Source organism: Sphingobacteriaceae bacterium (assembly GCA_002319075.1).
GTDB lineage: Bacteria > Bacteroidota > Bacteroidia > B-17B0 > Aurantibacillaceae > Aurantibacillus.
On sequence record NVQB01000001.1, the window covers coordinates 572946 to 1034318 of the forward strand.

The following is a 461373-nucleotide window of genomic DNA, read 5'->3' on the forward strand; positions in this document are numbered from 1 at the left end:
CGGGGTTTTTTTATTTAGCTTTTTTTGAAATCTTTTCGTTATTGGAGGTAGAATGGTGCTACGGTACAGATGTATCCTGAAGTTTGAAAGCCAATAATTAAATCAAATTCAAAAGTTTTTCCATCTAGGATCCTGAATGGTGTTCTGCCAAACCATACTTCTTGCTACAGTATAAAATCTTAAGCGCTTCCTGTTTTTCTTAGTTTGATGCTCTTGCATTCTCTATCATTAAAGAGTTTGCTACAAACTTTTTTTTATTATAGGCTTGGATTATCAGGGCACCTGCGCCTGAGAAGCAATTTGAAAAAAACTATGATGTCTTTTTTACTACTTTCCGATACAGAATTTGGTAAAAATATTTTCTAATAAATCTTCGTTAGTGACCTGACCGGTAATATTTCCAAGTTCCTCAAGGGCATATCGAATGTCTAAAGCCAATAGATCACTCGCGATATTTGTATTTAATCCTTTTGTAACATTGTCTAAAGCTAAGCCTGCATTCTTAAGTGCATTTGCGTGGCGGGCGTTTGTTACGATTGTATCAGAGGTGTCAAGTGTTCGCATATCAAAAAGCGAAACGAGTTTTTGCTGGAGCACATTAATGTTCTTATGTTCTTTCGCAGAGATTAAGATCATATCCTCAAATTCAGAAAATTCTGCTTTAAGATCGTCATAATTCTCAGTGTCAATTTTATTTGCAACCACCAGTAATTGAGATGTGCCGATGTATTCTTTTAAAAGTTCAATTTCGTTTTTGAGATCGCCACTACTCAGGTCATGGGAGTCGAAAAGGTAGATAATGATGGCTGATTTTTTCATTACCTCAAGCGCTTTGTTCACGCCAATCTGCTCGATGATATCGGTTGTTGTGCGGAGACCGGCTGTATCAATAAAGCGAAACAAGACACCATCAATAGTTATTTCATCTTCTATGGTATCGCGCGTAGTTCCAGGAATTTCGCTAACTATGGCTCTGTCGTCATCCAACAGAACGTTCAGTAAAGTAGATTTTCCGGCATTTGGTTTTCCGACAATCGCCACCGGAACACCATTCTTTATAACATTTCCAAGTTCGAAGCTATTTATGAGTTTATGAATAACCGAATTAATAGTGGTGATAAGATTTTTAAGATCTTTACGGTCTGCAAACTCCACGTCTTCTTCACTAAAATCAAGTTCAAGTTCAATCAGGGAGGCAAAGTTTACAAGATTACTCCGAAGTACTTTTATTTTATCGCTAAAGCCTCCACGCATTTGTTGCATAGCTACCTGATGCGACACTGAAGAATTGCTGGCAATAAGATCTGCCACGGCTTCAGCCTGACTAAGATCTAATTTTTTATTCAGGAAAGCGCGCATTGTAAATTCCCCAGGTTGGGCCATGCGGGCTCCAGCGTCTAAAAAAATCTGGAGTAACTGTTGTTGTATAAAATAGGAGCCGTGGCACGAAATCTCTGCACTGTCCTGTCCTGTGTAAGAATTAGATCCTTTGAAAATAGTTACCAGAACCTCGTCGATAATCACTTCCTGATGAATAATTAATCCAAAGTTTGCAGAGTGTGAAGGTTTAGAAGCGAGTGATTTTTTCTTGAGTGACTTTGTAAAAAAAAATTGATCTACAATGTGGATGGCCTTTGGGCCGCTTAGCCTTAATACGGCAATAGCAGCACTACCGTGAGCAGTTGCCAGAGCCACTATAGTGTCGTCTGTTATAAATTTCATGAAGACACTAAAGTATCTAAAATTCTCTGGTTAAAAAATAATGACGGAATAGAAATATTTTGTTATTTATCTTGTGACTAGCTGCGGAAGTAGTAAACTCCGGGCTTATGCTGAGTCTTATTTTTTTTTGTCAATATCATTAATTTTTGTTTACTTGCAGTAAAATTTAATCTACCTTTAAACTTCAAATTTTGCCGATGAATCTTTTTAAATACATGTTTAATAAACATTTTTTGGTACTTGCCTTAACGGCAGTTTTTTTTGCTTCCTGCAATGAAACTAAAACAGAAGATGATAAGGATGATTTAATAGAAACTCCGGATACAGTAAAAGCTGCAGTATTAAATATTGGCGGAGAACTTTTCAGTGTACCTTCTCCTATTCAAACAGCACTTCTGGTTCAGAAGAGCGGTGTGACATATGATAAATCTATTCTGAGCGCACCTAACAAAGTTAATACTTACTCTACTGATTTTACACGCGCTTTGAACCTTGGCATATACGGTGCAGATCTTGGTTACGTTTCACTTTACAATCAAACACAGGACGCTTTGGGCTACCTGGCGTCTATAAAACAACTTACTGATAAATTAGGTATATCTGCGGCTTTTGATGGTCCGACCATGGAGCGAATTAAAAATAATATTACGAATAAAGACAGTATGATGGTGCTGGTGGGTATTGCTTATAGAGGGAGTGACGCTTATTTAAAAGAAAATCAAAGAACAGATATCAGCAGTTTGATTCTTACAGGAGGATGGATTGAAAGCATGCATTTTTCATTAAATGCTTATAAGAATAAATCGACCGATGTTATTCGTTTTCGAATAGCTGAGCAGAAACAAGCTCTCGGAAGTATTATAAAAATACTTGGCGGGTACCCTTCACCAGAAGTTGCAGAGTTAACAAAAATGCTGACTGATCTTTCAAAAGTATACGACGGCATACAATTCAAGTACAATTTTGTTGAACCTGTTACAGATACTTTAAAAAAAGTTACCTATATCAACAGTACAACAGAAGTAATTGTTACAGATGACCAATTGAAAAAGATTGGTGATAAGTTAGGTGAGATCAGGAATAAAATCGTTAATACAACAAAATCATAATAAATCAGATGAAGAAATTTATTTTAGTCCTGACATTTGTTGCAGCAGGCACTTGTATTAATTTGAAAGCACAGTGCGACACTATTGCAAGCATGTGTGCCAAACATATTATTTCGAGCTTTATTTCTGACGGGCAACAATACCGTTCACTTTTACTTAACTCTGAAGAATACGCCGAATTTCACACTACTTTTTTCGGAGAAACAACTTATCGCATTGCTGCGTGTAGTGGAAGATCGGATGGTAATCTGATCTTTAATATTTACGATCAGGACCGTCATCTATTATTCAGCAATCACGGTCAAAAAAATGCTCCGTATTGGGATTTTAAAGTGAAATCCACTGTAGAAACTATTATTGAGGCGCAACTGGATGTTAACAAAAATCCAGGTTCAGGATGTGCCGTTATTTTGATCGGCTTCAAGCAAAAATAATTCTGAAAAAATAATTTTCTTTTAAGGATAAAAACGCTGTTTTTATCCTTTTTTTGTATCTTGGAGCTCCTAAATCATTACACAGGATTACATTCTTAATGAAGCTTAAATTCATTTTATTTGCATTGATTTTTTTTAGCACTGTTTGTAAGAGTCAAACAGCGTGCGAATTTGAATTTTTAAATGACACACTGACACTTCCTGAAGAAGGAAAGGTGTTGCAGGGAACATCGCTCGAAACTACACTCAAAAATTTATCCGTTATAAAAATCTTTCAATCCAGTAATCCCAAAGATGATTATTTGTACCTGAGAATTCTTGTAACAAAAAATTTCTACTTCAATAAAGTAGATAAACTTGAATTACGATCAGGGAGTAAAAGCTATTGGGTAAAGCCTGATAGCAAGCAATACAAGATAAGCAAGACTATGGGATTATTTGTAGTTCGCGTTGCCAAAAATTACATTGTTACTTTAAAAGAGGAGGGAATAACATCCATTGTATTTGGTGGTGCTGAAACAGACTTCACTAAACAGGACGCCCTACAAATTAAAAAAATATCACGTTGTTTCTATGAAACTATTTATAGAAAATAATAAAAACAAACCATGAGTGAACGAATATTAAGAGCCCTGATGCAAATGTTCGCAATTATTGCGAAGGTGGACGGCATTAACAATACGGGAAGACAGATTGTGCAATCCTTCTTAAAGCAACAATTAAATCTCGAGCAGGTTGAAACTTATTTAAAGATTTTTGATGAGTACCTGGAGTCTCACCAAAACGCCAGTAAACGTAAAGAAGGCGCTGCAAAAAGAACCTCTCTGAATTCTGTAAAGGTTTTAAAAATATGTACCCAAATAAATCAGGAATTAGAACAACCTCAAAAAGTGATTGTGCTTATTCGTTTGCTGGAGTTTATTTATTCTAGTAACGAAATTTCTGAGCAGGAATATGAATTCGTTTTAACGGTAGCTGACACGTTTAATATTCCAATGAATGAGTTTCAAATGTTGAAAGCATTTATTGAAGATAGCGCCGAAAGTATTCCTGATAGCCCGAACATTCTGGTAATTAATGATAAGCCAAATGGTTATCAAAATCAAAGCAGACATGTTTATTGCGAGCCCATGCATGAAGACGTTCGTATTGTGCAGATAGAAAGCGTGTCGATGTATGCTTTGAGGATTTACGGGAAGATAGAATTACAATTAAACGGTCAAGGCATTTCGCGGGAACGCGTTCACATTTTCACACCTGGATCTTCGATTCGTTCAAGCAAAATAAAGCCCATTTATTATAGTGATGTTATCGGTCGTTTTTTAAGTGATGAATCACGTCCGAGAATCACCTTTGAAGTTACCAATCTTGAATACAAATTTAAAGGTGGTAAACTTGGCCTGAGAGACATTAATATCAGTGAAGAAAGCGGTAAGCTCATTGGCATAATGGGCGGCTCTGGTGCCGGAAAATCAACCTTACTCAATGTACTTAACAGTATGGAAACTCCCAGCGGGGGATCTGTAAAAATTAATGGGAAAAATATTCATACAGAACAAGATCAGATTAAAGGCGTTATTGGTCACGTTAGCCAGGATGACTTATTGATTGAAGAGTTAACCGTTTATGAAAATTTATTTTACAACGCGAAACTTTGTTTTGGAAATCTTCCGGATGAGGAAATTGCAAAAAACTGTAATGATCTTTTAGCCAGCTTAGGCTTAAGTGAAACCCGGCATTTAAAAGTAGGCTCACCATTAGAGAAAACTATTTCCGGTGGGCAACGTAAACGCTTAAATATTTCGTTAGAATTAATTCGTGAGCCAAGTGTTTTATTTGTAGATGAGCCAACATCCGGTTTATCATCGCGTGACTCTGAAAATATTATGGACCTTTTAAAGGAGCTTGCTTTGAAAGGAAAATTAATTTTTGTTGTTATCCATCAACCGTCATCAGACATTTATAAAATGTTTGATAAGTTAATGATTCTTGACGTGGGCGGTTACCCGATCTATTACGGAAATCCGGTAGATGCTGTGAGTTATTTCAAGCGCTTGGTGAATCATGTAAATGCTGAAGAGTCTGAATGTGGCTATTGCGGGAATGTTAACCCCGAACAGATTTTCAATATTATTGAAAGCAAGGTGTTGGATGAATATGGGAATTTAACTTATAATCGTAAAGTTAGTCCGGTGACGTGGAATACACATTACAAAGAACTTATTGAAACCGATATTCATACCGAACGGAAGCATACAGAGATACCGGAAAGTATTTTTAAAATTCCAAATATCTTAAAGCAATTTAAAGTGTTTTTAACGCGTGATGTAAAAAGTAAACTTACAAATACGCAGTACCTTTTGATTAACTTTATAGAGGCTCCCCTACTCGCCTTTATCCTCGCTTATCTTGTACGTTATTTTAATACAGACGAAGAAAACAGCAGGGGCTACATTTTTAAAAACAATGAGAATATTCCGGCCTACATGTTTATGTCGGTTGTAGTTGCTCTCTTTATAGGTTTAACGGTAAGCGCCGAGGAAATTATTCGTGACCGTAAAATACGTAAGCGTGAATCGTTCTTAAATTTAAGCAAAGGCAGTTATTTGTGGAGTAAAATCGTTATCATGATTGCGCTTTCGGCTATACAGACACTGACATTTGTTCTGGTTGGAAATTCCATTTTAGGCATTCAAGGGATGTATTTAGATTATTGGATCATCCTGTTTACATCTTCGTGCTTTGCAAATATCTTAGGGTTAAATATTTCGTCTGCCTTTAACAGCGCAGTGACCATTTACATTTTAATTCCTTTCCTTATTATTCCGCAATTATTACTGGCAGGTGTTGTAGTGAAGTTTGACAAATTAAATCCAACATTAGCTACGCAGGGAAGTGTTCCCATTGCAGGCGAAATAATGGCAAGCAGATGGGCTTTTGAGGCATTAGCTGTAAATCAGTTCAAAGAAAATAAATATGAAAAGACCTTCTACAAAGAAGATAAGCGTATTAGTATTGCCTCCTATAAGAAAGATTATTGGATGCAAAAGATCATTAACAAGGTTGGGAAAATTGACAATGAACTGAAAGCTGGTAAAAAAACTACAGATTTAAAAGAAGACATTGACTTATTGTATAATGAACTTAAAAAAGAAGAAAAATACAGTAAGAAAAAGTGCCCTGTATTGGCAGATATAAATCCGGAAAAGTATGCGGAGACTACTAGCAGAGGAATTAAAGACTATTTAGGAAATACTTTAAAGACACACTATATCAACGTAGACATAGCAGCCAGGAAGAAACATAATGATCTAACTCTGCAGCTGATAAAAGAAGTTGGTAACGATGGGCTGGTGGCTCTTAAAGACGCCTCAGAGAACGAGAGCTTAACCCAGCTTGTAAAAAACGCCAACGATATAAGTGGAGAACGTTGTCTTGAGAAAAACGGACGTCTCATTCAGCAAACTGATCCGGTATTTCAGGATCCGATAGATTCTAAATTTGGTCGCGCTCATTTCTTCGCCCCGCGTAAAAACTTTTTTGGCTCGTACTATTCTACTTTCTGGTTTAATATTTGTGTTATTTGGGGTATGAGCGTGAGCCTCATCATTACACTTTATTTTGATGTATTTAAAAAAGTGCTGGATGGTATTGAAAATTTATTTTCTATGTTTAAGAAAAAGAAAGTTTATTAATTGTCTTCTCTTCAAATTAAGCGCCGGTTTATCCGGCGTTTTTTTATTAAGAAAAGTAACTGCCCAGTCTAGAATTGAAAATAGATGAATGGTTGCATTTCACCACTCATAAGCTGGTACATTAAAAAGATAGCCATGATGGCCAGAATTCCCATTACTAGAAAAGAACGGGAAGCGAACCATGTTCTGTAGCTTTCTTTCATCCTTTCGGGAAGCCAATGTATAAGATACCCCAAAATAACCAAAGCAAAAACAAATTTGTAACCGCTTAGTATATTTATTATTAGATCGGAACCCATATGATTTTTTATGCGGTCGAAAATAGCTTCAACAGTAGTTAAACTTGAACTTCTAAAAAAAATACGTGTGAAGCTAATAAAAGTAAGGGTGAGGAGCATGAGGATTATTTTTACGCCAAGATTTTGTGTATCTCGAAAAGGCGATATTTTTTTCCAGAGCTTATGCGCTATCAAACCAAGCCCGTTGAGTCCTCCCCAAATGATAAACAACCAACTGCTACCGTGCCAGAGTCCACCAAGTAACATGGTTACCATGAGATTGATATTTGTATTGATGCTTTTTCTAACTGCAGAAGAAAAATAAGCTATTAATAATAAGAGGATAGCAATAAAAAGAAACACTAAAATGAGCCAGAGTTTACCGCTCAATAAAACGAGAAAAATAATTAGAATAGAAATAGCTAAATAAGAACCCAGTGTTCCCTTCCTGTTTCCACCCAGAGGAATGTAAAGGTATTCCTGCAACCAGGTGGACAAAGAAATGTGCCAACGCTTCCAGAATTCGCTAGTGCTTGTTGCTTTGTAAGGAGAATTAAAATTCATTTTTAAGCGAAAGCCCAGTATAAGGGCGATTCCGATTGCCATGTCGGTGTAACCGCTGAAATCCATATAGATTTGCAAGGAGTAGGCGAAAATTCCGATGATAGTTTCAATACCTGTATAAAAATTGGGATTGTCGAAAATCCTGTCTATGTAATTTACAGCGATGTAATCTGCGATAATTTTTTTGCAAAACCCGTTTATGATCCAGAAAAAAGCAAGTCCAAATTCTTTTCTCTCTAACTTATAAGGCTCGTAAATCTGGTAGATAAAATCGTGAGCTTTTACAATGGGACCCGCTACCAGATGTGGGAAAAAGCAAACAAAAAACCCATAGTCGAAAATACTTTTAACAGGCTCAACTTTGCCACGGTAGAGGTCTATGGTGTATGACAAAGATTGAAAGGTGAAAAAAGAAACGCCAACCGGCAAGAGTAATTTATCGACACTAAAATGCGTTGAGAAAAAAGTATTCGAGAACTGCGCGAAGTGATTGTGAAAAATTACATGATCGCCGGTTATTTGGTTAAAACTTTCTGTAAAAAAATAAGCGTATTTAAAATAACAAAGCAGGGCTAGGTTCAAGATAACACTAACTGTTAAGAAAAGTTTCCTGTGTAATGGTGAAGAAGACTTATGGATCTTTTTGCCCCAGAAATAATCACTACAAATAGTGAAGAGTAATAAGATTACAAAAACTCCGCTGGTTTTAAAATAAAAGAATAAACTAACAGCTAACAAATATATTGTACGAAGTTTGTTGACTTTATAGACGAAAGAATAAAAAACGAGAACGATAAAAAAGAATGCCCAAAACACCAATTGCGTAAAAAGCAAAGGTTTGTCCTGGGAATAAGTAATTATTTGATTTAAAATATCGATGTTATTTCTTTTTTTGATTAGTCATATAAGATTTTCTCACGGCTTCATACATGAGGTTTCCCAGGATAGTATAGCCTTTGTTAGTGAAATGCACTTTGTCTTTAGAGGCGAGTCCAACCTTTTGCCATTGCAATATCGATTTGTATCCTCCCATTACTGAAAACAAATCCCAAACTGCAACATTATGTTTAGTCATTAATTCAAACATAGCATCCTTTGCAGTGATTGTTCTTTTATTAGAAGTTTTTCTTTTTATATAATTATCTGTGGTTGTTGTAAGAATGATAGCTGCGTCGGGGTTTGCTTTTCGAATGCTTGCAATGAGTGTATCATAGTGCTCAATGTATTCTTCTTTTTCGAATGTTTTTGATTGCGTATCATTTACACCCAGTGAAATGATAAACAAATCGCCCTCAATTGCTTTCAGTTGTTTTACAAAATCGGCGCAGCGTAAAAAAGAACTGCTGGAGGCTCCGTTGGCCCCAAGTCCGGCAAGATAAAAGCCGGAGGTAAGATCGTTTTCCATGCTCATGCCGTAAAGAATAAAATCTTTGGTAAGCGTATCTACGCGTGTCATTTCAAAAAGAACTGAATCGATAGGTGTAGTGAACTTAAAAAGGGTATAGCCATCTTCCTTAAACTCGGCGCGTTCGTATGTGGCGCTATCTTTTGAAATTACTTTGAAACTAAAACTAGAATTAAAATTATGAAATACTTTAACCACGTTTACCAATTTGCAAACCGCTTTTTTAGTAAGCGCTACACCAAAAGTATTGGCACTGTCGTTTGAGGTAATACTCATAGCATTCATACCAAGTGGTAAACAAAATTCTTTCCCAACAGCCCTGCAGCGCTTCCATTTTCCATTTGAAAAAGAAGTTGCATACGGTTGACTATTTGTTTTAGCAATCTTATAAGGAAAAGTAAAATAACCGCCACCTGTAGTATTATTTTCGGCCTGGAAAGCTGAAAGGAAAACATTGCTCCATGTTCCACCCTGGATATGAGATCCACCTATGTGCACAATGTTTACGCGTACATTCTTTTCATCTTTCAACCGGTCTAATTTTTTATAGAACTTTAAAAAAGATGAACTATCGTTTGAAAAAGCCAAATGATTGTGCTGAAATTTGATAAAGGGATATTCTGAAACGGTATCCTGGGCAGATAATTCGAAAAGAAAACATAACGCAAGTGTCAGGAAGGACAAGCGTTTAAAAGATAATAATTTGGTTAAGAGCAGGTTCAATGGATTGTTTTTAGATAGAGGTTATATTCTTTAATTAGTTCAGAGTAAAAAACAGTTGCGATCTTGCGTGCACCCTGGGGGCTAAAATGCGTGTAATCCGTGGCCGCTAATTTCTGATCAACCCATGAAGGCATACTGTTTTTGCCTCCCATAGCATCGTACATATCAAAAAAAGCACAATCACTGTCGAGTACTACTTTTTTAAGAGCGTTACGCATAGTTTCTAACAGAGGGTAAGTCACATAATCTGTTCCTTCTTTAATGCTCATATCTGAGGGGCCAATAAACAAGATGCTTGCATCAGGAGCCATTTTTTTTATTAACGAAATTTGATACCTGATATAATTTGAAAAATTCACAGCCATTTCTTTATCTCTTATGGCAGGCAATGAATTGCCTCCAAACTGAAGTATGATGAGTTTCACGTTCAGGTAATCGTAAAACTGTTTTAACTGAGAATTATTTATCTGGTGAAAAAATGTGCCACTACTTCCCCGCAGAGCTATATTATCGACCATTACGCCAGTTTCAGTTTCCAAAGACATGGCGTAAAAATCGGGACTATCCTTTCCTTTAAATTTTAAAGTATGTGTATTGGACCCATTACCCACAGAATACTCCTTCATGCGGAGAATTCCCCCAGCTTCAAGACTATCGGCGGCAATTAACGCCGGACCGTCGTATACTTCGCACCAGGTTCTTTTTTTTGCGCCACCGTAAAATAATTTTACTTTTTTGTAACCCATCGCATTCGCACCACCAAATTTTGTAGTTGTAACCATAATACTTGAAGACACAACAGCATTAGTGTCTCCCACTTTTTTATAAGGACTAAATCTGCTGAATCCAGCTAAAACGCCATAATTACTGTGAGGTACGCGCTTATCTTTCATTGTAAATACATTGTATCTGTCCCACCCTTCGCCTGTAGTAATCCTGTTGATAGCACTTGAAGCGATTGGCATAAGCGAAATGAGCCCCGGACCCTGGCCACCAAATTGGCCTTGTAATTTTATCCGTAAATAATCTGTTATACGATCGCCTTCTATTTGACTGTCGCCATAGTGAAGAACCCTTATTGCCGTTGGATCTTCTTTGAGTTGATACAAGGCATCGAAAAACTTTCGCAGTGCATTCTTATTTCGCATTTGAATGGAGGTGATCAATTTTGCTGAAGAATCGGTATTGTAAAATTCTGAACTACTTGAAGCCGTATCCGGGCTTGAAGCTCCAGTTCTTTTTCTATTTTCAATTTCTGCTGTTATCGAACTGTCTACATCACTAAGCGGTCTTTTAGTATCTGCAGGATCAACAATAGTAAAAGAAGTATCAATCGCGTCAACGGCTGTTATAATCTTCGAAATATCTTTTTTACTGGAATGAATTCCCAGAAGAGTATTCAGATCCGGAAAATTTAGGGCCAGGGAACTATTTAACCTCACTCCTTGTTCAGGAAATGAAAAACTTAAGAGTCCGAGCACTGAAAAAATCAGAATCCCAAAAACCAGACTATGCCAAGGTTTGTGCATTTTATAAAAATAAGAAAGAAGCCTGTGTGCGGGAAAAAGAGACCTGAAGAGTTGTTCACAAACAGCCTTGGATAAGATGTAGGATTTTATGGTTAAAAGACAAGAATAAAAAGAAAAACAAGCGTTATTAGCCTTAGCCGGGAATTCCTATATTGCGGGCTCTTTAAAGGAATATCAACAGCTTGAATAAATATTTAGTCGTAATCGCGGGGCCAACAGCAGTTGGCAAGACGGCACTTGCTATAGAATTGGCAAAACATTATCAAAGTGTTATTTTATCGGCCGATTCGCGCCAATTTTATAAAGAGCTAACTATTGGTACTGCTAAGCCCACAGCTGAACAACTTTCAGAAGTTCCACACTTTTTTATAAATACAAAAAACATCGGCGAGCTTTATGGCGCAGGTCATTTTGAAAAAGATGTTTTAAGATTACTCAATGAACAATTCAAAGAGCATTCTGTGGTTTTTATAGTTGGAGGATCGGGACTCTACATCGACGCTGTTTTAAATGGTGTTGACGATTTTGCAGAAGTTCCCCCTGAAATCCGAAGCGCTTTAAACAAAAAATTTGAAGAAAACGGCTTAAATTGGTTACAACAAGAATTAGAAAAAAAAGACCCAGACTACTTTCAATCCGTAGATATAAATAATCCACAACGTTTGATCAGGGCTCTGGAAGTTATTGAACACACGGGTCTACCCTACTCTGGTTTTCTCAATAAAAAAGAAAACGACCGTCCATTTACAGCGATAAAAATCCTTGTCAATCTCGATCGTACTGAACTTTATCAGCGCATTAATGAGCGAGTTGATCAAATGATGAAAGAGGGTTTGCTAGAGGAAGCAAAACAATTTTCAGAGAAAAAACACCTTAATGCCCTAAAAACAGTAGGCTACAAAGAACTCTATGATTATCTTGACGGGACACTAAGCCTTGAGTCTGCCATAGACAAGATCAAACAACACACCCGAAATTATGCCAAAAGGCAAATCACCTGGTTTAAAAATAAGGATGACTTCGACGAATTTAATCCGAAAGATGTCGCAAAAATCTCTGCGTATATCGATATTATCATGAGTCATGGCTAAACCCTTTGCCTTCATAAAAGATTATCGGAAAATTGAATTGCCCATTAAAAATGCAATTGCTTCTGAATTTTTTATTCAGACCGTTAATGCAACGTTCATGAATATTTTGCCTTTGTATATGACCCGCAAAGGATTTTCTGATAAAGAAATTGCTCTCTTTATTACCTTCCGTTTTATTGGTGTTTTTGTTTTGGCTTTCCCTTTGGGTAAATTAATCAAAGGAAGAAAGGTTATGCCCTTGTTTTATCTTTCGTCAATTTGTGTTCCTTTTTTCGGCATTGCCATTGTGCTATCAATTGCGTTTCAACTAAAATTACTAACCTTGATTACACTTGTACTTTGGGGCGCTTCCTTCACCTTTATGCAGATCCCGATCTTTCCGTATATTCTTCGCAATTCTAAAAAGGAGCATCAAACAGCTGCCATATCCTTAAGCTACAGTACGTGGAGTTTTGGCGGGATCATAAGTGGTGTTGTAATTGCGTTATTAGATTTTTTAAGCCCTCAAATTTTTGACGAACAATTCATCTTACTTTTATTTTCGATGTTTGGATTTGGTGGATTATTTTTTTTGAAGCGAATTAAAAATTTCAATGAAAATTCTGTAGAAGAAATTCCTGAAAAACCAATACATAAAATCACTTCATCAAAAACTGACTGGCCACTGATTATGAGAGCGCTCTTGCCAACGCTTATCATTGCCACCGGCGCAGGATTGACCATTCCATTCATTAGTTTGTTTTTTGATAAAGTACACCATTTAGGAAAGGGTGGATTTTCTATTTTAAGCTTTGTCGCGTCACTTCTGGTAGCTTATTTTGCCATGTTAGTTCCTAAAATAAAACAAAAAATAGGGTATAAAATTGCTATTCCGACTACCCAATCACTTGCCGTTATTTCTTTAGTAGCATTAGCAACAACCCAATATTACAGTCAATATTCTATCGCCCTAATAATTGCTTCGGTTTGCTACCTACTGCGCCAGCCTTTGATGAACATGGCAGGACCCATGACTTCAGAACTCGTTTTAAATTATGTGGGGAGAAACAACAGGGAAATTACAAGTGCGCTTACATCTGCCATCTGGAGTGGAAGTTGGGTAATCAGTGGTTTTATGGTAACTATTTTATTCGCTTACAACTTTAGTTTTGGAAATATTTTCCTGATTACGTCCTTACTCTATGCTTTTGGAATTGTACTTTATTATTTGCTTATATTAGATTACTCTAAACGAGAAGAAAAAGGCCTCATTGAAGAATAAGATTTTTATACTTACAATTTTCTTTTTGTCGTTTCATATGCATGGACAAGTAAAAACATTTGGCCTAAGTAAAGCTAATAGCCAGCTTTTTGGAAGCAATCTCTATGTGTATGGCATCAAACAAAATGGTTCTTTCTGTATTTATAAACTCGATTTTAAGCCCGAAATTCTTGATAGTATAACTGTCGAAACAAGCAAAGGAGCGGCAGACAACTATCTTCAATGCTGGTCTGACACGTTGCATGGATTTTTGAATATCTATTTACAAAAAAAAGAAAAAAAAGATCTGAGCATTTATCGTCTCACAAAAAGATTCGAACTTATCGCCAAGATAGAAAATACGGAAATAGCAAGACTTAACAATACTTCTTTATTTAGCGCTGAAACTTTTTATTTTAATAACTCCGTTTATTCGATAAAGGCCGAAACAGATACCTCTGGGAAGCAATTTTACCTTAATAAATACAGTCTAAAGTCTACCACCGAAAATTTCGATTACACGTTTAAATGGCAATTCCCTTTTGAACGAAAAAACATCCATTCGGCACATATCTTTTACGCTACTAAAATGTATGTTTATCTTTATGTAAATGTTTTTGGTGGTTTAAAAACCGGTCAATGGCTTTTAAAGCTTGAAGCTGAAACTGCAAAACTTATAAAAGCCACAAAAATTAATGATAAAGGGGACTCTGGTAGTTACCTTTTTGGTGAATTCTTAGTCGATAAAACCTCTAATTCCATTCAATTTATCGGACAAAAACTAAAGGACGCAGAAATTAATTACAAGGAAAATAAATTTAATCCTGCTTCCAATTTCCTTATCCTCTATTCCTTTCAAATCGATTCCTTAGGTGACATTTCGGGCAGGCAAGAGTTTAAAGTGCCGGTATCAGACCTTAAATCATCCAAACCCGGTAGCAAAAAAGACCTTAGTTATTACATGCTTAAGATATTAAAACCTTTAAAAAATGAGGGTGGAGATATTCTATTTACAGGCGATTTGTATAAGACAAACAAAGGAAATCCATGCTATCTCTACTCGAATACACTTACTTTTTGCTTAAAACCAGCTGAAGAAAATTTATTTACCCTTGATAAAAACACCATTCAACCTAATATTCAGTTAGAAGACTATTATTTTACAAGCGATAAACTAGATATGAATGGCAGATTGTGTACAGACTCAACTGCAGCAATAGAAAAATTATTTTATGGTCGTCCAGGCTTTCCAATAAAACAGGATTTTAAACTGGATACAGAAAAAAATCCTATGTGGATCCTTTCTAAACACTTACTTAAAAATAATAACGTTAATTATTCTTTTTTAAGTCCGGTAAAGAAAATTTACCAGATCACTAAAATTGAGGACTTGAGTGAAGCAAACACACCTGTCTTGATCATTTTATCTCAAAATTCATTCCTTATTTCTTCGCAACCTGAAGAAGGAAAATATCAATTGAAACTTTACAATTGGTAAATTTGTATTCTTAAATTTGCACTATGATACAACGTAAACAAACTCTTTTTCTTTTAGCATTAGCACTCACAAGCATATCGTTATTATTCATTCCTGTTGGCACAGCCAGTATTAATGGCGTTCCAATGAACTTTTCCTTGCTTCTTAAAAATGCAGGTGAGTTTCATTCGACTATCTGGCATTTTCTTGCCGTGTCTTTGAACGCTCTTGCAATTGTTCTTAGTGTAGTTACCATTTTTATATACCGAAAAAGGATTTTACAAATAAAACTATGTTATGTGCTGATGCTTATTGAACTTGCTATCGCACTTATCATTTCTTTTTGCCCACAAAGTCAGCTTTTTCAAACCGAGAGCTCCGGATTTGGAATAATTATCTGTGTTATAGGGGTTATGTGCGCCTATCTTGCTGCAAGGTATATTAAAAAGGATATCGAACTTTTGAAAAGTGCGGATAGAATTCGCTAGCATTTTAATTCGAAATTTTCTAAAGTCTGCGAGATTATGGCAGGCGCCAGATCAAAAAAAAATTTAGAAGTTCAATTTTAAAAGAGAATTTATTTACCTGTTGGTTAGATGCCTGATTCAACAAAAATCAGCGAAAGGACCGAAAAATACAAGGCGAAAAAAATTGCAGCTCCACCGAGTGCCGTGCCTATTATTCCTAAAATAAGCGTTGATCTTTTTTTCTGCCCATTTCTTTTGTCTTCCTTGTATTGTTTAATGCCCATGATTCCCATAACTAAAGCAATAATTCCAAGCGCCAGACCTGCCGCTATAAGAGTCATGAAGAGATATTCTGCAGAGATTACCGTTAAAATAAATCCCACTACCTCCAGCGTTAAACCTCCGGCTCCAAGAAAAACCGAGAGTAATGATTTTGATGATTTTCCATCCGAAGATGCTACCATTTTTGAAGATACAGAGCTTTTCTCTTTATTTAGAGATAGTACTGTCTTACTTTTTCCAGGTAGAACTTTTGTTTTTCCTGGGACAGGGGACAAGCTTAAATCAGACCTTTTCGCTTGAGTAACCACTGAATGAGACAAAGCCTGTGGTTCGACAATCTGTGAGTTAGATGAAACCTGAGCAGTTGCAGTTTCAGAACGTTCAGCCGCCTTTGCAATCTTTTCGTTTTCACTAGCAGACCGCGAAACCCTCTCCTTATGCTTAGCATAAGTTACATAACGTCCACTCGTATATTTGCGTGAAGTGAATTTTTTGCCTGTTGAACAAGCGCTAATTAAACAACTGAATAAAATTAGAAAAGTGAATAATCTCATGAGTTTAGGGTTTTGGTAAAAATAAGAAAATATCACAAAAAATTAACCTGAAATCTAGCGGATGATTTTACCGGATGTTTCCTATAGGTTCTGTGAAATAACTATCTTTGCAGCGAAATTATTTTTCATGAGCAAGACCATACAACAACTTCATATAGGTATTCTGGGCGGGGGGCAACTTGGAAGAATGCTGATACAAAACGCGATCAATCTAAATTTAACTATTTCCGTTTTAGATCCTGATAAAAATGCACCCTGCAAGAACCTTGTGAAAAAATTCACACAAGGAAGTCTTACAGACTACGAAACAGTTTACGATTTTGGAAAAGACAAAGATCTTATTACGATTGAAATTGAGAATGTAAATATTGAAGCTTTAAAAGCTCTTGAAAAAGAAGGAAAAAAAGTATTTCCTCAGCCTCACATTATTGAACTTATCCAGGACAAAGGTTCGCAGAAGATGTTTTATCAGCGCAACAACATTCCGAGTCCTGATTTTTTTCTTGTAGAAAACAAAAAACAAATTGCGAAGTATGCCGACTATTTTCCATTTTTTCAAAAACTGAGAAAAGGCGGTTATGATGGAAAGGGTGTAACAAAACTTGTGAGTCCACATCATCTTGATAAAGCTTTTGAAGAGCCAAGTGTTTTAGAGCGTCTTGTAGATTTTGATAAAGAATTGGCAGTGGTAGTGGCCCGTAGTGAAAGTGGAGAGATAAAATGTTTCCCTGTAGTTGAATGTGAGTTTAACCCGGAAGCGAATCTTGTAGAGTTTTTGTTTAGTCCAGCCAATATAAAAAAAACAGTTGAAAAGGAAGCTATCAGACTTGCCACTACAGTAGCGGAGAAGTTAGGTGTAGTAGGACTACTTGCGGTTGAATTCTTTTTAACCAAAGATGGAAAACTTCTTGTAAATGAAGTGGCTCCTCGCCCGCATAACAGCGGTCACCACACGATTGAAGCCAATGTTACATCTCAATTCGAGCAGCATTTAAGAGCCATTTTAAACTTACCATTGGGCGACACTTCCATTGTAAGAGCAGGTGTAATGGTAAATCTTTTAGGAGATTTTGGTTACGAAGGAACAGCTATTTACCAGGGCATGGAAGACGTTTTAAAATTCAGCGGCGTCTATGTTCACCTTTACGGTAAAGCTACTACGAAGCCTTTCCGCAAAATGGGTCACGCAACAATTGTAGATGACGATATTTTGAAAGCAAAACAAAAAGCAAGAATGGTTAAGACTACACTTAAAATTATTGCTTAGTTCCTGTGTAAAGCCTTTTTGTTTAAGACATTTAACAAATAGGAAACCAAACCGGTAAAAAATTTAAGATTTAAAATAATTACTATTTTTAATCTATGGAAAAACGTACATGTCCTGAATGCGGTGAGCTAATTAAAGGCAGAATAGATAAAAAATTCTGCAGCGACATGTGCCGCAATTCTTTTAATAACAAGCAAAACAGCGATACCAACAATTACGTAAGGAATGTAAATAATTCATTACGTAAAAACAGGCGCATTCTAGAAGAAACTCTTGTTGGTGATAAAACTACCATTTCAAAACAAAAACTTGTAGACAAAGGATTTAATTTTGGTTTTAATACCCACCAGGTTAAAACCAATAATAATCACGTTTATACCTTCTGTTATGAATTTGGGTATCTACCCATTGAAGATAAAGACCTTATCTTAATTGTAAAAAGAAAAGCAGACTAATTGCTGCTTTCCTCGTTTATGTAGTATAATTTATAATATTTAAGTCCGCGTTCATCATCAAATCCGCGTTCTACGTAATCGTGTTTAGAATGAATGTAGATGTGGAAATTTTTATCCAGCTTTACAACACTTTTCATGTATTTGGCGTTCTTTTTAACGGCGGTTTGCGATACATCAAATTCGTCAATGGCAGTAAGGTCCATCTTCTTATTGTAATCGCCACGGTACTCGTTAAAAGCCTCTATAATTTCGGGTTGAACCAATACTTCCTTTTCGAAATCCTTTAAATTAAAAGTATCTTTCTCTTTAAAGTAAGACGCACTTTTATTGAGCATCATCATCTGATCTTTCTTCTCCACATTGTTTGCCTCTGTTAGAATCTCTTCACAAAATCCCCGGGACGCGTCCATAAAATTTTTCGTGTGATAGTATCCATTTGGTTTAATAACCGCATTTAAAAAATCTTCTTCCCAGTACAAAGCACATTCTGCAACTTTGTTGTTAGTATCTACAATACTCATTTTGTAGCCTTTATTTTTCTCAGTGTTAAAAACAATACAGCCTTTATCCAGTTTATTGATATTAATGCCGTTGTCGCAATCTACGTCGAACTCATCCACATGCTGGTAGACTTTCAGAAAAGTTTCTTTATTTTCTGTTTTGAAGTAACCTATCGCATCGGCTAATTCACCATCCACCATAGCATCTTTGAAATAGCAAACAAAAAATTCGCCGCCACTTATTTTTGGGTGCATGCTTTGATTGTAAAGATGAGAAGCTACTTGCTTTGAAAGATTAACAAAATCACTTTGTGAATTAAACAAATCTTCTGTAGCATTTGCCACGCTTGCCAGAGACACGTCAACCTTTCCTTTGAACTGATAGTAGATATCTGTTTTAAATGGCGTTAAGAAATATCTGAGTACTGTTTCTTTTACAAAATCATCTTTAAACTGTATTAATTTTTCGCTGTAGGTTAACTCTTCTCCCAAACCTTTATTCCCAACAAAATGTACTATAAAATGTGTTAGCTGCGCTCTTGAAAAATCTATCATAGTTGAATATCTAAAGCCTTAAATATACTGTTCTTCCGGCTGTTGCTTTTAACAATATTTAAACAAGTTTTAAGTCAAAGATTCTAAAATAAATGACCGGCGTACTGGCATATCTTAATTAAAAAATTAATTTTGTGTGTACCGATACAAATTATCACACTATGCAGAAATTCACTTCTAAAATCACTAAAAAGGTCGTTATCATTTTTAGTGTCGTTATATTATCTTCTTTTACTCTTATAAATTTTGTTTTTGACAAAAACGACGTTATTATGGGATTACTCTACGATAGTTTAAGAGAAGCCCATTACGCGCCTCCAAAACTGGATGATACGTTCAGTGAAAAAGTTTTCGATCTGTATATTAATACTCCCTTTAACAAACAATTTCTTTTGCAGGAAGACATTGACGCCTTAGGCAAATTCCGTCATGATATTGACGATCAAATTGCCGGCCAGAGACACGAGCTCTACACGGCTACTCAGGCCATTGTTAATAAGCGCGTCACAGAAAAAGAAGGATGGAGTACTGAAATTCTTTCTAAACCTTTTGATTACACGGTTGAAGAGGAATATGAAACAGATTATAAAAAAATGACTTATGCCAAATCTAACGAAGATTTAAAAAATGAGTGGCGTAAAATGTTGAAGTACCGTGTGCTTTACCGTTTGGATGATATGTTGATCAAAGCTGAGAAAAAAGATTCAGTGGGAAATGTAAAAAATACTGCAAAAACGAATCACGGAAGCAAACAAAGTACGACCACTGAACCCCTGATAAACTCTTTAGTGTTAGAGGGCATTACCAAAGGTGTGCTATTCGATTCTCTTGAGGCTGATGCACGTAAAAAAGTTCTAAAAGAACAGGATGACTGGTTTAAACGTTTGAATAAAATCACATCTCGTGACCGCTTTTCTGAATTTGCCAATGCGGTGACCGGTGTTTTTGATCCCCACACCCAGTATTTTGCTCCAAGAGAGAAGAAAAAATTCTATGAAAATATGAGTGGTCAGTTTGAAGGGATCGGCGCGAAGCTTCAACAAAAAGATGGTGTTTTAAAGGTGAGCGAGATAATTGTGGGTAGTCCAAGTTACAAGCAAGGAGAACTAAAAGAAGGAGACGACATCGTGAAAGTTGCTCAGGGAAACGGAGATCCGGTTGATATTACTAATATGGACATGGAAGATGCCATTGAACTTATAAAAGGAAGAAAAGGAACCGAAGTTCGTCTGACTATTAAGAGAAGCAGTGACAACACTACTAAAGTTATCCCTATTGTAAGAGATGTGATTGAGTTAGATGATACTTTTCCAAGAACTGCTATTATCGACAATAAAGAAAAACTTGGGTATATTTATTTACCTACCTTTTATACAGACTTTACACGTAACGGCGCTCGTCACTGTTCTCAAGACATGCGCAAAGAAATTGAAAAATTAAAAAAACAGAACATTAAGGGTTTGATCATTGATTTACGTAACAATGGTGGAGGTTCGTTGCAGGAAGCTGTTGATATGGCCGGATTATTTTTTCCTAAAGGCCCTGTTGTTCAGATTAAGGGCAAAGTAAATGTGCCTTTGAATGTTATGGAAGACAGAAATCCAGATGTTGCCTGGGATGGTCCATTAACGGTATTAATTAATCATAACAGCGCCAGTGCGAGTGAGATCGTTGCTGCGGCTATACAGGATTATAAACGTGGTGTGGTGATTGGCACTACGAGTTTTGGAAAAGGAACTGTACAATCGGTTTTAAGTTTGGACGATTATCTTTTAAAACAATTTGATAGCATTAAACCGATCGGTTCAGTGAAAATGACTCAACAAAAATTCTACCGCATAACCGGCGGCGCCACTCAGTTAAAAGGAGTAACTCCTGATATCATATTACCCGATCCGTATGCGTTTATTGAATTAGGTGAAAAGGAATACGAAAACCACATGCCTTGGGATGAGATTTCGAGGGCTAATTACACGGAGTTCAGTGCGATCAACTATCCAAAGGTTATTAAAAATAGTCACAAACGTGTAACGGCAAGTAGTCAGTTTAATCTCATAGAATTACAGGCTAAAGAAGTAAAACTTAAAAAAGACGATACAAAATATAATCTGAAATTAACGACATTCAGAGAAGAGCAAAAACAATTGCGTGAGCAAAATAAAAAATATGAAGACCTCAATAAAGAAATGAAAGGTTTCAACGCGAACATTCTTGATGAAGAGAAAACAAGATTGGCAAATGATACAGTGCGTTTGAACAGAGAGAAAAAATGGGCGCAAAGTGTTTCTAAAGATATTTATATCCGTGAGGCTGCTGATGTTTTAAATGATATGAGATAGAATTGTAAGTTCTTGCGATGTCTGTTGCGATAGTTTAAATAGAAAAACCAGGATAAACTCCTGGTTTTTTTTTGCGTCTCGACTACGCTCGACGTGACAATCTGGGCTAGGCTGTAACTGTTCTCGACTACGCTCGAACTGACATTTTCGGCTACGCTCTAAATGTTCTCGACTACGCTCGAACTGACAATCTCGACTACGCTCGAACTGACATTCACGGCTACGCTCGAACTGTTCTCGACTACGCTCGAACTGACAATCTGGGCAGGCTCGAACTGACAATCTCGGCCAGGCCTTATTTGATAATCCCAACAACTTTTACTTTGACCCTGACCTGAGACTGATTTCGATAATGGAAACAAAAAAACCGTAGTAGATATCTACCACGGTTTTTCTTAAATATACTTTACCAGGAAAGGTTTACTTTTTTCTTGGCCCAATAAGCATCAACATTTTTTTACCTTCTAAAGTTGGTAATTGTTCTGCTTTGCCCCACTCTTCTAATTCATTGGCGAAACGTAATAATAAGATTTCACCTTGTACTTTAAACACGATCTCTCTACCTCTGAAGAATACATATGCTTTCACTTTACAGCCATCCTGTAAAAATTTAATTGCATGGTTCTTTTTAAAGTTGAAATCATGATCATCGGTATGTGGTCCGAAACGAATATCTTTCACAACAACTTTAGCAGCTTTGGCTTTAATTTCCTTGGCTTTCTTTTTTTGTTCGTAGAGGAATTTTCCGTAATCCACAATTTTACAAACCGGTGGATCAACGTTTGGTGCAATTTCTACAAGATCTAATCCTTTTTCGCGGGCCATTTCAAGAGCCTTTGAAATAGGATAAACTCCTGCTTCTATATCGTCGCCAACAACACGAACTTGTGGTGAATTAATTCGTCCGTTGACTTTATGTAATTCTTCTTTTACTCCCGGACGTTTGAAGCCCGCTTTTAAACCTCTTGGTTGTTTGAAAACCGGTTTTTGTTCTCCTCCTGCAGTTGTTGTAGCAGGTGATGGGATGTTTGGTTTCTTTTGGTTGATAATTGCCTCCGCTTTTTAATTGTTCTTTTTTAGTCAATGGTCGCTAGTTTGAAGTTGTCAGTATTAAGCATTCCTACTATAGACTGCTGACTTTAAACTATTGACTTTTTATATTTCTGTTTTTTGTTTAAAATCGCTTTCAATAAGTTCTTTTACATAATTTGCAAAATCTCCTGCTGTAAACGATCCAATATCTCCTTTGCTTCTCGCTCTTACTGAAACAGTTTTTTCTGCTTCTTCTTTTTCTCCTACCACAAGCATGAAAGGAATTTTGTTCATCTCATTATCACGAATTTTCTTGCCTATCTTCTCGTTTCTATCATCAACAAATCCACGAATATCAAAATTACTCAATAAATTTAATACATTTTGGGCGTATTCGTTATATTTTTCTGAAATAGGAAGAATTGCGACCTGGTCGGGCGTTAACCATAAAGGGAAACTTCCGGCACAGTGTTCAATTAAAACAGCTATAAAACGTTCCAGACTTCCAAAAGGCGCCCTGTGGATCATTACCGGACGGTGTTTTAAATTATCGCTTCCGGTATATTCTAATTCAAAACGCTCTGGTAAGTTATAGTCTACCTGGATGGTTCCCAGCTGCCACTTTCTTCCCAAGGCATCTTTTACCATGAAATCCAGTTTTGGGCCATAAAAAGCAGCTTCTCCGAGTTCAGTAACAGTTTTCAGTCCTTTTTCTGCGGCAGACTCAATAATTGCATCTTCTGCAAGTTTCCAGTTTTCGTCAGAACCAATGTATTTCTCTTTATTTTCGGGATCACGTAGAGAGATTTGCGCGGTATATTCTTTAAAATCCAGAGCATTAAACACGTGCATCACCAGATCAATTACTTTGCAAAATTCTTCTTTTACCTGATCGGGACGCACAAATAAATGCGCATCATCCTGGGTAAAGCCCCGTACACGGGTTAAGCCATGCAACTCCCCTTTTTGCTCGTAACGGTAAACAGTTCCGAATTCGGCAAAACGCACAGGCAGGTCTTTGTAAGACTTTGGTGATGATTTATATATTTCGCAGTGATGCGGACAGTTCATCGGTTTTAAAAAGAATTCTTCGCCCTCATGCGGTGTTTTAATGGGTTGAAAAGAATCTTTACCGTATTTTTCGTAGTGACCTGACGTGATATATAGTTCTTTTTGCGCAATGTGCGGAGTTACAACCGGAAGATAACCGGCTTTTAACTGGGCTTTTTGCATAAACTGGATCAATCGCTCGCGCAGCATGGCACCTTTCGGCAACCATAATGGCAAACCAAGACCTACTTTTTCTGAGAATGTAAATAATTCCAGTTCTTTCCCTAATTTACGGTGATCACGTTTCTTTGCTTCCTCCAATAAAACAAGATATTCTTTCAAATCCTTGTCTTTAGGAAAAGTAATTCCATAAATACGCGTTAACATTTTATTTTTTTCATCGCCTTTCCAATATGCACCGGCAATGTTTAAAATTTTAGCAGCCTTAATAAAACCTGTTGATGGGATATGTGGTCCACGGCAAAGATCCGTAAAATTGCCTTGTGTGTACAAAGTAATATTACCATCGTCGAGACGCTCTAACAAATCTAATTTGTACTCATCACCTTTGTCTTTGAAGTAAGTAATGGCGTCATTTTTAGAAATTTCTTTCCGCACATATTCGTTATTCTGACGCGCAAGCTCTAACATTTTTTGCTCAATTTTTTCGAAATCGGCAGGAGTTAAAGATTGTCCGTCAAGATCCACGTCGTAATAAAAACCATTTTCAAGTGGCGGTCCTACCCAAAACTTTACACCGGGATACAGGGCTTCCAGTGCTTCGGCCATAATATGTGCAGATGAGTGCCACATGGTTTCTTTACCAAGCTCATCGTTCCACGTTAACAAGTTTACAGAAGCGTCAGAAATGATAGGGCGTGTTGCATCCCAAACTTCGTTATTTACTTTGGCGGCTAAAACGTTTCTTGCCAGGCCTTCGCTAATGCTTTTAGCGATTTGCAGTGATGAAGTTCCTTTTTCATATTCGCGAACAGAACCATCGGGGAGAGTTATTTTTATCATAAATGTTATTTACCTGCAAACAACGCAGGTTTATTTTTCAAGAGTAAAGATAGGAAATATTTCGCGTAAAAATTCTTTGATTTATTTTAACTCATTTATGAGAGCATTATTTTATTCTTAAACTCATTTTTGGCCGCTGCTTATGAAAATATTCCTTTGGTACGAAACGCAATGATCATACGAGTTTGATTTAGACTTTTACAGATTGAGGGGTTGAAATTTTGAGATTTGACTGAGAACAAGGGCTAACAAATATTAACAGCGAAGCACGCAATAGCCTGAAAAATCAGGCGTTTGCCATTTACAGAATTTATATATCTTCACACTTTACATTTTATGGGAAATTATATTTTTTTACTACTGGTTATAGCCTCCTTTTTTGGACTAAGTAAGTTATTTGCAAAAGCCAATGTGGAGAGCTGGAAAGCATGGATACCGATCTACAATTTTTATATGCTCGCCAAATTACTCGATAAGCCTTGGTGGTGGTGCCTTATCATGATCGTTCCGGGTGTAAATATTCTTATGTATGGTGTTTATGGTTTTAATGTTGCCCGCGCCTTTAATAAACCCAGTAACCAGGATCTTTTGTTTGCTTCTATTTTACCCTATCTCTTTTTTGTGAAAATTGGATTTGATGATACGGCGAAATTTGTAGGTCTGAGTAAATTTAAAATTGAACCCAGTTCACTGATAAAAAACTGGATTGATCCCATTGTTTTCGCTGTGATTGCGGCTTCCATTATACGTGGATATTTTATTGAAGCTTTTACTATTCCTACTTCTTCTCTTGAAAAATCTTTGATGGTAGGTGATTTTCTTTTTGTAAACAAATTCGCTTATGGTCCGAAAATACCACAAACTCCTTTGTCTTTTCCTTTTGCACACTCAACCCTTCCTTTAAGTGAGACTAAGAAATCTTATCTTGAGTGGATAAAGTTGCCTTATTTTCGTTTACCTGGATTTGGTTCGGTTAAAAATAATCAGATAGTTGTTTTTAATTATCCCGATGGTGACACCGTTGCGCTTATGCAGCAAAATGCCAGCTATTACCAATTAGTAAGAGACAGAGCGCACGATTTAAAAACTTACGATAACAATTCGCACCCTGATAATTTTTATATGGGACGGGCGTGGGAAGATATTAATGGCGCACAAAAACCTTATGGAGAAATTACATCGCGTCCGGTTGACAAAAGAGATCACTATGTAAAACGCTGCGTTGGTATTGCTGGTGATAATTTTGAGGTACGAGATGGTCAAGTTTACATTAATGGAAAAATGCAAGGCATGCCAGAACGTGCACAACATCGCTACATTGTAAAAACCAACGGGCCTGTTTTTGGTGAAAACAGTGTTACTCAAAAAAACACGCATGCATTAAGCAATTATACGCTACTCGATGAACTGGACATTTATGTGTCGGAAGCAGGTAAAATTGATGGGGCACCAAACGACACCAATTATTACGACCTCAATATGCCTTTGGATGTTGTTGAAAAGGTTAAAGCAATTCCCGGAGTATATTCTACGAAGCTGAAGATTGAACCGAAAAATTATTACGATTACCGTGTGTTCCCTCATCATCCTTCTTATGCCTGGAACAATGATAATTTTGGTCCTTTATTAATTCCGAAAGCCGGATTAACTGTTCAAATTGACACACACAATGTTTATTTGTATCAAAAAGCAATGAACACATACGATGATGGAATTCATACTGTAGAAATAAAAGGTGATAAAGTTTATTATGATGGAACTCCGATTACCAGCTATACCTTTAAACAAGACTATTATTTTATGATGGGAGATAACCGTCATAATAGCGCTGACAGCAGAAGCTGGGGTTTAGTACCGTATGATCACATTGTAGGATCACCTTTCTTCGTGTGGTTTAGTATGAAATATTCTGAGAACAATCCTATAAGTGGAAAGTCTGTTTTGGGATCTTTATTTAAAAACAGTAAAGAAGGTAAATTCAGGTGGGAGCGTTTCTTATGTTACGTTCAGGATGGTAAACTTCATTCGGTAAAAATTCCATTTATATTAATCATAGTAGCTATCTGGGGTTTTAGTAAATGGAATAACAGACGCAAACTGAAATTAAAAGAGCAATCGGTAAAATAAAACACATATTCGATTTTGTAATCCGGATCAGGTGGTTTATTAGCGCATTTATTGCCCTGGGATTATTTTTCGTTCTTAAGAAATTTGCATTTGATGTTGTAAGAATTAATAGTTACGACATGGCCTCTACCTATAAATTTGGCGATGCTGTACTAATAAAAAAAGCTATAAATACTTATACTGCAAATGAGGTCATCTATTTTGAATATCCTATAAAAGATAGCCTCATTACAAGAACTTTCGTATTTCAACGCATTGCAGCTTTACCGGGGGACACCCTTGAAGTGGCCGATAAACTGATTTACCGCAATGGTCGTGAATTAAAAGATACCACCACTGTAAAACACAATTACTTTATCACGACAAAAAGTAAACGACCACAAACTATTTTCAAAATGTATTATGGTTTAACGGAGGGCGGACAAGTTTCGGATGAATTTGATTACTGCTATTCCCTCACAAATATAGAATGTGAACGCCTCAGAGAAGATTCTGCGATTAAGAGTGTGGTAATGAAAACGGAGAAAAAGAATACTTTTGATGAAACCTGTTTTCCCGGAACGGTTCATTATAAATGGAATATGGATCACTATGGAAAAGTATATATTCCGAAAGTTAATGACACTTTGCAATTGGACAGCATCTCTTTAAATCTCTACTATGACCTTATTTCGCAACACGAAAAAAATAATTTAGAGATTCGTCACGATAGTATTTTTATAAATGGGGATCTAACTAAAACTTATGTCGTAAAGAAGAATTATTATTTTGTAATGGGTGACAACCGCGATAACTCAAATGATTCGAGGGTATGGGGATTTCTACCAGAAAATTGCATTCTTGGAAAAGTAATAGCTACGGTTAGAAGAAAATGAAAGTCCTTTTGAGTACTGCCTATTGGCCCAATCTCCATTATTTCTGTTATGTATTGAATTCAGATTCAATTTACATAGAGCAATTTGAAAATTACCAGAAACAAAGTTTTAGAAACAGAACGCAAATTCTCACCGCGAACGGAGCATTAGATCTTTCAATTCCGGTAAAAAAAAACGCTCCTAAGGAATTTACAAAAGACATCACTATCTCCTACCAGGAAAAGTGGCAGATCAAGCATTGGCGGGCTATTACAAGTGCGTATAAAAACTCTCCCTACTTCGAACACTTTGAGAGTGAAATAGAACCCTTTTATACGCAGGAATTTGAAAATCTTTCTGAATATAATTTTTTGCAACTGGAGACAGTTCTTAGAATTTTAAAATTAAAAAAGGATCTTCAGTATAGCAGTGCCTATATCAAAACGCCGGAGAACCTTTTAGATCTGAGAGGAGCTATCCATCCGAAAAAAGAGTTTAAGACGGATAGTTTAGTGATTGAAAGGCTAAATACCAGTTACTATCAGACCTTTGAAAATAAGTTCACCTTTGTTCCTAATTTGAGCATTCTTGATTTAATCTTTAACACGGGTTTAGAGACTATAGATTATTTACAATCTTGATCCTATTTTTTAAGTGTGTATTCAAAAAATGTTTTGTTTCCTACTTTATCCTGCACTTCCAGTTTAAACTGCAATAAGCCCATAGGCGTATCTTCATCAAAATAATAGGTAAGCAAGTCTGTTTTGGCGTCATACTCCGCTACTACCCAACTGTTGTTCAGCCAAAGATTATACTTTCCTATTCCACAGCCATTATCGGAAATCGCGAAAGAAAAGGAATCCATCATCCAGGCGTCCTTTAATTTTTTATCAGAATAGTTCATACGAACTTTGGGAGGAACCGTATCCAGACTTAAATAAAATTTCCCTAACTCTCTGACGCTATAAAAAACAGAATCGTTTCGATACAGTGGAATGGCCTGAGAACTAGAGCCTTTTAAAAGTACTTTTTCACGGTTATTCCAATAAACAGCGGGCAGTTTAAAACCAAGAGTAATATTTTGTTTTAAACTCACATTAGGTAACAGGCTTAGTTTTCCGTCGATCTCGAGCGTGTTGTTTATAAAAAAGGAAGAGGAATAAAAAAGCACTTTGGGAGGGATAGAAATGGTGAGGTTATTTTTATCACTATCAAATTTTTGTGCACAGTTTACAAAAATATCACCGGCCATCTCCTGGTTTTTGAAGCTATTAATTTGTCTGGCCTTTAAATAAAATTGTAAGGGACTAGCATTGCCGGATTCGTCCGTGAAAATAATTTTTATCTTTCTAAAAGCTGAGTCAGTAAGAAAAGTCCTGCCCTTGTTTACAGATGGACCAAAAAGACCTTCCGGATAAATGGTAGGTAAAAACAATTTTTGGAATTTATTCTTTCCAATGTTATCGCTAAAAACATTAATGAAGCGAGACTCATCGAAAGCAATATTATTTAATTGATGTGAGTATATTAACGTATCGTCCAGATAAATTCGAACCGAAAAAACATTGTTTGAATTTCCATTGGGATAACACCTGTCGATTCCTGAAAAAGCCAGGCCAACAATGGATTGATTAAGGATAAGATGATCCTCTTCCAAAATCAGAGTATCTTTTCTCACTGATTGAATTTTGCGAGTGTTCATTAAAACAGGCTGCGTTGTGTCTGAAAGATTGTAAAACGCAATAGCATGAATTTCAGGCGAAGTACGATCAGAGATTCGAAAAAAGCCGAGTGGGTTTAACGGGATCTCGGTTAGTTCATCACGAATTTCAAAATGAAGATGTGGTCCGGTAGAACCTCCGGTATTGCCGCTCAGGCCTATAATTTCATTTCTTCTTACATACACCGACCTTGGCTTTGGTGTAAAGTCGATTTCAAAATTCTGAACGGCATATTGATTTTCTTTTGCAAGATTCGCGATCTTCATACTAAAAGCATTCAGATGAGCATAAACACTTACCTTGCCATTTGGGTGCGTTATGTAAACACATTTACCATAACCGTAGGGACTCACACGAATTCTAGAGACATAGCCTTCCTCTATGCTATAAATTGGTAAGTTTATTTTTCCACTGGTAGTAAAATCAATACCTGCATGAAAATGGTTGGGACGTAACTCGCCGTAGTTAGCTGTAATTACCCCGGGAGAATCAATTGGCCAGACGTATCGGAAAGGACTTTGAGAAAAACAGAAAACGGAATTTAAAAATGCAACAACCGCACAGATAGATGATCTAATTATACTCTGCATCGTTTAAGACGGAATGGTTTTAGAAGGATCTGTATTCTCTTTAAGTTCTTGTTCGGAAACCTTTTCGAAAAAACATGAAAAGAAAACAAAAAACAACACTCCGGCAGAGGTTTGCAACATACTTTCTACAAGGAAATTTAAGATAATTAGGAAGGCAAAAATGCAGAGCAGAAAATTGCGATCACGAAATCCTTTAAATACAGCCCCGAAAGTCATTAACGCCAACACTGTAAATCCTACAAGTCCAAGTCCTATAAATGTTTGAAAAAACTGGTTATGGGCATTAAAATGGTGTTCATACGCACCCGTTAAGCCATTGTCTCCATAAGACTTAGTAAGTTTGTCGTTAGCATCACCAACTCCTGTACCGAAAATAAAATTGTCTTTAATCAGTTTTACAGACTCTTTCCAGATCAGAATTCTTACCGTTGTGCTTTCAGAAGAAGTTTTATCAATATTTTCGAGGGAAGCTGGATTTAAGGAGTTGAAGCGATTAAAGGGTGCAGGAAATATTTTTACTAAAAGAAAAAGTACAACCAAAAGCGTTGCGCCTACAGCAAAAATTCTTTTTAAAGTGAAATGTTCTTTGAATTTATAGATCATGAGCAATGGCATGGAAATAAAAAAGCTAATAAGGCCGAGTTTAGACGAGCATAAAAAAATGCTGGTAACAAAAATAGAAATGAAAAAATAAGAACTATAGATAACGCTCTTCTGTGTCTTAAACCATTCGTTATAAAACACAACCACAAAAATAATTGCCAAAAGCAAATACATTGCAAAATAAGACGCGTGTATAAAATCGGAAAAGAGTGAATAGAAAAAGTAGTCTGATTGTCCGTTAAAAGCGTAAAGAAAGGCTCTGGCTATAAGATAGAGACAGGCAAAAAAGCAGCCGGAAACAAAAGCAACTACACAGCGTTTCAGAATTTCTACCGGCCATTTAAAACAGAAGAATAAATAGGGGAAAATAAAAAAAGTCAGTTTTATTTCAATGCTAAATCCAGCTTCTACTTTATTTTCAGAAAGCAACGCGCTGGCAACTGTAAGGAAAAAAAAAGAAAAAAGCAGAATGAGTTTTCTGTTCATAAAACCTTTTTTCAGTGTTTGTTTATCGATGTTCAAAAACGAAGAAAGAAACCAAAGCGCAGCAAGGAGCGATAAAACAAGAGATCCAAAAGGAAGGCAGAAGCAGAAGAGAACCGGAAAAAAATAAAAAAGTTTCTGCTTAAATGTTACTTCCATTGTATATGATTAAAGTATAAAGATAGACTTTGCCGGACTATAATTCCAGTAATTGACGATAGAATTTCTCAGCAATAATTTCACGGTTAAAATTGGCATTCACGAACCGGCGACCATTTTCACCCAGTTGTTGTGCTAAGGTCTTGTCACTTTTAAGGTCTGAGACCGCTTTTACTAGTTCTTCCACATTCTCAGGTTCAAAATACATGCCGCACTTACCCTGAGTGATAAACAGTTGCCTCGCTTCTCCGTCCACTCCAAGCAGAACCGGAATTTCCATAGAGAGATTTTCAAATAATTTAGAAGGGATTGCTCCAAGGAAAAGATCTAATTTTCGAAGCGGCACAATAGCGGCGTCAATATCTTTAAGAACTGAAGGCATTTCTTTTTTAGTAACGGGATCCAGGAAAACCACGTTGGAAAGAGAAAGTTCTTCCTTAAGAGCCTGAAGCCGGGGTTTCTCAGGGCCACTTCCCATTAAAACAAATTTTATATCTGGCGTTGAACTAAAAGATTTCGCGGCATTCAGAATAACCTCTAATCCCTGCGCTATACCAATAATGCCTGCATATAAGAAGATAAAATCACTTTCAGGGAAACCATTTTTCGCTCTCCAATTGGCTTTAGAAATCGTTGCAGGATCATAATATTTAAGATCTACGCCGTTGGGTAACCAATAGGTTTTCACCGAAGGAAAACGCTTATTGATATTTGCGCAAATACCCTGTGTTTGTCCTGTAACAAGAACTGCCCTTTTGTACAGTCGTTCTTCGAGATTATACGCCAACTTTAAAAGGTATTTATTATTTACGACACCTAATTTTTCGGCGCTCTCTGGCCATAGATCACTCACGTTAAAAATCAGTTTTGCTTTTTTGCGTCGCGCCAGGTACAAAGCCGAGTATCCCAAGAACAAAGGTGGAGACTCGCAAAGCAGAAAATCGAAACTACCCAATTTTTTATTTCCAATTCTTGCACTTGACCAGACAAAAGAAAAATAGTTGCGTAAACGATTAACAATCGATTTACTTTTCGATGCGTAGATTGATGAACGATGAACCTTTAGCCCTTCCATTTCCTCATAGAAGTAATTTTTACCCTTGTATGTTTCGTAGATTTGCATCTGCGGGTAATTCGGCATTGCAGTTAAAACCGTAACATCCACTCCCGATTTAAACAAACGCACAGCCAATTCAAACAACCTGTTTTGAGGCGCGCCCACTTCCGGAGGAAAATATTGCGTAAGAATTAAAAGTTTCACGTTCAAATTTAACACAATCCCGCAAATTATCAAAACTTAAAATGACCGAAATCCATCAGTTTAATATTGGATTATCGGTAATATAAATATATATTTGAAGTAGTAATGATCAAGCGTAATAAAGAAAAAGAAATTATCAGCTACATGAAACAATTTCCTGTAGTTGCCATCATTGGCCCACGACAAAGCGGTAAAACAACTCTTGCGAAACAACTTTATTACACAAAAAAAAGCACTAATTTATATTTCGATCTTGAAAGTCCCGCTGACCGGAGCAAATTTAATAACCCGGAATATTTTTTAAGTTCTTTAAAAGCGCAAACCATTATCATTGATGAAGTTCAGCGCATGCCTGAACTATATGCTCTGTTACGTTCGCTGGTAGATAAAAAAAAGATAAAAGGCAAATATCTTTTATTAGGCTCGGCATCACCGCATCTAATACAGGGCGTTTCAGAAACTCTTGCCGGGAGAATAGCTTATACAGAAATTGACCCTTTTAATTTAACGGAGATTTACAACAAACCAGCTGATATAAATAAACATTGGTTCCGGGGAGGCTTCCCTGATGCCTGGATGGCAAAAAACGAGGAACAATGCTTTCAATGGTTAAATAATTTTTTCAGAACTTTTATCGAACGGGATCTGAACACTCTGTTTGGAGTTACTTTTTCTGGCGACCTCATGTTTAAGCTTTGGAGAATGTTGGGCCATTTTCATGGAAGTGTATGGAATGCTCAATCTTTTGCAAAGGGGTTGGATGTTAGTCCAACTACTATTAACCGGTACATCGAGTACCTGGAAGGCGCTTTTATGCTCAGAAAACTTCCAGCTTATGCTACAAATGCAAAAAAAAGATTGGTAAAAAGTCCAAAGGTTTATATAAGAGACAGCGGAGTACTTAATTACCTCACCAATATTCATTCTTCGAAGGAGATGTTTTTTAATCCTGCTATAGGCAATGCCTGGGAAGGATATGTATTGGAACAAATCATTCAGTTATTGCCTGCTACAATTGTTCCCTATTTTTACAGAACACATGATGGCAGCGAAATGGATCTTGTATTGGTTAAAGGGATAAAGCCAATTGTATGCATTGAGATAAAAACAAATAATGAACCCAATCTTACCCGAGGGTTTTATGAATGCCTGGAAGATTTAAAATGTAAAACAGCAATTGTAATTACACCCTATCAACAAACGCCGTATGCCATTGCTGAAAACATAATGGTATACGGTCTTCATGACTTTCTAACTACAAAACTCCCTCAAATACTAAAACTAAAATGACCGAAAATCATCAGTTCAACTGACGATTTTCGGTCATTTTGTAAGCGCATCGTAGAAAGCTTTATGTATTTTTCCACGTATTCCCATCTTTGCAAGCTTGTTTTCGTCAGCGTTAGGATACACACGGTTACTTAAAAAAACCACCACTAAATTATTTTTCGGATCTGCCCAGGCAAAGGTACCTGTAAAACCACTGTGGCCAAAACTTTCAAGACTGCAATTAGAAATTACAGGGCTGTCTTTTTTCAAATCACTTTCCGGTTTCTCAAAACATAAACCTCTTCTGTTACCAGGGCAAAATCTACAGCTTGTAAATTCTTTTACGACATTACTATCTAAAACACGCACGCCATTCAGCTGTCCCTTATTTAAATATAATTGCATAACCTTTGCAACATCCATCGCGCTTCCGAACAAACCCGCATGTCCCGCAACGCCCCCCATCATAGCCGCTCCGGGATCATGTACATAGCCCTGTAGAATTTGTTTTCTGAATTTTTCATCGTTTTCGGTTGGTGCAACCTGTGTTTTCGAGAAATAGTTCAGCGGCCTATACGTTAAGCTTACTCCGATCTTAAAATAGATATCCGCCACGTATTCATTTAATTTTTTCTGGCTTTGTTGCTCAATAATTTGCTGCATAAAATAATAACCTACGTCACTGTATAAATATTTTCCAGGACTTTCGAGTTTAGAATCTACGATGCGTTTATAGATAGAATCATTAAATCCTTTGAAAATAAAGAGATTTTTAGCAACCTGAGTTGGATATTCTTCTGATTTTGTCTTAGCATAGATCCCGGGTTTATAGTCTCCTCTGCGGTCGATAGTTCTGATGTAAAATGGAATAGTGGCCTGCAGGCCAGCCTGGTGAGATAATACATCCTCTATTAAGATATTTTCTTTGTCGGTACCCTTTAAATAAGGTAAATAAAATCCAAGTGTTTTTGAATAGTCAAAATTTCCTTCGCTGCGTAATTTCATAAGTGCGAGAGAACTAGACATAATTTTCGTGAGACTTGCCAAGTCGTAAATCGTTCCGTTATCTACTTTTTTAGAATCAGAATTGTAAGTGAATTTTCCGAATGATTTTTGATAGATTACCTGGCCATCTTTTAAAGCTACGATTTCACAACCTGGATAAGCTTTTTCCTGTATTCCCATAAGAGCAATACTGTCGATCATTCCAAATTTCTTTGCCATGAAAATTTCTTTCACATAATTTTTTGTTTGTGCATCAAGAGGTTCCAGCGTGAGTCCGGACTCGCTTTTAAATTGATTTGTACTCACAGGTAACTTCCCATTCACACGACTATTTCCCATAATAGCGTTTGCTGAAGCCCGTAAAAGAGAAGGGATGTATTCATAAGCCACAATAATGGCTTTAAAATTTGAAACAGGTGGCATTTTATTTAAAAGGTAGGGATTGGTCATCATTACTAAAACGGTGGGACGCATTTTAGAAATGGAATCGACTAATCTTAAAGTCTGCTTTCCTACGCCATAATTATTATCTGCTTTTAACGTAGCCTTGTTTATCTGCAGAATAACCAGATCTGTTTCTTTAATTTTTTCAAAAGCTTTTACAATCTCAGCAGGTTTGGCATCGTGTGTTAATCCAATATGCTCCACATAGGCGTAATTTTTTAAAGTACTTCCCAATGTATTTGTTTCTTCCACACCAAAAGAAACTTCCGCAATCCTTATACTATCTGTTCCTTTAAGCGGAAGAAAATTATTTTCATTTTTTAGGAGTGTGATAGAGGCCTCCGCTAATTTTTCATTCAGATCTTCGCTTTGTTTTGTGTTTAATTCTTTAGTAAGATTTCGCGTCACAATTTCCTGCTTACTATTTAAGCCGCACCAGTATTTTGCTTTGAGAATTTTTCTACAACGTTCGTCAATTTCTTCCTGCGTAATTTTACCTTCTTTTATTGCTTTCGTAATTTCATCCAAAGCTATTCCCACATTTCCACTAAACAATAAAACATCATTGCCTGCCAAAAGTGCCTTCACATCAACTATTCCCGGCGCATAAAATTTAGCTACTCCTTTCATGTTGAGGGCGTCGGTAAAAATCAAGCCCTTGTAGTTCATTTTTGTTTTAAGAAGATCGTTAACCACATTTGGTGACAAAGTAGAGGCCAGATTCTTAGTAGTATCGAGACTCGGAATATTTAAGTGAGCAACCATAACGCTTGATAGTCCGCGATCAAACAAGTAATGAAAAGGATATAACTCTAAAGAATCTAATCTCTCACGTGTATGTGTAATGGAAGGCAGTGTGTGATGCGAATCGCTATCCGTATCACCATGTCCCGGAAAATGTTTCCCGTTGGCCATCACCTGTTCATCCTGCAGGCCTTGCATATACATGAAAGCTTTTTGCGCGACTTTGTATTTGTTCTCCCCAAAGCTGCGCATACCTATTACAGGATTTAAAGGGTTGTTATTTACATCTGCTACTGGCGCAAAATTCACGTGAATTCCTAAACGTTTGCATTCCTTCGCGATTTGTTTTCCCATCTGGTAAATCAGTGAATCGTTCTGAATGGCACCAAGCGTCATTTGTTTAGGATACCGCGGTGTTGAATCCAGTCGCATAGCCAGGCCCCATTCTCCATCAATACCGTAGAGTAAAGGTGTTTTTGCGATGCTTTGAAAATAATTTGCTAATTGTCCCTGTCGCACCGGTCCACCCTGCATCCAAATCAATCCACCGATGTTGTAATTTATAATGAGTTCCTTTATTTCCTTTACATGTTTTAGATCTTTGTTACTGTATGCTGCAACCATGAATAACTGACCTAAACGTTCCTTAGGCGAAAGGGAGTTAAAAACGGAATCCACCCATCTGTTTTGAATGGAAATAAAATCAGGGTCTTTCTTTTTTTGAGAAGGAGGGATAAATGCTACCATGACAAAGGTCACCAGCACACAAAGCGTTCTAAAAATGCGATTCATTCCCCTAAAGTTAGGGCTTATAAAAGGTGCGCATTCAGCGCTCCTGTTAATGTTTTTAACAAAAGGGACTTGATTTGTTTTTTTTAACGAAAGCGCTTATCGCTCAAGAATAATTTTTTTTGTTACTTCTTTATTTCCCGATTTAATTTTCACGAAATAAAGTCCGGAAGAATAATCAGAAAGATCAAGCTTAGTAGTTGGTTCACTGTTATTTTCCGCATTAAAAATAAGCTGACCCATCGCATTATAAACACTTAAGTCAATTACCTTGTGATTGGGATTACTTAGATGAAATATTCCATTAGAAGGATTGGGACTTAGTATAAGATCGTCTGCCAGAAGCAAGCTTTCCATACCTGTAGACGTTGAAACTAATTTTCGTACGAGAATATCATCAAGATAGATGCCATCTTCCTCTGTATAAAAGTCTGAATTTAACGTAAACCGAATCTTAACATTTTGTCCCAGATATGCCGAAAGGTCTATCTCCTCTTTTACCCATTCGTCCTGGCGGCCGTCGTAGAGCGGATATGTTCCACCGAAAGATGCAGGAGAGGTTTCATATTTTCCGCAGAGAGGATTAAAACTTACTCCATTATTTGTACTTATCTGTATTTGCGCTTCATCAAAAGTTTTTTCGATTGCGAATTTTATGTAGAACTGAAGATGTGCATAGATGGCATTTTGAAGATTCAATTGATTTTTTGTTGTAATGCTTTTGTGGTCGTTTTCTGCGTAATCCATTCCCGGACTATCAGTTATACAGGATGGTGCAGAAACATAAGTAGATTGTTCTATGCCCCATGAACCAACAGTATCCATATTTGCAACAGCAGAATTTCCTATATCGTTTAATAGTGTTACGGGTGATCCAGCTATTTTTGTGATGGTATCGTTGCGAGTAATTGAACCATTGTTCACGGAGAGAGCATATTGTATTTTCTGACCTTGAGAAAGGCCACCAGCTAAGACAAACGAAATAGAATCTACCAGAGTTTGATTTTGCGCTGGTGAAGAATAAACCTTTGATGAACCAACAGCTGCAATTCCTGAAGTGAGAGGAATAACGCTAACCGTGTAGTTTCCGCCTGTTAATCCAAGACGCTGTACTTTATAGTTAATGTAACCACTTGAAGAAATAAACTGATCTTCTTCATCATAGATTTTCGCATAGTTTCCAGCTAATCTTGCCAGGTTATAATTTTGACTAAAGGTGGTTTTACATATATCTACAATCCTGTTGGAAGCCGGCCAGAATCCATCGTTGTAAGTTCCGGCTTCAGGCGTCATTGCCATTATTTTTGGTTTCGAAATTTGTTCGCCATACATCCAGTCATCACTTCCTCCATTGGTAAGATAATGAAGCGTTTGATAGCAAGTACCGTAAAGAAATCGTGTATCACGTGTAAGCAATGTCCCCCAGTGCACATAGGTAGCGCTATCGGGTGTGTAGATGCTGGGAAGGTGTCCAAATGGATAAATAAGAACATTACTAAAAGTATGGGCATTTAATGCATTTTTAAATTGACGTGAATTGCAAAAACTTTGCATTGCTTGTGTTTCAGGCTCACTGAAAGGACCTGTGCCGCGGTACACATCACTCGATGTATTTGGAGAGGACCCCAGATTGTCGTAGCCCCAGTTTAATCCGTAATTTCTATTTAAGTCAACACCGTATGTAAAATCTGCATTGAGCCGGCGGTTACGCCTCCACATACCACCACCATTTGGATTGGTAGTTTGATTGTAATAATAACCGTCAGGATTGACGCAAGGCACAAAAAACAATTCAGAGTTATTTAATGTTTCCTGGATATCCGGATCGGTTGCGTAGTTCTCCAGTAAGTACCACATGTAAAAAATTAACTGCGACAAACTCGCGCCTTCCCGGGCATGATGCAGCGCAGTGTACAACACTTCACTTTCATTTTCATCACTGTTCGGGTTATCGCTAAACTTCACATACCAAATATTTCTTCCTTCAAAACTTTGAGTGCTACTAATAGGCTGTTTTGCTTTTACTAGCGAAGGATACAATAAAGCCATACTATCCAGAATATTTTCCATTTCCAGTAATGTAAAATATCCCCCCATACTACCGAGGTGAAAATGAGCCGGCACTTTTACATCAGGAGCATTGCAAACCCCTGAAGGTCGTCGTGCCGATAGGACGGAAGCGTTACGGGCCTCATAAAATCTGGCCAAATCATAAATTACTATTTTGTACGGGATAGAATTATCTTTCAGGATTTTTATTTCAGTTTCACTAATTTCTGTTTCAATTCCCCCACCCTGGTTATGACTGTGATCGATAGTAATTCCGAGTTCCTGAATTTTTTCGCGCATTGCTTTGTCAGCGGGAATTAAGACGCGATGGTATTTTTCAGTTTGCGAAGAAGCAGCTAAAGCGTTTAGAAAAAAGAAAAGAATGAGAATTTTTTTCATGACATTTATTTTATTCCTAAGTTATGAAAAACAAAGCTCCACATATCAGAAAATTCATCTATTTGTTTGGAAGTGGGTTTACCCGCTCCGTGTCCAGCATTCACATCGATTCTAATGAGCATAGGCTGCGAGCTTTTATTTTTTTCCTGCAAAGTCGCTGCAAACTTAAAAGAGTGTGCGGGTACAACACGGTCGTCGTGATCGCCCGTTAAAACAAGTGTGGCCGGATAATTTGTTTCTTTAATATTATGAAGCGGTGAATATTTTATGAGACAATCAAACTCTTCTTTGGTTTCGCTGTTACCATAATCTACAGACCAGGCACGACCAATCGTAAAAAGATGAAAACGCAACATATCTAAAACCCCTACCGTTGGCAGAGCCACTTTACAAATATCCGGTCTTTGGGTCATAACGGCGCCAATAAGCAGGCCACCATTACTTCGACCGTGAATTGCTATTTTATTATAAGACGTGTATTTTTGAGCAACCAAATAATCACATGCAGAAATAAAATCATCGAAGACATTTTGTTTTTTGCACTTTGTACCTGCTTTATGCCAGTTCTCGCCATACTCGCCACCACCGCGTAAATTGGGAACACAGTAAATGCCTCCAGCTTCCAGGAAAATAGATCTATCGATCCTGAATTCAGGTGCTATTGAGATATTAAAACCTCCATATCCGTAAACGAAACAAGGCGTTTCAGGGTTCATCTTTACATCTTTTCGACGCGTAATAAACATGGGTACTTTTGTACCGTCTTTACTTGTAAAAAAGACCTGTTCAGTGATGTAGTTTTCAGAAGCGAATTTACAGTCGGGTTTAAAGATCAGTTTACTTATCCAAGTTTTTGCATCTAAAAAATAAGTTTGCTCTGGCGCTGTAAATTGGGAAACGCTATAAGTTGCAAAATCATCTTCCTTATCCGTATTAAAACTATTTAACCTGCAAAGGCCCGGAAGTTTTATTTCGCGTTCCAGTTTGCCATCCAAATCGTAACAATAAAGTTTTGAAATCACGTCTGAAAAGTAATTCACAAGAAGTTTGTTATTACAAATTCTTGCCCCTTCGAGAGGGTTTACCGACTCAGGAATCAGGGTTTTCCAGGCTGAAGGATTTGTATTTTCATAAGTGAAAGAAACCAATTTATATTTTGGAGCGTCTTTGTTCGTTGTCATGTAAAAGACATTTCCTATATTCTCTACAACCGAATATTCAGAATCGAAATTGCTGGAAATAATTTTAAACTCAGCTTTAGGGTCTTTCAAATCCTTCACCATCAGCTTCTCTCCGCTGGTACTTTGACTTGTGCTCACAAATAAATAATTCTCATCGTCCGTTGTAAAAGCACCGAAATTATAATCCGGATGATCTTTGTCCTCGAAAAATAAAATATCTTCTTCCTGGCTTGTACCAAGTTCGTGAAAGTAAACCTTGTGAAATTGGTTGCTCTGCGAAAGCTCGCTACCCGTAGGTTCAGCGTAACGGCTGTAGTAGATACCATTTCCCTTCCAGCTCATACCGCTAAATTTCACCCATTTTATTACGTCTGGCAGGTCTTTTTTAGAAACAATATCTTTGAAATGAATCTCCACCCAATCGCTTCCCGCTTTCGAAATTCCGTAGGCTAAAGTTTTTCCATCTTTAGAAATAGAGGTGCCGCTCAGGGAAATCGTTCCATCAGCGGAAAGTGTATTTGGATCTAATAGAATCTCTCCTTTATCCTCCAAATTCTTCATTATGAATAAAACACTTTGATTTTGAAGACCATTGTTACGGTAGCAAAAAAAGAAGTTTCCCTTTTTAAAAGGAGCTGATTGCTTATTGTAATTCCATAATTCTGTTAAACGCGTTTTAATTTTCTCCCGCGAGGGTATGGTTTTTAAATAAGTCTCAGTGATGACATTCTCCTGTTTTACCCAAGCTTCTGTTTTTGGACTTCTATCATCCTCAAGCCAGCGGTAGGGATCTTCCACCTTAGCTCCAAAATACATGTCGCTAACATTTTCTTTTTCAGTTTTAGGGTAATTAAAGCTGCTTTGCGCATTTAATAAAGGATTTATCAGTACAGACATACAAATAAGTGTGACTTGTTTTTTCATCTTGTGAAAAGTGAGTTGTTAATATGTAAATAAAGTAAGCGAAAGAGGCAAGCCTTGCAGGCATATTTTTGTAAATGTAGATGATTAAAGTTGGATTTTCAATATCGCGACAGGCAAAGCTTTTGGGCGTTAAGTTTGTTTTTGCACTTGTCTTCCTGTCAACTTTTATAAACGCCCAGCCTCCGCAATTTAAAGCTTACAACTATATTGAACAGTACTCGCAGACGGCCATTCGCCAGATGGTGTTGTATAAAATTCCGGCGAGTGTTATTTTAGCGCAAGCTATTTTTGAAAGTAGCAGCGGCACCAGTATGCTCGCTAAAAAATCGAATAACCATTTTGGAATTAAATGTCACGCTGGATGGAGCGGTGATACCATTGTAAAACATGATGACGAGCTGAATGAGTGTTTTAGAAGTTATGCAACTACTGAAGACTCGTATAAAGATCACAGCCTGTTTCTAATTTCCCGTCCCCGATATGCGGAGCTTTTTAAACTTTCTGTTTATGATTATAAAAGTTGGTGTATGGGTTTAAAAAATGCTGGTTACGCTACCTCTCCAACTTATGCTTATCAATTAATAAAACTTATTGAAGAGTTAAAACTCTATGAGTTGGATGGAGCAGAAATCTTATGTACCGAGATTCGCCGACTGGAAAAGGAACCTGAAATTAAATTTTCAAAATATACAGGAAAAGGATTTTCAGTTCGTGATCTTTCCCGCTCAGGTTGCTTGTGGCTTGATGCAGAAGATATTACCGCGCGGAGTCTTGACTTTATTGTAAACAAGGAAGTGCGTTCAGCCACCATTGCCGGCAATTAAAATTCCACCTATTATTTTTCAATTTACACTCTGCTAATTCCCTATAATTACTACTTTTATAGCTCAAAAAATCAGTATTTATGGAATTCAGAATAGAAACAGACACTATGGGCGAAGTGAAAGTACCTTCGCATGTTTATTGGGGTGCACAAACAGAAAGAAGCCGTAACAATTTTAAGATCGGACCTGAAGCAAGTATGCCAAAAGAAATTATTTATGCTTTTGGTTATTTGAAGAAGGCAGCTGCGATGGCTAATCAGGACTTAGGAGTTTTAGCAAAAGAAAAATGCGATTTAATAGCAAAGGCTTGCGATGAAATTATTGCTGGAAAATTAGATGACCAGTTTCCACTGGTTATCTGGCAAACAGGATCAGGCACGCAGAGTAACATGAACGCGAATGAGGTAATTGCTTATCGTGCTCACGTTATGAATGGGGGAAATTTAGCAGATGAGAAAAAAGTTTTACATCCGAATGATGACGTAAACAAATCTCAATCAAGTAACGATACTTACCCAACGGCTATGCACATTGCAGCTTACAAGCAAGTAGTAGAAATTACAATTCCAGGTTTGGAAAAAATGCGTAACTCCTTGCATAAAAAAGCAGAGTCGTGGAAAACTATTATTAAAACAGGACGTACCCATTTTATGGACGCTACACCTTTGTCGTTAGGACAAGAATTCAGCGGTTACGTTCAGCAAATAGATATGAGTATCCGTGCTTTGAAAAATGCGCTGGAGGCTGTGAAAGAACTTGCACTCGGTGGAACAGCTGTAGGAACAGGATTAAATACTCCAAAAGGATACGATGTACTTGTTGCTAAAAAAATTGCAGAGTTAACAAATCTTCCTTTTGTTACTGCTCCAAATAAATTTGAAGCTTTAGCTGCACATGATGCAATGGTAGAATTAAGTGGCGCTTTAAAACGCACTGCAGTTGCTTTGATGAAAATCGCGAATGATGTTCGTATGCTATCATCAGGACCACGTTGTGGAATCGGCGAAATTATTATTCCTGACAACGAACCAGGTTCTTCTATCATGCCTGGAAAAGTAAATCCAACGCAACCGGAAGCCATGACAATGGTTTGCGCTCAAGTTATTGGTAATGATGTTGCTGTTTCTATCGGTGGTTCTATGGGTCATTTCGAATTAAATGTTTTTAAACCAGTAATAGCGGCTAACGTACTGCAATCTGCGCGTTTGATAGGCGATGCTTGTGTAAGTTTTACTGAAAAATGTGCTGATGGCATTGAACCGAATTTACCAGAATTGAAAAAACACCTTGAGAATTCATTGATGCTAGTAACTGCATTGAACACTCACATCGGTTATGAAAAAGCAGCGAAAATAGCTAAGACAGCACACAAAGGAAATAAAACCTTGCGTGAAGCGGCAATAGAATTAGGCTATGTAACGAATGAGCAATTTGACCAATGGGTAAAACCAGAGGATATGATTGGAAGTTTGAAGTAGTCTTCGTAATCTATTCATGAAGCCCTTTCATAAAAATGAAAGGGCTTTTTTTCTGGCTGACTGAGAATGTCTCACTGTCAGGCATTCATAAATAAGAACTGGTATCCATCTATTTTGTAAGTATAATTTTTCTAGTTGCTATTACAGCTTCTTTTGAGATCACTTGCAAAATATAGATTCCCGGTGAAAAATTATTCAAATCTATTTTATGGATTTCAGATTGCATTAGGTCCAATTCTTCTCTCATTAAATATCCTGTAGGATTTAACACTCTGTATTTTAAAACGGCAGGCTTTTGTGAATCCCATTTTATTTCAAAAACTCCGTTTGAAGGATTAGGAAACAAAGAGAAAGAATCATTTAATTTATTTTCTTTAAGCCCCACATAAACTACGTCGATACAACCGTTCCGTTGAGTTATATTATTTCTTACAGCACTTTTTAAAATAATTGCATTGGAACTCCCTACGGTAACCTGTGTATAATTTTCAACCGCCGGATTAAATACAATCTGTGAATCATTAACACTCCAGGCTTCCGAGCAATAGCTATCTTGAAGTGAATCGATTCTTACAAGACCAATTTGGTCTGGAACAATTGATCTATAAGCAAGAAAAGGGCCATTACCAGAAACAAAATAGCCTCCGTTTGAACCATTTGCAACTGTTGTTAAATACGTTATACCTCGACTGCCCGAAACAAATTTACCAGAGGTATCAACACTTATTATTGCAGATTCGTCGAAGGTCAAAAAAAGTGATTTATCTTTCGCTGGCTTAATCTTGTTGCCTTGCGGATTAAATGGATCGAAATATGTGTGAATATCATATTCAGTGACACTTATAACCGATCCATTGATATTTGTAATCATTAGTATAGGTTTGTCTGAGATCAAATAAGAATAAATTTTAGAGCCAGCGATTAAGATATCTGCTATGCAAACGAGCGAAGCTCCCGGCTGATTATAACTTTTACACCACGATACATTTCCTGATTTATTCAACTTGACAAGGCATCCTTTTCCTCCTTGTATAGATCCGGATAAAATAAATCCGGAATCTGGCGTTTGTTTTACTGAACGAAAAACAGTGGATGTATCGCCAACTTTAATCGTTTTACTCCAGATCAAATTTCCATTCTTGTCAAGACGCGTTACAAAAGAATTTTCAGATTCAAGTGGCATATATCCGCAAGTAACAACTCCTGAATCGATTGTGGAGCTTATGGAAAAAGGAGAAAAATATTGATATGTGGAATAGGAGAGTTGACGCGACCAAATAATTCCACCATGTGAATTGATTTTGAGTATCACTGGATTACTTATTCCATAAGGTTGATTGGCCAAGGCATATAAAGTTGTATCAAGATTTACGATAAGATCTACTATAACGTAACCAGAATCAATGGATTTATTCCATTTTAAATTACCAAGAGAATCTGTTTTAAGAAGGATACTGGAAATGTAGTTTTTTCCGGCAATTAAACATCCTTTATCGGAAGTACCTACCAAAGGACCACTATAAATTCCGGATTGATCTGAATTTTGATAAACTTTCGCAATAAAATTTTGCGCCTTTATGTTTAAAAGAAATAATAATTGAAGGGATAAATATAAATATCTGAAGTAAAGCATAACTTGATTTCTGGGTTAAGTAAAGGTATTACAATTTCTGAATTTTTAAATTAAATCTCTCAAGTCTGATTTCCTTTCAACTTAATATTTGAACTAACGAAAACTGAAATCGATTCTAATAAAGCAAAAAGAAATTAGGTAATCATTTACAAAACATCGAATTCGTTTTAAACACCCGGATGAGTTGGTAGGTAAAACCAAAAAACCCAGAATAAAATTGGAATATTTAGAAAGAAATTAATAACAGTTTGAATGTAGACTTTTACATTTCTTTAATATTCCCTTAAGATTCGGGACTGATACTGTAACTAAATTTGCAGGTAAATTGTAAGTACCCTTAACATGAAAATCAAAGTCATTCCCGTTTCAACAGTCGAAGTAAAGCATGCACCCTTGTTGAGCGACATAGAACAAAAGTTAACTGAATTTTTCCAGTCTAAAAATTACGGAGAAGATCTTAAAGAAGTTTATATAGGCGTAATTGCAGTAAAACCAAACCTTCAGAGATTTTATAAAAATCAAAAGCCTGAATACATCTTTGATCGTAAAAACTACGTTCGCAATACCATTTCCAATTCTGTTAACAGAGCTTTGAAATATTATATCAATCTAAATTTTGAGCTTTTTAATAATGCAAATGAAGCGGAAGCAACTGAAATGCTTAAACAAGAACTTCTTAGCTCCATGAGTTTATTCGATCGTTTTAAAAATAAAATCAAGGATTTTAATGTGCTGCCTTTCAAACAAGACATGAAGCTCTTTTTTGAAGAGATGACTGGTCCTGCTATTTTAGCTTCCTAATTCTCATAAAACTTCAATTTTTAGTACTCTTGAAGCGATTTTCCATTCGTAAGCTAACTCTTTTCTATTTATCCTTAATCCCTTATTAAGTTCTATACCTCCTATCCGAAATCTTAAATCCTCCACGGTATCGGACTTTACAAGCGTATAAATTTTAATTGTGAAAATTCCGGTTTTACTCATAGGAATTAGCGTAGCATACATATCTTTAGAAAGACTATCTTTTTTTTTGAGAGCTTACAAAGTCATACTTTTTAATCATAGAATCATTTAGGCATTCATCAACATATATATTTATGTATTTAGATTCGGGCGAAGGAAGATCAAACATAAAATAATTAACACCTGCCATATTCATACTTTCACTTAGGACCTCTGAATCTTTAACCGTCGCGATCTTAATGGAGTAATTTTGTCCGTAACTTAACTTCATTAAAAAGAGAATTCCAATTAGGATCAGTTTATTTTTCATGATTTTGGGATATGTTTAACAAGGTATGAATATACTAGTCTTAAATAAAAAGCTTATTTCTGCAAAACATAGCAAGGTTATTTCTGAAATGCAGCTAGTTTTTATATACCCCATAAGTTAATCATGACAAAAAAGGACGGAGCCGTTTTGATTCCCGATGAAATTATTTCGAATCAGATATATTTAATCCGAGATCAGAAGGTGATGCTGGATAAAGATTTAGCTAAATTGTATGAAGTAGATACTAAAGTTTTAAAACAGGCCGTTAGACGAAATCCTGATCGCTTTCCTGAAGACTTCATGTTCGAGTTAACCAAACCAGAGAGCGAGTCTTTAAGGTCACAATTTGTGACCTTAAAGAGAGGTGAACATATTAAATATCTTCCTATGGCTTTCACTGAGCAAGGCGTGGCAATGCTTTCCAGCGTTCTTAATAGTAGAAGAGCTATTTTAATTAATATTCAAATTATAAGACTTTTCACAAAACTTAGAAGTATGCTAAGTGATAATACGGAAATTCGGCTTGAAATAGAGAAAATCAAAAAGAAAATAAACAACCATTCGAAGAACATTGAACTAGTGTTCAAATACCTTGACGAACTTATTGAAAAAAAAGAAAATCCTAAGCCAAGAAAAAAAATTGGTTACAGTATGAAAAATTAATTCGAAATTATTTTACCTTCTCTACCCAATCTCCATGTTCGCGGATGGGTTCAATGAGCTCGTCTACAGCAGTTTCGCTGATTACATTTTTTTAATCACTCTTGCCTTTGTACAAACTGACCCCTCCTTAACGAGCAATCTGAGTAGAGTGGTGAACGCTTCAGCATAAAGAAAATTCGAAACCGGGAAAGAAAACAGGATTCGTAATAAAAACAAACTAGTGTTATACTGTTCCGTTATGACGGTGCTGGTTAGTCAACCAAAATCCAGCCCATATGATAATTAAACATCAAACACTGTAAAACGGTTGAAAGGACAATGATACTAACAAAAACTATTTTCCATCTCCAATAATAATAAACTACGTATAAGAAATAAATAGCACACACTACTACTAAAGCTTTGTACCGATAAAGAAAAACATAAAATTGAGGATCTAATCCAAACCAAATAAGATGAACAATAATTACTACTGGCACAAATAACCAAAACGACTTAAGTTGCGTCTTAAAAAGAAATAAAATAAATAAAAGCATGAATGGATTGGGTTGTATATAACGATTTATACCATTCAGATAAGTGCCGTTGTAGTCACCATACCAGTACCACTCGGGATTAGTGAACACAATACTCATAAAACTCATCAGCAGAAAAAAGAGGGAAAATAGTTCAGCCGGTGAAATCGCTGCCACAAAGTTTTTACTACTAAATCTTTTTCTAATAAGATTTACAGACATTGCTAGAAAAAGAACACCAAGGAGGCAATTAAACCAACTTAACCAGACCACTAATTTTGGCGCTTCCCTGCTTAAAGGAAAACGCGGCAGGCCGAACTCTCGGCCCCAGGCGGTCGACTGGATGTCAAAGAATGCAAAAAAATGTCCGGTTTGAATGAACTGAATAGTGCAAACGAGCAATAAGCCCAAAACAGAAGGGAGCAAAAAAGAAAATACTAAAGAACGCCAGGCAGAAAATTCAAGAAGATGTTTGTTAGTGTTGATAATCACTACCACTGCAATTGCAGCCGGAATAAAAAAAGCAAAGCTAGGGCGCGTTAAAGTTGCTATCAGAACTCCAGTAAACAACCACCAGGTCTGTTTTTTTTCCAAACCATATAATAAGACGGAGCAGGCTAAAAAAAACAGGGCCTCCGACAAGGGCGTAAATAAAAAAAACATAAAAGGCAAAGCCATAAATATCACTAAAAGAGAGGGGTCTGGCTTAAAAGTGTTGCAAAGCAACAACAAAGCTACTCCATACAAAAACAGGTTTATTATGGATATAGTAAGAGGTCCGGAATTTGTAAGTGCCCAGAGATAAGAAAACAAAGGAAAAAAACCTGCATTACAGTTTTTATTTTCAAGATAAATGTACCCTTGATTTTTAAGAGATTCGTAAAAAACAGAGTCACCCCTTACAAGGGTATTTGAAGAAGGCAGGAACTGAACTACATGAAGACCATGTAAAACTGCATAAACGAAAGAAAAGAAAAACAGATAGGATAGAATTAAAAACAAATAAGAAGAGTTGGTTCCACTTTTTATAAAATCTCTAAACACTTCGTATTTCATCCAACCGCCCTCTCCACCCAATCTCCATGTTCACGGATGAGCCCTATGAGTTCATCCACAGCCGTTTCACTGGTGACGTTTTTCTTAACCACTTCTTTGCCCTTGTATAAACTGATCTTACCCGGGCCCGTACCAACATAACCGTAATCGGCATCTGCCATTTCACCAGGACCATTTACTATACAGCCCATGATACCGATTTTAATTCCTTTAAGATGATCGGTGCGCTCCCGGATTTTTTGAGTGGTTTCCTGGAGATCAAAAAGTGTACGTCCACAACTTGGACAAGAGATATATTCAGTTTTACTTATACGAGTGCGCGTTGCCTGTAAGATTCCAAACGCCGTTGAATTACAAATTTGTGTGCTCACACCCTTGCCCACTTGCCCGCTCGAACGCCCACCGGGCTTTGCGACGTGTTTAATCCAGACCCCATCTCCAAACCCGTCCAACAATAAGCCACCCATATCTGTGCTGCTGTACAATTGAAATTGTTCTTCACTTAATTCGTGATAATTACATTTAATAATAAAAGGCAATTTACACTCCTGAAGTTTCAAGTCAATAGCCATTCGACGTAGTTCTGGCATGGTGTGAGTATTGAAAGAATCTAACACCAAACAAACTTTTGCTTCGTTTTTAATACGACCAATAAAGTCTTCAGTTAACGTTTCAATGTCAACCGCTACAAAATTAAGGAAAGAAGATTTATCTTTTACTTTGAAATATTCTTCACCGCAAAATAAGGGATAAGCTCTATCCTGAGTTTTATTTTTTAACCAGGCCTCTGAGTTATATATTAATCCAAGAGTTCCAGGAATTTCAAAATTTATTTCGTTATCACCAAGGAATAAATAATCTACTGCAAGATCTGTAAGATTCCATTTATCCAAAGGGACCGAATAATTATATCCCACGCCGAATAAGCTCGCAGCAGTAACCTCAGACTTCATACTAAAGTCTGCAATAACCCTGGGCACGTTGTGATTACCTATATTGATAATCTCTTTTGTGACGTTACGTGTATAATCATAAGGACTATAAGGTAACTCTTCAACCAGAGGTTTAATGGCCTTGTGTTCTTTTCTAAGAGAATAGCGTTCGGCCAAAATTTTAGCGACAGGAATTTCGAATTCAGGTTCTTCTGTTAATGACACACGAATGGTGTCTCCCAGCCCATCTTCCAATAAAGTACCGATGCCCACAGCAGATTTAATTCTGCCATCTTCACCATCACCTGCTTCTGTAACACCTAAATGTAAAGGATAATTGCGATTGGTCTCCATCATCTTCGCAACCAGCAAACGGTAAGCTTGAACCATCACCTGAGTGTTACTTGCCTTCATGGAGATAACGATATTAAAATAATTGTTTTCTTCGCAAATTCTTAAAAACTCAAGCGCGCTTTCAACCATTCCCAATGGTGTGTCACCATAACGACTTAAGATACGATCGCTCAAAGACCCATGATTGGTACCGATACGCATAGCAGTTCCGTACTCCTTACAAATTTTTACAAGCGGTGTAAACCGCGTTCTTATTCTCTCCAGCTCTGATTCGTAAGCAGAATCGGTGTAATCAATTGTTTCAAATTTTTTCTTATCGGCGTAGTTTCCGGGATTTACACGTACTTTTTCAATAACACGTGCGGCAAACTCAGCAGCGTTAGGCGTAAAATGAATATCCGCGCATATTGGAGTGTTGTAACCCCGCGCAACTAATTCTTTTTTTATAAGTTCAAGGTTGCGTGCTTCATTCATACTAGGCGCTGTTATACGCACCAATTCGCAGCCTGCTTCAATCATGCGAATACTTTGTTCCACTGTTCCTTTAGTGTCCATTGTATCGGTCGTAGTCATACTTTGAACACGAATGGGATTATAAGCCCCCATTTTCAAATCACCAATGGTTACTTCGCGCGTTATAAAACGGGAATATTCTGTGAGGCTATTGCTGTATTTATTAGAAAAATGCATGATTAAAAAGAAGCTCAAAGATACTAAAGAAAGCGCTTGAAAAAGGGCTAAAATCGCGTTAATTTAGTGTAAAATAATTGCCGCCGAAGCAGTTTACAAAAGGACTATAAACTATCTGATCTCCAGTTCATCTACAAAAATAAAAGCGTCCCCGCCTTTGCCCACGTGCCATTCGGGGAGTTTACCGTAATTTTTTGCCACAATTTTCAGGTAGCGTGCTGAGACTTTCTGCGCAAGTTCTTTTTGAAAAGTGAATATCTTCACAGCTTGTTCTTCAGGCTTTATACCGCATGTTACCGAGTCAAGTAACTTAAAACTCATGTTGTCATCCGACACATAAAAATCTACGCTGGCAGGAAACAAAATCCATGAGCGACTATCCTGCAGACAATTTAAACTGAGATAAGAAATTTCTTTATCCTCCTTTAAATCCACCAGACACTCAAAATCCTGCGATTGATAACCGAGCCAGTTACCCTTGCGCCAGTCTTTGTCGGCAATAATGCCGTCAATTAATGTCTGAGAGCCTTCTGAAGCATATTGTGGATTTGCTTTCGACTTAATCGTAATATCATAGTTATATTTTATTTTGTAAAATGATGCTGTGATAATCGCACTGGTATCCTGCCCGGCAAAAGTTCTTGCTTTAACTGTTGTATTTTTATCCACTAAAAACGAACTTGTATAAGGCGTCGATTTTTTTGTAGGTTCCGAACCATCTTTTGTATAGTATGTTGTAGCGATGTTAATGTTTACGTTAGCTATACTAACGTCTAACTTATCTTTAAAAACCTGGCTGGTAGAAATAATGACCGGCGAAGGAATAATTTCTGCTCCGCCGATAGAAGAAGAGATTGGTTTACTGCCATAAACATCTTTGGAGTTAGCCGATGGTGTATATATAAAATTTAATGTTCCGCCGGCAATAAGTGCGGCATGATCTAAGGAGGCACTCATCTGCGTTTTACCGTTTAGCGCAAGTCCCTTCACAGGTTTATTTTGCAATGCATCCGAAGTGATTATAAATTTCTTACCATTATCGAGATTGATTTTTACACTTTTAAAAATTGGTTCAGCTACAGTATAGACAGGGTTTCCCGGACAAACAGGATAGAAGCCCATAGAACTGAATATATACCAGGCGCTCATTTGTCCGCAATCTTCATTTCCTATTAAACCATCTGGAGAATTCAAATAAAAATCATTACAAATCTGGTGTACACGTTCAATTGTTTTTTGCGGACTTCCTACATAATTATACAAATACGCCATGTGATGACTTGGCTCATTGCCATGAGCGTATTGACCAATTAACCCTGTGACATCTGCCTGATCTCTGCCTCTCGTTTTTTGCGATGTGGTAAATAACTCATCTAACTTTTTGCTGAAATTCTCTTTACTGCCATGTAATTTAATGAGCCCTTCAATATCCTGAGGAACTGCGAAAGAATAATGCCAACTGTTACCCTCAGTAAAATGATTATTAATTTCTGATGGATAAAATGGTGTTAACCAATTGCCGTTTTTTCGCGGTCGCATACAGCCCGATTGCGCATCGAATAAATTTTTATACGATTGAGCCCTTTTTAAATACTCACCCAAATCTTCTTTCTTTAAAAGGAGTTTCCCGACTTTTGCGATGCACCAATTGTCGTAAGCATACTCCAGACTTTTGCTAACACTTTCGCTTTCATCATCGATTTGTAAAAACTTATTATTGTTAAATATGGGAATGCCATAAGCGGAATAATTTGCGGCAGCTTTAATGGCCTGAAAGGCGAGCTCTTTATCAAAGCCACCAATACCTTTTGTCATGGCATCGGCAATAACAGAAACAGAATGAAATCCAATCATACAATCTGTTTCATTTGCTGAAAGTTCCCACATGGGTAAACGTCCCGACTGTTGGTATTGTACTAAAAAAGTATTTATAAAATCAGAAGCGCGTTTTGGTTCAATAATTGTCATTAAAGGATTCAGAGCCCGGTAGGTATCCCATAAAGAAAAAACAGTGTAATTTGTAAAGCCATTTGCAGTATGCAATTTATCATCTCTCCCTCTATAGCGATTGTCTACATCCATATTCAGAGAAGGATGGATGCATGTATGATACAGTGCTGAATAAAAAACAGTCATCTTCTCTTTGTCTGGTTCAGTAATCTCGATCTTGCTAAGTTGTTTACTCCACGTATCTTCTGCGGCCTTTTTATATTTTTCGAAATCCCAATGTGTACCTTCAGCCGCCATGTTTTTTATGGCTCCTTCTATTCCTGTTGAAGAAATTGCGACTTTGACTGTCAGCGGTTTTCCATCACTGTTGTCGAAACGAAAAAAAGCGCCTTCAGGTCTGCCGTCCTTTTTTCCAAGGAATTCTTTGAACACTCGGCCCGTTGCTATTTGTGCTTTTGTAAAAGGTTTCGAGAATTTCATTACAAAATAAACGTGTTGATTTTGAGCCCATGCTTTGCTCACGCGGTAACCAGTAACGGTAACGCTATCCATTATTCTGATTCCGCAATTTAAAGTTTGATCACGGTGCAAAAGATCTATGATAATATTAGCTTGTTCTGTTTTCGGAAAGGTGTAACGATGAATGCCTAAGCGGGGTGTTACCGTTAATTCGGCCTTTATTTTATCATCATCCAAGAGTACTTCGTAAAACCCCGGCCCCGCTTTCTCATTGGCATGCGAGAATTTTGAAGCGTAAACTCTATTATCCATAGAAGGCTCGCCAACCATTGGCATTAAAAGAATATCACCATAATCACTGCAACCAGTTCCGCTCAAATGGGTATGCGAAAACCCATAGATGGACTCATCGCTATAATGATAGCCGCTGCATCCGTCCCAGCTATCATCCACCCTGGTATCGGGACTAAGCTGAACCATACCAAACGGAAGCACCGCCCCTGGAAAAGTATGTCCGTGACCGCCTGTGCCAATAAACGGATTCACATACTGATTGTAATTTGTTTGCGAAATTACAATTCCGCAAGAGGTTATAAATACTAGAAGAAAAAGACGTTTTAGAATGAGTTTTTTAGTCATGGTAGTTTAATACTGAATTCTATAAATTATTAAGTACTGTTACTTTTAGTTTGAGTTCTTGTTTTTTATCTGTGCTTTTGAATGTTATCCTCTTCTTTTGTCCCGCCTCCAGGTCAAAGAAATTTTCGCTTAAAGTTACTTCAAAATTTTCATCAAATAAATAGACGTCTTTTGCAAAAAAACCGGAACTGACTTCAATCGTTTTTGAGTCTATTTTTTTAATATTAATGCTGGTCTGAGGAAGTTTCAGATTTTTTGGAGTGACAAAAAAATAATAATCAGAGGCCAGTATTTTTTTTGATCCCAGTTCTATTTTCAAATACGAGGTAGTAGAGTCAAAAAGAGGTAATTCTTTTTTACCAAGTACCAGGGATGTGACTTTTGTATGAGTCATCGTAACTTTGAATTCTCTCTCCCACAGAACTTCTGATTTGAAATTAAGAATCTTAAGTCTTAGTTGAGATTCAAAATCTTTTAGTGAGTCACTAACACATTTTATTTCAAAAGAATTTAAGTTTTCATTAACCGAAACCAATTGCGTCTTATAGAGATTAGAAAGAGAATAATACAGGGCTTTAGGCTGTTTAAAATAATCTATCGCGCTCCAGGTAACTCCCGGCCAGCAATCATTGAGCTGCCAGAAAAGTGTTCCCATGCAATAGGGTTTGTTTCTGCGATGCGCCTCAATAGCTATCTTCATGCCATCACGCTGGAGGAGTTGCGAAACATAAATATAGTCTTTGAAATCCTTAGGAATCTTGTAATCACGTGCCATATAAGCCTCAATGGTTTCAAAGCCTGTTTTATGTTTTTGATGGCCCCGAACAGGTATAGAAGTCAAATTCCAGTCTTGTGAAGGAGCGAAGGCTTTAAAAGTACTTAAAGCAGGTAAAGATTGAAATCCATATTCTGATACAAACCTGCCCACCTTAGTTTTATATACTGAAAATGGCTGCATTCCCCACCAAACGCCCCAATAGTGCAAATCACCCGAGCTCAAGCTCTCTTTTCTTCCCCATCCTATTGCCGGAGACGACTCCCAATAAGGTTTTTGATCGTATGTTTTTATTGTTGTGGGAATAAGTTCCTGAAACAACTTCTTGTAGTTATTCCAAATCTCCAATGAATCTTTTGAAGAATAGTTGAATTGTTTTTGCCAGCCCCAGTTAAACCAGCCCTCACTATTTTCGTTGTTGCCACACCAAAGCGCTAAGGAGGGATGATTCCTCAAACGCTTTGTTTGTTGTATAACTTCCTCTTTTACGTTATCCAGAAAATCTTTATCGCCCGGATACATAGCGCAGGCAAACATCAGATCCTGCCAGACTAAAATTCCATGCTCATCGCAGGCATTGTAAAACTCATCATCGCCATACACACCGCCACCCCATACCCTCAACATATTCATGTGAGCTTCTTTACAAACTGCTATTTCCGCAAAAAAATATTCTTTCGATTTTGGTCTTAGAAAAATATCGGAGGGGATGTAATTCGCGCCTTTCATAAATACAGGCTTACCGTTTAATTTAAAATAAAACGACTTTCCCACCGAATCTTCCTGATTTATCAATTCAATGGTGCGCAGACCAACACTTAAAGAACTATGATCTATTTCGGTTTGTTTTTTTAAAACGGTGGCAGAATAATAATACAAATATGGTTCACCCAAACCGTTACTCCACCAGCGTTTTGGATTTTTAATCTGAATAGACAAGGTATCTGAATTATACCCCGGATGTAAAGCAATTCGTTTTTTCTTTTTAGCAGCAGGAACTTTAATATCATTTCTTTTTTGCTGGCCGAGGCTAAATTGAAAACTATCAGTTACAGAGGAATTGGTCTCCAGTATAAAATCTAAATACGCAATGGAATCATTTATACTTTTAATTAGGTAACGTAAAGATTCAATTTTGACCTCATTCCAATAAACCAATCTTACTGGTTTCCAAATACCACAAGTGGCAAAGCGTGGGCCGAAATCCCAACCATACTGAAATTGAGCTTTCCGAGTAAAAATTCGTTCGCCTTCTGGTAAAGAATACGCAAGTTTTGCAGCCTTTTCCTTCCCTTTTTTTACAGCAGATTCAAAAACAACTTTGATGTTATTTCCACCAATTTTTAGTAGCTTTTTTACATCTACTTTCCAGGCACGAAACATATTGTCTGCGGAAAAAAGGAGCGAATCATTCAGATAAACCCTGGCGTAGGTATCTAAACCTTCGAAAATTAATTCAATATGTTTATTTGTTAAAAGAGTTTTATCACAAATTAAACCCGTTGTATATTCCCAGTTCTCATTTTCTATCCATTGTAATTTTTTTTCGTTATCAGAATAAAACGGATCATCAATGAGATTATTTTTAAAAAGATCAGCCACAACATTTCCTGGAACTGTTGCTTGATGCCATAACTTGTCGCCGCTTTTTTTAAATTTCCAGGAAGACAAAGTTTGGGTTTGAGCATAAGTGGCAGCAGCTGCAACCCAAAACAAAACAGCATATATAACTTTTTTCTTCAAATGGAATTGAAAGATTTTTTAAGATTTTTTATTTCGGTCGCGTCGCATACAGTTGAACTACCAACAAACGCCGCTGAATGATATTCAGAACAATTTGCTGCTCTTAAAATCTCAGAAATGTTAGTTGACCGGATCCCACCACCGGCGAGCAGAATTATTTTCCCCTCAAATTTTTCACTAAGTTTTCTTAAATTATCTTTTCCTTCTAATGCTGTTTTTTTTCCTCCGGACGTTAATACGCGATCAAAACCCATCTCTACAAGATGTTCAACTTCTTCCAAAATATTTTCGCAAATATCTATTGCCCGGTGGAACGTTACAGTCATTGGCCTGGAGAGATTCAGTAGCTCTTTGCATAGTTTTAGATCTACTTTTTTCTCAGAAGTCAGGCAACCCAAAACGACTCCGTTTATATGATGCGTCTTACAAAATGCAATATCTTTTTTCATTTGTTCTACCTCTTGAGCAGTGTAATAAAAATCTCCCGCTCTGGGACGGATAATTACATGTAAAGGAATTTGTACGGCTTTTTTTGCCTGAAGAATCATTTCTCTTGAAGGTGTAATACCTCCTGCTACATAATCTTCACAAAGCTCTATTCTATCTGCGCCAGCCTGCTGAGCTATAATTGCGGATTGCAAATTAAAACAAGCTATCTCAAGAATTTTTCCGCGCATCAAATAAGGCTCTTGGAATCAAATAATTCATTTTTTATTTCAGGAGAATACACTGCATAGTTAAATCCTTTTTGCAGGCAATAAGCTCCGTGCTCCCCGTTTTTATTAATAGCAATAAATCCAATCTGCAATTCACTTAACGGCTTTTTTCTTTTTTTAGCACTATTGATAATTCTTTCTACTACTTGTCTGCAAGCTTCTTCCGGCAAGAATCCCTGACGCATTAACTCCACCACGGCGTGGCTTCCTGCCATGCGAATCACTTCTTCTCCATGACCTGTAGCAGTTGCAGCTCCCACTTCATTGTCAACATAAAGTCCAGCTCCTATAATGGGTGAATCCCCCACTCGTCCGTGCATCTTAAAAGCCATGCCACTCGTTGTACAGGCTCCAGAAAAATTTCCGTTCATATCTAAAGCAATCATACCAATGGTATCGTGATTTTCAATATTTGCAACAGGTTTGTATTTTGATTCTTTAAGCCATTCTTTCCACTCTTTTTCTGATTCCGGTGTAAGAAGATTTTCTTTTTTGAATCCTTGCTTTAGCGCAAATTGCAAAGCACCTTCGCCTACAAGCATTACATGAGGAGTCTTTTCCATCACCGCACGCGCTACCGAAATGGGATGCACTATATGTTCTAAACACGCCACAGATCCAATATTCATATTGTCATCCATGATACACGCATCAAGCGTAACTCGTCCATCGCGGTCGGGGCGGCCACCTAAACCTACACTTCTTTCGTTTGGATCAGCTTCGGGAACTTTCACACCTGCTTCAACCGCATCGATCGCGCTTCCTTTTTTAGAAAGTATCTCCCAGGCAGCTGCATTTGCTTCTATTCCAAAACGCCAGGTTGATAACACAATTGGCTTAACAGGATCAGGTTTAGGCTGCAAAAGTTCGGTTGCTTTTGAGCGGTTAATAGTAAACAGTGATGCTGTAAGAGCAGATAATTTTAAAAATTTACGTCTTGTTGCCATTTTATTTTTGTGTTAGAAAATGTTTTGCATAGTTCACTTGCAGTTGATCAAACAGTTTAGTGTGTTGCTTCAACCGTTTTATAAAATCCGGATAATTCTTGTTTGATTTTTCCGTCCACAAAACTTCAGACAGTGCGCACATACGCGGAACCAACATGTATTCCAAATGCTTCTCATTTAAAATATATTCGGTCCATACATTTGCCTGTGCGCCCAAAATATAGTTTCGCTCTGCAGTGTCTAGAACTCCCGGCATTGGATTATATGCGTAAACAGAATCTATTGGATTGTAACCACCTATGGATAACGGTTCATAAAGAATTTCTCTGGATTGGTAGTGATCAAAATAGCAGGGTTTGCCTGGACTCATAACCGCATAATGTTTTTGTCTCGCGGCAGCTATTCCACCCTCTGTTCCACGCCAGCTCATTACCGAAGCATTTGGAGCCAGGCCCCCTTCAAGAATCTCATCCCACCCGATTATTTGCCTCCCTTTTGAATTCACAAATTTTTCAATGCGATTAATAAAATAACTTTGCAAACCATTCTCATCTTTCAAATGCTCTTTCTTGATAAGCATTTGGCAATGCTCACATTTTTTCCAGTTTTCTTTTGGACATTCATCTCCACCTATGTGAATATATTTACCAGGAAAAAGTTCCAGGACTTCTGATAATACATCTTCCAAAAATTTAAAGGTGGAATCTTTGGGACAAAATACATCTTCAAAAACACCCCAGCCTCTTTCAACGTCAATTTGTTTTCCCTTACACGAAAGGTAAGGGTAAGCCGAAATGGCAGCTACAGCGTGCCCCGGCATTTCAATTTCGGGAACTATTGTAATGTGTTTTTGTTGCGCGTAAGCTACAACCTCTTTTATTTCTGCCTGCGTGTAAAATCCTCCGTAGCGAATGGTATCATACATATGATCATCGTACTTCCCAACCATAGTGCCCTTGCGCCAGCCGCCTATCTCAGTTAGTTTAGGATATTTTTTAATTTGTATTCTCCAACCCTGATCATCCGTTAAATGCCAATGAAAAGTATTAAACTTATAAAGGGCTAAAATATCAATGTATTTCTTCACGAAGCTTACAGAAAAAAAATGCCTGCAAACATCCAGATGCATCCCACGCCATCTGTAAACCGGAGCATCATTTACAATTAAGCACGCCAAGTCTACTGCGTTGGAACGACGTGCATTTACAAGTTGAATTAACGTCTGACATGCATAAAACACACCATTAGAATCTCCTTTTATACTTATTTGATCTTGAAGAATGGTGAGACCATATGCTTCAGAATTTTCTTTTGACTTCCTTTTTAAAACTTTGATTATATTTTTCTGTTTCGGATTTTTCGTTTCTGAAATTGTAAATCCGTTATTTTTTTTTATGTATGCAATAAAAAAATCCAATTCTTTTAGAAGTGATTTATCCTCCAGATAATACTGAGTTGTTTCAGAAAGTTTAAAGCAACCTTTCTGAAGTGTGATCTCATTAGGACGAGGGATTAGTGGCAGGCTGCTATCTTGTTGCGCGAAACTAATCTGCGTTATTAAAACTAAAACTAATAGAAATGTATTTTTCATCTGAACTGATAATTTATACCGGCAACTTGTGTTAATAGAGTTGACGGAGCGTCTGTAGCTACCGCTCTACCCTCTATTTTTGGCGAAACGGGCGAATGTAGTTTCAAGTATTCCTCCATCACCTGGTGTAGGGTAAATCCAAATTTATGCATGGTTGTTACATCTTTAATACGGCACAAAACGCTGTCCGGATCGCCCTCTCGCTCACAGGCAACAATACTGTATATTTTTTTGAGATCTACTGCTTTTCCTTTAATCTTAATTTCCTGAAGGCGTTTTCCCATTTCATTATTCACTGTAAACTTAATTTTCATTCCCTGGAAACGCACCAGCCATCCGCCAAAGCGTTGTGTCGGATCTTTTGCAAAAACATTTTCCAATTCTCTTTCTAACCAATTCCAGAGTTGTTGACCAGTGATCTCTGCGCGCTTAACCTCCGAATCAACAGGCAACATGCTCCATAAATATTCTTTAGTAATCTCAGCCACTTTCGTTACGGGATCTGGAATGAGTGGTGGACAAAAACGAAATCCGTTAGAGACAGCTATATCCGGACTTGTTTTCCACATAATAGCATCGGTGATCAAATTATCTGTAGGGGTTTCCATTATGAAATACCTTACTAATGGTGTTGTGCTTTTTCCGATTACCCTTTTTATATCAGCTTTATAAGGCTCATGCGCTTTTTCGATCAGGCTCAGCATTTCGTCATCTGCCTTGTATTTTTCAGGATCTACTTCCAGTAATTCGTAAGATTCTTCTTTTATTTTTCCGTTCTCAATTATCAGATCCATTTTACCCAGGAAAGATGCGAAAGCGCCCGGTTCAGTTACCTTAGCGTATTTGCCTTTTAATGGCTCACGAATTCTTTCGTGGGTATCTGCGCCAAAAATATAATCCAACCCTTCGGCATAGGGTTTTCCTGCCAGATGCAATTGCTGCGCCATACCCATATGCGTTAGCGCAATCACCATATCGCAACGTTCCTGTTCTTTCAGAATCTTAATGTATTTGGCGATATTTTTTTCAGGATCTTTAAAATTAATTCCCGCGCTAAAGGCAGGCGACTGGCGCACCGGAGTTAAAGGATCGTTATATCCTACAATTCCGATCTTCAAACCGCCTATGTAAATAGTTTGATAAGGAGGAAACATGAGTTCACCCGTATCTTCATGAAACATGTTTGCGCAGACTTTAGGAGCATTATAAGCACCCATGTCTTTAATCATCATCCTTTTTCCGTAGGCTACCTCCCAGTTTCCAGGTAACATTAAATTATACTGCAGGTTATTCATTAAAGGAATTAAAGCCTGCCCTTCACTCAGGGCTGCTATGGCACTTCCCTGAAAACAATCTCCACCATCAAATAATAGCGTGTTCGGATTTTCCTGTCTGATTTTATTGATTAGTGTTTTTAAATGTGCAAAGCCACCCCGTTTTTTATAAACTGCCTGGTTGTTTTCCCAAAAGAATTCGTCATGTACATTTACCTGTCCATGAATATCGGTGGTATGGAGCAAGGTTATTCTTTGCGCTTTGCCATCCCGTAAAACTTTGCTTTTTAAAAATTCTTCCGCCTTGCCTTTATCTTCCGATAATGAGAAAGACGCTAAAGGAGCCAATCCAAGCCCTACAGTTGCAGCGCCTATCTTACGCAGAAAGTTTTTTCTCGACACGCCTTCCGGAATGATTGACTCTTGACAGCCACAGCTGCAATTTTTTAAATGTTCCATTAGTGAGGAAGTTTATTTTTTAGCAAGCCATAAACGTAAGTTCCCAAAACAGCACTTAATAACGTTACAATAACAATGGGAAGTCCACTTCCAATCAAGGCGTACAATGGCCCCGGACAAGCTCCTGTCATAGCCCAGCCCAGTCCGAATAATAATCCACCTATTATATTTCCTACTGTAAACTCTTTGGGAGCGATTTTTATTTCTTCCCCGGAGATAGTTTTGATTTTCAGCTTTTTGATGAGCAGTATGGAAATCATTCCAACAACTATTGCTGAACCTATAATGCCATACATGTGAAACGCTTGAAAACGAAACATCTCCTGTATCCTAAACCAGGAAATAACCTCTGCCTTGATTAAAATAAATCCAAAAATTGTTCCGGCTAATAAATATTTTAAGTTTTTCATTTTATAAAATTTTTATAAGTGCATTATATATGGAAGAATAAACCAGGTCATAATTACTCCACCCACAAAAAAACAACAAGTTGCAACAAGTGATGGCCACTGTAAATTTGAAAGTCCCATTATTGCATGTCCAGAGGTGCAGCCGTTGGCGTAGCGTGTACCGAAGCCAATCATAAAGCCGCCCGCCACCATTAAGATAAATCCACGTAAAGTAAGAAGGGATGAAAAATTAAAAACATCAAGGGGAATTAGTCCGGAATAATCTTTTACACCCAAATTATTTAAATCGCGCATTGTATCGTCTGAAAGATGCACTGGATTGGGATTTTTAAACACGTAACCGGCAAAAAAACCTCCAAGAATCATTCCGAGAGCAAATACAAGATTCCAACTTTCTTTTTTCCAATCGTATTTGAAAAAATCTACATTGCCCGGCAAACAGGCTGCACAAATATGGCGAAGTGTAGAAGATATCCCAAAGGCCTTGTTTCCGAGTAGTAGTAACAAGGGAATCATAAGTCCGATCAGCGGTCCGGCAATGTACCATGGCCAGGGTTGAGTGAGAAAATTCATTTTAAAGATATTTTTATTTTAATGTGTTTCAACACTTGCTGCATCGTAATCTATGCCTAGTGATTTTAATATTTTTTTTGCTCTGAAAGAATACCATGCTAAAAAAGCAAAACAGAAAACAGGAATAATGTAAGAAAAATGCAAATCTGTATTGTCTGCTAACAGGCCTTGCATAGGTGGGATAAAAGCCCCGCCAAGAATCATCATGATAAGAAAGCCGGATGCCTGACTTGTGTATTTTCCCAGACCGGCAGTAGCAAGCGAAAAAATACAAGGCCACATAATAGAACAAAAAAGTCCCCCGCTCAAAAATGCATAAATACTTACAGTTCCTGTTGTTATAAGGCCCAATGTCATGGCTAACGCTCCCATTATAGAAAAGATGCTGAGTGTTAATGCGGGTTTTTGCTGACCCATAAAAAAAGCCAGAATTAAAAGAACTACGCAAATAAAATATTTAAGAAAATCGGCAGGACTTGTGCCATTCAAATAATTCATAAAAAGAACCACTGCAAATGCTAGAAAAGGAATTATAATAGTAAGAATTAAACTGACATTCTTTTTCAGGTTAAAAGCGCCAATAGCACCGGTCCAGCGTCCTATCATCATACTTCCCCAGTACAAAGAAATATAGGGTCCAATTTGAGAATCACTTAATCCTCCATATTCAGGTAACTTTAAAAGCGAGCCAAAATTACTTTGAATTCCCACTTCTACTCCTACATAGATAAAAATAGCGAACATGCCTAAAACTACTTGTGGGTAAGATTTGGTTTCAAGACGATTGGTTTTTTTAATTTTTCTGTATTGCATTAAAAGAATAACCGCTAAAATGGCGAGAAAGAAAGCGCAAACGAATAGAAATAAAAACTGGCTCTGACTATCTGCCATAGCGCTAAAGGCAGAAAATACAAAAATGAAAACTAAAACGATAAGAGCTGTTAAAATAAAAAACAGCGGGCCTTTTAAAATCTTCATATCACTTTCTTTTTCCTCAATCTCCAATTTAGGCACTTTGGTGAAGTAGAGAATTATTCCTGCCAGAGCAAATGCTACCGCCAGGATGATGTAAAGAATATTGATGGATCCTATAGACGCAGTTTCTTTATCCAGTGTAGAGGCTATAACTTTTCCAAATAAAACAAAACTTACCAGCAAGGGCCCAATCGTTGTTCCGAATGAATTTACGCTACCGGCAAAATTAAGACGGTGCGAGCCCTTGGCAGGATCGCCAATATTTAAAACCAAAGGGTTTGCTGAAGTCTGTTGAAGTGAAAATCCAAGAGCAATAATAAAAAAGGCAACAAGTATAAAAACAAATGAACCAGAATTAATTGCCGGTATCATGGTAATAGCACCCGCAATAGAAAGAGCCAGTCCATATATGATCGTGCGTTTGTAGCCAATAGTATTTATTATATCTTTATTGAGTTTTAATGAAAACAGATATAAAAGTAATGAGCCAATAAAATAGGCTCCGTAAAAAGCGCTGTCAATTAATTGTGATTGAAACTGTGTTAGGTTGAAGTGCGTTTTACAAAAAGGAATAAATATCCCGTTAGATGCTGCTAAAAACCCCCAGAAAAAAAAGACTGTGATGATGGCTATAAAAGACGAATTACCCGTTTTACTCATAGATAAAATTTATCCGAATATATTTTAAATAACACGGTATTCCAATTTTTATAAGCCCTGAGTTGTTAACCTTCCTGTTTTAATTGTAACTTTGAAATCTAAATCTTTACTATGCAATTATTATCTCCAACTCATTTTTCAGACTACGAATTACTAGATTGTGGTGATTTTGAAAAATTGGAACGTTTTGGAAAATACATAACTATTCGTCCTGAACCACAAGCTGTGTGGCCCAAAGTATGGTCAGAAAGCGAGTGGGAGAAAACTGCACATGTAAAATTTGTTCCGCGCTCTTCAAGCAGTGGTGACTGGAAAAAAATGAAACAAATGCCCGACCAGTGGGAAATTCGGTATTCACTGGGCAATGGTCAGAAGACAGCTAAGGATGATCTTGTTTTTCGATTGGGATTAACTTCATTTAAACATGTTGGTGTTTTTCCCGAGCAGGCTGTAAACTGGGATAAAATTTATTCGTTCCTTCATACGAAACCGCAAGCGAAATTTTTAAATCTTTTTGCCTATACTGGCGGCGCTTCTATAGCGGCTAAAGCGGCAGGAGCCGATGTTACGCATGTTGACAGCATTAAACAAGTGGTAACCTGGGCAAATGAGAATATGCAAAAATCAAAACTTGATAATATTCGCTGGTTGGTGGACGATGCTTTGAAATTTGTAAAAAAAGAATTGCGTCGTGGAAATCTATACCAGGGAATCATCCTCGACCCACCCGCTTTTGGACATGGTCCGAACGGTGAAAAATGGAAGCTGGAAGACAATATCTCGGAAATGATGAGCAGCGTTTTGCAGATCCTCGACCCTAAAGAACATCTCCTAATTCTAAATGCCTACTCCCTGGGATTTTCAGCATTGGTTCCTGAAAACTTATTAAAACCTTTTGCATTAAAAAATAAATCTGAAATAAGCATCGGAGAACTTTATCTCAATGCAAAAAGCGGCATCAAACTTCCATTGGGTGTTTGGGGAAATCTAAAAAAAGAAAAATAATACAAGCATACCTTCCATGAAAAGTATCCTTTTTTTATCGGTATTTTTTATTTGTAGCTGTAACCCTCGCGTTTACAGGGTAAATTACACTACACAAAGTAAAGACTATTGGGACTGCGGAGTTCCTGTTAAAAAAAACATGGCTCTGGTCGATACACTTGTAAAGGTGGGTGATGTAAAATTAGGTGATTGCGGTTCCAAAAAGCAGAATGAAGAACAATCCATTGCGGTCTTGAAAAATGAAGGCTGCGCTTTAGATGCAGATGTTGTAAACATTACTAAAGAAAACAGCAAAGAAGAATGGGCTACTTGCTATCAATGCGAAGCCGAATTTTATGTGAAAAAAAAACCAGAAAGTCCCACTTATTTACCTCCAAAGAAAAAAATGACAGGTGCTCAAAAATGGGAATTAACTTCTTCAATATTAATTGGAACCAGCCTAATTGTCTTTTTAATGACGCACACGGCAATATTTGAATAACAACCCGGAATACAATCACTTGCACTCCTTCAAGTCAAAAATATATAAAACAGGAATTAATTGGGCCGTAGATGTTCCTTCTAAAATTTCGGATAAACTTGAAAAAGAAAAAGGCTATATCCGTATTAAAGGAACTATCAATGATTTTGAATTTAAACAAACTTTAGTACCTGTTAAAGATGCAGGATACCGTCTGTTTGTAAATGGTATCATGATGAAAGGCGGGAAAACAGCTTTGGGAAAACTTGCAAACTTTAGCATTCAACAAAATAAAACGAAGTTAGTGGAGGAATATCCCCTACCCTTACTTTTGAAAAAATTACTCAAGGAAGAACAACTCACTAAAGACTTTAATAATTTAACTCCAACAAGGATCAAAGATATTCTCAAGTATCTTTTTTACATTAAAACGGAAGAAACCATGCGTAAAAACATTAATAAAGTGATTCTTCAGTTACATAAAAAAGAAAAGAATGTTAGAATACCTTAATTGAACTCTGTTGCTTTTTAACGCCCAGCCATTCTAACATACAACTCAATTTCGCGTGTATCAAGATTAATTTTCTTCAAAGAATCACCTGCCAGCAAAGGAATTTCTTTAGAACGAATGGAATAAAACGTGCGCTCTTTACTCGCACTCAAACTCACTTGCCTGGCCATATATAAATACGCATGTAAACTAAAATCATTCCAGCGCTCAGCCTCAATTGAAACAGTTTCTCCTTTTTTAAGATAAGGCAAAATCAAGTCAATGTCCTTTAAAAGATCTTCGTTGCGTTTGTAAGTACTAGCAGCCATGCAAAAATAAACAATGCTGCCAAGTGCGAGAAGCCCAAACACCAGTCTGGTAATTTTCAATTTCGTTATCTCAGCAAGAAAAAGAAAAAAGAAAAGCCAGTATCTTTTAAATCCGTAAACTAAAGCCAATACAAAACACACAAAAGAGGGAATGAGGTAAAACCCGCGCTGCACCAAACTTATAGCGTATGGCAAACTTCCGGCAAAAGATGTTATTAACAACGCAACTGCTAATTTATTAGCAAGGAAATTTTTAAAAATAAATCTGAAAGCATAGTGCTTTTTAGCTGCCAGGTAGGAAAATAAAAGCGCGAGAATAATTAAACAACCTATCAATTCGGAAAAGAAACGCCCGATTATTTCAAAATGATTATCGGTTGTATTGCCCACATTATTTAAAGTAAGCACTAACCTGGCCTGGTAATAACATTCTAACCATGTTTTAGCCGGACTATAAAGCCAAACACATGAAAATAAAAGAGTAAGAAAAAGAATTCCTGAAAAGACAACGAAATAATAATACCTCTTTTCAAATTTACTTATCAGCGCATAAGTAATCGGTAATACAATTACAAAACAAGATTGAAATCCCTTTCCGAGAAACAATAAGAATAACACACACGCAAACGCCACCACAAACATCCGGTTTCGAGAATGGATGAAGCGTATAAAAAACCATAGTTCTAAAGCGACCAAAACACACTGCAAAGGTTCAATGATTTGATTAACATAGCTCCAGCAAAAAACGGGAATAGAAAGCAAAATAAAAATGCTCAAAACAAAATAAAGCTGCGGCTTTCTAAACAGACTTTTGACTATATGATTCAGAATAAAAACAAAAATCAGGAAAAGTAGTAATGTAAAAATTCTATCAACTAAATAATGATCTCCAAAGGCTTTATAGAAATTACCCAACAAATAAAAATAGAACGGAGGCTGCTCGCAAAACTGCACCATACTTGAATTTGTAAACTTCATAGTCCAGAATGAGCCTAAACCTTCTGCATAATTATAAGCTACCGTTTTATAAAGCATGCCATCTATAAAACATCCCTTTTGAAATAAAGGAGATAAGATCAATACGATAAAAGCAGCGCTAATAAAATAAACCCAGGCGAGGAAACCAGATCTCGCTGATAAAGGATTTAGAGCATGTGTATTTCCCGGTCGCTTCACAGAAGCAATAATACTCAAAATTTTAATTAGGGCCGGACTATTATTTTTTGAATAAACTGTTTGTTTTCAGCGGAAACCCTTAAGCAGTATATACCAGGAATAAGATGGGAAGTTTGAAGGGTTGATGTATTGCTTATCGCTACAATCTTTCCTGAAATGTCTAACAATTCAAGAGCAACTGAGTCATTGATTCCAATAGTCAATTCCTCGCCTGCCTGTACAGGATTTGGGTAAACTAAATACGAACCTGAACTGGATTGCTCTTTTAACGAAGTAACAGTACTTTGATGAATCACACCGATGGCATCCAGATCGAACCCACTTGAGGGAAATGGTGTGGGCCAGGGGTCATTTACTTTATTATGCTGAGCATCTCTGCTCGCATACGCAACGTTTATACTTCCTACAACATCAATCACTTTCACATGAGTAATTGCATTAATATTTAAACCCGCAATTCCTGAAAGCTCCTCAAGATCAAAAGGGCTGCCATAACCACCTCGGTATTTACCGGCTAGATTATTTATTTTTTTAGCATCTGTAGAACCAAAGCTCCCCGTTTGTAGGCTTGTATCTGTTAATGAGTGAGCTGGAAAGCGAAAAAAATTATTCCCGTCACTGCTTACTTCTACAAAAGCCAACTCCAGAAACACATCGTCAAATCCATTTTCAAAAATGGCAAAATCATAGCCTGGCCCATTAGTAATACGCTTATTAAAAGTGCAAATAGCAGTGCCTCCATCGCCCAGACTAACGACTCCGTTACTTTGCGCTTTTCCTGTAGCCATGGTATTATCACCAACATTAGCGTACCCTAAAGAAGTGTTCGAGATATCCTGGTAACCCCGTGTGACACTGCATGCCACGGCCCAATTTACAAACGCCGAACTATCCATATGAATAGCGCTTGTTCCTGCTTGCCCAACGGACGGCGCGTAAACTTGTCCATTCAAATGAAGCATGCAAAAAACACTCAGAAAACCAATAAGTAGTGTGATGATCGAAGACGTCGATTTCAGGCTCTCCTTATTATACTCCTCTTTAAGCTCTTTCAGACAAGAGTTGCATAGGCACATCGTAAAGTGACTACTGATGTAAGAATATTCCTCTTTGCTTAAGCTTATTTTCGCGCAATCGCAGGCAGCAATATCATCTGGCCTGCATTCAAATTTTTGCGTACAACGTTCGCACGCTTCCGAATCTTTATGTAATGTTTCTGCTTTCACGTTTATTCAATTAAAGGAAATAAACGTTTACACGAGTCGTGCATCTGTTCCTTTTCCCGGGAGCATTTTGATGTATGATGAATGGCAGATTTTCTGACTTACTTTAGTTGATTTTCCAGTCAACTAAAGATCACAGTTGCGGGTACAGTCAGGGTATTTCACCCTTATTCCCTTTTAATCTCTCTAATAAGAGAACCTTTCAACGCTGCAAATATAATCAAATTCGGAGAATCTAATTTTGATTTGGAAAATGAAAGGTCAGTAATAGGTAAGAAGTAATTCTCAGTTAATCTTTAATCCAACCGGCCAGAGTAAGCACTTCATCAGATTCTACACGCTCCCAGCCTTGTTTGGTAAAATTCCAAACCATAAGACCATCCTGGTAACTGTCCATACCAATGATGAGTTCTTTCACAAAGGCAGCTGTATTATCACCGGCAGAAAAATTTCGGGTTTCAAAATGGTGCTTGCCTAAATCTTTTCCATTTAATTTAACAACCCTTCCTTTTGGATCAGTTTTAAATTCATAAGTAAACCCGTAATCGGATCTCGAGCAATCCATAAGACTAACTGTGTTAACCGCCAGATCAATAAAAACCTGTTTATTTCCTAACCATAAAATCAGCTGATCTTTATTTAACTTCTTAAGCGTTGCAGGAAGCTTTTCTTTAGTGATGGCAATTTTTCCAATAAGTTTAACTTCTTTTGTATCGACATTCATTTTATGGATCATCAGTTCGGTATTGGCCTGATTGAAATACGCATAAATAAAATTATCGTTATCAATCCAATACAGCGGCGGATCAGGAACAAAATTATCTTTGGTTCCGGTTTGCCCGTAACCTGCGTCGGCAGTAAGAATTATTTTAGGCTTGCCAACAGGATAATAAATGATTTTAAAAGGAGCCGTAGTTTTATCAAACTCTATATCTCTTCCCGGACGAGGTTTAAAAAGGAGATCTTTCACCTCTTTGTATTGCTGATTCTTAAAATCATATACCGAATAAAATTTTCCTTTGAAAATATCATTGGTGTAAAAAATCGCGCTATCGTTGTTGCAGCGCACCAGGCTAGCTTTTCCGTCGAACAAAACTTTTTTTTCTTTCAGGTCAAGAATATTTCCCATGCCTGTAATAAGATAGCGGTTGTTATAAATCTGGTTCGCGCCTCTGTCCGTTCGAATGTAATCTTTGCCTTCTTTTTTTCCATCAAAGCTCATTACTTCATCCCTTCCGGTGAAACTTCCGTTTAAAAAATGATAAGCGAAAATCCTTTGTCTAAAAGCAGATTTTCCCGATGCATCAACATGCACTACATAAAGACTTTGTCTTACATTTCCCTGTGAAAATAAGGCAATGGGCGTAAACAACAAGAAAAATATCAGTGTGATTATATTTTTCATTTTATAGATTTTTAAATAAATCAAAAAACAATCTTACTCCAACTCCCGTGCCACCTTTTGTTCTGTAAGCATCTTTTGCTGGAATAAAGGCAGGACCCGCAATATCTAAATGGTAGTAAGGATAATCGGTAAACTTCTCAAGGAATTTCCCTGCGGTAATGGCACCACCCAAAGCGCCTCCCAGGTTTTTCTGATCCGCAATATCACTCTTCATAAGCTCTGCGTAATCATCCCAAAAAGGAAATTCCGCAATGCGTTCATGCACATTATAACTGCTTTCAGAAATTTTACTTTTTTTATCAGCGCTCACATTTCCCATACCAACAATTCCGAAAGTTCCTATTGCGGCCATAGCGGCGCCGGTTAACGTGGCCACGTCAATTGCCATTTCTGGTTTATACCGTTTTGCATAATGTAACGCATCAGCTAATATCATGCGTCCTTCAGCATCAGAGTTCAGCATTTCTACGGTGCTACCATCCATCATTGTAATAATATCTCCTGGTGCAAAAGCATTAAAACCCGGACGATTGTCTGTAGCGGGAACCAAAGCTATGACATGTACATTTAATTTTGCTTTTGCAATGGCGAACATAGCAGCGCCTACCGCAGCTCCACCCGCCATATCACATTTCATCATGTCCATACTGTTAGGCGTTGGTTTTAAGCTCAAACCTCCTGTATCATACACTACACCTTTTCCAACTAGTACATAGGGCTTTTTATTTTTTGCCTTCGCAGGCTTATACTCCATCACCGTAAACGTAGGTTCATCTACACTTCCGGCATTCACAGAAAGCAAGCCCCCCATTTTTAACTGTGTAATTTTTGATTTATTAAAAACATCAACCTTAAATCCAGCCTCCTTACCCATTTTTTTAAAGGCATTGGCAAGTCCGGTAGCATTCAAAATATTTACCGGCTCATTCACTAGATCGCGCGCCATTTTTGTGGCCTCGCAAACATAATTTAACTCGCTCACCAAAGAATCCTTAATAGCAGTATTCGCAATTATTATAGACTTAAGAGTATTGGGAGTTTTTACGCTTGGTTTATTTTTTATAAACTGATAATTCGAAAGCTCTGCGCCTTCAGCCGCTGCCAAAGATAAAAGTGGAAATGTTGTTTGATTGTAAATATAGAGTTCTGTTCCTTTATGTGCATTAACTCCATCCGCCACCGATGCCGCGTGTTTTCTTAATTGTTCATTCAGAGCATTTTTTTCTTTTTTTGGATCAATAATTAAAATTGAAACATACTTACCAATATAATTATAGGTCAGTGTTTTTTTCTCTTTGTCCTTAAATTCTGAAGTGAAATAATCGTTTACTTTGTCCGGAAGATTAAATTCGTTTTTAAATTTTTCCGTGATCACCAAAATGTGAGTAGGATTACTCACCTTGTTTCTTAAAATAATGTTAGCCATTGTCTACTACTGCTGTGGGACACGAATATACATAAATAGGACTGCAAATAAAATAATAGCTGGTTTTATTCAATTCTGTTAAATTTGATAAAAAAAATGAATTTTGCACTAGTCTTTTTCGGAGGGGGAATGGGTTGCGTTGTGCGCTACCTGATCGGACTTGGATTTCAAAAAACAACTGCTACTTTACCCTGGGCCACTTTTTTGTCCAACATTACAGCTTGCCTTGTTTTTGCTTTAGTAGTGTGGATTGCCAGCACAAAAGAAGTAATGACTCCAACGTTAAAATTAATGTTGTTAACCGGATTTTGTGGTGGTTTAAGTACATTTTCCAGCTTCGGTTACGAAACTTTTTTGTTATTAAAACAGAGTCTATACCTCTACGCATTTTTAAATATTTTAATAAGCTGTTCTTTGTGTATTTTTATTTTTTACATTTTTAATTAACTATGGATTTCACTAAACGTAAAGACGTTGTCTTCCTTGTGCTCGCCGGATTCTTTATTACCAACGCAATAGTAGCCGAGTGTATTGGAGGAAAAGTGGTGGAATTTTTCGGCCTTTTTAAACAGAGTGTCGGAATTATTCTTTGGCCTGTTGTTTTTCTGCTCACAGATCTTATTAATGAGCATTACGGCAAGCAGGGCGTAAAAAAGCTTACTTACATTACAGTTGGGCTTATTGCCTACATGTTTATCGTTATTACCATAAGTATTAATATAAAACCAGATGCAGTCAGTCCTGTAGATGAAGCCAGTTTTAGAGCGGTATTCGGACAAGGCCAATGGATCATCATTGGAAGTATTACAGCATTTTTGATTTCACAGCTGGTCGACGTTTCAATTTTTTGGACTTTTCGAAACCGCACCGGCAACAAACACATCTGGCTGCGTTCAACAGGCAGCACAGTAGTAAGTCAATTAATCGACACTTTTGTAGTGCAGTTTATTGCCTTTGTCGTTCCTGGAAAATGGACACTGGAAGAGTTTTCGCACAATGCAGCCTGGGGCTATGCTTTTAAATTGCTGGTTGCTGTTTGCCTTATCCCACTTATTTATGTGGGACATTTTGCTATCAACAAATTTTTAGGTATTCCAAAAGAAAAGCCTTAATCTTCTATCTTTAGAACATGATTACTTATACTTTCTTAGCCATTATCGTGGCGTTCTCGCTTTATTGCTTTAACGACAGGAACGCCATGTACAAATACATGTTTCACCCCTATTCCATTTATCATAATAAGGAACATTACCGGTTTCTGACACATGCGTTTATTCATGGTGACTACATGCACCTGATTTTTAATTGTTTTGCCCTATACAGTTTTGGACTCAGCCTTGAAGAAAATTATTTTGGCAATCCGAACGCCTTCGATCCTAAAATAGGGAAACTCTATTACATATTACTATTTACCGGCGGCATATACGCGGCCTCTATAACAGAATACCTGCGCAATAAAAATAACCCGTCCTACTCTTCACTTGGAGTTAGTGGGGCCGTTTCTTCCATCATATTTAGTTGTATAATAATAAGTCCTTCTAATCCCATCTCCATTTTTTTTGTCAGCGGAGGTATTCCAAGCTGGATTTTTGGTATTCTTCTGTTGGGAATAAGCTATTACCTCATTCGTCGCAAAAGAACTTCTGCCTACACAGATAATATCAGCCACGAATCACATTTTTGGGGAGCTTTGTTCGGTATAGCGTTCACTATTATTACCAAGCCGTCTTTGATGAGCGAGTTCTTTCATAAGATCATGGAATCTTAGATTTTCGCACAGTTAGAAATTAACTGATTTTTTTAAGTTGGGAGCTACTTGTAAGAAAATAACTATTTATCCAGAATCTTTTTAATGTCTGGTCTGAAATAAAGATTGGATTTTAGAATTTTTCCATCTTCTCTAAAAATAGGTAAACCTTGTTCATCCAGTTTACTCATATTACTTCGGTGAATTTCGTCGTACACTTCTTCAATTTTATGTTCGAGTCCATGCTTTAAAATAGTACCAAATAAAATATATAACTGATCCCCTAATGCGTCTGCTATTTCAACAATATCGCCATTCTTGCAGGCCTCCAGGTATTCTTCGTTTTCTTCTTTAATTAAATTATAACGTAGTGTATAATCTCTTTCTTCAATAAGTTTAACCTCATCTGCATTTCCGATCTTAAAAGTTTCGTGAAATTCTGCTACAGATTTTATTTTCTCGTGAAGCTTGCTCATCTTTATTTAGCTACTTTTTTTGGTTTATTTTTTGAAGCTTTGTAAGAGTCATTTAATTCTTTAATCACTTCATCCGTAATCTCAAGGGTTGTGTTTCCTAAAAGCATACTTGGTATGGATTCGCTGTAAGAAAGAATGTAATCATAACGACCAGCATTCCATTTAATAAGAAGTTCACGCACATTTTTTTGAAAGTTGGCGTTCTTTTCATTCATGTCCATCGACAAATTATCCATTTGCAACTGCTTATTCTGAGCTTCACTCTCAAGCTGCTGAATTTTCCTTGCCTTTGCCTCCATATCTGTTTGAGTAGCAATACCAGCTTTCTGTGACCTTTGATAATCTTCTACCTCTCTTGTATATTGATCATTTAATGTCTCCATGCTTGCTTCAATATTTGACTTTCTTCTTTTTGTTTCAGCAACAAGATCACTGATCTCTATACTTTCTTCGTTCAGCTTATCAATATTTACGTAGGCAATCTTTCCTGTTGGAGCGCTTCCAATTTGCTCAAGCTTCTTCACAGGAGGAGCCACTTCTTCTTTTCCTTCAACTTTTGTTGCTTCTGCAATTTCTTCTGCAGGAGTACTGCCTAAAGAATTTACTTTAAAAAATAAAAATACAACAGCCGCAACCAAAATAGCATTAACGCCAATTAAAACTCTATTCATTATTAAATTTAATTTGGAGACAAATATAGAATTACCTTATGGTTTAAGCAATAGTTTTTGTCGTGGCAACAATTGCAATTCTATTTCTTTAACAAGCTGTCTGTCTGACTGTTTCACGTAATTATAAATACTGTTAAATACCGTCTCATCCGGATAACATTCCACATTTAAATCATGCAAGCACCAGGCGCGGTAGTCAAAATTAAGGAAACTATAATCTGTTGCGCAAAAACGTGTTATACTGGTTGGCAGATTCTCCGCAGCCTTTTCTGAAAGTGATATTTTTGCACATCTATTATTTCCACTTTTAAAATTTGAAGATAGGTAGTCTGGCCATTTACCGCTGTTATTTAATAATGGCATCACCACAAATAAAATCATAGTAGGGTAAAAAATCGGAATCTGGAATAAAAATGTCGGACTAAAGTATTTTTGTTTTGTCTTGCCCGAAAACAGTAACATTAACATTATCAGAAAGGACAAATTGCCGAACCATAACGCATAATTCAAATTCTTAGAAGAAGGAAACAAAAAAATCAATAAGGCTACATGTACAAGAATAGCTAAGGTTATAGCGAGGTAGCGCACTGGCGAAATTATTAATCCCAAGCCAATAAACATAAGTATGTAAGGTACCATAACTCCCATTTTTTTGAAAAATAAAAATTGTCTTTCGCTAACAATACTTTTCAAGGGTGAAATAATGTCCGTGAAATCAGAATCAATAAATAAAGAATTCAACTGGTGGAGTCCGCAAAAAAAATAAACAGAAGCCAAAATAATTTGTAAAATAATAAAGTAAGATGTGAATTTATTGGAATCATCTACCCTTCCGTTATAAAAAACAAATACAAGCAGAAGCGCATTGTAAACATAGAACCAGGGCTGCAGACGATTGATATCAAACAAAACAAGCATCACACAAATTAAAAAAGAAAAAAAGATGATCAACCTTTGTCTATTAAGAAAAAGCGATGCCGTCCATAAAAAAATCACCAAAATAATTACACCGCAATCGTAAGGAGCCTTTAGCGGATTTTGTCCGATTAGAGATGTATATGGCACAGACCTGTAACCTCCCCACAAATTAAAACTTAACAACACAGAACAAATCAGGGAAATAATTAAGGTGATCCTCACCAGCATCATTCTTTGAGGAATTGATATTTGAAGTCCTTCCATCATACGCTTTTCATCTTCCCCGCGCAGAAAAAATATTTCTTGTAATATGCTTCATCCAGGCTATTGATAATAACCCCTTTGCTCGTACTGGAGTGTACAAACAATTTATTCTTCAAAAAAACACCAACGTGTGTAATGGTATTTCCGCCGATCTTAAAAAATAACAGATCACCACTTTTGGCCTGATCCAGAGTAATCTCATCACATTCTTTAAACATGTCGTTTGATGAGCGTCCTATTTTCTTACCATAAACTTTATCGTATAAAAGATTGGCAAAACAACTGCAGTCTACCCCGGTTTTTTGGCAACCGGCATATTTGTAAGGTGTCCCGTACCAATCATCGATAAACGTATACAATTTACTTTCCTTTATTTGTTTTTCGCTTACATCCAGCTTTTGTTGCAGATCGTTTGTAGCAGGCTGAGCAACAGGAGATTTCGAAGGCCCGGGCTTTCCGGCTACAGGCGGTTTTTTGCTCGTGGTACGTGCAACTGCCGCAACCTGCTTTTCCTGGTGCTTGCAGGTATAGAGACTGAAAATTAAGCTCAGTAGCAATAGCCGCGTATAAAAATGAGGTACTTTCATTGATTCGCATAAATATAAGCCCGGCAAAGACCAACTTTTAACGAATTCAGGATCAATTGTGTACAATCACTTGTTAATTTAATTTTCAGGCAAACCATTCTATAAACAGCATATTCCTTCATAAAATCTACTAAAAGCTCCCCCTTTTGATCCGTAATTGAAGCAAAAATCTTACTTTTAAAGATTATATATGACCGGAAGATGGAAGATATCTCTTTAAAAGCTACCAACGTGAAGACCAAGATACCACTGGAAATTTTGAAAAAAGCTTACGAACTAATGTGCACTGCTAAAAGCATGACAGAGTTATTCGAAGCTAATAAAGAAATTACAGCAAAATATGTGCATGCTACAAGCCGCGGACACGAAGCTGTTCAGCTAGCTCTTGGTTTACAGTTATTACCACAGGATTTTTTAAGTGCCTATTACAGGGACGATAGTATTTTATTAGCCATAGGCATGCAGCCTTTTGAATTAATGCTGCAACTATTGGCAAAACGCAACGATCCATTTTCAGGGGGACGAACTTATTACTCCCATCCAAGTTTAAAAAGGGATGATATGCCAAAAATCCCTCACCAGTCAAGCGCTACAGGCATGCAGGCCATTCCTACTACCGGAATTGCTATGGGCTTACAGTACCTCGAAAAAAACGGCATGGCAAAAGATTTTGACGGGCTAAACCCTATTGCCGTTTGTTCTTTGGGAGATGCAAGCTGCACAGAGGGTGAAGTTTCTGAAGCTTTGCAAATGGCAACTTTAAAACAGTTACCTATACTTTTTTTCGTGCAGGATAATGAATGGGACATCAGCGCCCATGCCCGGGAGATCCGTTCTCAGGATATGAGCGATTTTGCCAAAGGCTTTAAAGGTCTCGAAACAAAAACGATTGATGGAACGGATTTTATTTTAAGTTACAACACGGTTAAAGATTGTCTTGACATCATACGCAACGAACGTCGTCCGATGTTGATTCACGCTAAAGTTCCTTTGTTAAATCACCACACCAGTGGTGTACGCAAAGAATGGTACCGTGATGATCTTGCTGAAGCAGAAAAAAAAGATCCTCTGCCGCGCCTTCGTAACCAATTAATTATCGCCGGCACAGATGCACTCGAAATTAAAAAGATGGAGGAAGAAGCGAAACAGTTGGTAGAAAACGATTACCAAAAGGCTTTGTTAGAAGAAGATCCTCGTCCCGAAGATTTATTCGACCATGAATTTGCACCTACACCGGTTACTGAAGAAAAAGGTGAACGCGCTCCAAGCGGCAAGCAACCAACCGTTATGGTGGATTCTGCTTTGTTCGCCATACGTGAACTGATGACCAAACACCCGGAATGCTTGTTATATGGCCAGGACGTTGGCGCCCGCCTGGGTGGCGTGTTTAGGGAAGCTGCTACGCTTGCCCAACAGTTTGGCGATCACCGCGTATTTAATACGCCTATACAGGAGGCTTTTATTGTTGGTTCAACAGTAGGAATGAGCGCGGCAGGATTAAAACCTATCGTAGAGGTTCAATTCGCTGATTACATTTGGCCAGGTCTTAACCAATTGTTTACAGAGGTTAGCCGCTCATGCTATTTATCAAATGGTAAATGGCCGGTGAGCATGATTTTACGTGTTCCCATAGGCGCCTATGGCAGTGGTGGCCCGTATCACTCTAGCAGTGTAGAAAGTGTGCTTGCTAATATTAAAGGAATTAAAATCGCATATCCCAGCACAGGAGCAGATCTTAAAGGATTAATTAAATCCGCTTACTACGATCCAAATCCCGTTGTACTTCTTGAACATAAAGGACTTTACTGGAGCAAGATTAAAGGTACAGAAGATGCTAAAACTATTGAGCCGGACGAAGATTATATTATCCCATTCGGAAAAGCGCGCCTTGTAATCGAAGCTAAGGAAGACTTTGTTGCTACCGGCAAATCCATCACTATTATTACCTACGGTATGGGCGTTTATTGGGCTAAAGCTGCGGCTAAAAAGTTTGAAGGCCAGGTAGAAATTCTCGATCTAAGAACAATTGCACCTATAGATGAAAAAGCCATTTTTGAAAGCGCGCGCAAGCACGGAAAAATTATGGTACTTACAGAAGAGCCGGTATTTAACGGCTTTGCACAAAGCATAGCGGCCCGTATTAGCGAAAATTGTTTTGAATCCCTGGATGCACCGGTGAAGGTTATTGGGTCAGAAAATTTACCCGCTATTCCGTTAAATTCTACACTCGAAAAAACCATGTTGCCTAATGCCGATAAGGTTGAAGCAGCCATACAAGCTTTATTGAATTATTAATTTTTTTGTCCCTGTTCTCATGAAGTCTGTATGTATTGTCCTGTCTCTATCGCTTGCTTTTTGTTTTTTGTCTTTCAGAGAACCTTTGAATTCTTCAAAGTCTCTGATTCTAGAATGCGATCAGGTTCCTCAACTAAATCAGCAAATGCTCGCTTTTGTAAAGAGTCAGCTAAATAAAAAAGTAGGTCGCGGCGAATGTTGGGACCTTGCAGCCCAGGGACTCAATAAAATCGGTGCCAACTGGGATAAAAGTTATGTCTTCGGAAAAGAAGTGGATGTAAAAAATGAATGCGTTTATCCAGGCGATGTCTTCCAGTTTGATGGCGTAAAAATCCAATATAAAAAAGGAAATACTACTTACTGGGAAGAAATGGATCACCACACCGCCGTTGTTTTCAAGGTAAATGGCAAAGATAGCTTTGTAATGGCTGAGCAAAATACTTCTACCCTTGGAAGAAAAGTGGGACTTAGTACGCTTGAATTAAAAAATATTCTCAAGGGTTCGTATAAAGTTTTTCGCCCCGTAAAATAATTTGCAAAAGAAAATCCCGCTCTATAAAAAAGCAGGATTTTATATTAGTGTTTTTTAGAAAAATCAGATGTGTAAAGACGCCTTTTTTTCTAAAAGCTGCTCATTGGTTTCAACCACGTCGTCATCCTTTATACAGCAGTCTACAGGACAAACAGCTGCACATTGCGGTTCATCATGAAAACCTACGCACTCAGTACATTTATCGCTCACAATAAAATAAACGTCCATGCTCTTGGGAGTCTGCGCATCGTTTGCATCCACCTCAACATTACTATTGCGCCCCTTGTACATCCCTTTTACACCAGTTCCATCAGCGTAACGCCATTCAGCGCCACCTTCATATATAGCATTATTAGGGCACTCAGGTTCGCAGGCACCACAATTAATACATTCATCCGTTATCTTAATTGCCATTTTTTAAGTAGTTTTGCGCTCAAATAAGAAGGTATTTTTAAATGCCTAAGCTTACTTTTACAGTCGACAAATATACGACCAAATTTTATGACTTTAAAACAAAGAATTAAGGGATTTGTTGAGATGGGTTTGTTTATAAACCGTCATTTTTCAGGTACCCCGCTCGAAACCGAACTCCACCTGCATCAAGGGCTGGACAAGGTTATAGAAGTATCACATATTTATAACAATTGGTTCATTCCAAAATTTGTTAATGATGCCATTTTTAACATTGGTAGCTTTTTAAAGGAAGACGATCTCACAACATTTACAGCCAACGTTCCTGTTAAGGCACCTAAAACGGTTGCTTTAATCTGTGCAGGCAACATTCCCATGGTGTGTTTCCACGATGTTTTATGCATTCTCTTAAGTGGAAATACAGCTCTCATAAAGCTTTCGAGTGACGATAATGTATTATTACCCTTCTTTTTAAAATTACTAACGCACTACGAACCTGAATTCGAAAAACAGATTTTATTTGCAGAAGGCAAACTGAGTAACTTTGATGCTGTAATAGCTACAGGTAGCGACAACACAGCCAGTCATTTACATTATTACTTTGCTAAATACCCCAATATTATTCGTAAAAGCCGCACTTCTTTAGCAGTACTCACCGGAAAAGAAACCACTGACGATCTTAAAAACTTAGGTTCTGATGTTTTTGAATATTTTGGACTGGGCTGCCGCAATGTGAGCAAGCTCCTGGTTCCCAGAGGATATACTTTTGATACCTTTTTTGAATCCATCATAGATTTTGGGTTTGTAGTCAACAATAAAAAATACGGCAACAATTACGATTACCACCGGGCAATTTACCTGCTCGAATCTATGCCGTTTTTAGATAACAATTTCTTAATGATCAGGGAAACCCCTGATCTCCACTCACCCGTAGGAGTTTTGTATTACCAATATTATGATTCAAATTCAGAAATACAAGCGTATTTAACCACGCATGCTGATCAGGTCCAATGCGTAATTGGCAAGGATTACATTCCTTTTGGTTATTCACAGAGGCCTGTTATTACAGATTTTGCAGATAATGTGAACACTATGGAATTTTTAGTAAATTTATGAACGTTTTGTATATGCGAAAACTTTACGCACTGTTTGTCATAATTTTAGTTTCAATAGGCGCTTCTGCGCAGATTGCTCCCACTATTGTAACAAACTCCACTCTTTTTTGTACAGGCCGTACCATTACTTATTCAGCTTCTTCACAAGACGCCAATCTTACCTACACCTGGTCTGTTTTACCAAACAAAGGACTTGCTTCTCATACGGATCTGAATGCTCCCTCCGTTAACCTTGTTTTCTCAGGAATAGTAACCTACACGGTTTTTTTAAATTCGACGAATAAAGACGGTATTAAAAGTACAACACAAACAACATTAGCACCCGGACGTTCAGCCACAGCATCCTTTAATGCAAGCCTTAACGCTGTTGGGTTTCCTACCGAGCTCATTCTTACAAATTATTCTACCTATAGCTTAAAAAATGTATGGAGTTTCAGCGACAATTCAACTGACACCTCCTCTAACATTGTGCGACAATATCCTAGAAGTGGTACTTATTCTCTTTCTCTGTACGTTAAGGGTGCCAAAGGTTGCGACGATTATTCCACTTACGCTTTTGACATTGTGGATTTTTCAAGCCTGGAACTTCCAAATATTTTTACTCCCAATGATGATGGAGTTAACGATGTTTTCAAGCCAATAACGCGTGGCATTTCTTCTTTAAACGCCTGGGTTTACAACCGTTACGGCGTGCTGGTTTGCAGCTGGGATAAACCTAAAATCGGCTGGGATGGTCATTCCACTTCCGGCGAAATGTGTTCTGATGGTGTTTACTTTGTAGTTATCGAGGCTTTAGGTTTCGACGGTAAAGAGTATAAAATGAAAGGTACAGTTACTCTAATCCGCTAGTTATCTTACGGGTAAACAACATATCTTTTAATTATCCCAATCAACAGTATTTTAAAGGAATAACCAATATTTCCCTTCAATTAAAGGAGGGCGAAATTCTTGGCGTTGTTGGCAAAAGTGGTGGCGGTAAAACGACTCTACTCAAATGCATTTACGGACTCGAAGATCTTCAAAGCGGCGAAGTTTTCATCGGTGAAGAAAGAGTTCTTGGTCCTTCCTATAACCTGATTCCCGGGCATGAGGATATGAAACTTGTTAGCCAGGAGTTTTATGTGCTCGACAACCATACAGTAGAAGAAAATATCTTTGACAAACTTATTGGATACACCAACGAAACAAAACAGAAAAGAGCTACCAGCCTTTTAAAATTATTAGAGCTTACTTCACTTAAAAATACGCGTGCAAAACATTTATCGAGCGGACAAAAACAAAGAGTTGCTATTGCCCGTGCATTAGCCGTTATTCCAAAGGTTTTATTGCTGGATGAACCTTTCAGTAATCTTGATAAATTACTGACTGAAAAATTATTTTCATTCGTTGTTAAGGAAGTAAAGAAAAATAAAACGGCTGTTATTCTTATCACCCATTTGGCTGAGGAAGCTCTTAAATATGCCGATTCTCTTCTCGTTCTCGATAACGGACAAATGGTAGAACAGGATGAAAAATGGAAAGTTTACTATACTCCAAAGGTTGTAAGACTAGCGGGCCTGTTAGGGGATTACACCCTCATTAAAAAAGAAGATCTCGATAAATCTTCCCGCATAAAAATTACCTCCAAATTATTTTTACGTCCTGATAGGTTAAAATTGACCGCTTCCAAAACAAAATTTGACATTATTCTCAGAGTTTTAAATTGTACCTTCAACGGTAAGTGTTTCGAAGTATTGGCAGAAACAAAAAAAGGAAACTCTGTTATGGTTTACAGCTCCAGGAACCTGGAAATAAACAAACAATTTTTCTTTGCTATTGAAGTGTAATTTTTAGTATTCATGAAAAAGAAAGTCACTATAAAAAAAATTCTGATCGCCTTACTTCTACTTTTGGTGATCGCTCAATTTTTCAGAATTGATAAATCCAACAAACTGACTCCACCAGAAAAAGACGTACTGGTCATCACAAAACCTGGAGCTGAAATAAGCAGCATCCTTAAAGAATCCTGTTACGATTGTCATAGTAATGAAGTCACTTATCCCTGGTACACTAACATCGCTCCTGTTTCCTGGTGGATCAAACACCATGTAAATGAGGGAACGCATCACTTAAATTTTTCTGAATGGGGCAATTACTCTTCCCGTAAAGCAGATCACAAACTCGAAGAATGCGTTGAAATGGTTGAAGAAGACGAAATGCCGATGGGTTCTTACACACTTATGCACGGCAAAGCAACGCTTACAAAACAGCAGCGTGAGCTTCTTGTTAAATGGTTCACCTCTTTACGCACCTATGAGAGTGATCAGGAAGGCAAATAAGCCTATTTCATTCAATTCAAAATATTTATCTTACTTTACTAATTCGCAATAATGAGCAGATTTACAGTAATTATAATTTCAGCCTGCACGAGCAAATTGGCACCTGTAATGGCAATAGGTTGCTTAGTTTTGTTTATTAGCTGCAAAAAAAATGAAATCCCACCCCCGGCGGAAAACGAAATTTATTTAATGTATAAAATGTTTAGTCCGCAGCAACTTACTGTAAAAAAAGGCAAAGAAGTTATTTTCACTAACCGCGACAATGCCAATCATAGCGCTACTTCCAATGCAGGAGTCTTCAACAGCGGTAAATTAAAAACCGATAAATCTTATTCCTACACTTTTGATAAAGCTGGCACCTACTACTTTTACTGTAATTATCATTCCTCCAATGTTCAGGAAAACGGTGTTATAACGGTGGAATAGTTGAGCCTCGCAAAAACCCGTGTCTAAAGTTTTGCGCACCCCAATAAAAAAAAACTATAAATTCTAAGATTTTGGTCTGGGCTTAAAATCACGCTTCGGTCCCCTGTTTCCACCTTGTCCAAATTTCTTTTTAGCGGGGCCGTGTTTTTTAAATCCTTCTTTTTTGTTGGCTTCAGGATCATAAACGGGTCCGACACCTAATTCTGCAGGCAATGGCATTTTAGGAACTTCAATTCCCATGAGATCTTCAATTTTTGAAAACTTCACCTGGTCGCGTAAATTTATAAATGTTATGGCAACCCCAGCACGCGAAGCCCTGGCCGTGCGTCCTATACGGTGTATGTAATCTTCCGGATCCGGTGGCGCATCGTAGTTAATTACAAGATTAATTCCATCCACATCAATACCGCGTGATAAAATATCTGTTCCAATTAATATTCTTAATTTTTTTCCTTTAAAATCACGCATGATTTCTTCACGCTCTGCTTGCTCCAGGTCGGAGTGAAAAGCCTTGATAGATTTTTCTTCTTTACGTAGATTTTTCTCCAGTAATTTTACATTGTCTTTTGTAGAGCAGAAAATAATAACAGATTGGTAATCTTCATTCTTTAAAATGTCTCTTAAAATCCCTTCTTTCTGACTGTCGTGAACAACGTAAGCTTGTTGTACGATTCCAGCTGCCGGCTTGCTGATAGCGATATTTATCTGCTCTGGATTTTTTGTGATCTTGTTAGCCAGTAATCTTATTTTAGACGGCATAGTAGCCGAAAACATAATTGTTTGTCGTTCTTTTGGAAGATAATTAATGATGGTGCTTATATCATCAAAGAATCCCATATCAAGCATACGGTCAGCCTCATCTAAAACCAGATGTTGTAAATGCTCGAAATTAATATCCCCATTTTGAAGCAATGCAATTAGTCGACCAGGTGTAGCGCAAATAATATCTACTCCCTCTCTCAATGCATGTTTCTGTTTTTCCCAGGTCATCCCATCATTACCGCCATAAATGGCAATAGAGCCTACCGAACAAAAATAACCCATACCATCAATTTGCTGATCAATTTGCAAAACGAGTTCGCGCGTTGGCGCAATGATAAGCGTATTTAAGTGGCGTATAGGGGCTCGCACAATATGATCTATAATTGGCAGCAAATATGCAGCTGTCTTGCCTGTTCCTGTTTGCGCGCAGGCAATCAGATCTTTGTTATCCAGTAATACTGGTATGGCTTGTTCTTGTATGGGGGTGGGAGTTTTATATCCCATGCTGTAAAGTCCTTCTAAAAGTGAAGCGTCAAAATTAAAATCGTCGAATGTCAATGGAGTAATATTAGTTCATTAAAAATAAGTATCTAAGTTAAGCTTTTAAAGTGATTTTTTTTGAGTTATTACCCAAAAAAGCTAAACTTGATAAAGCCTTGCTCTGGCACAATTTTTTGAGCACTTAATGATCATCCTCCGTAAACATATTTTAGTAGCCATTTTCACAGTGTATCTCTATCCGGCATTTTCTCAGGTGGATAGTCTCGCTAAAGTTTTAATCGACACCATTAAGGGAAAAATAACTGACGATGAAATTCCTTCTAAAACGTTTAAAGATAAATTTATGTACCCACACCGCTTGTACGTAAAGTATTTACTGGCTCCTAAAAAGCCCTACCTGGATACATCTTATATCAAATCCAACAAAAGAAAATTAACGATTACTGTTCCTATTGCGAAAAAATACTACGGGTTTAATTTTATTGATCTTGAACAAAAAAAAGCTCTTAAATTTTCACCAAATAATTATTATCATCTTGGATTTAATTTCAGCAACATCATTGTAACGTTCGGTTTTTATCCGGGAATTAAATTTGGAGCAAAGGAAGGCAAAGGCAAAACAACCAGCAGAGATTACCAGGTTACGTTTATCGGACGAAAGGTTATTACAGACGTGAATTATCAGCGTTATAGAGGCTTTTATCTCTTTAATACAAAAGATTATGAAGTAAATGTTTTAGATGCTGATAATGTAGTGATAAGGCCAGATATCAATGTGTTTTCTTTTGGTGTAAACACCATGTTTATTTTTAACGATAAAAAGTATTCTCTTCGCGGTGCTTTTTCCTTCACAGATGTACAACGTAAAAGTGCAGGATCTTTTATGGCCGGCTTGTATCACTCTTACACTTTAATTACTTCAGGAAAATCTCCGCTGATTCCACAAGCGCTCGATTCGGTTTTTTCGCCTAAGCTCTATGCTATTAATAAGATTTCGCTGATTACCGTTGGTCTAAGCGCCGGCTACGGTTACACCTTTGTTTACAAAAAAATAATTTTAAGTTCTGCGGTGAATGTTGGATTTGGTGGCCAGAAAACCAATTACACTACAACCGACGATAAAGGACATACGCTTTCCATAAATCCCTCTGTTCACTTAAATGCAAAAGCAGCTATACGCTATGACAACCTGAGATTTTTCATCGGTTTGCTTTCCAGTTATGATAACAATTACACCTTAAACCCTGAGTTATTTAATACGGAAAGCTATATCGCACGACTGGTAGTGTTTTCGGGTTACCGGTTTAATATAAAACAAAACGGCTCAAAAGTGCTAAGAGCAATGGGGCTTATAGATTACAATTAAATTGATCGGTTTAGAAGGCAAATCCTAAACAGATACCCATAAATCGCAGATTAAACATCGGTAACATTGACGACATAAATGCAGAATTAGAAGTTGTCTGAACATTCGGTTCGATACCAAACATTGAAAAATTTTCAAAATTTTGGTTGGCCTGTTCTCTCACAAAGGCTTGCTGATCTTCCGTTAAATTAATACCATCAATTTTCCAGGTGTAAGTGTACTTGGCCTTTCCATAGCCACCACCTACTATCCACCAGTCTATACTGAAGTGTTTAGCAATGATCCATTGCTTTCCTATCATTAACCCTCCGGTGCCACCAGAATAGTCGTGCGTGGCGCGTGCAGTATAAACAGGTTGCCCTGGACTACTCACATCCTGATAAGAAACCGTTTGATGTGCGGTGTAATGTGCGTACCGATAATATGCTGCTATATAAAAACCATTTGGCGCAGAATGGCCCTCTCTTCCAAAAGGATAAAATCTGAATTCCGGCGTAATATTTTTTCCTTCGTAAACCGGTGTTGAAAAGTTAGAAGAATACGGATTGTCGTCGATGGCGTTATATAAGTCTTCCGAAAGCGTGCGCTTAGGTAAAATACTTGCTCCAAGCGCTATGCTCATCTTTCTGTGAAAAGCATATTCTGCCTGCAACGACAACGAACGAAAAACAAGGGGAGTCAAATTTAATTTAATTGCAAAATGAGGATCTCCCTCCCCTATTGCCTTGCCGGTTTCTAAATAGGATTGCCTTTTTGGTGGGAAAGGCTCCTGGTCCTTGCCTGAGACTATTATTTCTGCAAGAACAAAAAGGGATAGTAAAAGATAGCGCATTTTCATAAGTTAAACTTTTGCCGTTTATACCTAAATGATGCAAAACCCATTCCATCGCCATAAAGTGCTTATTACAGCAGTATACAAAATAAAAACGCCAGACAAAATGCCCGGCGTTCTATATGATATAACTCTAGTATTAGAATTTAAAACCTAAAGTTGCTCTGAAATTCCCTACAGAGTATTTTTCGTCTGTATCTTCATCAATATCTGTTCCGTCGTATATACGAGAAATATTGGTCAACCTTCCAAAACGGTAGCCTAAACCAACACTAAATACTTTGAAATGGTAGGCAGCCCCAACTTCATGAGAAACACCCGTGTAAATAGAATTAAATCCAATTTTTTCGGTAGTGGTAGGATCATTGCTTTCAAGAGCACCAAATTCATCCGTTAAATTAAAACCAATTTGATAGAACAAATCTACACCCATAGTTTCATTAATTGCAACACCTACTTGTGGTCCTACTCTTAATGGACTGATTTGTGCAGCTCTGAACCTGTCACCATCTATAGACATTGCGGTGTAACTTAATGATAACCATGTTGCGCGCAAACCGATACCAACTTTATCGTCGGCCAGTTTAGCAAATCTGAAATAGTTTCCAAATTCAAAATCAAATCCGATTTTGTAGGTAGCATCGCCTGATTCATAATAAGGATTTAAGAATTTTTTAGAAGGAAAGTGAAGTCCGAAATTCAAAAACAATCCACCACCTGTAACTTCAGCCTCTTCCCAGTCGCGCGCGCTTGAAGAGCTGAATGCACTTGTCTTCAGTTTTAAAATATTTCTTGGTTGGGTTCTGTTTTTAAAAATAAAACTAGAGTTCGAAGACTCAGTAGTAGCTCTAAATTGCAAAGTTTCTTTTGCATTCATCGCCAATCCACTGATTAGCAAAGCTGCGATCATCATTTTTGGAGAATTCATAAGGTTGTGATTAAGGGGTTATAATTTTATGCAATATCTTTCTTTTTTTTCACTTATGCTAACACATTTTAACCGTTCTACTCCAAATTTCTAAAGATCTATTTTTGACAATTTTGGTAGAAACAAAAAAATCCCGGAGATTTCTTCCCGGGATTTTTCTTTTTTTTAAAAAATTATTTCGCGTATCCTGTTGCTCTGACTTCTCTTATTACCGTTACTTTTACCTGACCGGGATAAGTCATTTCTGTCTGAATGCGCTGTGAAATTTCAAAAGCCAATTGTTCCGCTCTTCCGTCATTTACTTTATCGCTTGAAACGATTACACGTACTTCACGGCCTGCCTGGATGGCGTAAGTTTTTTCCACACCGTCGTAACTTAAAGCCAATGCTTCAAGATCTTTTAAACGCTTCATATACTGCTCGGCAATCTCGCGACGGGCACCAGGACGGGCACCGCTGATAGCGTCACACACCTGGATGATTGGAGAATACAAAGTAGTCATCTCAATTTCATCGTGGTGAGCTCCGATAGCATTTACAACTTCCGGTTTTTCTTTGTATTGTTCAGCCAGCTTCATTCCTAATAAAGCATGTGGTAATTCTGGTTCGTTATCTGGAACTTTTCCTATATCGTGTAAAAGTCCTGCACGTTTTGCAACTTTAGGATTTAAACCCATTTCACTGGCCATAATTCCGCAGAGGTTAGCAACCTCACGACTATGCTGTAATAAATTTTGACCATAAGAAGAACGGTATTTCATTCTTCCCACCATGCGAATTAATTCAGGATGAAGTCCGTGAATTCCTAAATCAATACAAGTTCTTTTTCCTGTTTCAATAATTTCTTCCTCCAGCATTTTTTTGGTTTTCTCAACCACCTCTTCAATACGTGCCGGGTGAATACGTCCATCAGTAACCAACTGATGCAAAGCCAAACGGCAAATTTCACGACGAATAGAATCAAAACAACTTAATGTAATAGCATCAGGAGTGTCGTCCACAATAATTTCAACGCCGGTGGCAGCTTCTAAAGCACGAATATTACGCCCTTCACGTCCAATAATACGGCCTTTTGTTTCATCGCCCTCAATATGGAAAACCGAAATAGAATTTTCGATAGCCGTTTCAGTAGCTACACGTTGTATGGTTTGGAGAACAATCTTTTTAGCCTCTTTATTTGCAGTCAATTTTGCCTCTTCCATGATGTCTTTTACATACACCATTGATTGTGTTTTTGCTTCTGCTTTAATAGATTCAACCAATTGTGCTTTGGCATCTTCTGCTTTTAAACCGCTTATTTTTTCAAGCATTTCTACTTGTTTGCGGTGACCTTTTTCCACCTCATCCAAACGGTGTTTGTAAAGTTCAATTTGTTGGTTTGCCTGATTTTTGGCAGATTCCAATTCTTTATCTTTACGGTTTTGCTCTTCTATTTTTTTGTTTAATTCGCTTTCTTTTTGTTTAGCTCTGTTCTCTGATTGGGCAATATGGGCATTTTTTTCCTGAACCGCTTTGTCGTGTTCCGATTTTAATTGCAGGAACTTTTCTTTAGCCTGCAATATTTTTTCTTGTTTGATAGCTTCAGATTTAACCTCTGCCTCTTTAATAAGGTTTTCTTTTTCTTTTGTACCGCTAGCATTTAGTTTGCTTCCAGCAATTAAAAATCCTGCTATAACACCAACAATTAGGGCTGCCGCAATAAAAACAATTGTCAAAATTTCCATCTTCTCTTTTCTTTTTATCCCGGCTGTGTGGCCGGAATGGGTTAATAAAAAACGCACAAACTTATTTCGCCTGGCGTAACAAATTTGTGCGTGGATAGAATGTAAAACTAAATTTACTCTTCTTTGATACTATTAATGTTGTTCTGATGCTCTTTTAACATCACTTCAACATCGGCAAAAAGCAGCTTTAAATGACTTAATTCCTTCTCCGCATTGGTGGCTTGCTTGTAGAGCTGAGATACCAGCTGCAACATTACCATACCCAACACATCCTTCTTATCTTTAATTGCGTAGTTTTTTTCAAACTCCACAATTTTGTTATTTATCAGATCAACAGCCTCTTTAATATTTTGCTCGTCGTCGGCATTAACCTTTAAAGGAAAAACGCTTCCGGCTATTTCAACTTTTATATTTACTTCGCTCATTTAAAGAGGGCGTTAATATTAAGCACTTAATAACGCTATGCACTTATCAATTTCACGCACCAAATCGTTTATTTGTTCTTTCATCTGGGATTTTTCACTGTTCCCTTCCGAATTATTCGCTAAAATAACATTCTTTCGGTGATTATTCAAGCTTGTAACATCAATTCTTTCACTTTCAACGTGTTGGGAAATAGATCCTATAACATCGTTCATTTTCAACAATTGGTTAGCCATTTGTTCTTTTTCATCTAATAAGGCTAATTTCTGATCATTTAGTCCATCTATTTGCTTAAACAACCTGTCAATAAATGCCTCCTGCTCTTCTACTTTACTTGAATTTCTTAAGGATTCAATCTCTGACTCGTACTCACTAAGTTTATTATTCATAGCAAGAACACTTTCATTCAAGCCACTGATTACCGTTTGTAATACATCGATTTCCGAACTTAAACTAAGTTTTTCAGCCAGCACCGAATCAAGGTTTAACTGTAAATTTGACACTTGAACTCCTGCTTCTGAAGAACTTTGAACTTGTTCACGTAAAGCATGTACCTCCTCTTTTAGTTGCGTTACTTCAATAGTAAGTGCAGCAGTGTTAGCTTCAAGATTGGTAATCTCAAAATTTTTGTTAGCCAAGGTTTCTTTGAAGTACTCGCTTTTACCAACACTCTGTATTCTTATCTCTTCAAGTTCGCCTTTTAGTAAAGTGATTTCTGATTCCTGAGCTTCTACCTTATCCTGTGCTAAATCTATTTCAACAATAAGGTTAGTATTTTCGGCCAATAATTTCTGATACTCTAGTTCCTGAACTTTTAATTCTTTAGATGCCGAAGCTTCAAGTTCCTTTTTATAAGTTTCTAATTCCTGTTCTTTATCAGAGAATGAATTTTCAAAACTCTCAAGTCGGGCATTTAAGGTTTCTATCTGCAAGCCTGCCTGAGCTAACTCCTGTAATTTTAATTCAAGCGAAAGTTCTGTTTCGCTCAATGAATTGGTAGAAGACTCTAAAAGAAGTCCCATGTTTTTCAATTCCAGGTTCAAATTATCTATTTGCGAATTGAGTTCTTCTACATAATCACTATGTGATAAATTTAAAGTAGCGATTTGAAGATTTAACTCATTTACTTGTTCGCTTACAGATAAAGAGGTGTTTTGTTTGTAAGTCTCAAATTCTGATGTCAGATTTACAAATTTCTCGGTCTCGGTTTGCAATTGCAAACCCAGTTCACTGATCTGAGAACCCAAAGCACTGATCTCCGAATCTTTTGATAAAAGTTCTGAATTTAAAGCCGCAAGTTTTTCTGAAGACCCATTAATTTCCTCCTGTACTTTGCCTAACTCATCATTTAATTTTGAGTTTTGAGTTGTAGAGTGGATTAAAGTGTTAGATAATTTTTCTTCATATTCATTTATTAGGGATGCAAGTTTCGACTCGTTGCTGAGAATTGTTTCGTTTAATAAAGATTCGTGTGAAGCTTCTAATGCAGATAATTGAAGTTCATGTTGCTCAGTTAATTTGGATTCATTTACCAAAGATTCAGAACGAAGACTTTCTATTTGTGAGTTAAAGTTAGCCGTCAGTGTAGCACGTTGCTCTTCGAGTGCTGACCTTAAGTTAGCTATTTCTGAAACATAAGAATTTTCAAGTTCACTTAACTTTTGACTAGATATTGATTCTAGTTGAGAAAGTGTAACCTGGTGAGAATGTTTCATAAAATCAATTTCCTCCTGCGAAGAAGAAGTAAGTGATGAAAGTTGTAAAAGGTGCTCTGCCCTCAATGAGGAAATTTCTGCCTCGTGAGCAGTTATAAGCCCTGCAACCGTTTCTTCATGGTTTAAAATAAGCGCTTGTTCGGTGTCGGCCCAGGTAATAGATAGTTCGGAAACACGGTTTTCAAATTCTTCTTTTATACCCGTTTCTTTGTAGTGAGTATTAGTTCTTAACTCGTTAATTTGTAAAGTAAGTTCTTCTTTAACCCTTTCTAATTCTGATCCAGATTCATTTTTAATCTCTTCAATCTGCGACTCATAACTGGCCGCCATTGTATTTAAATCATCTCTGAGGCTTTGAATCTCACTCAACCGCGCTTCAATCTCCTCTTGCTTAGCCTGCAATTGTTCCTTAATGCTGCCTCGCAATTCTTTAAATGAAGTTAATTCTGCTTTGTAATTGGTATTGTCTCTTTCCAGCACCAACAGTTTTGTGTTTAAAACATCAATCGTCACTTGCAGACGTTTGCAGTCCTCATCACGCATGATCAGTTGATTACGGTAATCACTTAACGAGCGTTTTAACCCGTTAAATTCCTTACGCAACACCACATCATTGTCTAGAACTTGCTGCAATTCAGATTTTAAGCTTTCTACATTCATTTGGAACAGTTTTGATTTTCATAAAAATAGCTAAGTATCACAAGCTGCATACGTTTGCGTGTGTTTATGATTAAACAGTTAAATGTTAATTAAGCTCAACGTTATTAAACGTCGCTTGTTAATTACTTAATAGGCCACGTTGCCCTTTAATAAAGGATTTTTGGGTGCAGAGGAGGCGAATAACATTTTTAAGGACTAAAACACTATCGTTTTTTCAGCGTTGATTTGCGCATCAAAGTCCTGATTTTTTAAAAAAACAGCATGCAACGCCGGTGTATAAAATGAAATTTCTTCTTCTAAATTTTACTTTCTTTTTACCTTGAAACGATTTATTTCTTTTTAACACCAAAATATTCTTAAAAAAAACGAACTTTTTGCCTAATTTCTCGTTTAAAAGATCGATGGGCGTCACGGATAACGCTTTTTTTTGTACTTTTATACTCTTAAACCATAACGTAGCATGAGGCAGCTTAAAATAACCAAGTCAATTACAAATCGCGAAAGCGCGTCCCTTGATAAATATCTTCAGGAAATCGGACGTGAGGAACTAATCACCGCAGAAGAAGAGGTTATTTTAGCAAAGAAAATTAAAGATGGTGATCAAAAAGCTCTTGAAAAGTTAACCAGGGCGAATCTTAGGTTCGTTGTTTCGGTTGCAAAACAATACCAGAATCAGGGTCTTAGTTTACCCGATCTGATCAATGAAGGAAATTTAGGTTTAATCAAAGCTGCGCGCAGATTTGATGAAACCCGTGGATTTAAATTTATTTCTTACGCCGTGTGGTGGATTCGTCAAAGTATTTTGCAAGCTTTGGCCGAGCAGAGCCGTATTGTGCGTTTACCTCTAAACCAGGTTGGATCTTTAAATAAGATCAATAAAGCTTACAGCAAATTAGAACAACAATTTGAACGCGAACCAAGCGCTGAAGAATTAGCTGAGATTTTGGATCTTCCAATCGATAAAGTTAGCGACACTATGAAAGTAAGTGGTCGTCATGTGAGTATGGATGCTCCTTTCGCTAATGGCGAAGAAAGTAGTTTGTTAGATGTTCTTGTGAATTTAGATTCTCCTAAAGCCGATACGGGTTTAATGAATGAATCTTTAAGCAAAGAGATAGATCGCGCATTAAGCACTCTTACAGAACGCGAACGCGATGTCGTAAAATTATTTTTTGGTATAGGATTAAATCACGGTTTAACGCTTGAAGAAATAGGCGACAAATTTGATCTCACTCGTGAACGTGTTCGCCAGATTAAAGAGAAAGCGATACGTCGTTTACGCCACAGTAGCCGTAGCAAATTACTGCAACAATATTTAGGATAATGTAAATTTTTATTTTATAAGCCTCAACTTTTGTTGAGGCTTTTTTGTTTAACCTAAAACATACCCAACTCTTGTGGCATAGGTTTTGCTAAATAAATATCAAATCTTTATTCGGCGAATATCTGCCTGTATTCGTCTAAAAAGCACCAGCACCTAAATCCAAATATCTATCATTAACGTTCTTTAGAGAAACGTATAACGAAATTTGCAACTTAAATACAGAACATACGTTTAAATTTACACCTAACCTACCAAAAATTATGGACCTTAACCTAAACAACATCATCTACTACATCTTAATTGTAGATGACGACTCTGATGATCATTATTTCTTAAGAACTGCTCTCAATAAAGTAATTCCGCAGGCGCTCATTGAGTCCGTTTATGACGGCGAAGAGGCTCTTGAATATTTAAATAATTGCACTTTTATGCCTAACGTTATTTTCCTTGATCTTAATATGGCCAAAATTTCAGGGCGTGACACAATAAAAATCATTAAACAAAACGAAGTGCTCAGCAAAGTACCGGTAGTTATTTTCACAACCAGTAAAGATGAAGACGAAAAAGCAGAAATGCTTAAACTTGGAGCTTCCGGATTTTATTCTAAACCAAGTCAGATTGAAGACCTTATTGCTGTGGTTGAAGATGTAAAAGAAAAATATCTCTCCTCTTAAACTCAGCGCATACTTTTAAAACCATTCAAATCTTTTTTTGATAAGATTTGAATGGTTTTTTAGCTTTGTACTTTATGAAAATTTTCAAGAGTGTTGTTGCTATCGTTTTGTCTGTTTGCCTTGGGCTCGTCTTTATCTATTCAGGATATTCAAAGCTTTTTCCGGCCATTGAACCTTTTGAATTCACTTTTGTAGATATTGGCATCGCTAATTGGTACATGGCTCCGGTATTCGCCCGATTGTTAATTGGACTCGAATTTTTTATCGGAGTTCTTCTCATAGCGAATTATAATCTTCGCAAATTTACTCTCCCCTTTACTATTTCTCTGCTGTTATTCTTTGTAATATATCTTAGCATCCAATTATTTAAAAACGGTAATGAGGGTAACTGCGGTTGTTTTGGAGAACATATTCAAATGTCACCTTTTGAAGGTATCTTAAAGAATATTGTCATGATCGTAGCGGGCGTTCTCATTTATGTTCTATGGGAAGGTTGGCGAGTAAGGTATAATGCTTTGCTCTTAAGTCTCTCAGCCATTTCGGTAGTAATAATTCCTTTTATTATTAACCCGGTGGATTACACTTATACTTCAAATAATCTTGAGGAAAAAGTAAATTATCCTTTAGAACTAAATTTACTTTACTCTCCAGAGGATAGTGTTAAAGTAGAAATTCCCAAAGTTGAATTGCGAAAGGGAAAACATGTTGTTGCCTTTTTAAGTCTTACCTGTGGCCATTGCCGGATTGCCGCTAAAAAATTCCGCTTAATAAAAAAGGACAATCCCGAACTTCCCATCTATTTTGTATTAAATGGCGAGCGTTCTAAATACAAGGAGTTTATTGAAGATACAAAGGCTGATAATATTCCTTCAAGTTTTTGCCTGGGCAAATCTTTTGTTCAGCTTTCTTCTGCTCATTTGCCACGCATTTATTATTTGGATGAAGGTATGGTCGTAAAAAAAGTGGATTACTTTGAGTTGAATCAGTATGCAATAGAAACCTGGATGGCAACGGGCAAACCTTAACCACTAAAGGCTGTTTAAAACCTTTTTACCTTAACCCTTCTTATCCCCGCTTTATTATTTATTTTGTGAGCTTAAACCTGCAAAATGAATCGTTATATAGTTTCACTAATGATAGTGTCCTTATCGTTGTGTTCTTTCTCCCAATCTTCAGGGGGTGGTAAGTTCAGAACTGAAAATCTGCCACGTATTATTTTAAAAGAGCTCAACCGGTTCAGAATCAGCAAGGGCTTAGACACACTTGAAATGAGCGAAATGCTGCAAAGTGCTGCCGAAATAAGCTCACAGGCGATGGCAGATAACGACTCTGAAAAAACAGACAGAGCAGCGGCTCTGAAATATCTTAAATATGTAGGGGCTACAAAAAAAGGCGAAGAGCTTACAATGAAAGGGGTTATCAGTAAAGGACGCGAAGATTTCTCAACAGAAGATGTAGCTAAAGTTATTTATACCCGCTGGGAAAATAACGCAAAAGATTTACCTATACTTACGAATCCAAAATACACTTTAGTTGGCATAGTGGGCACTATCGACGAAGATGGAGAGAAAGTATATGTAAGTGCATTTTTTGGTGGTTATGATATTACAAATGGTGGCGTTATCTACAAAGAACAACTTACTGTGCCCTTTAATACAAAATCAAAATCGTTAAAACCCGCAGATCCCAAGGTGTGTAAAACCTGCGAACGCTGGCGCAATTACGACCTCCTTCAAAAAGGTTTATATGTTGAAGGTGACAAGATTTATTTACGGTATCCCAATGCAAAAGACTTGCGACGCATTCTGAAAAAAGAAAAGGATGGACTTGCTGTGGATATTGTTCAGAGAAGCCAGTTTATCAGCGCGGATTACAACATTGTAGATAATAACTTATTGGCCAAAGGTGTTACAAGTAAAGTTATTTTCAAAGAAGCTATTTTTAAAAAAAACAGACTTATTACTAAAGATAAGAAAGCAAATAGAAAGGTAAAAGGTATTGATGTACTGATAGGAAAATTTGATCCTAAAATTACAGGCGCTTATGAATTAAACCTGCTGGTTGTTCAAAACGGATTGCTCTGCAAAACGGTCACCCGCGGTTATACAGAAACAAATAACACCGAGAGCAATACGCCTATAGGGCTTTTACCCATTCAAAACAGTCGCGGGTTAAAGCCGGCTTTTGAACCGCGTTCCGAGAGTTCCATTGTTAATTTCATTATTCCATTCGAGAAAAATAAGGCAGAATTTAAACAGGCAGATATAGAGCCATTTATTAAAGCCATGAATGAACCTGACTTTATTATTGATGGACTTTATATTTATGCTTATGCATCCATTGAGGGTGACTCTGTAGCTAATTCCAAACTGCAACGTAAGCGCGCTGAGAGCGTGGTAAGCGTTCTTCAGGGAATGCAAAACAATAAGATCAGTCCAACCATTCAAACCAAAGATAGCTGGGGATTATTTTTACTTGAAAATGAAGATGGAAAGTATGCTGACATTGTAAACCTGGGTAAAAAGAAAGCTATTGACAGAATTAACAGTGACAAAAAATTATTGACGGAACTTGAACCTATTTTGGCGAAGGAACGTTTTGCTCAAATCATCATGGATGTTACTTACGATGTAAGTGGAACGAAGGAGCAGAAATTTTCAGCAGTGACATTCAACAGAGCAGTAAAGGCTAATAATACCAAGCTTTCGTACAAAATAATGGAGTTCATTAATAAACGTGTACTCGAAGGAAAATATCCGGCAAGCATTTATGACAGTTTAAAAATTATAGAGGATCCGAAAAATGTAGGCTTGTTAAATAACCAGGTTTATTACACGTATCAGGCGAGTAATGCTATTGACGAAGAAGATGAAAAAGTATTTGATAAACTCCTCACTCTTGAACCAACAAATCCAGTTTTACAGTACAACAAAGTTTTCTGTCAGTTAAAATTAGATAGTGGTGCAGGAAATCCTGAACACCAGGCACAAGTGCAGCAAACCATTAATAATTTATACGGCAAACTGGACAGCAATTTTGTAAACGGATTAAACATTGAATGGCAATTCAAAATCATGGAAACGCTGGATACCATGGCAAACTCTGAAGTGCTTATCGAGGCCTGCATTACACGCATCAAACAATTTTATAATATTAAAGATGCTACCTGGCAAAACGCCCTAAAACTTGCCTCCGTTTTTAATCGCGCTAAAGATTATAACTACGCGGCTACCCTGCTCGAGCCCTACCTCTCTAATTCAAATGTTAGCGAAAATCTCGTCTTCACCTACATCAGCTCTGCAAGCCGTGTACAGGAAAAATATTATTCACGAACATTTGCAAAGGCTCTTGCAATAGCAAAAGAGAAAAACCAGGAACGTTACTGCAAATTATTCGGTGAACCTTTTATGACTTTCCAGGTACTGGAAAATCCGGAAGTAAAAAGAGTGTATCAAACAAATTGCGGTAAACAATAGACCGTCTCTAAATTTCAATTTGAGCATTAAAAAATACCGTATTCATTCGTAAAGGAAACTATATGGCAAACGATCGCCTTATAGTTATATCTCTTTCAGAAAAACGGATTACTTTCCTTTAGAAGGAATAAAACTAAAAACGAATTTAAAGACGTTAAAATAGGAAGATGGTTTGTTATCGTATTTTCCTAGGCTCTCCTCGGTTGAAGAATGCGATTTCACCTTAGTATCCGTATCAAGCGATGCGCCAGACTGCAGTGGATGTAAAAAAGTATTCACATACACTTTCGGAGTTGCCATCCATAGAGCAATAAGCAACAAAAAAGAAGCTGAAGCTATTTTTATGTACTTGGTCTTAAGCATTTAACGAGACAAATTAAAAGAATAAAAGTTATACCGCCAAAAAATTAACAGAAATCAAGAAATTCCTGTTAAAATTAACATTTACTTTTTCTTAGCAGGAAGTTGCTGTCTTTGTTTAGCCATGTCTTCTAATCTTTTTTGGAAATTAGAAACTTTAGCCGGCTTTTTCATATTAGCTTCCAGTTGTAATCTGATTTTTTGATCGCTTACAATCTTCTTAATGATCCAGTTTTGCAAAAAGGTAAACATATTCGCTAAGAAATAATACCAGCTTAAACCGGCAGCGTAATCGTTCATTACAGCCAGGAAAATAACAGGCATAAAATACATCATAAATTTCATACCCGGCATTTGATTGTTCTGCTGTGGCATCATACTGCTATTCATGTAAGTGTAAGCAAGCGTACTCACAAACATTAATAAAGCAAATAAACTTACGTGATCTCCATAAACAGAATTGATGAAAGGAACAAAACCAAAGGTCCAGATACTGTCATAAGTACTTAAATCTTCAGCCCAGAAAAAACCTTGCTGACGTAATTCTATCGCAGCCGGCATAAAGTTAAATAAGGCAATTAGAATAGGGAACTGCAATAATAGAGGTAGACAACCCGACAAAGGATTTACCCCAGCCTTTCGATACAATGCCATCTGTTCCTGTTGCTTCTTCATAGGATCAGCATTCTTCTCGTATTTGGCATTCAACGCGTCTGTTTCTGGTTTCAGTACACGCATTTTTGCTCCACTCATATATGTTTTATATGCAATTGGTAGTAATACTATTTTTACAACGATAGTAAGAATCAGAATTACCAGTCCAAGATTTAAAAAACCTAGCCAGTTAAAAAGTGGAATTACTAACCATTTATTGATGTAACTGAAAATACTCCAACCCATTGGAATAATTTTTTCAAGTTCCCAATCGTATTTTGAAATGGTATAGTAGTGATTTGGTCCGAAATAAAATTTATAAGAAAACTTTTCGTCCGGTGTATGTCCAAAAGGAATTCCCAATTCACTTTTTACCGACTTAACTATATTGGATGAATTTGGACGTGGAAAAGATTTGATTATGCTTCCACCCTTATTAAAAAAATTATCTGCAATAATAGTTGAATTAAAAAATTGTTGTTTGAAGCACACCCACTTGATATCAGCCTCATTTAATTCTTTCTCTTCATTGTCTTTAGAAGTTGGTTTAAGGTAATCTGGACTATTTTGATTTTGTTTGAAATAGATAGTAGCCGCTTCTTTTTCTTTCTTGATATATTTTTCCTGGCTTGGATACTGCATGCTCCAGTTTAACTGCAATTGATCTTCAGTTTGAGAAATGATATTCTGCATGCCAACAAAACGAATTTCCGAATCTACAATATAATCGTTAGGCTTAAGCGAATAAGAATACTCAATATAACTGCCAGGCTTAGAAGTCTCCAGTTTTAAAATAATACTTGACGCCGTTTGTTTAACCGATTTGAAATAAAAACTATCTGTAGAGAAAATACGCGTACGGTCGTAGGCACTTAACTTAAGAGAGAAGTTTGTAGAATCTTTATCAAATAAAATAAGACTCTCAGTTTGTTCTGAACGATGGTAATTTTTTAATTCAACCTTTTCAATTTGACCACCTCTATTAGAAATAGTTGCTTTTACGTTTTCATTTTCAATAACAAAAACCTCAGGTTTACCCTGAGTTGCAACGGCAAAATCTTTATAGTTATCGGTTAATGCAATATTTTTTACTGAATCTGAAACAGCAATTGCTTGTTGCAATGTATCTTGTTTTGATTGGGGAAGGGCAGCCATCTTAGCTGCTTCTTTTATTAAAAGATCTTTTTGTACTTGTTCTATAGAGTCTCTTACAACCTTATTTCTGGCGATCTGTTCTTTTGTTGGTCCGCTGAAATACAACCATACTCCTAAAATTGCCGCAATTAAACCTAGCCCTATTAACGATTTTTTGTCCACTTTTATTAATTTAAAGAGCGCAAATTTAGTATTTATTTAGCGGGTAGAAAAATGGAAATCAATAAGAATAACGAAAACGGTGAGATAGCAGGTAAGCCCGCAAATTCAGTAGGTAAAGCCAAATAATTAGCAGGCGAGGTGTATTTGTTCGGAACTAGTTAGAACTTCTCTCCCTCCAGCCTGGCAACTACCGCGCTTGCTACAGCATTTCCAACCACATTTGTAGCGCTTCGGCCCATATCCAGAAACTGATCTACTGCAAGTAAGAGAAGAAGGCCTTCCACAGGAATTTTAAACATTGTTAACATGCCCGCAATTACAACCAAAGAGGCACGCGGAACTCCTGCCATGCCCTTACTTGTTATCAATAAGATCAACATCATCTTTATCTGGTCACCTGTGCTGATATCAATGCCGTAGCTTTGAGCAATGAACACGGTGGCAAATGTCATGTACATGATACTACCATCCAGATTAAAAGAATACCCAAGCGGTAAAACAAAACTCACGATCCGGTTACTGATTCCATGTTTTTCAAGAGCTTCAATTGTTTTAGGCATTGCACTTTCACTACTAGCAGTGCTAAACGCCAGTAGTATCGGTTCTTTAATATCCTTCAGCAATCTGAAATAATTAATTCTGAATGCCAGACAAACAACAAAAAGAACGCCAAAAACAAAGAATATTAGTCCGCCAAAAAAACAAAGAATTAAATTGAGATAGCCACCCAACACATCAAAGCCCTGCTGAATAACAACGGCTGTAATAGCTCCAAACACGCCAATTGGCGCGAAGTTCATCACATAATTGGTAACTTTAAACATCACGTGACTCAAACTATCGAAAGCTTTAATTATCGGTTTTCCAGATTCCCCAACTGCGGCAGTTGCTATCCCGAAAAACAAAGCAAAAACCACTATTGGTAAAATATCGTTGCTTGCCATTGACCTGATAATGCTTTCAGGTATAACGTGATCGATGAAATTTTTAGAAGTCTGTGATGTTGATTTTATGCCTGAATCTACCAACGCATCAGGCATTTCGAGATGAAGGGCTTTTCCAGGCTCAAAAACGTTTACAATAACTAGTCCTAGTGCAAGAGCAATGAGCGTGGCGCTGGTAAAATAAACTAATGTCTTTAAGCCAATTCTTCCCACACTTTTAAAATCGCCCACTTTCGCAACGCCTGTTACAAGCACTGCAAGTACAAGAGGTGCAATAATCATTTTGATGAGATGCAGAAAAATATCACTTAAAATGGAAAAATTAGATGCTACCTCTTTTTTACGTTCGCTTAGTTTTTTATCCTCATATTTCTTTAAGGTCGTCTCTACCTGTTTTTTGGTTTCTGCATTAGAAATCTTCGATACCGAAACCTTGTTATACTCAAATTTGTTATTTGTAATAGAAACGTTAATTCCGTAGCCAAGAATTAATCCCGCCAGCATGGCAATTAATATAAATCCAATTAATTTGTTCTTTGAAAAATAACTCATTTTATAAAACCTCCTGTAAAATTTCCATTTTCATACCTCTTGAACCTTTAATCAGAATTGTATTCCCTTCAATTGACTTGTTCTGTAGATATACTCTGCACTCAGCAGTACTCTTAAACTTTTTAAACTGCGATTCCGGCAGCTTAAAAAATTCTTCGCCGACCAGTACTACGTTAACCATTTTTTTTTCTTTAAGCAGATCTACAAGCTTTTGATGCTCTTCCATACTGTAGTCGCCAAGTTCGAACATATCTCCCAGTAATACTAATTTATGATCAGATTTATAGCCTGCAAAATTTTCTATAGCAGCTTTCATGCTATTTGGATTCGCATTATAAGCATCCAGGATGAGTGTATTTTTTTGGGTTTTAACCAATTGCGACCGATTCATATTTGGAAGGTAGGTCTCAAGAGCTTCTTTGATTTTCTCATCTTCTACCTTGAAATAACTTCCCACGCAGGTTGCAGCAAGACAATTTATGAAATTGTAATTACCTATAATCTGGGTTTTAACGGCAGTAATCTGATTCCAATCTTTAGTACCGTAGCGTGTAGTATATTTAAAGCTCACCGTTTCATCTGTGGTCATATCTTTACCAATAACATCATAAAGCTTTTTACAGCCGTAAGTTATTTTATCATTTTCAAAAGCCAGTTCATACAAAACTTCATCATCTCCATTTATAAAGGCTTTTCCGCTTACGGTTTTTAAAAACCTATAGAGTTCGCTTTTTCCTTTTTTCACGCCCTCAATGCCCCCAAATCCCTCCAGGTGAGCTTTTCCAATGTTGGTTATTAGTCCAAAATCCGGTTCGGTTATTTTACATAATTCGTCAATCTCTCCCTGATGATTCGCACCCATTTCAATGATAGCAAATTCGTGTTCTCTACGAAGGCGCAGCAGCGTAAGAGGCACACCAATATGATTATTCAGATTTCCGATCGTTGCAAGAGTTGTATATTTCTTAGAAAGAACTGCATGGATTAATTCTTTGTTAGTGGTTTTACCATTACTACCGGTTATTGCCAAAAAAGGGATTTTAAACTGTTTGCGATGATAATTAGCGAGTTTTTGAAGGCTTTGCAACACATCTTCAACTACAATAATGTTATCGCTTGTGGCGTACTGTGCATCATCCACAATAGCCGCATGGCAGCCTGCTTCAATAGCCTTTTGCGCGAATTCATTTGCATTAAAATTAGCTCCTTTTAATGCAAAAAACATAGCGCCTTTCTCCAGTTTACGGGTATCGGTACAAATGTTCTGATCTGCTGCGAGATAAATCTCATAAAGCTTTTCAATTTTACTGGTGTTTAACATGGCGCCAAAATAAAAAAACCCTCAGGTTTCACCTAAGGGTTTTAGAATATTTATTAACAGTAACTATTTACCACCTAAACCTACAGGACTACCCACACGGGTCATCGAGCAGCGGAAACCTAACCATTCAGTAGACTGACGTTGATCTAAATACCTGCGAACACCCGGCACAAGGAAGTATGCACGGTCTTTCCAGCTACCACCTTTGTAAACACGTGATTTATCATTTATTAAAGATGACTTAGCATACTCATACATTAACTTAGCAGATTTATCCGTGTAAGCCTCTTCACCCTCACTAAAGTAGATACTTGAATTTACGTCACCGTCCATGTAATTAATGTAATCGGCTGTTTTATAATTTCTGCGCTCATCTAAATTATCAGTAGAAACAGCACTTGAAACTTCTCTCCATTTAACACGACCCGGAATATCTGATTTTCCTTCCGGAGCAGCATTGTTATTTCCCTGAGGATCATTAGTCATGATAGTTAAAACGCTATCTGTAACTTCAACAGCATCAACACTCGTACCATGTTGCGTAGGATTGTTTACTTTATGTTTGAACTTCTGGTAAACAGGGCCATCAACGTTAGTAATAATTTCCTGACCTAAACCTGCATAACCTGTAGAACTATCGCGTACCTGAGTGCTGAACACATTACCACGGAAAGGACGGAACTCGTCAGCATCTTGTAAAGTGTTAGGGCGATAAACGTCCATTACCCACTCACAAACGTTACCTGACATGTTGTACAAGCCGTAATCGTTAGGAAAATAACTGTACACCGGGGCTGTAACGTCAGCATTATCATTTAAGAATCCGGCTGTACCCATGTAATCCCCTGCTCCACGAACAAAGTTCGCCTGAATTTGTCCTAAATATTTATCCGTTGCATTACGCACACCGTGGCCATTCCAAGGATAAATACGACGATCAGTAATACGTTCTCCAATGGTGTTTCCAATTAAACCGTAGGCTGCGTATTCCCATTCAGCTTCTGTTGGAAGTCTGTATTTTGGTAAAAAGATACCGTCTTCCATTTTAACATCACGCTCTGGATTTTGTCCATCAAATGAAGGTAATTTTGTTTTTAATTGTCCTTGCCATTTTCCTGAAAGATAAGCTTCAGTGCTGAAATAATCTGCCTCTGAAGGAGATTGTGTATGCTCAAGAAGACCTTCACGAATCAGGATAAATTCATTTACCCTGTCGGTGCGCCATGCACAAAATTCATTTGCTTGTAACCAGTTAACACCTACAACCGGGTAATCACGGTAGGCAGGGTGACGCAAATAATATTCTACATAAGGCTCGTTATAAGCTAATTTAGAACGCCATACCAAAGTATCTGGCAGAGCTTTGTAATATACGTCTGGATAAGTTGGACCAAATACTTTAGCTGTCCAATATAAATATTCCAGGTAAGATAAATTACTTACTTCGGTTTCATCCATATAAAATGAAGAAATCGTTACCCTGCGTGGTACATTGTTCCACTCATAAGTAACATCGTTTTCGGTACGACCCATGGTAAAAGTACCACCTTCGATAAGCACGAGACCCGGACCAGTTTCCTGTTCCTCATACGGGGGCTTTTCAAAACCACCATTTTCGGGATCGTTATATGCCCATCCGGTAACAGGAGAACGTTCCTGGGAGCATGAAACCACGATTGCTGCCATAACAAAGGCTAGCGTTCTGCGGTTTTTTATCCATTTTATATTCATATTAACAAAGAATGATTAAACGCTATAACGTTATATTTACTAAAAGGTTACAAATATAGTTAAAAAGAAGGACAACTGATAGTCCTGTATTTTTTCCGTTTGGTTTTACATTCAAACTTGATTTGAACGGAAATTTCGTGAGCTCCTGCAGTATTACCTGCTAATTTTGAGACAGTTACATCGTAACTATATCCAGCTTGAAAATTATCATTTTTAATCCCTATAAGAGCGATTACCGCATCTGCATTTCTATACCATAAACCGGCAACAAACGGACCTTTCACGTAATAGAGACCCAAATTTAACTGGTTAAATTTTTGTTGAGATTGAAATAAGATATTTGGAGATAAATAACTTTCGCCACCTTTTTCGAGTTCAATGATAGCACCACCATGAACCGTGAATTTTGCCGGTAATTTGGAAGTCCCTAACAGCCCTTCATCTGGTTGATTAAGATGATGTGCAGCGAAACCGAAAAAATAATTTTTACTATACCCCAAAACACCAGCTGAAAAGTCAGCATTACTTTTGTTGTTAGCAGGAATAGCTTCGTTTGTATTCCAAACAAACCCTCTTCTAGCATCAATCATATCGCCAAAGTTTAGATTATCACGGTCTAAAGATTTTTGCATATAAGTAGCCTGTAAACCAAATTTTAAAGAAAACTCTCTATTGATAACCGCCTGATAAGAGTAAATAAGGCTGGCATTCGTTGTTTTTAATGTTCCGTGAGCCTGATCATCGGTTGTAACCAACACACCAAGGCCACCTGCAAGGGCGTCAACATGCAAATCTCCAGAAAAGGAGTATGTAACATAATTACCACTTAAATTCGGCCATTGATTTCGATAATTCATACAAATTCTCGGGCAACGGGCAGTTCCAGCGAAGGCCGGATTTAAATATAAGGGATTAGCGTAAAATTGTGTGAACTGAGGATCTTGAGCCTTCAGGTCAAATAAAAACACAGTAAACACTAATATCGGGAACAGAACGCGTGAATTCATATGAGCATATTAACCTAACCTATTTCACAAATATATAAATACATTTTGAAAAACAAAAAAAAATAAGAAACAATATTTTATATCACTCAAACGTTATTTTGCTGTACTTTGTAAGTAATATATTGTCTCTATGCGTTTAAATATAATAAGCACTTTCATCCTACTCTTTTCGCAGGTTAGTTTTTTTGCTCAGACATCAGCATCCGATTCATCGCGCATAACACACTCTAATGCCTCTGATACCGTGGCTTTTCAACTCGAGATGAAAGGTGCATCTTATGATGTAAATAAGAATAAACTGCCCTACTATGTAGTGTCTAAAACCACTCCTTATAATCAAAGAGCCATTGCAACGCTTGTCGTTAAAAAGACACGACTCGTCGAAGAATCACACGTTGCAGTAATAAAAAAATATTTTTCGCAGTTTATCACAAACCAGTTTACTTTAGAAAAAGCCTCTAGCCTGAGTAAAAACCAAAATTTTAATCATCATAAAATTTTTCCGTTTCGTTTAAATGCACTTAATCAACTTGAAGAGCTTATTGATTATGAAGTAAACTGGCAGACAGAAGCTACAAACAATTCCGCGTCAAGAAGCGCTTCTGCATTCGCTGCTACCTCTGTTTTATCGACAGGAAACTGGTACAAAATAGGAGTTACCCAAACAGGGGTTCATCGCATTACAAGAAGTTTTTTAAATACAATCGGAATTAACCTTGCATCCCTTAATCCATCTAACATCAAGGTTTACGGTAATGGAGGCAAGATGATTCCGGAATTAAATAAAGCTTTCAGATACGATGATCTTGTTGAAAATCCTATTAAGGTATTTCTAACACCGGATGGCACTTTTGATTATGCCCTATTTTATGCTACAGGAACAACAGAGTGGGTAAAATCGAAATCAAATGCGGGCTTAAAATTCAGCGCAAAAAAAAGCTATTACAGCGACACTAGTTTTTATTTCATTACCGTTGATCAGGGAGCGGGAAAACGCATAACCAGTAATAATTCTCTTTCCCAACCTGCTGATGTAAACAGTGCCTCTTACGACTTCTATAATTTTCACGAGAACAACATCATTAATTTTGGCAAAAGTGGCAGAGAATTTTATGGTGAGTATTTTGATTTGACAACCTCTTACAATTTCGCTCTTGCTGATGGTTTCGCTGATTTTTTATTAGATACAATTATCGCTGAAACTATTCTAGTGGCAATCAATACAGATTCTTCCGGATTCGATTTAGCTGGAAATGGTTTGAAATATCATCTTCAAACACCCGGTATACCAATCAGCACCTATGCCGATTTCGCTGCTCCGGCGCAAAGAACGGTGAAGGGAATTAACACCAATAGCTCTGATATTAATTTTACCGTAAGTAAAAAGACTCAAAAAAGCCTGGGTTGGTTCGACAAGCTCACCGTAAACGCACGTCGTTCACTTATCGTAAATTCGAGGCAATTTGGATTCAGAGATACAAGGGTTATAGGAGCGGGAAAGATTTGTAACTTTTTTATACAGAATAATACAGGTCTGAATTTGGCCATTTGGAACGTAACTGATCCTCTGAATCCGGTTGAGCAAAATTATAATACATCGGGTAACCAGATTGATTTCAAATGCCGTGTTGACTCAGTGATTGAATTTTGCGCAGTTCCCTCCAGTGATTTTTATGCTCCAAATTTTGTTGGTAAAGTGGTAAATCAAAATCTCCACGCTATTAGTAATGCCAACTACTTAATTATCACTCATCCGCTTTTTATTAAGGAGGCAGAACGTATGGGGGCTTTTCACCAACAAAAAGAGGGTTTGACTTACGCCATTGCCACAACCGATCAAATCTATAACGAATTTGGAAGTGGGAAACAGGATGTAGCTGCCATAAGAGATTTCATCCGAATGATTTACAATAGAACTATTACACTTCCAGAATCTCAACAATTGAAATATGTTTTATTGATGGGCGATGGCTCGTACGTTAACAAAAACAGAAACACCGTTAATAATAGTAATTTTATTCCTACCTATGAATCACAGGAATCTTTGGATCCTATCTATAGTATTGTTACAGATGATTTTTACGGTCTTATGGATCCCGATGAAGGTTTTAAGGCAGAGGACGATTCGTTTGCGGGCGTAGACATTGGGGTGGGTAGGTTTCCTTGCAGAACAGTTAACGAAGTGAAAGCTGTTATTGCAAAAATTGAAAACTATTATAAGAAAGATGCTAATTACACTGCTAATAATTCTGCTGCTGAAACCAGTATTGTTTTAAATGAAAGTCCGATGGGTGACTGGCGTACCTGGTTGCTTTTTCTGGGTGATGATGAAGACGCAGCTGCACACATGATTCAATCTGACGGCCTAACCCAAGTGGTTAGAAGCGTTGCGCCGAACTATAACACCGATGACATTCTTCTCGACGCTTACCAGCGTTTTAGCACCCCAGGAGGTTTTCGTTATCCGGATGCAGCAAGTGATTTTTTAAAGCGCATGAAAAAAGGTGCCTTTATTTTCAATTATACAGGCCATGGCGGTGAAGTTGGATTAACAGCTGAAAGATTAATTGACCTGGACATTATAAATAATCTTGATAATTTTAACAAGCTGCCCTTATTTATCACTGCAACCTGTGAGTTCAGTCGTTTTGATGATCCGGGAAGAACATCGGCCGGTGAACTTTGCCTGTTAAATCCAAAGGGAGGTGCTATTGCGCTTTACACTACCTGCCGAGTTGCTTTCTCCACTAAAAATGAACAAATCAATCAGGAAATTTTAAAGCGTTTATTTACGAGATTGCCAAATGGAAAATGGCCAACATTAGGCGATGCTATTGCTCTTACAAAAGCCACTGTGGGTCAGAATTTCTTTTTCGCCAATTTTCATTTGTTAGGAGATCCTGCACTGGTATTGGCCTACCCAGAGGATAAGGTGATAACTTCTGAAATTAATAACGTGCCGGTTAACTCGGGTTCGTCTGATACGCTAGGGTCGCTTTCGAAAATTACAATTAAGGGCTATGTAGCTGATAACGTGGGAAACAAACTTACGAACTTTAACGGTCTTGTTTATCCTACCGTATTTGATAAAGAACAAACTATTATATGTTTAATGAATACACCAACTTCGGGCGTTGTTTTAAATCCCGGTGCCACCAATAGCGTAATCGTTCCATTTGAATTTAAACTTCAGAAAAATATTCTATACCGTGGTAAATCTCAGGCGGTAAATGGAGAATTCTCTTTTACTTTTCTTGTACCAAAAGATATAAGTTTTTCTCCTGGTCCGGGTAAAATCAGTTATTACGCAACAAATGGTTTGGTTGACGCTCAGGGTTATTATGATCAATTAGTAGTGGGTGGTACCAGTTCCAAAAATGTAGTTATTGATAACGAAGGTCCGCAGGTAAATTTATTTTTGAATGACAAAAACTTTGTGAATGGAGGAATTACCAATGAAAAGCCTGTTCTTTTTGCAGATTTGGCCGATTCAAGCGGCATCAATACAGTAGGAACAGGAATTGGTCACGATATATCTGTTATTTTAGATGAGAACAGTGCAAAACCAATAGTGCTCAATGACTACTACGAAGCCAATCTGAATAGTTACCAGAGTGGCCGCGTAAGATATCCATACAGCGATCTGGCAGACGGAAACCATACACTTACATTTAAAGTCTGGGACATTCAAAATAATTCAAGTACTGTAACTTCTGATTTTATTGTGGCAAAAAGTGCTGAGTTAGCCCTTCAACATGTATTAAATTACCCGAATCCTTTTACAACCCGAACGAAGTTTATGTTTCAACATAACCAGGCCTGCAATCCCTTAAAAGTAACGGTTCAAATTTATACGGTGACCGGAAAAATAGTTAAAACAATACAAAAATCAACCAGCTGTGAAGGCTCAGCCCCCGAGGGTATTGACTGGGATGGCAGAGACGATTACGGCGATAAACTCGCGCGTGGTGTTTATATTTATAAATTAGCTATCTTAGACGTAGATAATAAAAAAGCAGAAAAAATAGAAAAATTGGTTATACTAAATTAGTATTTTAGTAGCCCGAAATTTGCGTACCATTTTAGAGTAAAATATATTAATGAAAAAACAGTTTTTAATTGCATTAAGTTTAATCGGATCAAAAACATTTATCGGACAAATTAGTTCCCAACAATTGGCAGGAACTACCATTAATCCAATAACTACTGCTGTTCCCTTCCTTTTAATCGGTCCAGATAGTAAACAAGGTGCAATGGGTGACGTTGGCGCAGCCACAGATCCTGATGTAAATTCAATTCATTGGAATGGAAGTAAATTAGCTTTTGCCGATAAAAAATTCGGCGTGGGATGCACTGTTACACCATGGCTGAGACAATTAGTTCCGGACATTAACATGTATTATTTATCGGGTTATGGTAAGATAAATGATAAGCAAACTGTTGGAGCTTCCTTACGTTATTTTAGTTTAGGAAACATAGAGCTTACAGATGCTACAGGCACAAATATTGGAAGCTTTAAACCTAACGAATTTGCAATAGATCTTGCTTTCTCTCAAAAACTTTCCAAAAATTTCGCTTTAGGAGTTGCCGCTCGTTTAATTAATTCGAGTATCAGCAGGGTGTATTTTAACGGAAGTTCTGGTAACGCTGCGAGCACCGGTGCTGTTGATTTGAGCATGTACTATAAAAGCAATAAATTTAAGTTGAGCGGTAAAAACTCTGTTGCAACAGCAGGATTAGCGTTTACAAATATTGGAGCGAAAATCAAGTACTCAAACGACCAAAACTTTATTCCAATGAATATGCGTTTGGGCGGAGGGTTAAAAGTTGATATTGACGATTACAATACTTTTGGTGTGTATGTGGATTTTAATAAACTTTTGGTTCCTACTCCACCCGTATACAGGTACGACAGCCTCAATAACGTTGTAATTGATCCAGCTACAGGTAAAAAAGACATTGTTAGCGGAAAGGATCCTAATGTGGACGTACCTACAGGTATTCTTCAATCCTTTGGTGATGCACCGGGCGGATTGAAGGAAGAACTGCAGGAAATTAACCAAAGCGTTGGTGTAGAATATTGCTACGACAAAATTTTCTCAGTAAGAGCAGGTTATTTTCACGAGGCTAAAAATAAAGGTGCCCGTCAGTTTTTCACTGTTGGTGCTGGTTTCAGATTTAATGTAATTGCGGTAGATATTTCTTATCTCATTCCAACAGCTTTGCAGAATCCTTTACAAAGAACATGGCGCGTAACGCTGAGTTTCAATTTTGACGGAGCCAGCAAAACCGACGCCCCTAAAGAAAATTAGAGACTCTTCACAAACGTTTGTGCATAATTGCATCCTTTACTATTTCCTTAAGCGGGATGTAAAAAGGATATTTGTGAATGTTCAAATCCCTTCTTCCACTTTGTTTTTTTATTTGCTTATTTACCAGTTGTAAAGAGTCTTCAAAAGAGGGAGATTCGCGCACTGTTTTTAATTACAACGAGATGAACGGGATAACGTCTCTTGATCCTGCTGCTGCAAGTAATTTTGAAAATATTGGAGCCGTAAATCAGATTTTTAATGGTTTAGTGCAGATGGACGACCGTTTGAATGTGCTTCCCTGCATTGCAAAAACTTATGATATAAGTGCAGATGGTTTATGCTATACCTTTCATCTGAGAACTGACGTTTATTTTCATGACAATGCCTGTTTTGAACATGGAAAAGGAAGGAAAGTAACTTCTGGCGACTTCGCTTACAGCTTTAATCGTTTGTTTGATAGTAAGGTGAGTAGCGCCATTACGCTACTTGATAAAATTGATCGTACTGAGAAAACAAATTTTAAAGGATTTATTGCCGTTAACGATTCACTATTTAAAATCTATCTCACACAACCTTTTAGTGCCTTTATAAATATTTTAACTATGAAATATTTTAGTGTTATACCTTATGAAGCCATTGAACATTACAAATTTGATTTTAGAAGAAACCCGGTTGGCACGGGTCCATTCGCTTTTAAAATATGGGAAGAAGGCACCAAACTCATTCTGGTTAAAAATCAAAATTACTTTGAAAAGGACAGCAATAACAAACCACTCCCCTATCTTGACGCTGTGACGTTTTCGTTTATTAAAGACCGGGAAACCGCCTTTATGGAACTTTTGAATGAAAAATTTGATATGCTTAGTGGTGCCGATGCTTTTAATACTAATGAAGTGCTTGACAAGGAAGCTAACTTGAGAGATCTTTACCGTAAAAAATTTTATTTGCAGAAAGAAACGTATTTAAAAACGGACTACATCGGAATTCTTGTAGATCCTGATCTGGCTCTGGTAAAAAACTCTCCTCTTAAAATGAAGGCTATACGACAAGCCATAAACTATTCATTCGATCGTGATAAACTCATTAAATATTTAAGGAACAATCTTGGTAAAGCTGCTCATTCAGGATTTATACCTCCGGGTATGAAGAGTTACGATCCTGAGAAGGTTAAAGGTTACTCTTATAGTCCCGAAAAAGCAAGTCAATTATTAAAGGAAGCGGGGTTTCCGGGTGGCAAAGGTCTGCCGGAGCTAACCCTGCATGTTACCAACGATTACAAGGAGCAGGTAGAGTTTATTCAATCTCAGTTAGCCGAAAACAATATTAAAATTAATATTAGTGTGGAAAAAGCATCGGTATTGCGGCAGGCTGTTAACAGTTGTGAATACACTTTATTTAAAAAATCGTGGCTTGCGGATTATGCAGACGAAGAGAATTTCATGAGTTTATTTTACAGCAAAAACTTCTCGCCCCAGGGTGTAAACTTTTTTCATTTTAAAAACACTGAATTCGACAAAGCTTATGAAGAGGTGCAGACGTTAAATGACCCTTTAAAAAAAACCAAGCTTTATCAAAAAATGGATAGTTTAGTATTAGATGAAGCTCCCGTGATTCCACTGTTTTACGACGAGGTTGTGCGTATTGTTAATCGTAAAATTGAGGGTTTGAACAGTAATCCTCTCAATCTTTTAAATTTAAAATACGTTACTAAAAAGGGAAAAGAAAAGAAATAAAAGATCAGATTCCGATCTTTTTTAATTTCTGTAAAAACGCATCCTTGTTTCTTCTTGCAATTTCAATGGTTGATCCGTTAGAAAGTTCTGCGAAGTATCCGTTATTATGTACGAATTTAATAACCGTTTTAAGATTAACGATGTGAGAATTATGACATCTGTAAAACACAGAAGGATCAAGTTGGGACTCATACTCTTTCATACTTTTGGAAACCATGTGCTTTACATTATTTTCAAGATAAAAGGTGGTATAACTCCCAGAAGCTTCGAGCCGGATAATCTGTTCCTGTTTTACAAAGATAATTCCATCCTTTACTGATAGCTCAATGATGTTTGGAGAAGAGGACTGCATTATTCCGCGCTCTTTTCTAATTTTTTCCTGAGCTCTCTCGATGCATGACTTTAATTCCTCGCTATCGATGGGTTTGAGCAAATAATCAAAAGCCCCTTTCCGTAATGCATTTATGGCGTAGTCTTTATGGGCCGTAGTAAAAATAACAGTAACAGGTGTGTTTTTAATTTGTTCTAAAACGTCAAAACCATTGTAACCCGGCATTTGAACGTCGAGAAAAACAAGATCTGGCTTTTCGTTCATTATTTCCTTTACCGCCTCAAGTGCATTAGACGCGGTACTAATAATTTTTATGTTCGGACAATGATCCGTTATCAGAATACTTAAATTTTTCAGAGATTTTTCTTCATCATCTACTAAGATCACGCTCATCATAATGCACTATAATTTTATATTAATAAAAACTGTTGTTCCAAGGGCTTGACCTGTATCGTCTTTCTTATCATAAACGTCGAACGAAATTGAGATTCCGAACACTTTTTCCAGAACACTTAAGCGATCCTGAGTAATGTCCATTCCAAACGATCTCCGTTTTAATTCTTTGTTGTTGAATTTTTGTGAAACCTCTCTGCCAATTCCATTGTCGTCAATTTCGATTATCAGATTATTTTCTCTTTTAAAAACTCTGATATCAAGCTTTTTATTGCCCTCCTTGAGTAATAATCCGTGCCAGATAGCATTTTCAACAAAAGGCTGGATGAGTAAAGGCGGCAGGCGAATTTCGCTTGTGGAGACATCATCGGAAATAGTTATGGCGAAGCTAAACGCATTATTGAACCGAAGCGATTCAATATCCAGATATAACTTCACTGTTTCGAGCTCGTCTTTAAGGCTTATTAATTCCTGTTTACTCAAATCAAGAATATTTCTCATAAGCTGAGAAAACTTTACAAGATATTTATTCGCAAGTTCTTTTTCGTTAGTGAGTACATAGTGTTGAATCGAATTAATAGCATTAAAAATAAAATGGGGATTCATCTGACTTCTTAAGGCTTTCATCTCCATTTGTGCGAATTTTTGTTGCAGGTCATTTCGTTCCTTTTCCTTTCTTCTGAAATAATTAATTCTCCAACGTATTACAACTATGACCAGTAGAATAATTACCACCATGACAACAGGTATGTACCAGAACCGTCTTATTAAAGGCACCACACTTTCTATGTTAGTTTCCTCAACTTCACCACTAATTTTGGGATCCGGTTCGTTATAAAGGTCTTTCACCTCTGCAGGACTTAAAATTTTGTTATAAATTTTAATGTCGTCGAGGCACCCGTTAAGCCACGAGAAATTTCTGTACTTAAATGTATCCGGCATATTATTGCCCGAGTGTCCAAGAAGAACAGAGTCTGTCACCAAATAATTTGTGAGAAAATGTTTCAGATTTTTTTGTTCAAGTTTACCGTTTACATATAAATAGGTAGTATCTGTATCAAAGCCATAAACCACGTGATACCATTTCTTCAGGTCTGCTCTAGTTTGCGAGATGTTTACAACCTGTTCCTGTATAGGAGAATTAGTGGCGCCATAAAATCTGTGATTTTTGTAATTTAAACAAACCAGATAAGCTTCATTATACTCGACATAAGGTCCGACCCTTGTGACTATAAAAGGAATTCCTGTTTGGTTGTAGCTATTTCTCTCATAGTCTGTAATTTTTACCCAAAGAGAAATACACATCGTTTCCTGTTTCAAATCGGAATTTGTTCCGAGTGTTATGTAGTCATTAACACCATCGAAAGAATAAGCAGCATCGGAATTTCCAAATCTGTCGGGTACCAAGGTTGCCCCTACAACTTTTCCGTCGTAATTATGTTCACGGTCTTTAGCGTCACCCGAAAAATAATAAGAGGCTACAAGATTTTTATCCAATTGAGCATGAGACAAAAAATTGCAAAGAAGTAAAAGCAGAAAAACCGAAAAATTCTTTACTTTCATGCTTTAGTAGGGCTTTTGATAACAGTCTGCTTATAGTTCATTCAGGCCTTAAATTAATAAAAAATCTCCGTCGAAAATTTAAGTTTGGTCTTAAAATATTTAATTTTTGACAAATAATTGACCCGTTGGCCGTACAACCGTTCTTATTACTTGCCATGAATAAGTACCTTTAAAAAAGTATAATCCTCTCTGACAGAAAAGAAACGTTTTAAAGTTAATTTATTGGTTTTCATAAAGACAAAGCATATACCACAGGTTACAAGGAAATACGAAAAAGTTGCGCCATATGCGGCACCCTTCGTGCCGCTAGTAGCTATTAAAAATGGAGTGAGCACTAATGCAGATAAAAATCCTGCCAAATAACAAAGCAGAAGAAGTTTTGGTTTACCAATAGCAGAAAAATAATAGCTTATTGCCCCAGACAAACTTAACATTAGAATACCCGGAGCATAAAGCAACATAAGCTCCTTTATGCCTTCAAAACCGGGGCCTAAAACGAAGACAAAAAAAGAACCGGGGAGAGAAAAAATCAGTGCCACACTAAGAGCGGAAAAGATAAAACTAGCTTTGCTGAGCATAAGCGTCATTTCAACGCTTTTAAAAGTATTATCCTGATTGGCGACGCGCGCCAGCAATACAGGCGACACCGCATTTACTATAATCAAAAGAGATTCCATAAAAGAGGATGCAGAAGAATAAAGTCCTACGTTTTGAAGTTGTGGAAGCAGATAATAGCTATAACGGTTAATAAAAATATGGAGAAGGCTTGTGAGTTGAAAAACGGAACCATTTACCAAAATAGATTTTAATCTAAATTCGTTAGAAGAAATCTTCTCTGACAAAATGCGGGTTACTGTAATAGTTGAGATGCTGAACGCTATGAGAAACGAAAATAACAAAGGATAAACGTAAGCCCGGAATGTGAATACCTTCAGAACAAATATATATACAACAATTCCAAGCAGAACCAGAATAGGCTGGGTAAAGCTTAGAAAATTATACATTTTCAATTTTTCTTTTCCCAGAATAATCACACAGTTAAAAGAATTAAGTATAACCAGTAAGGTTACCGGGTAGCCAAGGTAGTCGTATCCTGGCACCTGTTTTTTAAAAAAAACAACTATCAAACTACTTAAGGAACAAAATAGTAAAGAGTAAAATACTCCATGGACAATGATTTTTTTCAAATCGAATCTTGGAATAAAATGCACTAAACTGTATCCGGTATAAATTTCATTTATTAACTGGATGATGGTAATATTGAGAATAAAGATGGTGATCTCACCTCGCGACGCTACACCGAGATAACGGGAGGTGATAACGAGAATAAGTAAATTGATCAGAGCAACACTCCCCTTGGTAATCAGGCTATAAAAAAGATTTTTAAACATCTGCGTCTGATTTTTTACCCTGTAGCGAAAAGATAAACCGGCGCACCAATTACCAGATAAATTCGATCATTTGTTTGAGATCGGGATGAAGACTTTTTGCAACAGGGCATGTATGAGCAGCGTGCTCGTAAATCTTTTTTTCTTTGTCGGAATAATTATTTTCCGGAAAAGTAAGACGTATGTGGATCTCCCCAATTCTGCGGGGTTCCTGATACATCACTTTTGTAACCTCTGCCTTTGCGCCTATAATGGGTGTAATTCCTTCTTTCAAGGCAACAATTCCCATAATGGACAACATACAACTGGCAAGCGCAGTTGCTACAAGATCGGTTGGTGAAAAAGCCTCTCCTTTTCCATGATTATCCTTTGGCGCGTCGGTGTGTATAATATTTCGCGATTGAAGGTGAATGCCTTCTGTTCGCAGCTCTCCGAGATATTCTACCGTACTTGTCATAGGCGTTAATTTTTTACAAAAATAGGATAATACCCTGTAAATTCTTAATTTTGTTAGAATGTTTCGTAGATACGTTTTATCCATAATTTGTCTTTATTTACTAAGTACAAGCTTGATTGGACAAACTGATGGCTATGAAAACGGCACCACACTCAATGTACTATACAGAAGTGATATAAGTGGGAAAATTTACGCGAACACCCGTGGTTTTGGTGTTTTGTTTCGCCAGGGAAAACATATCACTGCAAAAACAAGAAGCTTTTACGAAATAGATCTCCAAACTTTAAAATACCCTAAGGAAGTTAAAAGTCAGGGAGAAGCTCCGGATAAAAGGCGTTATGTTTATGGCAAATTAAATTCCGTTTTTTTATTACGTGGCGGAATAGGCCTGCAAAATATTCTTTTTGAAAAAGCGGACAATAAAGCGGTTGAGGTTCGTTATTCTTACTCGCTGGGACCAATTTTTTCTTTTGCAAAGCCGTATTACTATCAAATTTACAAAGGCACCAGCGGTCAAAAGATAGATTATATTAAGTTTAATTCAAATGACGTGAGTGCTGATAGTAGCGGGCAGATCATTGGTCGCGGGGGTTACCTCAAGGGCATTAATGAAATGAAAATTTATCCTGGTATTAGCGGGAAGTTTAATTTAAGTTTTGAATATGCGCCTTATACAAATCTTATCCGCGCTATTGAAACCGGCGTGAGTGTGGATTATTTCCCTAAAGCATTGCCACTTATGGCACTTAATCCAGCTGAGAACATAATTATAACTTTACATGTAGGATTTGTGTTTGGCAGAAAATGGTATTGATATGGAGTTGACAGAAGAAGTTCAAAGAGTAAAAAAACCAGATTGGTTACGCGTTAAATTACCAACCGGCGACGAATACGTTAAGGTTAGAGGTATTGTTAGCCAGCATAAATTACACACCATTTGTGAGAGCGGAAATTGTCCGAATATGGGCGAATGCTGGGGAGCAGGAACGGCTACCTTTATGATTCTTGGCAATATTTGTACGCGTAGTTGCGGATTTTGTGCAGTTGCCACAGGTAAACCAAAACCTGCAGATTGGGATGAGCCCAAGCGTATTGCCAATTCAGTAAAATTAATGGGGGTTAAACATTGCGTAATTACCAGTGTTGATAGAGACGACTTAAAAGATGGAGGTTCTATTATCTGGGCCGCTACTATTAATGAGATCAGAGCCATTAGCCCTGAAACAAAATTTGAGTGCCTGATTCCTGACTTTGCAGGGAAATGGGAAAATCTTCAAAGAATTATTGACGTTAACCCTGATATCGTTTCGCACAATATTGAGACCGTTAGGAGATTAACTGCGGAAGTGCGCATACAAGCTAAATACGACAGAAGTCTTGAAGTTTTAAAACGCCTGGATGAAGCTGGTGTAAAAACTAAAAGTGGCATCATGCTTGGCCTTGGCGAAACAGACGAAGAAATTTATGCAGCTTTGGATGATCTTGCTTCAGTAAACTGTGATGTTGTAACTATGGGGCAATATCTGCAACCTACTCCTAAACATCTTCCTGTTGCTCGTTTTGTGCATCCTGATGACTTTAAAAAATACAAAGAGTATGCTTTAAATAAAGGTTTCAGATTTGTAGAAAGTGGTCCGCTCGTGCGTTCTTCGTACCATGCCGAAAAACATATTTTCTAAGCCTTAAGAATTTTTCGTAAAACTAAATTGAAGTTTGATCAGGTATCTTATATGATACCTACATCTTCTACTTTTACCCAACCTTCATTTCCATTGTCGAGTTTGATGAGTAGCCAGTTTCCGTTATTTTCTACTACCCTGATTTTTGTGCCCTCATGGAGATTAAACTTCACTTTCGCCATAGCTGTTGGCTCATTCATAATTCTAATCTCCCGGGTTAAAATAATGGCAAATTTATTTTCGTAACGGGCCTTCACGGCGGAGTATCCCAGAAAATAAGTTATCGCAAAGGTGATAAATAAAAGACAGCTTAGTAAAAAGCTAACCCGTTTTATAATAAGGGTATTAGCATTAATGAAGATAAAAAACAAAATGCATCCTAACACACAACTTGCAACCGTTATCCAAGCCCAGGTTGTGGTAGTGAAGGACGAAAGTAAATTTGTTTTAACAGCTGTAATAAAGAAATTTTCTTTAGAATCAATTTTATCAATCGTTTTTCCAGATGCAATTGCCAGGTTGATACGAACATCTTCATCGTTTGGCTCAATCTTCCGCGCCAGTTCATAATAATAAATTGCTTTCCCCAACTCATTGTTACGGTAGTAAGAGTTTCCAAGATTAAAGTACAATTGATAGGATTTATATCCTTCCTTAATGAGTTTTTCATAGCTCTCAATAGCTACTTTGTATTTTTTGTTATCGTAAGCCTTTTCAGCTTTTTCTAAAAAATGATTACTGTATGCTGGTGAAGCAAAGAAGAAAACACAAAGTATTACATAGAGAACATTTTTCATTATGCTTTTCGGGATAAGTGTTGTTCAATGTCAGTAACCAGATCAACGGTGTCTTTATAAACTGTTTGAAGATCGCCGCTTACCGCTCCTGGTGCGTATTTGGCATATTCGCTGGTATCTAAAGTGGTGAAAAGCTTAGCAAGCGTTGCTTCGTGAACATGTTTTGTTTTTAAAACTTCATCCATTTTTTGACGCGATAGATCCGCTACAGGGATATTTAATTTATGACTGAGATAATTATTTATTGCTGTAAGTATTTCTGTATAAAATTCATCCTTCTTATTTTCTTTCATCAATCTTTCTGCATTCATTAACTGTTTTTTAGCCAGTTTAGCGGCCTTGCGTTCTTTCACCAGAACCTGATTGCTGTTATTCTTAAGATGCGTTCTTCTGAAAAACAGAACACCTAGCAGGGCTACTACCGGACTCAACAGCAAAAAGAAGTGAGAAAAAGAATTAAAGAACTCTGTTTCTGTTTTTTGAAGCAGGAAGTCTCCCTTTTTAATATAACGAATATCATTCTCTACATCTTTTACCTGGCTCTGGGATGTATAAACCTGTGCTCCGGCGCTATTTGGATCGGGAGGAAGTACTTTAATCCTGATCTCTCCAGCGGGGATAGTTATGTATTTTTTCGATTCAAGACTGAAGTAACTAAAATCTAAGCCAGTTAATGAAAACTCTCCTTCATTCCTCGGAATAATCAGGTAATCAAAAGTTTTAGAATTTCCATTATCAGAAACTTTTGGCTCGTAGGTTTCAAATCCTTCCGGAAGCTCTAGTTTTGGAGCTGCCAGTAACTTTAAATTCCCTTTTCCACTTACCGTCATTTTCAAATTAAAAGCTTCATTCGCTTTTAATTCGTTACGTGTAGTTGAAATCTTATACTGAAAATTTCCTACAGCCCCGTTAAAATTTTCGGGCTTTCCCTGCTCAGGAAGTGGTAAAACGTCGAGAACTACAGGCTTGCTGTAGGCGTTTACATTTATATCTTCATAAGCATTCGCTCCAAAAAATTGTTCAAAGACATTTCTGGGCTTATTGTTGTTCTGCCTGCGAATTACAAGTCCTTGTTCAATTGGTGTTAAAGTTATCTTACCAGATTTATTTGCAATTGCTTCGGTTCGGTATAATTCGTAAGTATTATAATTAATACCATCAACGTTCTCTGTACTTACAATTCCTTTACTGGTTGATTCCTGCGCTTGCGAATAAAAGCCATCATAGGAAGGTTGCATAAACTTCTGAAGACCTACAATTTGAAGACGGCAATATACTTTTTGTGTGATGGTAATTTGTTCACCGATATAACATTTGCTTTTACTTACACCAGTGCGAATAAACAAATCGCCTCCACCTAATTTCGAACTGGCCGGTGGATCTTGTTGATTAGCTGCAGCAGCGCTTTTAACTGCCTCTATAGTTATGGGCGGTGATTCCAGTTTTTGTCCGTTAGATATAATACTTGCAGGACCAATTACTAATTTTCCTTCACGTTTAGCCTGGAGTCCGTAAGAAAGAAGAATTTGCTGACTCACAACACCATTAATATTTTGAGTGCTATTACTTTGGTATGGACCTGCTACAACGTCAAAATCTTTAAACGCCGGTGGAACGTAATTACTAGCGTTAACCATAATAACGATCTGAAAATCGAAGGGAACACCAACCTGAACTTTTTTAGAACTTACCTGCCCATAAAAACTCTGCGCTTTATTATTTAGAAATAATAAAAAAGAGAATGAGAACAGTATCCAAAATTTAATTCCTTTCATTTTTATGCAAGTTACTCCATTATTTAAGGAGCTGAATCTTATTAATTTATTTTAACTATACAGTGCGTACAGTGATTTACCAATCTTTGTCTGTTTTGCTATTAGCGGCGTCTTCTTGTTTTTGTTTTCGCTTGTCCTGCAATTTTTTTTCAGAATCCATTAACGCTTTAAGAAGTTGTTCGGCCTGATCTTTACTCATTTGGGGTTGTTCCTGCTGTGGTTGTTTTTTATCCCCTTCTTTTTTCTCTTGTTTTTGCTGCTGACTTTGACCTCCGCCGCCTCCCTTTTTCTCTTTAGGTAAATTTTTTAAAGCGTAGGCTAAGTTATAGCGGGTTTCTTCATCTTTGGGATCGTACTTGAGTGCTTTTTTATACGCGTCTACCGCCTGCTGATATCCTTTTTTCTGCAAATAACAATTCCCGATGTTGTGCCACGCCTGGTGCAGCGTATCTTTATCAGAAACGGAATTTGCTACAACAGCAAAATTTTCGGCGGCCTTGTCGAAGATAAGTCCCGCTAAAGAGTCGGGTTTCATCTTGGTGCTTTGTGGCATGGTAAGCGCTCCACTTTTTACCAGAAGTGCATTTTTATACAAAGAATTTCCCAGGTTAAAGTTTGCTTTCCTATTATTGGGATTTAACTCTAACGCTCTTGCGTATTTGGCGGACGACTCAGGAATTTTACCGGTACGGTACAAGTCATTGCCGTCATATAAATACTGAGCATCTTTTTGGGCAGTAGAAATTCCAGCTACAAGAAGTAGCGAAACAAAACAGCTTTTGTGTAATTTACTTAACTGCATTTCCAAATAAATTAATTTTTTTAAACCATTCGCTCACACGTTCTGTTAGCAGGAATTCTATAAAAAATAAAATGAGGGCTATTGCGATGAACCATTGAAACTGATCTTCGTAATCGGTGTACATTTTGCTTTCAAGTTTTGATTTATCTAATTCTCCTATTTTGTCGAGAACGGCATTAAGACCAATGTCGGCCTGACTTGCCTGAACGAAAACACCATTTGCTTTTCCCGCAATCGTTTTGAGTAACTCAGAATTTAGCTTTGTAACAACAGTCTGTCCATCTTTATCTTTTCGATAGCCTTTTACCACGCCGTTTTCAACCAAAGGAATAGGAACACCATTTTGAGAACCTATGCCAATAGTATTGATCATAATATCTTTTTTAGCAGCCTCCTCGGCAGCCTCAATCGCAGCAGATTCGTGATTTTCACCATCGGTAATCAAGATAATCGCTCTGTTTTTTCCTTCGTCGGTACTAAAAGATTCGGAGGCTTTTTTTATAGCATCGGCAATTTTTGTTCCCTGCACTGGAACCATACCCGGGCCAACGGATTCCAAAAACATTTTAGCTGCGTTATAATCTGTTGTAATAGGAAGTTGTACATATGCTTCGCCGGCAAAAATTACCAGGCCCAGACGGTCACCTTCTAAAAGATCGATCATTTTTTCGAGAGCATACTTAGCGCGGGTTAAACGATCAGGACTAAGATCCTGGGCGAGCATACTGTTACTAACGTCGAGACAAACGATAATATCCGCTCCCTCACGTTTTACTTCTGTTAACTTACTTCCTGTTTGAAGATTGCAAAGCGCTAAAATCACAGAGGCGAATCCCACGAGAAATAAAATTGCCTTAACAAGTCTTTTACGACGGCTTGAATACGGCACCAGTTGCGCGACTAATTCAGGATCGCCGATACGTTTTAGTTTTCTACGACGCGATGCAAAATACAAGACAAGTAATAATAGCATTACTGGTATGGCAGCAAACGCATAGAAATAAATTGTATGTTCAAATTTAAACATTAAGGTATGGCTCTAAACACAGTGTAACGCAGTATAAACTCCAGTAATAATAAAAAAGCTGCCAATAAAACAAATGGAAGAAAATGTTCCGCTTTATTGCTGAAGCTTTTTTCGCTGATGATTGTTTTTTCCATTTTATCAATTTCCTGATAAATGTTTTTTAAGCTTTCTTTATTTGTAGCTCTGAAATATTTACCGCCTGACATATCGGAAATATCCGTCATCACTTTTTCATCAATCTCTACATCCACGTAATCGTATTCATATTGACCTTGTGCATAAATTCCAACAGGTTGTAATGCCTTACCTTTAGAACCAACGCCGATGCAATATACACGGATGCCATAAGTTTTTGCAAGTTCGCCGGCAGTTAAGGGAGAAATTTCGCCAACGTTGTTTACACCATCGCTCACCATAATGATAACTTTGCTTTTTGCCTTACTGTCTTTAATTCGCGCTACTGCTCCGGCCAGGCCGAGGCCTATAGCGGTTCCCTGATCAAGCATACCTGCCTTAATTTGCGGGAACATATTTTTTAAAACTTTGTGATCATTTGTAAGAGGACATTGCGTAAACACCTCGCCACCAAAAATTACGAGGCCAATTCTGTCATTTGGTCTTGCATCAATAAAATCAGTAATAACCTCTTTGGCAACTTCAATACGATTTGGTTTAAAGTCTTTTGCCAACATAGAGAGCGAAACGTCGAGGCTGATTACTATATCGATCCCTTCTGTCTTGGTGTCCTTCCAGCTACTTCGCGATTGCGGTCTTGCCAGAGCTGTTATTAATAAAGCAAACGAGGCCAGTTTTAGTACCAACAAACTATGTCTGGTTTTTGACTTTATAGAAGGTTTGATTCCTTTTAAAAGTGTAAATGACGAATAATTGAATTCACCTTCTTGTTTTTTCAGGCGCCAGATGTACCAAATTACCATGAGTGGCAATACCAGCATTAACCAGAACCAATGCTTTTCAGCGAACTGTATATCGTTAAAATAATTTATCACGCTTTCGGTTCAGTATTAGTTGGTTCTTGTTCCGTTGATATCTTTACTTCTTCTTCACGTTTTGTGCCGTTTACAAAGTCAAAAGCATTTTGCAGCGTAAAATTATTTTCTTCTTCAATAGGCGCCATTTTTGCGAATTTAACAAGGTCACTCAGCGTTAGTAATTGTTGTAGTTTTTCCTTGCTCTCTTTATCTACAACCTGTGAACGGAAGGCTGTCATAATTTCGTCGGTAGTGCTCTCAAGAGCATGAACATTAAAGCGCTCTTCAATATAAGTACGAATGGTGTCAGAGATGGATGAGTAATATTCTTTTGCTTTTCCCTCGCGCCAAACTTGTTCGGTGCGAATGGTTTCTAGGGCAGCGAGTGCGGTTATATGTGCCGGAATTCTTGGTTTTTCAGGTTCTGCAGTTACCTGGTTATTTTTCCTGGTATAATAGCGGGTAATGAATATAACAGCTAAAAGAACTACCAATACTCCTACGCCCCAGTAAATATAATTAAGGTACCATTTCCAATTAAATTTCTCTTCAAAAGGAGGTTTAATATCTTTTAATTTTGTAGCACTACTGTCTGTTGGAACCGTATGTACTTCGAGGAAAAGCGGGTTTGTAAAAAGCGGATTTGCAGTATCGTTATTCAAGATGAATTTAAACCCAGGCATGGCATAATACCCACTATCGTAAACACTCACAATAATTTGTTGGTGCTGAAAAATCTTAGTTGAATTTGTCTTATCAGGAAAAGTAGTATCTATGGCACTTACCGACACCACTTCAATTTTACCGGTAATGGTATCTCCAATTTCAGGCCATTGAATTCTAATATCTTTTTGGCGCGAACTGTACGTTACGTAAATATCGATCTTAGCCTGTTCACCAATGCGCAGTTTAGAAGTATCGAGTACTGCGTCCAGTTGTATTTGTGGCTGTTGCGCATTTACCTGTATTACAGTAAAGAGCAAAATAACGAAGGCAAATATTTTTTTTAGTATCGTCAAAATTTGAAATTCTTCTACTATCGGTTTTTAAATAAGTTCATTAATGGCTTCACATAATTTTCGTGTGTGAAAATTTTTGTCGCGTCAATTCCACTTCTGTTGAAAGTATCTTTTATATCTTCTTCAAATCTTTTTTGATTCACTGAAAATTGCTTTCTGAAGATCTTATCGCTGGTATCTACCCAGGCGATCTTACCACTTTCGTTATCTTTTAATTTTATCAAACCCACATCCGGAAGCTCAACTTCAGCTTTATCAATGATGCGCAGCGCGACGATGTCATGTTTTTTATTCGCAATCTTTAAAGCATCCTTGTAATTATTTTCGGTCATAAAATCACTGATCACAAAAACAATACTTCTTTTTTTAATAATGCTTGAAAGATATTTTAATGCCAGTTCAATATTTGTTTGCTTATTCTCTGGTTTAAACTCCAGCAATTCACGAATAATACGGAGTACATGGGTTTTTCCTTTTTTAGGCGGGATAAACTTTTCGATCTTATCGCTAAAAAAGATCACCCCTATTTTATCATTGTTTTGAGAAGCTGAAAAAGCAACCACGGCGCAAAGTTCAGTTATCAATTCCTGCTTCAATTGTTTGTTAGTTCCGAAACTACCGCTCGCACTTACGTCCACAAGCAACACCACACTTAGCTCACGTTCTTCTTCAAAAACTTTTACAAAAGGTGTATTAAATCTTGCGGTAACATTCCAGTCTATAGAGCGGATATCATCTCCCGGGGTATATTCACGCACTTCTGAAAACGCCATACCGCGGCCTTTAAAGGCACTATGATATTCGCCTGAGAAGATGTGACTGCTCAAACCGCGGGTTTTGATCTCGATCTTGCGAACTTTTTTTAAAAGATCAGCTGTTTCCATTTGTAGTAGTTAATAGTTAAGAGTTGATAGTCAATAGCAGGGCAAAAAAACTTTACCACTATAAACTATAGACTATTGACTTATCTAAGGGACTTCAACTGCGTTAAGAATTTCAGTAATGATGTGCTCAGAAGTAATATTCTCTGCTTCCGCCTCGTAAGTAAGCCCTACACGGTGACGCATAACATCTGTGCATACAGCTCGTACATCTTCAGGTATTACATAGCCACGACGTTTTATAAACGCATAAGCTTTTGCAGCCAAAGCAAGATTAATACTTGCACGTGGAGAGCCGCCGTAAGAAATGAGACCTTCAAATTTACCAAGTTTGTACTCTTTAGGAAAACGTGAAGCAAACACGATATCTACAATGTATCTTTCAATTTTTTCATCCATGTAAACATCCTTCACCACTGTGCGCGCCTTGATGATAGCATCCGTTGACATAACGCTTGAAGCCTGGGGCATACCAGAAGGCTGAATGTTTGCTGCGATAATTTTTTTCTCCTCTTCTTTAGTTGGATAACCAATTACAATCTTCAACATAAAACGGTCCATCTGAGCCTCCGGTAAAGGATAAGTTCCCTCCTGCTCTATTGGATTTTGAGTTGCTAAAACCAGAAAAGGATTTGGTAATTTAAAAGTTTGATCACCAATAGTTACCTGTTTTTCCTGCATGGCCTCAAGTAACGCAGATTGTACTTTTGCCGGAGCACGGTTAATCTCATCCGCTAACACGAAGTTTGCAAAAATAGGTCCTTTACGAATTGAAAATGATTCTTGTTTCTGACTATAAATTTGAGTACCGATAACATCGGCAGGTAATAAATCGGGAGTAAACTGAATACGGCTGAATTGCCCGTCGACACATTTAGCCAGAGTGTTAATAGCCAAAGTTTTTGCGAGACCTGGAACCCCTTCCAATAAAATATGTCCGTTGCTAAGTAAGCCAATCAAGAGACGCTCTACCATTGACTTTTGTCCAATGATAACTTTATCCATCTCTACAGTAAGCATATCTACAAAAGCACTTTCGCGCTGGATACGTTCGTTAATTTCTTTAATGTCAACCATAGTTTTTAGGTGTTTGTGCGTGGTAATTTGAGTTCCAAAGATATCAATGGTGCGGGATTGAGACGATTTACCCCCCGTTAAAATTTGTTAAGTACATACTAACGTTTCTTAAAGCGAAAATTAGTTGAAGATGAAAAAAAGAGCCTAACGCTCTTTTTTAATGTGTGTGATACTTAGTGGATTTTCGCTGATTTCTGAATACAGACTTCTATTTTTATAAATGTCTATAGCCATATAAATTGCTTTTTTAAAAGATTGTTCGTTAGCACTATTTTTACCTGCGATGTCGTATGCAGTGCCATGATCAGGACTGGTGCGTACTGCATTGAGTCCAGCGGTAAAATTCACCCCATCGTTAAATGCAATGCTTTTAAAAGGGATCAACCCCTGATCGTGGTACATGGCTAAAACACCATCGAAATTTTTATAAGTTTCATTTCCAAAAAAACCATCTGCCGCGTATGGACCGTAAACGAGTCCTTTTAATTTCAAACTGTCGATGGCTGGCTTAATAATTTCTTTGTCTTCATTTCCAATTACGCCATTATCGCCCGCATGAGGATTTAAGCCAAGTACAGCGATCTTTGGTTTGCGAATTCCAAAATCTTTAATCAATGAATCGTGAAGTTGTTTTATTTTTTTGGAAACACTTTCTGTTGTAATTTTTGAGGCGATGTCTTTTATCGGTACATGTCCGGTAACCAGAGCAACACGCAAACCACTTTCAGAACAAAGAAGCATCATTGGTTCTCCGCCAAGTTTCTCACCCAGATATTCGGTATGTCCAACAAATTTAAATGTCTCGCTTTGAATATTATCTTTATTGATAGGTGCAGTTACGAGTGCCTGAATATTTCCATCCACAAGAGCCTGAGTGGCTTTTTCAAGTGAAATAAATGCGTATTTCCCTCCCGTTTCAGTTGACTTGCCAATATCAACCATTACTTCCTCTTCGTAACACATAAAAACATTTACTTTCTTATGATTGATCTGACTGAATTCGCGGATAGGATTAAAACTAAATTCGTCGAGTCCGAGCATTTTTCTATAATAAGTGATCGTTTTTTGCGAGCTGAATAGAACAGGCGTACATATTTCTGCAATACCAGGTTCCATAAGCGTTTTAAGCACCACTTCCAATCCAATTCCATTTATATCTCCTTGCGAGATTCCTACAGTTATTTTAGTTTCGCTCATAATTATTTAATGCCGTATTTGTTTTTATATTTTGAATAAAGTTCTGATTGCTGATTAGTGAGTTTCACCTTCTTACCTGCAATGTAGGCTAAGATGATGTTATTCGTGCGCATATCCAGAATATCTCCATCGCTTATAACCAGAGAAGCCAATTTACCTTCTTCGATAGTACCTACAGATCTTTCTATGCCCAAAATTTTAGCCACATTAAAAGTTACCGATGCAAGTGCCTCTTCTTTCGACAATCCGTATGCTACAGTTTCTCCTGCATTGAAAGGAAGATTGCGACTTTGCATAGCTTCCATATCGCCTTCCAGCTGAAGACAAAATAAAACGCTGTCTTTCTGAAGAAGGTAAGGAAGGCTGTAAATAATATCCACATTATCGTCGGTATTATCAGGAAGGTCATTCACGCGGTTAAGCATGACAGGAATTTTATTTTTTCTCAAATCGGCGGTTATCTTATAACTCTCTTTTCCTCCAACAATTACAGGCTTTCTAATTAAAAACTTTTGCGAAAAATTTATCGCGCTCAAAATATCTTTCGCTTTATCTGCATGCAAATAAAGGTTAGCAGTTCCATTGAGAACGGACCGCATGGCTTCAAAACGGAGATTTTTCTCAGTATTGTTTGGTGTAGCGCAATAAGCAATAGCATCTGCAAAAAATTTGGAAAGGAATGCAATTTCTTCGTTGTATTTTTTATTAGCCGATTTGGAAAGTCCTTCTTCTTCGCTCCATTTCATTGTTGTTAAGCGCGGAAAGTTTAAATGTATGCCATCATCGGCTTTTAAAACTGCATCTTCCCAGTTCCAACCTTCAAGCGCGAGGATGGACGAAGAACCACTGATAAGGCCACCGCGCGGAGTAGGCTGTGTGTATAAAATTCCGTTTGTCTTTACTGTGGGGATTATAATATTATCTGTGTTATAAGCAATTAATGAGCGCACGTGAGGATTAATATTCCCTACTTCCTGAAAATCAACCGTGGCGCGAACTGCTTCGGCATCATGCAATCCCAGTACGTTATTTGTATTTATTAAACCGGGATAAATGTGTTTTCCCGAAAGGTCTATCACTGTGTCAAATGATTTGTAATCTAAACGCAAACCCTTGGTTTCAGAAACCGTTTCTATTTTATCGTTATTTATTACAACGAGACTTCCCTCAATGACTTGTCCATTGCCAACATGAGCTGTTGCATTGAGCAGCGCTATGTGCGTGTAATTTTTTTGCGCTTTGAAAGATCCAGCTAACAAAAAGATAAAACTAATTATGGATATAAAATTTTTCATGTTATCTCTGTCCCGTTTCTTCTTCTGAAATTCCTTCTAAAGTATTGCAGTGGTAAAGACGTTGCTGCTTAGGCTGTGGCTTCACAACTTTTGTTCCCTTATTTTTTTCTACCAGTAGTTTTGCAACCAGTCTTGCTTTTTCTAGGCGAACATATTCCCTTAACTTTGCGTCTTCTTCCCGATCAAAATAAATTTGTCCGTCTACTAATGTTTTGTCAACCTTAGCGTAGATGCTTAAGGGGTTATCTGTCCATAAAACAAGATCAGCCACCTTACCTACTTTAATACTTCCTACCTTGTCATCAATGTGCAGCATCTTCGCTGGATTTAACGTCACTAGTTTTAAAGCCTCTGTTTCTGAGAGGCCGCCGTACTTTACACATTTACCCGCCTCCTGGTTTAAACGCCTGGCCATTTCGGCATCATCGCTATTTATAGCAACATTTACACCCATGCGCGTCATTAGAGCGGCATTGTAGGGAATAGCGTCTAACACTTCATTTTTATAAGCCCACCAATCTGAAAACGTAGAAGCATTCGCTCCATGCACTTTCATTTTATCTGCCACTTTATACCCTTCAAGAATGTGGGTGAAAGTATTCACTTTAAAGCCAAAGCTATCGGCCACGTGCATTAGCATGTTTACCTCGCTTTGTACATAACTGTGACAGGTAATGAATCTTTTTTTGTTTAGAATTTCTGCAAGCGCTTCCAGTTCCAGATCTCTTCTAAAAGGTATCAGTGTTCCATTTTTTACGGAAGTCTGCATTTGTTTATCATATTCTTTTGCTCTTGTAAAAAAATCGACGTAAACCTGTTCCACACCCATTCGTGTTTGTGGAAAACGTACACGCTGGAGATCGCCCCAATTACTTTGCTTTACGTTTTCGCCAAGCGCAAATTTTATGAACTGATCTGCTTTTTCATATTTCAGATCTTCTGCGCTATGTCCCCACCGTAATTTTATTAATACGCTCTGACCACCAATAGGATTTGCCGAGCCATGTAATAATTGAGCGCAGGTAACACCTCCTGAGAGTTGCCGGTAAATATTTATATCTTCCGGATTAATCACATCACCCATTCTTACCTCGGCGCTACTGGCTTGTGCTCCTTCGTTAACACCTGCGGTAAGTGCGATATGGCTATGCTCGTCAATGATTCCGGGCGTTAAATGTTTTCCTTTACCATCAATTACTTTTGCGTAAGCTAATTTGGGAACATCAATATTAGGCGCGATACGAACTACTTTCCCATCCACTACATATACGTCGTATTCCTTCAAAATAGTATCGCCACTATTGGTCCATACGGTTGCATCTTTTATCAACATTGCCGAATAACGACTCTTAAATTTATTCCAGGAATCTTTAAAAGTTCCGTTACTTTCCTGCATCTCCTCTCCATACGCACTAAAGGGATAAATGATCTTACCTAAATTTAATGAGGGCGTTGCAACGGGTGTTATGTTTTTTTTAACGGTATCAGCTGCTGAGAGATAAGTAATATCAAAAGCAAACCAATTGCCGTTTGCCAGTTGTCCGTTGCCATTAAAACTCTTTGAATCTTTGTTATAGTTAGCGGTTCCTCTAACGGCAGAAGTAGAATCAGTTGGAAAATTAAAGGTCAAAAAGTTATTAGTGAAACTATAATTAAAACTTTTCTTCGTTGTATCCATTTGGATCTGTGCCTTCGGTTTTGCAAGGTCACCGGTAAATTTCACACTGTAGGTTTTGCCAGGAACACTTAGTATATAATTACCGCGAATATCGGGCGCATTGAGATCTGCATAAAGATTAGGCTCGCCATTCACCCAATGTTGAACAATGGACGCATCCTCTTCAAAAATGGATTTTGTACTAATGAAAAAATTGGCATAAAACCCTTTCTTTAAACTTCCGAGTTTATCACCTGCATTTACAAAAGCTGCAGGATTAAATGTAAGAGCTTTTAAAGCTACTTTTTCTGAAAGTCCATACTGAACGGCCTTGCGAACATTTTTGAGAAAAAGATTTTTATCTTTCAAATCGGAGGCAGTAAAACAAAATTGAATATTGTTTTTTTCGAGAGTTGAAGGATTTGTCGGAGCAAGTTCCCAGTGTTTTAGCTCAGCAAGAGAAATTAATTCTGCATCATAAGGATCTTCCACATCGAATGCATCCGGAAAATTAACCGGGATAATAAATCTTGATGCAGTGGATTGAATTTCGCTAATCCGCTGATATTCATTTCCCCCTCCTTTGATAATATACTTTCCATTAAATTCCTTTGCCACTTTTGCTGCCCGCAGATCATTGTATTTATCGTTGGCTTCAAAGATGGATGGAAGTGTTTGTAGCTTATTAAAATCGTCGAGCGTGATATTAAATTCTGTTTTAGCTTTTGCCTGCGCGTACCAGGAAGCGTCGAGATAAGTTTGGCGCAACAATGCAATGCCTCCTGTTAACGAACTAGGGTAATCCTGAGGCGAAGAACCTTTGCTAAAAGAGTAAAACCCGGCTGCTTTATCTAGTACAATACTTTCATTTTCGCGACCCGTGTTCAGGTTTACAAGCACTCCGCTACCCCTAACAATTCCGTCCTTCGGACAAGAAAGAACGGTTCCGAATCCCATTTTTTTTAGTTCCTCGGCCTTATCTACTGCGTGAGTGAAAAGTTTATACGACTCAATATTTGGGCGTATTGCCTGGTTCCAACCGAAAGCACCTTTGTAGTTACTTTCCATTTGAGGGCCCGCTTCCTTTTTTTGAAATCTATTTGGAGGCACACCATAATCGCTATATAAATCAATAAAAGACGGGTAAATAAATTTTCCTTTGAGATCGTAAACGGTTGCATTTTTAGGAATTTCGAGCTTTTCGCCGCAATTCACCACTTTTCCATCCTGTATGAGCAAAACACTATTTTTTAAGACCGTTTCAAAATCGAGGTAAATAGTGGCATTGGTAAAGGCATAAAGCGTATGAGGATTGAAGGGGGCGCCATTACTGGGGAACGTGCTTTGGCCCGACAAGCCGAAAGAAATCGTTAACCATGCAAGAATTTGTAAATAAATTTTCCTCATAAACCACCAAATTTAATGAGATTTACTAAAATAACTAATGGTAAAGCGGTTTTTATTGTTTGTATATATTGCTAATTTTACCGTTAAAATTTAAATTATGTATAAAGGAATTTTACACACGCATTATTTAGTTGTTGTACTGTTTTTGTTGATCTACGTGATCAAAACTATTTTATTGTTAAGTAATAAAAATGATCTTCTGGCCACGTTCACAAAAAAAATAAAAGTGGTAGAAATGATCGTAAGTTTTCTATTTCTTATTACCGGAGTGTATTTAGCCACCCAGTTACCTTTTGGAGGGAAATACGACTATCTTTTCTATATTAAAATAATTCTGGTACTTGCCTCGATTCCTGTAGCGGTAATTGGCTTCAGAAAATCGAATAAAATTTTGGCTGCACTTAGTTTGTTGATGATTACTGGAAGTTTTGGCTTAGCAGAATCTTATCATAAAAAGAAGGGTATACCAAAGGATGGCGGAGAAGTGATTGCTTCTAACGATGGAGAAAAACTTTTTAAAGCAAATTGCGTTGTTTGTCATGGTAACGATGGAAAATTAGGAGCCAGTGGGGCAAAAGATTTAAGCGCAACCACAATGGAGGTTGCAGAAATGAAACAAATTATTCTTCATGGAAAAGGCCTGATGCCAGCCGCGTCACTTAACGAAAATCCTACCATAGCGGAGGAACAAGCTGCGGCCATTGCTGAGTATGTAAACAGCAATTTAAAAGGCCATTAATTTTTTAGATGAAACCAGAACCGATCTCCACTGCCATTCCTTCTCATTGCTGCATTTTAATAGGTGTTATTAATAAAATGCAGGATGACGGACTCTCAAAAGAATATCTTGACGAACTTGCTTTTTTAGCAGAGACTTACGGTCTCAGTACCATAAAAACTTTCACTCAAAAATTAGAAAAGCCCGATAAGGCCACTTTTATCGGGAAAGGGAAATTACAAGAAGTAAAAGACTTTGTGCTGGCGAACGCTATCGATGTTGTTATTTTTGATGATGAACTATCACCTTCTCAACAAAGAAATCTCGAAAAAGAATTAGGAAAAAAAATTCTCGACCGTACAACTTTAATTCTTGAAATATTCGAACAACGCGCTCAGACGGCACATGCTAAAACACAAGTGCAACTTGCGCAGTACCAATACATGCTTCCCCGCTTAACCGGGATGTGGACTCACTTAGAGCGTCAACGTGGCGGAACGGGAACCCGTGGTGGTGCCGGCGAAAAAGAAATTGAAACAGACAGACGGATTGTGCGCGATAAAATAGCTTTGATGAAGGAACGTCTTCGCGACATTGACAAACAAATGGCTACTCAGCGTAAAAATCGCGGCGAATTAATTCGTGTGGCTTTGGTTGGGTATACCAATGTTGGAAAAAGCACCATCATGAATCTTTTAAGTAAAAGCAATGTTTTCGCGGAAAATAAGTTATTTGCAACACTTGATACAACGGTGCGAAAAGTTACACTTGATAACGTATTTTTTCTTTTAAGTGATACTGTTGGATTTATACGGAAGCTTCCTACACAATTGGTAGAAAGTTTTAAATCTACGCTTGACGAAGTGCGGGAAGCAGATGTACTTATTCATGTAGTAGACATTTCGCATAAAAATTTTGAGGAGCACATTAATGTGGTAAAACAAACTTTGCAGGATATTGGTGCAGGTGACAAACCAACAATTCTTGTGTTTAATAAAATTGACGCTTTTACTTACACCCACAAAGAAGAAGATGACCTGACGCCGGCTACCAGAGAAAATCTGACCCTGGAAGAAATTAAAAACACCTGGATGAAGAGTCTCAATAATCCCGTATTATTTATCAGCGCCGAAAATAAAGACGGTCTTGATGAGTTTAAAAAGACAGTGTACGAAATGGTTAAGACCTTACATTTAAAACGTTATCCTTATAACAATTTGCTTTATTAGAACCGAGAAGATACAAGACACGTAGACATTGAACATAGAGTTTAAATACGCAGAGCAAAAAGATCTTGCAAAAATCGTAAAGACTTACAATTCGACAGTAGCTTCACGAATTGTTACAGCTGATCTTGAAGAAGTAAGTGTAGAAAGTAAACAGGCCTGGTTTGACTTGCATACTCCACAAAAAAGACCTTTATGGTTAGTTGTTTATAACGGCGATTATGCCGGCTGGATGAGCTTCAATTCCTTTTATGGCCGACCTGCTTACGATGGAACTGTTGAAGTAAGTATTTACCTGGAAGAAACACTCAGAGGAAAAGGTCTTGGAAAGGCTTGTCTGCAAAAGGCTATAGACACAGCTCCAAAATTAAATATTCATTCTCTTCTTGGATTTATCTTCGGCCATAACCAGGCCAGCCTTACTTTATTTTACGCTTTTGGTTTTGAAAAATGGGCACATTTTCCTGAAGTGGCAAACATGGATGGCACTATGCGCGACCTCCTGATTTTAGGAAAAAAAGTTTAATTTTTATTTAACTTCCGATCACCAAAATCTTTAAATTTTATATCCTTCACATTCAAGAATTGTTATTAGATTTGTTGATTACAAAATTTCTATGGGACAGCTATCAAATAGAGTAAATAAGATCTCCGAGTCACAAACCATTGCTATGGCGCGAAAAAGTCGTGAATTAAAAGCGAAGGGGATTGACATCATTAGTTTAAGTTTAGGCGAGCCGGATTTTGCAACACCTCAGATCATAAAAGACGCTGCAAAAAAAGCCATTGACGATAATTTCAGTTATTACACGCATGTTTCAGGTTACCTGGAATTACGTGAAGCCATTTGTGAAAAATTTAAACGCGATAACGGTTTACAGTATACCGCTGATGAAATTGTTGTTTCTACGGGTGCCAAACAAAGTATAGCAAACGCTGTTTTATGCTTGGTAAATCCTGGTGACGAAGTTATTATTCCAGGTCCTTTTTGGGTAAGCTATCTTGAAATTCTGAAACTCGCTGAAGGCACCCCAATTATTATCGACACTACTATTGAATCAGACTTTAAAATATCTGCCGAGCAATTAGAAAAAGCCATTACGCCAAAAACAAAAATGCTCATGCTAAGCACTCCTTGTAATCCAACAGGAAGTGTATACAGTAAAGCAGAATTAAAAGCACTGGCGGAAGTTGTTGCAAAACATCCTGAACTTTATATTTTGAGTGATGAAATTTATGAGCACATCAATTTTGTTGGTGGTCATGAAAGTTTTGCGCAGTTTGATTTTATTAAAGACCAGGTTATCACCATTAATGGTGTTTCTAAAGGCTTTGCGATGACAGGCTGGCGAGGTGGAATTATGGCTGCACCAAAATGGATTGCTCAAGCCTGCGATAAAATGCAAGGCCAGTTTACTTCAGCTACTTCAAGCATCACCCAAAAAGCAATGCATAAAGCCATGGAACTCGATTACAAAACATACATCGAACCTATGCGTGATGCATTTTTAAAACGCAGAGATCTTGTTCTGAAATTAATGAAAGATATTCCCGGGTTAAAAACCAATACACCGCAAGGCGCGTTTTATGTTTATCCTGAAATTTCATACTATTTTGGAAAGAAATATAAAGATCACGTTATCAAAAACGGCACCGACCTTACTCTATTTTTACTAGATGAGGGCTTTCTCGCTCTGGTGCCAGGTGCGGCTTTCGGTGAAGATAACTATATCCGTTTCTCCTATGCCACGAGTGAAGAAAAATTAATAGAAGCTTTAAAACGCATGAAGGAAGCGCTCGCCAAACTTCAGTAATTTCCGTATATAAAAAATGAAAAAATTTTCAATTAAAAAAGAACGCGTTCGCGAAATTTTTAAAGACTTTAACGACCTAAACGTTTTAATTATTGGAGACGTGATGATTGACAGTTATTTGTGGGGTAAGGTAAGCAGGATTTCTCCGGAAGCACCAGTTCCTATTGTAGCGGTTGGTAAAAAAGAAAGAAGGTTAGGAGGAGCGGCCAATGTAGCTTTAAATATTCAAGCGCTTGGTGCTAATCCGATTCTTTGTTCAGTAATTGGAGTAGACTATGAAGGACAAACTTTTATGGATCTTTTGAAAACTCAGAAATTGAGTCAGAAAGGAATTCTTAAAAGCCGCGACCGTGTTACCACGGTTAAAACGCGCGTAATGGGCAATAATTCTCAACTTTTACGTGTAGATGAGGAAGAAGAAGGAGATATCACTACTTCTGAAACGCAACAATTGCTTACTCTCATTTCTTACATTTTAACGCACGATAAAATTGATGTCGTGATTTTCGAAGACTACAATAAAGGATTAATTACTCCTAGATTAATTTCTAAAGTAGTTGAGCTCACGAAAAGTAAAGGCATTCCAACTTGTGTGGATCCTAAGAAAAGAAACTTCAATTCTTACAAAGGTGTGAGTTTATTCAAGCCCAATTTAAAAGAATTGCGTGAAGGCGTTAAGCTTGATATTAGCGGAGATAACGTTAACGAATTACAAAGAGCAGTAAGCAGTTTTCGCGTAAAACAAAAAGTGGAAACAGTTTTAGTTACTCTTGCTGAAAAAGGTGTAATTACAAATTCAAGAAAAGTAAAAGAACATATTCCTGCACACATTCGCAGCATTGCAGATGTGAGCGGCGCCGGCGATACTGTAATCAGCGTGGCTTCTTTATGCAGAGCTTTAGACTGTAATGATATTTTAACCGCGGCCATCTCTAATCTTTCCGGTGGGCTTGTTTGCGAGCAGATAGGAGTTGTTCCTATAGACAAGGAGCAATTACTGGAAGAATCGCTGAAACTCGAATTTGTCCGGTAACGGTCAACCCGGAGGCACTGAGAAAATGAGGACACAGAGATTTATAATCTAAATGAAGTACACCGAAATAGAATATAACACTCTGACCGAATTAGCTATCAGATCTGCTATTGAAGTTCATAAGGAACCAGGTGCCGGTTTATTGGAAACGGTAAACGAACATTGCTTAATTAAAGTACTAAGAGAAGAAGGTTTGAAGGTCGAAAGTCAGCTTAAAATTCCAGTTGTATTTAGAAACCACATTCTCGATAAGCATTTTATGCTCGCCATTTTAATGAGTGAAGTTTTAGTTCCGGAAATTAAATCCTTTGAAAAAATTCTTCCAATTCATGAAGCTCAACTTGTAACTTATTTAAAACTCCACGCAAAAAAACCCGGCCTTTTAATTAATTTTAATGAAGATCTATTGAAAAACGGTGGAAGCAGGCGGATAAATGGTGATCTAAATAACTAAATAAAGTAATAAATCTATAAAACTCAGTGAACTCTCTCACCCGGTGTCTCTGTGTTAAAAACATAACATATGCAACACGATAACGTTACCCCTTACAATACCCAGGAAGAAAAAAAAGAACAAGTTGCGCAAATGTTCGATAACATTGCAAAACGTTATGATCTTTTAAATAGTATTCTCTCTTTGGGAATTCACAAAGGCTGGAGAAAAAAATGCGTCAACCTCCTAAAAGCAAAACAACCGAAAAAAATACTGGATGTTGCTACCGGCACGGGAGACTTCGCAATTGAGTGCGCTAAATTAAAGCCTGAATCCATTATAGGCATTGACATCAGCGATGGCATGATGAAGTACGGCAGAGAAAAACTTAAACAACTAAAATTAGATTCTATTATCTCTTTAAAAAATGGCAATGCAGAAACAGTAGCTTTTCCTGATAATAGTTTCGACGCCATTGTAGTTGGTTTTGGCGTTCGTAATTTTCAAAATTTAAATACCGGGTTAAGCAATCTTTACCGCATGCTTAAACCAGGTGGACAGCTTATTGTACTTGAATTTTCTTATCCGAAAAACGTTTTGATTAAGAATTTTTATAATTTCTATTTTTCTAAAGTGACACCCTTTATTGGAAGAATTTTTTCTAAAGATACCCGTGCATACACATACCTTACCGAAAGCGTAAAAGCGTTTCCGCACAATGAAAAGTTTACAGACATTCTAAAAACAATAGGGTATAAAAACACCTCTTTTAAATCTCTGAGCTTTGGCATTGCCGCTATTTATGCCGGAGAAAAATAGCTATCTGTTTATAAGTAAAACCAGTTTTTTTAGATCCTTTTAACGCTTTTATTCGTAAGTTTAATTACAGCAATTTAAACTTAAAAGCTGGTACTTTGTTATACAGAGGATTTAACTTTTTTATATGAGTCAGTATTTATTTATTCCTTTAATTTCGTGGGCGGCAGTTGCCAGTATCATGCTTATTGTGTGGCTATGGGCGCTAAAAATTAAGAATAACGGGATAGTAGATATTTTCTGGGCGTTTAATTTTTTGGTGATTGCCATAATTACCTGGCTTCTTGCCGATGGATTTACAGGGCGTAAAACACTTGTTTGTGGCCTGGCTGCGTTATGGAGTTTACGGTTGGGCATTTATCTTTTGATTCGCGTTGGATCTCACCTCGATGTGGAAGAAGGGCGGTATAAAAAACTAAGGGAAGAGTGGAACTCGACAAAATTCTTTTTCTTTTTTCAAATGCAGGCTTTTTCAAACGTTATGCTGGCTATTCCCTTTTTTATTATCGCTCTAAATCCGAACACAGAAATTTCTGCAGTCGAATATTTTGGCGCTTCACTTTGGTTTTTATGTATCCTTGGTGAAGGTATTTCTGACTGGCAACTGCAGTACTTTAAAAAACAGCCGGAAAATAAAGGGAAGGTTTGTCAATATGGACTTTGGAATTACTCCAGACACCCCAACTACTTTTTCCAATTTTCGATTTGGGTTTCTGTACTGATTTTTGCTCTTCCGAGTCATTATGGATGGCTTGCTATTATCTGTCCGCTTTCCATCGGTTATCTTATTTTTAAAGTAACCGGAATTCCTATGACAGAAGAACAAGCTGTCAGGAGCAAAGGCGAAGCCTATAAGGAATATCAAAGAACAACGAGTGTGTTCGTTCCCTGGCTTAAGAAAAAATAATTCTATCAATAAAAATCATTCATTTTCTTTATGTGGTATAATTCACTGTTAGAACAAAATAAAATTCCAGATTCTCTTATTCGTATTGGCATTCGTAAACTTTTAAAACAGCGCTTAAAAGACGAAAATAAAGGGAGTACCGAAGCCAACCAGCTTCATCTGATGAACCTGATAGCCGAATTAAAAAGCTCTCCTATAGCCATCAACACCCAGGAAGCAAATGAACAGCATTATGAAGTTCCAACAGAATTTTACCGCTATTGTCTTGGCAAACATTTAAAGTACAGTAGTGGCTACTGGAAAGATGGTGTAAGCGACATTGACACGTCTGAAAAAGATATGTTAGAGCTAACCTGCGCACGCGCCGAATTATCCAATGGTCAAACTGTGCTGGAACTTGGCTGCGGATGGGGATCTTTATCTCTGTTTATGTCCGCCAAATTTCCACAAAGTAATTTTACGGTTGTGTCAAATTCGCGTACACAGAAAATATATATTGACGAGCAAGCCAAACAAAGAGGTATTAAAAATTTGTTGGTTATCACCAGTAATATTAATGACTTCAAACCTGAAGAAGGAAAATTTGATCGCGTGGTTTCTGTTGAAATGTTTGAACACATGAGGAACTATGAAAAACTTATGGCCCTTGTTGCCTCAGCGCTGAAACCAGAAGGGAAACTTTTTGTGCATATTTTCACTCACAAAGAGTATGCTTACAAGTTTGAAGTGATTGATGAGACTGACTGGATGAGTAAATATTTTTTCACTGGAGGAATTATGCCAAGCGATGATCTTCTTTTATACTTTAATGAAAAATTAAGTATTGAAAAACACTGGCACGTTAACGGAATGAACTATAGCAAGACTTCTGAAGCCTGGTTGCAAAATATGGACAAGCATCGTGAACAGATTATGCCTTTGTTTGAAACTACTTATGGCAAAGATCAGGCGGTTAAATGGTGGGTTTACTGGCGACTTTTTTATATGGCCTGCGCCGAACTTTGGGGTTTTAACAAAGGAGAAGAATGGATTGTAAGTCATTATTTATTTAATAAAAAATAATATGTGGCGACTCATTATTGCTGTTATTCTTTTGCTTCTTTCGCTGTTGGTACTTTTTAAGGCGCCAACAAATTTTTTCTGGCTGGTGCAAGTTGCCGTTACCGAATTTCCCTGGATCTCTACTTTAACTTCACTTGTATTTTTTGTTTCTTGCCTTTATGCAGATAAATTTAAAATCGCACTGTTAACGCTATCAGGACTTGCAACTTTTATTTATTTTTTACCAGTTATTGAAGTTTACTTCAGAGGAAAACATCTTGAACACGATCTTTCAAAGAACTTTCCTTTTAATCAAAACATTAAACATCTCGATTCTCCCTTTTCGTTTACAAAAATGTTCAGCGGTATTGGTATCAAAGAAGTTCAACCAGAAATTTTCACGTACAAAAAATTACCTGAACGCGAGTTGCATCTTGACTTTTATAAAGCTGCACTCAGCGGAAAACGTCCTTGTATCATAGTTATTCATGGCGGCTCGTGGGCCGGCGGTGACAGCAAACAGCTTCCGGCATTGAATAGTTACTTGTCGAATGTCGGATACCATGTTGCAGCCATCAACTATAGACTAGCGCCAACATATAAATCACCGGCGCCAGTAGAAGACACCAAAGAAGCTATGCAGTATCTCATTAGTCATGCTGAAAATTTAAATATCGATACAACAAATTTTGTTCTATTGGGAAGATCCGCGGGTGCGCAAATTGCCCTGGTGGCTGCTTACACGTTCCACGATCCAAATGTTAAAGGTGTTGTATCCTTATATGGTCCCGCCGACATGGTTTGGGGCGCTCGCATTAAATCAAATAAACTTGTTTTAAATACCGACAAAGTCTTTACCGATTATCTGGGAGCACTGATTGATGTGTTGCCGGAAAAATATCATGAAGCCAGCTCATTCGACTTTGCTGAACAGAATTCTCCCCCTACTCTTTTGATTCACGGCCCAAATGATGCGCTGGTTTCTTATTATCACAGTGTTCGTTTAAACGAAAAATTAGAAAGTAAGCATGTGCCTCATTATTTCTTAAATCTTCCCTGGGCAACGCATGGTTGCGATTACAACATTTGCGGACCAAGCGGACAAATAAGCACATATAGTATAGAACGTTTTATAAATTCAGTCACGAATCAGTAATGCAGAAATTAGCAATTATAGGTACCGGTATTGCCGGCATGGGATGTGGTCACTTTCTAAATAAGAAGTATGATTTGACCCTTTTTGAGCAGAACGATTATATAGGCGGTCATACGAATACGGTTAGTGTAGATGAAGGTGAAAAACCTGTTTTTATGGATACGGGCTTCATGGTTTTTAATTTCGAAACTTATCCAAACCTTGTAAAATTATTTAAAGAGATTGGTGCTCCAATAAAAAAAACGGATATGTCTTTTAGTGTGCAATATAGGCCAAGCGGTTTGGAATATTGTGGATCAGGCTTGAATGGTTTATTTGCGCAGCGAAAAAATATTTTTAATATTCCATATATTAAAATGTTGATGGAAATTTCGCGTTTCAATAAAATAAGCCAGGAAATTCTGGAGGATCAAAATTATACAAACCATTCGCTGCGGCACTTCATTAAAGAATTTAAATTCAGCGAAGACATGCTTTGGAAGTACCTCGTTCCAATGAGTTCAGCCGTGTGGAGCACGCCCATGGATAAGATGCTTGATTTTCCTGCATTAACTCTGATTCGTTTTTTTAAAAACCATGGATTTTTAGGGTTAAACACACAGCATCAATGGTATACCCTTGAAAATGGAAGTGAATCTTATAAAAAAATCCTTATTGCGCCGTTTAAAGACAAAATAAGAATAAATAACGCCGTTGTAAGAGTCATCAGAGAAAATGGAAAAGCAACCGTTCATTTAAAAGATGGTAGTTACCATGAATTTGATAAGGTTATTTTTGCTTCGCATGCCGATCAAACTTTAAAACTGCTTGACCATCCAACGCCCGACGAGAAAAGACTCTTAAGCGCTTTTAAATATCAAAAAAATATTGCAACCGTTCATACAGATGAATCAGTGATGCCAAAAACAAAAAAGACCTGGAGCAGCTGGAATTACAGGATAGAGAATATCAATGGAGAATTACTTCCTACAACCATTTATTGGATGAACAGTTTACAGGGTGTAAGTAAAAAGAAAAACTATTTTGTTTCTATAGGTGCATTTGCAAATAGCATCGCGAAAGAAAAGCTGGTGAAGGAAATAATATACGAGCACCCACTATTTGATGTTCCTGCTGTTAGTGCACAAAAAGAGCTTTCTTCTTTAAATGACACCGGTCCGTTGTATTTTTGTGGTAGCTATTTCAACTATGGCTTTCATGAAGACGCTTTTGCGAGCGCGGTTAAACTTTGCGAAAAATTATAATGAACAGCAGTTTATATAGAGCCACAGTAATGCATAACCGTATTAAACCGAAATCTCACCGGTTTCATTATAATGTGTTTATGTTTTACATCGACCTGGATGAATTAGATGTCATTACAAAAAAATTCTGGCTCCTTAGCCGCAATAAATTCAATTTCTTTTCCTTTCGCGACAAAGAACATTTGCAATTACCTCTCGAAAAACCTGATCCTTCTAAAAACACTAAAGAACACATTATTGATTATTTGAAACAAAACGGCTTCAATTATGTTGATCAAAAGATAATGTTACTGACGAATCTGAACATTCTTGGTTATAATTTTAACCCGGTGTCTTTTTACTTTATACTCGACAGAAATACTACCGCTGAATGCGCAATAGCTGAAGTGAGCAATACATTTCGTGAAATGAAACCTTATTATCTCGGTGAAGAAACAAAAACCGGAGACAGCTTTCATCTTCATACAACGAAGTACTTTTATGTTTCTCCGTTTATAGATCACGATACGAATTTTGATTTTACTATCAGCGCTCCAAAAGATAAACTCAATATCCGTATTGATGATTATAAAGACGGACACCGTTTTTTTATAAGTACGCTTACCGGAACTAAAAAACAATTAACCAATGCTAACCTTCTTTTGTACAGTTTGCGCTTTCCTTTTTTAACTCTCAGGATTATTGCACTGATTCATTGGCAGGCACTGCTGCTCTATCTTAAAAAATTACCTTATCATAAAAAATCCAAAAACGCAGATCTTCAAAGAGGTGTTTTTCGTAAATATGAGTAAAAAACACCCCAAATGAATTTTTTGTTTAACATGGGGAAATAGCTAAATTCGTAACAATAAGAATGTCAACAACTATAAGTATAAGTACTAAACAAGGGTTCTACGAAAGAATTCTTGTTAATTTATTTTCAAAAATGCAACTTGGAACTCTTACGATGAGGCTTCCAGGTGGGCAAGAATTAGCTTTCGGGAATGGAGATGGAAACATTCACGCTAACATAGATATTAAAGATCACAATTTTTTCAAGCGGTGTGTTCTTTATGGTGACATAGGCTTTGGAGAAGCATATGTAGAAGGTGAATGGGAAACCTCAAATATTCAAACAGTTATTAGATGGTTTCTTTTGAATATAGACAATGCGCCTAGTATTTCCGGAAGCAAGACCCAAAGCACTATTATTAATGCTCTGAAATTTTTTAATAAAATTTATCACTCCAAAAGAATAAATACGGTTGGTGGCTCCAAAAAAAATATAGCAGCGCATTACGATTTAAATAACGCATTTTTCTCGCTTTTTCTTGATCCTACAATGACCTATTCTTCTGCTTACTTTAAGGAAGAAGGTATGACGCTTGAAGAAGCCCAGTTAGCGAAGTACGATCGTTTATGCCAGGAGCTTCATCTAAAGCCCAGCGACCATGTTCTTGAAATAGGAAGTGGTTGGGGCGGTAATGCGATCTACATTGCTAAAACGTATGGGTGCAAAGTAACGAGTTTAACAATCTCAGAAGAACAATTTAAATTAGCCAACGAACGTATTCAAAAAGAAAATCTGGGTGACAGAGTTTCGGTAATTTTAAAAGATTACCGTTTGATGGAAGGGAAATTTGACAAGCTCGTTTCCATCGAAATGTTAGAAGCTGTTGGAGCTGAATTCTATAATCAGTATTTTAAAAAATGTAGCGATCTTTTGAAAAAAGACGGAATTTTTGCGATCCAGGTAATTACGTGTCCGGATACCCGTTTCGAGAATTTAAAAAACGGCGTGGACTGGATTCAGAAGCATATTTTTCCTGGTTCGCTCTTGCCTTCTGTGGCCGCGATCAACAAATCTATAAATGAAGTGTGCGACCTCACTTTGGTCGATCTAAAAGATATTGGTTTAGATTACGCTCACACTTTAAAGATCTGGCAGCAAGAATTTCAAAAAAATATTGAGGGCGTAAAAAAATTAGGCTTCGACGATTATTTTGTGCGCAAATGGAATTACTATTTTGCTTATTGCGAAGCCGCTTTTGCCATGCGTAACATTCATGTGATGCAACTGGTTTATACGCGTCCAAATAATACAGGACGCTAATAAAAAAGCTTTCTTGTATTGGTTCTTCTGGCTAACAGCTTTAAACATTGAGTGCCCCTACTAAATTCTCCCTGATAAATAGTCTCCAAAAGGATAGCCAGAATCTTATCTGACCTCGGAACTTATGAACTTCCCGGTTCAAAATGACCTATAAGTGTCCCATTAATAATTTGACAAGAATTAATAAAAGAGACAAGTAGTAAATTTGGTTTAGGTTATCAAATTCTTATAAAACATATTATTACTGTGCTATTTTTACTATCTGTGCAGTTTTTAATTATCTTTGGCCTCGAAAAATTTTAACCCCAAACAAATGAAAAAACTTTTACTATTTCTTGCATTTGGCACTTATTTAAAGTGCGAAAGCCAAATTACAGCGAGCTCCACTTTAGTATGTGATGGACAAAGTGTAACTCTTGTGGCACCGCCCACCCGCCTAAACACAACATTGGCTGGCGGCAATAACCACAGAGGTAACATGTTTAACCTCGTTGCAATTAATACCCTCACAATAACCAGTTTTGACGCGCATCCGCAAGGCAATACCACTATCGAAATATATTACAAAGCGGGAACTTACTCTGGTTTTGAAAATGCTTCAACGTCCTGGACATTAGTTGGAAGTGCGGCAGTTACAGCGCAACCTTTTGGGAATTTAACTCCCGTACCTGTTGCTATAAACGTAGTAATACCTGCAGGTCAAACCTATGCGTTTTACGTTACTTCTAATAACACAGCGGTTGCGCTCAACTATAGTAATGGCACCACGGCTGGTTCAGTTTATTCTTCAGATGCTAATCTTCAGTTCATAGAAGGTATAGGCCTTGAATATCCTTTCACCGGGTCACCATTTTCGCCGCGTGTGTGGAACGGCCGGATAAATTATAACGCTTCGTCTACCACTTATACATGGAGTAACGGTGCATCTACATATTCAACATCCGTGTCACCAAGTATTACTACAACTTACTCGGTTGCTGTGAATAGCGCTACTAATACAAGTTCAATTTCTATTTCCGTGAATCCGTCGCCAACAGTCTCAATAAATAATGGAACAATTTGCAGTGGCAATTCATTTTCAATAATTCCGTCGGGAGCTGATACATACACGATTCAGGGAGGAAACTCAAATGTTAGTCCTCTATCTAACTCCACTTATACCGTGAAAGGAACGGCTAGCAACGGTTGTTTGAGTATAAATACCGCCACTCTTAATTTAACTGTTAACACAACGCCAACGGTAAGCGTGAATGATGGAACAATTTGTTCGGGCAACTCATTTTCTATAATTCCATCAGGCGCCAGTACTTATACGATTGAGGGGGGAAATACGAACGTGAGTCCATTAGTTAACTCGACTTTTACTGTGAATGGCACAGCTTCTAACGGTTGTGTGAGTGCAAATACTGCTACTTTAAATTTAACTGTTAATACAACTCCAACAGTTAGCGTTAATAACGGAACAATTTGCTCAGGCAATTCTTTCTCTATAATTCCATCAGGTGCCAATACTTATACCATTGAAGGGGGAAATACAAACGTGAGCCCGTTAATTAGCTCAACTTATACCGTTAGTGGAACAGCTGCAAACGGGTGTGTGAGTGCAAATACAGCCACCGCTAATTTAACCGTAAACACAACACCAACCGTTAGTGTTAATAGCGGAACAATTTGCTCCGGCAACTCTTTCACTATACTTCCATCAGGTGCCAGTACGTATACTATAGATGGCGGAAGCACAACTGTAAGTCCGTTAATTAATTCAAGTTTCACTGTAAATGGTACCGCGTCTAACGGTTGTGTGAGTGCAAATACAGCTACTTCAAATGTAACTGTGAATACCACCCCTACTGTAAGTGTTACTGATGGAACAATATGCTCTGGTAATTCTTTCTCAATAGTTCCATCAGGAGCCGATACGTATACCATTGAGGGAGGAAGTTCAACTGTTAGCCCGGTTATAAATTCAACTTACACGGTGAATGGAACGGCTACTAATGGCTGCTTAAGTGCCAATGTAGCAACACTTTCATTAACTGTAAACACAACGCCAACCCTTACTGTAAATAGTGGTTTAATCTGTACCGGTCAATCCTTCACAATCATAGCAAGCGGAGCAGACACTTTTACATTTAGCAGCGGATCAAACATTGTTTCTCCAGCTGTTACAAGTGTATTTTCTGTTACCGGAACAAGTTCTTTAGGTTGCATTGCAGCTAATACTGCCATTAGCACCGTAACTGTTGTGACAAACCCAACCATCACCGTAAATAGCGGTGCTATATGTGCAGGTGGCGTATTTGTGCTGATACCGGGAGGTGCTTCAACTTACACATTCAGCAGTGGTTCTGCGTCGGTATCACCAACAAGTAATACAACTTACAGTGTTACCGGATCAGTAGGCCCGGGTTGTATTGGCACAAATACTGCCGTAGCTACAATTACAGTAAACCCGTTACCAACACTTTCCGCCAGTAGCACTTCATCTGTTATTTGCGCTACAGAATCTGTTATTGTAACTGCAAACGGAGCGTTAACTTACACCTGGAATGCTACTACTGCCTCGTCTGTAATAACCATCTCCCCGGCAGTTACCACCTCTTATACACTGGCTGCAACAGATGCTAATGGATGTCAAAACACTCTACTGTTTACACAAGATGTAAGCGAGTGTACAGGTGTTACACAACAAGCAAAAGCCCCTTTAACGATTAGTATTTTTCCTAATCCTGGTAACGGCATTTATTCTGTAAACTCAGAAACCACATTACTTGTTTCAGTTTATGACGCCCTGGGTAAAATGGTGTTGAGCGAAAAATTATCTGAAGGAAAACAACAAATAGATTTATCCGCCTTTAAGAATGGCTTTTACATTTTGAAAGCAGAAGCCGGCAATGGCTCGAAAACTTTTAAGTTAATTAAAGAATAAAAGGTTTTATAAGTAGTGCCCATTAAAAGTTTAGAATTTCAAAAAATTATTTCTGTCATCCATTAACTTAAAAAGAGTCTGTTTCAAAATTTTGAAACAGACTCTTTTTTTATCATAAATTTTAAGTAGGATTCGTGACAATCTTGCAGGTGGCCTATTTTTGCTGCTAAGTTAATTTTGTTTCTTTAAATCTGGTAAAGATAATTGCGGCCAGGCAACAAAGCACAAAGCCCATAATTCCGTTTAGGCGAATACCAAAATCATTTCCTACATCTTTTCCATAAATTAAAAACATAGCGAATAATGCAATTCCAAAAGTTTGTGCAATCTTCACAAAGAAATAGCGCACAGCAAAATAGATTGCTTCTTTATTCTCTTTAGTTTCGAGACTATCCTTTTCAATAATTTCAGCAAGAATAGCATTTGGCAATATGTTTAAAGAGGCAAGTGGGATAGCTGCAAACGTAATGAGGGAGTAAATTTGAAGTAATGGAGAAATCTGCATTTTACCCAGAAAAAAAATTCCTAAAAAAACGAAGGACAATAAAGCCAAAGAAACTACTACAATAACTTTCTTACCGGTTTTTTTTGCGAGGTAATTCACGATAGGATAAAAAATAAAAGACACCAAAACCATTGTTATCATTAATTTATTTCCAACGTTTTCTTTCAGAGGCAAAAGCACTGTAACAAAATACATAAGTCCGGAGGTGATAATAGTGACTGCAATAAAATAAGAGAAGTCTGCGACTATAAACAAAAGAAAATTTTTGTTTTTTAAGGTTTGAAAAAGCGCTTGTTTCAAAGGTACGGCGCTAGGAACACTTACCGAATACTTTTTTTCATCGATCGACAGCACCGTTACCAACATACAGATTGCGGCCAAAAGCACCATAAAAACAACGCTTAACTGCAAAGCAGAAATTCGTGAAGCAACTGCAAAAGAACTCTGTAAAAAATCAGTGAGGTTAAAAACATTGGAGGACACCCCTATTCCCATTACATAACCAATAGACTGAAAAGTAGACATCCGCACTTTACTTTCGGCAGTGGGCGCCAGTTCAGGAAGCAACGCGTTGTACGGAATAATATATGTTGTAGAAGAAACATAAAAACCGATAAGACATATCACTAACCAGAAAATATTCAGACCACTTTCTTCTTGCTTTAAGGGATAAAAAATAAGAAAACAAAAAACCATAGAAGGAAGAATTGCTAATTTCATCATTGGGATTCTTCTTCCCTTTGGATTCTTACTACTGTCGCTCACCTGAGCGATAAAAGGATCGACAATGGCATCTACCAACCTTCCACTGGCTGTAATTAAGGCAATCACATTAAAAAAGCCGAAAATTATTGCTTGCGTAATTAATTTTGGCAGTCCGCTTGTTTCGGGAGGAAGGTATAAATAAACAAGGATTACACTAATGAGATTGATCATAATGCTCCAGCCCATCATGCCGAAACCATAGGAAATTTGTTTTTTAAAAGGAAGTGCTGCCTGCATATTAAATCTCTATTCCTATTACTAAAACATCGTCTATCTGCGCAGAACTACCTTTCCAGTCCTCAAAGGTTTTTTCAAGTATCCTTCCTTGTTCTTCCATAGAAGTTGATTTCATTGACAATAAAATTTCTTTAAAATTTTTATACATAAACTTCTTTTGATGCTCGCCTCCAAACTGATCAGCAAAGCCATCTGTAAATAAATAAATCTTATCCCCTTTTTTTATTTCGATGCGCTGATTTGTAAAGGGTGCAAGTGCCGCTTCGGGAGAGGCTGTAATAGGTTGTTTATTGGCCTTCAGAATAATAATTTCTTCGCCCCTTATTATGTATACCGGATTGTTTGCACCTGCATATTCCATCAACATTCCTTTCCTATCGATGCAGCACAAAGCAATGTCCATTCCGTCTCTGATCGGCGTATCTCCTTCATTTTTATTAAACTTCTTTTTTAGTTCTGTATTTACATAATCTAATGCGTTTGCCGGAGTGGGAATTGAAACCTGTGTTAGCGTTTGATTTAATAAAGTATTTGCAATAATACTCATAAAGGCTCCAGGCACTCCATGCCCGGTGCAATCTACCGCTGCTACCACCAGAATTTCTGTTCCTGCAATGTAATTATCTCCCGCTTCATTCTGATAGTCGTACTTAATAGTATAATTACTAAACCAATAAAAATCGCCACTTACAACATCCCGCGGTTTGAATAAAATAAAAGATTCCGGAGCGAGTATTTTCAATTTTTCCTTATCCACAAAAACAGAACGTTGAATTCTTTTAGAATATTCAATACTATCGCTGATGTCTTTACTCTTTTCGTCGATTAATTTTCTTTGGTTTGTTATCTCCTGCTGGAGTTTTAACCGCTCGCGGATATCGCGCGCGTAAATAACAATGGCCGGTCGACCGGAGAAAGGAGCTACTTTGGCAGAACACTCTACCGGTATAATTTCCCTGGCTTTTGTAACAAAAGGAATATCGGTGTAAATTAAACCACCTTTTTCCCAAACGTCGGCTACTATTTGCGAACTCTTATTCAAAAATTCTTGAGGATGAAGATCAAACAAAGAAAGCTGCAACAGTTCCGATGTCTCATAGCCAAGTAATTTAGCAGCACTAGGATTGGTTTGATGAATTTTTCCGTCTACAATATCAATTACGATCATGGCGTCGTTTGCCTGGTCGATAATGCTCTGATAATTATTTAGTTCTTTTTGCAAAGCTGCTATTTTAATTTCCTGAGCATCTGACTTTTGTCCAGGTAAACTAGTTTTTAAAGCAGCGAAGCCCTCTTTTTCAAGTGGCATATTTTTTTTACTTTCTTCATATAAACTATCAAGTTGATCGACCATTGGAAATATCAAAGACGGATTTAAAAACTCACCTACTTTATCAGGCCTTGATACATACCGCACAACTCCGCTTTTATCAATGAGAAATGACGCCGGTAAAGGAATTCCCTCCTTGTAAGAATCTGCAAATTTATTATCGTATTCTTTTAATTGCACACCGTAAATCATAGCGGTGCGTTGACCTTCGTCGGAAAGAACTTTAAAATCGACCCCTAATTTTTCGACCATGGCCCGGTTCACTCCCACCGGATCAGGGCCAATGGCAATAACTAATACGTTTTTACTTTTAAATTTATCATTGTTTTTTTCGTAGGTTCTGAGCATCATGTGACAACCCGGACACCAATCGCCACGTACAAAAATAAGGAGCACATGCCTCTCGTTTTTATAGTCTGAAAGTTTTGTAATAGTTCCATTTTGATCGGGTAGTTCAAAATCGTTGGCCAGTTTTCCAATTTGAATACGATAACCGAGAAGCGAATTTTTAAGAAGCTGGTTTTTATCTTTTAGCGTTCCCAAGCAAAAAACTGCGCCGAACACGTAAAGGGGCAAAGGCAGAAGATACGCTTGCCAATCGTGATGATAAAGAAGATTGGAACTCAGGAAAAGTAAAAATGATGTCAGCAAAAAAACCGGCTCAAACCACGAATACAGGGTGTATGAAAAAACCGGGAAGAATGCAATACGCGCAACAGTTACCGCCGCGAGCAATGCCATAGAGATAACCGTAAGCGGAAAATTTTGATTCGGAAAATCAATCGCCAATCCCAACAAACAGCAAGCAATAAAAATTGTAATAAACTGAAATTTACTCGTGTGTGAGGATAACTCTTTAAGCGCCATAAAAAATGCACACACACAAAGAAGAGCGCTGATTAAAAAGAATTCCAAAATAAGACTGAGAACAGCAAACAGGCAAAACAGTGCTGCAAGGCTGGTAGACTTATGAACTTTACCGGTCATTAAACCCAAATATAAGAAAATCAAGTCAATTCGTATTTTCGAAAAACGTCATCCAATAAATAACCCCGCTTCTTAAAAAGAAGCGGGGTTACCATCTAATTTTGTATTGCCTAGTGTTTAATTATGCGAACTGTTTTGGTGGTGTTATTTTGTTTGAGTGTAACAAAATAAATTCCCTGAGGCTGATCATTTAAAGAAATAGTATTTTTTCCGGCGGTTAAATTTTGGTTATAAACAATTTGTCCGATGGTATTAACAATACTTAAAATCATATCCTTTTCTGCATCCACAATTAGATCGCCGTTGGTTGGATTCGGATATAGATTGAATTGTATGTCGGACGACGCTTTTTCAATGCTTGTGCAATCGCTAACATAAAGGAGAATACTTGCATAATCGGAACAGCCATTAAACGAATCTGTTCCGGTAACGCCATAGAGCGCTGTAACTGTTGGTGTAATGGCAGCGGTTGAGCTTGTTGCTCCGGTACTCCATGAATAAGTGCCCGCACCAATAGCGTTTAATACAATTGTTTGTCCCAAACAAACCAGATTACTTTGTAAGGGCGTGATAGATACTGTTGGCTTTACACCAGCAACAACAACAGTTGCTACCAGTGTGTTTTGCGCTTTACATCCTTCTGCGCTGGCTCCCGTAACGGTATAACTTGTAGTAACAAGCGGTGATACGGTGGGACTACCACTTGAGAAGGTATAAGAAAATGCACCTTGTGGTGAAAGAACATACGAATCTCCCCCACAAATACTGCCACTCGCAACAGATATTACAGGTAAAGAAACTACGTTGATTGTTACCGTAGCAAAGCCAGGACAGCCTGTTAAGGGATCGGTTCCCCCCACAACTACCGTGGTGTTTGTTGCAGGTGCAATAGTGCTCGATCCGCTGGAATACGTGTAACTGGCTGCACCGGCAGGTTGAATATTAAATACACTTCCAGCGCATAAACTGCCCGAATTAACCGTGATAGTTGGAGATTGTGTAATACTAACTGTAACAATAACAGTATCTGAACAACCATCATTAGCTGCAGCACCCGTAACCGTATAGTTTGTGGTTGTAGTTGGAGTTACCACGTTTGAGCCACTTGAATAGGTATAAGAAACAGCGCCGCTTGGCACTATCGTGAAACTTTGTCCAGAACAAACACTTCCACTTGAAGCAGTTAAGGAAAGTACATTTACCGACAGTTGAAGAGAAACTGAATCTGAACATCCTGTGTTTGTATCTGTTCCACTCACCATGTAGGTCGTATTGATGGTGGGAGACACAACGGTTTGCCCCCCTTGAATGGTATAAGTGGAAGCCCCTGATGGATTTATTGTAAACGATTGTCCCGCACAGATTGTGCCATTGCTCACGGTAATTGTTGGAAGCGGAAGTGTCGCAACAGCAACAAAACTTGTATCCGAACAACCCGTTAGAGTGCTGGATCCAACTAAGGTATAGGTGGAATTAAGAGCAGGTGTGATGGTAACAGTACTCACAAACTGACCAGAACTCCAGCTGTAAGTGTCCGCACCATTGGCACTGAGAGTGCTGGCGGCAGAAGTGCAAATCAAAGTATTTCCCGATACCGTTATTATAGGTAAAGCCTGCACTAAAAGTGTTTCAGTGTGAATAGCGCTTGTTCCGGAACCGTTAGTAGCTTCAAGATCGATAGAATAGGTACCTGCTGTCGGAAAAAACAATTCAGGTGCCTGAGAGTTTGATGCAAAAACTCCGTTAATGCTATATGACCAGGCCGTAGGCGCATTGGTTGAAATATCTGTTACCTGAACAGATTCCTTTGCGCAAATGGTATTCGAATTAATAGAAAAGCCAGCGACAGGCGCCTGCGCGTTTGCGCTCACACAGGTAAATAAACCTGCTAACGAAAGCAGTTTGGAAAGTAATTTCAATTTCATAAGGTAGTATTTAAGTTCGCATTGTAAGGACCAACACTATGCCAAATAATTGTTGCAGGTTTACCGTTTTAAAAAATCAAAAAACTGATTTAACTTTTAGCACTTCGCTTTGGGGGTAAAATTTTTTCCGCTCATTATTTGAAAAAAAATCAGGGCCCATTCCTGGTTTTTCGCGATCAGAATTCGCTTCAAAACCTTTGAGAGCCTCTAAAATAAAGGACTGCAGCCAACAGAAGGGAATGCTGGATTTAGATGTTAATGAAAGATACTCCTTTCAAAAAAAAGGTTAAAAAATTAATGAGACTTTTTTGTGTTTTGGGGTAAAATTCAACAGTTGGGATTTTTTTACTCGCACTGGGGCATAAAAAAATCCTCCAGGTAAACCGGGAGGATTTTTTATTTAGAGTTTCAAAAATTATTTCACCTCTTCAAAGTCAACATCTGTTACATTCTCAGCGTTACCGCCTTGTTTGCTTTGATCACCTGCATTTTGGTTTGGATTTGCTCCACCATCCTGACCAGGTTGTTGTTGCTGTGCTTTGTACATATCTTCACTTGCTGCGCCCCAAGCTGCATTTAAAGCTTCAAGAGAAGAAGTTATTTTTGCTAGATCTTTTGCAGCATGAGCTGTTTTTAATTCTGCTAAAGCATTTTCAATAGTTGTTTTTTTCTCAGCAGGAATTTTATCACCATATTCTTTCAATTGTTTTTCTGTTTGAAAGATATTGGTATCTGCTTCGTTCAACTTTTCAACTTCTTCTTTCGCTTTTTTATCAGCGTCTGCGTTAATTTCTGCTTCACGTTTCATGCGATCGATCTCTTCCTGGCTTAAACCACTCTTAGCCTCGATACGAATGTTATGTGATTTGCCTGTTGCTTTATCTTTTGCGCTAACGTTTAAAATACCATTTGCATCAATGTCTAAAGTCACTTCAATTTGAGGGATACCACGTTGTGCTGGAGGAATTCCGTCTAAGTTAAATTCACCTAACTTACGGTTATCTTTTGCCATTGGACGCTCACCTTGATAAACAACGATTTGTACAGATGGTTGATTGTCTGCTGCTGTACTGAAATCCTGTGATTTTTTTGTAGGGATTGTTGTATTCGACTCAATTAATTTAGTGAATACGCCGCCCATTGTTTCGATACCTAAAGATAAAGGAGTAACATCTAACAACAACACATCTTTTACTTCACCGGTTAATACACCACCTTGAATTGCTGCACCTAAAGCAACTACCTCATCAGGATTTACACTTTTGTTTGGCGCTTTTCCGAAGAATTTTTCAACCGCAGCTTGTATTGCAGGAATACGTGTTGATCCACCAACCAAAATAACTTCATTGATATCTTTTGTCTCTAAACCTGCATTTTTTAAAGCAGAACGACAAGGAGCAATAGTACGTTGAATTAAGCTATCCGCTAGCTGTTCAAATTTTGCACGGGTTAAAGTTTTAACCAAGTGTTTTGGCATACCGTTAACCGGCATAATATAGGGTAAGTTGATTTCAGTAGAAGTTGTATTTGACAACTCAACTTTTGCTTTTTCAGCTCCTTCTTTTAAACGTTGCAATGCCATAGCATCTTTACGTAAATCTAATCCTTCCTCTTTCTGAAATTCGTCAGCCAACCAATCTATGATTACCTGGTCAAAGTCATCCCCACCTAAGTGCGTATCACCATCCGTAGATTTTACTTCAAACACACCATCACCTAATTCTAAAACTGAAACGTCATGCGTACCACCACCACAATCAAACACAACAATTTTCATGTCCTGATTCTTTTTGTCCATGCCATAAGCAAGAGCAGCAGCAGTTGGTTCGTTAATGATACGTTTTACTTTTAAACCGGCAATTTCACCTGCTTCTTTAGTAGCCTGACGTTGTGCGTCATTAAAGTAAGCAGGAACCGTAATAACAGCCTCTGTAACTTCCTGACCCAAATAGTCTTCAGCCGTTTTTTTCATTTTTTGTAAAATGATTGCCGAAACTTCTTGTGGTGTGTATTTGCGGTCATCAATCTGAACACGCGGAGTATTGTTATCACCTTTTACAACTGCATAAGGCACACGTTTAACTTCTTCTGTTACTTCATCGTAAGTATGTCCCATAAAACGTTTAATTGAATAAACTGTTTTAGTAGGATTTGTGATCGCCTGACGTTTTGCAGGATCACCAACTTTACGTTCTCCACCTTCAACGAAAGCAACTACCGAAGGGGTAGTACGTTTTCCTTCATTGTTAGCTATAACCACAGGTTCGTTACCCTCCATAACTGAAACACAGCTATTTGTGGTTCCCAAATCTATTCCTATTATTTTTCCCATTTTATTTATCTATTATGATTACTATTAATTTCTGCCTAGGGCTTTCAATAAATATGCCAAATGGATCATTTAACAAAATTCTGCCAGACTGTCATTTAGGCCGGAAAAGAAGAGATAATTTGGCTTGAAAAGGGCGCCGGAACGCTAATTCTGGCAGTTATTTACAGCCTAAAACAACGTTTTTATCATTGTAAAATTTATACTGGCAAGTATTCACGTTCCCTGAGAAGGAACTTATAAATACAGGGTCAAGTTCCTTCAAAACAGTAAGCGTACTTCTAAAAGTGAAAAGACCTAAGGCTGAATTATCCTTGAAATTAGAGTACAAAGGTTTATTCTGATTTATTCCGAATGAAGGCTTTATATACTCCATGTAATCAACGTATTCCTGGCTCGAGGCCCATACAAAAACTTCGATTAAATACATTTTTCTGCCCTGCACCGCGGGTAAATTCTTCTTCGAGAGAGATTGAGCAATTTGCGTAAAATAATCTCCCGATTTAAAATTTGTAAACATGTAGCTTGTTCCACTCAGCGAACGTGTCGTTTTAATATCGTTAAAATCAAAATCTACATAATCGTAACTACGATCCACTCCATTCAGATCATTATAAAAATGGCTGCGAATTGTCATCTGATAAATTTTAGCGTTTTGAACGGGTAAAAAATAAGTACCTCCTACAGCAATTGTGGGATTTTGAGCGCTAAAATTTATACGCCCCGAGGTTACCGCAGGATCAAGAGGGTAATAAGGGGCGGCCAATATTCCAGAAGTTTCTCTGGCATTAATGCGAGGAATAACAGTGGCCGTTGCCGTAAAAACATTTCCGGTATGTGTATTTTTTATGGTTAGCGTATAAAAGCCGGTGGTATCAAGCCTCTCATTGCTTACGTAAACGCGTTGATTGGTATTAAAAGCCCCTTCAGAAGTGGTAACCATAGAATCTCTGAAAAGAATAACATGAGGATTGGAAGAATGCTTAATACTGACAGTAATCTCATCTTGTTTATAGTTTATAGAATCCGCCACTTTTGCCATTGTATTCGCATTCCCTTCGCCTAAAAACACCTTGTTTACACGGATCATCTGAATTTTTTCAAAGGGATTTAAAACTGCGTAAACACTTGGGTATTCTTTGTAAGGAGCATTTAGTTCAATGTCGTTTTTACAAGAAGATAGAAAAATCACTGCTAAGCAGATTAAACAGAGGCTATTTTTTAAGAAATTCATGTAGCCAAAGATACTGCAATTTTCGGACCCTTAAAGGCCTTTTAAAGTGGAATGCAGGTTTTTATATAAAATGCCAAATCCTTCATATAAGTGGTCGGAAAAACTGCGCTCATGAAACACGCTTATAAAAAATCCATTTACAGATTTAACTTCTTTTGCGAGCTGAAGCATTTGTTCATAAGCCACAAGCGGAGAAAGATCCTCGTAAACCGTATACACGCCATCCATAACGCAAAAAGGAACAAACAAAAGCTCCTCAGCTTTTTCAGAATTAAAATTGTAGTAATAAAAGGGATGTGAGGTACCGGCACGAAAGCCCGGTTCTGAAGCATAGCCCATGGTAAAATCTGCCTCTATGCCGTTTTCAAGTAATAATGCAGGCGTAGATTTTATGTCGAAACGCAAATAATGTTGCCGCGAAAGAGTAATCTCTTCTTTTGTCTTTAGCCTGAAATCTTTTATCTCCGCTTTCATTAGTCCTTCTTTTTCCGAAGATTCATAAGAAGGGTGGAGTCCGAATAGCGCATGATTTTCTTTTAAAATTTTAAAAACAGGTTGATAGGCACCATAGGCGGGATCTACCGTTCTATCGTGGGGAGTACCCGTTCTGAACAGGAAAAAATAAATGAGTGGAATTCTGGATTCGAAACAAAAGTCAGAAACTTCAGCATAGATATCAAAAGGATCGTTTTTCTTACCTGATAACACAAGCAAACGTTCCTTCAAATTTTTAAAGTCCAGTTTCAGAATATCTTTAGCCGTTGCACCGATCGTTCTTATAGCGCCTTTCGCTTTGTAAGCAAAAAGATTATCAACATCAATAGTACTTATTACCTTGAATTTTTTTTCCGGAAATTTTAATTCAGGATAAAATTTAGTTAAGCACTCTGCAAATTCTTTTATCCAAAGATCTACAACGGGTTTTAAATGGAATTTTCCGGAATATAAAATAGAAGCCTTTGCTTCAAATCTTTTGTGTTTATCTTTTTCGAAGGTCTGCCATTCTTCGTAACGTGAGATAAAATAAAAGACAGATGAAAAAATATCGTAATTAAGATCTTGATTTTCTTCAGATTCATAAAAATAAAGGAGTCCCTTTTTGATAAAAGGTAGTGGTCTTTTTTCTGAAACCATCTTTTGCTGAAGTAAACCGTTTGGCAGAACTTTAAATACTCCGGAAATCTCTGTAGAAGAATAGTTAATGCGTACAGCTTTCGAAGCTTTAAAAAAATCCGAATCTGAAGTGACCTTAAAGTTTACCCTGAGAGAATGTTTGAAAATGAAATCACAGGCATAAGTTAAACGTGTGGTGAGTTGTTCTGCATAAATCAGCACTTCCGAAAACCCATGAGGAAGATCGAGATCTAATAAAGTATGCAAGGCCTGTTTGTTAAGCATTGGATAAAGATAATTTTTTTATGTGGTATATAAAGTAAAAAAGGCTGCCCTAACGAGCAGCCTTTCATTTCCAATCACTAAAAATTTATTGAACAATAATTTTATAATTTGCTGAGGCAGATGAAGTTGTTACTTTAACAAAATAAACGCCTTTAGCCATTTCCGATAAATTAAAGCTTTCTGACCTGTTTTCGGTACTCATAACGGCAATCGTAGCACCTGTAGAATTTGTAATAATAATATTTTTAGTACCATCGAAATCAAATTCAGCATTTAAAACTCCTGTTGAAGGATTCGGATACATACGCACAGCATTGTTGAGGGAAGAATTTTTAGCAATACCTGTGCATTTATCCACTACTACAGTTATAGAAGCTGTGTTACTACAGCCATTAACATCTACGCCCACGATGTTGTACTGGAAAGTATTTGAAGCAGCGTTTGTTAATACAGATCCCGTAACATTAAATGGATACCAGGTATAAGTTGCAGCACCGGCAGCATTCAGCGTTACTGTTTCTTTAGCACAAAGTGTCATAGAACTAGCTGTTAAATTAATAACTGGTGGCTGCCATACATGTAAACCTACAGTGGCGGAAGCGGTGCAACCTATGGCATTTTTTCCCGACACCGTAAAAACTGTATTGGTAGTGGCCGTCAGAAAAATATCTGCAGCGTTACTTCCCGTATTCCAGGTGTAAGTGGCAGCACCGGCTGCGGTAAAAGAAGCCGGACTATTCAAACATACTGAAGCAGAGGCCGGGGTGATCGCGATTACAGGTACTGCTTTGGTTGTAATATTAACGGTTGCGGTTCCTGTGCACCCCCCGCCGTTTGCTCCAGTAACGGTGTAAATTCCGCTGGTAGACGGCGTAATGCTAGTGGTAGCTGTATTAGGACCATTGCTCCAGGTATAAGTAAGCGCTCCCTGAGCTGTAAAACTTTGCGCCGTATTCGGACAAACCGAAACCGAGGCCGGAGTTACATAAAGTGTTGGAGCAGGAGTAGTAAGTATAACTGCTGAACCCTGGCCTGTGCAACCGTTAGCGTCGGTACCCAGTACTGAGAAAGACGTTACGCCAGTTGGAGTAATTGCCACTGTGGTAGCAGTAGAATTATCCTGCCAAACGTAAGTTGAAGCACCCGAAACAGTATATATTCCTGTAGACAATTCACATACAGTTACAAACGATGGAGTTACTGCAATTACAGGCAGTGGTAGCGCGATAACAGCTACAGTTTGCGTAGCACCGCAGTTGCTAGCATTGTAACCTGTAACTGAGTAAACGGTACTGGCTGCTGAAATGGATGTAAAGGTTGACCCCAGAGTTGAACCGTTCCAAACATAAGAGTTAGCTCCAGATGCTGAGAAAGTAGCAGGGGAAAGAGAACATAGAGTTGCTGACGCCGGTGAGATACTGATAACAGGCAAAGTGTTTGTTGTTACAGATACTGTGCTGGTTCCAACACAACCTAAAGAATTAGTTCCTGATACAGAATACACGGTAGAAGATGCAGGTGTGTACGACGCAGCGGAGTTTGAGCCACCTGAAGCACTCCAGGTAAAGCTGTTAGCTCCGTTTGCGGTAAGGTTAACTGCTGTTAAGGCACACACTGTTGCCGAGGCGGGCGCAACACTTAATACAGGTAAAGAATTAGAAGTAATACTTATTGTTTTTGACGACGCGCAATTCGCGGCGTTAGTTCCATTTACGGTATAGATTGTAGTTGCAATTGGAGATACCGATAATGCTGTTGTAGTTGGACTGCCGCTCGTTATCCATGTATAGGTATTCGCTCCACTGGCAGTTAAAGTAGCCGAAGAATTTACACAAACAGCTGAAGCCGTTGAAGCTATCAAAATAACAGGAACGGAATTGGAAACGACCGCCACTGTTTGCACAACCGCACACCCTGCAGAACTATATCCTGTGGCAGTGTAAGTTGTATTTGCTGTTGGCGATACTGCTGCTGTAGCTGTTGGAGCTCCCGTATTCCATGAGTAAGTTGCTGCTGTACCACTTGCGGTTAATGTGGTTGTGTTACCAGAACATATAGTTGTATTTCCTGTAATGGAAAAAGCAGGATTTGCATTTACTGTAACAGTAAGCATGGCTGTATTAGAACAGGTACCTGACGAACCAATGACGCTGTACGTTGTATTTGTTGTAGGATTAATAGAGATACTAGCTGTTGTAGCGCCTCCATCCCATACATAGGTTACGCCACCGTTACCCTGCAATACCGCAGTTTGACCGAGACAAATAGTAGATGGCCCTACAATGGAAATAGATAATGAAGCAGCCACTGTAACTAATTGTGTAGTGGTGGTTGAGCAACCTAAAGCATCTGTTCCTGTTACTGTGTAAGTTGTGTTAGCCGCAGGTGTATCGGTAATGTTATCACTCGTAGATCCCGTGTTCCACAGATATGTTAAGGCACCGCTAGCAGCTAAGCTGGCTGTTTGGCCGGTGCAAATTCCGGATGAACCGGAGATGTTTACTATTGGATTATTTGTAGCAGTGATGCTAATATTAGCAGATCCTGTTATAGGACAAGGAGAGTTTGTTCCAACTATAGAATAAACACTATTAGTAGACGGGGCAATAACTATACTAGAACCGGTTGCTCCCGTGTTCCATAAATAAGAAGATGCACCACTAGCTGTTAGTGTTGCAGAAGCACCGCCACATAATACAGTATTTGTACTTGCGAGATTTACAGTGGGTGTATTCAGAACAGTTACTGATGCAACATTAGTTACGGAACAAGTCCCATAAGAAACCTCGACCGTGTAATTTGATGAAGCCGCTGGCGTTGACGTTACAGAAGCTCCTGTGGCAGCTGATAAACCCGCAGACCAATTGTAAGTACCTTGAACTAACCCATATAATTTAAAATCAGGTCTTGAGTTATATGAACTACTAACAGTAGAGGTCGTATAAAGTGTTGCCGCTGTAACATTATCAGCTCTGTAACTAATACTGCTCTGAAAAGAAGTTGCTGTTGTCGGAGTAAAAACTGCATCTGCAGTAGCACCTGAAATATTATTAGAAAAAGCGGTTTCGATAACAATATTATCGGATCCATTCCAAACAAAAGAGGATGAAAAATTATGCAGGTTAGTGTAGCCTATTGTTGGCGAGTAATTAATTGGTCCATACACAGTGGTTAAAGTAGTGATGAACGCGCTTAGTGAAGTTGCAGTAGTTGCTCCAATACTAACCTTAAAATTTTGAGCATCAAATCGCGTTGATCCCCAGTTCGATCCAAATGAAGTTATTGGTAAATTTATTCCTGTTATAGCAGAATTGGCGGAAAATCCCGCAGCGGTCAATTCGCTAGCCAGCACCATAAATTGAAAACGCTGTCCTCCGAAATAGATAGAGTAAGGAGAAGGATATGTTGTAGAACTATTAACATTTGTATTAGTGCTTACTCCGCTAGTTAAAAAAATTGGAATAAGACCACCTGTTACACCAATAGTCTGACTTGATCCTGAACAAATAGATGCACTCGCAGGTGTTACCGTTAAGATAGACGGTCCCGATAAGATGGTCACATTCTGAGAAAAAACGGTTACCGAACAATTGCCTGCAGAGACAACCAACGTATAAATTCCTCCGGAAAATAAATTTAATGAAGAAACTACAGCATTTTGAGAAGTTGAAATAAAGGCGTTTGGTCCGGTCCACTTAAAGTTTGTTCCGACATCTGTAAGACCATTCAAGTTTAAATTACTACCAGCACAAACTGTATTGCTGCCTGCTATAGACGCGTTTGCAGTTGGAGTTGGACTCGCAAGAACAGTTACTTCATTTGATATATTTGTTCCCGAAATTGCCGGACAAGTTGAAAGCAAAACAAAATAATGTGTTCCAGCTGTTAAACTGCCGGATGTTAATGCTGGTGAATTAAGCCCAGAACCGCTGGCTACGTTTACATAAGGGCCACCGGAAGTTGTAGACTCCTGCCATTGAAAAGTAGTACCTCCACCCAATACAGTGCCAGCTGAATTTATAGCTATGGTTTGTCCTGAACAACGAGTATAAGAGGTTACTCCAATAGTTCCTGCGTTTACAGAAGTACATGTAGGAAGATTTGGTTCATTTTCATCGGCACCAATATCCGGAGCACTTCCTGTGCCCGAGTAGCCTGAATTACCTGCTCTGATTTGGGCGTCAAAATCGTCTGTGATGCCCGCAATGTTTGACCCGCCACTTTCAGCCACTGTAGTGAAAGTATTATTTATATGCAGAAAGTTTGCATTGGGTCCTGTAGTAAAAAAGAAAGCTGTATTTTCTGTTACTGAATTGGCATCCGAAGAACCTACAGCGGTTTTAAAAGCAGCAAGCGTCTGATAACTATTTGTTCCGTCATACATAATGAGGTTACTTGTTCCTGTGGCGCCCGCATAAAGCAAATTATTATTAGATGCAGACTGGTAGGATGTCAAAGTGGTTGAACTTCGCCTGTATGCAACGCTCAAACCCGTTCCAACAGGAGTAGAGAGATTTATGAGAATATTATTTCTTAAAGTTTGATTTGGCGTCGTAGAAGAATAAAGCGCTGCGGAACCAAATAGCGTTCCAGTACTACTTGCATTTAAATGAACAGTGTTATAATAAATGTTTGACGTAGTACCACCGTTAACATAGATTCCTGCTACGGCTGTAGCAACATTACTAGCCGGAGCTCTCATATCTCCAACAAGATTATTATACACCGACACTAGAGCACCAGAACTCACATAGATACCATAAGTAACCCCCGCTGCTCCACCAGCACTGAAGTCATAAAATTTGTTCTTAAAAATATTTGTGGTGCCGGTGAGAGCGTGAAAAATTCCATAAATAGTTCCACCCGCTAATCCATTTGCGATTGAAAGTGAGCTTACTCTATTTGCACTGTATGTTTTTACAGAAGAACCCGAAGTATTTGAATATAAACCGTAAATCACATGACCCGTAGCCGTCGAACCTCCTGAAATAGTGAGATTATCAATTAAATTATCCGTGTAGACTTCATAAGTAGGACTGGAGATATCATAAAATCCGTACAGTGAACTGGAGCTGCTACCAGAGGTAGCATTGATCGCGTTATTGGTTACACTATTTCCACTCACCGTAACCGAGGCTGTGCCTGCTCTCATGCAATAAAACGTTGCGTTGCTTCCAGAATGAACATTTGCTGTAACCGTGTTTGTTAAAAGGTTCACCATAATTCCAGAAGCACCTCCGCCATCAATTCCTGTAAAAGTTCCTGTTCCGGTAAAAGTAGTATTAGTCAATATATTATTTGTGATATTGACCCTTGACGCCGTCCCTGAATTTATTATACCTCCTAGTGCACCACTGGTTGCGGTAGTATAAGAACAGTTAGTAACAAGGTTGCCGCTAATTGTTATGGTATTTGAAGCTGCGGTAGAACCCGACGCATTTTGTATTCCTGTAAGCAACGCGGTGGTTCCAATACTTTTTAGGGTAACGGTATTGCTTAAAATGGACGCATTTGCGCTAGTTGCCGTATTGATGTAAATTCCTCTCAGATCACCCGCATGAGATAAACCTGCACCGTTGTTATTATTCACCGTATTGTATGCAACGTTTAAATTGTATTGAGCCAATGTTCTAATACCCGCTGAAGCAGTTGTTCCGCCTCCACCATAATTGATAATTGTATTTCCTGTCGCAGCAGAGTTTCCTCCAATATCATTTCCTGTATCAGCAAGGGTGAACGGAGTCGAGGCTGCGAAACCTATCATGGCTATGCCAATATTGCAATTCTGAATGGTATTTCCATAAAACTTATTGTTGGAGTTAGATCCAGACGCGGATGTGATGGTTAAAACCGAAGTGTGAGCTGAGATAGTAGCGTTAACCACGTCAATTCCTCTTGATCCGTCTGTTGCGGGGGCTGTACCTGCAGCGTTGTTTACGCGGCTTAAAGAAATAACACAATTCCGTATCGTGTTATTCTGGCAACCATCTGTAACACTGGCCTTAAAAAAACCGTAACCAAATTCCATGGTTCCGGGATTTGTTGTATTCAAGTCCGTAATATCCAAGCCGTCAATGGTTACATAATCTGATCCAGCAAAACGCCACACACCATCCTGTGCTGCAGAAGATGGAGTGGCCGTGCCTGTGTAGGCATAAACTAGAGGATTTGCACCGGCACCACTTTTTTGAAAAGTAATAGTATTAGCGGATGATGCGCCAGTAATGGCGTTTAAGGTGAAACCTCCTGTAACGACCGTTTCAGTATACCCTGCAGATATATTCATAATTACAGGTCCGCTAACTCCTAAAGAATTAAGATCACTTATCGCTGCGGCGATACTGGTGTAAGTTCCAGGAATGGCGTAGGTTCCAGACAATTGAGAGTTCATTTTACGAGCAAAAAAAATAGCAAGTAAAACTACAAGAGTACGAGTAGTTTGTTTCATAGGGATTTATTTATTTTTGTTTTTGGGATATTAATTCGCTAACCTAATGTTACCGTTTTACTAAACTATGAAAATTTAACTATTAAAGTAATTATTTAACATTTAAAGAAGAGAATTTGCATGTCAGAATTTCCTGGCCGACTCGCAAAGCAAAGCAACTAATTGATTTTAAGGTAGATAGAATTTTCAGGATGAGTTGAGTTTCCCTGTTATAACAAGCGAGAAATTTGAAATTAATAGTTAAACATAACTAGCGCATTTTTTGATTAACTAATTTCTTTTTTTTAACTGACATCCAATAAAAAAGGCTGTCCCATTTGAACAGCCTTTTTTATCTAGAAGATTGGTTGATAATTATTGAATCACAATTTTGTAATTCGCAGCAGAGTTATTTGATTTTACACTAACAAAATAAACACCTTTTGCAAAACCTGAAAGATCGAAGTTTGTGCTTGTTTCGTTTGTAGAAGTTTCATAGATTTTTGCTCCAACAGAGTTAAGAACAAGAATTTCTTTTGTGCCTTCAAAACCAAAGTTAGCTGTAATCAATCCTGTGGAAGGATTTGGAAACAAGCTTACATTTGCCAATACCTGGTTTTGTTTATCAATACCTGTACAAGCATCTACAATTACACTTACCACTTTTTTAGTGGAACAATTATTAGCATCTACCCCGGTAACTGTGTAAGAAGTATTAGCCGTCGGGTTAACCGATAAGCTGGCGCCACCTGCACTTGCAGAAGTCCATGAGTAAGTTGCAGTTCCACCACTTGCAGTAAGTACTACTGAATTACCGGTACAAATAGTTGGAGAAGCGGGGCTTACATTTACTACTGGTAAAGCAAATGCAGTAACAGCTACTGTTTTACTGGTTGCACAGCCATTAGAGATACCTGTAACCGTATACACACCTGAAGCAGAAACCGTAACAGTTTCCATAGCGGTTGTAGCTCCTGTAGTCCACGAGTAAGTTGTGGCACCTGCAGCGGTAAAACTTGCTGTTGCATTCATACACACACTTACAGTAGCCGGAGAAACGGTTACCGGAGGTCCTGAATTTACAGTAAGTGCTAAAGCAGCTTGAGCAATACATCCATCAGCACTCGTTCCTGTTACAGAATAAGTAGTATTTGAAGTCGGACTTACCACGTATGAATTGGTAGATGGGCCAGATACCCATATATAGGTAGCAGCACCATTCGCTGTTAACGTGGCACTTTGCCCCGAGCAAATCACACTTGGAGTAGTAGCTGCTGTTACAACTGGCAGAGAGAAAGTTGAAATACTTATTGTTTCTGAAACAACAGCACAATTCTGATTTTGTCCCATTACAGTGTAAACCGTTGTAGAAGACGGGGTAACTGAAATGGTGTTGGTTGTAGTTGTTGGGTTCCAGGAGAATGAAGTAGCACCACTCACTGTTAAAGTAGAGGCGTCACCAGGACAAACCGCTGTAGAAGTAGCCGCTACTGTTAGAACAGGCACAGGTAACACGGTTACTTCGATACTTGCTGTGGAAGCACAACCCCCTAAAGATGCAGTTAAAGAATAAACGGTTGTAGCAGCTGGACTTGCCACAACACTATGATCAGTAATACCCGATAAACCTGTTAAAGGACTCCAAACCATAGATCCTACCGATGTTCCGTTTAATTTAAAATCAGGACGCGCATTAAAAGAACTATTTACATCGGTTGCTGAAGCCACTGCCAGGGCAGTCTCTCCATCTGCACGGTAAAGAATAGTACTTTGAAAACTTGTAGAAGTGTTATATTGAATAACTGCGTCAGAAGAAGTACCGGTCATAAAATTAGAGAATGTAGTTTCGATAACCACATTTTCTGAGCCATTCCATAAAAAAGCGCTTGAAAAATTATGTGTATTGCCATAACCCACAGCAGGAGTAAAATTTGAAGGTGCTACAACAGTTGTAAGACCTGTCTCAAAATTTGTGAGGCTGCTATTTGTAGTAGTTCCAATGCTTACCTGGAAGTTTTGATTTTCTGTTAAAGAACTTCCCCAGTTACTTTCGAGAGATACTACCGGAAATTGAATACTGGTTAGAGGGGACCCTGCTACAAAACCAGCGGCATAAAGCTCACTGGCAAGTACCAACATTTGCATTTTTTGTCCACCATAATAAACACTGTAGGGAGCCGGGTAATCTGTATTACTGTTTTGAAATTCCTCTGTTCCAACAATCAGCGTTGCAGATGCAGAAACCACGCCGCTGGCAACTAAAGTGGTAGAACCAGCAGGACAGATAGAAGCTGAACCAGCCGTGATAGTTGGAGTTGCGGGATAAGGATAAACCTTCACAAAAACTGAAGCTGGAGCTGAAGAACAGAAAGCATTCAAAACATTCAACATATAGGTTCCTGAAATAGTTGCGTCTGCTGCAGCAAAAGAAGGACTTTGCGTCGTGCTGGTATACCCGTTAGGGCCAGACCACATATATGTACTTGCACTTCCCGAACCCGTTAAAGAGAAATTTTGTCCGGCACAAAGCGAAGACGTATTTACTGACGCAGTAGCTGTCGGCAACGCGTTAACCGTTAGTGTGCCTTCATTTGAAAGAGCGGTTAAACTTAAAGCAGGACAAGCTGTTTCAAGAACTACGTAATAAACACCGGCTCCCAGAGGATCGCTGGTGTAATTAGGCGTGTTTGAGCCCGTGCCACCTGTAAGCGGAGCATAAGGTCCTCCTGCAGTTGCTCCTACCTTCCACTGATAGGTTGTACCGATGCCGAAACTCACATCGTTGGAAGTAGCAGTTATTGTTTGCCCGGCACAAATAGTAGCCGAAGAAGTAGCCAGAGTGCCACCAACAGCTGTTGTACAAACAAATGGTAGATAAGTTCCTTCCCATGCACCGATATCCGGTGTAGTGGCGTTTCTTGTAGTTCCGCCAAAATCTGTTGTTATACCAGCAACTGGTAAAGCTGCCGATTCAGCTTGCGTAATAATTGAAGTGCTAAGATCCAGGTAATTTGCGGTTGACCCTGTAATAGAGATAAATGGCGGATTCTCAGTAACAGATAAAGCTTCGCGCACACCCATTGCTATTTTGTAAGCATTTAAAGTTTGCACTGAACTCGTTCCATCGTAGTACATTAAATTTGCGGCAGAAGGCGTTCCTGCATAATATAAATTGTTGTTAGTAGTAAGAGCAAGGTTGGAAAGATCTGAAGATGGTCTTACATGTGCAAACACAGTTCCGGTACCCGTTGCTGTAGATGTGTTTACAACAATGTTGTTTCTCATGTCCAGTTTAGTATAGTCGGATGTATACAATGCGGTACTTCCAAAATCCAATCCTGAACTTGTTGCTGCGATGTTAATGGTATTGTAGTATAAGTTTGTATTATCAGCATCGCCTGCATAAATACCCCATAAATTGCCGAAGTCAGCCGTTGGCGCCTTTATATCGCCAACAAGATTATTAGCTACTGTTACAGTGCCGCCGTAAGAAATATACATACCCGCAATATAATTGTCATTACCATTACCAATAATGTCGTATATTTTATTTTTAGTCACTACTACTTCATCGCCTGAAAACACGAATAAACCTATAGCTTCTCCGGCTGGGTCTGTAGTAGTAACAGAATGAATAAGATTATCACCTGCTGTAACCGAGTATGACCCCGAGTCGTAACCAACAAAAAGGCCGTATGCATAATCAGCGCTGATCGCAGTCATCGTGTTTCCCGACACAGAACTTCCTGAATTACCATAAGAGTGTTGAATACCGACAGCCCTGCCGCTCGGAGCATTGATATTGGAGATTGTGTTACCCGAAACGTTAGCAATCTGATCTATGCTTGCTGAATGATAAATACCCCAGAAGCTTCCTTGTCCTGAGTATGTCACATTTGAGAAGGAGTTTCCGATGGCATTCGCTGAACCAGAAATAGGTGAATTGTCAAAGAGATAACCAAAAACCCATCCGTCTGTGCTTGCTGAAAACCCAGTAACGATTGCATTATTGTTAACATTCACATTCCTTGTTACACTGGCATTGTGAATAAGAGCAACATCACCCTCGCTGTTAACCGAAATGTTATTAAAGATATTTCCAGAAAAATTAAAGGCTCCTCTTCTTGAGGTGTTGGTTTTTATCAAATCTAGTTGTTGATCGGTACCAATAGCGCCTGTGAAGTTTACATTTTGAAGTGTGTTAGTTGTAATACTTATGGTAGATGTAGTACTTCCGCCGGCGTTATAAATACCAGAGGCAAAAATCGAGTTCCCTGATCCATTAAACGTTCCCACATCAACAAGGTTATTGGCTATATCGACTGAAGTTGTTACAGCTCCTGAGTTGTAAATATCAAAGAATGTACCGTAACCTGTATCATCCGTCGAATTATTGAGCAGCTGATTGTTCGAAATACTTAAATAAGCTGCTGAAGCCGAATTCTGTATCCCGTAAAAAACGCCATCTACAGCACCAGTGAAAGTACAGCTGGTGATTAGGTTATTGGTGATAATGATGGAATTACTCGCCGCTGTTGAACCAGATGCATTTTGTATACCGATAAGAAGTTCACCACCGCTTGTAGCACCGCTGGACAATGTAACGGTGTTGTTGGTGATGGAAGCATTAGCACTTTGTGCAGCAGCCACGTGAATTCCCCTTAGATCTATCTGATGATCTATTCCAGATCCATTATTATTATTGATAACGTTGTAACTTACATTTAAGTTATACTGTCTTTCGGTTCGCACTGCTGCGGCCACGGCGTTTGATCCACCACCAAAATTGATAATTGTGTTTCCTGTAGCTGAAGTAGAACCGCCAATGTCATTTCCGGTGTCAGCATAAGAAAATGGAGTTGAGTCTGCATAACCCGTGATGGTGATCCCGAAATTACAATTCTCAATAATATTAGAATAAAATTTATTGTTTGAATTGGCTCCTGCTGCAGAGCTTGGTGTTTCAGCGGTAGTGTGCGTCGTTACCTGTGCGTTAACCATGTCGATGCCTCTCGACCCGTCCATTGCCGGGCTTGAACCAAAGTCGTTGTTTACACGATTGAGAGTGATGTGACAGTTCTTGATAGTGTTATTCTGACACCCATTAGTAGCACTGGCTTTAAAGAAACCGAAACCAAACTCCATAGTTGCAGGGTTGCTTGTATTCGGATCGCTGATATCAATTCCATCAATAGTGATGTAATCTGATCCGACAAACTTCCAAACACCATCCTGGAGATCAGAAGAAGGAACTGCTGTTCCGCCTGTATAAGCAACCAACATTGGGTTTGCGCCTGAACCACTTTTCATAAAAGTGATAGTGTTTGCAGAAGACGCTCCTGTAATGGTGTTTAAAGTAAAGCCACCTGCAGTTACAGTCTCTGTATATCCAGCAGTAACTTCAATAGTTACAGCACCACTTACGCCTGCAACGTTTAAGCTGTTAATGGCAGCGGCTACGGAAGTGAAAGTGGAAGGCACATTGTAGGTGCCTGTTAACTGGGCCCTTGCGCCCGTAATTAAAAATAATGCCACAATCAGGCATAACGATTTAATGGTTTTTTTCATGTTGGGGGGGTTTTGTTGGGTTAGAAATTTTGAGTTAGGGTTATTTTTCTCATCTAAAATACCATATAAATCAATAGCTACCACGGACTTATGCAGCAAATCTTCTAACCTAAAGTTTACTTCTGGTAAACAAAAATTAAGTTGTTCTGTAAACGCTGGACTATTTACAATTAACTATTAATCAATTGTAAAAAACACTCTTAAATTATTTTTTCAGGAAGTTGACTTTTATCAATGAAATTAATTCGAGAAAAGTAGCAAAACAAAAAAGCTGCCGGTTTCGCCGGCAGCTTTTTACTCTTTAAAAAGAAAAGTGTTATTTAATTTTGAAAGCAGCTTTTACTTTAGCTACATAATCTAATTTTTCCCATGTAAACAATTCTACCTTCATAGTTTTTGTTTTTCCATCAGGTGATTTAAATGTTTTTGTAACAACTTCGTTTTTACGTCCCATGTGTCCATATGCAGCAGTTTCGCTGTACATTGGCGTACGCAGTTTAAAACGTTGTTCAATAAAGTAAGGACGCATGTCGAATACTTTTTCAACGATCTTAGCTATCTGTCCGTCTGTCATTTTTACTTTTGCAGTTCCATAAGTATCAATAAAGATACCCATTGGCTGAGCAACACCGATTGCATAAGAAACCTGAACAAGTACTTCAGAACAAACACCTGCAGCTACGAGATTTTTAGCGATGTGACGTGTAGCATAAGCTGCTGAACGGTCCACTTTACTCGGATCTTTTCCTGAGAATGCGCCACCGCCGTGAGCACCTTTTCCACCGTAAGTATCTACAATTATTTTACGACCTGTTAAACCTGTATCTCCGTGTGGACCACCGATTACAAATTTCCCGGTTGGATTAATATGGTAACTGATTTTGTTATTGAATAAATGCGCGTATTTAGGATATTTCTTTTTAACACGTGGAATTAAAATATCAACGATGTCTTTTTTAATTTTCGCTAACATTTTTGATTCTTCTGCAAAATCGTCGTGTTGTGTAGACACAACAATAGCATCGATACGAACGGGAACATTATCATCACTGTACTCTAATGTTACCTGTGATTTTGCATCAGGACGTAAATATTTAATTTCTTTGTTTTCTCTGCGAAGCGCAGCTAATTCTATTAAGATACCATGAGCTAAATCTAAAGCCAAAGGCATGTAGTTGGCAGTTTCATTAGTAGCATACCCAAACATCATCCCTTGATCACCAGCACCTTGTTCTTCTTTTTTCTTTTTGTCAACGCCCTGATTGATATCAGCAGATTGCTCGTGAATAGCAGATAGAATACCGCAAGAGTTTGCTTCAAACATGTACTCTGACTTTGTATACCCTATTTTACGAATGACTTCGCGGGCAATTTCCTGAACATCTAAATATGCTTTAGATTTAACTTCTCCGGCCAAAATAACCTGTCCTGTTGTAACAAGCGTTTCGCAAGCTACTTTACTGTTTGGATCAAAAGCTAAAAAGTTATCGATTAGAGCGTCTGAAATCTGATCTGCTACTTTGTCCGGATGTCCTTCTGACACGGATTCTGATGTGAATAAATATCCCATTTTTAGGAGTTGAAGTTTGTTGAATTATAGATTTATTGAATTGTGTGATTATTATTTAACGGCAGTCAATCTGAATTCGTAAGATTCCATGATTTGGTTACAAAGTAATTTTTTGCAGGCCTCGTCTACTTTCGCGCTTGCAGCAGCTTCACTGTCTGCACTCACTTCTAAAGTAATGTGTTTTCCAATACGCACATTTTCAATCTCTGAAAGATTTAAATTTTTCATTGAACCTGTAACCGCTTTTCCTTGTGGATCTAATAATGCTTTCATCGGCATTACATCAATATCTGCAATAAACTTTGCCATGTGTTTTTTAAATTTTGAGCAACAAAAATAGAATTAAACTTTATTCTTTAAAAATATGTTATTCACAATACTTACTAAAATATAAAGGACAATTACCAGGGGAATAGCGACAAATTTCAGCAGCGCTACAAGTACTGCTGTTACTGCAAGAAATGAATAAACTAATTTATTAGTAAGCCAGCTAAAGTTTTTGAATTTTAAAGCAAACAATGGAATCTCAGCAACAAGAAGAATACTAAAAACTACCGTAATGCCCACTAAAAACCAGGAAAGTACCGGAAGGAGGTCTTTATATTCCAGTAGATTTAATCCCTGGCTTTCGATCTGTGCCTGCGCAATTAATGGAAAAGAACAGATTACCATGGTATTAGCAGGAGTTGGCAAGCCTATAAAGGAATCTGACTGACGTGTATCGTTATTAAACTTTGCGAGGCGAATGCAGGAAAAAACAGTAATAATAAAACCCAGGTAGGGAATGAGAGAATCTGTTTTTGCCTCTGTACCCGTAAAAATATCCGTTAAATAAAGAGGCGCAAGAGTAAAACTTAACATCTTAAACATAACTACACCTGGCACCACACCAAAAGTAACCATATCGGCCAGGCTATCGAGATCTTTCCCTATGGGAGAACTTACTTTTAAAGCGCGCGCTGCAAATCCATCAAAGAAGTCAAGCACTAAAGATATCCCTACAAAATATGCGGCCCAAACCAGGTTACCATTAAAGGCCTGTACCAATGCCAGACAACCGCAGAAAAGGTTTCCTAAAGTGAGGGTATTGGGTATGTTTTTTTTTATCATTTAGGGTTACAACAATTTACCGCTTAACTCTTCCCACTTCTCCATTTCCGATTCCAGGTCTTTTTTTAGTTTTTCGTAGTTAGCGAAAAATGTTTTATCGTTCATCAGCTTCTCGTATTCTGCAGCATCTGATAACTTATCGTCGCAATCTTTAATTTTAATTTCCAGTGCGCTGATAGTTTCTTCTGCTTTTTTTATAGCGTTGCGAATTTGTTTTTGGTCTGCACTCTTCTCCACTGCGCCCGGAGTGACAGACTTTTCGCCGCTTGCAGGGACGGCTTTTTTAGGCTCTTCAACATCCTGCACTCTTCCTGTTTTATCGAGATCTAATTGATTTAAACGTTCTACTTTACGAATCTGCATAAACTCTTCAATATCGCATAAGTACTCTTTTACATGACCCTCGCGAAATTCAAACAGGCGGTTACAGATACCTTTCATAAAATCTCTATCGTGACTTACCATAATCACCGTTCCTTCGTAATCAATCAAAGCACGCTTTAAAATATCTTTCGAACGAATGTCCAGGTGATTCGTTGGCTCATCCATTAAGAGAAGATTATAAGGCTCCAATAATAACTTACACAGAGCTAAACGTCCGCGTTCTCCCCCACTTAATACCTGAACTTTTTTATCGATGTCATCACCGCGAAACAAAAAGGATCCTAATAATCCCCTTACCTGGCGACGCACATCACCCACCGCAGCTTCATCAATGGTTTCAAAAACAGTTTTCTTTGGATCTAATTTTTCTTCCTGATCTTGTTCAAAGTAACCCATCATTACACTGTGTCCTAATTGCACAATACCATCATGCTCTACTTTCTTCGCGATCATTTTCATCATCGTAGATTTTCCTTCACCATTACGTCCAACTAATCCTATCTTCTCTCCTTTTGTAATGATAAATTCAGCCCCACCAAAAATGTGTTTAGGTCCGTAACTTTTACCCGCGCCTTCCACCGTTAATACAATTTTACCGCTGTGGGCAGGTGCCGGGAAACGAAAATTCATACTTTGCGAATCGTCATCGTCCACCTCAACACGTTCCATTTTATCTAATTTTTTAATCAACGATTGCGCAAAGGCAGCTTTACTGGCTTTTGCACGGTTTCTGTCAATTAGAGTTTCATACTGATCAATTATTCTTTGTTGATTTTTCGCAGCATTCTCTTGTTGTTCTCTTCTCTCGGCACGAAGCACCAAATAATGAGAATAGTTTGTCTTGTAATCGTAAATTTTTTGATTGGAAATTTCAATGGTACGGTTAGTCACTGCATCCAAAAATGTTTTATCGTGACTGATCAGCATCACTGCACCCGCAAAAGTTTGCATGAATTCTTCCAGCCACATGATCGCTTCAATATCCAGGTGATTGGTAGGTTCATCTAATAAAAGAATATCCGGTTTTTGTAAAAGTAATTTCGCTAATTCTATACGCATTCTCCAACCTCCACTGAATTCAGCAGTTTGACGATTAAAGTCTTTACGGTCAAATCCAAGGCCTTTTAAAATCTTTTCAATCTCTTCGTGAACGTTGTTTACTCCCAACATATCAAGACGCGCATATACCTCGGTTTGCTCTTCAATCAGCAAAGTATACTCTTTGCTTTCGTAATCTGTGCGGGTTTCAAACTGATGGCCTATCTCAATAATTCTTAATTCCAGTTTTTGAATTTCCTCAAAAGCCGATTCTGTTTCTTCAAACACAGTGCGACCATGCTGATGGATCATATCCTGCGGCAAATATCCAATCTTGCAGGATTTTGGCATAGAGATTTCTCCCTTGGTTGGATTTTGATTTCCCGACAATACTTTTAATAATGTGGATTTACCTGCGCCGTTTTTTCCAGCTAAACCAATCCTGTCTTTAGGATTTATTAAAAAAGAAATATTATCGAATAAGTCGTAACCACCAAAACTCACCGTCACACCATTAACTGAGATCATCTTTACCTTAATTTTATTAAGCTGCAAAGATAATTAATTTTAGGGGATTCTTAAAACGCAATATCTTGGGGTATTCAGAAGGAAAAACACGTGGGATTTTCTTTAACTTATCACACCATGCCGATTATTTAACTTTATTTTAGTGAAGGTTAAACCAAAGCCATAAAAGGAAATCAGAAAACTATAGTCAATACATTAAATACACCTTTTTAACTTCGTAAATACCTTTTGAAGTTTAGGATTAACAGGGAAATTTAATTTCACCCCTGGATTTTTAGAACTATTTTCAATCCGGGAATCCGTGTCGGGATGGGTACTCAGGTACTTCATATACTGCGGCATTTCGGCATTTTCTTCTTTTAAAAGCTGAAGCAAATCCAACATGCCTTTCGGACTTACTTTGTTATTTACCATAATGTCCAAACCATTATCATCCGCTTCGGTTTCGAGCTCTCTTGAGTAATCAAGTTGTTTAAACTCACTGGCTTTTGAAAGCACTACAGAACTTACACCATTTGCATCGCCTACTATGCTTGAAATCGCAATGCCTGTAGCGGCACTTCTGCAAATGCTTTTTAAAGAATGGCGGTTTGTTACGTGCGTTACTTCATGTCCTAACAAGGCAACCAACTCTTCGTAAGAATTCATCTTGTCCAGAATACCTGAATACACGAAAATTTTTCCGCCTGGCAGGGCAAAGGCATTGATATCCCTTGATTCGATGACCCTGGCATCAATAGTGTAAGTTTCGTCAAGATCCAAGTGTTTTACAAATTCATTCAAATAGTAAGTGGCTGAATCGTTTAGTTCATTTTGCTGTTCGTAAACTTTTGCGATATTTTCTCCTATCTGAACTTCAGTTTCCACTGGAATAAGTGCAGTTGCTTTTTCGCCCACCCAGGGTAAAAAGTAAAATATAAAAAGTACCACCAGCAAAGACAAAATCAAAAAAGCGATGAGGCCAAACGTTACAATTCCTTTGTATTGAAAGGATTTAGGTTCTGCAACACTTTCCTGCCCTGAACAAATCCTATAAATTTTTTCCGCTAAAGGACCTTCACATTCAATAGTTTGATGTGGTTCGGGTCCAAATTTTAACACTGCCTGAGAGCCTTGCCATTGGGAGGACTTAAGCGACTTTAAATTCCAGATTAAGAGATCGTTTTTTGTATTTTGAAGAAAGATGTGGAGCATGGTGCCTTCCAAATGAAGGTTACACTCAATCTGTTGATCTGAAAAACCGTTGCGATAAATTCCTTTTCCTTCCAAAGTGTAATTAATTATAAATCTATTATTTGTACTTGCTTGCGTGAAAGCCATTTTGCAAATGTGCCTTTCTCGACTACGCTCGAATTGACACTGCAATATGAGGTACGGTTGTGCGTAGTCGATGTCACCTCGAACCGGATTAACATCCAGTGGATGTTAAGGCCAGCTTGTGCGTAGTCGAAATGCTAATTCAAATCATATTGTATTTCGGTCATCTTTTCCAGCTCCATTAAAAATTCGGTATCAATGGCGATCTTATTTTTCTTCGAGAAAAGGCGAATGTTTTGATGTTGCTCTTCATCTTCCACATAAAATTCAACACTGCTTTTACCTTCAAATCGGTTCATCAAAGCCTCTAATTTTAAAACCATTGGTTCATCCAGACTTGTTAATTTTATTTTGAGTTTAATTAAACTGAAAGCGTTCTTCTTTACTTCATCCAGTAATTCAATTTTACTTAGTTTAATTTCTAAACTACCAGGTTGGTTGTAGCGCTCTTGCACACGGGCTTTCACAAAAATGAAAAGTCCCTTTACCATGTATTTATTGTACTCCACAAAATCTTTCCCAAAAAGCATTAACTCAACGCTTCCATTGTAATCTTCAATAATTAATTTTCCAAAAGCGTTCCCTGTTTTGCTGGTGCGGTTTTCAAATCCAGTAACAATTCCACCAAAAATAACCTCACGGTTTTTAAAAGGTTCTAGTCCCGCTTTTAATTGGGCGCAGTTGGCATTACAGCGGTGTTCAATAATAGCTTTATAAGGATCGAGCGGGTGTCCGCTGATAAAAAACCCTACCACTTCTTTTTCACGGCTCAATTGTTCAAGCGCACTCCAGGGCTCTACTTTGGAGGGAAGTTGTGGTTCCGAAATTTCAACTTCGTCCTCTCCACCAAACAAGCTTGCTTGCGATGTATCGTTCCCTAAACTCATCTGGTTACTGTACTTGATCATCTTGTCCGTCAAGGTTAAACCATCAGCAATGTCAGGAACAAAAAACATAGCGCGGTGCAACCCTTCAAAGCTATCGAAGCCCCCGGCAAGCGCTAATCCTTCTAAAGATTTTTTATTGATGCTTTTACTATCTAAACGTTTTGCGAGATCAAATACAGAAACAAATTTCCCTTCCGCATTTCTCTGATCAATAATGTTTTTTACCGTGTTCTCCCCTACTCCTTTTATACTGGCCATTCCAAAACGAATGTCTCCATTAGCCGTTACCATGAATTTTGAAAACCCTTCGTTAATATCCGGACCCAAAACACGAATACCCATACGTTTACATTCTTCCATAAAGAAGGCTATGGCTTCAATACTTCCAGAGTGGTTCAAGGTAGAAGCCATGTACTCTGCAGGATAATGCGCTTTTAAATAAGCCGTCTGAAAAGCTACATAAGCGTAACAAGTTGAGTGAGATTTATTAAAGGCATAGGATGCAAAAGCTTCCCAATCTTTCCAAACTTTTTCTAAAACTTTTGCATCGTGCCCGTTCTTGGTTGCGTTCTCAATAAATAAAGGTTTGAGTTTATCCAAAGTCTTTTTGTCCTTCTTCCCCATGGCCTTACGCAAAACGTCGGCGTCGCCCTTGGTAAAGTTTGCCAACTTCTGGCTCAAACGCATTACCTGTTCCTGGTAAACGGTAATGCCATAGGTTTCCTGCAGGTATTCATCCATGCCTTCAAGGTCATAGGCAACAGGTTCGCGGCCATGTTTACGATTGATATAACTTGGGATGTAAGCAATAGGTCCCGGGCGGTATAAGGCATTCATCGCGATTAAATCCGTAAAACTATCCGGCTTTAAGTCTTTAAGGGATTTTTGCATTCCCGCACTTTCATACTGGAAAATACCATTTGTTTCACCCCGTTGAAAAAGCTCGTAAGTCTTTTCATCTTCAAGTGAAATCGCATCAATATCAATTTCGATGCCCTGTGTTTGTTTGATGAAGGAGATCGCGTCTTTAATAATAGTGAGCGTGCGAAGACCAAGGAAGTCCATTTTTAATAAACCCGCACTTTCAGCAACGGAGTTATCAAATTGCGTCACTAACATGTCACTGTCTTTACCTTTTGTAACAGGAACATATTTCATCATTTCGCCCGGAGTAATGATCACTCCGCAGGCGTGGATTCCAGTGTTACGCAGACAGCCTTCCAATTCGTAAGCTTGTTTTAAAACTTTCGCTTTATCACCCGGCTCATCCATTAATTTTCTAAAGGCATTAGACTGTTCGATAACCTCGCGCTTACCTTCAATCTTACCAAGGTACTTGGCATCAATGCCTCCCGGTTTTAGTAAAGCCCTGAGTTTGGCATCGAGACTATCGGGAAACATTTTTGTAAGACTGTTAGCATCATCCAAAGGAAGATTTAAAACACGCGCTGTATCTTTGATAGCAGACTTGCCCCCCATGGTACCGTAAGTGATAATTTGCGCTACCTGGCTCGAGCCATATTTATTAATTACATAATCAATTACCAAGCCACGACCTTCATCATCGAAGTCAATATCTATATCGGGCATGGAAATACGATCAGGATTTAAGAACCTTTCGAAGAGGAGATCAAACTTGATCGGATCCACATTGGTAATTCCTAAACAATAGGCAATTGCAGAACCCGCGGCAGATCCACGTCCCGGCCCCACCGACACACCAAGCCTTCTTGCCTCAGTGATAAAATCAGCCACAATTAAAAAGTAACCGGGATATCCCATTCTTTCAATCGTTGCTAATTCAAAATCGATACGTTCTTTAATTTTAGGCGTAAGATCAGGGTAACGTTTTGCGGCACCAATGTAGGTGAGTTCGGTCATGTAAACGAACTGTTCAGCAATCACGCGCATTTCCGCTTTTAATTCAGCAACAGCTTCTTCGTTTAAATTTTTTGCAGTCCAGTCTTTTTCTTTTAATGCCACAATGCGATGAAAAGAATCTGTGATTTCCTGCGCCTTGCTGTCAATAAAGTCTTGTGCAATTTCAAATTTTGGAAGGAGTACTTCGCGTCCTAATTTAAACTGTTCTATTTTATCAACGATCAGATTGGTGTTGTTCAAAGCCTCCGGAAGATCTCTGAAGAGAGCCGCCATCTCAGCTGTTGACTTAAAATAAAATTCGTCTGTCGGAAAAAACAAACGTCCTAATTTTGGATTATTTTTTAAATTTTTCAGGGCCGCATCATCTTCAAAATTTAAGCCTTCTTTTACACCAATTAAAATATCGCGTGAAAAGGCACCTTTTTTATCCAGGTAATAATTACTGTTAGCTGCAAAATAATTTACCTCGTGTTTTTTAGCGAATTTTAATAAAATTTCATTGGCATATTCTTCATCACGCGTTTGGTACTGACGATTGATCTCCACATAAAAATCTTCCCCAAACTGCTCCTTGTACCATAAAAACACTTCTTCCCCCTGCTGTTCCCCCTGATTGATAATGGTGGAAGGCACTTCCGAATTTAAAGATCCTGTCGTCGCGATCAATCCTTCCTTATATTTCACAAGAAGATTTTTGTCGATGCGAGGCACGTAATAAGCGCCATCAATTAATCCCATAGAACTGATACGGCATAAGTTTTCATAGCCCTTCCTATTCTTTGCTATTAAAACCTGGGTGCAACCGTTATCTTTTTTTGTTTTGTCTTTGTGATCAGCGCAAACATTTACTTCGCAACCAATAATACATTTTAATTCTGTTTTTTTCTCGCCAACTGCCTCTCCCTTTTCGATGGCAGCATTGTGCTCCTTTATTTTTTTATTTTGGGCATCGATTTCCTTCCAGAACAAAAACGCGCCATACATATTACCGTGATCGGTAAGGGCAACACCCGGACTGCCAAACTCAAGAGCTTTCGCCACAAGGCTTACCACATCGCTGGTAGATTGAAGCACAGAAAATTGCGTATGATTATGCAGGTGACTGAAACGTAGCTGTGAAACATCTACTTCCTTTATATTTGCGGCAGAAACAAGTTTTTCCGCCTCTTCTTTTTTCTTTGCTTCTTCCCTCTCCTTTTCTTCCTGAGCTTTGCGATCTCTCCAATAATTTTCGTGCTTAATGAGTTCGGTAAAATCAGGAGCAACGTAACTAATTGCTGGGAGCAGATCGGCAGTTATCTCCTTAACTTTAGTGATACCGCGTTTGATAATTTCAAAGAAAACCTTCGTAGTTGCTTCAACGTCAAAAGCCGCATTGTGAGCTTCATCGAAGCCTTTATTAAATAATTTCTGGTAGAGTTCGGTTAAAGTGGGCCATTTAAATTTCCCCCCTCTTCCACCCGGAATGGCGCAATAGTCTGTTGTTTGATCATTCTTGGTATCAATAAAAGGTTTGTTTTCAAGAACATTCGGAAAGCCTACTCTATATAGCTCTGCTCCAATTATATTAATATCAAATTCAATATTATGTCCACACAGGTAGCTGGTTTGACCTACCGCTTCTATAAACTTTTGAAGCGTCTGCTTTAATTCATGTCCCTCTTCGTTGGCGCGTTCGTTCGTAATGCCATGAATCTGGATAGTAGCAAAAGGGATGGTATAGCCTTCGGGCCTGACAATAATAGAATCGTGCTGTAACAAATTTCCCTGTGCATCGTGCAATTGCCAGGCAATTTGTACCATTCGCGGCCAGTTATCGGAATCAGATACCGGGGCATTATAATTTTTTGGTAAACCTGTTGTTTCGGTATCAAAAATTAAGAACATATCATTTTATAATTTGTGGATTACAATTTATAAGTAGCAAAACGCTGATAAAGGCGCTACCAGATCTTATAAACTGGAAACTTTAAAGTTAGTGAATATAATTTGCCTGCTTTTTAAGTGTTGAAAAATTTGAAAAGTTTAAGAGCGTTCTGAAATAAAAAAAACCGGAATTATCCACCGTAGTGCATTCTGTTAATTTTCAGCCAAATACATTTCAATAATAGGTTTTGTCATTTCCCGTAAACTATTATCTTTGCAAGTCTTAAAAAAATTGTAAAGTAAATAATGGATAAGCAAAACAATGTTCAACAACAAGTTGATGCAGAAAGAAAAAAAGAACACGTTAGTGTTTTAGAAAGAATCAGGAGAAGAACCGGATTATTAGTAGGTATAGTTGGACTCGCCCTCGTGATCTTTATCTTAGAAAGCCTTTTAGGTTCAGGTGCGTCCATCTTTGGTGGCAACGACCTGGCTTATGCAGGATCTATTAACGGAAAAAAAATTGATAGACAGGAGTTTGCAAGTCGCTACGAAATGCAAATGAATAACTACCGTCAAAGAAACCAGGGTAAAGAACCAGATGCAGGAACAAGAAATCAGGCTATCGAGGCTATCTGGCAAAATTACATCGGTGAGTTGGTTCTGAAGCCACAGTTCCGGAAAATGGGTCTTGACGTTGGCGAAGACGAACTTTATGAAAATGTAGTAGTAAATCCTGCTCAATCGATCATTCAAAACTTATCCGACCAAAATGGTCGCGTAAACGAACAATTCGCCCGTCCCGATGGAAGTCTTGATCTTGTTAAGTGGAGACAAGCCGTTCAAAGTGTTACTGGCGATAATGAGATGGCTGTTCGTAATATGGAATTACAGGTAAGAGATACCCGTTTTTTTGAAAAATTCAGAACCCTTGTTACTAAAGGCTTGTACGTAACCAAAGCTGAAGCGAAACAAAATTTTCACGATATGAGCGATAGATACTCAGTAAGTTACGTGGTGAAAAAATTTACTTCAGTAAGCGACAGTACAATCAAGGTTTCAGATTCAGACATTCAGAAATATTACAACGATCATTCATACCTTTATTCAAATTTAGAAACTACCCGCTCGGTTGAATACGTAACATTTAACGTTTTACCTAGTCCGGCAGATCTTGCAGCTGTTGAAGCAGACGCTAAGCGTGCCGCTTCTGCTTTTAAAGGAAAAACTATTGCAGAAGACAGCTTATTTCTTGCACAGGAAAGTGAAAACGGGTCTATCATTATTCAGGATTTTAACAAAAAGTCAATGATTATCCGTGATTCCAGTGTATTTACAGCTGCTCCCGGAACTGTGTTTGGTCCTTATAACGAAGGTGCTTATTTCAAAATTTATAAACTTGAAGCTATCAACCAGGTAGCCGATAGCGCCAGAATTCGCCATATCCTCGTAGGTCTTAACGATCCTCAAACTGGTCAACAAAAACGTTCTTTACAAATGGCTAAAAGAGAAGCTGATAGTGTATTGGTTCTTTTAAAAGAGAAAAAAGTTTCTTTCGACAGTCTTGTAATGAGTTATAGTGATGACGGAGGAAGTAAAACAAATGGTGGTGACTACGGCTGGTTTGACGAGAACGCAAGGTACGTTCAACCTTTTAAAGATGCCGGTTTAATGGGTACTAAAGGAAACATCTCGGTTGTTGCAACAGAGTTTGGCTACCACATTATAGAAGTTTTAGATGTAAGTAAAACACGTCACAACAGTTATAAAGTTGCTCAGATTTTTAAACTTATTGCTCCAAGCGACGAAACCAATCAGGCGATTTTTGCAACTGCCAGTCAGTTTGCTGGAGAAAATAGTACTGCTGAAGCTTTTGATAAAGCAGTAGTGGCACAAAAATTAGTACCACGCGTAGCTGACAATATTAAAGACGGTGAATATACCCTTTCTGGGTTAGATGGCGCTAAAGACATGGTAAAATGGGCTTATACTGCTAATAAAGGAGACGTAAGTCTTTTTTCCCTGGCTGATAAACACATTGTTGTGAAACTGAAAGGTATAAGAAACAAGGGTATTTTACCACTGGATGAAGTAAAACAAGACGTTACTAACAGAGCTATTCAAAAGAAAAAAGAAGAGCGTTTTACTGAAGAATTCAATACTAAAGCAGCAAATGAAAAGAGTATTGAAAGTATTGCAGCAAAAATGGGGCTTGAACTTCTGAAATCTGAGAACGTAACTTTTCACAGTAACAATGTTGATGGTTTAGGCGCTGATGCTGCAATAGTTGGAACAGCAGCCGGAACAAAAGTTAACACGATCAGCAAAGTTAATACAGGTTACAATGGCGTTTACATGTTATGTGTAACTGCTGTGAATACAAATCCTGAACCCGTTGATTACAGTATGGATAGAAGACAAATGGAACAAATGATGATGGGAAGATCAGATTTTGATTCTTTCAACGCATTAAAAGAATTGTCGGACATTCAGTTTCATAAATCAAGAATTGAATAAACAAATTTTAAAAGTCCCCTCCGCAAGAAGGGGATTTTTTTTTGACCCCTTATAAATCTCCTATGATCATCGAAGAATTATTAAATGTGCTTGAAGAGTTTGCTCCGCTTGCATTTCAGGAAGAATATGACAATTGCGGGCTCCTAACCGGCAATAAAAAAGATCTTGCAACAGGAGCCTTGTTAACGCTTGATTGCACAGAAGAAATCGTAGACGAGGCCATACAAAAAAAGTGCAACCTCATCATTGCTCATCATCCTATTATTTTTTCAGGATTAAAAAAGCTGACAGGTGCTACCTATATAGAACGCACTATCATTAAAGCCATTCGTAACAATATTGCTATTTACGCTTGTCATACCAACCTGGATAACGTTAAACAAGGGGTGAATAAAAAAATTGCCGATAAGTTAGGTCTTGAAAATATAAACATCCTCGCTCCAAAAAATGCGCTTTTAAAAAAGATCGTCACTTTTGTACCCGCTTCTCACCACGAGCCGGTAAGCCAGGCTTTGTTTAACAATGGTGCCGGAACTATTGGTAATTATGATAGTTGTAGTTTTATGCTCGAAGGCACTGGCACATTCAGAGGAAATGCGACAAGTAAGCCTTTTATTGGCAAAGCAAACGCGTTAAGTAAAGAAAAGGAAATTCGACTGGAAACCATTTTTGAGTTCCACAACCAAGCCCGGATCATCTCTGCTCTTAAGGCTGCACACCCTTACGAAGAAGTGGCTTATGATATTTATAATTTGAATAACGAACACCCAATTGTGGGCAGTGGAATGATTGGCGACTTAAAAGACGCGCTTGATGAAGAAGTTTTTTTAAATCATGTTAAAACCACTTTTAAAGTTCCAACGGTAAAACACACCAAAAAGTCAGGAAAAAAGATAAAAAAGGTAGCCATTTGTGGCGGAAGTGGCCGGTTTTTATTAAAAAACGCCATAAATGCCGGGGCTGAGGCCTACATTACTTCAGATTTTAAATACCATGAGTTTTTTGATGCCGATAATAAATTGCTTTTGGTTGATACCGGACACTACGAATCGGAGCAATTTACCCCTGAAATCTTTTATGAGATAATTCAGAAAAAATTTAGTACATTTGCAATCCATTTATCGAAAATCAATACCAATCCGATAAATTATTTTTAATACTATGAGCGCAAAAATTAAAGAAAAAATAGATGCTTCGATCGAAGGAAAATTAAAAAACCTTTATCAATTACAATTAATCGACAGCAAGATCGATAAATTACGCACTATTCGTGGAGAATTACCTTTAGAGGTGAGTGATCTGGAAGATACAGTAGCTGGTCTTGAAACAAGACTTACTAATGTAACGGAAGAAGTTGCAGAGTTAGAAAATCAATTGAACGAGAAAAAACAAAACATCAAGGATTTTCAGGCTAATATTAAAAAATACGAAGCGCAACAAAACAAAGTGCGTAATAACCGTGAATACGATGCTATTACTAAAGAAATTGAATTTCAAAATTTAGAAATTCAATTGGCTGAAAAACGTACTAAAGAAGCAAAAGCGAGCGTTATCATTAAAAGCGAATTACTTGAGAAAAGTAAAATCGAATTTGAAGAACGCAGCAAAGATTTGAAAGCTAAAAAAAGTGAGCTTGAAGAAATTATTGCTGAAACTGAAAAAGACGAAAAAGAATTAATTGTAGAAAGCGAAAAAGCGGCGTCAACCATTGAAGACCGTTTATTGAATGCTTACAAACGTATTCGTGCTAATTCTCGTAACGGCCTTGCGGTTGTTGCTGTAGAACGTGATGCTTGTGGCGGTTGTTACAATAAAATTCCACCACAACGTCAATTAGACATCCGTTTAAATAAAAAAATTATTGTTTGCGAACATTGCGGGCGTGTATTGGTTGATGGTATGTTGATACCGGATTCTGGTTTAGAAGACGTTCAAAAAGAAGCGCAAAAAGCTGCTGACAAAGCTGCTGCAGATAAAGCAGAAAAATAATTTAATTTTTTTTTGAATAATTAAAATTAATCTATTACATTTGCACACCAAAAAATACAAAGCAAAATGAAAAATTAGCTTTGTCTTTTTTAAGGAGTCCAATCTCTGAAAAATTGGGAGCTTAGCTCAGCTGGTTCAGAGCACCTGCCTTACAAGCAGGGGGTCACTGGTTCGAACCCAGTAGTTCCCACGAAAAAAGCCTTACAGAAATGTAAGGCTTTTTTTTTGTAAACTTTTTGCCTTCATCAGATCATTACTAAAATTAAATGGATCAGGCGCAAAAGTTGGGATCAGGCGCAAAAGTTGTGGGGAAGAAAAAATAATCTGAATTTTACGGGGACTAAAACTAACTATGGACCCATCCTACAATGACTTTTTAAAAATAGTATTACCTAAGGGGATTCGGAAAGCTTGGATCAGGCGCAAAAGTTGTGGGGTAGAAAAAATAATCTGAATTTTACGGGGACTAAAACTAACTATGGACCCATCCTACAATGACTTTTTAAAAATAGTATTACCTAAGGGGATTCGGAAAGCTTTGGAGAGGCTGTTTTATTTTACAAAGGTCTAACCTTTATTATATCAATCCGGAAAGCTGTGGAGAAACTCTTTACTAAAATTAAGTTCAGCTGCTTTAGAGCACCTGCCATAAACACAGGGGGCATTGGTTCGTCCCGATAGCTATCGGGACAGTAGTTCCCACGAAAAAAGCCTTACAGAAATGTAAGGCTTTTTTTTTGTAAACTTTTTGCCTTCATCAGATCACCAGATCAATCCGGAAAGCTGTGGAGAGACTCACTACTAAAATTAAATTTAGCTGCTTTAGAGCAGCTGCCATAAACACAGGGGGCATTGGTTCGTCCCGATAGCTATCGGGACAGTAGTTCCCACGAAAAAAGCCTTACAGAAATGTAAGGCTTTTTTATTTTGTTTAGTGCATGATGTTTTGTCTTATCGATGTATGCGTTCAAAATCTATTTCGCCAAGACTATTTTCTTTATTATTTTTTTGTCTGAATTTTCGAACGCCATAAAATAGATTCCATTTGCTAGCATAGAGAGATCTATTGTTTCTGAACCAATCCTTAATTTATTTTGAACGTAAACGGCTTTCCCTGCGACGTCTATCACCTTCAGAGTCATGTTTTCGTTCAACCCACTAATGGAGATAACTCCTGAAGTTGGGTTTGGAAAGATTTCAATACTTGATTGCACCAGGGCTTGGTCTGTAATATCCAACAAGAAATTTTTCTGGGTCGGAATAGCCGGAGAGTTAAAGTTCTTGCAGAGAGGTGGCGCCCCACCAGCAATATTAATCGCACCTGCAACACTGTATGGAGTTCCTCCGCCGGAGCCATTGCTGGTGGGATTAAAACCGGGGCCCGGTTGAACGAACAGAGGAGATGACAAGGCATTGCTCCCGCCCATCACATACGTTTCGTAAGAGGTTGGCACTGTCCAAATACCGTTCCATTGATTGTTGCTTGGTAAGTTTGAATTGCCCTGAGGACTTATAACAGCATTATTAAGTACCAGTCCTCTTGCATGATTTTGCATGCGGTTGCCTGACCAGGTTGTAAGAAGATTCTGGCCTTCAAATTCGAACGCATGGAAGCTATTACTTAGATCGTTGCATTGGATAAAGGAACGGTAATTATTTTTACTGTGAACGAGAGTAATGAACTGATTATTCACTCCTGTGGCTGCGAGTGTGTTACTGTAAACTCCAAGATTACCCAAACTCGAAACTGCCTGAATACCCCATTGGCGCGACGGAGCAAAAATATTGTCATTTTCAACTAGAATAAGATTTGAGATAATATTGACAGGATAGGCGTTTAATCCGTTTACCGAAATGCCGCGATAAATCCGGTTTAATTTATTACTCTGTATCATGGCAGAGCCCGTTACCTGCCAAGCTGTTGTATTGCTGTTATCGTTGATGTGAATGGCCTCATTCAAAAACTCATTCGCTATGGGAGTGAGGCTGTTGATCTCGGGTCCAAAATAATTCTGTAAGACACTGATATTGGAAGCATATACACCAGTTCCGGAAGATCCGTTTACGTTGTATGATCCGCTGAGTACATTTGTCCAAAGGGCGTATGTAACGTTATTGAATTCATTCAAATTCACGTTGAAATTGAAGCGATTGGATTGAAGGTAAATGCCCATACTTCCTGGTCCATAGGGTGGATTGAGAAGGGCCTGGTGGGAACTTCTGAATATCGCGTATTGAATAGTGATATCGAAAACATTCCTTGTGCTAATAGCATTCCAGCAATCCCAGAAACGATTACCAATGCTGGTATTCGGTAAAATCGCGGGCGGACTAAGATACAGACGAGCATTCATCAGCGACGTAATGTTGTGACGTATCCCTAGTCCGCCGAACATTCCGCTAGACGTGGAGAAGTATTTTGCATTTTGGAAAACATTGTTAATAGTAATTAAACTGGCATTTGTTACATCTATTCCTATTCCCAAACCATCAAATAAATTAAATGTATTCCAACTGGATATGTTGTTGGCTCCGAAATCTATCCCGTTGGACACAACTGGAGACGATATGTTCCCAATGTTGTTTATTTCCACACCAATATTTCCCGGCTGAGAATTGTATGGAGATTTAAGATTGCTGAAGGGATAATTTTGCATAGTGTAGGGTGCGGCAAGTCCTGTTGTCGAATTAATAGCAGCTCTCAGGCCCGGTGCTGTTGTTGAAGAACTCGGCCATGAAGAAGAAGTAAATGGAAGACTCCGGCTTGTGAAAATGCATGACCTTACCAATAGACTTAAATTCGTGAGACTTCCATTCCGAACTCTGATCCCTGTATAGTTTTTATTAAAGATGGTGCCATTGAGTTCAAGAACCGGATTTGCTATCTGCGCTGTGATGTTATCAATATCCACAGCAGCGATCGCATCTTCAATAAGTGTTGAGTTGCCTCCGCCCGATCCTGATTGCAGGAAAGCTCCGTTTTGAATAACGATACCTTGCCACATTGCAGTGCTGCAGCCATACAGGTGAGAACCGAAAATCTGAAATTGCGTTCCGGGAACGGCAGTTAAAATAACGCCCGGCGCTATTACAAATTCACCGTTTGTTAATGAGATAATTCCAGGGCCCAAGGTGGTATTTTGATTGATAACAATTTGTCCGCTCAGATTTGTTCCCCCGGGAATTGCATTGGAAGTTAAGGCAACATAAGGTGATACTGTTGTTTGGGTGCAGCAGTTGTTACTAACGTTAAGACTTAATGTTTGGGACACAATGCATCCAGTATTTGGATCAGGAGCGCTGACTGTATAAACTGTAGTAGCAATAGGATTGACAGAAATGTTTTGCCCGTTTAAGTTACCTGGTTGCCAGTTGTAAGTAACATTGTATCCCAAAGTATTGCTTGCAGATAATTGTACAGATGGGAAAATATTATTGCAGAAGATGGAAGGCCCAGTGGTTGTAATTCCAAAGCTGTTTAAGATCGTAATTTGTGATATCATCGACTTTACACAGCCGGCGGAGGTTGTATAGTTGAATGTTATGGGGTAGTTTCCCGGTGCCAGCGGAGGGGACAATGTGTTAAAGTTGTAAATACCACCACTGTTAACCACACCTGGGCCATTGAATACAACCCCTGGCGCATTTACATATTGCGCCAGGTTAGTGAGCGAACTTCCATAGCACAGTGTCGCCGGAATAGTTATCACAGGGACCTGGCCTGAAGGAACGAGAGAAATATCGTCCACGTAAAAGTAGAATGGATCATTCGACCCATTTGGATTGGCACTTATGGTTAACGGCACATCGTTACCAATAATCAGACAGTTATGATTGGATGATCCGGTAAAGGTTACGGTTGCTGTAAGATGTTTCCATACCGCGTTGTCCGCAGGTGTTAATGTAAAACTGACGAGCGTTGTCAAACCGGCCGGAAATCCGGCCGGGCCGCCGAATGCGGCAATGTTAGGCGCACTCGCTAAACTTATGACAAGGTTATCGGTAGAAGCGCTAGGTCCCAAAGTCCCGTTAAATAAGCCCTTATAAGCCCAGAGGCTTACAACATAAGAACTGTTAGGCATTAACGGTGCCCCCAGAGCAGTTTTCATGCACTCACCAGTAGTGTTATTTGGGTTAATAGCTGGCCCGCCAACACCAATCATGCCCATTGTTCTATTGTTAGGGATGCCGTTCCATGAATCAGGTAAAGGACTTATTCCGGAAGGCGGAAAATCATTAATACTCCCTGCGCCTAAGCCCTGGCAATTTCTACTTTGAAGATCCGGCGACGCAATATATATTTCCCAACAATTTATGGCATTGTTAAGGATTGGACCACACACATTTGTTGAACCGCTGAGATTTTCAAAACCTCCGTTCTGCACCATATCGCAGAGGTCGGGAGGATTGCAAAAACCTATACAAGGAAAAAATGCCCAGATGTAAGTGGGGTTGCCCGTTTGACCCGCGGCGTTAATCGGTAAGTACTGCAACAGCATTGGGCCACAAGTGGTCTGCGGTCCGGCAGGCAACTGCAGAATAACACTGCCGGAAGCTACTGTAAGCCCAATGTTACCTAGCGAATAAACAGAACTAACGCAAGTGATGCCAACAGTTCCGGGAGCGTCATTATTAATAATGGTGGAAATTGGAATCGCTATTCCTGTACCGTTACTAATGTTAGGAAGAAAAGAGTAATTGGCGCCATTCAGGCCGTCGTTCACTCCCCATATTCCCGGGCCATTACAGACGCCGCCGTAGCTGGCGTTGGCGCCAGCTACCGGGCTGCTGTAATTGGCTTGTACGGTATAACCCAGATCGCACAATACAGTTCTCTCTTGCGGTTTCGGAAAACGTTTCACAGACCCGTAAGCATTAGCCATAGCAAAATACTGATTGTTATTAGCAGGATTTACAGTTGGTGAACACATGTCTTCAAAATGGCTGAGACTGGAACCAGGTTCATAACAATTGGGATGATAAAGTTTTACGTCGACAGTTGAAAAGTATCGAGGTGCCGTGGCACAATTGTTTGTGAGGTCGGTAGGAGGACAAGTATTGCCATTAATAGAGGAAACTGAGGCGTTAAAGTTATAGCTTAAGTTAAAAGTTGGACAACTGCTGTTGCTTGAAGAAAGCAGGTCTGTACCCAAATAATCTTTGAGGTGTGTGTCAAATTTGGAATAATAATTATTAGCCTGTCCGATATTGGATGAGCCGTTCGGACCAATAAGGCTGACAAAACCAAGTCCATGCATGGATTCGTGCAGCATAACAGTATAAAAATCTCTTTGAGCGCTTGGAACGATTGAAGTGCTAGTATTAAAATTCCAATTCGCATTCGGATCAATTGCAATGATTCCATGGTAAAAATTGTTAGCGCCGGTATAATTTACGATTGGAGTCGCTACGTTCAAATAACCATCGACGCCGCTGATAATTGTTTTTTCCATGAAAGTCCACGCTATCCCGGGGTTTGGACTTAACGGATTGGTTGGAAAGCAATATAACGATCCGAACGAAGCAAGTGCTGGTGAAGCTGCGTTGTCCTCAATATATAGATTAACAAAAGTAGTATTGTTGGATGTTACGTTACAAGGTGACGAAAGCGGGGAACGGATAAAACAGGATAGATCCGTGTACAACTGGCAGAGGATATTGCGCATGCTGGTGGGAGCTGGATTTGTGGAAGTTAAACCTCCTCCGAAAAAGAGTCTGAAATAACCTGCCTGACAACTCGTGGTAGGTCCGGCATTGATAGTGTTGCCTTGGGAGACGGGTTTACCCGGTTGACTGGTAGACGAAGGATTCCCCGAGAAAGGGATTTGCAGATCTTTCAACAGATACTTTTTTCCATATTGGTCATAGATGGTGTCAAAATAGCCGTTAGGTGAGTAATGTGCTCCTGGTGTTTCTTTACTTTGAGAAAATAGTTTTGCCGATAAAGTGAGAAATAGGAAGAACATGACGTAGACTTTTTTTTGATTTGAATTTTTCATTGGCGAGGGATTAATGATCAAGTTTATATTTATGAAAAAGGATAGCAATTTTTTCAAAAGTACAAGATCAAATTCCTGGAATGGGCCGTTCAAACAGTTTTCAAACCAGTGTAAAAAAAACAAGACATCACAGAACAAGGCACCCAACAAAGTGATGGGATGCTTGATAACATTAACTTAAAGGTGTTTCAGGTTTTTCAGAATGTCGGTTTTCTTACGCCGTGAAACCTCGAAGCTTTGTCGACCTATCATATGCAGAATGCAAATAGCATCTTTCGTGTAGCTTTTGATGAAATGTGTGTTGACGATCACATTTTTATTGATGCGTACAAAATTAGGACTCGTCTCCAGCGCTTTTTCAAATTTAACCAGGTCTTTGCTTGAGAAATAGTGACTGTTGTCTTTTAGAAAAAGAGTTGTAATATCGTTTTTGGTTTCAATGATTGAAATATCAGCGATGGAGATAAAAATAACATGGCCGTTATGATGCACGGAAAATTTATTTACAAGATCCTCCTGGTCGGAAAGTGTTTTCACAAAATGAAGCACGACATCATTCTGCGTATTGAGCTTAATTTTTTCAGTTGCTTTCTTTACCGCCAGGATCAGCTTATCCGAGTCAACAGGTTTCAGCATATATCCCAAAGCGTTAAATTCGAAAGCCTGCACTGCATATCTATTATAGGCCGTTACAAAGATGACCTCAAAATTAATGACAGTAAACATTTTTAAAAGATCTAACCCACTCTTTTTTGGCATTTTAATATCCAAAAAAATAAGACGTGGTTTAAAATGTAATATTTTTTCGTACGCCTCCGCTGCGCTATTGGCTTCTGACACGATCTTTACTGTATCACAATGCTTTTCCAGCAGGGTTCTTAAACTTATTCTGTTATGTTCTTCGTCGTCGACCAGAAGCGCGGAAATCATATTAATAGGTATTATGGGTTAAACGAATGAGGACTTTTGTTCCGCAAGGAGTGTTGTCAGCATTAAACAAGTCAACAATTTCCAGTTTAAAATCACCACTATTTCTAAGCAGGTTAATACTCTCAATTTTGTCAAGCGCTAATTTAGAACCCATGGATTTCCTTAAGTTAGTTATACCAGAAAGGCTTCGGCCGATACCATTATCTTCTATTACCACATAACCGAACCCCCCTTCCAAATATATACTTACGGTAAGCCGTGCAGGTTTTCCTTCAAGAGGAAGCAGGCCATGCCAGATAGCATTTTCTATAAACGGATGGGTGATCAGGGAGGGAATTAGAAAATCTTCGGGATTTATATTCTCACCAATCGAAATAGTGAATGAAAAATCATTTTTAAAACGCAACTGTTCAAGTTCAACGTTCATTTTAATGATAGACAATTCTTCATCCAGTGTGACATAATTTTTTTCAGAATATTCGAGAATTTGTCTCAGGAAATGACTGAATTTTGCTAAATATTGACTTGCTTTATCCACTTCATTTTGTAACATTAAATTCTGGATGGCTGCCAAACTATTAGAAAGAAAATGTGGATTCATTTGAGTTTTGATCACTTTTATTTCCAGTTGAGAAATACGGTTACGTAATTCAAGTTGCTCTTTTTGCTTTCGAAGTGCGCGCTTATTGCGAAAAAGTAAAAGAAGAATGATACTGGCCAATCCGATAAGTATTGCACCTATCTTTAAAACTTTATAAAGTGTATTCTTAAATGCGTTAGGATTCGGAGCTTCGTATAATGCTTTGATCTCCTGATCCGAAAGACTTCGGTGAAAGATCTGGATGTCGTCAAATGTTCCAATGGACATGCGTTCATTTTTTTTGCTGGCGCTATGTCCTATAACCAATGAATCGCTTGCCAGGAATTTTGTTTCGAAATTTTTTTCCGTTTTTTGTCTTAGTGTACCATTGGTATACAAGGCCAGATAATCAGTGTTGCAAATGATCACATAATGATACCACTTATTAAATTGAAAAGGCTCTTCGTCTACAACAGCAACTTCATCTGTAGAATCCTTAGTTGATACAGCTCCTACATGATCCATATCGGGTATATAAAAAAACGTTATGGCATTTATGAAGTCCTCTCCGGGACCATTTTTTATGGTGATCATTGGATTGTGAGTATTTCCACGGCCCAAATAATTTCTGCGATATAAATTTACCCAGAATGAAATAGTGATATTAGGTGATTTAAGAAGTGAAGATGTGCCAAGACTTAAGTAACAAGCCGGGTCTCCACGGAGGAATACGGCAGATTTTTCATTGCCAAAACGGTCAGCAATTAAGGTGGCTCCCGAATAAGTTGGATGGACCTTATTATTTTTTTCTTTTATTTGATGCTCGTTAAAATCAAAAGTCAATGCGATACTGCTGTCATGTTGAGAAAAGGCCTGTAGGAAAAAAAAACTAAATAGAATTGAATAGAATAGTGTTTTCACAAAGAAATAAATTACTTTAGTTTATATTCATAAAATCGAAAATAGTAACTGAACGGTCAAAGATCATTCTTGGATCTTTACGTCAATTTTAAGGTAGAAGTGTGTAAGCCAGATAAGTTCTATTTTTGAACAATCCGTATTATTCCTGAATTTAAACACTCCTTACTTTATACCTACGGAAAAAGGCACTAAAAGTAGATGTTTTGCTTATAACGAAGCTAATATAATTAAAAACGATGAGTTCAATAACCGTTTAAACAGTTTTTTGCACAAGGCTTGTAAAGCAAAGGTTAAGTCTGTTATTTGGAAACACCTGGTAGAAATTAAAGCCTTATTTCAATTTAAAATAAAATAGCATGAAATGACTCTATCTTTGCTGCAGTAAAAAACACAAGAACTGCCATGGGGAAGGGATTGCTTAATTTGAATTTAGTTTCGTTTATGAAATAAAAAGGCCCGGAAAAAATTCCGGGCCTTTTTTTACAAAACTTTTTGCCTTCATCAGATCACCAGATCAATCCGGAAAGCTGTGGAGAGACTCACTACTAAAATTAAATTTAGCTGCTTTAAAGCACCCTGACCTTCATTTGAAGAGATAGCTTCCTGACCAGACACAAAGTGCCTACAATTAGAATAATTCATGCAACGCTGGCACATATTGAATAACACCCCACTTGCCCTAATGAACCAACTCCCACGATCTCTGGCATCCATATTGCAGCATTGAGTTAACTAATATACTCACTATGAACAGCAACGAACTAAAATTAAAAGGCAACTGGAACGAGCTTAAAGGCAAGATCAAACAAAAATATGCCAATCTGACCGAAGACGATCTAAAGTATGAAGAAGGAAAGGATGATGAACTACTCGGACGTCTCCAGCAGAAAATCGGGAAAACAAAAGAAGAAGTTATTAGCTGGATTCAAAGCTTATAAACTTCTTGCGAAGTTCTAATTAAAAGATCAGAGTGAAACTTTGATCTTTTTTTGTTTAAACAATCGGTAGATTTATAGCGGTAACACACAAACTCAATTCTTTATGATGGAAGAACAGCAAACAAACAAAGTACAAAACGCTTTCAGGATAGTTTTAGGGATATTTATGGTGCTGGCAGGTATAGGTCACCTCACTTTTCAAAGAGCAGAATTTCAGGCCCAGGTTCCCGATTGGGTTCCCCTGAGTAAAGATCTTGTTGTGATTTTATCGGGAGTTGTAGAAGTGCTTTTTGGTTTAAGTATGCTTTTCTGGAAAAAGCAAAGAGTAAAGGTGGGTCTTGCGCTTGCTATTTTTTACGTACTTGTATTTCCAGGAAATATAGCTCAGTATCTTAATGGAATAGATGCTTTCGGACTTGATACCGACAAAGCAAGATTGATACGTTTGTTTTTTCAACCTGTTTTAATTTTTTGGGCTTTATGGTCTACCGGCGCTTTGAGCGCGCTTTTCAAAAAGAAGAAGTAACCTGAAAATATAAATCCTGTTTTTTTAAATCAAATGGACGCGTTTAAAAACACTTTTCTTTTTTCCTGGAATCCAATAAAATTCAGCTGGCCCGACATTGGTGAGCAGAGTGAATTCTTGCGCAGCGGAGGAAAAGTGGAAGACAGCTGGACTTGCGCCAGTCATAAAAAGATTCAACCCGGAGATCGTGCTTTTGTTAGTGTTGTTGGTGTTGAACCGCGGGGAATTTTTGCATCAGGACATGTTTCATCTTTACCTTTTTTAGGGAAAAACAGGAAAGGAACTATGACACACCGGGTTTTAATTAATTTTGATGTATTACTCGATCCAGCAAAAGAATCAATTCTTACCCTGGACATTCTCGCCTTAGGAAGATTAGAAAAACAAGTATGGACACCACAAGCAAGCGGCATAAGCATTAAAAAAGAATTTGTAGAAGAGCTTGAATTACTTTGGCAGGACTTTCTTTTATCAAAAAAGAAAAAAGCCTAAGCGAATAAAAAATTATTTGCTCAGGCTTTCATAAGAGCTTACGGGCTCAAATATTTTGAATGCTTTATCTAAATTAGACGATTAAAAATACTCTTCCTAGAAAATTAACATTAGACAGACTGTTAAATTTATTTCAGCAGCTCTTTTAACTCTAGATCTTTCACATATTCAAAAAGAATCTGGTTATTTTCCTGTATCTCAACGCCAACAATTTCGTTACTCACGCGATTAAAAAAAACTTCTATGAGGTAGTCATCCATAGCAAACAAGCTGATATCATTATCATAATATACTTTTTGCGAAATAAAATCGCCTTCTACCCAGAGCTGTTCCATCTTATCAGGGATAGTTAATTTTACAAATTCTTCTCGGGTCATATTTGCTAAAATAAAGCTAAGATACTACACAAGATAGCTTTGCTTTGCTACAGAATGTAGTATAATTGAATTTGACAGCATTTAAAGGCGATTTGAATTTTTAATTCTTAGTGTATATTTACGAAACAAAGGTTAATTTTAAGAAAGAATGAAAAGCCTATTTTTTCGCGTTTGCTTTTTTGGTTTTATACTGTGCTGCTTACCAGGCCGCGCGCAGCTTAGCTATGACGCAAGTGCGGTGTATGGCTTGAGAAAAATGACTCCCACGTATTCCGGCAGTGCAATAAGAGTGCAACGTACCTGCGACAATGGCACCGGGGATATCGGCTTTAACTCTTGTGGTGATCTTGACACTGTTGCCTTAAAAACTTTTGTACTGGCTTCAAATCCATTAAGCGCAATAACTGTTACAAGTTCTACGGCTTTTAGTTTGCGCCGTCTCCGTTGTTCCTATCCCGGAAATGCTATCCGGGTAAGAAGCAGTGCTACTGGAAGTCCTACCCTTGATATAGCTTTTACACCTAATGGCGATCTGGATACAGCCGCATTAAAAACTTTTGCAGGAACTAATAGCGCTTTTGTAACTATCTGGTACGACCAAAGTGGAAATGCCAGAGATGCCAGCCAGGGCACAACTGCTAATCAACCCAGGATCGTAAATGCAGGTGTTGTTGAACGACAAGGAGGAAGGCCTGCGGTTTATTTTACCGGCATGGGTTGCACGTTAAGTACAGCTGCGTTTACAACCTTTTCTGCAGCCGCTTGCTTCAATGGTGTGGCGCGGGTTAACACAAATGTTACCTACAATACCATTCATAATAAAACCAATACAAATTATCCTTCACCTTTAGATTTGTACAATGCACAAGTGGTTATTGGCGACGGGTCGAACGCTGGTTATAGTTTTGCCGGCTACGGTCAGACTTTTAATGCCTCTCTTCCACTTTCTATCTGGACATACCAGGCAGCATCGGGAGGTTCTTACACATTTTATTATAACGGTTCGCAAACAGCAACAGGAAGTGTCGGGCAGTATGGTGATAACGGAAATCCTTTTGTATTGGGCGGTCGCGCAGATGGACTAACGGGCCTGAATGGCTGGATCTCAGAAAGTATAACGTTTAATTCTCTTCCAACTACAACTGATCGCCAGTTTTTAGAGTGGTCGCAAAGTCAATATTATTTAACGGGAGGGCCCGCCCTTTCGGCCCTACCCGCTTCTCCTGCCAGTGCATCCGTGGCTATCTGGTATGATCAATCAGGAACAGGTAAACATGCCGCGCAGGCAACAGCTACCAATCAGCCAAGAATTGTAAATGCGGGGAGCATCGTTAAAAACAACCTTAACCCTGCTATTAATTTTGCCGGATTTCCTCAGAATTTAGTGGCAGCACTTTCTACCAGTGCTTACCCAGTTTCCATCTCGTTGCTTGCAAGTACGTCCGGTTCGTCGTCTAATGGTGCGTTTGTAAAACTCGGAACCGATGTCAGCACCGGCGGACAGGCTGGTATAGGAATTGGTATCGGGAACTCCGGAGGAGACTATGATAATTCGGGAACATCTGTGATAGCTGTAAAAGAATGGGTATCGTGGTCACCTTCTAATCCGAATGTCAACTACCCGTCTACGCCATTCAGTTCCGTTCTTATTCAGCAAAGTGGCGGAGGAGGAACTACTACTTATTTAAATGGCACGAATATTCCTTTAAGTAATTCTTCTAATGCTGTAGGATCAGCCATCGCCGGTAGTTTATTAATTGGTGGATATGTAAACGGCGTTAATCGCTACGCCATTGTTAAAGAGTCGGAAGTTATTGTTTTTCCAACTGCACTTTCCTCTACTCGCAGACTTCTATTGGAAGCAAATCAATCTGCACAAAATGGAATTAGTATTGCTATCAATAAATATACGCCACCAAGTTCTACTTCCTATCAACGTTTTGTGAATGGTATTGGACGCGAAAGTTCTACCGATAGCGTAGCAGGAACAAGAAGTACCATGGGCATGGGAATTCGCACTGGCACTACCTCAACAGATTTTTTAAAAGATAATGGAGACTACATAACCTTTGGCATGAATTGCCCTGTAACAACAACCGTATCTACTTCCAATTTGCCTGCAGGTATAACCCAGCGTTGGTTTAACGACTGGTATGTAAACAAAACGGATGTTAGCAGTAATAATGGCACCTTAACTGTCTTTTTTGATTTTAGCGATTATAGGTTAAGTTTACTACCTGGGGTTGCGGCTAACTATGAATTATTATCGCGCAGCTCTCCCTCCGGAAATTTTTCTATCGTTTCAGGCACAACAAAATCAGTGCTTGGCGATCGTGTTGAATTTTCTTTAGACGCATCCAACATCACTACTAATTTTTATTATACCATAGGAACAAGAAGTATTAATGCGAGTCCCCTTCCAGTTGAATTACTTTCTTTTGAGCTGGGCTGTGAAAATTACAAAGTGAATTGCAAATGGTCTGTTGCTTCTGAAAAAAACAACGACTATTTTTTAGTAGAAAGAGCTGTTGACGGAATTAATTTTGAATCTGTGGGCTATGTAAAAGGAGCCGGCACAAGCAATCTTAGAAAGAATTATTTTTATGCCGATGAGCGTCCCTTAAACGGATTAGCCTATTACCGTTTGAAACAAAAAGACTTTAATGGCGCTGAATATATCTATCCCCTAAGGCAGGTTACGTGCGAAGGTTCGGGTCTTGGCATCCTTATCTATCCCAATCCCAATTCAGGTACTTTTATTGTAGAAGGCGCCAAACTTTTTTCAGATATTGAAGTCATTGATTTAACCGGGAGGGTTATTTATACACAAAAAAATCTTCTGACTAAACAGGAAATTAAAATTGCGAATTTAAAGCAGGGAGTTTATTATGTAAGAATTAGCAATTCATCACAAAGCAATGTTCTAAAAATGGTAGTGACCTATTGATAATTTTTTATCTTCGTAAAGAGCAAAAGAGAAATTATGATAGAAACTTTTGAACTTAAATTGCCTTCAGGCGAAACTGCAAAATTTTCGATCTGGAAATCGGCTTTCAAAAAAGAAACTGCTTATTTTGCCAAGATTATCGATGTCAAAAAAGTTTCTGCAAAAAATACTTACGGTGTTATTGTAAAAGCCGGACAAAAAACAGTTTATTACGCAGATCACATGAAACTTAAATCAGACCTCATAGCCTTTTATGGAGTGTAAATCAAGTAGGCATATTTCACCGGAATCTTTATTCAAAAAAAAAATCACTCTGCTTCTTTGTCTTTTGTTTTTAGGATCTAATGGATTTTCGCAAACCTCCTGCGTTACAAAAAATGTTGCTTTTTCTTCAGGCGAAGAACTCAATTATCAGATAGTTTATAACTGGGGAATGATCTGGGTAGAATCTGCCTATGCTTCTTTTAAAGTGAACAGTTCGAAATTAAACGGAAGAAATTGTTATCGCTTTACAGGAACAGGAAGTACCTATACTAAATACGATTGGTTTTATAAAGTACGTGACGTTTTTGAAACTTATGTAGACTCCGAATCTTTCCGTCCTTTAAAATTCAAAGCAGATATACTTGAGGGCTCTAAAAAAGACAAGCATACCTACATCTTTAATAATGCTCAAAAAAGAGCTTACACACTCATTAATCGTGGAGAAAAGCCGATCAAAATAGATACCTTAAAAATTAATAGCTGTACTATAGATGTACTTACTGCCATTTATTATGCCCGTAATATTGATTATTCTAATTGCAAGTATAACGACACTGTTAGTATTTCTTTGTTACTCGATGGAAAAGTGTATCCCATTTATGTACGCTATTTGGGAAAAGAAGTTTTTACCTCTAAGGAACTTGGGAAATATAATTGTATAAAGTTTAGTCCGCTTTTAGTAGAAGGCTCCATCTTTAAAAAAGGAGAAGGCATGACGGTTTGGGTAAGTAATGATAAAAATAAAATTCCTATTTATATCGAAACACCTATTGTTGTAGGCACAGTGAAAGTAAAACTCGTAAGTGTTAAAGGCTTAAGAAATGAGGAGGAAGGAAAGATCTCAGGACCTGAATTAACGAAGTCTAAAAAGTAACAGGCATTCTAAACCAAATCCGAAGTTTTTTTGTTTGTAGTAAAATCCTTCTTTAATCATTGATGCTGGCGAATAAAACATATTCGGACACACTTGAAACTGAATATTTTTAGTGACCTCTTCAATAAGTCCTGCTTTTAAATTTACATTAGCAATCCACTTTCTGGATTGCTCATACATGTATGAATTGCGGGCATCAAACTGCGCTGAATAGGCAAGGTCTGCAGAATAGAGTTTTGATTTCAGTCTTAATTTTTGAGCATGCAAGCCAATAGCAAATTTTACTTTCAAGAAACGATTAAACGTATAAAGTCGTGCAACTTCCGTTGAAAAGTCATAGTATTTATAAGTGCTTTTATAGATAGCGTTTGGATCGGGAGCATTATTTGTATTGAAATTCTGCGGAGTTAATGGAATTGACGTGCTTTGATTATAATTTGTGAAAGGCAATACCACCGCTTTGCTTTTTTGCGTGTATTTCTGAAAACCAAATCCAGCAAGCACTTCCCATTTGTTCTTAATTAAAAAGCCACCTTTAAGACCGAAACCATAATTAAACATAAGACTGTTTTCACTTTTTACAGCCTTATAATACGCATCGTAAACAGCCTGATCGTTGCCTTTTTCTTTTTTAAGAAAGTAGGCGCCCATTTGGGGATTGATAGCTGCGCCAACAAAAAAATTCACCTTTTTTTCTTTTTTTATAGAGTCATTTAAATTTTTTGTCAGCGGTAATTCTCTTGCGGAATCTGCACGGATGCTTTGCGAAGCTCTCTCATATTTTAGCGGCATAGTCAACAACTCGAGTTTATCAAAGTTATATTCCAGACTTTGCAGCGGTTCTTCCTGAACCATGTCGGGATTAATTTCTTTTGTAGCGGTACTATAAGATCTTGTTTCAGCTTCACTCTCTCTTACTACGTTTTTTGATCCTGACTGTTGCGCATCTGTATTTCTTTTTCTATGAACGCCTTGCATTTGACCGGCTAAAGACCTCTGCGATGAAATTTCCTGCGACGGTTTCCTCAGGATTGCTGAGCGCTTCACTGCTCTTGTTTCAGTTTTGGATTTTTCAGGTGAAAGCTTTTTGTCGGATCTTGATTTGCTTGCCAGAGGTCCGGGATGAGTATTATCAACCTTCCCCGGAAGTTCATTTGTTGTTTGAATTTCAGCTTTAGATCTTTCAGTTTTAGAAGAAGGAAGTGTACTTGAAATTTCCTCCCTCTGCGTGTGTTTTGTAACCGTGTTACTAAAAGGCATTTGTAGAGTCTTTTCATTTTTAAAAAACAAATAACCCGCAGTACCCAGCAAAAGAACAATTCCAGGGATAACGAAAACAAAAAATGCTCTTCTTTTTTTCTTCATCATTTTTTCCTGGATCACTTCAAAAGAAGTCATCCTTGGCTCAAGCCTGAAATCTTCAAGCCTGCTTTTTAAATGTTCGTTTATGTTGTCCTGATCTTCCATGAGTTCAGCTTAAGCGTTTTTTTTACTTACGGCCAGTGTTTTTTCTTTCAGCAGTTTCATTAATGCCTGTCGCGCCCTTGCCAATTGTGAGCGACTCGTACTTTCTGTTATATTTAATTTTTCTGCAATCTCGCGGTGTGAAAAATCTTCCACCAAAGCAAGATTGATAATTGTTCTGTAACCTTCAGAAAGAACACTCATACAGGAAAGAATCTCCTCCAGACTCATGTGTTCTTTTTCTTCACTTTCAAATTCTATAGTCTCTACTATTTCGAGGTTGCGCTCAAAATAAATACGGTTTTTTTTTCGTAATGCTGTAAGAGCAGTATTAACAGCAATGCGTTTGGCCCAGCCTTCAAAACTGCCCTCATTTTTAAGCGACTTCAGATTGGTAAAAATCTTTACAAAAGAATCCTGCATAACGTCCTCAGCCTCATCCCGATCCTGCAAATAACGCACGCAAATGCCAAGCAGAGTCGGCGCTAACCAACTATACATCTGAAACTGGGCTTGTTTATCGCCCTTTTTACAGTTTGCTATTATCTTATCTGAATCAATCAATTACCTATTACCGACTAAAATTCGTGATTCTAAATTAGTCTAAAATTAACCGGGATATTTTTCTTTCTCAATACACTTCTAAGACGCCGTTATCTTAAAAACGCTGCACGCAAATAAAAAAACCTCCAGGAGGAGGTTTTGTATTTAACATTCTTAAAATTTCATTTCATGATTATGATCTTCTGACTGATCATTTGGTTGTCTTTGTTGCCCATGATAAAATAGATACCATTGGCAATATCAGTAAGGTGGGTTTTATGTTCGTTGGAATCTGAAAGCTTAATAAAATTAACTACTTGCCCAAGTTCATTTACCAGCCTCAAATCCAGGTCTGCCTGCGATTGAACAGTAAACTCTCCATTGTTGGGGTTTGGATAAATGGTCAGTACTCCAGTATCTCTGTTCAGTTGCCCGATACCCGCACAAACCGAAATTTTTAAAAGAACTGTGCCTGTGTTAACACATCCGTTACTATCGGTTCCTGTAACAGTGTAAATTGTTTGTGCCATTGGCGATACCTGCAAGGTTGCTCCGGAAGCGGTGTTGCTCCATGTATAAGTTTGCGCGCCCGAACCTGTAAGAATGGCTTTTTCTCCCTTACAAAGTATGCTTTTATTGGAGTGAACTGTCACTGTAGGATTTGAATAAATTCCAACACTGGCGGTGGCAGTTGACGCACAATGTAATCCATTGCTATTGCTGGTTGCACTTAATGTATACACTAACGCCGTTACAGGACTAACAGTGGCAGAGTTTAAATTGCTTCCGTTGCTCCAGGTATAAGTTAAAGCTCCTGACGAAGTTAATAGTGCTGTGCCACCCGTGCAGATGGATGAAGTTGCCGAGATGCTTAAAACAGGCGTAAAAATAGTGACTACTACCGTGTTTGTTTTTTTACAGCCGGTTATAGTATTTTGCCCTGTTACGCTGTAAATAGAAGTTGCCAGAGGGTTGACGATGGTTGTTGCAGAAGTTTGCCCACCTGACCAGGTATAAGAATTGGCACTGCCGCTTGCGGTAAGTGTTGCCGAACCACCAACACAAACCAGTGTTTTATTTGTTATTGCTATAACAGTGGGCTGAGCATTTACAAGTATTACCTGACCCATGATACTCGTGCAACCAAGAGAATTAATTCCGGTAACCAGATAATTTGTTGCTGTTGTTGGCGAAACCACAGCTGTAGAATTGAGCGAAACAGCCGGATTCCAGCTGTAACTCAGAGCGCCACTAACCGTCAGAACAGACGTATCACCTGCACAAATAACCGAATTATTTGCTGCAATAGTAAGAACCGGGTTTGGATTAACGGCAATACCCACAGTGGTACTATTTATACAGGTTCCATCGGAAGCCGAAAGTGTATAGGTGGTACTAACCGAAGGCAAAATAACAGGTGATGCACCATAGGTGGTATATCCCGGAGCGGTCCATGTATAAGTCTGGGCACCCGCGGCAGCCAGTGTGGCAACGTTTTGTGCGCAAACTAAAGTTGGATTTACTAACGCTGCTATGGTTGGAAGCTGGTTGACGGCTACCGTTAGTGTGCGTGTTCTTGAGCAGTGGGCGTTAGATTGTACAACGCTATAAGTTGTTGTAGCAGTTGGAGAAACGATAGCAAGACTGCCGGAACTGTTTATGGGTAACCAAGTGTATGTCAAAGCTCCCGATGTAGTTAGACTCGAAGAACCACCTATGCAAATTAAAGCTGGTGAGCTTAGCGGTGCAACACTGGGTGTGGGATAAACCGTTATAGAGCTTGTTGCCATTGCGGTACAACCCATTGCACTTGTTCCAAAAACAGTGTAATTAGCAGAAACAGCAGGTGTAAAAGGTGCTGCATTTAATACCTGTGGAAACCAGGTATAGGTAGAGGCTCCTGCTCCGCTAAGAGACAGCGTATTGCCGGAGCAAACCGATGGCGAACTTGCCGCGGCCGAGACTACAGGAAGGGGATGGATAGAAACAGTAACCGCCGCTGTAGCGCTTCCACAGCCATTAGCGCCCGTAACAGTAAAAGTATCTGAAAGCGTAGGACTAAATGCCGTTGCATTAGCAACTCCGTTGCTCCAGGTATAACTTATTGCTCCCGAAGCATTTAAGGACAAGGTAGTACCTGGACAAATGCCATTGGCCGTATTGCTCGCAACTGCTGTAACCGTGGGTCCAACTGTATTTACAGTAACTGTTACCGCCGAATTGGCTACACAGCCGAAAACATTTGTACCCGAAACCGAATACGCCGCGGTTGTAGAAGGTGTAACGTTTATAGATGCAGAATTAGATCCTGTACTCCAGGTGTATGTTACATTACCACCACCAGTAAGTGCTGCGGAGCCACCTAAACAAACTGACATATTGCCACTTACCGGGATAGAAGAAGGACTTACATAAGTTGTTCGAGTAGACGCACAACCCGGAATTGGCGTGTACCTGTACATCTCTGCCACTGCGGTCCACGTACTGGTAGAATTCCTTCCTGAAACAGCCCCTCCATGCGTTCCTGTAACATCTTTAATACCCATGGTGTGATTGTAGTTATTGGGTACCATGCTTGCGGTGTGCACTTCAATAACGTTTGACGTTTCATACAGGTGAATCTGAGCTGTAAGATTCCCACCGCCTGAACCAAAGTGAGGAATATTAACGTAAGACACAATTAATTTTCTGTTTGGAGAAGTTCCTACCGTTGTGTAGCTTATCGTTCCACCTGCTCCTGGATTCCAGTCAGTCCATGTGGCGGTAATAATATTTAGAGGTGTTAAGGTGCTTGGCAATGTGCCTCCGGAACAACAACCGTTACTTTGAGAGGCAGAAAAACTTATAAAGCCATTTGAAGAAATATAAAAGCTCGTGTAGGTAGCGCAAAAAAACTTAAAGTTAAAACCAATCGCTGCTGCCGTAGAGGTCATTTGATCATCGCTTAAAGAAACTGTAGTGCCCTCTGCAGATAAAGAACCTGATGAACTTGCCGTTCCTGATGAAGCTGTATAGGGCGCATAAGTTCCTGAAGTAATAGTGTAAGAAGAAGGACATAAAACATACGAAATAGTATGTGTTCCCGCTCCGGCCACTGAAGGATTAAACACCGAGCCAGTTACGCCTGGCCCGGAATATACACCACCTGCCAGGGTGGAAGTTAATTGACTTGTAGGGGAGTAAACACAATAGTTTGAAGCTAGTCCGTTAAAACTACATTGTGCATATACAGATAGTGGTTGTATGAAGCCCAAAACCAGGAGTAAAAAGGAGAAGGCAATTCTAAACTCAGCGAAAACCATGATCAGAAATTTTAAGGTTAGTGTGCAGTTAAATCAAATGTAACATACAAATAGGGCGATTGAGATAAACCATCTGCCAAATGAGGTAGAATATAAAATTTTAGAGATGAAGTTCATAATTCTAAAATGCGTGCAATGCCAAAAAACAGGATTGAAATAAGTTATAATTAATTAAAAGGGAATATTTTGCTCTCAGGTCATACTAAATTCCCAAAAAGACAATCAAGCAAAAAGCAGATTTAATAAGAATTCTCTGCGCTTAAAACTTAGGATTTCTAAAAAAGTAAAAACCTATCTAATTGCCATTGACGTTCATAAGAAACTGACAACGATTGCGTGAATAATCAGCTTATTAGAAATGAGCATTTGTTAAACTCTATCTCCTAAAAAATTATTAATTTCATTGCCTAAATCAAAATCGTATGTCATTTATAAATAATATCACTGCCCGCCAGATATTGGATTCTCGCGGAAATCCGACAATTGAAGTAGATGTAGTAACAGATAGCGGGGTTTTAGGACGCGCAGCCGTTCCCTCGGGAGCTTCTACGGGAACCCATGAAGCAGTAGAATTACGTGACAACGATAAATCTCATTATATGGGCAAAAGTGTTTACACGGCAGTAAACAATGTAAACAGTGTTATTCGCGAGGCGTTAAAAGGCTCTTACATTTTTGACCAAGGGGATATTGACGCTAAAATGATTGAGCTGGATGGAAGTCCAAATAAAGCAAACTTAGGTGCTAATGCTATTTTAGGAGTTTCACTCGCTGTTGCAAGAGCAGCTGCCGAGCAATCAGGAATGCCTTTATACCGGTATGTGGGGGGTGTTAATTCCAATACACTTCCAATACCAATGATGAATATTTTGAATGGTGGCGCACATGCCGATAATGGCATAGACTTCCAGGAATTTATGGTAATGCCTGTAGGTGCAGAATCTTTCAGTGAAGCCTTACGTATGGGAACGGAGATTTTTCATAACCTGAAATCCGTTCTGAAATCACAAAAATTAAGTACTAATGTAGGTGACGAAGGAGGCTTTGCTCCTAACCTTAAAAACAACGAGGATGCTATTAAGTTAGTGATCCAGGCGATTGAAACGGCAGGTTACAAACCAGGACATGACGTTTATATTGCTATGGATGCTGCTGCTTCTGAATTTTATGATGCAAAAGAAAAAGTATATCACTTTAAAAAATCCACCGGCGATAAATTAACTTCCGACGAAATGGTGAGCTTCTGGGCCGACTGGTCTAAAAAATATCCTATCATTTCTATAGAAGATGGTTTTGGGGAAGATGATTGGGATGGCTGGAAAAAACTGACTACCAAAATTGGAAATAAAGTTCAGTTAGTGGGCGACGATTTATTCGTAACCAATGTAAGCCGTTTACAGGAAGGAATTACCAAAAGTATAGCTAATTCGATACTTGTAAAAGTAAACCAGATTGGCTCTTTGACAGAAACTATACAGGCTGTTCAATTAGCCCAAACAAACAGTTACACCTCTGTGATGAGCCACCGTAGTGGTGAAACTGAGGATACAACCATTGCAGATTTAGCAGTTGGCTTGCATTGCGGACAAATTAAAACAGGTGCTCCGTCACGCAGCGACAGGGTTGCAAAATACAACCAACTCCTGCGTATTGAAGAGCAATTAGGCAACTCAGCACGTTATTTGGGAAACAGTTTTAAGTTTGCGAAATAACAAAAAAATAATGCGAAATAACTTTGTTTATATACGCTGAGAGTGTAAATTAGTAACCATATAAAGACATTATTCCATGGATCCGTTGAAAGAAAAGTTTAAGACAAAAGCAGACGTTTTGTCTACAGAGATTAAAGACATTATTAAAAATCATGGTGACCTAAAGTTAGGCGAAATCACCGTTGCACAGGTTTACCAGGGTATGCGTGGTATGCCGGGTATGGTTACTGAAACTTCACGTTTAGATCCTGAGGAAGGAATTCGTTTCAGGGGCTATTCTATTCCTGAATTACGTAAACAATTACCAAAAGCTCCGGGTGGAACTGAACCCTTACCAGAAGGCATTTTCTATTTAATGTTAGTGGGAGAACTTCCAACGCAGGATGATGTTACTTTTATCACAAACGAATGGCAAAAACGCAGTAACGTTCCTAAACACGTGTTTGACGTTATCGAAGCCTTACCAGTAGATACGCATCCTATGACCCAGTTTGTTATTGGGATTATGGCCATGCAAAGAGAATCGGTTTTCGCAAAAGCTTATGCAAAAGGCATGAGTAAAAAAGATTACTGGGATTATGCCTACGAAGATAGCATGAACCTGATCGCACGTTTACCGCGTGTTGCAGCGTACATTTACCGTCGTAAGTACAAAAACAATGTACACATTGAACCAGATCATAAATTAGATTGGGCTGCAAATTTCGCCCACATGTTAGGCTACGAAGAATTTGATATGAAACGTTTAATGCGTTTGTATTTAACTATTCACGTAGATCATGAAGGTGGAAACGTTTCAGCGCACACAACTCACTTAGTGGGTTCTGCATTATCTGATCCGTATTTGGCTTTTGCAGCGGGTATGAACGGTTTAGCAGGTCCTTTACATGGATTAGCTAACCAGGAAGTATTAGGCTGGATCATGGAGTTAAAAGAAACTTTAGGTGGTGGTTTACCAACCAAAGATCAGATTGCCGAATACATCAAAAAAACATTAACTGAAGGAAAAGTTGTTCCGGGGTACGGTCATGCTGTGTTACGTAAAACAGATCCTCGTTTTACTGCTCAACAAGATTTCTACAAAACCTATATTAAACACGACGACATTTGTGAGATCGTTCAAATGGTGTACGAAGTAGCACCTCCGATCTTAGAAAGCACAGGGAAAATCAAAAATCCTTGGCCTAACGTGGATGCGCACTCGGGAGCTTTATTGGTTCACTACGGTATGCACGAATATGATTTCTACACAGTATTATTCGGTGTAAGTCGTGCCTTAGGTGTATTGGCAAGTTTAATCTGGGACAGAGCTACGAATTCTCCTATCGAGCGTCCGGGTTCTTTAACCACTGATAACATTAAAGCTAAAATTAAAGCGGCACAGGCTGCTGCAAAAGAATAAGTTTCTATAGAACTAAATCTAGAAACCGGGTTATGAAAATGGCCCGGTTTTTTTTTGCTCACAAGTTGCCGCAGACTATACTGATCGGGGTGCAGACTATTTTACGCTTCTCCTCATAGAGACATTGAGGGCTCTGAAGATTGGGCGCGGTATTAAAATCTGTGTAATTTGTGAAATCTGCTTCAAGATAAGTGTAGAGATGGTAAACCTTTTTCATCTACCTTTGTTTGTAATTAAACTCTAACATCAGTCATGAAAAACAAAGCAATTAAACTCTCAGGCCTACTTGGTTTAGCACTAACATGCATTTTTGCCATAGCTGCAACTACAAAAAAAATTGAAACAAAATCTAACGCAAAAATGAGCATCTACGATTTTAAAATGAAAACGCTCGATGGTCAGGACCTCAGCCTTTCTAAATTTAAAGGTAAAAAAATATTGATCGTAAATACAGCCAGCGAATGTGGTTACACTCCTCAATACAAAAACCTGCAAGCCCTTCACGAGAAGTATGGTAATAAAGTGGTTGTGATTGGTTTTCCAGCAAATAATTTTGGCGGACAGGAACCAGGAAGCAGCACTGAAATCAAAAGTTTCTGCACAAAAAATTATGGCGTTACTTTCCAGATGATGGAAAAAGTAAGCGTGAAGGGCAGCGATATTACTCCCCTGTACAAATGGTTAAGTACCAAAGAAGAAAACGGAACCTGCAGTGATGCTCCTGGTTGGAATTTTTGTAAATACCTGATCGATGAAAAAGGAAATGTTGTGAAATTCTTCAACAGCAAGGTAGATCCAATGAGTAGCGAGATCACTTCCTTATTATAGTTTGATCTCTTTTTAGCGGCGGTGTTTTTTGATATATGTCAAAATCCACCGCCGTTTTATTTTCAGTACTGTTTCTTTATACATTAGCGTATGAAGCAGTTTTTTACGCATTCTAAAAATTAAAGATCCTGATATGAAATTATTTATTTATCCTTCCAGTTTCGAAAATGGTCTTAACATTGCAAACAAAATGGATCTTTTCGGGATAACGATCAGCAATGCTGAAATTGCAAGCGAACAGGTTTATCTGGCGCACCATCACAGGCGTCGCATCACCGTATGGAATGTTCAATCAGAAAAAGAAAACCTTGAGGCGATCAGCAAAAATGCGGATTATATTCAAAGTGATAAACTTATTCCACTGCTGAAATCTTTGGGCAAATACAAAAAACAAGGCCTTAAGAATCTACGTTGGTAAGATTTTTAAACTAAAAGCGATGCAGCCTGGCAAACATAAAGCCCGGCTGTTTCGCTTCTTAGTCGGTTGGTGCCAAGACTGATGGCTTTATAATTATTTTGTTCCGAAAGTCCCACTTCTTCCATGGTAAAATCTCCCTCAGGACCGATCATAATTACTGTGGATTTATTTATGAAATCTACTTGTTTAATTTCATCTTTTGGCGATTCGTAACAATGAGCGATTAGTTTCTGATCGGCCTGTGCATTTTGAATAAACTCTTTAAAAGTGCGAAGTTCATTTACTTTAGGAAGATAGGCCTGCAGACTTTGCTTTATGGCACTTTCAACGATCTTAACAATACGTTCGGTTTTAATTACTGTTCTCTCCGAATTTTTGCAATTTATAAAACTGATTTCATCTACTCCAATCTCCACAGCTTTTTCAACCATCCACTCTATTCTATCCATTTGTTTTGTGGGCGCAATAGCAAGGTGTAAAGAATAATTTTTTTTAGGTTGTGGAATTGGGCCTTTCGTGATATGCACTTTACTTTGTTTTTCAGAAACAAGTTCAAGTGTGCCTTCATAAAAATTCCCATTCCCATCTATCAGGTGAATAGCCTCGCCTGCTTTTTTTCGAAGCACTTTTGCACAATGCCAGCTTTCTTCACTGGTTAAAATTCCTGTAGATCCTTCGATGTTTGCAATGAAAATATTCATGAGACAAAAATAAGAATTTACAGGGATTATTAATTTGCGGTTGGATCCATAACTCTGCCCATAAAAACGATGGCCTTTGTTTCGTCGTCTACGATATAAAATAAAAACGGGTGATTGGCAATAAATTCTTTCGCTTTCTGTTTCTCTACAATACTTGACGATTCGAGGCACATCACAACCGCCGTAGCCGCCGCTGCCTCAGTACCCTCTTCGTCTATCTCAATAAATGCTTTATGTACTACATCAGAAATATGCAATTTTGTAGTATCACACATTTTTGTAAAATCAGCCTGTTCAGAAAACGCAAGTTTCATTCCCATATTTTTTAAAGGCTGTACTAAATTTAAAGGCAAAGTCATCTTAAATTTCGGAATTGATAGCTTGATTTGCAAGTAACCTGCTTGTTGAAAAACTATATCAAGACTTGATGCATCAATCACTTTTTCAAGTGCTGCAAGATCCGTTATGTTCTGCGGCATAACCATAACCATGCTGTGTTTATTTCCTTTGTAGGGAAGGCGTACCATTTTAAAGGTCCTGTTTTCATAAAAACCCAGTACTGCTTGCTGCGTCATAAAAGGTGTTTCAATGTCTTTACCTTCTTGTCTGTAAAATTTTTCAGGTTTTGTATTGGCTTTATCAAACTTGTTCCACCAGGAGCCTTTAAAATAAATAGCGTTCGTTAAAATCAGGCGCGTATCTGAAGTCACCGTACCTACCGGTAATAAATTCTTTATTTTGCCTTCTGTTTTCTTTTCCACCCAATAATTGATAAGTGCCCGACTTCCTTCAGGATCCCTTACAAAGCTAACTTCCTCCAGCGACGCTTTATAGTTGCGACGATTCAAATCTAAAAAACCAGCTTTGAGATCCAATTTCTTTTCCATCCACAAGCGGTTTGCGACTTTGAGCTGAATTCCGCTTTTTGCGTTTTCCTCAAGGGTTTGAATGTATGAACCGTAATAGTAATGAAACACCTCATCATTGCCAGAAAAGTGCATTACCCTTGCAACTTCGCTCGCTGTGCTACCGTTAGCTCCGGCATTCGCCATAGCCAGCGCTGTGGAAATACTGAAAGGTGAAACAAAAATATTTTTAGTGTTATTTTGCGAGAGCTGATGATACAGATCAAAAGCAAATTTATTGTTATTGGAAGCAACAGTTTTGACTTCTGGTTTTTCGTTGCCGGTGAATAAAATACCGGTACTTAATCCAATCGCGAAATTAATGAGTTTTATACTTAGCATCGTCTTTTTTAATAGAGATGCGCAGCTTTTTAATTTTCCATAAAAAAATCCGCAAAAAATTACATTCCTGAAAAATTCATGTAATCCTGTAAAATAATAATGGCACTGATCATGTCCACTGTATCTTTTGCCTGGCGGTCTTTCTTTTTCAAACCGCCTGATAGCATCGTTTGATGAGCCATAGCACTGGTAAAACGTTCATCGTAACGTTCTATTTTCTTATCTGGAAATTTTCTCTGAAGATGAACAACAAAGGGATCGATAAAACGTGCACTGTCACTTTTATCATTCTGCAGTGTCTTGGGTTCTCCCACAACAATAATATCGACTGCTTCTCTTTTAAAATAGTTTTCGAGATACTCGATAAGATCTTTGCTGTGAACAGTTGTAAGTCCCGTAGCTATTATTCGAAGACTATCTGTCACTGCCAGTCCTACCCGCTTGCTTCCGTAATCAATTGCTAAGATTCTTCCCATTCTTTCAAAATTACGGAATAATTCACAGTCTTAAATGCTTCTGAATTTGTAAATTCGAATCTGAAGCTTATTAAGAAGCTCTGAATACTATGAAAAAAATTGGAATATTAACTTCAGGTGGCGACTCTCCGGGGATGAATGCCTGCATAAGAGCTGTAGTTCGTACGGCGCTTTATCATAATATAGAAGTTATAGGATTTATAAGAGGTTACGAAGGACTTATAGATAACACTTTTTTAAACCTAAACCGGGAAAGTGTTTCCGGGATTATTCAAAAAGGTGGCACTATTTTAAAAACCGCCAGAAGCGAACGTTTCAAAACAGAAGAAGGCCTTCAAAAAGCTGTGCGAACGGTGAAAGAAAATAAAATAGATGGCATGGTAATTATTGGAGGCGACGGGTCTTTCAGAGGTGCTATTGCACTAAGTAAAGTTGCGGGTATCCCCATTATAGCTTGTGCAGGCACCATTGACAATGATCTGGTGGGAACAGACTTTACAATTGGTTACGATACTGCCATTAATACCGTTATTGACGCCCTGGATAAAATAAGGGACACGGCCGAAAGTCACGACCGTGTTTTTGTTGTAGAAGTAATGGGCAGAGATGCCGGCCTCATTGCCTTGCGCAGTGCTATTGCCAGTGGTGCAGAAGCTGTATTGGTTCCTGAATTAAATCATGACCTCGACGATCTTGTGCAAAAAATGAAGAAATGGAGAAGTACAAAAAGTAGTAAAATTATTGTTGTGGCTGAAGGAGACCAGAGTGGTGGTGCATTTAAAGTAGCGGAAATAATAAAAAGGGAGTGTCCAGAATTTGATTTGCGAGTGAGCGTTTTAGGACATATACAGCGCGGAGGAAATCCCTCCTGCATGGAACGTGTAAATGCAAGTATGGTGGGATTTAATGCCGTAAAGGCCTTAATGAATGGCAAAAAGAATGTTATGGTTGGAATAGTAAACAATGAAATAACCTTCACAGCTTTAGAAAATGCTGTAAAACATCATGATACGCTTGACAAAGAACTGGCTGAGCTTATAGAAATTTTAAGTAGCTAAGAACAGTAGTTTTAATACCACAGTAATTATAAAAAAAATCCCGTTTCCTTTACGAAACGGGATTTTTATTTTGACTGTTAAACAACTTATTTAGAGATAATCACTTTTTGATTTACTTGTACATTATCTTTTTGGCCGCTTAAGAAATAGATTCCTTTAGCCAGATCATTTACATAAACCTTGTTATTATTTGCTCCCGATAATTCGATCACACGAATTAATTGTCCAAGGTCATTTACTAAAGTCAATTTTAAATTCACGCCTGATTCAATTACAAACTCACCGTTGTTTGGATTTGGATAGACATTCAGTCCTAAATTTGCACCATTTTGTTCTGCGATTCCTGAACAGCCAGATACTTTAACCTGAATGGTTCCCGTATTGGTACATCCATTCGAATCTGTACCAGTTACGGTATAGTTGGTGGTGCTATTCGGCGATACACTAATTGTTTGCGTATTAAAACCTGTACTCCACAAATAACTATCTCCACCATTAGCGGTAAGCACCATAGTTTCTTTCACACAAATTTGTGTTCTTGACGCCGTGGCTGTAATGGTTGGATTAAAAAACAGATTCACGTCTATCGTTTTTGTACCTGGACAAAGAGAGGCAGATCCCGAAGTGGTTAAACCCGTAAGTGTAAAAACTGTAGCACCTGCAATGGTTGAACTAAATGCCGACTGCGTACCCGACGGAGAACCGCCAGGAACTGTGTACCATTTATAGTTAAGAGCTCCTGTGCCACCGCCTGCCTGCAGGACAATTGTGCCACCCACGCAAGTACTTGTATTTCCTGTAACTGTTAAAGTTGGAATAAACACCCCAATAGCAACTGTTTTGTCAGCATGACACATGGTATTTGTAAAAGTACCGGTAACCGTAAAAATAACCGGACCCGTTACACTACTAATAGGATTTACAATAGTAGATTGCGTTGTTGCACCGTTGCTCCATGAGTAAGTGTTGGCACCGGTTGAATTAACCGACACACTACCACCGCTGCATACCAGTGTTTTATTGGGCACTGCTGTTAGCGTTGGATTACCAAATACCTGAACAAATTGCACAGTGGAAGTACTGCAACCAAAAGAATTATCTCCTGTGATATTAAAAGCGGTACTAGCTGTAAGCGTTTCTGTAATAGGAAATGCAGAGTAAGTATTAGAATTGGCAGAAGATGTAACTGTATAGCTTAACCCCCCTGTAGCATTGATAATTGCCGTGGAGCCAGCACAAAGTGTAGCAGGACTGGATGTTGTAATAATGGTTGGATTCGGATCAGCCTGAACAAATACAGTAGTTGTATTTACACAAGTACCATCATGAGCTGCTACAGTATAAATTGTAGATACTGGTGGGAATGCAAGTGGACTAGCACCTGTAAAAGTAAAGGAAGGAACTGTTGGAGGCACTCCGGGTGAAGTCCATGTGTAAGTCTGGCCACCCGCCACCGTTAGCGTTGTAGGCTTCCCCGCACACACCAGTGTAGGAGCTGCAATGGCGAATACTGTTGGTAAACCATTTGTAATAATAGTTGCAACCTGCGTTGTTGTACACACCGAATTTGCCCTAACAATGGTATAGGTTGAAATACCAGGAACAGCAGGTGTTACAACATAGGAGTTGGTAGTTGCTGTTTGCGCTCCACCCGACCAGTTGTAGCTTGCTGCGCCCGACGCTGTTAGTGTACTGGACTTTCCAAGACAAATAAGTGAGGGAGAGATAACTGAAGTTACGCTCGGAGTGGTAATAACCGTTACGGGAACTGTGGCCGAAGCAGTACAACTTAAAGCGCTGGCAGTAACCACCGTAAAGTTTGCAGAAGTGGATGGCGCATAAGCGGCACCATTCACTATTCCAGGCCCTCCAAACCATGTGTAAGAAGTGCCGGTGCCTATCCCTGTTAAAGAAACCGTACTGCCAGAACATAAAGAAGATGTGCTTGCCACTGCGGTAACGGTTGGAAGCGGGTGAAGCGAAATGGAAGTAATGGCGGATGTACTGCCACAAGCATTAATTCCTGAAACGGTATAAGTTGCACTGGTTGTAGGTACGAAGGCTACTCCGTTAATTAAATTTGCTCCACTACTGCTGGATAAACTATAAGTGGTCGCACCAGTTCCTGTAAGAGTTACTGAAGCATTCGGACAAACTCCGCCAGTTGCCGAAGAGGTGTTAGCCACAGACAAAGAGGGCACAGTGCCGTTTACCTGAACATTTATTGCTGAAGACGATACACAATTAGCAGAGCTTGTAGCGGTTACCGAATAACCGGTATTAGCAGTTGGAGCAACCACTATAGAAGAAGTTGTAGCACCAGTGCTCCATGAAAAATTGCTCACGGCATTCGTAGTAAGCGTTAAATTATTTCCCGCGCAGATAAAAGGAGATACGGTGCTATTATTTACACTGTTTGTTAAATTGATCGAGCAGTTGGAAGTGACAATAATGTCATCCACATAAACACCATCATACGCATTGTCAATACCATCGACAGAATTAAAATTAAACCTGAGCATTATGGTTTGGTTGCTATAGGTGTTTAATGCATAAGTAACGGGCGTCCACGTTGCATTATTTGCAATTAGCGTGTTGGTTGTTGCATTTGAAACCAGGGATGTAAAACTAGTACCTCCATTTGTAGAAATTTGAAGGGAAAGAATATCATAGCTACAATTGGTCGAGCTTCCTGTGCATTCATTTTGTAGATAATAATTGAAGGTCAAAACAGCTCCTGAAGGACCAATAGTCATTGTAGGAGTGTTTAAATTACCGCTAACGGTTCCACTGCTTCCAAACTGGCAGCCGCTACCAACAAAGATGGCATGCCCCGAAACACTGTGCCCAGTAACAGTACTTTGTGCGCAGGAACTGGACCATACCCAATTTGCATTCGAAGAATTTGTAGCGACGCATTGGTTGAGACTGGTAGAAAAAGTCTCTGAAAATAGTATCTGAGCCTTAAATGAGTAATTCATACAAAGCATCAAAGCGAATAGAAAAGTAATTTTTTTCATGTAAGTAGGTAATAGGTTTTAAATTAGTGATTTGTGTGCCTCACTAATATAGGAAAAATTTTAGTAATTATTAACTAAAACCTTCTTAAATATTAACTTTTAACAACCTTGAAAATTCTCAGAACTTGTTCTATTAATTAGTACTCTACCCTTTTACATTTATTCAGCAACGACTATTTTACCTGTGTAAAAGGTATTAGTGTTATTCAGCCCTCTTAAAACATAGAGACCTTTGTCGAGAACATCTAAAGAAACCCTGTAATTATTTTCTGCAGATAACTCTATAACTCTTATTACCTGTCCTAATTCATTCAATAAGTCCAATTTCAAGTCTGAGTCTGATTGAATGGTAAACTGCCCATTGTTTGGATTTGGATAAACCTTCAATCCCAAGTTAGAAGCAGTTAAGTCTGCCACTCCTGTGCAGGAAGATACTTTTATCTGAATTGTTGCTGTACCAATACACCCGTTAGTATCCGTTCCCGTAACAGTATAATTAGTGGTGCCAGATGGGGAGACGTTGATAGTGGGTGTGTTAAAGCCTGTATTCCAAACATAAGTATCGCCACCAACTCCATGAAGTATGACTGATTCTTTAGCACAGATTTGGGTTCTTTGCGCAGTGGCCGTAATAACTGGATTCAGGTACAGATTTACATTTATCGTTTTTGTCGCCGGACAAAGACTTGCTGTTGAAGATGTGGTTAGAATGCTGATGGTGTAAACCGCAGGGGCGGTAATAGGGATGATCAACTGTGAAACTGTGCTAGTTGGGGCGCCGCCGGGAACAGTATACCAGGTATATTTATTCTGACTTGCTCCACTTGCAATCAAATTAATATCTCCACCATTACAAGCACTTGTATTTCCACTAACAGTAATTGTTGGAATAAATACACTTACGGCAACCGTCTTTTCTGTATAACAAAGAGTATTTGTAAAAGTACCCGTCACCGTAAAAATAACAGGACCACTGATAGCATTAACAGGATTCACAACGGCGCTGGAAGTAGCAGCGCCACTGCTCCATAAATATGTATTTGCCCCTGAAGCATTTATTTGAACACTACCACCACTGCAAACAAGCGTTTTAAGCGGCACAGCCGTCAGAGTTGGATTACCATAAACCTGCACAATTTGACTGGTTGAAGTTATACATCCGAAAGAATTATTACCACTAATAAGATAAGCGGAAGTGGTTGTAAGTGTTTCTATAACCGGGAAGACAGCAAAGGTAGCTGAAGTGGCAGAGGAAGTAATTGTATAACTGATACCCCCATTTGCATTAATCGTAGTTGTGGAGCCACTGCAAAGTGTAGCTGGAGCTGCGCTGGTAATGATCGTTGGATTCGGATCTGCATGAACAAAAACCGTAGTTGCAGCCACACAGGTTCCGTCATTAGCCGCTACTGTGTAGGTAGTTGGTATAGGAGGAAAAGCAAGCGGACTGGCGCCCGAGAATGTAAATGACGCTACTGTTGGAGGAGCGCCCGGAGAAGTCCACACATAGGTTTGTCCACCAGCAACAGTTAAGGTTGCCGGCTTTCCTGCACAAACCTGTGTGGGATTTGCAATAGCGAATACTACAGGCAATGAGTTGGTTGTAATGCTTATTATTTTAGTGTCTAGGCAATTCGCATTTGACTTTGTCACGGTGTAGCTGGTAATGCCTGTGTTTGCGGGTGTTGAAAGCATGGTGGGTGTAAAAACGGTTTGCGTTGCACTTGTCCAAGTGTAGTTACTAGCCCCTGTTGCTGTTAATGTGAAAGAATTTCCAATGCAATTTATAAGTGAACTTGAGGTTGGCGCAAGTGTTGGCGTGGTTACCACCGATACAACCACTGCTGCTGAAGCCGTGCAATTTAAAGCGCTTGTGCCCCTTACAACATAGGTACTCGTTAGAGCCGGCGAAAAACTTGTGCCGCTGGTAAAACCACCTGTCCACGTGTACGTAGAGGCATTACTGCCTGTTGTAGTCAATGTGAGTGCTGCGCCGGAGCAAAGTGATGGGGTACTTGCAACGGCAATAACTATAGGTAAAGGAAAAACAGAAACTGAAGATACGGCAGTACTTGTTCCACAGGCATTCGCGCCAGTAACAGTGTAGTCTGTTGTAGTAGACGGTGCAAACGCTACACCGTTGGTAACGGTGCTCGCTCCCCCAGTCCAGCTATAGGTAGTGGCACCGCTTGCAGTAAGCATCACGGTTTTGGTAGGACAAATGCCTCCGGAAGGCGCAGTTGAAGTAACAGTAAGCGTGGGTACCGTACTAAATACATTTACAGTAACCATAGCATTGTAAGTGCAGCTTTGTGAGTTCACTGCCTGCACGGTAAATTCAGTTGTAACACCTGGTGTTACAGAAACTACTGTAGTTGTTGCACCTGCAAAATTTCCTGCAGGAAGCCAGGTGTAATTAGACACACCGCCAGCAGTAAGTGTGGCAGATCCACCCGAAGTGCAAAGATTGGCGGGACTCACACTGGCGGTTAAAGGAACCTGAACTCCTGAAACCGCAAGAATTCCTATTTTTTCGCTGCTGCCACCTGTATTTTTAAAAATAAGCCGTTTAATTTGTTTGCCCTGGTTGGCGCAAAGTATTGGAAAGTCCGTCGCAAAAAAACGGGGATTACCATTTCCACCTTCATTGGCAGGTGTATCATTCGATCTGTTTAACCTGTCAAATCCGTTTACAAAAGCTGTAGCACCAGTATATAACCAGTCGTACACTGTCACACTCGAAAAAGTCTGCGTGCTATTATCTGTAAACCTTACAGTAACACTCATAGTGGTGGGACTAAAAGCATCGGTAGCGAAATTCAGAATGCTTACGCTTTGACAGGCTACGGGACTTATAAAAGTAAGCGAATCCTGCGCGGCATGCGGAACAAAAAGTAAATTGGAACCAGTATAATTTTGTAATTGAAAAGTTTTAGTGGAGGACGATAAAGTGCCATTATTTGGTAAACCATAGGAAGAACTAACCAGGGCAGCATACGCGGCGCTATACATCACATTTACGCCATCAAGAGTGGCACCGGTGGTTAATACAGCGGTTGTATTCTCTGCAATCGCGTCAAGAGTGTAACCACTTGTAGCAATTGGTGAATAAGCTTGTGCCTGACTTTTAAGACAGATAAACACTACAAAAACGAGAAAAGTAATTTTTTGAATCATGGGTTAATTATATGACTTGAATTTACACAAACTATTGCTTCCTAAAATACAAGCTCTCTGATTTCTAAATTATTTAGCTAGAAAAGATTAGGCTACGATTAAGTACTTAAATAATGTTTGTCTGAAAATTTTCAAGTTTAAAAAATTTCTCTCCGAAACAAATTTTTGTAACATTGTGTTATGGAAAAAACCCAAAAACCTATCCTCTTTATCTTCCTCACTATTTTGATCGATTGTATTGGTATCGGCATCATCATCCCTACTCTACCCGCCTTAATACAAAGTTTGAGTGGGGCTGACATCAGCACTGCCGCGAGTTATGGGGGATGGTTAAATTTTTCTTACGCCATCATGTCTTTTATTTTTTCGCCGGTACTAGGTGGCCTTAGCGACCGATATGGCAGAAGACCCATTTTATTACTTTCGCTTCTGGGATTAGGACTCGACTATGTATTTCTTGCTTTTGCACCGACTATTTTTTGGTTGTTTATAGGAAGAATTATTGCAGGAGTTTGTGGGGCAAGTTTCACAACAGCGTCAGCTTATATTGCAGATGTAAGTACAAATGAAAATCGCGCTAAAAATTTTGGAATGATCGGCGCTGCTTTCGGATTGGGTTTTATCATTGGGCCGCTACTGGGTTCTTTATTTGGAAGCATCGATACCCGTGCTCCATTCATAGCCGCTGCAGGCTTCTCGCTGTTAAATTTTTTATTTGGCTATTTTATTTTACCTGAATCTCTCGACAAGGACCACCGCCGTGCCTTTAGCTGGAAACGCGCCAATCCATTCGAATCTTTGTACAGACTTACAAAACATAAAGTCATTTTTAACCTCATTATCATTTTGTTTCTGGTAAACATTGCAGGTCAAGCTATGCCGAGCATATGGACCTTCTTTTGCATTGAACGTTTTAACTGGAACGAAAAAATGATTGGTCTTTCCCTCGCATTTGTTGGCGTAACAGTATCCATCGTGCAAGGCGGACTTATTGGAGTGGCTACAAAAACCTTAGGTGTTAAGCGAAGTATTTTTGTCGGACTAGGATTTATTATGCTGGGCTTTTTTCTTTTTTCTATCGCAAATCAAAGCTGGATGATGTTTGCCTTTATGATCCCTTATGCGTTGGGCGGAATTGCCACGCCTAACATTCAAAGTATTTTAAGTGCCAGGGTGCCTGCTAATGAGCAGGGTGAGCTACAGGGAGGCATTACAAGTCTTATAAGCCTTACGTCCATTATTGGCCCCCTGGTTATGAGTATGTCTTTTACTTATTTCACCAGAAAAAATGGACCTGTATATTTTCCGGGAATTTCCTTCTTCATCGGGGGAGTACTTTCTTTAATTAGTCTCATTTTAAGTTATAACACATTAAAAAAAATGATCCTCCCAAATCATGAACAATCCAAACCCCACTAAGAAATACATTTACATTTGCCTCCTGTTATTTTCGCTGTTCTGGTTTGTTTTTCCCAGAACCGGACACCCTTATGATAACTGGTGCTGGAGCGAATGGGCCCGACATAGCTACACGATGGGTTTGGGTAATGTGTATAATTATTTTACGGATTATGTTCCCCTCTACCATTATATTTTAAAATTTTACCTGTTATTCCAGGGCAGTGAAGAAGAGATCGCTAAGAATATTTATTACCTGAAAATGATCACGCTTGTTTTTCATTTCATAACAGGGTATTTTGTTTTTAAATTAATACGTAATGAAAAAGAAAATGATGACACCACCCTTATTAATGTTTTATTTTACCTGCTGAACATAGGAGTGCTCTATAACGCGGTGGTATGGGGGCAGGTAGATATCATCCTGGGATGTTTGGTATTTATAAGTTGTTATTATGCTTTTAAACACAAAATTTTCCGTTCTCTTTTATTTCTTTTACTAGCACTCAATTTTAAATTGCACGCCATCATCTTTGTTCCTGTAATAGGATTATTTATACTTCCGGATCTTGTTGCCACTTTTTCCTTAAAAAAAACTATCGGATGGATTGCGTCACTCGCCATCGTTCAATACCTGATTGTTCTTCCCTTTATCAATGCAGGAACAATGGAAAATCTCATTAGAGTAGTAACAGGGTCCGTTGACAAGTTTCCGGTTTTGTCTGCTAATGCCTTTAACCTTTGGCATTTTTTCTTTAACGGTGATCTCACAAAAATGTATGATACTGCAACGGCGTTTGGCTTAAGTTACAAAAGCTGGGGGCTCATGTTTTTCTGCGCCACGTCTGCCCTGGCCCTCTTTCCGCAGTTTAAGGTTTTATATCTTTCATTTAAAACAAGAATGCCCGTGTATTTGAGTCTTGAAAAGATCCTCCTCATTTGTTCGCTTATTCCAATGCTCTTTTTCTATTTCAACACCCAAATGCACGAAAGGTATGCACATCCCGCTTTTGCATTTTTGTTAACCTACTGCATTCTGCAAAAAAAACCTGTACTCGCTTTCGTTGCGAGCTCTGCTTATTTATTAAACCTGGAAGCTGTCCTGAAATTTTTACAACTTCCAAAATACTCCACACTTATCTTTGACCCGGATTTTATTTCCTGTCTTTGGCTTATTACCATTATCGTATGCTATTTTCAACTGTACGATCTACGGTTTAGAAAAAAAGTTTTGGCGACCGGCTAATGTGTTTGCACGATCAATTTTTGATGAAAACTCTTATCTGCATTCACGATAAAATAAATACCAGTTGTTAAACCCGTTACCGAAATTTTAAAGCTGTTGCCCGAATTAAGTTCCAATTGACGCACCACTTGTCCTACACTATTCATAAGCTTCAGTGACATTCCCTTTTCTGCCCGCAAATAAAATTCGCCATTGTTTGGATTAGGATAAATTATCACTCCGTTGCTTTGCGTGAGATTCTCATCAGCCAATCCTATGCAACCGAAAACCGTTATAGTCTTAACTGCCAATCCCGAACACCCGTTGGCGCCTGTGCCTGCTACCGTATAGTTGGTGGTAATAGTGGGACTTACGCTGATGGAATTAGACATGATTGCGGTATTTGAATTTTGTAGTGTATATGTAGCTGCACCGGCCACGGTTATAAAAGTGCTTTCATTTCTGCAAATGTTTTGTTTTACACTACCAACCAAAACTGTGGGAGATGGAAGAGGCTGAAGTGTTACCGATGCCGAATCAGAGCAATTTCCATCCTCACCAATAACCGTGTAAACACTTGTTCCCGTTGGAAGAACTGAAACCGATGTACTTATAATATTCATGGGTAACCAGGTGAACGTTGTTGCTCCAACTCCAGTAAGTGTATTCGATTGGCCACTGCATACCAATGCAGGACTTGAGAGGATAGAGATCACCGGCACCGGATCAACATTTAGAATCAGTAGCGTTTTGCTAACGCAGCCATTCTGGTTCTGTACACTTACAGTATAGGCAGTGGTAGTTTGTGGCGACACTGTTACGTTTGCACCCGAAAGGTTTCCGGGTATCCATGTGTAAGAAACGCCCCCACTTGCCGTTAAGGTAGCGGTGCTGCCTAAACAAAGAGAATTTGGATGAGACGAAGAAACAACAGCAAAAGGCAGAGGATTTACAAGCAATGGTACGTTTACGGCAACACTACAGCCATTAGAAGGAAAACAAGTTACCGAAACAATTGTACTGATTGTTGGACTAAAAACCGCTACGGAGCTTGTGAATCCTCCCGGACTCCAGAAATAACTAGTGCCTCCGGTAGCGTTGAGTATGGTACTAGAACCAAAACACACTGCCGTATTACCGCTAATAGAAACCAAAGGCAATGGCAAAACATAAACTGTGATCACATCAGAATAACCGACATTGCTTGTAGAAGTGCTTGCGGCCCGTCGAAAATAAGTGGTTTGCGACAGAGCACCCGGAGCGTAAGTAAGTGAATTGGCTGACGCAATAGTTGTAAAACCGCTATTGACAGATGTTGTAGAAGATTGCCATTCGTAGGTAATCGTACCAGAAGTAACTGAAGCAGACGCTGATGAAGAAAATGAATTGGGTGTTTGTCCGGCACAAATAGTCTGGCTGGCCGTAATACTTCCTCCATACACAGGAGGCGGCGGACAACAATTCCCACCCACAGACAGGCTCTGTGTGCCTGTCCAGCAACCGTACTGCACTTTATGCGCGTATAAACTACTTCCTGAAAAATAATTTAAAAAATAAGCTTCTACCTGATCAACCGTATTACAACCACCCTGGCTTGTAGTATTATTGCACGAATAGCCGCATATAATAGAGCCGTACCCATTAGCGTTTGACAGCGTTGCTGCCGGCGCAAACGATACACTAACAGCAGCCGTTCCAGGAGCTCCTGTGATAGTTGTAGTGGCAATTGAAGCGCCACAGCTGGAATTGTTTGAATTATTAAAACCTGCGTAATGTACAGCTGTGACATTGGCTATAAAGGCTCCGCTAAGATTAACCTGGCAGGCTTCGTAACTGCAAATACCTATTTTTAAATTTGAAATATTCTGATCAACGTTAATCGTAATCGTTCCTCCATCGTAATTTGTAAAAAGCATCACGTTTCCTGACGAACTACAGATAGTTTGAGCGGTAGAAAAAAGCGCGGCGAAAGCTAATACAAGTGTGTAGATTTTTTTCATTGGGTGGTTTTTTGAAATAGTTAGACTAGTTGGGATTAGTTTAAACCTACTAGAATTCAGGCGCTTAGACAAGAAAAATCAAATTTTTATATCTTTTAAAAAGCCGTATCTTTGCGCCTATAAACAAAGACAGATTAATGAAAGATATTTTCGAAAAAATAAAAGCGAATTTAGGTCCGATTGGTGAACATGCAAAGGAATCTCATGGGTATTTTACCTTTCCGAAATTAACGGGAGATATTAATCCGCATATGGAATTTCGCGGTAAAAAATTACTTAACTGGAGCTTAAACAATTATCTTGGATTGGCAAACCATCCTGAAGTAAGACAAGCTGATATTGACGGAGCAACACAATTTGGTCTGGCTGCTCCCATGGGTGCGCGTATGATGAGCGGCAATTCCGATTATCACGAAGCCCTTGAAAAAGGATTATCTAAACTGGTTAATAAAGAAGACACTATACTTTGTAATTTCGGTTACCAGGCAATGGTTTCGGCAATTGATGCGATTGTTGACCGTCATGACGTAATTGTTTATGACGCTGAAAGTCACGCTTGTATCTTAGACGGCGTACGTTTACACATGGGAAAACGTTACGTATTCAAACACAACGATGTGGCTGATTGCGAAAAACAATTAGAGCGCGCTAAAAAATTAATTGAAGAAAACGGAAATAAAGGCGCTATTCTGGTGATTACAGAAGGAGTGTTTGGAATGCGTGGCGACCAGGGTAAATTAAAAGAGATTGTTGATTTAAAGAAAAAATACAATTTCCGTTTATTTGTTGACGATGCTCATGGCATTGGAACAATGGGCGCTAAGGGCGGCGGAACCGGTGAAGCACAAGGTTGCCAGGATGGAGTAGATATTTACTTTGGTACTTTCGCGAAGTCTTTTGCTTTAATTGGTGGATTTATTTCTTCTTCAAAAGAAATTATCACTTACCTGCGTTACAACATGCGTTCTCAGATTTTCGCAAAATCATTGCCAATGCCATTGGTAATTGGTTTACTAAAACGTCTTGACTTATTAAACGCACATCCCGAATACCGCACTAAATTGTGGGACATCGCTACGAATTTGCAAAAAGGATTAGTAGATGCAGGATTTAATATTGGTGATACTAATACCATGGTAACCCCGGTTTACATGAATGGGTCTATTCCCGAAGCAACCAACATGGTAATTGATTTACGTGAGAACTTCGGTATTTTCTGTTCTATGGTTGTGTATCCTGTAATTCCAAAAGGCATGATCATTTTACGTTTAATTCCCACAGCTATGCATACGATGGAAGATGTAAAATACACTATTGAATCTTTCAGTAAAATAAAAGATAAATTATACGGAGGTTTATACATGGCCGACAAGATCCGTGAAGGATTTTCGCAGGCACTTTAAACACTCATTTCACGAATTATACGAATCCCGTTTTCTCCCGATAGCTGTCGGGAGAGACCGGGATTTTTTTTGACGCTGATTTCGCAGATTACACAGGTTTTTTGCAAGAATCGATAAATTAAATTTCATAGATCATAAATCCTTCGAATTTATGGTTGTGATGAACGGCCAAACTTAAATTTGAAATTTGATTAGCGAAATTGTCCAGGTAAATTCCGAGTTTAACGCTGCGAAATCTGGGAAATCTGCGTCGAACTTGCATTAGAGTATCGAGAGAATTCGATACTCAAACTCATTCACCTTCACCTTTTCATCGAGTTTTAATCCTATTAAAGATTTTCCTAACGGAGAACCTGGTGAAATTACGTAGATAGTTTTTCCATCCAGTTCAACTTTACCCAGCGGAATGATGATGAAAAAAATACCTTTATCTGTGTACACTAAATTTTGACTGGAGACGCTTTGAATAGAGCGTTCTTTATCTATTTTAGTGAGCTGCTCATATTGATTTTTTAGTTCATCCAATTGCCAGCTTAATTTTTCGTGCTCGCTTTGCATTTTTGCACGGGCCGTTTCGTGCTTGTCGCCCGCAGAACTTTTTGTTTCGTTCTCCATAGATCCGCTGATCTCGTCCATAGAAAAAGCAATAAGCTCAATCTTACGACGAACAGTGTCTTTACAATGCTCCAGCACTTTTTCTTTAAAGAGATCCATAGTTTTTATAAAGGTAAACAATAAACCTGTTTGTTCTTACAATCAATTAGCGGCAAACTAAGTGTCTGCACCCGACTAACTTAAGATTCAACTATTAACAATTTGAAGGCCCGTGTTAAAAAGTCAGGTACTGAAACGCTTACGAATAGCTTAACTTAGTTACCCTATTTATGGCAAAGACGACGGAAGTAAAAGAAACCCCCTTAATGAAACAATACAATACCATCAAGGCGAAATATCCTGATGCAATTTTATTATTCAGGGTTGGAGATTTTTACGAAACATTTGGAGAAGATGCAATCAAAGCATCTAAAGTACTGGGTATTGTGCTTACAAAACGCGCTAACGGTTCAGCTTCACACATTGAGCTGGCAGGATTTCCGCATCACTCATTAGATTCATATTTACCAAAATTAGTGCGCGCCGGTTATCGTGTCGCAATTTGTGATCAGCTCGAAGATCCTAAAATGGTGAAAGGTATTGTAAAACGTGGTATTACTGAATTGGTAACCCCTGGCGTTAGTTACAACGATAAGATCTTAAACCACCAGCAAAATAATTTTCTTGCTTCTGTACATCTTGAAAAGGATTCTGCAGGACTTGCTCTTTGTGATGTTTCTACCGGTGAATTTCTTGTTGCGCAAGGCACTCACGACTATATTGAAAAACTCATTCAAAATTTTAAACCTAACGAATTACTTTTCGAAAAATCAAAAAAAACCGAGCTTACCGATTTAATCGGCGATCGTTTTTATTGTTTTGGTTTGGATGATTGGGCTTTTGCTTATGATTTTGGATATGAAAGTCTGACCAAGCAATTTGATACAGTTTCTCTTAAAGGCTTCGGAATTGAAGACCAGCACACCGCCATCAAGGCCTGTGGAGCCATTTTGCATTACCTTGGCGAAACAAAACATGATAAATTAAAACACATCAACCGTGTTAGCCGCATTGAAGAAGATAATTACGTTTGGCTGGATAAATTCACCATTCGTAATTTAGAACTTTATGGAAGCAATCATGAAAACGGAAAAAGCCTGATCGACGTCATAGACAAAACCGTTAGTCCGATGGGCTCGCGTTTATTGAAACGTTGGTTAGCACTTCCCTTAAAAAACATTGACGCTATTAACGAGCGTTTAAACGCCGTTGAATTTTTTGTAACTGAAAATGAGCAACGCGAAGAATTAATTTCTTCTTTAAAAGAAGTCGGTGATCTCGAACGTTTAATTTCTAAAGTTTCTGCCTTTAAAGTAACACCTAGGGAATTGGTGCATTTAAAAAGATCGCTCGGTATTATTTCAGAGATCAAGGACAAAATAAAATCTTCCGCCAACCCTACTCTTCAAAAAATTGCCGATCAGTTAAATCCTTGCCAGGTGATGTTTGAACGTCTCGACAACGAGCTGAATGAAGAAGCGCCCGTTAGCGTTATGAAAGGAAATGTGATAGCCAAAGGAATTAATGCTGAACTGGACGAGCTGCGCAACATTGCTTTTAACGGGAAAGATTATCTATTGCAGATTCAACAACGTGAAGTAGAAAAAACAGGGATCACTTCTTTGAAGGTGGCCTTTAATTCTGTGTTCGGTTATTATTTAGAAGTTACACATTTACATAAAGATAAAGTTCCACAAGAATGGATCCGCAAACAAACACTCACCACAGCTGAGCGTTATATTACCCCAGAATTAAAAGTATATGAAGAAAAAATACTAGGGGCGGAAGAAAAGATCATGTCTATTGAAGTGCAGTTGTTTGAAAACCTGGTGCGCGATCTGGCAGATTACATTGCTCCAATTCAACTCAACGCTAACTTACTCGCAAGACTGGATGTGTTTTGTGGTTTTGCTATTTTAGCAAACAGCAATAATTATAACCGTCCTTTTTTTGGTGAAGGATATGCTATAGACATTACCGATGGCAGACATCCGGTAATAGAAAAACAATTAGCTGTTGGTTTAGATTATGTGAGCAATTCTGTTTATCTCGACAACGATACACAACAGATTATGATGATTACCGGTCCCAATATGAGTGGTAAATCTGCTTTATTACGCCAAACGGCATTAATTGTTTTATTAGCCCAGATAGGATCTTACGTTCCTGCTAAAGAAGCGCGCTTAAGTATTATTGATAAAATCTTTACCCGTGTAGGCGCCACAGACAATATCAGTTCCGGCGAATCTACCTTTATGGTGGAAATGAATGAAACAGCGAGCATTTTAAATAATTTAAGCGACAGAAGTTTAGTGTTGTTAGATGAAATCGGTCGCGGTACTTCTACCTACGATGGTATTTCCATTGCCTGGAGTATTGCAGAATTTATGCATAACCAGCCTGTAAACCGCGCCAAAACACTGTTCGCAACGCACTATCACGAACTAAATGACATGAGTAACCTTTTTCCACGCATTAAAAACTTTAATGTTTCTGTTAAAGAAAGTGGAAATAAAATCATCTTCCTACGCAAGCTGGCAGAAGGTGGAAGCGAACACAGCTTCGGGATTCACGTAGCAAGAATGGCCGGTATGCCGAACTATGTGATTGACCGTGCAAACGCTATTCTGAAAAAATTAGAAAAAGAACACGAATTTGAATTGGAAGGAACGGCAGACCTTGTTATTAATGGCAGTGCAAAGATCCCATCCAAAGATAAAAGTGAAATGCAGTTGAGTTTCTTTCAATTGAATGATCCTTTATTACAGCAAATCAAAGAAGATATTCTAGCTACGGATATCAATACTTTAACTCCGGTGGAGGCGCTATTGAAGTTGAGTGAAATTAAAAAGTTGGTGGGTGGGTAGGGCAAACCTGCCTTCTGCCGCAGATAGTGCAGATAGTGCTGATAGTGCAGGTCTAAGATGGTATTTACTTTTTTAAATTCATCTTCGCTAAACCGAAGGTCATCAAGACCATTTATATCTTACAGTGTGACCAATTTCAATAAAATTATTTCCTATGCAACGCTCGTTATGTGTTTATGCATTAAAGCGTATTGGTTTGTGCTTTTTGCAAGGTATCCTGAGATCGAAGAAGCTTCCCGGATTTTCAGAGCTCAATTTTCTTCCACCTTTCTAATCCTTATAGACTTGTTCGCTTTTGTAGCTGCTTTTTACTTTATCACAAAACTAATTTCCGCAAAAACAGCCCGAATAAGAACCCTGTACATCACTTCCCTTACATTAATTGCGCTCTGTTTGTTTCTCGATTTTTGGAGTAGTTTATAAAAGAAGCATTCCTTAATTCTTTTGATTTTATTTTATGGAAAATTATTAGGTCTGCGTCTAATTGATGAATAGCTAAACGGAAGCATGAAACATTTTAAAATCGAAATTAAAACCCCCTGTGATCAGAATTGGAACGCCATGCCAAAAATCGGAAACGGCGGTTTCTGCAGTCAATGTTCTAAAGTAGTGACCGATTTTGCTGCCATGAGCGACGCAGAGATTCTGCGGATTTTAAGTAAAAAAAACGCGGGTGAGATTTGCGGAAGCTTTTTGCCAGATCAATTAAAAAAAATCTACCCCGCTAATAATTTTGATCACTCAAAAAAACATACAAGCTTAAATTTAGTTCTGGCAGGGCTATTGAGTTTGCCACTCCTTTCTAATGGTCAAAATGCGGTTCAAAAAACAGCTGTTGTAAGACCTGAAGTTCAAACAACAAACTTACAGAAACATGAACGTATTATTAGAGGAAAAATCTTTAACAGAGAAACTAAAGCGGGCATTAGCGCAACGATCAAAGTTTATACAAGCAGAAGAGACACTTTGCCAGTAAGCGCCTTCTACACTAACGGCACTGGAGAATACGAAATCTTACTACCTGATAGTGGCCTTTCAGGATTTTTTAAAATCACCTGTACGTCAGAAAATTTCGTGGAACGCACGGTAGTACTGGACCGAAATAGTCTCCCAAACCGTCTGCATATCAGCCTGCAGGCTTTGCTTATTGTTGAAGTAACGGTAAGTGTTCCTGCTACGGAAGAAGTTATAAGAGACGTAAATGTGATAAGGGATGAAAGAATAATGGGTGCGTCGTTTGCCAATAATCTCTACACAGAAAGACCATCCTTACCAAAACGTGTTTGGTACAAACTAAAACATACAGTCATTAACATGTTTAGAAATCCTAAACAACCTAATTTTTCTCTGCAATAGCCTTCAATAGATCAAGGGCTTTCGGCCAGGTCTCTTTAAAATAGTGTACCATTTTCTCACCAATATCTCCAAACTCGAGGTCCACAGTGAGCTCAGTTTTTCCGTGACTCTCCTTCAAAGTATAATTTTCGTGCCCACCTCTCCATTCGTCATCCTCAGGGCGATTAAGGTACTCCTCGCCTTTTAAAACAGTTCCCATGTGCCTGATAGACAAAAATTCACTGGGTATATTTTCCTCAATTACGGACGACATGCCGTCATTTTTTGAGTCGAGAAATAAAGCTTTGCTTCCTTTTTGCCAGGTAGTGTCAACCCATGAGCCCTCTGCAAAGACAGAAGTCCAGTAACGGTAATTTTGATCTGTGAATAAAGCATCCCACACTTTTTCGCGGGAAGCATTTAGGGTAATTTTAAATTGCTCTTTCATAGTTTCAGTTTTATACAAATATGCTACAATTCAAATGCCACTATGGAGGCTGATCACGAATTTTAAGGGGGTAATTGCGACAGGTTACTCGTACGTTAAAAAAAACCAAAATAAATTTGCGCAGTTAAATAACTGCACGTATATTCGCAGTCAAATAACTGCACAATGGAAATCCGTAGAGATGTTTTTCAGGCACTGGCCGACCCTACCCGCAGGGCCATAATAACTTTAGTAGCGCTTCAGGCAATGACTCCCAGTGCTATTGCAGAGAATTTTGACTCTTCGCGTCAAACCGTATCTAAACACATTCAGATACTTACCGAGTGCCAGTTACTTAGGCAGGAACAAAATGGGCGAGAAATTTATTACCATATTAATGCCAAAAAAATGAAGGAGGTCGCCGATTTTATAGAACCTTTCCGGAGCATGTGGGAGGACAGATTTAATAAATTAGAGGCCGTCATGAAAAAATATAAACGCAAATAAATGGAACGAAAAACAAAAATTACTGCCGAAGATGGTAAACAAGAGTTAACCATCACCAGGGAATTTGATTTGCCTTTGGATTTACTTTTTAGGGCTTATGCAGAACCTGATATTGTTGAGCAATGGATGAATACAAAAGTTTTGAAGCTTGAAAATAAAAAGCACGGCAGCTATCAGTTTGAAACCTCTGATCCCAAAGGAAACGTCGTCTTCCGGTCTAATGGTACAATTCATGACTTTCAAACCAATCTAAAAATCACAAGAACATTTGAAATGGAGAATACTGGTTTTCCCATTCAACTGGAATTTTTAGAATTCGAATCTTTAAGCGATGAAACAAGTAAACTCACCATGCATGTTATTTACAAGTCGGTAGAAGTAAGAGACCAACTACTTAAATTGCCTTTTGCACAGGGCATAAACATGGCACATAACCGCATACAAGAAATTTTAAATCCTCTAAAATAAAAACTCATGACAAAAAGAAACAAAATTATCTATTGGATCGCAACCGGTTGGTTGGCTTTAGGGATGACCGTTACGGGGATCGTTCAGATCCTGAGGATTCCGGACGAAAAAGTTGTCATGGAAAGGCTTGGCTACCTGCCCTATTTTATGGTGCTTCTCGGAATTTGGAAATTACTAGGAGTTATTGCCGTACTTGTTCCCAAATTCGCTCTTGTAAAAGAATGGGCTTATGCAGGATTTTTTTTCGCGATGTCAGGCGCTTTAGTTTCCCATCTTGCTATGGGCGACTCTGCCATTGAACTTTTTGGTCCTTCTCTGTTACTGGTATTGACTTCTGTTTCATGGTATTTCAGACCAGCTGAAAGAAGACTTATTGCAACTGTTAAATAAGATTTCTAATTTCATTCTAAGAAAAGAATTATGAGCGAGACCAACCCGAAAGTTGATTTTTATTTTACGAAAGCCAAAAAATGGCAGAAAGAAATAGACCTGTTAAGAACCATAGTATTAGACAGCGGCTTAACCGAAGAATTAAAATGGGGTGTGCCTTGTTATACTTTAGATGGAAATAACGTAGTTTTAATCCATACTTTTAAAGACTACTGTGCGCTCTTATTTCATAAAGGCGTGCTTATAAAAGATGTAAAAGCAGTACTTATTCAGCAAACCGAAAATGTTCAGGCTGCGCGCCAAATGCGGTTTACGGATCTTCGCGAAATTATTGATCTGAAGACCACGATAAAAACATACATTAAAGAAGCTATAAAAATTGAAAAATCGGGTGAAAAAGTTCCGATGAAAGAAACCAGGGAATTTAAAATGCCTGAAGAATTTAAAAGCAGGTTAGAGAAAAACGCAGGTCTTAAAAAAGCTTTTGAAACTTTAACTCCGGGAAGACAAAGAGGCTATTTACTTTATTTTTCATCTGCGAAACAATCGTCCACACGGGAATCAAGAATAGAAAAATATATCCCTCAAATCCTTAAAGGAAAAGGCGTGGATGACTAGAAATTCAAACCTATTTTAAAATACTAGTAAATCCTTCAGTACTCCAACCCATTTCACTATGAAAACGTCTAAAAAAGAATCAAACTATTCAGACCTATTGCAAGTTCTAAAAAACCGTTTTGAAAAAAACATGAACCGTCATAAAGGCCTTGATTGGGCCAAGGTACAAGCAAGACTGGAAGCTCATCCTGAAAAACTCTGGTCGATCGACCAAATGGAATTAACCGAAGGGGAACCGGATGTTGTGGGCTATGATAAAAAAACGGGTGAATTTATTTTTTATGATTGTTCAGAAGAAAGTCCGAAAGGACGAAGAAGTTTATGTTATGATCACGAGGCCCATTCATCGCGTAAAGAAAACAAACCAAAAAACAGCGTTATGGCCATGGCGGAAGAAATGGGCGTTGAACTTTTAACAGAAGAAGAATACAGAGAGTTACAGGAGCTTGGAAATTTCGACAGGAAAACATCGAGTTGGCTTGTTACCCCTGCTAACATTCGCAAGTTAGGCGGCGCGCTGTTTGGAGATCGTCGCTACGATACTATTTTTGTTTACCATAATGGGGCTGAATCCTATTATGCGGCACGCGGATTCCGCGGTTCTGTAAAAGTTTAAGGAGCGTTAAACAGACTACATTTTAGATCACGCCTACACAGGCCTTTTCTTTTACAATTTCCCGCAAATAGAATTCCGATGTAAGTTTTTCCATCATTTTGGGTAGAAAATGTGGTTATTTTTTTGTCTATTTGAAAAAACAGACAACAGAGTAATTCCGGATTAAACGAAGCTTACCCAAATTTTTGATAAAAAGGAAATACATATATTTTTATGTTTTTGCGTTTGCACTGCTAGTGTCAAGCATCCTGTTTTTTTTCAAAGCGTACCGCCAATTAGAAGAATACATCGACTTAAGTGCGAGGGCAAATAAGGTACATAATAGCTTTAACAACCTTTCCCGACATGTTAACAACGCCGCGGTAATTTTCCCTGAAGTGCTTGCGGTAGCTAACCAGTTTCAACCTCATTTTTTTTATACGGATAGTCAAACGGTGATAGTTGAGCTTGAGAAATTACAAGGCCTGGTGGCAGATTCGATGAATAGAAGAATAGCCAAATCAGTTGATGTTTTGATTCGTTCTGAACTAGCTTGGCTAACAAGAAGCAATGTGATTGATTCTATTGTAAATCGCCGGGCGCAGGCCCACCTTCATGCTCTGCGTTCTATAAACACGCTATTAGAACAAGGTGTTCAGCGAACAAATTTTTTAGTGGAGCATCGCAAAGAAAACTTAAATAAGGCCTTAAAAGAGGATGGTATTGCCCTACTCATCTTTATTTTGCTCTTCGGTGTTGTGCTTATTTCCACTACAACAGGTTTGTTTGATCAACGTTCAAAAAGAAAAAACAAAGAACAGGAACTTTCAGAGAAAGAAGATCGTTTCAGTAAAACACTTGACGGCCTTTTAGAAGGTGTACAGATACACGATTTTAACTGGAGATACATATACGCCAACGACACCCTTGAAAGGTATAGTATGGGTTCTAAGGAAGAACTTATAGGCCTGACATTGATGGAAAAATATCCAGGCATAGAACATCTGGAAGTTTTTAAAATCCTGGAGGAATGCATGGTAAAAAGAATAAGCCGCCAGTTTGAAACAACATTTATTTTTCCAGATGGCAGAAGGGCAGACTTTGAACTGAGTGCGCACCCCGTGCCAGAAGGTTTGTTTATTCTGTCGATGGACATTACGGCGCGTAAAAAAACAGAATTAAAACTAAAAGAGGTAAACCGTCTTTATGCCTTTATAAGTGCCATTAATCAAAATATAGTACATGTAAACACCAGAGAAAAACTTCTTTACAATGCCTGCAATATCGCTGTAACTATTGGCGAATTTAAAACCGCCTGGATAGGATGGTTAAACGCTGAAAATAAAATTGACATGATTGAAGTGTGCGGCGATCACCCTACTACCGACGGTGGCAAACATCTTAATCTCGATTATACAACAGATTTACTTAAAGATACTCCAACGGGCAGAGCTTTGAGAACAGGCGAACACGCTGTATGCAACGATGTAGAAAATGATCCTTGCATGCTACCCTGGAAAGATGAATTTGTGACAACAGGTTTAAGGTCAAATAGTACCTTCCCGATTAAAAAATTTGGAAAGGTGGTTGGCGTGTTTGCTTTTACATCCGGAACAAAAGATTTTTTTGACACACAAGAAGTGGCCTTGCTGCAAGAAGCTGTGGGGGATGTTTCTTTTGCTCTTGAAATTATGGACAAAACAAAAAAACATGAAGAAACTGAAAAATTAATTGTCCAGAATGAAAAACGTTTCCGCGCCCTCATCGAAAAAAGTACAGATGTAAAAGTACTTACAAGCCTGAATGCTACGATCATTTACTGCAGTCCTTCGATCACTAAAGTATTGGGATATAGCGAAGAGGAATTTGTACATAAATCTGCGGCTCTATTTTTTCACCCGGATGATCTTGCCGCTTTTGCTGACAAAAGAAGTCAACTATTAAATCAGCCCGGAGAATCACTTTCTTTTTTGCACCGGTTTTTACATAAGAATGGAACATGGCGCTGGTGCGAAGGCATGGTGACCAACATGTTTCACGAACCGGCCATTAATGCATTTGTCACTAATTTTAGCGATATAACCGAAAAAAAACTCATTGAGGAAGAACGTGAAAAAATGAGTCGCGATATTACCGACAGGAATAAACACCTTGAACAATTTGCTTACATCATTTCACATAATCTTCGCTCTCCGGTTGCGAACATCCTGGGCTTAAGCAATCTTATAAAAAACAGTACTTCTCCCGAAGAAAAAGAAGTGATGCAGAACTATTTATTTACCGCAGTGCAAAAGCTGGACACAGTCGTAATGGACTTAAATAAAATACTGGAGTTAAGGTCTGTTCTTGGTATGGAGAAAGAGCAGATCAGTTTAGAAAATCTTGTAAGTGATATAGAGGCCAGTATTCAAACTTATATAATGGATGAAAGCGTTACTATACTCACCGATTTCTCAGAAATAGAGCACATTACTTCTGTTAGAAGTTACATTCACAGTATCTTTTACAATTTAATTTCAAACAGTATCAAATATAAAAAAACCGGACTCAACGTTACAATTACTATAAAAAGTAGCCTGGAAAAAGAAAAAATAAAACTGTCTTTTAACGATAATGGGATAGGTATGGACCTGAATCGCTATGGAGACAAAGTGTTTAAGCTCTATCAAAGATTTGAACGCCACATAGAAGGCAAAGGAATGGGGTTGTTTATGGTTAAGTCGCAGGTAGAAACCCTGGGCGGAACAATAAGAGTAGCTAGTAAGCCAGGATATGGTACCGAATTTATTATTGAATTACCCCTGCAAGATGATTAGGCAACTTTTAAAATTTAACTACTACAAACTACTTCACAAATCGGATTTTTTCTGCCAGGACAGATAAGTCTTTTCCGTTCAGGAGCCCTATATTTGCTTTTCCGCAACTACTGCCGAACCATGAACCAGAAAGATACAAAGCGACTTCCCAGGTTAACTGCCATTTTAAACCAGCTGCAAACCAAGCGGCTTTTAACGGCAACGGAACTGGCTGAGAAATATTCTGTAAGTGTAAGAACTATTTACAGAGATATGCGGTCGCTAGAACAATCGGGAGTTCCCATTGTTACCGAAGAAGGAAAAGGTTATAGCTTAATGGAAGGTTATAGAATTCCGCCTGTAATGTTTACTGAAAGTCAGGCAAACGCACTGATCATTGCAGAACAATTAGTTTTAAAAAATAAAGATGCCTCTTTCGTAAAAGAGTATTCTGAAGCAATAGACAAAATTAAAGCCGTTCTGGGGCACGCTGTAAAAGACAAAGCCAATCTTTTAGCACAGAGAACACGCTTTAGTCAGAATACAAACAGCGAAAAAAACAGTAATAATTTATCTGACCTTCAGTATGCCCTTACAAATTTTTATGTAATAAAGGTTGACTACACCAACGAATCAAAAAAAAGCACAAGCCGTCTCATCGAACCCTTTGCTTTATTAAGTACCCAGGAAAACTGGCTGTTAGTGGCCTGGTGCAGGATGCGCAACGAGTTCAGATATTTCCGGCTCGACCGGATTAAAAAACTGGAAGTCCTTTCAGAAAAATTTAAGCCACAAAAAATGAGTCTTCAGGATTTTTTTGACAAAAATTATTAGGTCATTTTAACCCCTGACATACCTCTGTCGCCAACGGAATTTACTTTTGTTTAAACTTTAAAATTAAACATATGATAAATTCTTTTTCGGCCATCAAGTGGCTCGGTGTTCTTGCGGCCTTTGTTCCCTACTTTATGCTGGGGGCTTTGTGGTTTACGGTCTTCTTTAAAAAACAGTATTTAATTTCTTTAGGAAAAGAGAATGCACCTCAGCAAAAACCAGCGGCTATTTTTATTATTGGTCCTGCTATTTGTTGTTTAGTGATAACAGTTGCCACTGCTCTACTCCTTTATGCCCTTGAGGTTTCCTCTTATTCTTTATCCATTGAATTAGCACTAGTAGTAGGTATTGGATTTTTGGTTGCGAATACAGTGAACATTGCCATCAATCCAAATATTCCGAAACCTCTTTTGTACGGTTTTATAAGTGGAACTTACCATTTAGCTGGTATACTACTTGTGTGCGTTGTTTTGTTTGCGATGAAATAATTTAAGAAAACTCTATTGAAAGTAACTGAACACTAAAGCCTCACGAATGAGGCTTTAGTGTTTTTTCAATCTTTTCGACCTAAACTATTTTGCCGATAACGTTACAAGCACAGCATCCAGGTTTACTAATGACATCGTCATTCCAGCTTTAAAGCCTTCCATGATACCTTCCATGCGTTCAAGAGATTCGTTGTAGATGGTAATTTTCACTTTTGTGATGCCATTCTCTTCACTGAATGTATAATCCCAATCAGAACCGTTGGGATCGGGATTTTCATCTTTATCTGTAAAGACATTAAACATTTTAAAATTTGTTTTAGGACTTATGGACGTGTAAGTCTGCAAGGCCCAACGTTCCATGCCTTCAGGACTTACCATAGCGTAAAATCTTTTCCCGCCCACTTTAAAATCCATGTATTTTGTTTTGGCGGTAAATGGCTTGGGTGCCACCCATTGGTCGAGGATTTCTTTTTTTGTAAATGCATCCCATACCAGTGAAAGTTCAGCATCGAACTCTCTGGTTATATACACGGTTTTAGCTGCTTTGTCGACAGTGAAATCAAATAGCAAATTGTTGTTCATTTTTTCTGTTTTTTAAGAGTTAATAATACTTTATCGAGTTGATTAAATTGCGTTTCCCAAATACTTCTGTATTGCTCAAGCCATTTGTCTATCTCCTTAAGTTTTTTCACTTCCAGCTTGTAATAAATTTCACGGCCTTGTTGCTCTTGTTTAACAAGCTCACACTCGGTTAAAATCTTTATATGGTTTGACACACCCTGACGCGATATGTCAAAATACTCTGCAAGAGCATTTGGCGTCATTGCCTGTACCGCTATGAGGCCGATAATAGCGCGCCTCGTAGGGTCGGCTATAGCCTGAAATACATCTCTTCTCATTCTAAATCATTTTTATTATGCAAGCAATCGTTTGCAAATATAAACGCAAACAATCACTTGCGCAATTTTTTTTGTAGTTTTTTTCTGAGAACTAAAAATGGTAGGAATTGGGCTGCGATTCAATATAATCTTGAACTTAAATGCGCGCTGCTATTTTAGTAGTTGGTTACAGGAGTAAAGAGCCGCGATCGACGAATACTTTCTCGCTTAATTGCCAAATAAACGGGTGAAACTGTGGCGACCTAAGGGCCGAAAAAAAAATAAAATTCTTCAAAAAAAGTTTTGTCAACCAAAAACTTTAAGTACATTTGCATCCCGATCGAAAGAACGCCTTTTGGTTCAGAGATCAGGACACCAAGCGAAAGTAGCTCAGTTGGTAGAGCGTAACCTTGCCAAGGTTAAGGTCGCGGGTTCGAGACCCGTCTTTCGCTCAAAAAAAGAGCTGAAAAGCTCTTTTTTTAATCATTTTACAGGTTGTTCTCGACTACGCTCGAACTGACAATACGTAAAATGGTACGTTGCAGGATTTAAAAAAGCAACGAATATCACCTGCCTGGGTGGAGATCCCGATAGCTATCGGGAGGTAGACCGCAGGACTTAAAATCCTACGTTGCAGGATTTAAAAAAGCAACGAATATCACCTGCCTGGGTGGTGGAATTGGTAGACACGCAGGACTTAAAATCCTGTATCCTTACAGATGTACGGGTTCAAGTCCCGTCCCGGGTACTAGACCGGACTTCTCTTCAGAATTTAGAGAAGTCCGGTTTTTAATTTGTGCTAAATCCTTTGAAAGATCAGCGATGTGATTGAACACTGAATTTATTTCAGCGGTTCGATAATGGTCAATTTTTGCATCGTAACCCAAACCGGCAGGAAATATGGTATTCTGGAATATCTGTTTTTGATAGAAGTCTCCTGAATCCCACATTTTGCCTAAGTTGCAGGCCATTTTGCAAGTGTAATTTATCAGCTCTTTTGGGTTCGATAAGTTTTGCTCCAATTCTGCTAATTTTTCGGAAATGGCTTTGATCTTCTTTTCCATTTCTTCGGCAAATTCAGTGTAAACATCTAAACTTACCTGTCCTAAAGCATGTCTTTTACGTAAAACTTTGAACTCCTCTTCGGCAGAATTTAGTTGAAAGGATAATCCCTTCTTTTCCCCCACATTGGTTTCGGTCAGGTTTTCCCAGGTGTAGCCCAATTGAACTTTTAGAGGCTCCATAAAGACGCTGCTAATCTCGAAGCGGGATAATAGTTCCTGAAACTTAGAGTGCATAACCTTAACGCTTCGGTTTAATTTAACTCCCACCTTGTTTGCCTTGTAATAATACAGCCCTTTCTTTTTAGCAAGATAACCTGTAAATGGCACTCCGGTTTCAGCATCCTTTACAAAGATTTTGAGCGGCAGGTTATCATTTACCCTGTTACTTTTAAAGCCTTCTGTTTTCTTTAGCTCGTTCACCCTGAAAAACAACTCCTCACTGATCAGTTCAGGATGTTTCCCTTTTACTAGCTCGCCATTCAAGAAATTGTGCGAAAGATAGCCACAGTAAAATGGGTTCCTGAAAGTATCGGTAAGTCTTTGTTTTGGCAGTGTCATACCATAGTCTATCAGCTTCTCTACAATGTGATCGTAGGTCATGCCATTGGCACGCCATTCAAATGCTTGCCGGACTAACTCACCCTGCTCATTAATGATAATGGTTTGTTTTTCAGCTCCCTTCACATAGGAATAACCTTTGGGCGCAACGCCTATCCATTCGCCTCGGAGCAGCTTTTCGCGCATGCCATCAATGGTTTTCTGCCTGCGCAGGTCATTGTCGTACTTGCTAAAAATAAACTGTATGTTCTGCTGTAAAGCTCCTGCATGTGAATTGGTGTCAATGGGTTGTGTTACTGCTAAAATGTTAACGCCCACGTTCTTTAATTCACCGGCAATATAAATTGCGCTATCGCCCGTGCGGCTGAACCTATCAAGACTGTAAACAAGAATGTAAGAGATCTCTTCTTTACTCGCCTTTACAAATTTCAGCATTCGGTTAAATTCCTTGCGCTCGTCGCTTTTGGCGCTCTCATAAGTTCCGCCGAAGTGGCCTTTAATGTTGAATTTATTTTTAACTGCGTATTCCTCGCAATATTTTTTCTGCCATTCAAGGCTTTGGTTGGTTTCCATCTGCTCTTTCGAGCTTACACGGGTATAAATGACGCAATTTAATATTCCCGTGATAATTGTTTCTGGCTGCTTGCCTTTTGCAAATTGCTTAAGCAGCAGGTCGGTGTTTGGTTTCATGATTTTCTTCTTGGTTTAATTGTTTTACATTTTCATATTTCTCTTTCATGAACAGTTCGTAAAACAGAATAGAAAGTCCTTCTATTGTTTTGATGGCCTGCTCCGCTTCTTCTTCAGTAAAACTCTCAAAGCCAGGAAAATTCCTCAACTCATCTACGCCTAGTTTTTTGTGTTTTTTCATTTTCACCTCCCAGCATGTCAAAGAACTCATGTGCTAAACCCAATGAAATCGGGTTTCCAGTCTAAGATACTCAAATCTTTCCACACACAAAAGTTCTTTTATTCACAGCCATAAGGGCTGTGAGTACTGCTATTATTTTAAGTTATATTCATAAATATTTAATTCAAGATTGCACTGACTGAACTTTTCTTTTCTGAAGAGCTCGCCAATCCGTAAAGGGTTACTATCTGATTCATCTCTTGTTTTCATCTTGAGTTTGTTCGGCCTTTTTGGCTTAGGTTTTCATGTTAAGGCTAATTTGAGATTTTCCAGATATTTGGTTTTCCAGGCTTTGTGTCGACAAGTAGACGAACAGTAAAGTGAATCGTTCCTTTTTGCAGTATAAGATTTGTCACACAGAAAACAAGTTACCTGGTAAGAAACGTAGTGTCTTCTCCGCCAACCTTTGTTGCGGCAAGATGGTGAACAATACATGGCATCGTTACGGTTGGCTTTGAAAGTATCACCACATATGGTACAGTTTAATTCATGCATGTTGATTGTGTTTTAAATGTTATTGGCTTTTAGGGCTTACTTAGTGTTCAGGTTAAAATCCGTCGTCTCTGGTTTCTGTTTTTCTTTTTTCTACGATGATTTTTTCTTTTTATTTTATTACAGTTCAGGCATGGAGCTTCCTTTCCACCTTTCGGTAGTTTTTCGCTTTCCTTTTTGTTTCAGGTGAAAGTTTTGGAATCCTTCTTCAAAGGTGTTTTTAAACACGGGCTTCCCCATACCTTCACACTTGCAGTCGCTACACCCGCCTTTGGTGCAACTCTTGCATCATAAAACTCCAAACGCATACATTAGTTTGTCGACCAGAATATTTAACGGAAGAACTTTTTAAAGCCTATTTACCCATATAAAACTCCAGACACATTTTTAAATGTTACCGACTATTTCTCTTTTGTATAGTTTAGAACGTAATGACAGGACGAATTTAACTTGAAAGCTGAAAAAAACCTCGTCGGTACTTTGTAGGTTGCGACAATTTCTAAATTAACCTCGCGTAAAATGAAGGTTTCAGAGCTTTGTTTGCCTACAAAGATTTTTTTGAGTTACTTTTGTTATAGATATTTTCGCCTCTTTGGTTGGATTATTCCAGAAATATGGAAAAGAAAACAGACTAAATTCGTCAAATTAAAAGGATGAATTGTTGGGTATAAATGTATTTCTGAAAATACGTGAGCCAATTACTTTTAAGGACTGGATTAGAAAATGTTCTTAAACATAATTCTGACGTTACCCATTTTAGTTTATTTCATTAGCGATTACTTAATAAATGTTTAGTTCAAGATCTGTATTTTTAATTGTGAGTGTCAAACGTTTGTTTCCGGGGCACTATTTAATTAACGATAATGGAATAAATGTTTAGGTTAAGACTGGCGTTTTTTGTCATTAACAAAACGTTTGTTTCCAGAGCGCTATTTAATTAGTAATTACGCAATAAATGTTTAGATTAAGACTGATATTTTTACTCGTCGTTAGCAAACGTTTGTTTCCAGAACCTTATTTAATTAACGATCACGGAATAGATGTTTAGATTAAGACTAGTGTTTTTACCTGTCATCAACAAACGTTTGTTTTGACGAAGTAGAAAAAATAGTTACCCAAAAGAAAACGTTTAGTGCTGATCGAAAGGCATTGGATTATGATCTTTGATCGGGTAACCCTGCCTGTGAATTTTTCCAGGTGGCCGGCTTTCTCCTTATACTCAAGGTTTTTATGCAAAGCGGACATTTCCAATCCGGTACCTGTTTTCCTTACTTTATACTACTCGTTTGTTGGTTAGAATTACTCGGGTAAATTATTTTACCTGTGTAATTTTTACTTGAGTAATTCTGATTTTAGTGCGAAAGTAGATTCTTATAAAAGCATAAAAAAGATCTCAAATTACCCGGAGGAAAGCATTTAAATCCTATTCAATCATATTATGGTAGTGTTAAGCGCCTTATTTGGCGTTGGCATGATCCACTTTGCACCAGGGTAATAGCTATCTTTACCCTAAAAAAAGGCGATGATGCGATACCTTATACCGATTCTTTTATATTCCGGCTGCCTGATCAGCCAGACAGATACTTTACCGAAAATCCCTTTCGACGGTATGGACCTTACCTGGATCAACGGGCAAAGTCGTATCAGCAATCCCATCCTGGTTTTAAGGGACAAAAAAACGGGCGAAGCGATTATAACAGGAACGGGTTATTTGGATGCGGATTACAATTATAATTTTGCAAATCCTATTGATAACACGCACACGATCTCCTCTACAATTGGGCGTCATAACGAGGTGCATATTAACCTGGCCAGTGTTGGCGTCGATGTGGCCTATAAAAATATGATTGGCAGGATACTTCTGCAATATGGAGCTATGCAGCACATTGTACAAGAATTGGACGAAAGCGTAACCCGGGGAAGAAATACCGGCACCGGCAACCTGAAATTTATACGCGAGGGTGCTGCGGGTTATCATTTTAATAAATGGTACGGCATTAACCTGGAAGCTGGCATTTTTATGAGCTACATGGGCTTAGAGAGTTATATGGTGCAGGATAACTGGTGTTTTCAGCGCAGCCTTGTGTGTGAGTTTACACCGTTTTACTTTCAGGGTGCGCGTTTGCAAATATATCCTTCGAAAAAGGTAAAGCAGGAGATCTGGTTATTGAACGGCTGGCAATCCTATAACAGCTTTGGAAATTCCCCAGGTGTAGGGAGTTCTACCTATTGGAGGCCAAATGATAATTTACAGTTGGTTGCCAACTTTTATTATGGACACGATACTAAGAATCCCGACACTTTGGGGCATCAGTCAAAACGTGCCCGTTTTCACCATGACAACAGTATTGTGCTGAGATATTACAAAAGGCGTGATTCTAAAGGGATTTCTCAAATGGCCTTAAGTCTTAATTCACACTACGGCTTTCAAAATGGTGTTGATAAAGGCGACAGCATTACGCCAAAAGATCATTTCATGTATGGCACGTCGCTTTGTAACCGTATCTGGTTTTATAAAAACAAGTGGGCCGTTACGTTACGTGGCGATGTAGTGTCCAATGGAGGCGCCTACCTTGCCTTCTCCCCTTCGCCAGTTGCACCAAATGGCTATACAGATGAACTGGCTAAAAATCCTTCAAAGCCTTTAAATATCGCTCAGGGTACTGTCACATTTGATTACATGCCTACAGAGTATACTACTTTTCGTTTGGAATTTGGGTATCGCCAGGCCAATATGCCTTATTTTGCCGGACATGGTGGTACAACCTCGCCTTCAGGATGGACAAATGGCCCTACTACCACAATCCCCTGGAGACCTGACCTTCAAAAATCAGACAGCCGGATTACCGCGGTCATAAATTTCAGGTTCTGATATACTCTTTAAGCCTGGTGGTACACTTGTAAGTTATGCTATTGCTTTTGCATTGAACATTAACAAATCGGCGGTAATGTTGTTACTTGCTTTGAAAGCAAAATTACTTTGGTTGAATTATTTGTCAAATGACCGCAAGGCAGGGTTTTATAATATTTGGTCGGGTAAAGGAAGTGATAAATTCAGAAGAGAAATAAAAGAAGATTTTGCAGAGTTAATGAAGCTATTGGAAAACGGAATTATTAAGCAGCAAATAGCAGCAAAATTTCCTTTAGAAAAAATTACCGAAGCAGTGGAATTAGCCGATTCTAGAAACATTTATGGGAAGGCAATACTCATCACATAAGTACTTTTTAGTCAAAGTGAAATCTCTTAAAGAATCATACTGCCAAAAAAATTTAATATTGAGATTGTATTAAAATACGCTGAAAGGTAGTCATATGGCTTAAAATTTGCTACTTTGCGCCACTTTAGCGTTTATGGAAAATACAATTATCAACCGCAAGCAAATTAGCCTGGAAAAAAATAAAGAAGTAGCTTTTAAGATCCCCTATTTAATTAATCCGTCTGAATGTACTTTTCATGTTGAAACGGCCCCAAATTCACTGACTCGGGATTGTATTATTCAGTTTCTATTACGAAGTACAAAAATTGGCGCAGAACGTAAAAAAGTGGTAGTGTCGATACAGATTAACGAAATGGGAGAAGCAAAGTTATTTAAAGATACAAATATGCAAGGCGATCATATCCTTTTAGGCTGTATTTCAAATGAAAACATCAACTTTGCTCTGACCATCAGCAAAAAATCCTCAAGTTTGATCCGTTAAATGGAATTGAGGACAGCGTTGCAGTGAGTACTTCTCTAATTCTCACAGTTTTCGTATTTTTGCGGCCTTTAACGAGAAAAATGAACCCCTACTTAGAAAAGCTAAAATCCGAGATTGAGCCCGTAAGAAAACAACTGATTGATCACCCGGTCTATTCTGGTATAAGATCTATTGCACATCTAAACGTTTTTATGGAACATCACGTTTACGCGGTATGGGATTTTATGTCCTTATTAAAATCATTACAGAGAAATCTTACTTGCGTTGAGCTACCTTGGTTGCCCGTGGGAAGCCCCGAAACAAGATATCTGATAAATGAAATTGTATTAGGGGAAGAGTCCGATGTAGATGAGGCAGGAAATCGTGCAAATCACTTTGAATTATACTTAAGAGCAATGGAACAAAGCGGTTGTAATATGAGTACGATTCATGCGTTCATCAAAAGCATTAGCAAGAAAATCCCGCTCACAGAAAGTATTTCTATTGCAAATGTTCCGAGTGAAGCGGGAGAATTTATTCGTAACACCTTTTCGGTTGTAAATGCTAATATCCCACACATTCAAGCGGCTGTTTTTACGTTTGGAAGGGAGGATCTTATTCCCGGAATGTTTGTCAGTTTTGTCAACGAACTGAATAAACAAACAGATAATAAAATGAGTATTCTTAAATATTATCTTGAAAGACATATTGAAGTTGATGGAGAACACCATTCGCATTTGGCGTATCAAATGACAGAGGAACTTTGCGGTACTGATTTAAAAAAATGGGAAGAGGCAACAGCAGCGGCTAAAAATGCTTTGTACCAGCGTATTAAATTATGGGACTTTATTCTGCATAGAATTAAAGTTTCTGTAACAGTATAAAAATAGTGCGATGCGAGATAAGGTTACTTTCGTTAGCATGTGTTATTATTCTGTAATCTTGGCCGGTGTTTCACTAAAACACGCTACCTACATCCTAATTTAATACAAATTCATAAAAATTATTGTCAAAATCAGGAAATTTCGCAATAAGATCTATATCCTCAGCTAAGTCCTTTATTAGTGGCAGCCCTAGGCTATTCTTCTTAAGTTTTTCTTTAAAATCAAAACCCTTCCCATTGTCCCCTATTTTTATAACAACTCCCCCATTTTCTGATTTCTTAACATCGATTGTAAATAAATAGTTGCTATTGCCTGGATAAGCATATTTGTATGAGTTAATAAATACTTCTGTAATAATTAAGCCGAGGTGCAAAGCACTTTTTGTTGGCAGATACCAATCTAATTGAACAATCCGAGGAATAATATTGTCGGCAACTTCTGGATGAGACCTTTTAAATTCCATCACCAACTCTTGCGAATAATCACAAAGGTTGACTTCGGTATAGTTTTTGGTCTGATACAATAGTTCTTGAATTTTAAGCATTGAGAAAATACGCTGTTCATATTCCTCAAATATGAGTGCGGGATCAATAGATTTACCTTGATGCTTACCCAATCGCAGCAGACTTATCAGTATAGCAAAATTATTTTTCACCCGGTGGTTTATTTCCTGAATCAACAGATCTTTTTCCTTTAACGCGCCGTCAAGCTTAGCCTGGGCAGCTCTGCGATAACGAGCCTCCAGATTGGATGCCAGAACCATAGAAACACTAAGCGCAAAGGTTTGTTCTTCGGGGGTAAATTCACGCTCCTTTGATCCAGTCTTTTCAAAACAAATAACACCTACTAATTGCGCTTCAATCCTTAATGGAATATCCATTAGGGAAATGATATCGTTTGGTTTCGAGTAAATTTCATTAAACTGTTCTGTCAATTTATTATTGTAAACATTAGGAATCAAAAGGATCTTGTCAGTTTGTAAAGCCTCAAAATAATCAGGAAACCTTCTTTTTTTAAGGACGCTATCCTTTTTAAAAAATTTAGATCGGTGGTCGTATTCACCAATAGATATTAATGCATCTTTTTTGGGATTAAACAACCAAACATTTATTCGCTCAATTCTAAGACTATGAACCAGCTTACGACCAAATTCCAACATTAACAAATCAATATCATCCCTATCTAAGACATGAATTTTCGAAACATTATCTAGTTCTTCTAAAAGATTAATTGACTCGTTCAACTTACTAAACTTTTAATAAATATAGTACTTTAGGCGCCAAAATGAAATAGGTGATTAAAATAGCTTATCCTAGTTGTTTTCTTCGATAGCACACATCTAAGAAGTTGTGATATCGTAATTTCAAACTGAAGAGTTTTTCTCCTATATTCGCCTGGTTTTTTTTAAGTAACGTTTGTTACCTAAGCTTATGGTCTCAGTAAGAAATATAAGATGGCATAACACCAAAAAGAATAAGCTTCCAAAAGATGGACAAGAAGTGTCAATTATCGCTGATGGAATAAGTTATATCGCTGTTTACAATGAGGTAGAGCGATGTTTTGCGATAAAGGATTACATGAATGCAAAGCTCAGTGTTGAAGGCGTAGTGATTTTTTGGTCTGAGAATTAACAACTAAATTGAAATTTCCATCTGAAAGACACTTTTTAACTATGATATTACCAAGACCATTGTATGAATAATGACTGACTATAAACCAATCTTACCTTCCACCCAATAAGGCTGTGTTATTATATTTCTACTGCTTATTCCTTTCTCTTTTAAGGCTTTTCTAAAATTCTGAATAGATTTGGCATTCCCCATTAAGTAAAAAACTCCAGTCTTCCATAAAGCCCATACAGATTCATCCAGACTTTCTAAAGAATGAATCGCATTTTCTGCTTTGTTTGCTGAAATAGGAACGACATCCAACATACATTCTAAATTCATTTCTGAATGGAACGAATCATTATTCACCTCTAACACACCAATATAATTTTGTCCGTTTTCGTCTATTGCATTCTTTAAACTTTTAAAGAATCCTATCGTTGTTTCATCGCCAAAAAAGAAATGGTATTTGTAATCCTTTTTATAAAAATCAAAGCCTCTTGGTAAACCAATTCGAAGTGTATCGTTTAACTTCAAATTCGCAATATAATGACTGCCCGGGCCATTTCCATGTAAATGGAAGATTACTTCGCAAATTTCTTCAGAACTATTCCAATAGGATGGTGTATAATTTCTGAAGTTGGTATCATCTACACGTACGACTATGGCCTGACCAACTTTAAATTTCACATTTGTAAAATCACCTTTAAATGTAATTTTCTTTATGTACGGATTTATATAGGTAATATCAGAAACAACTACTTGTCGGGATTTGCCACTAAAAATGCTTTCCATTGCATCGGCTGCCCATTTAGGTACTTTTGGCATATATAATTTATTTTGCCTGCAAAATACCGCCAAAAAAATTAGTTGTTGATTTGAGAGGTAGAGGATATGATTGGACTATTCACGGAATTTGTTCCTGAATAACAAGGGTGTTTCTTTGGTCAACTTCTTGAATAACCTTGAAAAATAAGCATGGTCTTCGAAGCCAAGTGTGAAAGCAACGGTTTTTACATCATCGTTTGTGTAGTATAAATTTCTTTTTGCTTCTAGTAGCATCGCATTCTGTAAATAATTTGTTACTGACATACCAGTTGTAGCTTTGACGCTATCATTTAAATGGGAAGTTGTTATGCTTAATTTTTCAGAAAAAAAAGAAGGGAGATTCAGGAATGAAAATTCAGAAACAAGCTGCTTAAACTTTTGTGTTATTAAATAGGCTTGGTTCTTTGGGCTAACAGATTTCTTTTCGGCATCGACAAAAATTGCTGTTACTCGATTTATCAAAGCATTAAACAAGCTATGTATTATAAATGTTTTATGTGTATTATTCTCGGCAAATGCCTTATGTAATAATGAAACAGTAGCGAGTAAACTATTTTTTTCTTTGGCCGGAATTTTTAAATATTGCTGTGAGGTTGTTAAACTTTGAAATGTATTTGCACAATGATCAGGCATTAAAAAGGGTGCGATACTAATGAAATAAGCTTCTGCATCAGTACTGATTTTTCCCGCAGAATGAACCTGATAGGGCTTAATCAAAAAAACACCTTTTGATTCAACCGTCATCTTTTCCATGTCACATTGTATCGTTCCTTTTCCTTTTGTAAGAATTACTAGAACATAATAATCATCACGATGATCCTTTAAAGTATGCAAGTATTTTAAGCTTTCTTCATAAACTATATTGCTAATATCCAAACCACCAATGGCTCTGGCATTTTGTTTATTAAGCGGAATTTTATGTAAGACTTGCGACATTATTTATTATAATGTAAAAGTAGTGAAATAAGATCTGGCAAAGCGCTCTTTCATCCTTATAGTTTAGGACTTCATTTAACTAAGTTAGTTGTCATTTCTTGGTTAGAATAAGTAACTTTACTCAATATATTATCTACTCAAAAACAGGTGGCTGACTTTCTTCAATTCTGTAATCAATTCTCTCCGCTTACTGAAGAAGCGACAGATGAATTATTTAGAAATCTAAAAACGAAAACTTTTAAAAAAGGTGAATATTTATTGAAAACAGACGAAGTTTGTAAGCATCTAATTTTTATAAACGAAGGGCTTGCAAAATTATTTTTCATTAAAGATGGCAAAGAGTTCATAAATGTTTTTGCTGTAGAAAACAGGTTATTTAGCGCCTTTGAAAGCTATCTCACCCAAACGCCTTCTAATTTTATGCTACTTGCTTTGGAGGAAACAACGGTAACGCTTATCAGTTATGAAGAAATGGAGAGACTGTGCAAAAAACATCATTGTATGGAAACATTCTTCCGAAAATTAGTCTCTGTTGCTGCTACTAAAATGACCAGGAGAATAAGTGAGATGCTTGAAGAAAATGCTACTAACCGTTACAACCAGTTTATAAAAGAAAATAGTGGAATCGTTCAACGTATCAGTCTGGGTGATTTAGCCAGCTATCTTGGTATTACACAACAATCATTAAGTAGAATTAGAGCCAAGAAGTGATTTTTTACCATTTGGTAAAAGATAGTTCGTTTGCTGTGTGTAGGTTTGTAAAAAATATAATCATGGCAGAAAATACAAATTCAAAATGGGTAATTGATCTTAATCATTCCGAGGTTCAATTCAAAGTAAAGCATCTAATGATCTCAAATGTTTCAGGCACTTTTAAATTATTTAATGGCGAAGTTCAAAGTGAAATCGAAGATTTTAATAATGCGAAAGTTAGTTTTGAAATTGACACGAACAGCATTGATACGAATCAGACAGAGCGTGATACACACCTCAAATCAACGCTTTTTTTGGATACGGAAAAATTTCCAAAAATAATTTTTGATGGATCTCTGCAAAAGAAAGATGCCGATTATGAGCTTATTGGTGACTTAACAATATGCGCAGTAAAGAAGCGTATTAAAATGGAAGTTGAACACACTGGAATCGGAAAAGGTAGGTTTAATGATACAAGAGCTGGATTTGAGGTAAATGGAAAAATCAATCGCAAAGACTTTGGGCTTAATTTTGCATTGCTTACAGAAGCAGGAAGCATGGTTGTAGGTGAAGAAATAAAACTCCATTTTGATATACAACTTATAAAACAATCAACTTAATTTTTGACTAATTATATTAAAACACATACATTACACTAAGCGATGTTCAACAAAAAGTGCCGCCCTTGACAGGCAGCACTTTTTGAAAAAAATTCTAAAACTTTACAACCAAGGTAACCGCTAATTATACCGGCAATGTGATATCTTCTCTATCTGTAACACATGGTGATATAGCATTTGCAAGTGGTTTACTATTTGACTTCGTTTTTTTCTTGCCAATTGAAATTTCCTATTCGCTTTGCGATAAGCCACCGGTTCTCAATACGAACATAATCGTCCTTGTAAATTGCCCCGATAGTGGTCTTCATTTTTTTGCCTTCCTCCCTGCCGATTAAGGTTATCAGGCAATAACAAGTTCCAGTAGCGTTATTACCATCTATAGTAACCACTTGCTGACCGTTAAAATGGTAAACGGTTTCAAAGTCGTTAAGAAATTTGCCAAAGGCTTCTTCCATTTCTTTTCGGCCTTCCAGTTTTAAGATCGAAATCTCTCCAGCTAAAGTTTCTGCCACTGCATTTTCGGTAAATAGCTGCACTTGCTTGTTAAAATCTTTTTTATCTCCCAATATCGAAATGTTATCAATAAGTTCTTTGAGAGATATTTTATCCTCTATGTCTTTAAGATTCATAATATTTTTTTTAATTATTGAAGCACAATAGCGATTTAGGTCGCGATTGTCCTATGAAATTGATAAACAAAGGCTATCTCAAAACTGAGACAGCATTGTAATAAAATAAATAACTAGTCAACAACAGTAAGCACTATCTTGCCCTGAGTGTTGCCAAGGGCAGCTCTTTCGTGCGCTTTGCGAGCATCAGCCAGCTTAAACTCACTGTCAATGGCTACACGAATCGTTCCATCACTTAGCAAACGAGCGACCTCCGCAAGTTGAGCTCCGTTCGAACGCACCTGAGTTGCCGAGACTATTACACCTAGCTTCTTTGCCTCTTCGCTACCAGTGAAGCCTAATGGAAAAATGGGGAACAAAGCGCCTCCAGGCTTAAGTGTAAGTAAGAAACGACCCGTTGTAGGGCCACCAACTGCATCGATAACAAGATCAATATCATGCGTTACTTCATGGGCATTGGTTTTGGTATAATCGATAAATTGGTCTATACCGAGCTCACGCAAGAACGCCTCTTGCTCACCAGAAGCCACCGCTATTACCTTAGCACCCTTCCACTTGGCCAATTGTACTGCAAAATGCCCAACACCACCTGCTGCTCCGTTCACAAGTACTGTCTTGCCTTCTAGCGGCACAGGTTCATGTTTGTTTGGCTGTAGCGGATTCGGTTCATTGTGACCTAGCTCTATCATAAACTGCCAAGCGGTAAGAAGCGACATTGGAACTCCTGCTGCATGTCTATGGTCTATTCCGGTTGGTTTAAGAGCAAGTTGTGACGCTGGAACGCTCACGTACTCCGCATATGCCTGGCTCTCGCCATAACTGGGGAAACGCACCATCGAATACACTTCGTCTCCAACAGAAAAGTCTTTGATATCATCAGCAACCGCCTCTACTACTCCCGAAATATCTGTCCCCAAGATTATAGGGAACGGAACCACTGGTTGCCATTCAGGAGGTAGCATCTTATATCCGTCACGCAGATACCAATCGGGGGGATTGAGGCCAACAGCGTGAACGCGTACACGAACCTCACCTTGCTTCAACCCTGGAATCGGTGCATCTTCATAACGCAGCACCTCAGGGCCACCGAACTCGTGCTGCCGAATCGCCTTCATTACCATTGTATTTTTAGTCTTATCTGCTTTGTTTTCAAATTTTTCCATTTTATTTTATTTTTAATGAGGTGCAAAGTTAAATCATTAGTATCTTTGTGGCAAGTATGTACTTATTTGTACCCTATATACTAAAAGGTATGTAATGCTGATTACCAAGTAGATAAATTAGTATAAAAATGAAAAATAAATTAGAAATTTCAACAACGCCACAAATGTGTGGTGTTGATTATGCTTTTAAACGCATCGGTGGAAAATATAAAGGACGAATTCTGTGGCATTTGAAATCAAAAGCTGTACTTAGATATGGTGAGTTGAAGAGGACTATACCTGATATTACTACTAAAATGCTTACCCAAACTTTGCGAGAATTGGAAGACGATAAATTAATAATTCGAAAAGTATTTCACGAAGTCCCGCCCAAAGTAGAATATTCCTTGAGCGACACAGGGCGTGAATTAATTCCGTTTATAAAACATCTACATAATTGGGGCAATAAACAATTAGAAAAAGGATTGTAAAAAATAATAGTTTGCTTTATCCTGAAAGGTATTGTATAGACTTTATTTTTGAACACAACAAACGTGGATTTGGATACAACCCTATAATCCTACGACTATAAATTTGCATCATAAAATTTTAAATAAATTAAATGATGAAAAAAACAATTCTAGCAATCTTGATGCTATATGCATCAATACTTTCTGCACAACAATTCAAACTCGAAATCGTTGTAACTGGTTTCAAAAACGATAAAGGAAACGCATTTATTGGATTATACAATACAAAAGAAAGTTTCATGAAGGAAGGTTTTAAATCTGCTACAACTATTGTGAAAAACAAAATAACGTATGCAGTTTTTAACGATTTGCCAAAAGGAGTTTACGCAGTATCGTTGATTCATGACGAAAATTCAAACGGAAAACTAGAAACTAATTTCTTTGGAATACCCAAGGAGGGCTTCGGTATATCAAACGATGCAAAAGGTTTTATGGGACCTCCAAAATACGAAGATGCCAAATTTGAGCTTACATCTGATAAGCGAATATCAATAAAAATTCAATAGCATTATTGAATTTAAAAAAATGGTGTTTGCCTTTTATTCATTAAACACAATACTCCTAATATTAATAAACTTAAATAAAAAAAGATGAAAATAGTTGTAACAGGTTCAGTAGGTAATATAAGTAAGCCACTAATTATTCAATTAGTCAAACAAGGTCATACGGTAACTGTAATAAGCAGTTCTAATGATAGAAAAAATGAAATCGAAGCATTAGGCGCAAATGCTTCAATAGGTAAGATCGAAGATGTAAATTTTTTAATACAAACATTTTCAGGCCATGATGCTGTATATTGTATGCTTCCTCCATTCAACTTTTTTGGAAATAAAAATCTTGATTACAAAAAAGACGCTTTATTGATTGCGAATAACTATGCACAAGCTATTCAAAAAGCTGATATAAAAAAGGTAGTTCATCTTAGCAGTGTTGGTGCGGAAAAAGAAACAGGGACAGGTCTTTTGGTTTTTCATAATATTGTTGAGAATGTATTAAAAAAATTGCCTTCAGATATTTCTATTACACACATACGTCCAGTTTCTTTTGATTATAATGTGTATTCCTTTATGGATATGATAAAAGGAAGAGGTTTTTTAGCGGGTTTTGTGGGGAAAATAATTTACTTACAGCATTACGGAATTAAAGGATTATTAAAAGGCTATTCAGGAATTATTTTATCTAATTATGGAGCTAATGACATGATTCCTTGGGTTTCTCCTATTGATATTGCTTCTGCAATAGCAGAAGAATTTTCATTAACACAATCCGGACGTAAAATTAGATATGTAGTAAGTGAAGAGCTAACGTGTCAGCAAGTAGCAACTATTTTAGGTAATGCAGTTGGTAAGCCTTATTTAAAATGGGTTCTTATAAGCGATAAGCAAATGACAAGTGCAATAAAACAATTTGGCGCATCCGATGTTATAGCCAATGAACTTACTGAAATGAATATTACTATGCACAATGGCAATTTGTTTGAAGATTACTATAAAAATAAACCGAAAACGTTGGGGAAAGTAAAAATGAAAGACTTTGCTAAAGAGTTCGCAACAAAATATAAAAACTCATGAAGCATATTCTAATAGTAATATCAATTTTAAATATGACATATAGTTCACTTGCACAAGAAAATGCAGATAAAATCATTGGCACTTGGTTTAGCAAAGTAAAAGAAGGTAAAGTATTGATTTATAAAAACGGGGATGAGTATTTCGGAAAATTGATCTATTTGAAAAACTCAATGGATAGCAATGGAAACCCTGTTTTAGATAGTAATAATCCCGATAGTATAAAACGAAAACTACCGTTAGTCGGCGTTGTATTTTTGACTAATTTCATTTACGATGCCAAAACAAATAGATGGAAAGGTAAATTGTATGACTATGATGGTGCAAATGGTAACACCTACGATTCATTTATAACAATTGAAAAGGATGACACATTAAATATAAAAGGTTTTTGGGGATTGTCATTTTTCGGGTTGAATCGCGGCCTTACACTATCGAAAGTTAAAGAAGATTGATTTACCTTTACTTAAAATAGATTATTTAATATGGAAAACCTACCACCTTATCGCATTAAATCTATAAAAGACTATCATCAAATACTTGGGCTGTCAAAACCTGAACACCCTTTGGTAAGTGTTGTAAATCTTGAAGAAATAAAACCATATATAGGCGAAGAAAAAGTAAAAGTTGTTTTCGACTTTTATATGATTTCACTAAAAAAAATAGTGAATGGAAATGTGAAATACAGTTATGGTCAGCAACAGTATGATTTTGATGAAGGAATTTTATTTTATATAGCACCAGATCAAGTGTTTTCTTTCCAGGCAGATGATGATTTTAAAAGTAGCGGCTTTGTGTTACTTGTGCATCCTGATTTCTTATGGGGGACTTCACTAGCTAAGCTCATTAAAAATTATGAATTTTTTAATTATTCTGCAAATGAAGCTCTATTTGTATCAGAGAAAGAAGAAACTATTCTAAACAACATTATTAAAAATATTGAGCAGGAGTATCATTCTAATATTGACAAGTTTAGTGAAAGCATTATTATTTCGCAATTAGAATCCTTGTTCAATTATTCAGACCGATTTTACCAACGGCAATTTCTTACTCGTAAAATAAGTAATCATCAGATCCTTGACCGATTAGAAAAGTTGCTTGATGATTATTTCAAAAATGATGATTTACTTAAAAGTGGTTTACCTACCGTACAGTTTTTAGCTAATCAATTAAGCACTTCTCCAAACTACCTAAGTGGTGTTCTTAAAACACTCACCGGGCAAAATACACAACAACTCATTCATTCCAAATTAATAGAAAAAGCTAAGGAAAAATTGTCAACTACAAACTTAACTGTAAGTGAAATTGCTTATGAATTGGGATTTGAGTATTCGCAATCCTTTAGCAAATTATTTAAAACAAAAACTAAACTTTCTCCTTTGGAGTTTAGGGCGAAATTTAACTAATCATCAAACTACCCTGATACTTCTTGGGCTTCACACCTATATGTTTCTCAAATTCCCTACTAAAATGACTAAGATTGGTAAATCCTAAATCATAACCCACTTCTGATACATTTTTGCCCGCTTCTTTCAACAATCTTGCGGCTTCCTTCATACGTACAAGTTGGAAATAGTCGTAAATGCTCATGCCAAAAACTTGAGTAAATAGTTTCCTAAGTTTTATTTCATTCATGCAGGCAATGGCTTTTAACTCCGTAAGAGAAGGTGCTATATCAAGATGAGCTATCAATCTATCTCTTACTTTATATAGGTTCTCAATTTCAATGGGTTTCAGACTTTGAAATGAAACTTGTTCTCTTTTGTCAAGACTGCGAAAAAGTAAATACAGGAGTTCAATGGCTTTTAATTTAAAATGAAATTTTGATAGACTTTCATCTTTTTTAGAGTTTACCATTTCATTTATTATTCGTAACACATCATCAGACATAAACTCTTCCATAACAAAACTATCCTTACTTGACAACAGGTACGCGAATTTTTCCGCATCTTCTTTTAAAAAAGCCTTGAGATAATCAGTACAAATAAGTATCCCTACATGTTTCATGTGAGTATTTTTATGGAAAGTATGTTCTTGGGTACTATTCATTGGGATTACTTTCACATGTGGTAATTCTTCCTTAATTCTAATAGAAGAGTTTTGATCCAGTTCATCTTTAAAAAAATTATGAAAAGAAAAAAAAATTCCATTTTTAATTGTCTTAATATTTTCAAAACGATGTTTGAAATTTTTCTTTACAATATATGACCTTATGGTTAATAATAAATCCGGTACAAAATCATAGACTTCAAAAACTTTTATTTCAAATTTTTTAAATTCTGCGGTCAATTCTTGGGGAGTATCTTTGCCTAATGCATTGACAAATTTAATGATTGAATTATCTATATTTGACGGCTTCTTCATTTCGTTTTACGACTATTTTATTATTTTTTAAGGTTATTTTATACGCAAAAATACAAATAATTTTGTGTTATAATAAAAACAAACAAAAATGAAAAAAACAGTATTGATATCAGGAGCAAGCATTGCAGGGCTAACAATGGCGTATTGGATGAATAAATATGGTTACAAAGTAGCCGTAGTAGAAATTGGCTCAGCACCGCGTATGGGTGGAACACCCATAGATGTGAGAGGCGATTCATTGGATACCGCCATGCGCATGGGGATAATCGATGAGCTAAAAGCTGCAAAACTTCCTACAATGGGTATGGAATTCATGAACGCAGAGAGTTTAGTAGAGGGAAGGATGCTTGTCGATGAAATATCTATTAGACCGGGTGAAGATATTGAAATCAGACGAGATGATTTAGTGAATATCATATATGCAAATACACAAGAAGGTATTGAGTATAAGTTTAGTAATCAAATAAAAAAGATTGAACAAAGTAATGATGCAGTTATAGTTACGTTTAATGATGAAAAGTGTGAATCTTATGATCTTTTAATAGGTGCTGATGGGCTTCACTCAGGCGTAAGAAAATTAGTTTTTGGGCCTGAGGAGCAGTTTACCAATTTCTTAAATTTCTATTTTACAATTATGCAGGTGGACGAAAGTTTTGGTAAAATAAACACAGGGCAAGTGTTCAATACCCCAAATCACATGGCAACAATATACTTTTATAATAGAGGTTTTGCTGACGCTCTATTAGCTTTTAAATCACCTCATAAAATTGCTTATGATTTTAGAGATACCGAAGCACAAAAAAAAATAGTTATAGATGCTTTTAAAAACGTAGGGTGGAAAGTGCCACAACTTCTTGAGGTAATTAAAAACGCCAAAAACTTTTATTTCGACCAAGGTTGTCAAATAAAAATGCCAACCTGGACGAATGGAAGGGTCGCATTAATTGGTGACGCAGGTTATGCCCCCGCATTCCCCACTGGTATGGGAGTGACTTTAGCTATGCAAGGAGCAACGGCTCTGGCAGATGCAATTGCTAGTAGTGATGATTATAAAATTGCATTTCAGAAATACAACGAATCATTTAGGCCATTCGTTGATTCTTTGCAGGCAACAGTCTATAAAGGCATTGAATTTCTTTTGCCCGAAACACAAGAAGCAATAGACGCAAGGAATAAAGCAATGAATTAAAAGAGTGTATTCAGTTAAATCATAATTAAATTATTAAAAATAAATAGGATGAAATCATTATTAACAGGTATAGTTGGTGCAATAACAACAATTGCTACTATCATTTTAGTTACACTCATTACACAATACTTCTTCCCTCCGCCTGCAATCCCATCGTTAGTAGACAATGTAGATTCTGTAAAGTATATTTTTATACACTCATCAACAGGTCTGCTGGTTGGTAAATTGTTCGCGGGTATTCTAGGTGGATTGTTAAGTGGTTTCGTTATTTCACGAATGAAAGGGAGTAAGAAAACTGCTACAATTGTTGGGTTATTATTTTCTGTATTAGCGGGATGTTATCTGGTAATGGTAATAGAACCACTTTGGTTTTGGTTGTTACTTGTGTTCAGTTTCTTTCCGTGTTCCCGCATGGGATACTCATTTGGGTCTCGCAGAAATAGGATAAATGATTAATCAGGCTTAACCTTATAAAAGGCTTTCGATGACTTGTTCCTTTATTAATTTTAAACTAAAAATCATGAACAGAAAAAATGAGACAAATTTCCCTCTCGTTTCAGCAATAGGTTTGGGATCTATAGAAATGTCTGCCGCATACTACTTACATTTTAATCTTTCCTTTTCTATTTCAATTTGCTCCATGCGCCACTCAAAATGTTGAATTGAAGCTTTACAGGATTCCATTTCTCCATTTAACACCTTACATGGATTTGTATCATGCATTATGCTATGCAACCTAGTAATAAAAAGACTTCCCCCAACTTCAACTATTTCTTTTGCATGTTCATGAGCAGGGTCAGTATAAAGAGCAGGTAATAAAAGTCCCAAATGACTTTTAAATTTAACATGTTTGTCTTCGAGCCACTTTTTTGTTTCTTCTTGTGTCATAGTTAATTAATTTAAAATGTTTGTTAGTGTAATTGTTTTTAGTTGATTAGTGCTTTTTATCCACTTTACTTTTTGCATATTATATACCAAAAGTTTTGTTTGGGTTTATCACTCAAATCCTTTATTGGTTCATTAATTTCTTCAGCATCTATCAAACCATAGTTACCAAATTCTGTTTTAATTGAATCCGAATCATAAAAAAACAAAGTTACACCTGGCCAAGTTTCAAATGAGTCTTTGCTTGTTTCTTTTCCTTGTCCATATCTAAAATCCAATTTTGAAATTGAAACAAAAACCATGTATCCATTAGGTCTAAGTTGATTATAACAATTAGCAATCAGTTTTATTCGTTCATTCTCATTTAATAAATGGATTAAAGCATAACAAAAAATTCCATCGTAAACTTCCTGGTCATACGGCATTGAATTAACAGAACCATGATATACTTTTATACCATCTCCAAAATGTTTTTTTGCTAAATCAATTGCTGTTTCAGAAATCTCAATTCCGGTTACCTTGAAACCATTATCTGTAAAATTCTTGGCATTTCTACCGTAACCAAATCCGGGAATTAGGATCTTCTTTAATCCATATTTTTTAAATAATTGAGATGCTTCTATAGCGGAATCCGCGGGCTTCCATCCCCACATCTCTTGTTTATCTCTAAAACTTTCCTCCCAAAATTCTGGCATATTATTTTGCTTTAATAATATATTGATAAGGCAACAGGTTCACTTCAACTTCAAAGGAAGTAAAACCCGCTTTCTTTAGCTCAAACACAACTTGGTCAACAGATGCTCTTATTTCCATAGGAGGCGCTGTTATTTCCTTCGGTAATTCAGTATTAAAGTAATCAACAACTATTAATTCTCCAGTCGGTTTAAGTCCCTTTTTAACTTTACTAAAATAGTCTGTTCGGTTTTCAATATGATGATACGTATTTGCAATAAAAACAATATCCGCTTCGCCATCCTTTAATAAAGGGTTGTCATAAGGTGTTTTTCTTAGTTCAATGTTTTTAATGTTATTTTTTTCAATACGTTCCTTTAAATAATTCTGAAACTCTTCGCTTACATCCGCAGCAATAACATTTGCGCCTTTATCAGCAAATTTTACCGAAAAATAACCAGTTGCAGCCCCAATATCCATAAGGGTATTCCCTTTTATATCTCCAATATACTGCAATATCTTTTGAGGCTGCTGCATTGAATCTCTTTCAGGTGATTCAAATTTTTTTGCCATTTCTTCTACAGCTTTTTTATCTGTAAACCCATGCCCTGCATGAGAATGTTTTCCGTGGTTGTGTTCTTTATGTTCCATATTGTTTTCTTTAGAGTTTGATTGATCATTACTATTGCATGAAGTCATTAAAGTGGCTACAAATAATACCCTACAAATCTGAATTGATAAATTGCTTTCCTTCATGTTATAATTATTTACAAATTTTATCTTCTAAAATAGTGCATTTAAATCCAGCTTGATTTACCAGCGCTATTATTTTCTCTGAATTAATTGTCGCTCCCTCTACCCGAAGGATGTTATGACAAAAAGGAATTTGAGAATCTGAGTCATCTAAATCAAAATTGAATTCCAATTCAGAAAAATAATTTTCAAGTAATTTCAGAATGGGTTCTGCTTGAATTTTGGTTCGGACATTTGTTGTAAAAACTTCTACCATTATTTGTGGCTTTATATTAAAATTTCTCTTCTACTAATTTACCGTTCACCACAGCCCCGGTTAGGTTCCCGGTATAAACGGCATTAGCTACCGATCGCATCATACTACTATTATCACCACAGGCAAACACACCAGTGATATTGGTTTCTTGAAATGGACTCACTTTTAAATACCCAAGCTCTGTAAGTTCACAGCCAAGTGATGTGGGAATATCAGAATGTTGTGTAAATGGCAACGCAGCATAAAGTCCATCAAATGCTTTTTTACTGCCATCTGAGAAAATTACATTATTCATTATTCCATTTTTGTGTTCAATTTCTTTAATGGTAGTTTCAATAATGGCTATATCATGCTTATTTAACTTTACTCTTTGTTCTTCCGTGAAATCCGCCTTGCTATTTGTAAGGAGTGTAAGTTTATTCGTAAGATTATTAACCATAGACGCTAAATGAAAACCCTTAACACCATCGGCAATTATGCCGGTGTTTTTATTCCGTAATTCGTAACCATGACAATAAGGGCAATGCACTACCGAAATCCCCCAACACTCAGCAAGGCCTTTTATGTCAGGCATAGTGTCTTTTATACCCGTAGCAAAAACTAATTTCTTCGCCTCAATCTCTTCTCCTTTTTGTGTTGTGATCACAAAACCATTTTCAATTTTCTTTCCGCTTACAGCAACGTCATTCAAAAATTTTACCGTGCTATAATTTAAAACCTGGCTTTTAGCCTTTTCCGCTATTATACTCGGCTTTTCTCCATCATGAGTAATGAAGTTATGCGAATGTGGTGTTTGGCGGTTGCAGGGTAATCCACTATCTATAATTAGAACATTCCTTAACGAACGTCCCAATGCCATTGCCGCAGATAGCCCCGAATAGCTTCCGCCAATAATGATCACATCAAATTTTTTACTGTCTATCATAGGATTATACTTTATAAGCGCAGTTAATGAACGAGGTATAGCAAGTGCTAATGCAGCCAGCCCACCTTGCTTTATAACATCTCTTCTGTTCATTTCTGTTAAACTTTCGACAAATGTAGTTATAATTTCATTTAATGCAACAATGTTGCATTAATTTATTGCAATTTTGTTGCATTAACATTATTTGTTAAATTTGTAGCTAGATGAAAAGAAGAAATACTGAATCACAAGACGCTGTATTATCTATATTAACAGCTTCAAGAAAAGCAATGAGCCAGCATGCTATTGAAAACAAAATGGATGTAGAGGCAGACAGAGTTACGGTGTATAGAATCCTCAATCGCTTTGTTGAAGATGGAATAGTGCATAAAATAGTAGCAGATGATGGAAAGCAATATTTTGCCGTTTGTGTTAAATGTGATGACAAGAAGAAACTGCCTGATAATCATTTTCACTTCCGCTGTACAAAATGCGAAACAATACAATGTATGCCAACATTAGTAAACTTTTCAGTTCCTAGAGGCTATAAGGTAGAAAAATTAAATTGTGTGCTTGTTGGGGTTTGTAAGGATTGTGCTTAATAATATTGAAATTAGTAATTTTGAGAGTAACCTACTAATTATATTTATGTTTACAAACGAGAACAAATACTTAATAATCGGATAAGTAGCGCATATCCACAAGTTAGCTGTCAGGCTATGACGACACCCAACAGACAAAATGAGCAGTTCAAAAATATCAATTAGACCCGCCTTACTTAGTGACTTGGCAGAAATGCAAACCTTGTTCGTGGAAACCATAGAAACTGTTTGTAAAAAGGACTATTCGCCTGAACAAATTAAGGTTTGGACTTCATCAATTGAGCATACCAATCGTTGGACAGACAGATTACAAAAACAATATTTTTTAATAGCACACATGGAAAATAAAATAGTAGGATATTCTTCATTACAAGACAAAGACTATTTGGACTTTTTATATGTACACAAAGATTTTCAACGGCAAGGAATTGCAGACAGACTTTATAACGAAATTGAAATCGAAGCAATTAAAAGAGGCTCGACAATCCTTAACTCTGACGTAAGTATTACTGCCAAACCATTTTTTGAAAAAAAAGAATTTAAGATATTATTGGAACAAAAGAATACAATAAATGGAGTAGAAATTGTAAATTATAGAATGACAAAAGACTTACCAGCCACTGACATTAAAAAAAATGGATTAAAAATAACGCAGGAAAATAACTTAGACTATATAGAAATTTATGAAACAAATACACTTGCATTCGGAAAGGAGAACGAAGCAAAACTTGTTAATCTATTGCGTGAAAGTAAAGCATTTATTCCAGAACTTTCATTAGTGGCTACAATTGACAACAAAATTGTAGGACATATTTTATTTTCAAGGATTGTAATTATTGACAATAACCAAAACGAATTCGAAAGTTTAGCACTTGCACCAATTGCAGTTAGACCTGAATTTCAACAAAAAGGAATTGGCGGACAATTAATAAGAACAGGACTTGACAAAGCCAGAGAATTAAATTTTAAATCTGTTATTGTATTAGGACACGAACATTATTATCCAAAATTTGGATTTGTGCCTGCAAATAAGTGGAATATTAAATCATCATTTGACGTTCCAACAAATATATTTATGGGACTTGAACTTATGGAGGGCGGACTTAAAAATGTTAGTGGGACAGTTAAATACCCAAAAGAATTTGATACTGTATGACAAGCGAGAAAAGCAACGAACCGCTAACAGCAAACAAACTCCATTTTTTGTGGGTTCGCGCTCAAATGCGTAACTTGACACAGCAAAAAACTGCAAGTAGCTGCAAAACTTTACCTGCAAGGTTAGCAGACCGAACCTAACGACAATGACTGGCAAAAAATGCAACAACGAATAATAGGATTTGATTTAGGCGAGTTTCAATTGACAAATAAGTGTTCTATCTTTGACGTGGTTAACCCTCACTTAATTTAATCATGCAATTGGCGATCAAGTCATCTTTACCTGATAACTCCATTTCTCATTTCGTTCATAGTTTTTGGATGCTGGAAAACAATACTGGCAAGGAGATACCTTCAACTTTGCTCCCTAATGGAATGGTTGATTTAACTTTTATGAAAAGAGGCTCTGAGAATTGGGAAGCGGTTGTTAGAGGCATTGATACTGTACCAAGCCAGGTTGTTATTCCTGTAGGTACAAAAATGTTTTCTGTAGGGCTTAAATTATTAGCTGTGGAATATCTTTTAAGCGATTCTATTAAAGATGTATTAAACTATGGTAAACGCCTTGAAAAGGATTTTTGGGAATTTAAAGACAGCGATCTAAATAATTTGAAGAGTTTTTCTAAAAAAGTAACATCGAAAATAGAATTCATGTCAATTAAGGATCTTGACAGCCGGAAAAAAAAGTTATTTGAACTTATATATTCTTCACAAGGTTCAATAACAGTAAAAGAGCTTTCTGAAAAGGTTTACTGGAGTAGCCGTCAGATAAATCGCTACTTCAATCAACAGTTTGGTCTTTCACTCAAAGCATATTGTAATATTCTTCGGTTCAGCGCCTCGTTCAAACACATCAGCGAAGGCAACCTTTTCCCTGAACAAAATTTTACCGACCAAAATCATTTCATTAAAGAAACAAAGAAGTACTCAGGAGTAACACCAAAAGAATTGAGTAAAAACAAAAATGATCGTTTTATTGATATTACTGCTATCAAAAAACTCCTGGTAAAAAACGGCTGATTTATACTATTTCATTTCAGGCTACTTTAGCAATTTTGTATTGTAATTAAACAATATAAATTATGTTATTAGAAAATAGAAAAATAGCTATAGTAGGTGGTGGCCCGGGTGGCTTAACATTAGCAAGACTCCTGCAAATGAAAGGAGTTGATGTAAAAGTATATGAAAGAGATCTCAATAAAGATGCCCGTGTGCAAGGCACAACACTAGATTTGCACCACGAATCAGGATTGGCGGCTTTGTGGGAAGCAAACTTATTGAATGAGTTTAAAAAGAACTATCGTCCTGGGGCGGATAGAATGATCATTGCAAATGAAAATGCTAAGGTGTTTTTTTCTGACCATCAGGAAAAGCCGAAAGAAGATTTTGGTAATCCTCATTTTCGCCCTGAAATTGACAGAGGGCCGCTTAGAAAAATGTTGTTAGAGTCTTTGCAACCAAATACGGTGGTTTGGAATAGTCAGTTTAGTTCAATGGAGAAACAAAATGAAGGCTGGTTGCTCCATTTTAAAAATGGAGCAACTGCGTATGCGGATATTGTAATTGGTGCTGATGGAGCTAACTCTAAAATTCGCCCATACATTACTGATATAAAATCGTTTTACTCTGGAATATCAGGTATTTAGGAAGTGTACATGATCCTTCAACAATACCAAATATCAACGAAATTCTTAAAGGCGGAAAAATAATGGCGTTTGGAAGCAGTAAATGTTTTATTACCGCTTCAAAAGGTGATGGTAGTGTTTCTTTTTATCTCTCTTATAAAACAGGCGAGAATCAATTAAAGCAATTGGATTTAGCAGATAAAGCTAAAGTGCTTTCATGGTTTAAGAATGATTTTCCTGAATGGAGCAATGTGTGGCACGAGTTACTTGAAAATGCCGAAACACCTTTTCTGCCAATCCCTATTTATTGTATGCCTTTAGAGCAAACATGGAAAGCCCTACCAAATCTTACGATGATTGGCGATGCCGCACACGTAATGCCGCCATTTGCTGGGGAGGGTGTGAATATGGCCATGCTTGACGCCTTGGAATTGAGTGATTGTTTAACTTCTAATATACATAATACTTTAGAGGAAGCTATTTCGGTTTTTGAAATCAATATGCGAAAAAGAGCATCAGCTGCTGCGAAGGAATCGCTCGAAAATGGTGAAATAATGCATGGTCCCAAAGGATTGCAAAGTATGCTCGACTTTTTTGCAGGTTAGACTATGTATCTGGAATTAAGCAGGAAGAAACAGACATTGAGTTAGCCTAAATGAAAAAAAGTTCCAATTAAGTCCTTACTTCTTTTTCGCTTTCTTTCTATGTCTTAAGCCCCACTCAACAAACTGCTTAAATGTTGGTAGAAGCTCCCTGGCAGAATCTGTAAGTCCATATTGAATTAATACTGGTATTTCATCATAAACATGTCGTTTTACAATGCCACTCATTTCTAAATCCTTTAATTCCTTTGAGAGCATTCGAGGGGTTATATTTGGAATGTATTGTTGAAGTTCCTTAAATCTCATATCCTCCATATATAAAGTTGCAAAAATTATCATTCGCCATTTACCAGCAAATAAATTTACCACTTCCAATAAAGCCATACCAACATCCGGATCACAATTCTTAAAATCTATTTCAGTTTTTTTAAGATCCATAAGAGTTTTTATGTTTTTATACATGTTCTAAAATTAATTGATTTACCAAAAGGGTCACCTTTCCATTCAAAGTTAGCAATCATTTACCTCTAAATAAAACTATCTCACTATACTAAAGTATACAAGTGTATTTTATATAGTAAGCGTAGATAACTTTGCTCAATATTTTATTAAAACCTGATTTAGAAAATGAAAAGCATGGTAACACCCCACATGAGCAAAGCCATTCCAACCACATTGTCACTACTATTACTTACAGGGATGATTGTTTCTTTAACCAGTATGACATCAGTTCCTGATAGCATTGTTGGCAAATGGGAATCTGCAGACAAGGAATATACTTGGGAATTTTTTAAAGGCGGAGAGTCATATTTTGCTAAACTCATAACAAGTAATGATGCTCTTGAACCCGATGGAAAAACATTCAAAAAGGACGTGAAAAATTCCGACCAAAAACTAAAAAACCGAAGTTTGCAAGGTATCATTTTTGTATTCAGCTTAAAGTATAATGATGGCGCATATACAGATGGAAAAATATATGCATTTAGCGATGGTAATTTATACGATTGTAAGGCAACCGTAGAAGGGAACAAACTTTATTTTAGAGCTTATAAAGGCGTTTCCATCTTAGGAAAAACTATTGAGTTTAATCATGTGAAGTAAAACAATACAAACTAATTTAAAAAAAATGAAAATATTGATGTTTGGCAGAGGGGTTATTTCAACACAATACGCTTGGGCACTTGAAAAAGCAGGGCACACCGTTGAGTTTTATGTAAGACCTGGTAGAAAAGCTGAATTCGGTTCTACCGTAACATTAAACCTTTTAGATGCTCGAAAGAAAATAAGAGGTATACCTGTGAAAGAAAATTGGCCTGTTACCTTGATAGAAGATTTTAATGCAGATCATAGTTACGATTTGATATTTGTAAGCGTACAGCATTATCATTTTAAGAAAGTAGCAGAGCACTTGTCAGACAAAGTTGGTAAAGCAACTGTATTACTCTTTAATAATTTCTGGGAAGAACCTTTAGAACAAGTGGCAAGTTTGCCTGTTAAGCAATTAGTATGGGGCTTTCCGCAAGCCGGTGGAGGCTTTGATAGTAAAGGGGTCTTGAACGGCTCTATTTTAGGAGGTATTACAATTGGCACTTTTCATTCAGAATTAACCGATAGAGATTTAGCAGTAATAGAGTTGTTCAGATCAGCAGGTATCAAAAGCACAATAAGTAAAGATTTTCGGTCATGGCTTTTCGGTCATTTTGCGATGAATGCCGCAATGCTTATAGAAATTTTAAAAGCTAAGACCACCATGCTTGTGGCATTCCAAACAACCAAACACTGGAAGAATGCAATAGCAAACGGAAAGGGCTTATTGCCCTTGCTAAAAGCCCGAAATGTAGATATTACAAAAAGTCCGGTTCTTAAAATATTTGGCGTACCACCTTGGCTGATAAGTTTTGGAATGAAACTGGCAATTAGATTTTTACCCCCCTTAAAGCATAGTTTTTCCAATCATTCAAATCAGGAGGAAATTGATTCTTATGCTAAAGATGTGATGGCTATGGCAGAAAAATTAAAAATTAGTTTGCCAAGGTATGAATCACGCGTAAAATACTAATCAAATGAAACAAAGCGAAAAAATAGACAAACTCCCAATAATTTGGTTAATGCTGTCAAATATGTTTCCTCCAATAGGATTTGTCCTATACTTTAAACATAAAGATCAATCACCAAAAAAAGCCAAAAAATCCTTGATAGGCGCGTTAATTGGTATTCCAATGGGCATAATGATGAGCTACATATTTAATAATTACATATTTGTATAGGAAGATTCAGTTAATGAATAACGTAGAAGTATTTAAAACAAATGTTTTTGAAATATCAGATGCAAAAAATATTTTAAGGGCATTAACTCGCATGGATTCTAATCTTATTATAAATTTTGATCTCGAAGACTGTGATAAAATATTGAGAATAGAAGGTGTTGAAATAGATAAAGAACGAATAATAAGTATTTTAATTAATCAAGGATTTCAATGTGAGGCTTTAATTTGATAGTCTAAATAAAAACAGAATTGTTGAATTTAGTTATTAGAACTACGTTGATACTTCTTTGGTTTTATAACAATATGCTTTTCACTATAAATAAAATACGAAACAGCAAACCCTGAAAACGGAGGTGTTTGTCTTCCCTCTTTCGACTACAACATTCAGAGATTTGGCTACATTAACTAGTTCTATTATACTCACTTTTGCACCATAAATTATTTAACAAAAATAAAATAACAGCAAAAATGAAAATCGTATTAACAGGTTCACTTGGAAACATCGGAAAGCCACTCACGCAGGATTTGGTGCAAAAAGGACATTCAGTAACAGTTATCAGCAGTAATGCAGAAAGACAAAAAGATATAGAAGCATTGGGCGCAAAAGCCGCTATCGGCAATATATTTGACGTTGATTTTTTAATAACATCTTTCAAAGATGCTGACATCGTTTACTTAATGGAAACAATGGAAGCAGCAGGCGATATGTTTGATAAAGAAGTCGATTTTATAGAAACGATCAATAAAATTGGTAACAACTATAAAAAGGCAGTTGAACAATCAGGCGTAAAACAAGTGGTGCATTTGAGCAGCGTTGGCGCGCATACTGACAAAGGAACCGGTATTTTGATTTTTCATTACAATGTAGAAACCCTTTTAAGACAGTTGCCTGATAACATTTCTATTAAATTCGTTCGCCCAGTTGGTTTTTACATCAATATGTTTTCGTTCGTGCAAACAATAAAACATAAAGGTGCAATCATTTCCAATTATGGTGGCAACAGCAAAGAACCTTGGGTTTCTCCTTTGGATATTGCGACTGTGATTTCTGAGGAAATGGAAAAGCCATTTGCAGGCCGAACCGTTCGTTATGTGGCAAGCGATGAACTTTCTCCAAACGAAATTGCAAAAGCACTTGGAGAAGCAATCGGTAAGCCCGATTTACAGTGGCAGGTTATTTCTGACGAACAACTTTTGACAAATTGGTTAAACATAGGCTTCAACGAGCAAATAGCCAAAGGGTTTGTGGAAATGCAAGCAAGTCAAGGCACTGGTGCGATATATGAAGATTATTACCGGAACAAACCAACATTGGGCAAAGTGAAACTGGCTGATTTTGCGAAAGAATTTGCCATTGTTTACAATGCTTAATGTCAAAAAACAACATTCTAATAAATTAAAATAACAATTAAATAAAATATCTTTACAAATATGAAACCACCTAAAAAATGGAAAATGGCAATCGTTATTTGGCTTGCCATCTATCCTTTAATAACAGCAGTATTTATGATCTTTGGTAAATACTTAATGCAAATAGAATTTGTACCGCTTCGTACTTTAGTTATGACACTTATTTTAGTGCCAACAATGGTATTTATTTTAATGCCTTTTGTAATGAAGTTGTTAGGTGACTGGATAAAAAAATAATATATTTTTTAAATTTGCAGTATGGAACACAAACGAACAAAACGAATAAAAACCATTAGCGAATTTCATCGTTTAAGGGGCTTACCACAACCCGAACACCCACTGATTAGTGTGGTAGATTATAGTGCCGTTCAGCGACCTGCCGATATTGCCGAAACAAATTGGGTATTTGATTTTTATCAAATTTCCATAAAGCGAGGAATAAATGCCAAACTCAAATATGGACAACAAGAATACGATTTTGACGAGGGGATTATGTTTTTCATTTCGCCCAATCAGATTTTAAGGATTGAACCCGATAGTAAAACAAAAGAAAAAAAATCAGGCTTTATGTTGCTTATCCACCCCGATTTTTTTTGGAATACACCACTTGCCAAAATTATTAAGCAATATGACTTTTTTAATTATTCGGTAAATGAAGCCTTGTTTGTTTCTGGAAAAGAAGAAACAACTATTAACGGAATCATAGCAAACATTGAACAAGAGTACCATGCTAACATTGACAAGTTTAGCCAAAGCATTATCATTTCGCATATTGAGGCACTACTCAATTATTCAGAACGGTTTTATGAAAGACAATTTATCACCAGAAAAATTACCAATCACAAAATTCTTAATCGCTTAGAGGAACTATTGAATGACTATTTCAATAGCGATAATTTGATTTCAAAGGGGTTGCCAACCGTTCAATTCATTGCCGATAAACTTAATATATCGCCAAACTATTTAAGTGATCTGCTAAAAGTATTAACCGGGCAAAGTACACAGCAACATATTCACGACAAGCTAATTGAAAAAGCGAAGGAAAAATTATCTACAAGTAATTTATCAGTCAGCGAAATCGCTTATGAATTAGGCTTTGAACATTCTCAGTCTTTTAGTAAGTTGTTCAAAGTAAAAACTAATCAAAGCCCTTTGGAGTTTAGATCCTCATTTAACTGACACTCAGTATTTGAGAAGTAATATGGCGAAAATTAGCGCCATTACATTGCCTATAAAATTCACGATTTAGATACACTATTCATTGATTGGGCTAATTATACTATTTCGTTTCCAGCGATCTTTGTTCTATTATTTTAAAAATTTAGAAAAAAATGGAAACAAAAAAAGTATGGCTTGTTACAGGGGCTTCAAAAGGTTTAGGGCTTAGTTTGGTGAAAAAATTATTACAAAATGACTATTGCGTGGTGGCAACAACACGGAATTCAAAATCTTTGATTGAAGAAATCAGCAACACTTCAGGAGTTTTTTTACCGTTAGAGGTGAACTTAACCGATAACATTGATGTCAAAAAAGCTATTGAAAAAAGCATTGCACATTTCGGGAAAATTGATGTAGTGGTAAACAATGCAGGCTACGGACAAATAGGAACATTGGAGGAATTAAGCGATGAAGAAGCAAGGGAAAATTTTGATGTCAATGTTTTTGGTGCCCTGAATGTAATAAGAAATGCAATGCCTTATTTACGAAGGCAAAAGTCGGGCAATATCTTCAACGTTTCATCGGCAGGTGGATTTTTAGGAAGCTTTGCCGGTTGGGGCATTTATTGTTCTACAAAATTTGCAATGGCAGGGTTTACTGAAGCATTGGCAGAAGAGGTGAGAGAGTTTGGTATTAAAGTTTCTGTTGTTTATCCTGGGTATTTTCGCACCGATTTTCTTACCCAGGGTTCAGTAAGAACACCAAAGCAACCCATTCAGGACTATAAAGCTGCCCGACAATCCGAACAGGCACACCTTAAAAGCATTAGCGGTAATCAGCCAAACGATCCCGAAAAAGCGGCTGATGTTTTAATTGCCATTAGCAAAGAAGGAAATCCGCCTGTTCATTTGTTATTGGGCAATGATTCGTATGAAATTCTAAAAAATAAAATAGATATCATAACAGAGGATGCAGAAAAATGGAAAAGCTACACGTTATCCACCGCCTTTTGATGGTGATAACATTTTTAAGTATAGGTTGTGTAAACAATAAAAATACAACAATGGAAAAAAGTAAAACAATAGAAGAAACCAAAGATTATATTGGTATGTGGGTAACAAAGGATGGTTACATTCGCCACGAACTATTACCCAATAACCGGTACGATGAGGCTCGTGGCAATCAACAAAGTGCCTATCAGGGAGGTTTCAAGATCACCAAAAACCATATTGACTATAAAGACGACACAGGATTTACAGCAGACGGTGAATTTAAAGATGGTATCCTGTATCATGGAGGAATGATTTTGTACAAAGAAAAAAAGTAAATTAGCATCTATGGAAAAGACATATCGCTTTAATTCAATAGCTGAGTTTCATGCTTTTTGTAACCTCTCCAATCCAGAGCACCCACTAATCAGCTTGATTGATTACAGTAAGGTTTCTTACCCTATCAATGAAAGCAAGTTAAAATGGGTTCAGAATTTTTATTCTGTTGGATTAAAGCGGAATGTCAGCCATAAATTTAATTACGGACAACAAGAAATTGATTTTAATTCTGGAGTGCTGACCTTTGTTTCACCGCTCCAATTTCTAAAAGTGGAAATTAACCAGGATGTTGTAATTGAGCCAACAGGTTGTCTATTACTCATTCACCCCGATTTTTTATGGAATACCACATTAACAAAGAAGATAAAGTCTTATGACTTTTTTCAGTATGCTGTAAACGAAGCACTTTTCTTGTCTGACAAAGAAGAAAAGGTTATTGTGGATATTCTTCAAAATATTGAAAAGGAATATCAGTCCAATATTGACAAATTCAGTCAGGATCTTATTGTTGCACAAATAGAATTGTTGCTTATTTATTCAGAGCGATTTTATGAACGTCAGTTTCTCACCCGGAAAAAATCCAATCACGAAATATTAATTAGTTTTGAAGAAGTGCTCTCGAAGAGCTTTGAAAGCGGAAAACTATCGGAAAATGGTATTCCAACGGTAACATCTCTTGCTGCGCAGCTAAACATTTCACCTAACTACCTTGGGAGTTTATTGCGAATACATACTAGTCAAAACACACAACAACACATTCAAAGCAAACTTATTGAATATGCAAAAGAGCGATTAAGCACAACCAATTTATCAGTGAGTGAAATTGCTTATGAATTAGGTTTTGAGCATCCTCAATCGTTCAGCAAATTATTTAAAAGTAAAAGTGGTGTGAGCCCTTTGGAGTTTAGAGCGAGTTTTAATTAAGTAGCTTTTACACATAGTACAGGAAAGAACATAGAACAACAAAAGCCTAAGTCCACCCACCGTCCCAAACGATTTGACTTTTAACAAAGACACATCATTTTGACTACAACGACAGCCGTTTTGGCTACATCTGTTTTTTGATATCGTTGCACTTTTGCATCGCTTTGCAAAAAATTTGCAGTAGTATTAATCAACAAAAAAAACAATAAAAGATGAAAACAGTATTGGTTACAGGAGCTTCGGCTGGAATAGGAAAAGCAACCGCAATTTTATTGGCACAGAACGGCTATAATGTTTATGGTGCTGCACGCAGAACAGAGAAAATGAAAGAGCTGAAAAATTTCGGAATTAAGCCAATTTCATTGGACGTTACCAAAGAAGAAAGTCTTGTTGCGTGTGTTGAACAAATTTTGAAAGAAGCAGGAAGCATAGACATTTTAATTAATAATGCAGGATCGAGCAATTTCGGTGCATTGGAAGATGTGCCCATTTCCGATGCAAGATATCTATTGGATTTAAACTTGTTTGGTGTGGCTCGTTTAATACAATTAGTGTTGCCTAATATGCGTAAAAATAACTACGGAAAAATTGTAAATATTTCATCTGTCAACGGTAAATTTAGTTTCCCAATGGCAGGCTGGTATGTGGCGAGTAAATTTGCCATAGAGGGTTTAAGCGATGCCCTTCGCTATGAAGTGAAGCAATTTGGTATTGACGTAATTGTTGTTGAGCCGGGCGGCACTAAAACAGACATAGCAGCAATATCAAGTGAATATTTAATGCGTATATCTGGTAAAACAGTTTACAAGGGATTGGCCAAAAGTGTAAATAATGCAATTTATGACCCAAAAATTGTAGCAGGTTATCCCGAACCTATTTCAATTGCGAAACTCGTAAAACAAGGCATAGATGCAAGTAAACCCAAAACAAGATACGTAAACGGTGCTTTGATGAAATTTACCTTGTTTTTAAGAAGACTGCTGTCAGACAAAATGTTTGATAAAATGATAATTAGTCAACTTAAATAAATTTCATACAAAATTAGTATCATTGTTTATGGCAAATACAATACCCACTAGAATAAAATCAATCAGTGAGTTTCATCGGCTGAGAGGCTTGCCAAAGCCTGAACATCCTTTGATTAGTATAATAGTTATGGACGATACTCACCAGCCCAACTACAATCCTATGGATGCGGTGTTTGATTTTTATTTTATTGCATTGAAACGTATGAAAGGCGTAAAGTATAAATACGGGCAAAGCCACTACGATTTTGAAGAGGAGGGTGTACTGTTTTTTATGTCGCCTAATCAGGTTCTTAAATTTGAAATTACTGAAAAAGAATTTACCGAAAAACCGTCAGGTTGGATTTTGCTCATACACTCCGATTTTATTTGGAATACGTCACTTGCAAAAACAATTAAGCAATACGATTTTTTTGATTATTCAGTAAATGAAGCGTTGCAGTTATCAGAAAAAGAAGAAGTAACGCTAAACGGCACTATACAAAATATCAAACAAGAGTACCATTCAAACATTGACAAATTCAGCAAAAAAATTGTCATTTCGTATATAGAGACGTTACTCAACTATTCAGAGCGGTTTTACAATCGTCAGATCATCACAAGAGAAAAAGCCAATCATCAAATACTTGACCGTTTGGAAAAATTATTGACAGATTACTTTAATAGTGATGATTTGATTTCAAAAGGTTTGCCAACAGTTCAATATGTTGCAGACAACCTAAATGTTTCACCAAGTTATTTAGGCAGTTTACTTAGAGTACTGACAGGGCAAAACACACAGCAACACATTCATGACAAGTTAATAGAAAAAGCTAAAGAAAAATTATCTACAACAAGCCTTTCAATAAGCGAAATTGCTTATGAATTAGGCTTTGAACATTCGCAATCATTCAGTAAATTATTTAAAAGCAAAAGTGGTATAAGCCCTTTGGTTTTTAGAGCTAGTTTTAATTAAGAGTCACTTTTGACTAAACAAAAGTCATTTTTGGCTAAACTTTTCTCTCGCAATCGTTGCAATTTTGCATAAACAAATAAATGATTTATGAATAGGTGCAGTCGTTGCCAAAATAAATCTAAAATTTTATTGAAACAAAATCATTTGAACACAATATATTCCCATGATCATCGCATTAATCTTATCAACAATAGCCATGTCAAATAGCACTCCAACCATTTCAATTCAGTCCAAATTAGCAGTGGCGCAAGAATTTATCAGAGCTGTTGAGTCCAAGAATTTAGATTCTGTTGCCGCCACTCTTGCACCAGACGCGCAACAGTTTTTCATGCACACAAAAAGAACGAAAACAAATGAAAGCCGTAATGATGTGATCTCCGGACTAAATAGAAAGGCCTTTTGCGTAGCGCTTCTTAAAAACAGAGAAGAAATTCTTGCCTATACTAAAGGTCTGTTCGGCAAGTTTACTCCATTAGTCTGGCTTAACCATGAATGGTCTACTTCATCAGACTCCAACCAAGTTATCTTTTCTGGAAAAGGGGGAATGATTGTTGAAAAAAATGGAAGGCCTTATAATAACGATTATGTTACGGTATTTGAGTTTGAGGGTGATAAAATTATTCGAATGTATGAGTATGGAGATGCGTTTTTGTATTTTGGTCTCAGGATTTTACCAAACCGTATAGAACGTAAATCCTTTGTTCATGCATTTCAACATCTATTATCTTCAAAATAGTGTCGATAAGCTATAAGATATTCATTTTTTACTTTTTATCTTTACAATATGGCAACACCGAAACTCATAAAGATAAATACAATATCAGAAGCACATCAATTTTTAGGATTGCCTAAACCTGAAAATCCACTCATAAGTATTGTGAATTATGCTGAGTTTCAAATTCCAGAAGCTACCACAGAATTTAGAGCAACATTTGAGTTTTATTCCATTTCAATAAAAAAGAATGTGAGAAATAAATTATATTACGGGCAACAACGATGTGATTTTGATGGAGGAATTATGTTTTTTATGTCTCCAAATCAAGTTTTGAGGGCTGAAATAGAATCTACCACAACAGTTGAAGAACCGTCAGGTTGGGTATTGCTCATTCATATTGATTTTTTGTGGAATACAACACTTGCTCAAAAAATGAAGCAATACGACTTTTTTAACTATGCTGCAAATGAAGCATTGTTTCTATCAGAAAAAGAGGAAGTTATCATTAACGGAATTATTCAAAATATTCAAAATGAATATCAAAGAAACATTGATAAGTTCAGTAAACAGATCATCATTTCGCATATTGAAAATTTACTGAGTTATGCAGAACGATTTTACAATCGCCAGTTCATTACAAGAGAAATAAATAATCATCACATTTTAGAACATTTGGAAGTGTTGCTTAATGATTATTTTGCCGATAGTGATTTGATTTCAAAAGGACTGCCTACTGTTCAATTCATTGCTATAAAACTAAACATTTCATCCAATTATTTGAGGCGGCTTTTAAAAACGCTGACAGGACAAAGTACTCAACAATTTATCCACGCAAAACTGATAGAGAAAGCTAAGGAAAAACTATCTACAACAGACTTATCTGTGAGCGAAATTGCTTTTGAATTAGGCTTTGAGCATTTGCAATCGTTCAGCAAGTTGTTTAAAACGAAAAGTGGTATTTCTCCTTTAGAGTTTAGGCAGTCGTTTAATTAAAAGCACATAGATTCATAAAAACTGTAAATGTTTCGAAGTAAATCTCACTGTTGCTTCTAATGAATCCTTAGTGGCAAGTCCAAAATAATAAATGGTTTTTTATTACTTTTATCGTAAATCTATTTAAGTTCTTATGAGGGTAAAAATATTTAAAGCAATACTGTTTTGCTTGATTTCATTTATTCATTTCCGGTTAGTTTCGCAAACCGATACAGCTTATATTCAATCATATTACAATAAATTTGTTCCCCGATTACTATCTGCATTTAAGCTACATGAAATTATTTTAGATAATTATGCAGATGCTAATGTCAATTCGAGTGAAGAATTTAGCACCAATGATCAATATTTTATAGGGGGAGATCTGAGTTATAAATGGATTACCGTGGGTTATAGTTATGGAATTAATCTCGAAAATACCAGGAAAAACTTAGACTTAAGATTTGCCACCACTTATAAGGCGCTTAATTTTCAAGCTAATTATACGAGACTAAATAATCTAACATATTCATACTTTGATAATACATCATTTATCGAGAAGCAACAGTTCAAACCTTTAAATAGTGAATTTTATAATTATGGATTTAAGGTTGATTACATTTTTAATTATAAAAAATTTTGTTATTCGGCTGGTTATACCCAAGGAGGGAGACAGATAAAAACAAAGGGTTCATTTGTAGCTACCATTGCATTTTCTAAAAATAAATTTTCGACAGGGGATATTCCGAGTAGTTTAAATAGGGATAGTGTTTTGTTTAACGAATTAAAGCTAAATGCTATTGAAGACTGGTTAGGTGAAGTTGGTTTGGGTTATTCGTACAATTGGGTCATAAAGAAACATTTACTGATTGCAGTTACAGAACTGCCGTGTATGGGTTTTCAGCAATTAACATTAAGTCGATATAATGATAAGACTAAATCGTATTTTAGAGCGCCATTTGTTAATCATTTTAAACTAGGTGTCGTTTGGCATAATAGATGTTTTTTCACTGGCGTTTCATCCAATGTCATTTGGCGCGCTAGTGTCGTGGATAAGTTTGATTATAGTCAATTAAATGTTGCTGCAAATATTTACATGGGTTGGGTATTTTCAAATGTAAAACGGAAACGCTTAATGGGTGCGTGATGATGGTTATTTGAATTCCTACGCTATCAAAACGATCATAATGTAAATTACAATGCCTTAATATGTAGACACAGTTCAAAATAATATGATCTCTATTAAGGTTTTATATTATCATCGACTACCTCTAAATCAAAAAAGCACTTAGCAAACCAGCCAAGCTTAAATTTTCAGTAAAAAAATATTTTTTTAGCACTAGGGGTAAACTCTTTTTAGGTTGTCTCATAGTTATTAGAGGCGTATTGTTTTATCTAATATGGCTGTAAAGGAAATTCTGAAGACCAGGAACATATTTATAATACGAATGTCTCAAAATTTAATATTCAGCTTCTCCTTTATTCTTGCTTTGTAAACAAATATGTTTGGGAAGGACAATCCTTTAGCATTATTAAAAATTTAGGCAGATAAAGCACTTCTTGTTGCAGGTGCAAACATAAGCTGCTGCTGATCCCTACATACACAGGCAGCTAAAATTTAATCAGCATTTAGAAGCAAACAATATAAAACAAAACATAGTAAAGCAAATCCTTAATTGGGATATGAAATTCAAATTCCGTTTATCTCCGAACTTAATCAAAGTCTTTTGCTACAATTAATTTAGAAATGAATAGGGGTAAATTTAAAATGAATTGTCTCTACCATATAACAGTGAAAATAAATAAAATGAAGGTATTTAGAATTTTGATCCTAGCTGTAATTGCTCTTTTAAACGCAGAGGCTTTTAATAAAGTAAGGATCCGGGGTATTTTGGGAAAAAACAGTAATATTTTAGTGCTTGGCGTTTATTTTGAAGAATATGTACCGTTTCAATTAGTCGGCCAATGCAAAGCTTCTAAAACGATAGTACGACTGAGCTAAACACAGAATTCCTTTAGAACTCGGGAGCCATTCTCATTAACTTCAATTATTTTTAGAAGCGTACCCAACCTTTTTATCATTACACCTATCTATATTGTTAGAAGAAAGTAAAATACTATTGAAAAACGACGAAATTGAGCTCGTAAGGGGTTGTATCAATAATGATAGGCATTCTCAAAATCTATTGTTTCATAAATACTCAAAAAGAATGATGTCGGTTTGTTTTAGATATAGTAGAAATAGAGAAGATGCTGAAGATGTATTAAATGAAGGTTTTATGCGGGTATATGAAAAACTACATACTTTTAATGCTACTGGCTCTTTGGAAGGATGGATTAGAAAGGTTATAGTAAACGTAGCTATCGCAAAGTATAATGCTGGCAGTAAGTTGTATCATTTTGTTGATATAGATACCGTTGAGATTATGGACCATAGTAGTAATGATTTATACACAGATTTAAATGCAAAAGAATTAATCCTGCAAATTCAAAAACTACCACCAGTATATCAAATGATTTTTAATTTATATGTTTTTGAAGGATTAAAGCACAAAGAGATAGCGGAGCAACTTAATATAAGTGAAGGAACATCAAAATCAAATCTATCAGATGCCCGATCATGGCTTAAAAAACGAATAGAAGATTTATCAGTAGAAAAGAAAGCAATTTAAAATTTATTGGAAAATAATAATGACATAGACGATTTATTTAAAGACTTGATTGAGTCTTATGAAATGAACCATTCAGAAACAGTATGGGCTTCATTAGATAAGCAATTGGACAAAAAAGCAAACGATAGAAATAGAGTAATTATTTTCCGTTTAAAAATGACACTGAGCATTGTTGCATTTTTATTCAGTTCTTTTGGAATCTTCTATTACTTTAATGATTCAAAAGATAAAAACGCATTTCTAATATCAGAAAAACAAAGGGATAGTACCGAAAATATACAACAACAAAATACTGCCATAGCGAAAGTAAATGCAAAAATTGCATCGTCAGTACATGAAACACAAAAGTTTGAAAATAGATTAACTTTAAAAGAAAGTGCTGTAAATACTACTTCGTCAAATAGTACACCTAGTACATTACTAAATAAAGTATCAAAGATAAAATCAAAAACAGTTGTGAATTATGCTTCTAATGCTGACACAATTGTGCAAGACACCATTACAAAGGCTATCAGTTCAACAAACAGTAATCAAGCTTTGTTATTAGGTAGTCAGAAGATAGTAGCAGAAATGAGTATTGATACAATAAACCATATTGTTTTAAATGATATTAAGCCAGTGGAACCCTTAATTGACAGTTCTATTGTTTATGAAAACAATAAGGATACAACAACTTATAATAGAGATACAATAACGGATATTATAACTAACCCAAGACTGCCGATAATATTTACATCAAATAAAAAGTTAGATAGTATGCTAAAACAGCAATTCAAAAATCGGTTTTCAGTCATTACTTATTTCTCCCCCGACTTGAGAAAAAGTTACATAGAAGAAGATGATGATGAAAGTAAAAAAGATTACAAGCAAGAAGAAGCTCCCGACTTTTCGTTTAATACAGGACTTCTACTTGCTTATGATTTAACAAAAAGTTGGAGTGTTAAAGTTGGCGGAACTTATAATTTTTTAGCGCAAACCATCAATCCAAAAACAATTTATGCAAAAAATGGGACAGGAGGCTTGGCACACTATCAGTTTAATACGAGTTATGGAAGTGCAGAAATACCAAATGATTTAGGCGTAGCCCCTGTTGTAGGAGATAGTTTAATTATTAACTCTAAATCAACCCAAGTGCTTCATATTATTGGAATACCCATTATGGCAAAATATCAAATAACCCGAAATAAATTTAGTTACTACGCGCAGTTAGGCGGTAGTATTAATTTTATGATGGGGGGAAAATTAATTGTTGAAACACCAACTAAAACTGAAACAATTAGAAAAATAGAAGGGTTGAATGAATATTATTTCGGAGGTATGGTTGGCTTGGGTGTTTCATACAGTCCAGTTAAAAAACTATCTATCTTGTTTGAACCTACCGTAAATGGAGCAATTACACCTATAAACAAAAATACCTCAGTTGCAACTCGTCCTGTTTCATTAGGCTTGGCTTTAGGAATTAGTTGGCATTTTTAAGATCGGGTTATTGCACAAAAAAACAGGTAAGATATAAAATTTCAGAAGCAGCAAAAATACGGAAGGAATAGGGCTAAGCATAAAGTGAATTGCCTCTATTATATAACAGTAAAAACAAACAAAATGAAAATATTAAAACTTTTAATCCCGGCAATTTTAAAATTTAATTAAACCCATTTAAAATAGCAATATAAAAAAACAGATATGATAAAATCAAAAACAGTAACACAAATCAAATTATCATTTTTAAGTATATTAATGACTTTGGCTGTAAATGCTCAAACAAAGTATACAATAAGTGGTACAGTAAAAGATAAAAAAACTGGCGAACAAATGATAGGCACAGTTATTAAAGTTGAAGAATTAAAAGGAACCGGAGTAGCTTGTAACGAGTACGGTTTTTATTCGTTGACTCTGCCTGAGGGAAACTATACTCTAAAAGCATCAATGTTAGGTTACGCTGATTTTGTATTAAAAATAAATTTGAACAAAAATACAAAGCAAGAAATTTTATTAGAAGACGCTGCTAAAATAATGGATGAAGTTGTTGTTAGTGCAGAGAAAAAAGACCAAAATGTTACTCAGGCACAAATGGGCGTAGAAACTATTGATATAAAGGAAATAAATAAAATACCTGTTTTAATGGGAGAAAAAGATGTTTTAAAAACTATACAACTTATACCGGGCATTAAATCGGCTGGAGAAGGAAATACAGGTTTTTATGTACGAGGTGGAGGCGCCGACCAAAATTTGATTTTGTTGGATGAAGCACCCGTTTATAACGCTTCCCACTTATTAGGCTTCTTTTCTACTTTTAATTCAGATGCTATAAAAGATGTAGCAATTTATAAAGGTACTATGCCTGCTCAGTATGGTGGAAGACTATCATCTGCATTAGATGTTAAAATGAATAACGGAGATGATCAAAAATTTCATGTAAAAGGAGGGCTTGGTATTATTGCATCAAAATTGGCTATTGAAGGGCCAATAGTAAAAAATAAAGGCTCGTTTTTTATAGCCATATTTGGAACTTAACCAAAAAACTATATTTTATGAATTATGGGTATATCCGGGTAAGCACAGACAAACAAACAACAGAAAACCAACGTTTTGAAATTGAAAGGTATTGTCAGGGGCTAAACATAGTAATTGATGAGTGGATTGAAGAAACCATTAGCGCAACAAAAAAACTTGATGATCGAAAATTTGGCCAACTCTTAAAAAGAATGAAAAAAGAAGATCAGTTAATTGTGACAGAACTTTCCAGACTAGGGAGAAACCTTATGCAAATTATGAGCATTTTACACGGATGTATGGAGCGTGATATCAAAGTCTCAACAATAAAGGAACATTACGAATTGGGAAATAATATAAATTCCAAAGTGCTGGCTTTTGCCTTTGGCTTGTCAGCGGAAATCGAAAGAAACCTGATTTCTCAGCGTACAAAAGAAGCTTTGGCCAGACGGAGATCTGAAGGTGTTATTTTGGGCCGGCCTAAGGGTAGAAAATCCAATAACCTGAAATTAACCGGTAAAGAAGAGGAAATTAATACTTTACTCAAAAAGAAAGTGTCTTACAGCGCAATAGCCAGGATTATTGGGGTTCACAGGCTGACTGTATCTACCTTTGTGAAAAACAAACTGTAGAATAGTTAAATTAAAAATTCCAATATTTTTGGCTAAAATCCATAAAACCGTGTGTCGCTGCTGCGATGTCTTCACCTTCCATCTTTCCATTGCTGTGTACAAAGCAAAGTTACGCTGGGGTTAATCGGAGTGAAGGCGTAAGAATTTCTATTAAAACGGAGCTGGAGTTATAGACATGAGCCGTATTTTACGTCAATTGAGAAATGAAAGGAAGCACAAAACCGGCATAAATGGCTTGAGTTTAATCCTGGCAATGGTAATTTTACGTCTTAAAACTGTTTCAATTCCATGAAAGCTCTTAACTTTCTGATACGGTTAAAATCTTCGATAAAATTCGATAATTTCAACGTGCAGGGTACAATAAAAAACCCGCTGTTTTCAGCGGGTTTTTTAATTAAGCCCTATTTATTCTTTTGAATTCAGTGGTTTGAAGTTCGGGTTTCTTCTTCTTTTTTATGACGGTTTCTTCGAAGATTTAAGAAATAGCGGTAAGTAAAGATTGATTAATCCGATGGAGCTTTTCACTTTATAGTGGAAATACTTAAGTGAATTTTTTTTATTCAACACTGTCAATTATCCTCGTTCTCAAAAATATACAAATTATGTTTCAGGTCTTTTACTCCAAATTTTGTACGATCACCTTTAATTTCAAGTAACCCAGGTAACTTTCCAGATTGGCTTTTTTCTTCAAATGTATAGTGCCAATCCAGCTTTTGGGTTTCTCTATTAAAACATACCACTTTTGAACTTGTATCGCACACAAAAAAGATCAATTCTTTGTCCAGAATATAGAGCTCTCGATCGTTGCGAATATTATTGTCTTTGAAATATTCGGTATGATCCTCGAGATTTATCGATCCGGTTTTCGGGTCTATTTCCCAGTAAAATTCCCACATTAAACCAGCAAGTTTATTATCAGTCAGGGAAATCTTCGTAGCTTCCGGTAATGGAATTGCCGATGGCAGCCATGGACAATGAAATCCCGGTATTTCATTTATGAAATGTGCCAATGTACCATCCTTCATCGAAAGCGCTATGATTGTATGGTGATTCAAGGCGACCCAGAGTTTTTCCTCCAGCACACCAATACAGTTTTTTACTGTCCATGGAGCATCTTTCTGATAGTTATCAGTCTTTGGTACAGGAGTTAATGAGTCGAACGAAAAGGTCCATAGAATATGATTGGTGTCATTCGCTATTTTGTACATATCTCCAATCCCATATGCCAGATAAAAATCTTCAAAACAAATAGCTGGTGTAAATGTCTTATTGATATTCCAATATTCCTTTTCAGAGACCAAGTCTAGTTTTCGCAGTCTCAACTCAGTAAAACTATCATTCCAGTAGGATTGAAAGATAGTTGTTTCATCGAAAAACGAAGAAAGGCTGTTAACCGAATCGATGATCTTGTCTATGCCCAATTTACGATTGATCCACCGGCTTCTCTTGAACTCATCCATTATTACCAGGTAACTGTTCGCAAAGAAGTAAACTTCGTTCGCTTCATTTAACAGAATAGTTTCTGATTCTGTTTTAACAGCAGATTCATGCCAAATGATTATTTCGCCCTCATTGAAATAGAATTTACCGACTAGTTTTAGTTCTGATGTTTTAATGTAATTCATTGAGCGTTTTAAATTATGAATTGGAATGACTTTAAATGTAGGGATTGTTCTGTAAAAAGTTTAGATTTCTATATTATAAATCTGAGTCAATAGGAAAACTGCATCCATACAAGTCCGAAATCTGAGCAAGAACAAATGTGTCGTTTAGGTGTCGTGTATGGGTGGAAAAAAATGAAAAAGATCAAAGCTCTGCTTTGATCTTTTTTTCATTGATAGTAAAAAACTTCAACGCTATTACCATAAAAAAATTAAGCGACTATAACGATTGGAAATTTAAGAGTAGTGCTGATCAAAAAATCATCCTTCCTCAAAACCTTGGTTCTTACTTTGTGATTCAATTACACTGCAGATCTTCAATGAGTTTGAAGTTACAGAGCCTTGGAAGGCTTTTTGACCTCTACATACTCAATTTTATTATCCCAGTCACGTCCCCTCCCATGCATAACAAAATCCCATATCTAGCCTGGTTCTACTATCATCGTTTTAATAGTTAGAGAAAAACCATTCGGACCTCACCATTCTTTTATGTGATCAGGATTGGTCCATACTTAAATCTATGTTCCTACTTTTCTATTAGAAATCACCTCGCAAAGGTCACACCTTGCAGCAATATGGGGGCCTGCGGTGTCCTTTTGTTTTTCATAAAATGATTTTAATTTCTAACTACTTTTGTACATTAACTTTATTAAAAAAAAGGCCGTCTCACTTTTGAGACAGCCTTTTTATGTTCTTTATTAGTCCTTTATTTCCGCCTTAAACCCCGCCTTCTCCACTTCCTTCTGAATATCCTCAGCGGACAGGTTTTCGGTTTCCACTGTTAAAGTTTTTTCGGGTGTGTAAATATCCACTTCCCATTTATTGATTCCTTCTTTAGCGTCTAAAAAGGGAGTTACCTTTCCAACGCATCCCATGCATTTAATATTGGATTTAAATTTTAGTGTTTTCATATGTAGATTTTATTGTTTTTTAAGGTCTTATGGTATAGCCATGTTAACTTCATTCCTTTTGCCTTTCGGTAACATGGCTATTTCATTTTTATGTTCTTTTGTTACACAAAGTTACTGCCACAGTATTCGCGGATTCTTATAGAATTCCAGGCAATCTGTATATAATTTTCTAGCCCAGTTTTTTTACGCGAACTACTCCGATAATAACCGCCAGCGTACTAATAACGGCTGCCGCGATAAAAGCCACCTGGATGCCATGATTCATATTGGCGTTGCCCTTGATGGAAGCTGAGCTGATAGCTACAACGACAGCCAACCCTAAAGCCGAGCCGATTTGATAAGATGTATTCACTATTCCTGAAGCAAGGCCGGTTTCTTCTGGTTTGGCTCCCGACATGGAAGTTATAGTGCCGGGAATATAGGCCAGGGACATGCCAATGGCTCCTAAAATCGAAGCCGGAAGAACGTCTGTTGCAAAGCTTCCTGTCTCAGAAACATTGGCAAACAGCAGCAAGGATACGGTCAGGAACAAAAGTCCCAACACCAAAGTGCCTTTTACACCCATTTTTGCAATTACTTTGCCCGTTACGCTGGTCATCATGATCATAATGACAATGGTCATAGGCAAAAGGGCCAAACCGCTCTTAAAGGCAGATAAATGAAGCACCTGCTGCAAGTAAATATTCAGGTAAAACCACAGCGGAATCCAGGCTGCCGCCAGGAGCATCATAACCAGGTTGCCGGTAGACAAATTAGGGATTTTAAATACCGATAAAGGCAATAAAGGGCTTGCCGACTTCTTTTGCAGCATGAAAAAGACCAAGAAAAGAATTACGGACACCGCGATCAGCGAAATGATTTTCACGCTACCCCAGCCTTCCGACTCAGCAGAAACAATTGCGTAAACCAAAGAAACTAAAGCAATGGTTGCCATCAGGGCGCCTGAGAGATCGAGACGACCTCTGTGAGTGTATCCTTTCACCAAGTATGTTTTGCTCACCATCAACACAATTAATCCCAGGGGAATATTGATGAGGAATGTCCAGTGCCAGGAAAGCCATTCCGTTAATACACCGCCTAAAAAAACGCCTGCCGATCCTCCGGCAGCTGCCGAAGCGCCCCAAAAACCAAAAGCCTTTGCGAGCTCTTTGCCATCGGTAAAGATGGTCATGAGGAGTGTTAAAGCGGCTGGCGCAATTAAGGCCGATCCAACTCCTTGCAGTGCCCTGGCAACATTCATTGAAGTTTCAGACCAGGCCAGTCCTGCCAGCAGTGAAGCACCGGTCAAAACACCGAATCCCATCATAAAAATCTTCCGGGGACCGAACAGGTCGGACAGTTTTCCGCCAAGAAGTAAGAGACCGCCCAAAAAGATCACATAGGCGTTAAAGATCCATTGGAGGTTGCTTGCTGAATAACCCAGGTCTTTTTGAATTGCAGGTAAAGCTACCCCTATTATAGAGGTATCCATAATAACCATGAACTGCGCGGTGCATAAAACCGCTAATGCCGCCCAGCGCCTGGCGTTGGGAATGGCAATATGTGCTGTTGTTGTTTCCATTGTTTTTTTCCTGCAAAACTATTGTGAGGAAGGCCTGGGGGTGTTGCACAATAACCGGTAAGTTGTACAAGATTTTAGATTTTTACACTTTAGATGCTTATGCGTATCTTAGCGGCACGATGAAACTTGCTGTGAAAAATATGGTTTGTAACCGCTGCATCATGGTAGTGAAATCTATTTTTGAGAAGAATGGACATTCGCCCGCAACAATCACACTCGGCGAGGTGATCTTACAAGATGATTCTATAACTGACTCCACTCTAAAAATTATTGACCAGGAATTATCTGACATGGGTTTTGAAAGAATAGACGATAAAAAAGTCAGGATCATTGAAAAATTGAAGAATATTATTGTGAGTAAAATTCATCATACCGATTATGTGGATGTGAAATTTAATTGGTCGGCTGTTTTATCTGATGAACTTCGCATCGATTATAATTATCTCAGTACACTTTTTTCTTCCGTAGAAGGTATTACGCTGGAACACTATATTATTAAACAGAAAATTGAACGTGTAAAGGAACTATTATTCTACGACGAGTTAAACTTGAGTGAGATCGCCGACAAGCTGGGTTATAGCAGTGTGCAGCATTTATCAAGTCAGTTTAAGAAAATGACCGGTTTTACGCCGTCGCAGTTTAAAAAATCACATCCCTCTGAACATTCACGCAGAAGCCTGGATTCAATTTGACAAAAGAAATTATATAAACTTTTCCGGGAGTTATGTAATGAGATAAACTTGCACCCCTTTTATTTTTGCCCTGTAAATCATTCAAATGGAACAGGTAGAAACAATTTCAGTGAAAGGCATGGTGTGTAGTCGTTGCATCATTACGTTAAAACAAGCCATCACCGATAAAGGCATGCGTGTTGCATCCATTGAACTAGGAAAAATAAGCGTTTATAAAACCGCTGATTTCTCTTATTGCACCTTAACGACGCTAATTTCAATACTTGGATTTGAGATCCTATTAGATAAACAAGTAAAAATAATTGAACGCATTAAGGAGTCTGTTGTGCGTTATGTTTCATCGGCTGAAAATAAACAGAAGTTCTCTGAAGTGTTAAGTGATGAACTGAATATGAACTTCGATCAATTGAGTGGTATTTTTTCAAGCAGAGAGGGAATGACACTGGAGCATTATATAATCAAACAAAAAATTGAAAAGGTGAAGGGCCTGCTCACCAGCACTGAAGATTCAGTAACGGATATTTCATACCAGGTAAATTATAGCAGCGTTCAGCATCTTTCGCGCCAGTTTAAGGAAATAATAGGCGTAAATCCCTCACGATACAGGGAATTGGCCCAACAGAAAAGATATAAAGTAAAACAGTAATTCTATAAAATAGTCGCCTCTAAACAACCGTACCTTTGAATTGTTAAAACGAATTAAAATGAGCACCACACTAAACAAACAAACTTTTCCCGTTCTCGAAATGACTTGCGCCGCCTGTGCGGTAAGTGTTGAATCCATTCTAAAAAACACCAAGGGTGTAAAAAACGCAAGTGTCAACTATGCCAATCAACAGGCGCAGGTGGAATGGGATGAAAAACTGATCGACGTTAACGGAATTCAAAATGCTGTACGTTCTATCGGTTACGATTTATTGATTAACACCGAGAACGCCAGCGAAAAGCAGGAAGAAATACAACAGCAGAACTTCAAACAATTAAAATTAAGAACCATTTGGTCGGCGGTTTTGGCTGTACCGGTTGTTATCATCGGGATGTTCCTGATGGATCTTCGCGGCGCGAACTGGATCTCTCTCACATTAACCGCACCAATCATATTTTATTTTGGCAAAAACTATTTTATCAGCGCTTTTAAGAAGCTGAAACACCGCACGGCCAACATGGATACATTGGTTGCACTCAGCACCGGGATCGCTTTCCTATTCAGCACATTCAATACCATATATCCTGAATTCTGGCATTCCCGCGGATTACACGCCCATGTATATTTTGAGGCTGCTGCGGTAATTATCGTCTTTATATCCCTGGGGAAATTATTAGAAGAACGGGCTAAATCCAACACCTCGTCTGCGATTAAAAAGTTAATTGGCCTTCAACCAAAAACGGTAAAAGTTCTAAGGGAGAATAAAGAAATAGAAATACAGTTATCGGAAGTAACGGCAGGAGAAATTATTATTGTAAGGCCAGGAGAAAAAATTCCGGTAGACGGTCTTGTTCAAGAAGGAAAATCGTTCGTAGATGAAAGCATGATAAGTGGGGAACCTGTTGCGGTTGAAAAGACCCCAGGCAGTAAAGTTTTTGCAGGGACACTCAACCAAAAGGGTACTTTCAAATTCAAAGCAGAAAAGGTGGGAAGCGATACGTTACTCGCACAAATAATCAAAATGGTTCAGGAAGCCCAGGGAAGCAAGGCGCCGGTTCAGAACCTGGTAGATAAGATAGCGGGAATCTTTGTACCGGCGGTTATTGGCCTGGCAATTCTTACTTTCGTTGTTTGGATGGTTTTTGGTGGAGACAATGCTTTCACGCACGCACTCTTAAATTCTATTACCGTGTTGGTTATTGCATGTCCTTGTGCGCTTGGATTGGCTACTCCAACTGCTATTATGGTAGGTATTGGACGAGGCGCTGAAAATAATATCCTTGTAAAGGATGCCGAGAGTTTAGAAATTGGACATCAGGTGAATGCTTTAATCCTTGATAAAACCGGAACGATTACAGAAGGACACCCAGAAGTTACAAATCTTACCTGGCTCAAAGAAGAAAATAAAAAGGAAATGCAAAACGTTTTGTTCACCATGGAGTCCCGGTCTGAACACCCGCTTGCAGAAGCGGTTATTAAGCTTCTTAACAGCGATGAAGTTTCCCTCACCGGACTTCAGAATTTTGAAAGTCTAACGGGATTAGGAATTAAAGCGGAGTATAACGGATCTGTCTATTACGTAGGCAACAAAAAGCTGATGCAGCAGCAAGGAATCGCCAGCAGTAAAATTGATGATACTGTTTCAAAGTGGCAGGCAGAAGCGAAAACAGTTGTATTCTTCGCCAACAGTACCCAAGCGATCGCTTTGATAGCGATTGCCGACAAGGTGAAAGAAACGTCAAAGGCTGCCATCGCACAGTTACAAGAACGCGGCATTGAAGTATATATGTTAACCGGGGACAACCACCTGACTGCTCAGTCAGTTGCAAAACAAGTCGGCATTCGCAGCTTTCAGGCAGATGCCCTTCCTTCAGATAAAGCCGCATTTGTAAAGAAGCTCCAGGCAGAAGGAAAAGTGGTTGCCATGGTTGGAGATGGGATCAACGACAGTCATGCTTTAGCTCAGGCGGACCTGAGTATTGCCATGGGTAAAGGCTCTGACATAGCGATAGATGTTGCAAAAATGACCCTGATTACCTCCGACCTTCAATCGATTCCTAAAGCTCTGAGATTGTCAAAGCTTATTGTGAGAGGAATAAGACAAAACTTATTTTGGGCCTTCATCTACAACCTGGTAGGCATCCCGATTGCAGCTGGAATATTGTACCCGGTAAATGGCTTCTTACTGAATCCTATGATCGCCGGGGCGGCTATGGCACTTAGCTCTGTTTCAGTAGTTGCTAATAGCCTACGTTTAAAAATCGCAAAACTTTAAATATATTAAACCAAGAGAAAAATGAAAAACTGGAAAATAAAAATAACCACACTGCTTGCCGCAATTGGCTTAGTTTCAGTGTCAACACTACAAGCTCAAAATAAAAATGTAGTTAAAGAAACGTATAAGGTGTCGGGTAACTGCGGCATGTGTAAAAAAACGATTGAAACTGCGGCCACCAAAAAAGCAAGTGATGCAGAATGGAGCGAAGAGAAAAAAGAATTAAAAGTCAGTTACGATCCTGGAAAAACCAATGCTGATGAAATTCTCAAAGCCGTTGCATATTCTGGTTACGACAATGAAAAATACTTTGCTCCCCAAGCTGCATATTCCAAATTGCCCGATTGTTGCCAATATGAAAGATCTGCGAAAGCTTTAGCATCCAATAAGAACGCATACAATAAAACCGATAAAGAACAATCACCAGGAAGTCAACAGGAAAAAGTCGCTTTAGAATCTGTTTACGCTTTGTATTTTTCCGTAAAAGACGCTCTGGTAAAAACAGATGCCAATACCGCTTCCTCAAAGAGTAAAGAACTTATGAACGCACTGAGCATGGTAAAAATGGAATCGTTGAATGCCGATCAACATAAAGTTTTTATGAAATACGTTTCTAACCTTAAAACAGATGCTGTGAGTATTGGTGAAAGTAAAGATATTAGCAAACAAAGAGAGCATTTTACTACTCTATCACAAAACATGTACGAAGTCATGAAAGGAATTAAACCTTCATACACCGTTTATTTAGACCATTGTCCAATGTTTAATGATGGCAAAGGCGCGAACTGGGTGAGCAAGGAATCTGCAATTAAAAACCCTTATTACGGTTCGCAAATGATGACCTGCGGTAAAATTTCAGAAACGAGCAAATAAATTATTATGAAGTCTTTCAGGATATTAATTTTATTCATGCTGTGCACTTTGAACCAATTAGTGGCACAAAAAAAAGTGAGGTATGATTTGTACGTGCGCGATACATTGGTGAATTTTGCAGGCAAGGAAAAACACGCCTATGCGGTTAACGGCCAGATTCCAATGCCTGAACTGCATTTTACAGAAGGTGATACTGCTGAAATTTTTATTCATAACGAGCTAAGGACTGAAACATCCATCCACTGGCATGGACTAATTATACCCAACGAACAAGACGGTGTACCGTACCTCACAACCGCTCCAATAAAAGCAAAAACTACGCACCTCTATAAATTTCCCATTGTTCAGAGTGGCACTTATTGGTATCACTCACATACCAAATTACAGGAGCAAAGCGGAATGTATGGTGCTTTTATAATTCATAAGCGCAACGCTCCGCCAATGAAAGAGTATACGTTGATATTAAGCGATTGGACAAACATGAAGCCTTTTGAAGTTCACCGCAGGCTTCACATGGCAAACGATTGGTCTGCTATTAAAAAAGCGAAGATTCAAAAAGGGGCGGTACAAAGTTATGGCGATGCCATCGCAGCCGGAAGCCTGAAAACGAAATTTACCAACGAGTGGAAACGCATGTTAGCCATGGATGTGAGCGATGTGTATTACGATAAATTCCTGTCTAATGGAAAACCTGAAATCGAAGCGCCACAGTTTAAAGCAGGTGATAAAGTGAGGGTAAGGATTATCAACGGGAGTTCCTCTACTTATTTCTGGCTCAACTATGCCGGCGGACAAATGGAAGTCGCTGCGAGTGATGGCATGGACGTTGTTCCGGTGCCGGTTGACAGGATGATCATAGCTGTAGCAGAAACATACGACGTTCTGCTAACGATACCGGAAGACAGCGTTGCCTATGAGTTTTTAGCCACTTCAGAGGATCGCATCAGAAACACTTCTCTATGGCTGGGCAGGGGCACAAAACAGCTCGCATCACCGTTAAAGCCTTTAAAGTATTTTGATGGAATGAAGATGATGAACGACATGATGAAAATGAATGGTAACCTGGATGACATGGGCATGAACATGAGTCTTCAGCAAATGGATATGAATGTAGTGATGTATCCTGAGATCACCGGTGAAAAAGAAGAAAAAAAAGATCATGATCATGACTCCCGGCTGGATAACGACCGTTATAATAGCAACGCTCTGTCTGATATTGTTACTTTGAACTACGCGATGTTAAAGTCGCCGGTAAAAACGACATTGCCTGCCGGGCCAACCCGGGTTCTGAACTTTACGTTATCGGGAAATATGAACCGCTATGTTTGGAGCATTGATAACAAAACGGTTTCTGAAACGGATAAGATCTTAATCAAAAAGGGAGAAAACATACGCATTGTACTTTATAATAATTCTATGATGCGCCATCCCATGCATTTACACGGACATTTTTTTAGAATCGTAAATGGATATGGAGACTATTCGCCACTTAAAAATGTACTGGATATAATGCCCATGGAAACCGACACTATTGAATTTGCAGCTACGGAAAGTGGCGACTGGTTTTTCCACTGCCATATTTTATACCACATGATGAGTGGAATGGGAAGAATCTTCAGTTATGAAAATTCGCCGCCAAATCCGCAATTGCCAAACCCTGAGAAGGCCATTAAAAAACTTTATAAGGACGACCGGGAATTTCACTTCATGGTTCAGAATGATTTTGCCAGCAATGGAAACGATGGTGAAATGATGTACATGAACACTCGTTACAATCTTCAGGCTGAATGGCGATTGGGTTATAATGACATGCACGGTTATGAAGTTGAAACGCACTTTGGAAGGTACATTGGAAAAATGCAATGGCTGTTTCCATATGTCGGAATAGATTATCGTTACAGGAAAATGGGAATAGATGAAGTTGAAAAAAATATTTTCGGGCAGAAAAACACAAAAGACATTCGCCAGGCTCTGTGTTTTGGTGTGCAATACACTTTACCACTGCTGATTGTAGCGGATGCACGCTTCGATACAGATGGCAAGCTTAGGTTATCGCTGATGAGAGAAGACATTCCACTTACAAAGCGTTTACGCTTAAATTTTATGGGCAATAGCGATCTTGAATACATGGCCGGCTTCAAGTATGTCCTGGATAAAAACTTTTCACTCTCGGCCCATTATGACAGTGACATGGGGCTTGGTGGTGGCTTTACGTTTACCTACTAGCATTTTTTTGGTTGTAGTTCCCCCGAACCTCTTTTGCACAATTACTCTTGATACAGATCAAGTGAAATTCATATCATAACGCATTTCACTTCTCCTGGAGTAAGCAGAACTTTGTGAGCAAATACTAAAGCCCATTCTGATAAGAAGAACGGCTCCGAAAAAATTTAAACATGCTCACAAAGAGATTAATCGTATTCTGCCAGTTCATTTTAACTGGCTTCTATTTCCTAAACGCCCAGCCCATACCTATGGAGGTAGTACTCGGCAATAAATACACCTGGTACCAATACTCGGCCTCAAAAAAATTAAGCGAATCAAAATTCGGTGTTTTCGGAACCGGTTCGTTGATAGCCCCCTATAAAGAGAATAAAAAAGAAGAACTTATGAACCAGTTCTATCTTACCTATGAGCTTCTTAAAGGAATTAAAGCGTCGGTGGGCAGCTTTTATTCGACACAACCCGGTTTCCGGCCATCGGTTAACATTCAATTCTTTAAAGCTGTCAAAAATCTTACAGTACTCGCTGTGCCACGCATTGACATTTGCAAAAATCCTTCTTATGATCTGATGTTCCTCTTAGAATATAAACCGAAGATCGCCGGGCAACTACCATTGTATTCAAAATTTCAAAGTATGTTTAATTTTTCAGGAGACAAACACAATCGCAGCTACCAGTATCTGAGGCTTGGAATAAATCTCAAACACCTTCAAACAGGGATTGCCATCAACTTCGACGCTTATGGACCGGCAATCACATACCGGCGCAATTACGGCCTATTTATCAGGAAGGACTTTCGGTAAACACAAGGCCAATTGTGTAGATTGCTTTAAGCAAAAACACTTAACATATATCAAGACGATTTCTTATCCCAGGAGATTATTTCCCGCACACCAAACACCCAATTTTGCATAAAAAAAATATGAAAAAAATACCAATAACTATCGTCAATGCTTTTAGCATTGATAACCTTGGTGGTAACCCCGCCGCTATCGTATTTGATGCTGATCACTACACAATCGCTCAAAAACAGGAAATTGCCACAAAAATAAATGTATCAGAAACGGCGTTTGTATCTAGTTCTGCCATTGCAGACTACAAACTTGAATTTTTTACCCCTTCAAAACAAATCGCGCATTGTGGTCATGCGACCATTGCAACGTTCTCTTACATGAAACAAACCGGGGCTATCAAAAAGAAATTTGTGGTTAAAGAAACAATCGATGGTTTGCGCGAAATCCGGTTCGTCAGCAACAAGGCTTTCATGGAACAGAAGGCGCCGTTCTTTAGCCGACCCAATCGTAAGGATCTGGGTAAAATCCTTTTAAGCCTTAACCTCACTTCATCGGACATCCGACCTAACACGTTGCCTGTAATTGTAAACACGGGAACTTCATTTCTGCTAATCGAAACGGCTGATGAAATTGCGCTAAAAAACGCTGTTCCAGACCATAACTTAATTAGTGAACTTTCTACGCAATATGGGTTAATTGGATTTTATCTGTTTCATAGGAGAAGTGGTTTAACAGAACACGCTACTACGCGAATGTTTGCACCCTTATATGGCATAGCCGAGGAGGCTGCAACTGGCATGGCGGCAGGACCCCTGGCTTGCCTGCTAAACTTGAGTTCAAGTGAACAGCTTTCAACCTACCTTATAGAACAAGGCCGTTACATGACTCCACCTTCGCGAAGTTCCATTGAAGTAAATCTCGTTGTTGAAAATGGAGCCATTGAGCGTCTATTCGTTGGCGGAATTGCATATTTAGCTGAAACCACGACGATCGACATCCGTTAGTAATTATATAAATCAGACAGGATTCTACAAACCTAATCCTCAGGCGGTAAATAATTTTACCCCAGATTTTTAAAGGCTTCGGAATACAGGGGCACCAGAGAGTTAAACACTAAACCAAATAAATAACAACCAAGGAGTCGTTTACTCGCTCACCAAAAAAAAGAAAAAAAATTACAATTTTAGTTCTGCTGCTTTTGACAGGAATATCAAAATCCCGGTTCAAGCACACAGTTAGCGGCCATGTGAAAGACAAAATCACTGGTGAACAACTGAAGGGTACTATCGTAAGTAGTTCTGAATTAAAAGGTGTTGCTATGCCTGCAAATGACTACAGCTTCTTTTGGTTAACGGTGCCTGAAGGAAAATACATTTTGCAAGTCAAATAGGTCAGGAAATAAACCATATTCCAAAAAAAAAAGACCTTTCGTCGAACTTAACATTGAACATTTTTATAGAGGACAGTGCCGCCGAAATGAAAGAAGTAGTGATAACCGGCAACAAACAAGAAAACGTTGTTAAGCAAGCGCAGATGGCTCTACAGAAACTTGACGTTAAGGAAATAGTAGAATTCCGCTTCTTAACATGGATTGCGGAAATTATCCTAAGATAAGACAATTACTTAACTCGTGTCATTGGATTCAGTCTGCATCGTACGATAATTTTGCTCCATATTTTAAAATCAAATTAAAAAAAAACAAAAACAAAAATCACTATGAAAACGCTATTATTAAAAACAGAAAACAATTGGGGAGCAACGGTTAGCCGTCTCCTGTTAGGAATCGTATTATTTCCACATGGTGCGCAAAAACTACTCGGATGGTTTGGTGGCTATGGATTTACCGGCACAATGAATTTCTTTACCGAAACTATGTCCTTACCCTGGATCATTGCGTTTGCAGTGATCATTATCGAGTTCTTTGGCGCTCTTCTTTTGATAGTGGGTTATCACACACGGATAACCAGCTTTTCGATCTTCTCGCTTTTTATGGGGATCCTTCTCACCTCGCACATGGATTACGGTTTTTTTATGAACTGGTTCGGAAATCAAAAAGGAGAAGGAGCTGAATACTTCCTCCTGATCTTTGGACTTAGTTTGTCTCTAGTTCTTAGCGGCGGGGGTAAACTGTCAATTGATCATCATATAACCCAGCGTTCCTAAGCTTCTGAAAAGCGTTGTTTTTTCATTGTCCCTGATCTAACTGTAATTTCTCTAAGTCAAATGAATGCAAGTCCTGGCAGGCCATATAACCAGTCAGGACTTGTGCGTTAAAGAAGATGTTGTTTCTTGTCGGGTATTCGAACCACCGAAGCCCTTACGGCACTTCATTCGTTGTTTACTTTTTTATTAAATTTGTCTTTTAGCGTAAAAGAAATGCAGCATTCTCTTTTGAAAACTAGCCTGACAAAACACGTCGTAATCAGTGATGAACATTTTAGAGAATTTGTTTCACTTGCCACAGAACGCAGGTTTAAAAAAGGACAATTTTTAGTATCAGAGGGCAGTACACACCGGAAGACCTTTTTTATCAGGAAGGGAGCGATAATCGCGTTCTGGATTGATAATAGCGGAGTAGAACACACCGTTCAATTTGGAATAGAAGGTTGGTGGATCAGCGATGTTCATAGTTTCATTCATGGAGGCGAATCAAAATTGAACGTCCAGGCGATTGAAGATTGTGAAGTGTATGAGTTTACAAGAGAAAATATGGATAAGGCGTACGCTCTCAGTCCCGCTATCGTATTGTATTTTCTTAAAATTACACAAAATGCTTTTGCTACGTTTCAGGAGCGGGTACTTTCAGGTCTCAGCATGAGCGCTGAAGAACGCTATAAGATATTTTGTGCCAGGTATCCTAGCATCGAATTGCGGTTTCCACAAAAGCTTATAGCGTCTTATATAGGAGTAACGCCCGAGTCGCTGAGTCGTCTGAAGAAGTCGTTACTTGAAAAATAATCTTCTATCTCAGTTGTAACGATACAAAGTCTTCTGAGAAAAAGATATTATCCCATCTTATTGCCCTCTCATCAGTTCCACAAGTTTGGAAGCCGAATTTTTCATACAGATTTTTTGAGCGACGGTTGGCCGAATTCAACCAAAGATGGATTTGTTCAATGGTGTGAATACAGATGTTTCTTTTTATCACTTGCATCAACTTCGTTGCAATTCCTTTCCCATTTTGTTCATGTGATACATACATTCTCATGATCCTTTAAGGGGTATTAACGGGTGCAGAAAAAATTCGGAATCTCCGCTTAATTTGCATCCATCTTACGGATTAAGTGATTTAAAAATGGCTTGATAAAAATGTATCTCAGATCCCTTTCGGCTCTTTAATTTACCCGTGTCCATGTTTCCGTTCTACCGAATAATGAAATACCAACATAACCTCTTACTTCTAAAGTATTTTTTTCTTTTAAGGATAAATAAGCGCTATATGTCTTACCACTTTCAGGATCATAAATAAACCCATCTTTCCACTCATTCTCCCCATCAAACTTAAACCCAATTAACATCACCAAGCCAATGGTAGGATTGTTTCTCTTTGCTGAATCAGGGTTATTACCATCCACTCTTGGTTTGCCTTTATCAGTTGGATTTTTTAACCAAATTATTCTACCGTAATAGTTTTCGCCCTTTTTATAGATGTCAATTTTTGCAGGTTCTTTTCCGGCTGTTAGCCACCTTCCAACGATGTCATCTGTCTTATTTTGAGCAGCTGACATGTGGCTGAACAGGATCAGGCTCAAAAAAAGTAGTAAAATTTTACTTTGCATAAGTACTTAGTTTATTTTTTTTCTTTTTTTTAATTCATCAAATGCCAGATCATAATCAGGTCTCAATGTCCCCATTAATCTGTCCCATAGTGTAAAGTACAGGCCATAGTTGCCACTGAAATACTGATGGTGCTGATTGTGGCTTACGGAAGTGTTTATCATTTTACCCAGCCAATGTTTATTAAATCCTGTGGGATATAATTCAAAACCCAGATGCCCGTAAACATTATAGAAAAGACTAAAAACAAAGAAAATGGTTAAGTGCAATGGGTGAATTGGAATTGTAAAAAGGAAAATAACAAATATCAATGATTCTAAAATTGCTTCGAATGGATGAAACGCATAAGCAGCCCAGGGAGATGGATTGGTGGATTTATGATGAATTAAGTGAAACATTTTAAATAACATTGGCGAGTGCATCATCCTGTGTATCCAATAAAAATAGGTATCGTGAATCAGTATCATTAAAGGAACAGCAAGTACAAAATATACCTGGCCATATTTATCCGCGTCGTCATAAAATGTGGTGTGTTGGCGAATGCTATCCGTAAGTAAGAGAAATAGTGGTGGAAGAGAAAAAATAATTATAGAAATAGTTGAAAAAATAATTTCCCTTTTATAGTCTTTTAGCCCGGGGAATTTTAACTGTATTTTCAGATAAGAAATTTTTTTCTTCAGAAGGATATAAAAAATAAGAAATACAGGCGTTGCAATAAAATAGTATTTGTCGGCAATGTCTAGTAGTTGCCATAGAAATTTTTTCCAAGTCATTTGTTTACATTTTAAAAATGTAAACGTACAATTGATTTACCGGTGGTTACTTAACCCAGGTTAATTTCTTATTTTCCTGCCAGTCTTTTTCGAAGACGGCTAATGCTTGGGGCCTCAATACCAAGATAATCGGCAATATATTTTAAAGGGATTCTTTGAAAAGCATTTGGAAATTGTTTTTCGAGATTCAAATACCTTTCATCCAAACTACTAATTTTACTTTCTTGTTCGTTTATCATCAGTTTTCGTAATTCTTCTGCAAGCATTTGATTTAACAGGGCCTCAAATTTGGGGTTAGCTTTAAAAATAGCTGCCATATTTTCTTTACTTAGCTCTAAGACTTCAGATTTTTCCAATGCAATAATATTTTTATGAGAAGGAACATCTGAAGCCAGCCCTTCAACGTAAGTAAAAAAACAGCCTTCGTAAATAAAATCACTTGCTTTCTCATTTCCTGCGTTATCGAGTAGTGTAGTAATTAACAGTCCCTTATTTACAAAACCAACAAATCGACAATACTTACCAATGCGCAACAAATAGTCACCTTTGCCGAAAGTTTTTGGTTCAAAATAACTAAAACTACTTTCTAACTCTTTGTCACTAATTGTAATCCTGGTCCGAATATATTCTGTTATCTTACTATACATTAAATTTTTCAGCCGAAAATACGACAAATAATCCTAGTGCCTGAACTCTGACCGTACGATCGGCGAAGGCTGTAAAGTTGCCGACCCCTAAAGTCATAAATGACCACTCCACAATCAAAAAACATCCTGCCAAATCAGCAAAATATCAGTGAAAAAGTTGGGTGAGTTTGCTTTGGAATGCAGCTATCGTGTGCCCGGTAAGGTGGGATTTATTTGTAGCGGTTAAGTAAGTTGTTTTTGCGGAAGTTGCCCATTATTAAATCAAATAAAATTAAACCTAAAATCAATACCTTTGTTTAACACAAAACTTAGTTTCAGCATGCAATTCTTACAAGGTAGGTTTCAGGAAACTGATCTTGTAAGGTAATTGGTGGAAAGAGCAGAAGACAGCAATGACAAGAGAAAACAAGATGCAGGACAAACTATTTGATTTTATATCAAAATACATTTCTCTGAACGATGACGAGAAGAACGCTTTACTTTCGCTGGACATATTTCGCTCAGTAAAAAAAGGAACTCTTTTACTCCAGGAAGGACAAAATTCGAAAGAAAGTTATTTTGTAATAAATGGCTGTATTCGTACTTATTATGTTTTAGATGGTGAAGAAAAAACTACTGCTTTCTACACAGAAATGGAAGCTTTGACACCAAATTGTGTAATAAGTAAAACCCCTTCCCAATATTATATTAGTTGTATTGAAGACTCTCTACTTTTAATTTCAAATTCTGATATGGAAGAAGAAGTAAATAGTAAATTTCCTAAATTTGAAATAATGTGCAGACTGTTTTCAGCAGAACTTTTGGCTAAAAATAAAATCGACTTTGACGAGTTTAAAACTTCGTCGCCAGAACAACGGTACCTTAATTTATTAAAAAAAAGGCCTGATCTTATTCAGCGCGTTCCTCAACACCAATTAGCCAGCTATTTAGGCATCCAACCACAATCTTTGAGCAGATTAAGAGCTAGAATTATTGAAAAAAAATAGCTAAAAGTATTTCTTAACTTAAGTGAAGGTAGGGTAACATAACGCCCATCTATTTTTGCAGTATTATTAAACATAAATGAGTTTAGATATGCAAAAGAAAATTAGATGGATCGGACTTGCCCTTGCGTTGGCTAGCCAATTACAAATGAGTGCGCAATATGCCAAACAAGACAGCACTTACAAACGCTGGTTCGCAGGGACTTCTTTGTTTGTATTGTTGGGAAATTTTGACACAAAAAACCCTCCTAATTTCGTTCAACTGGATATAGGTTATAGGATTACAGGAAAAGACGTAATCCGGTTCTCTCCAAAAACCTGGAGATATGCGTGGCCAAATGGCATTCACCCCTTTTTAAACGATGCGTATTATAAGTCCGAAGAAAAGTTCCCGGGCTATATTCGTGAATATGGCGTAACAGTAGCTTACACACGATTTTTATGGAAAGGTTTGTATGCCCAACTTGATGTAATGCCTACCTGGCAGATTTTTGTAAATGACAAGGGTAAAAAAACCGGCGATGGTTTTCAAATTTTCAATTCCTACCGCGTTGGTTATCACATAAAACTATTTAAGGATAGATTTTTTTTTCAACCCTCAATATGTATGACACATCGTGCTTATCATACACCATTACCCGATGGATTTAAACAGTTGGATGACAAATGGCCGAAGTTCATCTTTCCAGAACCAGGACTTAATATCGGATTTAACTTTTAAGTGGAATTTTAAGGATAAAAAAATAATGAATAAACAAAAAGTACCAGAAGACATCAAAGTCAATGTAAAGCTTAAGCTTGCTGCACTGTGGGTGAGTTTTATGTTTCTCTATATCTATGTAGACTATTTGCATCTATATATGCCGCGCAAGATAGAAGACATTTCAAATGGCAGAGTGTTTGAATTTGATATTACACAAGGATTTATATTTACGGTACTCTCTTTGGCTACAATTCCGATCATGATGATTTTTCTTTCTGTTGTTCTAGCGGCCAGAGCGAATCGCTTAACGAACATGATTGTGGCCACAGGTCTTATTCCTTATATGCTATTTAATCTGGCCGGAGAGGCTTGGATACACATGATTTTTGCTGCTGTTGCAGAAGTGGCTCTTCTTTGTCTAATTATCCGTTATGCGTGGAAATGGACTCAAGCTCAAACATCCAACCGACAATTATAACTGATTTTCGCTTTTCAAAAAGTCCAATAGACGTATTTTACTAAAACACTGCAATACACTTTGGTATTTGCCAATTGGAATAGTTGGGTCAGTTACTGCTATTGCAATATTATTATTTGCATACAAAAAATGTAGTAAGAAACTATTTGCCAGTCATTGCACTTATTAATGTTTAGAGTGCTCTTATATACACCACTTAAAACCCTTTAACTTCGAGGATGCACAACTTTACCTGAAGAAGGACTCTTAACCTTCGAAAATTTCAGTGCCGGTGCGATAAAAGCCGTGGGACTTTAAGGCGAGATAGAGCGCCAGAAATACATACGTGCTGACAATTTACCAGCCTTTTTTCTTTTGGTTCGCACTAGCAAGACGCCGTCTCATACGTTGTGATGATTCTACAAAGGTTCTGAAAAAAAATTTGGTACAAACAATGGGATTATGTGGATAAACAACAGGTTTAGCAGTCGATTTGATCTTTTAAACCAGTGCTAAAAACGATACATTTGATTAAAGTTAAAAGTCGTGTCTTCCATTATAACAAATAGTACTCAGCAGCCGGGAGTGAAGGTCATTAGCAGCAATCCTTATAACCTGAGGGACTATTTTGACAAGCTGAAGCGTTACGGTTTTTTAATCTTCGTTTTGGCGCGTCGTGAGTTGAAGATAAAATACACGAAAACAGTGCTGGGTCTTGGCTGGCTTTTCCTGCAACCTCTGGCACTTGTTGTGATCTATAGCTTTTTTTTTAAAGGTGTGATCCATATCAGTACCGGCGCTATTCCTTATCCTTCCTTTGTGTTCAGTGGCCTGGTGCTGTGGTATATTTTTACAGGTATTGTCACCAAAAGTGCATACGCTCTTATTGAATCATCAGAGCTGATCAACAAAGTTTCGTTTCCACGGTTTATCATTCCAGTTTCCAAAGCAATTCCTATACTGCTTGAGAGCGCTGCCTTGGTAGTTCTATTGTTAGTAGTACTGCTGGTTACGCGCCAACCCTTAGGATTTAATGCCTTTACTGCATTTTTTTACATGCTGATGGCCATTATCATTTCCTTTGCTCTTGGTTTATTGTGCAGCGTTGTGGTATTGCGGTACCGCGACTTTGCACATCTTATTCCTTTTGCGTTAAACTTTGGCATCTGGCTGACACCCGTTTTTTACCCTACCGATATCTTACCCCAACCTTACCGGTCTTATTTGTTTTACCTTAATCCTATGTCGCAGGCCATTGAAGGATTGCGCGGCGCCTTATTTTTTAACGCAGCCATTCCAGGCGCAGCAGTGCTTGTCTTTTTTACTTCGGTAGTTTTTCTGTTATGTTCATTTTATTACTTTATAAAATCAGAAAAAACATTTGTAGAAAACCTTTAAATCATTGACCTAAATGCATACACCTGTTTTTAAAAACCCTTTACTGGAAGAAGAATTTAACCGTAAGGGATATGTGAAAGTTCCTTTTCTGAACAGTGAGGAAATTGACTACCTGAAAGCAAAGTTCTTTGAAACCATTGTTGAAAGCGGAGGTCCGAAAACGGCTAACGATGTGGATTTTGACAACACCGGGGATATCACTTACGACTTTACTTTTATTGACCGGAACGAAGCATACAAGAAAAAAGTATTTGACATTATTACGCAGACCTTTCAGAAAAAAGCAGATGAGTACCTGGCTAATTACAAGCCAATTATAGCCAACTACATTCGCAAAAAACAAGGCGGCGGCGAAGTACCCATGCACCAGAACTGGGCTTTTGTGGACGAAGAAAAATATACTTCTGTTTCTATTTGGGTACCGCTGGTAGATAGTAATGAAGCCAACGGAACATTACAAATGGTAGATGGAAGTCATAAGCGCTTCGGTAAATTACGCGGCCCTATGATCCCCTGGGAGCTGGAAGGCATTAAAGAAAAAATCATCAGCGACCATCTTACACCCATGAATGTAAAAGCAGGCGAAGGTGTGATTCTTGACGACAGCATTGTGCATTACAGTAATATCAATAAAACGCCGGGTCTGCGCCTCGCTATACAGCTTATTATGACGCCGGCAGCAAGCGGCTCTCTTCATTATCATTTAGATCGGGATGCCGATAAAGGTGCTGTGCAGGTATTGGAAACCGATGTTGATTTTTACATGGGTTTTCACCCGTGGTTAAAGCCCAAAGGCAAAACTATTCTTAAAACAACACCCTACAAAGAACGGAAATTAAACTACGGTGATTTTTTAAAAACGCTGAAAGGCAAACGCTTTGATGAAAAGAAAAATTTCATGGACACGCTATCAGGATTATTCAGATAACCATGACGCGTAGTATTTTTATAAGCCAGGAAGACAGCAACACCTTTAACCGAATTGGATTTGTGCGAAAACCCCTGCTGACAACTGAACAGGCAAAAGCTTTGGCAGCGCTTTACACAACCTACTTTCCAAAAGGCACAGACGCTTTCTTCTCCAGCACTTACCTGAATGACATCGCTCTTAAAGACACTATCAGCCGTGAACTTTGTGAGGTATTGCTACCTGCAATTTCGCCGCATATCAAAAACTATAAAGTGTTGGGCGCACAATTTCTGGTTAAAAATCCCGGCGATGGCGGGCGGATGCCTTACCACCAGGACTGGACCATTGTAGACGAAACTAGCGACCGCAGCATCACAGCGTGGATTAGCTTAGATGATATTACCGGCCACAATGGAGCTATTAAAGCCATTCCCGGCAGCCAGCAATTTTCACGGGCTCTGCGGGCACCAGGCAATTTTGATGCGTTGGCAGAGATACAGGAATTGCTTGATGATTACGCGCATACTTTAATCATGCGGGCCGGCGAAGCGTTTATCTTCGATCACTCGCTGATGCATGGTTCGGGCAAAAATACAAGCACTGCCCCGAGAATTGCTGTTGCATTAGGACTTACCCACAAAGACGCCCCGCTAATATTTCATCACCAGAAAGATGAAAATACATTTGACGCTTATGCAGTGCCTGATAATTTTTTTATCACTTTTCCCAATAAAGGAGGGCCCCCTGCGGACTTAACACCGGTTACAACCATACACCAGACTTTAAAAAAAATAGCGCCGACTGAGCTAATTACATTTATGAAAGAACTTACTGCCACACAACCTACAGCAGCGGTGCCACCGCTTTTTAAAGACGCATCGCTACAAGCTAGTTTCGACAAAGACGGCTATGTAAAAATAAATTTGCTTAACGAAGCAGAAACTGCCAACCTGAAAGACTATTATTTATCGCTACAGCACGATCATATTGGCGATTATGGCTTTCACATCAGCCTCGAAAACACTGACGCCCTCTACATTAACGGCGTATTTAAAAAACTGTTTGAAGTAGTGCTTCCAAAGCTGGATACGGTGCTTGAGAATTATAAAGCTTTTACCGCAAGCTACGTGATAAAAGAAGCCGGTCTGCAAAATATTGTGCCGCCACACCAGGACTGGACCTTCGTAGATGAAGAGCAATTCAGTTCTGCCACGGTATGGATTCCTTTAATGGATGTAACTAAAAACAATGGCGCATTGGGCCTGATAAAGGGCAGTCACCGCGTGTTTAATTACCCGCGCATCTCGCCATCGCCTGAATCCAGAGCTCTATTGTCTGATCATGCCTTTACGCTTTTTCCTTACGTGCAAGTGATAGAAATGAAGGCCGGCGAAGCCCTGATCTTTAATAACCGAACGGTACATGCTTCACCGCCGAATATTTCGGGTGTTACACGCATTGCTGCGGGCATTGGCATTACGCAAAAACAGGCGCAGTTGCAGCACTATTACCAGTTGCCCGGCAAAGAAGAACTGGTGCAGGTTTACAATGTAGAAGCCTCTTTTTTTACAAGTTATAATAATTCAAAGTTGTCGGCATATTTTAACAAAGGACTGGCGCCTGAAGGTCTCCATAAAATAAGCACCTTTCGCAAGTCTACCCCTGTTCTTTCGAAAGAAGACATGATCGGCTTAGTGTCAACATTAGACGGAGCAAGCATCAATACTGGTTTAATGAACGAGCTGGCGGATCTCTACAGCTACAATGCCGACGGAACGGCAAAACAAAAAAAATCTGTTCCTGAAGCTGAAACAAGCACTTTAACTGCAAAAGAAGCAGTACACGATACGCGTACATTTTTTCAGAAATACACTCTGCCAAATATTATTGCAGAAGTAAAACACCGCTTAAAAAAAGCATAATCATGTTGAATTTCGATCATAAAGCCCGTGTGTTTAAAGAAGAAGCTCTTCAAAGCCAACTTAATAATGAGGGTTTTGTAGTGCTTGACTTTCTAAATGAAGCCGAAGTACAGCGCCTCTATACCCTTTATATAGACCTTCACCCGCAAGGCGTAAACGGCTTTTACACCAGTACTTTTTCTAAAGACACAGCTTACCGCAAATCGGTTGATACGGAGATACGCAAAGAAATGCAGCGCGGTCTTGACATTGTATTTTGCGATTACAGGGTGCATTGCGGTAGTTTTATTGTAAAAGGTACCGATGAAAAAAGTAAGCTAAACCTGCACCAGGACATGACCCTGGTAAATGAATCTGTTTACACCGGTATCAATATCTGGATCCCGCTTGTTGACCTTAGCGAAACCAATGGTGCAATAGCGGTGCTGCCTCGTAGCCACCGTTTGTTTAAAACCTATCGCGGAGCCTCGATTCCGGACATATACGACGGTATTGAAAGCAGCGTGTACAAAATTATGCGGCCCTGTTATTTAAAAGCGGGCCAGGCCATTATTTTCGACCAAAGCATTATTCATTTTTCGCCGGCTAACCATTCGTTGGAACCGCGGCCGGTGATAAACACTTTTATTACTCACAAAGACGCAGGTATTGAAATATGTTATTGGGATAAAGCGTCCGGTAAAAATGAAATTGAACTGTTTGAGCAGGCCCCTGACTTCATGGTGAACTTTCAGAATTTCGGCCACGACATTTACAGCAGGCCTTCTATCGGGCAGTCGAAAGGTGTTGTGTCATATAACTTTCCAAAAATAACACCTGCCCTTTTAAAGCAGGAATACAATTTAACAGAGCCGGAACCTTTGCCTGAAAAGCCTTTAAGCAGTAGTGTTTTTTCTAAATTATTTAAAAAGATCTTTACCAGAACATGATGCCTGCAGTACCTGCCATATTTAAAGACACAGCACTTCAAAAACAATTTGAGGAAAATGGCTTTGTAAAGATAACGCTGTTGAGCCAGGAGAGCATACAGCAGCTGCTTACCTTATTTAAAAATTATTTTCCAGACCCTTCTGCAGATTTTTTTTCATCGAGCTACGAAAACGATTTCCGTCGCAAGAAAGTGATCAGCGAAGCAATTGGAAATATTATTGTTCCACAGCTGGATGCTGTGTTTACAGATCACACCTGGTTTGGTTCGGCCTTTCTTTCAAAGGGAAACGGACCGCGCAGCGAAATGCCAATGCACCAGGACTGGACCATTGTTGACGAAGAGAAATTTATTGCGCTTAACATCTGGACACCTTTGCAGCCAACCACAGAAGAAAATGGCACACTGGAGGTTATCAAAGGAAGTCACCTTTGGCACCAGGGCATACGCGCTCCTACCCTGCCATTTTATTTTGATGGCTTTCAGTATTTACTTAAGGACAAACTGACTGCAATTCCTGCACTGCCCGGGGAAGCGATTGTATTGAACCAGGCGATCATTCATTATTCGAAACCAAATAAGACAGATAGTCTGCGTGTGGCTATTACCAGCGGCATTAAAACAAAAGGGGCGCCTATGCTGTTCCATTACCTCAACAAAGAAAGTCCTGATAGAATAGAGCAATTTAAGCAAGAGGATGATTTCCTGATCAACTTTGAAAATTTTCATCACTCAATTTTCGAGCGCCCGGTTATTGGCGAATCGCTTGGCACAAAACCGTTCACACTTGAAAAAGCATCGGCTGCAACGGTAGAAAAATTAACAGGCATTAAAACATATAACGCTTCTTCACCTGAAAAAAAAGGGCTGATACAAACTGTAATGACATGGATGAAAAGGTAATCGCTACGGCAAAAAGCTTACTGCATGATCCTGTAATGGCTGAACAGCTGGCAGTATCAGGTTATACCACGTTTCCGTTTTTAGGGTCCGCTGATGTGCAAAAACTTACAGAGTATTATTACGGTTTTCAAAAAGAGGAGCCGGCGCATTTTTATTCGTCCACTCACGCAAAAGATCCTGCCTTCCGCAGGACTACCAGCGACCATATTAAAAGTATTATCAGTCCACTGATGTCTTCCATGCTTAAAAATTACCGCTTGCTCGGAGGGGCATTCGTGGTAAAACCCCCGCATGGAAAAGGTGTGCTTCAGCCGCACCAGGACTGGAACATTGTAGATGAGGAAAACACGCGCTCTTTTAATTTGTGGATCCCTCTTACTGATGTAAACGTTGAAAACGGTGCTGTATTTGTGTTGCCCGGTAGTCATGCCAAAATTAAGACCTACCGTGGGCCTGGTATACCTTCCATTTTTAAGAACATTGAACCTGCCGCCTGGCAAAGCCTTCAACCGTTGATTATGAAAGCGGGCGAAGCGTTGTTTTATGATCACGCTTTACTTCACGGCTCACCGGCAAACCAAACAAACGCAGCCCGCCTGGGAATTGTGTGCGGTGTAATTACAGCTACAGCCGAAATGCAATTGTGTTTCCAAAAAGACCAACACATCGATTTGTATAAAGCAGACGAACATTTTTTTATGGAGAAAGATCCGAATGGTGGTCCGGATGGATTACAGTTTATAAGAAGCGTAACACCTGCGCATACCAACCTGAGCGAAGAAGACTATAACACCATGTTCCTCGGAAAGCCAGAATTGTCAAGACATTGGCTAAAAAAGCTATTCGCGATCCGTCGCTCTTAATTAATTTATACAAAAGACGTATCTTTAAAAGCTCTCTACTGTTGCATGTTGCCAATCATCCTCATATCTGTTCTCATTAACCTTGCTTTGCTATTGGTCATCTTTAAAACACGCTCCCTAAAAAAGAACAGCATAACCGCACCTGTGCTTCGCAAACACAATGTAGGGGCGTTTTACAACGAGCAAACTGAAAATTTTTTAAAAGTATATGGCAAAGTCATCCAGGCTTTCCGTACCAAAAACATAAACACTTTACTCGATCATCAAATTGAGGCCATTGGTTTGAAGGACGGGATGACCGCACTTGACGCGGGCTGTGGCGTATGCGGCCCTGCTGTTTATTTTGCAGGAAAAACCGGCGCAAGAATCGAAGCTTTGACTATTTCCTCTAAGCAGGTAGAACTGGCAAAAGTAAACATTCAGGAAAATCATGCGCAGTCGCATGTATATGTGCGCGAAGGCGATTATCACCATCTGGAAAATTATTATACGGAAGAATATTTTGACGCCATTTATTTTTTAGAATCCTTTGGGCATGCACAGAACCATTTACAGGTGCTTGATTCTGCGTGGAAGGTGTTGAAACCCGGGGGAACAGTATACATAAAAGATCTGTTCATTAAAAAAGCGCTTTACAAAAGTATGGCTGCAGGCATTGAAAAAGAGATACAAAATATTGACACAGCGTACCATTATCATGTACCCGACCTGAACACGATCCTCGACCATGTGCGCAGCAAGGGATACATTCTTTCGTTCATAAAGACCATTGACATTCCTCTTGATGAATTCGAGAATTTGACTATCTCAAATGATTTCCAGGAGTTGACAGGCATCAATAAAATTGACAACTTGCGGGATTACGTTTTTCCTGTTGACTTTTTCGAGCTAAAGTTGATAAAGCCCAACATCCATATTTTAAGCGGTAACAGCCGTTATTTTTTACAGAACATGTATTTAACACAGGTTGAGGCCTGGAAGGAGCGCGACTTATGATGAGCTTAGATAAAGATGTGGTATTGGCAGCGCACAATATCTCAAAAAAATATACTGTAAAGCAAAGCGGCACTTCTGAAAAGAACGGTAAAGACGGGGATTTCTGGGCATTACAGGACGTAAGTTTTGAATTGAAGAGAGGAGAGATTCTTGGCATTATTGGAACCAATGGCGCCGGCAAAAGTACTATTCTTAAAATTCTGTCGGAGATCATTGCCCCCACCAGCGGCTACGTGCACTATAAAGGCTCTATTTTATCCATTCTTGATATTGGCACCGGTTTTCATCCCGATCTTTCGGGTTATGAAAATATTTTTTTAAACGCTTCTTTATTGGGTATGAAGAAAAAGCAAATCAATGAAAAAGTAAATGAGATCATTGATTTTAGCGGCATTAAAGCGCACATCCACGAGCCGGTAAAAAATTACTCCAACGGCATGTACCTGCGCCTGGCTTTGTCTATTGCCCTGTTTACCAACAATGAAATTATTTTGCTGGACGAAGTGGTTTCTGTGGGCGATGCGGAGTTCAGGATGAAAGCTATCCGAAGGATCAAAGAACAATCACATCAGGGCAAAGCCTGCATTATGATCTCGCATGACCTTGGCTCAGTGATGGAGTTGTGTGATACCTGCCTGCTGCTCGAGAAAGGGAAACTCATTTATTCCGGTACTTCCAAAGCCACGGTTGAACATTATTTCGAGGGAGTGTACGATACGATCTACAAAACGCCACAGCCCGCCGAACACAGTCTTTGCCGGGTTACCGCTGTTACAGTGGAAAACGAAACGCTTTGCATGGATGAACCCGTACGCATACAAATGCAGTATGAAATTATTGAGGCGGTAGACGTGCGTATCGTTTTAAAAATAAGAAGTTATCATGGCGCCGTTATGACTGACAGTATAACATTCAGGCCAGATTATGTGCCCCAGGTGCAGCAACCGGGAAGTTACCGTGTTACCTGCGTCATTCCCGCCAACCTTTTTAATGCAGGCAGTTATATGGTAGAAGTGCTTATAGCGAACGATGTGGAACTGTTAGCGCTCATTGAAATGGCCGCGAAGTTTAAGGTAACATTAAAAGAATGGGAGGCTGGAAAGAAATGGAACGAGAACAATGAAGTTATCCCGTTCAGGCCCCTATGTGCATGGAAAACCGAAATTATAAAATAACTTCTCTTGCTAAATTTCAACTTTCAGGATCTGAAAATATCGAACCAGCGTTTTTTTTCTTTTAAAAACGGCAACAGCTCTTTTAATTCTACCGCTTTGTTTTCGTAAGACCGCACCGTTTTTACAGGCTGTTCTGCAGGCGGCTGCGTTGTAGAGTCGCGGCGCAGGTTGGCATAGTTGTAAATGAAGTCATCGTCGGGCTCGTACTGCTTCAATGGCTCGCCGGCCGATGGCTGATAATAAATACAAAGAGGCGTTTCTTTTTGCAGCACCGTAAAACAAGCCGCCTTGCGATTGAAGCTAGCCATATTAGGGGGTGAACCGTGGATCACCGAATGATAAAAAACAATAGCTTCGCCTGCTTTTAATTTTACGGAGATAGCTTTGTCCTGCAGCGCCTGTAAATGCGGACCATACTCCGGAAACAAATATCCGGAACCCCGAATATGCCTGCCTATCTTATGACTTTTTTTAAGCACCCATAAAGCGCCCGATTGCTCGTTTACGTCGTGCAGCGGCACCCACACATTTACCGACTCATGTTTCGTTTCATCCACCACGTTCCAGTCCTGATGCACTTTAAAGGTTGTTTGTTTACCGCTTTTTTTTACGATAAAAACATTGTTTAGCCGCCTGTAATTCTGAAAAAAACGATCGCTGGCTCCTGTGAAAATATCACTTAAACCAGAGGAAACTTTCTTTTTATATTCACTGTCGCTGCACCAGGTAGTCATGTGAATATCTTCCGTAAAGTTGGGCGGATCGTCGCCGTTATGAAGCGTACTATAAAATTCGTTCAGCTTTAAAATATCGGCCGGATTTAAAAAAGGGATAACAACGTAGCCATTGTTTCTTAGTTCATCTGATAAAGACTGGTCTTTAAATAGCATGTTGAAAGATACAAAAACTTTCCGTCTTTGTTCTTTCAGGCAGCCCAGGCCTTTTACACAATCGTACCCGACTTAAAATACGTTGACCCCTGTTGTTAGTCGGATTGTCAACAGACTTAAAGATCATTTTACCCGGACTGCTAACAGGAATAATTCCCCTTTGATTGTTATTAAAATAGGCGGAAAAACGGATCAATATAAAACAATAAGACAATACAATTTAAATCCCGATTAAACGCCATGAATTTAACTAAATTTAAAACCTGAACGCATGGCTACATTTCTTGGCATATACAGTAGAACAAAACAACTAAATGATGCTGCAATACAGCCGATACTGGACGATTTTAAGCTAAACAACACGCGCGACATTGTTACGAGTAGATTTCCGGGCATGCTGCTATGCGTGGCGTCTAAATTCCAGAATGCTTTATATGCCAATGACACATCGTTAAGTTTTGTATCGGGACACATTTCTTTTGAAACTATTTCCTTTGCGACTGCCGGAACGACGGCTGAAAAATTCGGCCAGTGTATAGCGCATTCGGGTTGCGAGCTTTTGTCGGCTATGGAGGGTGCTTTTGCAGCACTACACTACACGGCTGCCACGCATACGCTCATTCTGGCTAACGATAAGTTTGGCATTTTCCCTCTTTTTATTTCAGAGAACGAGGAGTATGTTATTGTTTCAAACGAGTACCAGCCACTGGTGCAGCTCTTAACTGCGAAGGAAAGGAAACCTGATCCCGATGCCATTGCCGAATTTTTTACGCTGGGTACGACGCTGGGCGGAAAAACATTTTATAAAACCATAAAGAATATTGCTGCTGCTTCCTTCATTACGATAGGAGGTAAAACATGTACAGATAAGAACTACTGGCATCCCATGCCAAAGCCAGTAAATACTGCCGATGCAAGCCTGGTGGCTGAAGAACTCTTTGAGCTTTTTAAAAAAATAAACCGCGAATACATTGATGCAAATGTAACAGACCTCTGCCTGCTTTCAGCAGGAGCCGATTCGCGCCTTATTTTTGCGACTCTCACTAAAGAACAGCGGCAGGCGACTGAATTTTACACCAGTAATTTATCATTCCTCGATCCGCAGGAAGATCAGGATGTGGTGGGCGCTACGGCCCTTGTTAATACATTCGGACTTAAACACCGTATAGAAAAAATATCGTTTTACGAGAATCAGTTTAACCTTAGTTATTTTGACACCGAGCGCGCCCTTCGTGCCCGTCACGTATACGGCGGCTGGCACGGCGGTGAATTACTCGGAGGTTTTGCCTTTATCGCCGCCCCAATTAAAGCAGGGCTTGGATATAAAGATGTTAACCATATATTAATGTCTGTATTTTCCTGGCGTTTCCGGTTTAAGCTGAAGGCGCATCCTTATCATACCTATTTAAAAGAAAAAGAAAAATATCCATTAGCGGTTCGGGAGTTTCTTTTTATTACAGAACAATTTACGCGAAGCTTTTTCACTACTATTTATGGCGGCACCAAAGGCCATTGGCTGCAGCCCTACCAGCTCGCCAATCATGGCTTTTCGCCTTTCTGGGATAGTCGTTTACTGCAGAAGCTGATGCTGCTACCTATAGAACTGTTGGCCAATTACCAGCTCTACAACAGTTTATTTAAATTATGTGATAAAGCTTTTACAAGCATTCCCAGCAATTCTCCTTTAACTAACAGGGCTGATAGTGTGATCCCAAAACTCGAAATTGGTATTGAGCCAAAAGGACTCTTGCCCGACACGCATCACGCTGCTTACATGGAACGGCTGGAAGATAAAACAACCTGGAAGCGGCATGTATATACCAGTGAGTTCAAAAAAAAACTTAGCCAGGGATCGGGCGCGTTGGCAACACGATGGCTGGATTTTGAAACCTGGTATGCCAGGTATGTTAAAGATTGATCACAGGATTATCGCGACCTCAACCACTCCAGGCCTATTACTCCTTAAACATTTTGCGATGCACCTGCCTCTTAAATAAGAAAAGCGGTGGTAGTTTTACAAGGAGGCTCTGGCGAATGTATTTTTTATTCGCTACATCATAACCTATGGGCTTGGGAATACCGAACCACCACGGAAAAAAAGCATTGAAAAACGGAATGTCGTAGAAAAAAAATGGCGCTGTAACAAGACCTACCGGCTTCAAAAGCGTGTATGACAAGCGCTTTAAAAATGGCATAGCGCTTAGTTCGCGATCAATAGCCGTTTTACATTCGAGCAAATACTGCCCGCGAAATTCTACTGAGCGTTGTGCATCGGAGCGATGCCTGAAGCCTGCCAGCGTGGCTAGAGTAGTGTGCAGTTTCTGGTGTCTAAAAAAACGGGTCCACAATTCCATATCGCCGGCATACTTAAAATCGGTATCTATGCGGCTTCCGGCGGCTTCCCACAGGCTGCGTTTCCAAAAGGAAGATTCCTGCTGAATGAACTGGAAATCATACATGTAAAAACGGTGTTTCGACCATCGGCCCCAGGGCAGTGTAATGCGGCTGATCATCACGCCTTGCGGAGTGTATTCCCTCGGTATTCCCATCAACCAGCTAACGTCGGGAAATGTATGGAAAATTTCAGCCACAGCCGAAAATGCATTTGGCACGTACAAATCGTCAGAATTGATCCAGGCCATAATTTCGCCCGTGCTTTTATCAAACCCTTTTTGCACGGCATGGTATTGCCCTTCATCCTTTTCACTCACCCAGTAAGCTAGCCTGTGTTCATATTTTTTTATGATGTCAATACTGTTATCGGTGCTACCGCCATCAATCACAATGTATTCAAGGTTAGGATAGTTTTGATTTAGAACAGACAGCATGGCCTCTTCAAGGTATTTACCGTTGTTATAGTTGACCGTGACAATGGATATTTTAGGGACCTGTTCCAGTAGCGACAAAAGTAACAATAATCGCTCATGTGCGCTTGTGAAACGTCGTTGCATGGAAGAATATAATCTATGAACTGGACTCTGCAAAACCACGCGATGAGGGAATTCAGCCGTGCGTCTATTACGCAGATTTAAAAAGAATTATCCCGGTAGCCTTATCTCTCAACACCTTTAAGGCTTATTTTTTCAGGTCATAAAATGGTTCTGTAAAATACATTTGATATTATATAAAAAAAAGCAATCTTGCGGGCTGCTTGTACACTGTAGCACATATCATCAATCCGTTCAATGCCGATCCTTCATCTGATCTGTTTACCGCGCAGCCTATCACGTTTGAAAGTATGCGCCATTCAAAAGATCTGGCAAAAAAAAATTTACATGTAGAGCTGTATACCGCTCAATTTGCAGAAGATCGCAACATGGTGCCTGAAGGATTTATGGCAACAAAAGATCTTACCCGGTCGGTTACCGATCTTGCAGGCTTTGAAAAAAAGATCAGGCTTCCCTTACTTGAAGATATACTAGAGCGCTTATATACGGCCAGTAACGCAGATTATCTTATATACACGAATGTGGATATTGGCCTGTTCCCCAACTTTTACAAAGCAGTAAATGATTTTATTGAGCAGGGCCACGATGCCTTTATTATTAACCGAAGACGTCTTCCAGCCATTTATAAAAACAAAAGCGATCTGGAATTGATCTATAAAGAAAAAGGTAAAGCGCACCCCGGCTTTGATTGTTTTGTTTTCAGGCGAGCCATCTACCCAAAATTAAAACTGAACGGTATTTGCATTGGTGTACCCTTTGTTGAAATTTCCTTTTCCCAGAATCTGTTTGCACTGAGTACTCATTTTAAACTGTTTGACAACGAGCACCTCACTTTCCATATTGGTATGGAGATCTTTAAAAAAAGAGCGCCGCAGGAATATTTCCACTACAATCAAAAACGTTTCTGGCAACTCTCAAAGACCATTGATCCCCCGCCCAACCTTAAAAAATTTCCGTATTCAAGATTGCCCTGGCCTTTGCGCATCCTTCGCTGGGCAATACATCCCTGCATTCCTATAAAGCTTGTTATGCAATTGGAATATAAAAGAATCAGGAAATTTTTTTTCGGAACGTTTAATTAAGCTTCTGCAACATGCCGCGCCACTTTTCTGTTGCCTCTGAAAAATCAGCATGGGTAACAGTATAATAATGAAAAAGTTCATCCTCTTGTTGCTCCGCTTTTTTATAGCCAATGCTTTGATTGAAGTGAATCGCTTTGGTGTTAGTGATATTTATTTTTGCTTTGAGACTTTTTAATTTTAAAGTTTCAAACGCGTATTCCATCAGGCTGATGGTTGCAAGAAAGGGCATTATGGAATCCAGATAGGCTGTAATACCAATAAAAATACCTGCTTCAGCGGTTCTTAACTCATCATCAATATCCTTCAGATTCACAACGCCAAAAGCAATAGCGTCTTTTTTGATAACAAAATACTGGTGCTGAGAAACGTTGAGCGACTGAAACCATTCGAGCTGCATTTGCGGTGTGATCAGCTGCTGGAATTGCATGTTGCACCTCACATGGTCTGCATTGCGCCAGATACGCACTAGTTCAAGATATGAGACTTCGAGCCTTTGAAGTGTAAGGCCGTATTTAACGATCTGCATTAAAGTTTAAACTTAATGGCGTAATGCGGTTTTTTAACGCGGGAAGCGTAAATCCGGTTCAGGTAAATGCCCATAATACTTATGCTTGCCAGGATGAGTGATATAGCAACGACGATAAGTACCAGAAAGCCAAGCCCTGCGCCAAATACAAAATGTTTATAAATGTAATAGCTCGCCAACCATAGCGCTACGGCTGAGCTGGATATACACACCACGATCATAATTTTTAAAGGAAGCGCCGTATAAAGGAACACCAGTCGAAATGCCATAAGAAAAAGCTGTATCAGGCTGTAGCCTGATTTACCTTCAAAACGCGGGTTACGGGCTACCGTTACAAACTGCGTGTCGAAAGTATACCACGATACCACCTGGTTAATAAACAAATGGTCTTGTGAGTGGTTACGCAAATAGCCTGCAATGTTTGCGGTAATAAGACGAATGGAGGATCCTATGTTTGAACCCTGCTCGGTGCTCCTGAATATTTTTTTTATAAGCGCCGAACCCGTATTACGCAGCCAGGAGCTTGTTTTTTCGTTATAGATGCCGTAGATCACATCGGCCTGGGTTTCCAGTTGCCGGTTTATTAGTTTTTCTAATTCTGATGGATGCACCTGCAGGTCGTCGTCAAGCGTCAGGATCACCTTGCCTTTTGCTTCGTCAATTCCACAAAGCGTAGCACCATTTTGGCCGAAATTTTTTGTCAGCTTTATTAAAGTGATCTTATCGGGAAATCGTTTTTTTAAGGAGAGCAGTTGTTGCCAGCTTTCCTGCGATCCGTTATCTTCCACAAAGATCACTTCAAACGACTGGCCCAGTTTTGCCATTAAGTCCGCAACCCCTGTATAGAGCTGCTCCAGCGTTGCCACACTTTTATAAACCGGAACTATGATAGAATAAGCGATCATCATTTATAATTCAATAATGTCAGGACAAATTACATCTTTAAAGTCTACAATCACCGAACCAAGAGACAAACCTACGCCAAATCCGGAAAGTACTAATTTAGAGTTTGTTATTTTAGTGGCTTTTTTTAATTCGCTGACAATGGTCAGAGGAATACTCGCGCCGCTGGTGTTACCATAAGACTCCAGGCTGGATGGCACTTTGCCGGATGCTATGTTTAATTTTTTCGAGATCGAATCCAGGATCAGGCGGTTAGCCTGGTGAAATACAAATTGATCAATACTTGCTATATCCCGGCCAGATTGCCGCAGGAGTTCTTCCACATTGGGTGCTACTTTTTTAAGACTGAAATTAAATACATCCAGCCCCTTCATTGCCAGGTGAAATCCTTTGCGGGAGCTATTTTCACCAGTATACTCAAACGACGCGCCGTGCAGAGGTTTTCTTGCTCCGCCTTCCGGAACAATGATGGCGTCGTAATCGGCTCCTTCCGAACTGATATTAAATTCCATTGGCGTGGCCTGTTTATCAAACACTAACGCAGTTGCAGTGCCGCAGTCAGAAAACAACGGGATAAGACTTTTGTCACGCGGTGAGATGAGTTTGGTAATTGTATCGCCTACAATCAGCAGGCCTTTTTTTAAGCCGCTGGCCGACATAAAACCCGCAATAAGCGACAAGCCATATACATATCCAGCGCATCCCTGATTAATATCAAACGTCACACAAGATTTCGGAAGGCCAAGGCGTTCCTGGATATGCAGACTACTGCCCGGCAATGGATAATCGGGGGTTTGCGTAACGAAGAACAAGACTTGTATATCGTTTTTATCCCAGGCCATTTCTGAAATTAATTTTTCGGCGGCAGCAATACAAAGGTCTGATGCACACTGATCTTCCTGCGCTACACGCCGTGTTTTGATACCAAGCGTACTTACCAGTTTATGAAGTTCTTCTTCACTGTAACCTGTGAGCGTTAAATTAGAGGCGGTACTTTTTGGAACTGCGGCCGCAATGCCTTTTACAGCAATATGTGGGATAGAAAAAAAAGCCATTAGCTCAATTCGCGTTGAACGCTTGCAAATAGTTGCTCTACGTTGGCCGCATTCTTTATAGCGTCAAATCCTAAAATAACATTGTAGTGTTTATCGATTTCGTTTACAATGATCATAGTTTGTAAAGACGACCATTCTTTGAGTGTTTTAAGATCGGTCGTTGCATCTATAGCTTCGCGCTCTTCTTCCCTGAATTGATTTTTTATGAGGTCAATAAAGCTCTTTAAGGTGTTATCCGGCATGTGTATTCAAGTCTGTCTACACTCAAATATAACTACATTTTTTTTAATGGAAGTCATTGTTGGCATATATTCCAGCAAGTTTCTAAAAGATTATTTCTAGCACTGTTCTGTTTTAATTGGCGCTGTTTTTACTTAATTTAGGCGGGGTTATCTCATTAAACAGCCGCCCGGTTTTACATGCTAAAAAATACTGAAAACAGGTTAAAGCTCATTCTTTTTGTTTTTGCATTTTTACTTTATGCCAATACTATTGATCACGATTATGCCTGGGATGATAAAATTGTTATCACTGAGAACCCGCGCGTAAAAAAGGGCATATCGGGCATTCCGAACCTGTTTTTAAAATACAATTCCGATTACAAGGCCGATAAATACGGGTATCGCCCTATAACCCTGGCATCGTTCGCCATCGATTACACGCTTTTCAAATCCAATGCGCATGCGGGGCATTTTATGAATGTGTTGTATTTTGCTTTACTCTGCGTGGTTATGTTTAAAGTACTGAGGAAACTTTTTTACCAGTATTCAGATCTGGCTCCGTTTTTGATCACGCTTGTATTTGCAGCCCACCCTGTGCATGTGGAAGCAGTTGCCAATATAAAAAGCAGGGACGAAATTTTTGCTTTGCTGTTTGCCTTACTGGCTACCGGTCAGCTGATCAATTATCACCAGAAACGTGAGTTGAAGTTTTTGGGGTTTGCTCTTCTTTTATTTCTGATAGCATTCCTGTCAAAAGAAAGCGCTATTGTTTTTTTAGCTATTATGCCTTTAAGCCTGTTATACAGGGAAGGATGGCAACGCACAAAAAAAGTACTTAGCTCAACCCTTTTTGTACCAGTATTTATAGTGGCTTGTTTTGTTATCATCAAAGCTTCTATAGGCAGTAACCTGGGCGTTAGCATTACAAAAGGCATGGGCGCTTATACTGAGAGCGGTCTTTTGGGCAACAGTTTTTTTTACACAGACTGGTTTTATATGAAGCTGGCAAATGCCTTTACCCTGCTACTCCTTTATTTAAAGCATTTTTTCATTCCTCTAACGCAGCTCTATTATTACGGTTACAATCAGATTCCTGTGGCCAGCTGGCAGCAGCCCTCTGTTATAATTTCTTGCCTGCTCTGCCTGGCCGCCCTTGCATTTGCTTTTATAAAACTGAAAAAGCAGGCCGAAATAAGTTATGGTATTTTCTTTTTCTTTATTTCAATCGGCATGTATACCCATATTTTTATAACGCTGGCCGATACCATGGCTGATCGCTTTATGTTTACCCCATCGCTCGGTCTTGCGATAATAACTGTATTTGCGCTTGCCCGTTTTTTAAAGAGCGATCTCAAGATAGCGACTACAGAAACCGTATTAACCTGGAAGAGCCCTTCCCGCAACGCCACCATGCTTTACGTAGTTGTGGCTATCACTTTAGCATTAAGCCTTAAAACATTTATGCGTAATAAAGTCTGGAAGAATGATGAAACACTTGCTTCAGCCGATATGCCGTATCTTGAGAATAGTGCGCGCGCTAACCAATATTATGGTGATATTCTCCGGAGGAAGCTCACAGCGGGCTATGATCCCGCCGTGGAAGCAGACATGATAGCTCACTATAGAAAGAGCTACCAGATTGCAGGCAAGGAGTCGTATTATGCGCGGCTTTCGCTGGCAAGTTACCTGCTTGGCGTAAAGCGCCAGGAAGAAGGCATTGCGCTGCTGGACACGCTCACTGTTTTATTTCCTGCACAGGCTGATCCCGCTTTTTACCTGGGACAGGCGTATTTACAAAAAGGCGATCCCAGAAAAGCCATCGTTGAATTGGAGCGATCTATACAGTTGGCGCCGGAAGCACAGAGCTCTTATGCAGTGCTGGCATTGGCATACTCCAATAACCATGAGTACGAAAAAGCGCTTGCGATCGTTAACCGATCGCGGCAAAAATTTGGAGAATCTGCCGGAACATACGAAGCACTTGGTAATATTTATTTTGAACAGGGCAATATGGTGCAATCTACTCAAGCTATGCTCGAAATGTTACGGCATGGTGCTGACGCGCAAAAAGTATACGGCACCATTATAGGCCGCTACCAGTTAAAAAAACAAGATAGCCAGGCGAACTTCTATTACAGGCAAGCACTGGAAAAAGGAATATTTAAAGCCGGGGGATTATAAGAGCGCTGATATAATTTGTACATTCGCGAATACATATCATGATTTCATTTCTTAAAAAATTTTTTACAAAACCTGAGGCTGCCCCTGTAAAACCAGTGGTAGCAAATTCCAAAGCGCCTGGTGAAAAATACATCCAGCAGTATTCGAAAGAGCCATACAATTTTGAAACCCTAACGCTCGACGAACTACTGAAGCGCGGAGATACCATCCACGATCTTTACACCAACGCAGCAGATGGTTTCCTGATCAAAAATTTTTTAACGACACAGGAAGTGGACACTATTCTATCGCACATTGACATTGCAGAAAATGACAATCCCGCCCATACACCTGTAGGATATACTTATCCACCTGTGTTTGCGGAGTTCTCAAGTCGTGTTAGCCGTGAAGCTGAAAGCAACAGGGAAGCCGCCATTAACAGCTATTTTGAAAAGACCAGTGCTTTTAACCGTGATTTTGCAGCAACCTTTGGCGTTGACGTAAAAGAACGTATTGAAAAAACCTATTCACAGATCTCTGGAAACCGTGAAATACTTGTTGCAGAAGGCATGGAGGGTAAAGGGCATTATCCTTTTGCCACCTTTCGCTGTCTTGTACCGGATAAAGGCTTAATGAGCGTACATTGTGGAAATTATTTCGGCAAAACATTTGAGGCATTTTATAAAGACCTTACCAAAAAAGTAGCTGTTGAAAATCAAATGAGTTTCTTTATAATGCTGCAGGAACCAGAAGCAGGCGGTGAGCTAACGTTGTTCAACTTCCGGTGGAAAGCGGGACAAACGAAATCAAATCCTTCTGAAGACAACGAGATCATTCAGCCCGACGGCTCAAAAATGTATGTAGAAGATGATGCGAATATCATTAAAGATAAAATCGTTCCAAAAAAAGGCGATATGATTCTTTTCCAGGGAGGAAACATCTGGCACCGGGTTGAAACAATACGGGGAAGTACGCCACGGATCACCTTTGGTGGATTTATCGGCATTTCAGTCGATAAGCAGAAATTCTATTACTGGTCTTAGCCGATCTGCGGTCGGTAATAAACCAGCTTAACAAGGGTTGAGAGGCTCTGCACTTCAGCCCTTCATTTCCTTAAATCTTAAAAAATCATTCAGGTTGCGATAACCATTCTCTTCTATAAGATCGGCGTTATGCATTTTTATGCTTTGCATCAGCGACAGGCCTGTGGCGGCTTCAGCCGGCGTCATATACATATTCCATCCCAGGTCACTTATTTCATCCTGCCAGTAATTTTTCTCCTCCCGTCCTTCGTAACGTGCACGCTTCAGCCACTCCACTGCTTTAAGATCATCGGTAAGAATCATACCGCCCTTGCCAATGGGCACGTGTTTTTTATAATGAAAAGAAAGACACATGAATGAGCCCGGAAGATACATTCCTGAGTTGAACCGCGAGGCGGCATCGTAGATGGGATAAGGCTCAAGCTGGTAAATGCCCTGCCATGTTTTCTCTTCCAGCTTAACTTTTCCACCCGCATGAATAACCGATTGTGGAACAGAAAGGTAAGTGTTCTGCGGAATAGTAACCGATTGCACCTTGAGGTATTTGCAACACAAGAATAATGCATTGGTGCAGGAATCAACTGCCACAGCATAAGGCGCTCCTGTGTAATTTGCAACTTCCTCTTCAAACATTCTTACAATGCCAAAAGGATTGTGTTTCATCTGGTATGTTCCTGAACCGCTCATTTGTTCTTCAAAGTATATAATTTAAATAAGTTGTCTTTTAAACAAAACTCCCGCCTGTTTTAAAAAGCGGGAGTTTTATTTTATAAACTATAAAGCTCTTATTCTTTAATGATCCTTGCCACTTGCTGACTAGTGTTAGTCGTTACTTTCACAAAATAAATGCCGTTGGTTAAATGCTCCATAGAAACCACTATTTTGCCGTTGCTTGTGCCAGTATAAACAACCTGACCTACAGCATTCATAACTTCAATGGTTGAATTGCCTACTGTTTCTATTGTAAAACGTCCATTGTTTGGATTCGGATACACAGCAATATTCACCCCACCAGCGTTTCCTTTTTCAAGACCCGTGCAGTTGTCATACTTCTGTATTACCGTAGCGGTATTTACACAACCGTTAGCATCAGTTCCAGATACGGTGTAGGTCTCAGTGCCAGAGATAGCGGATGTAACAGTAATTACCGAATCAGTTTGCGAAGTAGACCAAGAATAACTTGTTGCTCCAACCGCAGTTAACGTTGCCGAATTATCAATACATACCACTGATTGAGATGTTGCTGCTGTTACAACCGGTAAAGCATTAACCGCTACATTACTCACCACTTCCGAAGATACGCAGCCATTACCATCAGTACCCGTTAGTGAGTAGCTGCTGTTAGCCGTTGGGTTTACAGTAAAGCTATTGCCACTGATAGAGTATGTACTGGCGCCTGCAGGCACGATCACAAATTCACTTCCCGAACAAATAGTACCGCTGTTAACAGTAACCACAGGCAGTTGATTGACAATAAGATTTACTACTGTGCTGTTGCTGCAGGTACCGCTTGAACCGATAACTGTATAGTCTGTAGTTGCAGTAGGGCTCAAGGTAATACTATCAGTTGTCACACCTGTATTCCAGCTATACGTTGCCGCGCCGCTTGCCGTTAAAGTTGCAGCGCTGCCGTTACAAATACTGGTATTACCTGCTACTACTATACTAAGTGTGTTAACTACACTTACTGTTGCAACTGCCGTATTAAATGACTGGCAACCCTCTGCGCTGGTACCCGTTAATGAATAGGAATCGGTTGCCGCAGGTGTAATGGTAAAGTTGTTACCCGAAATTGTGTAAGTGCTTGCGCCGCCTGGGGTAAACGTGAAAGAATTACCCTGGCAAATAACACCACCGTTAAGCACAACAGTTGGTGTGGTGTTAACAGATACTGTAGACACTGCGGTATTGGCAGCAATACAGCCATTGGTGGCGGTTCCGGTTACGGAATAAGAGGTTGTAGTGTTAGGACTAACTGTAAAGTTACCTCCTGTGATAGTATAAGTATCAGCCCCGGTTGGTAAAATACTTACTGAATTGCCGGAGCAGATGGTAGCACTGTTAACCCCTAAAGTTGGTGTAGTGTTCACTAATATAGTAGATACAACCGTGTTTGAAGCCGCACAACCGTTAAGCGCAGTTCCGGTAACTGTATAAGAAGTTGTAGTACCCGGACTTACTGTAAAAGTGTTACCAGTAATCGTGTAAGTACCGGCGCCGGATGGCACAATGGCTGTTGAATTACCAGAACAAATAGTGGCATTATTAACCGACAAGGTTGGCGTAGTATTCACCGATACACTTGATACCACAGCGTTTGCAGCAGCGCAACCGTTGCCTGCAGTTCCAGTTACAGTGTAAGAAGTTGTTGTATTCGGGCTTACTGTGAAGCTGCCACCGGTAATTGTATATGTATTTGCACCAGAAGGTAAAATAGCTACAGAATACCCTGAACAGATCGTAGCACTATTAACCGCTAAGGTTGGTGTTGTATTTACAGATACAGTTGACACAGCAGTGTTGGAAGCCACACAGCCATTAGCCGCCGTTCCCGTAATAGAATAAGAAGTAGTTGTGTTCGGACTCACCGTAAAGTTACTTCCCGTAATCGTATAGCTGTTAGCGCCTGTTGGAATAAGTGATACCGAAGTACCTGAACAGATCGTAGCGCTGTTTACACCCAGGGTTGGTGTAGTATTCACCGATACGGTAGAAGCAACTGTATTGGAAGCGGCACAACCGTTGGCCGCAGTTCCGGTAACCGTATAAGATGTTGTTGTGTTAGGGCTCACATTAAAGCTGCCACCTGTAATCGTGTAAGTATCAGCACCTGTTGGCGAAATAAGCACCGAATTTCCAGAGCAAATAGTGGCGCTGTTCACCGCCAGGGTTGGCGTGGTGTTTACAGAAATTGTTGATACTGCTGTATTAGAAGCTGCGCAACCATTGGCGGCCATACCTGTTACTGAATACGTTGTAGTGATATTAGGGCTCACGTTAAAACTACCACCAGTGATGGTGTAGGTATCAGCACCGCTTGGAGAAATAAGCACCGAATTGCCGGAGCAGATAGTTGCACTATTAACGGCTAAGGTAGGCGTGGTGTTTACCGATACGGTAGATACAACGGTATTGGCAGCTATACAACCGTTAGTCGCCATTCCGGTAACGGTATAAGATGTTGTTGTATTAGGACTCACATTAAAACTGCCTCCGCTGATAGTGTAAGTATCAGCACCACTTGGAGAAATAAGCGCTGAATTGCCGGAGCAAATAGTAGCGTTGTTCACTGCCAGAGTTGGCGTTGTGTTTACCGAAATTGTGGATACTGCTGTGTTAGAAGCTGCACAACCATTAGTGGCTGTTCCGCTAACACTGTAAGATGTTGTTGCATTGGGGTTCACATTAAAGCTGCCACCCGTAATGGTATAGGTATCAGCGCCGCCTGGAGAAATAAGCACCGAATTGCCGGAGCAGATAGTTGCACTATTTACCGTTATAGTTGGCGTTGTGTTTACAGAAATTGTTGATACCGCTGTATTGGAAGCAATACAACCATTGCTGGCCGTGCCTGTAACAGAATAAGAGGTTGTAGTGTTCGGGATTACATTGAAGCTGCCACCGGTGATCGAATAGGTATCAGCACCGCTTGGAGAAATAAGCACTGAATTACCAGAGCAGATCGTAGCACTATTAACGGCTAAGGTTGGCGTAGTGTTTACAGAAACCATAGCTACCGCTGCGCTTGCAGAGATACATCCCGCGGTGGAAGTGCCGGTGACTGAATAGTTTGTAGTGACATTTGGACTCACAACCGGGCTTCCACTACTATACGTGTAAGTGCTGGCACCCGAACCGTTTAGAGTGAAGGTATTGCCAGAGCAAATGGTTCCACCCGAAACACTAACTGTTGGGTTAGGGTATACCGTGATAGATTGTGTATGTGTTACCCAACCGTACTTATAGCTAACCGTGTAAACAGTCACCGCCGTTACTGTAGGCGCAGAAAACAATGTGGTGGTAACATTTGCACCAGCAAACGTACCGGCGTCTCCATAGTTAGCGTTTGGCACGCTGCCGAGAGGAGCTGGTGTTGCAGTTAATGTTATGGTTTTGCCTGAGCATACAGCTGAGGCAGACGTAATGGCGAGGTTATCGTTCTGGCGGACATTCACAACAGCAGATGCAAAGCCATTGTACCAGCCGCAATACTGGTACTGACTTACCTGCATCTTGGCCAGGCCTGTAAAATTAGGCGTGTAGGTAAAAGATCCCGTACCGGTGCAAAACGGACCGCTGTCGGCGGTATAAAGCCCTGTATAGTTATTTGATGAATTAAATAACGTAAACTCGGTCGCAATACTGCTACCACAGCTGCTTACCGCGTAATTAGCGCCTGTAAGAAAAGGGAGTTCATAATAAGTATATGGGGAAATTCCAGTGTAAGTAACAAAATTTGTACCTGAACTGGGTACCAGTAATCCGTAATTATAAGTCATCCCACACTGGCTGTAAGAATGTCCTGCATTTAAAAGTGTAAAAACGATGATCAGTTTAAAAATAAAATTTTTGTAAAGGTTTTTCATGGATCTGAATTGAAAGACAAAGCTAACAAAATAGCTGTATTTACAGGTTACTTAAATGTAAAATGTGACACACGACCTGAAAAAGCAGGCGAACGATAGCGTAAGTTGGGGAAAATTGCTAAGTTAGGCCGATACTCTAATCAATAGCGATCCGTGTAAAACGTGCCATGTAACGCATCGTACCGAAGCACGCCGGGAAATTTACGAATAACCGGGTAAAACCATTGGCTGATGCCTGAGTTTGGAAAACATAAGGTGAGGAAACGATCCGCAAAAAATACAAAAAAATTTTTCTTTTCTTTTAAGTGAATATATTTTTTTAAAAGCTGCCGTCTTTCACTGGAACTAAGTGCCTGCTCTTCCTGCACCTTTATCCCCAGCTTTGAAACAACAATATACAGCTGATAGGTTTGAATGCAGTGAAAAAATAACTCCGAAAAAGAAACCCCCGAGTCTGTATTCATACAATGCTTCCTGAAAAAATCCTGCTCCATAGAAACCTTCAGGGTTCCAGCCTCCAGACGCCTGTATGCTTCTCCAGGAGCAAGACGGTAATTTCTTACATTCAGAACTTTTATCCGGGCAGGATCTTCATTAATTCCCCGAACCCAGCTTATGCTTAAGTTTGAGCTTAATATAGATTGCACCTGGTGCAATGCAGACGGAGTAAATATATTTCCCGGAGCGATCCATACCAAAATGCCCTTGTTGGCATTTTTAAAACCATAAGCAACAAGCCGCTCCAGTGTTAACTGTTGTATAGGTCTCACCACTTTTACACGGAGGCCGAGAGCGTAGATTGTTTTTTTCAGTTCTTTGCTTAACGCGCTGTTACTTACCAATACACATTCTTTGTTTATGCAATTTTGATCTGCTAACGATTTCAGTGTAGCCATAACAGCTTCGGTGTTTTCTTCCTGAACCGGAATAATTACAGAAATGCCCAGCGCATCGTGTTTCTTTTGCTCTTCGAGAATATTGCGTGAAGCCAATTTTTTTTGTTCAAACACATTGCCTTTAATCTTGTAAAGTCCTATGCTATTACCTGCAAGAGCCATGGCTACATTCAATTCAAAAGGAATGAGTTCTGATCCAAAATAAAAAACTGCATTATTTGCTTTTTGCGAAGTGAGAACGTATTCAGAGTTCAACGTGCCTATTGCTTTTGTACCATGCAGATCTACGGCATAATCATAGGATTTTAAATTATCATTATAACGGTTAAGGCATTCCGGCAAAATTTCGAACCAGGCATCATAGCAGGCGCCCGAATTTTCAAGAGTACAAAAACTATAGTGTTTTTCCGAGAGCTGCAAGGGAGCATTAAATGGAGTTCCGTCGCTTGTATTAGTACCTTGCCCATTAAGAGGCGTGGTTAGTGAAACCCGCGGATATACCACATAGTTGTTAGTGTCCGCTAAATAATGAGTAAAATGTTTTTTCCAGGAATGCGGCCCCCATTGCTGCAGATAAGCAGGGATAGTGGCATCCTGAGGCAGCTCTGCATGCGTGCCGAACCAGGCTTTAAAGGCCTGCCACTGGTTATTTGTCCAAAGCTGTCCCAGCGATGAGGCCACCTGCATAAAATAAACATCCGTGCCATCGTCAACAGCCGCGAACTTGTAGAAGCTGCTTTCAGAAAACTGGTAATTGTATAAGGAAATGCCAGCAATGCCTGGTTTATTGTTGTATTCAGCATGTGCTTGCCGGGCATACTCGTAAAAATAAGGCGACACAAAAAGATCATCTTCTAAAATAATCAAAGAGCCATAGGTTTCAGTAAGATCACCGCAACTAAGCAAATGCGCTTTCAAGCCAAGGTGAGCGGGATGATGGATGACCTTTTTTGTACCCTGCTTCCAGTTGAATTGTTCGGCAATTTCATAGACGTCGTCCGAATCGCTTTTATCAATAGAAATGATCAGCGAAATAGTGTTAGTGTTGTAAACGGCATTAGAAAGCGAGGTCAACAGGCGCGCCAGCGCGTGGGGCCTATTGTAGGCGCAAACAAGTATGGCGGGATCATTAAGCTTTTGTAGCATGGTGCTTAAAAATAGTAAAATTCTGTTTAACGATCTTTGATGGCACTCTGCTGCATTATTTGCCAAAGCTTTTCGGTGTAACTGGTAATGGTATAGTGTGCGTGAACAAATGCCGAAGCGTTCGATCCCATGCGCTTTGCCAATTCCGGCTGTTCTGCAAGGAGGAGCATTTTTTCTGTCATGGCGCCGGTATCTTTCTCGTTCACCAAAAAACCCGTAATACCCTCTTTCACTACATCCACAATACCGCCATGCTGCGTTGATACAGCCGGAAGCCCGCAAGCGGCGCTTTCTAAAATGGCAAGCGGTGTACCCTCTGAATCGTTGTTACCAGAGGTAAGCGAATGTTGTACAAAAACCAGTGAGCGGCGGTAAATGTCCGCTATCTGTTCCTGGCATAAGGCACCGGTAAAATCAATAGAAGCTCCAATTTCAAGCTCTTCTGCCAGTTCCTTACATGCACCAAGCAGCTCGCCATCGCCAACCATAGCCATAGTGGCCTGTGGTAGTTTTTTTATGACCTCTGCAAATGCGCGAATGGTAAACTCAGGCCCTTTCTTCTCCACCAAACGTCCGCATGCAACAAATGTATAGCTGGCTGAGACATTCTCAGCACTATAAAAAATTGCAGTATCAATACCATAAGGCAGGTACTGTAATTTTGAAGTTGCGCAGCCTAGCTTTTCGAGCTGCGAATACATATGTCTTGAAACGGAGATTACGGCTTTAGCCTGTTTAAAAAGACCGGCATAACCCGTACGGTAAAAATCCAGCACATCGTTGCGGTAAGCATCGTAACCATGAAAATGTACCACCAGTGGAATGTTTGTTTGCCTGGCTATCCCGAGCATGGCCACGCCTGTAGGACCATACTCGCAAAGGATCAGGCCGATTTTATTTTCCTTTAAATACTCTGCGATCGCTGATTGCAAGGATGCCTCCTTATCCGGCTGTGGAATTCCATACCCTTTTTTTTCTCCGACAAAATCATGTGTCGTAAGTCCTTTATCCCTGCTGTATTTTTTTGGTAAATGACCGTTAAAAAAGAAGTGAATAGTAGCTGGCAATAGCTTCACATGGTTGTGAATGAACGTTTCAGAATAAGCATTTTTATTTGGTGAAACAATTACAAGGTTCATGCTGTTGTTTTATGAGCGTAAACGGATAATGCGTGAACTGATAAATGATTTTACATCCGTCCTGAAAATTAAAAAATGCAGGATGAATACAGGTAAAAAATTAACCGATCGCATCACAAGTCCTGCCAGCAGTATCAGCGGCAGCCAGTTGAGATACAACGCATCCAGGTAAAAATACGTATAGTTGCTATAGCTCAGAGTTGTTTTATTTTTGCGTAGACGAAATGTTGTTACTATCCAATATACACTACAAACGGGAAGGAAAAAAATTAAGCTGCGACTGATGAACACCGCAAAGCCAACAAACAAGATAGTTTCCACCGGCAGGAGTATGTTTTTTAATAGCGCTTCTGTGCGCTTCACACCGATGTTTGTTACGTAAGTTTCTGTACCCGATTGCAGATCCTTATCATGATCTTTTACCTGGTGAAATAAAATGTTACGTATCCCGGACACCAACTGCCAGCTGCCCACCAAGCCCATGAACAGATAAAAATCAGCTGCTGTTTTATTGGTATAGAGGTAAAACGTGTACGCCGCCAGCAGCGAAGGATTTACATGGGCATAGCCCGAATCGGCCAGTACACCCCAGATGCCGCGCTCCTTTAACCGCAGTGGCGGAAAGGCGTAGGCGTAGAATAATATAAATTGTAACAGAAGCAAAAAAACACTAGTGCTATTCATAGGTAAAAAGAACCAAGGTGAAATGGCCAGCAGTAAAAACAACAAGATCAAAAAAACAACAGACATCACACCCAGGTTTGCTGTGGCATTTTCTTTTCCGATAAGCTTGTCCTTTTGCCGGTCTCCCAGGTCATTCGTTAAATAGCCAATGCCTGCAACGCCAATAATAATAAAAACTGAAGCCGCCACCGGTACAAACACCTCCTGGGTACCAGTGCCTAATAAAAAAACAAAATACGGCATGCACATTAGCAGAGGCGCCTTGTAATTCCAGGGATTGCTGAGCCTGAGCTTTTTTGTGAAGAAAAGCAGGAAGAAGTTGATATTTGTGAACAAGCTGCGAATGCGCAAAGGTGCTAAAAATAGTGTGACAGCAGGAAAATTATTTTCTGGCTCTGCGGGTTGCATCTAAAATATGCTCTAAGAACAGGGCATATTTTTTGTGACCCTCTGTATTATAATGATTGGCCATAGCACTGCCTGTGTAGTCGGCTACTGAAAAACCTGCAGGAACACTCCACGGAATATCTTTGAACATGGGCTGGTATTTTTTGCGAACCATCGGCAGATCGGCCGCTTCGGTAGGCTCAGGAATACCGGTAAAAATACAGGGAATTTGCAGCGAGTCACATAGTTTATCTATCGTATGGAACTGTGCATAAGCCTGCTCATAGCCATCTACTGTTTTTGTGTACGGATAACGTTTCATCCAGTAGCGCTGACGTAGGCGACGCTCAACGGCCAGATAGAGTTTTGAAAAGATGACACTATAGCTGATACTTTTTTCAAACACATTACGGCTCTCTCCTCTTAAAGTGTAGTGATCCATATAAAACCGGAAAGCTTCACCGGCATCTTTAAATTTATAATTCATCTTTTCTGAAATATAATTTTCAGCTATCGGCGAGATCCATTTGTTGTTTTTAAAGGGGTAAGATTCAGGAATGCCTGGTGTGGGAACGCGCTCATAAATAAGTACATCGTTGCCAAAATAACTTACCACCACTACGCGGTCGGGCTTCAGCAGGGGAACGTATTTTTCGGCTACCAGCCTGTATTGCAGCGGGTCAGTGCCCGCAATACCAAAATTTAAAATAGTGTATTTGCCGGTTCTGTTTACAAGATCAGGAAAAGAGTGTGTAACACTATCGGGGCAGCAGCCTTCTACAAACGAATCGCCAATAACCATGATGATTTCTTTGCCATTACTTTTTCTGAGCGAATCGATGGCCTGCGGAGTATAAGCAACGTTTCCCCTGAACCCCTGCTGATTAATGGATGAGCCTGGCATTAACAATTCTTTCTCGCGGGTACTGATGTAATTCATGCCGCGCTCATCGCTTATAAAACGAGGCTGGTATACAGGGTGGTCTTGCGGTATGAAATCATCTATAGCGGTGCCCGCGCGAAATCCAAAGATGCGAAGGACTATCTCGGCAACAATAAACAGCGCTAAAAAAACGAGCAGCTGGCCTTTTATCCGTGAACCTGAAAATCGCTTTATTTTTTTTTCCATGTCTTAGTGTGCAGTTTTTACGGCGCCCGCATCCAGCGTTTTTTCTAAAAAATCCGCGTACTTTTTACTGCCTTCATTATTAAAATGATTAAACATTTCCATACCGTCATAATCTTTTAAGGTGAGGTTATAAGGCACAGACCATAAAAGATCTTTGAAATAAGGCTGGTAGCGCGCCCTCAGCTTTTCTGCATCTGCGGCTTCCCTTGGCTGCGGAATTCCAATAAACACAGCAGGCGTGAGCAAAGAGTCGCAAAAATACTTGATGGATCTCAGGTGTTCATAGGTTAACAGCGTATCGTTGCGATTGGGAAGCGTTGCTGCTATCTTTTGCCATTGGTTGTGCCGTATACCCTGCCGTATGCCAAGGTAAACCTTTGATAAAATAACACTGTAACCGATAGTTTTTTCAAAGAGGTTATTTTTATGCCCCCTGAGTGTGTAATTGTCAATATAGAATTGATATGCTTCGTCGGCGCTTTTAAAAGTATAACCTTCTTTGCCGGCAATCTCAGCAGGTGCTACGGAATAGATCCATTTATTATTCTTAAAAGGATACAAGATGGGAACTCCTGGTGTGGGCTTGCGCGCGCCGGTCAAAAGATCGTTGCCAAAGTACACGACCACTAAAACGCGGTCGGGCTTCAGCAAGGGAATGTATTTTTTTGCCACCAGCTCGTATTGCAGCGGATCTGTTCCGGCTACACCTAAATTTAAAATAGCATATTTATTTGTGCGGTTAACGATATCGGTAAATGTTTTAGACATATTGTCGGGACAACAGCCTTCTACATACGAATCGCCAATAACCATCACCACTTCTTTACCGGTATTTTTTCTGAGCGATTCAATTGCGGCAGGAGTATAATCCATAGTATCCCTGAATCCCTGGCGATTAATAACTGTACCTGGCATAAGAATATTACTTGTGCGCAGGATGTGATTAATGCCCTGATTATCGCTGGTAAAACGCGGCTCGTATTCCGGTTTTTCCTGCATCTTCAAATCGTTAAACCACGTGCCCGGCTGCCATCCGCAACAGCCACGAAAAAAAAGCTCTGCCAGAATAAAGAATATAATAAAAACAATGGCCTGTTTCTTAAGTCTCGAAGTTCTTTCTGCGGTCATATCACTCAATTATATTTTTTCTTACCAGGGTTTTTCAAAGCTTTGTGATGTAAACGTTTTGTTTACCGTGGTAAAAGTGCTTGGTAAAGTATTGGATAATAAAAGCGGATCTTTTTTCTTAACCAGTTTTGATAAAAGGGAAAGCGGAAAAAGGATGAAAAAAAAGATGAGCGACAATAGGAGTGTTGGCATAATAAAACCCATCACTTTTGCCAGCCCCATCCATACAAGATCAATATACTTTGCAAGTGTTGCCGATAGAAGGCCAGCACAAGCCACAATGAATGAAACATAAACCAACCACGATGCATGACTGATCAAAAACATAATTAAAAAGCCAGCGACAATGGTCAATACAGTTTTTAAAGGCTCGCTTTTTTTTAGTGTCATATGTTGATTTTATTGTTTTTTAGTTGTCATATGGTATAACCATGTTAACTCATTTGTGTTCGCTTTTTTGGAAACATGGTTATTTCATATTAAAACAGCGAATAGATGAAGGGAGCCGCCGCACTACTACCACCTAAAACGATTACCAAACCCAGCAACATCAAAATAATGATGAGCGGCGCCAGCCAGAATTTTTTACGCTCGCGCATAAACTGCCACATATCTTTTAAAAAATCCATTTGTTATCGGAGAGAATTATTCATGGTGCAAATTAATGAAATTAATCCTTTTTAAATTCTGTTTTCCATTTGGGGTCGTCTTTACCGGGCTGTTCTGTTTTTGCAAATACATAATTCCCCATCACCAGGTAATCCATTTCGGTACTCATAAAACATCTGTAAGCATCGTAGGGATTGCAAACTATGGGCTCGCCGCGCACATTAAAACTTGTGTTAACAATCAGGCCACTACCGGTAAGTTTTTTGTAAGCACTTATCAAAGCATGGTATTTTGGGTTTACAGCTTTGTTTACCGTTTGTACCCGTGCTGAAAAATCGAGGTGGGTAACAGCAGGAATAGTACTGCGCTGAAAATAAAGCTTGTCCCATAATGCCATCTGATCAAAATTTTCCGGCAGATGATTTCTTAGGGCTTCCCTAACAGGCGCTACCATTAGCATATAAGGAGAGGCAACGTCGAGGTCAAAGTAATCACCTGCAACTTCGCTTAAAACAGAAGGAGCAAAAGGGCGGAAACCTTCGCGGTTTTTGATCTTAATGTTGAGCTTTTTCTGCATGTCTGCATTGCGGGCATCTGCTAAAATACTGCGGTTGCCCAGCGCTCGGGGCCCAAATTCCATGCGTCCCTGAAACCAGCCGACTACTTTTCCGTTTGCTATTTGAAGGGCTGTTGCATGGCACAGATCGTTTAAATCATCATAGTGTGTGTAAACCGCCTTCGTGTTTTTACAAACCTGCTCAATCTCCTTATCCGAAAAATCAGGACCTAAATAAGTACCCTGCATTTGATCATTGCCTGCTTCCACCTGGCGTGTTTCATCAAAGTAAAGATGTGCAGCTGCCATTGCCGCACCGAGCGCTCCACCTGCATCACCCGCTGCGGGTTGTATAAAAATATTTTTGAAAATGCCCAAAGCCTGAAGCTTGCCATTGGCCACGCAATTTAAAGCAACACCCCCTGCCATGCACAAATTCTCAGCACCGGTAAGCCCTTTGAGTGTAATGGCCATTTTAATAATGATCTCTTCTGTTATCTTTTGTATGGCAAAAGCGAGATCGCAGTGGTGTTCAAGCAACTCGTCTTCGTCTTCCCTACGCGGAAAGCCAAAAAGGGCTTGCCATTTTTTTTCATTTACCATTTTTAAACCTGTGGCATATTTAAAATACGATTGATCAAGCCAGATAGAACCGTCTTCCTTAATATCCACCAAATGTTTTTTTATTTTTTCACTGTACTCCCTCACATTCTGCGAGGCAGCATTACCATAGGGTGCAAGGCCCATCATTTTATACTCTCCTGAATTTACAGTAAACCCAAGATAATAAGTAAAAGCAGAATACAAGAGTCCTACGGAATGGGGAAAATTCATTTCCTTCAACAGCGTAATTTTCTTACCCTCACCCATTCCCAGGGAGGCGGTACACCACTCCCCTACCCCGTCAACGGTAAGAATGGCCGCTTCCTCAAAAGGCGAGGCATAAAAAGTGCTGGCTGCATGCGATAAATGATGCTCTGTAAATAAAAGCTTTAATTTTTTTTGCGTGTAATCACCCGCCTCTTTTAAGCCATTAAAGATCTGCTTTTTTAAAAATAACTTCTCATTAAGCCAAACCGGCATGGCTTTTAAGAAAGAAACCAGTCCCCTGGGAGCAAAGCCGTAGTATGTTTCAAGCAAACGTTCGAACTTTAAGAATGGTTTATCATAAAATACCACTGCGTCTAACTCATCCATACTAAGCCCCGCATATTCAAGGCAATACTTTACAGCGTTTACGGGAAATTCAGCAGTATGCTTTTTCCGCGTAAAACGTTCTTCCTGAACCGCGGCAATTACCCTGCCATTTACAATTAAAGCAGCGGCAGAATCATGATAATAAGCAGAAATTCCTAGAATTTTAGTTGTGTTCACCTGGTCTTATGCTAGTATTGGCGCCAAGATACTAAATATCGGGCAGCCGGGTGTGTTATTACGAGTATGAATTACAATTGCCATTTAACGTTAATCTGAGTAAAACACTAAAACTATTTTTTGACTTCCTTGTTTATTTCAAACAATCAGAATTTATCATGAAGGAGTTGAACGTTAGTTACTACAAAGAGCAGTTAGATGCGAAAGAAGATATGCTGGCCAGAACAACTAATTTTCTTGCAGGAATTCAACAGGAGCTTGAATTAAAAAATGAAGCCCTGAGCGAGACCCAACGCGATATATTTGGCAGTGTAAGTTTTGCGAAAATCATTCAGACTTCGCTGCAACCTGATGCAAGCCTTTTGAAAGTATTTTTTAAAGATGCGTTGTACACTATCAAACAACAAATTGGTATAGGGGGTGACACTATCTTTATTAAAAGCACGAATGCAGGAGTATTTTTCGGATTGCTGGATGCTACCGGACATGGCATTCCCGCTGCGATGCTGAGTATTTCAGGTTCCCTCATATTAAACGAACTGTCATTTTCACTTGCGGTAGATAATCCAAAAACATTACTTGAGCTTCTGAATTACCGCCTGTTTAATACATTTAATAGTAACAGGCAATCTGTTGCTCATTTTGAAGGCACGCTATTTCACTATTCTTATCAGTCTAATAAAATAGCTTACTGTTCGGCCAATGGAAAAGCCCTCCAGATTTCTACTCTGGGGGAAGTAAAACCCCTGCTCATTTCAAAATCATCTATTGGTGAAAACCAAAAGGTTCAATTGGAAAATTTTGACTTGAAATTTGATGTGGGAGATAAGCTGCTTCTCTTCTCCGATGGCCTGGTTGATCAGTTTGGGGGACAATACGACAGAAAATATATGAGTAGCCGGCTTAAGAAGTTACTGGAATTAAATTATAAAAAATCAGCAAGTGAATTATCGGAAATCATTTGCCATGAGCACGATGCCTGGAAAGGCACAAACAAACAAACGGATGATCTTTCATTTAAAATAATTGAATTTTAGCATGGAAACAACTAACTACGACAACTTTTCTTTTGAAGAAATCTGTCTTTGTGATTATGCAACCGTTACTTATTGCGAAAACTTAAAGATGGCCATTTGTACTGCCACCAGTGATTACATACCAATTAGTGACTTTAAAACTATTTTTTTAAAAATCTCAGAATACATTGACAACTACCCCATAAACTATTTTCTCTTTGATAAACGGAGTTTGAGGACATTTCATCAGCCAAGCATGGAATGGTATTTTGCCGTTTGGAAACCCGAAATGAAAATGAAAGGTCTTTGCGATCACTTTAAAATACTTCCTAAGCTGGATTGGTTTGAAAAAGCTGTGGAAGCTGGAAAACATGAAATCTTTCAAAAATATGGCAAAGATATTCTGGCAGGGATAAGTGTTACTTACGTGCAATCGGTAGAAGGCGCAATTGATTCAATCGTTTCAGCAAAATAAAATTTTTTGTGCAATTGATTGCATCGTAAAAGTTAACCTAGATCCATAATTTTCTAAAAGCTGAATTTACAAACTCCTTCTTTGATACGGAGTTCATAATTCTTAAGTCTTGTTTAAATAGTGACTCTTCATTTAAAAAAGCCAGAAGATCGTTTATTTTATTTTTTTGAAATAAGTTTTTGAAAACAAGCCTTGTTTCTATTTGCTTTTCATTGATGACATCTAAAAAAATTTTATCGTAAAGAGCATATCTTTTTTTTCGTTTAGAGGGTTTTACATGCAATGGGTCTTTTTCCATTTGCGTAATCAACTCTTGAATATTTCGCTGAATAAAATGAAAGGTGTAGCCTGTACTGGATTTACTGGATCCGCCGGCGGTTCCAATAGATATTACTTTCTCGCCGTAAACATTTATAAATTCACTTTCATACATGGGAATTTTTCCCTTTTCAGTTTCGAGGATAGTGTAAGACGTTTGATTTAATTTGTTCTTAATGTAGTGTTTAAGTTCAAAATCGTATTCAGCATCGTGCAACTCGTCTTTTGAAAATCCTGTATATTCTATCAGAGCTTTTGTTTTCGAAAAAGGAAGAATGTACACGAAGCGACAATCCTGATTTTGTTCAATATCAAAATCCATAAATACAGGAACATCTGTATTAAAACACGCTTCTTCTGTTTCAATAAGCCAACCTTTAAAGTGCTGTAAATAATTGATGTGAGTGGGTTTGATATGCAAGTTTCTAAAGGAGCTATTAAAAACATAATTTGCCGAGAAACTTTTGGTTTTGGTTTCTAAGAATGCCTCGTTCTGCCCTGAAGCAATAGAATCTATTACGTCTATAACTATTTCAAATCGTGAATCCGCGCGCAATCTTGAAAGACAATACTCATAAAAATCAATTCCTTTTATCATCATGTAACTGTAATTACCTAAATCAAAAGTCTCATCAAAGTCCTTACTTTTAAAACTAAACTTCTTCCACTTCCTGAATATTATGTCATCAAACCAGTGTTTCTGCTGCGTGGTCCAGAAGCACCATGTTCTGTCGTTTTTGGTTTTAAGATCTTTATCTATCAAAAGTACCTTTTCGAATTTAACTTCAGACAAACTTAACTGCATAGCCAAAGAAAGTCCCGCGCAGCCCATTCCCGCAATAATATAATCGTATGTTCCCGAAACTTCTTTTTTCAATGGACTCACTTTTTTTGTCCTGCTTTTAATTTTTTTGCTTCTGCAATATATTTCGGATGAATCAGCAACATTCCAAAGCTCTCTCCATCGTATTTACCCGTGTGTTTGTGATGCATTTTATGTGCCCTTCGCAAAGCCAGGATATACACGTTATCAGACTTGGTAAAGAACTTAAACCGTTGGTGAATAATGATGTCATGTACAAAAAAATATGCCACGCCATAGAGCAGGATACCAAAACCAGCCCAGGTATACCAGGCATATCCATTCATCATGCCCAGCATAATGCAGAGCCAGCTTGGGATGGCGTACATCAAAAAGAAAATATCGTTACGCTCAAACTTACCGGCATGATCTTTTTTATGATGATCTGAATGAAAATGCCACATAAAACCATGCATTATAAATTTATGATTGGCCCATGCGGAAAGCTCGGTTAAAATAAACGTGCCGATGATAATGGCGGTGATAACTAAAAAGTGCATTTAATAAATATTTAATAGTTTATAAAGGTTTAATACACCAAAAAAAAGAACCTGCAAGCCGATTACCAGATAAGCTGCATTTTTGTTTCCGATGCTTAATTGTTTTTGTAACAGAACAGATCCTGAAAGTGTAATTAAAAACCATGCGATGTAGTTGTGACTTCCTGCAACACCTCTATCAAAATACCACCAGTCCATTGGCGCAGCAACCTGTTCTATAAGGTAATCAATAGCGGTAACAAAAAAAGCCGAAATTAAAGGTACCAGTTTTGTATTCGCCGTACAACTTCTTGCGAGTAACAGGCCACCACTTAACAATACCGCCCAGTTTAGCGAAATTACAAGAGGCACAGCAAGTACTTTGTATCCAAGGTTGCTGCCATAAAAATAATGGCCAAAAACAAGGCCGCTTTTTACGCCCACAACTTCCAGCAAAAATCCAACAACTGTAATTGCTATAAAACTAAACACATAAGATTTTTTACGAAGCGGTTGGAAAATTAAAAACACCAGTGTTGTTAAACAAAGTGTATAAGGGGTAAATGGTAAAAAGAAAGAAGGACGAAATAAAATGCCTATTGCTCCTGATACGTAAACCAGTATTAGAAAATAACAGAGATATTTTTTTAGTGCTTTAGGCATGGTGTTCTTTAAGTATCATACCTGAGGCAATTTTAGCACTTAATAAACACAGTGGTATGCCACCACCCGGGTGAACACTGCCTCCAACAAAATATAAACCCTTTATCTGACGACTGAAATTTGGATGTCTGAAAAACGCCGAATACTTGTTATTGCTTGCATTGCCGTACAGCGACCCTCCAAACGAAGACGTGTTGACTTCAATACTTTGCGGATCGAGGGTATCTTCCACCACAATGTATTTTTCAATATCCGTTTTTAAGATGCGATTAATTTTAGCGATGATATTTTTCCTGAGTTCTTCTTTGTACAAAATGGTTGATCCGGATTTGTTATGTGGCACATTCACCATCACAAACCAATTCTCAGATGCCCCGGGAGCATCGTTTTTATTAGCTTTAGAGGTTATGTTAATATAAATGGTGGGGTCTGAGAAAGGCCGATCCTCCTGAAAGAGACAACGGAATTCCTCTTCATAATTTTCAGAGAATAAAATATTATGGATATCGAGTTGCGAAAATTCTTTGTTAATTCCCCAGTAAAATACAAAGGCACTGCTCGACTTCTCCTGATTGAGTAGTTTTTTGGGACTATATTGAATGGGAAGTAATTTAGAATATACAACCTTTATGTCGACGTCGCTTATTACAATTTTACTACTGTAGGCTTTTCCATTAGCTATGATTCCTTCCACGTTTTTTCCGTTCAGTACAATCTCTTCCACACTTTCGTTAAATCTGAAGTTAACTCCGCTGTGCTCTGCCATTTTAAAAAGATACTCGGTGATCTTGTGCATTCCGCCCTCCGGCAGATAAGCCCCCATACCAAATTCCAGGTGTGGGATGATATTTAGCAGTGCAGGCGCTTTGTAAGGATCAGAACCGTTGTATGTAGCATAGCGGTTAAAAATCTGAACCGTTTTTTTATTCCTGAAAGTCTTTGAATTTTGTTGGTTCATAGTAAGACTCAGATTCAGTTTGGCAATGTTAGCAAGAGCCTTAACCGTTTTTATATTCAGGAAATTTTTTATGCGGCTTATAGATTGTTCTAAAAAAATTCCGGCAGTAAGCTTGTAATACAATTCACTTCGTTTAAGATGAGCCGTAACAGCCATCTCATCTTCCAGCAATTTGGTACTTATTTCTTTCGCAAAATCCCGGGCAGATTTTGAAGCTACCAGCGCAGTGCCATCCTCAAAGAAATAATGGGTCAGAATATCCAAACGTCTATAACTAAAGGGCTCGTCAAAGCCACTAAGCGTTTGTAACTCTTCAATCAGATGAGGCATTGTTAAAAGTGAGGGGCCTTTATCGAATCTGTAATCTCCCAGCTTTAGCTCACTTAACTTTCCTCCGGGGTAAGCATTCTTTTCAAATACAGTTACCTTATACCCAGCGCACGCTAACTGAATGGCTGAAGCCAACCCGGCAATTCCTGAACCAACTATAGATACTTTTTGTTTAATAATTACTAGATTTGTTTAGACAAAACAAAAGTACGCTCTTTTACGAGGATTTCATGATTATGCGGCAAGAATAATCCATTTTTAGAAAAATTAATATTTAACACCCTCTACTAAACTACTAAGATGCTAAAACTGTATTTATTATTAGTACTAACTTTTTCAGTAACGGTATCGCCTGACCTTAAAAAGATAAGAGCGCTCTATTCGAAGATGAGCCAAAACGAAGAATCAGCTAATGCCTTTAAAGATTTGGTGACAAACAGCCAGAATGTTAACCTAAATTTAAAGCAAGCCTATTCAGCCGCTGTTGAGATGGCCCTGGCTAAATATAAATACAATCCTATAGCCAAATTAAACGCTTTTAACTCAGGCAAAAACCGCCTTGAATCAATCATAAAGGCCGACTCCAGTATTTTTGAAATAAGATATATTCGTTTTACAATTCAGCAAAACATTCCCTCCTTTTTAGGGTATAACAACAATTTAGTGAAGGACAGGACCTTTCTGATAAACCACTTAAAACTTATAAAAGCTGAAGACCCCGATCTTTTTTCATCTGTTTACGCCTATCTCATTACCCGTGCAAATCTCAGTGAGAAGGAAAACAAGACCATTAGAGACTAAAATGTATAAGACTGAATTAACCCATAAACCCACTTTTGCTTACTTAGCTTAGCCACGAAAAAATGCTGGCCGGTGTTAAAAATTTATAAAGCTTGAAAAAGTTGATTTTTCGTAAAATTATAAATTTGGTAGCTATTGTTTTGTTTAATACTTTTGACAAAACTTTAAACAAAAAACTTGGCTAAGATCAGTATTATCGGAAGTGGATTTTCAGGATTATCAGCTGCCTGCTATGCTGCACAAGCTGGTCATGAGGTAGAAGTATTCGAGAAAAACGAAACACTTGGAGGACGCGCGAGAAGTTTTTCAGAGAATGGTTTCATGTTTGACATGGGGCCTAGCTGGTACTGGATGCCGGATATTTTTGAGAAGTTTTTTGCCGACTTTGGAAAAACACCCTCTGATTATTACGAGCTTGTAAAACTATCTCCTTCCTTTCAACTTTTTTATAAGGACCATGCTCCCATGGTTGTTCCTTCGGAGCTTAATGATCTTTATGCATTATTTGAAGGAATAGAACCAGGTAGTGCTGATAAGCTAAGGAAGTTTTTAAAAGAAGGAGAATTAAAGTATACTATAGCGATGGACAGGCTCATTTATAAACCTGCTTTGTCGTGGAAAGAATACGCCAGTTGGGATGTTTTGACGGGCGCACTGAGAACACGGATTTTCCAATCGATGAGTACTCATGTAAGATCTTATTTTAAAGACGAGAGGCTTATTTCGCTTATGGAATTTCCGGTTATTTTTTTAGGAGCTATGCCTGATAAAATACCAGCTCTTTACAGTTTAATGAATTATTCAGCTTTCTCAATGGGTACCTGGTATCCGATGGGCGGCATGTGCAAGATCATCGAAGGCATGCACAAGCTTGCTTTATCACTCGGTGTTAAATTCAAAACAAATGCAGCCGTAGACGAAATAGCTGTACTTTCTAATAAAGCTATTTCAGTATCCTCTAAATCTTACGCTTATAAAGCTGATGCAGTTGTTGCGTCTGCAGACTATCATCATGTTGAAAAAAAACTGCTGGGAGAATCTGATAGAAATTACACGGAAGACTACTGGAGCAAAAAAGTGATGGCGCCATCGTGCCTGATCTTTTATTTAGGAGTTAACAAGCGCATCAATAAACTAGAGCATCACAATCTTTTTTTCGACACCGACTTTAATAAACATGCTTCTCAAATATATGATAAACCGCAATGGCCCGAAGATCCTTTATTTTATGCCTGTTGCCCCACAAAAACAGATTCGAGTGTAGCTCCGGCGGGTATGGAAAATTTATTTATACTCATACCGCTAGCCTCAGGTCTTGAAGACAACAAAGAATTGCATGACGTTTATTTTAATAAAGTTGTGCAGCGCCTTGAAAAGCACTGCAACGAAAACATCAGTGAACATTTAGTTTATAAGCGAAGTTATTGTTCAAACGATTTTATAGCGGACTATAATGCGTTTAAAGGAAATGCCTACGGTTTGGCAAATACGCTAAATCAGACTGCGATTTTTAAACCCTCTATAAAAAACAAACACATTGAAAATTTATTTTACACAGGGCAGTTAACTGTTCCAGGGCCCGGAGTTCCACCAGCTATTATCTCCGGCAAAATAGTCGTAAACGAAGTGCTTAACTATTTAAAATCTAAAAAATAACCCGTGAAAGAACTGTTTGATAAAGTTTCCTGCAAGGTTAGTGTTATTACAACCAAAACTTACAGTACGAGTTTTTCGTTAGGAATTTATTGTCTCGACAAGAAGTTTCACGAGCCCATCTATAACATTTATGGATTCGTAAGATTTGCCGACGAAATTGTAGATTCCTTTCACGGCTACGACAAAGAACTTTTATTGCGGGAGTTTAAAGAAGAAACTTACAAAGCCATTGAGCGTAAAATAAGTTTGAATCCGATATTAAATAGTTTTCAAAGTGTTGTGCATGCCTATAATATTGAGCAGGACCTGGTTGATGGATTTCTTAAAAGCATGGAGATGGATCTTTCCACCAGCAGTCATAATAAAGCTTCTTACGAAAATTATATTTATGGCTCAGCGGAAGTTGTGGGCCTGATGTGCTTAAGGGTATTCACCGAAAACAGTGAGGAAAAATACCAGGCTCTAAAACCTTTTGCAATGAGACTTGGTTCGGCATTTCAAAAGGTAAATTTTTTAAGGGATATTCAAAGCGATTATAAAACTCTCGAAAGGGTCTATTTTCCCGGGGTTGATCTGGACAACTTCGCAATTTCAGAAAAAAGAAACATTGAAAAAGAAATTGAAGTGGATTTTGCCGAGGCCTTACAGGGAATTAAACGATTGCCATCCGGATCTCGTTTTGGTGTTTACGTAGCTTACATTTACTACAAAAGTTTGTTTGATAAAATTAAAGACACACCCGCCAGTTTAATACTGAACCAGCGCATACGCATTTCGAACAGTGAAAAAATCTACCTGCTCTGCAGCTCATACTTTAAAAATGCCTTGCGGCTATTATAAAATCTTTAAACTTCCCCCGAAATTGCGCGCGGCAAAAAAACTTCTGAACGCGCGATGAATGCGGCACTAAACATCATTAAGTAGACAAACCTTTACCATGAAACTTGATCCTGAAATTAATCATCCAATGACCGCTGAAGCTTTTGAACAGAGCGATGCAGAAAAAATTAAGAGTATTGAATACCATTTTGGAAAGATTATGGAGACTATGGGTCTTGATCTTTCGGATGACAGTCTTAAAGATACGCCGGGCCGTGTGGCTAAAATGTACGTGAAAGAACTCTTCAGTGGCCTGAATCCGATTAATAAACCCGAGGTAACTCTTTTTGACAACACGTACAACTATACTGAAATGCTCCTGGAAAAAAACATTACTTTTTTTAGTAACTGCGAACATCATTTCGTTCCTATTTTCGGAAGAGCTCATGTAGCCTATATTTCATCAGGTAAAATTATAGGTCTTTCAAAACTAAACCGAATTGTAAATTACTTTTCAAGAAGGCCACAAGTTCAGGAAAGGTTAACGATGCAGATCGCGAAAGACCTTCAAGAGCAGCTGCAAACCGAGGATGTAGCCATTCTTATGGATGCCAGGCATTTTTGTGTAGCATCAAGAGGGATAAAGGATTCATCGGCATCAACCGTAACTTCCTTTTACGGAGGAAAATTCAAAGACGAGGTTTTGAAAAAAGAATTCATGAACGCAATTAATTTAAAAGAACATTACTAATGGTGAATCCAATTGACAAAGATAAGACAACTGAATATCCGGGACTTATACCCTATCCTCATACCCTGGGTAGCAGCTTAGTAAAACCTGAGGATGTGGGTAAAATAAAATCGCGCGCTCTTTCGGCCATGGAAGAGCAAACGTCTATGCAACTCCTGCAGTTACACAGGCAGGCTGAACTACTGGCAAGCCAGGCGAAGGAAATTCAAAAACGCATTGAGATAAGTACGCTCATTTACACTGCAACTATGTCTTTTGAGCCATTAATAGGTCACCTTTATCACCTCTATAAAAAAGAAGAAACATACAGGCTGATGCTTGTGGGACCTTCTGAATGGGGCAGATCAAAGGGCAACCAGTTAGAATTCATAAACACAGTAAAACTTTTAAGTGATCATACCTGGGAAATCATTTAAAATTAAATCAACTAATTAATTTAAGTAAATTCACGGTCACACAAAAACATGAGATCATATCGCATAGCAGAACTCGAACAGTTGACCGGAATCAAGGCTCACACGATAAGGATTTGGGAAAAGCGCTACAATCTAATTACGCCCGACAGAACTTCTACCAACTATAGACGCTACGATGACGAACAATTAAAGAAACTTTTAAATGTCTCTACGCTCTTATCACTGGGACATAAAATTTCTCATATTTCTTTACTGAACGAGAAAGAGATGTTCCGGCTGGTGACTGAGAGTCAGGAGCAGGGAACTGATAGTATTATATGCGATGGCTTTATAAACAATCTTTTAGCAGCTATGCTAAAGTATGATGAAGCTGCCTTCGAAAAAACTTATTCAGCTTCGGTAACACGTTTTGGTTTGTTTGATGCGATGATAAATGTTTTTTACCCACTGCTTACTAAGATTGGCTATTTGTGGACGACTAACGAAGTAAACCCCGCCCAGGAACATTTTGCTTCCTGCCTCATTAAACGCAAATTGATGGCGGCTACTGACGGCTTGCCTCCCGCCGGAAAAAAAAGCAAGAAATTTCTTCTTTCCCTTTTACCAACTGAATCACACGATATCAGTTTACTATTTGCAAACTATATAATCAGAGCAAAAGGCCATGAGACTGTATATCTTGGTCAGGATGTACCTTTTGAAAATATCTTCTCAACGCTCGAAGAAACAAAACCACAGTTTTTTCTAACTTTTTTTACTTTGTCGCAAAACCTAAACGAGCTGTCTGTTAATCTTAAAAACAAATTAAGCTTGCCTGCTAACGTCACCTTTTTAATTGGCGGAAATTCTTCAATAACCGATCACCTTGAAAAAAAATTTAAAGCAGGGGTTCTTAAAGGTCCGAAAGATTTAGCGAAGTATTTGAAATAACTACGCTTGTTTTTTATGGAGTACTAAAGTTTGATCTTAAGAAGTTACACTCCTCTTGTTTAAATAAACATACTACCGTTTGAAGTTTATTCGCTCACTCCCAATTTATTTACTCAACCAGAGATTGCGGTATAATTTTTCAGGGTCATATTCTTCAGCCTGCTTTTCAATATTGAAATACCGGTTACCTCTCGGATCATTTCCAACCCCTGCCAGGTAAGCCCAGTTGCCCCAGTTGCTGCACACATCATAGTCAATGAGCTGCTGCTCGAAATAAGCGGCTCCATAGCGCCAATCTAACTTTAAATCGTTGCACAAATAACTCGCTACATTTTGCCTGCCCCTATTGCTCATATAGCCCGTGAGTTTTAATTCCTGCATGTTGGCGTCTATAAAATCATTCCCGGTTTTTCCGTCCATCCATTTTAATAACAACTTTTTATTTAAAGCAGCCGGCGGGGAGCCTGCATTTTTTATTCCTGAAAAGAGAAAAAATTTATGCCTGTATTTTTTCATCATAAATCTAAAATAATCGCGCCACAGTAATTCAAAAACCAACCAGTAAGTAGAATCATTAGCAGAAAACTGAGATTCGTATTTTTTTATTTCATAATAAATCTCTCTTGGCGATAAACATCCCAATCCCAACCAGGGAGAAAATTTCGTGGAGTAATCACTTCCCAGCATTTCATTTCTTGTCTCCTTGTAGCGTGAAATATTTTGCGTTTCAAAAAAATAAGAATTCAGCCTTTTGCATGCTTCGCTTTCTCCTCCTCTAAAAAGAATAGCCGCTCGGGGATCCTGGGCTACCGGTGCCAGAGAGAGCTCTTCGAGTTCAGGCAAATGCAGTTTAGGAATAGCGGGAGATGTGATTTGTGAAGGCTTTTCAAAAACCGCTCTCACGGGTGATTCTCGTTCTATTTTCTTTCTAAAATTTGTAAATATATCCGGAATATCTTTTATAGAAAAAGGCAAATCCTGCGCGTGGTATAAGGTACTTGTACTAAAGCTTTCGAATGAACAATTCAGTTTCCATAGTTCTTTTTCAACCAATTCTTCTTTTTCCTTTTCCTCATAGGCCACTTCGCGTTTTGCAAACACTTTTGTAACGCCATATTCCTTCGCCAGTTTATAAAGTTCTGTTGCTGGTTTTCCTCTCACAACTATAAGACCTGAGCCAAGCTTACGCAAGTTGGCATCGAGATCAAACAAAGACTCAAGTAAAAACTGCCCTCTGAAATTTCCAGTCTTCTGGAAACCGAACTCCGTTTTTTTGAAATGATCCTCATCCAGACAATAAACAGGAATGATTTCACCACTTCTTTCAATAGCGCGGATCAGCGTTTCATTATCATGCAAGCGGAGATCTGTTTTAAACCAAACAATTGAACGTTTCATCAGAGTTCGTTTATATGCGTTAAATAATACTCTGCTTGTTGCAGAATAGCAGACTTGTCGGCGGGTTTCATTTTTTGCCAGACATTGTACATCATACCTACCCTGGCATTTTTAGATAGTTTTTCCCTGTGCTGATCATAAAAATTCCAGTATAAACTATTGAAGGGACATGCGCGGTCTCCTGTTTTTTTAGTCTTGTTGTAGTAGCAGCCTGAGCAATAATGACTCATCTTATCTATGTACGTTGCAGAGCTCACATAAGGTTTCGTTGCTATGAGACCTCCATCTGCATACTGGCTCATACCGCGTGTGTTGGTAATCTCTACCCACTGCAAAGCGTCTATGTAGATACCGAGATACCACTTATCCACTTCATCCGGATCAACACCTGCTAACAAGGCAAAATTTCCGGTTACCATGAGCCGCTGAATATGATGGGCGTATGCGTAGTTAAGAGATTGGCTGATCGCCTCCCGGAGACAGTTCATTTTGGTTTTGCCGGTCCAATACCAATCGGGCAATTTGTTTTTATTCGCAAAATAATTTACCGAAGCAAACTCTGGCATTTTTAACCAGTACATGCCCCGCATGTATTCCCTCCAGCCAAGAACCTGTCGTACAAACCCCTCTAACTGGTTGAAGGCAATTTCATCCGGCCTTTTTTCCCATTCTAAGAGCGCTCTATCAATTACTTCTTGCGGAGATATCAATTTGCAATTCAGAGAAAAAGATAAGCGTGAATGATATAAAGACCACTCCTGCGGAGACATGGCATCCTGGTAAGTTCCAAAAAGCGGCAGACACTCTGTTGCAAAAAAATCAAGTAGTTCTAATGACTGTTGGCGGCTTACCGGCCAAATAAAATTTTCAGAATCAACAGTACCAATAGTTTGGATGTTGGCTTGAGCAAGTTCTGAAATAATCTCAGCAACAGAATTCTTAAAAACAAAAGGTTCTGTGGCCCTGTGATTTACCGGTAATTTTTTCCGGTTTTCTGCATCGAAGTTCCATTGGCCATTGTAAGGCCCTGTACCCTGCATTAAAAAAGAATGTTTCTTCCTCATATAGCGGTAAAAACTTTCCATGAGGTAGGTCTTTTTACCTTCGAAAAAATCGCCCAGTTCCTTTCTGCTTGTAAAAAAATGTTCCGTATCAAAAGATGCAGAAGAAATAGTAAGGCTTTGCGAATACTTCAGGAGCTCCTGGTCCACTCTATACTCATCTGGCAGCAGATACTCAAAATGATTAAAGTGGTATTTGCTTATAAGGCTATTGCAGTTTCCTGCGAAGGTTTGCACATTATCCCGATCATTTAATTTGATGTAAATAACCCAATGCCCTTTTTCTTCTAACGCAGCTGCAAAGTGCCGCATAGCGCTAAAGAAAGCAGCGACTTTTTGTATGTGGTGCCAAACGTAATCTGTTTCCGAACGCACTTCCATTAGCACATACACAACAGTTGAATCTACCACTTTAAACCACGAGTGGTTTATATGGAGTTGATCGCCGAGAATCAAGCGCAGGGTTTTGGCACTATTTGTATGTGAAGACATTCAGACTATTTACTTAATCGTTTAGTTCTGCAGGCATCGCTGCAATATTTTACATTCTCCCAGTTCTTTTCCCATTTTTTTCTCCAGTCGAAAGGTCTGTTGCATACAACACAGATCTTTGATGGCAGGTTTTGTTTTCTTATTCCTTTCATTCTGCATTAAGTTTAAGACGGTTGCGCCGCCACTGAACAGAGACTTCTGAACCTTCGGCCAGAAACACAGAGGCGGGTAAAGCACGATTTAAAAAACTAAAATCCTCTCCGTACATTTTATCAAACGCACAGTTAATTAAAAAGTCTTCAATTTTATTTAAATGCCAACGCGGGTGATGTATTTTATATTCGTCAGTTTCGAAGGCATTGAGTTTAGTATACCCATAGTAATGTTCGAAAATAAATTCTTCAAAACTTCCCACAGGCATTTCCTGTTTATTTACATGGGCTTTAACGTATATGCTATTCCACTCATCCTTCATTTTCCATTGATAATTAATAACCTTGTTGACATTATCACTTAGTATCAGATTTCTTGTGGGCACAGTTGTATAATGTTCTTTGTACAACTTATTAGCAACCCAGGCAACAGCTTTATAAGGAATAGTTTCATTTATAAAGACCACACCGCGCTTTACTTCACCATTCTCTTTCCTTGTGACATAAAATCTCAAATTAATTTCTTCAAAGGTGCCTAGCCAGGGAATGGGGATCTGGAACAGACGTGTATTTTTAAACATAAAGCCCACCAGGCTAACATATGCCGAACCTTGATACAGATCTAGCTCACACCCTTTTGGTAAATAAGGAACTAATACCTCTTCAGGAACAGCATAATTTGCCATGACTATATTATCCCAATTTGCGTTTAAAAAATTTGTCATCTTTCCACTCTCTTTTAGTTAATTCAACATCCAGATACTCGCATTCAGTAAAGTCGCGAAAGTCACCCACAGCAAATAGGGTACTTGTAACAAGCCGGCTTTTTTATCCACCTCGTAAAAAGTAAAAATCATTAGTAGTATAGAGAGCCACATCAACACAATATCGATAAGCGCAGCTGTAATGAGATGAAATTTAAAAAACAAAAAACTCCATAAAAAATTAAGGATCAATTGTAAAACGAAGATCTGAATGGCACGTCGTTTATACCTCGAGAATTTACTTTGGAGAACCAGGTAAAAAGATATGCCCATAAGAAGATAGAGGACAGTCCAAACGGGTGCGAATAAATAATCTGGCGGATTAAAAAAAGGTTTTTCTAAAGTCAGGTACCAGCTGCGCACGCCAGAGGCAGTGGCCACACCACTTAGTGCTCCTATTGACAGGGGCAGTAAAATACAGAGGATAAGTTTTAAAATTTTATTCATTGCCTTATTTTTTTTAATCTAAAACTCAGGAAACATTTAACGGCTGACGTTTAAATTTCCACATCTTATCACTTGCATACTTTCTTGTTTCTTCAAGACCGATTATCGGCTCAGGATAATCTTTTCCCAGTTCACATAGAAAAAGCTTTTGTTCTTCGGTAGTCATTTTCCAGGGCTCGTGAACGAATTCCCGGGGAATGTTTTTGAGCTCGGGTAGCCACTGTTTAATAAAAAGACCCTCAGGGTCATGCTCTTGTGAGTTTTTCACGGGATTATAAACCCTTATGGTATCAAAGGGCGCTGTGCCAGCCTGCATCTGCAATTGCGGATAGTGAATTCCTGGCTCGTAATCCAGAAACTGTCGCGCTAAAAAGTGGAGTTCACGCCAGTCTTGCCAAAGGTTAAATACAAAAAAAGAAACGACCATAGCCCGCATTCTAAAATTGATATAGCCGGTAGCAGCCACGCACCGCATGCAGGCATCAATGATGGGTACACCGGTTTTACCCGACTGCCAGGCTCTTATATAAAACTCATTTTTTGGTTTCTGTAATTCATCGCAGGCAGAATTCAAATTTTCAAACTCCATAAAACTGTGACTTTCGAACCTTTGCATAAAATAGCAATGCCAATGGAGACGCGAAATAAAATTATCCAGATCTCTTTTATTCGCTGATTTTTCATAATGCTGAAGTGTATACTGGTATACCATTCGCATACTAATGTTTCCATAGGCCAGGTAGGGAGATAGGCGGCTACAGCTTTTTCTGCTAAGCCCCGGCTTTGAAATATGTTTGCTGTAATTTATATAACGCGTTTTAATGAAACTTTCCATGTAACGCCAGGCGTAGGTTTCGCCTCCGGGTTGAAAATTCTTATCAGGGGTAATAATTTCTTTGGGAAGTTCTTTTCCTTTTATCCCGGAATAGAGGGAAGGGTCAAGAACAAGAAGATTCCAATTCGTTTCATTTACAAATTTCGGTACTTCCTTCATCTTCTCATGCCAGCGTTGTTCCCATCCGTTCTTCGATTTTAGTTTTCGTATCACGCCGTGTAACTGGTACTCGTTCCATGATACAGCCTGCATTTTAAAATAACCGGATATAGCAATATCTCTTTGATAACTCAGGTTATTTCCAATTTCCTGGTGCGAAAAAACTGAGGTTATTTTATACTGTTTTGAAAGTTCCTCAAATACAGGAAGTACCTCGCTGTGAAAAATATAAATTTGAGCGTGAATCGACTTAAGTTTAGTCTGCATCTCTAAAAGCGACTCGTAAACAAAACGCCAGTGTCTGTAAGCGCTGTCATCGTGAGCCATTAAAGAGGGCTCAAAAAAATAAACTAAAAGGAGAGGGAGCTTTTGTTGCTGCGCATAATAAAGTGGTTCGTGATCTGTAAAACGTAAATCACGTTTGAACCAAACAATATTAATGGCGGGCTTATCCATTGCTTTAACAATAAATAGTATCTCTCCTAAACAGGTAGTTATAAAATTTATTTCTTACCGAAACTCTCAGGTTCATTTCCGTTTAGATATTTTGTTGTGTGAAATAACTCTTTGCAAATTACATTTGAAGCGGTTGATGCCGCCAATTCGTTTAGAAGCGTGCTTCGTTTTACAATTCTCAACCCGTCTTCGCCATAATTTGTAACTGCTGAATTTCAGATTAGACTTCATTAAAACTTTTACCTCCGCTTCACTCAATCCGAACTGGAAATTTATGGCATCGAAAGTCGTTCTGTCTTCCCAGGCCATTTCGATGATGCGATCTACGTCGAGTTTTGTTAAAGCCGGGGCAGAAGCTTTACTGACCTCCATATATGCCATTGGCGAAGGAAGTCCGCTATAATAGCAAAAATTGGAGTCGTCATTTTCCATGATTAAATAGCTCTTCAAGTTTTTTAAAACGGTAATCGAAAATTTCATTGATCTTATTTTTGATAAACAAAAAGTTCACGATTTTACCAATGAAGCCAAATGGCACTTTATAATGTAAAACATCTATCATCTCAACACCCCCGGGAACTTCTTTTAAAAAGTGCTTGTGATGCCAGAAAGCATAGGGACCAAAACGCTGCTCATCTACAAAATACCGGTGATGCTCTGCGTGTGTGATTTCTGTTACCCAATGCATTTTAATGCCTAACACAGGTGTAACATAGTACTCAATGATTTGACCTGGATACATTTTTTTTATATCGTCCTTATCAGAAAGGATATGAAAACCCATGTAAGAGGGTGTTATTAAAGCGAGATTAGCTGGAGAACTCATGAAGTTCCAAACCGTATCGATATCACTTTTTAAAAGTTGAGATGTTCGCAATGTATTTAACATGCATCAAAGGTATTGATTTTTTGTTTAACAAATCAATACTTTTGTTAAACAAAATAAACTTACTATTTTAACCTCCAACTACTCAAAACAAGGTCGGCTTTGCTTATTTTTTATTTTATACTGACTCCTCAGGCTTTATCGGCATGTTCATGACGAAACAACTAAGTAATAAAAGGTCATTTTACCCCGGCCGCCTTCTTGAAAACCGAAAGTCAAAGTATCTTTTTATACCAGCCTTTGAGGAAGGGAAGGTGTGATGCAACCAATGCAAGATCTGCACGAAATAAAATAAGTCTTGCAGGCAGTCATTGGAGATTTCTTTTTCAGAGAGGACGCGCTTGCTCCTTTAGCAAGTAATTGTTTCATTTGATAAAGCCCCTCCCCAAAGGGTCAGCGAAGCTAATCCATCTCCCGCTACCAAAGAAAGAAAAACCCTTGATAAGTAAGATGATTAAGGGTTTTTCGTTTGTATAGGTTTGAAGCACTTTAATTTAAATTTATCTCATTTACTTTCAAATGATTACTGTTCGATTCCCCTAGGTTCTCAGTTAGTTATCACCGTTCATCCATTCACCATTTCAACTACAACAATCCGAGTATTGGCTAATTGAGCAAAAGGATATAAACGGAACTTTGTCCATATAAAAAAACAGAAAATGGATAATCAAAAGAAAATAATTTTAGTGACGGGTGCTTCGTCCGGTATGGGCGAAGATTTTGTAAAATCGTTATTAAAAGATGGGCACATTGTATACGGGGCAGCAAGAAGACTGGAACGAATGGACGCCATTAAACGCGCAGGAGCAAAAGTGTTAGACCTGGATGTTACAAATGACGAGTCCATGATCAATTGCGTTGCAACTATTATTAAGAATGAAAAAAAAATAGATATTTTAGTAAACAGTGCTGGCTTTGGTTTGAATGCAGCTGTTGAAGACGTTTCCATAGCGGACGCCAAATATCAATTTGAGGTGAACGTGTTTGGTGTAGCAAGGCTTATTCAATTGGTTTTACCTCACATGAGGGCACAACGTTCCGGAAAAATTATCAATATTTCATCCGTAGCAGGTAAAGTTTCTTCACCAATGGCTGGATGGTACCATGCCAGCAAACATGCGTTAGAAGCGCTTAGTGATAGCCTAAGATTGGAAACAAAGCAATTTGGGATTGACGTTGTGATTATCGAACCCGGTTCTGTAAAATCTGAATGGGGAGCTATAGCCATGGACAAAACCTTCAAAATTTCCGGCGATGGACCTTACAAAGCTATGGCAAAAGCCTATATTGCAAACGTTAAGGCTTTTGATCCTAAAGGTTCCGACCCTAGTGTCATTACAAATTTGCTTCAGAAAGCAATTGCTGCCAAAAAACCAAAAACAAGATATGCAGGTGGATTTATGGCTGTACCTTTATTGATCATGCGAAAACTACTTTCCGATAAAGCGTTTGATGCCATTTTATTAAGTCAGTTAAAGCCAAAAAAATAGCAAATTATTTTATTATGAAGGAAAGAAAAGCTCCTCCCGTTACAATCAATTCTATATCTGAGTTACATCATATTATGGGTTATGATAAACCGGAGCATCCCTTAATAAGTGTGACGAAACATACGAATGAACCTTCTATGATCCTGGACGGGCCGATAAGCTTTATTGCAAATTTTTATATTGTGATGATGAAGAGCGAGGTAAATGGTAAGTTAAAATACGGACAAAACTATTACGATTTTGACGAAGGCATTTTGGCGATGCTAGCCCCGGGTCAGGTTCTGTCTATCGATAATGGCCAACAATACAGCGGCAAAGGTTGGCTTCTGGCTTTCCATCCTGATTTTGTACGTAATTACCCTCTGTCAAAAACAATTAAAAATTACGGCTTTTTCGCTTATAACATAAATGAAGCATTGCACCTTTCTAAAAAGGAAGAAAAAATGATGGAAGGAATTATGAAGCATATTCAAAAGGAATATAATTCTTCTATTGATCAGTTTAGTCATGATGTTATGATCTCACATTTAGACCTGTTGCTGAATTATTCCAACCGGTTTTATAATCGCCAGTTTCTCACAAGAAAATCTGCCAGCAGCAATCAGCTGGTTAAATTAGATGATCTGCTCACGGATTATTTCAGAAGTGATAAGATTCAGAAGCTCGGACTTCCACCGGTTCACTATATTTCGGACAAACTTAACGTTTCAGCCAATTATTTAAGCGACATGTTACGGAGCCTTACTGGGCAAAGCACGCAGCAACACATTCACAACAAGCTTATTGAAGTTGCAAAAGAATCTCTAACTACTACACAACTCTCAGTAAGTGAGATTGCCTATCAATTAGGATTTGAGCACCCTCAAAGTTTTAATAAATTATTCAAAAGCAAAACCAATCTTTCGCCGCTTGAGTTCAGAAGTTCTTTTAATTAATTCACTAACACAGTTTCAACTTTTAGACGGTTGAACTATTGATCAACTAGGCAATTGATTTCTGTATAAGTCCAAAATCTAAGCAAGAACCCGCGTATCTTCTAGCAACTCGTTCGAAATTTGTATCGGAGGGGCTACCAAAGGAAAGCCTTCAGCTTCGCTGAGAGGTTTTTTAGTTTACGCCGGGCGCAAGCTTGCTTGCAGACCGGGGGAAATAAAAAACACTTTGGGATCAAGCGGAAAAGTTGGGGACAAAATAAATCCCTCTTTATTTTAACTTCTCAATTTTATAATTTTCTAAAAATTTAAAGAGATAATATAGTGATCCAAGCGCCACTGACCAGAACGGCATCCCCGTGAAGACTGACATTAAACGGCTGCTTGGTGGTGGCTTTACGCCCTAGCGTAAAGACCCTGCACAAGCATTACCCGCTTTTATGACAGGCGAGCGGGATATAGCCGGGCAAAAGTTCAGTGAACTTTTGAGCCAGACTGTGTGTTAGAAGGACCCTGTGAAGCGAAAGGCGCTCCGAAAATAATCTGGCCTTTCGACTTCAGAGGGAGGCGCCAAAAATACTATTCTAAACTTCTAACCGAACTGAGTTTTTAAATCCCCCAACCTTTCCGCTTGATCCACGCGCTTCATAAATCAGTCTAAACTTATAAGTTGACACTGATTTTTTAAAGATCATCGCCTTTTACGCGGGATGTCGTTTTTGAATATTATTGAATAATCAAAACAAGAAAAAAGCAAGTCAAAACGACTTGCTTTTAAAATTAGAAATAATTTAAATACTCAACTTTGATTAATCCTTCACCACCTTTTTGGTAAAGATAAGCTCCTTGTTTTGCACTATACGAAGCGTATAAATTCCTTTTTCAAATTTGCTAAGATCCAACACAGTAGTTTCCGAAACCTCGGGATTAACAGCTACTTTTTCTCCGAGTAAATTATATAATTCGATGGTAGCATTTGTGAATGCAACGTTGGTTTTAATTACCAGGTTACTGGAAGCAGGATTCGGATAACTAGTTATAGTTTCTGAATTGTACATTAGCGAAGAAATTCCAGTACAGGCATTCACTACCTGTGAAATAGCAAGATGTGTAGCGCACCCTTCTGTGTTGTACCCCGTAACTGTAAAATCGGTCGTTGCAGATGGCGTTACCACTGCTGCAGGGCCTTGAGCGCCCGAGCTCCACGAGTAAGTTACAGCACCCGATACAGTAAGAGTTACTGCGTCGCCATTACAAATAGGTGCTGTAGCTCCGGCCACCAAAGTAGGTGTAGGATTTACTGAGATAACTACATTTTCAACATTAGAACTAATACATCCCAGCGAACTGGTACCGGCAACAGTGTAACTGGTGGCCACACTTGGGCTTACAACTGCACTTCCGCCCGCGTAGCTATAAGTAGCAGCTCCTGTTGCAGTGATAGTATAATTGTCGCCAATACAAATAGTAGCGTCACTGGCGGAAATTACCGGACTCGGAATTACTGTAATGGAACTTACCGCGGTATTAGTACAACCGTTTGCACCTATTCCCGAGACAGTATAAGAGTTTACAGGGCCTGTAGGATTTACCACGGGGTTACTGGCAGGATACCCGTAAGCAGTGCCTCCTGAAGCGGATAGCGTAAAACTTTTTCCAGAGCAAACTGATCCGCTGTTAACCGTAATAGATGGTAGTGCCTGAGCGAGTAACACAGTTGCTCCATTCGAAAAGCTGTTTGCAGTTGCTATATCCGGCAGACCATCGCTGTTGAAATCAGCCGAAATAATAGAATTAGGACCTTGTGCTGTTGGAATATTTTTTACAGTGGAAAATGTTCCAGTTCCATTTCCCAGTAAAATAGAGGCAGAGCTTGTTGAATACGTTGCTGTAGCTATATCCATTTTCCCATCATTATTAAAGTCTTTAGAAATGATCTTGTAGATTTGTGTGTTAACAATGTAATTCACACGCGGATTAAAAGTTCCGTTACCAAGACCTATAAATACGCAAATGTAATTATCACTGAAATTACATACAGCAAGATCTAATTTTCCATCGTTATTGTAGTCTGCAGTAGTCACATCATAAGGATTGGTTGCTGAAACATAACTTGAAGCAGGTCCCATTGCACCGGTTCCATTGCCGAGTACAACCGATACGTCGTTTGTTTGATCATTAGCCACTGCCAGATCCATGTTGCCGTCATTATTAAAATCACCCGCAGTTACTCCGTGCGGACCGGTACCTGTTGTAAAAGTAAATGCGGTACCAAAAGTTCCATTACCATTACCTGGCAGTACTGAAGAGGGTGTTGCAATATCCATGAGTCCATCATTATTAAAATCAGCTGCTACTATGGAAAGAGGTCCGTACAGCGTGGGGCCGGGAACCGAAGTGAAGGCGCCTGCTCCGTTTCCGATTAAGACAGAAATACCCTGACTGCCTGAATTGTGCGATATAATTAAATCAACGTGTCCGTCACTGTTAATATCTGTATTTATGATATACCATGGAAAAGCTGTGATGGTATAAATAACCGGAGCGCCAAGAGCGCCTGTGGCACTGCCCATGCGAATAGACATGCTGCTGCCCAGGAAGTTAACGACAGCCAGATCCGGATGTCCATCTTCATTAAAGTCGCCGGAAGTTACACCATAGCCCGTTGAACCGGTTGTGTAATTAGCGGCTGGCGCATAACAGATGGAAGGAACTTGAGCATGAAGAGCAGTAACAAAAACTGAAAATGCGAGCAGAAAAAAATAGGATACTGAATGTTTCATAGAATTGGGTTAGAAATTTTCCAAAAGTAACCAAACGAATTAATTTACACAAATAGCTGTTTTATTATGAAACTATTGCGATCGGTAACTATGTTATTGCGAGGCAACTTTCTTCCTCTCCCCAACTCCAATAATTATATGGCGAAATTACTATTCTCCTCTACAAAAATTATAATCTTATGCAAAACCCGGTTCCCTCTAAAACCCCTGCTATAAGTCATTTGTAAAATGAGTTGTATTTATTATTTTTGCCGGCTTAAATTGTAAGCACTTATACCTGACCATGAAAAAAAACCTATTCTTATTTATTACGGCCTGCTTTTTAAGCGTAACTGTTTTGGCGCAGACAGCAGAGACAGAACCCAATAACATGATTACAGATTCAGGAGTTCAAACCCTGAGCTCCAACGGAAGCTTCAGCGGGAGCTATTCATTCACAGACATTGAATATTATAAGCTGGCACCTAACACCGGCGGCACGATTTCAGTAACCTTTACAAATGCACCCGCCGCGAACGCACTCTTCCTTTCCGTTGTTCAAGGTAATTCGGTTGTGGCCAGTACTTCTAACCCCGGCACATTTACTTACGTTCTTAATCCTGCACTTAATTACATCCTTTATACCGGAACGGGCACCGCTACTGGAGCCTGGAAGTTCACGGTAAATGGTTTATCTACCGTTTCCGGAAGTATAGTAAGCACAAATGTTTTATGTAACGCGGGGACAACAGGAGCAGCAACCGTTATAGCTGGTGGCGGGGCACCTTTCACCTATTCGTGGCTGCCTTCGGGAGGAACATCTTCTGTTGCAACAGGATTGTCAGCAGGAAACTACAGTGTAGTCATAACAAACGTCGATGGAATTTCTCTGACAAAAACGCTAAGCATTACACAACCACCCGCTTTAACAAGTAGCAACGCTATAACTCCACCTGCCTGTAATAGCAGTTTCGGCAGTGCTACAGTTACAGCATCCGGGGGGACAGTACCTTACGATTACCTGTGGTCGAATTCGCAAATTGGTTCTACTGGCTCATTTCTTTATGCGGGCGTTTATACGGTTAGTATTTCAGATGCAAATACCTGCACAACAGTTACCACAGTGAATGTTACAGAACCTAGTCCTATTTTTTATACTTTTTATTCAAGCGGAATTCCATGTCATGGTGGTACCGGAACCTCCAGCGTAAGTGCCACGGGTGGATCAGGGGTTTATACTTATTCCTGGTCAACAGGTGCTACCTCTTCTTCTGTATCAGGTCTTCCTCCCGGTACACATTCCGTTACCGTTACAGATACCTATGGCTGCGCTAATCTGATGTCAGCGATTTTCAGTGATCCACCTTTACTGGTTAGTACAACAACTACCGCTAACGCAACCTGCGTTTCAATGGGAAGCGCTTCAGTAAATGCCACCGGGGGAACTGCTCCTTATACTTATTCCTGGTCCAGCTCATCTACAACCTCAGTTGTAGCATTAAACCCCGGAACTTACAGCGTAACAGTAAAGGATGCAAATGACTGCATCAGCAGCAATACCCTGAGCATTTCAACACCTCCTGCCGTATCTCTAACAACCACGGCTACCTCTCCTTCTATATGTGCAGGTGAAACCTTGACTCTAACTGCAAATGCTGGCGGCGGCACCGGAGCCATTACCTACACATGGACCACCGGATCAAATTCAGGTACACTTGCTGCAACACCTTCTGTGAACACATCGTACACAGTTACCGCTTCTGATAGTTATGGCTGTGCAGCCAGCAGCAGTGTTTCTGTTTTAGTTAACCCACTGCCAACGGTTAGCGTTAACAGCGGAGTAATTTGCTCAGGAAGCTCTTTTACAATTATTCCCACAGGTGCCTCAAATTATAGCATTAGCGGCAATACCTTTACCGTTACACCCGGCACTACAACAACTTACTCTGTAACTGGTACAAGCACCGCTGGTTGCGTAACATCTGGTCCTGCAATAGCAACCATATCGGTAAATATTACGCCAACCATATCGGTAGGTAATTCTACTATTTGTTCAGGAACTTCCATCAGTATTACTCCAGGCGGAGCTACATCTTACAGTATAAGTGGATCCAATTTCAGTGTCTCACCTGCTACTACTACTTCTTACAGCATAACAGGAAGCAGTAACGGATGCCTCTCTTCTAATACAGTAGTAGCGACAATTTCTGTTAACGCTTCGCCAACCATCGCCGTAAATGATGCAACTATTTGCTCTGGCACAAGCGTTGTTATCACTCCCACTGGAGCAATGTCATACAGCATTACCGGCAATACATTTACGGTTATGCCAAATACAAGTACTTCTTATTCAGTAACGGGAACTGACGCGAACGGCTGTCAATCAAATAACATAGCAGTAGCAACCATTTCGGTAAACACAAGCCCCACAGTTGTGGTTAGCAATTCGGTTATTTGTGCCGGTGAGCAGGTAAACATTGTTCCCAGCGGCGCCGACACCTACAGTATTACTGGCGGCAGTTTTACACTTTCGCCAACTACAACCACTTCTTATTCCATTACGGGTACAAATCTGAACGGATGTTTATCTTCTAATACAGCAATTACCACTGTATCAGTAAATGCCACACCAACACTCAGCCTGAATAGTCCAACGATTTGTTCGGGAAACGCCACTACTCTCATTCCTTCAGGAGCCCTAAACTACACAATCAGTGGTGGCAACTTCACAGTGTCGCCGGTGAGCACTTCTTTCTACACGGTAACAGGCACCGACGTAAATGGTTGTGCTTCACAGCCACTTACCACAACAGTAACGGTTAACGGTTTACCGATAGTGACTGTTGCAAGCTCAAATGCTACCATTTGTTCTGGTGAAACTGCCACACTAACCGCGAACGGAGCAACCACTTATACCTGGAGCTCGCTGGAGAATACTCCTGACATCGTTTTCTCCTCCGGGGTTGCTTTATCTGCAACTTTCACAGTTAGTGGAACGGATCTGAATGGTTGCGTAAATACAGCAACCGTTATGCAGGTGGTTGATCTTTGTACGGGTTTCTCAAAAACGGAAGACGCGGATGTTTTAGTGAACTTTTTTCCCAACCCTTCTAATGGCGTACTTACAGCTAACTTCAATTTTGACGGGCGAAAAAACCTGTTCATTTTTGATGAAACCGGTAGAGTTGTAATGAGCCTTAGCACAGAGGACAAGGTTCAAACCATTGACATGACCGCTTATGCCAAAGGCATGTATTTTGTTAAACTTCAGAGTCAAAGAATAAGCAAAAATTTTAGAATTGTTACTCAGTAGTTCTGCAAGGTATTAATCGTGTATATCTCATTATTAAAGGCCAGCGTTAAAGCTGGTCTTTTTTTTTATTCAGTTCTATTTTTAAGAAGCTGGTTTTTGACAAATCGCCATGGTAGTTCTATTAGAATTTCATTCTTAATATTTCTAAAGTAATTACTCCCTGAATCACTCTTTTCATTGGCTTTTATGTGCTATTTTTAATATTAAACTGCAATAAAATAATGCACTACTACCAACCCAGTCATGTAGTATCAAAACTAAATTCATAAATCCTTAATATCTTCACATCCTCTATGAATGATGATTTTTTTTACATGAAAAGGTGCATTGAATTGGCGAAGATTGCCAAGGCACGCGGGGATAGTGCGGTTGGAGCGCTAATTGTAGTCAACGAAAGAATCATTGGCGAAGGCATAGAAAGCGGTAAGTCACAAAAGGATATCACCTTTCATGCAGAGATAGAAGCAATCCGGCATGCAAGACTTTATTTAAACAGTTCAGACTTGTCTGATTGCATTTTATATAGCACTCACGAACCTTGCATTATGTGCTCATATGTACTGCGCCAACACGGTGTTAAAAAAATTGTTGTTGGCGCAGGCTCTGGTGATATTGGCGGTTACAGCTCTTCTTATCCTCTCCTACTCGACACAAGTATTTCTAAATGGAGAAATCCTCCGGAAATCATTACTGGAGTTTTGGAAAATGAATGTAAAGACCTCTTTGAGTAACTTGCAACACTTCGTCGCCTGATGTAGCGCGCATTCTTATTTGAATTTGATAACTAATGGATTGATCTGCGTAAACACCCTCCATCCTACCCTGCCTACCTTTGTCTTGTAAATTAAACAAGTCATGGATTTAAAAAACAAAACAATTCTAATTACTGGAGGCACCAGCGGCTTTGGATTGCTCTTTGCTGAAAAACTTTTTAAAGGGGGTAACACTGTTATAATAACCGGGCGCGACGCTGATAAACTAGCTCTTGTAAAAAATCAATTTCCTTCCATTCATACTTTTCAGAGCGACGTGAGTAAGGTGGATGACATTCTTCATCTTTTTACACACGTCACAAAACAATTTCCTGCCTTAAGTATTCTTATTAATAATGCTGGAGAAATGAGAAGGATTAATTTGCACGATCCTGCCAACGACATTCATAACATCACGAGGGAGATAGAAATTAATTTATCGGGGCCAATCCGCATGATACAACACTTTCTTCCCTTTTTAAAAACAAAACCCGAAGCTGCTATTCTGAATGTTACTTCAGGACTTGCCCTGGTTCCTTTTCCTATCTCACCCGTTTATGGCGCAACAAAATCGGGCCTGCGTTCTTATACCAGGTCTTTAAGAGTTCAATTAAAAAAAACAAACATAAAAGTTTTTGAATTGATTGCACCCGCAGCGAATACTCCGCTTGCTGCTAAATTCTCAAAAGATGTGGACAGTAGAACCGCTATGGATCCAAATAAACTGGTAGACCTGGCTATTAAAGGATTGCATAACGATACTTACGAAATCTATCCTGGTATGGCAAAAGCAATGAAACTTCTCAGCCGTTTGATTCCTGATCAGTTTTTAAAACTATTAAGTAAACCCGTAGATGCAATGCTTGCAGAACAGTAAACACGAATTAACTCATACAAAAATCAAAAAATAAAAAATAAAAAATGACAACTAAAAACAAAATCGCACTCATAACCGGTGCAAGTCGCGGACTGGGAAAAAACATGGCTTTGAGCCTTGCTGCAAAAGGAGTTGATATTATCTTCACCTACAACTCAAACAAAGAAGAAGCCACAAAAACCGTGAAAGAAATCGAAAACAGGGGTCGGAAAGCGATCGCCCTGCAATTAAACGCAGGTGATACAAAAAGCTTTACAGCATTCTTCACAGCACTAAAAGACGTTCTGAAAAACAATTTCAGCAGCGGGCACTTCGATTTCTTAGTAAACAACGCCGGGATCGGAATCTACAACTCTTTTGAAGCAACTACAGAAGAACAATTTGATGAACTAATGAATATTCACTTTAAAGGTGTTTATTTTTTGACCCAAAAAGCGCTTCCATTTTTAAATGATGGCGGAAGAATTATTAATATTTCAACAGGACTGGCACGATTTAGTTCCCCTGGATACGCCGCTTACGCCTCTATGAAAGGTGCTATTGAAACGCTCAGTAAATACATGGCTAAAGAGTTGGGCGCGCGTGGCATTGCGGTAAACGTGGTAGCTCCAGGTGCCATTGAAACAGATTTTGGCGGTGGCTCTGTGAGAGATAATGCCGATATAAATAAACATCTGGCTTCTCTTACAGCACTCGGACGCGTGGGACTTCCAGACGATATTGGCGGTGTGGTAGCTTTTCTTTGCAGCGAAGATGCAAGATGGATTAATGCCCAGCGCATAGAAGTATCAGGAGGAATGAACTTATAACATACATAAGAGCAGAATCAGATAAAAATTCTGCTCTTTAAATTAAAAATCATGAAAATAATAAGCGCTATACTCATTCTTGTAACAGCGGCCCTCAGTTTTAAACATGGCTGGGAAGGCTTGCGCAACAATAGTCCAGGGGGAGATCCAATTTTAGTTTCATGGGGACTAAATAAAACACTACAATTACTGTTAAGCTTACTAACGCTCGTTACGGCTTTACTGATTCTGTTTCCACAGAGTTTTTTTACCGGCAACGTCCTCTCCGCGCTTATGTTTATTTTACTCATCTGTTTTCAACTAAGTACAGGCAACGTAAAAGCGGCACTTATAGAAACTCCATTTTTGCTTTTTCCGCTTGTTCTCATCTATCTGGGACATCCATTAAAAAAATAACTATCTTTTAGAGTACCATGAAAGATCCCACAATAATTTGTGTTTTTAAATTAGAAAAATTCCGGGTTGGAAACATTCCCCAAATTAAAACCGGAGAATTCTACAAAATTATTTTTTTAAAAAATCAAACCCAGGGGTTTGCGAGCCTTGTATTTGATTATCCCGGAACCCCTTTAATACATAGTGCCGGCGAAGAAGGGTTTCTCTGCCTTTTTTCGAGAACTTTCTTTTCAAAAGTCATCACCGACAAAATAGACCTTATCTCCTACGGAACTAAAAGAGGTACCTTTTATTCGCTTAACGAAAAAGAAGATTCACATGTAACTTCTATTTTCACAAAAATGTTGCAGGAAATAAATTCTCATTACACCTATAAACACGACCTGCTTAGAAATTACATTTCAGAAATCACTCACGTTGTACTCAAATCATTAGCCGAAAATCAGTATCACTAAAAGCCTTATCTTTATTAAATTTGTTTATCATGCAATCAAGCTCGCTCCTCGAATTTTACGAAAAACTTGCTGCGGTCACCGAAGGGGGAATGGATTATTTATTGCCGAATGGCCTTGATAGCGAGCATGGTCATGTAAATATTGTAGACGTAAAAGACCTTGCTTTAAGATATACCGGTGGTGACAATGCTATGCCCTACAATCGCAAAACCTATTACAAAATTAGTTTGGTTTGCGCTAAAAGCATTTGCGAATATGCCGACAGGGTGATACAGATTGAGCGTTACGCTTTGGTTTATGGCACTCCAAAAATTCCTTATAACTGGATCCCACAGGAAGAAGTAACAGACGGCTTCTTTTGCATTTTCACTGCCGACTTTTTAATTTCAGGAAATGCCGGCTTTGTATTAGATGAACTTCCGATCTTCCAGGCTGGCGGTTTTCCGGTGTTCGAAATATCTTCAGAGGACATCGAAAACGTAAAAAACATTTTTAAAAAGATACAGACTGAATTAAAATCTGATTACGCCTATAAATACGACCTTATAAGAAATTATGTTTTAGAGTTAATTCATTTCGGGCAGAAACTCCAGCCTCTCACATCAGAGCTTGTTACGCACAATGCTTCAGCAAGAGTTTCTTCTCTTTTCATGGATCTTTTAGAAAGACAATTTCCCATTGCTACTCCCGGTCAGAAAGTAAATTTGCGATCGGCTAAAGATTATGCTCACCAGTTATCCGTTCATATAAATCATCTAAACAAAGTTTTAAAAGAAAGTACCGGCAAAACTACCACCGAACATATAAATGGCAGACTCGTTCAGGAAGCAAAAATTTTATTAAGACACAGCGATTGGAATATTTCTGAAATAGCCTACAGTTTGGGCTTTGAGCAACTTTCTCACTTTTCTACTTTTTTTAAAAAGCAAACGTCTGTTTCTCCTAACACAATCAGAAACCAGGCGACATAGGGCAACGACTCTCTGAATTCGTTAAATAAAAGAGACACAAAATACTACCGGGCTTTAGATCGCCGCTTTCGCTATATAAGATCAGTTGTAGAAGGTTTCAAATCCTCATTAATCTTAGAACTTTTTTTTGTGTCTTTCATAGAGACATACACAAGTAACGAAATAAAAATACAACCGGTAATATACCAGTAGAAATAACTTTCATGGCCCTCGTTTTTAAACCATAGGGCTAAGTATTCGGCCGTTCCACCAAAAATTGCAACCGTTAAGGCGTAAGGCAGACCAACACCGAGAGCCCGCACTTGTGCCGGAAAAAGTTCTGCTTTTACAACCGCATTAATACTGGTGTAACCGCTTACAATGATTAAGCCAGCCATTAATAAAAAGAACGCAGTCCACTGTGACTGTGTATTTCCTAAAGCTGTTAGTAGGGGAACAGTAAATATTGTCCCTAAAATTCCGAAGCTGATTAATAAAGGCCTGCGTCCTATTTTGTCTGATAGCGCACCGAACAAAGGTTGTATAAAAATAAAAAGCAAAAGGGAGATAAAAGAAATTAAAGTGGATTCGCCTTTTGTAAGATGAACGGTATTTACCAGAAATTTTTGCATATAGTTTGTGTAAGTGTAAAATGCAAGCGTTCCTCCTAACGTCAACCCCACAACCGTTAGAACAGCTTTGGGATGTTTTAATAGTTCAGAAATAGAACCTTTTTTCTTCGACTCTTTTTGCGCTTCGAAAGAATCTGTTTCATGTAAATTACGACGCAGGTACAAGGCAATCAAGGCCAGAATAGCTCCAATTACAAAGGGAATGCGCCAACCCCAGGCATGCAACTGCTCTTCTGTGAGGAAAATTCTTTGCAGGAGTAACTGAATCCCTAAAGCAATCAATTGTCCACCAACCAAAGTGACATATTGAAAACTGGAATAAAAACCTCTACGATTTTCGGTAGCCATTTCACTTAAATACGTTGCTGATACACCATATTCTCCACCTACACTCAATCCCTGCAAAAGCCTTGCGAGCATTAAAAATACAGGAGCCGCCACACCTATCGAATTATAACCTGGTGTTAAAGCAATTAGTAAAGATCCGAACGACATCAATAAAACCGACAAAGTCATCGCTTGCTTACGACCAATTTTATCGGCTATTCCTCCAAACAACCATCCACCGATGGGACGCATTAAAAAGCCTACAGCAAAAATTCCCGCCGTATTTAACAACTGAGCCGTTTCATCCTGCCTGGGAAAAAAAGTCGCTGAAAAATAAAGCGAGAAAGCCGAATACGCATACCAGTCATACCATTCCACAAGATTGCCAATAGAGCCGCCAATAATCGCCTTGAGTCTTTTTCCTGATATTTTTTCCTGTTCCATACTGAGTTTGTTTGCTAAATGTAAGTATTTTCGTTTTGTTTTAATACTTCCGAAAAGTGCTCTACCACTAAATTATTTTGAAATGGGAAAAAGTTTTTAATTCCTACTAAATTAGTAGTATATTTGATAAATCATTTATTCCAGATGTTACAGAAAAAAACCAAATACGCCATAAAAGCCTTGTTATCATTGGCTAAAGTATACAAGGAGCAAAAACCAATGCGCATTTCAGAGATCGCAGCAACTGAAAAGATTCCACGTAAATTCCTGGAAGCTATTTTACTGGAATTAAGAAACCAGGGTATTGTAGGCAGTAAAATGGGCTCTACCGGGGGTTATTATCTGACAAAACACCCGGAAGAAATTATGCTGAGTAATGTCATCCGGTCAACCGGCGGCCCCATTGCCCTGCTGCCTTGCGTTAGTCTTAATTTCTATGAATCATGCAACGAATGTCCTAACGAACAAATTTGCGGCTTAAGGAATGTGATACTCGAAGTTCGCGAAGCCAGCATTAAAATTCTTTCTAAAACCAGTTTGGCCGATATTATTTTACGAGAAAAAAAATTGGAGAAAAAATCAAAATCTCAGCGCAAATGACCCATACAGGATATTAATTCCTATCATTCCCATAGGACTTATATAAAATAAACACATTTTTACTTGCACAGTCGGAATAAAACACTGTAATTTGCCGAAGTAAAAATGAAAACAAAATTCTACATCGCTTTAAAAAACCATTCGTCTATGATGTGTTGCTGCAAGATGCAACGGGTTCTGTGACGGAATGGATAGTTAAAAAACTGCCCCTCCGTGATAACGGCGGGGCTTTTTTATTGAGATAAAGTAGTTAGAATCAGGTTTAATCAGAGTTAAAGAAAATGCAAAGTTTCAGAACAGAATTAGAAAACGCAGTAGTTGAAAAAGATATCCTCGATCTTGAAAGAAAGATAAGGGAATTCAGAGAAGGGAAAATCCATGAGGACAAATTCCGGAGCCTGCGTCTTGCACGTGGCGTGTACGGACAACGTCAGCAGGGCGTGCAGATGATCCGCATTAAATTACCATTTGGAAAATTAAGCACAAAACAACTAGTTCGCATTGCCAATATCAGCGATGAGTATTCAAACGGCAACCTCCATCTTACAACCCGCCAGGACATACAGGTGCATTATGTCAGTCTTGACAAAACTCCTCAATTATGGGCTGAACTTGAAAAAGATGATATCACCTTGCGTGAAGCTTGCGGAAATACAGTACGTAACATCACTGCTTCGGCCGAAGCAGGAATTGATCCGGATGAAGTTTTTGACGTCTCACCCTATGCTCAGGCTTTGTTCAGCTATTTCCTGCGTAAACCTTTTGGACAAGAACTAGGACGAAAAATAAAAATTGCTTTTTCGAATAACGACAAAGATACCGCTGTAACATACATTCATGATTTTGGATTTATTCCCAAAATAAATCCCCAAGGCGAAAGAGGTTTTAAAGTGATGGTCGGGGGTGGACTCGGAGCACAACCTTTCCTGGCGCAGGTAGCTTTCGGATTTTTGCCGGAAGATAAACTTATTCCGTTTGTAGAGTCCAGTATCCGCGTGTTCGACCGTTACGGAGAAAGAGCGAGTCGCCACAAAGCGCGGATCAAATACCTTATTCAGAAAATTGGAATTGCTGAATTTTTAAAATTAACAGAGGAAGAAGAAAAGGCCATCGCCAACAAGACTGTGAAAGTTGATGCGGCAACCCTTTATCCTGAGCTTGAGAAAAGGGAGCTTGGATCTTTACCAGCTATTGATGACGCTGAATACTCAACATGGCTGCGGACCAATACCTTCCAACAAAAACAACCCGGTTATTTTGGAGTCTATCTAAAAATCCCTTTGGGAAATATCTCTTCGCAAAAAGCACGCGCCCTGGCTAACGTTATTGATCTGTACGCTGATTCCGCGGATTTGAGGATTACTATCAATCAGGGTATTCTTTTAAGATTCGTAACTAAAGAAACTTTACCCTTTCTGTTTTTCGCGTTAAATGAATTGGAACTTGCGAGTCCAGGATTTAATTCCGTTGCCGACATTACTGCCTGTCCGGGAACAGACACCTGCAACCTCGCGATTTCTAACAGTACTAACATTTCCTTGGAACTCGAAAAAGTTATTACGACAGAGTACCCTGAACTTATCTACAACCACGACATCCGTATCAAAATCAGCGGATGCATGAATTCCTGCGGTCAGCATGGCCTGGCTCAAATCGGATTTCACGGGAGTTCCTTTAAAGTAGGAACAAACGTGGTTCCCGCCCTGCAAGTACTCCTGGGCGGAGGAACAAAAAGCAACGGCGAGGGCAGGATTTCGGAAAAAGTAATTAAGGTAGCGAGTAAAAGAGCTCCTGATGTTTTAAGAATGCTTTTTAATGATTTTGAAAATAATGCCGTGGAAGGCGAATACTTTAATTCTTATTACGATAAAAAGGGAAAAGACTATTTCTATCAACTTCTAAAACCGATAGCCGATAATTCCACCTTAAACAACTCAGAGTTTTTCGATTGGGGTTCGCAGGAAAAATTCAGCACTGCCATTGGTGTGGGAGAGTGCGCCAGTGTGATCATTGATTTGGTTCAGACTTTATTTTATGAAAGCGAAGAAAAATTAAACTGGAGTGCTGAAGCCTTTGAAAATCAAAAATTCTCTGACAGCATCTATTATTCTTATGCGGCATTTATTCATGCTGCAAAAGGCTTACTACTCGATGCCGAAGTGCATGTCAACACACATCACAGTCTAATATCCGATTTCGATAAACACTTCGTGGAAAATGGATTAATAACGATTGAACCTACTTTTAAAGAAGTAGTTCTTCAAATAAATAAAAATGAACCCACTGCCAACTTTTCCGAATTCTACTTTAACCAGGCAAGTGCTTTTTTAGCACAGGTAAAAAATTACAGAACTTCTAAACAGAATTAATATGTCAAAACAGATAAATCCAAAGTTAACCCTCATAGGCGCTGGCCCAGGCGATAAAGAGCTTATTACCCTTAAAGGACTCAAAGCATTAAAAACAGCAGACGTTGTTTTATACGATGCGCTCGTTAACAAAGAACTTTTAAAAAGCGCTCCATCTGGCTCCTTAAAAATATTTGTTGGCAAACGTAAAAATTTACATGCCTATACACAGGAGCAAATTAATAACCTGATTGTAGACCTGGCGTTTACACATGGACACGTGGTGCGTTTGAAGGGAGGAGACTCATTTGTTTTCGGAAGGGGTATGGAAGAAATGCAACATGCCTTAGCGTTTAACATTGAAACCACTGTTATCCCCGGCGTTTCGAGCTCTATTGCTGTTCCTGCTTTAGCGGGAATTCCTGTGACACACAGAGGAAGCAGCGAAAGTTTTTGGGTACTGACAGGAACAACAAAAAACAATGAACTTTCTAAAGACATTCTGCTTGCTGCAAAAACAGATGCAACCATTATTATTTTAATGGGTCTGAACAAATTAAAAGAAATAGTAGAAATTTTTAGCAAAGAAGGGAAAGAAAAAACAGAAATTGCCATTATTCAGGATGGTTCATTACCTACTCAAACTATTGCCAGAGGCAACATTGAATCGATACTCACAATTACTGAAACCAAAAAGATAAAAGCGCCCGCCGTTATTGTTATCGGCGAGGTTGTAAAGCCACAAAGCCTGGTGTTAAAATCGGATTTTTCTTTAAATACCTTTTTAAACTAATGTATCCAAAATACAGAATATTCATATTGGTTTATTTTGAGCGATGTTGTTAAAGTTTGCCCTTCGCTTTAAGCGACTACACATACTTTATTAACTCTCAAAATTTGTATCAACCCATTTTATGAAAACACCATTTTACCTGTTAGCATTCCTCTTTACTATTAAACTTACAGCTCAAAATAATTTACTCCAGGTTAGCGGAGAAATCCGTGATAAAAAAAACAATGACGCGCTTGTTGGCGCAATCATTCAGATGAAAGGCAGCAACGTGGTTAGTACAACAAATTCAGAAGGGAAATTCACTTTAAAGTCTTCGTCTAAATTTCCATTTACCCTCGTAGTAAGCTATACAGGCTATCAAAACCAGGAATTTTTAGTCGAAAATGAAACGACTAAAATCAAGCTGGAATTAAATCCCCAAACACTTTTAATTGATGAAGTAGTCGTTTCAGCTTCACGCACGGAAGAAAGTATTCTTAAATCTCCTGTTGCTATTGATAAACTAGATATAATTACCATTCGCGAGACTCCCGCTCCTACTTTCTTCGACGCCCTCGAAAATGTGAAAGGTGTTCAAATGACAACTGGTAGCTTAACGTTTAAGGTTCCGAATACCCGTGGATTTAACTCGCCTAATAACTTTCGTTTTACACAACTGGTTGACGGCATCGATATTCAGTCACCAACGCTTGGAATGGCCCTTGGCAATACAATTGGTCCCAATGAACTCGACATTAAAAGTGTCGAAATAATTCCGGGCTCCTCATCCGCCTTGTATGGCGTGAATTCTATTAACGGACTCTCCAACTCTTTTACTAAAAATCCCTTTTTATTTAAAGGGGTGGGCGTCTATCAACGTACCGGAGTTAATCATGTGGACAATATCGATCACGGTTTAAGTTTTATGAGCGAATCTGCTTTTCGTATCGCGAATACGATTGGCTCTAAAGAACGTTTTGCATACAAATTTAACGCTTCTTATTTCCAGGGTGTAGACTGGGTATCGTCCAGCCCGACGGATCAAAATCCTTACCAGCTCACATCTTCAAATCCCAAATTTCCCGAGTTTACTTCACAAAACACGAATCCCGCTTATGATGGTTGGAATAATTACGGAAACGAAAGTAATAACACTATCCCTGTAATAGTTAACTACCAGGGGAAAACTCAAACCCTCAATGTTCGTCGCACTGGTTGGGAAGAGAAAGATCTGGTTGATCCCAATGTAAAAAATATTAAAATAGACGGAGCTCTGCATTACAAACCTACTAATAAAGTTGAGATCAGTTACAAATACCGGTTTGGACAAATGGACGGAGTGTTTCAAAGAGGCAATAAAATCCAATTGAAAAATGCAACACTTCAAAATCATGCCATAGAAGTCAAAGGACAAGCTGTGACTTTTCGTGCATACACCTCCATTGAAAACACAGGAGATTCTTACAATTTAAAACCTCTCTCCGATAATCTTGATCTTAGTTTTAAAGACAATAAAACATGGGGCAATGATTACAAAATAGCACTTCAAAATGCGGTGAATGCTGGAACAGATCTTGTGACAGCAAATCAAATTGCACGCGCGAAAGCCGACGCAGGAAGATACACAGCTGGTAATCCTGAATTTATAGCCATGCAAAATGAAATTGTGAAGATAAATAACTGGGACCACGCATCTTTAATATCTGACGCGCCAAAAACCGGTGGCGCAGCACTTTGGCAACGCAGCAGACTTTTTCATTCAGACATTCAATATGATTTAAGTAAATACACGTCCAAATATATCGACGTTTTAGTGGGAGCCGATGCACGTGTGAATGATGTTATTCCTGATGGAAATAATTTTGTGGATTTCAGTAAACCGCTCAATGAAAGAACCACTCCAGGCGGTAATGATGTTTATTACAGCAAAGTCGGCGGATTTGTTCAGGGAACAAAAAAACTACTGAAGGATAATTTAAAAATTATCGGCTCCTTACGTTATGATAAAAATTTTGATTTTGAAGGCAAATTTAATCCGCGCATTGCAATCGTATACACTTTTTTAAAACAACACAACGTACGTGTTTCTTATCAGGATGGTTACCGTTTTCCCGCTTTATTTGAAGCACTTTCTTTTGTAAATAACGGCGGGGTGCGACGGGTAGGAGGTTTACCAAAAGTAAATGACGGGCTGGGTTTCCTCGAAAATTCTTATACTAAAGCAAGTATTGATAATTTTTCAAGCGCAGTAAATAACGCTATCGCCGCAGGACTTACAAGAAACGCAGCGATCCTAAAAAATAAATCTGTGCTGGAAGTTGCGAACTTACAACAATTACAACCAGAGCATATCCAGGCTTTCGATGCGGGTTATAAAGCTGTAGTGTTTAAAAACCGTGTGGTGGTCGACTGGGATTTTTATTACAACATCGAAAAAGGATTTTTAGGCCAGGTGGAAGTGGGCGTTCCAACCTCAGGCGCTGTGGGTTCTGACAGTGCTGCTTTCGACGCTTATACCAGACAGCGTAATGTACGTTACCGTGTATTCACCAACGCAAAGAACACTTATTTTAGTTATGGTTCTTCTTTAAGATTGAGTTATAATTTCTACAAGACTTATTCTATTTCAGGAAACCTGAATTACAACGGTCTCAAAACACTCGATAAAAATGACATTTTTATTACAGGATTTAATACCCCTGAATGGTCTACCAATATCCAATTCGGAAACCGCGAGCTTTACAAACATTTTGGATTCAACATCGTTTGGAAATGGCAACAAAATTATTTATGGGAAAGTCCTTTGGCGACAGGAAATGTACCGTCTTTTAATACATTCGACGCGCAAATCTCATATCATATTCCAAAGATAAATACCGTTGTAAAAGCAGGCGGAACTAATATTCTGAACAAACGTTATTACCAGTACGCAGCAGGGCCTACTATAGGCGGACTTTATTACATCAGCGTTACTTACGATCTTAAATTTAAAAACAAAACAACCGACAGCGGTTCCTAAAAAAAATGGGCAACCTTACAAAACACTTATGTCAGCAGAACTAAAAAATAATCTTTTCCCTGTGTTCCTCAAATTGGAAGACTTTCGTGTGCTGGTTATAGGCGGCGGAAAAGTCGGACATGAAAAAGTTACAGCCTTGCTGAAGAACAGTCCTTCTGCAAACGTTACGCTTATTGCAACTAGTGTTTCCGAAGAAATAAGATTATTTCAGAATTCTTTTCCAAACCTTAAGATTTATCAACGCCCTTTTGAATCAGAAGATTTGACTGACAAGGATCTAGTAATCATTGCGATTAATAACAAACCAGAAAGTCTCATCATAAAAAATTTGGCCAAACAAAAAAACATACTCGCCAACGTGGCAGACACTCCTGAACAGTGTGACTTTTACCTAGGATCAATTGTTCAGAAAGGGCAAGTGAAAATTGCCGTTTCCACAAATGGTAAATCCCCAACGCTTGCAAAGCGTATCCGCGAGACTTTTGAAGACTTTTTTCCGCATGAAATAAACGAATCTATTGAAAGTCTCACCGAAATTCGTAAACACCTCAGCGGCGACTTCACTGAAAAGGTAAAGCAGCTCAATACAATTACGGCAAGCCTGGCAAAAGACGGAATAAAAAAAGAAAATAAAATCAGTAAACAACGTTTGTGGATTTACAGTCTTTCCATTCCCGCTTTATTGATAGCCGGCTACCTCGTTGGATTTTTTCTTCCGCCAGATGTACTGGGAGGCTACGCGTATCTTCTTGCACAAAGTGTAGACGCTTCCATTTTACTTTACATCCTGGCTGGCTTCGTGGCGCAGATGATTGATGGTGCGCTTGGCATGGCTTATGGTATAACTGCTACAACGTTCTTACTCTCATTTGGCGTATCTCCTGCTGCATCCAGCGCAAGCGTGCATGCCTCAGAAGTTTTCACCAGTGGTGTATCCGGGCTCATGCATTTGAAATTCGGAAATGTAAACACAAAACTTTTTAAGAGTCTTTTAATTCCGGGCGTTATAGGAGCAATTCTTGGCGCGTATATTTTATCTTCTTTCCAGAGTTATGGATCTATTATAAAAACTTTAGTTTCAGTATACACACTTATTCTTGGTCTTATTATCATTTTTAAAGCCCTGAACAAAGACAAAATTCGCCAGAAAATTAAAAGAATATTTCCTCTGGCATTGGTAGGCGGATTCCTTGATTCTATAGGTGGTGGAGGCTGGGGACCAATTGTTGCCTCCACTCTGATTGTAAGAGGAAGAAATCCGAAGTATACTATTGGAAGTGTAAATCTTGCTGAATTTTTTATCGCCCTCTCGAGCTCCCTGACTTTTATCACACTCATTGGTTTAACGCATTGGACAATTATTGCCGGTTTGATTATTGGAGGTGTAATTGCAGCACCCCTTGCCGCTTTTCTCGCCAATAAAATTCCAGCGCGATCTATCATGCTTTTGGTAGGAATCGCAGTTATTATTTTAAGTCTACAACGTATTTTATTTTAAATTATGATCACTACAGATATCGCCATTGTTGGCGCCGGACCCGTTGCACTTTTCGCTGTTTTTGAAGCAGGCCTTTTGAAAATGCGTTGCCACCTCATCGATTACCTTCCTCAGATTGGAGGACAGCTTTCTGAGATTTATCCGAAAAAACCTATTTATGATATCCCCGGATTTCCAAGTGTGCTTGCGCAAGAACTTATTGATAATCTCGCAAAACAAGCTGAACCTTTTCACCCAGGCTATACTTTAGGAGAGCGCATTGAAACTTTAGAAAAACAGGAAACTGATTTTCTACTTACTACAAACATGGGAACCCAGATAAACGCAAAGGTTGTAGTTATCGCTGCAGGACTGGGATGCTTTGAGCCTCGCAAACCAGAAGTAGAAGGACTCGCCAGATTCGAAAATGGAAAAGGTGTTAACTACATGATTCTTGATCCGGAAAAATACAGGGATCAGAAAATGGTAATTGCCGGCGCGGGAGACAGCGCACTCGACTGGACAATTTACTTAAGTGAAATTTGTTCAGAGCTCACACTTGTTCACAGAAGCGAATCTTTTAGAGGCGCTCCCGACAGTGTGTCTAAAGTACTTAAGCTTGCCGAAGAAGGAAAAATAAACCTCCATTTAAATTCCAATTTAAATTATGTGAATGGAAATGGAAAACTAAAAAGCGTTGCCCTTACCAATAGCAAAACCAATGAACAAACGGTAATTGATACAGATCATTTAGTGCCGCTTTTTGGCTTAAGCCCCAAATTAGGGCCAATTGAAGCCTGGGGTTTAAATATCGATAAAAACGCCATTGAAGTAAACACAGATGATTACTCCACGAACATTCCGGGTATTTATGCTATTGGTGACATCAATACTTACAAAAACAAACTAAAACTAATTCTCTGCGGATTTCATGAAGCTTCTCTCATGGCTCACAGCGCTTACAAATACATAAATCCCGGTGTAAAATACACCATGAAATACACAACCGTTAATGGCGTTAATGCATTCTAAAACTACTATGCTGAAAGAACTAAATAATCTTATTGAACTCACGCAAGGGGCGTCGCCAGAGCAAGCCTTAAAACTGCTCTGCGAGAGATTCCCAGACCAGGTCGTTTTTTCCACGAGTCTCGGTTACGAAGACCAGGTAATAAGTCATTTTATTTTTTCAAATAATTTGCCTGTTAAAGTGTTTACTTTAGATACCGGTCGCTTGTTTCCTGAAACCTATTCTGTTTTACAAAGCACCTTAGAACGCTACAAACAAACCATTCACACGTATTACCCTCAAACAGAAAGTGTCGAAAAATTAGTGACAGGAAAAGGTCCTTCCAGCTTTTATGAATCGGTAGAGAACAGAAAAGAATGCTGTTTTATTAGAAAAGTGCAACCGCTGAAGCGAGCTTTAGAAGGGCATAAAATATGGGTCACCGGCATCCGCGCCGAACAATCGGGCAACCGCAAAGGTATGCCCGCTCTTGAATGGGACGAATCCAACAACATCATTAAATTTCATCCTATCATTGACTGGACTTTTGAAGAAACAAAAGACTACGTTAAAAAATTTAATATTCCTTACAATAGTTTGCATGATAAAGGGTTTGTAAGTATTGGCTGCGGCCCTTGCACACGGGCAGTAAAAGAAGGAGAAGACTTTCGTGCCGGACGTTGGTGGTGGGAACAAAATGACAAAAAAGAATGTGGGCTTCATGAACACAAATAGAAACTAAAAGAGAAAAGAGAAATGACAAAACAAAAAGATTATTTAGATGAGCTGGAAGCAGAAGCCATTTATATTTTGAGAGAAGTGGCCGGACAATTCGATAAACCTGCGCTCTTATTCAGTGGCGGAAAAGACAGTATTTGTTTAGTGCATCTGGCCTTAAAGGCCTTTCGTCCTGGTAGATTTCCCTTTCCCCTGGTACACGTGGATACAGGGCATAATTTCCCGGAGGCCATTGCTTACCGGGATAAGCTTGCAAAAGAACTTGGAGAAAAACTCATTGTCAGAAAAGTAGAAGATACGATCAAACAAAAAAAACTGCAGGACGGTAAAGGAAAATTTCCCAGCCGGAACGGATTACAAACTTATACTTTGCTGGACGTAATTGAAGAATTTGAATTTGACGCCTGCATTGGCGGGGCTCGCCGCGACGAAGAAAAAGCCCGGGCCAAAGAAAGGATCTTTTCTATACGAGATGAATTCGGGCAATGGGATCCGAAAATGCAAAGACCCGAACTTTGGAATATCTACAACGGAAAAATAAACAAAGGAGAAAACGTTCGCGTATTTCCGATAAGCAACTGGACGGAACTCGATGTTTGGAATTACATCAAACGCGAAAACATTCAATTGCCTTCCATTTATTTTACCCATCAACGTGAGTGTGTATTAACCGAAAACGGCCAACTTATGAACGTTAATGAATTTATAAAGTTGGATGAAAACGATGTAATAGTTACAAGAAATGTACGCTATAGAACCGTTGGTGATATGACTTGCACAGCTGCCGTGGAAAGTGAAGCTACTAAAGTGGACGACATCATTCTTGAATTAAAAGATGCCAGGGTCAGTGAGCGAGGCGCAACGCGAATGGACGATAAAGTAAGTGAAGCGGCAATGGAAGACCGTAAAAAAGGCGGGTATTTTTAAAACAATTTAGAAAAAGAAATTATGGAACTATTAAGATTTTTTACGGCAGGAAATGTCGACGATGGAAAAAGTACACTTATAGGAAGACTGCTCTACGACAGCGATTCCGTATCCACCGACATTCTTGAAACGTTAACCAAACAAAGTAAAATAACAGGGCCACATGCCGACATAGATTTGGCTTTGTTAACGGATGGTTTACGCGCAGAACGTGAACAGGGCATCACCATTGATGTTGCCTATAAATATTTCACTACCGGCAAACGTAAATTCATAATCGCCGATACACCCGGACATGTGCAATACACCAGAAACATGTTTACCGGAGCCTCCAATGCGAACCTGGCAATTATACTTGTTGACGCACGTCATGGCATTACCGACCAAACAAAACGCCATTCTATACTTTCAGCGATACTTGGAGTTCCTCATGTTTTGGTCTGCATTAATAAAATGGATCTTGTTAATTATTCAGAGGCTACCTTTAAACAAATAGAATCAGAGTACATACTCTTCGCGAAAAATCTTGGATTAAAAACAGTTTCTTTTATTCCAGCCAGTGCTTTGGCAGGAGATAACGTGGTAAAAAAATCAAAAGAGATGCCCTGGTACAAAGGCCCTGCCCTACTCGACTTTTTAGAGACCGTAGAAATCACAGAAGTAGAAAGATCTTCAGCAGCGCGTTTCCAGGTGCAATATGTTATTCGTCCCCAAACAGAAACACTGCACGATTACAGGGGCTTCGCGGGGAGGGTTTCCGGCGGCTCCTACCAAAAAGGTCAGCGCGTAAAAGTTTTACCATCAGGGATAGAAACAGAAATTGAAAAAATAGAAATTCATCAGCAGGAAGTAGACGCTGCTGAAACAAATAGTTCGGTGGTAGTACATCTTAAAGATGATGTGGATGTAAGCAGAGGTAACTCCATCGTTTCGCTTGACAAACTGCCACAAACAGCCAAAGAGTTCACTGCCACCGTTTGTTGGATGGATCACAGCGCTTTTATTCCCGGTCAGAAATTTTTATTGCAACAAAATAGTTTTCGCAGCAAGGCGATTATTAAAGAAGTAATAAGCAAAATAGATATTCATTCTTTTAACGAATACACAGGCGACCTTTCGTTAAAACTGAATGACATTGGAAAAATCCTTATTAAAACTGCCGAACCAGTAAGTTTTGATTCTTATGTTGAAAACAGGAACACCGGATCTTTTATTTTAATAAATGAAGCGACAAATAACACCGTTGCTGCGGGAACAATTAACTAAACCCTTATTTTAAAAAAATTGCCAGCTGAATCTTTAAAGTAGTTTCAGATACTGGTTTAGAAAGAAAAGCCATAGGAAAAGTTGTTTTTGCTTTATTTAAAGTTGCATGATCCGAATGCCCGCTGAGATAAATAACAGGGATCGGTTTTGTTTTTTGAATTTCAGAAATGATATCGATTCCGTTTAAGCCATTGCCTAAAAAAACATCCATTAAAACAAGATCGTAATTTTTCGCTTTAAGAGACGCTATCCCCTCTTCAATACTTTCGGCAATCTCCACATTTTTATAACCAAGATGCTCCAGCAATTCACAAACGCTTGTGGAAATTATAAGCTCATCTTCTATTATTAAAATCTTTTCCAGTCCCGTCATTAGCTATATGTAAGTTAAGTCTAAATTATGGTAAAGCAACTCAACAAAAAATTCTAAATAGAAGGATTTTTACAATTAGTGGGATTCAGGTAACACGGATCCTGAAAGCTCCAGGTTATTTCCGTAAACAATTGTGGTTAATTCCGGAACACTTTCAATAATGCCAAACTCTTTCAGACGCCACAGAATAAGCCTGAGCTCTGCTTCCGGTATGTCGGGATGGTAAGCATACTCCAGCTCTTTAAACCACTGTTCAGCGTCTTCTTTTTTAATTCCATACCGCTCAACAATAAGATCTGGAGCCTTCGGATTATTTTTCAGATCGCTGCAACTTTTATTTATAACATCAAGAATAACATTCAAAGCATTTTCGTTTTCCAGGATAAACTTGTCGCTTGCGGCAATTACAAAACATGGCCAGGGTGTATTGCATTCTCCTATCATACGAAACTCTCCATTATCAACGAAGGGCTTTGTCATAAATTTTTCCCACATAAAGATTTGTGCGGAGTCTTCCGCCAGGGCCTTACGAGCGCCATCTATAGTGTCAACTATAACAAAATCTTCCTTTCCGATTTTTAAAGCGTGATTACTGGCATTTACGAAAGCCATTAAATGAGAGCCGGAACCAAAACGACTGATTGCGTATTTTTTTCCTTCAATCTCTTTTATCGATTTAATAGTGCTTTTTGCATTTACAAAAATACCCCATCGCAAAGGTGAGTTAACATAAAACTGAATGATCTTGCTTGGATTTCCTGCTACAATATCCTTTATAATTCCTTCGGTTAGCGCTATAGCAATATCAAACTCATCGTTCTTCAAAGCTTTGCACATTGTTCCTGTACCCCCCGGAACGTCCACCCATTGAATAGCGATATTATTTCTCGAAAAAGCACCTTCCTCTATGGCCAGATGCCATGCAAGATTAAAATGTTCAGGAACACCACCAACACGTACATTTATCATATCGTAAAAGTATCGTTTCTCTGATATTTTGCAGACTCTAAGTCTAGCACAGCTTTATTCTTAACACTTTTTAAATCTGTTTTGATCTTCAAATGCCCTGACGAATTAAATTCTTTGACAAAATAAAAAAGCCAGAGTAAAACTCTGACTTTTTAAAGGAATAATTACTTTTATGTTTAATCTGCAAAAATTTCTGAATCACTCACACACTGGCATTTAGGTGTCGGTTTCGGATTCATGATCATATCCATAGGTTTCATGGTTTTAGTTTCTTTGTCAAACTTTAAGTTAAAGCGCACTTCTGATTTCACCGCTACACCACTTTTTACCGCAGCATTCCATGGGTTCATTCCTTTTAAAACTTCCTGTACTTTTAAATTAAACGCCTCTTCCTGACCAGTAACTATTACTTTTTTTATGGTGCCATCAAAGTTAATCTGAAGTCTAACGTTGGCTATCCAATTCTTAGCTTTTTTTCTTTCTTTTTTAGTTAAAGGAAAATTTGTTTTAAAGAACTCATGAAGATCTTCATCTCCAAAACCATAACAGGCAGGTCTGCATGCTTTTGGATCTTTAGCCCGGCGTGGTTTTGTAGATGCCACTTTTTTCTTAGGAGCAGGTTTCACAACTTCTTCTTCAACAGGTGCTTCTTCTACCGGAGCTTTGGTAGCTACTGGCTCTTCAACAGTTTTTGCAGGTGGAGGTGTAGCAACAGGTGCCGTTTTTTCTACCGGAGGCGGAACTTCTTTTGTTTTTACTGCTGTTCTATCAGGAGGAGCAACCTCTTTTTCAGCTACAGGTTTCGCTTCTTCTACTTTGGCAGTTTTGGCGGGAGCAGCCGGGGCCGGCGTTACCGCTACATTTGTTTTTGCAGCAGGAGGAGCTTCAACAGGCTTTGCAGCCTCCGCCACTTTTGGAACTTCACCGTTCACATAAACATAAAAGCCCTGACTTTGTTTAAACGCTTCTGCATCACCTCCAACTTTACACTGACACACATTTTTATAAGTAGTGCTAAACTGAAATAATTCAGGGTAAGTCATTAAGAGATTTTCCCAGCGCTCACGATTAGCTTCTTCTCTCTCGGCAAGATCTGAAGATTCCGTTTCAGAAAACACAAGTACGATCTCCGTTACCTCAGCGGTAAGTATAGCGTCTGCCTGAGGTGTTTTGTTAAGACCTGAATTACCGCGTTTTGATTTTACAATGACGTAATTTTTTCCTGCCGGCTTATAAATAGTCTTCACCGAATCGGGTTCAAATTCCATTTCATCAAAAGATGGCGCCTGTGAAGCCATTGGAAAAGAGATTGCTAAAAGAACTAAAGCCAGAATGGATTTAATAAATGGTATAATTTTTTTCATACGGTTTGTTGTTGTATTGGAGACTTGGTTTGTGTCTGATGTATTTAACAGCGTAATATTAAAAAAATATTCCTGAAAAACTAAGTCTTACTAAATTAAATTAGAACAAGCTGAGCCTCATTCTTTTTATAACTGCATTTAAATTGTCAAAATGAGCATCTTTTAATTTCTGATCCGGAAAGATTGTCTCCTTTGATTTGTATCAATGTTAAATACCTGACAAAAATCAGTATGGACGTTTATTTGATAGTAGCTTAGTATGATAGATGATTTTTCAAAAACGGTGATCGAAGCTATTGACAAGGTCAAAACTTCGGTTGTAAAAATAGAATGTTATGCTCTTCAAAACAACCTTGAAACCATAACCGGCACTGGTTCCGGCTTTCTCTTCTCTTCAGATGGCTATTTGTTTACCAACAGTCATGTGATACATCATGCAAAAACAATTAAGGTGGTAATGTTTGATGGAACCCGGCATAATGCAACACTTATTGGTGAAGACCCCATGAACGACCTGGCTATTCTTAAAATTTCGGCAGCTGATTTTACCCCGGCAAAATTGGGAGAGCCCTCAGGTTTAAAAATCGGGCAGCTGGTTATAGCCATTGGAAACCCTTTGGGATTTCAGCACACGGTAACTTCCGGCATTATAAGCGCCTTGGGAAGAACAATGACAACCCAGGCTGGGAACACCATGGACAGCATGATTCAAACAGATGCTGCTTTAAATCCGGGAAATTCTGGCGGCCCTCTTGTTAACGGAGCAGGGGAAGTGATTGGCGTTAATACTGCCATGATTAACGGGGCGCAAAATATATGCTTTGCCATAAGCATAGATACGGCAAAGGAAATCGCCTATCAGCTGATTCGCTATGGAAAAGTAAAACGTGCTTTTCTCGGAATAGCGATGCAGCAAGTTGATCTGGTTCCCAAACTGAGAGCCGTAAATGAACTAAAAAATAAAAGCGCCTTGTTTATCACTCAGGTTACAAAGAATAGTCCTGCCGCCAGGGCTGGTATTATTGACGGAGACATTCTCTATTCCTTTAACGACAAGCTTATTGAAACCTCAGACGACCTCTTTAAAGAACTAACGGAAGATAAGATCGGGTCTTTTCAGTTTGTAAACGTAATTCGCAATACATCAAAACTGGAATTTAAAGTCACACCTGCCGAGAAAAATTAAGGTATTCATTTAATTATTCACTGGCACAGGTTTTGCGGACGTTGAGTATATCTCACACCGATGAAAAAAATATTCTTTATTGACGACGACGCCGATGACCGCTTTATTTTTAAAGCTGCCTTAAATGAAATTGATTTAACGTTTGACTATGCGGAAGCTCGCGATGGACAAGAAGCATTAGAAATGATTGCCGACCCTTCTTTTACGGTACCTGATATTATCTTTGTAGATCTTAATATGCCGCGCGTTACAGGATTAGAATTTGTCATCCGTATGAAGAAAATCGCTGCTTACTCCTCTATTCCAACCTATATTTACACAACTTCAGGCTCAGCAAATGAACGGGTAAATTGTATTACCGCCGGGGCAACGGGTTATATCATTAAACATGCAAAAAGTGCTGACCTCGTTAAAGAACTCGACCATATCATTTCGAAATTTAAGATCTCGGTTTAACCACTACTCTGAATAAGCTACTATTTCCTGCTACCGCATCCCGTTTCAGGGGTAGTCGGGAAATTGCTATATTTATGGGAGTATGGGTCTTAAGACGCTTATTGCCATTTTTGCATTTGTTCTAATTTCCGGTGAGAGCTTCTCTCAGGATTATTTTTCTTATGGAGCAAGCAATTTCGCTGGCATCAACCAGATTTTTTCCAATCCTGCTGCTGCGGCAGATAACCGTATAAAACTGGATGTTGTTTTAACCGGACTTGATTTTACTTTTAATAATTCCTGGTTTAACATCAACCGTGCTGCATTAAAGTACAAGAACGGCAGCTTTCCGGATACATGGCAAAATGTAACGCCGAGAGTTCCGGATAACATGTATAAAAATTTTAATTTTCTTAAATCTACCCAAACACATTCAGTGCTGCTTGAAAATAGAATTTTACTACCCTCCGTTCTTTTCCAGATAAATTCTAAAAATTCAATTGCATTTACCTGGAGTGTGAGACAAATGCTGAATGTGGATGGTATCAGTGAACAGCTGGCTTATCTTTTTGAAAACGAATTTGATCTGAATGCCACACAAAACAACCGCGTTCAAAATAAAAATCTCGCGGCAACCCAAATGAGCTGGGCAGAATACGGCTTCACCTATGCACGTGTTCTCAAAAACAAAAACAAACACTTTTTAAAAGCAGGAATTACACCTAAAATTTTACAAGGATTGGAAAGTGGTTACCTGCGCATAAACGACCTCGATTTTCTTTTAAGCAGCAAGGATACAAACAGCTATTTTAATGCTACTATTTCTTATGCTCACTCAGACAATTTTAATTCACCCACAAAAAACGGACAGAGTGTTACCGACTTTTACCGCGGTGTATCTAAACTACAGCTGGGATTAGATTTAGGCATTATATACGAATGGCGCCCCGACTTTCAAAAATATAAATACAAACCCGATGGTAAAAAATATGCCTGGAGAAAAGACCTCAATAAATACAAAATAAAATTCGGAGCTTCTTTAGTGGATGTTGGTAAAATAAAATTCGATAAAAAAGGAACCAACTACGACCTAAACCTTGCTTTAAGAAGAGACAATGTTACAAAATACACTACAGCGTCTGATTTTAACATGGTGGATTCGTTTCTCGTAGCAGACTTTTCCCGGGCAAATGGTAAGACAACCGATTATTCAATTATGCTACCCACAGCTTTGAATACGCAAATAGATTATTCTTTCAATAAGCTTTTCTATTTAAATTTCAGCACCCACCTCACCAATTTCAGAAAACAAAGCACCTACAATGTTTACAGAATTCATAATTATAGCAGCCTTTGCCTGGCACCTCGCATAGAGCAGTATTGGTTCGATGTTTCTGTTCCTTTCACGTACAATGTTCTTTCAGCAGAAAATCATAAATACATAACAGCGGGTTTAAATCTTCGGGCAGGCCCTTTGAGTATTGGAACCAACAACATTATGCCACTTATCAGGGGCGATATTTGGTCCTTCAATTTCTACGCAATTCTAAAAGTTTCTATCCCTTACAAATCTATTAAAGATCAGGATGGCGACGGGGTGCGCGACGATAAAGATCTTTGCCCGGATGTGCCAGGAGAAATTTCCTTAAACGGTTGTCCGGATGCAGATCACGATAATATTGCAGATAAAGAGGATGCCTGTCCGCATCAATTTGGTATCAAAGCTTTCAGAGGTTGTCCTGACACGGATAATGATGGCGTTACAGATGGTCAGGATAAATGTCCATTTGACAAAGGAAGCCCGGCAATGAAAGGTTGCCCCGATACCGACAACGATTTGATTCCTGATAAGGAAGATGCTTGCCCGGATGTGGCAGGATTAAAGGAATTTAAAGGATGCCCTGATACCGACAAGGATGGCATCGTAGATAAAGAAGATCTTTGTCCCAATGTAAAAGGTTTAGCTAAGTACAAAGGGTGTTTAGATACAGACAATGATCAGGTACACGACGGAGTTGACGAGTGCATTTCCGCAGCTGGTCCGGCTGATAATAAAGGATGTCCATGGCCGGATACGGATAAAGATGGAATAACTGACAGATTAGATTCTTGCCTCACAACTCCTGGAATTGCGGAATTAAAGGGATGCCCCGCGCCGGTAAAATTGGCAGCTGCAGAAAAAAAGATTTTACAAAAAGCGTTTTCAAGTCTCGAATTCGAAAGTGGAAAGGACATTATCAAAACCACTTCACTGCCTTCCTTAAATGCCTTGGCAAAACTTCTTGTTAACCATAAGGGAGATTGGATGTTGAAACTGAGCGGACATACCGATAATGAAGGATCTGAATCCAACAATTTAATTCTATCCGAAAACCGCTCCAGGGCGGTGCAAACTTACCTGATTAAAAAAGGCGCGCCTCAGGAAAATATTCTGACAGAGTGGTTTGGTCAAGGGCAGCCTATTGCTGATAATACAACAAGCGCTGGCCGCAAAAAAAATCGCCGCGTTGAAATGACCGTTTTGATGAAAGTGAATTGATTGAATAATCTTGCAAATTGATCCTGACTTAAAACAGAAACCTTTTCCAAAGTTTATTGCAGACTTCAGCAACTACTGTTTAATCAGCTTCTGATGAAAACTGCCTGCTTCATTCTCGATCAGTAAAAAATAAATACCCGGAATTAATTTTCTTAATTCTGTTTCATCCAGACTTTTCGTTTTCAAAATCAACCGCGATTCTATATCGAAAAATGTGTACGCGCTTTCTTTTCCGGCGTGTTGAGCACTTGTAAATAATTGCTCATGAAAAGGATTAGGAAAAACTTTAAAGCCGGCCTCATCTAAAGCAGAATTAGGAAGACCTGCTACCGTAAAATAATTATCACTGCCGTATACTATAGCCGTTGTTTGAGGCGGATTACCAATTAATTGATAGGTTGAGTAGCTGATGTTGAGAATGGGAAATTTTTTACCAGGAATGTAATAATTGTAGATGGTTTGATTAAACGTTCCTACTTGTGCGAAACTGGTACTCAAGGTTAAAATCTCTACACTTTTTAAGCGCAGAACATTCTGAAACGATGTGTTATTTGGAAAATTTACCGTCCCTTGCCCGTCAGCGCTGATCGTAATATTACCAATGCATGCGCCATTAATTGTATTGTATTTAAAAGTTCCACTCACAGGATCCGATAAATTATAACCATAAGCAACAGGATAAGTTGCTATGATAGCGGAATTTGTAAAAGTTAAACTTGCAGTAGACGAATAAGCTCCCAGTAATTCCGTTTGTTGCGGACTGCCGGTTGATTTGTAAAAAGAATACAGCACATCTCTGTGTTGCACATAAGAAGCCGAAGGATAATTGGAAGCACTTGGTGCAGCGCCCGGAGTAATGAAGGAATCTACAACAACAGGAAAAGCTCCGGTCAAAGCTGCGAAATTCCAGGTAACATTATTACCCGTTAAGCCATTAGGCATGCCCTGCGTAAAAGCACTGGTATCAAGACGGTAGTGACGATCAATGTCACCCACTACCGGTTCATTAAAACTTTGAGTCAAGGTTTGAGCATTTATTTTGGCAATACCGAGCAAGAGAAGAAGCGTGTAAATTTTTTTCATGCAGTGAGTTTTAATAAAAATTATCCAGTCTATTTACATTAAATATATAAAATTCTTTTAGCCCGGCAATCGGAATTGGTAATTTAACCAAGCTCTTTGGGAAAAACTTCCCCTGGTTTTTTTTTAACGTCCTGCTTTTCCCCTAAAAAAAGCGAAATTATAACACCTCTGTGCTGGCCCCAAATTGGAAGGTCTGAGCTTGTTCCCCAATCACCAATTTAAGTAGAGCTTAACTCAAACTATTAAACATGGTAAATGCTAAACAGTCTTCCATTTTTAGTGAATCAAAACTACTTCTACCTATAATTTAAACACTATACGCCATGGCAAAAAAAAACACAAGCCCGAAAGCTCCCGGGAAAAACGAAAATGAAAAAACAAAAAGTCTTGAGCAATTCACTGAAAATGGTGACGGTCAATTTTTAACCACCAACCAGGGTTTAAGGATCAATGACAATCAAAATTCTTTAAAGGCCGGAGAACGAGGCGCAACTCTGCTTGAAGATTTTATCCTGCGTGAAAAAATTACGCACTTTGATCATGAACGTATTCCTGAGCGCATTGTACACGCGCGTGGGTCTGCAGCGCACGGTTATTTTGAACTTTACAAAAGTATGAGTCAATATACCAAGGCCGGATTTTTAAACGATACTTCTGTAAAGACACCTGTATTTGTAAGATTCTCAACAGTTGCAGGATCTCGTGGCTCTAGCGACCTGGCAAGAGATGCACGCGGCTTTGCTGTTAAATTTTACACACAACAGGGCAATTACGATTTGGTTGGAAATAACATTCCTGTTTTTTTTATACAGGACGCTATGAAGTTTCCGGATCTTATTCATGCAGTTAAACCGGAGCCGGATAACGAAATGCCTCAAGCTGCTTCTGCGCATGATACATTTTGGGATTTTATTTCCGTTGTTCCTGAATCTATGCACATGATTATGTGGGTAATGAGCGACCGGGCTATTCCACGCAGTTACCGTATGATGGAGGGTTTTGGTGTCCATACTTTCCGTTTTATAAATGAACAAGGAAAATCCAGTTTTGTAAAATTTCACTGGAAGCCTGTTTTAGGCGTGCACTCGGTGGCATGGGACGAGGCTCAAAATATTTCCGGAAAAGATCCCGACTTTCACCGTCGCGATCTTTGGGAAGCTATTGAAAGTGGAAATTTTCCAGAGTATGAATTAGGTGTGCAAATTGTAGATGAAAAAGATGAATTCAAATATGGTTTCGACCTTTTAGATCCCACAAAATTAATTCCGGAAGAATTAGTACCGGTAACCATCGTTGGTAAAATGACTTTAAATCGCAACCCCGATAACTTTTTCGCAGAAACAGAACAAGTGGCTTTTCATCCCGGGCATTTAGTACCAGGAATCGATTTTTCCAATGATCCACTTTTACAGGGAAGATTATTTTCTTATACTGATACCCAGCTGTCAAGACTTGGCAGCCCTAACTTCCACGAAATTCCAATTAATCGTCCAATAGTGGATATTCACAATAATCAACGCGATGGACACATGCGCACGACAATCAACAAAGGAAAAACAAGTTACGATCCTAATACCATTGGCGGTGGTTGCCCGTTTCAGGCGATGATGAAAAATTTCGGATTCACTTCTTTCTTAGAACGTATTGACGCAAAAAAAATCCGCGGTCGCAGTAAAAGCTTTATCGACCATTTTAGTCAGGCAACTTTATTCTTTAACAGCCAGAGTGAATCAGAAAAAAATCATCTTATCAATGCCTTACGGTTTGAATTAGGAAAAGTTCAAGCCATAGAAATACGCCAGCGCATGGTAAATCTGCTAACCCAGGTAGATAAAACTTTAGCGAAAAAAGTAGCTGATGCTTTGGGACTCGTTCCCACATTACCTCAACAACCTATGAACCATAGCGTGCCCGCAGATGCCAATCCTGCAGACTACCAGTCGAAAAAAATAAAATCGTCGCTTGATAGTTCAGAAGCATTGAGCATGAAAAATACCCATAAAGAGTCTATTGCAACGAGGCGGGTAGCTTTTCTTGCGGCTGATGGCGTAGATGAAGCAGGTTTGAATGCTATGAAAAAAACTTTAGAGTCGAAAGGGGCAGTTGTAAAAATAATTGCGCCAAAATTAGGCAACCTCAAATCCGCCAGCGGTTCTGCAATTTCAGTGGATGAGAGCTTTTTACAAGCTGCCAGCGTTTGTTACGATGCAGTCTTTATTCCTGGCGGCAAAAAAAGCATCTTTAATCTGATGTCAGAAGCAGATGCGTTGCATTTTGTGAACGAAGCTTACAAACATTGCAAAGCCATAGCCGCTTCTCCCGATGCAAGTGATTTTTTAAACGGCACTTATATCGATACCGATAGAGAAGATGCCGGACTCATCACTAATTCCACTACTCCGGAAAAAGCTTTTGTAAAAGCCATTGCTCAACATAGATTCTGGGAAAGAGAAGTCGCACGTAAAGTTCCGGCCTAACTACCAATTTTTTGCAAGAGGGCTTTCGTCATGCAACGAAAGCCCTTTTTTTATGAATTATTCTTTTTACCTTTATCCTTAAAGTCTTGCAAATACAAACAGGACATGTAAAATGAGTAAACTTCAATTATTTATAACCGGTTTATCCGGATGGTTCCATATCTTTTTATTTCCGGTCCTTATAAGTTTTATGCTCAGTCTGCTGGTATACCTAACCATGCCGGCAGCTATTGGTGTGGCTTTAAGTCTTTTGCTTATTTTTATCGGCATGATCATTGGCGCTATTATGGCTACCCGCATTCTTCGGAGACGAGGTGCCGCCAGTTTCAGAGAACAAGAAATTAAACCTTCAGAAACCGAAAACAACTAAGTTTCCAGCATTTCGTTACGTTTGAAACACACAGAAGCATTAGAGGGGATAGAAAATGACAGCTTGCCTGGAGAATTGTATGATAATATCTCGCAAACGAATTATTTTCACCTGCACAATCGTCTGAAAAGTTAAAGATTGGATTTTATACTTGGCTCTCCATGTTTCGCCTGCGAAACATCCTATGTGACGCTAAATAAGCAGACGGCATATTATCTATGCTTCCGCTAGCCTCTCTGAACTATGTTTCTATGTGGTTAAAGTTTAAGATACACAGAAGCATTAGAGGGGAAAATTACAGCATGCCTGGAGAATTGTATGATAATATCTCGCAAACGAATTATTTTCACCTGCACAATCGTCTGAAAAGTTAAAGATTGGATTTTATACTTGGCTCTCCATGTTTCGCCTGCGAAACATCCTATGTGACGCTAAATAAGCAGACGGCATATTATCTATGCTTCCGCTAGCCTCTCTGAACTATGTTTCTATGTGGTTAAAATTTAAGACACCCATGAAAATGTCTTAAAATCAGAATCCAAACCATTCATTAATTTTTATGTATTGCTATAGTCTGTAGCAATTGCAAAGCGAAAAGACCCTTATCTTTAATCCGGTTTATGATAGATACAAAAACGCTGGTTGACGACACACTATTAAGAGAACTTTCCGTCGAAACCAGGAAAATTGGTTCAAGAGTATTGGTTAAAAGAGTAAACGAACATCCCGGTTATATGGCCGATATCATGGACATTATCATTCTTCCCTACTCTGATTTTTACAGAGCTAAATTCATGAACTTTTACAAGCTCTATAATCACAATGCCGTAAAGGCACTTAAAGAATTAAATGTTCTCTTTCCTTTTATTCCTGACTTTGAATTGGGCATTGGTTATATACTCAATATTTCCTCCGGTGACGAAGCCTCTTACCTGAGCAATAGCATTAAGATTAAAACAGAACTTGAATTTTAGTTCTACTTACGTATTTTCGGATTATAAGATTTTATGTCCCGAAAATTTTGACTTTTGATTTTTTCTTGCAATCACTTTATTTATGTCACTTCACCAAATCCTCCTATGAGAGCACCCTGCTGAAATTAGATTCAGGATGGATGATTTGATGTATTAAAATGTTTGGCAATAAGTCTTTCAAGAATTTCTTTTGTTAAAGGTTTGGTCACATAATCTGATACAAAATCCCAGGTTTTTGATTTCGCAATATCTGTTGGGTTTTGAGAAGTAGATAGCATAATGATAATTGCCCTTCCCTGCATGTCCTTATCCAGCCGCCCGTATTCATTTAAAAATTCCCAACCACTCATCACAGGCATATTAATATCGAGAAAAATTAGATCCGAAGTCGGATCGTTTTTATCCGTCAAATACTTTAAAGCTTTTTTTGCAGAATCCTGCACGATGACATTTTCAGCAAACTTATTTTCACGAATGGCTCGTTCATGAAAAAAATTATCATCTTCATCATCGTCTACCAGCATTATACAACCTATTTTGTCTATCATATTATTGATTTTGGTATGGTAAAATAAAACGTACTTCCTTTTTCAGGAACAGACTCTAGCCAAATTTCTCCATGATGAAGCTGTACTATTTTTTTGCAATTTGCTAAACCTATTCCACTACCCTGGTATTCCTTGTTTCCGTGCAGACGCTGAAAGATATCGAAGATCTTTTCGTAATAATCCTTGTCGATACCAATACCGTTATCGCTTACTGAAAACTGCCACTTATCTTTTTTATCCTTTGCCGTGATTTTAACTTTAGGTGTAGTCTCGCTCTTCTGGAATTTTATAGCATTGGTAATTAAATTTTGAAAAAGCTGATGCATTTCAGTTTCGTACATGCTGATTTCAGGCATCTCAGAAACCTCAATATGAGCCTCTGTACTTTTTATCAGTATTTCCAGATCCTCCAGAACATCCTGAATAACCTTGCCGCAATTTACGTCCGAAAGAATTTTATTGCTTCCCAATTGTGAAAAAGTTAACAGGGAAGTAATAAGCTGACTCATACGCTTGGTAGCACTATTTACAGAGGCCAGATACTTATGTCCCTCTTCATCAAACTTTGAAGCGTATTTTTCTTCGAACAAACGCATGTAGTTCGATACAGTTCTTAGTGGCTGTTGCAAATCATGAGAAGCGATATAGGCAAACTGTTCAAGCTCCTTATTCAACATGATCAGTTCGTTGGCGCGCTTTTCTTTTTCGTCGTTTTGAAAGGCAAGCTCCACATTGGCAATTGCAAGTTCAGCGGCACGTTTTCCCTTCTCTTCATTCTGGTAGGCCAATTCTTCATTCGCTATAACAAGTTCTGCCGAACGTTTGGCTTTTTCTTCGTTTTGAAAAGCAAGCTCCACATTGGCAATCCCAAGCTCTGCTGCACGTTTTTCCTTTTCATTATTCTGAAAAGCCAGTTCACGATTCGCAATTAATAATTCTGCCGAACGCTTGCCTTTTTCATCGTTTTGAAAAGCAAGTTCTTTATTTGCAACACCTAACTCTGCAGCGCGTTTTTCTTTTTCATCGTTCTGAAAAGCAAGTTCCTGGTTGGCAATTAATAATTCCGCAGACCGTTTTCCTTTTTCATTGTTCTGAAAAGCAAGTTCCTGGTTAGCCACCCCCAATTCAGCAGCACGTTTTTCCTTTTCATCATTCTGAAAAACTAATTCAGCATTAGCAACACCGAGTTCTGCCGCTCTCTTTTCTTTTTCATAATTTTGGAAAATTAGTTCGGTATTGGCAACGCTCAGCTCTGCAGCCCGCTTTTCCTTCTCTTCACTTTGAAAAGTGTGCTCTTTATTGGCAATGATTAATTCAGCGGCTCTCTTGGCTTTCTCCTGGTTCTGGTAAGCAAGTTCGATATTGGCTAATATAAGCTCCGCCGAACGTTTTCCTTTTTCTTCGTTCTGAAATAAAAGTTCTTTGTTGGCTAATAATAACTCTGCGGCACGCTTCTCCTTCTCGTCGCTTTGAAAAGCGAGTTCAATGTTGGCGATCACCAGCTCGTCGGCTCTTTTTCCTTTTTCTTTATTTTGAAAAGCAAGTTCTTTATTTGCTATAACGAGTTCGTCCGCGCGCTTTCCTTTTTCAAGATTCTGGAAAGCCAATTCTTTATTAGCTATAACCAGTTCAGCCAGCCATTTATTTTTTTCTTCTATTTGAAAAGCAAGTTCTTTATTCGCCTCTAATAACTCGGCTTCACGTTTTTCCTTCTCCGCCATTTCAAAAGCAAGGGTCTTACGGATCTGCAAAAGTTCTTCTAATTTTTCTTTGTCCATGATAGAGAGCATGCTTTAGTTAAATTTAGTGCGTAAACTAAATTGTAGTGTATACCAGCGCTCTTTGCGAAAATCTCTGTCGGAAGATGATTACGGAAGGTTAGTGCTTGTAAGATAAGGTTTTAAACCTTATGTTTTACACAACCCGAATTTGGGTCAATTCCAGGAAAGCACAGTCAATAGATAGAGTTTTTGGCAACAAACTTCGCGCACCTTAGATCTTACTGCCATTCATTTATCCCACACAAAAAAAACCGGACATCCTTACGACTTCCGGTGTTAAAACTGATTGGAGAAATGCCGTAAATGCGACTAAATCATCTCGTGCATTTCTTCCAACACAAAAGAGGAGATCTTCTCTCCTACTTCACTGGTAGTACAAGAATGTTTGCCCGCTAATTCAGGAGTGAGATACCCCATTTCAATAACTTCCTGAACAGCTCTGTTAACCAAAGAACTTTCTACACTCATGCCAAAACTCATATCCAGCATCATAGCAGCCGATAAAATAGAACCAATCGGATTGGCAATTCCTTTTCCCTTGGCCTGAGGGTAAGAACCATGAATGGGTTCATACATAGCATGCTTACTGCCAATGGAGGCCGAAGGCATTAACCCTAATGAGCCTCCAATAACAGATGCTTCATCCGTCAAAATATCTCCAAACATGTTTTCGGTTAAAATCACATCAAACTGGCGGGGATTTAAAATCAGTTGCATAGCGGCATTGTCCACATACATAAAGTCTAAGGCTACCTGAGAATAGTCTTCGGCAATTTCTTTAACGGTTTCACGCCATAAACGTGAGGTCTCTAATACATTGGCTTTATCTACAAGCGTCACTTTCTTGTGACGTTTTAAAGCTTCTTCAAAAGCAAGTTTTGTGATACGTCTTACTTCTTCTTTGTTATAAGTGCAAAGATCGTAAGCGCTGTTCCCATCATCTTCACGTCCTTTTTTTCCGAAATAAATGCCGCCGGTTAACTCACGAAATACTGTAAAGTCAACACCTTTAACAATCTCTGGTTTTAAAGGAACTTTCGATAAAAGCGCATTGTAAGATCGCACCGGACGAATGTTAGCGTACAAACCCAATTCTTTACGCAAGGCTAAGAGTCCTTGTTCAGGACGAATTTTTGCAGAAGGATCGTGATCGTATTTAGGATCGCCGATAGCGCCCATCAAAACGGCATCCGAATCTTCGCATAATTTTTGAGTTTCGGAAGGAAAGGGATTTCCTGTAGCATCTATTGCTGCCGCCCCAATGAGCCCGTAATTAAATTCAAAATAATGATTGTACCTTAAAGCAATGGCTTCTAGAACTTTCACCGCTTCGGCGGTAACTTCAGTACCAATGCCATCTCCCGGCAATACAGCAATTCTTTTTTTCATGGTAATTTTATTATAAAGTGTATATATTTCAAAAACATTTTCTTAAAAAAAGTCCCATCTGAAAACGTTCCATCGGGCAGGGCAAAAGAGTTAAACCTCTTTTGAGCCAGCTTTGTGTTGAGTCGAGATGCAACCACATTTCAAAAAATGTCACATTTCAAAAAATGTCACATTTCAAAAATGTCACATCGAGCGTAGTCGAGATGTGGACTTAAATCAGTCGTTATCGACTACGCTCGAACTAACATCGGACCTAAGTTTTAATGACCGCTCATTTGATTCATTTAACAGGCGTAAATATTGACTTGTTTTCTCATAAAACTCAATTTCTTTCTTCATGCTCAATAAAAAATCAATATCATCATAGCCTTCCATCAAACAGGTTTTTTTATGAAGGGGAATGGAAAAAAATTCTTTCCTACCCAGCTCCGGAATCTCAATAACCTGCTCTTTAAGATTCACATGGATCACAGTTTCTTTGTTCTTTTCTATAGCTCTAAAAATATCCGTCAGAAAATCATCTGTTACCTGAACAGGCAAAACATTCGTATTTAACGCGTTATTTTTAAAAATATCCGCAAAAAAACTGGATACTACCACACGAAATCCATAGTCGTGTAAAGCCCAGGCCGCATGCTCACGGCTACTCCCACATCCAAAATTCTTTCCCGCCACAAGAATTTTAGAATCTTTATCTGCACTATTTAATATGAAATCAGGATTTGGATCACCGTTAGAATCGTAACGCCAGTCTCTGAATAAATTTTCTCCAAAACCTGTTTTTGTAGTTGCTTTTAAAAAACGAGCGGGAATAATTTGATCCGTGTCTACATTCTCAGCAGGAAGAGGAACACCCGTAGAACTTATATTTATAAATTTTTCCATAGTTTAATTTAGAAAATTCCGAACATCGGTAATTTGTCCGCTCACCGCTGCAGCAGCCGCCATTAAAGGACTAGCAAGCAAAGTCCTTGATCCTGGCCCTTGCCGGCCTTCAAAATTTCTGTTAGAGGTAGACACACAATATTCGCCCTCCGGAATTTTATCCTCATTCATGGCAAGACAAGCAGAACATCCCGGTTCACGTAAAGTAAATCCCGCTTCCTGTAAAACCGTATCAATTCCCTCTAACCTGGCCTGCATTAAAACACGTTGCGAACCCGGAACAATCAAAACATTTACATCTTTATGTTTTTGTTTTCCTTTCACATAGGCAGCAACGGTCCTGAGATCTTCTATGCGCGAATTGGTGCAACTTCCAATAAATACCCACTTAATTTTTTTTCCTATCAGCGATTCCTCTTTTTCAAATCCCATGTAAGTAAGGGCTTTCTTAAAAGATTCATCTGTATGGGAAGGAATAGCCTGGTTGATGCTGATTCCCATACCCGGATTTGTACCATAAGTAATCATTGGTCCGATATCTTCCGCCCTAAAGGAAACTACCGAATCATAAACCGCATCTTTATCAGAGAACAATGTCTTCCAATAAACCAGAGCTTCTTCCCATTTCGTTTTTTTGGGCGCAAATTGACGCCCATGTATGTAATCAAAAGTTTTTTCATCAGGAGCTATAAGTCCGCCCCGTGCACCCATCTCTATGCTCATGTTACAAACGGTCATGCGTTCTTCCATGCTCAATGCAGAAATTGCCTCGCCGCAGTATTCCACAAAATAACCTGTTGCGCCACTGGATGTTAGTTCAGAAATAATATAGAGAATAAGATCTTTTGCACCTACACCTTTTTCAAGCTTGCCACTGATCTCTATTTTCATTTGTTTGGGTTTGGTTTGTAACAGACATTGTGTGGTTAAAACCTGCTCTACTTCGCTCGTACCTATTCCAAAAGCAATAGTTCCAAACGCGCCATGTGTAGAGGTATGACTATCGCCGCAAACCATAGTCATGCCCGGCAAGGTGATTCCTAATTCGGGAGCAATAACATGCACAATGCCTTGCAAAAAATGTCCGAGTCCAAAACATTCGAGTCCAAATTCATCACAATTGTCTTCGAGTGTTTTTAATTGTTTGGCAGAAATGGCATCCTTAATGGGAAGGTGTTGATCTATGGTAGGAACGTTATGATCAGCTGTCACCATGGTGTTAGCTCTCCTGAAAACCGGCACCTTTCTTTTACGCAGGCCATCAAAAGCTTGCGGACTCGTTACCTCATGCACCAGGTGTTTGTCGATATACAACATGTCAGGCCCGTCTTTTAAAGAAGTCACCACATGCGATTCCCATATTTTATCGAATAACGTTTTCCCGGTCATAGCTTGCTTCGTGTTTTATTTTAGAGTCTTCCATTAATTTTGCAAGGTCTTCATCTTCTACCTGCTTTAATTTATCCGCTTCTACTAAAAAGTAAGCATAGGCTTCATTAAGTTCTGCTTTATTCAGTAAGTAACCAAGCGCTTCCAGTCTGTGCTTAAGCGCTGCACGACCGCTGCGGGCAGTCAACACAATTTTTGATTTATCAACTCCAACATCCTTTGGATCAATGATCTCGTAAGTTTCACGGTGTTTTAAGAAGCCATCCTGGTGAATACCGGACGAATGCGAGAAAGCATTTTTACCAACAATGGCTTTGTGTGGTTGCACATTAAATTTCATCAGGCGCGATACCAAACGGCTTAAACCATATATTTTTTTAGAATTGACACTGGTCTGCATATCCAGCTCCTTATGACTTTGAAGGATCATAACAATTTCTTCGAGGGCAGTATTTCCAGCTCTTTCACCAATACCATTTACAGTACATTCAATTTGCCGCGCCCCGTTAATTACTCCGGACATAGAATTTGCTGTTGCCAATCCTAGATCGTTGTGACAATGGCAGGAGATAATAACATTGTGAATACCTTTTACATTCTCCTGTAAAAATTTAATCTTGGCACCGTATTCGTCAGGCAAACAATAACCGGTTGTATCGGGAATATTCACAACAGTAGCTCCGGCCGCAATAGCTTTCTCAATCATCACCGCCAGAAAATGAATATCTGCACGGCCTGCATCTTCAGCATAAAACTCCACATCTTCAACATAAGATTTTGCGTGTTTAACTGCCGCTACAGCTTGCTCGAGCACCTGCTCTCTGGTGCTGTTAAATTTATGAAGGATGTGAACATCCGAACTTCCTATGCCGGTATGGATACGCTTGTTTTTCGCGTACTTAAGCGCTTCTGCTGCACAATCAATATCACTCTTTATAGCACGCGATAAGGCGCACACTGTAGGATATTTAAGAGCCTTTGAAATTTCGGTTACCGATTTAAAATCACCCGGACTAGAAATGGGGAAACCCGCCTCGATGATATCGACTCCCATTTCTTCCAGCGCGAGAGCAATTCTTACTTTTTCGTCTGTATTGAGTTGACAACCGGGTACCTGTTCTCCATCTCTTAAGGTTGTATCGAAAATGTAAATTTTTTGACTCATGGAGAAAGAAATTTTATAGTATGACTGCAAATCTAATTTAAGCGTAAGGCTACGTCAAACACATTTCATTTTTCGATACGAAGTTCAAAAAACATTTATTTTCATAAAATAGCCCAAATAGCCTATATTTACGCGAAAATATGAACTTTCAAATATGATATCTAACGTCATTTCCGCGGAACTTCACCAACTTATTCATGCTTTATCAAAAAGTGAGAAACGCTTCTTTAAAATTTATGCTTCGCGTTTTGAAGGCAGCGCTTCCAAAAAATACCTCAACTTATTTGATGTTATAGAAAAACAAAAAGTTTACGATGAAGAACTTATTTTAAAAAAGAATAAACTCTTTACAAAAAAACAGTTTCCGAATTTAAAAGTGCATCTCTATAACCAGGTCTTAAAGGCCTTGAGTATTGTGAGTGCCAATAGTAGTACGGATATAAAACTGCATTACCAGATTGGCCAGGCACAGCTGCTCTACAATAAGTGTCTTTATCATCAAAGCATGAAGATTTTGGAGAAAGCCAAAAAAACAGCCACCGAAAATGATAGAACTATTTTATTACTCGACATTCTCGAACTTGAAAAAATGATCATGATCCATACCGTGTCTACACGCACCCAGCAAAGGATTGACGTTATTACTTCTGAGTCGAGCCAGGCCAGCAGCAGCGTTCGAAGGACGGACACTTTCTCAAATCTTTCCCTAAAGATGAACGCTTTTTATATGAACATTGGCTTTGTGCGGAATAGAAATGACTATGCCCGTGTGAGGCAATTTTTCTTCGACTCCCTTCCTGCTTATAAAGAGAATAAATTATCTTTTCACGACAAGCTCTATTTGTATTACAGTTACACCGGCTATTTCTTTTTCATTAACGATTTTCAAAAAGGGTATTTCTACGCCAAACGTATGGTTGACCTGTTTGAAGAACACCAGAACCTTATTCCCAACAAGATTGAGATGTACATCAAATCCATCAACAATCTTTTAGTAGCACAGAATAAACTGTTTTTGTATTCTGAATTTACAGAGACCAAAAAAAAGCTGGTGGCCATTAAACGCTACCCCGCAAAGCTTCTAAACGAGAACATCAATCTCAATTTATTCAAAGCCATCTACATTCACGAGATCAACCGCCATTTTATGATGGGAGAATTCAGAAGTGGAACGCGCATTGTAAGCCGACTTGAATCTGAGCTAAATCGTTTTTTACCTAAGCTCGATCGTCACACGGTGCTTATACTTTATTATAAAATCGCTTGTCTCTATTTTGGAAGTTCCAATTATACACAATCTTTAAAATGGCTGAATAAAATTCTGAACACCCGCGAAGATGGTTTGCGTGAAGACTTGTATTCTGCCTCCCGCATCATTTCATTGATCTGTCACTTCGAAGCCGGAAACATTGAGTTACTTGACTATAGCATCCGTTCTACTTACCGCTTCTTATTAAAAAAAGGGCACTTAAATAAATACCAGCAATTTATCATGAAATTCTTAAAAGAATTGAGCGAAGTAACACCCCGTTCTTTGAACAAAAAATTTGCCGCGTTATTAGAAGAACTAAAACCTTTGGAACTTCATCCTTATGAGCGCAGGCAGTTTTTGTATTTCGACATAATCTCCTGGCTGGAAAGTAAATTAAAAAACAAAGCCGTAGAGCTTATCATTAAAGAGAAATTCAGAAAACAACTCGCAGCGAAGGAGAATAGCATCACGGTCTCTTAAAAATCAGTGTCAATTCAAATTACAAAATAATAACATTGTTCTTTCCTGTTTTCTGTATTTTTGCGGGACCAGAATTTTGTACAGACAACTTGGCGAATCATGTCACAACCAGAATAATTTTTACATCTAACACAAAAACATATGACAACAGCAAAAGGATACGCTGCAAATAGCGCCACCACACCACTCGGACCATTTACATTTGAAAGAAGAGAAGTCGGACCAAAAGACGTTCAGTTTGATATTTTATATTGTGGCGTTTGTCACTCCGATTTACACGTAGCAAAAAATGAATGGGGCGGAACCGTTTTTCCTGTCGTACCAGGACATGAATTGGTAGGACGCGTTACCAAAGTTGGGAAGGATGTGAAAAAATTTAAAGTCGGAGATCTTGCCGGAGTAGGCTGTCTTGTTGACTCCTGCCGCGATTGCGACAATTGTAAAAAAGGTCTCGAACAATTTTGCCGGAATGGTTCTACCGGCACTTATAACGGAAAAGATAAAATAAGTGGCGGCGTTACCTATGGCGGCTACTCCAACCAGATTGTCACCACAGAAGACTTTGTATTGAAAGTTTCCGAAAAATTACCGCTTGCCGGAGTTGCGCCCTTATTGTGCGCTGGCATCACTACCTATTCTCCCCTTCGTCACTGGAAAGTTGGAAAAGGTCATAAAGTAGCTGTAGTAGGCCTTGGCGGACTCGGGCACATGGCCGTGAAGTTTGCGGCATCCTTCGGCGCAGAAGTAACTATGTTAAGTACCTCGCCATCTAAAGAAGAAGATGCGCGCCATCTGGGAGCTCACCATTTCGCATTGACCAAAGATGCAGATCAGGTAAAAGCACTTACCGGGAAATTTGATTTCATTATTGACACTGTTTCTGCACCGCATAACTACAACCAGTATCTTGCTATGTTAGATACAGATGGCGTAATGATTTGTGTTGGCGCCCCTCCTACTCCATCCGAAATTATGGCCTTCAGTTTAATTGGTGGACGTAAAAGTCTTGCCGGTTCTTTAATTGGAGGTCTGCCTGAAACACAAGAGATGCTCGACTATTGCGCAGAACATAACATTGTTTCAGAAGTAGAGGTTATTCCGATGGATTATATCAATACGGCCTACGAACGTATGCTGGCCAGCGATGTAAAGTACCGTTTTGTAATTGATATGGCTACTATTTAAAATCAGTTCGTTCATGAAAAAAAATGCCCTGCTTTGCGGGGCTTTTTTTTTACCTATTTTCTCTACCACCAATCATAAATCAGAAGAGCAGAGAAATGAAAACACTTCCAGGGCAAGTGACCTTGAGTCGCTGATGCTTTATATGAATTAAAACACATAGAAATATAGGAGGGATAGAACACCTCGGATGCATAAAAGAGCACAGGGGAAATTCTTCACTTTGCGAAATATTTTTGTGAGAACACATGTTTCGCTTGCGAAAGACTCTGTTAACCAAATAAGCACGCAGTAGATCCATCTATGTCCGTTATGTTCCTGTGTGTTTTTTTCTGAACACAGAGTAGCTTAACGTTTTCAAAAAACTGCTTTTAATCTTCAACGGAGAAATGAAAACTTTGACCCGACATGTGACCTTTCGGAGCTAATTATTTTTTATTAGATCTTATTTATTTCGGATTATTACTCTTTCACGGATCACTCGTAGTAATTTTTCAATTTTATTTCCTGAACACTTTATCAAAATGCCGAACGCTTTTTCCCACTTTTTATTGTCCGCAAAATTCTACACTGTTTAATTAACTACTCTTTGCATCGTCAAAGTATTGATTTATAGACGTTTTGAAAATTACAAACGGTTGAAAACTATTTTTAGCCCCGAGACTGTTAAAAAGCTTGACTTTCGATTGCGTAAGAGGTAATTTAGACATGCTCTTTAAAAACCCGGAATAAGATTTTGTTAACTAACTAAACACATTTTTAAGTTCCGGGTTTTAAAAGAGACAATCTTCGCCTTTAGGCAACTCCCAAAATAATTGAATTCTATCACCCTGCATCTTAAGAAGCATTACCTTTAAGAATACTACATGATTTTAATAAAATAATGGATGAGACAACGCTGATACTTGATCTGGATGATACTATTTTTAAAACAAGATCATTAGACCCAAAACCTTTTCAAGCTTTTTTTGACCGGCTTCAATTCAACTTACGAAAAGAAACTTCACAGGAAAAAGTCGATCTCGTTTTAGAAGAGATCTGGCAAAGGCCCTGGGACAGCGTAATTACCAGGCATGGATTACCAATGGAACCACTTTTAGATGCAATAAGTGTTTTGGAAACACTCAAGCTGGATTTAACCATTGCTCCATACCCGGATTATGTGTTTTTAAAAAACCTTAACTGCCCGAAATTTTTGGTTACCACCAGTTTAACTTCTCTACAGGAAATAAAAATTAAAGCTTTGAATATAGAGCAGGATTTTGAAAAAATTTTCATTAACGACACTTTTAAAAGGAAAGAAACCAAATTGAGCATCTTTAAAGATTTGTCAATTACCTATGGTTTAAATCCCGCCCGGACTTTTGTGATTGGTGACAATGCTTCTTCGGAAATAGCTGCGGGCAACGCGTTAAATTTTAAAACCGTCCAGATTTTGAGAGAAGGTGTGGAGAAAGGTGTAAATGCAAATTATTACATACATTCTTTTGAAGAACTGGAACAAATTTTAAATACAGAACCAAGCGCCTGATTCGTAACAACACGAGCGGCAACAAAGCCACGATAGAGTCAACACTTTAGCAAACAACAAGGTCTAATAAATCGTATCTTTATTTAACATGAGAACCAACATCTTAGCCCTGTTCTTTTTCCTGGCTTTTTTTATCAGGGCTCAAACACCAGATTCTATCGCCGGAACTTATACAGAAGTCCCTATGCAAGTTCCCGATGCTACAACTTCAACCGTTGTTACTTCCTGGCATTTTGGTGCCTTTCCTGATCCACAGAAAATTTCCTGCGAACTAACCCTTACTGAAAATAAGTACGCCAGCCGTTATACAAAATACTACGTTATGGGAATGAAATACAGGGAATACGGCAAATGGAAACTGAAAGGAGATACGCTTGTTATAACCCTCACTAAATCGTCTTGTAATATTATAACGGTTGAAAAGGAAAAGTCTGACAACATTCAAACATTTCCAAAACCCAGAGTTCATTATTATGTCTGGAAAGATGACCTTCTCGTAGAGCTTGTGGAAGAAGGATGGGCGAATTTTCGTAAAAAGAATTAAGCTTCCAGGTTTTTTACCAGATCCCAGTTACGAAACAATAAAATTAGTCCCCAAATACAAAGCGAATATTCAAGAGCACCAATCATGAAGCTTGCTTTCTCAAGATCACCAAAGTACGAACCGGAAAGTGTTCTTGTAATAACAATGCAAACATACGCTGCTACACAAAATAATAAACCCGCCAAACGCAGGGAGGGGTAGTATGCACAGATGGCGAGGAAAATCGCAAAGCCCATTTGCAGCCCCGTATAAATGGTCAAGTATTCTACCTTTCCTGAATTATTTAAAAAGCTGTAACCAAGGAATCCTGACGTTCCCACAAATTTCACGATACACCAGATTGCAAAGCTCAGGTATAAAAACGCGTTAAGAAATAAATAGATTTGCATAGTCTTTTTCATAATACATACCATCTTAATGCCAATTCTGCCAGGCACAAAAATATCACTGATAAAATGTGATCCTGATCAAAAAAAATACAAGCGAATTTAAAGAATTAAAACATCTTTTACTGGAGTATGCAGATGTACCAGGACGCAAGCGCTGGATTTATTTGTACACTTTAAAACCTTATCAAACCTTATCGCACAAAATACTTTTAAATACCCGCATAAAAGATGGTGACACCTTATACAACATGGCCTATGATAGTTTGAAGGAGTATCTCTATGCCAGTACTAAAAGACTGTTTTACGACGAAAAAACAGAGCTTTACTTTTTTAAATCAACAGCTACAAGTAAATGGATGGAGGCCCCTTTTGAATTGCGCGGAAAATTAAAAAAACAAGTCCGTCCGCTAAAAGTAATGCGATAGCTTTGCTCTCTCATTTTTTTCGTTTCAGAGCCATAAACCCTGAAGACTAAATTGGCCGCTTTTTTCGAATTTGGGGCGTAATATATTCACATATTTCATGAATTGATCAATTTCAGGTGGCATGGCGTTTTCCACACGTACTACAAAACCTGAAAAATGAAAAATTTAATGCTAACCGCTATTGCCATTTGTGGAATACAGATCGCAACAGCCCAAACAGTTACTCCTTCGCCTGATCAGAAACACCATTCAAACGAACCTTCTAATAAAATTCCCTCAGACAAAAAGGCTGAGAAAAAATCAGGAAGTACTGGTACATATACAACAGGTGCTGAAGTACCTGGCAATGCGCCCGCTGATACTGCCACAACAAACAGCAGAAAGCCAAAACCGATGATGGATCCTGAGGGTCGTCCAAAAAATTAAAAAAAAACAAAAAACAAAATCATGAAAAAATCAACAGGAAAAACAAAAGCAAAAGCGTCGGAATACGCCATTGAAGAATCAAAATTAATGAAGTTGTTTGAAGACAGCTTAAAAGACATTTATTGGGCAGAAAAAGCTTTAACCAAAGCGCTTCCAAAAATGGCCAAGAAAGCAACTTCAGAAGAGTTAGTGCAGGCGATCGAAAATCACCTGACAGAAACTGAAGCACAGGTTAAAAAAGTAGAAAAGGTTTTTGAAGTGATTGGCAAAAAAGCAGTTGCTAAAAAATGCGAAGCTATGGCGGGACTTGTAAAAGAAGCTGAAGAAATCATGAGCGAAACCGAAGAAGGTGCTATGCGCGATGCCGGCATCATTGCTGCTTCCCAAAAAGTAGAGCATTATGAGATCGCCAGCTACGGCACACTCCGCACTTTCGCGCAAATTCTTGGACTTGATAAAGCCGCTTCTATTTTAGAAGAAATTTTGGAAGAAGAAAAAAACGCAGACGAGACTTTAACCGGATGTGCGCAGGCTATAAACATGCAGGCGGTTGAAGAAGAGGTACAAAAATAAAAAAGAACTAAGAACTAAAAGAGGTATCACGGCGTGGTAAAATCCACGACCGTGATACCTTATTTTTTTAGTCGTGTTTAATCACTTTTCCTTCGTAAGTAAAGCTTGCAGACTTAATTTTATAAAAGTAGACCCCATCGTCAATTTTTACTCCCTCTGAAGTTTTACCATCCCATTCCCAATCATGCGAACCTTGTGTTTGTTTTCCTAAATTAGTGTGAAGCAGCAAACGCCCGCTTATGTCGTAAATTTCAATAGTTACATCACTATATTTTGTTTGCGTATAGCGTAAATGCACCGCCTGTGAAAAAGGATTTGGAAAGGCTAAAGAGCTTACGAAATCCTCCGACGATCTTAATTCATTAAGACCCAGGAGAGGATCGTTATTTATGATAGTTTCAATATCAATCATCTCGTCTCCCGGTTGATAGGCAAGATACATCATTCCGTCAAAAAGCATTTCATCATTGGTGCCGGTATTGGAATACACCGTTATGGGCGGACTATTCGGGTTATTTGGATTGTTAGTGGTATTATCGTAAACATGTTTTGAGTAAAGACGGTAACCAGCTGGTATCTTAACTAACTTTTTAAATGTATAATAATCCTGCCATTCAAAATCCCATTTTTTTATTCTAACCAAAGGAATTGTATCCACGCCGGGATTAACAGCATAATAAATGATACTCTGGCATAACAGATGTGAATGCGGCATGACTGCAAATGCAGATAAACTTGCGGGCAGACCCACGGAAGCAGACGGGTAATAAGCGCCGTAAGCCACGATACTATTAGCTGGAATAGCCATAGCCCAGTTTTGTAAAGGCGTTGTTGAATATATTCTTCTTACACCGCTCTCATTAAGGGGATAAAAGAACAAACGTAATTTTGTACTATCTACTTCTCCGGCACTTCCCTCAGGATAGTGCATCTGGATAATAATTTTTGAACCGGCTTTTAAATAAATACCCGCTTTTAAAGGTGCCTGACCCGGAAATACCGTGGCTTTCGATCCGGGAGCATAAGTACCTATACCCAGGTTACCAGGAATATTATAGCAGCCACCCGAAAGATCACTTGTGTAGTTGCCGGTTGTATCAGCAGTAATTACCGCGTGATGAACTATTTTTTTATTGCCCGGAACTACCTCATAACCGCGTATAATCCTGTCCTGTGTTAAGCCGGAAGGAATTGCAAAACAGTAATATTTGTCTGTGCTACCGGAAGTACTTGTAAAAGTTCCGATCTTTAAGGTGAGATCTGCATTTCCTGTTAATTGATAATGCTCCGGGTATACAGGTGGTAAAGGAGCAAGCGTTGTGTCACCGGGCAATGCGCCGTTCGCAATCCAGTTAAGAAGGGTTTGTTTTTCTACACTTGTTATGAGGCGCTCATGTTGAAACCTTGTATACGAAGTGTCTGCGCTCCACGGCGGCATAATATTATTACTGAGTTGATAGTTAATGGCAGAGGCTTCTATAGCGGTCTGAGAATAATTCATAAACGGATACTCGGAAGCATTCGGGTGATGACAGCTGGTACAGCGGGTATAAAATATGCCTGCGACGTCTTTATAGACCTGGGCCTTTAAAGAATACAGGTTGGATAAAAGTACAGAACTAAAAAATAAATATTTTTTCATAGGGATGTCTGTTAGTTTAGTAAATATAAAAGAAAAACCGGACGAAAGACCCAGTTGCCTGTTGGACACTACTTTTTGCCAAAAGTTTAATTTAAGCGGTGTTTTTACTTTGCATTTTTTAATAGTACTTATACTGTAAATGAACTAACTTTGGTTTAAGTACTAAAGCCCGGTCTATGGAAAAAGAACTTTTCACAAAACTCGTTGACATTCGTCGCCAACTACATGCTAATCCTGAAATAGGTTACCAGGAACACCAGACCTCAGCACTTATTTGCAAAGAACTCGACGCTCTTCAGATCCCTTATCGCAAAGGCATTGCAGGCACAGGTGTTGTGGCCACTTTAAAAAAAGGCGAAGGTCCGGTAATAGCTTTACGTGCAGATATGGATGCACTTCCTATTCTTGAAGAAACTACTTTGGCTTTTAAGAGTACAAAAAAAATGCAGGACGCCAGCGGCGTTCAGATTCCTCTGATGCATGCATGCGGTCACGATATGCACACTACCATGCTTTTAGGAGCCGCTGCACTTTTAAAAGACCAGGATTTTAAAGGAACAATTAAATTTATTTTTCAACCTTCAGAAGAAGGTGTTTATGACGATCCTGATAAAAAGTCCGGCGGTCAGCGCATGGTCGAAGCCGGCGAACTCGACGATGTGAAAGCAGCGTTGGGTCTGCATGTTCACCCATTACTACCGGTTGGCATGCTGGCTTATAAACTCGGACAAGCATTGGCTTGTGCAAATTTCTTTAAAATTGAAATTACAGGAAAGATGGCTCATGCAGCCGTGGCTCCGCATTTGGGAGTTGATGCTATTTTAGTGGCCAGTAATCTTATTCAATCCATTTCCGCCATTGCCTATAAATATGTTCCACCCCACGAACCCACAGTTATCTCCTTTACAAAAATAAATGGCGGTGTTGCGCCAAATGTTATTGCCGATAAAGTAATAATTGAAGGAACTGTGCGGGCCCTGGATTTAGATACATTTAACCAGGTACTCGCGCGCATGGAAAAAATCATTAAAGGCACCGAACTATCCTTCGACGCGAAAATAAAAATCGACTACAATTTAAATTATCCGAGCTTGTTGAATGATAAAACAGTTCACAACAGTTTGGATGATACGCTCAACGGCATCTTCGGAAAAGAAAGAATTATGCCTATTGACGCAATTTTAGGTTCTGAAGATTTTGCTTTTTATTCGCGAAAAGTTCCTTCTATGTTTTATTTTTTAGGTGCAAAAGACACAGCTGAGAAATGTTATTTTTTACACGATTCAAAAGTAGTGTTTAATGAAGATTCCATCCCATTCGGCTCCAAACTTTTAAGTGAGGGAGCCCTGACTTTACTCAAATAAAATTTTATTTAGCCATGAAAAAAATCCCAAGCTTTCTTTTCCTTGCAGGTTTTTGCATTCCTGTTTTATTATCTTCTTGTAGTGGCAGTTGTAATTGTCAAAGAGAAATAAGGTGTACAACTTTAACAGCCATAGAACAAAACAGCGGCGAAGTTGTCGAGAAAAAAATCTTTTGTTCAATTGGTGATTATCGAGCTGACCAGGCTTTTCAGGATTCTATTGGCAGATTCCATAAACGTCATTACAGCGACAACTCCAGCTTGCTGCAGAAAGATTCTGTCCTATCAAGCGAAAGCAAAACACAGGTTAAAATAAAGGATGTTCAGAGTGTTGAAAAAAACGGATTTTATTGCATCTGCGCAAAATAGAGCCCAACCTTTTACTTGAGCGACTTTTGAGAACTGAATAAAATTTTACTATCTTGAACTCTGAAACTCTATATGGAGATCAAGCCACCTAAATCCGTTAAGCCTAAAACCAAACGAAGATCACATCTTCCGAGACAACCTTTTAATAACATCGCCATTTCGCTTTCTGGCGGCGGATTCAGGGCTACCTGTATTCATCTTGGATTATTATCGTATCTCTCTACAAAAAAAATAAACACCATTAGCTTACTTGAAAGGGTACGTATTTTATCCAGTGTGTCCGGTGGCACGTTCCTGGGGGTAAAGTACGCCGCAACAATAAAAAAGGGCGGCACTTTTGAAGAATGCTATGAAAGCGTTGTGGACTTTATGACAAAAGTAGACCTGGTTGAAGACGCGTTGAACTACCTGGCCGAAGACAGTAATTGGGGCAATGGCCGTCAACGCAGTCTTATCAATTCTTTCGCTTCTATTTACCACGAACAATTTGAGTCTGAAACTTTTGGTTTATTATGGGAACCGAGTCCCGTTATTCATTTAAAAGAAATAAATTTTAACGCTACTGAATTTCATTTCGCACTTCCTTTTCATTTTCAAAAAACAGAATACAGTTTCCAGGATTCAAAAATTCCGGAACACATAGGCAACAAAAAAATACACATTCCTCTGGGGATGGCAAAAGAGATAAGGTTAGCGGATATCATTGCCGCTTCTTCTTGTGTACCCTTTGGATTTGAACCTATTAATTTTCCTGACGATTTTACACATCCTGAGTCTGTGCTGTTAAAGGACAGAACATTGTTACCGAGGTTCTCTATAGACGGAGAAAAGATCACCTACCCTATTGGTCTTATGGATGGCGGTGTTGACGATAACCAGGGTGTAGATGCGGTTATAACTTCAGAAGAACGCTTAAAAAATTATTCCGGCGACATGGAATACTGCCGTTCGCGGGATAAAAAATCGGTTGATCTTTACATTATTTCCGATGGAACAAATCCAAGCATGGAAAGTTATGTACGCAGCAGCCGCGATAAAATACCTTATATAGGTACCTGGAGTTTTAAATTTATGCAGTACATGGGCATTAGCAGTTTTGCGATAGGCTCGGTTTTTTTAGTGGGCGCATTTTTTTCGCGTTATAAAATTTCAGTGATGCTACTCTCCATGTTGGGAACGCTCGGCATTTTAATTGCAGCCGCCTTTCTTATTCTTTCGCGGGGATTTGTAGGACTGGCAAAACGTTTTGGCATTCCCGGTTTTTTTCTAACCCGCATGCGGCATGTAGACGCTTTAAAATTTGCAACGCTGAATAATCTTCTTGTAAACCGTCGCAATTCAGTGGTTAAAATGATCACGAAAGTTTTTATCAAACAAATGCGTTGGTTCGGATTTGAACGCGTATACAGCGACAGTGGCTGGAAACCCCGCGTAATAATGAACGCGGTATTTGAATTGACCAAACCGGAAGTTGAAAAACGAAAAAACAAATATCCTTACTTTACAAAAGACATTGCCGAACCCGGTGAAAAAATCATGGCTGTTTCAGAAAAAGCTTTAACCAAAGGAACAACTCTTTGGTTTACTTCCGAAGAACTAAAAGGTCCGCACAACATGCCCGATACTATTATTGCCTGCGGACAATTCACGATGTGTTTTAACCTGATTGAATACTACGAGAAATTTTTAAAGAATCCCAAATACAATAAAGACTACCAAAAATACAGCGACGAAACGAAACAGATGCTGGACGAACTGCACGAAAGTTTACTTGCTGACTGGAAAAAATTCAAAGAAGATCCCTATTGGATGGTGAAAGACTATAAAACAAAGATCTGGAAAGCATAGAGCAAAAATAACCTTCCGGGAATATTTTCAAAAACCCGTCTTACAAACATTCATCGTAAACAACCAGCAAGTCAAATTTAAATTCTTCTGTAGCGCCCAGGAGTGCGATGCTTGCTGTTAAAGGATAATCATTGGCGGGAATAACTATTTCCAGTAATCCCAGGGGAAGATTAATCGGAACAGCAAGGGTAAAAACAGGATTAAATAAATTCGGATTCCGGTGTGAATTTATCCGGTAAGCTTGCTTTGTAGAAATTCCTGAACGCGTTTTACAGGTGACTTCGAGATGAAGTCCCTCATTTATTAATTCCGCATTCCAGTCTTCGGGTTTTATCCATTTAAAAAGTGGAGTAAGAATAACTTGTTTTATCTCTACAAATGCTGTTCTTCCCGTAAATAAGAATTCCCGGCGTCTTTGAGCAGTTGTAAGCTTTACTACGAGATCCTTTTTTTAAAGGCGATTGCGTTTCTGCTGTATAATTCGTTCTGCACCAATGCCATGTTTTATTAAAACCTTTTTCGACACCAGCTCAGACAAGATTCTTTTTACTGTAGGCAACGGAATCGCAAGATTTTTGGCAACTTCTCCAGAGCGGCATCCCGCGTGGGCGTGGACGAAAGCGAGGATTTTTTTTTCGCTTACAGACAATTGGCTTGTAATACCTTTTTGCTCCAGCTTGCCCGGCAACGAATTCTGAATGGTATTCATACAGCGTAAAAAGAAATTTACCCAGGAATAAATATCTTCTCCAGCCCTGTTGCTCTGGCAATTCATCAACACTTTGTAATATTCTGCCTTTGCATTTTCTATCTCATGTTCAAAACTGATATATTCAATCCAGGCATATCCTTCACGCAATAAAAGCCAGGTGGCCAGCAAACGACTGAGCCGCCCATTACCATCCTGAAAAGGATGAATACTGAGAAAATCATATGCAAATGCGGCTATCCGTGCTACCGGGTGCACCTCTTCCCCTGCTGTGTACCACGCTATTAAATTACGCATGGCATCATCGGTTGCAAACCCTGGTTCGGTTGTACAAAAGAGCACGTACTTTTTTCCATCGGCATGGGTAGCTTCTGCAACATTAGAATCTTGTTTGTATTTACCCTTGTGCCAGGCGTCTTTTTCACTATGCTTTAAAAGGATGTTGTGCACACTACGGATACTGGTTTCAGTAACAGGTATATCGCGAAAGGATTCTGATATAAGTTCTAAAGTTTCAAAATAACCGGCAACTTCTTGTTGATCGCGGCCTTCAAGTGTATTTACATCCAGATTATTCATCACAGCTCCCACTTCATCGTCTGTTAAAGCTGAGCCTTCAATTGCTTTAAATTTTGCACGTCAGAGTTCTCACAAAAATTCCATGTTCCTGCAAAAGCGTCAACCTGCCCCAGCTGAGAAATTATCCTCCACACTAACAGCTTAGTCCTTTTTATATTCCTACATTTGTCTGATGGAAACTAAAATTTCTCTAAGAACTGTAAATGTGATGCGCTACCTGCAGCCCCTCCGCGAGGGTGGCTCCCTTCCTGCATTAGCCGAAGCGGATGATGATTTTAAATATGTTTTAAAATTTAAAGGCAATGGCCAGGGGGTTAGATCGCTCATTGCTGAGTTAATAGGTGGTGAAGTTGCACGCACTCTAGGATTAAAATTACCGGAATTAGTCTTTGCTAATCTCGACGAAGCTTTTGGCAGAACAGAGGGAGATGAAGAAATACAAGACCTTTTAAAAGCCAGTCAGGGTTTAAATCTGGCGATGCACTTTTTATCGGGAGCAATTAATTTTGATCCGGTGGTAACCAGTGTCAATGAAAAACTCTCTTCGCAAATTGTCTGGATGGATGCCTTTTTAACTAACATCGACCGGACTTCTAAAAACACCAACATGTTGGTATGGAACAAAGAGCTCTGGTTAATAGATCATGGAGCTTGTTTAAACTTTCAATACACCTGGACAGACTGGGAAACAAAAGCTAAAAGCCCCTTCGCTTATATTAAAGAACACGTGCTTTTAAAAAAAGCAACCCAACTGCAAGAGATTAACACCGAGTATAAAAAAATTCTCAGCGAAGAAAAATTAAAAGCCATAACAAATCTTATCCCCGATGAATGGCTGCAGTGGGACGATACCGATGAATCGCCGGAAGCACTAAGAACTACTTACTTTCAATTTTTATCCACACGTCTCAAGAATTCAGAGATCTTTACAAACGAAGCCGACAATGCAAGAAAAACACTTATATGAGTACTCCATCATTCGTGTTTTGCCAGTTGTTGAACGCGAAGAGTTTGTAAATGTTGGAATAGTTTTGTTTTGTAAAAAAGCGAAATTTATTAAAGTCTACTTTACACTAAACGAAGACAAGCTTCATTCTTTTTCTAAAGACCTGGATATTGCGCAGGTGAAACTGAATTTAGAATCTTTTGAAAAAATTGCCTGCGCCGATAAAAATGGCGGACCTATATCAAAGATGGAACTACCAGATCGTTTCCGCTGGTTAACAGCCGTGCGCAGTTCCGTTATTCAAACTTCACGCCCTCACCCGGGTTTGTGCGATGATCTTGAAAAAACAGCGAAACGTTTGTTTGAGGAAATGGTTCTATAAAACTGGTTTGTCGCAATTCACCTCTGAATTGTCGCTGCCGATAGTTTAGTTTTTAAAATCCTGACTTAACTTTGCTGAATAAAAATAAAAATTTTAAAAACTCATTTCTTAAAACTGAAATCATGGCCGACTCAAAAAATCAGTTAATTACAGTTGCAACTACTGTTAACGCACCTATTGACAAAGTATGGAACTACTGGACAGAACCTCAACACATCCTCCACTGGAATAATGCCTCGCCAGACTGGCACACCCCAAAATCAGAAAATGATTTGCGGGAAGGTGGAAAATTTTCAAGTACTATGGCAGCCAGAGATGGCAGCATGAGTTTTGATTTTGGTGGCACTTACACAAAAGTTGAATTACATAAAAAAATCGAATACACTTTAGAGGATGATCGTAAAGTGAAGATCAATTTTACCGAAGAAGGACAAAGCACTAAGATAGTTGAAGATTTTGAAGCCGAAAATCAAAACTCAATAGAGCTGCAAAAAAGTGGGTGGCAAGCCATCATAGATAACTTTAAAAAATATACCGAAGAGAATTAATATTTTTTTAGATGAACTATTAAAGTCAGGGTTATTACTCTGACTTTTTTTGTTTAACCTCTTTTAAACACAAGTGTTTTTCGCCATTTGTGGCACGCTATTTTGTATACATCTGTAACACTACTTTTTTATAAAATTAAAAACAAAGAACTATGGACAGTATTAACAAAGAACAACCCGAAGACAATTACAAAGATTTGCATGGGGAAGAAGCCACCCAAAAAATAAAAGAACTGGTGAATAAGGCCAATGTTTGCTTTTTTTGCAGCGATATTACCACCGGAAAAGATTTTGAAACAAGGCCCATGTCAGTGCAACAATTAGATGATGCGGGCAACCTGTGGTTTCTAAGTGCTCATGACAGTCACAAAAACAAAGAAATAAAATCGGATGATTCGGTTCAGTTATTGTTTCAGGGATCGTCGTATTCAGATTTTCTGACTCTTTATGGCAAAGCAACCATTAGCAAAGACAAAGAAAAAATTAAAGAGCTCTGGCAACCCATTTTAAAAACATGGTTTACTGAAGGAGTAGATGATCCAAGAATTACAGTAATTAAAGTAGAACCAGAAAAAGGATATTACTGGGATACCAAACATAACATGGCTGTAGGCATGATTAAACGTATAACCGGCGCCATTATTGGAAAAACACTGGACGATTCTATAGAAGGAAAAATTAAAGCGTAAAAAAAACACCCGGTAATTTACAACCAGCTTATAAACGAACTGCTGCGTACTTGTTTTAATTTTTATAACATCACTAAGGACTGCAAGGTTATAAACAAAGAAATGGGACTGGGAGAAGAAACTAACAGGAATCTTCTTTCCAGCTCTCCTCTGCTTGCATCAGGAAGTTGAAATGCTAAGGTTTGTTCTGCACTTCCCCGATGTATTAATGGTAGAAAAAAAATGTCCTGTAGAAGGATTAGAAAAAATAACAATCCCTTAAGTCCCGCCACCTAATTCCTCCCCCATTGCTGAAGGGTAACACTACCCGTGTTTTGGTGCTCGCCACACAAGTAACTGTTGCTAATAAAAAATAACACACACCAATTTTAAGAAAGCGTGAGATGAAAGTCCTGCCATTTTGAATATCGGGGAAAAAATAACTCACATTCCTATGCTTTTTTATAGGATTTAAAGAAAACAATCTGGTATAAAAATAGTAGTACTGTAGCGCATACTTTTATATGGACAAAAACTACTTCTTATCACTTAGTAAAATTCAGAAAATAGATTTCATCTGGAATTACGGTGAAGTTATTACCGAACTGCAGACCTCTACATTTTACAAATCACTTTTCGTTTTACATGATTTTTTTGTAGAAATAAGACTTAGCAAACATAGTGATGAGATCACTTCTATCTCTGTTCTTGAAAATACAGATAATCTTTACACTTATGTGAAAGGAATTGACCTGAACATTCTACAACTGGGTTAAAATCCACTAAACTAGCCAAACGTCGGAAAAACGCGTATAACTCAGGGTTTTACCTGATCTTACGAAAAAAAACTTCTTCTCTTTAATTTTTTCTATTGGTTTCTCATCGAAACACCGTTTGTTTTTGTCTAATTTTTAATCTTTAATTAAAATCAAATTGTATTTTTGGCTTCGTTAAATATGGCTGGAAAAATCTTTAAAATAATCATTGTAGACGACGATCTTGACGATCATTATTTAATTAAGGATGCTTTTAAACAATTAAGATATCCCTTTGAGATCATTGCAGCATATAATGGATTAGAGCTTCTCGAATATTTTGAGGCTCACGCAAACCAGGGCACCAAAGAATACATCGATTTTATTGTGATGGATATTAATATGCCCACCATGAACGGTATTACCGCACTAACACGCGTGAAACAGAATGAATGCCTGAAAACTATCCCGGTATTTATGTTATCCACTACACGCGAGGATTCAGCGTACAAAGAATGTATGAAAATGGGCGCCGTAGATTTTTATACAAAACCAAACAACAGCGCCGATCTTAAAAAAATTCTTATTGATATGTTTGAAAAAGTTTCCGTGATAAGCGGATTTTAAAATTTTTCCAAAACTTTTTTAAGATTAATTCCTTTTCCTAGTACCGGTTTAAAAATGTCGCCCACCTCCTTTATGCGGTCTAAAGCGTTGTGTATGGTAAAATCGCGCATCTTCAGGCCTTTTTTAACTTCATCCCAATGTAAAGGCATGGAGACTGTCGCTTCCGGTTTTGGTCTCACAGAATAAGGAGCCGATATGGTGGCTTGTGCACGGTTCTGTAAAAAATCAATATACATTTTTCCACCTCTGCCTTTCACAGCACGTTCAATACTGGTAAAACCTGGAATTTGCTCATGTACGAGTTTCGCAATGAGTCTTGCAAATTCTTTTGATTGCTCATAAGTATATTTTGCTCCCATTGGAATGTAAATGTGTATTCCTGTGGAACCACTTGTTTTAGGATAACAGGGCACTTCTATACTATCCAAAAGTTCTTTAGTAACCTGAGCTGCTTTTATAACTTGCTCGAAGGTAGTTTTACCAGGATCTAAATCAATCACACACCAATCGGGAAAGTCTTCGCTTTCAACGCGACTATGCCAGGGGTTCATTTCAATACATCCTAAAGATGCCATGTACAAAAGACTGGCATCGTCTTTTGCCACCAAATAGTTCCTATCGCGATCATCTGCGTCGCTGTGATACAAAAATGTATCAATCCAGTCGGGAGCTTTCCCGGTAATATCTTTAAAATAAAAACTTTGTCCTGTAATCCCATCGGGGTGACGATTCATAGACTGCGGACGATTTTTAAGATAGGGCAAGATATAAGGCGCTACCTGGTAATAATAATTCAGGAGATCGCGTTTGGTAATTTTTTCTTTGGGCCAGTAGATTTTATTCAGGTTTGTAAATTTTAGCTCGTGGCCATTAATTTCGCGAACCTGTGTTTCATCCGTGGGATTTAAAAATGTTTTACGATCACTTTTTCCAGTGGGTACTACCATTTTTTTTGCGGCTTCCGCTTTACTTTCTTTTACTGCTTTAGATACCGGTTTTTCATTCTCGCGAATAACATCTGTAGCTTTTTTATCTATTCGCATCCCTTCAAACGAAGGATGACGCATAACGCCATCGCTGGTCATCTCTGTAAAGCTTACTTCGCAAACCAATTGTGGCTTTAACCATGTTGCTGTGGCGTGCGGCGGATCTGGACGAAAGCGCGATGGTTTATTTATATCAGGTAATTCTGTAAATGGAGATTTTTTTATGATCAGTGATTTGAATTTTTTTAATAGGTCCTTTTGCATTTCCTGGCTAAAGCCTGTACCGATCTTTCCGGTGTAAACCAATTCTTTTCCATCAAAAACGCCAACTAAAAGCGAACTGAATAATTTAGAACTCTCGTCATTTTTCGTGTAGCCTCCAATCACCATTTCCTGGCGTTTATTAGCTTTTATTTTTAGCCAGTTATTTGTGCGATCTCCCTCCTGGTAGGGCGAGTCTGCCTTTTTTGCAATAATGCCTTCCAGCCCGATCTCTTTTGCCGCCTCAAAAAATTCTTTGCCTGATTCTTCGAAAGCCTGACTTAGTCTAATAATTCCACCTTTTGGAATTATAGATTCAAGAATAGCTCTTCTTTCCCGCAAGCTTAATCCCGTTACATCTTTTCCTTCCAGCCACAGGATATCGAATACATGGTAATATAAATCTCCGTCGGCTTCGCTCCTCCAATTTTGTAAAGCACCAAAATTTGAAATACCGTTTTCTTCGCTTACTACTACTTCACCGTCAACAATGGCATTGATCTTCCATTTTTTTAGTGCTTCCAGTACAGGATAAAATTTTTCGTTAAAAGATTTGTCGTTGCGGGATTTCAGTTCAACGTGCGTTTTGTTCTTGAATGCAACCGCCCTGTAGCCATCCCACTTCACTTCATAAAGCCAACCCTCATCATCAAAGGGCTGATCTACGAGAGTGGCTAACATGGGTTTTATTATTTTTTTAAATGGTCCTTTAGGGGCCTGGTTTAAAATTTCTTTTGCATTTAAATTAGGTGTAGCCTTTTTTTTTACCACTTTGGATGCACTACTTTTTGATACGACAGGCTCTTTTTTTATAGCGGGCTTATTCTTTTTTTCGGCTTTATTCTTTGCAGAGGCCGCTTGTATTTCGCTGCGTTTATTTAAGGTTTTCTCTTTTTTACTGACAGTCTTTGCTTCCTTCACACGCGTGGCACCGTAAAAATTAGCGGTGGTTTTTTCCACCTGTGCTAAAGTCTTTTTTGAGATAACGGATTTATCTTTTAAGGTGATATCATTGGTAGAAACATATTTATCTCTCACCTTAAAAAGAAGCCACTGATTCTCTCCACGCCCATGTGTTTTAATAAGTGCGTATTCTCCTTTTACTTTTTTTCCTTTAAGAATAAAATGCAGTTTTCCTTTGCGAATACCTGCTCTCAAATAGGTGTCTTGTTCCTTTTTTGTTTTGCCTGCTTCTTCTGCAGGCTCATAAAATCCTTCGTCCCACACAATAACGGTCCCGGCCCCGTAGCCGCTCGGAATAATTCCTTCAAAATTTCTATAGTCGTAGGGATGGTCTTCCACCATCATGGCGAGACGCTTGATTGCAGGGTCTGTGGAAGGGCCTTTTGGAACTGCCCAGCTTTTTAATACACCCTCCATTTCGAGACGAAAATCGTAATGCAAATGAGATGCGTCATGTTTCTGAATGACAAACCTGAATTTTTCGCTATCGGGTTTACCTCCTGTTGGTTCGGGAGACTCTTTAAAATTTCTTTTTGCTTTATAGGATGCTAATGCCATAGTATTGAATTTTGTCGGCTCGGGAGTCTATCAACAGAGGCAAAAGAGGGGCCAGATCAGGATACGTTGGAAGTTTTTTTCACGTTCATAATGTCTAAGATTTTATAGGTGCTCAGGAAATAATCTATCTCTTCGCTGAGTTTTTTACCTGAGACTTCATTATCAATAGGATCAAAAAAACAAAACACATCAAAATCGCTGTCGTCACTTTGCTTTGCAACGGCTTCCACAGAGTATATCAGACATTTTCGTTTCGACCCTTTGTGTTCCGCCTCTTTCTCAATCAGATCTTTTGCCAGGGCATTTGCTTTTAATTCTGCGTCTTGCTTTTTCATAGACTGTAAATGTAATAGGATAATATCTTTTGTCTTGCTATTGAACATAGCAAAACTTGTGCTGTAGCTTAACATCGACTAAAATAAGTTAATAGCACAAATTAGTCCTCATGCTATGTCTCATTGCTTCAAAACGAGTAATATTATTCCCATCCTTGTTTTTTGTGTATGTATTGATTGACAGGCATTTGGGTAATAGAATAACAAAACCTGACAGAGTTGGCATTCCTTTTGAAACTTTCATACTATGAGATTAGAATACACTATACATGAATACAATACAATGGCACTCCGTCAAAAAGCCAGTATTCTTGAAAATGATGCTATCTTTCTTGATCATGATCTTAGTGTTGGCATTATTCACACTTTATTTTCTTACCACAATTATTTTATTGAAGTGGTGGTCGAGTATGAATCCAATGAACTGATAGAAATTATAGCATTTGAAAACGGAGAGAGATTAGACAAATACCTGGATCAGTTTCAATTAGCAGAACTTTTGTAACCGAGAAAAGCTGCACAGGACTGTTGACAAATTCCACACTATAGCTACTATTGCGGCATAAATTCTATAAAAAACCCGATCTGCGGTGTATATAACAACGGTATTGGATTTGAACCGTTAGAGTATCTCTGCTTAAATGAAAGAGCCGCTTCATTTATTTTAAAACAGGCATGAACTATTAATCTAAAAAAAACAAAAATGAAAAAGAACCATCTATTCTTAGCTTTATGCTTAGCCTCGTCAGCCGCGTTATTATCTTTTACAAGATCAAACGAAACTTCTGTTACAACCAATGGTAACACGCACAGTACAACCAAATCAACTCAGTCAACCGCTTCGACAAGCACCACTGACGGCATGGGAACTACCGGCACTACCAACAGTACAAATAGTACTTCAAGTACTAATACAACAAGAAGCACATCCAGCACCAATACAACTATGGGTACATCAAGTACTTCCGGTACATCAAGTACTTCCGGTACATCAAGCACAAATACCACCATGGGCACTTCAAGTACGTCGGGTACGTCAAGCACATCAAGTACATCAGGTACATCCAGCACCAATACAACTTATGGAACTTCCGGAACTTCAAGCACCAACACTACAATGGGCGGAACTACAGGCAGTACCGGTACAACCGGCAGCACTTCCGGAACTTCAACAACAATGTAATAACTAAAATTAAAAGACCGTCTTTCTAAGATGGTCTTTTTTATTTTTTACGAAATTGCAAAGTTGCGGCAACACTCCTAAAAGTTTGCAAAACTATTATGAAATATCTTTCCTTTGATCTGAGAGCTCTGGCACTGATGCGCATTTGCGTAGCGGTTGTTATACTTTTAGACTTAAGCGTAAGAATAACTGACCTGGAGGCGTTTTACGCTAATTCAGGAGTTGTACCTCTCAATTTATTATTTGAAAAAGGATGGAATGATTATTTTATATCCATTCACACTATGAGTGGGCTCTGGCAAGTTCAGCTTTTTCTGTTTTTAACTGCCTACCTTTTTGCTTTTCTTTTATTTATAGGTTACCGTACGCGTTTGTTTACCTTTCTTTCGTGGTTTATGTTATTGTCGTTGCATAATCGCAATGGATTTATATTACAGGGAGGAGACGATCTTTTACGCATGATTTTATTTTGGGCGATGTTTATTCCCTGGGGAGCACGCTATTCCTGCGACGCCTTGCTCGACAAAAAGCAGCACTTTAGTGAACCTACTATATATTCAGTGGCGGTGTTCGCTTATCTTTTGCAAATTTGTTATATCTACACAGGGTCGGCTTTATTAAAAGGTCCGGAATGGGATCATGATTTTACCGCCATGTATTATGTATACGGACTCGACCAGGTAAATTACCCAATTACCAACTCCTTATTTTATTATCCCGAGCTTCTTAAAAAGCTTACCATGCTCGCCTATTATTTTGAACTCCTTACCCCGCTCCTCTTTTTTATTCCCCTCAAACATCAATGGTTCAGGCTAACCGGAGTTTTATTCGTTGTGATTTTTCATTTGTGGAACAGCCTTACTTTATATATAGGGATGTTTCCTTTAATAGGAATGACAACCTGCCTGGGCATTCTCCCTTCTATTACCATGGATTGGTTTGACAAACGGACTTCAAAACTAAAAACACTAATTTCCGCATCTTTTTTAGCGCTCTCGAATTTCCTGGAACACTTGATTCGCTGGAAAAAACCTACTTATGCAAGATCATCCTTTTTTGAAAATGCAAAAACAGCTACCCTTGTTTTTTTAACCTTATTCATCTTCGACTGGAACTTTAGTAATTTATCTTTTATAAAAAGTAAACTTTCTAATGAATTGAGATTTATTGGATATAGTTTACGTCTTGATCAAAACTGGGGAATGTTTGCTCCGGGCGTTTTTAAAGATGATGGCTGGTTTATTCTTGAAGGTAAAACAGATAAAAATAAGATTATCGATTTGTGGCAAGATGGAAAAGGTGTTACGTATAAAAAGCCGCCAACTATTTCTGGCATGTTTAGAAATGACCGCTGGCGAAAATATTCTGAAAACCTCATCTTCACTTCCCATAATTATCTAAGAGGTTATTTTTGTAATTATTCGCGCCGCGTTTGGAACGAAAAACACCCAGATCAAAAACTGAAGTCACTAAAAATAATTTATATGGGCGAATTCACCCAGCCAGATTACAAATACGTAAGTCCGGTAAAAAATATTTTGTGGGAATGCAATTAGCCTGAAAATTTAACTTCCGCTTCGTTAAGTTTCATAATCACAGCCATCATAATTTCTGATTTGCTTCCAGAGCGGGAACCGTGAAAAGCTTTGGCACTGAACCAATAGATAACCAGCATTTTTATCTTATCGCCGCTTATACTATCAACTACAACTTTTACAGGCCTTTCTTCATTCATCACGTATTGAAAGTTGCTTACTGTTTTTTTAATCAGGATCACCGCCTCCTGTAATTTCGAAGACTCAATACTGATGGAGAATTCCTGCCTCAAATTATTATCATCGTTGAGATAGCGTGTTAAAGGATTCTTTAAGATCGCCGAATTCGGTATCATGATAATTTTACCATTCTCCGCTTCTACCGTGGTTTGGCGCATCGTCATGTCTTTCACAATTCCTTTAACACCGGTACATTCTATAAGATTTCCTACATGATAAGGCCTGCTAAAGGCAAGAATAATACCAGAGAGAAAATTTTCGCCGATATCCTTTAAGGCAAAACCTACAACAAAAGTAGTTATGCCCGCACCAGCCAGAATTTTATTGGAAACATTTCCTAAACCGAGTATGCCTAAAGCCAACACGGTTCCGAAAATAAAAATAACTGTCCAGATTATTTTTCCAACAAAATTTGCAATCAAGATGTCTTTTGAACGTCGCACTGCATAAGTTGAGGCGAGTTTCGATAAAAAATTAGCAAGAAATAATGTAAGTGTAAAACAAAGAATTCCCCCCAGGATTTCAGGAACATGACTTAAGAAAGCGTTCCATGAAAAATGAAAATTATTTAAAAATCTTTCCAAAGTTACCAAGAATTTAAAGTCTGACAGGCATTACCTGGCGTCCATCTTTTATAAAAGTGATGGTATTGTAATGGTCTTCGAGTGACACATAATGCCCATGCTCTTTTGCAAAATGTTTTAACCCATGGTGACAAATGGAATCCCAACTAAACAAATTCAATTTCCATCCATCTTCGGTAAAGCCTTTTACGTCGTATAAAAACCCTTTTTCTTCACTAAAGCCTTTTCCATCTCCTGTGCAAAGCACTATAGTTCCGGGAGTCTCGCGGTATTTCCGGTGATGGCGGTACATAGAAAGTTGAATAGCCTGATCTACTGTTTCGTTTTCGCCGCTTGCTGCACGCGGAATAAGTTGTAAGTCTATTCCCTTATCAGTAATCCCTTTAAAGATATCTTCGTGTTCTGCATTTCCGCTTCCAGCCCAAACCATTTCGTCAAATCCCATATCACCCTGGGTTACGAGGTAAAGAAAATTCTCAAACGCTATTCTCAGGGAATGACTGTCCTCTTTTTTATGCCTGGCAGTTTCCTGTCCGCCAATGTAGATGTTAGAATTATCCACGTAAATACAAACCGGTCTTTTTCTCATGATCTCATTTTTTTATTTTTTCCAAAGGTTAATCGGCTCTCTTTCTCAGCATCCAGTTCCTTTTTTAATTCGGTGTTATATTCTGCTTCATCAATAGAATGAGAATGCTGCAAACTTTCTTCCTTTTTAGCGAATTCACTTAGTTTTGAATAATACTTTTTAATCACTTTCAATTCATCTTCTGTCATACATTCAACATTTACCAAACGGTTGCTTGCAAATTCATGAGCTGCCACCAATTCATTTAACTTTAACTGAATCGAAAGCGATTCTTTATTTTGTGATTTCTGAATGAGAAACACCATTAAAAAGGTAACGATTGTGGTTCCTGTATTTATTACCAGCTGCCAATCTTCAGAGAAATTAAAAATCGGCCCGGATACTGCCCAGCCACTTACTACAAACAAGGCAATTAAAAATGCATACGTGCTTCCTGTTGCTTCGGTAACCGCACTGGCAAATTTTTCAAAAAAATGATTTCTTTTTAAGGTTTTACGGGCAGAGCTAAATGACATCTTCTTTTTTTTTAAAACTATCTCCAATTACATGCCTTCATGAAATGCCTTTAACTAAAGGGTTTCAGTTAGTATTGGGAAATGAATTCTACAAAGTAGCTGATACAGGGACACTAAGCGATGATTGTCTTCAAAAGCAAGCCGAAAGTTATTCGTTAAAACCCTGCGCTTAGAAGACCGTTTCATTTATCTTCTAAATTAATTCATGCAAACAGCCGCAACAGTTTTAGTTAAAAAACAAATAACCGGTTTTACCTTGCTTGCAAAAAACAATTACAAAGCAGACCAAAAAAAACACAAACTTTCAATCCTCTACTGAAAAGAGTAAACAAACAATTAACTTATGATTAGTTTCAGATTTATAATTCAACAAGTCAGAATTTTTTTCTGAAATTTATTTAATAAGCTTTTCCTCCCCGTTATTTTTTGCAAAAAATTCACTTTCTTCGTGAATAACATGAAGTCACCCACCATTAAAAAAAGAATTAACAAGCCAACCGGAAGTCTCCGAATAAAGGCATTGTTAGGACTTCTCATTTTTAGCATTACACTTCACTCTCAAAACAAAAAAGATTCGCTATGGAGCGTTTGGAAAGACACAAAAGTTCACGATACGGTCCGTTTTATTGCCTTAGACAAAATTTGCCAGACCTATTATACCGTAATGCCTGATACAATTATCGCTTACACCAATCTGGCCTACGATTTTTCTAAAAAAATAAATTATAGGAGGGGTATGGCTCAGTCTATGCTTGTGCGGGCAGCTACCTATGGAATAAAAGGAGATTATAAAAGCTCGCTTTATTATAACAAAGAAGTTTTAAAATTAAACACTACTCTGCACAACGAAAGTGGCATAAATAAATGTTATCTGAATATGGGCACCTGTTATGAGCACTTGGGAGATCAGGCTACAGCCGTAAAGTTTTATTACAGGGCATTAAAGGGATTCTCGGAAAGTAACGATACCAGACCAGCAATTGTTCAAAGTAATAAGCAATGTATGGCTTTTGCTTTTGGAAACCTTGCCGGTATTTACCGCAATGTAAATCAAAGTGATTCAGCACTTATGCTAATAAAAAAAGCTCTTGCTATTCACACCGAGATGAAGAATACGATTAACATGATTCGCACTTACAATGCTTTGGGAAATATTTATTATTACACATACGATCCCGATAACGCCATTCCCAATTACAAAAAAGCGATAGCACTTTGCACAAATCCGGTTAATGACAGAGATCTTGCTGATTCTTACACTTATCTTGCGCAAGGTTACATAGAAAAAGGTGATTTTTTAAAAGCTAAAGAAGCTTGCTTAAAAGCCCTTAAAATCGGAGAACAGCTTAAGGATAGTTTATGTATTGGTATAACATTAAATATCTTAAGCAGCACTCTACACGAATTGGGTGATATAAATCAGGCTATAGAGAAGGGTGCAATTGCTTTTAGAATTTTTAAGAACGTGGAGGCTATGCCCATGGCAGTTAACAAGGCAATAAATCTTGCCATGTTGTATTCGCAGGTTCATGATTTAAAGAAAGCGAAAGAGATGTATGCCTTCTATTTTAAGAACAGGGATGTTTCAAATGTAGACCGGGCCAAGGAAGAATTATTCCGGAGCCAGGTGAAATACGATTTTGAAAAAAAACAGCTATTGGCTAAAGCCGAGACCGAAAAAAAATTAAATGCTTTAAAATTTGAAGCAGAGCAGAAAGTCGTTAAAAGAAATACGCTGCTAATCATTGTCTCTTTTTTGCTTTTATTAATATTACTAAGCGCCTTGTTCATTTACAATAATTTCAGGCAGAAAAACATAATCAACGAACAAAAGCATAATCTTTTGAAACAACAGCTTTTGGTTTCACAAATGAACCCGCATTTTATATTCAATTCCTTAACTGCCGTGCAAAATTTCATTTTCCGGCAGGATAGTTTGCACGCCGGCATCTATCTGAAAAAGTTTTCGGAGCTTATTCGCATGATTCTTGATTTTTCACGTAAGGACGTAATCTCATTGAGTGACGAACATCTCTTTTTACAAAACTACCTGGAGCTGCAAAAATTACGTTTCGACAATAAATTAAATTACGAGTTAAAGATCGACCCCCAGCTCGAAATGGATATGGTAATGATTCCACCCATGCTCGCCCAGCCCTTTATAGAGAATGCTATTGAGCACGGCATCTTTTATAAAAACGGAGAAGGTTTTCTGTCTATCAAAATTTCTCTTAAAAACAATACACTTCTGTACGAAATAGAAGATGATGGAATTGGACTAAGTGAGTCTTTAAAACTAAAAAGCGCGTTTGATAAAAAACACAAGTCTCTCGCCATACAGATTACTAAAGAACGTATTGAAACAATGAATATGCAGAACAATACAGACTTCGAAATAGAAATTAAAGACAAAGCTATGACTCAAAAAAATTCATCGGGTGTTTATGTAAAATTTGCAACTCCTTATCTGACTTTATAAAATGAAGGCTATAATCATTGACGACGAAAAAAACTCGACAGAGTTAACTTCTTCTATTTTAAGAGACTATTGCCCCAGGGTAAAAATTTTAGCCACAGCCTCTTCCGTTGGCGAAGCATATAAAACAATTATTCAATTACAACCTGACCTTATTTTTTTGGATGTTCAAATGCAGGATGGAACAGGGTTTGATCTCCTGAATAAATTTCCACTTATTAATTTTAAAATTATATTTATAACCGCTCACCAGGAATTTGCAGTAAACGCTTTTAAACGCAGTGCTATTGACTATTTGCTAAAACCCATCGCTCCGCCAGATATTATTAACGCTGTTTCTAAAGCTGAGCAACAGTTTAATAACAACGAATGGAATTCTCAACTCAAAACCTTGTTGGGAAATGTTTCAGAGCCTTTGCAACAAAGACAAAAACTTGTTCTTAAAACCATGGAGCGAATTTACTCGGTGCACCTTAACGAAATTATTCGCTTTCAGTCAGAAGGAAGTTATACAGAGGTATATCTCGAAAAAGGGAAAAAAATTGTTGTATCCAAACTCCTGAAAGAATTTGATGAACTCCTGAGTTCGAATGGGTTTATAAGAGTTCACCAATCGCACCTGATAAACAGTGAATTCATTTTTTGTTTTGAGAAAACACAAAACCTTGTAACGATGAAAGATGATTCTACTGTACCGGTTTCTGTAAGAAAAAAAGAAACGCTGATGAGTCTTCTCAACTCTATTTAAACGAATTTAAATTCGCTTACGACGCTTTTTCGTATCTCCCCTACGTTTATAAATCTCTCTTCCATCCAGTGTAAAACTGCACGACTTTTGTTGGGTATGCACTTGAATCCACAAGGATTTAAACTTATTACTAATAACAAAAATTCATGAAAAGAAAAATTACTTTACTCGCACTCGCTGCCTGCTCTGTTTTTACCATGAGCTCACAGGTTACTCTTTACGAAAGTTTCACTGCACCCTTTAATCCCGTTGCAAGCGGTTGGGACGTGCAAAATCTTTCCTCAACTACCGGCACCAACACAAGTGGCTGGAGGCAGGGAAATGCAAATTCCTACCTTACCGCTTTGAAGGGCAATCCCGACGATTATTTTTCTGTAGATAAATACGCCACCAGTTTAACCGGAGCAACAAATACAATTAGTTGCTGGCTAATTACGCCAACGGTAAATCTTACAAACGGGGGTATCCTTCAATTTTCAATTAAGAGTTTTACAGCAAATCCGGGAAGGCCGGAAAGATTGCAGATCTACTATAGTTTTGGCACCGGTAATAACGTGGGTAGTTCAGCGGGTTCTGCAACAAACACCGCAGGTACATTTACCACGCTTATTGCTGACATCAATCCTAACATGACATCTACTTTTGCAAATCTCTGGTCATGGGCAAATACTTATTCTTTAACAGGTATAACCACACCAGGAGTTGGGCGAATTGCTTTCAGATATTACATAGAGAATGGTGGAGATGCCGCACCCAACGGAAATTACATTGGACTTGACGAGGTGCGTTATCAAATGCCTTGCGCCCGCCCTAATTTTTTCGGCGATGTAACCAACACACCAACAGTTTGTACCGGAACGTCCACACAATTAAAAATATATCCGGCGGGTTCTAATGCTCCGACTACTTATACCTGGTTTAACGGCGCAACAACGAGCCTTACAGCATATACTTTTACCCAGGCTGGAGTCAGGGAAATTTGCTCCCTTGGTCAAAATGCCACAGGATGCCAGCACCTGGACGTATCTTATATTTTTGTACAAGCAAGTCCAACTGTTGCTGTTGCTTTTAATCCAAATGGTGTTATTTGTTCAGGAAATACAGTAGCGGTAACTTCCAGCGGAGCTAACACTTACACTTATTTTCTGGGAACAAATAGTTATACCTCAAACCCGATAACTTTATCTGCACCCCAAGTAAACACCTTAAGTTCAACTCAGTTTACGGTAGTGGGAACAGCCACCAATGGTTGCCTGGGCGGACAGTACGTAACGCTTAATATAAATCCTAATCCAACTATAACCGCCATAGCTTCCAGGAGTACAATTTGTGTAAAGCAAACAGTAACCTTAACGGCTAACGGCGCTGCAACTTATAGTTGGACTGGCGCCTCAGCTTCCACACTCACTGCATTTACTTATACGGCTGGAAGCACGGCGGGCGCACAGCAATTTACCGTGTACGGGGTTTCTCAGGCTGGATGTAAATCCGCCAATGTGGTAACAACAGTTTCTGTATCAAATTGCACAGGATTTGAAAACACACTTTCCACTTCACTTCAACCTTCTATTTATCCTAATCCATTTAAAGATGAATTAAACTTTCAGAATTTCGAGGGCAGTGTAAGCATTTATAATATATCAGGACAATTAGTAGCCTATACCACCACACAAGAAAGCAGAATGCTGATAACATCCTCTTTTTCTCCGGGAATTTACTTAGTGAAAGCAACCAGCACTTTGGGTGAAGTGTATAATTTTAAATTAATTAAAGATTAATTAAAATTTTCCTTCGGAAAGAAGTCTCCGGGGAGAGACTTCTTTTTTATTTTATTTACAAAAAAAAAACGCCCGTAAAACTTTGTTACGGGCGTTTGTTGTTTTGCATAAATTTAGTTTGGAAAAACAACGCCTTTATAATCACCAACATTTAATAAAGGTACAGTAGAACTATATTTTGCATTTATAGCTTTTAAAAACTCGTTAGCTAACAAAGCATTTCCTTTTGGTGTTAAATGCACCCCATCCAAAGAAAAAGCACCCCCGCTCACAAACGTAGCAGAAGTTAGAACTCCGTTGTAGGTAATTCCTTTTTTTGCTTGTGCCATAAAAGCATTAACATCCACGTACGCCAGACCTTTTGCATCTGCTACAGCTCTGAGTTTAGCGTTAAAACCCGCCACACCATTTTGTATGTTTGCGATTTCGGTAGTGCTCAAAACGTATTGATTCGCTATCGGTTTAGTAGAGCCCCAGCCTGCGCACTTCAGTGAATCTTGTGGAGTCGATAATAAAATCAATTCATTTGACTTAATCTGACGCATGCCACCAGGAGCTGAAGCATCAGCAATGATGAATGCGTTGCTCCCTTCCGAAAATTTAATGCCAAGCTGTGCATAGGCAGCACTTAACCCTGCGGCTTGCGTTGCATCGAGTGTTAAACCATTGTAAGGTACAGTAGTGAAATAAGGAATATTCGTAACATCAGGAATATTTCCAATAACTCCCTTTGCCCCATTTGACATCATCGTTCCAACTATTAAATCAATAACACCACCAAAATAGGCAACGTTTGTTACCGAATCTGCTGCACCCCCGGCTAAGGCATACGACAGCACATCATTGTTCCCAATAAAAAGAGAAAAGAAGGTTGCTTTCTGCGCTGAAGCTTCTGCAAGAATAGAGGACGTTTGAGGATTGGCGGTCATGCGCCCGAAAAATGGATTTGCCATTCCATACCCCGGATACGGAACGTGAAAAGATTTGGCACCAGGTACGCCCATATTATTAAAAGGACCCGTTGAAGAAATGTTTGATGTAAAAATACTAAAGTCACCTGCTCCTCCAACCGGAGATAAAGCTGTGACACCTTTACAATCTTTTTTATAGCCGAGTGTCAATTTTGAATTTAAAGATCCGCCAATACCCACCGAACTCATGTTTACCAGGGGCTGCCTAAATTCTCCGCCACCTATGAGTTTAAATTGCTGTGCAATAAGATTTGGATAAGAAACCATTTGTCCGTCGTAATACAAAGCATTGTCTGCATAGCCGGAGGTGATCGAATTTCCGATGGACACGTATTTACTAACATCCAAAGATCCGGCTTCAGGTGTTGGAGCTTTTTGATCAGGTTTGCAACTTACTATTGCTACTGCAGCAAAGGCTCCTAGAAGCGTTTTATAAAATATATTTTGCATGATACTTAGAATTAAAATTTATAAAATAAGGAGATACCTGGAATGCATACATTTGTCTGATAGGTGCCACTCATATTCGTCTCAAGATTTGTATCTTCTCGTTTTAATGTTGTAAATAAGAAAGAAGCATTCACACCAAATCTTTTCTTAATGGTATATCCCAGCCCTATAGTATAATTAATCCTGTTCGCGTCAGGAGTTTCAGGAGTCATATAGCCGTTTTGAACCGGGGTAATTCCGTAAGCTACACCAAGACGTAAAGCAAAGGCTTCGGTTATTTTATATTGTCCACCAAGCCTGAAGGCCAGCGTATTTTTATACATTCTTGCCGACTTAGTATCTGTTAAAGATGCTGTATTAGTTTCATAGTCAAAAGAAAGTGTATCATAAGCTTTCCAGCCAACATAATTTATATCCAGTGCCAGTGCCAATTTCGAAGTGACATCGTAAGCCAGTCCTAAAGTTAGAACAGACGGCAATGGAAGTTCTGCTTTAAATTTTCCATTGGGGAAGTTAGAAGAAAGAGAAGATGGCACTGTAAAAGTGGCATCCCCCTCTTTGATTTTCATATTTACCTGTGAGCGATAAGTAAGCCCTACAGAAAACTTCTCCATGGGTTTGTAATATATTCCTGCGTTAAACCCGTAACCGTTAGCTTTACCGTCTAGTTCGGCATGACCATAGTTACCGTTTGCATCGACTACAGGAATGTCTTTCTGTAAATTAACTTTTCCGTTTGCGTATACAAAACCGGCACCGATACCCAGTTTGCTGGTGAGCCTATAACTCACGGTAGGTTGAAAGAAAATAGATTGCAGTTGCAGGCGCGTGAGTGCAAAACGTCCGATCCAACCATTCTCCCACTCTACAGTGCTTCCAAAGGGCGTATAAACTGCAAGTCCAAATTTTAACTTGCTTGTATCTTTAGCACCAAATAAAGCATAGGCAGCAAAGGGGAAACTTACCGGGGATTTAGTTCGCGAAGTTTGACCCGTATTTTTATCCAGAAATTGCCCGTTCGGTATTGTCGGACTCACACCAATAGAAATCTCATTACCTTTTAGAAATGACGCACCCCCCGGGTTATAAAATAACGCCGCGGCATCCTGCATATAGGCGGTTCCGGCGCCGCCCATACCTTGTTGAACCTGGCCCTGTAAATTCACCTGGTAACCTTGTGCGCTTGTGGCGAAAGGTAAACAGAAGATAAGTGCTGCTGTTAATTTTTGTAGATGTTTCATGTTTTTATTTTTTTGTCATTTTTTTCGCCTTGTTTTGATTAACAGCAACACCTTATTAAAATTTGCGTATCTGTTATTTAGAATCCGGAATTTTAAACCAGGTCTGCGTTCTTCCAATTAAAGAAATGCCGATGTATCCGCGCAGATCTAGTTTCCCATCACGGTACTTGATTGTACAACTATATGTTTTACCATTCTCAGGATCGTAAATAGTTCCGTCTTCCCACTCCCCGTCATCAAATACAAATCCTTTTAGCATATTTAATCCAAGAATAGGAACAGACTGCTTTGCTTTATCAGGATTATTTTTATCTACTTTCACCTTTCCATCCGGATAGGTTGGTTCTTTTAACCATGTAATTTTTCCATTGTATTTTGCTCCTTCTTTATAAATAGTAACTTTTGCTTTTCCACTTGCTGTAAGCCAAGTGCCCAATACAGCGTCTGGGTCAGGAGTTTGTGCAAAACCAAATGCTGTCATAAACAACATAAACGAGATAACAAATAATTTTTTCATAGTTTTTAGTTTTAATGATTTACAAATTTTACTTACCAATTTTTATTATTTATAATTCCTGACGTTACAAGCAATGAATTATGTTTCGTTTAAACACGCTTCACTATTTCTTAAACTCCAGGTTGCGAACGTATACTTCATTTAAAGCGGTTGCACAAAGCTCACCACTGGTATCAAAAATTTCAATAGGATAAGCTTTAATAAATTTTCCCTCGGCACGTAAAACACCTTCTGCTTCCGTAATCATTTCTTCACTTATTTTTATGGAATAGTGAAGATCGGTTCTGCCAGGCTTAATGTATTGAATTTGCGCGCTTTTTAACCAAACCGTTATTTTAAAACCTTTGCGCTGCATTAACTGCCCAAACAGCAATGCATAGAAAGGATCAGTGGCCGAAAAAATCGTTCCCCCAAAAATAGAATTGCCAAGATTGGTCGTAAAAAGGCTCCGGTTAATTTTTACATCAATGCCTGTAAATCCTTTGTATATTTTCATCACCCAAATCCGTTGAAAGAGCATAGGCGGATAAAAACGCATTAACCACTTTAATTTATTTTCGGATATCATCATATATATTATCCTTTTTTTTTATGGAATATACTTCCAAAAAATAAATGTAAAAAAACCTTACACTTTCATTTTAACGTTCTTCCAGGCCTTAATTTGCCAGTTGATTAATCCTGTACAGATGTGGTTATTGTCAGTATCGTAAACTTCAACAGGAAATTCCCTGAAGACAGCTTCCGTCGTTTTTAAAGGATTCAAAATGTCATTCTGAATTTCCTCCTTTGTTATTTTGAATTTCACGTACACAGCTGTTTTTGCCTGGTAGTGATAAGTCATGTGAATATTCTTTAAAATTATGCGGTATTCTTTTGGAGAAAAATTTGCCAGCAAACTTAATCCGGAAACATATTCGCAAAGTGTGGCGAGAAGACAAGCATGAATGCCGCGAATGTGGTTTCGGTTGGCTTTAATGTTGCCGGCCATCATTGTTAATTCATTGTCACCAATCTTCGTAACACGTATGTTATGGGGTTTATTAAAAGGAACAGTCCTCAATAAAATCCGATTCAACAGCCAAAGATAAAACTTTGAGTGCTTCGCTTTTTGGATCAATGAATTTAATTTGTCCATTATTTCTTGAATAAACCTTCTACATAATCCATGTATTTTTGTTGTGCTTCTTCCTTGCTCATGCCTTTCTTACCGTTCCAGGCATTATACTTAGCTGCGGCAACAAAATCAAACATACCGGGTTTATCAATATTTACATCTCCAATAGTTGCCTGTTTATTTAAAGCATACAGTTCCAACATAACTTCGTTATCTGGTTTTTCAGGAAGATCCATTACGCGTTTTTTTGCGTCTTCAAATTTTTGTTCTAAATCGCTCATTGTATTTTTATCTTTAGTAAGTTCAACTTTTTTTTCAGGAACTTCTTCCAAAACGAAGTCCGGACTTTTAGGAACATGTAGAAATGAATCGGCCCATTCCTGTGGAAGAGCGGTTAACTTTCTCCTCTCCATGTCTACCCAGGCCCCCTGAACGTTAACCTGCGCAGCTTTTACCCCATCACCTCTGAAAATTTCCTGGCTGAAAGACCAGCGGCTTCCATCCTTACGGCAATGCGTCATTACTACAGTAACCTTCACAGTGTCACTAGGTCTTATCTCACGCAGATAAATTAATTCCTCGCGAAATAAGATCGGACCGATTTTCAATTTTTCAAGGAGACGGGCATCAAATCCCAAATTCTCCAGTACCTGTAACCTTGCTTGTGCAGCAAAATCGGCATAAGCAGAATGCCGCAAATGCATATTTGCATCAATCTGCGACCACATTACTTTTCCTTCGTAGAAAACGTTTTCCATCAATTTAAATTTAAGCTCGAAATGATCAGCGCACTTGTCATTTCGAGCATAGTCGAGAAATTAAAAGCAATATTTATTTTCAGCTATGATTTTTTGGGCAACAACCTGACGAGCATTTTTTGCATTGAAAGGCTCTTGTTTTGTATAACGTTTTAAACCGATCAACATCATACGTAGCTCATCCCCTTCGCCAAAACTATTTAAAGCCTCTTTGCCTTCTACCCAGATTTTATCACAAGCTGAATTGATGTAAGAACGTGCAATCGCGATCTGACCTTCGCAAGCCGCTTCACCTCTCATACTCACCAACTTTTCAACACGTAGTAATGTGGACTCCGCAACATAAACTTCAATTGCCATGTTAGCGATATTCATAATCACTTCCTGCTCTTTACTTAGTGTAGCCATTAATTTTTGAACAGCTCCACCTGCCACTAATAAAACAGCTTTTTTAAAATTGCTGATTAGTTTCTTCTCGTATGCAAATAAAGTTTCATCCGGTTCTGCAAACTCAGGAATGCCAACCAATTCAGCAGCCACTTTTTGTGCAGGTCCCATTAAATCTAATTCACCCTTCATAGCACGTTTTAAGATCATATCTACAATTAACATGCGGTTGATCTCGTTTGTACCCTCAAAGATGCGGTTGATGCGGGAATCGCGGTAGATACGATCCATCGGACCTTCTGCACTGTAACCCATCCCACCATAAATCTGTACCCCTTCGTCCGAAACATAATCCAACGTTTCTGAGCCATGTACTTTTAGGATAGCGGCCTCTACGGCGAATTGCTCAATCCCTTTTAATTTTGCTTTTCCTTCTTCCATACCACCTTCAATTAAAGCGTGGATGGCATCTTCAATATTCTGAGAACAACGGTAGGTTGCACTTTCTGATGCAAAAATCCGAATGGCTTGTTCAGCTAATTTGTAGCGAATAGCTCCGTATTTAGAAATTGGTCTTTCAAACTGAATACGTTCGTTAGCGTAGTTTACCGATTGTGTTACGGTTCCTTTGCTTCCGCCAATTGCTGCTCCCGCTAATTTAATACGTCCGATGTTTAAAATATTTACAGCGATCTTAAACCCATTTTCACGTTCTGATAATAAATTTTCAACCGGAACTTTACACTCATTAAAAAATACCTGACGTGTAGAACTTCCTTTTATCCCCATTTTATGTTCTTCAGGATTTAATGAAATTCCCCCGAAAGATTTCTCAACGATAAAGGCAGACAAATTTTTATCATCACCAATTTTAGCGAACACAGTAAAAATATCCGCGAAGCCACCGTTAGTGATCCACATTTTTTGCCCGTTTAAAACATAATGTTTTCCGTCAGCGGTTAATGTTGCTGTCGTTCGTCCACTGTTTGCGTCAGATCCGCTTTGTGGTTCTGTTAAACAATAACAAGCTTTCCATTCGCCCGTTGCTAATTTCGGAATGTATTTTTTCTTTTGTGCCTCATTGCCATAATATAAAATTGGCAAAGTTCCAATTCCAGTGTGCGCCGATAAAGCTACTGCGAAAGAATGACCCGCGCCTAAAACTTCCGTAGTTAACATAGAAGTCACGAAGTCGAAACCTAAGCCACCCAGATCTTCTGGAACAGAAGTGCCCAATAATCCAAGCGCTCCGGCTTTTTCCAACAAAGAAACCATCAATCCTTCTTCCTGGTTGTCAATGCGATCAAGAATTGGATTTATTTCCTGCGCGATAAAGTCTTCACAGGTTTTTTTCATCATTAATTGTTCTTCAGTCCATTGTTCTGGAATGAAAATATCTTGTGCCAACGTTTCCTTAATAAGAAATTCTCCGCCTTTGGTTTTCACCGTTGTTGCTGTTGTTGCCATTTTTTTAGTATTAATTAGTTAGATTTAATATTATAATAATTCAAATACCCCTGCTGCGCCGTGACCCGTGCCAATACACATTGTTACAACGCCATATTTTTTATTCTGGCGACGCATCTCTCCAAAAAGCTGCACGGATAACTTCGCGCCACTGCATCCCAGAGGATGACCTAATGAAATTGCTCCACCATTTACATTCACTTTACTTTCATCTAATTCCAATTTTCTAACAACCGCTAAAGACTGAGATGCAAAAGCTTCGTTTAACTCGAATAAATCAATGTCTTTCATTTTTAAACCCGCTTGTTCAACAGCTTTGGGAATAGCGAAGATGGGTCCTATTCCCATAATACGAGGCGGAACTCCAGCAGTTGCGTGAGACACTAAGCGAGCAATGGGCGTTAAATTATGTTCTTTCATAAATCTTTCGCTTACTACTAAAACAAAAGCGGCTCCATCACTTGTTTGCGAAGAGTTACCCGCCGTTACGCTCCCACCGTTTGCAAACACAGGCTTTAATTTTGCTAATGCTTCCACAGAAGTATCACCGCGTGGACCTTCATCCGTATCTACTATAAAATCTTTTACTTTCTTTTTTCCGTTCTCGTCAAGGTAAGTCTCGCTTACTTTCACCGGAACAATCTCCTCTTTAAACTTTCCTGCTTTGATGGCTGCTATAGCTTTTTGATGTGACTTGTAAGAAAAAGCATCCTGGTCTTCACGAGAAACATTAAATTCTTTGGCCACTGCCTCGGCCGTAAGACCCATATTCCAGTACCAGTCAGCATGTTCTTTTGCGATGGCCGGATTTGGAACTACTCTCCATCCACCCATTGGGATTAAACTCATACTCTCTACACCACCGGCAATTACGCAATCCGCATAACCGGCTGCGATTTTTGCAGAAGCCAGTGCGATAGTTTCTAAACCGGATGCGCAATAACGGTTCACCGTCATACCTGAAACTTTATCGGTGTTTAAAGAAAGAAGCGAAATAATTCTTCCCACGTTTAAACCTTGTTCTGCTTCAGGCATTGCGTTACCTACCATCAAATCATCCACACGGGCGTGATCTACCTGCGGAACAGAGGCCATTAAATGTTTTATAACGTCCGATGCTAAATCATCAGGACGTGTAAAGCGGAATCCACCACGTGTGGCTTTTCCGACTGCACTTCTAAAACCTGCTACAATATATGCGTTCATTTTTTTGAATTTTAAATGTGATTAGTTTCTTAATACTTTTCCGCCGTTTATTATGCTGTGTAAACGTTCCATAGTTTTACGCTCGGTACACAACTGCACAAATGCTTCACGCTCCAGATCAAGCAAATATTGCTCTGAGACCATAGTTGGCTGAGACAAATCTCCCCCAGCGATTACATAACCTAATTTGTTTGAAATTTTCAGATCATGTTCGCTCATATAATTACCACTGTATAAAGAGTTGGCCCCAACGTATACAAGTCCTAATGCAGTATTACCTAAAACCCGAATATCTTTGCGTGGTGTAGGTTTGGTGTAGCCTTCTTCAGCCATCAGCAAACATTCTGCTTTTGCTTCTGTTAACTGACGTGCTTTTGACATCACAACTTTATCAATGCCCTTGCGCAAAATTCCCAAATCAAAAGCTTCGTAAGCAGAAGTAGATACTTTTGCCTGGCCAATGGTCAGGAATTTTTCTCGGAAAATATTTAATTCGATATCACCTTCGTGAAGTGAATCTGCCAATCGTACAGCAAACTCTTTTGTACCGCCACCGCCAGGAATAACCCCTACTCCAAATTCAACAAGACCAATATAGGTTTCAGCGTGTGCTACAACTTTATCTGCGTGCAGGCAAATTTCGCAACCTCCTCCTAAGGTGAGGTTATGAGGCGCAACAACCACGGGTATAGAAGAGTAACGAATTCTCATCGTCGTATTCTGGAAAGTTTTCACCGCCATGTTTAATTCGTCCCACTCTTGCTCTGCCGCCATCATAAAGATCATCCCGACGTTTGCTCCCGCCGAGAAATTCGCTCCTTCATTACTGATCACTAATCCTTTATAATCTTTTTCAGCGATATCAATTGCTTTATTGATTCCAGCTAAAACTTCACCACCAATGGTATTCATCTTAGTATGGAATTCACAATTTAAAATACCATCGCCCAGATCGGTAATGGTTACACCACTGTTTTTCCAAACGGTATTTGTCTCGCGAATTGTATCCAATGAAATAAATGCTTCGGTGCCAGGAATTACTTTGTAAGACTTCGAGGCCACATCATAAAATTCTTTTTTACCATTCTCAATTTTATAGAAAGATTTATTTCCCGCTTTTAAGAAATCATAAACCCAGGCAGCCGGTTTATTATTTGAAGCTTCCATCAGCTTAACTGCTGCTTCCACTCCAATGGCGTCCCAGTATTCAAACGGTCCTAAGTCCCAGCCAAATCCAGCTTTAAGAGCATCGTCAATTCTATATAATTCATCCGCAATTTCAGGAATGCGGTTTGAAACGTATTGAAACAAGCCTGAGAAAGTTGCACGGTAAAATTCTCCCGCTTTATCTTTTCCAGAAACTAAAACTTTAACGCGTTCTTTTAAATTGTCAATCGGCTTGGTTAATTCTAATGTCGCAAATTTTACTTTTTGCGCCGTTTTGTATTCTAAGGTTTTTAAATCCAGGACAAGAATTTCTGTTTTCCCTTCTTTACTTTTTGTTTTTTTGTAGAAGCCTTGACCGGTTTTATCTCCCAGCCATTTATTCTCAGCCATTTTTTTCAGGTATTCCGGTAAGGCAAATAACTCATTCGCTTCGTCGTTGGGAACTCCTTTTTTTAAACCGTTAGCTACATTAATCATGGTATCCAAACCAACAACGTCGCTGGTTCTGAAGGTTGCAGATTTCGGACGGCCCAATACCGGTCCTGTTAATTTGTCTACCTCTTCAATAGTCAAATCCATTTTCTCAACCAAATGAAGCAAAGACATAATGCCATAAACCCCAACGCGGTTGGCTATGAAAGCAGGTGTATCTTTAGCAAGTACAGTTGTTTTGCCCAGAAACTTTTCACCGTATTCCATTAAAAACGAAATTACTTCCGGTTTTGTATGAGGAGTTGGAATGATCTCTAATAACTTTAAATAACGCGGAGGATTAAAAAAGTGAGTTCCGCAGAAATGATCTTTAAAATCTTCGCTGCGCCCCTCTGTCATTAAATGAATAGGAATTCCAGAAGTATTAGAAGTGATAAGAGTTCCCGGTGTACGGAATTTTTCTACCTGCTCATAAACTTTCTTTTTAATATCTAAATTTTCTACAACCACCTCAATTACCCAATCGTACTTAGCGATCTTCGACATATCATCGTCAAAATTTCCGGTGGAAATACGACTGGCAAATTCTTTTTTATAAATCGGAGAAGGATTAGATTTCAGGGCAAATTGCAAAGCTTCATTAACAATGCGATTGCGAACCGCTTTTGTGTCCAATGTTAAACCTTTTGCTTTCTCAGCATCGTTCGGTTCTTTTGGTACTATGTCCAGTAATAAAACTTCGCAGCCAATGTTGGCAAAATGACAGGCAATACGGCTGCCCATAACACCTGAGCCCAGTACCGCAACTTTTTGAATTAACCTCTTCATACTTTTTAAAATTTAATTTTTAATTAGTTTACTTCTTTCTTCAGCTAATGCTGTAATCTCATCTAATGTTTTAAAAAACTCTTCAACGCGGTCTTTTCCTATTTTTACTTCCACCAGGTGATTAAAATTCCGCACCACATTCTTAGCAAGTTCTTTGGCCGATTTTCCTTTACTTGTGAGCATTATTTTTATTTTCCTTCCGTCTTCCTTATCAGGAATTCTCTGGATCAGCTTTTTCTTTTCCAGCGACAAAGTAATTCTTGACAGAGAAGTACTCTCCATTCCCAACAGCGGCGCAATATCCGAACCGTAAGAACCTTCATGACTATCTATATTCAATAAAAAATGTCCCATCGCAATTGTCAGATCGTGTAATGAAGCTTCCGAATTATACATTCTGCTCACCACCTGCCACGAAGTTTTTAATTTAGAATCAATAGTCTCTGTGTGTTTTTTGCTCATAGTTTAACACAAATATACACTTAATTGTATTATGCACGCATAACATAATTATAAATGTTCTAAATTTTTACTATCCTGTTTATAAATGCGATCGAATGCCTCTTTATTTGCAGTCATGATAATTTTCCGCTTTAAAGATAATTTTGGGGTCATCTCACCTTTTTCAACCGTCCACTCATGAGAAAGCAATTCTATCTTTTTAATTTTTTCGTATTGAGCCAGATCTTTATTTACATTTTCAACCTCAATCATAATCCTGTTTTTAACCTGCTCATTTTTTACAATTTCTTCATTGCTTGTAAAAGGCACTTTGTGTTTCTCACACCAGCCTTTTAAGAAAGAGAATGAAGGCACGATAAAAGCGGCAGGGAATTTTTCGTTCTCCCCTATTACCATGGCTTGCTCTATAAACCGACTTCCTTTTAATTTATTTTCAGTAATCTGCGGTGTAATATATTTTCCGCCAGAGGTCTTAAACATTTCTTTTTTACGATCGGTTATTTTTAGAAATTTATTGTCAACCAATTCGCCAATGTCGCCCGTATGAAACCAGCCATCTTTATCGATAGCTTCGGCTGTTAAGTCGGGATGATTATAATAACCCATCATCACATTTGGCCCCTTCACGCAAATCTCTCCGTCTTCTGAAAATTTTACCTGAACATTATCTATAACAGGACCAACAGTTCCAATCATAATATTTTCATCTGCGTAATTATTTACGGCAACTACCGGAGAAGTTTCTGTAAGACCATATCCTTCCAGGACTTTAATCTTTGCTGCATGAAAAACTCTGGCCAGTGGGAGTTGAAGTGCAGATCCTCCGGAAACTATTCCCACGATATTTCCACCAAGCGCTTCTCTCCATTTACTGAAAATAAGTTTGTTGGCAATACCTAATTGCCATTCATAAAAAGCGCCGTTCTGACCATGTTGCTTGTAGCGCAGCCCCAGGTTAAGCGCCCAGAAGAACAGTAATTTTTTCACACCTGTTAAAGCGTGCCCCGTATTCACAATCTTTTCGTAAACCTTCTCTAATAATCTCGGAACAGTTACAAAAATATGAGGCTTCACTTCTTTTAAGTTGTCGCCAATTTTTTCTAAACTCTCGGCGTAATACACCGACATACCGCGACTTATGTACAGGTAAGAAAGCATGCGTTCATAAACGTGATTTAAAGGAAGGAAACTTAAGGCTCTCCAATCACTTTGAAACGGACAAAGATCTTTACAGGCCAAAACATTACTCACAAAATTCTTGTGAGAAAGCATTACACCTTTAGGATTTCCTGTTGTACCCGATGTATATATTAACGTAGCAAGATCTGTATTTTTGATGGAAGTTTTGATGGCTTCCAACTCATTGACATGGGGATTGTTTTTTCCAATTACCACCAAATCCTGTAAACATTTTACGCCTTCAATTTTTGAGAACGAAAAAATTTCTTTCACGTTCGATCCGCCAATACACGATTTTACTTTTTGATACATTTCATCGTTGGCAACGAAAAAATATTTTATATCGGCATCACCAATAATATGCTTTAGATCATGCTCACTGATAGTAGGATATAAAGGTGTATTAATACTTCCTGTTTGTGAACAGGCATAATCTACAAAATTCCACTCGGGACGGTTATTGGAAATTAAACCAATTTTATCGCCTGGCTTTATACCAAGATCTAAAAAAGCATAACTCAGGGCATTCACAGTATCGATGTATTCCTGTGTACTGTATTTCCTCCATTCACCATTCTCTTTCGCTGCAAGAGCGTCGGGTTTTAACGGCATTTGTTTGAGGTGATGAAGCAGGTCGAAGAGACGAAAATTTTCAATTGAATCCATAATGCGTTTTTTTTTAAGGATACTTTTAGGCTGCATAAAATGTTATGCATGCATAAAAATAAAGTATATTTGTATTAAATCAAAATTATTTTCAGATGAAGGATAATGTGTTAAATCGTTTATTAAAGATTGATTTCCCCGTTATTATGGCACCCATGTTTTTGGTGAGCAACGTGGAAATGATGAAAGCAGGAATGCGCTCTGGCATCATGGCTACCTTTCCGACTCTAAACTACCGTAAAGAGGGCGAACTGGAAAAGGTACTGGACGAACTTAATGCTTATTGTAAACTTCATAATGGCAGTTACGGGGTTAACATTATTGTACAAAAATCAAATCCTTTGTCCATTAAACATACAAAGATCTGTTTACAAAAACAAGTCCCCTTCTTTATTACTTCGTTAGGAAATCCTAAAGAAGTTATTGATGGAGCGCATGTTTATGGAGGAAAGGTTTTTTGCGATGTCACCAATCTGATTCATGCTAAGAAATGTGCAGATGCAGGCTGCGATGGCTTTATTGCTGTTGGACAAGGCGCCGGCGGACATGCAGGGCCAAATCCTTTGCAGGTATTAGTCCCTGCCCTGAAAGAGCATTTTCCGGGTATCCCGGTGATAGCGGCTGGCGGTATTACAAATGGCGCAGGACTGTTGTCGGTACAAGTGTTAGGTGCAAGCGGTGTTTCAATAGGAACACGCTTTATTGCCAGCACTGAAGCGGGAGTAAATGATAATTACAAAAACGCGATTGTTAAGTCCGGGATGGAAGATATTGTTATGACGACCAAATTATCGGGAACTCCCTGCGCTGTGATTAACAACGATGCTGCAAAGAAAATGGGCTACACGCAAAATTGGTTTGAAAAACTACTCAGCAATAACGCACAGACAAAAAAATGGTTTAAGATGCTGGTACAACTAAGGGGCATGCAAAAACTGGAGAAATCGGTGCTGCCAAATAATTATCTGAGTCTGTGGACCGCGGGTAAATCTTCAGAGCTGGTGCATGATATTATTTCTTGTGAGGAAATTGTGGCGAGGATAAAGAGAGAGTATTTGCAAAGCCTTGCGGAGATAAGCGCGTAAGTCTGCGCCCACTTCAATAATCCCTTGTCTGTTTTGACACAGATTTCAGCTGATGCTGCTGATCTGTCCGCTTAAAAATTCACAGATGCTTTCTTTTCAACGAACTACTGAAGTTGCAGGGATGTAGTTTCTGTAAACCTGCTTCCGCCATTAAACCAAATACAAAAAAATATAAACTCCCGTCAGGAAAAACGACTCCAGGAATTGTCTGCTAGCATTTTATCTTTTTAATTTCTACTTTAATCCGTCTAAAATTTTATATTATGATTCAATCAAAAAAAATTCAAACCGCTTCTTTGAATACCCACTATTTAGAAAGTGGTGATAGCAGTAAAAACCTTGTTGTACTAGTACACGGAAATGTTTCGTCGGCTGTATTTTTTAAACCTTTAATGGAAAAGCTGGGAGACACGAATCATTATGTTGCCCCAGATATGCGCGGTTACGGTGATTCAGAAACAAAGGCAGTGAATGCTATTACCGGATTAAATGATTTTTCTACAGACCTCAACAATTTTATAAAAGCCGTTAATAAAGAAAATAAACCTGTTCACTTGTTGGGTTGGTCGCTTGGTGGGTCTGTTATTATGGAAGCTGCTATGAAAGAATCGACAACTATTCAAAGTCTGACATTGGTTTCTGCCATGTCACCGTTTGGCTTCGGAGCTTCTATGAACACAGGCCTTGAATTAAAACCTACTTCAAAAGATTTTGCTGGTAGCGGCGGTGGCGCTGTAAATCCTTCTTTTATTGACAGCATTCGTACGCAGGATGCAAAGCTCCCGTCAACTGCTCCGGCAGGTATGCAGGCGAGTCCGCAAAACTACGCGCGTACTACTATGAACACTTTGTATTTTAAAGCTGTGAACGGTCAAACACTCTTGCAAAGAGGCGTGATTGATCAAGCCACCGAAGATGCGTTTACAGAGTCGATGTTTCAAACAAAACTAGGTGAGGATAACTACCCTGGAAACTCTGCCGCCACAGCAGACTGGCCAGGCATGGCACCCGGAGACAAAGGCGTAAACAATGCAATCTCTGCAAAATATTGCAACATCAGTTCTTTTGCATCTAAAGGCTTAACACTGCCTATACTTTGGATTCGTGGTGATAGCGATTTAATTGTTTCGGATGCTTCCTTCGTGGATGTAAATAACTTAGGAAAATTAGGCTTCATCCCGGGGTGGCCTGGAGATGCTACTAACCCACCTCAGCCAATGATTAAACAGTTAAGATCAGTATTGGATGAATACAAAAAAAACGGTGGCCTTTATAACGAAGTTGTGTTTGAAGACTGCGGACATTCCCCTCTTATAGAATATCCCGATAAGTTTAAAGCTCTTTTTCTCGATTTTATCCGCTAAAAAAGCTGAACTCCACCTGCCACGATTTTATATTTAGATGGTTATGCCTGTGCCAATTTCTACAGTTGGAATAAGGAAAATTATGCCTCATATAAGCCCTGTCCTTCTGGAAAACAGGATGATTTACCCCATAAATTAAACTCCTGGAGATAGTTAACGTAATTGAATTACGCTTCTGATCTTAAACTTTCCATGCTCGAATAGTTGAGCATAAGTTTTTTGAATGTAGTGGTACATTTCAAGGTGTGAAGGGATAGAAATATCCAGGTTTCTTGATAGCTGAAGGTTGCAATCTAATTCAATTTTCACTCTTCTGCGAAGCACCTTATCCACCAGACCTGATTTTTCTGTAGTTACTTTGCCACTCAAAACGATCTTATAAAAATGCATCGCGGCTTCCAATTCGTTTTTTGCAATCAATTTTAAATTCGAAAGGCTCTGGAACCTGGCATGCAGGGTTTTATACTCGGCTGTAGAAATATAGGGCGTGATAAGCTTTTTAATGTTGAAAATTTCAGAGGATAGTTCCTGGATATGGTGTCTCAATAAAACTAATTCTTGCGTGTTAGTCATGCAGTGTATTTTACTAATAATGCAAATAAAAGACATTAAAAGACTTAATAAATTAGAAATGTATTAGAATTTACCGGATCGCAGAAGTGCCTTACAAATGACAGAAGCCTTAGCAGTTTTGATGAGCTTTGTGTTAAGACCCGAGTATAGGCGGGAAAGCAATGGAAAAGATGGTTCCTTTATTCTTTTCAGATGCCAGGTAAATTTGTGCGGCATGCAATTGAACTATCTTTTTTGTCAACGCTAAACCAATACCATGACCCTTGGTTTCGGAGGTTGAATTAGCCCTGTAAAAAGGTTCAAATACCAGGGCACTTTCTTCCTTACTTAATCCTACTCCCTTATCTTCAAATTTTAATAAAACTGTTTCATGGGTATCAAAAAGCAAATGAACCTCGCACGATTGATTATCACTGAATTTGCATGCATTGTCAATCAGGTTTGTAAAAGCAACTTTTAGTAATGCCTCATTTCCTTTTATAATGAGTTTGTTTTCATCTTCCGGCATTTGATCAAGATGAATATTTACTTTGTATGTAGGCTGTGTTTTATGAAAATAATCTCTGCAAAACCATAGTAGATCATCTATACGAAGATCGCTCAGCTGAATTTCACCCTCGTAATTGAGCCGCGTGTATTCCATAAGATCATGCGTGGTGCGGTTCAGATTTTTGATATCTTCCAATACAGAAGTAATACTTGCTTTGTATTCCGGTACGCTTCTTTCATTAATTAAACTCACCTGTAATTGAGACGTAATAGAGGTTAAAGGATTTTTCAATTCGTGCGAGGCTCCACTTACGAAAAGTTTTTGCAACTGAAAGGCCTTTTCCAGGCGATCCAGAAGTGTATTAAAAGTAGTTATCAGATGCCCTATCTCATCCTTGTTGGTGCCTGGCTTTAATCGTTTGTCAAGAAGCTCTACATCCATCTTTTCTACTTCATTAATAACCGCAGAAAGCGGCTGCAAAGCTTTTCCAGCGTAAACCCATCCTGAAAAAGCAACAATGGAAATCATAAAAATGAAAAGCAGGATAAGGGTGTTTCTTAAGTTCTTTAACTTATTAAAACCCGACTGGTCTATGGCTCCCGCGAAAACAACAAAATGATTTTCACTATCCTTGTAGGTTGTACCAAGTATTTCAAAGCCATTTTGTTTAAACTCTTTTCTTGTGGTCTTTCTAATTTCCGCAAAAAGAGCGTCTTCTATTTTGAAATCCAGCGAATCATTATTTGTATAAATCTGCCGGTTTTCATTGTTGTAGATACTGATGTTCTCAAAAGGCAATTTATCTTTTTGCGTGCGATCAAGAATACGTTGCATAGTAGAGTCTATTTGCTTTACAGACATAAAGATCTCCGCTGACGTTTTCGCTTTATTCTCGAGGCGTTTGTAAAATTCAACTTTCCGGTAATTGTAGGAGGAATAATAAACTACCCCAAATCCCATAAAAATGATCAGGGTAACAATGCCTATAAACTGTAAGGTTAATTTTGTCCTGATCTGCATTTTATGTTTCTTCTCTAAAAATATACCCAATTCCTTTTTTTGTGTGAATGAGTTTTACCGGAAAATCTTTATCTATTTTATTGCGCAGGTAACTCACATAAACTTCGATGATATTTGTACCCGTATCAAAATTAAGATCCCATACTTTTTCCGAGATTTCTTCCTTAGAGATCACCCTGTGTTTATTTAGCATGAAAAATTCGAGCAGTGCAAATTCTTTAGCGGTAAGGCTTATCATTTTCCCTCCACGCTGAATTTCTTTGGTATCAAGGTCTAACTTAAGATCGGCATAACTCAAATATCTTTCTTGTAGCGGCATGGTGCGGGTGCGGTTAATAGACACTTTAATACGCGCAAGCAATTCATCAAAGTCAAACGGCTTTACAAGATAATCGTCACTGCCTGCATCAAACCCTTTAATTTTATCGGAAGTAAGGCCCATTGCAGTAAGCATAATTACCGGCGTGAAATTTTTGTCCTCACGAAGTTTCCTGCAAAATTCCAATCCACTTATTTTAGGTAGAATGATGTCTGTAATTATAAGATCGAAATTAAAGGCCGTGGCCAATCTGAGAGCTTTTTCTCCATCGTAGGCAATCTGAACTTCATAGCCTTTTTCTTTTAAGCCTTTTTGCAAGATATTGGCCGTCTTTATTTCATCTTCAACAACAAGTAGCTTCATACCCGTAAAGTTAATTCTTAGCGACTTACGTCGGCATTAGAAATTACTTAGAATTACCAAATTTTGTAAAGATTAAAGAAAGAAGCTCTTTTTCTAAGGTTATTTTAATTTGGGAGTAAGGGTTCCCTTTTATATTTGCCAAGCTTTTCATGCTGATAATGATGAGAGTTGGCAAGAAGAGTGTGTCTTCTGCGAACACCTCCGATACTAGCTATCGGGTCCGGGAAACTTTGCATAAAATTACTTTTTTCATTAGGCAAGGTTTTCCGGTTTTGGTTTTAGATCCTCCCAAAACAAGTTCAGTACAAGGTGTTAAGGCTTGTTGTGTGAAATGAAATTACTGCAGGCCTGTTTTCACTTTCACTAAATATTCACCTGGAGTAATGCCTTCTGTTTTTTTGAAGACGCGAGAAAAATAATTTGGATCAGAGAATCCAAGAGCAAAACATACTTCTTTGATTTTAATATTTTCAGAACCCATCAAGGTTTTAGCATGTTTAATTTTTTCAGTTAAAATCATTTTACCCGGGGGCACACCAAATTCGTTTGTAAATGTTCTGTAAAAAACAGACTTGCTCATGCAGGCCATTTTACTCAGTTCTTTGGGGTCAATTACTGAGGTAATGTTTCTGCGAATATATTCGATAACGGCTCTGAAACGTTCGTTCGTGTTTCCTGTGGTGTCTACTGTGCCGTTTAACTGACCATAATTTTGAAGACGCATAATAGAAAGTACTAGTTCTTTTAATTTAATATCTACAAGAATATCTTTCAGAGGATCGCTCCCCGAAAAAATCCGGATCAGTTTACTTCCAAGTAATGCAATACTTTCATCATTCTGCAACCAAAGTTGATTGCGATCAAGATGCCAGCTTCCGCCCGATTCCTGATCGCGTGGAAAAGTATCATTAATGTATTCTAATTGTTTTTGCAAGTACTCATCTTCAATCACCAGCGCAGTGCATTGTGTAGGATTCGTATAATTTGCTTCCGGAAAATCGATAATCATTTCCTTATTCGAAGGCAGAATAAAAGTCTCTCCCGGTAAATAATTTCTCCCCGCATCATTAGCACTTTCATGCAGAATTTTTTTCCCTTTCAACATAGAAGTAATCGTGAATCCTTCAAAAGTTAAATGGATATTCTCAACTTTTTTATGCGTCTCGTAGATATTGAGTTCGCAGCGATTCAGGGCATAAGTTGTTTTCTGTTCAACTTCCGTCCTAAGCTTATCTACGTTTGTTGTATTAATTGAACTTAATTGATACATACTTGAAAATTTTACTTAATCCAAATATAATCAATAGCCTTAGTTTTTCCTTACAGCAGAATTATCCAATCTCAGATTGGGAAATCTGTGCTATTTTCAAAAACATCCACAAAAGTTTAATTTTACAGGCTTTATGATTGACCGCATTAAATCTCTCTTCACCTCTTTAGGACTCGACTGGTTCTTGTTGGCCATTCTAACTATGGTACTCATGGCTTACTTTGTGCCGGCACCTGGTATGATCACCCAACCCTTGTCGCTGGCAGACCTCGCTAATTATGGTGTTTCAGGCATCTTCTTTTTTTATGGACTGAAATTAAATGGGCAAAAATTAAAGATGGGTCTGGGAAACTGGAAAATGCACGTAGTCATTCAATTCACTACTTTTTTAATTTTCCCTTTATTGATTCTAATTATTAAACCCTTCTTCGGAAGTCCTGTGGCAAAAGAGTTATGGCTAGGCATCTTCTTTCTTGCAGCACTTCCATCCACTGTCTCATCCTCTGTGGTAATGGTATCGCTGGCAGGCGGAAACATTCCCGCAGCTATTTTTAATGCCAGTATTTCTGCGCTTATCGGTGTGGTTATAACACCTTTGTGGATAGGACTCTTTCTGCAATCAGACGCTGAAAGTTTTGATATGACCGGCATTGCCATAAAACTTACCTTGCAGGTCTTAGTACCGGTAATCATCGGTATTCTCTTAAACAAACGTTTAGGCTATCTTGCCGAACTTCACAAAAAAGCTCTGAAATTTTTCGATCAACTTGTTATTCTCCTTATCGTTTACACTTCATTCTGTAAATCTTTTGCTGAACATTTATTTATTGGTCTTAACTGGTACACCTTACTGGTATTGGCTACAGGCATGCTCTTGCTTTTTCTGGCAACACTTATCGTGATGAATCGCCTGTCTAAGGCTTTAAAATTTAGTAGGCCTGACACTATCACCGTTATGTTTTGCGGTTCTAAAAAATCTTTAGTGCATGGAACTGTCATGTCCGGCATTTTATTTGCTGGAAATCCCATGGCTGGCATCCTCTTGCTGCCTTTAATGTTCTACCATGCTCTGCAGTTGATTGCAGCCAGTATTCTCGCCAAACGTTTAGCTCTTTCTTCTAATCACCACTAAGAGTATTTTCTTTAGCTGTTAGTAAATCAATTGCTACTAGCATTTCTTTATTTCCAATTCGGGGGATTTGCGTGCTAACGTCTGAAATTACCGTCCTAACACCGATGAGTAATTAATCACTTACTTGCCATCAACTAATTCACTAAAACTTTACAGTATGGAAAATTTAGCAAAAAGACCAAAGTTCAAAGACAAGTATGATAACTACATCGGTGGGAAATTTGTTCCGCCTGTAAAAGGAGTTTATTTTGACAACAGTTCTCCGATTGACGGAAAAGTATTTACCAAAGCAGCCCGTTCGGGTGCCGAGGACATAGAATTAGCGCTTGATGCCGCCCATAAAGCTTTTGCAACATGGAGTAAAACTTCTGCCACTGTGCGTAGTAACATGTTGTTGAAAATAGCGCAGGTTATTGAAGACAATCTTGAATATCTTGCCACTGTAGAATGTATCGACAATGGAAAAGCCATCCGTGAATGTCGCGCTGCCGATCTTCCACTAGTAGTTGATCATTTTCGTTACTTCGCAGGTGTGCTGCGTGGTGAGGAAGGAACTATTTCTGAGCACGATGAAAATACGGTAAGTATTAATTTGCATGAACCCTTAGGAGTGGTTGCACAAATCATCCCATGGAATTTCCCATTACTAATGGCTACCTGGAAAATAGCCCCAGCTTTAGCCGCAGGCTGCTGCACAGTTGTTAAACCAGCCGAACAAACGCCAACTTCCATCATGTGCCTGATGGAATTAATCGGTGACATTTTACCTCCGGGTGTTTTAAACATTGTAACAGGTTTTGGTCCTGAAGCGGGAAAACCATTAGCGACTTCTCCACGTATTGCAAAAGTTTCTTTTACAGGCGAAACTACTACCGGACGTTTAATTCTTCAATACGCTTCTGAAAACATCATTCCTGCAACCATGGAATTAGGTGGAAAATCGCCGAACATTTTCTTTGAATCGGTTGGTGACGCAGATGATGATTTTTTTGACAAAGCCGTTGAAGGAGCAGTATTATTCGCTTTAAATCAAGGAGAAGTTTGCACATGTCCTTCGCGTATTTTAGTTCACGAAAAAATTCACGACAAGTTTATAAAGCGTGTGGTAGAACGAACCAAAGCAATTAAAATTGGTAATCCTCTGGATGGTACAGTGATGATGGGCGCCCAGGCTTCTAACGACCAGTATGAAAAAATTCTTTCGTATTTAAAAATAGGTAAAGACGAGGGCGCTGAAGTTTTAACAGGTGGAGATGCAAATAAGCTACCAGCAGACCTGGGTGGTGGATTTTATATTCAACCAACCATTTTTAAAGGCACAAATAAAATGCGCATTTTCCAGGAAGAAATTTTTGGACCTGTGGTTTGTGTAACAACATTTAAAACAACGGAAGAAGCCATCGAAATTGCAAACGACACATTGTATGGTTTAGGCGCCGGGGTTTGGACAAGAGACGCGCATGAACTTTATCAAGTGCCAAGAGCTATTAAAGCGGGCCGTGTGTGGGTAAATAACTACCACGCCTACCCGGCTCACGCTCCATTCGGAGGCTATAAAAAATCCGGTTTCGGCAGAGAAAACCACAAGATGATGTTAGAACATTACCGTCAGACCAAAAACATGTTAATTTCTTACGATAAAAAGAAATTAGGCTTCTTTTAGTCTGCTCTTCTTAAGGCATCACAAGGGTGATGCCTTTTTAATAGAAGGTTTAGGGTTAAAATCTCTTAAAAGATGAAACCACGCGCACCTTCTTAACGTAAATAGGTTCGTAAGCATTCGCTTAAATCAAACGAGGCTGCTTCATACATTCCGATAAGTGAATTCTACTTATAACAAAGAATTGGCAGGCACCTCGTTTCTACTTTTTTTAAATCATGCAAAAACTTAAACGCATACACGCAACACCCGCTGCAATGGATTTAATTCATTCTTTGCAAAAAGAGTTCGGACAACTTATGTTTCACCAGAGTGGCGGCTGCTGTGACGGCTCCTCTCCCATGTGCTTTGTTAAAGGAGATTTTAAAGTGGGGTACAGTGATGTTGGTTTGGGGCATATAGAAGATATTGAGTTCTGGATGAACAAGGATCAGTTCGAATACTGGCAACACACCGAATTAACACTTGACGTTGTTAAAGGGCGCGGATCAAGCTTCTCCATTGAGATTCCCACGGGCAAACGTTTTATGATACACTCACGGATGTATAGTGATGAGGAAAGTAAAAATTTAGAACCGCTATTTTTTAAGGAAGATTAGCGTTTGAGGTCGCCGTACTCAACGCTTATAAGTGGTAACAGCTTATTCCACTTATCCCATAAAAAAAGCTTATATTTAATCCTCTTTATTAGAAGCTTGTAACAGCATCGTTTTTGTAAATTTTCACTTGCGGTACCTCTACATTTTTTTTGTCAGGAAAAAATAGACGTCATGTGACCTCTAGTCATTTAATCCTTTACCATGAGGCAACTCAAAATTACAAAATCCATTACCAACCGCGATGCGGCTTCTCTCGATAAATACCTGGCAGACATTTCCAGGCTTCCTTTAATTACCAGTGATGAAGAAACTGTACTTGCCCAGAAAATAAGGGCCGGAGACATGGATGCATTAGAAAAATTAACCCTCGCCAATTTAAGATTTGTAGTGTCTGTAGCCAAGCAATATCAAAATCAAGGTCTGAGCCTGCCCGATCTTATTAACGAAGGCAATGTGGGTTTAATAAAAGCGGCAAAGCGTTTTGATGAAACGAGAGGATTCAAATTTATTTCTTATGGCGTGTGGTGGATTCGCCAGGCCATTATTCAAGCCGTTTCTGAACAATCACGCGTTATTCGTTTGCCCCTGAATAAAATTGGAGTTCTGAATAAAATAAAAAAAGCGCAGAGTGTTTTAGAACAAAAACTAGAACGTCCTGCGAGTATCTCCGAAATAGCAGAAGTTCTTGAAATGCCGGAAGCTGAAATTGGCGTTACAATGCGAGCCTCCAGCTGGCATATTTCTACCGACGCGTTGTTGCCTGGAAATGAAGATCAAACGATCATGGAGCTTATTTCAAATCCAGACGCGGCTAAACCCGACGATGAACTGATGGTTTCTTCTCTGCAGTTTGAAGTGCAAAGAGTTTTAGGGACTCTCACAGAAAGAGAAAAAGATGTTATTGTATTGTTTTACGGCATTGGAGTAGCTTGTCCTATTACACTTGAAGAAATTGGCGAAAAATACGATCTCACACGCGAAAGGGTAAGACAAATTAAAGAGAAAGCAATTCGTAAATTACGCATGGCTTCCAAAAATAAAATCTTAAAGAGTTACCTCGGTTAATTTTTTATTCCAACTTTTAACAACAAAAAAAGTCCCTGTAAAATTTACAGGGACTTTTTATTTCTACAAGTTAGTTAACTAACTAGTAAGAAGTTTTTAATTCTACGCGACGGTTTTTAGCTTTACCAGCAGCGTTAGTATTAGGAGCAATTGGTCTGCTTTCACCGTATCCAATAGCGGTTAAACGGTCTGCAGAAACACCTTTTGACTCTAAGTATTTTTTAACGGACTCAGTTCTTTTTTGAGACAATGTTAAGTTGTAGTTATCATCAGCGTCGCTGTCAGTATGACCTTCGATAGTTAATTTTACAGCTTCGTTACGTTTTAAAATGTCAGCTAAGTCATCTAAAGCTGTGAAGGAAATTAATTTTAAGTCAGCTTTATTTGTTTCGAAGTAGATTTTACTTGCGATAACAGTGATACGTTGAATATCTAATTTTGGAATTTCAGGACACCCTTTGTTCTCGATAGAACCTTTAGCAGTTGGACAACGATCTTCTTTATCAGACACACCATCACCATCCGTATCAGGACAACCTTTGAAAGCTAAAGGACCAGCCATTTCAGGGCAAAGATCTTCTTCGTTTACAATTCCGTCTTTGTCGTTATCTAAAGTACAACCTGAACCATCAACTTTATAACCCGTTTTTGTTCCAGGACATTTGTCATCTAAATCCACTACACCATCTTTATCTGCATCAGGACAACCTTTTAATTCAAGTGTTCCGGCAACATCAGGGCAACGGTCTTCTTTATCAGTAATACCATCTAAGTCAGCATCAGGGCATCCTTTTAAACTGGCAATACCTGCAACATCTACACAAGCATCAAGATAATCGGCAACAGCATCACCGTCACGATCTAAAGGACAACCTTTAGCGTCAACAGCAACACCCATTGGAGTAGCAGGACACTCATCTTTTTTATCAGCCACACCATCTTTATCTTCATCATGTTTTTTACCAAGATTAAAAGTTAAACCAACAGTATGAAGTAACATGAGATCATTATCTCCGTTAGCAACAAGGTGATCGATGTTGTCGGTTGAAGTGTATTGAAATGTTTCCTGTATTTGTAAAGAGACAACTGGTCCCATTTTAATATTGATACCGCCACCAAAAGTTGGCACTGCGAATTCAAAACGCTCGCGAGGTAACTCATAAACATTTTCGTACCAGATTGCTCCAGCGCCCAACATTAAATAAGGGCGGATAATTGTTTGAGGACCTGTAAAATAAAATCTGGCTACCAAATTAGCAGTATTGTTACGCACTAAAAAAGCGTTATCACGATCACCAAGGAGATTTTGTGATACCGTACTGCGATCCACATATCCTACTTCACCTCTCGTAAAAAATAAAGACGCATCAAAATGTCTGCTAAGATATCTTGAAACGGAGATAGAACCGAAGCCATAAGCTGCCTGGTTAGTTGTCCAGAATCCACTTCCTCTATCGCCTCTGTACTGAATAAGGCCACCGTGGAAACCGATGTTCCATTTTTTTTCGTCTGTTTGTGCAAATGTGTTCAATACAGCCACACATAAGGCACACATAAGTATTACTTTTTTCATTTTATTTTGTTTTAGTTATTACACATTAATTTGTTGAAATAAAGAGAAGTTAATGCCCGTTGAAATTTTAACTCAGATTTTAACTTTTGTATTTCTCAAACATGCACTGTCGGCCTTAGCTGGCGCTTCCTGCGACGGCTTTGACTTTTAAATAACTTTTAAAACGAAGAGCGTTTTTAACCTTTTTTTTGATTGCGTTTTTGGGGAAATTAATTCCCGAACTGCGTTATGGGGTCAACGAAACCCTTATAAATAGGGTAATACATGGGGTGATAGAAAAGAAAAAGCCTTCATAAAATTTATGAAGGCTTTCAATATAGAAGAGGAGATTTCAAATTAAGATTCAGAAATAAATTTTTGAATATCTTCCTGAGAAACACCTAAAATAATGTTAAGCTTACGAAGAAGGTCATCGTGCTTGCCGTCTACCCATACCAGGTCGCTTTCGGTAAGTATGCCATACTTCTGTCTCAAACGCGCTTTTATTACGGTCCAATTTTCTTTCATACTCGTTAGATCTGTCATGTTGTAGTGTTTGTGGATTTATAGTGTAAAGTTGATCAATTAAAATTTGTAATAAGCGCTAAACAATGAACATTCTTTAATATTCACACAATTTGGTTTTTAGCTTATACCACATAGGTAACGGCATTAACATTCATTCCTGCTCCAACAGATGCAAATAAGATAACGTCACCCTTCGTTAAACTATGGTCTGCCTGCTGATTCTTTAAAACCATATCCAGAAGTGTGGGAATTGTAGCAACCGAACTATTTCCGAGCAAATGAATATTCATTGGCAATACCTCTTCGGGAAATACATCAAGATTATACATCCGGTAAAACTCTCTTATGATAGCTTTGTCCATTTTTTCGTTTGCCTGATGAATGAAGATTTTTTTCAGATCCTTAATTCCATAACCCGATTTATCGAAACAGGTTTTCATGGCACCGGGAACGTGTTTAAGCGCAAACTCATAAATTTTTTTGCCCTGCATTTTCAGGTAACGCTTCTCAGGCGCATAACCTTCTTTATTTGACACATTAAAACTCAGGTAATCAAATTCGTCATAGGTGTAAGTTAAAGCTGCCGTGCTTATTATGCCTCTTTTCTCATCTCCCTCTACCAGCTCAACAACACCTGCACCTGCACCATCGGCGTAAATCATCGAATCGCGGTCATGGGGATCTATAACTCTTGAAAGTGTTTCGGCACCTATTACTAAGAACCGCTTTGTATTATCAGCAATAATAGATTGGCGTGCCAATATTAAACCCTGCACCCAGCCTGGACAGCCGAATATAACGTCATACGCAATACATGCAGGATTTTTAATTCTCAATTCGTGTTTTATGCGCGAGGCAATGGCTGGTAGAATATCTGCCTGCGAAGAACCAAATGGAACGTTTCCACAGGTATGCGCTAAAATTATACCGTCGAGTGTTTCAGGATCAACCTTGGCGTCTTCCAGAGCAAGTCTTCCTGCAATAACTGCCATGTCAGACATTAGCTGATCATTATCTGCATACCGCCGTTCACTTATACCGGTAATATCCTTGAATTTACGTGCTATAGCCTCGTGCGTTTCAGAAAATGCTTTACCGCCACTCTCATAAAAAGAATGCTCGCTGAAACTTACATTCGTTACTCTGTTGCGGGGTACATAACTTCCCATACCTGTAATCATTATATTCATGCGCGCAAATATTTAGCCAATGCTCCAGGAGTGAAAACTCCTTTTTAAGGGGCAGTTCAATTCTTAATCAACAACAATTTTTTTGTTGTTACAGCCTTAAAAAGATGGAAGAGATAAATTGTAAAAACAGCTCTACAACCGATGAGATCTAAATTCCGAAAGATGTAAGGTAAATATACACTATAATTCCATCCTTACGCCATCAGGTTGCAAAATAGAAATAATTCGTTTGTTAAATTTTTATCCTCTTGTAAATAAAAAAAGGAATGCAGAGTTAAATCTGTATTCCTTTTTTTAAAGTGGAATTAACCGGAATTAATTTTTACAGTTTAAACGATAAACCGAAAGTGGACATACCTGTTGAAAGATCTAAGTAAAGTCCGAATACCTGTGTAAGATGAACACGTGAACCAATATGAGCAGTTACGTAAAGTGGACTTGGTCCTGCAACTACGTCTCTATCGCCATAATATCCGCTGTCCCAACTACGCGAACGAATTGCAAAACCGGCAGAAGCTGCAGCATAGAAATCCCATTTTTCGCTTGCCTGAAAAAGTTGATCAAAATAGTATGCACCCTTCACACCAATCGGCACAACAGTTTCACGGTATCTGTAATTTCCATAAGGGTGATTAGGACCTCCCCAATAGTAGTAGTTGGAATACGTGTAAAACCCAACGAAAGGAGCCAGTGTAATGTTTCTCGCAATATCGAACTCCACACTTCCAACTATTGCCGGCGCTAAATAACCACCCGGACCATAATAGCCAAGGCCTGCACCTATGTTAATTTGTGGGCCAAACTTTTCGCGTGGCGCTGTGTTGTAGGAAGATTGAGCTGAAACTTCCGTACTAAACATGCTGAATACTATTCCAAAAATAAGTAATGCTTTTTTCATGATTGTTTTTTTATGTTTTTTACTATGCTAATTATATGCCTGTTTATTTTAGTATTCGTGAACGTAAATTTTTAAATCATCAGAGCCGTTTTTTCCAATAGGCGAACCCGACTCTGACAATCCTATAGTAATAACTTTATTGCTCTTTTTATGGAGTGTAAGAATTTTGATATTCCTTAAACTCTTAATACCCTTGTCAAGACTGGTAAATCCATTTTTTAAGGTCCTGCTTGTAGCTTCTAAATAACCGAAAATGAAAGCGCCGATTATAAAAAGTAAGACTAATACAGCAGCGTAGGCAAGTGTGCTCATACTATTCAGTTTAACTGGTTAGTGTATTTGATTCGAAAAATAATCTTTTACAAACGTGTGACGGGCAGCATCAGACATTTGGTCAGCCGACTTGGTTTCGATCTTAATTTTCGCAAAACGGTGATCGGCTTTTAAAATATTTGCCAATTGTGATTTTGCATCTGTAGGGCCGAAAATAATAACGTCATCATAATTGCGGATGCTTTCGCCAAGTTCTTTATAAAATTCTGAAGTTTGATGTTGTTCCTTATTATGCATAACGTTCTCGCTATGTGAAAGACTTTTTTCTTTTTCCTCGTGAGTAAATTTCGAAGAAATTGTTTTGTGAGATATGCTATTACCTGTAAGCTCCATTAAATGCGCGCTCGCGTGATCCATCCAGATTCCTAATTTTTTTGTAGTTGACATAACTTTCGTTTTAAGTTTATAAGTAAATAGTAAAAGATACTAGTGTTTCTTGAGTAAATATTTCAAATGTGATGCCACCAGGGGAGAACAAAACTCGAAATAAAAAAACCCTTTGATAGCAAGGTCTTTAGAAACTCAAAAAAAATAAGACTTGAAATTTGAAGGCTTGAAAAAAAACAGAGAAATGAAATTTTAAACGAATTCCCGTTTTTGGGGCATTGTCTCCACACCTCTCATTTACGGGAAGCCAGATTACACAAGCCTTACCGATCTTCCAGGTATTTTTTATTTTCAGCAAAACCAGAGGGCGCGAAATCCGCACCCAACAATGCATAGCAGCCCATGCGCGTTCACATCCCCCTCTATAAGCTTGTTTCAGGGATCAAATTGTTAAAAAAGGGCCAATAATCGACTAATCCGCCATAATTTCGTCCAAATATGTTGACAAATGTGGTTTATATTATTATGTTTGACGCAAGCAAATAAATGTTTAACCCTTTAAATTAAAAAACAATGAACAAAGCAGAATTAATTGATGCAATTGCATCTGGATCAAAATTAACAAAAGCAGACGCTGGTCGTGCTTTAGACTCTACTATTGAAGCAATTCACAAAGCTTTGAAAAAAGGCGATCGTATTGGTTTAGTAGGTTTCGGTGCATTCTCGGTTGCTAAACGCGCTGCACGTACCGGACGTAATCCTCAAACAGGAAAAGAAATTAAAATCGCTGCGAAAAAAGTAGTGAAATTTAAAGCTGGAGCTGATTTAGCTTCAACTGTAAATAAAGGAAAATAATTTTTTCTGAAATAAAAAAGGTCATGAATCCGTTCATGACCTTTTTTTTGTGCCTATACTTTTTCGGTGAGTAGTAATTGATCGTGCAAGGGGCTGAGCAATTATTCTTTTGGTAGTTTGAGAAAAAAAGAAGAACCATAATCTTCAAGGCTTTCAAACCAGATTTCTCCCCCCATCAATGTAACGAGTCTTTTCGCTATCGACAAACCAAGGCCTGAAGACTTTTCACCTTTTAAACCTGTTCGTCCAATATACTTCTCTTTAAAAATGCTCGGCTTAATAGAATCCGGAATTCCGATTCCATTATCTTTAAGGCAGATAATATAATCCGATTCATTTTCTGAAACCTCGATGGCAATTTCCCCACCTGGACGCGTAAACTTAATAGAATTGGACAGTATATTGTGAATTACCTGGAAAAACTTCACAGGATCAGAATTGATATTGAGATTGTGTAGATGAGAACTTACTTTAAAAGTTTTATCATCGTTCATAGCCCGCAATTTATCGAGTGTTACATTTATCTTCTCCATTATATCAAAACGTGTTTTCTTCACGTAAGTGCGGGCAGATTCATGATGTTCTTCTCTTAAAAAATCGTTAACGATATCGATGCATTGCTGTGTATTCTCCTGAATAATACTAATAAGCTTTCTAACGTGCGTTTCATTATTCTGATTAATTCCATCCTGCAGCGAAGAAATCACATCTTTTGAAAGTAAGAGAGGTCCGCTAAGATTGTGTGTGAGCATATCCAGCATCGTATCTTTTTGCGCGGTATACTTTATGAGGTAATCTTCGTGAAGCTTTGTTTTAGTAACATCCTTTACAAAGGCAGTTACCAGGTCAGAATTATCAAGAATTAAAACATCACAACTCAGGTGTTTTATAGAATCGTCGGGAAATTTTAAACGAAATTCGGTGGTATTGATACATCCTTTTTCAATTAGTTCCTGGAAACGTGATTTCAGATATTCAAAATCTTCACTCAATACGTATTTTAAAATGGTTAAACTGCTTCCGAACAATAAGTCCGGACCCTGTTTCATTTCAAAAATATCGAGGAAATTACTGTTAACGTATACGAACTTATTTAGTCTACTATCATAAACTGCGATACCATCTTCGGTTAATTCGCCAATTTTCTGTATAAAATTATAATCAGCAATTTGTTCCATTTTAGTTTATTCCATAAAAAGTTTGCTTGCGTACGCAAATGCAATAAGTTCAGCTACATTCTTAACTTTTGCTTTATCAAATAGATGTTTGCGATGCGTTTCCACTGTTTTTTCAGAAATTTCGAGTTGATGCGCTATTTGTTTTGTTGAATATCCTTTTGAAATTTTTTCAAGAACACTTTTCTCCGATTTTGTAAAAGGTTCACTAATAGCTTTTAAAAGCGGTTCATCCTGTTTGATAAATTTAGCTGAATTTTTTGTTTTGGCAACAATTTCTTTGCAAAGAAACCACTTACCTTCATTTACCCGCCTTATAGCATTTAAAAGTTCTACATGGCCGGAAAGTTTAGAAACAAAGCCTGTAGCACCCTTACCGAAAATTTTATTTACGTTTTCAACATTATCATACATTGAATGTGCTACAATTTTTATGGATGGGTATTTCGAAATAATCATTTCGCAGACATCAAATCCATTTATACCCTTTTTATCTTTGGTGTAGAGTTGCAAATCCAGGATAAACACATCAATTTTATTTTCGGCTATAAACGTGTCGAGTTCGGTGAGCTCAAAATCCTTTTCAATCATTTCAATATCTTCATATTGGGATAAAAGATAATTTACTCCTTCTTTAACAACTTTGTAGTCTTCAATATAAAAAACTCTTGTTTTTTGATTCATAAATTATTGCCTTGTACGTTTTGAGCGGTCGTAAATCTACTCATTATTTAACCAGATAAAATCAGGGTTTTACCTTAGAAATGCTGTATTAGCGCTAAGCAGAACACAAAAGTAAATCTTGCATCACTTTGTTCTCCTAAAACCAAAATTCATTTTAGCATAGTTTATTTACCGTTTTCAATTTAAAAAAGATAAATTTTTACACTAAATAAAAAGCAAAGCTAATGCCACCTTTTTGTTAAAAAAAAGAAGGCAGAATGCTTTAAAAAACACAGAGAAAAACCTACTCGAAAATGTAAGTTAGGCTGCTGCGGTTTCCTTATTATAGCGATTCCTATACTCTATGGGCGAAAGTCCGGCAATTTTTTTAAAAGTTGTTCGAAAAGCTTTTGTATCAGTATATCCCACATCGTACATAACCTCATTTATATTTTTACGACTCGTTTCAAAACTTTTTTTAGCTGCTTCAATCTTCACGCGCTGAATATATTCTACCACTGTATTGCTGGTTGCTTTTTTAAAACGTCGCTCCAAACTTCGCCTTCCCAACGCAAACATGTCGGCCAGCTGTTCTACAGTCAATTTATCCTGGAAATTGTTTTCGATAAACTCCTGCGCTTTCTTTACGGGTTCATCCAGATGATCTTTTTGCCCTGTAAATATACTGAAGGAGGCCTGGCTTCCCCTGTCAATTTCTATTTCGTACATCTTGGCACAAAAAAGCATGGTATCACGGCCAACATATTTTTCCACGAGATACAAAAGTAAATTCCAAAAAGAGTTTGCACCTCCACTGGAATAAATTCCATTTTCATCGGTGATTATTTTTTCAGAAACAAGATTTGTCTCCGGAAACATTTTTCTGAAATCGTTTGCCGCATACCAATGTGTTGCGCATGTCTTGCCATCGAGCATGCCGGTTGAGGCCAATAAAAAAGCTCCTACACAAAGGCTCGCAATTTCAGATCCACCTTTCCGTTGTTCGATCAGCCATGGAAAAAACTGTTTATTCATTTCAATAATTTTATTCCAATCTCCATTCACCGGAGGAATAATTATCAAATCAGATTGATGTTTATCTTCTATGCTGAGATCGGGATTCACTGTAAACAGATCGTCATACATGTGAGGCTCTGTGGTTAAGCCAATAAGCTTTACACTAAAAAAGGACTCCCTGCCTGTATTTACCAGAAATTCGTTTACCTTATTAAAAAGAAAATAGGTACCCTGCAAGCAGGTTAACGTTAGCGGTCCTTTTGGAACCAGAATAGAGATGTTTTTTTTCTTCATCTTGCTGGATTATATAAGTCAAAAATAAAGTAAATATTTGTCGCGATCAACCCTTTATATTGGCGCACTTACACCTCCCGTTTTAATCCCCTTCTCCCTACTTTTGTTCACAACGTATTCCGAAAAAAAATGGCGCACCTTAATGTTTATCTCACTTTTAACGGCAACTGCCGGGAAGCCATGTCTTTTTACAAAGAATGTTTGGGCGGCAATCTGGAAATGCAAAGTGTTGAAGATTCGCCCATGGCCCAACAGTGGCCTGCAGAAGTTCAAAACAATATTTTACATGCCAGTTTAAAGAATGACACGCTTGTACTCCTTGGTTCTGATATGGGTTCTGAAGGACTTATTAAAGGCACAACCATTTCACTTGCACTGGCTTGTACCTCTGAGCGGGAAATTGAAACTGTTTTTAAAAATCTTTCGCAGGAAGGAAAAATAACTCATCCCTTACATAAGTTTTACGACGGAATTATTGGCGCCTTAACAGATAAGTACGGCATGAATTGGCTCTTTAAACTCTAGCAGAGAAATTCAGACCACATTCAACTTACATTTTATAAATGACCGAAGTTTTTAAAACAAATGTTCAACACTCAGCCGAAGCAAAACTTCTCGCCAGGTTTATTGAATGGGACTTACCGGACTGTGAAGCGAGTTTTGATCTGGAAGACTGCGATAAAATTTTGCGCGTACAAAGCCAGGGAGCATTTCTAAACAGAGAAAAAATTATTTCTCTGTTTAACCACCTTGGGTTTACTGCGGAGGTTTTATAACAAGTTTGATAAAAATATAGAACACCAACATGCAAACGCTGTTATTGAATGTTTGAACAGCTGCATACTATGTTAATTCTTCAAATGAATTTAATTTTTTGTGAAAGAAACTACTAAAATAAATTTGCGTAACCGATCGGCTTCATATATATTTGTAACCGATCAGTTACAGATATGATGAGAAGAGATGTTTTCCAGGCTATTGCCGACCCTACCCGCAGGGCAATTATACAAATGGTTTCACAGCGATCGTTGAATCTGAATTCTGTGGCTGAAAAGTTTGACGTAAGCCGCCCGGCCATCTCCAAGCATATTAAAATACTTACGGAGTGTGGGCTGATAGTGATCCATCAGCAAGGCAGAGAACGTTACTGCGAAGCTAAACTTGACAAACTGAAAGAAATATCTACCTGGGTAGAACATTACAAACAATTCTGGAATACAAAACTTGATGCACTTGAACTTTACGTAACACAACTTCACCCTGCAGCCAGCTCAGCTACCCCTCGCGGTGAAAAAACAAAAACCAAACTAAAAAATAAATCACCTTTAAAATCAAAAATAAATGGAAGCAAAAAACGAAAATGAGCTGGTAATAACCCGCACAATCAACGGACCGCGCGACTTAATCTTTAAAGCATTTACAGAAGCCGAACATTTAAAACACTGGTGGGGCCCTGTAGGATTCGAATTAAAAGTAATAACATTAGATGTGCGTGAGGGTGGCACCTTTCACTACTCCATGAAAGATGCCAAAGGACAGGAAACCTTTGGTCTTTTTAAATACAAAAAAATAAACGCCCCCGAAAGCATTGAATTCACAAATG

401 protein-coding genes, 3 tRNA genes, 5 pseudogenes and 1 riboswitch (1 of these 410 cut by a window edge) are annotated in these 461373 nt (G+C 38.4%); of the genes and pseudogenes, 217 read left to right on the plus strand and 192 right to left on the minus strand.

The genetic code is table 11. The annotated features are described in order from the left end of the window. Positions 1-327 precede the first annotated feature (327 nt). The gene (locus tag CNR22_02670) at positions 328-1722 is read right to left on the minus strand and encodes a tRNA uridine-5-carboxymethylaminomethyl(34) synthesis GTPase MnmE (GenBank protein PBQ30719.1); all 1395 of its coding nucleotides are present in this window, start codon (positions 1720-1722) and stop codon (positions 328-330) included. Positions 1723-1919: 197 nt separating this feature from the next. Between CNR22_02670 and CNR22_02675 the strand changes: the two genes are divergently transcribed. The 4 genes from CNR22_02675 (at position 1920) to CNR22_02690 (ending at position 6960) form a co-directional block, all read left to right on the plus strand. Beyond that, positions 1920-2831: a hypothetical protein gene (locus tag CNR22_02675; GenBank protein PBQ30720.1), complete on the plus strand. Its 912-nt coding sequence runs from the start codon at positions 1920-1922 to the stop codon at positions 2829-2831. Between the two features lie 8 nt (positions 2832-2839). Further along, complete coding sequence (locus tag CNR22_02680) at positions 2840-3265, plus strand: hypothetical protein (protein ID PBQ30721.1); 426 nt, start codon at positions 2840-2842, stop codon at positions 3263-3265. Positions 3266-3390: 125 nt separating this feature from the next. Next, positions 3391-3861, plus strand: a complete 471-nt coding sequence (locus CNR22_02685) for a hypothetical protein (protein PBQ30722.1) — start codon at positions 3391-3393, stop codon at positions 3859-3861. A 12-nt stretch (positions 3862-3873) separates the two neighbouring features. Then, positions 3874-6960: an ABC transporter gene (locus CNR22_02690; protein ID PBQ30723.1), complete on the plus strand. Its 3087-nt coding sequence runs from the start codon at positions 3874-3876 to the stop codon at positions 6958-6960. Positions 6961-7028: 68 nt separating this feature from the next. Here CNR22_02690 and CNR22_02695 read toward each other — a convergent pair whose 3' ends face one another. Genes CNR22_02695 through CNR22_02705 form a run of 3 tightly spaced genes read right to left on the minus strand, consistent with a single transcriptional unit; the run spans position 7029 to position 11459 of the window. After that, positions 7029-8681 carry a membrane-bound O-acyltransferase family protein gene (locus CNR22_02695; GenBank protein ID PBQ30724.1) on the minus strand — a complete coding sequence of 551 codons (1653 nt, stop codon included), beginning with the start codon at positions 8679-8681 and terminating at the stop codon, positions 7029-7031. 1 nt (position 8682) lies between these two features. Further along, positions 8683-9930 carry a hypothetical protein gene (locus CNR22_02700; GenBank protein ID PBQ30725.1) on the minus strand — a complete coding sequence of 416 codons (1248 nt, stop codon included), beginning with the start codon at positions 9928-9930 and terminating at the stop codon, positions 8683-8685. After that, positions 9927-11459, minus strand: a complete 1533-nt coding sequence (locus tag CNR22_02705; GenBank protein ID PBQ30726.1) for a hypothetical protein — start codon at positions 11457-11459, stop codon at positions 9927-9929. The genes CNR22_02700 and CNR22_02705 overlap by 4 nt, the downstream gene beginning before the upstream one ends. 173 nt (positions 11460-11632) lie before the next feature. Here CNR22_02705 and CNR22_02710 point away from each other — a divergent pair, with 173 nt between their 5' ends. Genes CNR22_02710 through CNR22_02725 form a run of 4 tightly spaced genes read left to right on the plus strand, consistent with a single transcriptional unit; the run spans position 11633 to position 15755 of the window. Further along, positions 11633-12550 carry a tRNA (adenosine(37)-N6)-dimethylallyltransferase MiaA gene (locus tag CNR22_02710; protein ID PBQ30727.1) on the plus strand — a complete coding sequence of 306 codons (918 nt, stop codon included), beginning with the start codon at positions 11633-11635 and terminating at the stop codon, positions 12548-12550. Then, positions 12543-13811 (plus strand): hypothetical protein, encoded by a 1269-nt coding sequence (locus tag CNR22_02715; GenBank protein ID PBQ30728.1) that lies wholly within the window; start codon positions 12543-12545, stop codon positions 13809-13811. Before CNR22_02710 ends, CNR22_02715 begins: the two co-directional genes overlap by 8 nt. Before the next feature lie 37 nt (positions 13812-13848). Continuing rightward, positions 13849-15288: a hypothetical protein gene (locus tag CNR22_02720; GenBank protein ID PBQ30729.1), complete on the plus strand. Its 1440-nt coding sequence runs from the start codon at positions 13849-13851 to the stop codon at positions 15286-15288. Between the two features lie 23 nt (positions 15289-15311). After that, positions 15312-15755 (plus strand): hypothetical protein, encoded by a 444-nt coding sequence (locus CNR22_02725; protein ID PBQ30730.1) that lies wholly within the window; start codon positions 15312-15314, stop codon positions 15753-15755. Positions 15756-15859: 104 nt separating this feature from the next. On the opposite strand, the gene CNR22_02730 is transcribed toward CNR22_02725, so the two are convergent. Further along, positions 15860-16570 (minus strand): hypothetical protein, encoded by a 711-nt coding sequence (locus tag CNR22_02730; protein PBQ30731.1) that lies wholly within the window; start codon positions 16568-16570, stop codon positions 15860-15862. 127 nt (positions 16571-16697) lie between these two features. Between CNR22_02730 and CNR22_02735 the strand changes: the two genes are divergently transcribed. Together CNR22_02735 and CNR22_02740 are read left to right on the plus strand one after the other, a co-directional pair. Then, on the plus strand, positions 16698-17837 hold the full coding sequence (locus CNR22_02735) for a 5-(carboxyamino)imidazole ribonucleotide synthase (GenBank protein ID PBQ30732.1): 1140 nt from the start codon (positions 16698-16700) through the stop codon (positions 17835-17837). 95 nt (positions 17838-17932) lie between these two features. Further along, positions 17933-18292: a hypothetical protein gene (locus CNR22_02740; protein PBQ30733.1), complete on the plus strand. Its 360-nt coding sequence runs from the start codon at positions 17933-17935 to the stop codon at positions 18290-18292. Here the strand turns inward: CNR22_02740 and CNR22_02745 are convergent. Continuing rightward, on the minus strand, positions 18289-19347 hold the full coding sequence (locus CNR22_02745) for a hypothetical protein (protein ID PBQ30734.1): 1059 nt from the start codon (positions 19345-19347) through the stop codon (positions 18289-18291). The genes CNR22_02740 and CNR22_02745 overlap by 4 nt on opposite strands. Before the next feature lie 161 nt (positions 19348-19508). On the opposite strand from CNR22_02745, the gene CNR22_02750 reads away from it, so the two are divergent. Then, on the plus strand, positions 19509-21686 hold the full coding sequence (locus tag CNR22_02750; GenBank protein ID PBQ30735.1) for a tail-specific protease: 2178 nt from the start codon (positions 19509-19511) through the stop codon (positions 21684-21686). A 420-nt stretch (positions 21687-22106) separates the two neighbouring features. Here the strand turns inward: CNR22_02750 and CNR22_02755 are convergent, their stop codons facing one another. Together CNR22_02755 and CNR22_02760 are read right to left on the minus strand one after the other, a co-directional pair. Next, on the minus strand, positions 22107-22712 hold the full coding sequence (locus tag CNR22_02755; GenBank protein PBQ30736.1) for a translation initiation factor IF-3: 606 nt from the start codon (positions 22710-22712) through the stop codon (positions 22107-22109). Between the two features lie 129 nt (positions 22713-22841). After that, the gene (locus tag CNR22_02760; protein ID PBQ30737.1) at positions 22842-24791 is read right to left on the minus strand and encodes a threonine--tRNA ligase; all 1950 of its coding nucleotides are present in this window, start codon (positions 24789-24791) and stop codon (positions 22842-22844) included. Positions 24792-25127: 336 nt separating this feature from the next. Here CNR22_02760 and CNR22_02765 point away from each other — a divergent pair, with 336 nt between their 5' ends. From CNR22_02765 to CNR22_02775, 3 genes are read left to right on the plus strand one after another with little or no spacing between them, the layout of a single operon-like run. Next, complete coding sequence (locus CNR22_02765; protein PBQ30738.1) at positions 25128-26918, plus strand: hypothetical protein; 1791 nt, start codon at positions 25128-25130, stop codon at positions 26916-26918. Next, positions 26894-27793, plus strand: a complete 900-nt coding sequence (gene lepB / locus CNR22_02770) for a signal peptidase I (GenBank protein ID PBQ30739.1) — start codon at positions 26894-26896, stop codon at positions 27791-27793. The genes CNR22_02765 and lepB overlap by 25 nt, the downstream gene beginning before the upstream one ends. Continuing rightward, positions 27790-28413 (plus strand): hypothetical protein, encoded by a 624-nt coding sequence (locus tag CNR22_02775; GenBank protein ID PBQ30740.1) that lies wholly within the window; start codon positions 27790-27792, stop codon positions 28411-28413. The genes lepB and CNR22_02775 overlap by 4 nt, the downstream gene beginning before the upstream one ends. A 2-nt stretch (positions 28414-28415) precedes the next feature. On the opposite strand, the gene CNR22_02780 is transcribed toward CNR22_02775, so the two are convergent. The 3 genes from CNR22_02780 to CNR22_02790 are packed head-to-tail and all read right to left on the minus strand — an operon-like array spanning position 28416 to position 32589. Beyond that, complete coding sequence (locus CNR22_02780; protein ID PBQ30741.1) at positions 28416-30083, minus strand: hypothetical protein; 1668 nt, start codon at positions 30081-30083, stop codon at positions 28416-28418. A 3-nt stretch (positions 30084-30086) separates the two neighbouring features. Then, positions 30087-31328 carry a hypothetical protein gene (locus tag CNR22_02785; GenBank protein ID PBQ30742.1) on the minus strand — a complete coding sequence of 414 codons (1242 nt, stop codon included), beginning with the start codon at positions 31326-31328 and terminating at the stop codon, positions 30087-30089. Between the two features lie 37 nt (positions 31329-31365). After that, on the minus strand, positions 31366-32589 hold the full coding sequence (locus CNR22_02790) for a glycosyltransferase WbuB (protein ID PBQ30743.1): 1224 nt from the start codon (positions 32587-32589) through the stop codon (positions 31366-31368). 105 nt (positions 32590-32694) lie between these two features. Between CNR22_02790 and CNR22_02795 the strand changes: the two genes are divergently transcribed. Continuing rightward, positions 32695-33879: an ATPase gene (locus CNR22_02795; GenBank protein PBQ30744.1), complete on the plus strand. Its 1185-nt coding sequence runs from the start codon at positions 32695-32697 to the stop codon at positions 33877-33879. Between the two features lie 33 nt (positions 33880-33912). Here CNR22_02795 and CNR22_02800 read toward each other — a convergent pair whose 3' ends face one another. From CNR22_02800 to CNR22_02810, 3 genes are all read right to left on the minus strand, one after another. Beyond that, positions 33913-36843, minus strand: coding sequence for a hypothetical protein (locus CNR22_02800; protein ID PBQ30745.1), 2931 nt, complete (start codon positions 36841-36843; stop codon positions 33913-33915). A 96-nt stretch (positions 36844-36939) separates the two neighbouring features. Then, positions 36940-39288 (minus strand): hypothetical protein, encoded by a 2349-nt coding sequence (locus tag CNR22_02805; GenBank protein PBQ30746.1) that lies wholly within the window; start codon positions 39286-39288, stop codon positions 36940-36942. 5 nt (positions 39289-39293) lie between these two features. Next, entirely contained in the window at positions 39294-41393 is a 2100-nt protein-coding gene (locus CNR22_02810) for a S9 family peptidase (protein ID PBQ30747.1), read from the minus strand. Between the two features lie 80 nt (positions 41394-41473). Here CNR22_02810 and CNR22_02815 point away from each other — a divergent pair, with 80 nt between their 5' ends. Then, a complete protein-coding gene (locus tag CNR22_02815; protein PBQ30748.1) occupies positions 41474-42217 on the plus strand; it encodes a hypothetical protein in 744 nt (247 codons plus the stop codon). An 80-nt stretch (positions 42218-42297) separates the two neighbouring features. Then, positions 42298-43695 carry a fumarate hydratase, class II gene (gene fumC / locus CNR22_02820; GenBank protein PBQ30749.1) on the plus strand — a complete coding sequence of 466 codons (1398 nt, stop codon included), beginning with the start codon at positions 42298-42300 and terminating at the stop codon, positions 43693-43695. 109 nt (positions 43696-43804) lie between these two features. Here the strand turns inward: fumC and CNR22_02825 are convergent, their stop codons facing one another. Further along, positions 43805-45328 (minus strand): hypothetical protein, encoded by a 1524-nt coding sequence (locus CNR22_02825; protein ID PBQ30750.1) that lies wholly within the window; start codon positions 45326-45328, stop codon positions 43805-43807. 342 nt (positions 45329-45670) lie between these two features. Here CNR22_02825 and CNR22_02830 point away from each other — a divergent pair, with 342 nt between their 5' ends. After that, positions 45671-46129, plus strand: coding sequence for a hypothetical protein (locus CNR22_02830; protein ID PBQ30751.1), 459 nt, complete (start codon positions 45671-45673; stop codon positions 46127-46129). A gap of 3 nt (positions 46130-46132) precedes the next feature. Here the strand turns inward: CNR22_02830 and CNR22_02835 are convergent, their stop codons facing one another. After that, the gene (locus CNR22_02835; protein ID PBQ30752.1) at positions 46133-46333 is read right to left on the minus strand and encodes a hypothetical protein; all 201 of its coding nucleotides are present in this window, start codon (positions 46331-46333) and stop codon (positions 46133-46135) included. A 13-nt stretch (positions 46334-46346) separates the two neighbouring features. Then, entirely contained in the window at positions 46347-46601 is a 255-nt protein-coding gene (locus CNR22_02840; protein ID PBQ30753.1) for a hypothetical protein, read from the minus strand. Between the two features lie 123 nt (positions 46602-46724). Between CNR22_02840 and CNR22_02845 the strand changes: the two genes are divergently transcribed. Beyond that, entirely contained in the window at positions 46725-47264 is a 540-nt protein-coding gene (locus CNR22_02845) for a DNA-binding protein (GenBank protein PBQ30754.1), read from the plus strand. A 251-nt stretch (positions 47265-47515) separates the two neighbouring features. Here the strand turns inward: CNR22_02845 and CNR22_02850 are convergent, their stop codons facing one another. From CNR22_02850 to CNR22_02900, 11 genes are all read right to left on the minus strand, one after another. Continuing rightward, positions 47516-48835 (minus strand): hypothetical protein, encoded by a 1320-nt coding sequence (locus CNR22_02850; GenBank protein PBQ30755.1) that lies wholly within the window; start codon positions 48833-48835, stop codon positions 47516-47518. Next, entirely contained in the window at positions 48832-50811 is a 1980-nt protein-coding gene (gene ispG / locus CNR22_02855; GenBank protein PBQ30756.1) for a 4-hydroxy-3-methylbut-2-en-1-yl diphosphate synthase, read from the minus strand. Before ispG ends, CNR22_02850 begins: the two co-directional genes overlap by 4 nt. A gap of 111 nt (positions 50812-50922) precedes the next feature. Further along, the gene (locus CNR22_02860) at positions 50923-53859 is read right to left on the minus strand and encodes an alpha-mannosidase (GenBank protein PBQ30757.1); all 2937 of its coding nucleotides are present in this window, start codon (positions 53857-53859) and stop codon (positions 50923-50925) included. A gap of 19 nt (positions 53860-53878) precedes the next feature. Continuing rightward, entirely contained in the window at positions 53879-56305 is a 2427-nt protein-coding gene (locus tag CNR22_02865; GenBank protein PBQ34794.1) for a beta-mannosidase, read from the minus strand. 68 nt (positions 56306-56373) lie between these two features. Further along, positions 56374-57054, minus strand: coding sequence for a copper homeostasis protein (locus CNR22_02870; protein ID PBQ30758.1), 681 nt, complete (start codon positions 57052-57054; stop codon positions 56374-56376). Next, complete coding sequence (locus CNR22_02875; GenBank protein PBQ30759.1) at positions 57054-58040, minus strand: glycosylasparaginase; 987 nt, start codon at positions 58038-58040, stop codon at positions 57054-57056. The genes CNR22_02870 and CNR22_02875 overlap by 1 nt, the downstream gene beginning before the upstream one ends. A gap of 1 nt (position 58041) precedes the next feature. Continuing rightward, positions 58042-59631 carry a beta-N-acetylglucosaminidase gene (locus tag CNR22_02880; GenBank protein ID PBQ30760.1) on the minus strand — a complete coding sequence of 530 codons (1590 nt, stop codon included), beginning with the start codon at positions 59629-59631 and terminating at the stop codon, positions 58042-58044. Continuing rightward, positions 59628-61364, minus strand: coding sequence for a bifunctional metallophosphatase/5'-nucleotidase (locus CNR22_02885; protein PBQ30761.1), 1737 nt, complete (start codon positions 61362-61364; stop codon positions 59628-59630). Before CNR22_02885 ends, CNR22_02880 begins: the two co-directional genes overlap by 4 nt. After that, positions 61364-61774: a transporter gene (locus tag CNR22_02890; GenBank protein PBQ30762.1), complete on the minus strand. Its 411-nt coding sequence runs from the start codon at positions 61772-61774 to the stop codon at positions 61364-61366. Before CNR22_02890 ends, CNR22_02885 begins: the two co-directional genes overlap by 1 nt. A 12-nt stretch (positions 61775-61786) precedes the next feature. Further along, positions 61787-62347 (minus strand): hypothetical protein, encoded by a 561-nt coding sequence (locus CNR22_02895; protein PBQ30763.1) that lies wholly within the window; start codon positions 62345-62347, stop codon positions 61787-61789. 18 nt (positions 62348-62365) lie between these two features. Beyond that, positions 62366-63982, minus strand: coding sequence for an MFS transporter (locus CNR22_02900; protein PBQ30764.1), 1617 nt, complete (start codon positions 63980-63982; stop codon positions 62366-62368). 111 nt (positions 63983-64093) lie between these two features. On the opposite strand from CNR22_02900, the gene CNR22_02905 reads away from it, so the two are divergent. From CNR22_02905 to CNR22_02915, 3 genes are read left to right on the plus strand one after another with little or no spacing between them, the layout of a single operon-like run. Next, a complete protein-coding gene (locus CNR22_02905; GenBank protein PBQ30765.1) occupies positions 64094-64987 on the plus strand; it encodes an oxidoreductase in 894 nt (297 codons plus the stop codon). A gap of 16 nt (positions 64988-65003) precedes the next feature. After that, positions 65004-65468, plus strand: coding sequence for a hypothetical protein (locus tag CNR22_02910; protein PBQ30766.1), 465 nt, complete (start codon positions 65004-65006; stop codon positions 65466-65468). Beyond that, positions 65461-65958, plus strand: a complete 498-nt coding sequence (locus tag CNR22_02915) for a hypothetical protein (GenBank protein PBQ30767.1) — start codon at positions 65461-65463, stop codon at positions 65956-65958. Before CNR22_02910 ends, CNR22_02915 begins: the two co-directional genes overlap by 8 nt. A 17-nt stretch (positions 65959-65975) precedes the next feature. On the opposite strand, the gene CNR22_02920 is transcribed toward CNR22_02915, so the two are convergent. From CNR22_02920 to CNR22_02935, 4 genes are all read right to left on the minus strand, one after another. Beyond that, entirely contained in the window at positions 65976-67460 is a 1485-nt protein-coding gene (locus CNR22_02920; GenBank protein ID PBQ30768.1) for a hypothetical protein, read from the minus strand. 8 nt (positions 67461-67468) lie between these two features. Then, positions 67469-68668, minus strand: a complete 1200-nt coding sequence (locus tag CNR22_02925) for a secretion protein (protein PBQ30769.1) — start codon at positions 68666-68668, stop codon at positions 67469-67471. A gap of 65 nt (positions 68669-68733) precedes the next feature. Further along, positions 68734-68883, minus strand: a riboswitch (cobalamin riboswitch). Between the two features lie 71 nt (positions 68884-68954). Further along, a complete protein-coding gene (locus CNR22_02930; protein ID PBQ30770.1) occupies positions 68955-70070 on the minus strand; it encodes a hypothetical protein in 1116 nt (371 codons plus the stop codon). Position 70071: 1 nt separating this feature from the next. Continuing rightward, positions 70072-71496: a peptidase M17 gene (locus CNR22_02935; GenBank protein ID PBQ30771.1), complete on the minus strand. Its 1425-nt coding sequence runs from the start codon at positions 71494-71496 to the stop codon at positions 70072-70074. A 96-nt stretch (positions 71497-71592) separates the two neighbouring features. On the opposite strand from CNR22_02935, the gene crcB reads away from it, so the two are divergent. Genes crcB through CNR22_02950 form a run of 3 tightly spaced genes read left to right on the plus strand, consistent with a single transcriptional unit; the run spans position 71593 to position 73264 of the window. Continuing rightward, the gene (crcB, locus tag CNR22_02940) at positions 71593-71943 is read left to right on the plus strand and encodes a fluoride efflux transporter CrcB (protein ID PBQ30772.1); all 351 of its coding nucleotides are present in this window, start codon (positions 71593-71595) and stop codon (positions 71941-71943) included. A 2-nt stretch (positions 71944-71945) separates the two neighbouring features. After that, positions 71946-72608, plus strand: coding sequence for a hypothetical protein (locus CNR22_02945; GenBank protein PBQ30773.1), 663 nt, complete (start codon positions 71946-71948; stop codon positions 72606-72608). A 17-nt stretch (positions 72609-72625) separates the two neighbouring features. After that, positions 72626-73264 carry a rhomboid family intramembrane serine protease gene (locus CNR22_02950; GenBank protein ID PBQ30774.1) on the plus strand — a complete coding sequence of 213 codons (639 nt, stop codon included), beginning with the start codon at positions 72626-72628 and terminating at the stop codon, positions 73262-73264. A gap of 62 nt (positions 73265-73326) precedes the next feature. Here the strand turns inward: CNR22_02950 and CNR22_02955 are convergent, their stop codons facing one another. Genes CNR22_02955 through CNR22_02975 form a run of 5 tightly spaced genes read right to left on the minus strand, consistent with a single transcriptional unit; the run spans position 73327 to position 76389 of the window. Further along, a complete protein-coding gene (locus CNR22_02955; GenBank protein ID PBQ30775.1) occupies positions 73327-73719 on the minus strand; it encodes a hypothetical protein in 393 nt (130 codons plus the stop codon). A gap of 2 nt (positions 73720-73721) precedes the next feature. Beyond that, on the minus strand, positions 73722-74390 hold the full coding sequence (locus CNR22_02960; GenBank protein PBQ30776.1) for a hypothetical protein: 669 nt from the start codon (positions 74388-74390) through the stop codon (positions 73722-73724). Positions 74391-74426: 36 nt separating this feature from the next. Beyond that, complete coding sequence (locus CNR22_02965) at positions 74427-75575, minus strand: hypothetical protein (GenBank protein PBQ30777.1); 1149 nt, start codon at positions 75573-75575, stop codon at positions 74427-74429. Beyond that, positions 75572-76159, minus strand: coding sequence for a glycoside hydrolase (locus CNR22_02970; protein ID PBQ30778.1), 588 nt, complete (start codon positions 76157-76159; stop codon positions 75572-75574). Before CNR22_02970 ends, CNR22_02965 begins: the two co-directional genes overlap by 4 nt. Beyond that, complete coding sequence (locus CNR22_02975; protein PBQ30779.1) at positions 76156-76389, minus strand: hypothetical protein; 234 nt, start codon at positions 76387-76389, stop codon at positions 76156-76158. Before CNR22_02975 ends, CNR22_02970 begins: the two co-directional genes overlap by 4 nt. On the opposite strand from CNR22_02975, the gene CNR22_02980 reads away from it, so the two are divergent. Next, positions 76361-78454 carry a tungsten formylmethanofuran dehydrogenase gene (locus CNR22_02980; protein PBQ30780.1) on the plus strand — a complete coding sequence of 698 codons (2094 nt, stop codon included), beginning with the start codon at positions 76361-76363 and terminating at the stop codon, positions 78452-78454. The genes CNR22_02975 and CNR22_02980 overlap by 29 nt on opposite strands. 67 nt (positions 78455-78521) lie before the next feature. Continuing rightward, a complete protein-coding gene (locus tag CNR22_02985; GenBank protein PBQ30781.1) occupies positions 78522-78986 on the plus strand; it encodes a hypothetical protein in 465 nt (154 codons plus the stop codon). Positions 78987-79049: 63 nt separating this feature from the next. Here CNR22_02985 and CNR22_02990 read toward each other — a convergent pair whose 3' ends face one another. Then, on the minus strand, positions 79050-79400 hold the full coding sequence (locus CNR22_02990; protein PBQ30782.1) for a ferredoxin: 351 nt from the start codon (positions 79398-79400) through the stop codon (positions 79050-79052). A gap of 87 nt (positions 79401-79487) precedes the next feature. On the opposite strand from CNR22_02990, the gene CNR22_02995 reads away from it, so the two are divergent. From CNR22_02995 to CNR22_03015, 5 genes are read left to right on the plus strand one after another with little or no spacing between them, the layout of a single operon-like run. After that, complete coding sequence (locus tag CNR22_02995; protein ID PBQ30783.1) at positions 79488-80513, plus strand: acyl-CoA reductase; 1026 nt, start codon at positions 79488-79490, stop codon at positions 80511-80513. Further along, entirely contained in the window at positions 80510-81361 is an 852-nt protein-coding gene (locus CNR22_03000; protein ID PBQ30784.1) for a hypothetical protein, read from the plus strand. The genes CNR22_02995 and CNR22_03000 overlap by 4 nt, the downstream gene beginning before the upstream one ends. Before the next feature lie 2 nt (positions 81362-81363). Then, a complete protein-coding gene (locus CNR22_03005; protein ID PBQ30785.1) occupies positions 81364-82338 on the plus strand; it encodes an ABC transporter ATP-binding protein in 975 nt (324 codons plus the stop codon). A gap of 12 nt (positions 82339-82350) precedes the next feature. Beyond that, positions 82351-82830 carry a cytochrome C gene (locus CNR22_03010; GenBank protein PBQ30786.1) on the plus strand — a complete coding sequence of 160 codons (480 nt, stop codon included), beginning with the start codon at positions 82351-82353 and terminating at the stop codon, positions 82828-82830. A 51-nt stretch (positions 82831-82881) separates the two neighbouring features. Then, entirely contained in the window at positions 82882-83256 is a 375-nt protein-coding gene (locus CNR22_03015; GenBank protein PBQ30787.1) for a hypothetical protein, read from the plus strand. Positions 83257-83319: 63 nt separating this feature from the next. On the opposite strand, the gene CNR22_03020 is transcribed toward CNR22_03015, so the two are convergent. Then, a complete protein-coding gene (locus CNR22_03020; protein ID PBQ30788.1) occupies positions 83320-84576 on the minus strand; it encodes an ATP-dependent RNA helicase in 1257 nt (418 codons plus the stop codon). A 127-nt stretch (positions 84577-84703) separates the two neighbouring features. Between CNR22_03020 and CNR22_03025 the strand changes: the two genes are divergently transcribed. Then, positions 84704-85885 carry a hypothetical protein gene (locus CNR22_03025; protein ID PBQ30789.1) on the plus strand — a complete coding sequence of 394 codons (1182 nt, stop codon included), beginning with the start codon at positions 84704-84706 and terminating at the stop codon, positions 85883-85885. A gap of 10 nt (positions 85886-85895) precedes the next feature. Here CNR22_03025 and CNR22_03030 read toward each other — a convergent pair whose 3' ends face one another. From CNR22_03030 to CNR22_03055, 6 genes are all read right to left on the minus strand, one after another. Beyond that, positions 85896-86723, minus strand: coding sequence for a hypothetical protein (locus CNR22_03030; protein ID PBQ30790.1), 828 nt, complete (start codon positions 86721-86723; stop codon positions 85896-85898). 133 nt (positions 86724-86856) lie between these two features. Next, positions 86857-87594, minus strand: coding sequence for a hypothetical protein (locus CNR22_03035; GenBank protein PBQ30791.1), 738 nt, complete (start codon positions 87592-87594; stop codon positions 86857-86859). Positions 87595-87818: 224 nt separating this feature from the next. Continuing rightward, entirely contained in the window at positions 87819-89369 is a 1551-nt protein-coding gene (rny, locus tag CNR22_03040; protein ID PBQ34795.1) for a ribonuclease Y, read from the minus strand. Between the two features lie 113 nt (positions 89370-89482). Continuing rightward, a complete protein-coding gene (locus tag CNR22_03045) occupies positions 89483-89794 on the minus strand; it encodes a cell division protein ZapA (GenBank protein PBQ30792.1) in 312 nt (103 codons plus the stop codon). A gap of 18 nt (positions 89795-89812) precedes the next feature. Continuing rightward, a complete protein-coding gene (locus CNR22_03050; protein ID PBQ30793.1) occupies positions 89813-92167 on the minus strand; it encodes a hypothetical protein in 2355 nt (784 codons plus the stop codon). A gap of 232 nt (positions 92168-92399) precedes the next feature. Next, complete coding sequence (locus CNR22_03055) at positions 92400-92579, minus strand: hypothetical protein (GenBank protein PBQ30794.1); 180 nt, start codon at positions 92577-92579, stop codon at positions 92400-92402. Positions 92580-92627: 48 nt separating this feature from the next. On the opposite strand from CNR22_03055, the gene CNR22_03060 reads away from it, so the two are divergent. The 4 genes from CNR22_03060 (at position 92628) to CNR22_03075 (ending at position 97641) form a co-directional block, all read left to right on the plus strand. Then, positions 92628-93491: an RNA polymerase subunit sigma gene (locus tag CNR22_03060; protein PBQ30795.1), complete on the plus strand. Its 864-nt coding sequence runs from the start codon at positions 92628-92630 to the stop codon at positions 93489-93491. 260 nt (positions 93492-93751) lie between these two features. Next, a complete protein-coding gene (locus CNR22_03065; protein PBQ30796.1) occupies positions 93752-94165 on the plus strand; it encodes a hypothetical protein in 414 nt (137 codons plus the stop codon). 74 nt (positions 94166-94239) lie between these two features. After that, complete coding sequence (locus CNR22_03070) at positions 94240-95190, plus strand: hypothetical protein (protein PBQ30797.1); 951 nt, start codon at positions 94240-94242, stop codon at positions 95188-95190. Between the two features lie 126 nt (positions 95191-95316). Then, the gene (locus tag CNR22_03075; protein ID PBQ30798.1) at positions 95317-97641 is read left to right on the plus strand and encodes a hypothetical protein; all 2325 of its coding nucleotides are present in this window, start codon (positions 95317-95319) and stop codon (positions 97639-97641) included. Positions 97642-97749: 108 nt separating this feature from the next. Here the strand turns inward: CNR22_03075 and CNR22_03080 are convergent, their stop codons facing one another. The 6 genes from CNR22_03080 to CNR22_03105 form a co-directional block, all read right to left on the minus strand. Then, complete coding sequence (locus tag CNR22_03080) at positions 97750-98004, minus strand: hypothetical protein (GenBank protein PBQ30799.1); 255 nt, start codon at positions 98002-98004, stop codon at positions 97750-97752. A gap of 81 nt (positions 98005-98085) precedes the next feature. Continuing rightward, positions 98086-100008, minus strand: a complete 1923-nt coding sequence (locus tag CNR22_03085; GenBank protein ID PBQ30800.1) for a membrane protein insertase YidC — start codon at positions 100006-100008, stop codon at positions 98086-98088. A gap of 122 nt (positions 100009-100130) precedes the next feature. Further along, on the minus strand, positions 100131-101468 hold the full coding sequence (locus tag CNR22_03090) for a dicarboxylate/amino acid:cation symporter (protein PBQ30801.1): 1338 nt from the start codon (positions 101466-101468) through the stop codon (positions 100131-100133). A gap of 1 nt (position 101469) precedes the next feature. After that, positions 101470-102789, minus strand: a complete 1320-nt coding sequence (locus CNR22_03095; protein ID PBQ30802.1) for a UDP-N-acetylmuramoyl-tripeptide--D-alanyl-D-alanine ligase — start codon at positions 102787-102789, stop codon at positions 101470-101472. A gap of 63 nt (positions 102790-102852) precedes the next feature. Then, positions 102853-104520, minus strand: a complete 1668-nt coding sequence (locus CNR22_03100) for a gliding motility lipoprotein GldJ (protein ID PBQ30803.1) — start codon at positions 104518-104520, stop codon at positions 102853-102855. A gap of 59 nt (positions 104521-104579) precedes the next feature. Next, complete coding sequence (locus CNR22_03105) at positions 104580-105527, minus strand: hypothetical protein (protein ID PBQ30804.1); 948 nt, start codon at positions 105525-105527, stop codon at positions 104580-104582. A 130-nt stretch (positions 105528-105657) separates the two neighbouring features. On the opposite strand from CNR22_03105, the gene CNR22_03110 reads away from it, so the two are divergent. From CNR22_03110 to CNR22_03120, 3 genes are all read left to right on the plus strand, one after another. Beyond that, positions 105658-109578, plus strand: a complete 3921-nt coding sequence (locus CNR22_03110; GenBank protein PBQ30805.1) for a hypothetical protein — start codon at positions 105658-105660, stop codon at positions 109576-109578. Between the two features lie 49 nt (positions 109579-109627). Beyond that, a complete protein-coding gene (locus tag CNR22_03115) occupies positions 109628-110839 on the plus strand; it encodes a hypothetical protein (protein PBQ30806.1) in 1212 nt (403 codons plus the stop codon). A gap of 77 nt (positions 110840-110916) precedes the next feature. Next, positions 110917-112572: an ABC transporter substrate-binding protein gene (locus CNR22_03120; protein ID PBQ30807.1), complete on the plus strand. Its 1656-nt coding sequence runs from the start codon at positions 110917-110919 to the stop codon at positions 112570-112572. A gap of 4 nt (positions 112573-112576) precedes the next feature. Here the strand turns inward: CNR22_03120 and CNR22_03125 are convergent, their stop codons facing one another. The 4 genes from CNR22_03125 to CNR22_03140 form a co-directional block, all read right to left on the minus strand. Next, a complete protein-coding gene (locus CNR22_03125) occupies positions 112577-113299 on the minus strand; it encodes a DNA-binding response regulator (GenBank protein ID PBQ30808.1) in 723 nt (240 codons plus the stop codon). A gap of 6 nt (positions 113300-113305) precedes the next feature. Then, positions 113306-114859 carry a hypothetical protein gene (locus CNR22_03130; GenBank protein PBQ30809.1) on the minus strand — a complete coding sequence of 518 codons (1554 nt, stop codon included), beginning with the start codon at positions 114857-114859 and terminating at the stop codon, positions 113306-113308. Between the two features lie 146 nt (positions 114860-115005). Continuing rightward, a complete protein-coding gene (locus CNR22_03135; protein PBQ30810.1) occupies positions 115006-116250 on the minus strand; it encodes a hypothetical protein in 1245 nt (414 codons plus the stop codon). Between the two features lie 49 nt (positions 116251-116299). Continuing rightward, positions 116300-116704, minus strand: a complete 405-nt coding sequence (locus tag CNR22_03140) for an osmotically inducible protein OsmC (GenBank protein PBQ30811.1) — start codon at positions 116702-116704, stop codon at positions 116300-116302. A gap of 112 nt (positions 116705-116816) precedes the next feature. On the opposite strand from CNR22_03140, the gene CNR22_03145 reads away from it, so the two are divergent. Both CNR22_03145 and lipA read left to right on the plus strand, forming a co-directional pair. After that, positions 116817-117518: a hypothetical protein gene (locus tag CNR22_03145; protein PBQ30812.1), complete on the plus strand. Its 702-nt coding sequence runs from the start codon at positions 116817-116819 to the stop codon at positions 117516-117518. A gap of 1 nt (position 117519) precedes the next feature. Further along, positions 117520-118383, plus strand: coding sequence for a lipoyl synthase (gene lipA / locus CNR22_03150; GenBank protein ID PBQ34796.1), 864 nt, complete (start codon positions 117520-117522; stop codon positions 118381-118383). Positions 118384-118430: 47 nt separating this feature from the next. On the opposite strand, the gene CNR22_03155 is transcribed toward lipA, so the two are convergent. The 11 genes from CNR22_03155 to CNR22_03205 all read right to left on the minus strand — a co-directional run bounded on the left by CNR22_03155 (position 118431) and on the right by CNR22_03205 (position 132309). Further along, a complete protein-coding gene (locus tag CNR22_03155; protein ID PBQ30813.1) occupies positions 118431-119180 on the minus strand; it encodes a hypothetical protein in 750 nt (249 codons plus the stop codon). Further along, positions 119180-120955, minus strand: coding sequence for a hypothetical protein (locus CNR22_03160; protein ID PBQ30814.1), 1776 nt, complete (start codon positions 120953-120955; stop codon positions 119180-119182). Before CNR22_03160 ends, CNR22_03155 begins: the two co-directional genes overlap by 1 nt. A 76-nt stretch (positions 120956-121031) precedes the next feature. Then, positions 121032-121757, minus strand: a complete 726-nt coding sequence (locus tag CNR22_03165) for a hypothetical protein (GenBank protein PBQ30815.1) — start codon at positions 121755-121757, stop codon at positions 121032-121034. Then, the gene (locus CNR22_03170; protein ID PBQ30816.1) at positions 121744-122784 is read right to left on the minus strand and encodes a hypothetical protein; all 1041 of its coding nucleotides are present in this window, start codon (positions 122782-122784) and stop codon (positions 121744-121746) included. The genes CNR22_03165 and CNR22_03170 overlap by 14 nt, the downstream gene beginning before the upstream one ends. Further along, positions 122784-123791, minus strand: coding sequence for an aerotolerance regulator BatA (locus CNR22_03175; protein PBQ34797.1), 1008 nt, complete (start codon positions 123789-123791; stop codon positions 122784-122786). The genes CNR22_03170 and CNR22_03175 overlap by 1 nt, the downstream gene beginning before the upstream one ends. Beyond that, the gene (locus CNR22_03180) at positions 123791-124759 is read right to left on the minus strand and encodes a hypothetical protein (GenBank protein ID PBQ30817.1); all 969 of its coding nucleotides are present in this window, start codon (positions 124757-124759) and stop codon (positions 123791-123793) included. Before CNR22_03180 ends, CNR22_03175 begins: the two co-directional genes overlap by 1 nt. Before the next feature lie 53 nt (positions 124760-124812). Beyond that, positions 124813-125679, minus strand: coding sequence for a DUF58 domain-containing protein (locus CNR22_03185; protein PBQ30818.1), 867 nt, complete (start codon positions 125677-125679; stop codon positions 124813-124815). An 84-nt stretch (positions 125680-125763) separates the two neighbouring features. Continuing rightward, complete coding sequence (locus tag CNR22_03190; protein PBQ30819.1) at positions 125764-126753, minus strand: ATPase; 990 nt, start codon at positions 126751-126753, stop codon at positions 125764-125766. Positions 126754-126897: 144 nt separating this feature from the next. Continuing rightward, positions 126898-127950, minus strand: a complete 1053-nt coding sequence (gene pdxA, locus CNR22_03195; protein PBQ30820.1) for a 4-hydroxythreonine-4-phosphate dehydrogenase PdxA — start codon at positions 127948-127950, stop codon at positions 126898-126900. Positions 127951-127952: 2 nt separating this feature from the next. After that, entirely contained in the window at positions 127953-129245 is a 1293-nt protein-coding gene (locus CNR22_03200; protein PBQ30821.1) for an amidohydrolase, read from the minus strand. Between the two features lies 1 nt (position 129246). Continuing rightward, entirely contained in the window at positions 129247-132309 is a 3063-nt protein-coding gene (locus CNR22_03205) for an amidohydrolase (GenBank protein ID PBQ30822.1), read from the minus strand. A gap of 97 nt (positions 132310-132406) precedes the next feature. On the opposite strand from CNR22_03205, the gene CNR22_03210 reads away from it, so the two are divergent. The 14 genes from CNR22_03210 (at position 132407) to CNR22_03275 (ending at position 147718) form a co-directional block, all read left to right on the plus strand. Further along, the gene (locus tag CNR22_03210; protein PBQ30823.1) at positions 132407-133048 is read left to right on the plus strand and encodes a hypothetical protein; all 642 of its coding nucleotides are present in this window, start codon (positions 132407-132409) and stop codon (positions 133046-133048) included. Positions 133049-133056: 8 nt separating this feature from the next. Then, complete coding sequence (gene hflX / locus CNR22_03215; GenBank protein PBQ30824.1) at positions 133057-134256, plus strand: GTPase HflX; 1200 nt, start codon at positions 133057-133059, stop codon at positions 134254-134256. A 34-nt stretch (positions 134257-134290) separates the two neighbouring features. Further along, entirely contained in the window at positions 134291-134779 is a 489-nt protein-coding gene (locus CNR22_03220; protein ID PBQ34798.1) for an N-acetyltransferase, read from the plus strand. 91 nt (positions 134780-134870) lie between these two features. Beyond that, the gene (locus CNR22_03225) at positions 134871-136067 is read left to right on the plus strand and encodes an aspartate aminotransferase (protein ID PBQ30825.1); all 1197 of its coding nucleotides are present in this window, start codon (positions 134871-134873) and stop codon (positions 136065-136067) included. A gap of 16 nt (positions 136068-136083) precedes the next feature. Beyond that, positions 136084-137100 (plus strand): D-glycero-beta-D-manno-heptose-7-phosphate kinase, encoded by a 1017-nt coding sequence (locus CNR22_03230; GenBank protein ID PBQ30826.1) that lies wholly within the window; start codon positions 136084-136086, stop codon positions 137098-137100. A 52-nt stretch (positions 137101-137152) separates the two neighbouring features. After that, positions 137153-137554, plus strand: a complete 402-nt coding sequence (locus tag CNR22_03235) for a GxxExxY protein (protein PBQ30827.1) — start codon at positions 137153-137155, stop codon at positions 137552-137554. A gap of 69 nt (positions 137555-137623) precedes the next feature. Beyond that, on the plus strand, positions 137624-138352 hold the full coding sequence (locus tag CNR22_03240; GenBank protein ID PBQ30828.1) for a bifunctional demethylmenaquinone methyltransferase/2-methoxy-6-polyprenyl-1,4-benzoquinol methylase UbiE: 729 nt from the start codon (positions 137624-137626) through the stop codon (positions 138350-138352). A gap of 124 nt (positions 138353-138476) precedes the next feature. After that, positions 138477-139256: a hypothetical protein gene (locus tag CNR22_03245; GenBank protein ID PBQ30829.1), complete on the plus strand. Its 780-nt coding sequence runs from the start codon at positions 138477-138479 to the stop codon at positions 139254-139256. 30 nt (positions 139257-139286) lie between these two features. Next, complete coding sequence (locus CNR22_03250) at positions 139287-140318, plus strand: SAM-dependent methyltransferase (protein ID PBQ30830.1); 1032 nt, start codon at positions 139287-139289, stop codon at positions 140316-140318. Position 140319: 1 nt separating this feature from the next. Further along, positions 140320-141453 carry an alpha/beta hydrolase gene (locus tag CNR22_03255; GenBank protein PBQ30831.1) on the plus strand — a complete coding sequence of 378 codons (1134 nt, stop codon included), beginning with the start codon at positions 140320-140322 and terminating at the stop codon, positions 141451-141453. Then, a complete protein-coding gene (locus tag CNR22_03260; protein ID PBQ30832.1) occupies positions 141453-142697 on the plus strand; it encodes an NADP transhydrogenase subunit alpha in 1245 nt (414 codons plus the stop codon). The genes CNR22_03255 and CNR22_03260 overlap by 1 nt, the downstream gene beginning before the upstream one ends. Continuing rightward, a complete protein-coding gene (locus CNR22_03265) occupies positions 142697-143488 on the plus strand; it encodes a hypothetical protein (protein ID PBQ30833.1) in 792 nt (263 codons plus the stop codon). The genes CNR22_03260 and CNR22_03265 overlap by 1 nt, the downstream gene beginning before the upstream one ends. A 155-nt stretch (positions 143489-143643) precedes the next feature. Further along, positions 143644-144789 carry a cyclopropane-fatty-acyl-phospholipid synthase gene (locus tag CNR22_03270; GenBank protein PBQ34799.1) on the plus strand — a complete coding sequence of 382 codons (1146 nt, stop codon included), beginning with the start codon at positions 143644-143646 and terminating at the stop codon, positions 144787-144789. A 283-nt stretch (positions 144790-145072) separates the two neighbouring features. Continuing rightward, positions 145073-147718: a hypothetical protein gene (locus CNR22_03275; protein PBQ30834.1), complete on the plus strand. Its 2646-nt coding sequence runs from the start codon at positions 145073-145075 to the stop codon at positions 147716-147718. A 166-nt stretch (positions 147719-147884) separates the two neighbouring features. Here the strand turns inward: CNR22_03275 and CNR22_03280 are convergent, their stop codons facing one another. The 14 genes from CNR22_03280 to CNR22_03345 form a co-directional block, all read right to left on the minus strand. Continuing rightward, complete coding sequence (locus tag CNR22_03280) at positions 147885-149225, minus strand: MFS transporter (protein PBQ30835.1); 1341 nt, start codon at positions 149223-149225, stop codon at positions 147885-147887. Between the two features lies 1 nt (position 149226). Beyond that, the gene (locus tag CNR22_03285; protein PBQ30836.1) at positions 149227-151542 is read right to left on the minus strand and encodes a hypothetical protein; all 2316 of its coding nucleotides are present in this window, start codon (positions 151540-151542) and stop codon (positions 149227-149229) included. A 110-nt stretch (positions 151543-151652) separates the two neighbouring features. Beyond that, positions 151653-153467 (minus strand): hypothetical protein, encoded by a 1815-nt coding sequence (locus CNR22_03290; GenBank protein ID PBQ30837.1) that lies wholly within the window; start codon positions 153465-153467, stop codon positions 151653-151655. A 415-nt stretch (positions 153468-153882) separates the two neighbouring features. Continuing rightward, on the minus strand, positions 153883-155799 hold the full coding sequence (locus CNR22_03295; GenBank protein ID PBQ30838.1) for a molecular chaperone DnaK: 1917 nt from the start codon (positions 155797-155799) through the stop codon (positions 153883-153885). A 157-nt stretch (positions 155800-155956) separates the two neighbouring features. Then, on the minus strand, positions 155957-157030 hold the full coding sequence (locus tag CNR22_03300) for a hypothetical protein (protein ID PBQ30839.1): 1074 nt from the start codon (positions 157028-157030) through the stop codon (positions 155957-155959). 30 nt (positions 157031-157060) lie between these two features. Next, a complete protein-coding gene (locus CNR22_03305; protein ID PBQ30840.1) occupies positions 157061-158428 on the minus strand; it encodes a hypothetical protein in 1368 nt (455 codons plus the stop codon). An 85-nt stretch (positions 158429-158513) separates the two neighbouring features. Continuing rightward, the gene (locus CNR22_03310; GenBank protein ID PBQ30841.1) at positions 158514-164876 is read right to left on the minus strand and encodes a hypothetical protein; all 6363 of its coding nucleotides are present in this window, start codon (positions 164874-164876) and stop codon (positions 158514-158516) included. 354 nt (positions 164877-165230) lie between these two features. Then, positions 165231-170507 (minus strand): hypothetical protein, encoded by a 5277-nt coding sequence (locus CNR22_03315; protein PBQ30842.1) that lies wholly within the window; start codon positions 170505-170507, stop codon positions 165231-165233. 232 nt (positions 170508-170739) lie between these two features. After that, positions 170740-171993: a methionine adenosyltransferase gene (locus CNR22_03320; GenBank protein PBQ30843.1), complete on the minus strand. Its 1254-nt coding sequence runs from the start codon at positions 171991-171993 to the stop codon at positions 170740-170742. A 51-nt stretch (positions 171994-172044) separates the two neighbouring features. Beyond that, positions 172045-172302 (minus strand): phosphoribosylformylglycinamidine synthase, encoded by a 258-nt coding sequence (locus CNR22_03325; protein PBQ30844.1) that lies wholly within the window; start codon positions 172300-172302, stop codon positions 172045-172047. A 33-nt stretch (positions 172303-172335) separates the two neighbouring features. Then, positions 172336-173103, minus strand: coding sequence for a CDP-diacylglycerol--serine O-phosphatidyltransferase (locus CNR22_03330; GenBank protein ID PBQ30845.1), 768 nt, complete (start codon positions 173101-173103; stop codon positions 172336-172338). A 6-nt stretch (positions 173104-173109) separates the two neighbouring features. Then, on the minus strand, positions 173110-175053 hold the full coding sequence (locus CNR22_03335) for a glycosyl transferase family 2 (GenBank protein PBQ30846.1): 1944 nt from the start codon (positions 175051-175053) through the stop codon (positions 173110-173112). A gap of 195 nt (positions 175054-175248) precedes the next feature. Then, complete coding sequence (locus tag CNR22_03340; protein PBQ30847.1) at positions 175249-176373, minus strand: hypothetical protein; 1125 nt, start codon at positions 176371-176373, stop codon at positions 175249-175251. Between the two features lie 134 nt (positions 176374-176507). Beyond that, on the minus strand, positions 176508-181025 hold the full coding sequence (locus tag CNR22_03345; GenBank protein ID PBQ30848.1) for a DNA polymerase III subunit alpha: 4518 nt from the start codon (positions 181023-181025) through the stop codon (positions 176508-176510). A 285-nt stretch (positions 181026-181310) separates the two neighbouring features. Here CNR22_03345 and CNR22_03350 point away from each other — a divergent pair, with 285 nt between their 5' ends. From CNR22_03350 to CNR22_03365, 4 genes are all read left to right on the plus strand, one after another. Beyond that, complete coding sequence (locus CNR22_03350; GenBank protein PBQ30849.1) at positions 181311-183521, plus strand: hypothetical protein; 2211 nt, start codon at positions 181311-181313, stop codon at positions 183519-183521. 62 nt (positions 183522-183583) lie between these two features. After that, positions 183584-184678: a Nif3-like dinuclear metal center hexameric protein gene (locus CNR22_03355; GenBank protein ID PBQ30850.1), complete on the plus strand. Its 1095-nt coding sequence runs from the start codon at positions 183584-183586 to the stop codon at positions 184676-184678. A gap of 4 nt (positions 184679-184682) precedes the next feature. Next, complete coding sequence (locus CNR22_03360) at positions 184683-185510, plus strand: hypothetical protein (protein PBQ30851.1); 828 nt, start codon at positions 184683-184685, stop codon at positions 185508-185510. A 115-nt stretch (positions 185511-185625) separates the two neighbouring features. Continuing rightward, positions 185626-185703: transfer RNA gene (locus tag CNR22_03365), tRNA-Val, on the plus strand. A gap of 781 nt (positions 185704-186484) precedes the next feature. Here CNR22_03365 and CNR22_03370 read toward each other — a convergent pair. Genes CNR22_03370 through CNR22_03380 form a run of 3 tightly spaced genes read right to left on the minus strand, consistent with a single transcriptional unit; the run spans position 186485 to position 193940 of the window. After that, the gene (locus CNR22_03370) at positions 186485-191632 is read right to left on the minus strand and encodes a hypothetical protein (GenBank protein ID PBQ30852.1); all 5148 of its coding nucleotides are present in this window, start codon (positions 191630-191632) and stop codon (positions 186485-186487) included. Positions 191633-191686: 54 nt separating this feature from the next. After that, complete coding sequence (locus CNR22_03375) at positions 191687-192439, minus strand: hypothetical protein (GenBank protein ID PBQ30853.1); 753 nt, start codon at positions 192437-192439, stop codon at positions 191687-191689. A gap of 1 nt (position 192440) precedes the next feature. Next, entirely contained in the window at positions 192441-193940 is a 1500-nt protein-coding gene (locus CNR22_03380) for a hypothetical protein (GenBank protein ID PBQ30854.1), read from the minus strand. A gap of 746 nt (positions 193941-194686) precedes the next feature. Here CNR22_03380 and CNR22_03385 point away from each other — a divergent pair. From CNR22_03385 to CNR22_03395, 3 genes are all read left to right on the plus strand, one after another. Then, complete coding sequence (locus CNR22_03385; protein PBQ30855.1) at positions 194687-194878, plus strand: general stress protein CsbD; 192 nt, start codon at positions 194687-194689, stop codon at positions 194876-194878. Between the two features lie 103 nt (positions 194879-194981). Beyond that, entirely contained in the window at positions 194982-195404 is a 423-nt protein-coding gene (locus CNR22_03390; GenBank protein PBQ30856.1) for a hypothetical protein, read from the plus strand. A gap of 33 nt (positions 195405-195437) precedes the next feature. After that, a complete protein-coding gene (locus CNR22_03395) occupies positions 195438-195896 on the plus strand; it encodes a hypothetical protein (GenBank protein PBQ30857.1) in 459 nt (152 codons plus the stop codon). Positions 195897-196024: 128 nt separating this feature from the next. On the opposite strand, the gene CNR22_03400 is transcribed toward CNR22_03395, so the two are convergent. Next, positions 196025-196273 carry a hypothetical protein gene (locus CNR22_03400; GenBank protein PBQ30858.1) on the minus strand — a complete coding sequence of 83 codons (249 nt, stop codon included), beginning with the start codon at positions 196271-196273 and terminating at the stop codon, positions 196025-196027. 148 nt (positions 196274-196421) lie between these two features. Between CNR22_03400 and CNR22_03405 the strand changes: the two genes are divergently transcribed. The 3 genes from CNR22_03405 to CNR22_03415 are packed head-to-tail and all read left to right on the plus strand — an operon-like array spanning position 196422 to position 200358. Beyond that, a complete protein-coding gene (locus CNR22_03405; GenBank protein ID PBQ30859.1) occupies positions 196422-199220 on the plus strand; it encodes a hypothetical protein in 2799 nt (932 codons plus the stop codon). Between the two features lie 36 nt (positions 199221-199256). Beyond that, positions 199257-199484, plus strand: coding sequence for a hypothetical protein (locus CNR22_03410; GenBank protein PBQ30860.1), 228 nt, complete (start codon positions 199257-199259; stop codon positions 199482-199484). Beyond that, on the plus strand, positions 199474-200358 hold the full coding sequence (locus CNR22_03415; protein PBQ30861.1) for a hypothetical protein: 885 nt from the start codon (positions 199474-199476) through the stop codon (positions 200356-200358). Before CNR22_03410 ends, CNR22_03415 begins: the two co-directional genes overlap by 11 nt. Here CNR22_03415 and CNR22_03420 read toward each other — a convergent pair. The 3 genes from CNR22_03420 to CNR22_03430 all read right to left on the minus strand — a co-directional run bounded on the left by CNR22_03420 (position 200338) and on the right by CNR22_03430 (position 205667). Beyond that, on the minus strand, positions 200338-201825 hold the full coding sequence (locus CNR22_03420) for a hypothetical protein (GenBank protein PBQ30862.1): 1488 nt from the start codon (positions 201823-201825) through the stop codon (positions 200338-200340). The genes CNR22_03415 and CNR22_03420 overlap by 21 nt on opposite strands. 9 nt (positions 201826-201834) lie before the next feature. Continuing rightward, complete coding sequence (locus tag CNR22_03425) at positions 201835-202386, minus strand: hypothetical protein (GenBank protein ID PBQ30863.1); 552 nt, start codon at positions 202384-202386, stop codon at positions 201835-201837. A 161-nt stretch (positions 202387-202547) separates the two neighbouring features. Next, a complete protein-coding gene (locus CNR22_03430) occupies positions 202548-205667 on the minus strand; it encodes a hypothetical protein (protein ID PBQ30864.1) in 3120 nt (1039 codons plus the stop codon). A 422-nt stretch (positions 205668-206089) separates the two neighbouring features. Here CNR22_03430 and CNR22_03435 point away from each other — a divergent pair, with 422 nt between their 5' ends. From CNR22_03435 to CNR22_03450, 4 genes are all read left to right on the plus strand, one after another. Continuing rightward, positions 206090-207379 carry a phosphopyruvate hydratase gene (locus tag CNR22_03435; GenBank protein ID PBQ30865.1) on the plus strand — a complete coding sequence of 430 codons (1290 nt, stop codon included), beginning with the start codon at positions 206090-206092 and terminating at the stop codon, positions 207377-207379. A gap of 76 nt (positions 207380-207455) precedes the next feature. Then, complete coding sequence (locus CNR22_03440) at positions 207456-208781, plus strand: citrate (Si)-synthase, eukaryotic (protein ID PBQ30866.1); 1326 nt, start codon at positions 207456-207458, stop codon at positions 208779-208781. A 252-nt stretch (positions 208782-209033) separates the two neighbouring features. Next, the gene (locus CNR22_03445; protein PBQ30867.1) at positions 209034-209609 is read left to right on the plus strand and encodes a glutathione peroxidase; all 576 of its coding nucleotides are present in this window, start codon (positions 209034-209036) and stop codon (positions 209607-209609) included. 133 nt (positions 209610-209742) lie between these two features. Beyond that, positions 209743-210027, plus strand: a complete 285-nt coding sequence (locus CNR22_03450) for a hypothetical protein (protein PBQ30868.1) — start codon at positions 209743-209745, stop codon at positions 210025-210027. Positions 210028-210032: 5 nt separating this feature from the next. Here CNR22_03450 and CNR22_03455 read toward each other — a convergent pair whose 3' ends face one another. The 3 genes from CNR22_03455 to CNR22_03465 are packed head-to-tail and all read right to left on the minus strand — an operon-like array spanning position 210033 to position 212451. Next, entirely contained in the window at positions 210033-210728 is a 696-nt protein-coding gene (locus CNR22_03455) for a 16S rRNA (uracil(1498)-N(3))-methyltransferase (protein PBQ30869.1), read from the minus strand. A 29-nt stretch (positions 210729-210757) separates the two neighbouring features. Further along, a complete protein-coding gene (locus tag CNR22_03460; protein PBQ30870.1) occupies positions 210758-211975 on the minus strand; it encodes a scca2/scca1 fusion protein isoform 1 in 1218 nt (405 codons plus the stop codon). 59 nt (positions 211976-212034) lie between these two features. Further along, a complete protein-coding gene (locus tag CNR22_03465) occupies positions 212035-212451 on the minus strand; it encodes a Holliday junction resolvase RuvX (protein ID PBQ30871.1) in 417 nt (138 codons plus the stop codon). A gap of 80 nt (positions 212452-212531) precedes the next feature. Here CNR22_03465 and pfkA point away from each other — a divergent pair, with 80 nt between their 5' ends. Then, positions 212532-213509: a 6-phosphofructokinase gene (gene pfkA / locus CNR22_03470; protein PBQ30872.1), complete on the plus strand. Its 978-nt coding sequence runs from the start codon at positions 212532-212534 to the stop codon at positions 213507-213509. Positions 213510-213595: 86 nt separating this feature from the next. Here pfkA and CNR22_03475 read toward each other — a convergent pair whose 3' ends face one another. Beyond that, positions 213596-216529 carry a hypothetical protein gene (locus tag CNR22_03475; protein PBQ30873.1) on the minus strand — a complete coding sequence of 978 codons (2934 nt, stop codon included), beginning with the start codon at positions 216527-216529 and terminating at the stop codon, positions 213596-213598. A 159-nt stretch (positions 216530-216688) separates the two neighbouring features. Beyond that, positions 216689-219706, minus strand: a complete 3018-nt coding sequence (locus tag CNR22_03480; protein ID PBQ30874.1) for a hypothetical protein — start codon at positions 219704-219706, stop codon at positions 216689-216691. A 180-nt stretch (positions 219707-219886) separates the two neighbouring features. On the opposite strand from CNR22_03480, the gene CNR22_03485 reads away from it, so the two are divergent. Both CNR22_03485 and CNR22_03490 read left to right on the plus strand, forming a co-directional pair. Next, positions 219887-221125, plus strand: a complete 1239-nt coding sequence (locus CNR22_03485) for a tetracycline resistance MFS efflux pump (protein PBQ30875.1) — start codon at positions 219887-219889, stop codon at positions 221123-221125. Beyond that, positions 221103-222350, plus strand: coding sequence for a hypothetical protein (locus CNR22_03490; GenBank protein PBQ30876.1), 1248 nt, complete (start codon positions 221103-221105; stop codon positions 222348-222350). Before CNR22_03485 ends, CNR22_03490 begins: the two co-directional genes overlap by 23 nt. Here CNR22_03490 and CNR22_03495 read toward each other — a convergent pair. Then, positions 222347-224329, minus strand: a complete 1983-nt coding sequence (locus CNR22_03495; protein PBQ30877.1) for a hypothetical protein — start codon at positions 224327-224329, stop codon at positions 222347-222349. The genes CNR22_03490 and CNR22_03495 overlap by 4 nt on opposite strands. 137 nt (positions 224330-224466) lie before the next feature. On the opposite strand from CNR22_03495, the gene CNR22_03500 reads away from it, so the two are divergent. After that, a complete protein-coding gene (locus CNR22_03500) occupies positions 224467-225732 on the plus strand; it encodes an 8-amino-7-oxononanoate synthase (GenBank protein PBQ30878.1) in 1266 nt (421 codons plus the stop codon). A 261-nt stretch (positions 225733-225993) separates the two neighbouring features. Here CNR22_03500 and CNR22_03505 read toward each other — a convergent pair whose 3' ends face one another. After that, entirely contained in the window at positions 225994-226446 is a 453-nt protein-coding gene (locus CNR22_03505) for a 3-oxoacyl-ACP synthase (protein ID PBQ30879.1), read from the minus strand. Positions 226447-226616: 170 nt separating this feature from the next. Between CNR22_03505 and CNR22_03510 the strand changes: the two genes are divergently transcribed. From CNR22_03510 to CNR22_03520, 3 genes are all read left to right on the plus strand, one after another. Beyond that, positions 226617-229253, plus strand: a complete 2637-nt coding sequence (locus tag CNR22_03510; GenBank protein ID PBQ30880.1) for a DNA mismatch repair protein MutS — start codon at positions 226617-226619, stop codon at positions 229251-229253. A gap of 126 nt (positions 229254-229379) precedes the next feature. After that, positions 229380-229676 carry a hypothetical protein gene (locus CNR22_03515; GenBank protein ID PBQ30881.1) on the plus strand — a complete coding sequence of 99 codons (297 nt, stop codon included), beginning with the start codon at positions 229380-229382 and terminating at the stop codon, positions 229674-229676. Positions 229677-229760: 84 nt separating this feature from the next. Next, complete coding sequence (locus CNR22_03520) at positions 229761-230609, plus strand: hypothetical protein (GenBank protein ID PBQ30882.1); 849 nt, start codon at positions 229761-229763, stop codon at positions 230607-230609. Here the strand turns inward: CNR22_03520 and CNR22_03525 are convergent. Then, entirely contained in the window at positions 230590-231036 is a 447-nt protein-coding gene (locus CNR22_03525) for an ATPase (GenBank protein ID PBQ30883.1), read from the minus strand. The genes CNR22_03520 and CNR22_03525 overlap by 20 nt on opposite strands. A gap of 165 nt (positions 231037-231201) precedes the next feature. On the opposite strand from CNR22_03525, the gene CNR22_03530 reads away from it, so the two are divergent. The 8 genes from CNR22_03530 (at position 231202) to CNR22_03565 (ending at position 237710) form a co-directional block, all read left to right on the plus strand. After that, entirely contained in the window at positions 231202-231522 is a 321-nt protein-coding gene (locus tag CNR22_03530; protein PBQ30884.1) for a transcriptional regulator, read from the plus strand. Then, positions 231523-231990, plus strand: coding sequence for an ATPase (locus tag CNR22_03535; GenBank protein PBQ30885.1), 468 nt, complete (start codon positions 231523-231525; stop codon positions 231988-231990). It abuts the gene before it with no gap. Positions 231991-231996: 6 nt separating this feature from the next. Beyond that, the gene (locus CNR22_03540; GenBank protein PBQ30886.1) at positions 231997-232380 is read left to right on the plus strand and encodes a DoxX-like family protein; all 384 of its coding nucleotides are present in this window, start codon (positions 231997-231999) and stop codon (positions 232378-232380) included. Positions 232381-232410: 30 nt separating this feature from the next. Next, positions 232411-232998, plus strand: coding sequence for a hypothetical protein (locus CNR22_03545; protein ID PBQ30887.1), 588 nt, complete (start codon positions 232411-232413; stop codon positions 232996-232998). Between the two features lie 58 nt (positions 232999-233056). Continuing rightward, entirely contained in the window at positions 233057-233614 is a 558-nt protein-coding gene (locus tag CNR22_03550) for a hypothetical protein (GenBank protein PBQ30888.1), read from the plus strand. 236 nt (positions 233615-233850) lie between these two features. Continuing rightward, positions 233851-236409 (plus strand): hypothetical protein, encoded by a 2559-nt coding sequence (locus CNR22_03555; GenBank protein PBQ30889.1) that lies wholly within the window; start codon positions 233851-233853, stop codon positions 236407-236409. 120 nt (positions 236410-236529) lie between these two features. Further along, positions 236530-237222, plus strand: coding sequence for a DNA-binding transcriptional regulator (locus CNR22_03560; protein PBQ30890.1), 693 nt, complete (start codon positions 236530-236532; stop codon positions 237220-237222). Between the two features lie 71 nt (positions 237223-237293). Continuing rightward, entirely contained in the window at positions 237294-237710 is a 417-nt protein-coding gene (locus CNR22_03565) for a hypothetical protein (GenBank protein PBQ30891.1), read from the plus strand. A gap of 84 nt (positions 237711-237794) precedes the next feature. On the opposite strand, the gene CNR22_03570 is transcribed toward CNR22_03565, so the two are convergent. Both CNR22_03570 and CNR22_03575 read right to left on the minus strand, forming a co-directional pair. Beyond that, positions 237795-238292, minus strand: coding sequence for an ATPase (locus CNR22_03570; protein ID PBQ30892.1), 498 nt, complete (start codon positions 238290-238292; stop codon positions 237795-237797). Then, positions 238289-238609 (minus strand): transcriptional regulator, encoded by a 321-nt coding sequence (locus tag CNR22_03575; GenBank protein PBQ30893.1) that lies wholly within the window; start codon positions 238607-238609, stop codon positions 238289-238291. The genes CNR22_03570 and CNR22_03575 overlap by 4 nt, the downstream gene beginning before the upstream one ends. 358 nt (positions 238610-238967) lie before the next feature. Between CNR22_03575 and CNR22_03580 the strand changes: the two genes are divergently transcribed. Both CNR22_03580 and CNR22_03585 read left to right on the plus strand, forming a co-directional pair. Then, a tRNA-Gly gene (locus tag CNR22_03580) sits at positions 238968-239043 on the plus strand. Positions 239044-239252: 209 nt separating this feature from the next. Then, positions 239253-239339: transfer RNA gene (locus CNR22_03585), tRNA-Leu, on the plus strand. Here CNR22_03585 and CNR22_03590 read toward each other — a convergent pair. Further along, positions 239302-240900, minus strand: a complete 1599-nt coding sequence (locus tag CNR22_03590; GenBank protein ID PBQ30894.1) for a hypothetical protein — start codon at positions 240898-240900, stop codon at positions 239302-239304. The two genes, CNR22_03585 and CNR22_03590, sit on opposite strands and share 38 nt — an antisense overlap. Beyond that, positions 240872-241081: a hypothetical protein gene (locus tag CNR22_03595; GenBank protein PBQ30895.1), complete on the minus strand. Its 210-nt coding sequence runs from the start codon at positions 241079-241081 to the stop codon at positions 240872-240874. The genes CNR22_03590 and CNR22_03595 overlap by 29 nt, the downstream gene beginning before the upstream one ends. A gap of 2053 nt (positions 241082-243134) precedes the next feature. On the opposite strand from CNR22_03595, the gene CNR22_03600 reads away from it, so the two are divergent. The 4 genes from CNR22_03600 to CNR22_03615 all read left to right on the plus strand — a co-directional run bounded on the left by CNR22_03600 (position 243135) and on the right by CNR22_03615 (position 246174). Next, positions 243135-244484 carry a hypothetical protein gene (locus tag CNR22_03600; GenBank protein ID PBQ30896.1) on the plus strand — a complete coding sequence of 450 codons (1350 nt, stop codon included), beginning with the start codon at positions 243135-243137 and terminating at the stop codon, positions 244482-244484. Next, positions 244471-244830, plus strand: a complete 360-nt coding sequence (locus tag CNR22_03605) for a hypothetical protein (protein PBQ30897.1) — start codon at positions 244471-244473, stop codon at positions 244828-244830. The genes CNR22_03600 and CNR22_03605 overlap by 14 nt, the downstream gene beginning before the upstream one ends. A 133-nt stretch (positions 244831-244963) precedes the next feature. Then, positions 244964-245311, plus strand: coding sequence for a hypothetical protein (locus CNR22_03610; protein PBQ30898.1), 348 nt, complete (start codon positions 244964-244966; stop codon positions 245309-245311). A gap of 80 nt (positions 245312-245391) precedes the next feature. Then, positions 245392-246174, plus strand: coding sequence for a heme oxygenase (locus tag CNR22_03615; protein ID PBQ30899.1), 783 nt, complete (start codon positions 245392-245394; stop codon positions 246172-246174). 94 nt (positions 246175-246268) lie between these two features. Here the strand turns inward: CNR22_03615 and CNR22_03620 are convergent, their stop codons facing one another. Beyond that, positions 246269-247417 (minus strand): hypothetical protein, encoded by a 1149-nt coding sequence (locus CNR22_03620; protein PBQ30900.1) that lies wholly within the window; start codon positions 247415-247417, stop codon positions 246269-246271. Positions 247418-247604: 187 nt separating this feature from the next. Between CNR22_03620 and CNR22_03625 the strand changes: the two genes are divergently transcribed. Further along, entirely contained in the window at positions 247605-247805 is a 201-nt protein-coding gene (locus CNR22_03625; protein ID PBQ30901.1) for a hypothetical protein, read from the plus strand. Between the two features lie 78 nt (positions 247806-247883). On the opposite strand, the gene CNR22_03630 is transcribed toward CNR22_03625, so the two are convergent. Both CNR22_03630 and CNR22_03635 read right to left on the minus strand, forming a co-directional pair. Further along, positions 247884-248609, minus strand: coding sequence for an oxidoreductase (locus CNR22_03630; protein ID PBQ30902.1), 726 nt, complete (start codon positions 248607-248609; stop codon positions 247884-247886). A 75-nt stretch (positions 248610-248684) separates the two neighbouring features. After that, positions 248685-249545 carry an AraC family transcriptional regulator gene (locus tag CNR22_03635; protein PBQ30903.1) on the minus strand — a complete coding sequence of 287 codons (861 nt, stop codon included), beginning with the start codon at positions 249543-249545 and terminating at the stop codon, positions 248685-248687. Positions 249546-249671: 126 nt separating this feature from the next. Between CNR22_03635 and CNR22_03640 the strand changes: the two genes are divergently transcribed. Together CNR22_03640 and CNR22_03645 are read left to right on the plus strand one after the other, a co-directional pair. After that, entirely contained in the window at positions 249672-250256 is a 585-nt protein-coding gene (locus tag CNR22_03640; protein PBQ30904.1) for a hypothetical protein, read from the plus strand. Positions 250257-250318: 62 nt separating this feature from the next. Further along, positions 250319-250858, plus strand: coding sequence for a hypothetical protein (locus tag CNR22_03645; GenBank protein ID PBQ30905.1), 540 nt, complete (start codon positions 250319-250321; stop codon positions 250856-250858). A gap of 191 nt (positions 250859-251049) precedes the next feature. Here CNR22_03645 and CNR22_03650 read toward each other — a convergent pair whose 3' ends face one another. Both CNR22_03650 and CNR22_03655 read right to left on the minus strand, forming a co-directional pair. Beyond that, positions 251050-251487, minus strand: coding sequence for a bile acid 7-alpha-dehydratase (locus tag CNR22_03650; protein PBQ30906.1), 438 nt, complete (start codon positions 251485-251487; stop codon positions 251050-251052). A gap of 113 nt (positions 251488-251600) precedes the next feature. After that, on the minus strand, positions 251601-252608 hold the full coding sequence (locus tag CNR22_03655; GenBank protein ID PBQ34800.1) for an NADPH:quinone reductase: 1008 nt from the start codon (positions 252606-252608) through the stop codon (positions 251601-251603). Between the two features lie 206 nt (positions 252609-252814). On the opposite strand from CNR22_03655, the gene CNR22_03660 reads away from it, so the two are divergent. The 5 genes from CNR22_03660 (at position 252815) to CNR22_03680 (ending at position 256133) form a co-directional block, all read left to right on the plus strand. Further along, a complete protein-coding gene (locus CNR22_03660) occupies positions 252815-253120 on the plus strand; it encodes a transcriptional regulator (GenBank protein ID PBQ34801.1) in 306 nt (101 codons plus the stop codon). 161 nt (positions 253121-253281) lie between these two features. Then, positions 253282-253665 (plus strand): hypothetical protein, encoded by a 384-nt coding sequence (locus CNR22_03665; GenBank protein PBQ34802.1) that lies wholly within the window; start codon positions 253282-253284, stop codon positions 253663-253665. An 84-nt stretch (positions 253666-253749) separates the two neighbouring features. Then, entirely contained in the window at positions 253750-254730 is a 981-nt protein-coding gene (locus tag CNR22_03670; protein ID PBQ30907.1) for an NAD-dependent dehydratase, read from the plus strand. After that, the gene (locus tag CNR22_03675; GenBank protein PBQ30908.1) at positions 254727-255182 is read left to right on the plus strand and encodes an SIGNAL peptide protein; all 456 of its coding nucleotides are present in this window, start codon (positions 254727-254729) and stop codon (positions 255180-255182) included. The genes CNR22_03670 and CNR22_03675 overlap by 4 nt, the downstream gene beginning before the upstream one ends. 30 nt (positions 255183-255212) lie before the next feature. Beyond that, a complete protein-coding gene (locus CNR22_03680) occupies positions 255213-256133 on the plus strand; it encodes an AraC family transcriptional regulator (GenBank protein PBQ30909.1) in 921 nt (306 codons plus the stop codon). Here the strand turns inward: CNR22_03680 and CNR22_03685 are convergent. Further along, on the minus strand, positions 256126-257091 hold the full coding sequence (locus tag CNR22_03685; protein ID PBQ30910.1) for an AraC family transcriptional regulator: 966 nt from the start codon (positions 257089-257091) through the stop codon (positions 256126-256128). The genes CNR22_03680 and CNR22_03685 overlap by 8 nt on opposite strands. An 88-nt stretch (positions 257092-257179) precedes the next feature. Here CNR22_03685 and CNR22_03690 point away from each other — a divergent pair, with 88 nt between their 5' ends. Then, entirely contained in the window at positions 257180-258280 is a 1101-nt protein-coding gene (locus CNR22_03690) for an FAD-binding monooxygenase (GenBank protein PBQ30911.1), read from the plus strand. 48 nt (positions 258281-258328) lie between these two features. Continuing rightward, positions 258329-258736, plus strand: coding sequence for a hypothetical protein (locus tag CNR22_03695; GenBank protein PBQ30912.1), 408 nt, complete (start codon positions 258329-258331; stop codon positions 258734-258736). A 141-nt stretch (positions 258737-258877) separates the two neighbouring features. Here CNR22_03695 and CNR22_03700 read toward each other — a convergent pair whose 3' ends face one another. From CNR22_03700 to CNR22_03720, 5 genes are all read right to left on the minus strand, one after another. Continuing rightward, positions 258878-259168, minus strand: coding sequence for a hypothetical protein (locus CNR22_03700; GenBank protein PBQ30913.1), 291 nt, complete (start codon positions 259166-259168; stop codon positions 258878-258880). Positions 259169-259233: 65 nt separating this feature from the next. Further along, a complete protein-coding gene (locus CNR22_03705) occupies positions 259234-259860 on the minus strand; it encodes an SAM-dependent methyltransferase (protein PBQ30914.1) in 627 nt (208 codons plus the stop codon). A 1-nt stretch (position 259861) separates the two neighbouring features. Further along, entirely contained in the window at positions 259862-260536 is a 675-nt protein-coding gene (locus CNR22_03710) for an SAM-dependent methyltransferase (GenBank protein PBQ30915.1), read from the minus strand. Between the two features lie 64 nt (positions 260537-260600). Continuing rightward, positions 260601-260846 carry a hypothetical protein gene (locus CNR22_03715; GenBank protein PBQ30916.1) on the minus strand — a complete coding sequence of 82 codons (246 nt, stop codon included), beginning with the start codon at positions 260844-260846 and terminating at the stop codon, positions 260601-260603. Positions 260847-260862: 16 nt separating this feature from the next. Continuing rightward, positions 260863-261864, minus strand: coding sequence for a pyridine nucleotide-disulfide oxidoreductase (locus CNR22_03720; protein PBQ30917.1), 1002 nt, complete (start codon positions 261862-261864; stop codon positions 260863-260865). Between the two features lie 110 nt (positions 261865-261974). Here CNR22_03720 and CNR22_03725 point away from each other — a divergent pair, with 110 nt between their 5' ends. From CNR22_03725 to CNR22_03740, 4 genes and pseudogenes are all read left to right on the plus strand, one after another. Next, complete coding sequence (locus tag CNR22_03725; GenBank protein ID PBQ30918.1) at positions 261975-262352, plus strand: transcriptional regulator; 378 nt, start codon at positions 261975-261977, stop codon at positions 262350-262352. 139 nt (positions 262353-262491) lie between these two features. Further along, the gene (locus CNR22_03730; GenBank protein ID PBQ30919.1) at positions 262492-263508 is read left to right on the plus strand and encodes a hypothetical protein; all 1017 of its coding nucleotides are present in this window, start codon (positions 262492-262494) and stop codon (positions 263506-263508) included. Positions 263509-263762: 254 nt separating this feature from the next. After that, on the plus strand, positions 263763-264527 hold the full coding sequence (locus CNR22_03735; protein ID PBQ30920.1) for a transcriptional regulator: 765 nt from the start codon (positions 263763-263765) through the stop codon (positions 264525-264527). A 62-nt stretch (positions 264528-264589) separates the two neighbouring features. After that, a pseudogene (locus tag CNR22_03740) lies at positions 264590-265737 on the plus strand (2-polyprenyl-6-methoxyphenol hydroxylase). 75 nt (positions 265738-265812) lie between these two features. On the opposite strand, the gene CNR22_03745 reads toward CNR22_03740, so the two are convergent. Continuing rightward, a complete protein-coding gene (locus CNR22_03745; protein ID PBQ34803.1) occupies positions 265813-266172 on the minus strand; it encodes a transcriptional regulator in 360 nt (119 codons plus the stop codon). A gap of 189 nt (positions 266173-266361) precedes the next feature. Here CNR22_03745 and CNR22_03750 point away from each other — a divergent pair, with 189 nt between their 5' ends. From CNR22_03750 to CNR22_03845, 20 genes are all read left to right on the plus strand, one after another. Further along, positions 266362-266835 carry a hypothetical protein gene (locus CNR22_03750; GenBank protein PBQ30921.1) on the plus strand — a complete coding sequence of 158 codons (474 nt, stop codon included), beginning with the start codon at positions 266362-266364 and terminating at the stop codon, positions 266833-266835. Between the two features lie 25 nt (positions 266836-266860). Next, the gene (locus CNR22_03755) at positions 266861-267793 is read left to right on the plus strand and encodes a ketopantoate reductase (GenBank protein PBQ30922.1); all 933 of its coding nucleotides are present in this window, start codon (positions 266861-266863) and stop codon (positions 267791-267793) included. Positions 267794-267797: 4 nt separating this feature from the next. Next, the gene (locus tag CNR22_03760; protein PBQ30923.1) at positions 267798-268001 is read left to right on the plus strand and encodes a hypothetical protein; all 204 of its coding nucleotides are present in this window, start codon (positions 267798-267800) and stop codon (positions 267999-268001) included. A 13-nt stretch (positions 268002-268014) separates the two neighbouring features. Beyond that, on the plus strand, positions 268015-268230 hold the full coding sequence (locus tag CNR22_03765; GenBank protein ID PBQ30924.1) for a hypothetical protein: 216 nt from the start codon (positions 268015-268017) through the stop codon (positions 268228-268230). Positions 268231-268469: 239 nt separating this feature from the next. Next, a complete protein-coding gene (locus CNR22_03770; GenBank protein PBQ30925.1) occupies positions 268470-269372 on the plus strand; it encodes an NAD-dependent dehydratase in 903 nt (300 codons plus the stop codon). A 60-nt stretch (positions 269373-269432) separates the two neighbouring features. Further along, positions 269433-269648, plus strand: a complete 216-nt coding sequence (locus CNR22_03775) for a hypothetical protein (protein ID PBQ30926.1) — start codon at positions 269433-269435, stop codon at positions 269646-269648. 21 nt (positions 269649-269669) lie between these two features. After that, complete coding sequence (locus tag CNR22_03780) at positions 269670-270590, plus strand: AraC family transcriptional regulator (protein ID PBQ30927.1); 921 nt, start codon at positions 269670-269672, stop codon at positions 270588-270590. Between the two features lie 152 nt (positions 270591-270742). Next, entirely contained in the window at positions 270743-271582 is an 840-nt protein-coding gene (locus CNR22_03785; protein ID PBQ30928.1) for a short-chain dehydrogenase/reductase, read from the plus strand. Beyond that, positions 271549-271896 carry a hypothetical protein gene (locus CNR22_03790; protein ID PBQ30929.1) on the plus strand — a complete coding sequence of 116 codons (348 nt, stop codon included), beginning with the start codon at positions 271549-271551 and terminating at the stop codon, positions 271894-271896. The genes CNR22_03785 and CNR22_03790 overlap by 34 nt, the downstream gene beginning before the upstream one ends. A 10-nt stretch (positions 271897-271906) precedes the next feature. Further along, positions 271907-272821: an AraC family transcriptional regulator gene (locus tag CNR22_03795; protein ID PBQ30930.1), complete on the plus strand. Its 915-nt coding sequence runs from the start codon at positions 271907-271909 to the stop codon at positions 272819-272821. Between the two features lie 212 nt (positions 272822-273033). Beyond that, on the plus strand, positions 273034-273849 hold the full coding sequence (locus tag CNR22_03800) for a short-chain dehydrogenase/reductase (protein PBQ30931.1): 816 nt from the start codon (positions 273034-273036) through the stop codon (positions 273847-273849). A 28-nt stretch (positions 273850-273877) separates the two neighbouring features. Then, entirely contained in the window at positions 273878-274801 is a 924-nt protein-coding gene (locus tag CNR22_03805) for an AraC family transcriptional regulator (protein PBQ30932.1), read from the plus strand. Between the two features lie 163 nt (positions 274802-274964). Further along, positions 274965-275537, plus strand: a complete 573-nt coding sequence (locus CNR22_03810; protein ID PBQ30933.1) for a hypothetical protein — start codon at positions 274965-274967, stop codon at positions 275535-275537. Between the two features lie 48 nt (positions 275538-275585). Further along, positions 275586-276509: an AraC family transcriptional regulator gene (locus CNR22_03815; GenBank protein ID PBQ30934.1), complete on the plus strand. Its 924-nt coding sequence runs from the start codon at positions 275586-275588 to the stop codon at positions 276507-276509. A gap of 133 nt (positions 276510-276642) precedes the next feature. After that, on the plus strand, positions 276643-277635 hold the full coding sequence (locus tag CNR22_03820) for a hypothetical protein (protein PBQ30935.1): 993 nt from the start codon (positions 276643-276645) through the stop codon (positions 277633-277635). Between the two features lie 600 nt (positions 277636-278235). Next, the gene (locus CNR22_03825) at positions 278236-278490 is read left to right on the plus strand and encodes a hypothetical protein (GenBank protein PBQ30936.1); all 255 of its coding nucleotides are present in this window, start codon (positions 278236-278238) and stop codon (positions 278488-278490) included. Between the two features lie 208 nt (positions 278491-278698). After that, positions 278699-279160 carry an RNA polymerase subunit sigma-70 gene (locus tag CNR22_03830; GenBank protein PBQ34804.1) on the plus strand — a complete coding sequence of 154 codons (462 nt, stop codon included), beginning with the start codon at positions 278699-278701 and terminating at the stop codon, positions 279158-279160. A gap of 6 nt (positions 279161-279166) precedes the next feature. Continuing rightward, positions 279167-280636, plus strand: a complete 1470-nt coding sequence (locus CNR22_03835) for a hypothetical protein (protein ID PBQ30937.1) — start codon at positions 279167-279169, stop codon at positions 280634-280636. Positions 280637-280894: 258 nt separating this feature from the next. Further along, positions 280895-281671 (plus strand): hypothetical protein, encoded by a 777-nt coding sequence (locus tag CNR22_03840; protein ID PBQ34805.1) that lies wholly within the window; start codon positions 280895-280897, stop codon positions 281669-281671. Between the two features lie 17 nt (positions 281672-281688). Further along, complete coding sequence (locus CNR22_03845) at positions 281689-282282, plus strand: invertase (protein PBQ30938.1); 594 nt, start codon at positions 281689-281691, stop codon at positions 282280-282282. Positions 282283-282851: 569 nt separating this feature from the next. Here the strand turns inward: CNR22_03845 and CNR22_03850 are convergent. The 4 genes and pseudogenes from CNR22_03850 to CNR22_03865 form a co-directional block, all read right to left on the minus strand. Beyond that, positions 282852-283907 carry a hypothetical protein gene (locus tag CNR22_03850; GenBank protein ID PBQ30939.1) on the minus strand — a complete coding sequence of 352 codons (1056 nt, stop codon included), beginning with the start codon at positions 283905-283907 and terminating at the stop codon, positions 282852-282854. A gap of 383 nt (positions 283908-284290) precedes the next feature. Then, positions 284291-284455: pseudogene (locus tag CNR22_03855) on the minus strand (ATPase). Between the two features lie 186 nt (positions 284456-284641). Further along, the gene (locus CNR22_03860) at positions 284642-284854 is read right to left on the minus strand and encodes a hypothetical protein (GenBank protein ID PBQ30940.1); all 213 of its coding nucleotides are present in this window, start codon (positions 284852-284854) and stop codon (positions 284642-284644) included. 169 nt (positions 284855-285023) lie between these two features. Next, positions 285024-286415, minus strand: a complete 1392-nt coding sequence (locus CNR22_03865; protein PBQ30941.1) for an MFS transporter — start codon at positions 286413-286415, stop codon at positions 285024-285026. Positions 286416-286534: 119 nt separating this feature from the next. On the opposite strand from CNR22_03865, the gene CNR22_03870 reads away from it, so the two are divergent. The 10 genes from CNR22_03870 to CNR22_03915 all read left to right on the plus strand — a co-directional run bounded on the left by CNR22_03870 (position 286535) and on the right by CNR22_03915 (position 296876). Continuing rightward, a complete protein-coding gene (locus CNR22_03870) occupies positions 286535-287107 on the plus strand; it encodes an AraC family transcriptional regulator (protein PBQ30942.1) in 573 nt (190 codons plus the stop codon). A gap of 85 nt (positions 287108-287192) precedes the next feature. Continuing rightward, positions 287193-287753: an AraC family transcriptional regulator gene (locus CNR22_03875; protein ID PBQ30943.1), complete on the plus strand. Its 561-nt coding sequence runs from the start codon at positions 287193-287195 to the stop codon at positions 287751-287753. A 58-nt stretch (positions 287754-287811) separates the two neighbouring features. Further along, positions 287812-290028, plus strand: a complete 2217-nt coding sequence (locus tag CNR22_03880; GenBank protein PBQ30944.1) for a copper-translocating P-type ATPase — start codon at positions 287812-287814, stop codon at positions 290026-290028. A gap of 21 nt (positions 290029-290049) precedes the next feature. Further along, on the plus strand, positions 290050-290901 hold the full coding sequence (locus tag CNR22_03885) for a mercury transporter (protein ID PBQ30945.1): 852 nt from the start codon (positions 290050-290052) through the stop codon (positions 290899-290901). Between the two features lie 6 nt (positions 290902-290907). Beyond that, entirely contained in the window at positions 290908-293127 is a 2220-nt protein-coding gene (locus CNR22_03890; protein ID PBQ30946.1) for a copper oxidase, read from the plus strand. Positions 293128-293375: 248 nt separating this feature from the next. Beyond that, on the plus strand, positions 293376-293927 hold the full coding sequence (locus tag CNR22_03895) for a hypothetical protein (protein PBQ30947.1): 552 nt from the start codon (positions 293376-293378) through the stop codon (positions 293925-293927). Positions 293928-294046: 119 nt separating this feature from the next. Next, a complete protein-coding gene (locus CNR22_03900; protein PBQ30948.1) occupies positions 294047-294922 on the plus strand; it encodes a phenazine biosynthesis protein in 876 nt (291 codons plus the stop codon). A 194-nt stretch (positions 294923-295116) separates the two neighbouring features. Then, entirely contained in the window at positions 295117-295308 is a 192-nt protein-coding gene (locus tag CNR22_03905) for a hypothetical protein (protein PBQ30949.1), read from the plus strand. A gap of 326 nt (positions 295309-295634) precedes the next feature. After that, positions 295635-296081 (plus strand): hypothetical protein, encoded by a 447-nt coding sequence (locus CNR22_03910; GenBank protein PBQ30950.1) that lies wholly within the window; start codon positions 295635-295637, stop codon positions 296079-296081. 213 nt (positions 296082-296294) lie between these two features. Continuing rightward, positions 296295-296876, plus strand: coding sequence for a hypothetical protein (locus CNR22_03915; GenBank protein PBQ30951.1), 582 nt, complete (start codon positions 296295-296297; stop codon positions 296874-296876). 4 nt (positions 296877-296880) lie between these two features. Here CNR22_03915 and CNR22_03920 read toward each other — a convergent pair whose 3' ends face one another. The 4 genes from CNR22_03920 to CNR22_03935 form a co-directional block, all read right to left on the minus strand. Next, complete coding sequence (locus CNR22_03920; protein PBQ30952.1) at positions 296881-297126, minus strand: hypothetical protein; 246 nt, start codon at positions 297124-297126, stop codon at positions 296881-296883. A gap of 127 nt (positions 297127-297253) precedes the next feature. Then, positions 297254-297661, minus strand: coding sequence for an SIGNAL peptide protein (locus CNR22_03925; GenBank protein PBQ34806.1), 408 nt, complete (start codon positions 297659-297661; stop codon positions 297254-297256). A 42-nt stretch (positions 297662-297703) separates the two neighbouring features. Beyond that, the gene (locus tag CNR22_03930) at positions 297704-298468 is read right to left on the minus strand and encodes a sterol desaturase (GenBank protein PBQ30953.1); all 765 of its coding nucleotides are present in this window, start codon (positions 298466-298468) and stop codon (positions 297704-297706) included. 68 nt (positions 298469-298536) lie between these two features. After that, the gene (locus CNR22_03935; protein PBQ30954.1) at positions 298537-299115 is read right to left on the minus strand and encodes a hypothetical protein; all 579 of its coding nucleotides are present in this window, start codon (positions 299113-299115) and stop codon (positions 298537-298539) included. A gap of 410 nt (positions 299116-299525) precedes the next feature. On the opposite strand from CNR22_03935, the gene CNR22_03940 reads away from it, so the two are divergent. The 11 genes from CNR22_03940 (at position 299526) to CNR22_03990 (ending at position 310353) form a co-directional block, all read left to right on the plus strand. Then, positions 299526-300101 carry a cyclic nucleotide-binding protein gene (locus CNR22_03940; protein PBQ34807.1) on the plus strand — a complete coding sequence of 192 codons (576 nt, stop codon included), beginning with the start codon at positions 299526-299528 and terminating at the stop codon, positions 300099-300101. A gap of 88 nt (positions 300102-300189) precedes the next feature. Beyond that, positions 300190-300819 carry a hypothetical protein gene (locus tag CNR22_03945; GenBank protein PBQ34808.1) on the plus strand — a complete coding sequence of 210 codons (630 nt, stop codon included), beginning with the start codon at positions 300190-300192 and terminating at the stop codon, positions 300817-300819. Positions 300820-300844: 25 nt separating this feature from the next. Continuing rightward, positions 300845-301279, plus strand: coding sequence for a hypothetical protein (locus CNR22_03950; GenBank protein ID PBQ30955.1), 435 nt, complete (start codon positions 300845-300847; stop codon positions 301277-301279). 525 nt (positions 301280-301804) lie between these two features. Then, positions 301805-302656, plus strand: a complete 852-nt coding sequence (locus tag CNR22_03955; GenBank protein ID PBQ30956.1) for a hypothetical protein — start codon at positions 301805-301807, stop codon at positions 302654-302656. Positions 302657-302669: 13 nt separating this feature from the next. Next, positions 302670-303584: a hypothetical protein gene (locus CNR22_03960; GenBank protein PBQ30957.1), complete on the plus strand. Its 915-nt coding sequence runs from the start codon at positions 302670-302672 to the stop codon at positions 303582-303584. Between the two features lie 2 nt (positions 303585-303586). Further along, complete coding sequence (locus tag CNR22_03965) at positions 303587-305488, plus strand: hypothetical protein (protein ID PBQ30958.1); 1902 nt, start codon at positions 303587-303589, stop codon at positions 305486-305488. A 2-nt stretch (positions 305489-305490) separates the two neighbouring features. Next, positions 305491-306417, plus strand: coding sequence for a hypothetical protein (locus CNR22_03970; protein PBQ30959.1), 927 nt, complete (start codon positions 305491-305493; stop codon positions 306415-306417). Beyond that, a complete protein-coding gene (locus CNR22_03975; GenBank protein PBQ30960.1) occupies positions 306414-307319 on the plus strand; it encodes a hypothetical protein in 906 nt (301 codons plus the stop codon). The genes CNR22_03970 and CNR22_03975 overlap by 4 nt, the downstream gene beginning before the upstream one ends. Then, positions 307304-308182, plus strand: coding sequence for a hypothetical protein (locus CNR22_03980; protein PBQ30961.1), 879 nt, complete (start codon positions 307304-307306; stop codon positions 308180-308182). The genes CNR22_03975 and CNR22_03980 overlap by 16 nt, the downstream gene beginning before the upstream one ends. 45 nt (positions 308183-308227) lie before the next feature. Continuing rightward, positions 308228-309178, plus strand: coding sequence for a hypothetical protein (locus tag CNR22_03985; GenBank protein PBQ30962.1), 951 nt, complete (start codon positions 308228-308230; stop codon positions 309176-309178). Further along, positions 309175-310353, plus strand: coding sequence for a hypothetical protein (locus CNR22_03990; GenBank protein PBQ30963.1), 1179 nt, complete (start codon positions 309175-309177; stop codon positions 310351-310353). Before CNR22_03985 ends, CNR22_03990 begins: the two co-directional genes overlap by 4 nt. A 23-nt stretch (positions 310354-310376) precedes the next feature. Here the strand turns inward: CNR22_03990 and CNR22_03995 are convergent, their stop codons facing one another. Further along, positions 310377-311243 (minus strand): hypothetical protein, encoded by an 867-nt coding sequence (locus tag CNR22_03995; protein PBQ30964.1) that lies wholly within the window; start codon positions 311241-311243, stop codon positions 310377-310379. Positions 311244-311514: 271 nt separating this feature from the next. Between CNR22_03995 and CNR22_04000 the strand changes: the two genes are divergently transcribed. Beyond that, complete coding sequence (locus CNR22_04000) at positions 311515-313161, plus strand: hypothetical protein (protein ID PBQ30965.1); 1647 nt, start codon at positions 311515-311517, stop codon at positions 313159-313161. Positions 313162-313198: 37 nt separating this feature from the next. Here CNR22_04000 and CNR22_04005 read toward each other — a convergent pair whose 3' ends face one another. Next, positions 313199-314194 (minus strand): glycosyl transferase, encoded by a 996-nt coding sequence (locus tag CNR22_04005; GenBank protein PBQ30966.1) that lies wholly within the window; start codon positions 314192-314194, stop codon positions 313199-313201. Between the two features lie 200 nt (positions 314195-314394). On the opposite strand from CNR22_04005, the gene CNR22_04010 reads away from it, so the two are divergent. Then, positions 314395-315273 (plus strand): hypothetical protein, encoded by an 879-nt coding sequence (locus CNR22_04010; GenBank protein ID PBQ30967.1) that lies wholly within the window; start codon positions 314395-314397, stop codon positions 315271-315273. Here the strand turns inward: CNR22_04010 and CNR22_04015 are convergent. Genes CNR22_04015 through CNR22_04030 form a run of 4 tightly spaced genes read right to left on the minus strand, consistent with a single transcriptional unit; the run spans position 315266 to position 317999 of the window. Next, complete coding sequence (locus CNR22_04015; GenBank protein ID PBQ30968.1) at positions 315266-315799, minus strand: hypothetical protein; 534 nt, start codon at positions 315797-315799, stop codon at positions 315266-315268. The genes CNR22_04010 and CNR22_04015 overlap by 8 nt on opposite strands. After that, positions 315799-316707 carry a hypothetical protein gene (locus CNR22_04020; protein PBQ30969.1) on the minus strand — a complete coding sequence of 303 codons (909 nt, stop codon included), beginning with the start codon at positions 316705-316707 and terminating at the stop codon, positions 315799-315801. The genes CNR22_04015 and CNR22_04020 overlap by 1 nt, the downstream gene beginning before the upstream one ends. Next, positions 316708-317757 (minus strand): 3-oxoacyl-ACP synthase, encoded by a 1050-nt coding sequence (locus CNR22_04025; protein PBQ30970.1) that lies wholly within the window; start codon positions 317755-317757, stop codon positions 316708-316710. Continuing rightward, positions 317757-317999 carry a hypothetical protein gene (locus CNR22_04030; protein PBQ30971.1) on the minus strand — a complete coding sequence of 81 codons (243 nt, stop codon included), beginning with the start codon at positions 317997-317999 and terminating at the stop codon, positions 317757-317759. The genes CNR22_04025 and CNR22_04030 overlap by 1 nt, the downstream gene beginning before the upstream one ends. A 177-nt stretch (positions 318000-318176) precedes the next feature. Between CNR22_04030 and CNR22_04035 the strand changes: the two genes are divergently transcribed. Both CNR22_04035 and CNR22_04040 read left to right on the plus strand, forming a co-directional pair. Beyond that, positions 318177-320159, plus strand: coding sequence for a hypothetical protein (locus CNR22_04035; protein PBQ30972.1), 1983 nt, complete (start codon positions 318177-318179; stop codon positions 320157-320159). 38 nt (positions 320160-320197) lie between these two features. Then, positions 320198-321181, plus strand: a complete 984-nt coding sequence (locus CNR22_04040) for a hypothetical protein (protein ID PBQ30973.1) — start codon at positions 320198-320200, stop codon at positions 321179-321181. A gap of 54 nt (positions 321182-321235) precedes the next feature. Here the strand turns inward: CNR22_04040 and CNR22_04045 are convergent, their stop codons facing one another. The 9 genes from CNR22_04045 to CNR22_04085 all read right to left on the minus strand — a co-directional run bounded on the left by CNR22_04045 (position 321236) and on the right by CNR22_04085 (position 334800). After that, positions 321236-321868, minus strand: a complete 633-nt coding sequence (locus CNR22_04045) for a hypothetical protein (protein PBQ30974.1) — start codon at positions 321866-321868, stop codon at positions 321236-321238. A gap of 98 nt (positions 321869-321966) precedes the next feature. Then, the gene (locus CNR22_04050; GenBank protein PBQ30975.1) at positions 321967-325767 is read right to left on the minus strand and encodes a hypothetical protein; all 3801 of its coding nucleotides are present in this window, start codon (positions 325765-325767) and stop codon (positions 321967-321969) included. 140 nt (positions 325768-325907) lie between these two features. Beyond that, positions 325908-327809, minus strand: coding sequence for a hypothetical protein (locus CNR22_04055; GenBank protein PBQ30976.1), 1902 nt, complete (start codon positions 327807-327809; stop codon positions 325908-325910). Positions 327810-327835: 26 nt separating this feature from the next. After that, complete coding sequence (locus tag CNR22_04060) at positions 327836-328948, minus strand: hypothetical protein (protein ID PBQ30977.1); 1113 nt, start codon at positions 328946-328948, stop codon at positions 327836-327838. A gap of 9 nt (positions 328949-328957) precedes the next feature. Further along, positions 328958-330040, minus strand: a complete 1083-nt coding sequence (locus tag CNR22_04065; GenBank protein ID PBQ30978.1) for a hypothetical protein — start codon at positions 330038-330040, stop codon at positions 328958-328960. Continuing rightward, positions 330015-331148, minus strand: coding sequence for a hypothetical protein (locus CNR22_04070; GenBank protein ID PBQ30979.1), 1134 nt, complete (start codon positions 331146-331148; stop codon positions 330015-330017). Before CNR22_04070 ends, CNR22_04065 begins: the two co-directional genes overlap by 26 nt. Positions 331149-331151: 3 nt before the next feature. Next, entirely contained in the window at positions 331152-332276 is a 1125-nt protein-coding gene (locus tag CNR22_04075; GenBank protein ID PBQ30980.1) for a hypothetical protein, read from the minus strand. Positions 332277-332297: 21 nt separating this feature from the next. Continuing rightward, positions 332298-332666 (minus strand): hypothetical protein, encoded by a 369-nt coding sequence (locus CNR22_04080; protein ID PBQ30981.1) that lies wholly within the window; start codon positions 332664-332666, stop codon positions 332298-332300. A 280-nt stretch (positions 332667-332946) separates the two neighbouring features. Next, positions 332947-334800 carry a hypothetical protein gene (locus tag CNR22_04085; GenBank protein PBQ34809.1) on the minus strand — a complete coding sequence of 618 codons (1854 nt, stop codon included), beginning with the start codon at positions 334798-334800 and terminating at the stop codon, positions 332947-332949. A gap of 173 nt (positions 334801-334973) precedes the next feature. On the opposite strand from CNR22_04085, the gene CNR22_04090 reads away from it, so the two are divergent. After that, positions 334974-335852, plus strand: coding sequence for a hypothetical protein (locus tag CNR22_04090; GenBank protein PBQ30982.1), 879 nt, complete (start codon positions 334974-334976; stop codon positions 335850-335852). Between the two features lies 1 nt (position 335853). Beyond that, positions 335854-336306, plus strand: a complete 453-nt coding sequence (locus CNR22_04095) for a hypothetical protein (protein ID PBQ30983.1) — start codon at positions 335854-335856, stop codon at positions 336304-336306. A 37-nt stretch (positions 336307-336343) separates the two neighbouring features. On the opposite strand, the gene CNR22_04100 is transcribed toward CNR22_04095, so the two are convergent. The 4 genes from CNR22_04100 to CNR22_04115 are packed head-to-tail and all read right to left on the minus strand — an operon-like array spanning position 336344 to position 340093. Further along, complete coding sequence (locus CNR22_04100) at positions 336344-337510, minus strand: lycopene cyclase (GenBank protein PBQ30984.1); 1167 nt, start codon at positions 337508-337510, stop codon at positions 336344-336346. Next, positions 337507-337986, minus strand: a complete 480-nt coding sequence (locus CNR22_04105; GenBank protein PBQ30985.1) for a carotene hydroxylase — start codon at positions 337984-337986, stop codon at positions 337507-337509. The genes CNR22_04100 and CNR22_04105 overlap by 4 nt, the downstream gene beginning before the upstream one ends. Continuing rightward, complete coding sequence (locus CNR22_04110; GenBank protein ID PBQ30986.1) at positions 337987-338628, minus strand: hypothetical protein; 642 nt, start codon at positions 338626-338628, stop codon at positions 337987-337989. It lies immediately after the preceding gene. Next, positions 338621-340093 (minus strand): phytoene dehydrogenase, encoded by a 1473-nt coding sequence (locus tag CNR22_04115; protein ID PBQ30987.1) that lies wholly within the window; start codon positions 340091-340093, stop codon positions 338621-338623. Before CNR22_04115 ends, CNR22_04110 begins: the two co-directional genes overlap by 8 nt. 123 nt (positions 340094-340216) lie before the next feature. Here CNR22_04115 and CNR22_04120 point away from each other — a divergent pair, with 123 nt between their 5' ends. The 6 genes from CNR22_04120 (at position 340217) to CNR22_04145 (ending at position 345289) form a co-directional block, all read left to right on the plus strand. Further along, positions 340217-340717 carry a hypothetical protein gene (locus CNR22_04120; GenBank protein ID PBQ30988.1) on the plus strand — a complete coding sequence of 167 codons (501 nt, stop codon included), beginning with the start codon at positions 340217-340219 and terminating at the stop codon, positions 340715-340717. Between the two features lie 177 nt (positions 340718-340894). Further along, positions 340895-342373, plus strand: coding sequence for a phytoene dehydrogenase (locus CNR22_04125; GenBank protein ID PBQ30989.1), 1479 nt, complete (start codon positions 340895-340897; stop codon positions 342371-342373). A 3-nt stretch (positions 342374-342376) separates the two neighbouring features. Next, on the plus strand, positions 342377-343213 hold the full coding sequence (locus tag CNR22_04130) for a phytoene synthase (protein ID PBQ30990.1): 837 nt from the start codon (positions 342377-342379) through the stop codon (positions 343211-343213). Between the two features lie 97 nt (positions 343214-343310). Beyond that, positions 343311-343943 carry a GTP cyclohydrolase I FolE gene (locus CNR22_04135; protein ID PBQ30991.1) on the plus strand — a complete coding sequence of 211 codons (633 nt, stop codon included), beginning with the start codon at positions 343311-343313 and terminating at the stop codon, positions 343941-343943. Beyond that, a complete protein-coding gene (locus tag CNR22_04140) occupies positions 343943-344359 on the plus strand; it encodes a hypothetical protein (GenBank protein PBQ30992.1) in 417 nt (138 codons plus the stop codon). The genes CNR22_04135 and CNR22_04140 overlap by 1 nt, the downstream gene beginning before the upstream one ends. Before the next feature lie 48 nt (positions 344360-344407). Beyond that, a complete protein-coding gene (locus CNR22_04145; protein PBQ30993.1) occupies positions 344408-345289 on the plus strand; it encodes a MerR family transcriptional regulator in 882 nt (293 codons plus the stop codon). 105 nt (positions 345290-345394) lie between these two features. Here the strand turns inward: CNR22_04145 and CNR22_04150 are convergent, their stop codons facing one another. The 8 genes from CNR22_04150 to CNR22_04185 all read right to left on the minus strand — a co-directional run bounded on the left by CNR22_04150 (position 345395) and on the right by CNR22_04185 (position 351942). Further along, a complete protein-coding gene (locus CNR22_04150; GenBank protein ID PBQ30994.1) occupies positions 345395-346687 on the minus strand; it encodes a cryptochrome DASH in 1293 nt (430 codons plus the stop codon). Continuing rightward, a complete protein-coding gene (locus CNR22_04155; protein PBQ30995.1) occupies positions 346687-348240 on the minus strand; it encodes a cryptochrome/photolyase family protein in 1554 nt (517 codons plus the stop codon). The genes CNR22_04150 and CNR22_04155 overlap by 1 nt, the downstream gene beginning before the upstream one ends. A gap of 5 nt (positions 348241-348245) precedes the next feature. Continuing rightward, positions 348246-348392, minus strand: a complete 147-nt coding sequence (locus tag CNR22_04160; protein ID PBQ30996.1) for a hypothetical protein — start codon at positions 348390-348392, stop codon at positions 348246-348248. Further along, complete coding sequence (locus CNR22_04165) at positions 348389-349117, minus strand: hypothetical protein (GenBank protein ID PBQ30997.1); 729 nt, start codon at positions 349115-349117, stop codon at positions 348389-348391. The genes CNR22_04160 and CNR22_04165 overlap by 4 nt, the downstream gene beginning before the upstream one ends. Before the next feature lie 18 nt (positions 349118-349135). After that, positions 349136-349603 (minus strand): TspO protein, encoded by a 468-nt coding sequence (locus CNR22_04170; protein PBQ30998.1) that lies wholly within the window; start codon positions 349601-349603, stop codon positions 349136-349138. 25 nt (positions 349604-349628) lie between these two features. Continuing rightward, positions 349629-351053 carry a deoxyribodipyrimidine photolyase gene (locus CNR22_04175; GenBank protein PBQ30999.1) on the minus strand — a complete coding sequence of 475 codons (1425 nt, stop codon included), beginning with the start codon at positions 351051-351053 and terminating at the stop codon, positions 349629-349631. A 72-nt stretch (positions 351054-351125) separates the two neighbouring features. After that, positions 351126-351425: a TIGR03643 family protein gene (locus CNR22_04180; protein PBQ34810.1), complete on the minus strand. Its 300-nt coding sequence runs from the start codon at positions 351423-351425 to the stop codon at positions 351126-351128. Between the two features lie 49 nt (positions 351426-351474). Beyond that, positions 351475-351942, minus strand: a complete 468-nt coding sequence (locus CNR22_04185) for a hypothetical protein (protein PBQ31000.1) — start codon at positions 351940-351942, stop codon at positions 351475-351477. A gap of 656 nt (positions 351943-352598) precedes the next feature. Here CNR22_04185 and CNR22_04190 point away from each other — a divergent pair. Next, positions 352599-353429, plus strand: a complete 831-nt coding sequence (locus CNR22_04190) for a short-chain dehydrogenase/reductase (GenBank protein ID PBQ31001.1) — start codon at positions 352599-352601, stop codon at positions 353427-353429. A gap of 14 nt (positions 353430-353443) precedes the next feature. Beyond that, the gene (locus CNR22_04195; protein ID PBQ31002.1) at positions 353444-354364 is read left to right on the plus strand and encodes an AraC family transcriptional regulator; all 921 of its coding nucleotides are present in this window, start codon (positions 353444-353446) and stop codon (positions 354362-354364) included. Between the two features lie 806 nt (positions 354365-355170). On the opposite strand, the gene CNR22_04200 is transcribed toward CNR22_04195, so the two are convergent. Beyond that, positions 355171-357144, minus strand: a complete 1974-nt coding sequence (locus tag CNR22_04200; GenBank protein ID PBQ31003.1) for a hypothetical protein — start codon at positions 357142-357144, stop codon at positions 355171-355173. 283 nt (positions 357145-357427) lie between these two features. On the opposite strand from CNR22_04200, the gene CNR22_04205 reads away from it, so the two are divergent. From CNR22_04205 to CNR22_04235, 7 genes are all read left to right on the plus strand, one after another. After that, positions 357428-360436: a hypothetical protein gene (locus tag CNR22_04205; GenBank protein ID PBQ31004.1), complete on the plus strand. Its 3009-nt coding sequence runs from the start codon at positions 357428-357430 to the stop codon at positions 360434-360436. A gap of 293 nt (positions 360437-360729) precedes the next feature. Further along, positions 360730-361167 carry a tRNA-specific adenosine deaminase gene (locus tag CNR22_04210; GenBank protein PBQ31005.1) on the plus strand — a complete coding sequence of 146 codons (438 nt, stop codon included), beginning with the start codon at positions 360730-360732 and terminating at the stop codon, positions 361165-361167. Positions 361168-361291: 124 nt separating this feature from the next. Further along, positions 361292-362065, plus strand: coding sequence for a short-chain dehydrogenase (locus CNR22_04215; GenBank protein PBQ31006.1), 774 nt, complete (start codon positions 361292-361294; stop codon positions 362063-362065). A 44-nt stretch (positions 362066-362109) separates the two neighbouring features. Next, positions 362110-362874 (plus strand): short-chain dehydrogenase, encoded by a 765-nt coding sequence (locus tag CNR22_04220; protein PBQ31007.1) that lies wholly within the window; start codon positions 362110-362112, stop codon positions 362872-362874. 51 nt (positions 362875-362925) lie between these two features. Then, positions 362926-363270 (plus strand): hypothetical protein, encoded by a 345-nt coding sequence (locus CNR22_04225; protein PBQ31008.1) that lies wholly within the window; start codon positions 362926-362928, stop codon positions 363268-363270. A 17-nt stretch (positions 363271-363287) separates the two neighbouring features. Next, entirely contained in the window at positions 363288-363725 is a 438-nt protein-coding gene (locus CNR22_04230) for a hypothetical protein (GenBank protein ID PBQ31009.1), read from the plus strand. A gap of 29 nt (positions 363726-363754) precedes the next feature. Continuing rightward, positions 363755-364696 carry an AraC family transcriptional regulator gene (locus CNR22_04235; protein PBQ31010.1) on the plus strand — a complete coding sequence of 314 codons (942 nt, stop codon included), beginning with the start codon at positions 363755-363757 and terminating at the stop codon, positions 364694-364696. Positions 364697-364767: 71 nt separating this feature from the next. Here CNR22_04235 and CNR22_04240 read toward each other — a convergent pair whose 3' ends face one another. Beyond that, positions 364768-366078, minus strand: a complete 1311-nt coding sequence (locus tag CNR22_04240; GenBank protein PBQ31011.1) for an alpha-ketoglutarate transporter — start codon at positions 366076-366078, stop codon at positions 364768-364770. A 144-nt stretch (positions 366079-366222) separates the two neighbouring features. On the opposite strand from CNR22_04240, the gene CNR22_04245 reads away from it, so the two are divergent. The 9 genes from CNR22_04245 to CNR22_04285 all read left to right on the plus strand — a co-directional run bounded on the left by CNR22_04245 (position 366223) and on the right by CNR22_04285 (position 378234). Then, positions 366223-366678 carry a transcriptional regulator gene (locus CNR22_04245; GenBank protein ID PBQ31012.1) on the plus strand — a complete coding sequence of 152 codons (456 nt, stop codon included), beginning with the start codon at positions 366223-366225 and terminating at the stop codon, positions 366676-366678. 281 nt (positions 366679-366959) lie between these two features. Then, positions 366960-369047, plus strand: coding sequence for a nitrite reductase (locus tag CNR22_04250; GenBank protein PBQ31013.1), 2088 nt, complete (start codon positions 366960-366962; stop codon positions 369045-369047). 1 nt (position 369048) lies between these two features. Next, a complete protein-coding gene (gene cobA / locus CNR22_04255; protein PBQ31014.1) occupies positions 369049-369819 on the plus strand; it encodes a uroporphyrinogen-III C-methyltransferase in 771 nt (256 codons plus the stop codon). A 121-nt stretch (positions 369820-369940) separates the two neighbouring features. Then, complete coding sequence (locus tag CNR22_04260; protein PBQ31015.1) at positions 369941-372817, plus strand: energy transducer TonB; 2877 nt, start codon at positions 369941-369943, stop codon at positions 372815-372817. A gap of 28 nt (positions 372818-372845) precedes the next feature. Beyond that, a complete protein-coding gene (locus CNR22_04265; protein PBQ31016.1) occupies positions 372846-374315 on the plus strand; it encodes a siroheme synthase in 1470 nt (489 codons plus the stop codon). A 3-nt stretch (positions 374316-374318) separates the two neighbouring features. After that, entirely contained in the window at positions 374319-375326 is a 1008-nt protein-coding gene (locus tag CNR22_04270; GenBank protein ID PBQ31017.1) for a ferredoxin--NADP(+) reductase, read from the plus strand. Positions 375327-375333: 7 nt separating this feature from the next. Then, complete coding sequence (locus CNR22_04275) at positions 375334-376038, plus strand: phosphoadenylyl-sulfate reductase (protein ID PBQ34811.1); 705 nt, start codon at positions 375334-375336, stop codon at positions 376036-376038. A gap of 21 nt (positions 376039-376059) precedes the next feature. Continuing rightward, positions 376060-376968 carry a sulfate adenylyltransferase subunit CysD gene (locus CNR22_04280; GenBank protein PBQ31018.1) on the plus strand — a complete coding sequence of 303 codons (909 nt, stop codon included), beginning with the start codon at positions 376060-376062 and terminating at the stop codon, positions 376966-376968. 21 nt (positions 376969-376989) lie between these two features. Next, positions 376990-378234 (plus strand): sulfate adenylyltransferase, encoded by a 1245-nt coding sequence (locus tag CNR22_04285; protein PBQ31019.1) that lies wholly within the window; start codon positions 376990-376992, stop codon positions 378232-378234. Between the two features lie 4 nt (positions 378235-378238). Here the strand turns inward: CNR22_04285 and CNR22_04290 are convergent, their stop codons facing one another. The 3 genes from CNR22_04290 to CNR22_04300 all read right to left on the minus strand — a co-directional run bounded on the left by CNR22_04290 (position 378239) and on the right by CNR22_04300 (position 380874). Further along, positions 378239-378607: a hypothetical protein gene (locus CNR22_04290; protein PBQ31020.1), complete on the minus strand. Its 369-nt coding sequence runs from the start codon at positions 378605-378607 to the stop codon at positions 378239-378241. Positions 378608-378682: 75 nt separating this feature from the next. Further along, positions 378683-379576: an ABC transporter substrate-binding protein gene (locus CNR22_04295; GenBank protein PBQ31021.1), complete on the minus strand. Its 894-nt coding sequence runs from the start codon at positions 379574-379576 to the stop codon at positions 378683-378685. 176 nt (positions 379577-379752) lie between these two features. Then, complete coding sequence (locus CNR22_04300) at positions 379753-380874, minus strand: hypothetical protein (protein PBQ31022.1); 1122 nt, start codon at positions 380872-380874, stop codon at positions 379753-379755. Positions 380875-381202: 328 nt separating this feature from the next. On the opposite strand from CNR22_04300, the gene CNR22_04305 reads away from it, so the two are divergent. From CNR22_04305 to CNR22_04315, 3 genes are all read left to right on the plus strand, one after another. Further along, the gene (locus CNR22_04305) at positions 381203-382126 is read left to right on the plus strand and encodes a serine protease (protein PBQ34812.1); all 924 of its coding nucleotides are present in this window, start codon (positions 381203-381205) and stop codon (positions 382124-382126) included. Positions 382127-382186: 60 nt separating this feature from the next. Next, positions 382187-382582: a hypothetical protein gene (locus CNR22_04310; GenBank protein ID PBQ31023.1), complete on the plus strand. Its 396-nt coding sequence runs from the start codon at positions 382187-382189 to the stop codon at positions 382580-382582. A gap of 82 nt (positions 382583-382664) precedes the next feature. Continuing rightward, positions 382665-385100: a hypothetical protein gene (locus CNR22_04315; GenBank protein PBQ31024.1), complete on the plus strand. Its 2436-nt coding sequence runs from the start codon at positions 382665-382667 to the stop codon at positions 385098-385100. Between the two features lie 72 nt (positions 385101-385172). On the opposite strand, the gene CNR22_04320 is transcribed toward CNR22_04315, so the two are convergent. Beyond that, entirely contained in the window at positions 385173-386183 is a 1011-nt protein-coding gene (locus CNR22_04320) for a hypothetical protein (GenBank protein PBQ31025.1), read from the minus strand. 323 nt (positions 386184-386506) lie between these two features. Here CNR22_04320 and katE point away from each other — a divergent pair, with 323 nt between their 5' ends. From katE to CNR22_04335, 3 genes are all read left to right on the plus strand, one after another. Further along, a complete protein-coding gene (katE, locus tag CNR22_04325; GenBank protein PBQ31026.1) occupies positions 386507-388660 on the plus strand; it encodes a catalase HPII in 2154 nt (717 codons plus the stop codon). 112 nt (positions 388661-388772) lie between these two features. Beyond that, complete coding sequence (locus CNR22_04330) at positions 388773-389030, plus strand: hypothetical protein (GenBank protein PBQ31027.1); 258 nt, start codon at positions 388773-388775, stop codon at positions 389028-389030. A 620-nt stretch (positions 389031-389650) separates the two neighbouring features. Beyond that, positions 389651-390004 carry a hypothetical protein gene (locus tag CNR22_04335; protein ID PBQ31028.1) on the plus strand — a complete coding sequence of 118 codons (354 nt, stop codon included), beginning with the start codon at positions 389651-389653 and terminating at the stop codon, positions 390002-390004. A gap of 131 nt (positions 390005-390135) precedes the next feature. Here CNR22_04335 and CNR22_04340 read toward each other — a convergent pair whose 3' ends face one another. The 6 genes from CNR22_04340 to CNR22_04365 form a co-directional block, all read right to left on the minus strand. Then, positions 390136-390552 carry a hypothetical protein gene (locus CNR22_04340; protein PBQ31029.1) on the minus strand — a complete coding sequence of 139 codons (417 nt, stop codon included), beginning with the start codon at positions 390550-390552 and terminating at the stop codon, positions 390136-390138. Then, positions 390549-392273 carry a hypothetical protein gene (locus CNR22_04345; GenBank protein PBQ34813.1) on the minus strand — a complete coding sequence of 575 codons (1725 nt, stop codon included), beginning with the start codon at positions 392271-392273 and terminating at the stop codon, positions 390549-390551. The genes CNR22_04340 and CNR22_04345 overlap by 4 nt, the downstream gene beginning before the upstream one ends. Positions 392274-392642: 369 nt before the next feature. Continuing rightward, the gene (gene leuB / locus CNR22_04350; GenBank protein PBQ31030.1) at positions 392643-393722 is read right to left on the minus strand and encodes a 3-isopropylmalate dehydrogenase; all 1080 of its coding nucleotides are present in this window, start codon (positions 393720-393722) and stop codon (positions 392643-392645) included. A gap of 216 nt (positions 393723-393938) precedes the next feature. After that, positions 393939-394607: a 3-isopropylmalate dehydratase small subunit gene (leuD, locus tag CNR22_04355; protein ID PBQ31031.1), complete on the minus strand. Its 669-nt coding sequence runs from the start codon at positions 394605-394607 to the stop codon at positions 393939-393941. Positions 394608-394610: 3 nt separating this feature from the next. Further along, a complete protein-coding gene (leuC, locus tag CNR22_04360; GenBank protein PBQ31032.1) occupies positions 394611-395996 on the minus strand; it encodes a 3-isopropylmalate dehydratase large subunit in 1386 nt (461 codons plus the stop codon). After that, positions 395971-397161 (minus strand): 2-isopropylmalate synthase, encoded by a 1191-nt coding sequence (locus CNR22_04365; protein PBQ31033.1) that lies wholly within the window; start codon positions 397159-397161, stop codon positions 395971-395973. Before CNR22_04365 ends, leuC begins: the two co-directional genes overlap by 26 nt. 154 nt (positions 397162-397315) lie before the next feature. Between CNR22_04365 and CNR22_04370 the strand changes: the two genes are divergently transcribed. The 4 genes from CNR22_04370 (at position 397316) to CNR22_04385 (ending at position 402150) form a co-directional block, all read left to right on the plus strand. After that, on the plus strand, positions 397316-398893 hold the full coding sequence (locus CNR22_04370; GenBank protein ID PBQ31034.1) for a hypothetical protein: 1578 nt from the start codon (positions 397316-397318) through the stop codon (positions 398891-398893). A gap of 141 nt (positions 398894-399034) precedes the next feature. Next, on the plus strand, positions 399035-400078 hold the full coding sequence (locus CNR22_04375; protein PBQ31035.1) for a hydroxyacid dehydrogenase: 1044 nt from the start codon (positions 399035-399037) through the stop codon (positions 400076-400078). Between the two features lie 880 nt (positions 400079-400958). Next, on the plus strand, positions 400959-401606 hold the full coding sequence (locus tag CNR22_04380; GenBank protein ID PBQ31036.1) for a hypothetical protein: 648 nt from the start codon (positions 400959-400961) through the stop codon (positions 401604-401606). Positions 401607-401694: 88 nt separating this feature from the next. Continuing rightward, positions 401695-402150 (plus strand): hypothetical protein, encoded by a 456-nt coding sequence (locus tag CNR22_04385; protein ID PBQ31037.1) that lies wholly within the window; start codon positions 401695-401697, stop codon positions 402148-402150. On the opposite strand, the gene CNR22_04390 is transcribed toward CNR22_04385, so the two are convergent. Beyond that, a complete protein-coding gene (locus CNR22_04390; protein PBQ31038.1) occupies positions 402147-402551 on the minus strand; it encodes a hypothetical protein in 405 nt (134 codons plus the stop codon). The genes CNR22_04385 and CNR22_04390 overlap by 4 nt on opposite strands. 56 nt (positions 402552-402607) lie before the next feature. On the opposite strand from CNR22_04390, the gene CNR22_04395 reads away from it, so the two are divergent. The 3 genes from CNR22_04395 to CNR22_04405 all read left to right on the plus strand — a co-directional run bounded on the left by CNR22_04395 (position 402608) and on the right by CNR22_04405 (position 403963). Beyond that, positions 402608-402964 carry a hypothetical protein gene (locus CNR22_04395; protein ID PBQ31039.1) on the plus strand — a complete coding sequence of 119 codons (357 nt, stop codon included), beginning with the start codon at positions 402608-402610 and terminating at the stop codon, positions 402962-402964. 156 nt (positions 402965-403120) lie between these two features. Further along, on the plus strand, positions 403121-403390 hold the full coding sequence (locus CNR22_04400) for a hypothetical protein (GenBank protein PBQ31040.1): 270 nt from the start codon (positions 403121-403123) through the stop codon (positions 403388-403390). Between the two features lie 21 nt (positions 403391-403411). Next, positions 403412-403963, plus strand: a complete 552-nt coding sequence (locus CNR22_04405) for a hypothetical protein (protein PBQ31041.1) — start codon at positions 403412-403414, stop codon at positions 403961-403963. A 67-nt stretch (positions 403964-404030) separates the two neighbouring features. On the opposite strand, the gene CNR22_04410 is transcribed toward CNR22_04405, so the two are convergent. Further along, positions 404031-405605 carry a hypothetical protein gene (locus CNR22_04410; protein PBQ31042.1) on the minus strand — a complete coding sequence of 525 codons (1575 nt, stop codon included), beginning with the start codon at positions 405603-405605 and terminating at the stop codon, positions 404031-404033. Positions 405606-405781: 176 nt separating this feature from the next. Here CNR22_04410 and CNR22_04415 point away from each other — a divergent pair, with 176 nt between their 5' ends. The 3 genes from CNR22_04415 (at position 405782) to CNR22_04425 (ending at position 409185) form a co-directional block, all read left to right on the plus strand. After that, on the plus strand, positions 405782-406969 hold the full coding sequence (locus CNR22_04415) for an amidohydrolase (protein ID PBQ31043.1): 1188 nt from the start codon (positions 405782-405784) through the stop codon (positions 406967-406969). Between the two features lie 14 nt (positions 406970-406983). Then, a complete protein-coding gene (locus tag CNR22_04420) occupies positions 406984-407337 on the plus strand; it encodes a hypothetical protein (protein ID PBQ31044.1) in 354 nt (117 codons plus the stop codon). Between the two features lie 72 nt (positions 407338-407409). Then, complete coding sequence (locus CNR22_04425) at positions 407410-409185, plus strand: hypothetical protein (protein ID PBQ31045.1); 1776 nt, start codon at positions 407410-407412, stop codon at positions 409183-409185. A 451-nt stretch (positions 409186-409636) separates the two neighbouring features. Here CNR22_04425 and CNR22_04430 read toward each other — a convergent pair. After that, positions 409637-410628: pseudogene (locus CNR22_04430) on the minus strand (MarR family transcriptional regulator). A 17-nt stretch (positions 410629-410645) separates the two neighbouring features. Between CNR22_04430 and CNR22_04435 the strand changes: the two are divergent. The 6 genes from CNR22_04435 to CNR22_04460 all read left to right on the plus strand — a co-directional run bounded on the left by CNR22_04435 (position 410646) and on the right by CNR22_04460 (position 414399). Beyond that, complete coding sequence (locus CNR22_04435) at positions 410646-411440, plus strand: aminotransferase class I and II (protein ID PBQ31046.1); 795 nt, start codon at positions 410646-410648, stop codon at positions 411438-411440. Next, on the plus strand, positions 411418-411801 hold the full coding sequence (locus CNR22_04440; protein ID PBQ31047.1) for a hypothetical protein: 384 nt from the start codon (positions 411418-411420) through the stop codon (positions 411799-411801). The genes CNR22_04435 and CNR22_04440 overlap by 23 nt, the downstream gene beginning before the upstream one ends. Before the next feature lie 122 nt (positions 411802-411923). Beyond that, positions 411924-412349 carry a polyketide cyclase gene (locus CNR22_04445; protein ID PBQ34814.1) on the plus strand — a complete coding sequence of 142 codons (426 nt, stop codon included), beginning with the start codon at positions 411924-411926 and terminating at the stop codon, positions 412347-412349. Between the two features lie 152 nt (positions 412350-412501). Beyond that, positions 412502-413038: a general stress protein gene (locus tag CNR22_04450; GenBank protein PBQ31048.1), complete on the plus strand. Its 537-nt coding sequence runs from the start codon at positions 412502-412504 to the stop codon at positions 413036-413038. Positions 413039-413541: 503 nt separating this feature from the next. Then, entirely contained in the window at positions 413542-413793 is a 252-nt protein-coding gene (locus tag CNR22_04455; protein PBQ31049.1) for a hypothetical protein, read from the plus strand. Positions 413794-413973: 180 nt separating this feature from the next. Beyond that, on the plus strand, positions 413974-414399 hold the full coding sequence (locus CNR22_04460) for a response regulator (GenBank protein ID PBQ31050.1): 426 nt from the start codon (positions 413974-413976) through the stop codon (positions 414397-414399). Here CNR22_04460 and ligD read toward each other — a convergent pair. Together ligD and CNR22_04470 are read right to left on the minus strand one after the other, a co-directional pair. Then, entirely contained in the window at positions 414396-417167 is a 2772-nt protein-coding gene (ligD, locus tag CNR22_04465; GenBank protein PBQ31051.1) for a DNA ligase D, read from the minus strand. The genes CNR22_04460 and ligD overlap by 4 nt on opposite strands. Positions 417168-417223: 56 nt before the next feature. Beyond that, entirely contained in the window at positions 417224-417577 is a 354-nt protein-coding gene (locus CNR22_04470) for a hypothetical protein (protein PBQ31052.1), read from the minus strand. Between the two features lie 172 nt (positions 417578-417749). On the opposite strand from CNR22_04470, the gene CNR22_04475 reads away from it, so the two are divergent. Further along, positions 417750-418007, plus strand: a complete 258-nt coding sequence (locus CNR22_04475) for a hypothetical protein (protein ID PBQ31053.1) — start codon at positions 417750-417752, stop codon at positions 418005-418007. Positions 418008-418054: 47 nt separating this feature from the next. On the opposite strand, the gene CNR22_04480 is transcribed toward CNR22_04475, so the two are convergent. Continuing rightward, entirely contained in the window at positions 418055-418300 is a 246-nt protein-coding gene (locus CNR22_04480; protein ID PBQ31054.1) for a hypothetical protein, read from the minus strand. Here CNR22_04480 and CNR22_04485 point away from each other — a divergent pair. Both CNR22_04485 and CNR22_04490 read left to right on the plus strand, forming a co-directional pair. Next, entirely contained in the window at positions 418300-418692 is a 393-nt protein-coding gene (locus tag CNR22_04485) for a hypothetical protein (protein ID PBQ31055.1), read from the plus strand. The genes CNR22_04480 and CNR22_04485 overlap by 1 nt on opposite strands. Positions 418693-418783: 91 nt before the next feature. Then, entirely contained in the window at positions 418784-420241 is a 1458-nt protein-coding gene (locus CNR22_04490; protein ID PBQ31056.1) for a hypothetical protein, read from the plus strand. Here CNR22_04490 and CNR22_04495 read toward each other — a convergent pair. Genes CNR22_04495 through CNR22_04505 form a run of 3 tightly spaced genes read right to left on the minus strand, consistent with a single transcriptional unit; the run spans position 420238 to position 422148 of the window. Further along, positions 420238-421071: a mechanosensitive ion channel protein MscS gene (locus tag CNR22_04495; GenBank protein PBQ31057.1), complete on the minus strand. Its 834-nt coding sequence runs from the start codon at positions 421069-421071 to the stop codon at positions 420238-420240. The genes CNR22_04490 and CNR22_04495 overlap by 4 nt on opposite strands. Beyond that, positions 421058-421633 carry a hypothetical protein gene (locus tag CNR22_04500; GenBank protein PBQ31058.1) on the minus strand — a complete coding sequence of 192 codons (576 nt, stop codon included), beginning with the start codon at positions 421631-421633 and terminating at the stop codon, positions 421058-421060. The genes CNR22_04495 and CNR22_04500 overlap by 14 nt, the downstream gene beginning before the upstream one ends. Continuing rightward, positions 421630-422148 carry a hypothetical protein gene (locus CNR22_04505; protein PBQ31059.1) on the minus strand — a complete coding sequence of 173 codons (519 nt, stop codon included), beginning with the start codon at positions 422146-422148 and terminating at the stop codon, positions 421630-421632. Before CNR22_04505 ends, CNR22_04500 begins: the two co-directional genes overlap by 4 nt. Between CNR22_04505 and CNR22_04510 the strand changes: the two genes are divergently transcribed. The 4 genes from CNR22_04510 to CNR22_04525 all read left to right on the plus strand — a co-directional run bounded on the left by CNR22_04510 (position 422142) and on the right by CNR22_04525 (position 427150). After that, positions 422142-422321, plus strand: a complete 180-nt coding sequence (locus CNR22_04510; GenBank protein PBQ31060.1) for a hypothetical protein — start codon at positions 422142-422144, stop codon at positions 422319-422321. The genes CNR22_04505 and CNR22_04510 overlap by 7 nt on opposite strands. A 284-nt stretch (positions 422322-422605) precedes the next feature. Continuing rightward, positions 422606-424627, plus strand: a complete 2022-nt coding sequence (locus CNR22_04515) for a hypothetical protein (protein PBQ31061.1) — start codon at positions 422606-422608, stop codon at positions 424625-424627. 1 nt (position 424628) lies between these two features. After that, the gene (locus CNR22_04520; GenBank protein ID PBQ31062.1) at positions 424629-425372 is read left to right on the plus strand and encodes a DNA-binding response regulator; all 744 of its coding nucleotides are present in this window, start codon (positions 424629-424631) and stop codon (positions 425370-425372) included. A gap of 146 nt (positions 425373-425518) precedes the next feature. Further along, on the plus strand, positions 425519-427150 hold the full coding sequence (locus tag CNR22_04525; GenBank protein PBQ31063.1) for a hypothetical protein: 1632 nt from the start codon (positions 425519-425521) through the stop codon (positions 427148-427150). Positions 427151-427263: 113 nt separating this feature from the next. On the opposite strand, the gene CNR22_04530 is transcribed toward CNR22_04525, so the two are convergent. From CNR22_04530 to CNR22_04585, 12 genes and pseudogenes are all read right to left on the minus strand, one after another. After that, positions 427264-428571 carry a hypothetical protein gene (locus tag CNR22_04530; protein PBQ31064.1) on the minus strand — a complete coding sequence of 436 codons (1308 nt, stop codon included), beginning with the start codon at positions 428569-428571 and terminating at the stop codon, positions 427264-427266. An 11-nt stretch (positions 428572-428582) separates the two neighbouring features. Continuing rightward, a complete protein-coding gene (locus tag CNR22_04535; protein ID PBQ31065.1) occupies positions 428583-429812 on the minus strand; it encodes a long-chain fatty acid transporter in 1230 nt (409 codons plus the stop codon). A gap of 73 nt (positions 429813-429885) precedes the next feature. Next, positions 429886-430329, minus strand: a complete 444-nt coding sequence (locus CNR22_04540) for a hypothetical protein (GenBank protein ID PBQ31066.1) — start codon at positions 430327-430329, stop codon at positions 429886-429888. A 103-nt stretch (positions 430330-430432) separates the two neighbouring features. Further along, entirely contained in the window at positions 430433-430900 is a 468-nt protein-coding gene (locus tag CNR22_04545) for a DUF4442 domain-containing protein (protein PBQ31067.1), read from the minus strand. 57 nt (positions 430901-430957) lie between these two features. Beyond that, the gene (locus tag CNR22_04550; GenBank protein ID PBQ31068.1) at positions 430958-431467 is read right to left on the minus strand and encodes a DUF4442 domain-containing protein; all 510 of its coding nucleotides are present in this window, start codon (positions 431465-431467) and stop codon (positions 430958-430960) included. Then, positions 431467-431727, minus strand: a complete 261-nt coding sequence (locus CNR22_04555; protein ID PBQ34815.1) for an acyl-CoA-binding protein — start codon at positions 431725-431727, stop codon at positions 431467-431469. Before CNR22_04555 ends, CNR22_04550 begins: the two co-directional genes overlap by 1 nt. Before the next feature lie 51 nt (positions 431728-431778). Further along, a pseudogene (locus CNR22_04560) lies at positions 431779-432204 on the minus strand (thioesterase). Between the two features lie 60 nt (positions 432205-432264). Beyond that, entirely contained in the window at positions 432265-434058 is a 1794-nt protein-coding gene (locus CNR22_04565; GenBank protein ID PBQ31069.1) for an acyl-CoA dehydrogenase, read from the minus strand. Between the two features lie 30 nt (positions 434059-434088). Next, positions 434089-435264 (minus strand): acetyl-CoA C-acyltransferase, encoded by a 1176-nt coding sequence (locus CNR22_04570; GenBank protein PBQ31070.1) that lies wholly within the window; start codon positions 435262-435264, stop codon positions 434089-434091. Between the two features lie 21 nt (positions 435265-435285). Continuing rightward, a complete protein-coding gene (locus CNR22_04575; GenBank protein PBQ31071.1) occupies positions 435286-437691 on the minus strand; it encodes a 3-hydroxyacyl-CoA dehydrogenase in 2406 nt (801 codons plus the stop codon). A 12-nt stretch (positions 437692-437703) separates the two neighbouring features. Beyond that, a complete protein-coding gene (locus CNR22_04580) occupies positions 437704-438153 on the minus strand; it encodes a MarR family transcriptional regulator (GenBank protein PBQ31072.1) in 450 nt (149 codons plus the stop codon). 48 nt (positions 438154-438201) lie between these two features. Further along, on the minus strand, positions 438202-439998 hold the full coding sequence (locus CNR22_04585; protein PBQ34816.1) for a long-chain fatty acid--CoA ligase: 1797 nt from the start codon (positions 439996-439998) through the stop codon (positions 438202-438204). Positions 439999-440093: 95 nt separating this feature from the next. Between CNR22_04585 and CNR22_04590 the strand changes: the two genes are divergently transcribed. Then, positions 440094-441083, plus strand: coding sequence for a 2-nitropropane dioxygenase (locus CNR22_04590; GenBank protein ID PBQ31073.1), 990 nt, complete (start codon positions 440094-440096; stop codon positions 441081-441083). A gap of 263 nt (positions 441084-441346) precedes the next feature. Continuing rightward, positions 441347-442447 (plus strand): alpha/beta hydrolase, encoded by a 1101-nt coding sequence (locus tag CNR22_04595; protein ID PBQ31074.1) that lies wholly within the window; start codon positions 441347-441349, stop codon positions 442445-442447. A 153-nt stretch (positions 442448-442600) separates the two neighbouring features. On the opposite strand, the gene CNR22_04600 is transcribed toward CNR22_04595, so the two are convergent. The 3 genes from CNR22_04600 to CNR22_04610 form a co-directional block, all read right to left on the minus strand. Then, positions 442601-443020 (minus strand): hypothetical protein, encoded by a 420-nt coding sequence (locus CNR22_04600; GenBank protein PBQ31075.1) that lies wholly within the window; start codon positions 443018-443020, stop codon positions 442601-442603. A 133-nt stretch (positions 443021-443153) separates the two neighbouring features. Beyond that, positions 443154-444530: a two-component sensor histidine kinase gene (locus CNR22_04605; protein PBQ31076.1), complete on the minus strand. Its 1377-nt coding sequence runs from the start codon at positions 444528-444530 to the stop codon at positions 443154-443156. A gap of 1 nt (position 444531) precedes the next feature. After that, positions 444532-445212, minus strand: a complete 681-nt coding sequence (locus tag CNR22_04610; GenBank protein PBQ31077.1) for a DNA-binding response regulator — start codon at positions 445210-445212, stop codon at positions 444532-444534. A gap of 149 nt (positions 445213-445361) precedes the next feature. On the opposite strand from CNR22_04610, the gene CNR22_04615 reads away from it, so the two are divergent. Further along, positions 445362-445547: a hypothetical protein gene (locus CNR22_04615; GenBank protein ID PBQ31078.1), complete on the plus strand. Its 186-nt coding sequence runs from the start codon at positions 445362-445364 to the stop codon at positions 445545-445547. A gap of 2 nt (positions 445548-445549) precedes the next feature. Here the strand turns inward: CNR22_04615 and CNR22_04620 are convergent, their stop codons facing one another. Further along, positions 445550-446482: an AraC family transcriptional regulator gene (locus CNR22_04620; GenBank protein ID PBQ31079.1), complete on the minus strand. Its 933-nt coding sequence runs from the start codon at positions 446480-446482 to the stop codon at positions 445550-445552. A gap of 133 nt (positions 446483-446615) precedes the next feature. On the opposite strand from CNR22_04620, the gene CNR22_04625 reads away from it, so the two are divergent. From CNR22_04625 to CNR22_04640, 4 genes are all read left to right on the plus strand, one after another. Continuing rightward, positions 446616-447614 (plus strand): hypothetical protein, encoded by a 999-nt coding sequence (locus CNR22_04625; GenBank protein PBQ34817.1) that lies wholly within the window; start codon positions 446616-446618, stop codon positions 447612-447614. 157 nt (positions 447615-447771) lie between these two features. Then, positions 447772-449277, plus strand: a complete 1506-nt coding sequence (locus CNR22_04630; GenBank protein ID PBQ31080.1) for an aldehyde dehydrogenase — start codon at positions 447772-447774, stop codon at positions 449275-449277. 215 nt (positions 449278-449492) lie between these two features. Continuing rightward, positions 449493-449873: a UDP-glucose 4-epimerase gene (locus CNR22_04635; GenBank protein PBQ31081.1), complete on the plus strand. Its 381-nt coding sequence runs from the start codon at positions 449493-449495 to the stop codon at positions 449871-449873. A gap of 201 nt (positions 449874-450074) precedes the next feature. Next, complete coding sequence (locus CNR22_04640; protein PBQ31082.1) at positions 450075-450938, plus strand: RNA polymerase subunit sigma; 864 nt, start codon at positions 450075-450077, stop codon at positions 450936-450938. Positions 450939-451020: 82 nt separating this feature from the next. On the opposite strand, the gene CNR22_04645 is transcribed toward CNR22_04640, so the two are convergent. The 6 genes from CNR22_04645 to CNR22_04670 form a co-directional block, all read right to left on the minus strand. Then, complete coding sequence (locus CNR22_04645) at positions 451021-452511, minus strand: hypothetical protein (protein PBQ31083.1); 1491 nt, start codon at positions 452509-452511, stop codon at positions 451021-451023. 336 nt (positions 452512-452847) lie between these two features. Beyond that, positions 452848-453036 carry a general stress protein CsbD gene (locus CNR22_04650; protein ID PBQ31084.1) on the minus strand — a complete coding sequence of 63 codons (189 nt, stop codon included), beginning with the start codon at positions 453034-453036 and terminating at the stop codon, positions 452848-452850. A 104-nt stretch (positions 453037-453140) separates the two neighbouring features. After that, entirely contained in the window at positions 453141-454208 is a 1068-nt protein-coding gene (locus CNR22_04655; protein PBQ31085.1) for a 3-oxoacyl-ACP synthase, read from the minus strand. A gap of 322 nt (positions 454209-454530) precedes the next feature. Further along, complete coding sequence (locus tag CNR22_04660) at positions 454531-455106, minus strand: hypothetical protein (GenBank protein PBQ31086.1); 576 nt, start codon at positions 455104-455106, stop codon at positions 454531-454533. A gap of 48 nt (positions 455107-455154) precedes the next feature. Beyond that, on the minus strand, positions 455155-455418 hold the full coding sequence (locus CNR22_04665) for a hypothetical protein (GenBank protein PBQ31087.1): 264 nt from the start codon (positions 455416-455418) through the stop codon (positions 455155-455157). 18 nt (positions 455419-455436) lie between these two features. Then, entirely contained in the window at positions 455437-455826 is a 390-nt protein-coding gene (locus CNR22_04670; protein ID PBQ31088.1) for a hypothetical protein, read from the minus strand. Positions 455827-456339: 513 nt separating this feature from the next. Here CNR22_04670 and CNR22_04675 point away from each other — a divergent pair. Further along, positions 456340-456621, plus strand: a complete 282-nt coding sequence (locus tag CNR22_04675) for a DNA-binding protein (protein PBQ31089.1) — start codon at positions 456340-456342, stop codon at positions 456619-456621. A 101-nt stretch (positions 456622-456722) separates the two neighbouring features. On the opposite strand, the gene CNR22_04680 is transcribed toward CNR22_04675, so the two are convergent. The 3 genes from CNR22_04680 to CNR22_04690 all read right to left on the minus strand — a co-directional run bounded on the left by CNR22_04680 (position 456723) and on the right by CNR22_04690 (position 459770). After that, positions 456723-457799 carry a hypothetical protein gene (locus tag CNR22_04680; protein PBQ31090.1) on the minus strand — a complete coding sequence of 359 codons (1077 nt, stop codon included), beginning with the start codon at positions 457797-457799 and terminating at the stop codon, positions 456723-456725. Between the two features lie 6 nt (positions 457800-457805). Further along, on the minus strand, positions 457806-458480 hold the full coding sequence (locus CNR22_04685) for a hypothetical protein (GenBank protein ID PBQ31091.1): 675 nt from the start codon (positions 458478-458480) through the stop codon (positions 457806-457808). A gap of 300 nt (positions 458481-458780) precedes the next feature. After that, positions 458781-459770, minus strand: a complete 990-nt coding sequence (locus tag CNR22_04690) for an AraC family transcriptional regulator (GenBank protein ID PBQ31092.1) — start codon at positions 459768-459770, stop codon at positions 458781-458783. A 129-nt stretch (positions 459771-459899) separates the two neighbouring features. Between CNR22_04690 and CNR22_04695 the strand changes: the two genes are divergently transcribed. The 4 genes and pseudogenes from CNR22_04695 to CNR22_04710 form a co-directional block, all read left to right on the plus strand. Beyond that, positions 459900-460295, plus strand: a complete 396-nt coding sequence (locus CNR22_04695; GenBank protein PBQ31093.1) for a VOC family protein — start codon at positions 459900-459902, stop codon at positions 460293-460295. 38 nt (positions 460296-460333) lie between these two features. Then, positions 460334-460546 carry a hypothetical protein gene (locus tag CNR22_04700; protein PBQ31094.1) on the plus strand — a complete coding sequence of 71 codons (213 nt, stop codon included), beginning with the start codon at positions 460334-460336 and terminating at the stop codon, positions 460544-460546. A gap of 177 nt (positions 460547-460723) precedes the next feature. Beyond that, positions 460724-461017, plus strand: a pseudogene (locus CNR22_04705) (transcriptional regulator). 94 nt (positions 461018-461111) lie between these two features. Further along, positions 461112-461373: the 5' portion of a polyketide cyclase gene (locus tag CNR22_04710; protein PBQ31095.1), read on the plus strand. Its footprint extends 239 nt past the window's final position; only the first 262 of its 501 coding nucleotides appear in the window; it begins with the start codon at positions 461112-461114; the stop codon falls past the right edge of the window.

Bases quoted from the DNA above. Each gene is read 5' to 3' on its own strand.
- CNR22_03010 (PBQ30786.1), top strand. From the start codon at position 82,351: ATGAAAAAGAAAGTCACTATAAAAAAAATTCTGATCGCCTTACTTCTA.
- CNR22_03245 (PBQ30829.1), top strand. From the start codon at position 138,477: ATGAGTCAGTATTTATTTATTCCTTTAATTTCGTGGGCGGCAGTTGCC.
- CNR22_02675 (PBQ30720.1), top strand. From the start codon at position 1,920: ATGAATCTTTTTAAATACATGTTTAATAAACATTTTTTGGTACTTGCC.
- CNR22_03760 (PBQ30923.1), top strand. From the start codon at position 267,798: ATGAAACAAAGCGAAAAAATAGACAAACTCCCAATAATTTGGTTAATG.
- CNR22_03890 (PBQ30946.1), top strand. From the start codon at position 290,908: ATGAAGTCTTTCAGGATATTAATTTTATTCATGCTGTGCACTTTGAAC.
- CNR22_04670 (PBQ31088.1), bottom strand. From the start codon at position 455,826: ATGTCAACTACAAAAAAATTAGGAATCTGGATGGATCACGCGAGCGCG.
- rny (PBQ34795.1), bottom strand. From the start codon at position 89,369: ATGGAAATTTTGACAATTGTTTTTATTGCGGCAGCCCTAATTGTTGGT.
- CNR22_02995 (PBQ30783.1), top strand. From the start codon at position 79,488: ATGACTTTAAAACAAAGAATTAAGGGATTTGTTGAGATGGGTTTGTTT.
- CNR22_03975 (PBQ30960.1), top strand. From the start codon at position 306,414: ATGATGCCTGCAGTACCTGCCATATTTAAAGACACAGCACTTCAAAAA.
- CNR22_04365 (PBQ31033.1), bottom strand. From the start codon at position 397,161: ATGAGTCAAAAAATTTACATTTTCGATACAACCTTAAGAGATGGAGAA.
- CNR22_04545 (PBQ31067.1), bottom strand. From the start codon at position 430,900: ATGATGATATCCGAAAATAAATTAAAGTGGTTAATGCGTTTTTATCCG.
- CNR22_04315 (PBQ31024.1), top strand. From the start codon at position 382,665: ATGGGTCTTAAGACGCTTATTGCCATTTTTGCATTTGTTCTAATTTCC.
- CNR22_03465 (PBQ30871.1), bottom strand. From the start codon at position 212,451: ATGGGAAGAATCTTAGCAATTGATTACGGAAGCAAGCGGGTAGGACTG.
- CNR22_04700 (PBQ31094.1), top strand. From the start codon at position 460,334: ATGACCGAAGTTTTTAAAACAAATGTTCAACACTCAGCCGAAGCAAAA.
- CNR22_03255 (PBQ30831.1), top strand. From the start codon at position 140,320: ATGTGGCGACTCATTATTGCTGTTATTCTTTTGCTTCTTTCGCTGTTG.
- CNR22_03120 (PBQ30807.1), top strand. From the start codon at position 110,917: ATGTTCAAATCCCTTCTTCCACTTTGTTTTTTTATTTGCTTATTTACC.
- CNR22_02760 (PBQ30737.1), bottom strand. From the start codon at position 24,791: ATGATAAAAATAACTCTCCCCGATGGTTCTGTTCGCGAATATGAAAAA.
- CNR22_03765 (PBQ30924.1), top strand. From the start codon at position 268,015: ATGAATAACGTAGAAGTATTTAAAACAAATGTTTTTGAAATATCAGAT.
- CNR22_04610 (PBQ31077.1), bottom strand. From the start codon at position 445,212: ATGAAGCTACTTGTTGTTGAAGATGAAATAAAGACGGCCAATATCTTG.
- CNR22_02690 (PBQ30723.1), top strand. From the start codon at position 3,874: ATGAGTGAACGAATATTAAGAGCCCTGATGCAAATGTTCGCAATTATT.
- CNR22_03915 (PBQ30951.1), top strand. From the start codon at position 296,295: ATGCAGCATTCTCTTTTGAAAACTAGCCTGACAAAACACGTCGTAATC.
- CNR22_02725 (PBQ30730.1), top strand. From the start codon at position 15,312: ATGATACAACGTAAACAAACTCTTTTTCTTTTAGCATTAGCACTCACA.
- CNR22_04330 (PBQ31027.1), top strand. From the start codon at position 388,773: ATGAGTAAACTTCAATTATTTATAACCGGTTTATCCGGATGGTTCCAT.
- CNR22_03935 (PBQ30954.1), bottom strand. From the start codon at position 299,115: ATGTATAGTAAGATAACAGAATATATTCGGACCAGGATTACAATTAGT.
- CNR22_03560 (PBQ30890.1), top strand. From the start codon at position 236,530: ATGAACCAGAAAGATACAAAGCGACTTCCCAGGTTAACTGCCATTTTA.
- CNR22_03635 (PBQ30903.1), bottom strand. From the start codon at position 249,545: ATGTCGCAAGTCTTACATAAAATTCCGCTTAATAAACAAAATGCCAGA.
- CNR22_03485 (PBQ30875.1), top strand. From the start codon at position 219,887: ATGGAAAAAACCCAAAAACCTATCCTCTTTATCTTCCTCACTATTTTG.
- CNR22_04375 (PBQ31035.1), top strand. From the start codon at position 399,035: ATGACAACAGCAAAAGGATACGCTGCAAATAGCGCCACCACACCACTC.
- CNR22_04185 (PBQ31000.1), bottom strand. From the start codon at position 351,942: ATGTTAAATACATTGCGAACATCTCAACTTTTAAAAAGTGATATCGAT.
- CNR22_03780 (PBQ30927.1), top strand. From the start codon at position 269,670: ATGGAACACAAACGAACAAAACGAATAAAAACCATTAGCGAATTTCAT.
- CNR22_03850 (PBQ30939.1), bottom strand. From the start codon at position 283,907: ATGAATTACATTAAAACATCAGAACTAAAACTAGTCGGTAAATTCTAT.
- CNR22_04340 (PBQ31029.1), bottom strand. From the start codon at position 390,552: ATGATAGACAAAATAGGTTGTATAATGCTGGTAGACGATGATGAAGAT.
- CNR22_04535 (PBQ31065.1), bottom strand. From the start codon at position 429,812: ATGAAACATCTACAAAAATTAACAGCAGCACTTATCTTCTGTTTACCT.
- CNR22_03660 (PBQ34801.1), top strand. From the start codon at position 252,815: ATGTGTGGTGTTGATTATGCTTTTAAACGCATCGGTGGAAAATATAAA.
- CNR22_03980 (PBQ30961.1), top strand. From the start codon at position 307,304: ATGGATGAAAAGGTAATCGCTACGGCAAAAAGCTTACTGCATGATCCT.
- CNR22_03065 (PBQ30796.1), top strand. From the start codon at position 93,752: ATGGACCTTAACCTAAACAACATCATCTACTACATCTTAATTGTAGAT.
- CNR22_03630 (PBQ30902.1), bottom strand. From the start codon at position 248,609: ATGCCAAAAGTACCTAAATGGGCAGCCGATGCAATGGAAAGCATTTTT.
- CNR22_03685 (PBQ30910.1), bottom strand. From the start codon at position 257,091: ATGAAGAAGCCGTCAAATATAGATAATTCAATCATTAAATTTGTCAAT.
- CNR22_03260 (PBQ30832.1), top strand. From the start codon at position 141,453: ATGCAGAAATTAGCAATTATAGGTACCGGTATTGCCGGCATGGGATGT.
- CNR22_04280 (PBQ31018.1), top strand. From the start codon at position 376,060: ATGACAAAACAAAAAGATTATTTAGATGAGCTGGAAGCAGAAGCCATT.
- CNR22_03070 (PBQ30797.1), top strand. From the start codon at position 94,240: ATGAAAATTTTCAAGAGTGTTGTTGCTATCGTTTTGTCTGTTTGCCTT.
- CNR22_02965 (PBQ30777.1), bottom strand. From the start codon at position 75,575: ATGATGGAAGGACTTCAAATATCAATTCCTCAAAGAATGATGCTGGTG.
- CNR22_03225 (PBQ30825.1), top strand. From the start codon at position 134,871: ATGGGACAGCTATCAAATAGAGTAAATAAGATCTCCGAGTCACAAACC.
- CNR22_02825 (PBQ30750.1), bottom strand. From the start codon at position 45,328: ATGCTTTACTTCAGATATTTATATTTATCCCTTCAATTATTATTTCTT.
- CNR22_02930 (PBQ30770.1), bottom strand. From the start codon at position 70,070: ATGAAAAATATAATCACACTGATATTTTTCTTGTTGTTTACGCCCATT.
- CNR22_04150 (PBQ30994.1), bottom strand. From the start codon at position 346,687: ATGAAACGTTCAATTGTTTGGTTTAAAACAGATCTCCGCTTGCATGAT.
- CNR22_03495 (PBQ30877.1), bottom strand. From the start codon at position 224,329: ATGAAAAAAATCTACACACTTGTATTAGCTTTCGCCGCGCTTTTTTCT.
- CNR22_03500 (PBQ30878.1), top strand. From the start codon at position 224,467: ATGAAAGATATTTTCGAAAAAATAAAAGCGAATTTAGGTCCGATTGGT.
- CNR22_03820 (PBQ30935.1), top strand. From the start codon at position 276,643: ATGAGGGTAAAAATATTTAAAGCAATACTGTTTTGCTTGATTTCATTT.
- CNR22_03480 (PBQ30874.1), bottom strand. From the start codon at position 219,706: ATGATTCAAAAAATTACTTTTCTCGTTTTTGTAGTGTTTATCTGTCTT.
- CNR22_04075 (PBQ30980.1), bottom strand. From the start codon at position 332,276: ATGACCGCAGAAAGAACTTCGAGACTTAAGAAACAGGCCATTGTTTTT.
- CNR22_02840 (PBQ30753.1), bottom strand. From the start codon at position 46,601: ATGAAAAATAAACTGATCCTAATTGGAATTCTCTTTTTAATGAAGTTA.
- CNR22_03015 (PBQ30787.1), top strand. From the start codon at position 82,882: ATGAGCAGATTTACAGTAATTATAATTTCAGCCTGCACGAGCAAATTG.
- CNR22_02935 (PBQ30771.1), bottom strand. From the start codon at position 71,496: ATGGCTAACATTATTTTAAGAAACAAGGTGAGTAATCCTACTCACATT.
- CNR22_03240 (PBQ30828.1), top strand. From the start codon at position 137,624: ATGCAACACGATAACGTTACCCCTTACAATACCCAGGAAGAAAAAAAA.
- crcB (PBQ30772.1), top strand. From the start codon at position 71,593: ATGAATTTTGCACTAGTCTTTTTCGGAGGGGGAATGGGTTGCGTTGTG.
- CNR22_03680 (PBQ30909.1), top strand. From the start codon at position 255,213: ATGGAAAACCTACCACCTTATCGCATTAAATCTATAAAAGACTATCAT.
- CNR22_03525 (PBQ30883.1), bottom strand. From the start codon at position 231,036: ATGAAAGAGCAATTTAAAATTACCCTAAATGCTTCCCGCGAAAAAGTG.
- CNR22_03785 (PBQ30928.1), top strand. From the start codon at position 270,743: ATGGAAACAAAAAAAGTATGGCTTGTTACAGGGGCTTCAAAAGGTTTA.
- CNR22_03110 (PBQ30805.1), top strand. From the start codon at position 105,658: ATGCGTTTAAATATAATAAGCACTTTCATCCTACTCTTTTCGCAGGTT.
- CNR22_03330 (PBQ30845.1), bottom strand. From the start codon at position 173,103: ATGATAAAAAAAAACATACCCAATACCCTCACTTTAGGAAACCTTTTC.
- CNR22_03650 (PBQ30906.1), bottom strand. From the start codon at position 251,487: ATGAATCTTAAAGACATAGAGGATAAAATATCTCTCAAAGAACTTATT.
- CNR22_02860 (PBQ30757.1), bottom strand. From the start codon at position 53,859: ATGACTAAAAAACTCATTCTAAAACGTCTTTTTCTTCTAGTATTTATA.
- CNR22_03400 (PBQ30858.1), bottom strand. From the start codon at position 196,273: ATGACCCGAGAAGAATTTGTAAAATTAACTATCCCTGATAAGATGGAA.
- CNR22_03125 (PBQ30808.1), bottom strand. From the start codon at position 113,299: ATGATGAGCGTGATCTTAGTAGATGATGAAGAAAAATCTCTGAAAAAT.
- CNR22_03250 (PBQ30830.1), top strand. From the start codon at position 139,287: ATGTGGTATAATTCACTGTTAGAACAAAATAAAATTCCAGATTCTCTT.
- CNR22_03270 (PBQ34799.1), top strand. From the start codon at position 143,644: ATGAGGCTTCCAGGTGGGCAAGAATTAGCTTTCGGGAATGGAGATGGA.
- CNR22_04275 (PBQ34811.1), top strand. From the start codon at position 375,334: ATGCTGAAAGAACTAAATAATCTTATTGAACTCACGCAAGGGGCGTCG.
- CNR22_04405 (PBQ31041.1), top strand. From the start codon at position 403,412: ATGAAAAAATCAACAGGAAAAACAAAAGCAAAAGCGTCGGAATACGCC.
- CNR22_03320 (PBQ30843.1), bottom strand. From the start codon at position 171,993: ATGGGATATTTATTCACATCAGAATCCGTGTCAGAAGGACATCCGGAC.
- CNR22_03280 (PBQ30835.1), bottom strand. From the start codon at position 149,225: ATGCAGGCAGCACTTCCTTTTAAAAAACAAATTTCCTATGGTTTCGGC.
- CNR22_02670 (PBQ30719.1), bottom strand. From the start codon at position 1,722: ATGAAATTTATAACAGACGACACTATAGTGGCTCTGGCAACTGCTCAC.
- CNR22_04060 (PBQ30977.1), bottom strand. From the start codon at position 328,948: ATGAACCTTGTAATTGTTTCACCAAATAAAAATGCTTATTCTGAAACG.
- CNR22_04585 (PBQ34816.1), bottom strand. From the start codon at position 439,998: ATGGATTCAATTGAAAATTTTCGTCTCTTCGACCTGCTTCATCACCTC.
- hflX (PBQ30824.1), top strand. From the start codon at position 133,057: ATGAAACCAGAACCGATCTCCACTGCCATTCCTTCTCATTGCTGCATT.
- CNR22_03960 (PBQ30957.1), top strand. From the start codon at position 302,670: ATGCATACACCTGTTTTTAAAAACCCTTTACTGGAAGAAGAATTTAAC.
- CNR22_03445 (PBQ30867.1), top strand. From the start codon at position 209,034: ATGAAAAACAAAGCAATTAAACTCTCAGGCCTACTTGGTTTAGCACTA.
- CNR22_03030 (PBQ30790.1), bottom strand. From the start codon at position 86,723: ATGAAAATGCGCTATCTTTTACTATCCCTTTTTGTTCTTGCAGAAATA.
- CNR22_03415 (PBQ30861.1), top strand. From the start codon at position 199,474: ATGGAGTGTAAATCAAGTAGGCATATTTCACCGGAATCTTTATTCAAA.
- CNR22_04695 (PBQ31093.1), top strand. From the start codon at position 459,900: ATGGCGCACCTTAATGTTTATCTCACTTTTAACGGCAACTGCCGGGAA.
- CNR22_04120 (PBQ30988.1), top strand. From the start codon at position 340,217: ATGCTAAAACTGTATTTATTATTAGTACTAACTTTTTCAGTAACGGTA.
- CNR22_03575 (PBQ30893.1), bottom strand. From the start codon at position 238,609: ATGAGAAGAGATGTATTTCAGGCTATAGCCGACCCTACGAGGCGCGCT.
- CNR22_03930 (PBQ30953.1), bottom strand. From the start codon at position 298,468: ATGACTTGGAAAAAATTTCTATGGCAACTACTAGACATTGCCGACAAA.
- CNR22_03205 (PBQ30822.1), bottom strand. From the start codon at position 132,309: ATGAGGAAAATTTATTTACAAATTCTTGCATGGTTAACGATTTCTTTC.
- CNR22_04140 (PBQ30992.1), top strand. From the start codon at position 343,943: ATGGTGAATCCAATTGACAAAGATAAGACAACTGAATATCCGGGACTT.
- CNR22_03105 (PBQ30804.1), bottom strand. From the start codon at position 105,527: ATGAATTCACGCGTTCTGTTCCCGATATTAGTGTTTACTGTGTTTTTA.
- CNR22_03025 (PBQ30789.1), top strand. From the start codon at position 84,704: ATGATCATCCTCCGTAAACATATTTTAGTAGCCATTTTCACAGTGTAT.
- CNR22_02810 (PBQ30747.1), bottom strand. From the start codon at position 41,393: ATGAAAAAACAAGTCACACTTATTTGTATGTCTGTACTGATAAATCCT.
- CNR22_04455 (PBQ31049.1), top strand. From the start codon at position 413,542: ATGGACAAAAACTACTTCTTATCACTTAGTAAAATTCAGAAAATAGAT.
- CNR22_04030 (PBQ30971.1), bottom strand. From the start codon at position 317,999: ATGCCGGATAACACCTTAAAGAGCTTTATTGACCTCATAAAAAATCAA.
- CNR22_04565 (PBQ31069.1), bottom strand. From the start codon at position 434,058: ATGGCAACAACAGCAACAACGGTGAAAACCAAAGGCGGAGAATTTCTT.
- CNR22_04485 (PBQ31055.1), top strand. From the start codon at position 418,300: ATGGTAACACGCACAGTACAACCAAATCAACTCAGTCAACCGCTTCGA.
- CNR22_02830 (PBQ30751.1), top strand. From the start codon at position 45,671: ATGAAAATCAAAGTCATTCCCGTTTCAACAGTCGAAGTAAAGCATGCA.
- CNR22_04400 (PBQ31040.1), top strand. From the start codon at position 403,121: ATGAAAAATTTAATGCTAACCGCTATTGCCATTTGTGGAATACAGATC.
- CNR22_03045 (PBQ30792.1), bottom strand. From the start codon at position 89,794: ATGAGCGAAGTAAATATAAAAGTTGAAATAGCCGGAAGCGTTTTTCCT.
- CNR22_02955 (PBQ30775.1), bottom strand. From the start codon at position 73,719: ATGAGCAAGCTTCACGAGAAAATAAAATCTGTAGCAGAATTTCACGAA.
- CNR22_03535 (PBQ30885.1), top strand. From the start codon at position 231,523: ATGGAACGAAAAACAAAAATTACTGCCGAAGATGGTAAACAAGAGTTA.
- CNR22_03450 (PBQ30868.1), top strand. From the start codon at position 209,743: ATGAAATTATTTATTTATCCTTCCAGTTTCGAAAATGGTCTTAACATT.
- CNR22_02785 (PBQ30742.1), bottom strand. From the start codon at position 31,328: ATGGAAGTAACATTTAAGCAGAAACTTTTTTATTTTTTTCCGGTTCTC.
- CNR22_04045 (PBQ30974.1), bottom strand. From the start codon at position 321,868: ATGAGCGGTTCAGGAACATACCAGATGAAACACAATCCTTTTGGCATT.
- CNR22_04630 (PBQ31080.1), top strand. From the start codon at position 447,772: ATGGAAAATTTAGCAAAAAGACCAAAGTTCAAAGACAAGTATGATAAC.
- CNR22_03900 (PBQ30948.1), top strand. From the start codon at position 294,047: ATGAAAAAAATACCAATAACTATCGTCAATGCTTTTAGCATTGATAAC.
- CNR22_03190 (PBQ30819.1), bottom strand. From the start codon at position 126,753: ATGGTTGACATTAAAGAAATTAACGAACGTATCCAGCGCGAAAGTGCT.
- CNR22_04050 (PBQ30975.1), bottom strand. From the start codon at position 325,767: ATGAAAAACCTTTACAAAAATTTTATTTTTAAACTGATCATCGTTTTT.
- CNR22_03050 (PBQ30793.1), bottom strand. From the start codon at position 92,167: ATGAATGTAGAAAGCTTAAAATCTGAATTGCAGCAAGTTCTAGACAAT.
- CNR22_03755 (PBQ30922.1), top strand. From the start codon at position 266,861: ATGAAAATATTGATGTTTGGCAGAGGGGTTATTTCAACACAATACGCT.
- CNR22_04660 (PBQ31086.1), bottom strand. From the start codon at position 455,106: ATGAAAAAAGCATTACTTATTTTTGGAATAGTATTCAGCATGTTTAGT.
- CNR22_04005 (PBQ30966.1), bottom strand. From the start codon at position 314,194: ATGCAACGACGTTTCACAAGCGCACATGAGCGATTATTGTTACTTTTG.
- CNR22_04625 (PBQ34817.1), top strand. From the start codon at position 446,616: ATGATTGACCGCATTAAATCTCTCTTCACCTCTTTAGGACTCGACTGG.
- CNR22_04530 (PBQ31064.1), bottom strand. From the start codon at position 428,571: ATGCAAAATATATTTTATAAAACGCTTCTAGGAGCCTTTGCTGCAGTA.
- CNR22_04410 (PBQ31042.1), bottom strand. From the start codon at position 405,605: ATGAAAAAATATTTATTTTTTAGTTCTGTACTTTTATCCAACCTGTAT.
- CNR22_04235 (PBQ31010.1), top strand. From the start codon at position 363,755: ATGCAATCAAGCTCGCTCCTCGAATTTTACGAAAAACTTGCTGCGGTC.
- CNR22_02805 (PBQ30746.1), bottom strand. From the start codon at position 39,288: ATGAAAAAAATTCTCATTCTTTTCTTTTTTCTAAACGCTTTAGCTGCT.
- CNR22_04250 (PBQ31013.1), top strand. From the start codon at position 366,960: ATGCAAAGTTTCAGAACAGAATTAGAAAACGCAGTAGTTGAAAAAGAT.
- CNR22_04580 (PBQ31072.1), bottom strand. From the start codon at position 438,153: ATGAGCAAAAAACACACAGAGACTATTGATTCTAAATTAAAAACTTCG.
- CNR22_03140 (PBQ30811.1), bottom strand. From the start codon at position 116,704: ATGACAAGTACGGTAGAATATCTCGGAGAGCTGCGAACAGAAGGCATT.
- CNR22_04210 (PBQ31005.1), top strand. From the start codon at position 360,730: ATGAATGATGATTTTTTTTACATGAAAAGGTGCATTGAATTGGCGAAG.
- CNR22_03115 (PBQ30806.1), top strand. From the start codon at position 109,628: ATGAAAAAACAGTTTTTAATTGCATTAAGTTTAATCGGATCAAAAACA.
- CNR22_03950 (PBQ30955.1), top strand. From the start codon at position 300,845: ATGAATAAACAAAAAGTACCAGAAGACATCAAAGTCAATGTAAAGCTT.
- CNR22_03505 (PBQ30879.1), bottom strand. From the start codon at position 226,446: ATGGATCTCTTTAAAGAAAAAGTGCTGGAGCATTGTAAAGACACTGTT.
- CNR22_04065 (PBQ30978.1), bottom strand. From the start codon at position 330,040: ATGCAACCCGCAGAGCCAGAAAATAATTTTCCTGCTGTCACACTATTT.
- CNR22_03090 (PBQ30801.1), bottom strand. From the start codon at position 101,468: ATGAGTTATTTTTCAAAGAACAAATTAATTGGATTTATATTAATTGCC.
- CNR22_02945 (PBQ30773.1), top strand. From the start codon at position 71,946: ATGGATTTCACTAAACGTAAAGACGTTGTCTTCCTTGTGCTCGCCGGA.
- CNR22_03350 (PBQ30849.1), top strand. From the start codon at position 181,311: ATGGATAAGCAAAACAATGTTCAACAACAAGTTGATGCAGAAAGAAAA.
- CNR22_03410 (PBQ30860.1), top strand. From the start codon at position 199,257: ATGATAGAAACTTTTGAACTTAAATTGCCTTCAGGCGAAACTGCAAAA.
- CNR22_03940 (PBQ34807.1), top strand. From the start codon at position 299,526: ATGCAGGACAAACTATTTGATTTTATATCAAAATACATTTCTCTGAAC.
- CNR22_03100 (PBQ30803.1), bottom strand. From the start codon at position 104,520: ATGAATATAAAATGGATAAAAAACCGCAGAACGCTAGCCTTTGTTATG.
- CNR22_04570 (PBQ31070.1), bottom strand. From the start codon at position 435,264: ATGAACGCATATATTGTAGCAGGTTTTAGAAGTGCAGTCGGAAAAGCC.
- CNR22_04370 (PBQ31034.1), top strand. From the start codon at position 397,316: ATGATATCTAACGTCATTTCCGCGGAACTTCACCAACTTATTCATGCT.
- CNR22_02775 (PBQ30740.1), top strand. From the start codon at position 27,790: ATGAAAGTCCTTTTGAGTACTGCCTATTGGCCCAATCTCCATTATTTC.
- CNR22_03860 (PBQ30940.1), bottom strand. From the start codon at position 284,854: ATGAAAACACTAAAATTTAAATCCAATATTAAATGCATGGGATGCGTT.
- CNR22_04540 (PBQ31066.1), bottom strand. From the start codon at position 430,329: ATGAAAAAATTATTTGTTATCTCGTTTATGTTGTTTATGACAGCATTT.
- CNR22_04295 (PBQ31021.1), bottom strand. From the start codon at position 379,576: ATGATAAATGTACGTGTTGGTGGTGTTCCTGAACATTTTAATCTTGCA.
- CNR22_03895 (PBQ30947.1), top strand. From the start codon at position 293,376: ATGGAGGTAGTACTCGGCAATAAATACACCTGGTACCAATACTCGGCC.
- CNR22_04590 (PBQ31073.1), top strand. From the start codon at position 440,094: ATGAAGGATAATGTGTTAAATCGTTTATTAAAGATTGATTTCCCCGTT.
- CNR22_04220 (PBQ31007.1), top strand. From the start codon at position 362,110: ATGACAACTAAAAACAAAATCGCACTCATAACCGGTGCAAGTCGCGGA.
- CNR22_04675 (PBQ31089.1), top strand. From the start codon at position 456,340: ATGAACAAAGCAGAATTAATTGATGCAATTGCATCTGGATCAAAATTA.
- CNR22_03165 (PBQ30815.1), bottom strand. From the start codon at position 121,757: ATGCAGTTAAGTAAATTACACAAAAGCTGTTTTGTTTCGCTACTTCTT.
- CNR22_04690 (PBQ31092.1), bottom strand. From the start codon at position 459,770: ATGAAGAAAAAAAACATCTCTATTCTGGTTCCAAAAGGACCGCTAACG.
- katE (PBQ31026.1), top strand. From the start codon at position 386,507: ATGGCAAAAAAAAACACAAGCCCGAAAGCTCCCGGGAAAAACGAAAAT.
- CNR22_02845 (PBQ30754.1), top strand. From the start codon at position 46,725: ATGACAAAAAAGGACGGAGCCGTTTTGATTCCCGATGAAATTATTTCG.
- CNR22_03985 (PBQ30962.1), top strand. From the start codon at position 308,228: ATGTTGCCAATCATCCTCATATCTGTTCTCATTAACCTTGCTTTGCTA.
- CNR22_04300 (PBQ31022.1), bottom strand. From the start codon at position 380,874: ATGGCTTCACAGGCGCCATCTTTTGATGAAATGGAATTTGAACCCGAT.
- CNR22_03920 (PBQ30952.1), bottom strand. From the start codon at position 297,126: ATGAGAATGTATGTATCACATGAACAAAATGGGAAAGGAATTGCAACG.
- CNR22_03000 (PBQ30784.1), top strand. From the start codon at position 80,510: ATGAACGTTTTGTATATGCGAAAACTTTACGCACTGTTTGTCATAATT.
- CNR22_02715 (PBQ30728.1), top strand. From the start codon at position 12,543: ATGGCTAAACCCTTTGCCTTCATAAAAGATTATCGGAAAATTGAATTG.
- CNR22_04500 (PBQ31058.1), bottom strand. From the start codon at position 421,633: ATGAGAAAAAGACCGGTTTGTATTTACGTGGATAATTCTAACATCTAC.
- CNR22_04525 (PBQ31063.1), top strand. From the start codon at position 425,519: ATGAAAAGAAAAATTACTTTACTCGCACTCGCTGCCTGCTCTGTTTTT.
- CNR22_04595 (PBQ31074.1), top strand. From the start codon at position 441,347: ATGATTCAATCAAAAAAAATTCAAACCGCTTCTTTGAATACCCACTAT.
- CNR22_03770 (PBQ30925.1), top strand. From the start codon at position 268,470: ATGAAAATCGTATTAACAGGTTCACTTGGAAACATCGGAAAGCCACTC.
- CNR22_04165 (PBQ30997.1), bottom strand. From the start codon at position 349,117: ATGACAAATTTTTTAAACGCAAATTGGGATAATATAGTCATGGCAAAT.
- CNR22_03130 (PBQ30809.1), bottom strand. From the start codon at position 114,859: ATGAAAGTAAAGAATTTTTCGGTTTTTCTGCTTTTACTTCTTTGCAAT.
- CNR22_03510 (PBQ30880.1), top strand. From the start codon at position 226,617: ATGGCAAAGACGACGGAAGTAAAAGAAACCCCCTTAATGAAACAATAC.
- CNR22_03230 (PBQ30826.1), top strand. From the start codon at position 136,084: ATGAAAAAATTTTCAATTAAAAAAGAACGCGTTCGCGAAATTTTTAAA.
- CNR22_03595 (PBQ30895.1), bottom strand. From the start codon at position 241,081: ATGAAAAAACACAAAAAACTAGGCGTAGATGAGTTGAGGAATTTTCCT.
- CNR22_03700 (PBQ30913.1), bottom strand. From the start codon at position 259,168: ATGACACAAGAAGAAACAAAAAAGTGGCTCGAAGACAAACATGTTAAA.
- CNR22_04215 (PBQ31006.1), top strand. From the start codon at position 361,292: ATGGATTTAAAAAACAAAACAATTCTAATTACTGGAGGCACCAGCGGC.
- CNR22_03530 (PBQ30884.1), top strand. From the start codon at position 231,202: ATGGAAATCCGTAGAGATGTTTTTCAGGCACTGGCCGACCCTACCCGC.
- CNR22_04510 (PBQ31060.1), top strand. From the start codon at position 422,142: ATGACATCTTCTTTTTTTTTAAAACTATCTCCAATTACATGCCTTCAT.
- CNR22_03610 (PBQ30898.1), top strand. From the start codon at position 244,964: ATGGAAAATACAATTATCAACCGCAAGCAAATTAGCCTGGAAAAAAAT.
- CNR22_03455 (PBQ30869.1), bottom strand. From the start codon at position 210,728: ATGAATATTTTCATTGCAAACATCGAAGGATCTACAGGAATTTTAACC.
- CNR22_04090 (PBQ30982.1), top strand. From the start codon at position 334,974: ATGAAGGAGTTGAACGTTAGTTACTACAAAGAGCAGTTAGATGCGAAA.
- CNR22_03775 (PBQ30926.1), top strand. From the start codon at position 269,433: ATGAAACCACCTAAAAAATGGAAAATGGCAATCGTTATTTGGCTTGCC.
- CNR22_03965 (PBQ30958.1), top strand. From the start codon at position 303,587: ATGACGCGTAGTATTTTTATAAGCCAGGAAGACAGCAACACCTTTAAC.
- CNR22_03235 (PBQ30827.1), top strand. From the start codon at position 137,153: ATGAAGTACACCGAAATAGAATATAACACTCTGACCGAATTAGCTATC.
- CNR22_04245 (PBQ31012.1), top strand. From the start codon at position 366,223: ATGTTACAGAAAAAAACCAAATACGCCATAAAAGCCTTGTTATCATTG.
- CNR22_03420 (PBQ30862.1), bottom strand. From the start codon at position 201,825: ATGGAAGATCAGGACAACATAAACGAACATTTAAAAAGCAGGCTTGAA.
- CNR22_03645 (PBQ30905.1), top strand. From the start codon at position 250,319: ATGGCAGAAAATACAAATTCAAAATGGGTAATTGATCTTAATCATTCC.
- CNR22_03155 (PBQ30813.1), bottom strand. From the start codon at position 119,180: ATGAAAAATGTTCTCTATGTAATACTTTGTGTTTTCTTCTTTGCTTCA.
- CNR22_02705 (PBQ30726.1), bottom strand. From the start codon at position 11,459: ATGCACAAACCTTGGCATAGTCTGGTTTTTGGGATTCTGATTTTTTCA.
- CNR22_02875 (PBQ30759.1), bottom strand. From the start codon at position 58,040: ATGGCAACAAGACGTAAATTTTTAAAATTATCTGCTCTTACAGCATCA.
- CNR22_04170 (PBQ30998.1), bottom strand. From the start codon at position 349,603: ATGAATAAAATTTTAAAACTTATCCTCTGTATTTTACTGCCCCTGTCA.
- CNR22_02850 (PBQ30755.1), bottom strand. From the start codon at position 48,835: ATGAAATACGAAGTGTTTAGAGATTTTATAAAAAGTGGAACCAACTCT.
- CNR22_04450 (PBQ31048.1), top strand. From the start codon at position 412,502: ATGGACAGTATTAACAAAGAACAACCCGAAGACAATTACAAAGATTTG.
- CNR22_03285 (PBQ30836.1), bottom strand. From the start codon at position 151,542: ATGACCGGTAAAGTTCATAAGTCTACCAGCCTTGCAGCACTGTTTTGC.
- CNR22_02815 (PBQ30748.1), top strand. From the start codon at position 41,474: ATGATTAAAGTTGGATTTTCAATATCGCGACAGGCAAAGCTTTTGGGC.
- CNR22_04110 (PBQ30986.1), bottom strand. From the start codon at position 338,628: ATGCCTAAAGCACTAAAAAAATATCTCTGTTATTTTCTAATACTGGTT.
- CNR22_04180 (PBQ34810.1), bottom strand. From the start codon at position 351,425: ATGGAGGTCAGTAAAGCTTCTGCCCCGGCTTTAACAAAACTCGACGTA.
- CNR22_04155 (PBQ30995.1), bottom strand. From the start codon at position 348,240: ATGTCTTCACATACAAATAGTGCCAAAACCCTGCGCTTGATTCTCGGC.
- CNR22_03810 (PBQ30933.1), top strand. From the start codon at position 274,965: ATGATCATCGCATTAATCTTATCAACAATAGCCATGTCAAATAGCACT.
- CNR22_04460 (PBQ31050.1), top strand. From the start codon at position 413,974: ATGGCTGGAAAAATCTTTAAAATAATCATTGTAGACGACGATCTTGAC.
- CNR22_03355 (PBQ30850.1), top strand. From the start codon at position 183,584: ATGATCATCGAAGAATTATTAAATGTGCTTGAAGAGTTTGCTCCGCTT.
- CNR22_03170 (PBQ30816.1), bottom strand. From the start codon at position 122,784: ATGTTTAAATTTGAACATACAATTTATTTCTATGCGTTTGCTGCCATA.
- CNR22_03095 (PBQ30802.1), bottom strand. From the start codon at position 102,789: ATGTTAAACACCAGTAAAATTGAAAAGCTTTATGAGATTTATCTCGCA.
- CNR22_03080 (PBQ30799.1), bottom strand. From the start codon at position 98,004: ATGCTTAAGACCAAGTACATAAAAATAGCTTCAGCTTCTTTTTTGTTG.
- CNR22_02800 (PBQ30745.1), bottom strand. From the start codon at position 36,843: ATGAATCGCATTTTTAGAACGCTTTGTGTGCTGGTGACCTTTGTCATG.
- CNR22_04145 (PBQ30993.1), top strand. From the start codon at position 344,408: ATGAGATCATATCGCATAGCAGAACTCGAACAGTTGACCGGAATCAAG.
- CNR22_04270 (PBQ31017.1), top strand. From the start codon at position 374,319: ATGATCACTACAGATATCGCCATTGTTGGCGCCGGACCCGTTGCACTT.
- CNR22_03490 (PBQ30876.1), top strand. From the start codon at position 221,103: ATGAACAATCCAAACCCCACTAAGAAATACATTTACATTTGCCTCCTG.
- CNR22_04290 (PBQ31020.1), bottom strand. From the start codon at position 378,607: ATGACGGGACTGGAAAAGATTTTAATAATAGAAGATGAGCTTATAATT.
- CNR22_04385 (PBQ31037.1), top strand. From the start codon at position 401,695: ATGAGAACCAACATCTTAGCCCTGTTCTTTTTCCTGGCTTTTTTTATC.
- CNR22_04020 (PBQ30969.1), bottom strand. From the start codon at position 316,707: ATGATGATCGCTTATTCTATCATAGTTCCGGTTTATAAAAGTGTGGCA.
- CNR22_03675 (PBQ30908.1), top strand. From the start codon at position 254,727: ATGAAGCATATTCTAATAGTAATATCAATTTTAAATATGACATATAGT.
- CNR22_03340 (PBQ30847.1), bottom strand. From the start codon at position 176,373: ATGGCTTTCACGCAAGCAAGTACAAATAATAGATTTATAATTAATTAC.
- CNR22_02680 (PBQ30721.1), top strand. From the start codon at position 2,840: ATGAAGAAATTTATTTTAGTCCTGACATTTGTTGCAGCAGGCACTTGT.
- CNR22_03735 (PBQ30920.1), top strand. From the start codon at position 263,763: ATGCAATTGGCGATCAAGTCATCTTTACCTGATAACTCCATTTCTCAT.
- CNR22_04230 (PBQ31009.1), top strand. From the start codon at position 363,288: ATGAAAGATCCCACAATAATTTGTGTTTTTAAATTAGAAAAATTCCGG.
- CNR22_03590 (PBQ30894.1), bottom strand. From the start codon at position 240,900: ATGAAACCAAACACCGACCTGCTGCTTAAGCAATTTGCAAAAGGCAAG.
- CNR22_02745 (PBQ30734.1), bottom strand. From the start codon at position 19,347: ATGATAGATTTTTCAAGAGCGCAGCTAACACATTTTATAGTACATTTT.
- CNR22_03135 (PBQ30810.1), bottom strand. From the start codon at position 116,250: ATGTTTAAAAATCTTTTTTATAGCCTGATTACCAAGGGGAGTGTTGCT.
- CNR22_03840 (PBQ34805.1), top strand. From the start codon at position 280,895: ATGACTTTGGCTGTAAATGCTCAAACAAAGTATACAATAAGTGGTACA.
- CNR22_03265 (PBQ30833.1), top strand. From the start codon at position 142,697: ATGAACAGCAGTTTATATAGAGCCACAGTAATGCATAACCGTATTAAA.
- CNR22_03565 (PBQ30891.1), top strand. From the start codon at position 237,294: ATGATAAATTCTTTTTCGGCCATCAAGTGGCTCGGTGTTCTTGCGGCC.
- CNR22_04475 (PBQ31053.1), top strand. From the start codon at position 417,750: ATGAGATTAGAATACACTATACATGAATACAATACAATGGCACTCCGT.
- CNR22_03295 (PBQ30838.1), bottom strand. From the start codon at position 155,799: ATGGGAAAAATAATAGGAATAGATTTGGGAACCACAAATAGCTGTGTT.
- lipA (PBQ34796.1), top strand. From the start codon at position 117,520: ATGGAGTTGACAGAAGAAGTTCAAAGAGTAAAAAAACCAGATTGGTTA.
- CNR22_04665 (PBQ31087.1), bottom strand. From the start codon at position 455,418: ATGAGCACACTTGCCTACGCTGCTGTATTAGTCTTACTTTTTATAATC.
- CNR22_02960 (PBQ30776.1), bottom strand. From the start codon at position 74,390: ATGAATAGAGTTTTAATTGGCGTTAATGCTATTTTGGTTGCGGCTGTT.
- leuD (PBQ31031.1), bottom strand. From the start codon at position 394,607: ATGGAAAAATTTATAAATATAAGTTCTACGGGTGTTCCTCTTCCTGCT.
- CNR22_02880 (PBQ30760.1), bottom strand. From the start codon at position 59,631: ATGAAAAATACATTTCTATTAGTTTTAGTTTTAATAACGCAGATTAGT.
- CNR22_03360 (PBQ30851.1), top strand. From the start codon at position 184,683: ATGAGCGCAAAAATTAAAGAAAAAATAGATGCTTCGATCGAAGGAAAA.
- CNR22_03750 (PBQ30921.1), top strand. From the start codon at position 266,362: ATGAAAAGCATGGTAACACCCCACATGAGCAAAGCCATTCCAACCACA.
- CNR22_02795 (PBQ30744.1), top strand. From the start codon at position 32,695: ATGATCAAGCGTAATAAAGAAAAAGAAATTATCAGCTACATGAAACAA.
- CNR22_04435 (PBQ31046.1), top strand. From the start codon at position 410,646: ATGGAAACTAAAATTTCTCTAAGAACTGTAAATGTGATGCGCTACCTG.
- CNR22_04240 (PBQ31011.1), bottom strand. From the start codon at position 366,078: ATGGAACAGGAAAAAATATCAGGAAAAAGACTCAAGGCGATTATTGGC.
- CNR22_03060 (PBQ30795.1), top strand. From the start codon at position 92,628: ATGAGGCAGCTTAAAATAACCAAGTCAATTACAAATCGCGAAAGCGCG.
- CNR22_03430 (PBQ30864.1), bottom strand. From the start codon at position 205,667: ATGGTTTTCGCTGAGTTTAGAATTGCCTTCTCCTTTTTACTCCTGGTT.
- CNR22_03035 (PBQ30791.1), bottom strand. From the start codon at position 87,594: ATGAATGCAAAAGAAACTTTGCAATTTAGAGCTACTACTGAGTCTTCG.
- CNR22_04320 (PBQ31025.1), bottom strand. From the start codon at position 386,183: ATGAAAAAAATTTACACGCTTCTTCTCTTGCTCGGTATTGCCAAAATA.
- CNR22_02835 (PBQ30752.1), bottom strand. From the start codon at position 46,333: ATGTATGCTACGCTAATTCCTATGAGTAAAACCGGAATTTTCACAATT.
- CNR22_04190 (PBQ31001.1), top strand. From the start codon at position 352,599: ATGGATAATCAAAAGAAAATAATTTTAGTGACGGGTGCTTCGTCCGGT.
- CNR22_04225 (PBQ31008.1), top strand. From the start codon at position 362,926: ATGAAAATAATAAGCGCTATACTCATTCTTGTAACAGCGGCCCTCAGT.
- CNR22_04685 (PBQ31091.1), bottom strand. From the start codon at position 458,480: ATGAATCAAAAAACAAGAGTTTTTTATATTGAAGACTACAAAGTTGTT.
- pdxA (PBQ30820.1), bottom strand. From the start codon at position 127,950: ATGAGCGAAACTAAAATAACTGTAGGAATCTCGCAAGGAGATATAAAT.
- CNR22_04080 (PBQ30981.1), bottom strand. From the start codon at position 332,666: ATGACACTAAAAAAAAGCGAGCCTTTAAAAACTGTATTGACCATTGTC.
- CNR22_04335 (PBQ31028.1), top strand. From the start codon at position 389,651: ATGATAGATACAAAAACGCTGGTTGACGACACACTATTAAGAGAACTT.
- CNR22_02740 (PBQ30733.1), top strand. From the start codon at position 17,933: ATGGAAAAACGTACATGTCCTGAATGCGGTGAGCTAATTAAAGGCAGA.
- CNR22_04345 (PBQ34813.1), bottom strand. From the start codon at position 392,273: ATGGCGGAGAAGGAAAAACGTGAAGCCGAGTTATTAGAGGCGAATAAA.
- CNR22_03845 (PBQ30938.1), top strand. From the start codon at position 281,689: ATGAATTATGGGTATATCCGGGTAAGCACAGACAAACAAACAACAGAA.
- CNR22_02750 (PBQ30735.1), top strand. From the start codon at position 19,509: ATGCAGAAATTCACTTCTAAAATCACTAAAAAGGTCGTTATCATTTTT.
- CNR22_04515 (PBQ31061.1), top strand. From the start codon at position 422,606: ATGAAGTCACCCACCATTAAAAAAAGAATTAACAAGCCAACCGGAAGT.
- CNR22_04615 (PBQ31078.1), top strand. From the start codon at position 445,362: ATGCTGATAATGATGAGAGTTGGCAAGAAGAGTGTGTCTTCTGCGAAC.
- CNR22_02905 (PBQ30765.1), top strand. From the start codon at position 64,094: ATGCAATTATTATCTCCAACTCATTTTTCAGACTACGAATTACTAGAT.
- CNR22_03990 (PBQ30963.1), top strand. From the start codon at position 309,175: ATGATGAGCTTAGATAAAGATGTGGTATTGGCAGCGCACAATATCTCA.
- CNR22_03435 (PBQ30865.1), top strand. From the start codon at position 206,090: ATGTCATTTATAAATAATATCACTGCCCGCCAGATATTGGATTCTCGC.
- CNR22_02870 (PBQ30758.1), bottom strand. From the start codon at position 57,054: ATGCGCGGAAAAATTCTTGAGATAGCTTGTTTTAATTTGCAATCCGCA.
- CNR22_03870 (PBQ30942.1), top strand. From the start codon at position 286,535: ATGAAACTTGCTGTGAAAAATATGGTTTGTAACCGCTGCATCATGGTA.
- CNR22_04620 (PBQ31079.1), bottom strand. From the start codon at position 446,482: ATGTATCAATTAAGTTCAATTAATACAACAAACGTAGATAAGCTTAGG.
- CNR22_03695 (PBQ30912.1), top strand. From the start codon at position 258,329: ATGAAATCATTATTAACAGGTATAGTTGGTGCAATAACAACAATTGCT.
- CNR22_03185 (PBQ30818.1), bottom strand. From the start codon at position 125,679: ATGGAAACAGCTGATCTTTTAAAAAAAGTTCGCAAGATCGAGATCAAA.
- ispG (PBQ30756.1), bottom strand. From the start codon at position 50,811: ATGCATTTTTCTAATAAATACAGCAATAGCCTCACAGAATATTCCCGT.
- CNR22_02895 (PBQ30763.1), bottom strand. From the start codon at position 62,347: ATGAATTTTCTCACTCAACCCTGGCCATGGTACATTGCCGGACCGCTG.
- CNR22_04645 (PBQ31083.1), bottom strand. From the start codon at position 452,511: ATGAAAAAAGTAATACTTATGTGTGCCTTATGTGTGGCTGTATTGAAC.
- CNR22_03440 (PBQ30866.1), top strand. From the start codon at position 207,456: ATGGATCCGTTGAAAGAAAAGTTTAAGACAAAAGCAGACGTTTTGTCT.
- CNR22_04655 (PBQ31085.1), bottom strand. From the start codon at position 454,208: ATGAATATAATGATTACAGGTATGGGAAGTTATGTACCCCGCAACAGA.
- CNR22_03625 (PBQ30901.1), top strand. From the start codon at position 247,605: ATGGTCTCAGTAAGAAATATAAGATGGCATAACACCAAAAAGAATAAG.
- CNR22_02720 (PBQ30729.1), top strand. From the start codon at position 13,849: ATGCATGGACAAGTAAAAACATTTGGCCTAAGTAAAGCTAATAGCCAG.
- CNR22_04160 (PBQ30996.1), bottom strand. From the start codon at position 348,392: ATGAAAGGAATAAGAAAACAAAACCTGCCATCAAAGATCTGTGTTGTA.
- CNR22_02890 (PBQ30762.1), bottom strand. From the start codon at position 61,774: ATGAAAAACTTAAAATATTTATTAGCCGGAACAATTTTTGGATTTATT.
- CNR22_03210 (PBQ30823.1), top strand. From the start codon at position 132,407: ATGTATAAAGGAATTTTACACACGCATTATTTAGTTGTTGTACTGTTT.
- CNR22_03970 (PBQ30959.1), top strand. From the start codon at position 305,491: ATGTTGAATTTCGATCATAAAGCCCGTGTGTTTAAAGAAGAAGCTCTT.
- CNR22_04040 (PBQ30973.1), top strand. From the start codon at position 320,198: ATGATTTCATTTCTTAAAAAATTTTTTACAAAACCTGAGGCTGCCCCT.
- CNR22_03800 (PBQ30931.1), top strand. From the start codon at position 273,034: ATGAAAACAGTATTGGTTACAGGAGCTTCGGCTGGAATAGGAAAAGCA.
- CNR22_04640 (PBQ31082.1), top strand. From the start codon at position 450,075: ATGAGGCAACTCAAAATTACAAAATCCATTACCAACCGCGATGCGGCT.
- CNR22_03795 (PBQ30930.1), top strand. From the start codon at position 271,907: ATGGAAAAGACATATCGCTTTAATTCAATAGCTGAGTTTCATGCTTTT.
- CNR22_03910 (PBQ30950.1), top strand. From the start codon at position 295,635: ATGAAAACGCTATTATTAAAAACAGAAAACAATTGGGGAGCAACGGTT.
- CNR22_03290 (PBQ30837.1), bottom strand. From the start codon at position 153,467: ATGAAATTGAAATTACTTTCCAAACTGCTTTCGTTAGCAGGTTTATTT.
- CNR22_02765 (PBQ30738.1), top strand. From the start codon at position 25,128: ATGGGAAATTATATTTTTTTACTACTGGTTATAGCCTCCTTTTTTGGA.
- CNR22_03570 (PBQ30892.1), bottom strand. From the start codon at position 238,292: ATGAACAACAATTTGCTATTTGATTTCACTGTCGACAAAGCAGCTAAA.
- CNR22_04445 (PBQ34814.1), top strand. From the start codon at position 411,924: ATGGCCGACTCAAAAAATCAGTTAATTACAGTTGCAACTACTGTTAAC.
- CNR22_03690 (PBQ30911.1), top strand. From the start codon at position 257,180: ATGAAAAAAACAGTATTGATATCAGGAGCAAGCATTGCAGGGCTAACA.
- CNR22_02735 (PBQ30732.1), top strand. From the start codon at position 16,698: ATGAGCAAGACCATACAACAACTTCATATAGGTATTCTGGGCGGGGGG.
- CNR22_03730 (PBQ30919.1), top strand. From the start codon at position 262,492: ATGAGCAGTTCAAAAATATCAATTAGACCCGCCTTACTTAGTGACTTG.
- CNR22_03385 (PBQ30855.1), top strand. From the start codon at position 194,687: ATGAACAGCAACGAACTAAAATTAAAAGGCAACTGGAACGAGCTTAAA.
- CNR22_04425 (PBQ31045.1), top strand. From the start codon at position 407,410: ATGGAGATCAAGCCACCTAAATCCGTTAAGCCTAAAACCAAACGAAGA.
- CNR22_04070 (PBQ30979.1), bottom strand. From the start codon at position 331,148: ATGGAAAAAAAAATAAAGCGATTTTCAGGTTCACGGATAAAAGGCCAG.
- CNR22_03520 (PBQ30882.1), top strand. From the start codon at position 229,761: ATGAAACATTTTAAAATCGAAATTAAAACCCCCTGTGATCAGAATTGG.
- CNR22_04680 (PBQ31090.1), bottom strand. From the start codon at position 457,799: ATGGAACAAATTGCTGATTATAATTTTATACAGAAAATTGGCGAATTA.
- CNR22_04555 (PBQ34815.1), bottom strand. From the start codon at position 431,727: ATGAGCGATTTAGAACAAAAATTTGAAGACGCAAAAAAACGCGTAATG.
- CNR22_03875 (PBQ30943.1), top strand. From the start codon at position 287,193: ATGGAACAGGTAGAAACAATTTCAGTGAAAGGCATGGTGTGTAGTCGT.
- CNR22_03600 (PBQ30896.1), top strand. From the start codon at position 243,135: ATGATGCGATACCTTATACCGATTCTTTTATATTCCGGCTGCCTGATC.
- CNR22_03615 (PBQ30899.1), top strand. From the start codon at position 245,392: ATGAACCCCTACTTAGAAAAGCTAAAATCCGAGATTGAGCCCGTAAGA.
- CNR22_03995 (PBQ30964.1), bottom strand. From the start codon at position 311,243: ATGCTATTTAAAGACCAGTCTTTATCAGATGAACTAAGAAACAATGGC.
- CNR22_04135 (PBQ30991.1), top strand. From the start codon at position 343,311: ATGAAACTTGATCCTGAAATTAATCATCCAATGACCGCTGAAGCTTTT.
- CNR22_03460 (PBQ30870.1), bottom strand. From the start codon at position 211,975: ATGCTAAGTATAAAACTCATTAATTTCGCGATTGGATTAAGTACCGGT.
- CNR22_03200 (PBQ30821.1), bottom strand. From the start codon at position 129,245: ATGAAAAATTTTATATCCATAATTAGTTTTATCTTTTTGTTAGCTGGA.
- CNR22_02730 (PBQ30731.1), bottom strand. From the start codon at position 16,570: ATGAGATTATTCACTTTTCTAATTTTATTCAGTTGTTTAATTAGCGCT.
- CNR22_04635 (PBQ31081.1), top strand. From the start codon at position 449,493: ATGCAAAAACTTAAACGCATACACGCAACACCCGCTGCAATGGATTTA.
- CNR22_04260 (PBQ31015.1), top strand. From the start codon at position 369,941: ATGAAAACACCATTTTACCTGTTAGCATTCCTCTTTACTATTAAACTT.
- CNR22_04575 (PBQ31071.1), bottom strand. From the start codon at position 437,691: ATGAAGAGGTTAATTCAAAAAGTTGCGGTACTGGGCTCAGGTGTTATG.
- CNR22_03305 (PBQ30840.1), bottom strand. From the start codon at position 158,428: ATGCTTAACAAACAGGCCTTGCATACTTTATTAGATCTCGATCTTCCT.
- CNR22_04285 (PBQ31019.1), top strand. From the start codon at position 376,990: ATGGAACTATTAAGATTTTTTACGGCAGGAAATGTCGACGATGGAAAA.
- CNR22_03715 (PBQ30916.1), bottom strand. From the start codon at position 260,846: ATGGTAGAAGTTTTTACAACAAATGTCCGAACCAAAATTCAAGCAGAA.
- CNR22_03865 (PBQ30941.1), bottom strand. From the start codon at position 286,415: ATGGAAACAACAACAGCACATATTGCCATTCCCAACGCCAGGCGCTGG.
- CNR22_04600 (PBQ31075.1), bottom strand. From the start codon at position 443,020: ATGACTAACACGCAAGAATTAGTTTTATTGAGACACCATATCCAGGAA.
- CNR22_04470 (PBQ31052.1), bottom strand. From the start codon at position 417,577: ATGTTAAGCTACAGCACAAGTTTTGCTATGTTCAATAGCAAGACAAAA.
- CNR22_02950 (PBQ30774.1), top strand. From the start codon at position 72,626: ATGATTACTTATACTTTCTTAGCCATTATCGTGGCGTTCTCGCTTTAT.
- CNR22_04420 (PBQ31044.1), top strand. From the start codon at position 406,984: ATGAAAAAAATCCCAAGCTTTCTTTTCCTTGCAGGTTTTTGCATTCCT.
- CNR22_03725 (PBQ30918.1), top strand. From the start codon at position 261,975: ATGAAAAGAAGAAATACTGAATCACAAGACGCTGTATTATCTATATTA.
- CNR22_03550 (PBQ30888.1), top strand. From the start codon at position 233,057: ATGAAAACGTCTAAAAAAGAATCAAACTATTCAGACCTATTGCAAGTT.
- CNR22_04550 (PBQ31068.1), bottom strand. From the start codon at position 431,467: ATGGACAAATTAAATTCATTGATCCAAAAAGCGAAGCACTCAAAGTTT.
- CNR22_02970 (PBQ30778.1), bottom strand. From the start codon at position 76,159: ATGAAAGTACCTCATTTTTATACGCGGCTATTGCTACTGAGCTTAATT.
- CNR22_04175 (PBQ30999.1), bottom strand. From the start codon at position 351,053: ATGGATAAGCCCGCCATTAATATTGTTTGGTTCAAACGTGATTTACGT.
- CNR22_03670 (PBQ30907.1), top strand. From the start codon at position 253,750: ATGAAAATAGTTGTAACAGGTTCAGTAGGTAATATAAGTAAGCCACTA.
- CNR22_04505 (PBQ31059.1), bottom strand. From the start codon at position 422,148: ATGTCATTTAGCTCTGCCCGTAAAACCTTAAAAAGAAATCATTTTTTT.
- leuC (PBQ31032.1), bottom strand. From the start codon at position 395,996: ATGACCGGGAAAACGTTATTCGATAAAATATGGGAATCGCATGTGGTG.
- CNR22_03720 (PBQ30917.1), bottom strand. From the start codon at position 261,864: ATGAACAGAAGAGATGTTATAAAGCAAGGTGGGCTGGCTGCATTAGCA.
- CNR22_03830 (PBQ34804.1), top strand. From the start codon at position 278,699: ATGATGTCGGTTTGTTTTAGATATAGTAGAAATAGAGAAGATGCTGAA.
- CNR22_02980 (PBQ30780.1), top strand. From the start codon at position 76,361: ATGGAAGATATCTCTTTAAAAGCTACCAACGTGAAGACCAAGATACCA.
- leuB (PBQ31030.1), bottom strand. From the start codon at position 393,722: ATGAAAAAAAGAATTGCTGTATTGCCGGGAGATGGCATTGGTACTGAA.
- CNR22_04015 (PBQ30968.1), bottom strand. From the start codon at position 315,799: ATGCAGATCGTTAAATACGGCCTTACACTTCAAAGGCTCGAAGTCTCA.
- CNR22_03815 (PBQ30934.1), top strand. From the start codon at position 275,586: ATGGCAACACCGAAACTCATAAAGATAAATACAATATCAGAAGCACAT.
- CNR22_02990 (PBQ30782.1), bottom strand. From the start codon at position 79,400: ATGGCAATTAAGATAACGGATGAATGTATTAATTGTGGTGCCTGCGAA.
- CNR22_03325 (PBQ30844.1), bottom strand. From the start codon at position 172,302: ATGGCAAAGTTTATTGCAGATATTGATGTAATGCCGATGAAAGCATTA.
- CNR22_03160 (PBQ30814.1), bottom strand. From the start codon at position 120,955: ATGAAAGGAATTAAATTTTGGATACTGTTCTCATTCTCTTTTTTATTA.
- CNR22_04205 (PBQ31004.1), top strand. From the start codon at position 357,428: ATGAAAAAAAACCTATTCTTATTTATTACGGCCTGCTTTTTAAGCGTA.
- CNR22_03825 (PBQ30936.1), top strand. From the start codon at position 278,236: ATGAATAGGGGTAAATTTAAAATGAATTGTCTCTACCATATAACAGTG.
- CNR22_02900 (PBQ30764.1), bottom strand. From the start codon at position 63,982: ATGAGTAAAACGGGTAATTCGTCTTTTATAGCCATCATCACAGTCTTT.
- ligD (PBQ31051.1), bottom strand. From the start codon at position 417,167: ATGGCATTAGCATCCTATAAAGCAAAAAGAAATTTTAAAGAGTCTCCC.
- CNR22_03705 (PBQ30914.1), bottom strand. From the start codon at position 259,860: ATGCCAGAATTTTGGGAGGAAAGTTTTAGAGATAAACAAGAGATGTGG.
- CNR22_03885 (PBQ30945.1), top strand. From the start codon at position 290,050: ATGAAAAACTGGAAAATAAAAATAACCACACTGCTTGCCGCAATTGGC.
- CNR22_02780 (PBQ30741.1), bottom strand. From the start codon at position 30,083: ATGCAGAGTATAATTAGATCATCTATCTGTGCGGTTGTTGCATTTTTA.
- CNR22_04605 (PBQ31076.1), bottom strand. From the start codon at position 444,530: ATGCAGATCAGGACAAAATTAACCTTACAGTTTATAGGCATTGTTACC.
- CNR22_04415 (PBQ31043.1), top strand. From the start codon at position 405,782: ATGGAAAAAGAACTTTTCACAAAACTCGTTGACATTCGTCGCCAACTA.
- CNR22_04195 (PBQ31002.1), top strand. From the start codon at position 353,444: ATGAAGGAAAGAAAAGCTCCTCCCGTTACAATCAATTCTATATCTGAG.
- CNR22_04380 (PBQ31036.1), top strand. From the start codon at position 400,959: ATGGATGAGACAACGCTGATACTTGATCTGGATGATACTATTTTTAAA.
- CNR22_04265 (PBQ31016.1), top strand. From the start codon at position 372,846: ATGTCAGCAGAACTAAAAAATAATCTTTTCCCTGTGTTCCTCAAATTG.
- CNR22_03405 (PBQ30859.1), top strand. From the start codon at position 196,422: ATGAAAAGCCTATTTTTTCGCGTTTGCTTTTTTGGTTTTATACTGTGC.
- CNR22_03300 (PBQ30839.1), bottom strand. From the start codon at position 157,030: ATGAATTTCTTAAAAAATAGCCTCTGTTTAATCTGCTTAGCAGTGATT.
- CNR22_03665 (PBQ34802.1), top strand. From the start codon at position 253,282: ATGCTATATGCATCAATACTTTCTGCACAACAATTCAAACTCGAAATC.
- CNR22_03310 (PBQ30841.1), bottom strand. From the start codon at position 164,876: ATGAAACAAACTACTCGTACTCTTGTAGTTTTACTTGCTATTTTTTTT.
- cobA (PBQ31014.1), top strand. From the start codon at position 369,049: ATGTCAAAACAGATAAATCCAAAGTTAACCCTCATAGGCGCTGGCCCA.
- CNR22_02885 (PBQ30761.1), bottom strand. From the start codon at position 61,364: ATGGAACATTTAAAAAATTGCAGCTGTGGCTGTCAAGAGTCAATCATT.
- CNR22_04025 (PBQ30970.1), bottom strand. From the start codon at position 317,757: ATGGCTTTTTTTTCTATCCCACATATTGCTGTAAAAGGCATTGCGGCC.
- CNR22_03395 (PBQ30857.1), top strand. From the start codon at position 195,438: ATGGACGCGTTTAAAAACACTTTTCTTTTTTCCTGGAATCCAATAAAA.
- CNR22_04095 (PBQ30983.1), top strand. From the start codon at position 335,854: ATGGAAACAACTAACTACGACAACTTTTCTTTTGAAGAAATCTGTCTT.
- CNR22_04650 (PBQ31084.1), bottom strand. From the start codon at position 453,036: ATGACAGATCTAACGAGTATGAAAGAAAATTGGACCGTAATAAAAGCG.
- CNR22_03375 (PBQ30853.1), bottom strand. From the start codon at position 192,439: ATGATTTCCGCGCTTCTGGTCGACGACGAAGAACATAACAGAATAAGT.
- CNR22_03540 (PBQ30886.1), top strand. From the start codon at position 231,997: ATGACAAAAAGAAACAAAATTATCTATTGGATCGCAACCGGTTGGTTG.
- CNR22_04055 (PBQ30976.1), bottom strand. From the start codon at position 327,809: ATGCTACAAAAGCTTAATGATCCCGCCATACTTGTTTGCGCCTACAAT.
- CNR22_04440 (PBQ31047.1), top strand. From the start codon at position 411,418: ATGCAAGAAAAACACTTATATGAGTACTCCATCATTCGTGTTTTGCCA.
- fumC (PBQ30749.1), top strand. From the start codon at position 42,298: ATGGAATTCAGAATAGAAACAGACACTATGGGCGAAGTGAAAGTACCT.
- CNR22_03390 (PBQ30856.1), top strand. From the start codon at position 194,982: ATGATGGAAGAACAGCAAACAAACAAAGTACAAAACGCTTTCAGGATA.
- CNR22_03805 (PBQ30932.1), top strand. From the start codon at position 273,878: ATGGCAAATACAATACCCACTAGAATAAAATCAATCAGTGAGTTTCAT.
- CNR22_03655 (PBQ34800.1), bottom strand. From the start codon at position 252,608: ATGGTAATGAAGGCGATTCGGCAGCACGAGTTCGGTGGCCCTGAGGTG.
- CNR22_04310 (PBQ31023.1), top strand. From the start codon at position 382,187: ATGAAAAAAATATTCTTTATTGACGACGACGCCGATGACCGCTTTATT.
- CNR22_03710 (PBQ30915.1), bottom strand. From the start codon at position 260,536: ATGACTTCATGCAATAGTAATGATCAATCAAACTCTAAAGAAAACAAT.
- CNR22_04520 (PBQ31062.1), top strand. From the start codon at position 424,629: ATGAAGGCTATAATCATTGACGACGAAAAAAACTCGACAGAGTTAACT.
- CNR22_04035 (PBQ30972.1), top strand. From the start codon at position 318,177: ATGCTAAAAAATACTGAAAACAGGTTAAAGCTCATTCTTTTTGTTTTT.
- CNR22_04200 (PBQ31003.1), bottom strand. From the start codon at position 357,144: ATGAAACATTCAGTATCCTATTTTTTTCTGCTCGCATTTTCAGTTTTT.
- CNR22_03475 (PBQ30873.1), bottom strand. From the start codon at position 216,529: ATGAAAAAAATTACTTTTCTATTCGCTTTGATGCTTTGTATGAATTAC.
- CNR22_03945 (PBQ34808.1), top strand. From the start codon at position 300,190: ATGCAAAAGAAAATTAGATGGATCGGACTTGCCCTTGCGTTGGCTAGC.
- CNR22_03880 (PBQ30944.1), top strand. From the start codon at position 287,812: ATGAGCACCACACTAAACAAACAAACTTTTCCCGTTCTCGAAATGACT.
- CNR22_04105 (PBQ30985.1), bottom strand. From the start codon at position 337,986: ATGCACTTTTTAGTTATCACCGCCATTATCATCGGCACGTTTATTTTA.
- CNR22_03790 (PBQ30929.1), top strand. From the start codon at position 271,549: ATGGAAAAGCTACACGTTATCCACCGCCTTTTGATGGTGATAACATTT.
- CNR22_04490 (PBQ31056.1), top strand. From the start codon at position 418,784: ATGAAATATCTTTCCTTTGATCTGAGAGCTCTGGCACTGATGCGCATT.
- CNR22_04000 (PBQ30965.1), top strand. From the start codon at position 311,515: ATGGCTACATTTCTTGGCATATACAGTAGAACAAAACAACTAAATGAT.
- CNR22_03345 (PBQ30848.1), bottom strand. From the start codon at position 181,025: ATGTTCTTAATTTTTGATACCGAAACAACAGGTTTACCAAAAAATTAT.
- CNR22_02910 (PBQ30766.1), top strand. From the start codon at position 65,004: ATGAAAAGTATCCTTTTTTTATCGGTATTTTTTATTTGTAGCTGTAAC.
- CNR22_03545 (PBQ30887.1), top strand. From the start codon at position 232,411: ATGAGCGAGACCAACCCGAAAGTTGATTTTTATTTTACGAAAGCCAAA.
- CNR22_04390 (PBQ31038.1), bottom strand. From the start codon at position 402,551: ATGAAAAAGACTATGCAAATCTATTTATTTCTTAACGCGTTTTTATAC.
- CNR22_03745 (PBQ34803.1), bottom strand. From the start codon at position 266,172: ATGGATCTTAAAAAAACTGAAATAGATTTTAAGAATTGTGATCCGGAT.
- CNR22_03335 (PBQ30846.1), bottom strand. From the start codon at position 175,053: ATGATCTCAGTTAATGGTGTGACGGTGAGTTTTGGTGGTTACGACTTA.